This is a genomic window from Rhodanobacter sp. FW510-R10, from assembly GCF_058781105.1.
The window spans coordinates 1,379,582-1,835,910 of sequence record NZ_JBYSWL010000001.1 but is presented as its reverse complement, the minus strand read 5'-3'; the positions used below and the strand labels follow the sequence as shown (position 1 = coordinate 1,835,910).

The following is a 456,329-nucleotide window of genomic DNA, read 5'->3' as shown; positions in this document are numbered from 1 at the left end:
AGTGGTAGCGCGTGGCCTCGAACGGATTCGGCAAGCCGGCAAACACACCCTGCCCGCGATGGTGCACCGGTGACGTCTTGCCGTGCATGATCTGCTTGGCACGCACCACCCGGCCGCCAAACACCTGGCCCAGCGCCTGGTGGCCAAGACATACGCCCAAGATCGGCACCTCGCCCGACAGCTCACGCAGCACGTCCAGCGACACTGCCGCATCATCCGGTGTCCCTGGCCCGGGGGATATCACGATGTGCGAGGGCTGCAGCGCGCGGATGCCGGCCACATCGATCGCATCGTTGCGCACCACCTGTACCTGCTGCCCGAGCTCACCAAAGTACTGCGCCAGGTTGTAGGTGAAGCTGTCGTAATTGTCGATCATCAACAACATGGCGAATCCTGCACGACGGGGAGGCTCCCGCGAGGCCTCGCATTATAGCCATCCGTTCGCCGCGACCGAGGTCGCCGCACCCCAGACCCTACGCCGCGTCGCGGCGCGACTGGCGCACGACGACGCTGGTCGCGGTCATGTCGCAGGTGACATTGCCGAGCGTGGCCAGGGTATCGGGCAACGTATCGACTGCCAGCATCAGGCCCAGCGGACTCACCGGCACGCCCATGGCCTGGGATACCGGCAGGTTGGTGGCCATGAACACCACGGCCCCCGGCAGGCCCACCGAGCCCAGGCTGATGACCACCGCCAGCAGGGCGCCGCCGATGAGCTGGGCGGAGGTGAGATCGATGCCGAAGGCCCAGGCGATGAACACCGCGGAGGTCACGTACTGCACCGGGCTGGTCAGCCGGCACAGCGTCACGGCCATGGGTAGCACCAGCGAGGTCACCTGCTGGGGCCAGCCCAGGCGTTCGTCGGCGCTTTCCAGCATGGCCGGCAGCGAGGCCAGCGAGGATTGCGTGCTGAACGCCACCACCTGTGGCGGCACCAGTGCCGGCACGAAGCGCCGCAGGCTCTCGCCGCCCCAGAGCAAGGCTACCGGCAGCATCAACACGGTCACCGCCAGGTACATCAGGCATTCCACCAGCACATACACGCCGAGCGCACTCAGCATGCTGATGCCCGATCGCGCCGACACCGAGAAGATCAGCGCAAAGACGCCGAGCGGCGCCACCGCCAGCACCCAGCGCACGATGACGATCATGGCGTCAGCAATGGTCTGGAAGAGATCCAGCAGCAACTTGCGTCGTTCCGGCACCACGCGCATCAGGGCAAAGCCAAGGAACAGCGCAAACACCACCAGCGGGAGCATGGCGCTCTGCGCGGCGGCCATGATTGCGTTGCTCGGGATGATCGCGCTTACCGCCTCGGTCCAGTCGAGCGGCGCGGCGTGCGCGGTCGCCGTGGTGGCGGCGCTGTCCAGGGTCGCGCGCAGCGCCGGATCGTGCGGGAAAAGGGAAAACACACCTGGCGCGACGGCTGCGGTGAAGAGCGCGCCGCCGGTCAGCAACACGATGAAGACCACGATCGCGCGCCGCGCCACGCGACCCGACGCGGCAGCGTCCGACGCCGTGTTGACGCCAATCACGATCAGCGCCAACACCAGCGGCACCACGGTCATCTGCAGCCCATTGAGCCACAGCATGCCGATGGGATGCACCGCATGCGCGGCCTGCGCGGCCGTGACCGGGTCGTATGCGGCCAACAGCAAGCCGGCCACCGCCCCCAGGGCCAGGCCGAGCAGTACCCGTGAGGTGGCATTCATCCTGATCCTCATGCCGGCGTCCCCCTGGGCCGCAGACGCCCGCGCCGGGCATTCGCATCAAGCGGAAAATACATGCATGATCCCCAACCGACGGCCGCCGGGCGTGGCGCCAAGGCAAGCAGCGTAGCTGCTTGAAGCCGCGAATTCAGCACGGCTGCACGTCGGAAGCCCGGCAATGGAAGGGACGGAGCAGCATGCAACGACACCTCGGGCGAGCATCGACCACGGGCGCAACCGCCGGGCGCGGCGCCTCTGCGGATCGCGCACAGGGCACGACAAACCCGACCCGCGGGGCGGCAACGCCACTGGCCTGGCAAGGACGCCGCCCGCCGCGGTGGCTCGGCCTGCTGGCGTTCGCGCTGCTGGGCCTGCCGACCCAGCCGGTGCTGGCACAAGTGCAGGCACAAGTCCTGCCCGAGGCCACGCGCGCGCGCCTCGACCAGGCGGTCGACACGGTGATGGCGCGCTACACGCTGCCTGGCATCGCCGTCGGCGTCATCGAGCATGGCCAAGTGGTGTACACGCGCACCGCCGGCGAGCGCATCGCCGGCTCGGGGCAAGCGATCGACGCACAAACGCTGTTCAAGATCGCCTCCAATTCCAAGGCCATGACCACGGCCTTGCTCGGCCGCCTGGTGGATGAGGGCAAGCTGCGCTGGGACGACCCGGTCACCAAATACCTGCCGCAATTCCAGATGCACGACCCGTGGGTGACCGCGAACATGCGCGTGGCCGACCTGCTCACCCATTCCAGCGGGCTGCCGCTCGGCGGCGGCGACTTGATGTTGTGGCCGCAACCAAACACGTTCACCGCCGCCGACATCATCCACGGCCTGCGCTACATCGCGCCGGCCTACAGCTTCCGCTCGCGCTACGAGTACGACAACCTGCTCTACGTGGTGGCCGGAGCGGTGGCCGCGGCGGCCGGTGGCGCGCCCTATGCGACGCTGATGCGCCGCGAGGTGTTCGCACCGCTGGGCCTGGATCGCTGCCAGGTCGGCAGCTGGAACCGCGACGCGGTCGGCGACGTCGCCCAGCCGCATTATCTGAAGGATGGCCGTAACGTGCCGCTCGGCGAGGACGGGGCGGTGATCCCGGCGCTCACTTCGGATCCAGCCGGCGGCATCCGCTGCGACCTCACCGACATGCTGCAATGGGCGCGCAACTGGCTGGTGCCGACCCACGCGCAATTGCAGTGGCTGTCGCCCGTGCAGCGCGACGTGCTGCAGGCGCCGCACATGCTGATGCCGGTGTCGGCGCAGCGCCGCCTGCGCGACGACACCCACGTCATGGCCTACGGTTACGGCTGGCGCATGGCCGATGTCGACGGCAGCTGGATGGTCTGGCACACCGGCACGCTCAACGGCATGTATTCGATGCTGGCGCTGTTTCCCGACCAGCAGGGCGGCTTCGTGTTCATGATCAACGGCAGCGGCGATGCCGCGCGCACGGTCCTCGGCGATGTGCTGACCAAGCATTTCACCGCACCCGCCGACACCCACGACGCGACCTGGTATGCCGACGCCCTGGACCGGGCCAGCGCGGCGCGCGTCGCAGCCGCGAAGGCGCCGATCGCGGCGCCCGCTGCGGTGGCCGCCAGCGGGTTGGCGGCCTGGACCGGCATCTATCGCGATCCCTGGTTGGGCGAGGTCTCGATTTGCCCGCAGGGCGAGGCCGTGCGTTTTGCGGCGGTCAAGTCGCCACGCCTCGCCGGCCCGGTCATGCGCCTGGGCCGGCGCCTGCTGGTGCACTGGGACGACCCGGGCGTCGATCCCGACGCCTGGCTGGCCTTCCACGCCGCCGGCGGCACTGAACCGGTCACGCTGCGCATGGCCAAGGTCGACCCGCAGGGCGATTTCAGCTCCGACTACGAGGACCTGCACTTCCAGCGTATCGCAGCCTGCCCGGCGTCCTCAGCGACACCCACCGGTCGGCACTAACGGCTCGTTTCGAACTCGTCATCTCCGCGAGGCGGCAACTCAATTGCCCGCCCCTCATCGCTACAGGCCCTGGGCGGCCTGGGCCACGGCACGGAACAGGGCACGACCCTTGTTCATGGTCTCCTCCCACTCCGCGGCCGGGTCGGAGTCGTAGACGATGCCGGCGCCGGCCTGGATGTGCAGGCGGCCGCCGTGGATCACCGCGGTGCGGATCGCGATCGCGGTGTCGGCATCGCCCCACCAGCCAATCCAGCCGATCGCCCCGCCGTAGATGTTGCGCTTGGTGGGCTCCAGCTCCTGCACGATTTCCACTGCCCGCACCTTCGGCGCGCCGCTCAGCGTGCCGGCGGGAAACGTCGCGCGCAGGACGTCCATATAGCTGACCCCGGGGCGCACCGTGCCCTGGACCTGCGAGACGATGTGCATCACGTGCGAATAGCGCTCGACCACGAAGGACTGGCTGACCTCCACGCTGCCCGGTTCGCTGATGCGGCCGACGTCGTTGCGGCCCAGGTCGATCAGCATCACGTGCTCGGCGCGTTCCTTGGGGTCGGCCAGCAGTTCGGCTTCCAGCATGCGATCCTCGGCCTCGTCGGCCCCGCGGCGGCGGGTGCCCGCGAGCGGACGCACGACCACCTTGCCGGCGTTCAACTGCGCCAGGATCTCCGGCGAGGAGCCGACGATCTGGGTGTCGCCAAGATCGAGGAAATACATGTACGGCGAGGGATTCAGCGCCCGCAGCGCGCGATAGACGTCCACCGGCCGTGCGTGGAAGCCGACGCTCAGGCGCTGCGAGGGCACGACCTGGAAAATATCCCCGGCGCGGATGTATTCCTTGGCCCGTTCGACCATGGCCATGAAACCCTCGCGGGTGAACGAGGAAGTGAAGTCGTCCTCATCCAGCACCTCGCCGTGCAAGAGCTGCGGATAAGCCGAGCCGCCCTGGTGCAGGCGATAGACCAGGGCATCGAGGCGACGCCGGCCTGCGGCGTAAGCCTGCGGCTGCGCGGGGTCGGCGTGCACGATCAGGTACAGGCGGCCCTTGAGGTTGTCGAACACCGCCACTTCCTCGGCCAGCATCAGCAGCACGTCCGGGATGCCGAGCTCGTCCGTGCGGTCCCACTGCGCCAGGCGCGGCTCGATGTAGCCGATGGTCTCGAAGCCGAAGTAACCGACCAGGCCGCCAGTGAACGCCGGCAGTTCCGGCAGGCGTGGCACGGCATAAAGCTGGCGCAGCCGCTCGATCTCCGCCAGCGGGTCGGCGACCTCGCGCGACTCGACGACCTCGCCGCGATCCTCCACCTCGAGCCGGTGCGCGCGCAGCCGGTACACCCGCCGCGCCGGCAGGCCGATGATCGAATAGCGGCCCCACTTCGCGCCGCCCTCGACCGATTCGAAAAGACAGGTGTAAGGCCCATCGGCCAGCTTCAGGTAGACCGAAAGCGGCGTGTCGAGGTCGGAAAACACTTCGCGCACCAGGGGGATGCGGGTATGACCCTGCGCCGCCAGCGCATCGAATTCGTCACGGGAAATCACGGCTTGTTCCAATCCGCAAAGCGCTCACGATAACAGCGTTGCCGGCGCGTCGAGCCTGGGCGTCGGCTTGGTGCTGTGGCGTCGCCTCGCGCCTCAGGCACCGGATGGCGCTGCCGACGCCGTACCACCGCGGTAACGCGAGGCGACGACGACGCGCATGAACGCATCGAGCAAGGCGCGCTTCCCACTGTCGCCGGCGTCGAAACTCATCGACCAGCTCAGGCGGATGCCGCTGGCTGCACCTGGATCACAGAACACCACCACGTCATCGATCTTGTCGCTGCCGGTATACACCGTGCCGCTGCAGGCCATGGTCCGGTGGCGCAACACGAGGTCATCGACCTTGCCGGCGGGATCGCGCTCACGGTAGCGCTTGCGGTCGGCCTGCACCTCGGCCGCGAGCGATGGCAGCTTGACGGGCCACACGTTCAGCACCATCACGCGCTGTGGCTTGCCGGTCCACTCGCCCTGGTAGAGCACGAAGTTGACGCCGATCGCCGCGGCATAGGTGCAGCAGTCGTCCGTCCAGCCGGCCGGCGCCAACGTGGCAATCGTCCACGCCGGGACGGCGCTATCGCGCGCGCCGTGTGCCGCGACCTGGTGCCCGTCGGTCGTGGCGGCCATGGCCAGTGGCGCCAGTACAGCCAAGCCAAGCGCGAGCCACCATCGGCACCATCCAGGTCGGAACACCATGTGCGATCCACACTGGCTCACGCGATCGCCCGGCGCATCGCCGCGATCTCGCCGGCGTAATCCGGTGCCTTGAAGATCGCCGAGCCGGCGACGAAGGTGTCGGCGCCGGCAGCGGCAATCGCGCCAATGTTGTCGGCAGTGACCCCACCATCCACCTCCAGGCGGATCGGACGGCCACTGGCATCGATGCGCGCCCGGGCCTGGCGCAGCTTTTCCAGGGTGCCGGGAATGAACTTCTGCCCGCCAAAACCAGGATTGACGGACATGATCAGCACCAGGTCGACCTTGTCCATGACGTAGTCGAGATAATCCAGCGGCGTGGCCGGATTGAACACCAGGCCGGCGCGGCAGCCGGAATCCCGGATCAGGCCCAACGTGCGGTCGATGTGCTCGGTCGCCTCCGGGTGAAAACTGATGCCGCTGGCGCCGGCCTTGGCGAAGTCCGGCACGATGCGGTCCACCGGCTTGACCATCAGGTGCACGTCGATTGGCGCCTCGATGCCATGGCCGCGCAAGGCGGCCAGCACCATCGGTCCCATGGTCAGGTTCGGCACGTAATGGTTGTCCATCACATCGAAGTGCACCCAGTCGGCGCCCGCGGCCAGCACTGCGGCCGTGTCGTCGCCCAGCCGCGCAAAGTCGGCCGACAGGATGGACGGGGCAATGATTGCTGCTTGCCTGGACATGGGACTTCCAGCTCGGGTGGAGCCCCGTATTGTAGGCGACCGCCCAGGGACGATGTGCACGGCCCACCACTTCCCGTGCATCACCGCAGCACCCTAGTGGAAGCCGCGCAGCTCCTTGATGCGGTCATACGCGGCATTGATCTCGCTGGCGCGCGACTCGGCCTGGCGGCGCATGTCCTCAGGCAGGTCGCCCAGGCGGTCGGGGTGATGCTCGGAGATCAGCTTGCGGTAGGCGCGCTTGACGGCGCGCTCGTCAGCGTTGCGATCGATGCCCAGCACGGTGTAGGGATCCGGGCCTTGGGTATTGCGTTGCGGCGGCACGTAACCGCCGCCGGCGCCGGGACCCCAGGCACGGCCGCGACCGTGTGCGCTGCCACCGGCGTTCCAGGCATAGCCCTTCATCGCCAGCAGCGCCATCAGCTCCATGTCGCTGACCCGTAGCGCAAATGCCAGCTGGCGCAGAATCGCCATCTTTTCCGGCGACGGGCGACCTTCGGCCAGCACGGTCTCGATCACCACGTCCAGCACCGGGAAGGCGTGGTCGCGGCGCACGCCGACCCAGCGCCGCAGTTCGTCTATGGTGCCGGTGACGTCAAACTCCGGCTGCTTGCCCCGGTTGAAACTGGCCACCGCCTTCTGGCGCTGCTCGGCACCCAGGCCCATGCGCGTCATCAGGCGCTCGGCCACGGCAATCTCGGCTTCCGACACCCGGCCATCGGACTTGGCCACCGCACCGAGGAGGGTAAACAGCGGGCCGACGAAACCGCCAGCCTCCGGGATCGCGCGCTTGCGCTGGCTGTGGCGCAAGTTGTCCAGGATGAAGCCGATGATCGCGCCGGTGACGGCACCAGGCAGCCGGCCGACGATCAGGCCAAAAAAAGCAAACCAGAGAGTGTAGGCGAAGCTCATGAGCGGGTCAGCGCCGCCGGAGCCTGTTCGCTGTACCAGGCGGCCAGCGCATCGAGCTCGGTGTCACTCAGCGGACCCACGGCCGTGCGCATCACCGGCGCCTTGCGCCGGCCATCGCGATACTGGCGCAGCGCGTCACGCAGGTAATCCAGCCGCTGCCCGGCCAGGTTCGGCACCCCGGCTATGCGCGCATGGCCTTGCGTGCCGTGGCAGGCGGCACACAGCCCGAGACGGCTCGGTGGCGCCGGCGCGGCAGCCTGCACCATGGACGGGAAGCCGGCAACCAGCATCCAGCCGGCTGCCAAGATCGAAATGCGCATCGGGCAACATGAGCCACGGAAACCCGGGATTCTAGCAGTGCCACGAGGTGGACCTGCGCTGCCGCGGTTAGAATGGGCGCTGCTTCCGCCTGCGGACATCCCTGCCGTGACCACGACCTTGCCCCAATCGAACCTGCCCGAGCTTGAGTTGCTCCATCGCGGCAAGGTCCGCGATGTCTATGCGCTGCCCGGCGAACGTCTGCTGATGGTCGCCACCGACCGCCTCTCGGCGTTCGACGTGGTCATGCCCAATCCGATTCCCGGCAAGGGCGAGATGCTGACGCAGATCTCCAATTTCTGGTTTGCCAAAACCGCGCATCTGATGCCGAACCACCTGCTCGACGTGCCCTTGGCCGAGGTGCTGCCGGCCAGTACGGACTTTGCCCTGTACGCCCGCCGCTCGGTGGTGGTGCGCCGCCTGCGCCCGTTGCCGGTGGAGGCGATTGCCCGTGGTTATCTCATCGGCTCGGGCTGGAAGGACTACCAGGCCAGCGGCTCACTGTGCGGCATCCGCCTGCCTGCCGGACTCAAGCAGGCCCAGCAGCTGCCCGAGCCAATCTTCACTCCTTCGACCAAGGCCGCCTCCGGGCACCACGACGAGAATGTCAGCTTCGAGCAGGTGGCGACCCAGATCGGTACCGGGCTGGCGGCCCAGGTCCGCGACGCGACGCTGGCCATCTACCGTTGGGCGGCCGCTTACGCTGCCGAGCGCGGCATCATCATCGCCGACACCAAGTTCGAGTTTGGTACCGACGCCACGGGCAAGCTGTACGTGATGGATGAAATGCTCACCCCCGACTCCTCGCGCTTCTGGCCCGCCGAGCAATACCGCACCGGGATCAGCCCACCGAGCTACGACAAACAGTTCGTGCGCGACTGGCTGGAAACCCAGGACTGGAACAAGACCGCGCCTGGGCCGGTGATTCCCGATCAGGTCATCGCGCAGACCGCGGCGAAGTACGCCGAGGCCTTGCAACGCCTGGCCGACATCCGCCTGGACCCCTGACGACGGGCTGGCGCCGGCGTGCCGTTGTTGCCGGCCCCACCCATTGAGACACCTGGCCACGGCGGGGGAGTGCAGCGATGCGCAGCATGCAGGAATGGCTCGACAGCTACAGCGCCGACCACCGCAATCCGGTGAACCAGGTGGCGCACTGGCTGTGCGTGCCGCCCATCGTGTGGGCGGTGATCGCCATGTTGTGGACCGTCCCGGTGCCGGAATCGCAGCTGCGGCCCGGCGCGTGGGCAGTGATGGTCATCGTGCTGTCGTTCTACTGGTACTGGAAGCGCGCCCACCGCCTGGCCGTGGCGCTACTCATCGCCTTTGCGCTCCTGGCGCTGGGCACCCACCTGCTGGCCATGGAGTTCGGCATGCCGACGCTCCTGCGCGCAGCCATCGTGGTGTTCGTCGTGGCCTGGGTTGGCCAGTTCATCGGCCACCACTTCGAGGGGCGCCGGCCCAGCTTCATCACCGACCTGTCGTACCTGCTCATCGGGCCGGCCTGGCTGATGGCCAAGCTGCTGCGCCGGCTCGGCGTGCGGCTGGCCTTGTGACTGCCGTACTCACCATCCTCAGCACCTTGCTCTGGTGGGTGCTGTTCAGCTCCATCGCCGCATTGCCCGCGGCCGGCATCGGCTGGTGCGTGCTGCGCTGGGCCGAACGCAGTGCAGTGGTGTTCAACCGCCTGTACTTCGCCTGCCTGCTGTGGAGCCTGATCGTTTTGGCCACGATCGCGATCGTGGCGGCGGTGGAAGGCCACTTGCAGCCGCCCTACGGGATGTTGCTGCGTTCGGGCCTGCTGCGCCGGGTGCTGGTCCTGGACATGTTGATTGGCGCGCTGCTGGTGTGGCGCCTGACCCCGCGCGCCGACGCGCACCGCCTGCGCCTGGGTAGCGCCTGCCTGGCCGCGGCCATGGTCGCCGCGGTCGGCTTCGGCATCGCCACCACGCTGGCCTGAGCCGGCAGCTCATTCCCCCCGGCGGCGGTTGGCCGCCTGCACGGCGTGGACGAAGCCGGCAAACGGCAAGTCGGTAATTCCCACCAGGCCGATGTGGCTGTTCTCGCCGTCCAGCAGGCGCCCGGTGACCGGCTGGTCGACATACTCGAACCAGTGCGCGCCTACGATCTCGGGATTGGCCGCCGCGGCGGCGAGGAAGCGCGCATACGCCGGCCCGCGTTCGGCCTCGTTGGCCACGGCAACCACGCCATTGCCGAAGGGACCGCGATCAGCCGAGCCGAAGTGGAACTCGCTGATCAGCACCGGCCTGTCCAGCTGCCGCATGGCCGCCGCGTCGAAACCATGCTGCGGGAGGTCCGCATAGATGTTGAAACTGACCACGTCGCAATACTGCGCGCAGGCTGCCACGGCCTCGGGCGTGTTCACCGCGAATCGTCCGCCCAGGAACAGGTGGTGCGCATCATGCCGACGCAGGGCTGCGCGCACCGTGCGGAAATACGTGTCGGCATACAGGCGCAGCCACGCGCTGTAGTCCTCGGCAATGGCCGGATAAGCAGCCGACGGTAATGGGGCCGCGTAGCCGGTGGCCTCCAGTGCCGTCCAGGAGCCCAGCGGGATGCCCCACGCGGCGCCCAGCGTTTCCGGCGCCACGTACTTGTGCCGCAATACGGCAATGAACGCCTGTTTGGCCGGGCTGTGGGCGTCGCCCGCCAGGGTCCCCATGGCCAGGCCCCAGCGTCCCTGCGGACCGGCGCCAGCCCAGGCCAGTTCGTTGTCGGCGAAATAACCGAGCAGCCAGGGGTCCTCCGCCACCCCGGCCGTGGCGCTGGCCGCCGCGGCATCAGCCGCCCGCACGAAACGCGGGTCGAAGGGGTCGGGCATGCGCCCCCAATAGTCGTAGCCGCTGGCGACATTGGCGTAGACGCCGGCAATGTTGATCGAACGCGTATATGGCAGGCGATGCGCCAGCCCAAGGGCGGGGTCGCTCCAGTTGCCAATGGTGTTGAAGCCCCAGGCCTGCAGCCGCCGCAGCGTGCGCCGGCGCCACGCCGCCAGCCAATCGTGGCCATCGACGCGGTACAGGTTGGCGGCATAGAAATCGAACCAACGCCCGTGGTTGTAGCCAACGCCATGGCTGGCCGCCTGATCAGGTGAGCGGCTGTCGCCGCTGCCGTAAAACGCCGCCCAGGCGCCGCTGTCCGGAGGTATATCCTCGAACATGAATTCGCGGCCAGCCACGTAGCTGCGGTCCCCTTCCGCCGCCACCGCGTTCACGCCCAGCGAGAAGAATGCATGCCCGGCCGGAGTCACCAGCTGCCAACGGCCTGCCGCCTTCTGCACATGGAACCAGCCGCTGCGCCCCAGTACCGGGCCGTCCAGCCGTCCGCCGTAGGCATCCACGTGCGACACTGCAGCCTGCCCGCGCGCCAGGGTTGCTTGGTCCGCCGCCTGGGTGGCACGCAACGCCGCCGTCGAGGCGACCTTCTCCGGCCACTGCACGCGCGTGAACTGGCCAAACTGGTCCACGATGCCAGCGTAGGCCGCACGCAGCGTCGACTCGCCAGACGCCACCTCGACGCGGCCAAGCCACAGCGCCTGCGGCGAGGCGGGCCCTGGCATCGCGAGGTCCACGGTGCGCACATGGCGCGGGTCGATCGCGCCCTCGACGCGGGTGGCCAGCAAGATGGGCTGGCCATGCTCGACAAACGGCATCGGCGGCCCGGCCTGCATGCCCTGGCTGCGTGGCGAAGTTGCCTGCAGCGGGATCACCAGGGTCTGCGCGGGGCCGGGCGTCACTCCGACCTGGGTGCGCAGCTGGCCGTCCGCCGCATCGGTGACCACCACGTCCAGGGTGACCGGCCACGCCATGGCATCCTGCACCCGCAGTCGGAGCTCGCCCTGGCCCGACCAATCCCAGCTGCCACGCGCGGCCGCAACCACCATGCGCGGCCGCGTCGCCGCCGCAAACGTGTAGCGGCGCTGGGCCACGCCATCGGCCGCACGCTCCGGCGCGCCAGCGCGCTGCACCTGTTCGAGGCGTATATGCGCGCCCGTCTCCGTGGCCGCCAGATCCGCCACCAGCATCGGCACCGCTGCCGCATGACACACCGCCAGCAGCAGCGCTGCGCCGAGGTACAGGCCGCCCATTGCCCACCACTTGCCTGCTTGCCGCATGCAGGCATTATGCGGCGTGTGACTGAATCGCGGGGTGCCGTCACGGCCCGCGGGGGTTCGGTCGCGGTGTTGTCCAAGCACGCTGGAGCACGCCTCAGCGCCGGCGGCGCCACCACTGCCACAAGTAATACACCGGTACCCCGAGCGCGATGATCACCAGGCTCATGCCCGCATCCCGCGGCGCATGCCAGGCGCTGGCCACGATCACCGCGCACACCGTGAGCATGAAGATGACCGGCAGCAGCGGATACAGCGGCACGCGGTAGCTGACCGGCTCGTCGCGGCAATACTGCCGATACCAGAAGATCGTGCCGACCCCAAAAATGTGTCCCAACCACTCACCCACCGTGGAGTAATTGAGCAGTTGGGCAAAGGTCCCGGAGAGGGTCAGCACGATGGCCCACAGGCCCAGCACGGCGAGCGCCACCTGCGGCGCCCGCGTGCGCGGATCGATACGCGCAGCGGCACGGAAGAACACGCCGTCGGCACTCATGGTCTGCAGCACCCGCGCGCCGCCGGCAATGGCAATGGTGCAGTAGCCGAAGGTGGAACAGGCGATACCGACGGCAATCAGCGTGGCGCCGCGTTCGCCGAGCAGCCTGCGCATCAGGTCCGCCGCCGGCGCGCTGCTGGTCGCCAGGCCGTCCATGCCCAAGCCGGAAAGATAGGCGAGATTGGCCAGCACATAACACACCACCACCCCGACCAGGCCCAGCCCGAGCGCGCGCGGCAACACGCGCTGCGGGTTGCGCACCTCGCCGGCCAGGTCGTTGAGGTAATGGAAACCGCCATAGGAAAACAGCACCGGCAACAAGGCCCCCGCAAACGCCCAGCGCGAAACCGGCTGCGGCGCGGAAGGGGCGGCCCAGGTCAGGCCGGGGTATTTCCCCGCCAGGACCAGGCCGGCGACCACCACCAGGGCGACCGCGGCCAGCTTCAGCACGGCAAAAAGGTTCTGCATGGTGGCGCCGGCGCGGATGCCGAACAGGTTGACGCCGACGATGAAGACGATGGCGCCCACGGCGAATGGCTTGGAGAACACCAGCGGCGGCAGGCCGAGGGCAACGCTCAGGTACTCGGCAAACATCGTGGCCACGGCAGCGACACTGCCCGGATAGTTGACCAGGGCCATCGCCCAGCCGAACAGGAACGCCGGCAGCAAGCCGAAGGCCTCGCGCAGGTAGACGTAGATACCGCCAGCCTGCGGACGCCGCGCACCCAGCTCGGCGTAGACCAGCACCCCGGCCAGGGTCAGCAGCCCGCCCACGACCCACAACACGAGCAGCTCCGCCGCCGAGGCGGTGTTCTGCGCCACCGTGGACGGGGTGAGGAAAATGCCGGCGCCAATGATGCCGCCAATGACGATCATCGCCGCATCCCAGGTGTTCAGGCGGCGGGCATAGTCCTGGTTGGGTGGGCTTGGCATGGCGGCTACCTTGCCATCCGCCATGGGCATGACGCCAGTCCCATGCGTCACGCACGGCACAATCGACTGCTACCATCTGCGCCGGCCAGGGTGCCTGATCCCCGCGTCCGCCCGCGCTTGTGGGAACCCGACTTGTCGGGAAAAAGCCAACACTTACTATCCGGAGCCGCCGCCACGCCCACGTCACCCAGCGCACGCCGCATTGCCTTTGCCACCTCGGCCGAGCTGTCGGCAATCCAGCCCGACGATGCCTACCTCGCCGACTGCCTGCAAGGCCTGGGCGTGACGCCCACCAGTTGCGTGTGGACCGATCCCCACGTGGATTGGACGGCGTTCGATGCCGTGCTGATCCGCACGATCTGGGATTATTTCAAGCGCTACCCGGAATTCCTGGCCTGGCTGGACCGCCTGGACCGGCTTGGCGTGCGCACCATCAACGACAGCCATCTGCTGCGCTGGAACAGCGACAAGCGTTACCTGCTCGACCTGGCCGGTGGTGACGTGGCCATCATCCCCACCCACGTCGCCGCTGCCGACCAGATTGGTGGCGTGCTCGCCTATTTGCGTGGCCAACCGGTGGTGATCAAGCCGGCGGTGAGCGGCGGCGCCTGGCATACGTTGCGCGGCGTTGCCGGCGACGCCGCGCTCGATGACGCCATGGCCGCGCTGCCGGCCAATCTCACCTACCTGGTGCAACCGTTCGTGGCCGAGGTTGCCATCGACGGCGAGTGGTCGCTGGTGTTCATCGCCGGCCGCTACAGCCACGCCGTGTTGAAGCGGCCGGCGCGTGGCGACTACCGGGTGCAACACGAACACGGCGGCAGCACACTGCCAGCCGAGCCGCCGCCCGAGATACGCGCCGCGGCCGAGCGCGCGCTGGCCGCCGTGGCCGGCCTCGGCCACGCCGGACACAGCTATGCGCGGGTGGACGGCGTGCCCAGCCACGGCAGGTTCCTGATCATGGAGCTGGAGCTGCTCGAGCCGTCCTTGTACCTGGCCGGATGTCCCGCTGCCGCCGAGCGCCTCGCCCGGCATCTCGCTGACGCGTTGCGGTGAGTGCCACGCCATGGCCAGCCTGGCCGCGGCTTTCCCGCGTCCGAACTTCTAGAATTGAGCCACCGGCTTGATTGGTTGTCCTGTGGCTGCACCAACCCGCAAGATCCTGCACATCGACATGGACGCGTTCTACGCCGCCGTGGCGCAGCGCGACGACCCAGCGCTGCGCGGCCAGCCGATCGCGGTGGCCTGGCGCAGCACGCGCTCGGTGGTGCTCACCGCCAGCTATGAGGCGCGCAAATTCGGCGTGCACTCGGCCATGCCCTCGGCGCGCGCCGAGCGGCTGTGTCCTCAGTTGATCTTCGTGCCGCCGGATTTCACCCGGTACCACGCCGTATCGCAGCAGATCCGCGCCATCTTCGCCCGGCATACGACACTGATCGAGCCGTTGTCCCTGGACGAGGCCTACCTCGACGTCACCACGCTGGCCAGCGGCCTGCCCTCGGCCACCGCCACTGCCGCGGCGATCCGCGCGGCCATCTGCGCCGAGACCGGGCTGACCGCCTCGGCCGGCGTGGCACCGAACAAGTTCCTGGCCAAGATCGCCTCGGACTGGAACAAGCCGGATGGACTGTGCGTGATCCGCCCGCGCCAGGTGGACGCCTTCCTCGCCCCCTTGCCGGTCGGTCGCCTGCCTGGCGTGGGCAAGGTCACCGAGGCGAGGCTGCACGGCATGGGCATCGACACCGTAGCCGACGTGCGCCGGCACAGCAGCGCCAGCCTGCAGCAGCACTTCGGCCGCTGGGGCCAGCGCCTGCACGAGCTGGCCATGGGACTCGACGAGCGCCCGGTCGAGCCGCACCGCCCGACCCTGCAGATTTCCAGCGAAGACACGTTCGAGCAGGACCTGCCGCTGGATGCCCTGGAGCCGATGATCCGCCGGCTGGCCGAGCACACCTGGGCCAGCTACCGCAAGGAACGCCAGCGCGTTGCCTGTACCGTCGTGTTGAAACTGAAAACCGCTGACTTCCACGTCCTCACGCGCAGCCTCACGCTGGCGGCCGCACCTGCCTCGGCGAGCGAGCTTGGCGACATCGCCTGTGCACTGCGCGAGCGCGTGTCACGGCCGGCCGATTGCCGCTACCGCCTGGTCGGCGTGGGCTTGGGCGGCTTCGTGGACGAAGACCACTACCAATTGCAGCACGGGCTGTTCAAATAGTTTTAAAGGGGGCAGGGCAAATTAAGTGGCAACTCAATTTGTCCCCTCCCCTTTAAGGAAGGTCTGAATAATTGCCGTCATCCCCGCGAGGCGCTCTTCAACAGCCGAAGGCTGGTCAAGCGGGGATCCAGTGAGGTTACGTTGTTGAAATCAAAGACACTGGATTCCCGCTTCCGCGGGAATGACGATCAAGAGCGAATTGTTCAAAGCTTCCTTAAGGCGCGTCCCCTTTGAAGCGCGGCAGGTTCCAGTGGTAGCGCAGCGAGAGGATGCGCAGGCCAATGCATGCCGAGATCGGCAGCCACATGGCCCACAGCGCCGGCCAGCCCGCATACTCGCCAAACACGGCCAGGGTCGCGCCCAGCAGCGCGGCACTGGCATAGATTTCCCGTTGCAGCACCACCGGCACCCGCGCCAGCAGCACATCACGCGCCAGTCCACCGCCAATGGCTGTCACCACGCCCAGCAGGATCGCGACCTCGGCGTTGTGGCCAAATTCCAGGGTCTTGTGCGCCCCGTACACGGCAAACAGCCCCAGCCCCATGGCATCGAACAGGCGCACCGGCGAGGCCAGGCGCTCCACCCACCGATAGGCGCCGATCGTCAGCAGCGCGGCAAACACCGCAGTCGCCAGGTAGCGCCAGTTTGACAGGCCGGCCGGCGGAATCGCACCGATGCACAGGTCGCGCACGACCCCGCCGCCGCAGGCAGTGATATAGGCAATGGCCAGCACGCCGAACAAGTCCAGACCCTGCCGCCGCGCTGCCGTCGCGCCACTGATGGCAAACGCAAACGTGCCGGCGAGATCGACGAGCTCGAACAGCACGCGATCATTCATGGGTGCCACTCACCATTCCAGTACCGTGTCCAGCCCTCGCCGCAGGCCGAGCAGTCCGGGCACCTTGCGGATCGCCAGCAACGCCCCGTCCACGTAAGGTTGCGCGCTGCTGCCAGCGTCGTGGCGCAAGGTCAGGGTCTGGTCCGGCAGGCCGAAGATCGCCTCGGCGCCAATCACGAAACCCGGCAGGCGCACCGCATGCACCTGACTACCGGCCAGGGTGCCGCCACGCGTCTCGCGCAGACCCACGGTCTGCTCCAGTGGAACCTGCAACTGTGGTTGGCGCACCCGGCCAAGGCGGGTCGCCAGCTCGCGCACGGTGCCGCTGGGTGCATCGGGCTTGGTGGCCGAGGCATAGTCGATCAACTCCCACTGCGGGATGAGTTTGGCGGCCATTTCCGCAAACTTGATCAACAGCGCCGCGGTCAACGCGAAGTTCCCGCAGGCCAGCACGCCAAGCCCACGCTCGCGGGCCGCCGCATCGATCACCGCGTAATCCGCGTCGTTCAGGCCCGAGCTGCCGACCACCACATGGGCACCATGCTCCAGCGCGGCCAGGATGTTCGACTTCGCGCGGTCCGGACCGGTGTATTCGACGAACACGTCGCAATGTGCGGCCGCCAGCGCCTCGGCGGCACTGGCGAAGACGGGTGCCTGCAGGTGCGGCTCACCAAGCACGTCCGCCAGCTGCCGCCCGGCGTGCCGGCGACCGACCGCAGCCACCAGCTCCAGGTCATCAGCCAGCGCCATGCCGCGGACCAAGGCGGAGCCGGCCCAGCCGGTGGCACCGGCGACGCATACCTTCAGGGACATGACCACCTCGCATAGCTCAGGATGTCGCGGTTGGTGCTGCGCGAGCCTCGCCGTGACCGGGACCTGGCTGTATTCCAGCGTACGGCCCGTGCACGTGGCAAGCCAGCGCCGGCGCCATGCCGCTCATTTCCGCTGCGGCAGGTACAAGTCGGTGATGCTGCCTTCCCGGATCTCCGCGGCCATGCCCACCGACTCGCCCAGCGTGGGGTGCGGATGCACGGTCAGCGCGATGTCGGCCGCCTCGCTACCCATCTCGATGGCCAGGGCCACTTCGGAAATAAGGTCGCCGGCATGCACGCCGACGATGCCGCCGCCGACCACGCGGTTGGTCTCCCCGTCGAACAGCAACTTCGTGAAACCCTCGCTGCGGCCCATGCCCAGCGCGCGTCCGCTCGCTGACCACGGGAACTTGGCGACCTTGACCTCGATCTGCTTGTCCTTGGCTTCGCGTTCGGTCACGCCCACCCACGCCACCTCCGGGTCGGTGAAGGCGACCGAGGGGATGACCCGCGCATCGAAGTGGCTCTTGCGGCCGGCAACCGCCTCGGCTGCAACGTGCGCCTCGTGGGTGGCCTTGTGCGCCAGCATGGGCTGGCCGACCAGGTCGCCAATGGCGTAGATGTGCGGCACGTTGGTGCGCATTTGCGTGTCGACCGCGATGAAACCGCGCTCGCTCACCGTCACCCCGGCCTGCTCCGCGCCGATGCGCTTGCCATTCGGCGCCCGCCCGACGCTGACCAGGACGCGGTCGAACACCGTGGTCTCGGGCACGCTTGCGCCTTCGTACGCGACCTCGATACCCTGCTTGGTGGCTTTCGCGGCCACGACCTTGGTCTTGAGATGCACACCACCCTGCAGGCGCTTGCCCAGACGCTGGGCCAGCGGCCTGACCAGGTCGGCATCAGCCGCGGGGATCAGCTGGTCCATGAACTCGACCACGGTCACCGCGCTGCCCAGCGCGGCATAGACGGTGGCCATTTCCAGGCCGATGATGCCGCCGCCGACCACCAGGAGCTTGGCCGGTACGTCCGGCAGGTCCAGCGCACCGGTGGAATCGACCACACGCGGGTCGTCCCAGGGGAAGATCGGCAAGCGCACCGATTGCGAGCCGGCCGCGATGATCGCATGCCCGAAGCGCACCAGCTTCCTGCCTTCAGCCGTCTGGACTTCCAGTTCGTGCGGCGAGACGAACTTTCCTTCGCCCTGCACGACGCGCACCTTGCGCTGCTTGGCCATCGTGGCGAGACCGCCGGTGAGCTTGCCGACCACCTCGTCCTTGAATCCGCGCAGTTTGTCCAGGTCGAGCTTGGGCTTGCCGAAGCTGACGCCATGCGCAGCCATTGCCGCCGCCGCGTCGATGACCTCGGCAGCGTGCAACAACGCCTTGGAGGGAATGCAGCCGACATTCAGGCACACCCCGCCCAGGGCGGCGTAGCGCTCGACCAGCACGGTGTCCACGCCCAGGTCGGCGGCGCGGAATGCAGCGCTATAGCCGCCAGGGCCGGAGCCCAGCACGACCAGTCCACACTCGATGTCGGCCTGGCGCCCGGAGGCCGCCGCGGCAGCGGTGGGCGCCGTGGGCGCTTTACCCTCTCCTCCGGGGAGAGGGTGCCCCGCAGGGGCGGGTGGGGGTGCGGCCGGAGCGGTGGGTTCGGCTCTGGCCGGACCCTCTCCCCTCGCCGCTCTCCCGGAGGTAGAGGGGGGCGCGGCGGCGGTAGGGCTGCCGGCATCGGAGGCCTCCAGCACCGCAATGACGCTGCCCTCGTCCACTTCGTCGCCAACCTTGACGCGTACTTCCTTGATCACGCCTGCCGCGCTCGATGGGATCTCCATCGTTGCCTTGTCCGATTCCAGCGTGGCCAGGCCCTGCTCTTTCTCCACCGTGTCGCCAGGCTTCACCAGCACCTCGATCACCGGCACCTTGTTGTGTCCGCCAATGTCGGGAACCTTGATTTCAATGGTGCGGGCCATGCTTGTCTCCTTTGCGGCGAATGTCAGCGCGCGGCATCCGGCGCCTGGCGGGTAAGGTCTTGCTCCGGTGCCGATGGCGGCCCCGTGGCCGCAGCGGCGTCGCGTGGCGCGGGATCGCCGGGCTTGCCGGCGACCAGCGCAGATGCGGCCTCGCCACCGGCAGCCCAGCCGGTGACACGCACCTCGCGCTGCGGCAGCGGTATCACGATCCCGTATTTGTCCAGCGCCGCATGCAAGGCCCAATTATAGGCGGCCAGCACCCGGCCAACCCGGCGCGTCGCCGTGGCGTCAAGCCATATCACCAGCTCGAAGTCCAGGGAGAACTCGCCAAAGCCGGTCAGCCAGACGTCGGGCGCCCGCGGGCCTTCCAGGGTTACGGTGTAGGGCACCGCGGCGGCAGCCTCGAGGGCAGCCTGCTTGACGCGTTCGCGGTCACTGCCGTAAGCCACGCGGAACGGGATCCGCTGCCGCCGCGCCACTTCGCGCAAGGTCCAGTTGACCACCCGCCCGTTCACGAACTCCGAATTCGGCACCAGGATGTCGATGTTGTCGTTGGTGCTGACCAGGGTGGCGCGCATGCGGATTTCGCGCACATGCCCGTGCACGCCGGAGGCCAGGTCGACGAAGTCGCCGACTTTCAGGCTGCGGTCGAACAGCAGGATCAGGCCACAGACAAAATTGTTGAAAATGGATTGCAGGCCAAAGCCGAGCCCGACACCGAGCGCGCCGGCAAACAAGCCCAACTGCGTCATCGGGATGCCGGCCACGCCGAGTGCCCAGAGCACACCGACCACGAGCAGCAGGTAATGCAGCGTGCGCTCGACCATGTACAGCGTGGACTGGTTCACATGCTGGTTGCGCGCACCAAAGCGCCGCAGCAGGCGTTTGGACAGCGCCATGCCGAACAGGAACAGTACGAACAACAACACCGCGCCAAGCACGGAGCCAACCGTCACTTCGGTGCCGCCAACCTTGAAACCCAGATCCAGCCAGCCTTCCACCCGGCCGAGCGCGCGCTGCAAGGCAACCGGCGGCGCCAGGGCCGCGGCGAGGCTGGCAGTGGCCGGGAAACCCACGCGCGGACCGTTACAACAGCAGGCGGCGGATGTCACCGAGCCGGGCGGCGAGGAATACGGCAAAGCGCGCCGCCAGCGCGCCGTCGATGACGCGGTGGTCGTAGGACAACGACAGCGGCAGGATCAGGCGTGGCGCAAATTTCCTGCCGTTCCACACCGGCTTGAGCGTGGCCTTGCTGACGCCCAGGATGGCCACTTCCGGCGCATTGACAATCGGGGTGAAATACGTGCCACCAATGCCGCCAAGCGAGCTGATGGAGAAACAGCCTCCGGACATTTCGGCTGGGCCGAGCTTCTTCTCGCGCGCCTTCCTGGAGATTTCCCCGAGCTCCTTGGCCAGCTCGAGCAGGCCCTTGCGGTCGGCGTCACGGATGACCGGCACCACCAGGCCATCCGGCGTGTCCACGGCAATGCCAATATGGAAATACTTCTTCAGGATCAACCGCTCGCCACTGGCGTCGAGCGAGGCATTGAATTGCGGGTACGCCTTGAGCGCCGCCACCACGGCCTTGATCTGGAACACCAATGGGCTGATCTTCAGCTCCGGATGCTCGGCGCCAAGCTGCTTGCGAAACGCCTCCAGCTCGGTGATGTCGGCGTCTTCATGCTGGGTGACATGCGGGATCATGGCCCAGTTGCGCGCCAGGTTGGCGCCGGAAATCTTCTGGATGCGCGACAGCGCCCGCTCCTCGATCTCGCCGAACTTGGCAAAGTCGATTTGCGGCCAGGGCAACAGGTTCAAACCGGCGCCCCCCGCCACCGCGCCGGCCTGTGGACGAGCTCCCGAAGCCAGCGCATGCTTGACATAGGCACTCACGTCCTCGCGCAGGATGCGGCCGCCGCGCCCCGAGCCCCTGACCTGGCTGACGTCCACGCCCAGCTCGCGCGCGAATGCACGCAGCGCCGGACTGGCGTAGGGGACGTCGCCCGGCATGACGATCGCGGCATCGAACGGCGGGCGCGGATGCGGTGCCTCGCCATGCTCCGGGGCAGGAGTGGGCGCGACCTTTGCAGCCTCGGGCAGCTCGGCCTGGGCGGCCGGTACCGGTGTTTCGGCGGCTGGCGCCGGGCTGCTGGTCTCGGCCGCGGCGACCTTGGCCGGCTGGGCCGGGGCCGCGGGCGCGGCGGATTGCGCCGGCGCCGGCTTGCCAGCGCCGCCTTCGCCCTCCGCCTCGATCAGGGCGATGAGCGTGCCCTCGGACACGGTATCGCCTACCTTGACCTTGACCTCCTTGACCACACCGGCGACCGGCGCCGGAACATCCATGGTCGCCTTGTCCGATTCCAGCGTGATCAGGCCCTGCTCGCGCTCGACGCGGTCGCCGACCTTGATCATCACCTCGATCACCGGCACATCGGCATGGCCTACATCGGGAACCGTGACCTGCTTGAGTTCAGCCATGAAACACTCCTGCAATGGCATTGACGCACCGCGCACCGGCGGCAGCAAACTTGGGTCATCACACCAGGTCGCGAAAGGACCGGCAGGCATGGCATCCCGCATGCCGGCATCCCGGCAGCCTTCAATGTGTCGGGCAGCAACACATCGCACACGCCGGCCCGGTTGTCATCGGCCCCCGGGCAGACACCACCCCGCCCATCATAGCGAAGCCGCCAGCGGCGCGCCCGGAAAACCGCCGGCACCGCCAGTCCTCTCGCGGCATGCTGCAGAGCGCGCGTAAGCGTCAGCCGGGCCGTGGCGCCGAAACCGCATCGGCGGAGGCCTCGCCTGGGGGCGGGAAGATGCTGCGCGCGGGAATCGCAAACGGCACCCGCATCGCCTCGAGCTGCCCCATGATCCGCAGGTTCACCCGCTGCTGGATGTCGCAATACAAGCTGTAGTCCGGCGACAGCACGTAATACACGAACTCGAAGTCGTAGCCATACTCGCCAAACCCGGTCAGGTGGCCGCGATCGAACCGGACTTGCGGCTCCGCCTGGATGAACGCACGCGTCTGCGCGACGATCGTCTGCACCTGGTCGCTGGATGTGCCATACGGTACACAAAAGCCGAACACCACGCGACGCTGCGTCATGCGGCTGTAGTTGTGGATCAGCTTCTTGAGCAGATCGGCATTGGAAATCACCAGTTGCTCGCCAGAGGTCGAGGCGATCCGCGTCGTCTTCACCCCGACGTCGACGACCGTCCCGGAATCGTCGTCAAAGGCAATCGCGTCGCCCACCTCGAACGGCTTGTCCAGACCAATCGCCACCGAGGCAAACAGGTCGCCAAGGATGTTCTGCAGCCCCAGCGCTATGGCAATGCCGCCCACCCCAAGGCTGGCCACGAACGCGGTGATGTTGATACCGACGTTGGCCATGAACGCCAGCAGCAGCATCGACCAGATCAGGATCTGTGCGGCCCAGGTCAACATGTTCAGGAACACCGGACTGATCCGCTTGCTGCTTGTGGCGTCCGTGCGTTGCAGCCAATGGCGGATCAGGGCGTTCGCCCACAATGCCAACTGCAGCCCGCACAACGCGAACAGCAGATGCTCCAACCAGATGTTGGCCTTGGTGCTCGCATGCAGGAACTTGCCTGCGATTGCCAGCGCCAGCAGCAGCACCAGCCAATATCGCGTGGCCGCGAGCAAAGCCAACAACAATGCCGGCACCGCGCGGCCCGTCTCGGCATGCCGGCGCCGCACACGGGCGCTCAACAGGTGCAGCAGGCCAGCCACCAGCAGGAAGCCCAACAGCGCGCCACCAAGCACAAGCACCCACAACAGGAGCGAGTTGCCAGCAAACCTGGTGTGCTCAAGCCAATCGAACATGCGCCTTCGCTCTCCTTGGTCCTGATTCGACGAGTGGTGGTGCCTGCGGGCGCGCCGCTCGAACGCTCGCGGCAGGCCCGAGGGCGTCAACGTGGCGCCGAAACCCGGCGCGACCGGGGCACGGTGGCGAGTGCAAGCCTAGAGGCCTGGACAGTGCGAACGCAAACCCGGACCGCAGCAGTGCCGTAGCGAAGCCGCGGGGGAGATTACTGGCGCCGATCCTGGATGTCGCCGACGTGGCCGTCGACGATGGTGATCGTGGTCACGTGGTCGCCGCGCCGGTATTGCCAACGTTCGCCACCCTCATGGGCGTTAATCACACGGACGCGACCGCGACCGCGGCCGCGTGCTGCGGAAGAGGCGCTGCGCGGGCGAAATTTCCGCGAGGGCTGGCCGAGCAACTCGACGACGCGCATGGCGCTGTCCCCCGCGGTGAGCACCTGGTTGCCGACGCGCAAGGTCCCGGACGCCCACGCCACACCCACATGGCCCAGTGCCAGCAGCAACAACCAGACCCAGACTTGCCTGCGCATGACCCTGCTCCCGCTCGCCGATCGTCGCGCGATCGCCGGCAGTGATCTTGCCCAGCGCGCGCGCACCGGCCAAGGCCGGCTACGCCACGCGCCCGCGGGCGCGCTCCGGTTTGCCTGTCAGCCGATACCGCCGGTGCGTCGGAGCCTCGAAGCCGGCTGCTCAGGAACCGCGCTCGAGAAGTTGCAGCGGTCGGCCCTGCCCGTCCTGCCAGCCCTGCTGCAAGTCCAGCAAGCGCTGCACCGACGGGCACAAGGCGGCAACTGCCGGCCGCAAGACCTGCGTTTGCTGGTGCAGGCGCGTTTGCAGGCCGGTGGCCACGCCGACGGCACGGTCACGCAAGGCCAGCGCTTCTTGCGTATCACCTTCGGCCATGGCCTGCAGAGCCTGCTGGCCAAGATCGGCGCCAATCGTGGGTAGCAGGTCGGCGCTGAGTTCGGTCGCATATTGCTCGAACGCCGAACCATGCCAATCCTTGGTGCTCTGGCTGGTCGCAATGCGCTGTTTCACGCTGCTCGCGTGCGCCGCCAGCCGCCGGTCCAGTTCGTCGCGACTGGCATTGGCCAGGCCGAGGCCGGCGATTTCGTCACGCACCGATTGGGTGGCCAGATCCACCCCGCGTTCTGCCACCGCGCGCACCCGTGGCACCAAGGCGCGCACGGTGCGTTCGAACGCCTGCACCCGGTCCGGCTGCCCGCCGGCGGCGTGGACCGACACGCCATCGACGCGCAGCACGCCCTCGCCAACGACAACGCGGGTCGGCTCCGGCGTTGCGCGCTCGAACACCAGTTGTCGCGGCTGCAGCGTCAAGTCATAACTGCTGCTGGCCTGGCAGGTCGCGGCCAGGTCTTGCGCATGCAGCGGCAGGGCCACGCCCACGCACAGCAGGCACAACGGCAGGAAAGAGAAAAACGGCCATGGACGCATCGCATGCGCTCCGCAGGAAAGTCCCGGGGACCATACCTGCCTTGCCGGAAACTGCGCTGAACGCGATCGCGGACAGTCAGCCGCGCACGCGGAATTGCGCCCGCACCCCAGGCGTACCCAGGCGCCAGGCCAACCACAGCAGCAGGGGCGCCGCTACGACCTTGAGCGCCAACGCCAGGCGGTAGCTGCGCCGCGCATGCCGTACCGCCTGCTGCAAGACGGGGTCCGCACGCAGTTGCACCAAGGCCTCGGTGCTGGCGCGGTCGAATTGCCACCACTGCAGCAACAACATCACCCCGGTGGCGACCATCCAGACAGCCAGGATGCCGGACGCCACCCGCAAGGACACGCGCGCCCAGCCCTGACGCAGGATGCAGGCGGCGCACAGCACGATGAACACGAGCGCGGCCAGCAGGTAGACCACGTCCCAGGCCAGCATGCGTTGCAGCTCCGCGGCTGCCGCGGAGCTGTCCGGTGCCAGTTGCTGCAGTTGCACCCGCATCAGGCTGGCATGACGGAGATACTGCGCGCAGCCAAACGCGGCCAGCAGCAACAGCAGCCAGACCGCCACGCGCCAGGCCGCAAAGGCTGGCGTGGGAGCCGCTGCGCGAGCCGACGGCATCAGGCGTCCGCCCTGCATGGGCGACGCCGATTCGTCAGTATCCGCAAGGCGTGCCGGCCAGCCATGTCCCCCTCCGTATGCACCCGGCAAGTGTAGCGGGCATGTGCGCCATCACGCGTTGAGCGCCGTGGCCTGGAGTACACGCCCGTGCGGCGGCTGCGGGCTCAACGCCGGGAGATCGTGAACTTGCCGAACGACACGCCGAGGTTGACACCCTGGCCAGTGCCCGCCAGCGCCAGCGAGGTCGTGCCCTTGGTCAGCACCTGCGCTTGCGAGCTCCTGACCACGCCAGCCTCCGCACCGGCCTGGACGTAATCGCCGAACACCTCGCTGATGCCGTGCACCGTGCTGATCTCCCCGCGCCCATCCTCGATCCGGTATTTGCCGGCGGTCAGGCCACCGCCCACGACCTGGATACCCACCGCCGCGCTCTGGCCGTTGTCGCACGTGACCGTGCCACCGCCCTGGGCGCGCTTGTAGAACAGCGACCAGCCGGACAGGTGGTATTTGAGATGGCACTTCACCGTGGCCTGCGCCCCCTGCGCCGTATCCGCCGGCAGCGCCGAAGCGATCAGTGCACCGGCGAAAACCAGGGCGGCCGGGGCCAACATGCTCTTGTTCATCAGCATTCTCCTTGAGGACGTCCATATTGTGGTACCAGATGCGGCAGGCACGCGTGTCCCTCAGAAGATCTCCAGGAATCCGTGACAGCAGTGTGCAGGCACCCGCCTTGCGCGCGCTTGGTTTCTGCCACCTGCCCGCCTAGACTCCAAGGCGGGACGCACGCGCCGAGGACGCCGATGGTGAAGTATTCGCTCGTGGGTTACGACGGCTCGGACGCCGCACGGCGCGCGTTCCAATTTGCCGTCGACCTGGCGCGCTGCAGTGGCGGCCGGGTGCGCGTGGTATCGGTGCTCCAGGTCACCGAGGCCGGCGCCGATGCCTGCGCGCTGCTGATGGCCGATTCCGGCGCCGAACGCCTGCAGGAGTTGCTCAGCGAGCTGACCGCGATCGTCCCGGACGCGGCGCAGCTGGTCGATCTCGAAATCGTGCATGGCAGCCCGGGCGACGTGCTGCTGAGCCAGGTCGCCCAATACAACATCGACCACCTGGTGATCGGGCACACGGCCCGCGGTGCACTGGCGCGCTGGCTGCTCGGGTCGGTCTCCAGCAACGTCCTGGCGCGCGCGCAGGTTCCAGTCACCGTCGTGCCCTGAGCGCCTGACCCGGACCGGCTGCCGGCGACAAGCCCACGCTTCAGGCCTGTGGCGGCTGCGCATCCTGGGCCGGACGCGGTTGTGCATGTATCTCCCGCCGCATCTTCTGCGCGGCCTTCACCCGGCTGACATCCAGCGGACGAATCCTGGTGATGGTGCACGGATAGCTGTTGCGCCCGGTCAGCACCTTGTCGAAGTTGGTCGACACCTGGCGCAGATAGGAGGTGAGACCGATGGAAGGCACATAGGTAAGCGCCGGACAACCGCCCTCCACGTCGAGCAGCCAGGCCTCGTTCGGACGCGTGTACACCGCCAGCTCGGTGTCGCTCAGCGGCACCCATGAATACAGCGAGAGAAAGCGGAAACTGGTCACCGGCGCCCCCGCCGCAGCGGTGTAGTCCGCCACCAGCTGGGCCTGGCGTTGCGCGTACGGCACGCTGCTGCAGGCGGCAGCGAGGAGTACGGCTGCCGCAGCCAGGACCGATCGGAAGTAGTACATGGCGCCTCCGTGATGCAACGCAGTATTGGCCAGATCAGACAAGACCAACGTGGTGCACTGGCGTCGGGTTTACCGGGCCGATTTCCCGCGTTTATCCAGCTGACTCCAGCGCGAGGGGTCGAAGCCACCCACCTCGTAGACCAGCGTCTCGGACTGCTTGCTTGCCGCCGGCGTGACCTCGATCTCGACCTTGTGCGCGTCCGAGAGCAGCTTCAGGAAGCCCTTGTCGTCGTTCATCATCAAGGCCGGCTCACCGGTCGGAGGCGCAAAGGCCCTGACCCGGTGCAGCTTGCCGTCCACGGTGACCCTGAGCGTGCAGGACTTGCCACAGACGAAGCCCTTGCCGCTGCCGAACAGGAAGACGTTCTCGCCCCATTTGGTATGCCGGCGCAGGACCAGCTTCACCCGCTCGCCAGTCACCGGCTGGCTGTTGAGGATGGTGGCCGTGGACTGCGTACCGCCGGCCATGGGCGCCACCTGGTACTGCCAGAGCGCGGCCAGGCGGTTCTTCTCGCTGTTCTCGCGATAGCGTTTCTCGATCTCCGGCAGGGTCTTCTGCACCTCGGCCGCGGCGGCACTGCCGGGGAATTGCTCGACGATGCTCTTGCCCATGGTCACCGCCATCGCATCGTTGTTGATGCGCAGCAGCTCGCGGTAGGTATGGAGGTTCTTCTCGGCCTTGGCGGCGTCGGCCTGGGCCTGCAGTTCCTGCGGGGATGGGCCGGAGGCCTGTTGCGAACAGGCGCCGAGGACGACGGCCAGGCCAACGGCCGTGCTTGCCAGATACGTGCGCAGCAAATGCATGTCAGCTCGCCAGCAATGGGACAGGGCCCCAAGCTTGCCGCGGGCACCCCGCCCAGCGCAACCGCAGTGTAGACAGCGGACGCGGTCCGCTCAGTTCTCCGCGGCCCGTGCGGGCCCCACATAGTCCACGCGCGCCACCTCGTCGAGCCAGATGGGATCGACCCGTCCCGGCGTACCCGGGCGCTCCAGGCTCACCACGGCGTTGGTGCCCTCACGCCGCTGCGGGTCGCGAAACACCTGTGCGCTGGTACGCACGTGCACGACGCCTTCCTGCGTGGTGCCATCGCGCATATGCAGCACGACCCGGCCGTGCGCCGGCAAGCGCGTGATCAAGTCCAGCAGACGCTGGATCCCCGCCTCATCCGTACATACCCGCGGTGCCACCTGGCCCATGTCGTCCGTCCGTCCATTGCGTTAGGCTGATCGTGCCCCAGCCAACCGGCACGATGGAAAGCGACAATGTACCAGCGGACGGCCCCGTGATCATCCAGTCGGCAACGGAATTCGCTGCCGCGTTTGCCGCCTTGCCGCCGCCCGGATACCCGGCGACGGCGCGCGCCGCCTTTCTGGTCGCGCCGGCCGGGCATGCCCTGGCGGCCGAATCGGCCAGCGACAACGCCTACATGCGCCTGGACGCCCAGGTCGATGCGGACCGCGCGCTGGCCCAGCACCAGGCACTGGCGCAGGCATTGCGCGCGGACTGCCCGGTAATCAGCTTCCCGGGCGACGCCACCACGCCGGATGCAATCTTCCCGAACAATGTCTTCGCTACCACAACAGGCCGGCTGATCATCGGCCGCATGCGGCATGCCGTGCGCCGGGCGGAAGCCGGACGCGGGGACATCCGCGCATTCTTCCGCGACGTGCTGGGCTATGCCGAAGTCGACCTGTCCGCACGCACCGACCTGGTCGCCGAGCTCACCGGTGCCTTGGTCGTTGACCGTGGCCGCCGCATCGGCTATTGCGGGCTCGGCGAACGCTGCAACCTGGCCGGCGCCTCGGCCATGGCCGAAGCCTTCGGCTTGCGCTTTGTCTTTTGCTTCGAGCTCGCCCCCGGCGAATACCACGCCAACGTGGTGCTGTCCCTGCTTGCCGGCCGCGGCGTCATCCTCGCCGCCGACGGCTTCCGCGATCCGGCGGTCCCGGCCGCGATCGCCCGCGCCTACCCGGACTGCGTGGTCTGGCTGACGCCGGCACAAAAACGCGCCTTTGCCGGCAACGCCATCACCTTGAACGACCGGCGCGTGTGGATGAGCCAGCGCGCCGCCGACGCGCTGGACGACGCGCAGCGGGACACCTTGGCTGCAGCCGGCTTCACGCTCGGCACGCCGGCGCTCGATGAACTGGAAAAAGCCGGCGGCAGCCTGCGCTGCTGCGTGGCCGAAATCTACTGACCCGGCGCCAAACGGGGCCGGGTAGACGGGTTGCATGCGGCCGCTGACCACCATCGACACGGCGCTCACGCCGCCCCGGGCACACTGAGCCGTGCCTGCGTCTCTACCCCCAGGTGACCGCAGGCATTCAGCTTGAATCGCGATAATGGTCCGGCGAAGACGCCGCATAACCATGCCAGCCAAACTGGATGCGTCCTCGCCGCGATGCCCCACTCCAACCTGCCACGGAGCAAAGCCAACATGCGTCAACACGATCTAGAGAGCCAGGTCAAAGAAGTCGGCGATCGCGCGGCCGATCGTGCGCGTTATTACGCTGACCGGGCCAGCAACAGTGCCCGCAGCCTCACCGAGCGCGGTCAGGACTGGGGCGAGCGCTTTGCCCGGCGCAGCAATCGCTACAGCCGGCAGCTGGCGCACAAGGCCGAGGACCTGGCTGACGAGGCGAGCTACCAGTACCGCCGGGCACGCCGGCAGGTGGCGCGGCACCCGGTCGCCACCGTGGCAATCGTCGCCGGCACGATCGGCGCCATCCTGCTGCTCACGCGCCTGCTGCGCGGCCCCAGCGACGAAGACTGACGCGCTCCGCCGTCAGTAGATCAAGGGCTTTCGTGCGCCTGTCGGCGCGTGAGTTGCTCTTTCTCGCTTGCCCGGGGGAAAGGTAACCAAAGAGAGATGCACCCCGCTTGGGTTACTTTGTCTTCACTCCGGGCCAGCTTCGCCGTTCGCATGCGCTTCCTGCGCATGCGTGGCCACTCAAAGAGAAAACGACTCGGGCGCCGAAGGCGCACGAAACGCTCTTGACCTCGGAAGCCCGGCGCAAGCCGTAAGCAGAGCATCGGTCGCGAGCGGGCGGCCGCGACCAAGAGATCGGCAGGGCGAAGATGCGCGCATATGGACTCGCGGCGGTTCCATGCGGAGCAGCGTTCAGACGTCGATGGGGTTTGGCTTGCCGGCATCCAGGTTCCAGATCTTGATGGCGCGTTCCACATCCTTGGTGCCCAGGACGCCGTCCTCGGCCAGCGCGGCCAGCGCGGCATGGGCGATCCATCGAGCGTCCACCTCGAAAAACGCGCGCAGCGCATCGCGGGTATCGCTGCGACCGTAGCCGTCGGCCCCCAACACCGTAAAGCGCCGCCCTTCCGGGACGAAGGCGCGAACCTGGTCGGCCACTGCCCGCACATACTCGCAGACCGCCACCACCGGACCTTCGTGGCCGCTCAGGCATTCGGTGACGTAGGGTATGCGACGGTCCTTGGGATCGGGATGCAGGCGGTTCCAGCGTTCGCTGTCGAAGCCGTCGCGGGACAACTCGGTGAAGCTTGGGCATGACCACACGTCGGCCTTGACGCCAAACTCCGTATCCAGCAGTTCGGCCGCCGCCACCGCCTCGCGCAGCGAGCCGCCAGCAGCCAGGAGCTGGACCCGCGTGATACCGCTCTTGGCCTTGGACTTGCCCGGCGCCGCAGCCTTGCCCTTGGCCTGGGCATCCGCTGCCTGGAACAGGTACATGCCCTTGATGATGCCCTCGGCGCAACCTTCCGGCATGTCCGGGTGGGCATAGTTCTCGTTGGTCACGGTGATGTAGTAGAAGATGTCCTCCTGCTCGTGACCCATGCGCCGGATGCCGTCCTGCAGGATCACCGCCACCTCGTACGACCAGGTCGGGTCATAGGCCCGGCAGTTCGGTACCGTGGCCGCCATCACGTGCGAGGCGCAATCCGAATGTTGCAGGCCCTCACCGGGGAAACTGCAGCCGGCCGTGGCGCCAATCAGGAAGCCACGGGTGTGCTGGTCGCCGGCCGCCCAGATCAGGTCGCCGACCCGGCGGAAGCCAAAGAACGAGTAGAAGATGAAGAACGGCAGCATGGGCCGGTCCGACACCGAATAGCTGGTGCCGGCGGCAATCCACGCCGACAGGCCGCCCGCCTCGCTGATGCCGCACTGGAGCACCTGGCCGTCCTCGGCCTCGCGGTAGTACAGCAGCTGGTCGGCGTCCTGCGGCCGATATTTCTGGCCGCCCGGCGCATAGATGCCGATCGAGCGGAACATGCTCTCCATGCCGAAGGTGCGCGCCTCGTCGGCAACGATCGGCACCACGTACGGCGCAATCTGCTTGTCGCGCAGCAGCAGGTTCATGCCGCGCACCAGCGCCATGGTGTTGCTGATCTCACGTCCCTTCGTGCCGTCGGTGATCTGCTTGAAGTCTTCCAGGCCAGGCACCGGCAAGGGATGGCTGGACTTCTCCCGCCGGTGCGGCAGGGAGCCGCCGAGCTCGCGGCGGCGCTCCAGCATGTATTTCACTTCCGGCGAGTCGGCGCCTGGATGGTAGTACGGCACCGAATCAATGCCATCGCCTTCCAGCTGCTTGTCATCGATCGGGATCTGGAAGCGGTCGCGGAACACTTTGATCGCGTCCTGCTTCATCTTCTTGGCCTGGTGCGCGATGTTCATCGACTCGCCGGCCGCGCCCATGCCGTAGCCCTTGACCGTCTGCGCCAGGATCACCGTGGGCATGCCCTCGGTGTGTACGGCCACGTGGTACGCCGCGTAGACCTTGTGCGGGTCATGACCGCCACGATTCAGGCGCCACACGTCGTCATCGGAAATATTGGCCACCATGGCCGCGGTTTCGGGGTACTTGCCGAAGAAGTGCTCGCGCGTGTAGGCGCCGCCAAACGCCTTGCACGCCTGGTACTCACCGTCCACGGTTTCCATCATCAGCTTGCGCAACACGCCGTCCTTGTCGCGCGCCAGGAGCGGATCCCAATACGAGCCCCAGATCAGCTTGAGCACATTCCACCCGGCGCCACGGAACACACCTTCCAATTCCTGGATGATCTTGCCGTTGCCGCGCACCGGCCCGTCCAGGCGCTGCAGGTTGCAGTTGATGACGAAGATCAGGTTGTCCAGGTGTTCGCGACCAGCCACCGAGATCGCGCCCAGCGACTCCGGCTCGTCGACCTCGCCATCGCCCAGGAAGCACCACACCTTGCGGTCGGATTTCGGCACCATGCCGCGCGCTTCCAGGTACTTCATGAACTGGGCCTGGTAGATCGCCTGGATCGGCCCCAGGCCCATGGATACGGTCGGCATCTGCCAGTAGTCGGGCATCAGCCACGGGTGCGGGTACGAGGGCAGGCTCGGGCGGCCACGCGTTTCCATCCGGTAGCCTTCCAACTGCGCCTCGCTGATGCGGCCCTCCAGATAGGAGCGCGCATACAGTCCGGGGCTGGAATGGCCCTGGTAGCCGATCAGGTCACCGGGATGTCCCGCGGATGACGCGCGCCAGAAATGGTTGAAGCCGACGTCGTAGAGCGTGGCCGATGACGCAAAGCTCGCGATGTGTCCGCCCAGGCTGCCCGGCTTGCGGTTGGCCCGCACCACCATGGCCATCGCGTTCCAGCGGATCAGGGAGCGGATGCGCCATTCCATCGCCGCGTCGCCGGGGCTCTTCGCCTCCTGGCCGGCCGGGATCGTGTTGACGTACTGCGTGGTCGGCGCGAACGGCAGATGGCCGCCCGAACGCCGGGTCTGGTCGACCATGCGCTCGAGCAGGAAATGCGCGCGCTCGGTGCCATCGTGGTCGAGCACCGCACGCAGCGATTCCAGCCACTCGCGGGTCTCGGCCGGATCGGGATCCTGGTCGACGATGTCTTGAACGATATCCATCTAGCTCTCCATGACGCCGGATGGCGCCGGATCGAGGTGAGCCGCCAGCGCAGGCGCGGCGGAACCAATAGGGGCAGTTTAGCCGCCAGCCTGCAAGCCCGCCAATGCGACCGCCGCGCAGCGCGCGCCAACGCCGTGCCGCCGAATGGCAGATCCATCTCGCCCCGCACTCGCCGTCCCCACCTCGTGACCCCCACAATGTCGTCATCCCCGCGCAGGCGGGGATCGAGTGGACACGACCGCCGAAACACACTGGATTCCCGCCTGCGCGCACTGCTGTCCGGAATAAATTCGTGCCGCGACACCGAAGACGTGGCGACGCAAGGCTGGACGGCTGTCACGCGCAACCTGGACTCAAAAAAAGGTGGTCACCCCGTTGTCTTACCCAGAACCTCGAACCTCCATCGTCATCCCCGCGAAAGCGGGGATCCAGTGCTTTTAGGTGTCTGCGAAGGCCAAAGCACTGGATTCCCGCTTTCGCGGGAATGACGCCAGGGTGGTTTCGGCGTCCTGGCGCGATGCCGTGGACGAGGCCAAGGCGGTTCCGAAAACGTTCCGGACAGCAGTGCGCCTGCGCGGGAATGACGCCGAAACGGTGCGGCCGCCGCGTCGTCATCGCCGCCGCGGGCGCTGCTGCCGCCCGCGGCGCTAGGAGCGGATGTCGGCGCGAATCTGCGCCTCGACGCAGGCGACGGCGGTCATGTTGACCATGCGTCGCACGGTCGACTGCGGCGTCAGGATGTGTGCCGGCTTGGCGATGCCCATGAGGATCGGGCCAATCGCCACGCCGTCACTCAGCATGCGGGTCATGTTGTAGGCGATGTTGGCCGCATCCTGGTTCGGGAACACGAACACGTTGGCCTTGCCCTGCAACTGCGAGTTCGGGAACATGCGCTCGCGCAACTCGGGCATCAGCGCGGTGTCCGCCTGCATCTCGCCTTCGACTTCCAGGCGTGGCGCGCGGGCACGGATGAGGGCCAGCGCCTTGCGCATCTTCACCGCTCCACACGTGTCCTGGTTGCCGAAGTTGCCAGCCGAGAGCAGGGCGATCTTCGGCGTGATGCCGAACAACTTCAGGCGGATGGACACCTGCAGTACGGCCTGAGCAATCTGCTCGCTGCTGGGATCGTCCTGCACGTGGGTGTCGAGGTAGAAGAACGTGCCCTTCTCCGTGGCCACCGCGGCCATCGCCGAGGGCTCGCTGACACCGGCATCCAGACCGATGATGTCGCGGATATAGCGCAGCTTGCTCTGGTACAGGCCCACCAGGCCGCACAGCAGCGCATCGGCTTCGCCACGCTCGACCATCAGCGCGGCAATCGCCGTCGGCCGCGAACGCACGATCGCCTTGGCCATTGCCGGCGTGACCCCACGGCGCTCCATCAGCCGATGGTAGTGCTGCCAATATTCGTCGAAGCGCGGGTCGTCGTGGATGTCGACCAGTTCCACGTCGACGCCGAGCTTGATGCGCAGCCCGGCACGGCGGATGCGCTTCTCGATGACCTCGGGCCGGCCGATCAGGATCGGTTTGGCCAGGCCCTGGTCCACCACCACCTGCACGGCACGCAGCGTGGTTTCCTCTTCGCCTTCTGCGTACACCACGCGGCGCGGATGGGCGCGGGCGCGCTCGAACACCGGCCGCATCAGCAGGCCGGTGCGGAACACGAAACTGTTCAGCTTGTCGCTGTAGGCCGCGAAGTCCTCGATCGGCCGCTGGGCGACCCCCGACTCCATGGCCGCCCGGGCCACGGCTGGCGGCAGCTGCAGCAGCAGCCGCGGATCGAACGGTTGCGGGATCAGGTAATCACGGCCAAAGCTCGGCGGCCTGCCACCATAGGCCCGCGCGCTGACGTCCGAGGACTCGCGCCGCGCCAGTGCCGCAATGGCCTTGACGCAGGCGACCTTCATGGCCTCGTTGATCACTGTGGCGCCGACATCCAGGGCACCGCGGAACAGGTACGGGAAGCACAGCGCGTTGTTGACCTGGTTCGGGTAGTCGGAACGCCCGGTCGCCATGATGCAGTCCGGGCGCACCGCCTTGGCCTCTTCCGGAGTGATCTCCGGGTTCGGGTTGGCCAGCGCGAAGATGATCGGGTCGCGCGCCATGCTCGCCAGCATCTCCGGCTTCAAGATGCCGCCGGCGGAAAGGCCGAGGAAAATGTCCGCGCCCTCGACGATCTCGGCCAGCGTGCGCTTGGGCGTGTCCCGCGCGTAGCGTTGCTTGCCCGGGTCGAGGTCGGTGCGGCCGGTGTGCAGCACGCCGTTGACGTCCAGCGCCAGGATGTGCTCGGGCTTCACGCCCAGCGCCACCAGCATGTCCAGGCAGGCCACGCCGGCGGCGCCGACGCCCGTGGTGGCCACACGGACGTCCTCGATGCGCTTCTTCGCCACCAGCAGCGCGTTGAGCACCGCGGCGCCGACGATGATCGAGGTCCCGTGCTGGTCGTCGTGGAACACCGGAATCTTCATGCGCTCGCGCAACTTGCGCTCGACGATGAAACATTCCGGCGCCTTGATGTCTTCCAGGTTGATGCCGCCGAAGGTGGGTTCCAGGCTGGCGATGATGTCCACGAGCTTGTCCGGGTCGCGCTCGTTGATCTCGATGTCGAAGACGTCGATGCCGGCAAACTTCTGGAACAGGATGCCCTTGCCTTCCATCACCGGCTTGGCGGCCAGCGGCCCGATGTTGCCAAGGCCGAGCACCGCGGTGCCGTTGGTGATGACCGCCACCAGGTTGGCGCGCGCCGTGAGCTCGGCCGCGGCGTGCGGGTCGGCGACGATCGCGTCGCAGGCGGCCGCCACGCCCGGCGAGTAGGCCAGGGAGAGGTCGCGCTGGGTCAACAGCGAGGTGGTAGGGGTAACCTTGATTTTGCCCGGATGCGGCAGCCGATGATATTCGAGCGCCGCCAAACGCATTTCTTCGGAAAGTGCCATGGACACAGACTTGGGTGGGAGGGAACCGGGCGCCTGCCCGTCAAGGCGGCGTCCAGCAACGATGTTAGCACCGGCGTCCGTCGATCCCAGGGTGTCCCGCTGGCCGCCGGTGCCAGCCCGGGCCGCCTGGACGTCCGGAATCAGGCGTGCCTACTCGCGATCGCCGGAATCGCGGGCTCGCCGCGGCCGCTCCGGGACCCGGCCGCCGCGCTGACGGCTCAGGCGCGCTTCCAGGGCCGCGGCTTGCTCCTCGCGCTCGTCGTGCAGCTTGAGGTAGTTGCGCCAGCGCTCGGCGCCCAGCTCACCGGTGTCCAATGCGGCCTGGATCGCACAGCCCGGCTCGCTGCCGTGGCTGCAGTCGACGAAACGGCAGCGCTCGGCCAAAGCGGCAATATCGGCAAACAGGTCGAGATCCTCGCCCCCGGTCAGCTTGAGTTCGCGCATGCCCGGCGTGTCGACCAGACAGCCACCGCCGGGCAACTGCAACAGGGCACGCCGCGTGGTCGTATGGCGGCCACGATCGTCGCCGTGGCGTACGGCGCCGGTGCTCATGCGCGCCTCGCCGAGCAGGGTATTGGTCAGGGTGGATTTTCCCGCGCCCGAGGAACCGACCAGCACGGCGGTGTCACCCAGGCCCAGGTAGGGCGCGAGCACGGCCACGCTTGCCGGATCCTTGCCGTTGAGTGCATGGATCGGGGTGCCGGCAGGCAGGCGCTGGCGCAAGGCCGCCACCCGTGACGCCGTATCCTCGGCGCTGTCGACCTTGCTCAACACCACCACGGCCTGCGCTCCCGAGCCTTGGACCAGGGACAGATAGCGTTCAATCCGCGCCGGGTTGAAATCCTCGTCCAGGCCAGTGAGCACGAACACGTAGTCGACGTTGCTGGCGATGATCTGCTGCTGGTAACGCTCACCGGCTGCCGCCCTGGACAACATCGTGCGCCGCGGCGCCACGCTGCGGATGTGTGGCGGCGTGCCGGGCTCAACCTCGACGAAATCGCCCACCGCCGGCCGCTGTGCCGGATCGAGTCCGCGTTTCAGGAAGCGCCCGTCAGGCTGCGCGCCAAACACACGCTCGCCGTCGTGCAGTTCGTATCCGGCCCGATGTTGGGCCACGACCCGCGCCACGCGCAGCCCGGTCGCAGGAAGCGCATCGCCGCGCCAGCCAATTCGGCGCAAGCGTTCAATCGATACAGCGTCACTCATCGGGGTTCGGTCTGCACGAGATGCCCCATTATGCCGCGTGCCCCCGCGCAGCGAAGCGTGCAGCGCAGCATGGCAGTTGGCGCGGTTCAGACCGCTCAACGCGCGGATCTGTGGAGCAGCTCCACCAGGTGGCTCTTCCACAGCGCCGCCCAGGTGTGGGTGCCATGGCCATGGGTGGCGAGGCTGGCGGGAATCACCAGGTAACGTCCGCGCGGGATGCGCTTGATCTCGCGCTCGGCGATACCGAGATACGGCTGATTGATGAAGTCGTCCGCCGAATTGATCCACAGCAGCGGCGCCTTGATCGTGCCAAGTTCCGGCGAAGGGTCGTAGTTGCGCGAGGAATCGACCTGGTACAGCAGGTCGTTCGCGTCCAGGTGCGGCACCGTCCGCTGCACGCTGCGCGCGAGATAGTCGTCGGCGGCCTGGCGGGTCGGATAGTCACGCTGCAGCAGCTGCGGCGCGCTGCCGGCGATCAGCAGCATGTATTCAGCCGTGCGCAGCCCCAGCGCGGGTTCCTCCGTGTAGTTGCCGCCATTCCACGCGGGGTCGTCGCGGATGCCGTCCATCAGCATCTTGCGCCACATGCGGTTGCGTCCGGCAATCGCGACCGGCTCGCATGCCAGCGGCATGATCGCATCGACGAAATCGGGATACGCCTCACCCCACATGAAGCTGTGCATGCAGCCCATCGAGGTACCCATGACCAGGCGCAGATGGTCGACCTTGAGGCCGCGCGTCAGCAGCTCGTGCTGCGCCGCTACCATGTCGGCATAGTCGTAATGCGGGAACGCCATCTTCAGGCCATCGCTCGGCTTGGACGAGCCGCCATGCCCGATGTTGTCGGGCAGGATGATGAAGTAGCGGCTCGTATCCAGCGGCTGCCCCGGACCGAACAGCTCGCCGGCGAAATGCGGCTGCATGAACTGGCTGCCAGTGCCGCCAGTGCCGTGCAGGATCAGCACCGCGTTGTCGACGTGACCATCGGCGCCACGCCGCGGCGTGCCGAGCGTCAGGTAATGCAGCTTCAGCTGCGGCAAGCTGCTGCCGTCGTGAAAACGAAACTGGTCGATCGTGAAGTCGCCGGGCTGCGGCTTGAGTGCCGCGGTCATCACGGTCTCCGCAGGCGTCGACGCCTGCTGGGCCAGCGCCGGCACGATGCTGCCGAGGGCGCCGCCCAGGACGACGGCGAGCACGGACACCTTGAGCATGTTCATTCTTTTTTCTCCTGGAATGCCGATGGCGCGATGGGCTGCGGATCCCACGCAGTATGGCGCGGCGGCACGCACGTGATGCCCCAGACTGTTCGGACTGGCCCGGCACGTCGGTTGCGGCCTATGCTTGGCGGTCCGTAGACAGCGCTGGAATCAATATGCAACTGAATCATTTGCGCGTGGCAATCACCGGCAGTTTTGGTGCGCTCGGCGCCGCAACCGTACGCGCCGCACTCGACGCGGGCGCCCACGTGGCGGCGATCGATCGCGCCGCGCCGCCGCCCGGCGGCATCGGCGCGGCGACTGTCATCGGCGGCGTGGATCTGGCCGACGCCGCAGCCGCCAGGCAGGCGGTGGACGCGGCCGCCCAGGCGCTCGGTGGACTCGACGCCCTGGTCAACATTGCCGGCACATTCCGCTACGAGACGCTGGCCGAGGGCAGCGTGGACACCTGGGACCTGCTTTACCGGATCAACCTGCGCACGGCAGTGGCAGCCAGCCAGGCAGCACTCGCCCACCTGCCGCGCGGCGGGCGCATCGTCAACATCGGCGCCAATGCCGCACTCAAAGCCGGTGCCGGCATGGGCGCCTATACCGCCTCCAAGAGCGGAGTAATGCGCTTCACCGAAGCCCTGGCCGAAGAACTCAAGGGGCGCGACATCACAGTCAACGCGGTGCTGCCCAGCACCCTCGACACACCAGCGAACCGCGCCGACATGCCGAAGGCCGATTTCAGCCGCTGGGTGCCACCGGAACAACTGGCCGGGGTCATCGTGTTCCTGCTCTCGCCGCAGGCCTCGGTCATCACCGGCGCGTTGATTCCGGTGGTCGGCCGCGTCTGAGCGACCAGCCGCGCCCTACCGCTCCCCGCCCTGGCCGCTTCGACACGGGCGCACCGGCACCAGGAACCACAGCGCGGCGACGTAGGCAAACACCAGGGCGTAGGCCACGGCAAACACCCACAGCGGCAGCGGCCAATAAACCAGGCGGTCGATCCAGCCGGCGAGCAAGGGTTGCGCCGGCGTCTGACCGGTGAGCTCGGCCTGCCAGATGGTCAGCATGCAGGCGCGTCCAAACGCCGCCTGCAAGGCGACCACGGCCAGGCTGAGCAGGTGCGCCAGCCGCCACCAGCAGGCACGTACCCAACCCCAGCCGCGCCAGGCGCCGAGCGGGATCAGCATGCAGCCAACGACGTTGAAGGCGATGACCGCCAGATGCAAGACCAGGATCGACCAGGCTGCCATGGCCGCGCTCAACGCATGGTGACGAATTCCTCGGCCGAGGTCGGGTGGATGGCCACGGTATCGAGGAAATCCGCATACCGCGCGCCCATGCGCACGGCCACGGCAAAGCCCTGCAGCATTTCGTCCATGCCCGGACCAATGCCGTGCAAGCCGACAATGCGCTGCTCCGCGCCAATGCAGACCAGCTTCATCCGCGTCTGCCCCTCGCGGCCAGCCAAAGACCAGAGCATCGGCGTGAAGCGCGCCTGATGCACGCGCACCTCATCGCCATGACGCTCACGCGCTGCGGCTTCCGAGCAGCCCACGCTGCCAATCGGTGGGTGGGAAAACACCACGCTTGGCACGCAGGCGTAATCCAGGTGGGCCTCGGGCTCGCCGCCAAACAGCCGGTCGGCCAGCTTCCGGCCGGCGGCAATCGCCACCGGGGTCAAGGCGCGCTTGCCATTCACATCGCCCAAGGCGTACACACCCGGCACCGAGGTGTTCTCGAACTCGTCGGTGACCACCTCGCCGTCCCCGCCCAAGGCGATGCCGGCACGCTCGATGGCCAGCGTAGCCACGTCCGGTATCCGGCCAATCGCGCTGATGACCCGGTCGTACGGGCCATAGAGCTCGCCATCGGCGCAATCCAGCCACAGGCCGTCGTCACGCCGCTCGATGCCGCGCACGGCGCAACCCTGCTTGTGGATGATGCCATCGGCCTGCATCAGCGCCGACAACGCGTGGCCCAGATCGTCATCGAAGTGTGCGAGCAGGCGGCTGCGCGAGATGAGCTCCACGTGTGAGCCGAGTGCCCGCATCACCCCTGCCAGCTCCACGGCGATGTAGCCGCCGCCGATGATGCCGACCCGCTCCGGCCTGGCCTGCAGCGCGAAAAAGCCGTCCGAATCGATGGCCAGCTCGCCGCCCGGCATGCGCGTAATGCGGGCGCGTGAACCGGTGGCAAGCACCACGTGCGGTGCGCGGTAATCGGTGTCGTCCGCGCGCAAGGTATGCGCCTCCACGAAGTGTGCCGGTACGCGCAGCACGCGCACGCCAAGCGCCTCCAGGCGGTCGCCGTAGGACTTGCGTGCCCGCGCCACGTAGGCCTCGCGGTGGGTGACGAACTTCGCCCAGTCCAGCCCACCCGGCTTGGTGTCGAAACCGACTGCGGCGGCCATTTGTTGCGCCTCGGCCAGGCTCGCCGCCAGCCACATGGCCTTCTTCGGCACGCAGCCACGGTTGACACAGGTGCCGCCCAGCTCGCGCGGCTCGAACAGCGTGACCGCCGCACCATACTGTGCGGCCCTGATCGCCGTGGCCAGGCCGGCGGACCCGCCACCAACGACCAGCACGTCTGCCTTCGTATCCATGCCCGTTCCTCGTCTCGCCCGCCGCGCGGCTGGCCGCCGCGCGGCGCCAACCGCTACCGCCTCAATGCAGTTGCATGTCTGCCGTAGCCAGCAGCGCCAGCAGCCCGACCTGCATGCCGCGCAAGCCCTCGGGCTTGGCCACGTCGGTCCATTCATCCAGCGAGTGCGCCCGGCCGCTGACACCACCCGAGCCGATGGTGACTGCCGGGATGCCCAGGCTGATCGGCAGGTTGGAATCAGTCGACGACGCGCTGAGGACTGGGTCGAAGCCAATCGCCTTGACCGAGGCGGCCGTGGTGCGCACCAGCATCGCATCGGGCTTGGTCGAGCCGGCCGGGCGCACGCCAATGGATTTCGGCTCGACCGTGATCTTGCCGTCCCTGGTCGAGCGCGCCTGGTTCTCATGGTCGGCCGCCCGCTGCAGGATGGCCAGGAACTGCTTGTTCAGTGCCGCCAATGATGCGGGATCAGCCGAGCGCATGTCGAAATCCATCCACACATCGCGCGGGATCGCATTCACCGAAGTGCCGCCGCCGGTGACGCTGGCCGAATACGTGACCTTGGGGTCGGTCGTGACCTTGATCGCATACAGGTCGGCCACCGCCTGGGCCATGGCCGCCATCGGGTTGACGATGCCGAACGCGCCATAGCTGTGTCCGCCCGGTCCGTGAAAGGTCACGTGGTAGCGCTGCGAACCCACCGCGACGTTGACGATGTGCGCCGGATTGCTGCCGTCGACCGAAAAGAACGCACCGATGCGGTCCTTGTAGGCACCCTTGGTGAACAGGTAGCGCACGCCGCGCAGGTCGCCGGCGCCTTCCTCACCGACGTCGCCGACAAACAGGATCGAATGCCGCGTGGTGATGTGCGCCGCATCCATCGCACGGATCCAGGCCAGCAAGGTGCCCAGGCCGCGCGTGTCATCGCCCACGCCAGGCGCGTGCAGCTTCGTGCCCTCGCGGCGCACCTTCACCGGCGTGCCTTCCGGAAACACCGTGTCCAGGTGCGCCGCCATCACCACCAGCGGCGCCTTGGGGTCGCTGCCCGGGCGCAGGCCAAGCACGTTGCCCTCGGCGTCGATGTTCACGTCTTTCAGGCCGAGGGCCTTGAACATGGCCGCATAGGTCTTGGCCCGCTCGGCCTCCTTGAACGGCGGCGCCGGAATCTCGGTCAGCTGCACCAGCTCGGCCACGAAGCGGTCGTATTGCGCGTCCAGTGTCGCCACTGCGGTCTTGAATTGTCCGCTGCCCGCGATGCGGGCGACCGCGGCTTGCGCCGTATCCGCCGGCTGCGCCGCCACGGCGCCCAGCGCGGAAACCGCGAAGCTGAGGGCCACCACCACTACCGATCGTAAAAGCTTGTGCATCGCGCCTACTCCATAGGAGGAGCCCCAACTGTAGCGAAGCCATACCCTCCCCCACCAGACCGCGGCCTGGCAAATCGGGCAAAAGCTTGGAAAGATGACGCCGCCGATATCTGCACGCGGGACGTGTCACATGGCTACCAATCGCGAGTTCGTCGACTACGTCGCGGAGCAGCTCGACCTTGGCGACCGGTTCAGCTGCAAGCGCATGTTCGGCGAATATGCGCTGTATCTCGACCGCAAGGTCGTGGCCTTCGCCTGTGACAACAGCCTGTTCGTGAAGCCGTCCACGGCTACCACGCGACTGATACCGCAGCTGCCGCAGCGGGCGCCCTTCCCCGGGGCCAAGGATTACCCGGTCGCCGACGAGCTGCTCGACGACGCGGAGGCGATCCGCGCGCTCATCGTGCACACAGCGCAGGCCCTGCCCGAACCCAAGCCACGCAAACCGCGGGCCCGGCGCGGGCGCTAGCACGCAGGCCGATCCCGCGACCAGCAACTGGCCTCTGCCGCCGGGTTGATCCGTGACAACCGATAGGGCGGGGATGGCGCGAGAATGCGCCAATGCCAGTGCCGCCCTGCTGCGCTATGGTGGTGGGCATCATGCCGCCACCAAGGTCGGGGACGGCAGCGCCACGCTCGCGGAGGAACCCCATGGCCAAGAACAGCTTCGGCACCCACGACACGCTCAAGGTCGACGACGCCACCTACCACATCCACCGGCTGGACCGGCTCAAGACCGCGCACCGCCTGCCCTACAGCCTCAAGGTGCTGCTGGAAAACCTGGTGCGCAACGAGGACGGGCGCCTGGTCACCCGCGGGCAGATCGAGGCCCTGGCCAACTGGCAGCCGCAGGCCAACACATCGAGCGAAATCCAGTTCACCCCGGCGCGCGTGCTGATGCAGGATTTTACCGGCGTGCCCTGCGTGGTCGACCTGGTCGCCATGCGCGACGCGATCATCGCGCTCGGCGGCGACCCCAGGCGGATCAACCCCCTGATCCCCGGCGAGCTGGTCATCGACCACTCGGTCATCGTCGACATGTTTGGCCAGGATGGCGCCTTCGCCACGAACGCCGCGCTGGAATTCGAGCGCAACCAGGAGCGCTACCAGGTCCTGCGCTGGGCGCAACATGCATTTACCAACTTCAAGGTGGTACCGCCGGACACCGGCATCTGCCACCAGGTCAACCTGGAGTACCTGGCACGCGTCGTGTTCACGCGCGAAACCGCGGAAGGCATGCAGGCCTACCCGGACACCCTGATCGGCACCGATTCGCACACGCCCATGGTCAATGGCCTGGGCGTGCTGGGCTGGGGCGTCGGCGGCATCGAGGCCGAGGCCGCCATGCTCGGCCAGCCGATGAGCATGCTGATCCCGCAGGTGGTCGGCCTGAAACTGACCGGCGATTTCCCCTCCGGCACCACCGCCACCGACCTCGTGCTCACCGTCGCCGAACTGCTGCGTCGCACTGGCGTGGTCGGCAAGTTCGTGGAGTTCTTCGGTCCCGGCATTGCCAGGATTCCACTTGCCAACCGCGCCACGCTCGGCAACATGAGCCCGGAGTACGGCGCGACCTGCGCCATCTTCCCGATCGATGCCGAGACCCTGGCCTACATGCGGCTCACCGGCCGCTCCGAGCACCAGATTCGCCTGGTCGAGGCCTATGCGAAGGAACAGGGCCTGTGGTACGACCCGGCGCGCGAGGCCGACTATTCCCAGGTGGTCGAGCTTGACCTGGGCACCCTGGTGCCCTCGATCGCCGGGCCGAAGCGGCCGCAAGACCGCATCCCCGTCGCCGTCGCGCCGAGCGCAGTCGGCGCCCTGCTGATCGGCCATTCCTACGAAAAGGCCATGTCCAGCCTGGACAAGGCGATCGACGCCACCTTTCCGGCCAGCGATCCAGTCTCGGCGCCTGCCAGTGGCCAGCGCCGCCCGCCGGCAACGCCCGGACACAGCGATCCCGACCAACAATGGCCGCATGCGCGGACGGAAATCACCCTGGCTGATGGCAGCAAGACCCAGATGGACAACGGCCACGTGGTGATTGCCGCGATCACGTCATGCACCAACACCTCGAACCCGTCGGTGATGATTGGCGCCGGCCTGTTGGCGAAGGCCGCGGTGGAAAAGGGCCTCGCGCGCCAGCCCTGGGTCAAGACCTCGCTGGCCCCCGGTTCGCGCGTGGTCACCGACTACTACGACCGCGCCGGCCTGACGCCGTACCTGAACCAGCTCGGCTTCAACCTGGTCGGTTACGGCTGCACCACCTGCATCGGCAACTCCGGCCCGCTGATCCCCGAGGTTGCCACGGCCGTCGACGAACATGAGTTGAGCGTGTGCTCGGTACTGTCCGGCAACCGCAATTTCGAGGGCCGCATCCACCCGCAGTCGCGCATGAACTTCCTGGCCTCGCCACTGCTGGTGGTCGCCTATGCGCTCGTCGGCACCATGCACACCAACCTGCTGCGCGATCCGCTGGGCACCGGCAAGGACGGCAAGCCGGTCTACCTGCGCGACATCTGGCCGTCGGTGAAGGAGATCCAGGATGTGATCGGCGCCTGCGTCAAGGCGGACATGTTCACCAAGGGCTACGCGGACGTGTTTGCCGGCGATGCCAACTGGCGCGGCTTGAAGGTGCCCGAGGGCAATGCGTTCCAATGGCGGGCCGATTCGACCTACGTGCGCCAGCCGCCCTACTTCGAGGGTGTCGGCCGCGAACCCAAGCCCCTTGCCGACATCCGCGGCGCGCGCGTGCTCGCCAAGCTTGGCGATTCGGTCACCACCGACCACATCAGTCCGGCCGGCGCGATCAAGGCCGACTCGCCCGCCGGCAAGTACCTGTCCGCCCACGGCGTCGCGCGCAAGGATTTCAACTCCTACGGCTCGCGCCGTGGCAACCACGAAGTGATGATCCGTGGCACCTTCGCGAACATCCGCTTGCGCAACCAGCTCGCCCCGGGGACCGAGGGCGGCTTCACCCGCGATTTCACCCAGCAAGGCGGCCCCGTCAGCACGATCTACGACGCCTCGGTGAACTACCTGGCGGCCGGTACGCCACTGGTCATCCTGGCCGGCAAGGAATACGGCTCGGGTTCCTCGCGCGACTGGGCGGCCAAGGGCACGGCCTTGCTCGGCGCGCACGCGGTCATCGCCAAATCCTACGAGCGCATCCACCGCTCCAACCTGATCGACATGAATGTGCTGCCGCTGCAATTCCTGGACGGCCAGGATGCCGACACGCTCGGCCTGAGCGGGGAGGAGACGTTCGACATTGGCGGCTTGGCCGGCGTAGAGACGCCGCCACGGCGCCTGCACGTGCGCGCCACCAGCCCGGCCGGCAAGACGACCGAATTCGACGCCGACGTGCGTATCGACACGCCGGCCGAAGCGGCCTACTACCGGCACGGCGGCATCCTGCCCTACGTGCTCCGCCAGCTCCTCGAGGACACCCCCGCCGCCTAGGCCGCAGGAGCGTTTCGGACGCCTTCGGCGCACGAAAGCTCTTGAAGGTCGGGCGCCTACCTAGGCGGAAGAGATTTGTTGGCAGGCAGCAGCAGCCAAGGCGAAGGATTCCAGCCGCGCGGCGTGGTCGAAAATGTTCGCGGTCAGCATCAGCTCGTCCGGTCGATGCTGCGCCACGAACGCGGCAATCCCGCGCCGCACGGTCTCCGGCGAGCCCACCGCCGCGCACGCCAGTGCGTGCTCGACGCCGCGCTTCTCGATCGGCGTCCAGAACGCCTCGATGTCGTCGATCGGCGGTGGCACCAGCCCCGGCTGCCCGCGGCGCAGGGTGACGAAGGCCTGCTGCTGGGTGGTGAAGAGGTGCCGCGCCAGCGCGTCGTCCGCAGCGGCCACCACGTTCAATGCCAGCATCACATAGGGCTTGGGCCAGTCTGCCGACGGCGTGAACTCACGCCGGTAGATGGCCAGCGCATCGTCCATGGCGTCGGGAGCAAAGTGCGAAGCAAAGGCGAACGGCAGGCCGAGGCGGGCCGCCAAGGTGGCGCTGAACAAGCTCGAGCCAAGCAGCCAGACCGGCACCTCGACCCCGGCGCCAGGCACGGCGCGTACCGTCTGCCCGGCAACGGCCGGAGCAAAGTAGCCCAGCAACTCGATCACGTCGCGTGGAAATGCCTCGGCGCTGGCAAAGTAACGGCGCAGCGCCTTGGCCGTCGCCTGGTCGGTGCCTGGCGCGCGGCCCAGGCCGAGGTCGATGCGCCCTGGATACAGCGAGGCCAGCGTGCCGAACGCCTCGGCCACCTGCAGCGGCGAATGGTTGGGCAACATGATGCCGCCTGCCCCCACGCGGAGGCTTGAGGTGCCCCCGGCGACGTGGCCGATCAAGACCGCCGTGGCCGCACTGGCGATGCCCGGCAGGTTATGGTGCTCGGCCAGCCAGTAGCGCCGGTAGCCGAGCTGCTCGGCATGGCGCGCCAGGTCGAGCGTGTTGCGAAAAGTCTGCGCGGCGTCACTGCCTTCGGTGACCGGCGCCAGGTCAAGAATCGAATAGGGAATCACGCGCTGTCCTCGGCATGATGGGTGCTACGAACGTGGAGTCAGCGTACACGAATGCCAGCGTGCCGCCATCCGCACGGCCCCCTTCCTTTTCCTCTCCGCGCAAGCCATATTGGTCGGGCGTTACGCCCGGCCGAGCGGTCATGCCGCGGCCATGCCGATACCGGCAAGCGGCACCGGGCCAGCCGTTGACCGGCGCGATGGCGCCAAACCCCCAAGAGGAGAGCCTCATGAGCAAAGGGATGGATGCAAAGAAGAACGAGATGAAGAAACCGGCGAAGTCGCTGAAGGAAAAGCGTGCCGCCAAGCAGGAAAAGCGCAAGCAGTCATAAGCCGCACCGGGCGAGCGCAGGACCGCTCGCCCGCACGGCCATTTCCGGGCGGGCGAGGACATGGCGAGGGCATGGCGAGGGCATGGATGCCCGAGTTGAGGCAACGCAGGAGCGGTTGTCCGATGCCCGAGTTGAGGCAACGCAGGAGCAGCTGCCCGATGCCCGGAGCGCGCATGACGGGCCGGGGCACCCACCATCGAAGCTCCGCGCAGCGGCCTTGCCGTCGTCCGCGCCGACCATTCTGGCCGCCCCTCAATGATTGCTGCATGCCGCCGATACCTTCCTTGCTCAACCACTCGTTGTAGAAGGCAGGAGCTGGCGTCATGATGAGTTTCTGGGGCTGGCACTTCGGCTCCGCCAAACCCAAACCTCTGACCGCCCGCCCGGTGGCGACGCGCTCGCGCGCATCCACGACGAACCCGCAACCGCCAGTAACCGCGCCATGCGTGGCCGGCTGCAGTCCCACAGAAATCAGCGAGAGCTTCCATCGCCTCCTGTTCGGCTTGCCGGCCGCCAGCGAGGGCACGCCAACCTCTTCCGGGCGCGCCATGATGAAACGCCTGGAGCTGCTCAGCACCCGCTTCGACGTGCGCAGCCTGCCGCGCCTGCCAGCCGTGCTGCCGCAACTGCTGCGCACCCTCAAGAGCGATACCGCTGCCGGCGCCGAACTGGCCAAGCTGGTCGGCCGTGATCCGCTGATGGTGGGCGAGGTCATGCGCGTCACCAGCAGCGTCCACTACCGCACCGCGCAACCGATCGGCAGCCTCCGGCAGGCGGTGATCCTGCTGGGCCAGGAAGGCCTACACCGGGTGGTCACGCAACTGGCGATGATGCCCATCCTGCAGGCCAGCACCGGCAACTCGGTCCATGCCGGCGAGCTGCTGTGGGAGCACGCGGAACGCTGTGCCCATGCCTGCGCCTGGCTCGCCAAGAACGACGGTGGCGACACCTTCGAGGCCTATCTCGCCGGCGTGGTCAGCCATACCGGAGCCGGAGCCGTGGTGCGCCTGTTGCGCCAGCTGCTGGCCGACGCCCCGACCCGGGCGCTGGACTCCCATTTCATTGCGGATTGTGCAGCCCTGGGCACGCGGCTGTCATTGCAGGCAGCGTGCTACTGGGAGCTGCCGGAGCGCGTGATCGCCGCGCTGGACGAAAACCAGCAGGCGCAGGATGGCGCCGACTCCAGGCTGGGCAGCGCGCTGCGGATCGCCGATGCCGTGGCCATGGCCCACGTGCTGGGCAGCCACGAGATGTTGCCGGTCGAAGTCGAAGTCGACCTCAGCTCGGCATGGCCCAAGAGTTATACGCCGATGCAGATCAGACGCTGCCAGGACAACTTGCGGCAACACTTCACTGTCGATCAGGCAGCAGCCACGCCCGCCTGATCCACGGCTAGCAGGCGGGAACCTTGATGGTGTGGCCGGCGCGCAGGTGGCCATCCTTGATGTCATTCAACTGCGCCACTTCCTTCACATCCGAACAAGCCAGTTTGTGCACGATGCCAATCAAGGTGTCGCCCTTGCGCACCCGGTAGCTGCGCATGCGCTTCGACTTGGCAGCCTCGGCCTCGACGGCCGCGCTCGCCAGGGCCACGGTGGCCCCATGCAGGTCAGAGGCCAGGATCGGCCACGGCCCGGCCACGCAGCGCGAACCGTAGGCACTCTTGAGGATCGCCGGCAATTCCAGGGTCGAGCCGACCGGCTGCTCGACTTGCGGGTCGAGCCGCGGATTCAAGTTGCGCAAGGTGCGGAACCACCCCTCGTGCATGCCTTCGGCCGAGCCCAGGCACACGGTCAGTTCGGTCAACGACGCCGGCCGCTGCAACGTGACCTTGGCCAGCGTGTCGTCGACCTTCGGGAATTGCAGGTTGTAACTGTCGGGGTGCAGGAACAACCAGGCAGCGGCCAGCACTTCGGGCACGTAGGCACGGGTTTCCGCGGACAACTGGTCGTAGATCCTGGGATCGTAGAAGCTGACCGACGGATCGTCGCCCACCATGCGGCGCAGCCGCCCCTCGCCGGCGTTGTAGGCGGCCAGCGTGATCTCCAGGTTGTTGTTGAAGATCTTCAGTTGCTCGTCGATGTAGTCCGCATTGGCGCGCGCCGCCGCCGCGGGATCGAAACGCAGGTCGAAGCCGTCGTTGTTGTTGAGGCCGAAGCGCAGGCCGGTGGCATACATGAATTGCAGCGGCCCGGCTGCGCCGGAGCGCGACACCGCGTGCACCTTGCCGCCCGATTCCTTGGCCAGGATGCCGAAGAGCAGCGCCTCGGGCAGTTGCGCCTGTTTGTACGCGGGCTCCATCTGCGTGCGCAGGTACTCGTAGTTGACGTACGCATCCATCAAAGCCGGGCGCCACTGCGTCAGCCAAGTCTCCAGTGCCGCCTTCACCGGCCCGTTCATGGCAATCAGCTCGGAGAGTTTCTGCCCGCGCAGCAGGATGACGCTGCGCTGCGCCTCGGCCGGCAGCCGGGGCGCCGCCTGGCCGTCGGCAACGGCGGCGTCGGAGGGCACGGACTCGGCCTCCACGCCCCCGGCGTCGGCGTCGGCCGGTCCTTCGCTGCTCAGGTGCAACAGGCGCTCGAAGCCAGTGAAGAACCGCTGCGGATCGCAGCCGGCGGTATGCAGGCACTTGGTCGACGCCTGCTGCAACTGGTCCATGGCCCGACCGAGACTGGCCTGGGCCGCGTCGGCATCGGCACCCTGCCCGGCTGCCTGCCCGAGCGCGTCCGCGTAGGCGGTGCTGGCCGCGTCGAGCTGGGCGTAAAGCTGGTCTGCAGCGCTGCCAGGCTTCGGGCCAGCGCTGCTCGCGCAAGCCACCAGGGCCACTGCCGCACCCGCAAACAAGGCCCGGCGCACCAGGGGATGGACAAACAAACCTGACATCGAGGATCCAAGTGGCGCAAAGCTAAACCATAGCCGTCAGCGGACGCGGGCTCAACGTTTCCTGCACCCGGGGCGGCGGCAAGCCTGCCGCGTTCGTTACAATCCCGGTGATCAGCCATGGTTGACCATCGATGAACGAGACTTCGATCGACTCCTGCCGTCTGCACGAGGCACGGCCGGCATGACGCGCTGGCGCGCGCCACAGCCGAGCTCCACCGCGCTCATCACGCGCGAGGGTTTCGAGAAGCTCAAGTCGGAGGTCGACTACCTGTGGCATACCTTGCGTCCGCGTGTGGTCAAGGCACTGGCCGCAGCGGCCGCCGAAGGCGACCGCTCGGAAAACGCCGAATACACTTACCGCAAGAAGCAACTTGGCGAGATCGACCGCCGCGCCCGCTACCTGAGCAAACGCATCCCGCAATTGAAGGTGGTGGACACGCTACCGACCGACCAGGACGCCATCTACTTTGGCGCGCATATCGAAGTGGAAAATTTCAATACCGGACAGACCATGACTTGCCGCATCGTCGGCCCGGACGAGACCGACGCCGGCGCGGGCTGGATCAGCGTGGATTCCCCGCTCGCCCGTGCGGCATTGAAGAAGCGCGCGGGCAACGAATTCTTCTGCGAACTGCCGACGGGTCCAGCGCACTTCCTCGTGCACGCAGTCAGCTACCAGAAATAGATGCCCGCCACGCCCATCCTCGCCCTGTTGCTGGTGCCGGCGCTGTGGGTCGCGCTCGGTTTCGGCCTGGCGCGATTTGGTGGCTGGAGCACGCTGGCGACCTATTACCGCGGCGCCCAACCAGACCATGGGCTGCACTGGCACTTCGTCAGCGCCCGGCTGGGCCCGGTCGGCTATCGTCAGTGCCTGATGCTGGGTGCCGACTCACGCGGCCTTCGCCTGTCCATGCTGCTGCCGCTGCCCTTCAGCCATCCAGCGCTTTTCATCCCCTGGGCGGAAATCGACAACCTGGCACCTTGCCGCCACGCTTCGCAGCCCATGGTCCGGCTGCAGGTCCGCCGCGCGCCCGGCGTCGCCATCGATCTGCCGCGACAGCTGGCGATCGACGTACTCAGGCAGGCCTATGGTCGGACGCTGCCCCCCGGGGCCGATGCCTTGCTCGCGGCCGATGCCCGCACCGGTACGACGGCGCCACGGACTTTGGAGTCCACGTGACTGACGTCAACGCAGGAGCGGCACCGTGGCCGCATGGTATGCACTTCATTCATCGCCCGTGCCCGCGACGCACGCACCCAGACCATGAGGGTCGCCATGCTGCATGAAAACATCCAGCGCGATATCGCGAACCTGGAGCTGTCCCCCGCCGAGATGCGCGCCATGGGCGAAGCCGTGCTGGCACGCGCCGTGGACCACTTGGCCGCCTTGCCCACGATGCCGAGCCGTGGCGACTACACCGACATCGAAGCGCTGTGCCGATCCCTGCGCGAAAGCGCGCCCGAACACGGCAGCGAATTGCAAAGCCTGCTCACGCCGCTGTTCGAGGAATGGATCCCGCGTTCGTTCAACACGCCAGGTGCCGGCTATCTCGCCTACATCCCTGGCGGCGGCGTGTATCCAGCCGCACTGGCCGATTTCATTGCCGATACGACCAACCGCTTCACCGGCGTCTGGCCAGCCGCACCGGCCCTGGTGCAGCTCGAAGCCAACGTGCTGGACTGGCTGCGCGACTGGATGCAGTTTCCCGCCAGCACCCGCGGCCTGTTCACCACCGGCGGCTCGATGGCCATGTTCAACGCGATTGCGTGCGCCCGCGAAAAGCTGCTCGGCCACGACATCCGCGCCGGCACCCTGTACGTGTCCTCGCAGACCCACCACTGCGTGACCAAGGCGGCCAAGCTCGCCGGCATTGCCCACGACCGGGTGCGCGTCCTCGCCGTCGACGCGCAGTTCCGCATGCGCACCGACGCCCTGGCCCAGGCGATTGCCGCCGACCGCGCCGCCGGGCTCAAGCCGTTCATGGTGTTCTCCACCGCCGGCACCACCAATACCGGCGCGGTCGACCCGATCGATGCCGTTGCCGACATCGCCGCGCGCGAGGGGCTGTGGCATCACGTCGATGGGGCGTACGGCGGCTTCTTCCACATGGTGCCCGAGCTGCGCCCGTTGCTGGCCGGCTTGCCGCGCGCCGATTCGCTGACGCTGGACCCGCACAAGGGCCTGTTCATGCCTTACGGTACCGGCGCGCTCCTGGTGCGCGACGGCGAGGCGCTGCGCGCGCTGCACTCCTCCACGGCGGGCTACCTGCCGCAAAACCAGGACGAGTTCTACGACCCGGCCCAATACGGACCCAACCTGTCGCGCGGCTTCCCTGGCCTGCGCGTCTGGCTGACGCTGAAATACTACGGTGCAGCCCGCTACCGCGCCGCGCTGGCGGAAAAACGCGAGCTGGCCGTCTGGGCGGCCAGACAGGTGGCAGGGATTCCGGGCATGGTGCTGGATGCGCCGCCGCAGTTGTCGCTGTTCGCGTTCCACCTGGAAGGCCCGGCCCTGGCCACGCTCGAGGCGCAAAACGCCGCAACCCAGGCGCTGATGGAGCGCGTCACCCGGCGCGGCCGCGTCATGCTGAGCGGCGCGCAAGTCGGCGAGCGCTATGTCGGACGGGTCTGCGTGCTGGGCTTCCGCACCCGACACACGCACATGCAGGCCTGCGTGGAGGACCTCGCCGCCGAGTCCGCCGCCCTCCTCGCCGAAGCCGCTGCCGACGCCCCGGCACGCCGGTCAGGTGATGATGTCGGGAACTGACGGGTAGCATCGGCCCGGGCGCAACGGCTGGTAACACGCAGCCGTGCGGTGGAACGCCGCCTGGGCATTGTCCTCGCGCCAGCCGGGGATGCCTGAGAGCGGCAGCGGTCGCAACTCCTGCGGATCACGCAGCAGGCGGCCATCGGCAATGCCCGCGGCGCAAGCCGTGGGCAGCATGCCCAGGTCGGCCCCGGCTGGAGCCAAAAACGGCAAGGCCCTGCCCGTCAGCAGCCGCGCAGGCGTCAGGGCCAGCTCCAACAGCGCATGGCCAAATATCGCGACTTCGATGACCCCCTCGCGCCACGCCGCGCGCCGGGTCCAGAACAACTCGTACCAGTCATGCGCATCCCAGGCCGCGAGCAGGCTGGGATCGTGCAGCAGCACCAGTACGCCGCTTTCGTCGAACTGGGTCAGCGCGTATTGCGCACGCGAGCGCTGCCTGGGACCCATCCGCGCCACTTCGGCCACCTGCCGCGCGTTGAGTGCGCGCTTCAGATCGGGATGGCGCAGCCAGACCAGCGCGTTCAGCAGGTCGTGCCAATTGCCTTCCCGGGTGGCAATGAGGCCACGTTCGGCGATTCGCTGCTCATAGTGCAAGCCGTCGGCGAGCAGGTCGGTGGTTTGCGCCGCAAAGCGGTACGCGCACCCGGGCGGCAGCCAGGCGTTGAGTGCATCGACGCCAGGCCAGGCTTGGCCGCACAGCAAGTCCGCGTATTCGCGCCAGGCCAGCAAGGGCATGCGCGCAAACACCTCGGCACGGATCGCTTCACGGGTGGGCGCGCGATAGCGCAAGGCTCAGGCCTCCCGCCGCGGGAACCGTGTTGCGCGTCCCACGCGCGACCCGCGCATCACCGGGAATGGTCCAGGCGGGTAAGCTGGGGGCATCGACCATCGGGAGCGCACATGGGCCAGGACATCAACCTCAACACCACGAGGATGCAGTGCATCGGCGCCTATCTTGCCAAACCGGCCGGCACGCCGAAAGGCGGCCTGGTGGTGATCCAGGAAATCTTTGGCGTCAACGCGCACATCCGCAGCGTCGCCGACCGTTTTGCCGAGCACGGCTACACCGCCGTCGCCCCGGCCTTCTACGACCACCTGGAAAGCGGCGTCGAGCTGGGCTACGCCCGCGGTGACTACGCCAAGGGCAAGAAGCTCGCCGCTGAGCTCGGCCTCGAGCGCGCGGTGGAAGACGTGGCCAGCGCCGCCGAGGCGATCTCCTCGGCCGGCAAGATCGGCACCGTGGGGTTTTGCTGGGGCGGCACGGTGGCGCTGCTGTCCGCGCTGCGCCTGGGCCTGCCTTCGGTGAGTTACTACGGCGCACGCAACCTGCCCTTCCTGCATGAGGTGCCGCAGGCCCCGGTGATGTTCCACTTCGGCGAAAAGGACCCGAACATCCCGCCCGACATGGTGGCCAAGCACCGCGCCGCGTTGCCGCAGATGGAGGTCTTCACCTATCCGCACGCCGATCACGGCTTCAATCGCGATGTCGGCGCCACGTACCACGAACCCAGTGCGCGGCTGGCCATGCAGCGCACACTCGCGTTCTTCGATCACCACCTCGCCGGCGCATGAGCGCGGCGTTCGCATTGGACGAGCGCCTGCGCGCCGACAGCGTGCCGGTGCTGGACCTGCCGCTGTGCGCCGTGCGCCTAATGAACGACGCCCGCTACGCCTGGCTGCTGCTGATACCGCGCCGCGCGGACCTGGTGGAAGTCGCTGATCTCGGTCCTGCGGCCCAGGCCACGCTCTGGCGCGAATGTGCACTGGCGGCCGCGGCGCTGCGCAGCGTCGCGCCCTGCGACAAGCTCAACCTGGGGGCCCTCGGCAACGTCGTGCGCCAGTTGCACCTGCACGTCGTCGCGCGCCGGGTCGGCGATGCCGCGTGGCCAGGGCCAGTATGGGGTGCGGGCCACGCCGAGCCCTACGCCGAAGCGGCGCTGGCGGCACGCTTGGCCGCGCTGCGCCAGGCCTTCACTCCTCCCTTGCCCCGCTGACTCGTCGGCGGAAGGGGGATCAAGCCCGTCGCCAGGTCGCCAGAGGCTGCTTATTGGACCAGGGGTTTGCCGTCGGCGCCGGGCAGGCCTTCGCCACCCTGGTCGCCGGCCTTGTGCCGCGGGGCGGCATCCTGCAACGTACGCGCCTTGGTGTCCTTGGGGTTGATCTCCACCAGGGTGCCCTTGTCGTCGTAGTACGCACGGAAACCATAATCGAGCTGCATGCGCGCCAGGTACTGCAGGTGCTGCTTGCGGATCTTGGAATCGTCGCTGGGCTCGAGCAGCACGGTCTTGGGCAGCTTGCCCTGATCCTTCAGGTAGGCGAAGTGGCTGCCCGTGTCGATCGCCGAAAGTACGCCGCCGTCGACAATGAACTGCCCGTCCTTGTACGCCTTGATCACGGTATCAAACTGGCCCCGCATGCTGGCGGTGGTGACTTCGTTCTTCTTCGTGCCGCCCAGCAGCGAACAGCCGACCAGGGCTACGGTCGCACCGAGCAGGATGGCGGTCAGCGTACCCTTGAGGATTGTGGCAAAGCGCATGATGGATTTTCCGCAGCGGCGACCAGTCGAATGCAGGAGTTTAACCGCCCAGCCGGAGTGACGACAGCCACGATCCGCGCCGCATTCAGCGAGCGGGCGGTCAGGCGCGCGGCAAGGTCACGCCGGTCTGCCCCTGGTACTTGCCGGCACGGTCCTTGTAACTCGCGTCACAAACTTCGTCTGCCTCGAAGAACAGCAGTTGGGCCACGCCCTCGTTCGCGTAGATCTTCGCCGGCAGCGGCGTGGTGTTGGAAAACTCCAGCGTGACGTGGCCCTCCCACTCGGGCTCGAGCGGGGTCACGTTGACGATGATGCCGCAGCGCGCATAGGTGCTCTTGCCCAGGCATACCGTCAGTACGCTGCGCGGGATGCGGAAATACTCCACCGTGCAGGCCAGGGCAAAGGAATTGGGCGGGATGATGCAGACATCCGCCTCGACGTCGACAAAGCTTTCCGGATCGAAGGCCTTGGGATCGACGATCGTGGAATTGATGTTGGTGAAGATCTTGAACTGGCGCGCACAGCGCACGTCATAGCCGTAGCTCGAAGTGCCATAGGAAATCAACTTGCGCTCGCCGGCCAGCTTCACCTGCCCCGGCTCGAACGGCTCGATCATGCCGTGCTGCTCGGCCATGCGCCGGATCCAGTGGTCGGGTTTGATGCTCATGCGGGCTCCGTGATCGGTCGGTCACACATTATGCGTCATGCCACCCGGCGTCGGAGCGGAATGGAAGTTGCCGCCATCCCGGCGCAAACCGCTCGTCATTCCCGCGAAGCTCCCTCGCCGTCATTCCCGCGAAAGCGCACTGCTGTCCGGACCGTTTCCGGAACCGCCTCGGCCTCGTCCACGGTATCGTGCCAGGACGCCGAAACACCGCCCCGGCGTCATTCCCGCGCAAGCGGGGATCCAGTGCCTTGGCCTTTACGGACATCCAAAGGCACTGGATCCCCGCTTTCGCGGGGATGACGCCGGGAGGTGGTGGCTCAGGATGAGACAACGCGGTAAGCCGGCATTTTTTGAGTCCAACTTGCGCGCAACAGTCGCCCAGCCGTTGCATCGTCATGTTTTCGGTGTCGAGGCACGAATTTATTCCGGACAGCAGTGCGCTTGCACGCGAATGACGGAAACAGAAGGTCATGTGCTCAAGCGAGTATCAGTCGGGTCAGATTTGCGGCATGCCGTCGACCGAGACCTTGCTGAAGCCGAGCGACTTGTTGCGCGGCTGCAGCGACAGGCGCCCGGCGGTATTGCGCGCAATGGTGCGGTAGCGCGCGGCGATTTCCGATTCGGGCATGGCCACCACGCTCGGGTTGCCGCCGTCGGTCTGTTCGCGGATGCGGATGTCCAGCGGCAGCGAGCCGAGATAGGCGACATGGTATTTCTCGGACATCCAGGCGCCGCCACCCGCACCGAAGATCGCCTCCTCGGTGCCGCACACCGAGCAGATGTGGGTCGCCATGTTCTCCACCACGCCAAGCACGGGCACCTCGACCTTCTCGAACATCTTCAGTGCCTTGCGCGCGTCGAGCAGTGCGATGTCCTGCGGCGTGGTGACAATGACCGCGCCCGACACCGGCACCTTTTGCGCGAGCGTGAGCTGGATGTCGCCAGTACCCGGCGGCAGGTCGACCACCATGTAATCGAGTTGCCCCCAGCGCGTATCACCGAGGAGTTGCATCATCGCCTGGGTGACCATTGGCCCGCGCCAGATCATCGGCGTGTCTTCCTCCACCAGGAAGCCGATCGACATCACCGGCATACCGTGGGCCTCCATCGGCATGATGCTCTTGCCATCCGGCGACGCCGGCTTGCCGTGCACGCCAAGCATGGTGGGCTGGCTCGGACCGTAGATGTCGGCATCCATGACGCCGACCTTGGCGCCCTCGACCTGCAAGGCCAGGGCGAGGTTGGCCGCCACCGTGGACTTGCCGACGCCGCCCTTGCCGGAGGCGACGACGATGATGTTCTTCACCGTCGGCAGTGGTCCAAGCGTGCCCTGCACCTTGTGCACGTGGATGCGCGTGGCGATGGATACCGACGCCGCGGCAATCGCCGGGTCGGCCTCCAGCGCCTCGCGCACGCGTTCGGTCAGCGCGCCGATGATCCCGGCCGCCGGATAACCCAGCTGGATGTCCACCGACACCTTGTCGCCATCCACGCCTACCGCGCGGGTCACCTCCGCCAAGGAGTGGCCCGTATGTTCGTCCATCACACCGCCGAGGATGCGGCGCACCAAAGCTTCGTCGGCGCTCATGCCATGTCGTCAGTAGCTGTCCAGTCCGTCAGTATGCCTGACTGCCCACGGCGTGCCGCTGATGCAGGTCAGCGGCACCTCAGCCCGACACCGCTTGCACGGCGCGCCAATGCGGCCGACCCAAACATTGCGGACAAACTTGGCTTTATGCTGACAGGCGATGACGCGATCCCGTTTTCCGTGTCCACCGTGGCGAGTGCTGCTGGCAGTGCTGGCCCTCCCGGCATTCTCGGCCGTGCCACCGATGGCGCGCGCGGTGGATGCGCCGACCACGCTTGCCGTGGGTGCCGGCGTGCAGCGCCTGCCCCGCTGGACGGGCGCGACCCGCCAACGCCAGGCGCCGCTACCCTACCTGGACGTCGAATGGCCGAACCACTTCAGCTTGTCCACGCTCGATGGCCTGCACCTCGACGTCATCGGCGGCAAAGTGCTGCACGGCGGGGTGTATGGCGATTACCAATGGGGCCGCGAGAGCGACGACCTGGGTCCGTTGCGTGGACGGGTCGCGTCGCTGTCACCGCGCTTGACCCTGGGCGGCTACCTGGAATGGCAGCTCAACAAGGACGTCGATGTCGGCAGCGACCTCAGTCACGATCTTGGCGGCGCGGGCGCCTATTGGCGGCTGTACGTGGACGTCGACCTGCCCACACCCGGGCTCGTGCAGCATTCATTCGAACTCAGCTGGCAAGCCATGAATCGGAGCGCCATGCAGCGCTTCTTCGGCATTTCGCCCGCCCAGGCGGTGCCATTGGGCACGCCGGCCTGGACTCCCGCTGCCGGCCAAGAGCTGGCCATGCTGCAATACCAGATCTTCGTGCCCACCAGCCAACATACGGGGCTGGCAGCTGCCATCGGCTGGGGGCGCCTGCTGGGCGACGCGGCGCACAGTCCGCTCGTGACCCGCTACGGCTCGCGCAACCAGGTATCGGAGTCGCTCGCTTTCATCTACCACTTGTGACTGTCGCCCGTGGGATTTGACTTGCTACGTCGCCTTTGTCGCGATGCCGAGGCCAGGAGCACAGCATCGGCACACGCCGTTGGTAGTCGCGATAGGCATCGAACCACGCGGGACGGCCCTGCTGCACTACGCCGCGCATGAGGCGCTGGAGGAGCGCCCCGGCGCCGACGCCCTGCGCGCGCGCATGGCCGAGCTGCTGCTCATGGAGGCGCTGAGCCTGTACACGCAGGCCACGCCGCCAAACGCGACCGGCCTGCTCGCCGGCTTGCGCGATCCGCTGGTCGAGCGCGTACTGCAGGTACTGCACGCAGCCCCGGACCGGGCGTGGTCGGTGGAGAAGCTGGCGGCCGACATCGACTCCTCGCGCTCCAGCCTGGCCAGCCGCTTCCGCGAAGTCCTCCAGGAAGCGCCCATGCACTACCTGACCCGCTGCGCATGCAGCGTGCCGCGCTCTACCTGGCCAGCCGCGGCTCCAGCGTGGACCAAGTAGCCAAGGAAGTCGGCTACGCCTCCAGCGCCGCGTTCCAGCGTGCCTTCAAGCGGCACTTCGGCGTCCCGCCCGCCACCTGGCGCCGCCGCGCCCAGCCCGTCTCCTGATGCGCACCCGCCGTCCCGCGCCACCACGGCGCCATCGCAATGAGTCAGCGCAGGGCGAAGCTGAGCGCGGCGCCAGCGGCAGCCACCTGGGCGGCGATGCATTGTTCGGGTGTAGCGCGCGGGCTGTCCGGATATACCTCGGTCGTGGTCTGGTAGCGCGCGCCGGTGATGCCAGCGCACAAGCCCAGCGCGGCAAACGCATAGGCGATGACGCCGGGGGCAAGTTCTGGTGAACCAATGATCTCGCCGCCCTCGTCGGCCGGCGCAATATGCGTGACCCTGGCCACGGCATCGAGCACGGCCCGCTGGAAACCGAGCTGCGGATTGTCGCTGTCGGCCACCAGGTAAAAACCATCCGGAATGCTCCCCGGCACGAACGCCACGCCATCCCGCGCGGCCAGCGCGGGACGGAACTCCGCCTCGTCCGAGTCGGTGGTCTCATGCAGGTCGATGTGCACCAGCACCTGGCCGCGCCAGGGCGCCACCAGGTCCAGCAACGCCGCGCACTCCGCCGCCGCACCGCCGGCGCGGAAATTGCGGTTTGGATCGAGCGCCTGCGGATTCCAGCGCTGGATGTGCTCATAGGCCCATGGGCTCACGCACGGCGCCACCACCAGGTTGAGGCGATCGGCATAGATCGCCGCGTGGGTTTCCGCAAACGCCAGGGCGCCGGCTACGCCGCTCGTCTCGTAGCCGTGCACGCCGCCGGTGACCAGAGCAATGGGCAGCTCATCGCGCCAGACGCGGCTCTTCAGCGCGAACAGCGGATAGCCGTCCGGCCGGTAATCCAGGCGGCCATACTGCACCACCTCGTAGCGCGCACGCAGGGCGTCGACGCGGCCCACCACGTCGGCAGCGTAGCTGCGCCGGCGCACCTGCCGCGCCCGCCACGCCGCCACCTCGGCCTCGCCCCACGGGTGGCCAGGCGTACCGATGGAACGGGCTGCGGAAGTCGTCATCAATGATGTCGCCGGTGGGGATGGGGGCGTAGCGGAGATTGCGCGGCACTGTAACACTGCGCGCAGATCATCCCCTGCCGCCATCCAAGCTCTCCTCTCCTCGGCTGCCGAGCACAAACCCGACTCAAAAGCCGCCTCGTGCCGTGCCCGCCCCCTGCCGCCATCCGAACTCTCCCCTTCGTCATTCCCGCGAAAGCGGGAATCCAGGGCTATTTCACCACGCCCCAAGCCTTTCCCTCACGAGGCACCCGTAATTTCCGCCCAGCGATCGTGCCAATCCGGATTGGCCGCGTCGATCAGTTCGAGTTTCCATACGCGATTCCATTTCTTCAGCGACTTCCCACGGGCGATGGTCTGCTCCATCGTGGCGTGCAGTTCGAACCACACGAGCAGCTTGGTGCCGTATTTGCTGGTGAAGCCATCGGCGACGCCCTCCCGATCCTGCCAGACGCGCTGGACCAGGTTCGAGGTGGCACCGACGTACAGGGTGCCGTTGCGGCGGTTGGCCATGATGTAGGTGGCGGGCTGGAAATCGCGCTTCATGGGAGGAAAACTACTGGATTCCCGCTTTCGCGGGAATGGCGGGCCGGGGCTCACGGCTTATGGAAGGTCGGAGCTACTGGATTCCCGCTTTCGCGGGAATGACGAAATGGGAGTTCGCGTTCATCCTCGTCATTCCCGCGCAAGCGGGAATCCAGTGGCTTTGCCGTGACGTGGCGGAAGACGGGTGCCATTCGGGCCCGACAGCGTTTAAAGTGCGGCGGGTATGACACGAACCGACGCCAGGGGGCTGACACGCGGCGAGCTGCGCACGCTGGTGCTGTCGGCGATGGGCGGCGCGCTCGAGTTCTACGACTTCATCGTCTTCGTGTTCTTCGCCGCGGTGATGGCGCAACTGTTCTTCCCGCCCGAGCTGCCGGAGTGGGTGCGCCAATTGCAGACCTTCGGCATCTTTGCCGCCGGCTACCTGGCCCGCCCGGTCGGCGGCATCATCATGGCGCACTTCGGTGACCGCGCCGGGCGCAAGCGCATGTTCATGCTGAGCGTGCTGCTGATGGCGGTGCCGACGCTCGCCATCGCCTTCCTGCCGGTCTATGCCAGCGCCGGACTGTGGGCACCGTTGCTGCTCTTGCTGCTGCGCCTGCTGCAGGGCGCGGCGGTGGGCGGCGAGGTGCCGGGCGCCTGGGTGTTCGTCTCCGAACATGTACCGCCGCACCGCGTGGGCCTGGCTTGCGGCGTGCTCACCGGCGGGCTGACGCTGGGCATCCTGATGGGCTCGCTGGCGGCTACCGCGGTCAACAGCCTCTGGAGCAGCAGCGAGATCCTGGCCTGGGCGTGGCGCCTGCCGTTCGTACTGGGCGGCGCGTTCGGCCTGCTCGCCGTATGGCTGCGCGCCTACCTGCGCGAAACGCCCATCTTCGAGGCCATGCGTGCACACAACGCGCTGGCACGCGGCCTGCCGATCAAGCAGGTGCTGCATGGCCATGGCCGCGCAATTGCCGTGTCCATGGTGCTCACCTGGTTCCTGACCGCCGGCATCGTCGTGGTGATCCTGATGACGCCAACCTTCGCCCAGTCCGCGTTCGGCGTGACCCCCGTGCACGCGCAGCGCGCGAACAGCCTGGCCACGCTCATGCTGGTCCTCGGCTGCGCCGCCTACGGCGTGGCCGCCGACCGCTGGGGCGCCTGGCGCACGATCGGCATCGGCGCCCTGTTGCTGGCGATCACCACGTTGCTGCTCTACGCGGTGCTGACCAGCCTGCCCCGCTGGTTCACCGCGGCCTACGCGCTGGCCGGCTTCGCCGTCGGCGTGGTCGGCGTGGTGCCGGTGCTGATGGTGCGGCTGTTCCCGCCGGCCATCCGCTTCTCCGGCATTTCCTTTGCCTACAACATCGCCTATGCCATTTCCGGCGGGGTGACCCCGCTCCTGGTCACCCTGTGGATGGTGCGCGACCCCATGTCCCCGGTGTGGTACGTCGCCCTGGCCTGCGCCGCCGCCGTCGCCACCACCGTGTTCATGACCCGTCCCAGCCGCGCCCGCGCCGTCGTGGCCTGACCTGCGTGTGAGACCCGCGACTGGTTGCAAGGGCTTGATTGACCATACCGTTTCATATTCGTGGCATCATGATGCCTTATCCATGATGCGGTCGCTGTCATGCGTACCACGGTCACCCTCGATCCCGATGTCGAAGTGCTGGTCAGGAAGGCCATGCGCGAGCGCGGCTTGTCCTTCAAGCAGGCGCTGAACCAGGCCGTCCGGGCCGGCGTGGCGAACGCATCCGGCGCCAAGGTCGAGCCGTTCCGCCAGCGCAGTTTCAGCCTCGGCCGGCCCCGGGCCGATCTGACCAAGGCCTTGTCGCTGGCGGGTGAGCTCGACGACCAACACACCACGCGCCACTACCGCGCGCCGTGAAAACACCCGATGTCAACGTGTTGCTCTACGCCGTCAACGCCGACAGCCCGCATCAGCGCGAGGCTGCCGATTGGCTGGAAGCTGCATTCGCCGAGCCAGCCGGAATAGGTTTTGCATGGGTCGCCTTGCTGGGCTTTATCCGCCTGACCACGCGCTCCGGCATCTTCGCGGCCCCCCTGACCATCGACGACGCGCTGGGCCTCGTCGACGACTGGTTGCACCACCCGCACGCACGCATCCTCAACCCCACCGACCGCCACGGAGCGTTGCTGGCGCGTCTGCTGATCGGCGCCGGCAGCGGCGGCAACCTCACCACCGACGCGCACCTGGCCGCCATCGCCATCGAGCACGGCGCCATCCTCGGCACCTACGACCGCGATTTCGAACGGTTCTCCGGCCTGCGCCTGGAGTACCTGCCGCTGCATGCAGTACACGACCGGCGGCGCTGAGCAAGGTGGCGCGCCCCCGCCTTACGAAAAGCCCGTCGGAGATCTTGCCGGCACCCGTTCGCGGCGGATCGACGTGCAGCGTCGCCTGGTCTACCTGGTGCTGGAGAAAGAGCGGGTGTTCAAGATTCTGCGCATGTGGACCCATGACGGGTAGCCCGCTGAGAAACATTGTCCCCACTGCCACCAGGCGGTACTCGTGTTTGCTGGAACCGATCGATCTGGCCCCTGAGCACGCGACGGTTCACGCATGACCTGCGCGGGAGTTCTTGAACTGGCCAAGGAAGATGAAACGGTTCCATTGGCCGCGTCCCTTTATGATGGGGCCGCATGGTCAGCGACCTGAAGAAAATCTGGGGCATCCTCACGCCGCCCGAGCGGCGCCAATCCGTCGGCATGCTGGTGCTGGTGGTGCTGATGGCCGCCGCCGAGACCGGCAGCGTACTGTCGATCATGCCCTTCCTGTCGGTCCTGAGCCGACCGACGATCATCCAGGACAACGCGTGGCTGCACGGGTTGTACACGGGCTTCGGCTTCGGCACCCGTCGCGCCTTCATCGTGGCCCTGGGGCTGGCCTCGATCGCCTTCGTGCTGGGCTCGTCGGCATTCAAGACGATCACGCTGCACCTCATCAACCGCTTCATCCACCTGCTGCGCCACACCATCAGCTCGCGCCTGCTCGCGCGCTACCTGCACCAGCCCTATGAGTTCTTCCTGGAACACAACCCCTCGGTGCTGAGCCGCAACGTGCTGAGCGAGGTGGACCAGCTCATGTTCAACCTGATCCAGCCGCTGTCGCAACTGGTTGCCCAGGGGGCGGTGCTGCTGGCGATGGTGCTGCTGATCTTCCTGTACAACCCGCTGATCGCCATCGCCTTCGTGGCCCTGGTCGGCGCGCTCTACGCCGTGATCTACGCCGTGGTGCGCCGGCGCCTGGCGCGCATCGGTGCGGAGCGCCAGGCGGCCAATGCGCAGCGCTACCAGAGCTGCAAGGAAGTGCTGGACGGCATCAAGGACGTCAAGGTCACGCACGCCGCCAGCGCCTACCAACAGGCGTTCGACCAGTCCTCGCGCTTGTTTTCGCGGCACCTCGCCACGGGCGATACCCTGGCCCAGTCGCCGCTGTACATGGTGGAAGCCGTGGGCTACACCGGCCTGATCGCGATGGCCTTGCTGCTGATGTCGCAGAGCAGCGACGTCGCGCGCGTATTGCCGGCCCTGGGCCTGTATGGCTTTGCCGCCTACCGCATGTTGCCGGCGGCGCAGATCATGTACCGCGGCTTCGCCAAGCTGAAGTTTTCCTCCGCGGCGCTGGAGACGGTGGGCCGCGACCTGGCACTGCCAACCACCCCGTCGGATGCCCCGGCCGCCGCGCTGGCGCCGCAGCGCGAGATCCGTCTGCAGGGCGTGCGTTACGCCTACCCATCGGCACCGGCCAAAGCCGTGCTGGACGGCTTTGACCTGGTCATCCCGGCCGGCACCAGCGTCGGCATCGTCGGCCGCACCGGCGCCGGCAAGAGCACGCTCATGGACATCCTGCTCGGCCTGCTGGAACCCCAGGCCGGCAGCCTGCGCGTGGACGACCTGCCCATAGACGCCAGCAACGTCGCCGCCTGGCAGCGCGCGATCGGCTACGTGCCGCAGCACATCTACCTGGCCGATGCCAGCATCGCCGAGAACATCGCCTTCGGCGTGCCGCGCGCGGACATCGACGCGCAAGCCGTGGAACGCGCCGCACGCGCCGCGCAAATCCACGACTTCATCGCCAACGAGCTGAAGGACGGCTACGCCACTCCGATCGGCGACCGCGGCATCCGCCTCTCCGGCGGCCAGCGCCAGCGCATCGGCATCGCCCGCGCGCTGTACCGCGACCCACCCGTGCTGTTCATGGACGAAGCCACCAGCGCGCTGGACGCGCAGACCGAACAGGCGCTCAACGACGCCATCGGCCAGCTCTCCGGGCACAAGACCATCGTGATCATCGCGCACAAGCAGGCCTCGCTGGCCGCCTGCACCGCGATCGTCTCCATCGACACCCAGACCCCCGTCACCCCTGCTTGAGGCAAAAACGGGTCACCCCCGCCCTCAACGCGATGACGATACCGGCGCCATGCCTTCTGCCTCTGTAGACCACGCCGCCAGCCGCTCGCGCACCTGCGGCTCCAGGCTCTTCAGCCCCCAGCGTCGCCCCTCGGCCAGCGCCACATCCGCGGACGCGCCATCCACCAGCGCCGCGCGCAACGCGATCATCGCGCCCACCCGGTTGCTGCTGGCGCAATGCACCACGGTCAGCCCACGTGTTGCCTTCGTGATGTCGTTCTCCTTGCTGGGATTGGATTACGCAACAAAGGGTACGTTTTCCGATGGCAAGGTCACCACCACCTGGCATCGTGCCTCCTCGTACCAAGCCGCCACGCCAACTGCATCGGCAAAGGGCTGCCTTGCCCTAGTACCAAAAAAAGTACAATACGGCCACGCGATGCCTGCCCATCCTTGCGGTTCGCTTTTACGCCAACGCTCAAGGCCGCGAGCCGGTGCGAGATTGGCTGAAATCATTACCGCCTGAGGCTCGCAAAACGATCGGCGAAGACATCAAAACCGTGCAGTACGGCTGGCCACTTGGCATGCCTTTGGTACGCAAGATGGAACCAGGACTGTGGGAAGTACGAAGTACGATCGGCGCAGGCATCGCACGGGTGCTGTTCACCACAGACGGACCTCGCATGGTCCTGTTGCACGGCTTCATCAAGAAGACTGACTAGACGCCCAAGGCCGATCTGCGGTGGCTCTGCGCCGAACAAACGAGGTTCATCATGGCCAAGCACAACGTCCACATTGGCAGCGCCCTGGATGATCTCCTGGCCGAAGACGGTGTGCTGGAAGAGGTATCGGCGCGCGCCATCAAGCGCGTCATTGCCTGGCAACTGCGCGAAGCCATGCAGGCCCAGGGGGTGACCAAGACCGTCATGGCGCAACGGATGCACACCAGCCGCTCCATGCTCGATCGCCTGCTCGACGATACCGATACCGGTTTGACCATCGACACACTGAGCCGTGCAGCACAGGCGTTGGGCTACCGGGTGAAAGTCGAACTGGCGGCGGCATAGCCACCCACCAGCAGCGTCACTCCCCTGATGCGTTGTAGGAGCCCGCGAGCGAGCGATGCTCTTGTAACCCCAGCCACACCCCCATCGTCTCAACGTGCCGACGACGCTGCCGGCGCCACCCCACCCGCCCCGGAAGACCACGCCGCCAGCCGCTCGCGCACCTGCGGCTCCAGGCTCTTCAGGCCCCAGCGCCGCCCCTCCGCCAGCGCCGCATCCGCGGACGCGCCCTCCACCAGCGCCGCGCGCAACGCGATCATCGCGCCCACGCGGTTGCTGCTGGCGCAATGCACCACGGTCAGCCCGTCACCGGCGTCGCCCAGCAGCTTGTCGAACGCCAGCACATTGCCCCTGGTCAGGTCCTGTGGCCCACGGATCGGCAGGTGGCGATAGTCGATGCCTGCCCCCTCCACCGCCGCCGCCTCGTCAAAATCCGGCGTCTCGCTGGCCGCACGCAGGTTGATGACCTCACGCACCCCGGCCGCCTGCAGCGCCGGCAGGTCGCCAGCCTGCAGCGCACCCGCCGCCACGCGGTGCGGCGCGGGGAAGCTGACGTTGGGGAGGTTGGCGAGGACCTGATCGGGCGACGGTGCGCTGCACGCGGTGGCCAGGGCGGCGATGGCCGTGAGGCTTAGAAGCAGGCGGAACATGAGTTCACCTCGCAGTGCGTGGGAGACAGGTGTCAGGGACGAATGGCACTTACTTAAGCACGACCACCCACGCTCGTCATCCCCGCGAAGGCGGGGATCCAGCGACTTTGGCAATCCCATGAAGACTTGAAGTCACTGGATTCCCGCCTTCGCGGGAATAACGGCGCTCGAGTAGGTGCCATCTGCGTCAAAGACAATCTCTGCAGAGCCGATCCGAAAAATTGCCCCCGGCACCTGCTTCCACATCCCTTGCGGCACATCGACTTCGACCGGTTGGGTTACGCTAGCTGCTGAGGATGGGGCCAAAGACAAGTTGCCGAAGCTACCCTGCCAAAACTGTCCCCGACACCTCTTTCGCAGACACACATCCTGGACTCGACGATGCTACTGGAACAACTCCGTCAAAGCAGGGACCAGATCAACGCCGCATGCCGCCGCTACGGCGCGCGCCGCATCCGCGTATTCGGTTCCGTCGCGCGGAGTGAAGAGCGTCCCGACAGTGATATCGACTTCCTCGTCGATCTTCCGCGCGGCTACGACCTGATAGCCCAGCGCATCCCGTTGCAACGACGCCTCACCGAGTTCACCGGGCGCCGCCTGGACGTGGTTCCCGAGCACGAGCTGAACCGGCACATCCGCGACGCGGTATTGCGTGAGGCCGTGGACCTGTGAGCAAGCGTTGGCATGCTTATGCCCTCCACCTTGGTGACATCGACCCAGAAACCGTACTGACGGTACTCAAGCACAATCCGCCACCGCTCGAAGCAGCCGTACGGGCCATGCTTGCCGAGCATAGTGAAGGGCCGTAAGCAAGCATTACATACACCTCACACGATATTTTTTATAAAGAAAGCGCCCCATGAAAACGTCTCTAGAAATATTCTCGACACATTTTTCCCTACTATGAAAAAGCTGACCGTGTTTCGCAGCGATATGCTTCATCGTTTGGAAACCAACATCAAGGAACAGGCTATCGCACTTGTAAAATTGACCTCTATCCTCGTCGGATATAGAAAAATCAAACATCGGTTGGCCCCAACCTCAAGAAGGTACGTAGCGACAGTCGGACACCATGATCAGAAACCTTTAACTCCGCTCGCCATTCTGTGAAACGATACGGCAGATTATGAAAAAGCAGGTTGACAAAAGCCATTACAACTTCAGTACTTACATGAGCAAGGGGCGTTGGATAAGCACATGGCACCAACTGAAAGAAGTGATCGACACGCACCCTGAAAGTATTCTCGAAATTGGTCCTGGCGCCGGTATATTTACAACCTGCGCTAAGGTCTACGGCTTATCCGTCAAAACCCTTGATCTGGACCCTGAACTTCAACCTGACTATACAGGTTCGGCCGACAATATCCCTCTAGCAGACAACAGCGTTGATACGGTATGTGCATTCCAAGTGCTCGAACACATGCCATTCGAACATAGCTTGAAAGCTCTTGCAGAATGTTGTCGTGTTGCCCGTAAGGCCGTTATTCTCAGCCTACCCGACGCCGCGCGCGGGTGGGACGAAACAATCAATTTTCCGTACTTAAGGACCTTAAGATTCGTGCTCCGCAACCCGTTTGCCCGCCGCCGAATACATGTATTTAACGGCGAGCACTACTGGGAAATAAATAAACAAGGGTACAAGCTAGTTGATGTCATCACGCAAATGCGCAGAGTAGCGCAACAATATGATATCCGTACATTTCGTGTGCATGAAAACCTCTACCATAGGTTCTTTGTATTCACAAAATTACTAGACACTAAAAACCACCTACCATCCACATCAAGACTTCAAATCTCCCCATAGTAACGATATTTTATATTTCATTTGAACGGATTCCACCAATCTTAGTAATCAAAACAAATGCCAAATAAACTCTGGACGTATCTTCGTAGCCACAAATCATCCGTTAAAGGTTGGTTCCAACGAATCGATGCGGAAATAATGGGAGCTATCTTGACCTTTCAAGATACCTCTGGAATTCAAGGAGATTGCCTAGAAATTGGTGTCCATCATGGAAAATCCTTCGTCCCACTTTGCCTTGCGCTCCGCAAAGACGAACACGCGGTCGCAATTGACATCTTCGGTGACCAACATCTCAATAAAGATCGGTCAGGCAAAGGTGATCTAGCGATATTCCGCCGTAACCTGCGAAAATTCAATATACCGGAAGTGCAGATAATCACAATTCAGAAGTCCTCAGATTTAATAACTCCCGCCGAGATTCTAGAACTCACAGGGCCACATCGAATTCGATATTTCAGCATTGATGGCGGGCATTGGAAGACGATCGTAGAAAATGACTTACGGTTAGCAGAATCGACACTGGCACATGCCGGCGTCATAGCACTCGACGACTATTGCAGGGCTGATTGGCCCGAAGTAACGTACGCTTACTCCCTCTGGCAAGATCAAACTCGCTGCGCTCTGGTTCCGTTCGCCATAGGATCGAACAAACTCTATATTTGCCACCGTGATTATGCGCGACGCTACCAAGATAGTTTACGCACTCGATTCCTCGACTCGTTCTTCACCAAAACATATCACACGGACACATCTGCGGTAGACTCGTTCCGCTGCGAACAATATCTCCAAGACGAGGCCCACTTGGCGCACGCTTGCTTGTATTGTCTACGTACTTTCTATCCTTCCCTTTACCATAGATTAAACCGTTCACCTCGAGTCCGCGAATCAACCGGCCTCAAGCAATAGCGTATGTACGCATTGCGTAAGGGGATTTTTCTATCTGTACTTGAAATGATGAACTTATAGTGCATCGATTAACTCAAAAGCACGTCGCCACGCAAGCGCAACTTGATCGTCACCATGCTTCTCCTCGGCGTAGTTTAATAACTGTGAGGTTGATACTGATCGCACAACCTCCAAATTGGAACATAGGTCGCTGATGTCGCGAAATACAAATAATCCGGGCGCATGTTCCGTATTTAGCAACCAATTGTAGAAGCAATGCTCCATCGCGAGTGTAGGAGTACCATTACACAATGCGAAAAAGTAGCTACCGCTAACAATCATGTCCTCGCTGTTATGGCAGATTATAAGGCCCCTAGCTCGGGAAACTAACTCGTCAGCTTCCTCGCCATCTAGCGCCCTAGCCATAACTTGTACATTCTTATCGTCGGCCAATTTTGTTAAAGTGTGTAGATAGGATAAGTCCTCACACGGCCCCGCTATGATTAGTCTTACATGCGAGGGAAAAGTTCGGATGAGCTGGTCTAACTTTTTGTATGGAAGGATTCTTCCGAACGCCACGAAGTAAGCTTCGCGCATCGACTGTGACGCAAAATCACGATGACGACTTGAAAGATACTTCGGGTGTGGTACATACACACGGTTGTGGCCAATATCCGCGCCAGAATGAACAACCACCAAACTAAAAACATTATCCGTTAGATTGACCACCCATCTTGCTAATGTGGCACTCCATCCTCGGAGACCGTGCGGATAGTTGTCGTGGCGTACGAATACGGTTCTCCTCGCACAGATCTGTAAGATGGCAATTCGACACAGAAAAGCTAGTGCCCCGGGAATACTGAAGCGTCCGGGCGGGGTTGAGCCGACCCATGTGTCCTCCCAATTGGAGATCGCGATGTCATATCGGTGAAATCGCAGAGATAGCCAATTTTTTAAGATCGTCCGAGTACGTGGTAGTGGTACGACGTGTCCAATAGTTTTGAGAATTTCTATTGATCGCTCAACATAAGTATTTCTTCCCGGATTAGTGAATGGAGCATAAGCAATCACTATCTCAGTAACGCTAAGCTTCGGTTTCGGCACTTGCACCTGACGGTTCCCCTCTTCTCGGTTCATATTCACTGACGTCATTTGAGCCTCTCCAAGCACTAATTAGGCTTGACTAGGACATTCGACTTCACGGCCCTTGTATGTGTAAATACTGTAGCAATCGTGTTACACCGGCACTACGATGCGCACTAATTCGGTACGCAACATACAATATTCTTTTTGCAAAAAAGGTAATGCGAAAACAATACTAATACACCACAGTATTACTTCTCACTTCAGCACTCTTCACGGACGCTAGGAGAGTGCACTCGTGGAAATTCGGTTAAGTACTTTGTCAAACTGACTTAACGTTTCTTCCAATTGGTATTTCGTAGCGTTCTCTCTAGCTAACTCGCTTAACCGCTCCCTCTTCGTGGGGTCGCTACAGATTGAGGTTATGGCTTCAACCCAAGTAGATACTGTGGCCGACGGATCGATCGATATCCCGCCATCACCGATGACATCTGGCAAACCTCCCACGCCGTTGCCCACGATGGGTATGCCGAGTCTCTGAGCCTCGATCACGACACGTCCAAAGGTCTCTGGCCAAACAGATGGCACGATTAGGGCGGTCGCCATTTCCAGCGCTTCCGTTGGATCTTCCACCCAGTCAATTCGCGTAAGATTCGGCGCGGGAGTTAGCGGTTCCAGGCCGGCTTCCGCCCCGATCACAACGAAATGTTGACTTGGCATTGCCCTAATTATCGCCCGCAATACTTCCACTCCCTTTTCACGAGAGAGAGTGGCTGCCAAGAATAATACATAAGCACATTTAGGCAATGTATAAGCATCCGGGTTATGGTCACGAGAACCCGTGGTGATAAATGGATAGATTACTTCGGAATTTATTTTGAAATCCTTCAAACGAGTATGCGTATAAACACTATTAGCTACAACGGTATCAACGCGATGCAGTGCTGAAATTAACTTCCTATGATACAAGTGACTGATCACTTTATAAATTAAGTTATAACTTCGTTTGTGACCAAAATAGGAAATGAAAAATAGATCGCGAACGAAACAAATGGTACGAGTCTTGGAGGACTCATATGGAAATGGCGGCTTTTGCGAAATTATGATGTCCGGCTGTAGGAATACTTCTACATGACGCGCGAACTTGTGTAGTTCGCGAGCATACATAAGTTTTTTGAATAATCTTCCTGCCGCGCGTAGACCATACACCTTTATCGAATCGTGTTTATGCCAAGCGATTGAGTATACCGATACCGACAAAGAACGTAACGTGTGACTATCTAGTTCGTTGCATATTACGCTGATGTTATGAGTTCTAGACAGGTGTTCGATTAACGTGATGAGCGACAGTTGAGCCCCCCCGTAAGTCGTTGACAAATAAGGGCTAACAATCATTATATTCATAACTATACCTGAATAACGACGGCGTTCAGCCCGTACTGGTGCGAGTTGAGACAATAACGAACGATAGTACGGAGTGAAGATAGAATGTTATCGAACGTTGCGTCGCGGCCGTTGACCTAAAGGGTGCCGCTATCATGGATGTGACCAGTCACGTCGCTCGCGGTTTAGGCATGCAAACAAGTGTACAACCAGTGCCGTACCTATAGGTATCAGACGACCTCGGGTAGCAACTAGTCAAGGTTCGCATGAATTTGTCGCCCGTGCGTGTTGGGGGAACATTCCGGTCCAGTGGCACTTAATTTGAGTTGATAACATGCTTCGGAAATATGCCAACATATGTATCTGTGCCATTTAAATGTGTGGTAGTAATCGAATATTCCATTGGGCGAGGTTACGTTGGCGATGATGACCATAATTTGTGCAACGCTTTTCACTGTCTGTGGTGCAAGAACACAAAATGATGAGATCGAAGGAAGCGGGTGAAGTAAGATGTTGACATCGTAAGTTCTCGCTAGTGTGAAAGTCTGATGGCACCGATAATGAAGTAGTCGGCTCCCCTTCACTCAGCATGGTCGAAGCTTTTGACGTTTTGTTCAGGAAGGCGTGCGTATTCGATATGGCGACGAACGTGATTGGACTAAGCACCATCATCCCGACTCACTTTCGCCCTGTCGTGTTACCGCGGGCGGTACGCTCCGCGTTGGAGTGTCAGGATTGCGATGTCGAGGTCATCGTCGTGCCTAACGGCGGGGACCTGACGTGGCGTTTATCACTGGGTAGCCTGGTCAACGATAGCCGTATCCGCGTGCTGCCCACCGACCGGGTCGGCGTCGCTGCGGCCCGTAACCATGGTCTTGCTGCTGCGACTCGGCCCTTCGTTCGCTTTCTCGATGACGACGATTATTTTTTGCCATCGGCGTCGGCACAGGTGCGTGTGCTCGCCGAAAGTGCGGCAGATGTGTGCTCAGGCAACATTCGAGTGGTGACTGCGGATGGCCACAATATCGGAGTGCGTCGGCAACCCACAACGACGGATTTCTGCGCGGCGATGCTGTGCCCGGGAGGGCACGCACAGGTCGGTTCGCATGTCTACCGACGTGCAGCTCTGGCCGGCTTGGCGTGGAACGAAGCCAGCAGCCTGAACGAGGACGTTGAGTGGTTGGTGGACCTAGTAGCGGCGCGTGAAATGGACTGGATCAAATTGGATGCAGACGTGGTCGCATGGGTTCAGGGCTCGTGGGCGAGGCTTTCGTACGGGAGAGATCCGGGCGCGAGTACGCTACGCCGTACTGCGGACGTCCTGCTCCGAGGGGGAGCCCGACTCGACGGGGCCGGACGGCTCGACGACGCTAGGCGGCAAGCATTGGCAAGGGGGCTCTGGGGTTTAATCCAGAAGGGCCTCCGTTATGACATCCCCTACTTTCGTCAAGTCGCCGATGCCGCCACTCGGTACGCTCCAACGGAGCGACCTCCTTCGCGACTGCAACAATCGCGGTGGATACGTGGCATCAGTCCCCTGACCATCGAGCTAGCACTGGTACCATTGCGCTGGGCGCACGCGCCGATCCGCTACCTCGGAAATCGCCTGACCAATTATCGGGCCTGATTGTAACCTATGCGTGGTCGAGCCACTTCCTTCACAAACTGGGCCGCACGCAGCGAGGCAAACGTGGTGGCAGCCACTCCACGAATAGCGATCGTTCTCCCGCGACTCGAGCTTGACGGGGTCACGAAGGTTCACATGGCGTTGGCCGGCTATTTTCGGTCAGTTGGCTTGGCTGTCGACATCGTTACGCGTACACGGCAACCAGCGGTCGGACTGAATTTGCCGCAAGGCGTTGGCCTCGTGTTGGTTGGGGAAAAGGGTCGCATGCGATTTTTCCCGGATTTGTTAGCGTATTTATGGGGCACGCGGCCGACGCACGTCATGAGCACGAATGATGACGTGAGCCTAATGCTTATGGTTGCACGAGTACTCACTCGGCAGCGCTATTTTGTGCTGGTGGGCGTACACACCTCCATCCTTGGCTCGCACGCTATCCATTCGCCAAACCGACGAATTACTAACCGGGTAACTGAATCCTTCGTCCGTCATGGTTATCGGCATGTCGATGCCGTTGTAGCGGTTTCACAAGGTCTAATTTCCGAATTGACTACAGCGTTCAGGCGTAATCCGAGCGATGTGCACCTGATTCACAACCCTGTCATCGGCACCGATTTCCCGGTGCGGCGCGACGCGCCACTTGCGATTAAATGGCCAACTGGAAATAACCGCCCGGTCGTTGGCTTCTTCGGTCGCCTCGAGGCGCAAAAAAACGTCGAACTGCTCGTGCGGGCGTTCGCTGCGCTCGGTGCGGGTTACCAGGCTGATCTGCTCGTTGTGGGTGATGGCAGAAAACATGATGCGCTCAGCGCGCTAGCCAATGATCTCGGCATAAGAAAGCGCACACATTTCGAGCCTTTCATCGATAACCCGTTCCCGCTCATGCGGCGATGCCGCGTCGTCGTGCTGCCCTCACGATATGAGGGGTACGGGAACGTGCTGGTGGAAGCGATGGCGTGTGGCTGTCAGGTGATCGCAACCGATTGCCCTCACGGACCGAGTGAAATCCTGCAAGGGGGCAAGTTGGGGCAGCTCGTGCCTGTCGACGACGTGGCCGCTTTGACCCGTGCTTTGCATCGCACCTTGAGCCGCGACGTTGAGATTGACCCTGCGCTGCTGGTGGCGGCTGGGATGGCGCATTCGGTCGAACACTCTGCCAAGGCTTACCTGCACGTCATGGGCATCACGACATAAAGATCGCGATAAGGGAATGAGGTGAACTTGCTCGTTTTCGCCTCTCACACGAACGCAGCCAGCTTCCCAGCCGAAGCCTCCAGACCTCGCAGGATGGGGTCACTCACGCTAGCCGGAAATTCACCTGGCAGCGCTGCGTTCGCTGCCGCCACGACCTTGGGCGTGGCTTCGACCAGATCGCCGATGATCGTCCTGGCCGCGTCCCGGTCGATGCCGCAGATCCGCGCGGTGGACAACCAATGCCTCGGTTGGATGTCCTGCCACTTGTAGTGACGGTTGCCGGACAGCAGGGCCATCGCCATTTTGGCTTTCTCTGGCGCCAGCCCAAAGTAAAGGGACGGAGGCAATTAAATCTCGTTGCCAGACTTGCGACGTGACCCAACCAAGCATCCAGGCAACGGCCGCACCTCGCAAACCCAGGGATTGATTGCTTCCGTCCCCTTATTACGAGCCAGGCCCTTTCAAGCCGGTACGGCAGTCAACTTCACGCCCAGCGCCGCCATGACGCGCTGAATCGTATCGAACCGCGGCTGCGCATCCGGCCGCAGGGCCTTGTAGAGCGCTTCGCGGGTGATGCCGGAATCCTCGGCAATCTTTGCCATGCCACGCGCGCGGGCCACATCGCCCAACGCCGCGGCAAGAAACGCCGGGTTGTTCTCCTCGATCACGAGCGTGAGGTACTCGGCAATGGCTTGCCCGCTGTCCAGATGCTCGGCCATGTCGAAGGTCTTCAGGCTGGCGATACGGATCTTTTTCTTGGTCATGCTTCAGTCCTCCAACATGGCGGCGAGTTTTCGGGCGGCGGCGATATCTGCTGCCTGCGTGCGCTTGGTGCCGCCACCCAGCATCACGACAATCACCGGTCCGCGCTGAATGCGTACGTGCGCCAGCCTGCGCCAAAGTGTTCACGTAGTTCACTCACGCCTGCGCCGACCGGCTCTGCGTCACCCCAGATGCCCAGCGAAAGCTTGCGCGGCCGGGTTTGCAGGCGCCGTCGGGTCGTGCCGTCCCTGAGCCCGTCGATCCACACGGTGAACTCGACCGTCTGCTTGATCGTGAACATGATCCGATTGTAATCGTCCGATTACAGCGGCACAAGCAAGTTCGCCGGTCACGAAAGTAAAGGGACAGCAATATCTACGGGTCGCGGTTCCCTCTCGCCCCGGGCGATTTGCCGGTCGCGCCGATGCATTCCAGGCGTCGGAAGCGCAGCGCCGACCAGTCTTCGTCGATGGCGACCGCGCGTACCGTGTCGAAGCCCAGGCTTCTCAGGACGTCCCAACCGGTGTCGCGATTGAATGCGCACCGGTATCTCTTGGATGAGCCCTTCGGGTAGGCGAACCAGAGCAACGGGTCGCCGGGCGCCTTCTTCACCAGGGCGTGGGCCAGCCTGTCCACTTCGGCCTGCTCGGTGGCGAACGCCAGGGCAAAGTGGATGACCTCGAGGTCCTGGGCCTTGCGCAACACGCGGACATGGGTGAGCGCCGCCAAGGCCGGTTCGAAGGATGCGGGAGCGTTGATGACCAGGATCTCGCGCTGGTCCTTGAAATTCAGCTTTTCGAAGACGGTTGGCATGTTGAGTCCCGATCCGGTTTTCCGATTGCATACCGAAGAGCATCGCCCGCCGACGGGCTCCTACAAAAGGGCGCGAACGCGCGCAACGGCTGAGCGCACGGGCTGACGATCGGTTACGTTCTTTGCTTCCACCGCCGTGGACTGCGACTGCCGTGCAAGACAGCAATGACAACGACCTTGCTGTCTTGCACGCGATAGAACACGCCGAATGGGAAACGGAGTGTCAAAGCACGGTGTGTATCGCGGTGAAGGGTCGGGTACAAAGCAGGTTGGGCGGAGATTTTGCTGAAAGTCCGCATGACTTCGTCAAGGAAATCGTTGCCCAATCCCGACCGTTGCTGCTCGTACCAATCCGCCGCTTCTTCGATGTCCTGCTCCGCTTCGGGTCGGACCCGGAGTTGAGGCGTCATAAACGCCTGCGGATTTCGGCCAGTACCACGTCGGCGGGACGCCCAGCATCGCCATCCAGCTCGTAGGCATCCAGGCGCCGATCCAGCTCTTCGCGCTGCTCATCCGTGAGGGGCAGGGCTTTCTGGTCAGAAGCAATGCTGTCCCAGAGCTCTTCAACCAGGTGAAGACGCTGCGCAACGGGTAGATCACGTAAGGTGGTGATGTTCATAGCCGCCTCCTGCTACTGATAAGTCTACTGGAGAGATGTCGGGGACAACGTTCTCGTCATCGACAAGCGACTCCGGCCTTCGCGGGCTGCCCAAGACATTGGACTCCGGCTTTCGGTGATTTTGCCGCACGGCGAACAGGGCGCCTGACTACGTCGTCCTCACCGGCCGACATCTACCGCCTGTAACGCAAGATCTGGCTCCATCTTGGCTGCCTTGCTGGCCGCACAGCCCTCGTGGTTCGCTCATCGAGACACAGCACCGGAAGTTGGGATGCGCGGCAGGTCCCGCACGACGCTCACGGACTTCACCAACCGGGCCTTTTCGTCATCGGACAGGCTTTGCAGGTCGCCACCCTCGAAATAGACCAGCGCCTTGCGGCACTCGCTTGGCTGGAAAGCGTTGCCATACAGCGCCACGGCAGCCGCCAGGCCGGTGGCGAGGTCTGAACCCGCGGCCAGCAGTGCGGCGATGTCGCGGTAGTCCTTGGCTTCGACGCGTTGCAACAAGACCTTGAGTTTGGTCGCCAGCAGGTCCTCGCGGGAAGCGACCTGCAAGACACTGTCTGCGGTCGTGTCGGGTGCACCGACGCGGCCGAAGCCCATGCCACCGAAGAAGGACAGCTTGACGGTCGCCCCATCCGGACCTCCGTCAGGAACCAGCAGGCTCCAGGTTTCGGGCGCGTCCTGGATGGTGGCCGCAATGGCCATGAACGGCAGCGCGATGCGCAGTGCGCCGTGGTCAAGCGCCCGGTCACTGAAAAAATCGAAATCGACCGACGTGCGATGCTCAAGCCGCAATGCGATGGCGGTGCCGCCGTAGAGCACGAAACCAAGCTGGTAAGTCGGTGCGAGCTGTCGCCACAGTCGCCGTTGCGGCGCGGGCAGGCTTTCCGTTCGTGGCGTGAAAGTCCGCGCCGGAACCTCACTCATGCGGTTTTCCGCACCGGCATGGGGGGACCCGATCGGTCTCCACGTGACCTAGGGAAGCTCTGAACAATTCGCTCTTGATCGTCATTCCCGCGAAAGCGGGAATCCAGTGCCTTTGATTTCAACAACTTAACCTCACTGGATCCCCGCTTTCGCGGGGATGACGGCAATTATTCAGACCTTCCCGAGACGGTAGTGCCAGTAGGCCCACGAGCGAGCGCTGAACTGGCCGGCCTCAGCGTAGACCAGTACGTCGCGCAGCGTGTCGTCGCCAACCTGTGCAGCCAACATCTGCACATCGTCCCAGGTTCCGAGGTCCATGACCTGGGCCATGACGCGTTGCGGCTGCTCGAGTGCCTCGTCGGGGCGTTTCCACCAGACGTACTTGCTGGCGAGCGCTGCGAGCAATGGCTGGTACTCGTTTCGCATGTGCGTATTGTATCGCACGCCCCCACGGGGCCAGCAAAAAGGTGGTCAGGACGAAACGGTGTCTTGGTCATCACCCGTCCGGCTTCGGCTGGCGCCCTGCATGGCGCCCGAGGACAGCACGCGCTGGCCTTGCGTGCGGGGGACGGCACGCGCCAGCGCGGCCGCCACATCGGCTGCGGCGATGGCGCGCCAGGCGCGCGGGATGCAGTCGAATGTCAACTATGAGAAATACTTTTGACAACTAGCCAGGGTGTGGGAGGCAAAGCAGATGGACGTGGGCTGGTTCCTGGTTCCTCACCCCTTCGCGGCGCGCACCCGCGCACATTAGGGAAGCTCTGAACAATTCGCTCTTGATCGTCATTCCCGCGAGGCGCCCTTCAACAGCCGAAGCGGTAAGATGACAGTGCAGCGGGCCATTGGATGCCCGCACCGCGGATGCAGGCTCGCTGCGGAGGCGGAGGTGAAATCCTTCGTTCTGCTCCTGTGGGCCGGTGTCACGTCGCTGGCCATTGCCTTGACCGCTTGCGCGCCTGCCTCGACGACCCGACCGGGCGACGTCGCGCCGCTGTTCCACGACGCGTTGTTCAAGCGGCCCGCCGCACCGGTCAACAGCGCGGCGATTTTTGCCCTCGACGCCCCCATGCGGCGCTTCCTTGCCGAGAAGATCACGCCGCAAACGGGCGAGAGGGATCCGCGCCGCGCGCTGCTCGACGCACTGGCGGACGAGCTGCGGCTGGACTACGACGCGCAGGAGACGCGCACCGCGTCGCAAGCCTTCGCGGCCCGGGAAGGCAACTGCCTGTCCCTGGTCATCATGGCCGCCGCGTTCGCCAGGCAAGTCGGGATACGGGTGACCTTCCAGGAGGTGTATGGGTTCGATACCTGGGAGCGGCGCGAGGGCCTGTCCTTCCTCAGCCAGCACGTCAACCTCGTGCTCGGCAAACCCCAATCGCGGCTCTGGGTGGAGTCAGGTGCGTGGACGCCGATGATCGTCGACTTCGTGCCGCCCAGGAAGGTGGCGAGCGCGGTGACCAAGCCGATCTCCGAGCAGACCATTGTCGCGATGTACATGAACAACCGCGCGGCCGAAACGCTGGCCGCCGGGGAGGCAAACCGCGCCTACTGGTTCGCGCGTGCGGCGCTCAAGGCCGACCCGACGTTCACGTCTGCCGCCAACACGCTGGCGGTCATTTATTGGAATCTCGGACACAAGGCACTGTCGGAGGAGGCACTGCGCTTCACGCTCGCGCGTGAACCCGGCAACGTGCCGGCGCTGACCAACCTGCTGCAGGTGCTCGACGCCGAAGGTCGTACTGCGGAGGCGCAGTCGGTGGCGAAAGAACTGGCCGAGGCCCAACGCTATCCGCCGTTTTATTTCTATGACCGCGGCATGCAGGCGCTGGACGCGCAGGACTTCGCGGATGCGGCGCGCCAATTCAAGAAGGACTTGTCCCGGCGCCCCTATGACAGCCAGTCGCACTTTGGGCTCGCCATGGCCGCGATGCACCTGGGTGACCTGCCGCAGGCGCGCAAGGAACTGCAAGTGGCGATCAAGAACGCCACCACGGATGATCAGCGGACGCTGTATGCAGCCAAGCTGCGGGAGCTGAAGGCCTCCTGACGCGCGCTGCGCCGCGGCGCAGCGCCAACCAGCCACAAAAGGCATGGGATGGGACCGGACGTCCGTGTGTCGTAAAGCGCCTCCCGCGTTCGCGCACTTCCGTCCGGAACGTTTCGAGAAAGCTCTCGCCACCCACGTCTCATCATTCATTCCCGCGCCCCTCCCACTCGTCATTCCCGCTTACGCGCACTGCTGTCCGGAACGTTTTCGGAACCGCCTTTGCTTCATCTACGGTATCGTGCCAGGACGCCGAAACCCTACCTGGCGTCATTCCCGCGCAAGCGGGAATCCAGTGCCTTGGCTGTCACGGGCACCCAAAGGCACTGGATCCCCGCTTTCGCGGGGATGACGGTGGAGGGTGAGGTCCCGGCAAGGTGGCAGGGTGAGCCGGTATTTTTTGAGTCGACGTTGCGCGCGACAGACGCCCAGTCTTGCACCGCAACGTCTTCGGTGTCGCGGCACGAATTTATTCCGGACAGCAGTGCGCGCAAGCGGGAATCCAGTGATTTTTCGCTTCCCGGACCCGCCGGCTCCAGGGGCAAGAGCCTGGTTAACCGGACGGTCGTCTGTTGTAAAGCGTCGAGCTTTGGTCGAATTGACAATGGTGAGCGCGCATGGTCGAATTTGTGCTGATGACAGATCCGTAAACATTGACATGAGCGAACACACCATCCAACTCGGCAAGGAGGGCCGCATCCTGATACCGGCGGCAATCCGCAACCAATTGGGCATGCAAGCGGGCGAGCCACTGACCTTGTCGGTGGTGGACGGCGAAGTGCGCATCGCACGGCGGGTCGAAGCCGTCCGGCGCATGCAGCAGCGCCTCGCACACCTGCGCGATCCGGACCGGCCGGTCGTCGACGAGCTGCTGCGCGAGCGGCGCGCGGAAGGCTCCAAGGAATGAGCGTGCTCGTCTACGACGCGTCGGCATTGCTGGCGGTCGTTTTTGCCGAAGCCGGCGCCGACGCCGTCATCCGGCACCTGGGACAACCGGGCGGAGAGATCAGTGCCGTCAACTGGTCCGAGATCGGCGCCAAACTGGTGGAACGCGGGCTGCCAGCGGGCGAGCTGGATCGTGAACTTGCAACCTTCGGGCTGGACGTCGTCGCCTTCGACGGGGCCCAGGCGAGTGCGGCAGCAGCGCTGCGCGCCTCCACGCGCAAACTGGGACTGTCCCTCGGCGACCGCTGTTGCCTTGCGCTGGCACAGATGCGTGGCGCCCGCGTGGTCACTGCCGACAGCGCATGGCGGGACCTGCCCGGCTTCGACATCATTGCCGTGCGCTAAGCGCGTGCCACCCGCTGCCTCCTTGGATGGAATGAAGATCGCATGACCGCCACCACCCTCATCGTCGGCGCCGGCTACGCCGGCAGCGTCATGGCGCGCGAGCTGGCCGATGCCGGCCGGCGGGTGCTGGTCATCGACAAGCGCCCGCACATCGCCGGCAATGCCTACGACGAGCTGGATGCCCACGGTGTGCTGGTGCACCGCTATGGGCCGCATATTTTCCACACCAATGGCCAGCGCATCTTCGAATGGCTGTCGCGGTTCACGCAATGGCGACCGTACGAGCATCGCGTACGCAGCGTGGTGGATGGAGTGGCCTATCCCTTCCCGATCAACCGCGACACCCTGAGCCGGCTGTACAGGCTGGAGCTCGATGAGGCCGGGGCGGCGGCGTTCTTCGAGCGCGTGCGCGAGCCGCGCGAGCCCGCGCTGACCAGCGAGGACGTGGTGCTGAACTCGGTCGGGCGCGACCTGTACGAGAAGTTCTTCCTCAACTACACGCGCAAGCAGTGGGGGCTGGATCCGTCGCAGCTGAAGGCCGGCGTGGCGGCGCGCATCCCGGTGCGCACGAACACCGACGACCGCTATTTCACGGACACCTGGCAGGCCATGCCGCTGCACGGCTACACGCAGATGTTCGAGGCCATGCTGGACCATCCGCTCATCAGCGTGGAGCTCGGCGTGGACTTTGCCGACGTGCGCCGGCGCGGCGGCTCCGGGTACGTGGTCTACACCGGGCCGATCGATGCGTATTTCGACCACCGCTACGGCCGCCTGCCCTACCGCTCGCTGCGCTTCGAGCACGAGCACCTGGCCGGCATCGCGCAGTACCAGGAAACCGGCACGGTGAACTACCCCAACGACCATGCGTACACGCGCATCACCGAGTTCAAGCACCTGACCGGCCAGCAGCACGCCGGCACCTCGATCGTGCGCGAATACCCGCAGGCCGAGGGCGACCCGTACTATCCAGTGCCGCGCGCGGAGAACGAGGCCTTGTTCAAGCGCTACGAGGCCTTGGCACGGCAGGAAGCCGGCGTGACCTTCGTCGGCCGCCTGGCGCAATACCGCTACTACAACATGGACCAGGTCGTCGGCGCCGCCCTGGTCGCCGCCAAGCACCTGCTCGCCTGAGCTTCACCCGCGCGCCTTCCTCTGTTTTCCGGCGGGATGGGAAATAGGCGGCGCTGCTACTTTTCCCTCCTCCCGAAGGCTGTGGAAAAAACAGCGCCGAGGAGGTGTCCACCTGTTTGCACTTAAAAAGTGCTGCGACAGCCACTGAGGCCCCGCTTCAGAAATGGTGACAGGGACAATGGCTCTTGGCGACAGGCGCGCCTGCACGAGCGAAAAGTCCCTGGCACTAGGATGCGGCGTCGATTGCCCGGCAACACCATGGGTATTACCATGTCAAGTGAAGGTAATACCAGGAGACGCCAACGTGACATCGACGCTCACCAGCAAGGGCCAGGTCACCGTGCCCAAGAAGATCCGCGACTACCTTGGCTTGCAGCCGGGCTCGGCCGTGGCTTTTTCCTTGGGTCCCGAGGGCGAAGTGCTGGTACAGGCTGCGGAAATCACGCCGCTGCGCCACAAGGGGCGACTACGGAAGCTTCGCGGCACACTGGCTACGGGCAAAAGCACGGATGAGCTGATGCGCCTGTTGCGTGGCTATGACACCGACGCACGCGATCCCGGCTTGAAATGATCCTGGTAGACACCTGTGTTCTGCTCGACGTGGTGCAGGACGATCCGCACTGGGGCGACTGGTCGCAGTCGCAGCTTGAACACGCACTCGGGCACGGCGGCCTGGCGATCGACCCGGTCGTCTATGCCGAGTTTTCGGTGTGGTATGACGACATGGCACGGCTGGAGCAAGCCCTGGAAGCGTTTGGCGTAGTCTTCGAAGACCTGCCACGCGAAGCGCTGTTCCTCGCTGGCAAAGCATTCCTCCAGTATCGTGCGCGGCGGGGAACCCGCACCAACGTGCTGCCGGATTTCTTCATTGGTGCGCACGCCGCCGTGTGCGACATGCCGATACTGACCCGCGACACGGCTCGTTTCCGCACCTATTTTCCCGGCGTCGCCCTGTTGGCGCCTCGGCAACTCTGAGCATGCGCATCGCCTTCCTGTGCAAACGCCGCTACATGGGCAAGGACGTGATCCTTGACCGCTATGCGCGCCTGTACGAAATCCCGTACCAGCTGGCACGGTTGGGCCACGTGGTACGCGGGTTCTGCCTGAGCTACCAGGGTGATGCGGACGGCGTTTGGGCGCACGAGGCGCCACCGGGGCAGCTCACCTGGGAATCACGCTCGCTGGGGCGCTCGGTGCTGCCGGCGCTCGCCACCTATCCGCAGCACCTGCTGCACCAGCTGCGCGCCTTTGCGCCCGACGTGTTGATTGGCGCCTCGGACATCCCGCACGTCGTGCTCGGCGCATGGCTGGCCCGGCGCCTGCACCTGCCGTACGCGGCGGACCTGTACGACAACTTCGAGGGCTTCGGCCAGGCGCGTATTCCCGGCATGGTGCCGCTGCTACGCCGTGCCGTGCGCGGCGCCGACCTGGTCACCACCACCAGCGAACCGCTACGCGAACTCGTCGTCGACACCTACCGCGCCCGCGGCCATGTGGTTGCCATGCCCAGCACCGTCGACAAGGCGGTGTTCCGCCCACTGGACAAGCAAGCATGCAGGGCCGCTCTTGAGCTGCCGGCCAATGCCCGATTGATCGGAACCGCTGGTGGGCTGTATCGCAACAAAGGCATAGGTACGTTGTACGCGGCGTGGCCACGTCTGGCGGCAGCGCATCCAGGGTTACACCTGGTCCTGGCTGGTCCCGTCGAAGCTGCGACACCACACCCGGAAGGGCCTCGCGTGCACTACCTGGGCGCCCTGCCGCATACTCGCATGGCTGAGTTGTTCAACGCCATCGACGTGGGCGTGATGTGCATCCCGGATACTCCGTTCGGACGCTACTGCTTCCCACAGAAGGCCTACGAGATGCTGGCATGCGGATTGCCGATAGTGGCGGCCGACACCGGCGCCATGCGTGCGTTGTTGGCACGGACCCCAACATGCCTCTACGCCATGGACGATGCCAACAGCCTGGCCGAGAAGGTATCCGGGCAACTTGCCTCACCCTGCACGCCTGACGTTCCCATTGACGATTGGGCGACGCTTCTTGCCGACATCGAACCGCGACTGAGGCAACTTGTAACGTCCCATGCAGAATCATGACCGGGCAGGCGTGGTCGACTCCGACAGCTGAAATGAGCCGCGCTTGTGTGACGCGCCGCCCAGCACCAGCCGGGTTCAGATCAGCTGCGCAGCTATCCGCTTCCCAAATTCAGACCACGCGAATTGGCGCACAAAGGTAAGGCAACTTGGCTGCATCGTCTCCCGCTGCCTGATGGCCTCCTCGATGGAACCGGCGAAAGCCACGTAGTCGCCGGGGGCGACAAGAAACCCGGACTCACCTTCGGATACGGCATCCACTACACCTCCGGTGGCGAAGGCAACGGTGGGCAGCCCATGCGCGGCAGCCTCGACGGCAACCATGCCGAAACCCTCCGGATCGCCAGGGATTTCGCGCACAGGAAAGACGTGGACATCCGCGGCACGATATACCGCTCCGAGCTCGGCATAATCGGTGATCACCCCCAGGAACTTGATGTTGCGACCAACGCCCACGCCATCAGCGGCAGCCTGGATGCTGGACGGCGATTGCGCCTCGGCATGCAGGGCTTGGAAGGGAGCGTCGCCGACGATCAGCAAAAGCGTATCGGGATGCGCTGCGACGAGACGTGGCAAGGCGCGCATGACAAATTCGCGCAAGCCCTTGCGCGCAGAAAGGCGTCCGACGGAAAGCAGCAACGGGCCATCCCCAAGCTCGTGTCGCTCACGTAAGACGCGGGACGATGCGTCGTAGCCTCGTCCCTTGGCGCCGGCGTCGCCGGCTACCGACGGTTCGAAGTCGGTAGCCGGGACAGCCACGGCCATTGCCTTCGGCAGGTCGACGCCCGGATGCACAATGCCGACGCGCGCAGGGTCGACGCCGATACCGCGGCACAATTCCTCGGTGGCACGGCTGTTGGCGATAACGCGATCCATGCAACGGATCGCCGGTAACCATAGCGCGCGATAGATGACATGCTTTACTGCAACGTCGAGGCCGTGTACATAAACGGCCGTGCGCGCCTCGCAGACACGGGCCGCACTGCGTGCGAGCGGCGCAGTCAGGCCGCTGCCGGCCAACACGATATCGGGACGCCATGCCCGCGCTTCGCGCCGCGCCAGCGCGCGCGCGCGCAGCAGGAATCGCCACAAGGGCTTCAGCGGCACCTCGCGCACCTCGATACCAGCTGGTGCCAGCACCTTCGATCCTTCAGGTCCCACCACCCGCACCTCGGCCACCTTGGCCAACTCCTCGGCCATATGCCAGTTCAGCCGCTCCATTCCCCCCACCAGTGGCGGCAAATTGCGTGTCACGAGGAGAATGCGGCTCATACCAGGTTGGTGCCGATGCCGCAATCGTTGACCAGCTTCCGCCCGTGTCCGCTCGCCACAGAAGCTCCACATCGAACTGGCGCAAGGCGCGATCCGTTCGACCGCCTCCTGGCAGCGCAGGCGAAAGTCGAACGGATCGCGGTACGGTTGTGGGTAGCTGCCCGCCATCAAGGCACGGACATGGGGAATGTGCAGGATGGCTGCGCCCAGGGGCGCCTGGCGACATCGTCGAAATCGTCGATCAGGACCTCCGCCCCGGAGAGCTTGCCAAGGCGGAACCAGAATCCCGTCAGACATCATGGCGGTAGGTCAAGGCGGTGATCTGCTCGGAGATCAGGCCAATCAGGAAGACGATCACGGCGGCACTCCACAGCAGGGTGCTCATGTTGGTCAGGCGGCCGGTGTGGATGAAGGTCCAGGCGTAGTTGGCGCAGCCCATCAGGAAGAACACCGCGCTGGCAGGCACGAACAGCTTCAGCGGCGAATACAGGGTCGCGATCTTGAAGATGATCAGCAGGAAACGCAGGCCGTCGCGCACCGGCCGGATGTGGCTCTTGCCGACGCGCGGCGCGGCCTTGATCGGCAGGTAGGCAACAGCGTAGGCGCTGCGGAAGAAGGCCATGGTGCTGGTGGTCGGATAGCTGAAGCCGTTCGGCAGCAGATACAGGAACTCGCAGAACTTGTCCGCGCGCACGGCGCGGAAGCCGGAGGTGAGGTCGGCAACCTGGTGTCCGGTCATGCGCGTGGCGATCCAGTTGTACAGGCCGTTGGCGACGCCGCGCCCGACGCCGGCCTGGCTGCCCCAGTCGCGGGCGCCAACGACCATGTCGTAGCCGTGGTCGAGTGTCTCCAGCAGGCGCGCGACATCCACTGGATCATGCTGCCCATCGCCGTCCATGAACACGAAAACGTCGCCGGTCGCCGCGCGTGCGCCGCGCTTGATTGCCGCGCCATTGCCCATGGAATAGGGCGAGGACAGGCAGCTGACACGGTGGTTGGCGCAAATTCGCCGGGTATCGTCGGTGGAACCGTCGTCGACCACGATGATCTCCGCCTCGGGCTGGGCGGCGCGCAGCGTCGGCAGCAGCGTGGCGAGTGCCGCTGCCTCGTTCATGGCGGGGAGGATAATGCTCAGGCGATTCAATGGCCGACCCCTGGATGGAAGCCGAATCATAACGTGAAGGCGAAAACGCGGCGGCATGGGCGCCCTCTCCGCTGGCTCCGCCGGAGAAAAGAGCCAGGGTGAAGGCGCGTGTTGGCTTTGGTTCTTCAGTATGGATGTCGGTAAGGCGGAGCTCGACTTTCACTCCCAACCCCTTCCCCCAACGGTGAAGCCATCAGGAGAGCGGAGGGCCGGCTGCGCGGGAGTGACGTTGCCACTCCCTTGCCGTCACACACTGACAAAATTTTGTCGGCCCCGCGCCTTCTTGACGCTCTTCGCCGCCGGATACCAGGCCGTCACGCCTACACCCGGCCACCCCGCTCCTGGCAGCACGGGCCTTCTGTTGCGTGGATCGCGCTGCCCGGCAGGCGAAGGCGCTCCGCCGGCAAAGGCGTTGGATGACCCGCTTCAGTGCCGTAAAGCGCGTCCGGTGGCGCGCGGATGGTGGAGAATCGGCCATGCGGCTTGATTTTTGCTTCATCTTGATTCCTGTCCTTGTGCGGAAGGTCTTCACCAGCCGCCATGACGCTTCCCGGAGTACCGGATACCGGCTTGCCACACGGAAAAACCTCGCCGCGCCGCGTACAACGTGCCCCGCGTCCGGGCACTGGCGCTGCAGCAATGTGCAATGCATCACATTGGTGGTGCATCGGACCCAGACACCGGATGACCTCACGTTCAAACTCAGTTAGATTCAGCAACATGCGGAGCACACCTTGAACCAGTTCACGGCAACGCAAATATCTCCACCCGCAGCCGGACTGCCGGGACTGGCGCGCCGCTTGGTGGCCGAAGGTGTCCTGGGCGAAGCCGAAGTGCGCAAGGCTGTGACCGACAGCACGACGGACAAGTCCACGCTCATGGAATGGCTGCTCGACCACAACCTGGTCGACAGCGCCGAACTGACCCAGATCGCGTCGGTGGAATTCGGCATACCGCTGATGGACGTCACGGCGCTGAATCCGGCGCTGATGCCATTGTCGACCCTGAGTGAGTCGCTGATCTCCAAGCACCAGGCCTTGCCGCTGTATGTACGCGGCAAGCGCCTGTTCGTCGGCGTCTTTGACCCCACCCGCTCGCACGCGCTGGATGAGATCCGCTTCAACTCGAACTGCGCGGTGGAAACGGTGCTGGTCGAGCGTGGCGTCCTGCAGCGCGCCATCGACAACGCGCTGTCGGTGGTGCGCAACGACTCCCCGGCGCTCGGCGCCGAGGACCTCAACAACCTCGAGCTCGACAACACCGACCAGGAGGCCGAGGCCACCGGCATCGACGCCGCTGGCATCGACGACGCGCCGATCGTGCGCTTCGTCAACGGCGTGCTCGTGGAGGCAATCCGACGCGGCGCCTCGGATATCCACTTCGAACCATTCGAAGCCCAATACCGCGTGCGCATGCGCCTCGACGGCATCCTGCGCTCCATGGCCAGCCCGCCGGCACGCATGGCCCCGCGCATCGGCGCGCGCCTCAAGGTGATGGCACAACTCGACATTGCTGAAAAGCGCGTGCCCCAGGACGGGCGCATCAAGCTCAACCTGTCCAAGACGCGCTCGGTCGACTTCCGCGTCAGCTCGCTGCCCACCCTGTTTGGCGAGAAGATCGTGCTGCGTATCCTGGACGGCTCGTCCGCCAAGCTTGGCATCGAAAAACTCGGCTATGAACCGGACCAGCAGAAGCTCTACGTCGACGCGATCCACCAGCCGTATGGCCTGGTGCTGGTGACCGGCCCCACGGGCTCGGGCAAGACCGTATCGCTGTATACCGCGCTGAACATGCTCAACACCGAGGAGCGCAACATCTCCACGGTGGAGGACCCGGTGGAAATCCGCGTCGACGGCATCAATCAGGTGCAGCAGAACGAGAAGCGCGGCATGACCTTCGCGCGCGCGCTGCGCGCCTTCCTGCGCCAGGACCCGGACGTGATCATGGTCGGCGAAATCCGTGACACGGAAACTGCCGAGATTGCGATCAAGGCGGCGCAGACCGGGCACATGGTGCTGTCCACCCTGCACACCAACGACGCGCCGCAGACCGTGGCGCGCCTGATGAAGATGGGCATTGCCTCGTACAACATCACCTCGTCGGTGAGCCTGATCGTGGCCCAGCGCCTCGCGCGCCGCCTGCACGAATGCAAGAAACCGCAGCACCTGCCGCCCGAGGCGCTGCTGAAGATCGGCTTCAGCCAGGCCGACATCGATGAAGGCTTCACCCTGTACGAAGCGGTCGGCTGCTCGGCGTGCAATGATGGCTACAAGGGACGCGTGGGGATCTACCAGGTGATGCCCATGCTCGAGGAAATCCAGCGCGTGATCCTGAAAGGTGGCGACGCGCTGGAGATCTCCGAGGTGGCGCGCGCGGCGGGCATACGCGATCTGCGCGAATCGGCACTACGCAAGGTCAAGCAGGGTGTCACCAGCTTGACCGAGATCAACCGCGTCATCACGGAATGAGGCGCGACCGGAGCCACTGACCGCCCGGCCTGCCGGTCGTGGCCGCTTGGTGGCACGGGGACAGCAAAAGCTGCACCAGCGTCCGCGCGGGCGTAGTCGAGGGGAGACGCGCGGCGGGCATTCAAGAGGTACACATCGCATGGCGATCGCTACAGCACGTACAAGCAATACCCGGGCGGTCGGCGCCAAGCGCGCCGAGGTCAGCCGGCTGACCACCTATGATTGGGTGGCGTTGGACAAGCGCGGCAAGCGCATGAAGGGCGACATGCCGGCGAAGAACGCCTCGCTGGTCAAGGCCGAATTGCGCCGCCAAGGCATGAACCCGCAAACCGTGCGTGAGCGCTCCAAGCCCCTGTTCGGCGCCACCGGCAGCACGGTCAAGCCGGCCGATGTGGCGGTGTTCAGTCGCCAGATCGCCACCATGATGGCTTCCGGCGTGCCCATGGTGCAGGCCTTCGACATCATTGCCGACGGCCAGAAGAACATCCGCTTCAAGAACATGCTGGTCGACATCAAGCAGAACATCGAGGGTGGCTCCTCGCTGCACGAGGCGCTGGGCCGCTACCCGGTGCAGTTCGACGAGCTGTATTGCAACCTCGTGCATGCCGGCGAGACCTCCGGCGTGCTGGACACCGTGCTGGACACCGTGGCCACCTACAAGGAGCGCACCGAGGCGATCAAGAAGAAGATCAAGAAGGCCTTGTTCTATCCGATGATGGTGCTGGCGGTGGTGTTCCTGGTCATCCTGATCATGCTGCTGTTCGTGGTGCCGGTGTTTTCCAAGACGTTCCAGGATGCCGGCGCGGCGCTGCCGGCGCCGACGCAATTGCTCGTGAACGCCTCGCAGTTCATGCAAAGCTACTGGTGGATCGTGATCGGCGTCATCGTCGCCGGCATCGCCGCCTTCATCTATTTCAAGAAGCGCTCGCTGAAATTCGCGCATTTCCTGGACCGCACGGCGTTGCGCATGCCGGTCATGGGCGGCATCGTGCGCAACTCCGCCATTGCGCGTTTCGCCCGCACCCTCGGCGTGACGTTCCACGCCGGCGTGCCGTTGGTGGAAGCGCTGGACGCCGTGGCCGGCGCCACCGGCAACACGGTCTACGGCGATGCCGTGCACCAGATGCGCGAGGACATCTCGGTCGGCCACCAGCTCCAGCTGGCAATGCGACAGACCGCGCTGTTCCCGAACATGGTGGTGCAGATGACCAAGATCGGCGAGGAATCCGGCTCGCTGGACAGCATGCTGTTCAAGGTGGCTGAGTTCTTCGAGGAAGAAGTGAGCAACGCCGTGGACACCCTCTCCACCTTGCTTGAACCGATCATCATGGTGGTGCTGGGCACCATCGTCGGCGGCATGGTGGTTGCGTTGTACCTGCCCATCTTCAAGCTCGCCGGCACCTTCTGACGTGAAGCCCCTCCCCCACCGGGGGAGGGGTTATAAGGTTCGCACATGCCTGAACTTCCGCTCGCCGCATGGATCGCCCTGGCCGGTGTGTTCGGCCTGCTGATCGGCAGTTTCCTCAATGTGGTGATTCTGCGCGTGCCGACACGCATGGCAGCCGCGTGGCAGCGCGAGGCGCGCGAGCTGTTGCAACTGGAGCCGGACGACGCGCCGCTGCCACCTGGCATCGTGCGCGAGCCATCGCATTGCCCGCACTGCCAGCACCGCCTGTCGGCGCTGGACAACATCCCGCTGCTGAGCTGGATCATGTTGCGCGGGCGTTGCCGCTACTGCGGCACGCGCATCTCCGTGCAATACCCGCTGGTGGAGTTGCTGTGCGGCGTGCTCAGCGCCATCGTGGTATGGAAATTTGGGCCTACTTGGGCGGCGGCCGGTGCACTGGCGCTGACCTGGACGCTCATCGCCTGCGCCGGCATCGACGTGCGCACCCAGTTGCTGCCGGACCAGCTGACCTTGCCGCTGCTGTGGCTCGGCTTGATCCTGGCGTCGGTTCCGCTCTTCGTCGACGCGCCGGCGGCTATCCTTGGCGCGGCCATCGGCTACCTCAGCCTGTGGGCCGTGTATTGGCTGTTCAAGCTGCTGACCGGCAAGGAAGGCATGGGCTATGGTGATTTCAAGCTGCTGGCCGCGCTCGGCGCCTGGATGGGGCCGCTCGCCTTGCTGCCGGTGATCCTGCTGTCCTCGCTGATTGGCGCCCTGGTCGGCGGCGGCATGATCCTGGCACGCCGGCATCAGGCCCAGATTCCCATGCCGTTCGGCCCTTTCCTCGCCGCCGCCGGCTGGGTGTGGCTGGTGGCCGGCGACGTGCTGCTGCGCGGCTATCTGCGGCTCGCCGGGCTAGCATGAGCGGGCCGGCGCTGATCGTCGGCCTGACGGGCGGTATTGCCGCAGGCAAGAGTGCGGTCGCCAGGCACTTTGCTGCCCTCGGCGTACCGGTGCACGACGCCGACGTGGCCGCGCGCGAAGTGATCGCGCCAGGCAGCGCCGGCCTGCAGGAGATCATCGAGCACTTCGGCGCTGGCGCGCTGGACGCCACAGGCAACCTCGACCGCGGCGCGATGCGCGAGCGCGTGTTTGCCGACCCGTCGGCGCGCCGGGTGCTGGAATCCATCATCCACCCACGCGTCCGGCAGTGGCTGCTCGAACGCACGCGGGCGACCGCCGCCAGCTACGGCGTGCTGGCCATCCCGCTGCTGGTGGAGCACCTGCCGGACTACCACTGGATCGACCGCATCCTGGTCGTCGACGCCCCCGAGGCGTTGCGCATGGAACGCCTCCTCGTGCGCGACCGGATCGACACGGAACTCGCACGGCGCATGCTGGCGCAGCAAGTCGGCCGCACCGAGCGCCTGGCCGTCGCCGACGACGTCCTCGACAACAGCGAGGGCGAAGCCGACCTGGCCGGGAAGGTGGCAGCGCTGCATGAGCGCTACCTCGCGCTGGCGGAAGGGCGGCCGCCCCGCCGTCATCCCCGCAGGTAGCCTCACACCAGCAACGACGGTCAGGCGGGAATCCAGCCCCCGTCCCCATTCCTGCAGATCCTCACTCGTCATTCCCGCGACCCTTCACTCGTCATTCCCGCGACCCTTCACTCGTCATTCCCGCGAAAGCGGGAATCCAGTGGCATCGAAAGGCCCTGGACTCCCGCTTTCGCGGGAATGACGAAGACGGAGTGTCGAAAGGCCCCGGATTCCCGCCTACGCGGGAATGACGAAGACGGAGTGTCGAAAGGCCCTGGATTCCCGCCTACGCGGGAATGACGAGGTTGGGCAATGACGGGGGCGAGGCTTTGCCGGGGGTCATGTCTTGCGCAGGTATTCGACCGTGTCAAAGGCGTGGGCATGGCGCGCGTCGGCCGGGTGATGCACGCGGCTCAGCTCGGCCCAATCGCGGAACGCCACGTTGGGGAAAAACCGATCCGCGCTCTCGATCACCGTTGCCACCCAGGTCAGGTACATGCGCCTGGCGCGCGGCAAGGCTTCGGCAAATACCATCGCGCCGCCAATCACCATCAAGTCAATGTCTTCTTCGCCGCCCATCGCCTCATCCAGCGAGCGCACGGTGCGTTGCCCGGGGTACGGCGCCTCGTGCCGCCGGGTGAGCACGATGTTCACCCGATCCGGCAGGGCACGTCCAATGGACAGGGCGGTGTTGTAGCCCATGAGCACGGGCTTGCCGAGCGTGAGCTCCTTGAACCTGCGCAGATCGTCAGGCAGGTGCCACGGCAGCTGGTTGCCATGCCCAATGGCGTAGTTCTGGTCGAGCGCCGCGATCAGCGAAATGGCCATGGATACTCCACTCAAGGAACGGACTCACACGATACTATGGACGCTGCACCCGCGGCAGCAGGACGACGGCTATACGGCCACCGGCGCCTTGATGGCAGGGTAAGGATCGTAACCATCGAGCGTCACATCCGCGTAGCGGAAATCCAGCACCGAGCGCACCTCCGGGTTCAGGCGCAGGCGCGGCAAGGGCCGCGGCGTGCGCCGCAATTGCTCGCGCGCCTGCTCCAGGTGATTGTCGTACAGGTGGACGTCCCCGAGCGTGTGCACAAAGTCACCGACACCCAAGCCACATTCCTGCGCCACCATATGCGTGAGCAAGGCGTAGCTTGCGATGTTGAACGGCACGCCGAGGAAGATGTCGGCCGAACGCTGGTAGAGCTGGCAGCTCAGCCGGCCCCCGGCAACGTAGAACTGGAACAACGCATGGCAGGGCTGCAGCGCCATCTGCGCGAGCTCGCCGACGTTCCAGGCGCTGACCACCAGGCGCCGCGAATCCGGATTGCGCTTGATCTCGGCCAGCACCCAGGCCAGCTGGTCGATGCTCGTGCCGTCGGCCGTGGCCCAGGCACGCCACTGGCGGCCATAGATCGGGCCCAGTTCACCGTCCGCATCGGCCCACTCGTCCCAGATGCCGACGCCATTCGCCTTGAGGTAAGCGATGTTGGTGTCGCCGCGCAGGAACCACAGCAACTCGTGCACGATGGACTTCCAGTGCAGCTTCTTCGTCGTCAGCAACGGGAACCCGGCTTCGAGGTCGAAGCGTAGCTGGCGGCCAAACAGGCTGTGCGTGCCGGTGCCGGTGCGATCGCCCTTCGGGTTGCCGTGCTCCAGCACCTCACGCAGCAAGTCGAGATAGACGCGCATGCCTCAGCGCTCCACGCCGGCCTTGGCCAGCGGCAGGGTCGGCGCGCGCCGCGACAGCCAGATCAGCCACACGCCAATCACCACCAGGGGCAAGGATTGCAGCTGCCCCATGGTGACCCAGCCAAACGCCAGGTAGCCGAGCTGCGGGTCCGGCAGGCGCACGAACTCGATCGCAATGCGGAAACATCCGTATAGCAGCGCAAACAATCCCGACACCAGGTAGCGCGGCCGTGGCCGCAGCGACACCAGCCACAGCACCGCGAACAGCACCAGTCCCTCGAGCAGCATCTCGTACAGCTCCGAAGGCTGCCGCACCAGGCCACCGAGTTCCTGCATTTGCGGCACCAGCGCCGGATGGCTGGCGACGTAGGCCAGGTCATCGGCATGCGCATTCGGGTAGACCATGCCCCACGGCAAATTGGTGGGCTTGCCCCACAGCTCGCCATTGATGAAATTGCCGAGCCGGCCCAGGCCGAGCCCCAGCGGCACCAGCGGCGCGACGAAATCGATGGTGTCGAAGAAATGCAGCTGCTGCCGGCGCGACCAGTACCAGCCGGCGGCCAGCACGCCGAGCAGGCCACCATGGAAGCTCATGCCGCCATCCCACACCTTGAACAACGCCAGCGGCTCATGCCAGATCCAGCTCGGGCCGCCGGCGTAGTAGAACAGCATGTACCACACGCGACCGCCGACGATGACCCCCAACATGCCGTAGAACAGCAGGTCGCTCAACGCTTCGCGGCCCACTGGCAGACGCCCTCGGCGGCGCCGGTACTCCCCCAGCACGGCCACCAGGAAGAATGCCAGCAGGTACATCAAACCATACCAATGCACCTGAACCGGGCCGAGGTGGAACGCCACGGGATCGATGTGGACGACAAAGGGATGGCTCATTGCAACAAGCTCTGCGGTGGGCAAAGGGGGCAGTTTAGCGGGTAACGTAAAAGGGACGGGGCCGTATGTTGCTACTTGCAGGGCCGTCCCTTCACCCCTTTACTAGCACCCAGCTCAGCACGACCAGCAGCATCAGCACGAAGACCGCAGCCGACCCCAGGTCCTTGGCGCGCCCGGCCAGCTCGTTATGTCCGGGGCTGACCAGGTCCACGATCGCCTCCACTGCCGAATTGATCAGCTCGGCGGCCAGGACCAGCACCACGGGCACGACCAAGGCCAATTTTTCCAACGCGCCATCGCCAAGCCACAGTCCGGCGGGAATCAAGATGATCGCCAAGATCACCTCGAGCCGGAACGAAGCCTCGTGGCGCCAGGCTGCGCGCAGACCGCGCAGGGACCAGCATAGAGCGCCCCACACCTGGCGCGGCCCACGGAACCCTGTTGCCGACATGTGCTCGCCCCTTCTTGCGACGAATGGCCGTAAAGGGGATGGGTTGCAAATAGCAACTCACAGCCCCGCCCTCTTTACCCCTTTACCCTTTACCTTTGCCGCTAAAGTATACGCATGACTCCCGCCTTCGCACGGCAGCATTCCGGCCCGTTTGCGCTGGCCCAGGCTCTCGCCTGGCTGCGCCTGTGCGCCATCGCCGGCCAGACGGCGACGGTGATGTTCTGTGCTGCCTGGCTGGGGCTCGAGCTGCCCCTGCTGGCCTTGCTCGCCGGCATTGGGTTGCTGGCGGTATTTGCCGTCTTTGCCGCGTGGCGCCTGCGCCGGCCTTGGCCATTGCGCGAATGGGAAACGATCGTCCATATCGGCGTGGATACCGCGGTGCTCGGCTACCTGCTGTACCTGACCGGCGGCGCAAGCAATCCGTTCATCACCTTGTTGTTGATTCCTATCGCCCTGAGCGCCGCGGCGCTCCCGGTACGCGCGATCCTGCTGGTGTGCGCGCTGGTCGGCTTTGCCTACCTGGTGCTGCTGCATTGGTACCTGCCGCTGCCGGTGCCGCTGCACGTCGCGTTCGCCGGCCGCTACACGCTGCATATCGTCGGCATGGGCGTGAACTTCGTGATCACCGCCGTGCTGCTCGGTTTCTTCATCAACCGGCTGGCGCACGCCCTGCGCGTGCAACAAACCGAAGTACAGCGCGTGCGCGAACGTGCGCTGCGCGACGAGGGCATCCTGGCCATTGCCACGCAGGCCGCCGGGGCGGCGCACGAGCTCAACACGCCGCTATCGACCATGCGCACCTTGCTGCCCGAACTGTGCCGCGAGCGGGCCGGTGACGCGGCCCTGGTCGAGGATCTCAAGCTGCTCTCCGGCCAGGTCGAGCGCTGCCGTACCATCCTGCGCGAGATGGTGGCCTTCGGCAAAGCGCAACTCTCGCAGGTCCCGCAGCAGCTCAGTACCCAGGACTTCATCCACAGTTGTGTGGAGCGCTTCCAGCTGCTGCGCCCCGACGCCGCGCTGACCGTGAACCTCGAACCCGAGACCGCAAACCTGGTACTGCGCGTCCCGCCTGGCTTGCGTCACGCGCTGATCAATCTGCTCAACAACGCCGTCGATGCTTCCGGCAGCCGCAACTCCAACGTGGTGATCCTCGAAGTGTCGCGCGACCACGCCTGGCTCCAGTTGTGCGTGCGCGACCAAGGTCCCGGCTTCGGCCAAAGCATGGCACCGACGCGGCTTGGGCACTCGCGCAAACAAGCCGGGCTTGGGCTTGGACTGGCGCTCGCCGAAGCCACAGCGGAGCGGCTCAACGGCGAGCTGGTGACCGACGACACCGCGCAAGGCGCCGAAGTCTGCCTGCGTCTGCCCATGCTGGCAGTTGCCGCGCCATGATGGACACCTGCGTCCCGCCTGCCAGCCCATTACAGTGGTGCAACGCCCCCAGGCGAACACCAAGCCTGTCGAATCCAAGGATGCCTTGCAATGACTGATACGCCATCTGCTCCGTCCACGCGCCCGCTGTTGCTGGTCGACGACGACGAGACCTTCGTCCGCGTGCTGACCCGCGCGTTGACCTCGCGCGGCTTCGAGGTGGTCAGCGCCAGCAGCTTTGCCGAGGCCCGTGCGCTCGCCCGCCGCACCCATCCGCGCTACTGCGTGCTGGACTTGAAACTGGGCGAGGAGAACGGCCTGGCGCTGATTCCTGATCTGCGCAACCTGGTGCCTGACCTGAGTATCCTGCTGCTGACCGGCTACGCTTCGATCGCCACGGCCGTCGAAGCCATCAAGCGCGGCGCCCACGATTACCTGGCCAAGCCGGTGGATGCCGACGCCATCGTCCGCGCGTTGCTGGACGACGAGGACGACAATCCCGACCTCGACCCACCCGACGCGCCGGAGCAGCCGCTCGCCTTACGCCGTATCGAGTGGGAACACATCCAGCGCGTGCTCACCGAGTGCGACGGCAACATCTCCGCCACCGCGCGCCGGCTTGGCATGCATCGCCGCACGCTGCAGCGCAAGTTGAACAAACATCCCGTGCGCGAGCGCCCGGACAACGACGACTGACCCCGGTTTACGGGCATCAGCGGCCTACAGGTGACTCCCCACGGTCGCAAACGGACTTCTACAACCAGACGCTCCGACGTTACTGGCCGTCACTGGCGCGGAACCAAAGCGGCGCCGCTTGCATCCGATGTTGTGCCGCGGCAGCGTAACCAGAGTTGCGACGCTGGCCCGATGCGCTTGCGGCAATCTGCCGCCTGCCCGGGTCTGCGCTGGCGCCTATGCTGTCCAACCGCGCGAACCACACCGGCGACGCCAGCGTACTGCGACAACCCACAACACCCTGCACTCCCAATCCATCCACCCGAGGTAACACGACACCATGCGGCAGCTGTTGATCATCCTGCTGTGCCTGCTCGCCAGTACGGCGCTGGCGCACGAGGGCATGCAAATGCAGATGGGCAAGAACCACGCGCCGGCACTCGGCGCCAGCGCCGCCTTCGACAGCCATGGTCGGCTCTGGGTGGTCGACGCCGTGAATGGCCATGTCCGCGTCCGTACGTCCACCGACGACGGTGCCACGCTCGGGCCACCGGTCATCGTCAACCCGACGCCGGAGCGCATTTACGACGAGGGCGAGAACCGACCCAAGATCGCCTTCGGGCCACACGACGAGATCTACGTGAGCTGGTCGCAGCCACGCGCCAAGCTCTACACCGGCTTCGTGCGCTTTTCGCGGTCGCTCGACCACGGCGCCCACTTCAGCGCGCCGCTGACCGTGCAGCACGACCGCGCCGAAATCACCCACCGCTTCGATGCGCTGGCGGTCGACAGCCGGGGCCGCATCGTCATCGCCTGGATCGACAAGCGCGACCAGGAAGCTGCCAAGGCACATGGACAGCCCTATCTTGGCGCGGCGATCTACTACACCTGGTCGACCGATGATGGCGCCAGCTTTGTCGCCGACCACAAACTGCTCGACCAGAGCTGCGAGTGCTGCCGCATCGCGCTCGCTCGTGCGCCGGACGGCAGCGTCGCCGCGTTCTTCCGCAATATCCGCGGCGACAACATCCGCGACCACGCCTATGCCGTGCTGCGCACCAACGGCAACGCCAGCAAGATCGAACAAGCCACGTTTGACGGCTGGCACATCGCCGCCTGCCCGCACCACGGGCCAGGCTTGGCGATCGGCAGCGACGGCATCCGCCACGCGGTATGGTTCGAGGCCAACGGCAAGCCGACCATCTGGTACGGCCAGCTCGATCCGGGGCATGCGCCACGGCATACCCTGGAAGTCGGCAACGCCGGCGCCAGCCACGCCGACGTCGCCGTCAGCGGACACACGGTGTGGATTGCCTGGAACCAGGTGGGCGCGGATGGCTACGCCCTGATGCTGCGCCGTTCCGACGACGACGGCCTGCACTTCGACGCGCCGCGCGCGATCGCGCGCAGCGCCAAGGCCGTGGGCTCGCCGCAATTGCTGGTCAAGGACGGCAAGGCGTTCGCGGCCTGGAACAGCATGGACGGCTTCCGCCTGGTCCCGGCCGCGCCATGAGACGCATGCCAATCGTGATTGCCGCCGTGCTGGCGTGCTGGGCTTGTTCCGGCACGGCATGGCCGGTTGCATCTGACGTCCGACTCGCCAGGCCCCCCGCGACAGCGGCCCAGGCAGCCACGGACAACGCACCGTCGTCGCAGGCATTGAAGAAAGGCGTGCCGGCGCAACCAGCCGCGGGCCTCCGCTCGCTCGGCGCCAGTGGCGTCGCGGCGTTGATCGCGCCACCGGCCCATGGCGCGCGCCTCCTCGCCCTGTGGGCACTCGACTGCGCCTATTGCGAACCCAACCTGGAGGCATTGGCCACGCTGCAGCGCGCGCATCCCGGCGATTTCGAGCTGGTCACCGTGGCCACCGATCCCGTCGCCGAGCGCGCGGCGATCATGGCGCGGCTGCGCAAGGCGAACGTCGCCAACTATCCCGCCTACGCCTACACCGAGGCCACGCCGGAGCGCCTGAATTTCCTGCTCGATCCGCAATGGGGTGGCGAGACCCCTCGCGTGCTGCTCATCCGCGCCGACGGCAGCCGCCGCGGCATCAGCGGCGAACTCACTCCTGCGCAACTGCAAAAGCTGCGCTAGGCGAGCTTTCGCGGTACCGCTGCCGGACTGCAAAGCCTTCCGTGCGATCTTCTATGCACCCTACGGGGCTGTGGGCACCCCGCGTAATCCGACACAGTCCCGCCAATTCCGGGCAGTGTTCCGGCACCCTGGGGCGATACCGTGGATGAGGCAAAGGCGATTCCGGAAACGTTCCGGACAGGAGCGCGCGAACGCGGTAAGGACGGAAATAAGGTGCTGTCAACCGAGGGGAAGGCTCGCGCGTATAAGGGTGTTGAACCGGCGATTCCGATCCGACCGTGCATGGTCCCGCCTCTCCCTTTCCGTCAAGTTCGATCCTGCGACGCGGCGCGCTGCTGGTTGTCTGCGGCTTCGCGCTCGCCGCGGCACCGGCGCAGGCGGCCACGCCCGACTTCTCCGGCGCGTGGCGCCTGGACGATCAGCACAGCGCCAACGCCGCCACGCTCACCACCCTGCTGCGCACCGAAGCGCGCCGCGAGCAGCCCGCGGCGCGGCTGCCGGCTGACCGCACCACTGCGTCGTCCGGCACGAGCGCGCATGCGGGCCTTTACGGCGGCGGCATGGGCGGCCATCACATGGGTGGTGGCGGGATAGGGCATGGCGGGATGGGCGGCGAAAGCCACGGCCGTCATCGCGGTGGCGACTCCGCCAGCCAGAAGCCGGATTCCGGCCAGGCCGCGCAAGCGCAAACCCGGTTCGCCCTGCCGCCTCTGCTACAGCGGGACTCGGTGCTGCTGGTGCAGGAACGAGCGCAGTCCGTTGAGGTCCAGCTCGACAACGGCGAACGGCTCGACGTCCGGCTCGACGGCCACGCCCGGCAATCGCTCGACGGCGACGCCATGGTGGAAGGCCAGGCCGAGCCGAACGCAGTGCACATCACCATCCGCTACGCCGGGGGTGGCGAGCTGCAACAGGATTGGGTGCGCTCCGCCGACGGCCAGCACCTGACCCTCGACTGCACCTGGAAGCCGCCCTCGATGCAAAAGCCCGTGCATTTCCAGCGCAGCTACCTTGCCGTGGGCTGAGCCGGAAAGGCCGTCCCAACCGATCTGGCGTATCCTTCGAGGTTGATTCTTCGCACAGGACGACATGCCATGAACAAGGTTCACCCCAGCGCTGCCAAGGCCCTGGAGGGCCTGTTGTTCGATGGCATGACGATCGCCGCTGGCGGCTTCGGCCTGTGTGGCATCCCAGAAAACCTGATTGGCGCGCTGCTCGCCGCCGGCACCAAGGACCTCACCATCATCGGCAACAACGCCGGCGTGGACGACTTCGGCATGGGGCCGCTGCTGAAGACGCACCAGGTCAAGCGCGTCTATGCCTCGTACGTGGGCGAGAACAAGGAATTCGAGCGCCAGACACTTGCCGGCGAGCTGGACTTGCATCTCATCCCGCAGGGCACGCTGGCCGAAAAGCTGCGTGCCGGCGGCGCCGGCATCCCGGGTTTCTATACACGTACCGCATTTGGCACCAAGCTCGCCGAAGGCAAGGAAATCAAGACATTCGGTGGCAGGGAATACGTGCTCGAAGAGGCGCTGCACGCGGACCTGTCGATCGTCAAGGCATGGAAGGGTGATGCTCATGGCAACCTGGTGTTCCGCGAGACCGCGCGCAACTTCAACCCGATGATTGCCACCTGCGGCAAGGCCTGCGTGGCCGAGGTCGAGCATCTGGTGCCGGTGGGCCAGCTCGACCCGAACAACATCCACGTGCCCGGCATCTACGTCGACCGCATCGTGCAGGGTGAAAAGTTCGAGAAGCGCATCGAGTTCCGCACCCTGGCCGGCGTGCCAGCGGGCAAGGAAAACCCGACGCGCGTGGGGATGGCCAAGCGTGCCGCGCGGGAGCTCAAGGACGGCTACTACGTAAACCTGGGAATCGGCATCCCCACCATGGTGGCCAACTACATCCCGGCCGGGGTGAACGTCACCCTGCAGTCGGAGAACGGCCTGCTCGGCATCGGTCCGTTCCCCACCGAGGAGCAGCTCGACCCGGACCTGATCAACGCCGGCAAGCAGACCATCACCACGCTGCCGGGCTCCTCGTTCTTCTCCAGCGCCGATTCGTTCGCCATGATTCGCGGCGGCCACATCGACCTGTCGATCCTGGGCGGCCTGGAAGTGTCCGCCACCGGTGATCTGGCGAACTGGATGGTGCCGGGCAAGATGGTGAAGGGCCCGGGCGGCGCCATGGACCTGGTCAGCGGCGTCAAGCGCGTGGTGGTGCTGATGGAGCACTGTGCGAAGGACGGCTCGCCGAAGATCAAGGAAGCCTGCGACCTGCCGCTCACCGGCAAACAGGTGGTGGATCTCATCATCACCGACCTGTGCGTGTTCAAAGTCGACAAGGGCCGCGGCCTCACCCTCATCGAGCTCAATGACGGCGTGAGCGTGGAGGCCGTGCAAGCCAAGACCGGCTGTGCCTTCACCGTCGCCCTGAAATAAAGGTCAAATAAAGGGGACGGGCTATAAGTTACTGCTTGATTCGCCACGTCCCCTTCTATTTCCAATTTGCCACGCTCCGCTGGTTTTGCAGCGGGGCATCGGCGGCCTCGGGTGGGAACGAGCGGGGAAAACTGATACGCGCGACATTGCGTAATTCGTCGCCTTGGTTGTCCAGCTCCAGCGGCCAGGCAAAGCGGTCGCTGATGCGGTGCGCAATGCTCAGCTCGAAACCGTGCCGGCTTGCCACGTGCGCGTGGTGCGCCCTCGTTGCCTCTGCCACCGCGACGGCGACTGAATTGCTTACGCTGAGCATCTGCGGGCTCAGGTGAATCTCGATCAAGCCGGTATCGGTCTGCTGGTACGCGTTGCGGATCAGCTGTCCGCACAACGCCGCGAAACCCCGGGCCGAGCCTTCCAGGGCGAAACGTGCCGACTCCTCCAGCCGGAGCTCCACCGGCCAGTCGGACAGGCGCTCGCGCGCGTTCGCCACGACCCCGCGCACCACTTCGTTGGCCACGAAGCGCTCCTCGCCCACCCGCAAGTCGGGCCCACGGGCCAGCGCCAGCAAGGCCTCCACCATGACCTCCAGTTCCAGGCTGGCTTGGCGGATGTTGCGCACCGCACGCAAGTCCTCGACCCCAAGCTGCGAAGAGCCCAGCAAGCGGTCCACCGACATCTTCACCACCGTGAGCGGGCTGCGCAGCTCATGACTGACGTCGCGGGTGAACTGGTGTTCCCGCTGGGCACTGTCCACGATGCGCGTCGCCAGCGCATGCACCCCGCCGGCCAGCGCGGCAATGTCGGGGTCGGTCGACCGCGACAGGGAATCCAGGCTCAGCGCCACCGTATCCGGTGGCCTGCCTCCCCAGTGTCCAACCGCCACCGCCAGCTCGCGCACGGCTTGCCACTCGCGCGTGACCGCGAGCCATCCCAAGCCGGTGGTAAGCACGATGACCCCGATGACCACGAACGTAGGAGCCTGCCCGCGAATCCCAAGCAAGCTCACGCTGGCCACGGCCACCATCGACAGTATGAAGACACAGGCGCTGCGGACCAGGAAGCCGGTGCGATGGAGCGTCCATTTCGCGCGCGCTTTGTGCATCACGCTCCCCGCCCAAGTTCAGACGGCTTCCGCGGTGGCCACAGCCTCCGCATCGAGGTCCGCCAGCCGATAACCTGCCGAATGGATGGTATGTAGCAAAGGTCGGGCGAAAGGTTTGTCAATGACCCGGCGCAGGTTGTACAGGTGCGAGCGCAAAGTATCGGAATCGGGCAGCATGTCGCCCCAGATCTCGCGTTCAATATCACGCCGACTCACCACTCGCGGCGACTCACGCATCAGGATCACCAGTAGCTTCAGGCCGATCGGCGATACGGTCAGCTCCTGGCCGCCCCGGGTCAGGCGTAGCGTGGCCGTGTCCAGGCTCATGTCGCCCACAGTAAGCAGCCCGGCCGAAACCTGGCGCCGATCGCGGCGGATCAAGGCGCGCAGACGCGCTTCGAGCTCGCGCACCTCGAAAGGCTTGACCAGATAATCGTCGGCACCGGCTTCCAGGCCCACCAGCTTGTCTTCCAGTGTGTCGCGTGCGGTCAGCATCAATACCGGCGTGGCGCTCTTCGCTTCACGGCGCAATTTGCGACACACTTCGAGCCCGTCCAGGCCGGGCAGCATCAAATCCAGCACGATCACATCGTAGCTGTTGGCCACCGCCAAATGCAGGCCGCTCACGCCATCCGCGGCATAGTCCACGGAATAGCCCTGATCTTCCAGGAACTCCCCGACCATTTCAGCAATATGCCTGTTGTCCTCGATCAGCAGGATCAGCCCGGCTTGTTCTTCATGCACGGTCATGACGCTCTCCCATTGTCAGCCTTCACGTTTGTGAAAGCTAGGCAAGGGGGCGTGATGTCAGCGTGAACCCGCCGCCGTTTCCTGCAACAGCGGCTGAAGCTGGGGCCAGACCACGTCGAGGACCTGGACCTGGGCGGCGGCAGTCGGGTGCAAACCATCTGCCTGCATCAACGCCGGATCCTGGGCGATGCCATCGAGCAGGAAGGGTACCAGGGCAACGTGGTACTGCCGGGCCAGCTCTGCATACACGGCGCGCAAGCCGTCGCGATAACGCGGGCCGTAATTCACCGGCAATTCGATGCCCACCAGCAACACGCGGACGCGTGAGTGCCGCGCCGCGTCCAGCATCGCCGCCAGATTATCCCGCAAGCGCTCAAGTGGCAGGCCGCGCAAGCCATCGTTGGCACCGAGTTCCAGCACCAGCACGGCTGGTCGGTACTGCTTCAGCAAGGCCGGCAAGCGGTTGCGGCCGCTCAGGGAGGTCTCGCCACTGATGCTGGCATTGACCACGCGCCACTCCGGTACCATCTTGCCCAGACGCACATCGAGCAATTGCACCCAACCGGATGCCAATGGAATGTTGTGCGCCGCCGACAGTGAGTCGCCCAGTACCAGGACGGTCCTGGATGCCGTCGTGGGCGACGGCACCACCGCGCCGGCACTGCCGGCCAGCGCCAGCAGGATGCAACCCAACCACCAGACCAGGCACCCGCGCATGAGTGATCCACCCAAATTGCTGCTCGCAGCCCGCGATGTTAGCAAGTCGGTCAGCGGCCCGGAGGGCGTGCTCGATATCCTCTGCGGGGTGAGCCTCGAGGTTCGCCACGGGGAGAGCTTCGCCATTGTCGGCGCGTCCGGCTCGGGCAAGACCACCCTGCTCGGTCTGCTCGCCGGCCTGGATCTGCCCACTTCCGGAAGCGTGGAACTGGACGGACATGCCTTGCAGGAACTGGACGAGGAAGCCCGCGCGCGTCTGCGGCGGCGCCTGGTAGGCTTCGTGTTCCAGTCCTTCCACCTGCTCCCTGCGCTGACCGCCGAAGAGAACGTCATGCTGCCGCTCGAACTGGAGCGCCGACGCGACGCCCGGACCCGGGCCAGCGACGCCCTGGCGGCCGTCGGCCTGGGCGCCCGGCGCCGGCACTACCCGGCGCAGTTGTCCGGCGGCGAGCAACAACGCGTGGCGATTGCCCGCGCCTTCGTCCACGGCCCACAATTGCTGTTTGCCGACGAGCCCACGGGCAACCTGGACCAGCGTACCGGCGAGCACATCAGCGAACTCCTGTTCACGCTCAACCGCGAGCACCACACGACGCTGGTGCTGGTGACCCACGACCAGCACCTGGCCGCGCGCTGCACGCGGCACATGGAGCTGGAAGCCGGGCGCCGGCTCGATGCCGCCGAAGCCAGGGTGGCCTGAGCATGCTGCTGTTGGTTTTTCGCACCCTGCTCCGCGAGTGGCACCTGCCAGAATTGCGTACGTTGGGCGCCTCCCTGCTGCTGGCGGTGGTTGCGCTTGGCGTGGTGGCCACGCTGAGCGCGCGGATTGAGCGCGGCATGCTGGCCAGCGCGGCCGAGCTGATCGGCGGCGACGTCGGCATCTCCTCGCCGCAAGCGATCCCGGCGGCCTTTGCCGAAGCGGCGGCGCAGCGCGGCTTGCGCGCCACACGCACGGCCAGTTTCCCCAGCGTCGCGTTTGCCCAAGGACAAACCCAACTGGTCGACGTGCTGGCCACCGACGCCGAGTATCCGCTACGCGGCAAGCTGGAGCTGGCGGGCGCCGCCGGCCAAGCGCTGCCCGGACGCGCGCCGGCCGCGGGCGCCGTCTACCTCGACCACCGCGCGCTGGTGGCGCTGGACCTGCGCGTCGGACAGGCCGTGCAACTTGGCGGCCTGGAGCTGACCGTGGCGGCCGAGCTGCTGCGGCAGCCGGACGGTGGCCAGCTGCTGGCTCTCGCGCCGCGCGCCATGATGAGCCTGACTGATGCCGAGCGGGCCGGGTTGCTCGGCGCGGGCAGCCGGGCCAGACGCCAACTGCTCCTGGCCGGTGCCCCCAATGCGGTGGAGAGTTGGCGCAACTGGGCCGAAACGACCAGCCTGCCCGCGGGCGCCGAGCTGGTGACGCCGGAGCAGACCCAGCAGCGCATGCGCCGCACGTTCGACCGCGCCGGTTCGTTCCTGCGCCTGACCGCGTTGCTTTCGGCGCTGCTCGCTGGCGTGGCAATCGCGCTTTCCGCGCAGCGCTATGCCCGGCGCAAGACCCCCGAGATCGCGCTGCTGCGCGCCATGGGCGCTTCGCGCCGGCAGGTGCTGGGCCTGGTGCTGGGCACGCTTGCGCTGATGGCCGTGCCCATGGCCGCGCTCGGGTTGGCGCTCGCCCTGGCCGCGGCAGCGCTGGCCTGGCACTTCGCCAGCGCCTTGTTCGCGGCGCTGCCGACCGTGATGCCGGTGCTGCCGGCGCTGGCCTCGGCCGCCCTGGGTGTGGCGGTGCTGGTCGGCTTTGCCCTGCCGCCGCTGGCCCGACTGGCGCAAGTCCCGCCGATGGCCGTGTTCCGCCAGAGCACGACCCGGCCGTCGCGTCGCTTCGATGGCTGGTACGCGCTGCCGGTGCTGGTCGCGCTGGCCTTGATCTGGAACCAGAGCGGCTCGTTCAAGCTGGCGGCAATCCTGGCCGGCAGCCTGGCTGCCGTCGCCATTGGCGCGGCACTGCTGGCAGCCGCGCTGCTGTGGTTGGCACGGCACGCGGCGCCAGGTGCGCATCCGGCCTTGCGCCTGGGGCTTGCGGCCTTGTCGCGGCGGCGCCTGCTCAGCGTGATCCAGGCCACCGCCTTGAGCCTTGGGCTGTGCGCACTGCTGGTATTGGCCATCATCGCCCCGGCGCTGCTACAGGGTTGGCGCCAGGAGCTGCCAGCAGACACGCCAAACTGGTTTGCGTTGAACCTGCAGGGCGACCAGCGCGCAGGCTTTGCGCGCGCGCTGGGAGCACTGGGCGCCGACCAGCTCAACATGCTGCCGCTGGCCGTGGGCAAACTCACCACGATCAACGGCCGCCCCGTCGACCAGCTGGATTTTGCCGACCCACGCGCCAAGGACTGGGCCGACCACCAATTGCGCCTGTCCTGGGCCAGCGAGCTGCCGCCGGCCAACTGGGTCGTGGCCGGCAACTGGGCCGGCGCCGACCCGCCGCAAGCCGAGGTTTCCATCGACACCACCTGGCGCGACCGCTTCGACCTGCATCTCGGCGACCGGCTCGGCTTCGATGTCGGCGAGCGCCAACTGGTCGCCCGCGTGGGCAGCATCCGCGAAGTCGACTGGAGTTCGTTCCGGGTCAATTTCTTCCTGCTGTTGGATCCTGGACATGCCGGCGACCTGCCGCACACCTGGCTCGCGAGCTTCCATCTGCCGGCCATGCAAGCCAGCGCGCTGGCACCCTTGTCTCGCGAGTATTCCAACCTCAGCCTGATCGACGTCGATTCGCTGCTCGACCAGGTGCGCGGCATCGTCGAGCGGGTCAGCAGCGCAGTGCGCTGGATCCTCGGCTTCAGCCTGCTGGCCGGCGCCCTCGTGCTGGCTGCTGCACTGGCTGCCAGTGCAGCCGAACGCCAGCACGAGGCCGCCTTGCTGCGCACCCTTGGCGCCAGCCGCGGGCAGTTGCGCGTTGCCGCCGCCTGCGAGTTCGCCATGCTCGGCCTGGTGGCTGGCCTTACCGCAGCATGTGGCGCGGTGGGTACCGGCTACTGGCTGGCCCATGGGGTATTCCAGGTCGAGGCCTTCACGCCGCCGTTGTGGCCGCTGGTCGAGGCCACCGTGGGTGCGGCGCTGCTGGTGATGCTGGTGGGGCTGGGCGGCACCCGCAAGGCGAGCCGCACGCCACCGATAAGGCTGCTGCGCCAGGCTTGAATGCCCGCCTGTCAGCGGCGGGAGCTGAAGCGAAGGTAACCGCCAAGGTCAACCGCTCGCCACGCGGATGCGTTTTTTCCACAAGCCAGCCTTGGCATCCCACGGAGACCAAACATGCATCGCCCCACCTTGCTTGCCGCCACTCTCGCTGCCCTGCTTGCCGGCACGGCGTCGTTCGCGATGGCGCAGACTTCACCGCTGCCCGCACCGACCACAGACGCAGGCGCAGCCGCCGCGCACGTCATGCCGGGGGCTCCCGCCGGATCCATGGCGCGATCCTTCCACAACAAATGGAGCCAGGGCGCCCATCGCGAACGCAGCGGCGTGATCGGCGATCTGCGCGGCCTGGAGCGGCTGTACACGGAGGCCGGTCGGAGCAAGGACCTGACCGCGGTATACAACGACGTCCTGGCCCGCTCGCAGGATCCGCGCGTACGCAACTACGTGTACCACCGCCTGGCCCGCTTGCAGGCGCGCCCGGCCAACGTCGACCAGGCCATTGCCACCTTGCGCAAGAGCCTGGACGAGAACCTGGCCAACGCCGCGAAGATGCGTAACGAGCGCGAGCAGATGCGCAGCAACCGGCAGCAGCGCCAGGGCGCAGGTGCTTCGGCCACTTCCACCGGCCCGGCAAACTGAGCCACGCAAGTCGCGGTGCGTCGGCACCACTGCCGGCGCACCGTCCACGATCCCTGCCCAATCAACTATCGCGGTGCGGCACGCTGACCTTGCCCTTGACGCCGGAGTGGCCGACGTCGCCGCTGCCCTTGGCGCCGAGCGAGAAATCCCCGCCGACGTCGCGCACGGTGAGGTCACCGGAACCCAGCGTATCGGCGTGCACGCTGCCGCCCACGTGGCCCAGCGTGGCATCGCCTGAACCGATGCTGCCGATGTTGGCGTCACCCTTGATGCCATCGGCCTTGAAGTCGCCGGAACCCACCGAATCCAGCTGCAGGCTGCCGATGTCGCTGGCTTCGACATCGCCCGAACCCACGCTGGTGGCGAACTGGCCCGCAACCTGACGCACGCGCAGATCGCCGGAACCCACCGTGCTGCGCAGCTCCTGCACGCCGCGGACATCGGCATCGCCGGAACCCACGCGCACAGTGACCGGCATGGTCGCCGGCAGGTTCACGGTGACGTCGATGCTCGTCTCAGAGTCGCCGAACAGACTGAAGCCGGAACCGCTGCGATTGCCGCCGATCTCGATCAGCAACTGGTCGCCCTCGCGGTGCTGGGTGACCGTGAGTCGCTCCAGCGCGGCTTGCTCAGAGGCGCAGGCACGCCCGGCCAGGCTCAGGCCCTTGGTGCTGGTACCACCGATCAGGTGCAGGTCGCGGCTGTTGACGTCGACCTGCACGCTGCGCACGCCGGCCAGATCCGCCTGCAAGTTGCGCGGTGCCTCGAACTTGCACGATCCGGCGGCAAACGCGGCGAACGGTGCATACAGCACGGCGACAATGAAAAGACGGCGCATGGGGTTCTCCTCGGATGGTCGACCCGGCTTGATGCCCAGATCGCAAAGGCTTGCAAGCACCGCGGGTGCCTGGACGCCACAGCCAAACCCCGCGGCAAGCGCATCGATCATCGCACCACCCACGGCGCCAGTCCATGCGGCGCAGGACTCTCTGCCTGCGTCAGCGCAAGGTCGCGCGTTCGGCGTCCTTGACGCGCTGCCAGAGCCGTTCCTGCGCCGCCAGGTCGAGCTGGGCGAAATCGCCACCGTCGGCCCGGGCCAGTTGCTCCATCTGGCGGAAGCGGTGTTCGAACTTGGCATTGGCGTGCCGCAGGGCGGCGGAAAAATCCACGCCGGCGTGGCGGGTCAGGTTGACCAGGACGAACAACACGTCGCCAATCTCGTCTTCCAGCCGACCGGCACCGCTGCCGCGCGCAAACTCCGCGCGTACCTCGTCCACTTCCTCGACCAGTTTGGCCAGCACGGCATGGGCGTCAGCCCAATCGAAGCCGGTACGCGCGGCGTGCTCCAGCAACTGCAAGGTGTGGATCGGCGCGGACAGGTCGGCGCCAATGCCGGCCAATGCGCTTGGGTCATCCGCGCGATCGACCGCACCAGACTCCATTGCCTTGCCCTTGTCGGCACCTGCCGCCGGTACCTCGCGCGCACTCACAGGCCGGCGCCCCGCAGGCGCGAAACCCAGTCCACCGTGGGGTCGCCGACGGCAATGAATTCCGGGTTGATCAGCGATTCCTTGTGGTTGTAGGCAAAGGCCCGGCCGTGCAAATCCAGCAACGCGCCACCGGCTTCGCGCAGCACGCATTGCGCCGCAGCGGTATCCCACTCGCTGGTGGCGCCCAGCCGCAGATAGGCATCCGCACAACCCTCGGCAATGAGGCAGAACTTCAGCGAGGAACCCATCACCAGGCGCTGGTGGTCGGCGCCAAGCAACGCATCCAGCGCCGCCGGCGGCAAATTCCCGTGCGAGCGGCTGCCAGCCAGCACCGCCGGACGGGCCAGCGGCCGCGTTGCCAGTTGCTGCCAGGTCGCGCCGACGCGCGCCTGCAGCCAACTGCCGGCACCCTCGGCGGCGACATACAGCGCCCCGCTGACCGGCGCGAGCACCACGCCGAGCACGCTGCGGTGATCTTGGACAAGTGCGATGTTGACGGTGAACTCGCCGTTGCGCTTGATGAACTCACGGGTGCCATCGAGCGGATCGACCAGCCAATAGCGTGACCACTGCTGACGTTGCGACCAGTCCGCCGCGCGCGCTTCCTCCGAGAGCACCGGCAGCGCCGGCTGCCATTGCCGCAGGCCATCCAGAATCACCTGCTGCGCGGCCAGGTCCGCGGCCGTGACCGGCGAGGCATCGGTCTTGATGCGCACGTTGAAGTCACTGTGATAAACGGCCAGGATCGCATCGGCAGCCAGGCGGGCAATCCCGCCCACCTTGCGCGCAGCGGCCAGGTCGACTCTCATGCGCGCACGAAGCGCCCGGCTAGGTACTCGCGGGCCATGAACAGGGCGGCAATGGAACGGCCTTCGGTGACGTCGTCACGGCCCAGCAGCAGGTGCAACTCGTCCAACCGCCAGGGCACGACGTCCAGCTCCTCGGGTTCGTCGCCAGGCAGCTTCTCGGGGTACAGCTCCTGCGCCAGCACGACGTCGGCCATGTGTGCCATGTAGGACGGCGACAAGGCGAGCTTGTGCAGCACGGTGAGGCGCCGCGCGCCAAAACCCACTTCTTCCTTGAGCTCGCGGTTGGCGCCCTGCTCCGCGGTCTCGGCATCTTCCAGGCGTCCCTTCGGCAGGCCCAGCTCATAACGGCCGACGCCGGCGCCGTATTCGCGCACCAGCAGGACGGTCTCGGCATCGCGCATCGGCACCACGATCACCGCGCCGTGGCCATGGGGTTTCATGCGCTCGAAAGTGCGCCGCTGCCCGTTCGAAAACTCGAGGTCGACCTGCTCCACGCTGAGGAATCGGGTCGAATCGGCATCACGGGTGGCATGGACGATGGGTGGCGTGCGCATGCGGCCATTCTAGCGCCCGTGCCCCGAGCCAGCCGCCGTGGCCTTGCCGGCGGCAGCAGCGGCGGGCGCCACCATCATCACGCCACCGCGGCGCCGCACGTGCACCACACCTGCCGCGTCGGCCGGACCCAGGGCCGCCAACCAGCGCCGCAACCGGGGACTGGTACCGTGCTCGCGCAACCGCGCATCGAGGCGCCAGCCCAGCGGGCTGAGCAGCAACTGCGCCTGGGTCTGCAACGGCCCCGTACCCGCATCGTGGATGCGCACGTCGATCACCCCGTCGTGCGCGGTCGCCGTCCATGCCAGCTCGCCAAGGGACAGCAGCCCCGATGGCGTGCGCAACGCCGCATCGCGCCAGCGTGCGTGCAGGTTCAACTGCATCGGCCAGCCGCCCTGCAGCAGCGCGCGCCGCGCCGTCATTTGCCATTCACCGAGCGGTTGGCCTACGTTCGACAGCTGGGCGAGTGGCCAGGCGGCGAGGTCCGCGCGCAGGCGCACGTCCGTCCAGGCGGAGCGTCCATCCGGCAGTGCGCGCATGGTGGCGGAAAATCCGAGCTGTGGCCCATCGAGTTCGACGCGGACCGGCATCGCCATGTACACCGCTTGCCGCGACACCTGCCAGGCGGCGTGGCCGAGCGAGCGGCCATCCGGCAACACCACGTGCTCGGCCCGGCCATCCCACAAGGAACCGCTGACACCTTGCAACTGCAAACCATGCAGGCGCGGGGCAATCCAGGGCAGTGCCCAGCGCGCCGGCAGATTCCAAGCCAGCGCCGCCAGGCCCACGAGGGTGACTACTGCACACAGCGCGACGACCCGCCAACGGCGCTTGCCTCCCCTTGAGTTTTCACCCATGGGTAAGCCGGACGGGGCAGCTCCGAGTCCCCCATGAGCGACAACCCCCGCGTCTGGATACCACGGAGCATCGCCCCAAGGTGGGCGCCTGCGATCCATCAACGGGTGCCCGTCGGTGGCCGCAGACTACTGGCCGATGCGGATGCTCGGATCCAGCATCTGCAAGGCGCGGCCGGTGTCGATCTGGCCGGTACGGCGCAATTCCGCGCCGCTGTAACTGCGGCCAACGACCGGCAGGCACTCGCCAGCCTTGGCCCGGATGCGGCTACCGGTATCGCGGATGCAGTTGCGGTCACCTGCCTTCACCGCCGCGTTGTTGCGTGTGGCGGCCTGCGCGGAAGCCGTGAGCGCCGAGTCCTGGGCGCTGGAAGCCGGCGTGGCCGAGGTGGCCTGCTGGGCAAATGCGCCGGTGGCCCCGAAGCCAAGCGTCAAGGCGGTCAATACAAGGGTGCGAGTGAGGTTGGTCATGGTCTTGCCCTCCATATCGTGTGGACAACTTCCGGCGGCCTGAGTTTCAAGCTGCCACTTCCGCGCGCAAATCCGCGGGCATGGGGTGGCGCTCCCAGCTTGCCCAAAATCCCTCGTACTTGCAAAGCAGTCGCCATGCAGCCTGCAGCGCCACGGCAACCCTGGGTTATCCTGGCGACTTTGTCCTTGCTCCCATCATGCGCAGCGTCCGCATCCATGTCGAACTCCCGCTGGCGATCGGTGACCAACTGGCCCTGCCTGCCCAAGCCGCCGAGCACGTCGCACGCGTGTTGCGCATGGTCGCTGGCGACGCGCTGAGCCTGTTCAACGGCGATGGCCGCGACTATCAAGCCACGCTCCTCACGGCCGGCAAACGCGGCGTGACGGTGTCGATCGGCAACGTACGGGAGGCCGCCACGCAGTCGCCACTGGCCTTGACCCTGGCCCAGGCGATCGGCCGCGGCGACAAGATGGACTGGATCGTGCAAAAGGCCACCGAATTGGGCGTGGTCCGCATCGTCCCCTTGCTGACCGAGCGCACCCAGGTGCAGCTCGATGGCGCACGTGCGCGCAAACGCGTGGAACACTGGCACGCGGTGGCCGTGGGGGCTTGCGAGCAAAGTGGCCGCTCGGTACTGCCCGAGGTCACGGCGCCGCTGGCCTTGCCGGAGTGGCTGACGCAGATCGGTGCCGAGTCCGGGCTGCGGCTGGCCCTTGAACCGGGGGCGGAGTCGAGGATGCGCACGCTGCGTTTCACCCTCCCGCGCGGCATCCTGGCCGTCGGCCCGGAAGGCGGGCTCAGCGAAGGTGACCTGCAACGCTTGCACGCGGCCGGGTTTTCCGGCGTGTCGCTCGGACCGCGCATCCTGCGCACCGAGACGGCCGGCCTGGCCGCACTGGCCGCACTGCAAGCGCTGCACGGCGACGGCTAGGAGCGGCGGGTCGCGCCCGGTTCGTTCCCGACACCGGCGCTGGAGAGCTGCTCCAGCAGGGCCGTTTCGATCCACTCCAGGTCCGGGATCACGGCAATGTCGTCGCCCACCAGCGCACGTGCGCGCTCGCCGTCGGGCAGGAGCTTGCCGTCGTCGACCGGTATCAACAGGTCTGGATTCAGCGTGGCCAGGCGCGGGAAGCCCTGGGTGATCAAGGCAAAAAACGGCAGGCGCGGGTCGCCGCCAACGGTACGCAGCACGGCCACGCGGATGCTCTGCGTGGCATCCCGGTCGCCGGCGCCGACGAGGCGGGTGAACGACACCAGCGGCACCTGCTGCCCGCGCCATTTGATGCTGCCCAGGACCCATTTGAGCTGCGCGCTCACAGGCTCCACTGGCGGCTGCGCAATCACCTCGGCAATCAGCGAGTTGGGCAGCAGCAGACGCAGGCTGCCGGCCGGGATCAGCACACAGCGGACCTCGCGCGGCAAGGCCTCATTCATGCCGGCCTCTCCGCGAGGCGGGCGGCCAGCTCCTGCGGCGTGCCGAAGTACTCCACCACGTCGGCAGCCGATATCTCGTGCACCATGTCCGCGTATTCATTCGCCGCGGTTTCCACCCACACGCGCCCACCGGCCGCATGCACCGCCTTGGCCCCGGCAATCGAGTCGGTGTTGTGGCCGGAGAACACGATGGCCAGCGCATCGCGTCCGAACACCTCGGCGGCCTTGCTGAAGCAGTCGTCGATGGACACCTCCGGCTGTTCTTCGCCCATGGACTGCATATCCACCCGCGCGTCGCGATGGATGCGCACCGCATAACCAGGTGGCGCCACCAGGACCTGCCCGGGTCGCGTGGGCACGCCATCGGCCGCGAGCGCCACGGGCAAGGGGCAGGCGGCGGCCAATTGCGCCACCAGCTCGGCCACGCTTTGTCCGCGCAAATGTTGGGCATGCAGGAAGGTCATCGTCGCGTCGGCCGGCAAGGCGGCGTAGAACGCCAACGCCGACACCGAGCCGCCCAGCGTCGAGCCTGTCACCACCAGGCGCGAGAGGGCCACCTGCAGCTCATCCAGGTGCATTTCCACCGCGGCGGGTGCTGGTCGCGGTGCGACCGCCTCCTCCATCGATACCAATTCCAGGTTCAGCACGGGTTCGTCGTCCACCGCCATGGCGTCGGCCTCGGGCGCGAGGAATTCCGCCGCGGACTGCTTCTCCACCCCGAACGTGGCGGGGACGAGCGCGTCGTCGTCGACCAGCGCCCAATCATCGGGAATGCTGGGCAGGACGGGTGCGGGTGGCGGCGTGTCCACGGCCACGGTGTCGGCACCAGGTGCCTGCGCACCGGGCATGGCGTCATCCACCAGCCGCATGCCGCCAAGCACGCCATCGAGTCCTAGGGCCGGCGGCGCGGCCGCAGGCTTGGTCGGCGGCGCCGGTGGCGCGGCCGCGGGTTCTTCCTGCGCGCCGCGGCGATCGAGCAAGTCATCCAAACCCATCACCGGCAAGGAGATAGCCATGGATTCGGCGGGCGATTCCGGAAATTCTTTCATGTCATCGTCCCCAGTACCCGGGTGGTCGAACATGTCGTCCAGGTCCATCCCCGGCAGGGCGGCAGCGGCGGGCTCGATGGCCAGGTCCGGGATTTCTGCTGCTTGCGCGTCCGCTGCGTTGCGGTCATCGGCCCGCTCGTCCAAGGCCAAGCCCGAAGCGACGGCCGCCAAGGGCGAAGCGTGCGTCGAGGCCGCGCCATCCGGCGCGGGCAAACCGGCGTCATCGATGGTCCCGTCCGCTTCACTGTCCGACAGTTCGGCCGAGGCGAGGAGGGCCTCAAGCTCCGCCGAGAGTGCCTCGATGTCACTACGATTGCGCTCCGCCTGGTCGGCATCGGCGGCGTCGGCAGCCCGCGGCAACAAGCCAATTTCCGGTTGCTCCCCGTCCAGCGCCGGTGCAGGCGGCCCGTCCACGCCCTGGGCCCGCGGCGGACTGGGCCGTGGTGGATCGACCTCTCCACTTTGCATGACCTTGGCCGCCAAGTGGCGTGCCCAGCGGGCCCGGTCCCAGCCTACCAGGGCCGCGCTGGCCGCGGCATCGTTGAACACCAGGCGCGGACGCTCGCCATCGATCAGCGCATACAGGCGATCGAGTGCCTCCGCCGCGGCATCGTCCAGGTTGATCACCAGCACGTCGGCGTCGAGTTCGCGCAGCAGGTCCCGGCTGACACCGGCAATCGATCCCTCGTGCACGATGCGTCCGCCGCACGCACCCAAGGCCTCGCGCAACTGGGCCACCAGCGCGGTATCGTCAAACAGCAGGGCAATCGACGGGTCACTCATGGCCCGCCTCCAGCGCACATTGTTCAAGCACCTGGCGGATCTGCACAAGCAGGTCGGCCTCCTGGTAAGGCTTGCCAAGGTAGCGTTCGACGCCGATGTTCAACGCGCGCTGGCGATGCTTGTCGCCGCTGCGCGAGGTGATCATGATGATCGGCACGTTGCGCAGGCGTCGATCCGCCTTCATGTGGGTCGCCAGTTCATATCCGTCCATGCGCGGCATCTCGATGTCCAGGAGAATCAGGTCGGGCACGTGCTCACGCAGCTTTTCCAGCGCGTCGACGCCGTCGGTGGCCACGATTGCGTCGTAACCGTTGCGCTCCAGCACGCGCCCGGTGACCTTGCGCACGGTGATCGAGTCATCCACGACCATCACGCTTGGGCGTACCGGCGGGACTTCGCGCAGCGGTACCTCGACGGCACCCAGCCCATCGGCGACCCGCTGCCGCCGCCGCGCGAGCCCGTGGCGCACCAGCGGAGCCAGATCCAGGATGACCAATACCGAGCCATCGGCCATGATCGTGGCGCCAATCAGGCCCGGCACGGAACTGACCTGCGGTCCCACGGCCTTGACCACGATCTCGTGCGAGCCGAGCATGCTGTCGACGCGAACGGCGGCGCGCAGGTCGCCTGCGTGCACCAGCAACAGCGGCGGCGCTTCGCTCGGCGATGGCGGGCCGGGTGGCAGGCTGAGCAGTTGCGCCAGGTCGTAGACGGCAAATTCCTCACCGCCGCGCCGATATGCCGGTTCGCCGGTCTCCTGCATCGCCACCAGGTTGGCCGCCGCGACGTGGACCACACCTTGCACCGAGGTCATGGGTATCGCGAACGTGGCCTCGCCCACCTGCACCAGGATGGCGTGAGTCACGGCAAAGGTGAACGGCAGGCGCAACACGAAGGTGGTGCCCTGGCCCGGCTGCGACTCGATGGCGAGTGAGCCGCCAAGCTGCCGGATCTCGTTCGCCACGACGTCCATGCCGACGCCGCGGCCAGCCAACTGCGACACGCTGCTGGCAGTGGAAAAGCCGGTCTGGGTGATCAACGAAAGCAATTGCTCGTCGGTAGGCTCCACCTCCGGCGCCAACAAACCACGCTCGATGCCGCGGGCACGAATCGCGGCCCGGTCCAGGCCGCGACCGTCGTCGCTGACGCGGATGACCATCTCGGTGGCTTCGCGTGACACGTCGATAAGCACCACGCCATCGGCCGGCTTGCCAGCCTTGACCCGCTCAGCCGGGGTTTCGATGCCATGGGCAATTGCATTGCGCAGCATGTGTTCGAACGGGGCCTTGATCCGCTCAAGCAGGTTGCGGTCGAGCTCACCGTGCGTGCCCTCCACATGCAACTGTGCCCGCTTGGACTCCTCGCGTGCGGCCTGGCGCAAGGTGCGTCGCAAGCTGGGAACCATGCTGTCGAACGGCAGCATGCGTGCCCGCAGCAGGCCATCCTGCAGTTCGGTCGCGACCCGCGCCTGTTGCACCAGAAGCGACTCGGCCTGGCGGGTCAAGCCATCCAGGGTGGTCTGGATGGACGTCAGGTCGGATACCGATTCGGCAAGCGCGCGGGAATATTGCTGCAACTGCGAATAGCGGTCGAGCTCGAGCGGATCGAACTTGACCTGTCCGCTTTCGCGATGCTCGTGCTGGAAACGGGCGATGATCTGCGCTTCGGTTTCGATCTCCAACATGCGCAACTGGCCGCGCAGGCGCGACACGGTCTGGTCGAACTCGACCAGGTTGTGTCGATACGCGGCAACTTGTTGTTCCAGGCGGGCGCGATGGATCGCCACCTCGCCGGACCAGTTGACCAGGCTGTCGAGCAGGCCGGCACGCACACGAACCTGTTCCTGCGCGGAAGAGGTGTCCTCGTGTTCTTCCGGTAGCAGCTCGGGCAGCTCGCGGTGGAGCGGTGCGGCACTGACGGGCGCCGCCAATTCCGTCGTGGTGGCCCGGTCTGCATCGGCATCGGCAACAGCCTTTGGCTTGATCTCAGCCTCAGCCTCAGCCTCAGCCTCGGCATCGGCGTCTGCACCCGTTACGATTTCTGTTGCTGCTTCCACCTCGGCCGCTGCCGAGGCACCACCAGCCAGGGCCTGCAGCTGCTCAAGCATTGCTTGCGGATAGGCGAGCACCTGGCCGGCGGCGACCCGCTGCACCATCTGGTTCAACTGGTCGAAGCTGGCCTCCAGCGCGTCCAGCAGCGGTCCAACGCGGTCCTGCCCTGGTACGCCACGTTCCAGCAAGGTCTCCACCGCGTGCGCCAGGTCGCCTACCGGAGCCAGGCCCGAAATGCGCGCGCCACCCTTGAGCGTGTGCAGATCGCGGCGCAGCCCAGCCACGTAGCCGGTTTGTTCCGGGTCCGCACGCCAGGCCGCAAGCACGCCGTCGGCATGATCGAGCAGCTCATGCGCTTCCTCGAGGAAGACCTCGAGCAGGTCGGGATCGATTTCGCCGACAGCCTCCGAGCGTGCACCGCGCGTGGTTGGCGTCTCGCGCGGCGCGGGCTCATCGGCAGGGGCTGCCGCCGCGTCTGGCACCATGGGCGGCGCCACCGCCGGCGGCTCGGGAACTGCTTGCTGCTGCGGCTCAGGCTCTTGCGCGAGCTCTTGCACGGGCACGGGCACGGGCACAGGCTCGGCCTCCCCGCCACGGGCTCGGTCTGCCTCTGTGCGCGGCTCGGGCGCCGCATCAATGGACGCAACCGCGACCGGTTCGGCGGGTGCACCGGTCTCGTTGGACCCCGTCGCCAGCGTCGGCTCGTCGGTCGGGGAAACGGCGACTACGTGCTTGGAACGCACGTCGCGGTAGCGCTCGCACAACGCGGCCAATTGCGCAGCCAGCGCGTCCACCTGCGGCAGCACGGGCTCGGCTCGATCGAACTGGTTCATGACCTGGTCGACCACATCCAGCGTCTGCGCCAGCAATGGCGCCCCGTCCGCCGGCAGCGGCAGGTCGGCTCCCCGCAAACGCTTGAACAGCGTCTCCAGCGGCGCCAACAGTTGCGTCAGCAGCGGCACGTCGACCATGGCGACGGCGCCATGCAGGGTATGCACCGCACGCAAGGACTCTTCATCCAGGGTCAGTTGCCCCTCGGCAGCCGCGACCGCGGTACGCAGCAGCTGCACGTATTGCGCCACTTCGCTGCGCAGGATTTCCAGCAGTACTGGGTCCACCGTCGGCAAATCCTGCCGACTGGGCGCCACCGTCGCCACTTCTGGTTCGGCCGGCGTTCCCGGCACGGCGGAGGGCCGCCCGATTCCGCGTTCCGTCTCGTCACGCCGTACGCGGCGATGCACGACCCTGCGCACCATTTCGGTGACGGCCGGCGCCTGGTCCTCCACACGGGCCTGTTGCCCCGCAGCCAATTGATCGGCAGTCTGCATGATGGCGCTGAGCGGGGCGTCCGCCATGCCCTCACCCTTCAGCGCGGCGAGCAGGCCAGGCAGCGCGCCAATCGCATGCTGGACCAGCGCCTGCACGTCGCCGTGCGCCTCGATACTGTTGTCGAGCACGTGATTGAGCATGTTCTCGACTTTCCAGGCCAGCTCGCCGACCACGCTCGCGCCGACCAGCCGACCCGAACCCTTGAGCGTGTGGAACGCACGGCGGATGTCCACCAGCGGCGGCCGTTGCTTGGGGTCAGCCTGCCATACCGCGTTGGCCTGGCGCAGGGTATCGATCTCCTCCTGCATCTCCTCCAGGAAGATGCCGCGGATGTCGTCGTCGATGCCTTCGACATCGGCCTTGAAGCCAACCTGGGCAGCCAGCGCATCGTGTGGTGGGACGTCTTCGAAGACTTCCTCGACGACATCGACCCAATCACCGTCCGCGTCGTCCGCGTCGTCCGCAGCGTCCACAGCGGTCGCGACTGCTTTCGCCGTCGCCGTGTCGGCGACGGCATCGAGCGGCGCCGCCTCGAGGCCGACCGTCGCACCAGCCAGGTCGGGCGCCACACTGATTGCCTCGGAGAGTTCCGCACCGACTTCCGCGAACGGCGCATCCTCGGCGGCAGCGACGAGCGGCTCGGGCTCGACGGCAAATTCGCGCGGCGGCGGTACCGGCAAATAACCCAGCGCGGTCAAGCCCCGTTCGGCCAACTCCAGCGTGTGGTCCAGGTGGCCGCGATGATCGCGCACCGCTTCCAGGTAATACTCCAGCGCGGCCAAGGCGTCGGCCAGCAAGTCCATCTGAGCCGTGCCTGGCACGCGCCGGTCGGCCAGCAGTTCGTTCTCGATGTAGCGCCCAATGCCGAGGGCCAGCTCGCCGGGACGTGGCGCGACGAGCATGTGCATCGCACCCGAGACTTCCTTGAGCAAGGCCGGGGTGCCGGCCAGGTGCGCATGCTGCCAGCCGGACTCGACGAAGGCGACGATGGCCTGCTTGACCTTGGCGGTGTTGGCCATGGCCTCGCTCATCAGGGCCGAGACCAGGTTCAGCGCGTCAGCTTGTGACAAGCCAGCGGTTCCCGCCGACGAGTCGGCTTCCTCACCGGCCCCAAGGCGCTGGATATGATCGTCAAGCGAGGACTCCACCGCGAGCAGCGCCCCGGCGACCTCCAGCAGCGTCTCCTCATCGGCCGCGCGCATGCCGTTGGCCAGCTCTTCCAGGACGCGGCGCTGCTCGACCACGATCCCGCGCGAGGTCGACAAGGCGAGCATGCCGAGGGTGTCGCCGATGCGCTCCAGCACTTCCCCGTAGGTGGCCAGCTGGGCAGGATCCCCATCGCCTTGGCGCAGGAACATGTCCAGCGCCTCCTTGACCCGCAGCAGGTCCTCCTTCAGGGCCCGCGACACCGAATCCAGCAGGTTGCGGTTGTAGCCGGCTATGGAACCACGGGCCTGGTCCAACTCCCCGACATTGGGCACCAACTCGTCCAGCGCATAGACCTGGCGCAACAAGGCCATATGCGGTGTCAAGCGTGGCGCATGCGCCACGATGTACAGCAGTTTGCGCGTCACCGCGTCAGCGTCGGTGCTGAGCAGGTCGGCTTCACCCCCCTCGATCATGCGGCGGACCAGGCGGTCAATGTGTGCGGCCGTGCGCCGCATCTCGGTGGCATCGCCCTTGATCAGCCCGCGCTCAAGGCCCTCGAATACCCCAGCCGCCACCCAGCACAGCCGACAATTGTGTTTGGCCGTACAGCAGGCCGCCATGGCCAACAGGGTGCGGCGCATCGCGCGCAGGCGCTGGGGAATCTCCTGGCCGCGAAACCACCCCAGCAACTGTTGTTGGAAATGCAGGCGCAGATCGGCCAGCTGGTCGTGGCGTGTGCGCGCCGACAAGTCGGCGGCAGCCATGGGCACATCGCCGGGCAGTGGCAATTCCAGGTTCGGGTAGAACAGCGCCGATTCCCCCAGCGGCTGCTGCCGCCGGCTGGCGCGCACGTCGTTCAGCAGCGGCAAGAGCACCATGGGCACGTCGCGCTGTCCGCTGGACAGGCGCTCCAGGTAATCCGGCAGTTGCATCAGGCCGCGCATCATCACTGCGCTGGCTTCCTCGGCACCGGTGGTGGCCTGCTGCCGCAGCGCGTCGGCAAGCTGGCTGAGCTCGTCGGCAATCAAGGCCGCACCCTGCAGCTCCACCATCTGCAAGGTGCCGTGCACCTGCCGCAAGTGTTCCGCGCACGAGCGCATCGTCCGGCCGTCGCCGGGACGCTCGACAAACTCCTCAAGCGCCTCGCGCGCGGCGAACAGCGCCTCGTCGAGCTGGGGTTTCACCCATTGCAACATGGTGAAACTGGTTTGGTCTTGAAGTCTCATGCGCGTTTCCCGACCCTACGGCGCAGACAGCCCATGCAGCAACGGGATTTCCCTTTTATGGCGTCCTGGCGGTGCGTCGAAGTTCTCACGCCGGCAAGGTGAAGTGGGCGACCGAGCGCCGCAAGTCGCTCGCCAGTTGCGCCAGGGTGCCGATCGAGTCGGCAGTCTGGCTGGCACCGTCCGAGGTCTGCGAGCTGATGTCCTGGATCGCGTTCATCGATGCCGAAATTTCGGTGGCGGCCGTGGACTGCTGGCTGGCGGCGGTCGAGATGGCCTGGATCAGCGCGGCCAGGTCGTGCGACACGCGCTCGATGTCGCCCAGTGCACCGCCGGCGTCCTCGGCCAGGTGGGCGCCTGACACCACCCCCGCCGTGGTTTGCTCCATCGAACTCACCGCTTCGCCAGTATCGGACTGGATGGCCTGGACCAGCGCTTCGATGCGCTTGGTCGCCCGCGTGGAGCGTTCTGCCAGCCGCTGCACCTCGTCGGCAACCACGGCAAAACCCCGGCCCGCCTCACCGGCTGACGCGGCCTGGATCGCCGCATTCAAGGCCAGGATGTTGGTCTGCTCGGCGATGTCGCTGATCAGCTCGACGATCGAGCCAATCTCCTGCGACGATTCGCCGAGGCGCTTGATGCGTTTGGACGTCTCCTGGATCTGGTCGCGGATTGAATCCATGCCCGCGATCGTCTCGCGCACCACGGTGGCCCCGCGGGCGGCGATGGTCACGGATTGCTCGGCCACCTCGGCGGACTTTGCCGAATCCTTCGACACCGTATCCATGGAGCTCACGATCTGGTTGATCGACGAGGTCGCGGCGCTGATGTCGCGCGCCTGCTTTTGCGCCGCATCCGCCAGGCTGCGGGCCGTGGCCTGGCTCTCCTGCGCCGAGCTCGACACTTGCTCGGACGTCTCGTTGATGGTGGTGACCAACGAGCGCAACTCGTCAATGGCGTAGTTGACCGAGTCGGCGATGGCGCCGGTAATGTCTTCGGAGACCGTGGTGGTCACGGTCAGGTCGCCCTCGGCGAGCGAGCCCATTTCGTCCAGCAGGCGCATGATGGCTTCCTGGTTGCGCCGGTTCAGCTCGGTGCTGTGCGCGAAGCGGCGGCGCTGGTCGCCGATCAAGGTGATCACCAGGAGCAGGGCGAAGGCCACCGCCGCGGCCGCACCAAACAGGCCCCACCAGACATTCGGGAACAGGCGGTGGGTCGCCGCCGCATCGATGCGCTCGGACAAGGCGTTGGCACGCAACAGCACGGTCTGTGAATCGACCGAGGCCTCGTTTGCCGCGACCTTCACGCTGGCCAGCTTGGGCGCCGCCAGCACCAAGGCGGCAACCGCACCAGTCAGCTTGCTCCAGCTCGCGTCCACGTCGCCGAGTATCCTGCGGGCCTGGGGATCGGCCACCATGCGTACCCCCGTGTTGCCGCCCCCCGACACCAGCCCCGTGAGCACATTGCCGTAAAGCTCCGCGTCGCGCGCGAGGCCGTCTGCAGCGGTGGCCGAGTCTGCCCCACCCTGGATCACTTCCTGGACGCGGCGCAGGATACGGTCAGCCGACAGCATCTGTCGCGAGGTCCCCACCACCTCGGCGGTGCTGGCGTTGCGCTGCACCAGCCCATTCACCACTTGGTCCATGCTGGCGTTGATCTGCGTGACCTGGTTCGACAGGACCGCAGCCTGCTGCGAGGCATCGACCACCAGCGCCTTGTTGCCCAGGATCTTGCCAAGGTTCCCATCCAGGTGTTGCCAGGCACTGGCCAGTGCGGCCACGGCCTGTCCCGTCGGGCTGCGGTCGTCGGCATAGCCGCGCATGCCACTTTCCCGGTCGCCATGCTGCAGGCGCTGCATGGCCGAGCCGATGGTATTGCGCGTGGTTTCCAGGTCGGTGAACGCATCGACGTGGGCGCCAGTCGACTCCAGCGCAAAGCGCGCCGCCTGCTGCGACAGTACCTGGACCTGCGTGGTGAGGGCCACGGCCTGGCGGTCTTCGTCGTTGGCGCGGTTGAGTTCGTAAAAGTTCAACGCGGCAAACGCGATCGCGGCGAGCAACAGCACGATGAGTGCGGTGTACCCATGTTCTCCGCCGACACTCCCTTTAGTGCTCATACTCACCTCGATTGTCAGGCTCCTGCCCCGCCGCGCAGCCAGCTGCACGAAGCTGTGCCCGTGTCCTACGCAAGGCCAAGCCAAGCCGCAGCCCGGCACCCGGATCCGCTGGGCTGCAGCGGCTCACGCCGCAGCCTGACGGAAATCCGGTGCGCGCACCAGCCGCTGCATGCTGAAGATCGCCAGCCGGGGCTCGCCCACGCAACTGTCCACAAACCTGGCCAGCCGTGGATCGCGCTCAGGCACCGCAGTGCGATGTTGCTCCTCATCGACGATGCGCTGGCCATACACCTCATCCACCATCAGGGCCACGCTGCCGTTGCCCTGGCGCACCAGCAACAGTCGCGTGCGTTCACCCTGCTGCGTACGCTGGCCAAACAGGAAGCGCGCCAGATCGACCACCGGCACCAAGTTGCCGCGCACATTGGCAATGCCCAGCAGCCAGGGCTGCGTACCCGGCACCGGTGTCAGCTCCGGTACGACCAGCAACTCGCCGATCTCATCGATCCCGCTGGCAAACAGGCGTTCGCCCGTCCGAAAACCGATGCCGCGCCAGCTGCCGGCCAGCGCCGGATTCTCCGCCAGCCCCTGCGCATGCGTGAGCGCCAGGCGCTCATAGCGCGCCAGCACGGCAAACGGGTCGTGCGCGCCGGCGTCAGTCATGTCGCGTCCGCGGCGCGGCACCCATCCGCGCCCGGGTGCGAGCGGGCACGACCGGGCCCGTCGCACGACCTACACCGCGGGTGGCAAGTGAAACGCGAACGCTGATCATGCTGGACATCGACGTCTCTCGGCGCATGCCTGCGATCAGGCCGCCACGGCACTCACATGGCGGCGGATGGCCCCAAACAATTCATCGCGGGTGAAGGGTTTGGTCAGGTATTGCTCGGCGCCGACAATGCGGCCGCGAGCCTTGTCGAAAAGGCCATCCTTGGAGCTGAGCATGATGACCGGCGTGCCACGGAACTCCGGGTTGTTCTTGATCAGGGCACAGGTCTGGTAGCCGTCCAGGCGCGGCATCATGATGTCGACAAAGATGATTGCCGGCTTCTGATCCGAGATCTTCGCCAGCGCCTCGAAACCGTCGATCGCGGTCAACACCTCGCAGCCTTCCTTTTTCAGCAAGGTCTCGGCGGTGCGCCGGATGGTCTTGGAGTCGTCGATCACCATCACCTTCAGTCCGGCCAGCTGCGTGCTTGAGTTTGGATCCACGCGATTCCCCGACAATCCGTCCGAAGCGGACTCCATTGCAGTATGCAACACCCATACCAAGTGATATGTGCGCCAAAACACAAAGGCGCGTCCGCACCAAGCCAGTGCCGCGCCAGCCACACCATCTTCGTTGTGTACCGCCTGTCGCTCGAGGCTGTCAAGCGAGAGCGGCGCAACTGCCGGATTTTTGGCACTACCCGCCGCACAGCGGCAGCATCCGACGGCTGGCGGACGGATACCGCGCCATCCTTCCCGCACCCGGCGGCGCTTCGGCTTTACCATGGAGCCCATAGCGTCGCCGCGCACCCGGCTGGCGTCGCCCCACTGCCGAGGTAGCCATGATGCCGTTGTCGATTGCCATATTGATGGACCCGATCGGCGCCATCAAAGTGGCCAAGGACACGAGTCTCGCCCTGTTGCTGGAGGCCCAGCGCCGCGGCCATACGCTGTACTACATGGAGCAGCGCGATCTGGCCTTGCGTGACGGCGTGCCTTGGGCGCGGCTCGCGCCTTTGGCGGTGAAGGATGACCCCACCGGCTGGTACACGCTCGGCCAAGCGCAGTGGCGCGACCTGCGCGAGCTCGACGTGGTGCTGATGCGCAAGGATCCGCCGGTCGACAGCCAGTTCATCTACGACACCATGGTGCTTGAGCAGGCCCAGCGCGCCGGCGTGCTGGTGGTCAACGACCCGCGCGCACTGCGTGATTGCAACGAGAAGCTCTTCGCCCTGCAGTTCCCGCAATGCACGGCTCCGACCCTGGTCAGCCGCGACGCCGTGGAACTGCGCCGCTTCGCTGCCGAGCAGGGCGACGTGGTGCTGAAGCCGCTCGATGGCATGGGCGGGCAACGCATCTTTCGCGTCAAACCCGGCGACCACAACCTGAATTCGATGTTGGAGACCTTGCTTGGCGGCGACGGCCACGGGCATGGCACACAACTGGCGATCGCGCAGAGGTACATCCCGGAAATCACCGCTGGCGACAAGCGTATCCTGGTGGTCGATGGCGAGCCGGTGCCTTGGGCGTTGGCGCGTATCCCGCAAGGCAACGAGTTCCGCGGCAACCTCGCCGCCGGCGGACGGGGCGAAGGCATGGCGTTGTCCGAACGCGACCGCTGGATCGTGCAACAAGTGGCGCCCGAACTGCGTCGGCGCGGCTTGTTGTTCGTCGGCCTGGACGTCATCGGCGATTACCTCACGGAAATCAACGTCACCTCGCCAACCTGCGCGCGCGAGTTGGATGCGCAGTTCGGACTGAACATCAGCGCGCAGCTGTTCGACGTGATCGAGCCGCGCTGCCGCGCGCACAAAAACGGCTGAACATGGCGACCGATACGGCCGCTGCGCCCAATCCCCTCAGCGCCACCGCCTTGTTCTCGCTGCTGGTTCATGGCGTGCTGTTGTTGGGCATCACTTTCCACTTTGCGCACCCTGCGGCCCAGCCGACTCTGGACGTCACTCTCGTCAACGTGGCGAACCGCGAGACGCCCGAGCAAGCGGACTTCCTGGCCCAGGCCAGCAACCGCGGTGGCGGCGACAGCGACCGCGCCGCCCGCCCATCGCAGCTGTTCTCCGGCACCCTGCCACGCCCCGATCCCGGAATCCTCCCACGCCCGGTCAAGGCCAGCGCGCCACCGGCGCAGGAGGCCACGCCGTCGCGCCAGGTCACCAGCACCGGCGCCAGTTCGTTCCGGGTGCGCAGCGACAGCGCGCAGGCCCGCCACCGCGCCGAGGCGGCGCCGCCCGCGGACGAGCTGCAGCGCGAGGCGGCCATCGCCCAGCTGGCTGCCGAGGTGCGGGCGCAAAACAAGGCCCTGGCCAAACGGCCAGTCAAGAAATTCATCTCCGCCAGCACCAGCGAGTATGTGTATGCCAGCTACATGCGGGCCTGGTCGGACAGGGTGCAGCGCGTCGGCAACCTCAACTATCCCGAACGTGCGCGCCAGCACAAGCTGTACGGCGACCTTCTGCTCACTGTGGGCATCAACCGCGACGGCAGCATCCACAGCATCACCGTCATCCAGAGCTCAGGCCAACCAATCCTGGACGAGGCGGCCGAGCGCATCGTGCGCCTGGCCGGCCCGTTTCCGCCGCTGCCGGCCAGCACCAAGGTGGACGAGCTCTACATCACGCGTACCTGGGAATTCCTGCCGGGGAACGTGCTGCGCAACAAGTGAGCGCCACGCCGGCTACGCGTCACTTGCCGGCCGGCTTAGAATGGCGGGCATGAGCAGCGAGACATCGCATACCCTCACCGGGCACTTCCTGATCGCCATGCCGCACCAGGCCGAGCCACCGTTTGCCCGTGGCGTCGCCTTGCTGTGCCAGCACGATGCCGACGGAGCCGTCGCCCTGCTGGTCAACCAACTGTCGCATTACCGTTTCGGCGACGTGCTGGCACAGATGAAACTGCACTGCAGCGATGACGACCTGGCACATGCCCCGGTATTGATTGGGGGCCCGGTGCAGCAGGAGCGCGGCTTCGTATTGCATCGTGAACGTGGCGCCTGGGAGTCGAGCTACCGCATCGGCGACGCCTGGTCGGTAACCACCTCACGCGACATCCTGGTGGCGATGGCCGCCGGCGAGGGGCCGCGCGAGGCGGTCATGGTGCTGGGCTATGCCGGCTGGGACGCCGGCCAACTGGAACAGGAAATCCGCGCCAACGTTTGGCTCACCACCGAGGGTAGCAGCCGCATCGTATTTGAAACCCCGTTGGAGGAGCGCTGGAGCGCCGCCGCCGGCCTCGTAGGAGTGGACCCGCGCCAGCTGTCCGGCTACGCGGGACACGCGTGAGTTCTGTGCTTGCCTTCGATGTCGGCAGCCGCCTGACTGGCGTGGCCATCGGCAACCGCCTGACCGCCAGCGCCAGGCCGCTGGCGACGCTGCCCATGCGCGAAGGCAGCCCAGACTGGCAGCAGCTCGACCGCCTACATGCAACTTGGCAACCCGAAACCCTGGTGGTCGGCTTGCCACTGCGCCTGGATGGCAGCGAGCAGCCGGCCAGCCGCGTCGCCAGGCAATTTGCCGCCGCACTCGGCGCGCGCTATGGGCTGCCCGTGGTATTCGAGGACGAGCGCGACAGCTCGCGCGAGGCTGCGCAACGCTTCGCCCAAGGCCGGGCGGCCGGTTCGCGCCGGCGCAGCCAGCGCGCCACGATCGACGCCGACGCGGCTGCCATCATCCTGGAACGCTGGCTGCAGCACAGTGCAAGCCTGGCGTCGCAAACCCCTCCACCCTGATCCGCTGCAGCCCACCTGACGACCTTTGCCCATGAGCCCCCGCCTGCGCCACCTCACCACGCTGGACCAACTTCCCCGCAGCACGATCGAGCGCCTGCTGGACAGCGCCGAGCGGCTGCGCGACGCCTGCGCACACGGCACGCGCAAGCTCGACGTGCTGGCCGGACGCACGGTGTTGACCATGTTCTTCGAGCCCTCGACGCGCACCCGCACCTCGTTCGAGCTTGCGGCGCGGCGCCTCGGCGCCGACGTGGTCAACCTCAACATCGAGCTGTCCTCGGTGCGCAAGGGCGAGGAGCTGGTCGACACCCTGCATACGCTCGAGGCCATGCACCTGGATGCGATCATCGTGCGCCATGCCCAGGCTGGCACTCCCGATGCCATGGTCCGCCTGGCCATGAGCGGCGTCTCGGTGATCAATGCCGGCGATGGCGAACACGCGCACCCGACCCAGGGCCTGCTTGACGCGCTCACCATCCGCCAGCACCGACCCGATTTCTACCGACTCAAAGTCGCCATCTGTGGCGACATCAAGCACTCGCGCGTGGCCCGCGCCGACTTGCGCGCGCTGACTACGCTGGGCGTGCAAGACGTCCGCCTGTGCGCGCCGCCGGCCATGTTGCCGCCGACGGAGGAATTTCCCCAGGTGCAGCACGTGGTCGATTTCGACCAGGCCATTGCGGGTGTCGATGCGGTGATCATGCTGCGCCTGCAAAAAGAGCGCATGCAGGCCACTGAATTGCCCGACCTGGCCGCCTACTTCCAGCGCTACGGCCTCGATCAACGGCGGCTTGCGCTGGCTGGCGAGGGCTGCCTGGTGATGCACCCGGGGCCGATCAACCGCGGTATCGAGATTGCTTCCGAGGTGGCCGACGGGCCGCAGTCGCGCATCCTGGAGCAGGTCAGCAACGGCGTGTTCGTGCGCATGGCGGTGCTGAACGAGGTGCTGGCACGCTGAAACGTTAGACGCGGCTTTCACCTGGGGGTTGGGGCAAAGCAGGCATAATGGGCGGCGCCGCAACTACCATCCTGGGCCCTCCATGCAACTCACCACGCGCCTCCTCTTGCTGGCGCTGACAGGCGTCCTGCTTGCCGCCTGCTCCTCCAAGGACAAGAACGCGCCATTGGCTTTCGCCCCGGCCGATACGCCGTACGTGGTGGCCAACATCGACACGCTCGACCGCGGCACGCGCAAGGCCTTGCTGGTGCAGGCCGATGCGCAATTGCCATCGCAACTGGCCAGGCTCAACGCCATGGCCGACCGCCTGCAGGAGCAGGACCCCGACGGTGCCAAGCTGCTGCATGCCTTGGCGGCCGAGTTCAAGGGCAAGACGGTCGAAAGCTTCGCCGAGGCGGCCGGGATCGAACTCGAAGGCCGCTTTGCCCTGTACGGCATCGGCCTGGCACCAGTGGCGCGCCTGGCGTTGGACGACCCCAAGGCATTCGACAGTTTCATCGCCAACCTGGAGCGTGCCTACGGCAAGCCGCTCGAGGTGCACCAGGAAGGCCAGCAAACCTATCGCGCGCGCAGCTTCGCCAGCTCCGGCACGCAATTGATCATCGCCACCCAGGGCAAGCAGGCGGTACTCGCGCTGCTGCCGGCAAACGCCGCCAAGCCGCTGTTGCGCCAGGCCCTTGGCCTGGAGCGGCCAGCCAAGAGCGTGCAGGACAGCGACCGCTTGAGCGACCTGGCCAAGGCCAAGGGCTACCGGAAATATCTGGTCGGCCAGCTGGACATGACGCGCCTGCTGCCGCTGCTGCTCGGCGGCCAGGATCCCCTGCTGCACGCCGTGCAGGTCGCCCATGCCGAAGCGACCACGGCCAAGACTGGCGAGCCGGTCGCTAACCAGTTGCGCACAGGTCCGACCTGCGTGGCCGAAGCCACGCGCATCGCCGCCCGCGTGCCCGCGGCCAGCTTCGGCTACACCACGCTCACCGCCACGCGCCAGGACGCCCGCCTGGACATTGCCCTGGCCGCAGACATCAGCAAGGCCTTCGCTGGGTTGCAAGTGTCCCTACCCGGCCTGGGCGGCCACGGCGCCGACGCGGCGCCGTTCGACGTGGCGCTCGCGCTGCCCATCGCCGCCCTGCGCGAGTTCTGGTCGACCCAGGTCGACGCCGTGGCTGCCAAACCGTTTGCCTGTCCCGAGCTCACCGACCTCAATGACAGTTTTGCCACGCTCGGCCAGTGGCTGCAGAAGGCTGCCATACCGCCGTTTGGCGACCTGCAGGGCATCGGCCTGGCGCTGGACAGCCTGCAGCAGGTCAAGGACGGCGGCATGCCGAAGATGTCCGGCCGCCTGCTGGTGGCCAGCAACAATCCAGCCGGCCTGTTCGCCATGGGCCAGATGACCGTACCCTCGCTGACCCGGGTCAAGCCCGTAGCCGGTGGCCCGCCGCAACCCTTGCCGCAGGACCTGGCGACCATCATCGGCCAGCCGGCCTGGCTGGCCCTGACCGACAAGGTATTGGCGCTGGGCGTGGGCGCCGGGGAAGACGTCAAGCTGGCACAGGCGCTGAAGGCTCCCGTCGGCGAGCCGGGACGCACGGCCCGCATGCACCTCAGCGGGGCGATGTACCTGCAATGGCTGCAGCTCATGGACCAGCAGGCTGACAAGCTGGCCGGCGCGGCGGCAATCCTGGGCAAGGGCAGCGAGCCTGCGGGCAGCGCCAGCGCGGCTGACGCCGCCAGCATCGCGGCCGACGTCGCACAATCCAAAGCGCAACTTGCCGCCATGCAGCTGCAGGCCGCACGCATCGCCGACATCAACGCGGAAATGCACGTCGATGGCGACGGCATCGTGCTGACCAGCGCGACGACAATGAAGTAAGCTGACACGCGCTACACCCCAACGCGGCGGCAGATACAACCGCTGCCGCGCCACCCCCTGCGGAGGAAATCATGCAAAGCGGCAACCCGGCCCTCAACAAGAACACGTTCCTCGATGTAGGCAACGGCGCCATCCTCGCCCATGGCGGCGACGCGATGACCGTGAACGGCACCGTGAACAAGACCGGATTCCTGCTCATCCTGGTATTGGTCGGCGCCATGTACAGCTGGTCGCAATATGCCGGCCCGGCCAGCGTGTCAGCACTGATGCCGATGATGTTGGGCGGCATGATTGGCGGCTTGATCCTGGCCTTTGCCACGATCTTCAAGAAGACCTGGGCGCCCTATACCGCGCCGCTGTACGCGGTGGCCGAAGGCGTGTTCATCGGCGCGCTGTCGGCGATTTTCGAGGCCCGCTATCCAGGCATCGTGATGCGTGCCGTCGGCCTGACCTTCGGCACCATGGCGGCCATGCTCCTGGCCTATCGCAGCGGACTGATCCGGCCGACCGAGAAGTTCAAGCTCGGCGTCGTCGCCGCCACCGGCGGCATTCTGCTGCTGTACGTGGTGAATTTCATCATGGGCTTCTTCGGCCACTCGATGGACTTCATCAACGGCACCAGCACGATGGCGATCGGCTTCAGCGTGGTGGTGGTGATCATTGCCGCGCTGAACCTGATCCTTGACTTCGACCTGATCGAGACCGGGGCCCGTGCCGGCGCTCCCAGGTACATGGAGTGGTACGGCGCGTTTGCGCTGGTGGTCACCCTGGTCTGGCTGTACCTGGAAATCCTGCGCCTGCTCTCCAAGATGCAATCGCGCAACTGAGCCCGCTGTTTTCCCCTCTCCCAGCAGCGGCCGTAGGGAGTCCCTTGCGCGGGAGAGGGGAAGCGGGACCTCAGCGATTGAGCATGCTGTGGCTGCCACCCAGGTTCTGCGCATCGCTGGTTTCCTCGATCTCGACGCCATCCATGCCTTGCGACAAGGTATGCGCGTCGCCCCCCTGTGACAGCTTGATGCGCAGGCGCACCTCGTTGGTGCTGTCGGCGTAGCGCAGGGCGTCCTCGTAGGAAATGTCCCCGGCCTGGTACAACTCGACCAGGCTTTGGTCGAACGTGCGCATGCCAAGCAGCGTCGACTCCTTCATCACTTCCTTCAGCTTGTGGATTTCGCCCTGGCGCAGGTAGTCCTGCACCAGCGGCGTGCCAAGCAGGATCTCCACCGCCACGTGCCGGGACTTGCCGTCCGGCGCGGGGATCAGTACCTGGGCCACCACGCCTTTCAGGTTCAGCGACAGGTCCATCAACAGCTGCTCACGATGATCCTCGGGGAAGAAATGCTGAATGCGGTCCATCGCCTGGTTCGCGTTGTTGGCATGCAGGGTGCACAGGCACAAGTGCCCGGTTTCGGCGAAGTTGATCGCGTGCTCCATGGTCTCGCGCGTACGCACCTCGCCAATCATGATCACGTCGGGCGCCTGGCGCAGGGAGTTCTTCAGCGCGTTTTCCCAGCTGTCGGTGTCCACCCCGATCTCACGCTGGGTGATGATGCAGTTTTCATGTTTGTGCAGGTACTCGATCGGGTCCTCGATCGTGATGATGTGTCCGGTCGAATTGAGGTTGCGGTAGCCGATCATCGCCGCCAGCGTCGTCGACTTGCCGGTGCCGGTGCCGCCGACGAGGATGACGATGCCACGCTTGGTCATCGCCAGTTGCTGGATCACCTGTGGCAGGTGCAACTCCTCGGTGGTCGGAATCTTCGCCTCGATCCGGCGCAATACCATGCCCACGCAGCCACGCTGGTAGAAACACGACACGCGGAACCGCCCCACGCCCTGCGCGCTGATCGCGAACTGGCACTCATGGGTCTTCTCGAACTCCTCGCGCTGCGCCGGCGTCATCACGTTGAGCACCATGTCGCGCGCCTGCTGCACGCTGAGCGGGCTCTGGGTCACCGGCCCGATGCGCCCCTGCACTTTGAGCGAAGGCGGTACGCCGGCGGTGATGAACAGATCCGAGGCCTTCTTGTGCACCATCAGCTTGAGGAACGAGGTGAAGTCGAAATCGCTCATGGGCGGTACCCTCGGCAAACGAATCGTTGAATTGCGTCCCGCAGCATATCGGCACGCGGGCGGCTATTTGAACTGGTCCTTGTTCTTCGCATAGCTGGAGGCCTCCTGGCGCGAGACCACGCCACGCTTGACCAGGTCCTGCAGGCACTGGTCGAGCGTCTGCATGCCGAATTGCTGTCCAGTCTGGATCGAGGAATACATCTGCGCGACCTTGTCCTCCCGGATCAAGTTGCGGATGGCAGGGATGCCAACCATGATCTCGTGCGCCGCCAGGCGTCCACCACCCACCTTCTTCAGCAGCGACTGCGAGACGACCGCCCGCAGCGACTCGGACAACATCGAGCGCACCATTGGCTTCTCGCCGGCCGGGAACACGTCGATGATGCGGTCGATCGTCTTCGCCGCCGAGCTGGTGTGCACGGTGGCAAACACCAGGTGGCCCGTCTCCGCCGCGGTCAAGGCCAGGCGGATCGTCTCCAGGTCGCGCAACTCGCCCACCAGGATAAAATCGGGGTCCTCGCGCAAGGCAGAGCGCAGCGCCTCGTTGAAGCCCAGCGTGTCGCGATGCACTTCGCGCTGGTTGACCAGGCATTTTTGCGAGGTGTGCACGAATTCGATCGGGTCCTCGATCGTCAACATGTGCCCGTATTCAGTCTTGTTGATATGGTCAACCATGGCCGCGAGCGTGGTGGACTTGCCCGAGCCGGTCGGTCCGGTCACCAGGATCAAGCCTTGCGGCTGCTCGATCAGGGTCCGGAAAATCGGCGGGCAGCCGAGTTCTTCGAGCGTCTGGACCTCGGCCGGAATCGTGCGGAACACGGCACCGGCACCGCGGTTCTGGGTGAACGCGTTGACCCGGAAGCGCGCCAAGCCTGGAATCTCGAAGGAAAAATCGGTCTCCATGAATTCTTCGTAATCGCGCCGCTGTTTGTCCGACATGATGTCGTAGATCAGCGCGTGTACCTGCTTGTGCTCGAACGCCGGAATGTTGATCCGGCGCACGTCGCCGTCGACGCGGATCATCGGCGGCAGACCCGCCGACAAGTGCAGGTCAGACGCCTTGTTCTTGACCGAGAACGCCAGCAATTCCGCAATGTCCATCGCCCTAGCCCCTGTTTGCCCGTATGTATGAATGATGCGCCTGCATGCGTCGTGCCATGTTGCACGCCCGCGGCGGCGATCGACCCCGAGGCCAAGCCCGGACCCGCTTCGCCTCGCTCACGCAGCTTGCTGGATGGTACTAGGAGTGCGGGCGGAAGAAACCAGACAGGCGCGTTGGACGATTCAGAGCAGCTTGCCCGCCGCCCGGCAAGAGCTCCTCCCCCACTCCGGACCACGACGCAACGCTACGCAACGGCCGCCGGGAGTTTGCCGCCGGCCGCACTGCCGCTAAGGTATTCGATTCGACGCCACGACCGGAGCGGGTAAATGATCAGGATTGCCTTCATCGGCGGTGGCAACATGGCCCGCAGCCTGATGGGCGGCATGCTGAAGACTGGCGTGGCGCCATCGGCCATCACCGTCGCCGAACCCGCTGCCGAGACGCGCGAATTGCTCGGCCGCGAACTTGGCGTCGCCGCCTACGCCGAACCGGCGCCCGCCATCGCGGACGCCGAGGTGATCGTCCTGGCCGTAAAACCGCAGGCCCTGCCAAGCCTCACCACGGGGCTGCGCGACGCGCTGCAGCGCCAACGGCCGCTGCTGATCTCGGTCGCCGCAGGGGCCCGCTTGCATCAGCTGGAGCGCTGGTTCGGCAGCGGGCTGGCCATCATCCGTTGCATGCCCAACGTGGCAGCGCTGATTGGCGCCGGCGCCAGCGGACTGTGCGCCAACGGCCGCGTCAGCCCTGCACAGCGGGCCTTGGCCCAACATATCCTGGGCACGGTCGGCCTGGCGTGCTGGGTCGACGACGAAAACCTCATGGACACCGTAACCGCCCTGTCCGGCTCCGGGCCGGCCTACTTTTTCGCCCTCACCGAGTATCTGGTCGCAGCGGCGACAGCGCAGGGCCTACCTGCTGCGACAGCGCGTATGCTGGCCGCCCAAACCTGCCTCGGCGCCGGCCGTATGCTCAGCGAAAGCGGGGAGGACCCGGCCCTGTTGCGCGCCCGGGTCACCTCACACCATGGCACCACCCCGGCGGCGCTGGACAGCCTGGCGGACAGCGGCCTGGCCGGTATCGTGGCCCACGCCATGGCCGCTGCGAGGCGGCGTGGTACGGAACTCTCGGATCAGCTGGATCAATACGCATGAGTTACCTGGCGAATGCCGCATCCTTTCTGCTCGGACTGGCTTGCGACCTGGTCGTGGTATTGCTGTTGGCACGGATCGCGGCCGAGGCTTGCCGGGCCGACTTCTACAACCCGCTGAGTCAGCTCATCTACCGCTACACCAATCCCGTGCTGGCACCCATCCGTCGCGTGCTGCCGAATTGGCGGCATCTCAACCTGGCTGCCGTGCTGCTGGCCTGGGCCGTGCTGGTCCTCAGGCGGCTCTTGTTGTTTGCCCTGCTCGGCGTCATGCCGAGCGTGCCCGGGCTGCTGCTCCTGGCCCTGGCCGACCTGCTCGACTTCGTGCTGCTGTTCTACATCGTGTTGGTCTTCGGCTGGTCGCTGCTCAGCATGTTTGCCGCCGACCGCCGCCAGCCGCTGCTGCGCCTGGCCGAATGCATCGTCTCACCGCTGCTGCGGCCGCTGCGCGGGAAGCTGATCGCCGGCAACATCGACTTCGCGCCGATGGTGGTGCTGATCGCCCTGTTCCTGGCCCGCATCCTGGTCAGCGCGCCCTTGCTCGACCTCGGCACCGGGCTCGCGCTCGGCGCCTGAGCCGCAAAGTCGCAGTTATCCTGCGGGATTCCGCTGCGCGCCCAGCACGGTCACCACCACCGTGCGCCGATGTGGCTGCCGCCGGTGTTCCCACAAATAGATGCCCTGCCAGGTCCCCAACTGCAGCCGGCCCTCGCCCATGGGTACGGTCACGCTCACGCCAGCCAGGATCGAGCGGATGTGCGCGGGCATGTCGTCGGGTCCCTCGGCGGCATGCCGGAAGAGCGGATCACCATCGACCACGGTGCGCGCAAACCAGTGCTCCAGGTCTTCGCGCACGGCCGGATCGGCATTCTCGCCCAGCAGCAGCGAGCAACTGGTGTGCGGCACGAACACATGCACGATACCGGTGCTTGCCGCGCAATCGGCAACACGCCCGACCACCTCAGCGGTGATGTCGGTGAAGCCACGTCCCGGCGTGGCGACCTCGAAGCGTGACTGCAGCAGCTCACTCACGAGGCGCATCAGGGGTAGAGCAGACGGCTCGTCCAGGTCTTGCCATGCCGGTTCCAGCGGACCCGGTGATGCAGCCGGAATGCCGCGCCGTACCAGAACTCCAGCATGTCCGGTTCGACCAGGAAACCACCCCAGTGCGGCGGACGGGGCACTTCCTGGCCGTCGAACTCGGCCTCGTAGCGCGCGACGCGCTGGTCAAAAGTGGCCTGGTCAGGCAAGGTCTGCGACTGCAGCGAGGCCCAGGCGCCGATTTGGCTGTGGCGCTTGCGGCTGGCAAAGTAGACGTCCGACTCGGCATCCTGCAGTTTGCGCGCCAACCCTTCAACACGCACCTGTACACCCTCGCGCAGCTGCTTCCAATGGAAATTCAACGCCACCTGCGCGTGCACCGCGAGCTGGCCGCCCTTGTCGCTCTCATAGTTGGTATAGAAACGGAAGCCGCGCCCGTCCACGCCCTTCAGCAACACCATGCGCGAAGAAACGTGACCCTCGCCGTCGACCGTGGCAAGGTTCATGGCCGTCGGCTCGCGGTCGTCGCTGGCCACGGCCTCCTCGAGCAAAGCGGAAAACGTATCGAGCAGCTCGGGACTCAGCATGGAGACAAAACCTTCCGTGTACATCGTAGTGAACGCGCGGCGCATGCAGCGCGGGGTTCTCGTTCATAATAAACCAATGTCCAACTGCAACCACAGCAAATCGGCGTGGCCACGGCGTGCCGCTTCATCCGGGCCAGTACCAGCCCGGCAGGCGCGGGTACGTCTTCGACCCGGCGCCGCCGGACGCGCCTGGCAACCGCCCCCATGGCACTCGCGCCGCGGATTGTCGCCGGTATGAACGGTTCGGGCAACGCTTCCAACGAAGCCCTCGCCGGGCACCTGCTGGACCAGTACGCCGGCCGCATCGCGCGCTCACGCCGCCCTTACGTGCTGGGCTTGTCCGGCCTGCAGGGCAGCGGCAAGAGCACGCTGGCGCTGGTGATGAAGCAGCACGCGCAGCAGCTTGGCTGGCCGACCCAGGTCCTGTCGCTCGACGACTTCTACTACTCGTTGAGCGATCGCGAGGAACTGGCGCAACAGATCCATCCCCTACTGCGCACGCGCGGAGTGCCAGGCACCCATGAGATCGAGTTGCTGTTGTCCGTGCTGGCCGCCCTGCCGCGCGCTTCGGCCAAATTCCCAGTGACCTATCCGCGCTTCGACAAGGGCCGTGATACACGCTGTCCGCCGTCACGCTGGCCACGTGTCACTATCGCGCCCAAGCTGGTGATCATCGAAGGCTGGGCGCTGGGCATCCGCCCACAGTTGCGCTCGCAACTGGTATCACCGGTCAACGAACTCGAACGCCGCGAGGATCCCGATGGCATCTGGCGCTTCTGGGTCAACAAGCAACTGCGTGGCTACCAGCCGCTGTGGCGCAAGTTCGACGCGCTGATCGTGCTGCAGGCGCCAAGCTGGGACATCGTCCAGCGCTGGCGCAGCGAACAGGAGCAGGAGCTGCTGGCACGGCACGCGCCACTGGCCATGGACGCCGTGGCCATGCGCCGCTTCCTGGCCCATTTCGAACGCCTCAGCCGACACGCCCTGGCCACGCTGCCGGCGCTGGCCGATACGGTGGTCGAATACGACGACGAGCGGCACGTCACGGCGCTCAGCCACGCCTGAGCCGCCCAGCCGCAAGCGATTCCAGGCAGGCCCAAGCCGGCGGGCATCGAGACGCCTGGGCTCGGGCGATGCGTCAGTATTCAAGCTACCGGCGCTGCGCGGCCGGCCTTGCCGAGCAAGGCCGCATAACCCAGCCTGGCATCCGGCCAACGCGGCGCCCAGCCGCTGGCGCGCAAGCGCGCGTTGCACAGGCGCTTGCTGCCGACCCCTGCTGGCGCCGGACCATCGGCTGGCGGCGGCGCACCCGCGAGGCGGGCCAGCGCGTCATAGAGGACGTCGAGGGGCAGCGGCGTATCGTCCACGCCGAGATAGAGCGGTTGTGGCGCCTCCAACTGCAATAAATGCGCAATGGCTGTCGCCGCGTCATCCACATGCAGGCGGTTGGCCCAGTGCCTGGCCTGCCGCGGCACGCCGACCGTACCGGCGCGCAGCCGCGCCACCACGCCAAGCCGCTCCGGACCGTACAAACCGGCCAGACGCAACACCACGGCGCCAGCTGGCTGTACGGTAGCCAGCCATTGTTCGGTAGCGTGCATGGCCTTGCCGTTTTCGGTCAACGGGGCGGGCGGCGTCGACTCGTCGACCCAGGCCCCGGCGTGATCGCCGTAGACCGCGCTCGAAGACACCAGCAGCACCCGCCGCAACGCCGCCTGGTCGAGCGCCACCAGCAGATTGCGCAGGCCACCCGGGAACAATGCCTGGCCGGCGTCCACCTCGCCCCGTCGTCGCGCCGGCAGGTACACCAGCTGGGTCAGGCCACGAGGCAAGCCATGCAGGGAACCAGGATCGCACAAGTCCGCATGCAGCCAGTGCAGGTCCCCGCCGGCACCGGTGCTGCCGCCGCGGCGTAGGCCCCATACCTCATCCCCCCGCGCGCGCAGGCGCCGCGCCACGCGCAACCCCAAACTCCCGCAACCAGCCAGCAATACGCGTTCGCCCACACCCACTCCAGGACAGAACAAGCAGCAGTCCATACGTCCATTGTGATTGATCCACTCCATTGTGCCGCAGGGGACCTCACGTGTACCGCCTGGACGGCCACGGCGGACTTCCCCCTGTTACGATTCACCCATGAACCCGGCCTCCAACATCTTCATTATCGGCCCGACCGGCGCCGGCAAGAGCTCACTCGGGCGGCTGCTCGGCGAGCACTACGGCCTTCCCTTCATCGACCTGGACCGGGAAATCGAGCAGCGGGCCGGGGTCAGCACCCGCGTGATATTCGACATCGAAGGCGAGGCCGGCTTCCGCAAGCGTGAGGCGGTGCTAATGGAGACTTGCACCCGGCGCCAGGGCATCGTCATGGCCGCCGGCGCCGGCGCGGTCCTCGACGCCGCCAACCGGGAGCGCCTGGCCACCCGGGGCTTCGTGGTCTGGCTGCAGGTCGATGTCGACCAGCAACTCCAGCGCCTGCGCATGGATCGCAGTCGACCGCTGCTGGCCGGTGACGGCCGTCGCCAACGCTTGCAGGCGATGGCCATCGAGCGCGAGCCGCTATACCAGTCGATCGCCGACCTGACTGTCGCCAGCGCAGCAGCCAACCTGGCCACGGTGAGCGCCCGCTGTGTCGGCCTGCTCGAAGCGTGCTGGGTGCAGGCGGACGCTGCCAACGAGCAACGCCAGGCATGAACCTGCGCACAGTCACCGTCGCGCTCGGGCAACGCAGCTATCCGGTCTGGGTCGGACCGGGCTTGCTGACCGACCATGCGCGCTGGCGCGCGATGTTGCGCGGGCGCCACGTGCTCGTGGTCAGCAACACGACGGTGGCGCCGCTGTACCTGCCGCGGGTTACCGCCGGCCTGGACGGGCTGCATTGGTCCAGCCACCTGCTGGAGGACGGCGAGGCGTACAAGACGCTCGCCAACGTCGGCCGGGTGCTGGACGCGCTGGCGACCTTGGGCGCCACCCGCGATGCGTGTGTCCTGGCCTTGGGCGGCGGCGTGGTCGGCGACCTGGCGGGTTTCAGCGCCGCATGCTGGATGCGCGGCATCGATTTCATACAGATGCCAACCACCTTGCTGGCCATGGTCGACGCTTCGGTGGGCGGCAAAACCGGAGTCAACCTGCCGGCGGGCAAGAACCTGGTCGGGGCGTTTCATCAACCGCGCGCGGTGGTGGCCGACATCGGCACATTGAAGAGCCTTCCCGAGCGTGAATACCGCGCCGGCCTCGCCGAGGTGGTCAAGGTCGCGTGCATCGGCGACCGGGCCCTCTTCACCTGGCTGGAAGACCACGTCGACGCCATCGTGGCGCGCGACGGCCAGGCCTTGCTGGAGATGATCTCGCGCGCCATACGCTTCAAGGCCGATGTAGTGCAGCGCGACGAGGCCGAGCACGGTTCGCGTGCCCTGCTCAATTTCGGCCACACCTTCGCGCATGCCCTGGAAACCGCCAGTGGCTACCGCCTGTTGCTGCACGGCGAGGCCGTGGCAATCGGCATGGTGCTGGCCGCGCAGCTCTCCGAGCACCTGGGCATGAGCGCTCCGGTCGCCCGACATCGGCTGGCGCGGCTGCTGCAAAAGTTTTCCTTGCCGGAAGCCATGCCGCCGGGCGTGGAACCGAGGGCGCTGCTGGAGCTCATGCGCCTGGACAAGAAGAACACCGCGGACGTGTTGCGCATGATCTTGTGGCGCGGCATCGGCCGCGTCGAAATCGTCGACGCCGTCGGCGAGGCGGTCGTATTGGGCACGCTGGAACACCCTGGGCAAGACGGCAACTGAAACGCCCCCGAATTCGCTGGCGGCCGATGGCGCTGGAGAGCCATCGGCAGCACCGGCCGGGCAGCCATGACCGCCGCGTGCACCCGCATCCGATAAGATAACGGCACACCCCGCCGCCACGAACGAATTGTTGCTGGCCGACAGCCGCCGGAATCCATGCGCCTCTACCTGCAAACCGCACCTGGCGACAATGACCTGCCGCCACGCTATGTCCAGATCACTCTGGAGCAAGACCTGCTTGGCGGCTGGACCTTGTACCGCGAATCGGGCGTCCAGGGCGGTCGCGCGAGCCTGAAGCGCGAGCAGTTCCTGGAGCGCGACGGCGCCATCGCGGCGTTCGAGAAAGCCCGGGATGCGCAAATCAAGCGCGGCTTCCAGGTCATGTTCACCCAGGGCCAGGAACGACCGCATGGGCGTTGAGATGACTTCCGGGGTGCCCGCCAACGATAGGCTGCTGCGTACCCTGCGCCGCGAACCCACCGACACCACGCCCATCTGGGTGATGCGCCAGGCTGGCCGCTACCTGCCTGAATACCGCGCCACGCGCGAGCGCGCAGGCAGCTTCATGGGCCTGGCGCAGCACCCGGAGCTCGCCTGCGAGGTGACGCTGCAACCGCTGGCGCGCTTCGATCTCGATGCGGCCATCCTCTTTTCCGACATCCTCACCATCCCCGACGCGATGGGCCTGGGCCTGTCCTTCGCGCCAGGCGAAGGTCCCTGCATCGCCCGCCCGGTGCGTTCGAGCACCGATGTGGCCCGGCTTGCGATCCCCGACATGGACGGGAAGCTGCGTTACGTGATGGACGCGCTGCGCCTGATTCGCAGGGAACTGGATGGGCGCGTGCCCCTGATCGGCTTCTCCGGCAGCCCGTGGACCCTGGCCTGCTACATGGTCGAAGGCCACGGCTCGCGCGACTTTGCCATGCCCAAGACCATGTGCTGGGAGGATCCTGCCCTGGCCCACCGGCTACTCGATCTCCTGGCCCAGGCCGTGGCGCTGTACCTCCGCGCCCAGGCCGCGGCTGGCGCCCAGGTGTTGATGATCTTCGACACCTGGGGCGGCCTGCTTGGCCCGGCGGCGTTCCGCGAGTTCTCCCTGCGCTACCTGGCGCAGGTGGCAGCGGCACTCCGCGCGGATGCGCACGCCGCCAGCCTGCCGCTGGTGCTGTTCTCCAAGGGCGCGAACCAGCATCTTGCCGGGTTGGCAGGCACCGGCTGTGCGGCACTCGGCGTCGACTGGACCATCGACCTGGCCGAGGCCCGCCAGGCCACTGGTGGCCGGGTGGCCCTGCAAGGCAACCTGGACCCCGCAGTCATGCTGGCCAGCCCCGAGGTCATCCGACGCGAAGCACGCCGTGTGATGGACAGCTACGGTCCCCATCCCGGGCATGTTTTCAACCTGGGGCACGGCATCACGCCCCAGGTCGACCCCGGTCACCTGTCCGTCCTGGTCGACGAAGTCCACGCCTACGGCCGCGTCCTGCGCGCCGGCTGAGCACGCCTGGCCGTGATTGAAGGCCTCAGCGCGGCTGCGCGATCTGCGCCTGCAAAACCACGTCACGCGGCACCGGTGACGCTGGTGGTGCGCGGCGCAGCCGCCCGTACCAGTACCAGGCAGCCACGCCGAGCACGGTGAATCCGGTCGCCCCCAGGCCCAGGGACAGCATGCCGCCGGAGAGCAGCGGCGAGAGCACGCCTGCGACTACCGCGCTGAGCAGGAGGCTCGCGCAGGCCTGCAGCGAGGAAATGCCGCCGCGGTGGTGGGGAAAGCGATCCAGCAGCAACAAGGTCAAGGTCGGAAATGCCAGTTGCACACCCACGCCGTGCAGGATCAGGGGCAGCATCGACCACGGCAGGCGCGGCGCCGGCAGCAGCAATGCCAGCAGCAGGTGCGCCGCGCAAGCCAGCAGCATCGCCCCGTAACCGAGGCTCACGGTAAACGTCAGGCTGCGTGCTTCGGCCAGCCGCCCAGACATCCACGCCCCGCTGACCAGGCCGATCACCACTGGCAGGAACAACCAAGGAAAGCCCGAAGGCGACCGGTGCAGCAGGTCGATCACGATGCGCGGCGCCGAGGCGATGTACAGAAACAAGCCTGCAAAATTGACCGAGCTGGAGATCAGCAAGGGCCAAAACGGCCGGTCGCGGCCAAATGCGACGTAGCTGGCCAGCAGGGGGCGCAGCGCAAAGCGCGCGCGCCGCGCCGGGAGATGACTCTCGTCAAGCAGCCAGACCAGCAGTCCGGCGAGCAGCAATGTCGCCAGGGCCACCAGCCAGAAGATTCCCCGCCATCCACCCAGGACCAGCAGCCAGGCGCCAACGATCGGCGCGATCACCGGCGCCACGCCAAAGATCATCATCACCTGCGACATCAGGCGCTGCGCTGCCGGTCCGGCATAGGTGTCGCGGATCACCGCCCGCCCAACCACCAGGCCCGCGCCGGCAGAAGCACCCTGCACGGCGCGGCAGGCCAACAGAAACGAATAGCTTGGCGCCAGTGCGGCGCCGATGGACGCCGCCGCATACACCAGCACGCCTGCCACGATCACCGGCTTGCGTCCCAGCGCGTCGGAAATCGCGCCATGGAACAGGCTCATCGCCGCATAAGTGACCAGGTAGACGCTGATCAACTGCTGCAACGCCGCCGCGTCGACGCCGAAATGCGCGCCCAAAAGCGGGAAGGACGGGAACACCGCGTCGATCGAGAACGGCCCGACCATCGACAATGCCGCCAGCAGCCACGGCAGGCTGCGCCGCGCGTTGGGTGTAGCACCAGGCATCGAGCGGACCGGGTGACGAAACGCACGAGTATAGGTGCACCGCCACCAGACGTTGCCAGGCACGACGACCCCGGCATGGCTGAGCGATGCCGCATCGGCGTCGGCAGTCGGAGGACACGCCCCCTGGGTTCCTAATGCCCACGTTCCCAGGTTAGGATACGGATACGGAGATGGCATGCCTCCCGTTGCCCGGGAGCGTGGGCGGTAGAAGCCGTCCGGCTTTCTACCGCTCCACGCTCCTGGAGCAACCAACCGCGTCGACCGCCGCATGGGACGACGCCGATGATGCCTGCAACTCCGGTTTCCGGCGCTGCAGGCGTGCCTGTCCCGCCGAAAACCGCGTGATCACGGATCGGGTCAGGAGCAGGCAACGTGGCTATCAGTGGATTCATCGCCGTCGGCGTGGCCGGCGCCATCGGGTGCTGGTTGCGCTGGGGACTGGGCATCCTGCTCAACCCAGTCTTCCCCACCTTGCCCATGGGCACGCTCGCGGCGAACCTGGCGGGCGGCCTGTTGATGGGCTGCGCCCTTGGCTTGTTCGAACACTTCCAGGCCCTGTCCCCAGCGCTGCGCCTGGCCGTGTTCACCGGCTTTCTCGGTGGCCTCACCACGTTCTCCACGTTCTCGGCGGAGTCGGCCAGCCTGCTGTTGCGCCAGCAATACCTGTGGTGGAGCGGGCACGTGATCGTGCACGTCCTGGGCTCGCTGGGCATGACCCTACTCGGCGTCTTGCTGACCCGCGGCCTGTGGCGCCACGCGTGAGATTCGCTTGCCCGGGGAACGCGCGCCGCTCACGGCCAAGCTACGGCCCGCGGGCTAGAATCAGCGAGTGCACATGCGCCGCGCCACGCGCGCCGGATCGAGGTAAGCCATGAGCAAAGACAGCCTGAAAGAACGCGCCGGCAAGTTGCTCCAATATGCCGGCGTGACCATCAACGGGGCTGGGCCGACCGATCTGCAGGTACACAACCAGCGCCTGTACGCGCGCGTGTTCGCGCGTGGCTCGCTCGGCATGGGCGAGGCCTATATGGACGGTTGGTGGGACAGCGCGGACCTGCCCGGCATGTTCACCAAGGTGCTGACTGCCGGCCTGGACGACAAGCTGCGCACCTTCGATGCGATCATCGCGCACCTGAAGGCGCGCTTCATCAACCAGCAGCGTGGCGACCACGCCTTCGAGATCGGCAAGGTCCATTACGACATCGGCAACGACTTGTTCCATGCCATGTTGGGCAAGCGGCTGGTGTATTCGTGCGGCTACTGGGCGGCAGCCGACAACCTGGATGATGCCCAGGAGGCCAAGCTCGACCTGGTCTGCCGCAAGTTGCAGCTCAAGCCGGGCCAGCGCGTGCTCGACATCGGCTGCGGTTGGGGCGAGGCGCTCAAGTACGCGGCGGAGAAATACGGCGTGAGCGGTGTCGGCATCACCGTGTCGCAACAGCAAGCCGAGTTCGCCACCCGGCTGTGCGCCGGCCTGCCGATCGAGATTCGCCTGCAGGATTACCGCGAGATCGACGAGCCGTTCGACGCGGTGTATTCAATCGGCATGTTCGAGCACGTCGGGCACAGGAATTACCACAGCTATTTCGAGGCGGTGCGCCGCTGCCTGAAGGAGGACGGGCTGTCGGTGCTGCATTGCATCGGTTCCAACAGCGCGCCGTCCCAGCCCGACCCTTGGATCGAGAAATACATCTTCCCCAACTCGATGATCCCGGAAGCCAGCCAGGTGGCGACGGCATTGCGTGAGCTCTTCGTGGTCGAGGATTGGCACAATTTCGGCGCCGACTACGCGCGCACGCTGGCGGCATGGCAAGCGAACGTGGAGGCGGCATGGTCGTCCCTGCCAGCGAAATACGACGAGCGCTTCCGGCGCATGTGGCGCTATTACCTGGCCACCTCCATGGCCGTGTTCCGCAGCCGGCGCGACCAGTTGTGGCAGCTCACCCTTAGCCCACATGGCGTGCCTGGCGGCTATCGCGTACCGCGCTGAATCGCCCGGAGACAGCAGTTCGCCTCCTCCCACCGGGTAGAATGGCGGCCGCGGCTGCTGCCGCCCACGCCAGCCCAACTTTGATATCGGATGGATGCGTAGGAACCCCTCCGCTGGCTCCTGCGGGTCGGCGAACGTACCGCCATCCGGATCGGCACTACCTCAAGAACCTACTGCATGAACCTGCAAGCGAACTACGAACAGATTCCACTCAAGGAATACGCCGAGCGCGCGTATCTGGACTACTCCATGTACGTGGTGCTGGACCGCGCCTTGCCCTTCGTTGGCGACGGGCTGAAACCCGTCCAGCGCCGCATCATCTACGCGATGAGCGAGCTCGGCCTGGCCGCTACGGCGAAGCCGAAGAAATCCGCGCGCACGATCGGTGACGTCATCGGCAAGTTCCATCCGCACGGCGACACGTCGTGCTACGAGGCGATGGTGTTGATGGCGCAGCCGTTCTCCTACCGCTACCCGCTGGTGGACGGCCAGGGCAACTTCGGCTCGCCGGACGATCCCAAGAGCTTCGCCGCGATGCGCTACACCGAGTCGCGGCTGAGCCCGATTGCCGAGGCGCTCCTGAGCGAGCTCGGCCAGGGCACGGTCGACTGGGTGGCGAACTTCGACGGCACGCTGGAGGAACCAAGCTGGCTGCCGGCGCGCCTGCCGCACGTGCTGCTGAACGGCTCGATGGGCATCGCCGTAGGCATGGCCACCGACATTCCGCCGCACAATCTGCGCGAACTGGCCAGCGCCTGCATCCACCTGCTGGACGACCCGAAGGCCAGCGTGGCCGAACTGTGCGAGCACATGCCCGCGCCGGACTACCCGACCCACGCGCAGATCATCACGCCGCGCCAGGACCTGCTCGCGATCTACACCACCGGCACCGGTTCCCTGCGCGCCCGCGCCGTGTACACGCGCGAGGACGGCAACATCGTCATCACCGCGCTGCCACACCAGGTCAGCCCGGCCAAGGTGCTCGAGCAGATCGCCGCGCAGATGCGGGCAAAGAAGCTGCCGATGATCGAGGACCTGCGCGACGAGTCCGACCACGAGAACCCGACCCGCCTGGTCATTGTGCCGCGCTCGAGCCGCATCGACGCCGAGCAGATCATGCAGCACCTGTTCGCCACCACCGACATGGAGCGCAGCTTCCGCGTCAATCTCAACATGATCGGCCTGGATGGCCGCCCGCAGGTCAAGGACCTCAAGCAGATCCTCTTGGAGTGGCTCACGTTCCGCACCAGCACGGTGACGCGCCGGCTCAACCACCGCCTGGCCAAGGTGGAGCGCCGCCTGCACTTGCTGGAAGGCCTGCGCGTCGCCTACCTCAACCTGGACGAGGTCATTCGCATCGTGCGCACCGAGGAAGAGCCCAGGCGGGTGCTGATGGCGCGCTTCAAGCTTTCCGAGGAGCAGGTCGACTACATCCTGGAGACCCGCCTGCGCCAGCTCGCGCGCCTGGAGGAGATGAAGATCACCGCTGAGCATGACGAGCTGGAAGAGGAGCGCGCGCGCATCCACGTCCTGTTGAAGTCGCCGGCCAAGCTGAAGCGCCTGATCAAGGACGAACTCGCCGCGGACGCCGAAAAGTACGGCGATGCGCGCTGCTCTCCGCTGGTCGAGGGGGAGGCGGCGCAGGCGCTCGACGAAAGCGTCCTGGTGGCGAGCGAGCCGCTGACCGTGGTGCTCAGCCGGCAGGGCTTCGCGCGCGCCGCCAAGGGCCACGACGTCGACGCCGAGGCGCTGGCCTACCGCGAGGGCGACGGCCTGCGTGCCGCCGTGAACGCGCGGACCACGCAGCAGGTCGCCTTCATCGATTCCACCGGCCGCAGCTACTCGACGCCCGCGCACACGCTGCCCTCGGCACGCGGCAACGGCGAGCCGCTGACCGGCCGCTTCTCTCCGGCAGCGGGGGCAAGCTTCGATGCCGTCATCGCCGCCGACAACGATACGCGCCTGGTCTTGGCCACGGACTTCGGCTACGGCTTCGTCATCCGCTACGCGAACCTGCTCGGCCGCAACAAGGCCGGCAAGCAGACGATCAACCTCGCCGAGGGCGCCCGCGTGCTGCAACCCCAGGCCAGCGCCGACCCGGCCCGCGACCGCATCGTGGTCGCCACCACGGCCGGCCACCTGCTGATGTTCTCGGTCGCCGAACTGCCCGAGCTGGACAAGGGCAAAGGCAACAAGCTGATCGAGATTCCGCGCGCGAAACGCCTCTCGGGTGAGGAACGCGTGGCCGGCATCGCCGTGGTTGCCGAGGGCCAGGGGGAGGTGACCCTGCATGCCGGCCAGCGCAAGCTCACGCTGCGCTGGGCGGACCTGGTGGAATACGGCGGCACCCGCGCGACGCGCGGCAGCGTGCTGCCACGCGGCCTGCGTCGCGTGGAGCGCATCACCGCCGGCGGCTGATGCCCTCACCCAGGTATTTCATGGGAGCCTGTGGGCGGGCTCCCACAATTGGCAGACGCCACCCGGAATCAGCGGTCGTCGCGGGTCCAGATCGTGCCGTCTTCCTCGCGTACCGGGAAGCTCGCAATCGGGATGTAGGCCGGTGGGCGGGTCACCGCACCGGTGCGCACGTCGAAACGTGCACCGTGGCGCGGACATTCCACTTCGAAACCAAAGACCTCGCCACCGGCCAGATCGCCGCCGTCGTGCGTGCACACATCCTCGATCGCATACAGCGCGCCATCGATGTTGTACACCGCGATCGATGTATCGCCGTCCCAGACCACCTTGAATTCGCCCGGCAGGAAATCGCCGCGCGTGCCGACTGCTACCCAACCTTCCATGCATCCCCTCCGTCGAAATGCTTGCGCAGTACGGCAAATCGCAGGTCTGGCCGGCGCGGGATGCCGAAGCGCTCGTTGCCGTAGGGAAACGGCTCGTGTTCGCCAGTGCGCCGATAACCGCGCCGCTCGTACCAGGCGATCAGCTCGTCGCGCTGCTCGATCACGGTCATGCGCATGTCGGTGCAGGCCCATTCCTCGCGTGCCAGGCGTTCGGCCTCCGCCAGTACCCGCTTGCCTATGCCGCCACCTTGGCATTCCGGGTCGACGGCGAACATGCCGAAATAGGCGGCCTCGCCTTGGCGCTCGACGTGACACGAAGCAAGCAGCCGGCCATCATGCTCGGCCAGCAGCACATGGCAATCCGGCCGTCCCAGCAATTCCGCCACGGCCCGAGCGTCGGTCCGCTGGCCGTCGAGCAGCGCCGACTCGGTGGTCCACCCGCGTTCCCCGGAAGGTCCGCGATACGCCGACTCGACCAGGGCCACGACGCGCTCCACGTCGGCAGGTCCGGCATAGCGAAAAGTGGACGGTAGGCGTGTTTCCATCTGCGGATCATAGCCAACGACGCCCGGCGCCGCCCATGATCTGGCGCAGCCGCGGCGGCCAACGACGCCACCGGCTCAGCCGGCAGCGACGCGCTGAGCCTCGTAGGCGCGCAGGCAGACCGCGACCAGCGCCAGCACGGACGGTCGCGCGTCGTCCGTCGGCTGGGCGCGCGCCAGCATGTCGCCGATGATCTGCTCGGCCTCGATGGGATGGCCATCGACCAGGTCACGCATCATCGATGCCGTCAGCCCGGAGCCACTCGCGGTCAGGAACGCGAGGGCCGTCTGCCGGGTGGGGTCAGCCACAGGATGGCCGGCTCGGGCAGCGACGGCACAGCACTCTTCGAGCAGCGCGAGCGTGGCCGCCTTGCCTCCGGGCGTGGCGACTATCGTGCCGACCGGGGCGCGGAACAGGCAGGTGACGCCGGCCAGGCTGGCCAGCATCACCCACTTGTCCCACATGTCCTGGACGATAGTCTCGCTGGGACGGGCGTCGAAGCCGGCGCCGTCCAACTGGGCCGTGATCGCGCGCAGGCGCGGCGTGGTGCTGCCGTCGCGTTCGCCGAAGGTGAGCGCGTGCTTGTCGTTGAGGTGCAGCACTGTCCCCTCGGCATCCAACGTGGCGGCAATGATGCAGCGTCCACCCAGGACGTGCCCGGCACCAAAACGCCGGTCAAGCAGATCCAGGTGCCGCATGCCGTTGAGCAACGGCAAGATTGCCGTCTGCGGCCCAACTGCCGGAGCGAGGTCCTCCATGGCCTGCTCGAGCCCATAGGCTTTGCAGCTCAATACAATCAGGTCATACGGCCCGGCGAGGTCGTCGTGGACGACCAGCGGCGGCTCGGCCAGCTTCACGTCGCCGAACGGGCTGCGCAGGACCAGCCCGGTGCGACGCAGGACCTCCGCCCGCCGCGGGCGGACCAGGAAGCTCACGTCGCGTCCGTGCTGCAACAGGCGCCCGCCAAAATAGCCGCCAGTCGCCCCCGCACCCAAGATCAAGATACGCATCTCAGCCTCCCGCACCGTCATCGCGCGTCGCGGCATCAAACCGGTCCATGTACGCGTCCTTCTCGCGCCAGAGTGCATTCAGCCAGGCCTTGACCCGGCCGCGGAACGTCGCGTCCTCGTTGCAGTCACCGCGCAGCTCCGCGTCAATCGGCAGTGCCCGTACCCGCACGTGGACGCGATGCAGCCGGCCAAGGAGCAAGTCCAGCATCGTACACGGCCCGTCCGGGTAGACCAGGGTGACATCGACAATCCCGTGCAGGGCGTCACCCATGGCATCGAGTACGTACGCCACCGCGCCGGCCCGCGGACGCAACAAATGCCGGAACGGCGAGGTCTGCGCGGCATGCTTGGCCGCGGTAAAGCGTGTGCCCTCGGCAAAACTCACCATCGATACCGGCACATGCCGGAACTTGCGGCAAGCCCGGCGTGTCGCTTCCATGTCTTTGCCACGTAGCTCGGGGTGGCGCAGCACCACGCTGCTCGAGTAACGGCGCATGAAGGGGAAATCCAGTGCCCACCACGCCAGGCCCAGGAGGGGCACCCAAATCAGTTGTTGCTTGAGGAAAAAGCGCAGGAACGGGATGCGTCGGTTGAGCAGCTTTTGCAGCACGGCAATGTCCACCCAACTCTGGTGGTTGCACAGCACCAGGTAGCTGCGCGTGCGCTCAAGCCCTCCCAGGCCATGGACGTCCCACTGGATGCGGGTGAAGAGGTCGAACAAGGCATTGTTGACGCCAATCCAGCTTTCCGAGATACCAACCAGCGCCCGCGAACAGGCATGCCGCACCGGACGCCACGGGATGACCAGCTTGACCAGGGTCAGCGCAAACAGCGGCAGCACATGCGCCAGCAGGCTGATCGCCAGTGCCAGCAGCACCAGGGGGACACGCAGCAGCGCAGGCAACGTAGCGAACATCGGGATCCATGCCGACCGGAGAAGCGAAGCATAACCGCTCGCGCGGGACTGCCGCTCAGGCCAGGAGCTTGCGTACCTTGAGCAACGCCGCGACGAAGGCATCCACCTCTTCGCGCGTGTTGTAGAACGCAAACGACGCGCGCAGCGTGGCCGGCACGCCGAAAAACTGCATCAGCGGGTGTGCGCAATGGTGTCCGGAGCGTAACGCCACGCCCTGCAGATCGAGCAGGGTCGCCAGGTCGGTGGCCTGTGCACCCTCCAGCAGGAAGGACAACACTGGCACCTTCTCTGGCGCCGTGCCGAAGATGCGCACGCCGGGAATCTCGCCCACGCGCGCGGTGGCGTAGGCCAGCAGTTCCTGTTCCCAGGCATGGGCGGCGGCAAGATCCAGCCCCTGTAGGTAATCGATCGCCGCGGACAGACCGACAAAGCCGGCGATATTCGGCGTGCCCGCCTCGAACTTGTGCGGCAGGTCCGCAAACGTGGTCCCGCTGAAGCGCACCTCGCGGATCATGTCGCCCCCGCCGAAGAAGGGCGGCATGGCCTCCAGGTGTTCGCGCTTGGCCCACAGCGCCCCGGTGCCAGTCGGGCCGAACATCTTGTGCCCGGTCAGCGCATAGAAGTCGCAGCCCAGGGCCTGCACGTCGACTGGCCGGTGCGGCACGGCCTGCGAGCCGTCCACCAGCAGCGGAACGCCGCGACGGCGGCAGGCGCGGGCCAGTTCCGCCACCGGATTCACCGTGCCCAGCACGTTGGACGCGTGTGTCACGCAGGCCAGCTTCACGTCGGGAGTGAGCATGCCGACGTAGGCATCGACGTCGAGCACGCCGCGCTGGTCGATTGGCGCCGCCTTCACCGTGGCCCCGCTGCGCGCGGCGACCAGCTGCCACGGCACGATGTTGGCGTGATGTTCCATCACCGTGGTGAGGATGGCGTCGCCAGGCCCGAGGCGTGGCAGGGCGTAACTGTAGGCGACCAGATTGATCGCATGGGTGGTACCCGAGGTCAGGATGACCTCGTCGCGCGAGGGCGCGTGGATGAGGGCGGCCAGCTTGTCCCGCGCCAGCTCATATGCCGCGGTTGCCTCGTCCCCGAGCTGGTGCACGGCCCGCGCCACGTTCGCGTTGTGTTCACGGTAGTGCCGGGACACGGCTTCGATCACGGTCGCGGGCTTCTGGCTGGTGTTCGCGTTGTCGAAATACACCAGCGGCCGGCCGTGCATGGTGCGCGCCAGCAGCGGGAAGTCCGCGCGCATGCGCTGCACGTCAAACGCGGAAGCTTGTCGGATCGAGGCCGTCTGTGCACTCATGCCATCACCTTGCTCGTTGCCTTGGGGCTTCGCTGCGGTATTTGTCCCATCCACGCCGCTAAGCCGGCAAATGGGCCAACAGCAGCGCCGCCAGATGTTCGCGCAACGTCGCCTCAGCCAGGTCGCCCAACACTGCGCAGCAGAACGCGCTGGTCAGCAAGGCGCGCGCCTCGCCGGCGCCAATGCCGCGAGAACGCAGGTAGAACAACGCCTGCTCGTCGAGCTGGCCGACGGTCGCGCCATGCACGGCTTGCACCTCGTCGGCGTAGATCTCCAGCTCCGGCTTGGTATCGATCTCGGCATCGCGCGAGAGCAGCAGGTTCTTGTTGCTCAGGTTCGCGTCGCTGCCGTCGGCGCCAGGCGCCACCAGCACGGCGCCGCGAAACACGCCCCGCGCACGGTCAGTGGCCACCCCACGCCAATGCACGTCGGAAATGGTGTCGCGCGCCTCGTGGCGGATCGCAAGTTGGGTGTCGATGTGCTGCCGGGCCTGCGGCATGAACACGCCGCGCCCATCGAAGTGCGCGCCATCGCCGACCAGCGCCACCTGCAGGTCATGGCGCACCAGGGCACCACCAAGCTCGATCGCGTGCATGACCGCATGCGCGCCCGCGTGCAGGCGCAGGCTGTTGCGCCGGATCAGGTGGTTGCCACCGGCAGACTGCAGCACGATGTGGGTCAACCTGGCATGCTCGCGCAGTTCGATGTCGCTGACCAGGGTGGCCAGGTCCCCCTGGGCCGGATCGCCCAGGTGCTGCTCGACCAGGGCCAGGGCGCTGCCCTGTCCCAACTCGATCACGTTGCGCACATGCCAGGCCAGCGCCGTTGCGGCCGGCTTGCCAATGAACACCAGGTGCACTGGCGCCGCTACTTGGACCCCAGCCGCCACGCGCAGCACCACCCCGTCGACCGCGTTGGCCGCGTTGATGCGCGCAAAGGCGTCACCCACCTCGCGGTAGTGCCGCGAGAGCACGAAGCGCAGCGGCTCGGGATCCTGCGCAAGCGCCCGCGACAGCGGTTCAAGCACAAGACCCGCGGGCAAGTCGTCCAGGGCAGACAGGTCATGCCGGAACACGCCGTTGACGAAAACGAGGCGTGGGCCAGCGACGGTCGGCAAGGCAAATGTCGCCGGATCGACGCTACGGCTGGCCGCCTCGGGGTCGCCCCCGGCAAAGCCGTGGCGCGCCAGGCTGCGCAGCGAGGTGTACTTCCACGCTTCCACCCGCGTGTCGGGCAGGCCGGCCGCGGCCACCGCGTCGCGATTCTCCCGTCGCGCCGCATCCAGCCAGGCAATGCCCGACTCGGGCAGCGCGGCTTCGAGCAGGGAATCGAGGAGGGGTGATGGCGCCACGCTGCTCATGCCTCGGCACCGGCTGGCCGGCGTTCGGCCAGGCCACCGTAGCCATGTTCTTCGAGTCGTAGCGCCAACGACTTGTCGCCACTCTCGACGATGCGCCCACCGGCCAGAACGTGGACGAAGTCGGGCACCACATAATCCAGCAGGCGCTGGTAATGCGTGATCATCAGGAAGCCGCGCGTCGGTGCCCGCAGCAGATTGACGCCGGCGGCCACTTGTTTCAGCGCGTCGATGTCCAGGCCCGAATCGGTCTCATCCAGGATGGCCAGCTGCGGTTCCAGCAAGGCCATCTGGAAAATCTCGTTGCGCTTCTTTTCACCGCCGGAAAAGCCTTCGTTGACCGCGCGATGCAGCAGGTCGTCGGGCAGCCGCATCACCTTGAGCTTCTCGCGCACCAGCTTCAGGAACTGCATGGAGTCGAGGTCCTTCTCGCCGCGCTGCTTGCGCTGCGCATTGAGCGCCGTGCGCAGGAAATAGGTGTTGTTGACGCCGGGAATTTCCACCGGGTACTGGAACGCCAGGAACACGCCAGCGGCAGCCCGCGCCTCGGGTGCCATTCCGAGCAGGTCCACGCCATTGAAAGTGACGGTCCCGGCGGTCACTTCGTAGCCGTCGCGCCCCGCCAGCACGTTGCCCAGCGTAGATTTGCCGGCTCCGTTCGGACCCATGATGGCGTGCACCTCGCCGGCGTTGACCGTGAGGTCGATGCCTTTGAGGATTTCCTTGCCGGCAATCCGTGCGTGCAGGTTTTCGATTCTCAGCATGACTCGTACTCGATACAGTGATTGGGCATCCCATCGCGCCGGCAACCGCCTGCCGGTCCGCGCGCTGCGCCGTCAACCTCAGCCGACCGCGCCTTCCAGCGAGACCTCGAGCAGCTTCTTGGCCTCGACCGCAAACTCCATTGGCAGCTCGCGGAACACGGTCTTGCAAAAGCCGTCGACGATCATCGAGGTGGCGTCCTCCGCGCGGATGCCGCGCGAGCGGCAATAGAACATCTGCTCGTCGGAGATCTTCGAGGTGGTGGCTTCGTGCTCGACGATGGCCGTCGGGTTCTTGACCTCGATGTACGGGAACGTGTGCGCGCCGCATTGCTTGCCGATCAGCAGGGAGTCGCACTGCGTGTAGTTGCGCGCGTTGTCGGCGTTCTTCTCCACCTTGACCAGGCCGCGGTAACTGTTGTTGCTGCGCCCGGCACTGATGCCGCGGGAGATGATCTTGGACTTGGTGTCCTTGCCGATGTGGGTCATCTTGGTGCCCGTGTCGGCCTGCTGGAAATGGTGGGTCAGCGCCACCGAGTAGAACTCGCCCACGGTACGGTCGCCACGCAGCACCACGCTCGGGTATTTCCAGGTGATCGCCGAACCGGTTTCCACCTGGGTCCAGCAGATCTTGGAATCGTCGCCGCGGCACTCGCCGCGCTTGGTGACCAGGTTGTACACACCACCGTTGCCGTTCTCGTCGCCGGGGTACCAGTTCTGCACCGTCGAATACTTGATCTGCGCGCCCTCCAGCGCCACCAGCTCGACCACCGCGGCGTGCAGCTGGTTCTCGTCCCGCTTGGGCGCGGTGCAGCCCTCCAGGTAGGAGACGTGGCTGCCTTCCTCGGCAATGATCAGGGTGCGCTCGAACTGCCCGGTGTTCTGCGCATTGATGCGGAAATAAGTGGACAACTCCATCGGGCAGCGCACGCCCTTGGGCACGAAGACGAAGCTGCCGTCGGAAAACACCGCCGAGTTCAGCGCAGCGAAGAAGTTGTCGCCGGTCGGCACCACGCTGCCCAGGTATTTCTGCACGATGTCGGGGTGACTGCGGATCGCCTCGCTCATCGAGCAGAAGATCACGCCGGCGTCGGCCAGTTGCTTGCGGAACGTGGTGCCAACCGACACCGAGTCGAACACGGCATCCACCGCGACACCGGCCAGGGCCGCACGCTCGTGCAGTGGCACGCCCAATTTCTCGTAGGTCTCCAGCACCGCCGGGTCGACCTCGGCCAGGGATTTCGGCTTGGCCTTGGGTGCGCTGTAATAGCTGATGGCCTGGTAATCAACCGGGTCGAGCTTGAGTTTGGCCCAGTTCGGCGCTGTCATGGTGAGCCAATGGCGATAGGCCTGCAGACGGCGCTCGGTCATCCACTCGGGCTCTTCCTTGATCGCCGAGAGCTTGCGGATCACGCCCTCGTCCAGGCCCGGCGGCAGGCTGACCGTCTCCAGCTTGGTGACGAAACCCGCCGAATAGGCGCGTCCCAGCGCCTCGGCAACTTCCGCATTCTGCTGCAAGGTGGTCACGCTGCCTTCATTGCTCATCTTGATATCCATGGTCTTCCCGCACCAACATCCGTGCCGTGGCCAGCAATGCCGGTATCCCGGCGCACGTCCGCGGCGGGCCGCCGGTGGACCATGCGCCGGCTCATGTCGGCCAGGCTCACGGCACGCAAGGCGTCATCCAGGATGTTGCTGATCTGCTGCCAGCTGCCGCGCACCGCGCAGGTGGCCTCGAGGCCGCACTGCCCGGCGCCGACCCCGCACTCGGTTACCGCGATCGGCCCTTCCAGCGCAACCACGATCTCGGCCAGCGAAATGTCCCGTGCACTGCGTGCCAGGCGATAGCCGCCATTGACGCCCCGGAACGACTCCACCAACATCGCGTGGCCGAGCGACTTCAGGAGCTTGCTCACGGTCGGCAACTCGAGGCGGGTTTCCTCGGCAATCTGCACCGTACTGAGTACTTCGTCCTCACGGCTCGCCAGGCAAGTCATGACCGCGGCGGCATAATCAGTCAGGCGGTTGACGCGTAACATGAGTCCACACGGATCAAGCGACACAATCGGGACCAAAATGGTACTAATTGACCACCTTGCCGTCAATGTCGGCGGGCATGAGGCGGGAGCGGCTGGCTTGCGTCCAGCGGCATGTTCCTCCACCTCCAGCCTGCCGTTGCACCACCCATGAGTCCGCCAGCCAACCGCGCTGCGCAACGCCAGGCGTGGGCCCGCAAGGTCCTCGGCGATGCCAGCCTGAGCCTGGCCGCGGCCTCATCCGACGCCAGCGCACGCAGTTATTGGCGCACCTGTGGCCCCCCGCCAAGCTGGATCGTGATGGATGCGCCGCCGGCGCTGGAGGATGCCCGGCCGTGGCTTGCCGTCAACGCGCGCCTGGCCGCGGCCGGGCTGCACGTGCCGGATGTGCGTGCCCACGACCTGGAGCAGGGTTTCCTGCTCATCGAAGATCTCGGCAACACCACCTATCTCGAGATGCTGGATGAGGCCAGGGTGGACAGCCTGTATGCCGCAGCGCTGGCGGCATTGCTGCGGATGCAGACGGCCGTCGACGTGCGCGGCCTGCCGCCCTACGACCACGCCGCCCTCGACCGCGAACTCGAACTGATGCCGGAATGGTTCCTCGGCCGCCACCTGGGCCGCAGACTCAGTGGCACGGAGCGCGAGGTGCTGCAAGCCGCCTTCGCCACGCTGGTGGAGGCGGCGCTGGAACAGCCGCGCTGCTTCGTCCATCGCGACTACCACAGCCGCAACCTGCTGGTGCCGGCTAGGGATGGTACCGCCGGGACGGCCGAACCCTGGTGGAACCCAGGCATCATCGATTTCCAGGATGCGCTGCACGGCCCGCTCACCTATGACCTGGTGTCGCTGTTGCGCGATTGCTACATCGCCTGGGACCGCCAGCGCGTCGAAGCCTGGGTGGAAGATTATCGCCAGCGGTTGCTCGACAGTTCCCTGGGTGCGGCGATCCCGGACCCGGCCCAGTTCCTGCGCTGGTTCGACCTGATGGGCCTGCAGCGCCATCTCAAGGTTCTCGGCATCTTCAGCCGCCTGCACTACCGCGACGGCAAGTCTGCTTATCTCGGCGACCTGCCGCGCGTCTATGCCTACGTGGTCGAGGTGGCCAGCCGCCACCCGGAACTGCGGGCATTGGTGGAACTGCTGCGCAACCAGGTCGGCACGCGCGATCTGTGCGTCGCCGCCAACCCATGAAACACGCGCTGATCTTTGCCGCCGGGCGCGGCGAGCGCATGCGCCCGCTGACCGACCACACGCCCAAGCCGCTGCTGCCGGTCGGCGGCAAGCCGCTGATCGCCTGGACCCTGGAGAAGCTCGCCGCCGCGGGCTACGAGCATGTGGTCATCAACACTTCCCATCTGGCCGGGCAATTTCCGGCCGCGCTCGGCGACGGTTCGCGCTGGGGCTTGGCGATCCACTATGCATACGAAGGCCCGGTCGCGCTGGAGACCGGCGGCGGCATGCTGCACGCGCTGCCGCTGCTGGGCAGCGGCAGTTTCCTCGCCGTCAGCGGCGACATCTGGTGCGATGCGGACCTGGCCACGTTGCCGGCGACGCCTGCCGGACTGGCACACCTGCTGCTGGTCGACAATCCAGCGCACCACGCGCAGGGCGACTTCGCGCTGGACGCGGACGGGCAAGTGCACGAGACCGGCGAGCCCTGCCTCACCTTCAGCGGTATCGGCGTCTACCGCCCCGGCCTGCTGCAGGACTGGCGCGACGTCATCGGCAGGCCTGTCGACCTGACCACGCCGCCGCGCTTCAAGCTCGTTTCGCTGTTGCTTGCCGCCATGCGCCGCGGCATGGTGAGCGGCGCCCACCATCGCGGCGCCTGGCACGACATCGGTACGCCGGCGCGCCTGGAGGCCTTGCGCGCGAGCCTCGGCCGAGCAAGCTAGGCAGCGACAGCCCCGAAAGCCCGGCCGGCGGCAATGTGGCCCTTAGAAAGCTCTGAACAATTCACTCTTGATCGTCATTCCCGCGAAAGCGGGAATCCAGTGTCTTTGATGTCAACAACTTAACCTCACTGGATCCCCGCTTTCGCGGGGATGACGGCAATTATTCAGACCTTCCCTTACGGGCGCCGGGCCAGCTCCGGGTCGTGCTTGGTGACCGGCATCAGGTCCTGCTTGGACACGCCAAGCCAGAGCAGGATGGGGCTGGCGATGAAGATCGACGACAGCGTGCCGACCACGATGCCGATCAACGCCGAGCAAGCTAGGCAGCGACAGCCCCGAAAGCCCGGCCGGCGGCAATGTGGCCCTTAGGAAGCTCTGAACAATTCACTCTTGATCGTCATTCCCGCGAAAGCGGGAATCCAGTGTCTTTGATGTCAACAACTTAACCTCACTGGATCCCCGCTTTCGCGGGGATGACGGCAATTATTCAGACCTTCCCTTACGGGCGCCGCGCCAGCTCCGGGTCGTGCTTGGTGACCGGCATCAGGTCCTGCTTGGACACGCCAAGCCAGAGCAGGATGGGGCTGGCGATGAAGATCGACGACAGCGTGCCGACCACGATGCCGATCAACATGGTGATGGCAAAGCCGTGCACCACCGGTCCGCCGATGAAATACAGCGCGCCCATGGCAATGCCGGTGAACAAGGAGGTGATGATCGTGCGCGACAAGGTGTTGTTGATCGAGCGGTTGAGGATTTCCTCCGGCTCCGCCTTGCGCGCCAGCCGGAACAGCTCGCGCACGCGGTCGAACACCACCACCTTGTCGTTGATCGAGTAGCCGATGACCGCCAGCACCGAGGCCAGCACGGTCATGTCGAACTCGCGTTGTACCAGGGCGATGACGCCGAGCGTCACCAGCACGTCATGCACTTCGGTGGCGACGGCCGAGATGGCGAAGCGCCGCTCGAAGCGGATCCACAGGTACGCCATGATGCCCAGGATGACGAAGATCGCGGCAATCGTGCCGTCGCTGCGCAGCTCCGAGCCCACCTCCGAACCGACGAAATTCCGGCTCTTCAACCTCGCATCCGGCCGGGCCGTCTGCAAGAAGCCCATCACATCCGCGGAGATGCGGTCCAGGTTGACCTGGCCACCGGACTCCTGCAAGGCCGCCACGTCGTCTTTCGGCTGCATGCGGATGGAGACTTCGCGCGTGCCGCCCAGGGATTGCACCACGGCGTGTTCCATGCCGCCCTTGGCCAGCGCAGCGCGAACGTCAGCCACCTGCACGGGTTGCTCGTAATCGATCACCAGGGACACGCCACCGGTGAAATCCAGGCCGTAGTTGAGGCCACGCGTGGCGATCAGTACCACCGACGCGATCACCAGGAAGATGGCCACGGCAATGCTGTAGTTGCGCATGCCGAGGAAGTTGATGTTCGCGTTGTGGTTGAAGATTTCCATAGTGGATTAAACCGACAGGGTCTTGAGCTTGCGGTGGCCGTGGATGGCCGCGGTGAAGGCGTGGGTCAGGGTCACGGAGGTGAACAAGGAGGTCAGGATGCCGATCAGCAAGGTGACGCCGAAGCCCTTGATCGCACCCGTGCCCATCGTGGTCAGCGCCAACGCCGCGATCAGGTGGGTGACGTTCGCGTCCAGGATCGTGGACCAGGCCTTCTCATAGCCGGCGCGGATCGCCGCGTGCGGGCTGGAGCCGTTGCGCAATTCCTCGCGCACGCGTTCGCAGATCAGTACGTTGGCGTCGATCGCCATGCCCAGCGTCAACACAATACCGGCGATGCCCGGCATGGTCAGCGTGACCCCGATCAGCGACATCACCGCGACCAGGATCACCAGGTTGAAGAACAGCGCGATGTCCGCCACCAGCCCAAACAGCTTGTAGTAGATCGCCGCCGCGGCAAGCACCATGGCCAGGCCCAGGATCACCGCATTCAAGCCCTTCTCGATGTTGTCCTGGCCGAGGCTGGGGCCGATGACGCGCTCTTCGACGATGTCCATCGGCGCGGCCAGCGAACCGCCCTTGAGCAGCAGGGCCAGTTCCGAGGCTTCCTTGGGACTGGCCAGGCCCGTGGTCTGGAATTGCTTGCTGAATGGGCTGGCGATCGAGGCGTCGTTGATCACCGACTCGGTGATCTTGGCCGTGCGCACTTCCTTGCCGTCGACGATCTTGGTCTCGACCACGCGCTCAACGTAGACCACGGCCATCGGCTTGCCGACGTTGGCATTGGTGAAGTCGGCCATGCGCTTGGCGCCGGCGGCGTTCAAGGTGACGTCGACCTTTGGCGTGCCACTCTGCTGGTCGATGCCGGAGGAGGCGTCAACCAGCTGGTTGCCGGTGACGATGATCTGCTTGCTGACCAGTACCGGCTGGCGCGTGTCGCGCATGTAGTAGAGGTTCGCGTCAGGCGGGATGTTGCCGGTGCGCGCGGCCTCCATGGCCCGGGCATCGCCCGGCTGGCCAATGCCCGGCCGGTACTGCAACGTGGCCGTGGCACCAATCAGCTTCTTGGCCTCGGCCGGGTCCTGCACGCCGGCCAGCTCGACCACGATGTGGCTGTCGCCCTGCTGCTGGATCAAGGGCTCCGATACGCCGAGCGCATTGATGCGGTTGCGCAAGGTGCCCAGGTTCTGCCGGATCGCGTTGAGCGACATGTCGCGTACTTTTTCCGGCTTGATGACCACGTTGAGGATGAAGCGGTCACCAGTGCTCGGCCCATCCGACACGTCCAGGTCCGCATTCTCGTTGGCGATGATGTTTGCCGCCGTGGTGCGGTCCTCGGCCGAGCGCAGGACCACGGTGATGCCCCCGCCGGGCTTGTGCGTGACCGCCTGGTAGCGCAGGTTCTTGTCGCGCAGGTTGATGCGGATGTCATCGGCGTAGCTCGCTTCCTGCTTGTCGATCGCCTCCTTCTGGTCGACCTGCATCACGAAGTGCACGCCGCCTTGCAAATCCAGGCCCAAGGGCATTGCCCGCGCGCCGATCAGCTGCAGCCAGGCCGGCACCGTGGACTTTGGCTTGAAGGTCACCGTATAGCCGTCGCCCAGATCGGTCTGCAATGCCTCGGCAGCGCGGCGCTGGGTATCGGCGTCGGCGAACGTGGCCAGCAGGTGGTCCTCTTCGATCTCGACTCCGCTCGAGGGGATCTTGGCCGTGGTCAGCGCGGCGACGACTTTTTGCCGCAGGGCATTGTCTACCGGCGCCGCGCCGCGGTTGGCCGTGATCTGCACGCCGGGAATGGACAAATAGGCATTGGGCAACGCGTAGACGATGCCAAACAGCATCACCACGGCCACCAGCCAATAACGCCAGCGCGGAAAATCATTCATACGTTGAACCCGGAAAAACCGTCGCGAGGGATCGCAGCGATGATTGGCAAAAGGAACGACTCAGGCAACAGGCGGCCACCGACCAGCCGCGACCCCAAGGGCACGCTCAGACGGACTTTATCGAACCCTTGGGCAGTACCTGCTGCACGGCGCCCTTTTGCACCTTGACCTTGACATTGGGCGCGATCTCGACGGTGAGGAAAGTCTCGCCCACTTCGTCCACGCGACCGGCAATGCCGCCGCCGGTGACCACTTCGTCACCCTTGGCCAGGCCCGCCACCAGCGCGCGATGTTCCTTCTGCCGCTTCATCTGCGGGCGGATCATCATGAAATACATCAGGCCGAACAGCACGACCATCATCAGGATCATCGACAAGCCGCCACCTTCCGCTTGCGCGGGTGCAGCCTGGGCCAGCACGGTAGTCATCGGAAAACTCATCATTCATCTCGCAAGTTGTGGATTCGGCGGGGAGATATGGCCGAATACCCGGTAAAGATCGTCGATTATGACATGCGTGCGCAAGCCACGCACCACCCCGGCTTGCCCTCGGGTCCTGCCTGGCTCGGTTGCCAGCCGGCCTCCGCCGCTGCGCCTCGGGCGGGCCGCGGACGCGCCAGGCGCCCAAGCGACGACCCGGGCCCGCTCAAGAGTCGACGACAGGCGCCTGGTGCGCGGCATGGAATCGCTCGACGAAAGCGCCCAGCGCGCCGGCGGTGATCGCGGCGCGCAGGCCGGCCATCAGGCGCTGGTAATGGCGCAGGTTGTGCGCCGTGGCGAGCTGACAGCCGAGGATCTCGTGGCAGCGGTCGAGGTGGCGCAGGTAGGCGCGCGAGTAGCCTCCCGCACAGGCCGGGCAGTCGCAGCCCTCCTCGATCACCCGTGTGTCCATGGCATAGGCGGCATTGCGGATGCGCAGCGTGCCGCTGGCGGTGAACAGGAAGCCATTGCGCGCATGCCGCGTCGGCATGACGCAGTCGAACATGTCGATGCCGCGGCACACCGCCTCGACGATGTCTTCCGGGCGTCCCACACCCATGAGGTAGCGTGGCTTGTCCGGCGGCAGCAGCGGTAAGCTGGAATCCAGCACGCGCAAGCGCTCGGCCTCGGGCTCGCCGACGGCCAGCCCGCCCAGCGCGTAGCCGTCGAAGCCGATCTCCATCAGGCCTGCCGCCGAGCGCTCGCGCAGTTCGTCATGCATGCCGCCCTGCACGATGCCAAACAAGGCGTGCGGGTTGCCCAGCGCATCGAACTCGCGCCGCGAGCGCTCGGCCCAACGCAGGCTCAGCTCCATCGACTCGCGCGCCACCGGCATGGATACCGGCGCCCCATCGACCTGATAGGGCGTGCACTCGTCGAGCGCCATAACCACGTCGGCATCCAGCGTGGTCTGGATTTGCATCGACACTTCCGGGGACAGGAACACCGGCGAGCCGTCCACGGGGGAGGCAAAGGTCACGCCCAGCTCGGTCAGGCGCCGACGCTGGGCCAACGAGAACACCTGGAACCCGCCCGAATCGGTGAGGATCGGTCCCTCCCAGCGCATGAAATCATGCAGGCCGCCAAATTTGCTGATCACCTCGAGTCCAGGGCGCAGGAACAGATGGAAGGTGTTGCCGAGGATCATCTCGGCACCGGTCTCCCACAGGTCGCGCGGCGCCATGGCCTTGACCGTGCCATAGGTGCCCACGGGCATGAACGCTGGCGTCTCCACGCTGCCGCGGGCAAAACGCAGCCGGCCGCGACGTGCGGCGCCATCGACGGCCTGGAGTTCAAAGGCAAGTCCTGCCATGGTAGCTGGTCCCGAAGGTGGCTGGTCGTTGTTTGTGTCGCCGATTGCGGTGGGCGGTGGGCGGTGCGCCCTGCGCGCTACGGCAGGATCAGCATCGCGTCGCCGTAGGAAAAGAACCGGTAACGCTGCTCCACTGCGTGCCGGTACGCATCCAGCATGTACTTGCGCCCGGCAAACGCCGACACCAGCATCAGCAGGGTCGATTCGGGCAGATGGAAGTTCGTGATCAAGCCATCGATGCTGCGGATGCGGTAGCCAGGGTAGATGAAGATCTGGGTCTCGCCGACAAAGGGCTGCAGGCGCCCGTCGCTGTAGGCACTCTCCAGCGCCCGGACCACCGTGGTGCCCACGGCAATCACGCGATGCCCGGCGGCACGGGTAGCCTGGATACGGCCGATCAAGTCGGCGTCCACGCGCAGCCATTCGCGATGCATGTGGTGGGCCTCGACCTCGTCCTCGCGCACCGGCTGGAAGGTGCCGGCGCCCACATGCAAAGTGACGTAGCCGAACTCCACCCCGCGCGCAGCCAGTGCCTCAAGCAGCGCGGCGTCGAAATGCAGGCCGGCCGTAGGCGCAGCAACGGCACCCAACTCGCGCGCGTAGACGGTCTGGTAGCGCTCGCGGTCCCGGGCATCGGGCTGGCGCTCGATGTACGGCGGCAACGGCACCTCGCCGAGGCCAGCCAGCCATTGCTCCAGCGGCTGGGGCGCAGAAAAGTGCAACTGGAAGAAATCGTCGTTGCGGCCCAGTACTTCGGCGTGGCTGCCATCGGCAAATTCGATGCGCGCGCCGGCCTTCGGCTTCTTGCTGACCCCGAGCTGCACCGTCGCCTCGTGCTCGCCGGTAATGCGTTCAATGAGGATTTCCACGGCCCCGCCCGTGCCCTTGCGACCGTGCAGGCGAGCCGGAAACACGCGGGTATCGTTGAACACCAGCAAATCGCCAGCACGCAGCAAGTCTGGCAATTCGTGGAAGACGCGATCCTCACGGCGCCCGGCCCCAGCATCCAGCAACAGCAGGCGGCTGGCGGAGCGCTCCGGCAATGGCACCTGCGCGATCAATTCCCGCGGCAATTCGAAGGCAAAATCGGATTTTTTCAAGACACTTCCAGAACTGTAAGCGCGGACGGCGCAGCGCGGCATTATCCCGCACTGCGCCGGTACGGGCACGGCAAGGCCCAGCGGTACAGGCCCGAGGCGGCCCGCCACTCGCCTGCCGCCTCCCACCTGCACGCCGCGGCGAAAACCTGCCAGGGGGTACCGGCGCGACGGGCCGCGCAGTATCCTAGAGGTACGCTGTTTTAGCGTGGCGACGCGCCAATGCCATATGCGGATGGCGGTGCCGCAACCAGGTGCGAGCCACGACCGTCGGGCATTATTCGAGCCATCCGTTTGAAGCCGGCCGCTGACCCCACTGGCCGCTGGATGGCGGTTTCCATAGGAGGCAAGGTCATGGGTGTAATCAATCAACTTCGCGAACTGCGCGAGTTCGGTGGCAAGCAACGCACGACGGGGCTGGACGACGCCACCATCGAACGCATGGCGGCCATCGATCCGCTGCTGCCCCAGGCCGTCGACGAAGCCGTGGCCCGACATCATGCACTGCGCGCCGAACTGGGCGATTTCCTCAAGCTGGACGAGGCCGAGCAGATCGCGCGTGCCCAGGCGGGGTTCGTCAACTTCTACCCTGACGACGCCATCAATCCCTACCTCCCGGCGGCCGCGCGTGGCCCCTGGATCGTCACCTTGAAGGGCGCCGTGGTACACGACAACGGCGGCTACGGCATGCTTGGCTTCGGCCACAACCACCCGGCGATCCTGAAGGCGATGGCGCAGCCGGAAGTGATGGCCAACGTGATGACGCCGACGGTGTCGCAGTTGCGCTTTGCCCAGGCCATGGACCGCGAGCTCGGCCGCATCCGTGGCAAGAGCCCCTATGCCCGCTACATGTGCCTGAACTCTGGTTCTGAATCGGTATCGCTGGCCTGCCGCATTGCCGAGGTCAACGCCAAACTGTTGACCGATCCCGGGGCCCGCTACGCCGGGCGGACCGTCAAGCGGCTCAATGTGAAAGGTGCGTTCCATGGACGTACCGAAGGCCCGGCGCTGTATTCCGATTCCTCGCGCAAGGTCTACAAGCAGTATCTGGCCAGCTATCAACACGAGAACTCGGTTATCACGGTGGCACCGTACGACGTCGGTCAGCTGCAGGCCGCGTTTGCCGATGCCGACCGGCATGGCTGGTTCATCGAGGCGATGTTCCTGGAGCCGGTGATGGGCGAAGGCGACCCGGGGCGCGCTGTGACCGTGGAGTTCTACAAGGCTGCGCGGGAACTGACCAAGGCGCACGGCACGCTGTTCCTGGTCGATTCCATCCAGGCCGGCCTGCGCGCGCATGGCGTGCTCTCGATCACCGACTATCCCGGATTCGAGAAGCTGCCGGCACCGGACATGGAAACGTTCTCCAAGGCACTCAACGCCGGACAATATCCGCTTTCGGTGCTCGGCGTCAGCGCAAGCACCGCCGAGCTCTATCGCAAGGGCATCTACGGCAACACCATGACCGGCAACCCGCGCGCCCTTGACGTCGCGGTGGCTACGCTGGGGCTGCTGAACGACGACGTGCGCCGCAACATCCGCGAGCGCGGCCAGGAATTCGTGCAAAAGTTCAACGCCCTGAAGGACGAACTCGGTGGCCTCATCACCAAGGTACAGGGCACCGGCCTGCTGTTCTCGTGCGAGCTGGCACCCGAGTTCAAATGCGTCGGCACCGGTTCCATCGAGGAATACCTGCGCGAACGCGGCATCGGAGTGATTCACGGCGGAGTCAATTCGCTGCGCTTCACGCCACACTTCAATGTCACCAGCGTCGAGGTGGACCTGATCGTGGCCCATGTACGCACTGCGCTGCGCGAAGGGCCACGTATCGCCAAGGCTGCGTAGACCCCAACCGACAGGCAGCAGCAACCCACACGCGTGCGCAGTATTTGACTGCGCACGCGTCAGTGGTCGCCGACTGCCAGGCGTACGGGGGCATGCCTAGACTGCTCGCGCCGGCACCCGCCGGAATCCCCGCGAGGTCATCCCATGTCTACGCCACTCACCGTGCTCGCCGCCGGTACCCTTGCCGTCGCCTTCGCCTTGTCGGCGACCCCGCAGACCGCGTCTGGCGCCCAATCGAGCAAGGCACCCACGGCTGCTACTGCGCCGGCAAAGCAACGCACGCCACAGCAGCAGCGCATGGCCGATTGCAGCCATCGAGCCAAGGTCGACAACAAGAAGGGCGCCGAACGCAAGACCTTCATGAGCTCATGCCTGAAAGGCGAGAAAGCCGCCCAGACGGCCAAGGCAGCGCCTGCAACCAAGCCCAAGGCCAAAGCGCCGACGAACGACTCGAAGTAGGCAGTCGACGAAATCGGTGGTCACCGCGCCGTAGTGCCCGGAGGCACTACGGCACGGTGGCCACTCACGCATGGGCGTGCGGCTGGATCCACCGCAACTTCATCAGGCCCGGTCGGCGAAGCGGTCCGTGGCCTCGATCAATTCGTGCACATTGCCTGGTTCGAACGCCGAATGTCCGGCGTCCTGCACGATGCGCAGGTCGGCTTCTGGCCACGCCCGGTGCAGGTCCCAGGCACTGCGCAGCGGACAGACGACGTCGTAACGGCCCTGCACGATCACGGCGGGAATCCGGCGAATACGGTCCACATGCCGCAGCAATTGGTCATCGTGCTCGAAAAAGCCGCCGTGCACAAAGTAGTGGCACTCGATCCGCGCAAACGCGAGGGCAAACTCGTCCTCGGCGCTCGATTCGACGTGCGCCTGATCCTGCCACAGGAAGCTGGTTGAACCCTCCCACACCGACCACGCCCGGGCTGCGGTGACACGTGTGGCCCGGTCCGGACTGGTCAGGCGTCGGTGGTAGGCGCTGATGAGGTCCCCCCGCTCGACCTCTGGAATGGCGTGCAGATACGTCTCCCAGGCATCGGGATAGAGCATGTCGCAGCCATGCTGGTAAAACCACTCCAGTTCCTGGCGCCGCAACATGAAAATACCGCGCAGGACCATCTCGGTGACCTGCGCCGGATGGCGTTGGGCGTAGGCCAGAGCCAGGGTCGACCCCCAGGAACCGCCAAACACCTGCCAGCGCGCGATGCCCAGGTGTTCGCGCAGGCGCTCCATGTCGGCAACCAGGTCCCAGGTGGTGTTTTCCTGCAGCTCGGCATGTGGCGTCGAGCGGCCACAGCCGCGCTGGTCGAACAACACGATGCGGTATGCGCGCGGGTCGAAGAAACACCGGCAGCGTGGATTGGTCCCGCCACCCGGACCGCCATGCACGAAGACCACGGGCTTGCCCGCCGGATTGCCGCTCTGCTCGTAATACAAGGTGTGCAGTTCCGATACTCGGAGCATGCCGCTGTCATACGGTTCAAGCTCCGGATACAACGAGCGCAATTCTCGTGACATGACAACTCCCGATGCAGGGCAAGGCGCCAAAGGCTAGGAGCTCGCACGGTGCAAACGCAAGCAGCCGCGCCCGCTCGATTCCATCGGCCAGGCTCCAGCACAACCGGGCGGGTCGGTGCTCAGTCGGCAGTGAAAAGTTTGCCGGGATTGAGGATGCCGTTGGGATCGAAGCTCGCGCGGATACCGCGCATCAGGGCAATCTCGGCGGCACTGCGCGAACCGGACAGGTACTCGCGCTTGACCAGGCCGATGCCGTGCTCGGCCGAGATGGTGCCGTCGTGGTGGCCTAATGCCGCGGCGAGCACGCTGGTCACCTCATCGCGCAGGCGGCCAAACGCCTCCGCGTCCATGCCTTCTGGCGGCAGCACGTTGATGTGCAGGTTGCCGTCACCAATATGCCCAAACCAGACCACCTCAAGTTGCGGGAAGCCGGCCTGCAGCAAGGCCTGCACTTCGTGCATGAACTCCGGCATGGCGCTGACGCGTACCGCGACGTCGGTCTTGTAAGGCCCGTGCGGCGCAAGGGCTGTGGTGATGCCTTCGCGCAGTTGCCACAGCGAGGCCGCCTGCGCCGCGCTTTGGGCAATCACCCCATCGTCCACCCAGCCCTGCTCCTGCGCCAGCACAAACGCCTCCTCGCCGTTCCGGCGCTCGGCCTCGAGCGCTGCATCGAACTCGACGACCGCGTAATACGCATGCTCACCATCCAGGGGACGCCGCGCACCGTCGCCGAGCACATGCTGCAGCGCGCGATCGGAGAAAAATTCAAACGCCTGCAACGACACCCGCGCGCGGAAGACGTCGAACACCTGCATCAGCGCCTCGGCAGAGCGCACGCCCAGCAGCATGACCTGCGAGGCCGGCAGCGGCGCGGTGAGCCGCAACAGCGCCTCGACGACCACCCCGAGCGTGCCCTCCGAGCCGATCATCAGCTGACGCAAATCGTAGCCGCTGGCGTCCTTGACCAGGCCGCGATTGAGGTCCAGCAGCTCGCCAGCACCAGTCACCACCTTCAGCCCGGCAATCCAGGCCCGGGTATTGCCGTGGCGGATCACGTGGAGGCCGCCGGCATTGGTGGCGATGTTGCCGCCAATCGAACAGGAACCGCGCGAACCGAGGTCGACCGGATAGATCAAGTCACGTTCGCGCGCGGCAGCCTGCGCGGCCTGCAAGGTGAGCCCCGGCTGCACACGCAAGAGGCGGTCGATCGGATCAAATTCCAGCACGCGTTGCATGCGGGTCAGGCTCAAGACCAGCTCGCCGTTCGCCGCCACCGCTCCACCGGACAGACCAGTGCGGCCGCCCGATGGCACGATCGCAACGTGGTGCTCGTTGGCCCAGCGCACGATGCCCTGGACTTCCTCGGTATCACCGGGCAGCGCCACGGCAAGCGGCGCCGGAGTCCAGCGGCGCGTCCAGTCCTGACCGTAGTACGCCAGATCCGCCGGTGCCGTCAGGACACGCAGCTGCGGCAGGCGACGGCCAAGTTCAAGCAAGCGCGGATCCGACACGGTGCCTCCGACCCATCAAAGGTGCTGGGTCCCCGCTGCCGCGAGGACGGCGAGCGCAAACGAGTGTCGCTCGCGCTGGACACGGCCGGCGTGTGCGGACGGAACCCGTGTCGGGCCGGCCGGCGCGTCCCGGGTCCTGGGGCCGGTGGCCAAGGACGGGAGGAGGACTCGCAACGAGGGAAGATTGGTCGGGGTGGCGAGATTCGAACTCGCGACCACTACACCCCCAGCGTAGTGCGCTACCAGACTGCGCTACACCCCGACGAAAACCAGGTGAATATTACCAGCTTGCACGACCGGCTAGGAACCGGCACCTCAGTGCTTCAGCAAGCCGAGGATTTCTTCCAGCTCCATGCGCACCTGGCACAGGATCTGGTGCGACATGCTGGCCTCCGCCCGGGCCTGCGGCCCTTCGAGGCGGGCCCGCGCGCCGGTGATGGTGAAGCCTTCTTCGTAAAGCAGCGCGCGGATCTGCCGTATCATCAGTACGTCATGGCGCTGGTAGTAGCGGCGGTTGCCGCGACGCTTGACTGGATTGAGCGCAGGAAACTCCTGCTCCCAGTAGCGCAGCACGTGCGGCTTCACCGCACACAGTTCACCGACCTCGCCGATCGTGAAGTAGCGCTTGGCCGGAATCACCGGCAGCTCGGTATTATTCCCCTGGTCCAGCATACCCTTCGACTCTCATCTTAAGCTTCTGTCCAGGGCGGAACGTGACCACGCGTCGGGCAGAAATCGGAATCTCCTCGCCGGTCTTGGGATTGCGTCCGGGCCGCTGGCTCTTCATGCGCAAGTCGAAGTTGCCGAAACCGGAGAGCTTCACCTGCTCGCCTTTTTCCAGCGCTTCGCGGATGACCTCGAAATAGGCATCCACGAACTCCTTGGCTTCGCGCTTGTTGAGGCCAACCTCGAAAAACAACCGCTCGGCCATCTCGGCCTTGGTCAGCGCCATATCATCCCCGCAACTTTGCCTTGCATGCCTGCTCCAACGCAGCGACTGCTTCGCGCACGCAGCGATCTGCGTCTTCGTCGGTAAGCGTGCGTGAAGCGTCCTGCAAAATCAAGCCCACTGCAAGGCTCTTGCGTCCGGCTTCGAGGCCGGGACCACGGTATTGGTCGAACAGGCGCAGGGCAAAAAGGCGCGACCCCAAGGTGGTGCGCAGCACCTGCTCGACCTGCACCCAGGCGGTGTCCTCGGGCAGGTCCAGCGCCAAGTCGCGCCGCACCGACGGGAAGCGGGCCACGGCATGTGCCCACGGCAGTTTGCGCTCCAGCAGCGCCGCCACAGCCACTTCCAGCAACTGGATGTCGCCACCCAGCCCGAGCGCATGGGCCAGGCGCGGATGGATCGTGCCGAGGAAACCGACCGGCTGGCCCGCGCGCGACACCCGCGCGCCACGCCCGGGGTGCAACCACGACGGCAGGTTGCGCCGATCGAAGCTCCACTCGCTCGCAGCCCCACCCGCCGCGATCAACGCCTCGAGGTCGCCCTTGAGGTCATGGAAATCCACCGCCCGCGGGCGCTCGCCCCACTGCTCGGCATACGCGCCACCGCATGCCACCATCGCCAGCACTGGCGTTTCCAGCGGCGGCGAACCAGCGGCAAAGGCCCGGCCGAGCTCGAACAGCCGCACCCGCTCCTGCTGGCGCGCGCGATTGTAGGCGAGCACCTGGACCAGGCCCGGCAACAACGAGGGGCGCATCAGCGCCAGGTCGGCCGACAGCGGATTGGCGAGGCACACCGGCTCGCCCTCGAAACCCCACGGCGCCAATCGCTCCGCACCCAGGAACGCCAGGTTCACCGCCTCGTAATAGCCACGTCCCACCAGTTGCTGGCGCAGGTCCATGGGCGATTGCCGGTTCTCCGGCTCGATCGCCAGGCGCAGCGAGCCGGACGGTGCATGCGTGGGAATCCGGTCGTAGCCATGGATGCGCGCCACTTCCTCGATCAGGTCCTCCTCGATGGCGATGTCGAAGCGCCGGCTCGGTGGGGTGACGAGCCAGCCATCGGTGGTCGTCTCGACCCGCATGTCCAGCGCCACAAAGAGACGCTGCACCTCGGCATCGGCGACCTCGGTGCCGAGCACGCGCGCCAGGCGCACCCGCCGCAGCTGCACGGCAGCGGGTCGGCGCAACTGGCTCGGCGCCTCGGCAGCAACGACCGGGCCGGCGCGACCGCCGACGATGGACAGCAGCAGTTCGCTCGCCCGCTCCAGCGCGCGACGCGGCAACTCCGGGTCGACGCCGCGTTCAAAACGGTGCGAGGCTTCGGTATGCAGGCCCAGGTTGCGGGCCCTACCCATGATGGCCTGCGGCGCGAAATGCGCCGATTCCAGGAAGATGTCGCACGTCTGCGCAGTGACGCGCGAGGCGTGGCCACCCATGATGCCGGCGACGGCCAACGCCTGCTCCTGGTCCGCCACCACCAATACGTCCTCGCCCAGGCTGACGGTGTGGCCATCGAGCAACTGCAGCGACTCGCCGCGATGCGCATGGCGCAGCACGATGTCGCCGTGCAAGGCCGCGTTGTCGAACGCGTGCATCGGCTGTCCCAGCTCCAGCATCACGTAGTTGGTGACATCGACTACGGCATTGATCGGACGCACGCCGCTGCGGCGCAGGCGTTCGGCCAGCCACGGCGGCGTAGGCGCCCCCATGTCAATGCCTTCGAGCACGCGTCCGAGGTAACGCGGCGCGGCGGCTTCCGCTTCCAGGCGCACGCCGCGCCGGGCATCGCTGGTCACGGTAGCGGCCTCTTGCACAGGCACGGCCACCTGGCTGCCCGTCAGCGCGGCGACGTCATAGGCCACGCCGTAGATGCTCAGGCAATCGGCACGGTTGGGGGTCAGGCTGAGCTCGATGCTGGCGTCCGGCAGACCAAGGTATTCGGTCAACGGCTGACCGACCAGTGCGTCATCCGGCAACTCGAGCAGACCCGAAGCGTCGTCGTCGATGCCCAGCTCCTTCGCCGAGCACAACATGCCGAACGATTCCACGCCGCGCAGGCCGGCTTTCCTGATCGTGCCGATCCCAGGCAACTCGGCGCCCACCATGGCCAACGCCACGCCGATGCCGGCGCGCGCGTTCGGTGCGCCGCAGACGATTTGCAGCGGGGCGTCGGCGCCGGCATCGACCCGGCACACGCGGAGCCGGTCCGCGGCAGGGTGCGGGGCGACCTCGAGGATCCTGGCCACGACCACACCGCGCAGGCCCTCGCCAAGCACCTGCACGCCTTCCACTTCCAGGCCAGCCATGGTCAACGCGCGCACCAGCGCAGCGCGATCGACATCCACTGCCACCACCTGGCGCAACCAGTTCTCGGAAAATTTCATGCGCTGGCCCCGATCATGCGAACTGCCTCAGGAAGCGCAGGTCGTTCTCGAAGAACGCGCGCAAATCCACGACGCCATAGCGCAGCATGGCAAAGCGCTCGACGCCCAGGCCGAAGGCGAAGCCGGTGTAACGCTCCGCATCGATGCCGCAATTGCGCAGCACGTTTGGATGCACCATGCCGCAGCCCAACACCTCGAGCCAACGGCTGTTCCCGCCGCCTTCGGCTTCGGGCCAGCCAATATCCAATTCGGCGGAAGGCTCGGTGAAGGGGAAATAGCTGGGCCGGAAGCGCATCTCGAAATCGCGCTCGAAGAAGGCCCGCACGAATTCCGTCAAGGTCCCCTTGAGATCGGCGAAGCTCGAGGTTTCGTCCACCAACAGGCCTTCCACCTGGTGGAACATCGGCGAATGGGTCTGGTCCGAATCGCTCCGGTACACCTTGCCTGGGGCGATGATGCGGATCGGCGGCGCCGATTGCTGCATGGTGCGGATCTGCACCGGCGAGGTGTGGGTACGCAACATGCGTCCGTCCGCGAAATAGAACGTGTCGTGCAGCGCGCGCGCCGGGTGCAGCAGCGGGAAATTCAAGGCTTCGAAATTGTGCCAGTCGTCCTCGATCTCCGGACCATCGGCCCTCTGGTAACCCAGACGCGAGAAGATTGCCGCAATACGTTCGAGCGTGCGCGTCACCGGGTGGATCCCGCCGCGGTCGGCATTGCGCCCGGGCAGGCTGATGTCCAGCGCCTCGGCGGCGAGACGGCGGTCGAAATCCGCCTGCTCGAGCGCGTGCCGGCGTGCCGCAATGGCGTCGGCCAGGCGACGCTTCAGCTCGTTGACCGCCGCGCCACGCCGCTTGCGCTCGTCCTCCGGCAGGCTGCCCAGCGCCTTCAAGGCGGCAGTGACCACGCCCCCCTTGCCCAGCGCGCCAATGCGCAGGGCTTCGAGCTCGTCGAGAGACGCGGCCCTGCCCACCGCCTCCAGCGTCCCGCTTACCCGATACTCCAGATCATCCATCAGCGTAATTCCCGCATGGGCATGCCCCAACGAAAACGGGGAGAAGGTCTGGCCTTCTCCCCGCGAGCGTTCGCCGACCCCAGCCAGAATGGCTCCCCGGTCTTTTCCGACCGGGCGAGGGCACACAAACTAGGCGGCCAGAGCGGCCTTGGCTCTCTCGGCGATCGTGGCAAACGCCTTGAGGTCGTGTACGGCCAGATCGGCCAAAACCTTGCGATCGACGCTGATGCCGGCCCGGTCCAGGCCATTGATCAAGCGGCTATAGCTGAGACCCGACAAGCGCGCCGCGGCATTGATGCGCACGATCCACAGCGCACGGAACTGCCGCTTGCGCTGCTTGCGACCGATGTAGGCGTACTGCCCGGCCTTGATGACCGCCTGATTGGCGGCGCGAAAGACCTTGCGTCGGGCGTTGTAATAGCCCTTGGCACGGCCGATGACTTTCTTGTGACGACGACGTGCGGTGACACCACGCTTGACACGAGCCATGATCCGTCCTCCTGCCCGTCAGTACGGCAACATGCGAGCGACAGCTGGCGTGTCGCAGGCCTTGAGGTGATTCTTGGCGCGCAGGCCACGCTTCAGCTTGGTCGTCTTCTTGGTCAGGATATGTGACCGGTACGCGTGCCCGCACTTGATTTTGCCCGACGCGGTCTTGCGAAAGCGCTTCGCCGCCGCCCGGTTGGTCTTGATCTTCGGCATGACTGTGATCCTTGGGTACGATGCTTGACTGATCTGGCGGCGGTCCTGCCCGCGAGCGACCGCACTTTCCGTCCTGCCATGATCGGTGCACGGCCCTTCCACTCGGGCCGAGCCGGCTATTGTAGGAGATCGGCAGCTGTGATGCCAGCCTTGCCACGCGGACCTGCCGGGCGCATGTGCGCGCGGCCCCGGCCGGATCGATCCAGCGGAATACGCAATGGGGACGGGCGGCGGAAGCGCCGGTTATTTGCGCTTCGGCCCGATCATCATGGTCATCTGCCGACCTTCGAGACGCGGGAACGACTCCACCTGACCGGCCTCGCCGACATCGGTCTGGATCCGCTTGGCCAGGCTGTGCCCCAGATCCTGGTGCGACATCTCGCGGCCGCGGAAGCGGATGGTCACCTTGACCTTGTCCCCCTCGTCCAGGAAACGCAGCATGTTGCGCAGCTTGATCTGGTAGTCGCCCACATCCGTGACCGGACGGAACTTGACCTCCTTGATCTCAACCTGCTTTTGCTTCTTCTTGGCCGCCTGGACTTTCTTCTGGGCCTCGAACTTGAACTTGCCGTAATCCATGATGCGGCAAACCGGCGGATCGCCGTTTGGTTGGATCTCAACGAGATCCAGGCCGGCGTCCTGCGCCAGCATCAACGCCTCGTCGCGGGAAAGTATGCCGAGCTGTTCGGCATCCTGGCCAATCACACGGACCCGCGGGACGCGGATTTCCTGATTGCGACGATTGCCTTTGTTGTCAGTGGTTGCGATACCACGATCCTCCAAAATGGTGATGTATCAAGCCGCCAGGCACTCAATGCCGGGTTTCGGTGCCCATGCGTTCGATGAAGCCGTCCAGGCTCATGTCGCCAAGATCTTCGCCGGATCGTGTGCGCACAGCCACGGTGCCGGTTTCTTTTTCACGATCCCCCACGACAACCAGGTACGGCACTTTCTGCATCGCGTGCTCGCGGATTTTATAGCCGACCTTTTCATTGCGCAAATCTACCTGGGCCCTGAAACCACGGTCCACAAGGGTTTGCGCCACCTGCCCGGCATACGCCGCATGGGCGTCGGTGATATTCAGCACCACCGCCTGCACCGGAGCCAGCCAGGTCGGCAAGGCCCCGGCATGGTGCTCGATCAGGATGCCGATGAAGCGCTCCATGGAACCCACGATCGCCCGGTGCAGCATCACGGGATGCCGTTTCTGCGAATTCTCGTCGACGTACTCGGCGCCAAGGCGCTCGGGCATCATGAAATCCACCTGCATGGTGCCGACCTGCCAATCGCGGCCGATGGAATCGCGCATGTGGTATTCGATCTTGGGACCGTAGAACGCCCCTTCGCCGGGAAGCTCCGTCCACTGTACTCCTGCCGCTGCCAGCGCAGCGCGCAGCGCGGCCTCAGCCCGGTCCCAGACCTCGTCGCCACCGATGCGCTTGTCCGGACGCAAGGCCAGAGCCACCTCGACCTTGTCGAAACCGAAATCGGCGTACACCTGCATGGCCTGAGCGTGGAACGCAGTGACCTCCGATTCAATCTGCTCGGGCGTGCAGAAGATGTGACCGTCGTCCTGGGTGAACGCACGCACGCGCATGATGCCGTGCAGCGCGCCGGACGGCTCGTTGCGGTGGCAGCCACCAAATTCGCCATAGCGTATCGGCAATTCGCGATAGCTGTGCAGCGTGTCGTTGAAGATCTGTACGTGGCCCGGGCAATTCATGGGCCGCAAGGCAAACACGCGTTTTTCCGACTCGGTGAAAAACATGTTTTCCTTGTAGTTGTCCCAGTGCCCGGATTTTTTCCACAACGATACGTCCAGCACCATGGGGCAGCGCACCTCCTGGTAGCCGCTCTTCCGGTACACGTCGCGCATGTACTGCTCGAGCTGCTGCCAGATGGCCCAGCCGTTTGCATGCCAGAACACCATGCCTGGGCTCTCTTCCTGCTGGTGGAAGAGATCGAGCTGCTTGCCGAGCTTGCGGTGGTCGCGCTTCTCGGCCTCCTCCAGCTGATACAGGTAGGCCTTCAGATCCTTGTCGTTGAGCCAGGCAGTGCCGTAGATGCGAGTCAGCATGGCGTTGCTGGAATCGCCGCGCCAGTAGGCGCCAGCCACCTTCATCAGCTTGAATGAGTGCAGCTTGCCGGTGTTCGGCACGTGCGGGCCGCGGCACAGGTCGGTGAACTCGCCCTGCGTATACAGCGACAGCTCCTCGGTCGCCGGGATGCCCTCGATGATCTCGGCCTTGTAGTGCTCGCCCAAGCCGCGGAAGAACGCGATTGCCTCGTCACGTGACTTCACGCCACGCGTCACCGGCAGGCGTTCGTCCACGATCCTGCGCATCTCGGCCTCGATCTTGGGCAGGTCCTCGGGCGTGAACGGCCGCTCGTAGGCGAAGTCGTAATAAAAGCCGTTGTCGATCACCGGGCCGATCGTGACCTGCGCTCCTGGAAACAGCCGCTGCACCGCCTGCCCCATGAGGTGCGCCGTGGAATGGCGCAGGATCTCCAGCGCCTCGGGGCTCTTCTCGGTGACGATCTGCACGCTGGCGTCGTGCTCGATCGGGAAGCTGGCATCGACCAGCTGGCCGTCGACCTTGCCGGCAAGCGTTGCCTTGGCCAGGCCTGCGCCAATGGAGGCGGCTACTTCCTGGACGGTGACGGGATGGTCGAACGACTTCTTGCTGCCGTCGGGTAGCGTGATCTCGATCATGGTGGCTTTCCCAGAAAAACAAAAAAGGGCATGACGCCCTTTCTTCGACAAATACAGGCGTAGAGGCAGTCAGTCGTGCAGGTGGGTGGTTGCCATGTCGCACACTCGGCCAGCGCGGGGCGCGGGCCACCTCTGTCCGATGAAATCGCCGAGGCGCTAGTTTAGCCTGAAAAGGGCACTGGTCATGGATTTCGCCGTGCGGCGTGCCCCCCATCAAGGCGCCAGCGGCATTCAAGGGGATGGATCCCGGTTACCGGTGCTGCCGGCTTCATCGGCGCCGCCCTGGCACAAGGTCTATCCACGCGTGGCGACCCAATCCCACTCCTCTTCGGCGTTCAGAACGGTTTGGCCAGCACCAGGAAGATCACGCCAAGCAGGAACAGCACGGGCAGCTCGTTGAACCAGCGCAAGGCGACGCCCGACGGTAGCTCGCCGCCGGCCTGGCTACGCTTGAGCAGGCGCCCGCACCAGATGAAGTGCGCCAGGAGCAGGGTGACCAGGAGCAGCTTGGCATCCAGCCAGTGCCGCGAGCCGACCACGTTCGGCAACCAGGTGGGGAACAGGCGCCAGCCTTCCCACAGGACCACACCGAACACGACGGCAAAACCAAACATGTTGTGTCCGAACTTGTACAGCCGCCGGCCCATCAGATGCAGGCGCGCCTGCGCTTGAGGCTGGCCCTGCGTCTCGGCCAGGTTGACCAGGATGCGCGGCAAGTAAAACACCGCCGCCATCCAGGCAATGTCGAACAACAAGTGCAGGGTCTTGACGATCAGGTAAGCCATGGGTCGAAGAGCCACGCTGCCGGCTGCAGCAGCCGGCATCATAACCCGAGCCCAGCGAGGCAAATCCCGCCGGCACTCGGTCCCACGCTGCCAGTCAGTCCTGCCCGGGACCGATCCGTGCTTGCAGCGCGAGCAACAACTGACGCTGGTGTTCGGTCGTGAGCGGCGCATCGTGGCGATCGGTAAGCAGGAAGAAATCCTCGACCCGCTCGCCGAAGGTGGCGATGCGTGCGTCGTGGACGCGCACGCCGACCTGGTTCAGCACCTGCGCAACCGCGGCCAGCAGGCCTGGCTGGTCGGTCGCCACCAGCGCCATCTGCGTGCGTCCGCCCACCGAACGGAATTTGATTCGCGGCACGATCTGGAAATGCCGTTGCTGCCGCGACATGCTGCGCCTGCCGGGGCCGACCTCCACGTTCTGTACCAGCGTAGCCTCCAGTCGCCCCTGGAGCTCTTGCGCACGCACCTCGCTGACCGGCTCCTGGGTGTCGCCATCGAGCAGCAGGAACGTGTCCAGGACCATGCCGGTCGGCGTGCTCAGAATGCGCGCCTCCACCACCGACATGCGCATGCGGTCGAGCGTGGCGGTGACGACAGAGAACAAGCCGTCGCGCGACCGTGCATGTACGAACACTTCAGTGCTGCCGCGCACCGAGCGCGGCTGCACCACCACCAGCGGCAAGCGGCCACCAGCATCCAGCATCGCCGCACTCTGCCAGGCAATCTGCTGCGGACGATGGCGCAGGAAGCTCACCTGCGGGAAGTCCCGCCACAGGTTCGTTATCTCCTGCGCGGCGTAGCCCTGTTCACGCAACAGCGCCATCGCCTGCTGCTGGCATTCGCGCACCAGCGCATCGGCATCGCGCGGCAACTCCACGTCGCTGCGCAAGGCATAACGCGTCGCCGTGTACAGGTCGGCGAGCAGCCGATCCTTCCAGGCATTCCACAGTCGGGGACTGGTACCGATGATATCGGCCACGGTCAGCAAGTAGAGCTGCCCCAGGCGTTCGCGATCCCCAACGTGCTCGGCAAAACGCTGCACGACCTCGGCGTCACTGATGTCCTGGCGCTGCGCCGTGGTGCTCATGGCCAGGTGCCAGCGCACCAGCCATGCCACCCGCTCGACGTCGCCCGCGGGCAGGCCAAGCAGCGTACAGAACGCGCGGGCATCCTCCGCGCCCAACACGGCATGGTCGCCGCCGCGACCCTTGGCGATGTCATGGAACAAGCCGGCCAGCAAGAGCAGCTCCGGCTTGGGCAAGGCGGCCCAGATCTCGCAACCCAGCGCGAATTCCGTGTGCGCCGCTGGTTCGGCAAAGCGGGCCAGGTTGTGCAGGACGCGCAAGGTGTGCTCGTCCACGGTATAGACGTGGAACAAGTCGTATTGCATGCGCCCGAACACCTTGCCGAACGCGGGCAAGATCGCCGCCAGCAGGCCATGCCGGTTCATGCGCCACAAGGCCTCGACTGCCGGTGCACCGCGCCGCAGCAGGCGCAGGAAGGCAGCCAGGACCTCGGGGTCGGAGGCCAGGGCATCGGCCTGCACGGCGGCCGCACGATGGATGCGCCGCATGGTTTCGGCACTGAAGCCGACCACTCCCGGCTGGTCCATGCGCGACAGGAACACCTCGACCAGTGCCGCGGGCCGGCGCATGAACAGCTCGCTGTCCCGCGCCGCCAGACGCGAACCGTAGCGTACAAAATCCTTGTCCAGCGGCACTCCCAGATGGGGACTCTCGAGCATCTCCTCGAAGCGCTCGGCAACCTGCACGCTCAGGCGCTCGACCTGGCTCGCGGCCCGGTAATACGCCTGCATGAACTGCTCGACGCCGAGATTGCGCTCGTGTTCGTCCTCGAATCCCAGCCGTGCCGCCAGGGCCCGCTGATAATCGAACAGCAGTCGTTCCTCGGCCCGACCCGCTTCCAGGTGCAAGGCATAACGATAGCGGCTCAAGGTCGATTCGGCCTGCTCGAGCGCAGCTCCCTCTGCCGGATCAAGCAGGCCCTCGGCCACCATGCTCGGCAGGTCCCCGGCGTCGGCCAGGCGCAAGCCAATCCAGCGCAGCGAATCGAGAGAGCGCAACCCACCGGGGCCTTCCTTGAGGTTCGGTTCCAGGTTGTAGGCGGTGTCGTCGTAACGCGCATGACGCTGCCTGCGCTCGTTTTGGCGCGCCTCCAGATAGGCGGCAGGCGGCCACAATTGCGGATCGTCCACGATGCCGCGCAGGCTGACGTCGAGCGCCGCGTCGCCGGCAATGCGCCGCGCATCCAGCAGACTGGTGAACACGCTGGCATCGCTGGCGGCAAGCTCGCGGCACTGCCGGGGATCGCGCACGGCATGGCCGACTTTCAGGCCAATGTCCCACAGGGTCGAGAAAAACTGCCCGAGCGCACGCAACTGGTTTTCCTGCGCGCCTTTGACGAGCACCAGCAAGTCGACGTCCGAACACGGGAACAGTGCACCGCGCCCGAACCCGCCCACGGCGTACAAGGCCGCGCCGGCAACGCCGCCAAGGCAGGCGGTCCAGACATGCGCAACCAGTTGCGAAACCGTGGCACCGCGTTGACGCGTAAGCATGCCGGCGTCGGCCCCGGCGCGAAACGCTCCGGTGAGCGCGCGGTCGACATCGGCCAGCAACTGGCCCAGGGCAAGCCGAGCCTCCCGGGACACACCCGAACGCGGCACCGCCACAGGCAGGCGTGGCAAAGGCGGCAAGTGAATGGCAGTGGACGTCGACATGCGGGCAGCCTCATCGGCGGCTTGAAGGGCCGGTGTGCAGAGCAGCCCGCTTTCCGTGGGAGGCCACATCCCACACCCAATCCAGGCATCGGACAGGTGGCTATACCGGCCCTCAGGCGTCTGGCCAGGGCGTCAGGATCTCGTAGCCGTCGTCGGTGACGACCAGGGTGTGCTCCCACTGCGCAGACAGGGAATGATCCTTGGTCACCACGGTCCAGCCATCAGGCAACTGGCGGGTCTGCGGCTTGCCGGCGTTGACCATCGGCTCGATCGTGAAGGTCATGCCCTTCTTCAGCTCCAGGCCGGCACCAGGCTTGCCATAGTGGAGCACCTGCGGCTCGTCGTGGTAGATCTTGCCGATGCCGTGGCCGCAATACTCGCGCACGATGCTGAAGCCCACCGCCTCGGCGTGCTGTTGGATCGCATGGCCGATATCACCGAGCGTGGCACCGGGGCGTACGGCGCGGATGCCGCACATCATGGCCTCGTACGCGGTATCCACCAGCCGCTTGGCCAGCACCGACGGGGTGCCGACCACGTACATCCGGCTGGTGTCGCCGTGCCAGCCGTTCTTGATCACGGTCACATCGAGGTTGATGATGTCCCCATCCTTGAGCAGCTTGTTCTCACTCGGGATACCGTGACAGATCACCTGGTTGACCGAAGTGCACAGCGTCTTCGGAAAGCCGTGGTAGCCGACGTTCGCCGGTATCGCCTTCTGCACGTTCACGATGTGCTCGTAGGCCAGCCGATCCAGTTCCTCGGTGCTCACGCCCGGCTCGATGTGCTCCTTGAGCATGGCCAGCACTTCGGCGGCAAGCTTGCCGGCGACGCGCATGCCTTCGAGGTCCTGCGCTGACTTGAGATTGATTGCCATTTCATGCTGTCCTGTCAGCGCCAAGGCCCAAGCCGCGGCTTGCCGCAACGCTGGTCGACCGACTATAATTTCGCAGTTTTGCTGAACGCATGTGCCTGCCAGCAGGCCAGCGTGATGCGAGACGAACCGGGATTGTAACGCCCCAGGGCGCCACACCCAAACCAACGCCACACGCATATCGGCACCAGCTTCGGGGTGCCACGAGCCGCCATCCGGCGCATCGTGGTCGAAGTCGGGGATATGCGCAGGTCCCAACCCCCGGCCTACACGGCCACTGCAAGGAGTTACCCCATGGCCCAAGTCACCATGCGCCACATGCTCGAAGCCGGAGTCCACTTCGGCCACCAGACCCGCTACTGGAACCCGAAGATGGCACCGTACATCTTCGGCGCGCGCGGCAAGATCCACATCATCAACCTGGAAAAGACCCTGCCGCTGTTCACCGACGCAATGAACTATCTGTCGGGCCTGGCACAGAAGCGCCGTACCATCCTGTTTGTCGGCACCAAGCGCTCGGCGCGCGAGGCCCTGGCCGAAGAGGCTGCCCGCGCCGGCATGCCGTTCGTCACCGCACGCTGGCTGGGCGGCATGCTGACCAACTTCCGTACCGTCAAGCAATCGGTGGCGCGGCTGAAGGAGCTGGAGGCAGCCGAGACCGACGGCAGCTTCGAGAAGCTGGTCAAGCACGAGGTTCTCTCGCGCCGCCGCGAGCGCGAGAAACTGGAAGCCTCGCTGGGCGGCATCAAGGACATGAACCGCCTGCCCGATGCGCTGTTCGTGATCGACATCGGCCACGAGAACATCGCCGTGCAGGAAGCCAGGAAGCTCGGCATCCCGGTGGTGGCGGTGGTCGACACCAACTACGACCCCGATCTGGTCGACTACGCGATCCCCGGCAACGACGACGCGATCCGCGCCATCCAGCTGTATGCCCGGGCCGCGGCCGATGCGATCCTGGAAGGCAAGGCTGCCGCACCGGACGTGGCCCAGGGCGATGCCAACGATTTTGTCGAGCTCGACGAGGAAGGCAATCCGATTGCCAAGGCCGAGCGCAAGCCGCCGGCACGCCGCGGCAATGCGCGCAACGACCATCGCCGCGACGATGGGCGCCACGCCACGGGTCCGGAAGGCGCCGCCAAATAGGCCCAACGCCTGCAGCACCCCGGTGACGGCAGCCGTGACGAGGCCGTCGCCGTACCTACATTTGGCGCGGCGGCGTCCACCGCCATCGTGCCACCAGTAAACGAGGAACGACGATGAGCACGATTTCCGCACAAATGGTCAAGGAGCTGCGCGAGCGCTCCGGTGCCGGCATGATGGAATGCAAGAAGGCACTGGTCGAGAACGACGGCAACATCGACGCCGCGGTCGACTGGCTGCGCAAATCCGGCCTGGCCAAGGCTGACAAGAAAGCTAGCCGGATTGCTGCCGAGGGCCTGATCGTCAGCGCGCGCAAGGGCCATGACGCGGTCCTGGTGGAGATCAACTGCGAAACCGATTTCGTCGCCAAGGACGCGAGCTTCCTGGCCTTCTGCAAGACTGTCGGCGACCTGGCGCTCGATTCCGGCGTGTCCGACGTGGATGCGCTGCAGGCAGTCGCCTATCCCAAGGGCGGCACGGTCGAGCAAGCCGCCAAGGCGCTGGTCAGCACGATCGGCGAGAAGATCCATGTCCGGCGCATGGCCCGGATCCATGCCACCGGGCCCATCGGCAGCTATATCCACAACGGCCGCATCGGCGTGCTGGTCGCACTGGATGCCGGGGACGAGGCGCTGGCCAAGGGCATTGCGATGCACGTGGCCGCGATGAACCCAGCCTACGTGCAGTCGGCGGACGTGCCGCCCGAGGTGCTGGCCAAGGAGAAGGACATCGCGCTGAGCCAGATGTCGGAGGCGGAAAAGCACAAACCGGCCGAGATCCTGGAAAAAATCATCACTGGCAAGGTGCACAAGATCATCACCGAGATCACCCTGCTTGGGCAGGCCTATGTGCTGGACACGAGCATGTCGGTCGCCGACGCGCTGAAGAAATCCGGGGCCCATGTGCAATCCGTGGTGCGTCTGGCGGTCGGCGAAGGCGTGGAGAAGCCCACCGAGGACTTCCACGCCGAGGTCATGAAGCAGGCTGGCCTGGGCTGAGCCCGGACCACCACGCGGGCCTGCGCGCTGCGCCGGCCCGCACTGGCGGCAAGCCTGCGGCCACGACCACACCAGCCACCGGCCTGGGCAGCGAGGTTTGAATCGAGCTACCGCCGGTCCCTTACAATAACCCAGCCAACCACCTGCCCGGACCCGCCATGAGCACCGCGCCGATCTTCCGCCGTATCCTGCTCAAGCTGTCCGGCGAGGCGCTGATGGGGCATGCCGACTATGGCATCGATCCGGACGTCATCGGCGGCCTGGCCAACGAGATCATCGAGGTCCAGCGCTCGGGCATCCAGGTCGGGGTGGTCATTGGCGGCGGCAACATCTTCCGCGGCAGTGGCCTGGCTGCTGCCGGCATGGATCGCGTCACCGGCGACCACATGGGCATGCTGGCCACGGTCATGAACGCCCTGGCCATGCAGGATGCAATTGAAAAGCGTGGCGGCTACGCGCGGGTCATGAGCGCGATACCGATCCACGACGTGGCCGAGGACTATATCCGTCGCCGCGCCATCCGGCATATCGAAAAGGGCCGCATCGTCTTGTTTGCCGCCGGCATCGGCAATCCCTTCTTCACCACCGATTCGGCGGCGGCCCTGCGCGCCGTGGAACTGGGCGCCGATCTGTTGCTCAAAGCCACGAAGGTGGATGGTGTGTACAGCGCCGACCCGGTCCTGCATCCGGACGCCGTCCGCTACGACGCGCTGAGCTACGACGAAGTCATCGAGCACAAGCTGGCGGTGATGGATACGGCGGCAATCGCATTGTGCCGCGACCACGGGCTACCACTGCGCATCTACGACATGACGCAGAAAGGCAACCTCATGCGCATCATGCATGGCGAAGCCATCGGCACGCTGGTGCACGGCGGCTGAAACCCCGGCTGGCCCGGCTCGGTGCAGAATGGGCCTGCTATGATCAACGGCTTGCCGAGACTTCTGGAACCACCGCATGCTCGACGACATCAAGGCCGATGCCAAGACCCGCATGGGCAAGAGCATCGAGTCGCTGAAATACGACCTGGTGCGCCTGCGTAGTGCGCGCGCCAGCACGGCGCTGGTCGACAACATCAAGGTGCCGTACTACGGGGCGGACATGCCGCTCGCCCAGGTAGCCACGGTCGCGCTCGCCGATTCGCGCACGATCAGCATCACGCCGTGGGAAAAATCTATGGTGGCGCCAATCGAGAAGGCGCTGATGGGATCGGACCTGGGCATCACGCCGACCACCGCCGGCACGGTCATCCGGCTCAACCTCCCGGCACTCACCGAGGAGCGTCGCCGGGAACTGGCCAAACACGTCGGCCACGAAGGCGAAAGCGCCAAGATCGCGGTGCGCAATGTGCGCCGCGACGCCCTGCAGCAGGTGAAGAACCTGCTCAAGGAAAAGCTCATCTCGGAAGACGACGAACGCCGTTTCGACGAGGAAGTACAAAGCCTCACTGACAACGCCATCAAGGAAATCGATGGCGTCGTCAAGGCCAAAGAAGACGAGTTGATGGCATTGTAAGTGGCCGCCGAACTGTCCTCCGCCAGCGTTTGCGCACCCGCGCCCGGCACGGCCAGGACCCAGCTGCTTGCCCGCGCGCGGATGCGCGCAGCCCGCGCCGGCACCGCGCCACCCGGCCGCATGCGCGATGCCAGCCGCACCGTCGCCTGACGCCGCGGACGCCGTGCGGCAGCATGGGGCACCGCTGCACATTGCCATCGTCATGGACGGCAACGGGCGCTGGGCGCGTGCGCGCCGTCGCCCGCGCAGCTTCGGCCACAGCGCTGGGCGCAAGGCCGTACGCACGGTCATCGAGGCCTGCCTGCGCGAGGGCATCCAGGCCCTGACCTTGTTTGCGTTTTCCAGCGAGAACTGGCTGCGCCCGCGCGACGAAGTCGGCGCACTGATGAACCTGTTCGTGCGCGCCCTGGACAAGGAAGTTGACGAGCTGCGCGCCAATGGCGTGCGCCTGCGATTCATTGGCGAGCTCGGTGCGTTCGATGCCGAGCTATATCGCCGCATGCAGGCGGCCATGGACAGTACCGCCCACAATTCCCGGCTGCAGGTCAACGTGGCGGTCAACTATGGCGGCCGCTGGGACATCACCCAGGCCTGCCGGCGCGCGGCACAGGCCGTGGCGCGCGGCGAGCTGCGCGCCGAGGAGATCGACGAGGCCCGGCTCGACGCCTGGATGTCGCTTGACGGACTGCCGCCGCTGGATCTGCTGATCCGCACCGGGGGCGAACTGCGCCTGAGCAACTTCCTGTTGTGGCAAGCGGCGTATGCCGAGCTGTACTTTACCGATACGCTGTGGCCGGATTTCGACCAAGCCTGCCTGCACCAGGCCATCGAAGACTACGTTCAGCGCGAACGCCGCTACGGGCGCACGAGCGAACAGCTCGCCTCCCTACCCTGAGAACCGCCATGCTTCGTCAGCGTGTACTGACCTCCCTGCTGTTGGCTCCGCTGGTCGTTGCCCTGATCGTGCTGGCGCCGACGGCGCTGCTGGCTGGCGTTGCGGCCGTGGTGTTCCTTGCCGGGCTTTGGGAATGGGCGGCCCTGGGCGGCGTGCGCGGGACGCCGGTACGCGTCGTGTTCCTGCTGGTCGCAGCCTTTGGCTTTGCGCTGCTGTGGCTGCTGCATGAGCGGGCGACCAGTATTTGGGTGGTGGTGCTGGGCCTGGCCTGGTGGGCCGTGGCAGCTCAATGGCTGCGCCATTTTGCCTACGCAGCGGCGCCGACGCGGGAAAATCGCGTGCGCAAGCTGGCGGCTGGCCTGCTGACTATCCTGCCGGCCTGGAGCGCCTTGCTGATCCTCCATGCGCACCAGCCCTACGGGCAATGGTGGACCCTGCTTGCCCTGTTCATCGTCTGGGCCGCCGACATTGGCGCGTATTTCAGCGGCCGCCGCTACGGCAGGCGCAAGCTGGCCCCGCAAATCAGCCCGGGCAAGACCTGGGCCGGGGTCTATGGCGCGCTGCTGGCGGGGGGGCTGGTGATGCTGGTCGGTGCCTGGCTGCTCCAGGTGCGGGGCGCAGGCCTGGTCGCGATGCTGGTGCTGGCAGTCATCGCCGTCGGCATCTCCGTCCTCGGCGACCTGCTGGAAAGCCTGCTCAAGCGGCATGCCGGAGTCAAGGATTCGGGCACCCTGTTTCCAGGGCATGGCGGCCTGCTGGACCGCCTGGACAGCGTGTTTGCCGCCTTGCCGGCACTCGCGGCGGGCTTGTGGCTGCTGGCCAACCTGCAGGTCATCCCGTGAAACGCGTCGCGGTACTCGGCGCCACCGGCTCGATCGGCGGCAGCACGCTGGACGTCATTGCCCGCCACCCCGATGAATTCTCCGCCAGCGTGCTCACCGCACATCGCAACGTCGATGCACTGGTGACCTTGTGCAAGGCGTATCGGCCGCAACTGGCGATCATCGCCGAGCCGGCGCTGGAGTCCGAATTGGCACGCAAGCTCGGCGCCGCCGGCCTCAACACCGAGACTGCGGCAGGTCCCGCGGCAATCACCGCTGCCGCAGGCAGCGGGCTGGCCGACGTCGTGGTCGCGGCGATCGTCGGCGCGGCGGGACTGGAGTCGACGCTGGCCGCGGCGCGCGCCGGCAAGCGCCTGCTGCTGGCCAACAAGGAAGCGATCGTCATGGCCGGACCGCTGCTGCTGGCGGCGGTCAGGGCCGGCGGCGGCCTGCTGATTCCACTGGATTCGGAGCACAACGCCATTTTCCAGTGCCTGCCACGTGATTGGCCGCCGACCCGGGATGACAGCGCGCGCAATGGGCGACGGACCGTGCGACGCCTGATCCTGACCGCGTCCGGCGGCCCATTCCGCAACTGGAGCCGCGAGCAACTGCAGACGGTCACTCCGGACCAGGCGTGCGCGCATCCCAACTGGCGCATGGGACGCAAGATCTCGGTCGACTCGGCGACGCTGATGAACAAAGGCCTGGAAGTCATTGAGGCGCACCATTTGTTTGCCATGCCAGCCGATGCCATCGACGTCGTCGTCCATCCGCAAAGCCTGGTGCACTCACTGGTGGAATACGCCGACGGTTCGTTGCTCGCGCAGCTTGGCCTGCCCGACATGCGCACGGCGATTGCCTGTGCACTAGCCTGGCCCAGGCGCATGACCTCAGGGGTCGGCTCGCTGGATCTGGCCGCGTGCGCGGCGCTGAGCTTCGAGCCCCCGGATCGCCAGGTGTTCCGGTGTCTGGACCTGGCCACGGCCGCGCTGCGCGCCGGTGGCGACAGCTCGGCCATCCTCAATGCCGCGAACGAGGTCGCGGTGGCGGCGTTCCTCTCCGGCACGCTGCCGTTCCTCGGCATTGCCGATGTCGTGGAGAGCGTGCTTGCGGAACTGCCGGGCCAGACCGTGGTCGATGTCGCGACGCTCCATGAACGGGATGCAACGGCGCGGGCGACGGCACGGCGCTTCGTGCAACACGCTTGCTGATATTCTGCTGGTCGCGATTTCCCTCGAACCCGGTACGTGATGACTCCTTTTCTAGGCTCGGTGTTCTGGCTGCTGGTGACGCTCGGCGTGCTGGTAACCTTCCATGAGTTCGGCCACTTCTGGGTGGCGCGACGCTGCGGCGTCAAGGTGCTGCGCTTCTCCGTCGGTTTTGGCCGGGCGCTGTGGAAGCGCACGGCCCGCGACGGCACGGAATACTGGATCTCGGCGATCCCGCTGGGCGGTTACGTGAAGATGCTGGACGCGCGCGAGGGGCCCGTGGATCCAGCCTTGCGCAACCAGGAATTCACCGGCAAGCCAATCTGGCAGCGCATCCTGATCGTAGCCGCCGGCCCCGGTTTCAACCTGCTGTTCACCCTCCTGGCGTTCTGGGCCATGTTCATGCTCGGCCGACCCGACGTCGCCCCGGTGGTGGCGACCACACCGCACAGCCTGGCCGCGGAGGCCGGCGTGCGCAGCGGCGACCGGATCCTCGAGGTGGACGGCCGTCGCGTGCAGGCCTGGAGCGACGCCATGGACGCGGTGGTCAACGGCATGCTCGAGCACAGCCCGCTGCCGATGACCGTACGCGACACCGACGGCCACACGCGCGAGGTGGTACTGCCGCTCGACCGCCTTCCCGCCAACGGCGCGATCGAGCAATACCTGCCCAAGCTCGGCCTGCAGCCAGCACCGCCCGCGGCCGTAGCGGCAACGGTGATGCCAGGACAACCAGCAGCGCTGGCCGGCGTGCAGCCTGGCGACCGCGTGCTTAGCGTGAATGGCCAACCGGTGGCCGACTTCGTGGCATTTGGCCAATTGGTGCAGACCGAGGCGGCACGCTCGCCGCAACTCGCCCTGGTGGTCCGCCGCGGGACGCAAACCGTCGACCTGACCGTGCGGGCCAAATGGGAATCGCTGGCTGGCCAGCCGTCCAAATGGATCATGGGCGTAGGCGCGCCGCCGGCAGAGGCGGTGACCGTGCATTACGGGCCGCTCAAGGCCACGGCGGCGGCATTCGCCTCGACCTGGCGCAACACCGCGCAGACCTTCACCATGCTGGGCAAGATGCTCAGCGGTGAGACTTCCACGCGCAACCTGTCCAGCGTGATCGGCATTGCCTCGGTGGCCAACGCCTCGGCGCACATGGGCCTGGCGTGGTTCCTGCAGTTCCTGGCCGTGGTCTCGCTCAGCCTGGCCATCCTCAACATCCTGCCCATCCCGCTCCTGGACGGGGGACACCTCCTGTATTATGCGGTGGAACTGATCAAGGGCAGCCCGGTCAGCGAGAAGACCATGGTGGTGGGCCAGTACATCGGCATGGCGCTCTTGTTCGGCTTGATGGGACTGGCGTTCTACAACGATATCCAGCGCATGTTGTTGTCGTGAGCCTGCGCACGTACCATTTCCCGTCCGCTGGTCGCAGCATGGGCGCGCCCGACGGGTCGCATCGAGCCGGCATGCCACGCCGCACGCCACATCGTGGAGCCACCTCGCCGCGCCGGCGGCGTGCTGCTCCGCCTCATTCAATGCCCGGGCTGGCCGCAGCGGCCGGTCCGGCACGAACCCCACGGAATCAACGATGAAGCGTATTGCCGCGCTGATGCTGCTCGCCTCGCTGTCCGCGAACACATTCGCGTTCCAGCCATTCGTCGCCTCGGACATCCGCATCGACGGCCTGAGCCGAATCACCGCCGGCACGGTGCTCAACTACCTGCCGCTGAGCAAGGGCGACCGCGTCACCGACGCCAGCGTGCAGCGCGCCATCCGCGCGCTGTACCAGACCAAGTTCTTCACCGATGTGCAGATGGACCGCGAGGGCGACATCCTGGTGATCAAGGTGGTCGAGCGGCCGTCCATCGCCAAGCTCACGATCCGCGGCAACAAGGACATCAAGACCGATGAGCTGAAGAAGGGATTGAAAGGCATTGGCCTGTCCGAGGGCGAGACGTTCGACCGCCTGGCCCTGGACAACGTGCAGCAGGAACTGGTCCGCCAGTACTACAACCGCGGCAAGTACAACGTGTCGGTCGATCCGCATGTGGTCCAACTGGACCGCAACCGCGTTGCCATCGACATCGAGATCCGCGAGGGCAAGGCGTCCAAGATCCAGGAAATCAACATCGTCGGCAACCATGCATTCAGCGACAAGCAGATCCGCGACGACTTCGAGTCGAACACGCCGGGCTGGCTGTCGTGGTACTCCAAGGACGACCAGTACTCGCGCGAGAAGCTCTCCGGCGACCTGCAGAAGCTGCAGTCGTACTACATGGACCGCGGCTACGCCGACTTCGCGGTGGATTCCACCCAGGTGAGCATCTCGCCGGACAAGCGCAACATGTATATCGACGCAAACATCAAGGAAGGCGAGATCTACACGGTTTCGGCGGTCAAACTGCTTGGCAAGCTGGTATTGCCCGAAGCCACGCTGCGCCAACTGGTGTTCCTGAAGGCCGGCGACACCTTCAACCGCGCCGCCATAGAAAACAGCACGAAGGCCATCAAGGCGGTGATGTCCAACATCGGCTATGCGTATGCCAAGGTCACGCCGATTCCGAAGCTGGACAAGGACAAGCGCACGGTGGAGGTCACCTTGTTCGTGGAGCCTGGTGATCGCGTCTACGTGCGGCGCGTCGTCTTCTCCGGCAACACGCGTACCGAGGACAACGTGCTGCGCCGCGAAATGCGCCAGCTTGAGGGCTCCTGGTACTCACAGGCAGCGCTGGACCGCTCGAAGACGCGCCTGATGCGGCTCGGCTACTTCAAGACCGTCGACATCGACAAGAAGCTGGTGCCAGGCACCACCGACCAGGTCGACGTGACCGTCAAGGTCGAGGAGCAGTCCGCCGGCAGCATGCAGTTCGGCGTCGGCTATTCCCAGTACGCGGGGTTGATCCTCAACGCGTCGGTGTCGCAGAACAACCTGTTCGGCACCGGCGACAGCGTGTCGGTGAGCGGCGAGCGCAGCGTCTACTACACGCGCTTTGGCGTCAATTATTACAACCCGTACCTCACCGACAACGGCGTGGGCATCGGCTACAGCGCGACGTTGTCCAAGACGGATTTCGGCAACACCGACTTCGCCAATTACGCCACGAGCATGAAGAGCTTCTCCAGCTATCTCGGCATCCCGATCAGCGAAACCGATGGCCTGCGTGTCGGCCTCGGTATCAGCAGCAACACCGTCAACCTGATCCCGGGCTTCAGTCCACAGGTGCTGATGGATTACCAGGACCAGATTGGTTTCAAGACAATCCATTCGTGGACCAGCACGCTGGGCTGGACACACGACACCCGTGACCAGTATTGGGCACCAAGCCGCGGCGGCCTGATGTCGGTGTCTGCCGACGTGGCGTTGCCTGGCTCGACCGTGCAGTACTGGAAGCTGAGTACCGAGGCCAACCATTACTGGCGCGTTGGCGGCGGCTTCGTGCTGTATCTGGACGGCCAGATCGGCTACGGCAAGGCATACGGCGGCAACGGCGTGAGCGACGCGCAACTGGCGACGTTGCAGGCCAACGCCCTGGCTGGCGATCCGGCGCACGTCATCACCGACATGCGCAACGACCTGCCGTTCTGGCAGAACTATTACTCCGGCGGCGTGCGCGACGTCCGTGGCTTCCAGGACAACACGCTGGGCCCGCGCGTGTGCATTAGCACCGGCACGGTGGCCAATCCCGCCGGCCTGTGCCCGGCTGGCTACTATTCGCAGCCGATCGGCGGCGCGTTCAAGGTGCTGGGCACGGCACAAGTCTTCATTCCCCTGCCGTTCCTCAAGAACGTCAACACCGCGCGCGTGTCGTGGTTCGTGGACGTCGGCAATGTCTACAAGGACTACAAGAGCTTCGATGCCAGCACGCTGCGCGCATCGACCGGCGTCGCGCTGCAGTGGCAGGCGCCCATCGGGCCGCTGATCATCAGCCTGGCGGTGCCGTTCCGCAGCCAGCCGCAGGATCGGCACTACGAGGAGCGCATCCAGTTCACCTTCGGCAGCCAGTTTTAACCGCATCGGGCGTGGCCGCACCGCGCCCGATGTCGCAATGCGGAGCGCTCCAGGCATGGATACGTCCTACCGGTTGGCCGAGTTGGCCAAGCAATTTCAACTGGGCCTGCACGGCGACGGGACGGTCTGCGTCACCGGGGTGAACACGTTGGCCAAGGCCACGCCCGGCCAATTGGCGTTCATTGCCAGCGCGGGCTACCTGCCGCAACTTGCCGCCACGCACGCCGGCGCGGTGGTGCTCGCCGCGGAGCATCTCGCGGCCTGCCCGCGCCCGGCACTGGTCGCCGCCAACCCGCATGCCGCGTTTGCACGCATCGCCGCCCTGTTTGAGCGTACCGACCCGGTCGTGCCGGGCATCCATCCGAGTGCCGTCATCGCCGCCAGTGCCGAGGTGGATGCCACGGCGAGCATTGGCCCTGGCTGCGTGGTGGGCGAGCGCTCACGCATCGGCGCCGGCGTCGTGCTCGGCCCGCACTGCAGTGTCGGCACTGACTGCGTTCTCGGCACCGGTACGCGCCTGGTGGCCCGGGTCAGCCTGGTCACCCGTGTCCACCTGGGCGCCCGGGTGCTGATCCACCCCGGCGCCGTGTTGGGCGCCGACGGCTTCGGTCTCGCGTTCGACCGCGACCATTGGCTCAAGGTGCCGCAGTTGGGTGGCGTGCGCGTCGGCGACGATTGCGAGATCGGCGCCAACACCACGATCGACCGTGGCGCATTGGAAGACACCGTGCTGGAAGAGGACGTGCGCCTCGACAACCAGATCCAGATCGCGCACAACGTATACATCGGCGCACACACCGCAATGGCGGGTTGCGCGGCCGTGGCCGGCAGCGCCAGGATCGGGCGCTACTGCATGATCGGCGGCAACGCCGGGGTGCTGGGTCATCTGGAACTGGCGGACCGGGTTACCATTACCGCCAAGAGCCTGGTGACCCATTCCATCCGCGAGCCGGGGGAATATTCCTCGGGCTTACCGTTGCAGGCAAACCGGCACTGGCGCAGGAACGCCGCCCGCTTCAAGCATCTGGACGAATTCGCACGCCGCCTCTCGGCGATCGAAAAGGACCGCAACAATGATTGAACAAACCGCAGGCATGCCCATGCCCGTCACCGTGGAGCAGATCAAGGAGCTGCTGCCGCACCGCTTTCCTTTCCTGCTGGTCGACCGGGTGGTGGAGCTGGTGCCGGATGCCAGGGTGGTCGCGATCAAGAACGTCACCTTCAACGAGCCGTTTTTCCAGGGCCATTTCCAAGGCCATTCGGTGATGCCGGGCGTGCTCATCATCGAGGCCATGGCGCAAGCTGCCGGCCTGCTCACCCAGCTCAGCAACCGCATCAAGGGCAACGACGACAAGCCGTTCTTCTACCTGGTCAAGGTCGACAACGCCCGGTTCAACGCGATGGTCACCCCGGGCGATCAGTTGCGCCTGGAAGTCGTGCAAAAACGTGTGATGCGCAGCATGGGCCTGTTCGCCGCGCACGCCAGCGTTGACGGCAAGGAAGTGGCCAGTTGCGAATTGATGTGCGCGGCCAGGACCGCCCAGTGATCCACCCCAGCGCGCAGATCGATCCGGCAGCCGTGATCGGCAAGGACGTCAGCATCGGCGCCTACAGCATCATCGGTGCCGAGGTCGAAATCGGCGAGGGTACGGTGGTCGGCCCGCACGTCGTGATCGAGGGCCCGACGCGTATTGGCCGGGACAACCGCATCACCCAGTTCGCCTCGCTTGGTGGCGATCCGCAGGACAAGAAATTCGCCGGCGAGCGCACCGAGCTCGTCATCGGCGACCGCAACCTGATCCGCGAGTTCGTCACCATCAACCGCGGCACGCGCGGCGGCGGCGGCATCACCCGCCTGGGCGACGACAACTGGGTGCTGGCCTACGTGCACATTGCACACGACTGCCAGATTGGCAGCCACGTGGTGTTCTCCAACTATTCGGCCCTTGCCGGGCACGTGGAGATTGGCGACTGGACGATACTTTCCGGCTATTCCGGCGTGCACCAGTTCTGCAAGGTCGGCGTCCACGCCTTCATCGGCATGGGCTGCCTGGTCGGCAACGACGTGCTGCCGTTCGTGACCATGGCCAACGACCAGCATGGACGGCCGCGCGGCATCAACAGCGAAGGACTGAAGCGCCGCGGCTTCGCTGCCGAACGCATTGGCGCCATCAAGCGCGCCTACCGTACGCTGTACATGGCCGGCCTGCCGCTGCCCGAGGCGCGCGCGCAGCTTGCCGCGCAGGCGGAGGACAACGCCGACGTGCGCCTCATGCTGGAATTCGTCGAACGCAGCGAGCGCGCGCTCGCGCGCTGATGACACGCCAGGCTACGCCAGCCATGGCAAGCTCGATCACGCCGTACCTGCGGAGCCAGCCATGAACGACACCGGCGTCACGCGCACCGCGGCAAACGAGCCGCACGCGCCGCTCATGGCCATCCTGGCTGGAGAGGATTCAGGCGACCTGCTCGGCGCCGAATTGATCGCTGCCTTGCGCCAACGTTGCCCCACGGCGCGCTTCGTCGGCATCGGCGGCAAGCACATGCGCGCGCAGGGCTGCACCTGCTGGTACGACATTGGCGAGCTATCACTGTTTGGGTTGAGCGAGGTCGTCGGCCACCTGCCGCGCCTGCTGCGGCTGAGGCGGGCCCTGGTGCGGCGCCTGCTTGCCGCCCGCCCGGACGTCGTCGTCGGCATCGACGCGCCGGATTTCAACCTCGGCGTGGAGCGGCACCTGAAGCGTGCCGGCGTGCGCACCGTGCACTACGTCAGCCCCTCGGTGTGGGCCTGGCGCGAGCAGCGGGCACGCAAGATCAGCCGCAGCGCGGACCGCGTGCTGTGCCTGTTCCCGATGGAGCCGGCCATCTATGCCCGCTATGGCGTCGATGCGCGTTTCGTCGGCCACCCGCTGGCGGACCGTTTCGCGCTGGTCGCTGACCGCGCGGCAGCACGGCAGGCACTCCAACTCACAGGGCAGTGCCCAGTGCTGGCGGTATTGCCCGGCAGCCGTCCCTCCGAGCTGGCGCGCCTGGGGCGGATTTTCCTCGATGCCGCCGCCAGGATCGGCGCTGAATTGCCGGAACTGCGCGTGGTGATACCCGCGGCCAATGCAACGCTGCATGCCCGGCTCGTCGAGCTGCTCGCCCGGACGCCACGCATGGAGCATCCCCCATTGCTCATCGACGGCCATGCCCATGAGACCATGCTGGCTGCCGACGTGGTGTTGCTGGCCTCGGGCACGGCGACGCTCGAAGCGATGCTGGCGAAGCGCCCCATGGTGGTCGGTTACCGCGTGGCCCCATCGAGCTATTTCCTGGCGCGTGTGCTTGGCATGCTCAAGACCGACGTCTACGCGCTGCCAAATATCCTCGCGCGCGCCAGCGGGCGGACTGGCGCCCTGCTGGTCCCCGAGTTGATGCAGGACCAGTGCACGGCGGAAAATCTTGCCGCCGCCACGCTGGAACTGTTCCGCGACAGCGCGCGGCGGGCGCACATCGTGGAGTGCTTCGAGGAGCTGCACCGCGGACTCAAGGTCGGCGCGCAAGGCAGCGCCGCCGAACGCGCCGCCGACGCGGTGCTCGAATTGCTGGAGGCTCCCGATGCCAGGGCATGAGGGCAAGCTGATCGGGCACTCCGCTGCGCGCGTCCTCGCCGCCGGCCGGCGACTGGTCGCGGGTGTCGACGAGGCCGGCCGCGGACCGTTGGCCGGTCCGCTGGCCGTCGCCGCGGTCATCCTCGACCAGGACCACCCCATCGAGGGCCTGGACGATTCCAAGAAGCTGAGCCCCGCAAGACGCGAAACCCTATATGCGCATATCGTCGCCAGCGCGCGGGCCTGGAGCGTGGTGCTGGTGGAGGTGGAGGAGATCGACCGCATCAATATCCTGCAAGCCACCCTGGCCGGCATGAGCCGTGCCTTGCGTACCCTCCGCGTGGCCGCCGAGGAGGCCTGGATCGATGGCAACCAGCTGCCGCGCGACCTGCCCTGCCCGGGCCGCACCATCGTCGGCGGCGATGCGCTGGAACCGGCGATCAGCGCCGCCTCGATCATCGCCAAGGTGACCCGCGACCGGTTGATGACCGCGCTGGACGCCACCTGGCCAGGGTATGGCTTTGCCCTGCACAAGGGCTACGCCACGCGCCTGCACCTGGAGGCGCTCGAGCGCCTGGGCCCCTGCCCACTGCACCGCCACAGCTTCGCTCCGGTGCATGCGGCGCTCGCCCAGTTGTCGCTGTTTCCCGGCGGCAGCCGATACCGTGCAGGGGGTTGAGCCGCGCGGCGCAAGTTGCGCTTGCCGCCGCCGGAGCCGCCGGGTAGCCTGCCAGATCGCATGACCGCCTGCTATGTCCACCTGCACCTGCACAGCGAGTTTTCGCTGGTCGACTCGACGATCCGTATCCCCGCCCTGGTGGAGATGGCGGCGCGTGCACGCATGCCGGCATTGACGCTGACCGACGAAAGCAACATGTTCGCCCTGGTGAAGTTCTACAAGGCGTGCGTGGCGGCCGGCATCAAGCCCATTGGCGGCTGCGACCTGTGGATTGCCGATGCCGATGATGCGCAGCCCTGGCGGCTCACCGTGTTGTGCCAGGATCACGCGGGCTACGCCAACCTCTCGCGCCTGGTCTCCCGGGCCTGGCGCGATGGCCAGCGGGGTGGCCGGGCCCTGGTCGACCCGCAATGGCTGGATGCCGGGGCCAGCGACGGCCTGCTTGCATTGCTGGGCCGGGAAAGCCGGGCGGCGCGCCTCGCCACCCAGGGCGACCCCAACGCCGCACGGCAGGCGACCCACGCTTGGCAGCAGGTGTTCGACGACCGCCTGTACCTGGAAGTCACCCGCTGCGGCCGCGAGGGCGAAGAAGATTGGCTGCGGCACGCGCTGCCGCTGGCCGAACAGCTCGCCTTGCCGGTGGTGGCGAGCAACGACGTGCGTTTCCTGCGCCAGGACGACTTCGAAGCGCACGATGCGCGTGTGTGCATCAACCAGGGCCGCGTGCTCGCCGACCGCAAGCGCCCGCATGACTACAGCGACCAGCAGTACCTGAAGACGCCGACCGAAATGGCGGCTTTGTTCTCCGACCTCCCCGAGCTGCTGGAGAACACGGTCGAACTGGCCAAGCGGTGCAACCTGGAGCTTAGCTTCGGGCATTACTCCCTGCCCGACTTCCCGGTGCCCGAAGGCCATGACCTCGACAGCCACATCCGCGAAACGGCGCGTGCCGGGTTGCGGGAGCGGCTGGCGCATGCGCCGCTGGCCAACGGCTACACCCTGACGGACTACGAGACGCGGCTCGAACGCGAGCTGGACGTGATCACCCGCATGGGGTTCTCCGGCTACTTCCTGATCGTCGCGGACTTCATCAACTGGGCCAAGCACAACGACATCCCGGTAGGGCCTGGCCGTGGCTCCGGCGCCGGCTCGCTCGTGGCCTGGTCGATCAAGATCACCGACCTCGACCCACTGCAGTTCAACCTGCTGTTTGAGCGCTTCCTCAACCCCGACCGCATCTCGATGCCGGACTTCGACGTCGACTTCTGCATGGACCGGCGCGACGAGGTCATCGACTACGTGTCGCGAAAGTACGGCCGCGACCGGGTCAGCCAGATCATCACCTTCGGCTCGATGGCCGCCAAGGCGGTGTTGCGCGATTCCGGGCGCGTGCTCGGCATGGGCTACAGCCAGGTCGACCGCCTGGCCAAGCTGATCCCGCTGCGTCCGCTCGACTTGACCTTGTCCGATGCACTTGGTACCTCGGAGAAATCCAGGCAGGAACCCGAACGCGTAGTCCGCGAATTCTGCGCCGCCTACGAGCAGGACGAGGACGCGCGGGTGCTCATCGATCTCGCGCTGAAGCTGGAGAACCTGACCCGCAATGTCGGCAAGCATGCCGGCGGCGTGGTCATCGCCCCGACACCACTGACCGATTTCTCGCCGATGTATTGCGAGCCCGGCGGCGGCGGCATGGTGACGCAATACGACAAGAATGACGTCGAGGCCGTGGGCCTGGTGAAGTTCGACTTCCTCGGCCTGCGCACGCTGACCATCATCGACTGGGCAGTCAAGGCGATCAATGCGCGGCGGGCGCAGGATCCAAACGGCCAGGAGCCACTCGACCTGTCCAAGCTGCCGCTGGACGACCCGGACACGTTCGACCTGCTGCGCCACGCGCAGACCGTGGCCGTGTTCCAGCTCGAATCGAGCGGCATGCAGCGCATGCTCAAGGACGCCCAGCCGGACCGCTTCGAGGACATCATTGCGCTCGGTGCGCTGTACCGCCCCGGGCCGATGGACCTCATCCCCAGTTTCATCGCGCGCAAGCACGGGCGCGAGTCGGTGGATTATCCCGACCCGCGCGTCGAGCCGGTGCTGCGGGAAACCTACGGCATCATGGTGTACCAGGAACAGGTGATGCAGGTCGCACAGATCATCGGCGGCTACAGCCTGGGCGGCGCCGACCTGTTGCGCCGCGCGATGGGCAAGAAAGACGCGGCCAAGATGGCCAAGGAACGCCACAAGTTCCGCGAAGGCGCCGCCGAGCATGGCCTGAGCGACGCAAAGGCCGATGCGATCTTCGACCTCATGGAGAAATTCGCCGGCTACGGCTTCAACAAGTCGCACGCGGCTGCGTACGCCCTGGTCAGCTACCAGACGGCATGGCTGAAGGCCCACTACCCTGCCGAGTTCCTCGCCGCCACGCTGTCCTCGGACATGGACAACACCGACAAGGTGGTGACCTTCCTCAACGAGGCACGCGCGCTCAAACTGCAGGTCAAGCCGCCCGATGTCAACGTCTCGGGCTACATGTTCACCGCCCCGGCCGCCGACACCATCGACTACGGACTGGGCGCAATCAAGGGTGTCGGCCGTGGTGCCTGCGAGGCGATCGTCGCCGGCCGCGAACAAGATCGTTACGTGGACCTCGCTGATTTTTGCCGGCGGGTCGACCCAGGCAAGCTCAACCGGCGGGTCATCGAGGCCCTGATCATGGCCGGCGCATTGGATGGTCTGGCTGAGAATCGTGCCAGCCTCATGGCGCAATTGCCGGATGCGGTGCGTGCCGCCGAGCAAGCGCTGCACGACCGCCAAGCCGGGCAAAATGACATGTTTGGCACCGCCGGCAGCCTGGCCATGCCCGTGCTTGGCATCGAACTGCCGACCGTGGCCCCGTGGCCGCTTGAACAGGTGCTCCAAGGTGAACGCAATACGCTCGGGCATTACCTTTCGGGCCACCCCACCGACCCCTGGCGCGAGGAACTCGCGCAACTTGCCACCTGTCCGCTGGGCGAAATCGCGGCGCGCTACCAGCCGCCGCGCCCGCGTAAAGAAAACGACGACGGCAGCCGCTTCCGCCGCGGCCCGGACACACCATGGAGCGTGGCCGGCATGGTGGCCGCCGTGCGCAAGCGCGGCGACAGCGATGCCTTCGTGCGCATCGAGGACAGCACGGGAGCCATCGAGGTCAGTTTCTTCGGCGAGCTGTACCAGCAGATCGCGCCGCTGCTCACCCGCGACGCCATGCTGGTGGTCGAAGGTGGCTTGCGCATCGACGATTTCTCCGGTGGTGGGTTCCAGTTGCGCGCGCGCAGCGCCTGCTCGCTGGCGGACGCCTGCCGCAGCCGGGCGCGTCTGCTGCAACTCCGGTTGAACCCGGTCGGCGCGGACTTCGTCGGCCGCCTGCGCGGTGTCCTGAGCGGCTACCTGGGTGGCGGCGCCAGCGTCACCCTGCGCGGCTACCGCAACCAGGGCGCACAAGCCGACCTGGAACTCGGCGAGGACTGGCGCATCCACGCCATCCCGGACCTGCTGCGCGCCGTGCGCGCCATGCCCGAGGTACGCGCCGCCAACCTGCAACTGGTGCGTCAAGGCAATTGAGCGCGGCACATCGGCCGCCGACGGACAACCGCGTGACACCAGCCAGCCAGGCCCCCCATGCCGCGCGGAACGGTATACTGGAGCGCTTTAAAGCGGCAAACTGCAGCGAATGAATCCGAACTTCATCGATTTCGAACAACCGATCGCCGAGCTCGAGGCCAAGATCGAGGAATTGCGGCACACCAGCGACGGGCAGGCGTTTGACATCGACGACGACGTTCGCCGCCTGCGGGAAAAGCTCAAGCTGAAGACGAACGACATCTTTCGCAACCTGAGCTCCTGGCAAAAGACCCAGCTGTCCCGCCACCCGGCACGACCCTATACGCTCGACTACATCGGCGTGATGTGCGAAGAATTCCACGAGCTGGCCGGGGACCGCATGTATGCGGACGATCCGGCCATCGTGGGCGGCCTGGGCCGGATCAACGGCCGGCCGGTGATGATCATCGGCCACCAGAAGGGCCGCGACACCAAGACCAAGATTCGCCGCAACTTCGGCATGCCGCGGCCCGAGGGCTACCGCAAGGCGCTGCGCCTGATGCAAATGGCCGCGCGCTTCAAGCTGCCGGTGCTGACCCTGATCGACACCCCGGGAGCCTATCCGGGCGTGGGCGCCGAAGAACGCGGCCAGAGCGAGGCGATTGCCCGCAACCTGCTGGAAATGTCGCAGTTGCCGGTGCCTATCGTGTGCACGGTGATTGGCGAGGGTGGCTCGGGTGGTGCACTGGCGATCGGCGTCGGTGACTACACGATCATGCTGCAGTACGCGACCTATTCGGTGATCACGCCAGAGGGTTGCGCCTCGATCCTGTGGAAGAGCGCCGACAAGGCCAAGGAGGCCGCCGAGGCGCTGGGCATGACCGCCCCGCGGTTGCTGGAGCTTGGCCTGATCGACAAGGTCGTCCGCGAGCCTTTGGGCGGCGCCCACCGCAACCCGCACTCGATGGCGGTCAGGTTGAAGGCCGTGTTGCTGCAGCAACTGGACCGGCTGGCGGCCATACCCGTCCCGGAGTTGCTCGAGCAGCGCTATCAGCGCCTGCGCGGCTACGGCGCGTTCCAGGAATAGCCCCCGGGCCGGCTTGCCCCGTATCCCTCATCAATCGTGGGAGTGTCCTCGGCGCTATCATCGGCAGACCCCACTGTCGGACGCCTCGCCATGCCCCAGGACACCGCGAAACTCGCCGTGCTCATCGACGCCGACAACGCGCGGCCGGCGATCATCGACGGGCTGCTGGCAGAAGTGGCCAAATACGGCACGGCCCACGTCAAGCGCAGCTACGGCGACTGGACCAAGCCAGACCTCAACGGCTGGAAGGAAGTGCTGCTGCGCTACTCGATCCAGCCCATACAGCAGTTCCGCTATACCGTCGGCAAGAATGCCACGGACTCGGCCATGATCATCGACGCGCTGGACCTGCTCTACACCGGGCGCTTCGACGGCTTCTGCATCGTCTCCAGCGACAGCGACTTCACCCGCCTCGCCTCGCGCATCCGCGAATCCGGCCTGATCGTGTACGGCTTCGGCGAAAAGAAGACACCCGAGCCTTTCCGCACCGCCTGCGACAAGTTCATCTATACCGAAGTGCTGGCAGCCACCGATGCGACGACCGCCGAAGCCGAAGCCGCGCCGAAGAAGCGCACGGCCAGGGAGCTGCGCGGCGATTCACGCTTGATGAACCTGCTGCGCGGGGCCATCGAAGCCGCCTCCGACGACACCGGCTGGGCCAGCCTGGGTGTCGTGGGCAGCATCATCAACAAGCAATCGCCGGATTTCGATCCGCGCAACTACGGCTACTCGAAGCTGAGCGGGCTGATCAGGAGCATCGGTTTGTTCGAAACCGAGGAGCGCCATATCGGCAGCGGCAAGCACCTCTACGTACGGACTTTGTCCGGCAAGAAATGAGCATCGATTTGCAGGCGCAGCTGCGGGCTGCGCTGGCTGACGTCCCGGATGCACCCTTGTGCGTGGCCTTCAGCGGTGGGCCGGATTCAACCGCGCTGCTGCATGCGCTGGCACAGCTCCCCGCAGCGCGCGCGCGCGGCCTGCGCGCATTGCACGTCGATCACCGCCTGCAGGCGCAGAGCACCGCCTGGGCCGAGCATTGCCGGGCCTTCTGCACCACGCTGGACGTGTCCTTGACCGTCCTCGTAGTGCAGGTGCAACGCGGCCGCGGCGACGGCCTGGAAGCAGCGGCGCGCGAGGCGCGTTACGCCGCCCTGGCCGCCGAACTGCGCGCCGGCGAATGCCTGGTGCTGGCCCAGCACCGCGATGACCAGGCCGAAACCGTACTGCTGAAACTCCTGCGCGGCGCCGGTCCCGAAGGCCTCGGCGGCATGCGGCCACTGCGCATGTTCGGCGCCGGGTGGCTGTGGCGGCCACTGCTGTCATGTTCGCGCCAGATCCTGCTCGGCTACGTCGACGCAGCGCAGCTGCCAGTCATCGAGGATCCGTCCAACGACGACATCCGGCTGGCGCGCAATTTCCTGCGCCACCGCATCATGCCGCAACTGCTGCAACAGTGGCCGCATGCGGTCTCCGCGATCGTGCACAGTGCCAAATTGAATCGCGCGGCGGCCGATGCGCTGCAGGCCCGGTGGCTGCCCGAGCTCGAGCGCTTGCGCGACCCCGCGAACGGCAGCCTGGACGCCGCCGGCTGGCTGGCGCTCGAGCCGGCGCTGCGCCACCCCCTGCTCGACCATTGGCTGCATACGGCCGGCCTGCATGCGCCGACCACAGCGCAACGCCAGCAGATCGAGCGCCAATGCCAGGCCCAGGCCGGTCGGGTGCCGCGCATCCGCTGGCGGCAGACCGAACTGCGCATCTGGAAGGGAAGGCTGTGGGCCATGCCTTCGCAAGACACACCGCCGGCAGACTGGGCAGTCGCCTGGCAAGGCCAGGAGGTCACTCTGCCCGGTGGCGGCAGCTTTTCCCTGCAGCCACCTGGCGCACGCCTGCCAGCTCCCGTCACCCTGCGCCTGCGCCAGGGCGGGGAACGCCTCAAGCCAATGGGCGCCCCTTACACCCGCGACGTGCGCGACCTGTTCCAGCAAGGCGCGGTGCCGCCCTGGCAACGCCACACCTGTCCCCTCATCTATGAACACGGCGAACTGCTGGCAGTGGCGGACCGATGGGCCAGCGCGCGGGGCGAGGCGCTATTTGCCGCAGCCGGGGCACGCCCCGCCTGGCGGCCCACCGCGGCGCCGACCAGCACCCTCCCACCACCGCCGATTGATTCCACTCCGGCACTGCGTTAGCGTTGTCGGCCATGGCCAACCCCGACACCACCGTGCCCACCCTGCCCCCAGCGGACTTCGAGCAGGCCCTGGACGAACTCGAACGACTGGTGGCGCAGATGGAAGGCGGAGAGCTGAGCCTGGAGGAATCCCTCAGCTCGTTCGAACGTGGCATTGGTCTATTCCGGCAATGCCAGCAGTCATTGGAGCAGGCCGAACTTCGCGTGCGGCTGTTGCTCGATCCGGACGCTCCCGAAAGCGCTGAGCCATTTGAACCCCGACCCTGACCTCGGCCCGGCACTGCAGGCATTGATGGCCCGCACCGAACGTGCGCTGGAACGCTGCCTGACGCCTGACGGAAAATCCCCCGCACTCCTGCACGAGGCCATGCGCTACGCGGTGCTCGGCGGCGGCAAGCGCCTGCGCCCGTTGCTGGTCTACGCCACCGCCGACTCGCTGGGCCACGATGCGCCAGGCCTTGACGCGCTGGCTTGCGCGGTGGAGCTGATCCACTCGTACTCGCTGGTGCACGACGACCTGCCGGCGATGGACAACGATGCGTTGCGGCGTGGCCGGCCGACCTGCCACGTGGTGTTCGGCGAAGCCATGGCCATCCTCGCCGGTGATGCGCTGCAGGCACTCGCGTTTGAACTGCTGGCCAGGGACACCGGACCCGGCGCCGGGCCTGCGCTGACCCTGCGCATGCTTGGCGTTCTCGGCCGCGCCTGTGGCGCCGGCGGCATGGCCGGGGGCCAGGCCCTGGACCTCGCGGCGGTGGGCCGAACGTTGACCCTGGCCGAACTCGAGCACATGCACGCGTGCAAGACCGGGGCGCTGATCGGCGCCGCGGTCCGCCTCGGCGCCATGGCGGGTGGCGCCGATGGCGTCACGCTGGATGCGCTGGACCACTATGCCCACGCACTCGGTTTGGCTTTCCAGATCCGCGATGACATTCTCGACGTGGACGGCGAATCAAAGGTCCTGGGCAAGACCGCCGGCAAGGACGCCGCTGCCGACAAACCAACCTTCCCCTCAGTCATCGGCATGCCGGCCGCCGTGGCCCGGCTCGAAGAGTTGACGGTCGCCGCGCTCGCTGCGATCGCGCCGCTGGGCGAACATGGCGCGCTGCTGCGCGAGTTGGCGCTGTACGCCGCCAAGCGCAGCCATTGACGCCCTGCCCCATGCTCGTCGGAGGCCCTGGCGGCGAAGTGAGGATTGGCACATGGCGACTGCGCCGGCCCGGCCTAACATGGCGGCATCTGGTCGAACGGAGTCAGGCGCATGAAATTGCCTGCAGTGCTGCTGGGCGCCATCGCGCTCAGCATCGGCACGCCGTGCCTCGCCCAAGGCGGCAATCCGCCCGCAGCCGCCACCGTCGCCTTGAGCGTACGCCTGCCGGACCCAGTGCAGAAATTGCTCTATGTCCACGAAGTCATCCCGGTCGCGCCCGGGCCATTGACGCTGTACTACCCGAAATGGATCCCCGGCGACCATTCGCCGGACGGCCCGGTGAACGAGCTCATGGGGCTGGAAGTCAGCGCCAACGGCAAGCGCATCGCCTGGCATCGCGATGAGCTGGACCGCTACACGTTCCACCTGACCGTGCCGCCAGCGGTCGGCCAAATCGACGTCAACTTCCAGTTCTCGCCGACCGATCGGGTAACCCCGAATCTGCTGGACCTCACCTGGGACCAGGTTGCGCTGTACCGCGCCGGCGTGCCGACGAGGGCGCAACTGTTCCAGCCGAGCCTGGACATCCCCGCCGACTGGCAATACGCCAGCGCGCTGGATACCGCGCGGCGCAGCGGCCGACAGATCACGTTCAAGCCCGTGCCGTTCAATACCCTGGTCGATTCACCAGTGATCGCCGGCAAATATTTCCGCCAGGTCGACCTCACGCCGCATGGTTCCACCGTGCGCCGCTATCTCGACCTGGTGGGCGACGACGCCCAGGCCATCGCCATCACCGAGGCACAGCTCGCGGCCTACCGCCGCCTGATCGGGCAGGCCCAGGCACTGTTCCAATCCCATCATTACGACGCCTACCACCTGCTGCTGACCCTGAGTGACCACACCTCGGTGGGCGGCCTGGAGCACCACCAATCCAGCGACGACCGCGCGCGCGGCGGCGCGAAGACGCTGGCCGATGCCGGGCACTTCATGCTCGACGCCTCGCTGCTGCCGCACGAATACACGCACTCGTGGAACGGCAAGTTCATGCGTCCGGCCGGCCTCTGGCAACCCGATTTCGAGCAGCCCGAGCGGCCCAAGATGCTGTGGTCCTACGAGGGCTTGACCGTATACCTGGGTGACGTGCTGACCGCGCGCAGCGGCCTGTGGTCGGCCGATACCTGGCGCGACGTGGTCGCCTACCGCGCCGCGGTCATGGCGCACCGGACCGGCCGCGACTGGCGGCCGCTGGTCGACACCACGATCGCGGTGGACTATGGCGCGCCCGAGGCCTGGGCGAATTGGCGCCGGCAAAACGATTTCTACCGCGAGGGCCAGTTGCTGTGGCTGGCCGTCGACATGCAAATCCGCAAGCTGAGCGATGACCGGCGTTCCATCGACGACCTGGCGCGCAACTTCTTCGGCGTCGACGATGGCAGTTCCGTCACGCATACCTATACCTTCGACGATCTGGTCGCCGCCCTGACCAAGGTCCAGCCCTACGGCTGGGCCGGCTTCCTGCAGTGTTGGGTGGATGGCACCAGGGCGGACGTGCCGCTCTTGTCTGGCATCGCCGCCAGCGGCTGGCGCCTGGTCTACACCAACCAGCCTTCGCGTTACGAACAGGCGCTGGAAAACGTCGGCATGGGTGAACTCGAGGACTCGGAGGTCAACGAGATGTTCTCGCTGGGCCTGGCGCTGACCCAATCGGGCGTGGTCAAGGACGTGCTGTGGCAGGGACCGGCATTCAAGGCCGGCTTCGCGCCGCACCTGCGGCTCCTCTCAGTCGACGGCCACGCCTACAGCACGGCGGCATTGCGCGCCGCCATCGTGCAGGCACAGCGCAGCAAGCAGCCCATCCACATCCGCGCCGAAGGCGACGGCGTCAGCCGGCTGTACGCGGTCGACTACCACGGCGGCCTCAAGTATCCGCACTTGGTCCGCGCACCGGGCACGACGGATTACCTGAAGGAAGTACTCACGCCGCGCCCCGCGCCCAGCGGCTCCTGATCCGCGCCGGACGCCTGCAGGGAGCCTGGGCGCCAAAAAGTGCGATGTGACGGGCTACTCAGCTACGCGATTTTTTCGACGTAGAACCATCACTTCCCCGTCATTCCCGCGAAAGCGGGAATCCAGTGCCTTGGCTGTTCCAAGTAATCCAAAGACACTGGATCCCCGCTTTCGCGGGGATGACGAGGCTTGGGAGTTCCGCGTCGGACCAGATGCCATTCGCATGAAAATATGACAGGTCGGCAAACCGTCATGTCGCCGGCCCAAAACGAATGTGCCTCAGCCGCATGTGTTCCCTAGCCATGCCGCTCAGGGGGTCAGGAACAACTGACCGATGGTCACGGCGAGGGGGTAGGGCCGGCCGTGGTTGCGGTTGCTGAGGATCACCACGGTCAGGTGTTGCCGGGGCCAGCGCACGATGACGTTGCGAAAGCCCATGGTCTCACCAGAGTGCCAAAGACTGCCGTCGCCGCCAACCCGCCAGCCATAGCCGTAGCTGAAATCGGGATCGTCAAGCGGGTCTTGCGCGCTGAAGGCCGCGTGCCGCGAAGCCGCGTTGAGCAGGCGGTCGTCGTAGAGCGCCGCATCCCACTTCTGCATGTCGTCGATGGAGGTATAGACGCCGCCATCGCCGCGCGTGGCGCTGGTAACGCTCTGGTCGGTACGCACCCACTTGCCGTCGATCCGGCTGTAGCCGTAGGCGCGATCGTCCACCTGGGGGCCGCGCTGGTGTTCGTAGAGCAGCGTGCGCTGCATGCCCAACGGCTGGAAGATCCGCTGGCGCATGAAGTCCGCCAGGTCCATGCCCGAGGCGCGCTCGACAATCAGGCCCAGCAGCACGTAGCCGCCGTTGCTGTAGCGGTGCGCGCTGCCGGGTGCGAAATAGACACGCTGCTGGCTGGCGATCAGTCGCAGCACGTCGGTGTCGTCGATCTGCACCGTGGTCGTCGCCGGAATGAGATCCTCGTAGTCGACCAGACCACCGGTGTGGTCGAGCAGGTTGGCGATGGTGATCGCCGCATCGCTGGGCGGAAGTTCCGGCAGCCACTTGCGTATGGAATCGGTGAGCTGCAGCTTGCCGTCCTGGTGCAGCAGGAGGATGGATGCGGCGGTGAATTGCTTGGTCACCGAGGCCAGCCGATAGTTCGTGGCCGGCGTGGTCTGGGCGTGTTCCTCCAGGTCGGCGTAGCCATAACCGCGCCGGATGACCGCCTTGCCGTCCTTGATCACCAACAGCGACGCACCGGGCCCGCCGCCGGCGTAGCGGCTCATCAACGCGTCGATCTGCGCGGTATGCGTCTGTGCATGCGCGATGGCACCGATGCCGAGCATGGCCACGGCAGTCCAGGCAAGCAGCACACGAGGCATGGCGGGTTCCGTCAGTTGGCGTAGGGCGAAGGCTATTGCACCGGCACGTTATACAGCGCCGTGGGCTGCGGATGCATGGCCAAGGTGTAGTGCCACCACTCCATGGGGTAGTTCTCGAAGCCCCGCGCGGCCATGGCCCGGCGCAGCAGGTCCCGGTTGGCGTGCTGGGCGGCGGTCACCTGCTTGGAATCGGTATGCGCGCGCGGGTCGAACATGTCGAAATGCGTGCCCATGTCCAGCGGCTGGCAATGCGCATCGTGCCGGTCGCAGCGCATCAGGGTCAGGTCGGTCGTGGCGCCGCGGCTGTGGTTGGACACCGGCGCAATGTAGTCGCCGAGCAACTGGCTCTTGTCGAGGTTCGGATAGTGCCCGACCTTGGTGCGCTGGTCCGCCAGGTCCTGGCCCCAGCGTACGAACGCCGCCACGGCGCGGGTCGGCCGGTAGCAATCCCACAACTTCAGACGCATGTGCCGCTTGCGCAGGGATTGTTCCACCCGGGCCAGCGCCTCAGCCGCCGGCCGCAGCAGGAAGCACTTCGCCGCGCGGTAGCCGTCCACTGGCGCGCCGGTGAAGTTGTCGCTGCCAGCGTACTTGATGTCCTCGGCCATGTCCGGCACCAGCGAGCGGATGTCCACCATGCCCGCCTCGTCCATCGTCGTTGCCGGCGATACCGCGGCTGGCGCCTGGGCCGGGAGGCCAGCGGCCAACGCGCACAGGGCAATGCAGAGCATGGCCAGGGGCAGCTTACGAGGGATCATGCGACCTCCACGGAACGACTTATTCACCACTGCACGACACCGCCACGGCTGCCGCCGGAACCAGCGGTGGCAACCGCGCGGTCAATAACCGGCGGCCAGGCCTGCCGGACGCCGCAGGTCATCGTTGGCGCCTTCGAGCAAACCGGTCTTGGGATTGACCAGGATCGCTTCGACGGCGCCGCCGCGGAAATCCTTGAACGTGTAACCCATGCCTTCCAGCGTCTGCCGCGCCTCGGGCGTGAGCATGCCCTGGCCGACGTAGACGACGTCCGGATACCACTGCTGGTGCAGACGCGGCGCGTTGACCGCCTGCTGCATGTTCATGCCGAAATCGACCACGTTGAGGAAGCTCTCCAGCACCGACGAGATGATGGTGGCGCTGCCCGGGCTGCCGGTGAGCATGAACACCTTGCCGTCATGCAGCACGATCGTCGGCGTCATCGAGCTCAGCGGGCGCTTGCCCGGTTCGATCTGGTTGATCGCGCCCTGCACCAGGCCGGCGCCGTTGGCGACCCCGGGCTTGGCGGTGAAGTCGTCCATCTCGTCGTTCAGGAAAAAGCCGGTGTCGCCGGCAATTTGCTTGTTCCCGAACAGGAAGTTGACGGTGTAGGTCACGGCGACGGCGTTGCCGTCCTTGTCGACCACCGAGTAATGCGTGGTGTGGTTGCCCTCGGGCGCACCGAGGCTGCCGGTGATCTCCGACGAGGGCGTGGCCTTGTCCGGGAGTATGCCGGCGCGCAGCTTCACCGCGTGTCCGGGGGAGAGCAACTCGTCGATCGGGTTGTGCACGAAGGCCGGATCGCCCAGGTAGGTGTTGCGGTCGGCAAACGCGCGGCGCTCGGCCTCGACCAGATAATGCACGGTGTCCACCGAACCATAGCCCCACTTGGCGAAGTCATAGGGCTTGATGATCTGCAGGATCAGGCACAGGGTGGTGCCGCCGGAACTCGGCGGCGGCGCAGAGATGATGGTGTAGCCGTGGTACTCGCACTGGATCGGCTTTACCCATTGCGCGCTGTAGTCGGCAAAGTCCTTAAGCGACAGGATGCCGCCATTGGCGTCACTGGCCTTGACCACGGCCTTGGCGATGGGCCCCTTGTAGAACGCGTCGGTTCCGCCGTCCGCGATCAGTTGCAGCGTATGCGCCAGTTGCTTCTGCACCAGGCGGTCGCCGACTTTCCAGGGCTTGCCGTCGTTGAGGAAGATGGCCGCCACATTGGCATGTTCGGCAAACGCCTTGGTGTGCGGGACGAGGCTCTCGATGTCGCCCTGCTGGAGCACGTAGCCTTCGCTGGCCAGCTTGATCGCCGGCGCCATCACCTGCTTCAGCGACATCGTGCCGTACGCCTTCAATGCGGTATTGAGGCCCATGACCGTGCCGGGCACGCCGACCGCCAGGTAAGTGTCGGTGCTGCGGTCCGGCACCACGTTGCCCTGGGCGTCCTGGAACATGGTCGGCGTCGCCTTTAGCGGCGCCTTCTCGCGGAAATTCAGGAACAGGCTGCGGCCGTCCTTGAGGCGGATGTTCATGAAGCCGCCGCCGCCAATGTTGCCGCAGCACGAATGCACCACCGCCTCGGCGTAGCCGACCGCGACCGCGGCATCCACCGCGTTGCCGCCCTGCTTCAGGATGTCCACTCCGGCCTGCGTGGCGTAGTGCTGCGCGCTCACCACCATGGCGTGCTCCGCGATGACCGGCCTGGCCTTGGCCAGGTCCTCCCTGGTGACGGCGACGGCGTCACCGGTCTCATCGGGATTGACCGCAGCGCCTGGATGCACGCTGCCCGCCACCGCAGGCGCCTGCGCCGAAGCAGTGCCCGCTGGCGCCGGGACCATCGGCGCGCCGCCTCCGGAACAAGCAGCGATACCCAACACCGATAACACCACCGCCAACTTGAGCAGCCAGGGATATGGTGTGCCCTGCGCTGAGGCACTCCGGCGGTTCGATCCAGACTTGGCTTGCGGGGCAGCTTGCTTCGACATGCGTTTCTCTCCACGAACACCCGCTTCAAACATAATCAACAAGCAGCAAACGCCGCCAATGAAAAGACTGGCACCGGGCATAACTGCCAGTTCTGCCATCCATGCCATTTGGCACCCCTGGCTGCCGGCAAGTGCCATCGGGCGGTGATTGGGTGGAGCGTGGGGACAAATTGATCTCATGGCATGCTCGACTAGAATGAAAAGGACCGGGGAGAAAAGTCGATATGCGGCTGCGCCAGATCGAACTGTTCCATGCTGTCCTGACCACCGGCAGCCTGACCGGCGCCGCCGACCTGTTGAACATTTCGCAACCTGCCGCCAGCAAGGCCTTGCAGCACGCGGAGCAGCAGTTGGGCTTCGCCTTGTTCAGCCGCGTGCGTGGGCGCCTGCAACCCACCAAGGAAGCGCTGCTGTTGCGGAACCGCGTGGAAAACATCGCCCAGGAACTCCACGACCTGCAGCGCCTGACGGCGAACATCGCCCGCCCGGACAGCGCCCCGCTGCGCGTGACCTGCACGCCCACGGTAGCGCAGACCATGTTGCCCGACGCGGTCATGCTGCTGCGCAAGGCGTTTCCGGACACCATAGCCGAGCTGTCCACCCAGCACTCCGCGGTGATGTATGAGTCCATCCTGCTGCACGAAGCCGACATCGGCTTCACCATGCAGGACTTCGGCCATCCGGCGGTGCGACGCGAACCCTTGTGCGACGGCCAGGTCATGGTCATCGCGCCACCCGGCTGGTGGTCGGAGGCGGAAGTAGCCGAACCATTGCCGCTCAGCGCGCTCGCCGGGCGGCCGATGATCGGCATCGCCATACACGACGTTTTCGGCAGCATGCTGCACAGCCAGCTCGCGCATGTGGCCCCGCCACCGAAGACGGCCGTGTGGGTGCAAACCTACCAGCTCGCCTATGCCCTGGTCGCCCGCGGTCAAGGCCTCGCCTTGGTCGACCCTTTCACGGCCTCTTGCGACCAGGGCCAAACCGTACAAACTCGTCCACTGAAACTCCAACTGGACGTCGTGCTTTATGCGGTCTACCGGATGGACAGTCCGCTGAATCCGGTACAGCAGCGTTTTCTCGACATCATGCGCGAGCTTGCCACGCAAATGCTGGGCCCGGTTTGACGATACCCGGCCACGTTGTTGCCACAACCTGAAGTTATACCTGGTAGCGGTCTTTTCATTGGTGGTTTTGAGTACGCCGTGACTATGCTCGAACGGCGAGCACGGGGGGAGACCATGGCCACGATCATGCGCATGACATGAACACACGAAGAGGCTGGCCGTCCTGCCACAACACCATGCGGCGGCACCACCAGGGTGATCATCAACGCACGGATATTGCTCCGGCAACTCCTGATTTCCCCATTCAAGCGACTTGGCGGCTCTGCACGCCAACCGCCGGCAACTCACTACCGGAAACCCAAACAAGGAGACCCATATGAACAAGCACCGCAACTGGATCGCCCCGTTCGCCCCGACCTTGTTGGCGAGCGCGGTGCTGGCGGCGCTCAGCCTGCCTGCAGCGGCACAGGATGCCACCCAGACACCCGCCACCCGGGCCACCGAGCTCAAGACCGTCATCGTCACCGGCACCCGTGCCGGCAACCGCACGGAAACCAGCTCGCTGACGCCGATCGACGTGATTCCAGCGCAGGTGCTGAAGGACACCGGCACGATCGATCTCACCCAGGCGCTGGCCCGCGCAATCCCGTCGCTGAACTTCCCATTTGCGCCCGCGTCGGACACGTTCGCGTTCCAGCGCCCGTTCGAGCTGCGCGGCTTGTCGCCGGACCAGGTGCTGATCCTGGTCGACGGCAAGCGCTGGCATTCGGGCGCCCTGCTGCTCAGCCTGGGCCAAGTGGGCCAGGGTTCGCAGGGCGTAGACCTCAACACGATCCCGCTGGCGGCCATCGACCACGTCGAGGTGCTGCGCGACGGCGCGTCCGCGCAATATGGTTCGGACGCCCTGGCCGGCGTGGTCAACATCATCCTCAAGAAGGGCGCCAAGGGCGGTGACATCCTGGCCAGCCACGGCGAATACTCGGCTGGCGACGGACCGCAATGGCAGGCCTCCTCGGACTTCGGCATCCCGCTCGGCGGCGACAAGGGTTGGCTGCGCCTGACGCTGGACAAGAGCAACCAGAGTCCCACCAATCGCGCCGGCGTCGACCGCCGGCCAGGATTGACCCAGTTGGGCGCAAAGTTCCAGTTCGGCGTGGTCTCGTTCAAGAACCAGAACCTGTTCCTGAACTCGCAATACGACTTCACCCCGAACGTCCAGTTCTATGCCTTTGGCCACTTTGGCCAGCGCGTCGGCGAGCCGCGCGGCTTCTTCCGCTACGGAAGCAACACGCCCTACCCGAACAACCCGCTGGTTGGGCTCGTCTACCCTGATGGCTTCCTGCCCCGGGAGCACGGCGATTCACTCGACCGTTCGTTGGTCCTGGGCTTGCGTGGCGAAGTGGACGGTTGGCACTGGGATGTGAACGCAAACTACGGCAGCAACCGCGTTTACTACAGCACACTGAACACCACGAACTACGCGCTGCTGAACGATTTCGGCAGCAGTCCAACCGGTTTCCATGACGGCACCTTGACTGCCGCGCAGCAGACCTTCGACATCGACATTTCCAAGGATGTCGCGGTGGGCTGGCTGCAAAATCCGGTCACGGTCTCGTTCGGCACGCAATATCTGCGGCAAAGCTACCAGGTGGAAGCGGGGGAGTTTGGCTCGTGGTACGTCGGCACTTCCGGCGTGCGCGGCGGGGCACAAGGTTTTGCCGGTTGGGGCCCGCAGGATGCGATCTCGGTATCCCGACACGACGTGGCTGAATACATCCAGTTGGAAACCAACCTCACGGACAAATTGAGCACCTCGCTGGCGGCGCGCCATGAGGACTATTCGGACTTCGGCACCACGACCTCGGGCGCGCTCTCGCTGCGCTTCGACTTCACCGACTCTTTCGCGCTGCGCGGGAGCGCCTCCACCGGATTCCGCGCACCGGGCCTGGGCCAGCAACATTACTCGGAAACCACCTCCGCATTCCAGGGACCAGGCAATTCATTGGGCTTGCCACCGGGCATCTACCTGCGCGGCCTGGTACCGGTGAACAATCCCATTGCGTTGCTGCTCGGCAGCGAGCCACTGAAGGCTGAAAAGTCCCGCAACTACACATTTGGCATGGTGTGGAATCCGTCCAACGCCTTTACGCTGACTGTGGATGCCTACCAGATCACCGTCAGTGACCGCATCGCCTTGTCGAGTTCGCTTTCCACCGCACTCCCCGTCGTCAAGGACTACCTGGCCGCGAACGGCATCACCTCAGTGCCTTACAGCGGCATTTCGTACTTCACCAATGCTGGCGACGTGCGCAGCCAGGGCGTCGACTGGGTCTCGACGTGGAACAAGACCTTCGACAACGGCAGCACACTGATGTCGACGTTGTCTGCGACCTACAACAAGAACAAGGTGACCGGCGTGCGTCCGAACCCGCCAGTGCTGGATGCGCTGGGTGTGATCTTCGTCCGCCTCAACCGTTCGGCAATCAAGGGGCTGCTGGCCGACACCTCGCCGCGCAGCAAGGTGATCTGGAGCGAGACCTACAAGTTCGGCAATTGGAGCCTGAGCGGCACCGCCACGCGTTACGGTCGTATCACCAGCTACGGCTCGACGAGTTACCTGGACGATATCGTATATCCGCACAAGTGGATCGTCGATCTCTCAGGCAGCTACAACCTGGACAACTGGACGTTCACGCTGGGCGCCGACAACGTGTTCAACACCTATCCGAAGAAGACGCCCCAGAGCTCCGACAACAATGGCGTGTTCCCGTACTCGTCCAGTTCGCCGTTCGGCTTCCAGGGTGCGTACGTCTACGGCAAGGTCGCGTTCCACTGGTAAGCACGCACGAAGCGCCAACCTCCCTCGTCAAGGCCCAGCCGCACCGGGCCTTGGCGGAAGGATGGGCGCATGGCGCACTCAAGCAGCAAACATGGCACGCCGGTGCTACGCCCACAGGCAGTCGTGAACCGGCGTATTGATTGGACGACCGCGCCCACCACCCCACAACCTGCAGTTATGCCATCTGTCCGTCTTTTCACTGGCTGACCGTGCATCGCTGTGACTATGCTCAAACCGGCCACGGAGCCCCGGATACCATGCTGAAAATCGGCAACTCCCCAGTGCAAGAAAGTCGCCCCCGCCATCGCGTCGTCTCGTTGCGGCGTGGGCCCGTGCTCGCGACAGCCGCGCTCTTGCTGGTCACCAGTGCCGCGTTCAACACCCAGGCCCAGCCCACCGCGCCAACGGCCGCGCAGCACACCGCGGCGATCGCCAGCGCCAATGTGCTGGCGACGAATGCGGGGTTCGAGATCCTCGCCAAGGGCGGCAACGCGGTGGATGCGGCGGTGGCGGTGGCCACCACGCTCTCGGTGGTGCAACCCGAGGCCTCAGGCATGGGCGGCGGCTTCCTGGCCCTGATCCATGACGCGGCCACGGGCAAGGACACGTTCATCGACGCGCGTGAGATGGCGCCTGCCGCAGTCGACAGCGCCGATTACGCAAATGCGGATGGCAGTCCAAACCGCGACCATTCCGTCAATGGCCCCCTGGCCGCGGGCATTCCCGGCTATCCCGCCGGGCTTGCCTACATGGTCGGGAAGTACGGCACGCTGCCGCTCTCCGTCTCGGTGGCACCGGCTATACGCATTGCCGAAAACGGGTTCCATCCGACGCAATCGCTGGTGCACTCGATCCAGCAGGTCGGCGACGTGTTGCGTCGTTATCCCGCCTCCAAGGCGAAGTTCTTTCCCGGCGGCAAAGCGCCGCAGACCACCGACCTGTTCCGCGACAAGGCGCAGGCCAGGACCTTGAAGGCATTTGCCGAGCACGGCGCCAAGGGCTTTTACACCGGTCCGGTCGCCAAGGAGATGGTGGCCGCGGTAAAGGCCGCCGGCGGTACCTGGACCATGGCCGACCTGGCTGCCTACCAGGCCAAGGAACGCTCACCGATCGAGTTGGGCTATTCGGGCTACAAGGTCGTCACAGCACCGCCGGTGTCCTCCGGCGGCGTGGCGATCGCTGAGATGCTGAACATCCTGGCCGGCATCGACCTCAAGAGCATGACGGAGGTGCAGCGCATGCACTACGTCATCGAGGCCATGCGCCGCGCCTTCCGCGACCACAACGAGTACCTGGGCGATCCGGACTTCGTGAAGATGCCGCTGGACATGCTGCTCTCGCCCTACTACGCCGCTGGCTTGCGGCAAAGCATCCTGCCTGACCGCGCGACCAAGTCGTCGTGGCTGCCCGCCGCGCACGCGAAGGAGCCGGGCATGCATACGATGCATTTCTCCATCATCGACCAGCACGGCAACATGGTGTCGATGACCTGCACGGTCAACACCACGCTGGGCTCGAAGTTCGTGGCCGGCAAGAGCGGCGTACTCTTGAACAACGAGATGGACGATTTCGCCCTGGTGGCCGGCAAGCCGAACGCCTTTGGCCTCATTGGCGGGTCGGCCAATGCGCCGGTGGCACACAAGCGCATGCTGTCCTCGATGTCGCCAAGCTTCGTCATCGGCAAGGATCGCCTGCTGGTCATCGGCTCGCCCGGCGGATCCACCATCATCACCCAGGTGCTGGAAGGCATCCTCGCCTTCGTCGACGGCAAGAGCGCCAGCGAGATCACCGCGCAAAAGCGCTACCACCACCAGTACCTGCCGGACCGCGTGGACATCGAACCCAACGCTTTTCCGGCCGACGTGGTCGACGGGCTGAAAGCCATGGGCTATGAAATCAACGACCAGCGCTCCTGGGGCAACATGAACGTGGTGACCTGGGACAAGACCACCGACGTCAAGGCCGCGGCAAGCGATCCGCGCAATCCCGCGGGCCTGGGCAAAGTGCAAGTCATCCACTGAAACATCCAAACCGGTATGCCGCAGGGCAAGCTGCTTGAACAAGACCCGCCAAAAATGGTTCGTTGCGTGCGTAGCCGCTCTGGCAGCTGGCACCTGCGTTGCGCAAGTGACGCCCGACACTCCGGACATCCCGGCGCACTTCGCGTTTCCCTCGGCGATGTTCGACTACACGGTGCGCGAGGTGATGCTGCCGATGCGTGATGGCGTCAAGCTGCACACCGTCATCGTCGAGCACAAGGGAACCCGGAACGCACCGATCGTGCTCACCCGCACGCCGTACAACGCCAGCGGGATCGCGACCGGCCACCTTGCACGCACGATGCGCGACACGTTGCCCGCCGGCGACGACGTGTTCGTGGACGCAGGCTATATCCGCGTCTACCAGGACGTGCGCGGCAAGTACGGCTCCGAAGGCGACTACTTCATGGCCCCGCCGCTGGTCGGCACCATCAACTCGAGCAAGGTCGACGATTCCACCGACGCCTGGGACACCATCGACTGGCTGGTGCACAACCTCCCCGAGTCCAACGGCCGCGTCGGCATGATCGGCGCGTCATATGACGGTTTCACCGTGGCCATGGCCCTGGTCCATCCGCATCCGGCACTCAAGGTGGCGGCCCCGGAAAACCCGCAAATCGACGGCTGGATGGGCGACGACTGGTTCAACAACGGCGCATTCCGCAACGTCAACCTGGATTACTACACGCAGCAGACCACGACCAAGGGTCTGGGCTCGTCGGTACCGAACCCGGGCGAGGACTCCTACGCCACCATGTTGCACGCCGGCTCGTCGGGCGCTTACGCCAAGGCAGCGGGCATGGAGCAATTGCCGTTCTGGCAGAAGCTCACCACCCACCCGACCTACGACGCGTTCTGGAGCAGGCAGGCGCTCGACCGCATCCTCGCCGGACAGCCCTTGAAGGTACCCACCATGTGGGTGGGAGGGCTGTGGGACTACGTCGACATGTACGGCGCCGTCCATGCGTATGCCGCCACCGAGCCCAAGGACCAAGCCAACGACATGAACTACCTGGTGCTTGGCCCCTGGCGCCATGCCCAGGAAAACAAGGACGGCTCGTCGCTGGGCGTGTTCACGTGGGCCGGCGACACCGCGTTGCAATTCCGGCGCGAGATGCTGCTGCCGTTCTTCGCCCGCCACCTGGTCGACGGGGCGCCGCGGAAGAAACTCGCGCCCGTGGCGGTCTACGACACCGGTGCGAACCACTGGGATTACCTGGACCACTGGCCACTGGCCTGCCATGACGGCTGTGCGGTCAAGTCCACCCCAATCTATCTACGGGCAGGCCGGCGTCTCGCCTTTGCCGCCCCGGGTCCGCACGAGGCGAAGTACGACACGTATGTTTCCGACCCCGCCAACCCTGTGCCTTACCGGCCGCGGCCGAATGGAAGCCCGGAGCCCGAAGGCTCGTACTGGGCCTTGGTCGACCAGCGCTTCGTGGACGGGCGTCCCGACGTCATCAGCTACACCAGCGAGCCGCTTGCGCAACCGCTCCAGGTGTCAGGCGCACCGGTGGTGAACCTCTACGCCTCCACCACCGGCACCGACAGCGACTGGGTGGTCAAGATCATCGACGTCTTCCCGGCCGAGGATCAACTCAAGCCCGCCATGGGCGGCTACGAACTCCCGCTCGCCATGCAGATCTTCCGCGGCCGCTACCGCACCAGTTTTTCCCAGCCGGCGAAAATCGTGCCCGGTAAACCGCTGCTCTACACCTGGGCGCTGCCGAACATCAATCATGAGTTCCAGCCCGGCCACCGGATCATGGTGCAGATCCAGTCAAGCTGGTTCCCGTTCTACGACCGCAACCCGCAGTCCTACGTGCAAAATATCTTCTTCGCCCAGCCTGGCGACTACCAGGCTGCGCAACAAGGCGTCTGGCATGCCCCCGAGCAGCCAAGCTCGATCATCATGCCCATCATCCCATCGGCCCTGCACCAGCAGGACTGATGGGCACACCCGGAGACAAGTGTCTATGTTGAATCAGAGCAGTGCGCCGCAGACCGCACATTGGGGACCGCCCTATCTGCTGTACCTCGGGAAGGCATCGGATGAACTGGCCATCAAGACGGCCAGGGGACTCGCCTATTGGCGACCCGAATGGTGCATCGGGCAGTTGCAGCGCCCGGGCTGCAAGACCACGCTGGGCCTGCGCGAGCTCGATTTCGCCGAGGCCAAGGCCGCGGGCGCCAATACCATGGTCGTCGGCATGGCCAATGCCGGCGGGATCATGGATCCGCAGACCGTCGTCGACGTCATTGCGGCGTTGGATGCCGGGCTGCACGTCGCCGCCGGCCTGCACAACAAGCTGCGCGAGAATCCGGACATCGTCGCGGCCGCGCAGCGCAACGGCCGCGAGCTGTTCGACGCACGCGATCCGGCGCCCGGCATCCCCGTCGGTACCGGCCGGCGCCGCGCCGGCAAGCGCCTGCTGACGGTGGGCACGGATTGCTCGACCGGGAAGATGTACACCACGCTCGCGCTCGAACGCGAGATGCACAAGCGCGGCCTCAAGGCGGATTTTCGCGGCACCGGACAGACCGGCATCCTGGTCGCGAACTGTGGCGTGCCCATCGATTCGGTGGTGGCCGATTTCATTTCCGGCGCCGCCGAATGGATCTCGCCGGCGCGCTTTGACGGCGGCTGGGACCTGATCGAAGGCCAGGGCTCGCTGTTCCATCCGTCCTACGCCGGGGTGTCATTGGGTTTGCTGCACGGCGCCCAGCCGGACGCGCTGGTGCTGACCCACGAACCCGGGCGGTTGCACATGCGCGGCCTGCCGGATCAGCGCATGCCGAGCCTGCGCGAATGCCTGGACGCGAACCTGCGGGCGGCACGCCTGACCAACCCGGATGTGCGCGCCGTGGGCGTCACCATGAATACCTCGGGCATGGCCTCCGACCAGGCCCAGGCACTTTGCGCCAAGGTGTCCGCCGAGCTCGATCTGCCATGCACCGACCCGGTCACCATGGGCGTGGCTCCCATCGTGGACCACCTGCTCACATGCTTCGCGAACTGAACCTGCGGCACGACCGCCTGCCGCTGGTCGCGCCGTTCCGCATCTCCCGCGGCACGAGGCTCGCCGCCGATGTGGTCACGGCGGAGTTGCGCCAGGGTGAGCACCTCGGACGCGGTGAAGCCGTGCCGTATGCACGCTATGGCGAATCGGTGAGCTCGGTGCTCGATGAGATGGGAACGTTCCGCGACCTGCTGAGCGCCGGCATGGGCCGGGACGAACTGCAGGCCAGGCTGCCACCGGGGGCTGCGCGCAACGCGCTGGATGCCGCGCTGTGGGACCTGGAGTGGCAACTGACATCCGTGCCGGTCTGGACCCAACTGGCCCGGACGCCCCACGCGGCGCTGGTCAGCGCCCTGACCATCAGCATCGACACGCCCGAACGCATGGGCGCGGCAGCTGCACGCCTGGCCGACGCCGGCCTGATCAAGGTGAAGCTGGATGCCAGCGACGCCGCTGCGCGTCTGCAAGCCGTGCGCCAGGCCGCACCGCGGGCACGGCTCATGGTCGACGCCAACGAGAGCTGGAACATCGATCTGCTGCGCGGGCTGCAGCCCACGCTGGAACGCTGCTGCGTGGAGCTGATTGAACAACCCTTGCCGGCCGGTGCCGACGGCGATCTGCTGGACTATGCCGGGCCGATCCCGATCTGTGCCGACGAGGCCTGCCACGTCACCGCCGACCTGCCCCGCCTGCGCGGACGCTACCAGGCGGTCAACATCAAGCTGGACAAGACCGGCGGCCTGACGGAGGCCTGGCGCCTGCTGCGGGCAGCGCGCACGGATGGTTTCCGCATCATGGTCGGCTGCATGGTGGGTTCCTCGCTCGGCATCGCCCCGGCGCTGGAGATCGCGCGCGAAGCCGAATTCATCGACCTCGACGGGCCGCTGTGGCTGCAGCACGACTATCCGGGCGGCCTGGTCCTGAGGGACGGCTGGCTGCAACCGCCGGCGCCGGGCTTTTGGGGCGCATGATGCCGTTCCGCGCTGGTACCCTGTGGAGCGCGGCCAGACCAAGTATGGCTGCGGCATGGCATGCCGGCTCCGCGATCGGGACCTGGCGGTGCTGAGCTTCGACGCGGTGCAGACCGTGGCCTGCGGCGGCGTGTTCCTCATCGCGGGCTACGCGATCCGCCGCCGCGTGCCGGTACTGACGCGCTTCAGCATTCCGGCACCGGTGATCGGCGGCCTGCTGGTGGCGTTGGCGATGCTCGTGTTCCACCACTGGGACATGACCCCGATGCGTTTCGACACCACGCTCGAACAGCCGCTGATGATCGCGTTCTTCACCAGCATCGGCTTCAACGCCAGCGCGTCCCTGCTCAAGGTCGGCGGCCGGCAGATCCTCTTGTTCCTGGCCCTGGCCACCGTCATCGGCGTGGTGCAGAACCTGGCTGGCATTGGCTTGGCCCAGGTGTTCGGGCTGCCTTCGCTGTTTGGCGTGATCACCGGCTCGGTGACCCTGATGGGCGGCCCCGCCACCGGCATGGCCTTCGCCCCCTTGTTCGCCGATGCCGGCGTGCACGGCGCGGCCAGCGTGGCGCTGGCCAATGCCATGGCCGGCATCGTGCTGGGCTCGGTCATCGGCGCACCAGTGGCCACGATGCTGATCGAGCGGCTCAAGCTGCGGCCAACGGGCGGCCAAATGGAAGAGCTGGCCGTCACCACAACCGCCGCCGCGGCGGGAATGGTCGCGGTGCCGGTGACGCCAGCCAGCCACGAGGAGCAGGTCTACGCCGGGCTGCGCAGTTTCGTCTTCGTACTGGTCGCCATGGCGGTAGGCGCCTGGATCAGCGGCTGGATGAGCGGCGCGGGCATCACCCTGCCGAGCTACATCGGCGCCATGCTCATTGGTGCGCTGATCCGCAACGCGGACGACCGCTACCGTGCATTCGGCTTGTCGCCGCGCAGCATCGACACGATCGGCAACATCAGCCTGTCGCTCTTCCTGGTCATCGCCCTGATGAACCTGCACCTGTGGGACCTGAGCGGCCTGGCGCTGCCCCTGCTGGCCACGCTCGCCGTGCAGACCATCATCGTGGTCGCGTTCTGCTGCTGGCCGCTGGTGCAGCTCATGGGCCGCGACTACGATGCCGCAGTCATGGCCAGCGGCTTCATTGGCTTCATGCTGGGCACGACGGCAAATGCCGTGGCGGTGATGAGCTCGCTGACCGAACGCTACGGCGTGGCCCCGCGCGCGTTCCTCGTCGCGCCCATCGTCGGCGCCTTCCTGATGGATTTCACGAACGCGCTGATCATCACCGGCTTCATCAACTTCCTCAAATGACCCGGCCGGGACCGGGCGCGGCTACACTCCCCTTGGTCTTTCCCCAAGAGTCGTATCCGTGCACGACGACGACCGCCGCGACCAGACCGAAAGCCTTGACCGGGATGCGGGCCCCAGCCGCAGCCAGCAACGGCGGGATGCGCTCGCCCTCCTGGCCCTGACTGGCCGGTTGGTGGAATTGCCGGCGGCGCGACTGGCCAGGCTCGAGCTTGCCGAGGAAGTGCGCGAGGAAATCGACAGTTATCGGCAGATGCGCGCGCATGGTGCGCGCAAGCGCCAGCTGGCCTTCATCGCCAAGAAACTCCGCCAATGCGACAATGACGAGCTTGCGTCCCTGCGCGCCGCATTGGACGGAGATCGCCACCAGCAGGGGCAAGAAACCGCTGCCATGCACCGCCTGGAAGCGCTGCGCGCGCAGCTACTGGCCGGGGACGAGGACGCCTTGTCCACCTTCATCGCGACACACCCCGGCGTGGATCGGCAGCACCTGCGCTCGTTGTTGCGCAAGGCCCGCCACGAAAAGGAACGTCCCGACACTCCGCCGCGCGCGTATCGGGAAATTTTCCAGCTGCTGAAAGGCCTCGACGCGAACAGCGACACGTCCTGACCGGGCGTCGCCGGCGCGTAACGGGATGATTCCCTCCACGCGCCGGACGACCACGCGCCTAGAAGTCCTGCCTGAAGCGGACGCCGATCGTGCGCGGCATGCTGAAGCCCGTATACACCTGTCCGTTCGGGTACTGCGGCACGACGCCATGTGCACCGCAGACGTCGACGCCGCACTCGGTGTATTTGTACTGCGCCGCGCGTTTGTCGAACACATTGTTGACGTACACGTTGACGGACCAACTGTTCCTTTGCAGGCCGGCAGACAAATCAAGCGAGTTGTACGCCGGCAGATCGCCGAGCAGGCCCCGCTCGACCAGCCGCAAGTCGGTCGTGCGCTTGCCAACATGGACCAGTGCAGCCTGGACGAACGCGTCATTGCTGCCCAGGTTGAAACTGTAGCGCGCAATGAGGTTGCCCTTGAACTTGGGCGTGATCGGCAGTTGCGTGCCCTTTGGCGCCAGTGGCCCCGCCACGACGCTGCCATCTTGCGGGTTGATCGAGCCGGCCGGGCAATTCGTGATCGGACGGCCGCTTGCGTCGGTGAACCCGCAATAGTTCGCGCTCAACTTGGCGTGATACACCGCGGCACCAGCAGTCAGCTGCAGGTTGTAGGTGGCCTGCCAGTTCAATTGCGTTTCCAAACCGTCAATACGCGCCGAGTTCGCGTTCTTGATTTCAGTCAGGCCATTCGCGCCCAGTATCGGGAACTGGAAGTCGTTCCAGGTCTCGCGGAATATGGCGCCGTTGAACGATACCCGGTTGTCGAACCAGGAAGTCTTCCATCCCAGTTCCTCGTTGATCAGGAAATCCGCCTGATAGGGCAGCAGCGTGCCACGCCGGTTGACGCCGCCCGGGCGAAAACCCTCGGAGCGCGTGGCATAGATCATCTTCGTCGGCGTGATATTCCAGGTCAGGTTGTACTTGGTGAGATTTCCGCTTTCCTTCACCCTCTTGTTGAAGTCCAAGCATGGCGCATTCATGAACGGAGCGGATGACACGCAGGCCGCCTCGCCCTGGCTTGATGAGAACCCTGCGGCATAGCCAAAGTAGCCATACAGTTGATTGCTGGTGCGGTAATAGCGCTCACCCACCGTGGCGGTGAGTACGTCGGGGATGAAGTCAAAGGACAATTCGCCGAATACCGCCTTGTCGCGGTCGTAGCGCATCTGTCGGGTCAGCCAGATCGTATCGTTCCAACCCTTGACGGACAGCGCGTCGGCCAGGCCATCGACCTGGTAATCCTGCATGATGTCGTGTTTTTGCTTCTGCCAGAACAAGCCCGCGACGAGACGCAATCGTTCGTCTGCCGGTGAGACCACGCGCAGTTCGTGGCTGTTGTTGGTATAGCCATCCCGGTCGCTGATGTGCTGCGACGGATTGACCATGGCGCCGCTGTTGTCATAGAAGTACGCACCGGAACCGTACAGGGCGTCGTACCAGAGCCCGTAGTCGCTGTAGTCGGTCTGCTCTTCCTGATTGCGCTTGAGATGGGCGTAGGCATAGGTCAAATCGAAATTGCCGATCTTGCCCTGTATGGTCAGCGCGCCTTGCCACCAACGGTCATTGACCCGCTCGGGATAGAAGTGGGTGACGGCCAGGTCGCCAACGGCGGTATCGCTGGCAAAGTTGCCATGCGAGATCGTCTGCTGCCCCATGACCATCGGCGTGATTGACCAGTTCTCGTTCAGGTCGACTTTCAGCGCGGCGCGCGCCCCGCTGGTATTGGCGTCGTTGTAGTTGTCGCGGGCGTGCCCGACGCACTGGAACAGCGCGCTGGGTGCATTGCCGCCCGTAGGCACGCAACCCGGTGCGTTGCTGATCGTGATGCCCGAGGTGGGGAACGTGCGCGACCCGGCCTTGTTGTCGATATACCCCGCGTCATGCTCACGCCAGCCAACGAGGCGAATCGCGGCACTCTGGCTGATCGGCAGATTGAGCATGCCTTCGGCGGTATAGCCGATGCCGCCATGCGCGACCGTGTCCACGCCCATGCTGTAATTTGCCGCGTAGCCACTCGTATCAGGCTGGTTGGTGATGATGCGCAATGCACCGGCTTCGGCACTCGCGCCATACAAGGTACCTTGCGGACCAGCCAACACCTCGATGCGGGCAATGTCGTACATGTGGATGTCGAGCGGCCCCTGAATCGTCGTCACCGGCTGGTTGTCCAGGTATACGCCGACGCTCGGCTGCGAGCCGGAGTGGTTGGTGTTGCCACCGCTCGCCACGCCACGCATGTAGATTGAGACGAAGCCCGGGCCGGTGGCGATGCCACCGCCGCCCTGCTGGAACGTCACGCTGGGCAGGTACTTCACGTAATCGTCGAAACTCTGCACGTGCAAGGCCTGCAGTTGGTCCGTCGCCAGCACATCCATGCTGATTGGCACCTTCTGCAGGTCCTCGGTACGCCGTTGCGCCGTCACGGTGACGGCGCCCAGCGTCGTCGCCTTCGACTTCGCCGTCGGCGTCGCATCGGGTGGCGCGGACTGCGCGGCGTCCTGAGCGAACGCCGGCAGCGCCACGGCAAGGCAGATTGCCGCCGCGAGCGGAAGCCGGGTCAACGCAGCGGTCCGCGTATCCCAGTCTTGCCTGGATCGGTTCTTGTGCATCGGTTCTCTCCTGTCGAATGTGCAGCGGCCCATCCGGGTCATCACCGTCTATTCCAACTCCGGCACGTCGGGGTAGCGCTCCAATACCGGCCCCAGGGCCGATACCAGCGGGCCCAGCCACGGCGCGTAATGCCGCCAGTGATCCACGCCATCGCGGTAGATCGGCTGACGCACCTGTTCCGAACTTGCGGTACGTACCGGACGCCGGTTCCGATAGAAGCGCAGGCACGCGTCCTCGAACGGCACGCCGCAATAGGCAAGCAGGCGCCGCACCTCGGCTTCGGTGTCGTCCACCATGCGTTCATAAAAAACGCGGTGGATGCGCCCAGGCAATACCGCGTCGAAATGCGCCATCAACGCAATGTAGTCGCGGTAGTAGCGCCCTATATCGTCCAGGCCGTAGGTGAAGCTCTGACCGCGCGCAAAATGCTGCTTGAACGCCGAGAAACAGCAGGCCAGCGGATGCCGGCGCGCATCAATGATCTTTGCGTTCGGCAGGATCAGGTGAATAAGACCAAGATGCATGAAGTTGTTCGGCATCTTGTCGATGAACAGTGGTGCGGCAGTCTTGCGCTGGATCCGCGTATGCGCGAGGTACTGCTCGCCGAGTGCCCGCAACGCATCGGCGTCGAGTGCCGCCAGCGCGTCGTGGTACGGCACCACGTTGTCGGGGTTGTCCTGCTGGCGCAAGGCACGCGTGATCGAGGCGACCTCCGGCAGCTCCATCGTGCCTTCGATCTGGCTGTGGCTCGACAGGATCTGCTCGATCAGAGTGGACCCGGCACGCGGCAGGCCGACGACGAAGATCGGATCGCGTGCGGGGCAGCCCATGTTGGCGCGTGCCGCAAAGAAGTCCTGCGTGTAACGTGCACAGGCTCGCCGTACGCGCGCGCTGGTTGCCTCAGCGCTGTAGTGCAGCTGCGCGCGACGCAGCGCGTTGCCACGCGCGTAATGCTGGAACGACGTCGGATATTCGCCGGCATCCTCCAATGCCTTGCCGATCGCGAACTCCAGATGCAGGCGATCGTCGTCACTGAGATCGGGACGCGCGAGCTGTTGCCGCAGCATCGCCAGGTCATCGGCATCGAAGCGGAACGTCTTCAGGTTGGCCAGGCTCCACCAGACTTCGCCGAATGACGGCGCGAGCGCCAGGCTTCGCCGATAAGCCTCGATCGCCTCGCCAGTGTGTCCGGCCGTCTTCAGCGCATGTCCGTAGCTCATCCATATCTTCGCCTGTTGCGGATAGCGTTCCAGCAGGTCGGCGTAGATGCGGATGGCGGGCTCGTAATCGCCGATACGGCACAGCACCACCGCCTTGAGGTTGCGGTAACCGGCGTGGCCTGGCTCCAGGGCCAGCAAGTGCTCGACCTGGACCAGGGCCTGTTCCGGCTGGTTGCTGCGATGCAGGACCTGCGCGTAGTTCTGCCGCGCGGCGTGGAAGTCGGGAGCAAGCTCCAGACAACGCTCGAGGAGGTGCAGGGCATCTCCGTCGCGACCCAGGCGCGCAGCCACTTCGGCGAACATGCGAATTGCGGCGACATCGGTGGGGGCCTGCTTTAGATGCTCACGCAGCTGGGCTTCGGCCTCCGGGATGCGGTCCTCGGCGAGCGCGACGGCCGCCGCCAGCAAACGCGGATCGCGCGTGGAATAGCGCACATGGTTGGCATAAGCGGCTTCGGCCGCGGCTTGTTCACCGGCCGCCATGAGATGGTCGCCAAGCACGCGCCAGGCTTGCGGCAGATCGGGCTGCAGCGCCACCGCGTACCGCAGTGCCGCAATCGCTGCCTCGCCGCGTCCGCTGCGGCCCAGGGCGACCCCCAGCTCGAAATGCAGCACAGCCCACTTCGGCTGCGCGCGCGCCAAGGGCTGGAGGATGTCCAGCGCCCCGTCGACATCGCCGAGTGCCGATCGCGCCATTGCCAGCAGGCGCAACGCGCCAGGATGGCCAGCGACTGCCTTGAGGATCTCGGTGAGTTGCTCGACCGCCAGCGCCGGGTCACGCTCCAGCAGGCGCGCGGCGTGTGCCAAGGCTTGCTCCAATGTACCGACGGTCGTCGTCTCTGCCATGGTTCCCCGCTCTGCGGCGGCTCGACCGGCCCCCTGGAAGCCATAGCGCAGGCAAGGTAGCCGGGTCGCGGCGTGCTGCGGCGCCGACAATAGCGCTTCACGCGTAGCCCGGCAATCATCGGGTTCCGCAGGTATCGCCATGCCCGCAACGGCACATGCTGCCCGACGTACAATTCGCCCGATCAGCAACACTGCGCCGCGTCACTGCCAAACCCAGCGTCCGGGGCGCAAGACCACCACCGCCACGTTGGAGCCCACCATGCGCACCGATGCCATACCCGGCGATACCGCAACCACCGATCTCGATCACGCGCAGGCGCTGCCGGCGCGCTACTACGTGGGAAACGAGATGCTGGCGATGGAACAACGCGCGGTGTTTGCCCGCAGCTGGCAGCCGCTGGCGCACCAGGGCCAGCTGGCGGAGCCCGGTGATCACGTGGTCGGCCGGATTGCCGGCGTCCCGGTGATCCTGGCGCGGGGGAAGGACGGCGCGCTGCGGGCGTTTCCGAACGTCTGCCGCCATCGCGCCGGCCCGCTCGCGCTGTGCAACGGCAAGGGCGCGCAATCGCTGCAATGCAAATACCACGGCTGGACCTACACGCTGGAAGGCCAGCTGCGCAGCGCACCGGAGATGAAGGACGTCCCCGGCTTCGACGTCGCCAACATCCATCTGCCGCCGCTGCGCGTGCACGAGTGGCAAGGCCTGGTGTTCGTGGCGTTGAGCAATGATGTCCCGGACTTCGACGAGGTGTATGGCGGTATCAGCGAACACATTGCGCCAATCGACCTGGGGGCCATGCGCTACCTGCGCAGCGTCAATTACGACGTCGACTGCAACTGGAAGGTATACGTCGACAACTACGTCGAGGGCTATCACCTGCCGCACGTCCATCCGGGCCTGAACAAGCTGCTCGACTATCGCGCCTACGACACCGTGCTGTCGCCGTGGTATTCGCTGCAATCCTCGCCGCTGCGCAACAGCTCCGAAGCCTATGGCGACGGCCAGGCGTTCTACTACTTCGTGTATCCGAACGTGATGCTCAACATCATGTCCGGGCGGCTGCAGACGAACCGAGTCCTGCCACTCGGGCCGGACCGTTGCCGGATCGTGTTCGACTACTACTACGGACAGGACGCGCAGGCGCAAGCCCGCATCGCTGCCGACCAGGACTTCAGCGACGAAGTGCAGAACGAGGACATCGCCATCTGCGAAGCGGTGCAGCAGGGACTGGGCTCGGGTTTCTATTCCCCCGGGCGGTTGTGCCCGCGCCGCGAGAGTGGCGTCTGGCATTTCCAGAACCTGTTGCGCGCGGCGTACGCCGGCCCCGCCGGGGAACATGCATGAGCCCACGCCCTGGTGGCCTCCAGCAATAACCGAGGTCTCGGTAACATGCGTGATCCCCGCTACGACATCCTGTTCACCCCGCTCGCGATTGGCCCGGTCACGGCGAAGAACCGCTTCTACCAGGTGCCGCATTGCAACGGCATGGGGCACGCCATGCCGATGGCGCATGCCGCGATGCGCGCAACCAAGGCCGAGGGCGGCTGGGCGGTGGTGTCGACCGAGGAATGCGAGATCCACCCGAGCGGCGACCTGACCCCGTACGTCGAGCAGCGCCTGTGGGACGATCGCGACATCCCGGCACTGCGGCTCATGTGCGACCAGGTGCATGCACATGGCGCGCTCGCCGCACTGCAACTCGTGCACGGTGGCGCAGGGGCCTCGAACCTGTACTCGCGCGAGGTGCTGCTGGCACCGTCGGCCCAGCCGTCCAAGCATGGCTACCCGGCGCAGGCGCGCGCGATGTCGCTGCACGATATTGGCGAATTCCGTCGCTGGCACCGCGCCGCGGCGCTGCGCGGCAAGCGCGCCGGCATGGACATCATCTACGTCTACGCCGCACACGACCTGACGCTGCTGATGCACTTCCTGCAGCGTCGCCGCAACCAGCGCAGCGATCAATACGGTGGCTCGCTGGAAAACCGCGCGCGCTTGTTGCGTGAGGTCTTGGAGGACACAAAGGATGCCGTAGGCGATACCTGTGCGGTTGCGCTGCGTTTTGCCACCGATGAATTGCTCGGGCCGGACGGCCTGGAGCTCGCGGAAGCCACGGATATCGTCGCCATGCTCGCCGAGCTGCCCGACGTGTGGGACGTGAACATCGCGCCGTGGGACAACGATTCGGTGCCGTCGCGCTTTGCCGCGGAAGCTGCGCAGGAACCGTTCATCGCGTTCGTCAAGCAGATCACGACCAAGCCCGTGGTCGGCGTCGGCCGCTTCACCTCCCCGGACACGATGGTCGCGCAGATCCACCGCGGCGTACTCGACTTCATCGGTTGCGCGCGGCCGTCGATCGCCGACCCGTTCCTTCCGCGCAAGATCGCGGAAGGGCGCAACGACGACATCCGCGAATGCATTGGCTGCAACATCTGCGTCTCCGGCGACATGACGATCTCGCCGATCCGTTGCACGCAGAATCCGACCATGGGCGAGGAATGGCGCAAGGGTTGGCACCCCGAACGCATCGCGCCAAGGCGCTCGGCCAGCCGCGTGCTCGTGGTCGGCGCCGGCCCGGCCGGATTGGAAGCCGCGCGCGCGCTCGGCCAGCGTGGTTATGCGGTGAGCCTGGCCGAGGCGCGCACGGAACTCGGCGGCCGGGTCACGCGCGAGGCACGCTTGCCCGGCCTTGCCGAATGGGCGCGCGTGCGCGACTGGCGCGTCGGCCAGATCGGCAAGCTCGCAAATATAGCCGTCTATCGCGACTCGGCGCTCGGCGCACGAGACGTGCTTGATTTCGGCGCCGAGCATGTGGTGCTCGCCACCGGCTGTCACTGGCGCCGCGACGGCTACGGGCGGGCGAACGGCTTTGGCATCGCCGACTGCGTGGACAACCCGCGTGTCTATACACTGGACGACCTGCTGGACGGTCGCCTGCCGGACGGCCCTGCGGTCGTCTTTGACGACGATGGCTTCTACTACGGCAGCGTCGCCGCCGAATTGCTGCGCCAGCATGGCTGCGAGGTGGGCCACGTGGCCGCCGACGACACCATCGCGCCCTGGAGCCAGAACACGCTCGGCTATCGGCATATCCGCAAGCGCATGGCGGCGCTTGGCATCGAGGCGCTGGTGTCGCACAACATCGCCCTCTACCGGGGCACCACGTTGACGGTGGAAAACGTCTGGGACCACACGCGGCGCGAATTGCCCTGCGCCGGGCTGGTGCTGGTCACCGCGCGCGTGCCGGACGACGCGCTGTACCAGGACCTGCTGGCGCGCAAGACCGACTGGTCGGCCGCCGGCCTGCAATCGCTCTCATGCATTGGCGACGCGGACGCACCCGGCCTGATCGCACATGCGGTCTACGCCGGCCACCGCTGCGCGCGTGAACTTGAGGAGCCGGCGATCGGCGATGTCGCCTTCAAGCGGCATTTCCACACCGCACGCGCCGCCGAACAGCTGCACGACGAGCCCAGCTGATCGCGCCACGACAAACATGCCGGAGTCGGCGTGACTCCCCGTAGTTCGCCGCATGGCATGACGCCTCAACGCACGCTCGTGCTCGGTGCCGGCAGCGTGCTGCTGGAACTTGCCGGTAGCGGAATACTGCTCCCCGGCGCATTGAGCAACGGCGCGGTGCCACCTTGCTTGTCGACCAGGGTGAACACCGGTTTGTCCCAACTGCCGGTGACGCGATAGTGGGCGCTGGCCGCTTTGTTCAAGCCGCGCCCCAGCAGGCCCTGTACCGCCAGCCCGGCCGCCGCGCCGAACGGGCCACCCACGACCGCGCCAACCAGGGGCAGACTGTTGCCGACGTGCGGCACCACATAAACGTCCTGGTCGTAATCGCGGCCACGCAATCCAGTGCGGCCAGTGACGGTGATGTTCGCCGACGGCCCCCTGATCGCCAGGTCATTGGTCGTGGCGTTGCCGTCCGCCAGGCGGAACTCCCCGGTGATGGTATCGAACGCCAGGCCCTTGCCAAACACGTCGCCAAAATCCAGGGTCAGGCGGCGCGGCAGTTCGGCGAGGGACACCAGGCCGAGCAGGCGCCCCACGCCCGGTGAAGTCGCCTCAGGGATACGGCCATCCTCGACCTTGATACTCAAGGTCCCCTCCATGTTGGCCAGGGCGATACTGGAAGGCGATCCTGGCCAGCGCGCATCCAACTGGTCGTGGGTGCGCCCGCCATGAATCAGGCCCTCGAAGCCGAGCGCATCCAGCATCGCGCCCAAGTCATTGGCGGAAAAATTGATGCTCATCTGCGAATGGCTGGCGTGGGCATCGCCGTTCCAGTCACCGCTCGCGCTAATCTGCGCATTGCCCGACAAGCCGCGCAGTTGCTCGATATGCATGCCGTTGGCCGTGGGCCAGCTCTCCAGCCGCGCATCGCCCAACTTGGCCACGCCCAGCCGCAAGTCCTGCACCCACAGATGCAGCGGCGGCAAGGCCTTGGGATCGACGCCTGTGTCGGCCGGATTCTCCTCGGGCTTGGGTGGCGGCTTCGCTGCGACTGGCGGCACGTGCGCATTCGCCACGGTCGGCGCGGAAGCAGCGGTGGCCGGGGTGGCATCGACCGGCCAGTACAGGCGCTGAATGCGCGCGGTCACACCCTTTTGCTGCAACTGATCCGTAGGGATCGAGATCATGCCGGCCATGGCCGATCCATCCACCTGTACCTCCAGCGCCGTATCGGAGGTCGAGGCGTCGATGCGCATCGCGCCCAGGGACCGATTGAACCAGAGCGCGTGGTCCGCGCTGACCTGCACGTTGTTCACCGCCATCCCGCCCTCGCCTTCGCCACCGGCCGTCTGCTGCACCCACCCAGTGACATCCAGCCGCGGTGCATGGCCGCGTATCTGCAGGCCCGTCGGCGGCAGATGCTGCGGCATCTCGGTGCCGAAGGCGATCGCCCCGGCTATGGGCGGGGCGTCACCCGCCAGGCGAAAGCGCCCACGCGCGACCTGGCCCAGGGCCACGCGCAGGTCGGCACCGTCGACCGGGACGCCAATGGTCACGTGCAAGGGCATGCCGACAGCCGCGTCTTTTTGCAGCGGCGCGGGGAAATTCAAGGCCACGCCGCGCAAATCCGAGTCGACGGTGAGCTGCTGCCGTGCTGGCGCCGCGCCATCAGCCGGCACGGCCGAGAACGCCACCCGGAAATCGCCACTGCCCGTGGAGCCCTGGCCAATCCAGGCCAGGCTGGGATAATCGCGCACCAGGTCAGCGAGGCTGTAGTCACCGCGCATCTGCACCCAGACCGAGGTGTCCGGGTGAGCGGGGACGTCGCCAATGGCCAGGGCCAAGGTCGAAGCGCGGCCCTGGAATGCCGCCTGCAGACTCTCGGCTTCGATACCCCGCAGGTCGAAACGCAACGGCCCCTCGAGCTGCTTCAGCTCGAGGTGCCAGTCCGGAGCACGCAAATCCGCGCCGCTCAATGCCACCGCACCGCTGAGCATCGGCGCGTCATCCGTGTGCAAGGGCAATTCCAGGTGCATGGCAAACGTGCCGGTGCCGCCCAGGCTCAATTTGTCCAGCGTGTCACGTTGCCCATTGCCGATCGGGCTGGCGCGCACGAACCGCATCAGGTCGCCACCGCTGCCGCCGCCGCGAATGCTGAGCTCGAGCGGCGCACTGGCAAAATCCGCGATGTCGGCTGCCGCCAACGTGGCATGGACACCCAGGGTCTGGGCCGTGCTGGCCACCGCCCGGAACCCGCCACCGACAAAGTCGGCCACCACCTCCGCCCGTTCGGCACGTGGCCAACCGGGTGCATAGTCGAGGGTCAGGTCGTGAATGGGGACGTGCGCCTCGAAACGACCTTCGTGATGGACGAACGGCCAGTCCGCCAGATTCCCGCGCAGGATCACCTGGGCATTCTCGACGCGGCCTGCCACCAGAGCCCGGTCCAGCCACGCCATCGTCGCGGCCGGCATCGAGCTCGGCCAGAACAGCTTGGCTGCCGGCACCTTGGCCTCGCCCACCGTGGCAAACAGCTCGGCCGAGGGGGCGCCGCCCGCTGCCGGAAAGGCGAGCTTTCCGCGCACCTGGGCGGTGTAGTCCGCAGCCGCAACAGTCAGCGCATCCAAGCCAAGTACCCAACTGGCATCGTCCTTCCAGAGCGCCAGGCTGCCGTCGAGTTTCGACAGCTCCAGGGGCTGGCGAAACAGGCCTGGCAAGTTGATTGTGGCCGCCTGCGCGGGCAAGCTCAGGCTCAGCGCCTCGTCGTCGCCCGCCAGGTGGCCGGCCAACCGGTCCAGCCCAGGCAGCTTGCCGACCGGATCGATGCGCACGCCGGAGAACTCGAGGTCCACCGCCTGCAGGCCATGGGCGTGGCTCCAGCCCAGGTCGAGCTTGTTTGCCAATGTACGCGGCTGCCCGTGGCCCAGCCACTGCACGAGGCCTTGTGCCAGCCCCGGCTTCAGGGCCAGCAGGGGCAGCCATGGTGCCAGTTGCCAGTCGCGGGCTGCCAAGCCAACTGCCATCTGTGGTGTACCCGGAGCACGCACCAAGGCCACAGCCGCGCCCCCGTCGTCGCCGGCCCAACCCAAGCGATAGTCATCGCCGACGCGCCGCAGGCCGGCCAGGCCATGCAGCGGACCGGCCTGCACGCGTTGCACCGTGGCGCTGGAGATTGCCAGGTTGGCAAGATCCAGCTGCACCACGGCATCGGCCAACTGGCCCCCACGCCAACGCAGCCAGGCGGCCACGCGGCCGCGGCCATCGTCCAGCCGGTAACCGCCAATCTCGACGCCGGACAGCAGGTGGCGCAGGTCGCTCGCATCCAGGCCGACCCACAGCGCGCCCGTACCCTGGCCTTGCCGGAAATCCCCGGCCACCCGCAGCACTCCGGCGCTGTGCTGCCGCTGCACGATGCCGGCCAGGCGCACGCGCCCCCGGGCCGTCCGGTTGATCCGCAACTGCGGCACCAGCAAATCGAAACGCCGCCTCGAACGCTGGTCGTCGACCGCCAACTGCAGGTTGTCCAGCCACAGGTCGGCCGACAGATGGCCGAGGTCGATGCTCGGCCCACTGAGATCCACCCCAGCGCCCATCACCTGCCACTTGCCGTCCCGGGTACGGATGGCCGTCGCGCGCAGGCCGCGCACATGCACGTTGAACAGATGTCGCCCAGGTACCACCCAGGCACTGAAATCCAGCCGCAGGTCCACCTCGGGGATGTGCAGGCTGTCCGCGGCCCGGCCAGCCGGCGGTCCGACGGTCACCCCGTGCAATGCCAGCAATGGTCCGGAGGCCGTCCATTGCCCGCGCATCGACTCGAAGCTGGTCGGCCGATGCAGGCGCGTAGTGAGCTGCTCGGCCACCCACTCCGGATGCCTGGCCACCAGCGGCAGCAACAACTGCGCAAGGCCGACCACGACCGCCAGGACGATCACCAGGATGCCAGCGACCCAGGACGACGCCCGCGCGCCGCTGCGCAAGCCGTGCTTCCAGCGTGTCTTCACGCCCGCCAATCTGTGCCGAACTTACAGCAACACCACATCAAACTGTTCCTGCGAATATTGCGCCTCCGCCTGGAAGCGGATGCTCTTGGAAATGGATTCTTCCAGCTCGGCCACCGCCCCGGACTCTTCTTCCTGGATATGGTCGACCACCTGCGGGCTCGCCATCACCAGCAATTGTTCCGCATTGAACTGGCGCACGGCACGCGTGATCTCGCGAAAGATCTCGTAGGTCACAGTTTCGGCACTCTTCAACATGCCGCGCCCGTCGCATACCGGACAAGGTTCGCACAATTGCCGCCAGAGGCTCTCGGTGGTTCGCTTGCGTGTCATCTCCACCAGCCCCAAGGCCGAAATCGGGAACACCGTGGTGCGCGCATGGTCGCGGGCCAAGCCCTTGTTCAACATGCGCAATACCTGGCGCTTGTGCTCCTCATCGAACATGTCGATGAAGTCGATGATGATGATGCCGCCGAGGTTGCGCAGGCGCAGCTGGCGCGAGGCTGCCTGCGCGGCTTCGAGATTGGTGCGGTAGACCGTCTCCTCCAGGTTGCGCGAGCCGAGATAGGCACCGGTATTGACGTCAATCGTGGTCATCGCCTCGGTCTGGTCGATGACCAGGTAGCCGCCGGATTTCAACGGCACCTCCTTCCTCAGCGCGCGCTGGATTTCGTCTTCCACGCCGTACATGTCGAAGATCGGCCGTTCCCCGTCGTAGTGTTCAATGCGGCTGTCCAACTGCGGCATGAACTTGTGCACGAACTTGACCACGCTGGCATGGGTCACAAGCGAGTCCACGCGCACCTTCTCGATGTCGGCATTGAGCATGTCGCGCAAGCTGCGCAGCGGCAGGGGCAATTCCTCGTACACGCACTCGCCGACCTTGGCCTTGGCGATGTTTTCCTGCAGCACCCGCCAGACCCGGCCCAGGTAGGCGACGTCGAAGGCCAGCGACTCGGCGCTCTGCCCCTCGGCATTGGTGCGCACGATGTAACCCAGCCGCGCCTGTCCGGCGGCGTCACCGAGCAGCGACAGCAGGATGTCGCGCAGGCGCTGGCGTTCGGCCTCATCCTCGATACGCGCGGAGACGCCCAGGGTCTGCGCGTGCGGCAACAGCACGAGATAACGCGACGGAATGGAAAGGTTGGCCGACAGCCGCGCGCCCTTGGTGCCAAGCGGATCCTTGGCCACCTGCACCACGATCTCCTGGCCCTCGTGCACCAGTTCGCTGATCAAGGGCACATGCGCCTCCTCGACCGGCTCTACGCCTTCCACCGGCGCCGGGCGCAGGATGTCGGACACGTGCAGGAATGCCGCGCGCTCCAACCCGATCTCCACGAATGCAGCCTGCATGCCCGGCATCACGCGCTGCACGCGTCCCTTGTAGACGTTGCCCACGTAGCCACGCTTCGAGGCACGCTCGACATGCACCTCCTGCAGCATACCGTTCTCGACCACGCCCACCCGCGTCTCGCGCGGCGTCACATTGATCAGGATCTCCTCGCTCACCGCACTCTCCAATCACTGCCCGCCGCACCAAACCTGGCGACTTCCGCTACCGTGGCTCGGACCATGGACCAACCGCCGGTGACATGGTTCGAACCATGCCCCATCGCTTGTTGGAGCCCGGTCCGGCCGCCTCAGCGCCGGCAAGGCACTTGGAGCGCTACAGTACAAGCATGGAGCGCACTCCGATACTTCTGGCCTGGAGCGGAGGCAAGGACTGCCTGCTGGCATTGCAGCGCCTGCGTGCCGACCCGCGCTGGCAGGTGGTCGCCCTGTTCACCACGCTGAACCGCAGCTACCGGCGGGTGGCCATGCACGGTATCCAGCACGATGTGCTGCTGGCCCAGGCCGATGCGCTGGGCCTGCCCGTAATGGAGGTGCCCATCGACTGGCCGGGCAGCAACGAAGCCTATGAACAGGCCCAGGCAGCCGCCTTGGCACAGGCGCGCATGCGCTGGCCGGGCATCCGCCACTGTGCCTTCGGCGACCTGTTCCTGCAGGACGTGCGCGATTACCGCGTGCGCCAGCTGGGGCGGGAAAACTGGCGCGCCGTCTTTCCGCTCTGGGGTGAGGACACGGCGCGCCTTGCCCGGCGTTTCGTCAGCGAGGGACACCGCGCGGTGCTGTGCTGCGTGGATACCCAGCAACTCGATCCGGCGTTTTGCGGACGTGCCTTTGACGGCCTGCTGCTCGACGGGCTTCCGTTGGGCACGGATCCCTGTGGGGAACGCGGCGAGTTCCATACGCTGAGTTATGGTGGGCCGCTGTTCCGCGCCGACCTGTCGCTGCGCCGCGGCGAGTCGGTGTTGCGCGACGGCCGCTTCCAATTCACCGACTTCCTGCTGGAGGCGCCGCGGGCTTGACTGCCACCGCGGCGCGGGCGCCACGGCTCCAGGCAGCCAATTCAGTCGATCGGGGTATGCCGGTACTTGCTTACCTGCTCCGGGCGCACGATGGACGCCTGGTTGCCCCAGGCCTGGCGAATGTAACTGACCACCAGGGCGACGTCGCTGTCGTCCAACTGCTGGGCGTACGGCGGCATCGAATACGGCCGCGGATTGCCGGCTGTCACCGGCGGGAAGCCACCCAGCAACACCGTGCGCACGGCATTGATTCCGGTCGGCTCGGTCACCGCCGAGTTGCCGTCCAGCGGCGGATAGATGCCGGCCACACCACGGCCGTCGTCGCCATGGCAATCGGCACAATGTTGGCGATACACCTTTTCGCCGGCAGCAGTGATGCGCTTGACGTTGAACGCTGAGCGTGGGGCCTGCCGGGCCTCGCGGGGCGGCAGGCTGGCCAGGTAGGTGGCGATCGCGTCCAAGTCGGCGTCACCCAGGAACTGCGTGCTGTCCGCCACCACGTCGGCCATCGGCCCGAATGCCGCGCCCTTGGCCGCGTGGCCGGTCTTCAGCAAATCCACCACATCCCCGGTGGTCCAGCCCTGCAGGCCGCCGTTCGCCTGCATGCTCAAGTCCGGCGCATACCAGTCCTGGCGCGGGATCTCGCCGCCCGACAACCAGGCGCCGATGGTGGCACCCCAGGCATTGCGCGGCGCGTGACATTCGTTGCAATGGCCCAGGCCCTGTACCAGGTAGGCACCGCGGTTCCAGGCGGCGGACTGCTGGCTATCGGGCTGGAACACTCCTGGCTGGAAATACCGTGCACGCCACACCGCCAGCGTCGAACGCAGGTTGTAGGGAAAACTCAACTTCGCGGCGTCCGCTTCCCGCCGCACCGGAGCCAGCGAACGCAGGTAGGCGAAGATCGCCCGCGCGTCCTCTGGCGTGACCTTGGTGTAGGAGGTGAACGGGAAAGCTGGATACAGCCACTGGCCGTCCTTCCGTTGCCCGTGGTGCAAGGCGCGCCAGAAGTCGGCAAAGGACCAGTGCCCGATACCGGTTGCCGCATCGGGCGTCAGATTCGGTCCAGAGATAGTCCCAAACGGGGTGGGAATGGAGCGCCCGCCCGCATACGGCGGACCGCCGCGCACACTGTGGCAGCCGGCGCAGTCGCCCGCCGCGGCCAGGTACGCGCCGCGCGCGACCAAGGCCGGGTCGGCCAGCGCCGCAGCCGACAACGCTCCCACCTCGGGTGTGGCCACCTGGTCGGTGCGCTGGCTGGCCATCCACCACCACCCGCCAAGCATGGCCAGCACCAGGGCGAGCACCAGGACCGCCAGCCAGCGCCTCATGCCCCCGCTCCCGCCGCCTCAAGCACACCGCAGGGCAAGGGCGGCTTGACGCTGCCAGGCGGCTGTGGCCGCACGTGCGCCGGCAGGGTCCGGCTGGCCAGCCAGGCCGCGACGGCCGTGATGTCCAACTCCTGCAAACGGCCGGCGACGACGGCCATGCAGTCGGGTTTACGCATGGCGCGTGTGTGCGTGCGCCATGCACCCAGTTGCGAGCTGATGTAGTCGTAGGGCAAGCCCACCAGACCCGGGATGGCGGGTTCCACCCCGGTCAATTCGACCCCATGACAGCTGGCGCAAGCCGGAACCTTGCGTTGCGGATCGCCATGACGTGCCAGTTGCTCGCCCCGCTGCAGGATCGCGGCAGTCACCGGTGGCACCGGCGAGCGCGCATAGGGCACCTGCTGTACCGAAAAATAATCGGCGATCTCGCGCATGTAAGCCGGGCTGAGGTTGCGCACGGTGTATTCCATGGGCGGGTACTTGCGCAAGCCATCCTGGAAATTCTGGATCTGCCGCGCGAGGTAGCCGGCGGGCTTGCCAGCCAGGCGTGGAAAGTACTTGCTGCCGGGCGTACCTTCGCCATGCACACCGTGGCACGTCGTGCACGCCGCGATGCGCTGCTGCAAGGTGTCGGGCACCTGCGCGTTGGCCGCATCCCGGCCAAACACACCAGGCGCCGTGGCTGCCGCCAGGAAAGCAGCCGCCCACAGCTTCCATGCTTCGCATCGCCTTATGCTTCTCATCCGCTCATTATAGGCTGCGCGCGCCGGACGACGATCGCACCGTGCGACGCATTCTGCTGCCGCGACCTTCTGCCCCGACCCTTCTGCTCTTGGCGTATGGGAGTCCACATGAAGTACATAGGCATCTGCTTCGGCATCGTCACCAGTTTGCTCCTCGTCGGCATCAGCCATGCGGCGGCACCCGAACCGCCATTGACCTTGCCCTACGCCACGCTCGGCGAACTGCAGTCGCGCCTGCACTCAGGCACACTCACCAGCCGGCAACTGGCGCGACAACTGCTGGCGCGGATCAATAGCCTGGACCGTCACGGCCCCACCCTGCACGCCATCATCGAAACCAACCCCGAGGCGCTGACCCTGGCCGCGGCACTCGACGCGCAGCGCGCCAAGCGGAAATCGCCTGGCCCGCTGTACGGCATCCCGGTGCTGCTCAAGGACAACATCGACACCGGTGACCACATGCTGACCACCGCCGGCTCGCTGGCGCTGACCCGCGCACCGGCAGCGCACGATGCCGCCCTGGTGGCGCGGTTGCGCAACGCCGGCGCCCTGATCCTGGGCAAGACCAACCTCAGCGAGTGGGCGAACTACCGGTCGACCCACTCGAGCAGCGGCTGGAGCGGTCGCGGTGGACAAACCCACAACCCCTACGCACTGGACCGCAACCCCTGCGGATCCAGCTCGGGCTCGGCGGTCGCGGTCGCCGCCGGCTTCAGTCCAGTGGCCATCGGCACGGAAACAGACGGCTCGGTCGTCTGCCCCTCGGCGATGAATGGCATTGTCGGCATCAAGCCCACACTTGGCTTGGTCAGTCGTACCGGCATTGTGCCTATCAGCCACAACCAGGACACGGCCGGGCCGATGGCGCGTAACGTGGCCGATGCGGCCGCGCTGCTCACGGTGATTGCCGGCAGCGATCCCAGCGATTCGGCGACCGCTGGGGCGAACGCGCACGCCACCGACTACACCCGCTACCTCGACGCCAACGGCCTGCGCGACAAACGCATCGGCGTGGTACGCGAACTTGCCGGCAAGGAGCCGAATGCCGACCGCGTGCTCGCTGCCGCCATCGCCACGATGAAGGCGCAAGGCGCAATCATCGTGGACCCGGTGGTCCTGCCACACCTGCACGAACTCGGAGCGCTCGAGGACATCGTGCTGGCGTACGACTTCAAGCACGACATCAACGCCTATCTCGCCACACGCAAGGGCCTGGCCGTGCATACGCTGGCCGACCTGATCGCCTTCAACAACGCGCACGCAGCCGAGGAAATGCCCTGGTTCGGGCAGGAAACGTTCCTGCATGCCGAAGCGCAGGGCCCGCTCAGCGACAAGGCCTACACCGATGCCCTGGCCAAGGCAAAGCAACTATCGGGGCCTGAAGGTATCGACGCAGCGCTCAAGGCGCACCACCTGGATGCATTGCTGGCGCCAGGGCCAGGGCCTGCGCCCGTGATCGACCTGGTGCTGGGCGAGCATGTGGTGGGCGGTGCCTCGCAACCAGCCGCGGTGGCCGGTTACCCGTCGATCACCGTACCGGCGGGATTTGCCCACGGCCTGCCAATCGGCATCCTGCTGTTTGGTCCGCGATGGAGCGAGCCGACGCTCATCTCCATTGCCTACGGCTTCGAGCAGCACAGCCATACCCGCCAGCCGCCGCGATTCCCCGCTACGATCCGCGAGTGAGCCCGTGCGGCAAGGCGCCCACCTTGCCCCGGGACTTGCGCACGATCAGCATCGCCAGTTCCAGCGACTGCTCGTAGTTGAGCCGGGGATCAACCATCGACTTGTACGCGCGATCGAGATCGGACTCCGACAGGTCGCGCGCTCCGCCCATGCATTCGGTCACGTCCTCGCCGGTGAGCTCCAGGTGCACGCCGCCGAGGCGGGTGCCTTCAGCCGCATGGATGTCCAGCGCCTGGTCGAGCTCCGCGTGGATGTTGTCGAAGCGGCGCGTCTTGCGCCCGCTTGAGGTGCTCTCGGTGTTGCCGTGCATCGGATCCGCCACCCACAGGACGCGCCGCCCCTCACGCTTGACCGCCGCCAGCAGCGGTGGCAACGCGGTACCAATCCGCGCATGGCCCATGCGGTGGATGAGGGTCAGGCGCCCGGGCTCATCCTCGGGGTTGAGCACGTCGATGAGCGGCAGCAGCACCTCTGGCGTCACCGACGGGCCAATCTTCACCGCGATGGGATTGCGGATGCCGCGGAAGTATTCGACGTGCGCGCCATCGAGCGCCGCCGTGCGCATGCCAATCCAGGGGAAGTGCGTGGAAAGATTGAACCAGCCCGGATGGCGCGGGATTTGCCGCGTCAGCGCCTGCTCGTAGTCCAGCAGCAAGGCCTCATGTGAAGTAAAGAAATCCGCCTTGCTGAAACCACCGATCGGGCCGGCCAGCATTTCCATAAAGCGCAGGGAATCGCCGATAGCGCGCACCATTTGCCGGTATTCGGCAGCCAGCGGCGAGCGCTCGACCCAGGCCAGATTCCAGTATTCCGGATGCCGCAGGTCGGCAAAGCCGTCGTCGACCAGGGCGCGCACGAAGTTCATTGTCAGTGCCGAATGCGCGTGTGCCTGCAACATACGCTGCGGGTCGGCACGTCGGGACGCGGCGGTGAATTCCGAGCCGTTGACGAGGTCGCCGCGGAAGCTGGGCAGACTCACCCCCTCGCGCGTCTCGGTGTCGGCTGAGCGCGGCTTGGCGTACTGCCCGGCAAAACGACCGACGCGGATGATGGGCTTTTGCAGCCCATGCACCAGCACCAGGCTCATCTGCAGCAGCACCTTGAGCCGGTTGGAAATGATCGGGCTCTGGCAATCGGCAAAGCTCTCTGCGCACTCGCCGCCCTGCAGCAGGAAGCGCTGTCCAACCTGCGCCTCGGCCAGCATCTGCTTCAGGCCAAGGACTTCCCATGAGGTAACCAGCGGCGGCAGCTGCGCGAGGGCGCGACACGCGGCGGCCAACTCGTCTGCGTCCTCGTAATGCGGTTGCTGCAACGCGGTGCGCCGGTGCCACGAATCCGGCGCCCAGACATCAGGGGTCATTGACGCTGCTAATGGCTGGCTCATGCTCGAAGTCTCGGAAACATCACGGTCTTGCTCATGCACGGGAGCGCCGCAAACTCACGACGACGGCCAACACCGCCAGGGCAATGAACCAGACAAGGGTCCAGGCCGGCATCGGCAAGCCGAGGATCGGCTCTACCGTGGCACATTCGCCGGAGCCGGTAAACACCTTGTGCAGCATGGTGGCGAGCGGAAACGCATCGAACAGATAACCAATCCCCGGTCCACACGAGGGCACCAGATCGGGCGGCAGCGACTGCAACCACAAATGCCGGGCCGCGGTGACGGCACCACCGAGCGCCCCGAGCCCGACCAGGCCTGTATACACCCAGCGTGCTGGCCCGCGAGGCGCGTGAAGGCCACCAACCAGGAAGAACAGGGCCATGAACAGGAAGGCAATGCGCTGCAGCACACACAGCGGGCACGGCGACATGCCCAGGGCATACTGGGCGTACAGGGCGAACGCCATCAGGCCGCAACAAATGACGAACCCGAGCGAGAAGCCGGTTCGATATGACCATGAGCGTGGATTCATGGAAGTGCCACAACGCGAAAGCAGCAACTGTAGCGGGTCACGGTCACGCTGTCAGGCAAACCGACGACAAGCCGCAGACAAGCGGCGACTGATCCGGCATCAAACAAGCCCGCCCCAAATGGCTGTGGTCGCCCGCGGGAAGCGGGGTTGGCCGATGACTATTCGCCAGCGACCTGCTCGCCCTGCGGCCGACCAATCAACTCGACATAGGCCATGGGCGCATTGTCGCCGACGCGGTAGCCGCACTTCAGGATGCGCAAATAGCCACCGCCGCGTTCGCGATAACGGGGCCCCAGCTCCATGAACAACTTGCCCACCGCTTCCTTGTCACGCATGCGCGAGAAAGCCAGGCGCCGATTGGCCACGCCGTCGGTCTTGGCCAGGGTGATCAGGGGCTCGGCAACCCGACGCAGCTCCTTGGCCTTGGGCAAGGTGGTACGGATCAGCTCATGCTTGAACAGCGACGACGCCATGTTGCGAAACATGGCCTGCCGATGGGCACTCGTGAGATTGAGCTTGCGTCCGGATTTTTGGTGGCGCATGGTCTTGATTCCAATTGATTCTGTTGCTTACTCAGCCTAGCTGCATGCCGTTGGCAACGCCGGGCGGCGGCCAATTCTCGAGCTTCATGCCAAGGGCAAGCCCGCGGCCACCAAGGACGTCCTTGATTTCCGTCAGCGACTTCTTGCCGAGATTCGGGGTCTTGAGCAACTCCACCTCGGTCTTCTGCACCAGGTCGCCGATGTAATAGATGCTCTCGGCCTTCAGGCAGTTGGCCGAGCGCACGGTGAGCTCCAGGTCGTCGATCGGGCGCAACAACAGCGGATCGAATCCGCTCTGCTCAGCCTCGGTGGCGTCCGCCTCGCGTCGCGAGAAGTCGCCGAACACGGTCAGTTGGTCGTTGATGATCTCGGCTGCCTTGCGCACGGCATCTTCCGCGCCAATCGTGCCGTTGGTCTCGATATCCAGCACCAACTTGTCGAGGTTCGTGCGCTGCTCAACGCGGGCCGCGTCCACTTCGTACGCGACGCGCAACACTGGCGCAAACGAAGCGTCCAACTGCAGGCGCCCGATTGGCCGGGTCTCGTCCTCCGGATGCACGCGGGCGCTCGCCGGCTGGTAGCCGACGCCACGCCGCACCTTGAGGCGCATATTGAGCGTGATGTCCTTGGTCAGATGGCAGATCACGTGCTCGGGGTTGATGATCTCCACCGAGTGATCGAGGACGATGTCCCCGGCCGTAACCACGCCCTTGCCCTTGCGTGACAGGGTCAGCGTCACCTCGTCGCCGGTGTGCTGGCGAATGGCCACGCCCTTGAGGTTGAGCAGGACGTCGATGACGTCTTCCTGCAGCCCTTCCAGCGTTGTGTACTCGTGCAGCACACCATCGATCTCGACCTCGACGATGGCACTGCCAGGAATCGAGGACAACATCACGCGCCGCAGCGCGTTGCCCAGCGTGTGGCCAAACCCGCGCTCCAGCGGCTCGACCACGATCTTGGCATGGTTGGCCCCGAGCTGCTCGACGTTGAGGCCACGCGGCCGCAACACACTTGTAGATGAAACTGCCATGCAGAGCTCCCGTAATTACTTCGAGTACAGCTCGACGATCAATGCCTCATTGATGTCGGAAGGCAAGTCGGCACGATCCGGCATCGACTTGAACGTACCCTCAAATTTCTTGGTATCGACTTCGACCCACATCGGGCGCAGGTCCATCGTGTCGAAAATGGTCGCCGCTTCCTGTACCCGCAGCTGCGCCCGCGCGCGCTCGGTCAAGGACACGGCATCGCCGGGCCGGATCTGGTAGGAGGGAATGTCCACCTTCCTGCCGTTCACCAGCACCGCGTTGTGCGACACGAGTTGCCGCGCCTGCGCGCGCGTGACCGCAAAGCCCATGCGATACACAACGTTGTCCAGACGGCTCTCCAGCAGACGCAGCAGGTTCTCGCCGGTATTGCCCTTGAGCGTGGTCGCCTTGGTGTAGTAATTGCCGAACTGCCGCTCCAACACGCCATAGATGCGCTTGACCTTTTGTTTCTCGCGCAACTGCACGGCATAGTCGGACATGCGCATGCGCTTGTTCACGCCATGTTGGCCGGGCTTGTTTTCCAACTTGCACTTCGAATCCAGCGCGCGCGCCGGACTTTTCAGGCTGAGGTCCGCGCCTTCACGTCGGGCAAGTTTGCAAGTGGCTCCACGATAACGTGCCATGGTTGATCTCTGCCTTTTTGAAAAGTCCGCCAAGGATGGCGGGTTTTTGATCCACGCGATCACGGATGATCGCTAAAACTTGAAAAGTCCGCCCAGGATGGCGGGTTTTTGATCCACGCGATCAGGGATCGATCGCATTTATTAATTTCCGTCATGGATGGCGGGATTTTGATTCAAGCAATCAAGGATGATCGCATTCACTAATTTCCGCGAAGAATGACGGTTCTTTGATCCACGCGATCAGTACTGACCGCACTTACACCCGCCGCTTCTTCGGGGGCCGGCAACCGTTGTGCGGAATCGGGGTGACGTCGATGATGTTAAGCACCTTCAGCCCCAGCGCATTCAACGAGCGTACCGCGGATTCACGCCCGGGGCCCGGGCCCTTGATCCGTACTTCCACCGTCTTGATGCCGTAATCGCCGGCGGCGCGCCCGGCCTTTTCCGCCGCCACCTGTGCGGCAAACGGCGTGGATTTGCGCGAGCCACGAAAGCCGGCGCCGCCAGCCGTCGCCCAGGACAAGGCATTGCCCTGCCGGTCGGTAATGGTCACGATGGTGTTGTTGAAGGATGCCTGCACATGGGCCACGGCATCGGTGACCACACGTTTGACTTTCTTCTTGGTTTTGACCGGATTCGCCATAATTTTTGGGGCTCTTGGAAATCAGTGCGACCACCGATGGCCGCCTTTTGATCTTCGCGATCACGGATGATCGCACTAGTTCAATCGCTTACTTCTTGATGGCGCGACGGGGGCCCTTGCGGGTCCGCGCATTCGTGCGCGTGCGCTGACCACGCACCGGCAGGCCACGACGGTGGCGCAGGCCGCGGTAGCAACCCAGGTCCATCAAACGCTTGACCGCCATGCCGACCTCGCGGCGCAAGTCACCCTCGACCGTATACTTGCCGATCTCGCGACGCAGCTTCTCGACTTCGCCTTCGCTCAGCGCCTTGATCTGGGTCTCGGGGGCCACGCCAGCCTCGGCGCAAATCCGCTTGGCATGGCTGCGGCCGATGCCATAAATGCTTTGCAGGCCGACCCACACCTGCTTCTGGACCGGCAAATTGACACCTGCGATGCGCGCCATGACGTAGCTCTCCGAATACCTAGCTCGCGCGGTAAACGCGCAAGTGTAACGTGAATCCCCGTGACAGGGAAGTAGCGCGACCCGGCAACCCCGGCCCGCCCACGGTCAATGCCCGCAGCTTGCTCAGCTGCGGCGCAGATTGGCCTTTTTCAACAAACTTTCGTACTGGTGGCTCACCAGATGCGCCTGGATCTGCGCAGTGAAATCCATCACCACGACCACCACGATCAGCAATGAGGTACCACCGAAATAAAACGGCACGTGCCAATAGCCCTGCATGAACGACGGGATCGCGCACACCGCAACCAGGTAAATCGCGCCCACCAGGGTCAGTCGGGTCATGACCGCATCGACATACGCCCCCGTGGCCTTGCCTGGACGGATACCGGGAATCAACGCGCCCGAACGCTTCAAGTTGTCCGCCGTCTCTTCGGCATTGAACACGATCGCGGTGTAGAAAAACGCGAACCCAAACACCAGGGCCGCGGAAATCATCTCGTAGAACGGCTGCCCTGGGGTCAATTGCTGGGTGACTTCCTGCATCCACCGCGACGGGCTACCGGTACTGAACCAGGTCACCGCCGTCGCCGGGAACATCAGCAGGCTGGAAGCAAAAATTGGCGGGATGACGCCCGACATGTTGATCTTCAGCGGCAAGCTGGAGGTCTGGTTCATGTACGCCTTCTGCCCACCCGAGCGCCTGGCATAGTTGACCGTGATCCGCCGCTGCGCACGCTCGACAAACACCACGAACGCGGTCACCGCCAGCGCCGCACCAAAAACCATCAGCAGCTTGAGCAGGGACAGCTCGCCGTTGTTTGCCATGCCTAGCGTCTGCACCACGGCTCCGGGAAGGCCGGCAATGATGCCGGCGAAGATCAGCAGCGAAATGCCGTTGCCGACGCCGCGCTCGGTCATCTGCTCGCCGATCCAGGTCAGGAGCATGGTGCCCGCCGTCAGGCCGATGACCGCAGACAAAATGAAGCCGGGCCCTGGGGTGTAGACCACTGGCGCGCCACCGGCCGCGACCTGGCCCTGCAGGGCGGCGGCGATCCCGAACGACTGCACCAAGGCCAAGCCGACCGTGGCATAGCGCGTGTACATGGTCATCTTGCGCTTGCCGGCTTCGCCTTCCTTGCGCAAGGCCATCAGGCTCGGCACCACGGCACCCATCATCTGGAACACGATGGAGGCCGAGATGTACGGGATCACGCCCAGTGCAAAGACCGAGAAGCGCTCCAGCGCACCGCCCGAAAACATGTTGAACATGTCCATCAGGCCGTTGCCGTTGACCAGGTTGCTCATCGCCTCGGGATTCACACCGGGCACCGGGATGAACGAACCCAGGCGAAACACGACCAACGACAGGACCACGAAGACAAGGCGCTGACGCAGCTCCGTCAGCTTGCCCAACTTGCCCAGCGTATTGTCCTTGCCTGCGGCCACCGTCCTACTCCACGCTGCCGCCGGCGGCCTCGATCGCCGCCTTGGCGCCGGCCGTGGCCAACAGGCCTGACAGCTTCACCGCGCGGCCAATCGATCCCTGCAGCACCACCTTGACCTTGCGCGCCTGCCCATCCACCAAGCCGGCTGCGCGCAGCACGTCCAGGGTAATCACCGCGTCCTTCAGGCCGGCCAGCTGGTACAGGAACACCTCCTGGCTTTGTGCCTTGAGCTTGGAGCGGAAGCCAACTTTCGGCAGACGCCGGTTGAGCGGCATCTGGCCGCCCTCGAAGCCAAATTTGTGGGTACCACCGGCACGCGCATGCTGGCCCTTGTGGCCCCGGCCGGCGGTCTTGCCCAGGCCCGAACCCACGCCGCGCGCGACGCGCTTGCGCTTTTGGTTCGCACCGTCGTTTGGCTGGATGTCGTTCAATCGCATGATGGCTATTCCTCAACCCGTACGAGGTAGTACACGGTGTTGATCAACCCACGGACCTGCGGGCTGTCAACCAATTCACGCACGTCATTTATCTTGTTCAAGCCCAAGGCCTTGACGCTCAGGCGATGACGTGCCTGCGTGCCGCGCAGGCTCTTGACCAGCCGCACGCGTATGGTTGGCCTTGCCGCTGTTGCTGCCTTAGCCATTGCCCATGACCTCCTCGACCGTCTTGCCGCGCTTGGCTGCGATCTTCGCGGGCGAGGCAACCGCCTGCAAACCCTTGATCGTGGCCCGCACCAGGTTGATTGGATTGCGCGAACCGACCGCCTTGGCCAGGACGTCCTTGACTCCGACCACTTCGAGCACCGCACGCATGGCACCGCCGGCAATCACGCCGGTACCTTCAGATGCCGGCTGCATGTAGACGTGCGCCGCACCATGATTGGCCTTGACCGGGTACCACAGCGTACCGTTGTTCAGCTGCACATCGACCAACTGGCGGCGCGCACGTTCCATGGCCTTGGAAATAGCTACCGGCACCTCGCGCGCCTTGCCATATCCCAGTCCGACCTTGCCGGCGCCATCGCCCACCACGGTCAATGCGGTGAAGCTCATCTGGCGGCCACCTTTGACGGTCTTGGCCACCCGGTTGACGGCAATCAGCTTTTCCAGCATGCCATCCGAATTTTCGCGATCACTAGAAGCCATGTGCTTTATCCATATGCCGGAATGAACCGGGGCGTTTGCCTGCGGCCAAGCCGCTCGAAGTTGTGTGCCACATCACGTAAGGTCCCCAGCCGCGGCTGGCGCACCGGGCGCCGATTCCTCGCGCCAGTTCAGAATTTCAGCCCGGCCTCGCGCGCGGCGTCGGCCAGTGCCTTGACCCGGCCGTGGTAACGGTACCCGGAACGATCGAACGCCACCGCCGTCACCCCGGCCGCCAGCGCACGCTCGGCAACCGCCTTGCCCACCGCCGCCGCGGCCGCGATGTTGCGCGTACCGGTGATACCTTCGGCCACGGATTTCTGCAAGGTCGAGGCGGCAGCCAGCACATGGGCGCCTGCGGCGTCGAAAACCTGCGCATAAATGTGTTGCCCACTGCGATGCACGGACAACCGCGGCACCGCCAACTGGCGGATGCGGGAGCGCGTAGCTTTGGCACGGCGCAGTCGGGACTCGTTTTTGTTCATCTGTCTGTTCCTGGAAAGCGGATCGACCTGGATAAGCGAACTGCTCCTGCTCTTTCGTAGAGTCCGGCCTCGGATGGCCGGTCTTCCGCGCAGGAACCGCGCATCATGCCTTCTTGGCTTCCTTCAACGTGATGTTCTCATCCGCGTAACGTACACCCTTGCCCTTGTATGGCTCGGGCGGACGCAGGCCGCGAATCTTTGCTGCCACCTGCCCAACCGCCTGCTTGTCGGCGCCCTTGACCAGGATCTCCGTCTGCGACGGAGTCTCGATGCTGATGCCAGCCGGGGCATCGAAGGTCACCGGGTGGGAAAAGCCGAGATTCAGCGCCAGCGCCTTGCCCTGCATGGAAGCGCGATAACCAACGCCAACCAGCACCAGCTTGCGCTCGTAACCGGAAGTAACGCCGTGCACCATATTCGCCAGCAACGCTCGCGCGGTACCGCCAAAGCGGTCGTCCGTACCTTCTGCCAGGTGCACCCGGGCCACGCCGTCCTCAGTGGACACGGTCACTCCCGGCAAATGATGTATCGAAAGCGAGCCCTTGGCACCCTTCACCGCAATGCCGTCGGCATCGACGCTGAGGGTGACACCCTTGGGGAGCCGGACAGGTTGTTTTGCGACACGCGACATCGAAGGCTCCTTACGCCACTTGGCCGATAACTTCGCCGCCCAGGCCACGGGCCCTGGCCTGCGCGTCAGTCAGCAACCCGGCAGAGGTCGAGATGATGGAGATCCCCAGTCCACCCAGCACCTTGGGCAGCCCGTTCTTGCCTCGATACACGCGCAGCCCGGAGCGGCTGACACGCACGATCTTCTCGATCGCCGGTTGCCCGTCGAAATACTTCAGCTTGATCTCGAGTACCGATTTGCCATCCACCGTCGCCGCCTGGGCGTCGAGGATGTAGCCCTCGTTCTTGAGGAGGTTGGCAATCGCCACCTTCAACTTCGACGACGGCATGCGTACGCTGGGCTTGCCCATGGCCTGGGCGTTGCGCACGCGCGTAAACAGGTCGGCGATGGGATCAGTCATGCTCATGAGGAATCCTTCTGAGTGCACCGATATCCAGTAAAACCGGAAATCATTTGAATTGTGGGCCTGCAGCAGACTTTCGTCCCGGGCAGACCGTCCATTGTATCAGTAAAACCGGAGACACATCACCGCTGCCTGCAACGGTGCGCCAGCAGCAACGTCACCAACTGGCCTTGCGCAACCCTGGAACATCGCCGCGCATCGTCGCCTCGCGCAGCTTGTTGCGACCCAGGCCGAACTTTGCGTACACCGCGCGCGGCCGGCCGGTCAGGGCACAACGCGTCGAAAAGCGCACCGGACTCGCGTCACGTGGCAGCTTCTGCAGGGCATCCTGCGCAGCAAGCTTTTCCTCGTAGGAAGAAGCCGGGCTGAGCACGGTTGCCTTCAAGGCTGCGCGCTTGGCCGCGTACTTCTGGATCATCTTGGCCCGCTTGAGGTCGCGGTTCACCATGGATTTCTTGGCCATATGTTATTCGCCTGTCAGTTCCTGAACGGAAAGCTGAAGGCTGCCAGCAGCGCCTTGGCTTCCTCGTCGGTCTTTGCCGTGGTGGAGATCGAGATGTTCATGCCGCGCACCGCATCGACCTGGTCGAAATCGATCTCCGGGAAGATGATCTGTTCGGCGACACCGAAATTGAAGTTGCCGCGACCATCGAATGAGCGTCCCGACACGCCGCGGAAGTCCCGCACCCGCGGCAAGGAAATGTTGATCAGCCGATCCAGGAATTCGAACATCTGCGCACGACGCAGGGTGACCTTGCAGCCAATGGGCCAACCCTCGCGGATCTTGAACGAGGCCACAGAAAGCCGCGCCTTGGTGGTGACCGGCTTTTGCCCGGACAGCTTGGCCATGTCGGCAACTGCGTTTTCCAGCACCTTCTTGTTCGCCGCGGCCTCGCCCACACCCATGTTGAGCGTGATCTTGGTGATGCGCGGCACCTGCATCACGTTAGCGTAGCCAAACTGCTTGGTGAGCTTGGCCACAACTTCATTTTTGTAATAAGCCTGAAGGCGCGTCATCGTCATAGTCCTTACGCGTCCACGACCTCGCCATTCGAACGGAACACGCGGACCTTGCGCCCATCCTCGAGCGTTTTGGTGCCGACGCGTCCACCCTTGTTCGTGGCGGGGTTGAACAGCAATACGTTGGAGAGATGGATCGACGCTTCGCGTTCGACGATCCCGCCTGCCTGGTCTGCCTGAGGGTTCGGCTTGGTATGCCGCTTCACCAGATTCACGTTGGAAACGACCACGCGGTCGCCCTCAACCCGCAGCACGTCGCCGCGCTGACCCTTGTTCTTGCCGGCGATCACGACGACGTGGTCACCCTTGCGGATACGATTCATGTCTGCTGGACCCCGCTCAAAGTACTTCGGGCGCGAGCGACACGATCTTCATGAACCGTTCGCTGCGCAGCTCGCGCGTCACCGGTCCAAAGATGCGCGTGCCGACCGGCTCGAGCTTGTTGTTGAGGAGCACCGCCGCGTTGTCGTCGAAACGGATCAACGAACCATCGGGGCGACGCACGCCCTGGGCGGTGCGCACCACCACGGCGTTGTAGACCTCGCCCTTCTTGACCTTGCCGCGCGGGATCGCGTCCTTGATCGCCACCTTGATGACGTCACCGATGCGCGCATACCGGCGCTTGGAACCGCCAAGGACCTTGATGCACATGAGCTGCTTGGCGCCGCTGTTGTCAGCGGCCGAAAGCGTGCTTTGAGTCTGGATCATGGTTGCATCTCCGCCTTAGCCGTTGGCACGCGTAATGACTTCGACCACGCGATGATGCTTGGTCTTGGACAGCGGGCGGCATTCCGCAATGCGCACAAAATCGCCCTCGGCCGCGCCAAGGTCGTTCTGCGCGTGCAACTTGGTCGAGCGCCGGATCGTCTTGCCCAGCAACCGGTGTTGCACCTGGCGCTCCACCAGCACGGTGACCGTCTTGTCCATCTTGCTGCTGGTGACGCGTCCCTCGAGGGTGCGCGGCTTCTTGGCGACCGTCTCGGCCGTTGTTTCTGCTTTGTTTGCGCTCATGTCCGCCATCCTCTACTTCTTGCCGCCGAGCACGAACTTCGTGCGCGCGATGTCGCGCCGCACGCGGCGCAGTTGATGCGGCTGGCTGAGCTGACCCGAACCCTTCTGCATGCGCAGGTTGAACTGCTCCTTGCGCAGGTCCAGCAATTGCTGCTGCAGCTCGCCCACCGATTGCTCCTTGCTCGGGCTGTCGACTTTCTTGGCCATCACATCACCGCCCTGGTCACGAACTGGGTCTGTACGGAAAGCTTGGCCGAAGCCAGGCGGAAGGCTTCGCGCGCGGTGGCTTCGGGCACGCCCTCGATTTCATACAACATGCGCCCGGGTTGCACATTCGCAACCCAGAACTCGACGCTGCCCTTGCCCGCACCCATGCGCACCTCGATCGGCTTCTTGGATACCGGCTTGTCCGGAAACACGCGGATCCACAGCCTGCCACCGCGCTTGACGAAGCGCGTGATGCAGCGACGCGCTGCCTCGATCTGCCGCGCGGTGAGGGCACCATGCTGGGTAGACTTCAGCCCGAACTCGCCAAAGCTGACCAGATTGGAGCACTGCGCCAGGCCGTCATTGCGACCCTTGAACTGTTTGCGGTACTTCGTGCGTTTTGGCTGCAACATGGCAAATCTCCTTACTTCGCAGCCCGGTCGCGGCGGCCTTCACCGTCACGCCGGCCGTCACTGCGGCGGCCTTCACCGGCGTCGCGCCGGGGCTGCGCGGCTGGCTCGTCCTTCGACTCATGGGCAGCAGCCGCCAGGTCGAACACCTCGCCCTTGTTGATCCACACCTTGACGCCAATGATGCCGTAGGTGGTGCGTGCCTCGGCCAGGCCGAAATCGATGTCGGCGCGCAGGGTATGCAGCGGCACCCGCCCTTCGCGGCTCCACTCGGAGCGGGCAATCTCAGCTCCGTTCAAGCGGCCAGACACGTTCAACTTGATGCCCAGGGCGCCGAGACGCATGGCATTGCCCACCGCACGCTTCATGGCGCGACGAAACATGATCCGGCGTTCGAGCTGCTGGGCGATGGACTCGGCGACCAGCTGCGCGTCCAGCTCGGGTTTGCGCACCTCGCTGACGTTGATGTGCGTGGGCACGCCCATCATGTCGCTGACTTCCTTGCGCAGCTTCTCGATGTCCTCGCCCTTCTTGCCGATCACCACGCCCGGCCGGGCGGTGAAAATCGTCACCCGTGCCGTCTTGGCCGGGCGCTCGATCAGGATCTTGGAAATGCCGGCCTGCGCCAACTTCTCCTTGAGCATCTGGCGCACCTTGATGTCGGCCACCAGGTACTCGGCATATTCGCGCTTGTTCGCATACCACTTCGAGTTCCAGTCCTTGGCGATGCCCAGGCGGATACCGGTGGGATGAACTTTATGACCCATCGTCTATGTCCCCGGTCAGTTGCCAACAACCACGGTGATGTGGCTGGTGCGCTTGGAAATGCGCGAACCGCGGCCTTTGGCGCGGGCATACATGCGTTTCAAGATTGGACCCTCGTCTACGAAGATGCGCGAAACCACCAGTTCATCGACATCCGCCCCAAGGTTGTTCTCGGCATTGGCCACCGCGGACAACAGCACCTTGCGCACCATCACGGCGGCCTTTTTGTTCGTGTAATTGAGGACGTCGCTGGCCTTGCCCACCGGCAGGCCGCGGACCAAGTCGGCCACCAGGCGTGCCTTCTGCGCCGAAATGCGGGCGCTGCGCAAAATCGCCTTCGCTTCAGTGCTCATCACTTGCCCTTCCTGTCACCGACGTGACCCTTGAACGTGCGCGTCACCGCAAACTCGCCAAGCTTGTGCCCGACCATGTTCTCGTTGATCAGCACCGGCACGTGCTGGCGGCCGTTGTGGATGGCGATGGTCAAGCCCACCATTTCCGGCACGATCATCGAGCGGCGCGACCAGGTCTTGATCGGGCGCTTGTTGTGGGCGGAGACCGCGGCCTCCACCTTCTTGGCCAGATGGAGGTCGACGAACGGGCCTTTCTTGAGAGAACGCGGCATGACGGCTTCCTGTTACTTGCTACGACGACGCACGATGAACTGCTGCGTCCGCTTGTTGTTACGGGTGATATAGCCCTTGGTTGGCGTACCCCATGGGCTGACCGGATGCCGGCCGCCCGAAGTCTTGCCCTCGCCGCCGCCATGCGGGTGATCCACCGGGTTCATGACCACGCCACGTACCGTCGGGCGGATGCCCATCCAGCGCTTCACCCCAGCCTTGCCGAGCTTCTTCAGGCTGTGCTCGCCGTTGCCGACCTCGCCGATCGTGGCGCGGCAGTCCACCGACACGCGGCGCAGCTCGCCCGAACGCAGGCGCAAGGTGGCATAGCCCGATTCGCGTGCCACAAGTTGCACCGACGCGCCAGCGCTGCGTGCAATCTGCGCACCCTTGCCCGGGCGCAATTCGATGCAATGCACGACGCTGCCCATCGGAATGCTACGCAGCTGCAGGCAATTGCCGGCCTTGATCGGCGCATCGCGCCCGGACATCAACCGGTCCCCGGCCTGCACGCCCTTGGGCGCAATAATGTAGCGACGTTCGCCGTCGACGTAGCACAACAGGGCCAGGTGCGCGGTGCGGTTCGGGTCGTACTCGATGCGTTCGACGCGCGCCGCGATACCTTCCTTGTCGCGCTTGAAATCCACGATACGGTAGTGCTGCTTGTGGCCACCACCGCGATGACGCACCGTGATCCGGCCGTGGTGGTTGCGCCCGCCGGTACGGGACTGCGCCTCGGTCAGCGCCGCTACCGGCGCGCCCTTGTACAGCTCCTCGCTGCGCACGCTCACCGAATCGCGGCGACCGGGCGAAGTGGGCTTATGGGTAATCAATGTCATTTCCTGGAACTCCTGGCTCAGGCCTTCGCAGAGACGTCGATGGCCTGCCCTTCGGCAAGCCGCACGTAGGCCTTGCGCCGACCCTGGCGGCTGCCCGCGCGAAAGCGGAACGACTTGACCTTGCCCTTGGTGTTGACGAGATTCACCTGCTCGACCGTCACCTCGAACAGGCTCTCCACCGCCGCACTCACATCGGCCTTGGTCGCTCCGGGAGCGACCACGAAGACATACTGGTTGTGCTCGGCCAGGCGCGCCGATTTCTCCGAAATATGCGGCGCACGCAGGACGTTGAGAATCCGCTCGTTGCTCATGCCAACCACTCCTCGACCTTCTTCACCGCATCGACCGTCATCACCACGTGGTCCGAGCCGACGAGGCTGACTGGGTTCAAGCCGGCGATATCGGAAACCGTCACGTACTGGATATTGCGCGCGGACAGATACACTGCTTCGTCCGCATCCGGAGCCACCAGCAGGACGCGACCGGACAGGCCCCAGGCCTTCAGCTTGGCCACCATCGACGCCGTCTTGGGCGCCTCGACGGCCAGGCTGGGAACGACCTTCAACCGGTCCTGGCGTACCAACTCGGAGAAAATGGAGCGGATCGCACCCCGGTAGGCCTTGCGGTTGACCTTCTGCTCGTAGCTGCGCGGCTTGGCTGCAAACGTCACGCCACCGCCGACGAAAATGGGCGCCCGATAGTCGCCATGGCGCGCGCCGCCGCCCTTTTGCTTCTTGAATTTCTTGGTGGTGCCGGACATCTCGCCACGCGACAATTGCGCCTGCGTACCGGCACGGCCGGCCGCCCGATAAGCCACCACCACCTGGTGCACCAAGGCCGGCTTGTACACGCCGCCAAACACCTCGTCCGACACGTTCAATGCCGACTCGGCTGACGACGATCCAATGACGTTCAGTTCCATGACTGGCTCCTCAACCCTTGGTCGTCGCATAAATGGTGACGTCGCCACCGGTGGCACCAGGCACAGCACCCTTCACGGCAATCAAGTGGCGTTCGACATCGACCTTGACCACCTCGAGTCCTTGCGACGAACGCTGGACGGCGCCCATTTGCCCGGACATCTTCTTGCCGGGAAACACGCGTCCCGGGGTCTGGCGCTGGCCGATGGAGCCCGGCGCGCGATGCGACAATGAGTTGCCGTGAGTGGCGTCGCCCATCTTGAAGTGCCAGCGCTTGATCGTGCCCTGGAAGCCCTTGCCCTTCGACACCCCGGCCACATCGACGATCTGGCCGACGGTGAACACGTCATCGGCCTTGATCTCGGCGCCCACGGCGTACTTGCCAAGATCCTCGGCAGAAACGCGGAATTCCCACAGCCCACGGCCCGGCTCGACCTTCGCCTTCGCGTAATGGCCCTTGAGCGGCTGGGTCAGGAGGTTCGCGCGCCGGGATCCGGCGGTCACCTGCACCGCGTTGTAACCGTCGCTGGCTTCGGTCTTCAACTGGGTCACCCGATTCGGGGTCGCCTCGATCAGCGTCACCGGAATCGAGCGTCCATCTTCAGTGAAGACCCGGCTCATGCCACATTTGCGACCAACCAATCCGATACTCATCTTCGTATCCTGTCTGCCACTCAAGCGAGCTTGATCTTGACGTCGACGCCCGCGGCGAGATCGAGCTTCATGAGCGCGTCCACGGTCTTGTTGTCGTTTGGATCGATCGTGATGTCGAGCACGCGCTTGTGGGTGCGCGTCTCATACTGGTCACGTGCATCCTTGTCGACGTGGGGAGAGGTCAGGATCGTGTAGCGCTCAATCTTGGTCGGCAACGGAATGGGGCCGAGCACGGTGGCACCTGTGCGCTTGGCCGTCTCGACGATTTCACTGGCCGACCGGTCGATCAGCCGATGATCATAGGCCTTCAGCCGAATGCGGATCTTCTGGTTCGCCATAACCGTGTCCTGTTGGATAAAGAACGCTGACCTGAAAACGCAGCGGCTTCTCGCCGCCCCGCTCCGTACATGCTGCGGCGGCCCGATCCGTCCGCGCCGCAGCCTGATGAAAAACCAAAAGGTCCAAACGGGCGCTGTGCGAGCCCATCCGGACCAAGATCGCAAATCACGCAATGCGTTACGGCGCGGGGCGAGCCCCACAACGACACACTGGGATGGCCTGCCATGGCCAGCGAACTCGAAGCGCGTCCGGCGCCTCATTTCGCGGTAAGCCCGCCCAAGTCTTGAAGTCCCAGGCGAGCGAGCTTTCTAGTATAGCGTGAAGCCTTGGATCAAGGAAGCCCCTGGAGGGAATTACTTGACGACCTTGGCAACCACGCCGGCGCCGACCGTGCGGCCGCCTTCGCGGATGGCGAAACGCAAGCCCTCGTCCATCGCGATCGGGTGGATCAGGCTCACCGTCATCTTCACGTTGTCCCCCGGCATCACCATCTCCACGCCCTCCGGCAACGTCACCGCGCCAGTCACGTCCGTCGTGCGGAAGTAGAACTGCGGCCGGTAGCCCTTGAAGAACGGCGTGTGCCGGCCACCCTCGTCCTTCGAGAGCACATACACCTCCGCCTCGAAGTCCGTGTGCGGGTGGATCGTGCCCGGCTTGGCCAACACCTGACCACGCTCCACGTCGTCCCGCTTCAGCCCGCGCAGCAGCAGGCCCGCGTTGTCGCCTGCCTGTCCCTGGTCCAGCAGCTTGCGGAACATCTCCACGCCCGTCACCGTCGTCTTCTGCGTGTCGCGGATTCCCACCACCTCGACTTCGTCGCCCACCTTGATCACGCCGCGCTCGATGCGCCCCGTCACCACCGTGCCGCGCCCCGAGATCGAGAACACGTCTTCCACCGGCATCAGGAACGGCTTGTCCACCGCACGCACCGGCTCGGGAATGTAGCTGTCCAGCACATCCACCAGCTTCTTGATCGAGGGGATGCCGATCTCGCTCTCGTCGCCTTCCAGCGCCTTCAGCGCCGACCCCACCACGATCGGCGTGTCGTCGCCCGGAAACTCGTACTTGCTCAGCAGCTCGCGAACCTCCATTTCCACCAGCTCCAGCAGCTCCTTGTCATCCACCATGTCCGCCTTGTTCAGGTAGACCACGATGTACGGCACGCCCACCTGCCGGCTGAGCAGAATGTGCTCGCGCGTCTGCGGCATCGGACCGTCCGCCGCCGACACCACCAGGATCGCCCCGTCCATCTGCGCCGCACCCGTGATCATGTTCTTCACGTAGTCCGCGTGTCCCGGGCAGTCCACGTGCGCGTAGTGCCGCGTCGGCGACTCATACTCCACGTGCGACGTCGAGATCGTGATCCCGCGCGCCTTCTCTTCCGGCGCCATGTCGATCTGGTCGTACGCCTTGAACTCGCCGCCAAAACGGTCCGCTCCCAGCTTCGTCAGCGCCGCCGTCAGCGTCGTCTTGCCGTGATCCACGTGACCAATCGTTCCCACGTTCACATGCGGCTTCGTGCGTTCGTATTTACCCTTTGCCATGACTCGAACCTCTAGACTGGGAGTGCGACTCTTTCTGTAAAAGTGCGGCCGCGGACGGCCGTTTTTTGATACTGCGCATTCACGAACGAATGCAAAAAATACTAGCCCTTCTTGATGACCTGTTCGGCGATGTTGTTCGGCGCCTCGGCGTAGTAGTCGAACTCCATGGTGAACGTCGCCCGGCCCTGGGTCTGCGAACGCAGGCTCGTGGCGTAGCCGAACATTTCGCCCAGCGGGACGGTGGCGTCGACCACTTTGCCCGAAGGCGAATCCTCCTGGCCGCGCAGCACACCGCGCCGACGGCTCAGGTCGCCCATCACGTCACCCATATAATCTTCGGGCGTCACCACTTCGATCTTCATCATCGGCTCGAGCAGGACCGGATCGGCCTTGCGAAAACCTTCCTTGAAGGCCATGGAAGCGGCGAGCTTGAACGCCATTTCCGACGAGTCGACGTCGTGGTAGGAGCCGTCGATCAAACGCACCTTCACGTCCACCACCGGGTAGCCGGCCAGCGGACCGCTGGTGATGGTCTCGCGCAGGCCCTTGTCGACTGCAGGGATGAACTCCTTGGGGATCGCGCCGCCAGTGATGGCATTTTCAAACTCGTAGCCCTTGCCACGCTCTTGCGGAATCAGTTCGATCACCACGTGACCGTACTGGCCCTTGCCGCCGGATTGCTTGGCATGCTTGTAGTCGGCCGTCACCTGCTTGCGGATGGTCTCGCGATACGCCACCTGGGGCTTGCCGACATTGGCCTCGACGTTGAACTCGCGGCGCATCCGGTCAACCAGGATGTCCAAATGCAGCTCACCCATGCCGGCAATGATCGTCTGGCCGGATTCCTCGTCGGTGCGCACGCGGAATGACGGATCCTCGGCTGCCAGGCGGCCCAAGGCAATCCCCATCTTTTCCTGGTCGGACTTGGTCTTCGGCTCCACCGCCATGGCGATCACCGGCTCGGGAAACGTCATGCGCTCGAGCGTCACCAAGTGATCCTGCGCACACAGGGTATCGCCCGTGGTGACGTCCTTCAGGCCGACCGCAGCGGCGATGTCGCCGGCGCGCACTTCCTTGATCTCATGGCGGTCGTTGGAGTGCATCTGCAGGATGCGGCCAATGCGCTCCTTCTTGAGCTTGATCGGGTTGTATACCGTGTCGCCCGAGTTGAGCACGCCGGAATATACGCGGAAGAAGGTCAACGAACCGACGAACGGATCGGTCATGATCTTGAACGCCAGCGCGGAAAACGGCTCGCTGTCGCTGGCCTGGCGATGTACTTCTTCCTCGTTCTCGTCGAGCCCCGCCACCGGCGGGCGGTCGACCGGCGAGGGCAACAGCTCGATGACGCCATCGAGCATGGCCTGCACGCCCTTGTTCTTGAACGCCGTACCGCAGAACACCGGGATCAATGATGCCGACAGGGTACCGGCACGCAAGCCGGCGAGGATGTCCTCCTCGGACAGGTCGCCGCTTTCAAGGTACTTGTCCATCAGTTCTTCAGAGGTTTCCGCGGCCGCCTCGACCATGAAATTGCGCGCCTTCTCGGACGCATCCTTCAGCTCGGTCGGAATCTCCTCATGCGTGAACTTCATGCCCTGAGACTCCATGTCCCAGTACAGCGCCTTCATCTTGACCAGATCGACCACACCCTCGAATTTGTCCTCCGCGCCGATCGGCACCTGCATCGGCACCGGATTGGCGCCGAGACGGGACTTCAACTGGCTGACCACCTTGTCGAAGTTCGCGCCGGTGCGATCCATCTTGTTGACGAAGGCCAGGCGCGGCACCTTGTACTTGTTGGCTTGGCGCCACACCGTTTCCGACTGCGGCTGCACGCCGCCGACCGCACACAGCACGAACACCGCACCGTCGAGTACGCGCAGCGAGCGCTCCACCTCGATGGTGAAGTCGACGTGTCCCGGGGTGTCGATGATATTGAAGCGGTGCTGCTCAAACGTCCCGTCCATACCCTTCCAGAAGCAGGTCGTCGCCGCCGAGGTAATCGTGATGCCACGCTCCTGCTCTTGCTCCATCCAGTCCATGGTCGCGGCGCCGTCGTGCACCTCGCCAATCTTGTGGCTGACACCGGTGTAAAACAGGATGCGCTCCGTGGTCGTGGTCTTGCCGGCATCGATGTGCGCCATGATGCCGAAGTTGCGGTAACGTTCGATGGGAGTGGTGCGTGCCATGTTGTCTACCTGTACGAAGCCCAAGCCGCAAGTCATGCAAGCATCCGGGCCGCGTTTCCTTTTTGAGATGTCCGCCACGAATGGCGGGCTTTAATCTTTGCCGTCATGGAGGACGGCTTTGGTTATTACATGTCCGCCACGGATGGCGGGCGTTGATCTTCGTCGTCAGTGGGACGGCTTTGCGATTGCGCGTCCACCATGGATGGCGGGCTGGGTCTTCGCCGTCAAGGGGGACGGCAAGCAACAATCAATTACCAGCGGTAATGCGAGAACGCCTTGTTGGCCTCGGCCATACGGTGCGTCTCCTCGCGCTTTTTGGCTGCGCCGCCGCGGCCTTCGGATGCTTCGAGCAACTCCGCTGCCAACTTGCGCGGCATGGAGATCTCGCCACGCTTGCGCGCCGCGTCGATCACCCAGCGCATCGCCAGCGCCATGCGCCGGCCCGGACGGACTTCCACCGGCACCTGGTAGGTGGCGCCGCCCACGCGCCGCGACTTCACCTCCACCGCCGGCGCGATGTTGTTCAGCGCCTTCTCGACCAGCACGACCGGTTCGCCATGCTTTTCGCCGATGTGCGACAGGGCGCCGTAGACGATGCCCTCGGCGACGGACTTCTTGCCGCTCTTCATCACCATGTTGATGAAACGCGCAATCAACTGGCTGCCATGCTTCGGATCCGGCAAGATCAACCGGGCGGGATGTGAACCTTTACGCGACATGTGTGTTGTCCGTCATTTGTGCGGACAACCAAGTCCGCCGGAAAGCGACCCCGGGGGCCGCGGAATTGATTATTTCTTCGGGCGCTTGGCGCCGTACTTTGAGCGGGACTGGCGGCGCTTGGTCACGCCCGCGCAGTCGAGGCTGCCACGAACGGTGTGATAACGCACACCAGGCAGGTCCTTGACGCGGCCACCGCGGATGAGGACCACCGAGTGCTCCTGCAAATTGTGACCCTCACCGCCGATATAGCTGATGACTTCGTAGCCGTTGGTCAGCCGCACCTTGGCCACCTTGCGCAAGGCTGAGTTCGGCTTCTTTGGCGTGGTCGTGTACACGCGCGTGCAGACGCCGCGACGCTGCGGGCTGCTTTCCAGCGCTGGCGACCCACTCTTGTAGGTCTTCGGGCTACGCGACTTGCGCACCAATTGGTTGACTGTGGTCATGCAGAGCGGTTCCTGAAAACATAAAGGCAGCCCGATCAAATCGGGCTCGCCAAGAAGCGGGAATTTAACATGCGCAGCACCCGCTGAACAAGCGAATGCCTAGGTCTCGTATGCGAAAACAAGGCACATCCGTGTACCTCGCCCGCCCGACTGGAAAAATCTCCGGTCCGGCTATTCCGCATCGTTGCTGTGGGTGACCGGATCCTCGACCACGGTCGCTGCCGGCGTGGCGCCTGCAAGCGTATCCAATTCCGCGGCGGTCAAGCCATCCTGGCGGCGACGTGCCATGTGATAGGCCAACCCCGTACCCGCTGGAATCAAGCGGCCGACAATAACATTTTCCTTCAGGCCCCGCAAGGTATCGCGGGTGCCACGCACCGCCGCCTCGGTGAGCACGCGGGTCGTTTCCTGGAACGAGGCGGCCGAGATGAACGACTCCGTAGCCAGCGACGCCTTGGTGATGCCCAGCAACACCGACTGGTACTCGGCAGGCCGCTCACCCTTGGCAATGGCTGCCGCGTTTTCGGTGTTGATACGCGTGCGCTCCACCTGCTCGCCATGCAGATAATGGCTGTCACCCGGATCGGTGACCTCGACCTTGCGCAGCATCTGGCGGATGATCGCCTCGATGTGCTTGTCGTTGATCTTCACGCCCTGCAGGCGATACACGTCCTGGATCTCCTTGACCAGGTAGGAGGCCAACGGACCAACACCCAGCAGACGCAAGATATCGTGCGGGCTCGGCTCGCCATCCACGACGGTTTCGCCCTTTTCCACGTGCTCGCCCTCGAACACGATCACCTGACGCCATTTCGGGATCAGCTCTTCGTGCTCGTTGCCGTCCACGTCCCTGATCACCAGGCGCTGCTTGCCCTTGGTGTCCTTGCCGAAGCTGACGATGCCCGAGCGCTCGGCCAGGATCGCCGGCTCCTTCGGCTTGCGCGCCTCGAACAAGTCAGCCACACGCGGCAGACCGCCAGTGATGTCACGCGTCTTGGAGGAAGCCTGCGGGATACGCGCAACCACGTCGCCGACGCCGACCTGGGCACCGTTCTGGATCGAGACAATGGCACCGGCCGGCAGGAAGTACTGCGCGGCGATGTCGGTTCCGGGCAGCTTCAGCTCCCTGCCCTTGGCATCTTCCAGGCGCACGATCGGTCGCAGGTCCTTGGCCTGCGTGCCGCGTCGCTTGGGGTCGATGACCACAGCCGATTCCAGGCCAGTGAGCTCGTCGATCTGGCTCTGTACGGTGACGCCATCCTGGAAATCGATGAAGCGCACCACACCGGCCACCTCGGTGACAATCGGATGGGTGTGTGGATCCCAGTTGGCCACGGTCTGGCCCTGCTTGACTGGCGCGCCGTCCTTGACCGCAATGGTGGCGCCGTAGGGAATCTTGTAGCGCTCGCGCTCACGGCCGGCCGCGTCGATCACGCTCAGCTCGCCGGACCGCGACACGGCCACCAGGTGGCCCTGCTTGTGATGCACGGATTTGAGGTTGTTGTATTTCAACGTACCGGTGGTCTTCACCGCCACGTTGTCCACCGCAGCGGCACGCGACGCGGCACCACCGATGTGGAACGTGCGCATGGTCAGCTGGGTGCCCGGCTCGCCGATGGACTGTGCGGCGACCACGCCGACCGCCTCGCCCATGTTGACCAGGTGGCCACGGGCCAGGTCGCGGCCGTAGCACAGCTTGCACACGCCATGCGGCGCCTCGCAGGTGATGGGCGAACGTACCTTGACCATCTGCACGCCGGCAGTGTCGAGCTTCTCGACCAGCGCCTCATTCAACAGCGTGTTCGCCTCCACGAGGGGCTGGTCGTCCTCGCCCGGAGCGTAGACGTCGTCGACCACCACGCGCCCGAGCACGAGGTTGCCCAGTGGCTCGACCACGTCGCCGCCTTCGACGATGGGCTGCATGACCAAGCCGTTCGTGGTGCCGCAATCATCCATGGTGACCACGACATCCTGCGCCACGTCGACCAGGCGGCGGGTGAGGTAGCCGGAGTTCGCGGTCTTCAACGCCGTGTCCGCCAGGCCCTTGCGCGCGCCGTGCGTGGAGTTGAAGTACTGCAGCACGTTCAGGCCTTCGCGGAAGTTGGCCTTGATCGGGGTCTCGATGATCGAGCCGTCCGGCCGCGCCATCAGGCCGCGCATGCCGGCCAACTGACGGATCTGCGCCACTGAACCACGCGCGCCCGAGTCGGCCATGATGTAGAGCGAATTCATCGACTTCTGGTTGACCGGCTTGCCTTCGGCGTCGGTCACCTTCTCGGTGCCGATACCGTCGATCATGGCCTTGGCCACCTGCTCGCTGGTACGCGACCAGATGTCCACCACCTTGTTGTAGCGCTCGCCCGCGGTGACCAAGCCGGACTGGTACTGCTGCTGGATCTCCACGACTTCCTTTTCGGCCTCATCGATGATCGGCTTCTTCTCGACCGGGATGAGCATGTCGTCGACGCAAATGGAGATGCCCGAGCGCGTGGCCAGCCGATAGCCGGTATACATCAGCTGGTCGGCAAACACGACGGTGTCCTTCAGCCCAAGCAGGCGGTAGCTGGCGTTGATCAGGCGGGAGATGGCGCGCTTGTTGAGCTCGGTGTTGGCCAGCTCGAACGGCAGGCCCTCCGGCAGGATCTCCATCATCAGTGCGCGGCCGACCGTGGTATCCACCAGCGAGATGGTCGTCGTGCGCGAGCCGTCCTCGGCAAGGTGCACCTGGCGCAGGCGCACCTTGATCTTGGCATGCAGCACGACGGCGCGGTTGTCGTAGGCGCGGCGCACTTCGGCCACGTCGGCAAACACCATGCCGCTGCCCTTCACGTTCGTCAGCTCACGGGTCATGTAGTACAGACCCAGCACCACGTCCTGGGTCGGCACGATGATCGGCTCGCCATTCGCGGGCGACAAGATGTTGTTGGTGGACATCATCAGGGTGCGCGCTTCCAGCTGCGCCTCGATCGACAGCGGCACGTGGATGGCCATCTGGTCGCCGTCGAAGTCGGCGTTGAACGCCGTGCATACCAGGGGGTGCAGGCGGATCGCCTTGCCCTCGATGAGCTTGGGCTCGAACGCCTGGATGCCGAGACGGTGCAGGGTCGGCGCGCGGTTGAGCAGCACCGGATGTTCGCGGATCACCTCTTCGAGGATGTCCCAAACCATCGGCTCTTCACGTTCGACCAGCTTCTTCGCCGCCTTGATCGTGGTCGCTTCGCCGCGTGCCTGCAGCTTGGCGAAGATGAAGGGCTTGAACAGCTCCAGTGCCATCTTTTTGGGAAGGCCGCACTGGTGCAGGCGCAGCGTCGGACCCACGGCAATCACCGAGCGGCCGGAGTAGTCGACGCGCTTGCCGAGCAGGTTCTGACGGAACCGCCCCTGCTTGCCCTTGATCATGTCGGCCAGCGACTTCAGCGCGCGCTTGTTGGTGCCGGTGATGGCCCGGCCGCGACGGCCGTTGTCCAGCAGCGCATCGACCGATTCCTGCAACATGCGCTTTTCGTTGCGCACGATGATGTCCGGCGCATTGAGCTCCAACAGCCGCTTCAGGCGGTTGTTGCGGTTGATGACGCGGCGATAAAGGTCGTTCAGGTCGGAGGTGGCAAAGCGGCCGCCATCCAGCGGCACCAGCGGGCGCAGGTCCGGCGGCAGCACCGGCAACACGGTGAGGACCATCCACTCCGGTTTGTTGCCGGATTCCAGGAAGGCCTCCACCAGCTTGACCCGCTTGGTCAGACGCTTGAGCTTGGTCTCGGACTTGGTCGAGGCGATCTCCTCGGTCAGGCGCGCAGCTTCGGCGCGCAAGTCCAGCGACTTCAGCAGTTCGCGCACCGCTTCGGCACCCATGCGCGCGTCGAACTCGTCGCCGTGCTCCTCGGTCGCCTCCAGGTACTGTTCTTCGCTCAGCAACTGCCCACGCTCCAGCGGAGTCATGCCCGGATCGATGACCACGAAGGCCTCGAAGTACAGGATGCGCTCGATGTCGCGCAGGGTCATGTCCAGCATCAGGCCGATGCGCGAAGGCAGCGACTTCAGGAACCAGATATGCGCGGTCGGGCTGGCCAGCTCGATGTGGCCCATGCGCTCGCGACGCACCTTGGCCAGGGTGACCTCGGTGCCGCACTTCTCGCACACCACGCCGCGGTGCTTCATGCGCTTGTACTTGCCGCACAGGCACTCGTAGTCCTTCACCGGACCGAAAATGGCCGCGCAGAACAGGCCGTCGCGCTCCGGCTTGAATGTGCGGTAGTTGATCGTCTCCGGCTTCTTCACCTCGCCGTAGGACCACGAGCGAATCAGCTCCGGCGAGGCCAGCGCGATCTTGATCGCGTCGAAGTCCGGCACGGCACGCTGCTGGTTGAACAGATTGAGCAAATCTTTCATTGCATGGCTCCTGTAGCTGCGCGGTTCATCACTTGATCTCTTCCAGATCGATGTCGATGCACAGCGAGCGGATTTCCTTCACCAACACGTTGAAGGATTCCGGCATGCCTGCGGACATCTCGTGATTGCCGTCGACGATGTTCTTGTACATCTGGTTGCGGCCCTGCACGTCGTCGGACTTCACCGTCAACATTTCCTGCAGGGTATAGGCCGCGCCATATGCTTCGAGCGCCCACACTTCCATTTCGCCGAAACGCTGCCCGCCAAACTGGGCCTTGCCGCCCAGGGGCTGCTGGGTGACCAGCGAGTACGGCCCGGTCGAGCGCGCGTGCATCTTGTCGTCGACCAGGTGGTTGAGCTTCAGGTAGTGCATGTAGCCAACCGTGACTGGACGGTCGAAGGCCTCGCCGGTGCGTCCGTCGTACAGGGTGGTCTGCCCGGACTCAGGCAGGTCGGCCAGGCGCAACATGGCCTTGATCTCGGTTTCCTCGGCGCCGTCGAACACCGGCGTCGCCATCGGCACGCCCTTCTGCAGGTTCGTGGCCAGCGCGAAGATCTCCTCGTCGGTCAACGACTTCAGGTCGACATGCTGAACCGCACCACTCACGCTGCCGTTGTAAATCTGGTCGAGGAACTCGCGGATCTTGGTGACCTTCTCCTGCGCCTCGAGCATGGCCTGGATCTTCTTGCCCAGGCCCTTCGCCGCCCAGCCCAGGTGCATCTCCAGCACCTGGCCAATGTTCATGCGCGAAGGCACGCCCAGCGGGTTCAGCACGATGTCCATCGGCGTGCCGTCGGCGCTGTAGGGCATGTCCTCGACCGGAACGACGTTGGACACCACGCCCTTGTTGCCGTGTCGTCCGGCCATCTTGTCGCCCGGCTGGATGCGCCGCTTCACGGCCACGAAGACCTTGACCATCTTCAGCACGCCAGGAGCCAGGTCGTCGCCCTGGGTGATCTTGGCCTGCTTCTCCTTGAAGCGCTTGTCGAATTCCTCGCGGTGACGCTTGATCTGCTCTGCGGCACGCTCGAGGAACTCGGTAACTTCCTCTTCCTTGACGTTGATCTTGAACCAGTCGTCCTTCTTCAAGCCATCCAGGTAGGCATCGGTGATGGCCGTGCCGCGCTTCAGCCCACTGGGACCGCTGGCCGCGACCTTGCCGACCAGCTGCGCGCGCATGCGGCTGTAGATGGCCGCCTCGAGGATGCGGAACTGGTCCTCCAGGTCCTTGCGCACGCGCTTGACCTCGGTTTCCTCGATCTGCTTCGCGCGCTTGTCCTTCTCGATGCCATCGCGCGTGAACACCTGCACGTCGATCACCGTGCCATCCATGCCTGGTGAAACGCGCAGCGAGCTGTCCTTCACGTCGGACGCCTTCTCGCCGAAGATCGCCCGCAGCAGCTTCTCTTCCGGAGTCAACTGGCTTTCGCCCTTGGGTGTGACCTTGCCGACCAGGATGTCGCCGGCCCGCACCTCGGCGCCAATGTAGACGATGCCGGACTCGTCGAGCCGCGCCAATGCCTGCTCGCCAACGTTGGGAATGTCCGCGGTGATGTCCTCGGCACCCAGCTTGGTGTCGCGCGCGATGCACGAGAGCTCTTCAATGTGGATCGAGGTAAAGCGGTCTTCCACGACCACGCGCTCGGACAACAGCACCGAGTCCTCGAAGTTGTAGCCGTTCCACGGCATGAACGCGATCAACATGTTCTGGCCGAGTGCGAGCTCACCAAGATCGGTGGATGAGCCGTCTGCCAGCGTATCGCCCTTGGCCACCACGTCGCCTACGTTGACCAGCGGACGCTGGTTGAGGTTCGTGTTCTGGTTCGAGCGCGTGTACTTGGTCAGCGTGTAGATGTCCACGCCGGCGTCGTTGTCGCCCACTTCGTCTTCCGCCACGCGCACCACGATGCGCGCCGCGTCGACCTGGTCGATCACGCCGCCGCGCCGGGCAGTGACGATGACGCCGGAGTCACGGGCCACGGCGCGCTCGATGCCGGTGCCGACCAGCGGCGTCTCCGAACGCAGCGTCGGCACGGCCTGACGCTGCATGTTCGCGCCCATCAGTGCGCGGTTGGCGTCGTCGTGCTCAAGGAATGGCACCAGCGCCGCCGCCACCGACACGGTCTGCATTGGCGAGACGTCCATGTAATCAACCTCGGACGCCGGGCGCAATTCGGACTCGCCACGGAAGCGGCAGGACACGAAGTCCTCCAGGAACGACCCATGTTTGTCCAGCGGCGAGTTGGCCTGGGCGATCACGTGGTCGCCTTCCTCGATCGCCGACAGGTAGTCGACCTTGTCGGTGACTTTGCCGTTGTGCACTTCGCGGTACGGCGTCTCCAGGAAGCCGTAGGAGTTGGTGCGCGCGTATACGGCCAGGGAGTTGATCAGGCCAATGTTGGGGCCTTCCGGTGTCTCGATCGTGCACACGCGGCCGTAATGGGTCGGATGCACGTCGCGCACCTCGAAGCCGGCGCGTTCGCGGGTCAGGCCGCCCGGCCCGAGCGCGGAGACGCGGCGCTTGTGCGTGACTTCGGACAGCGGGTTGTTCTGGTCCATGAACTGGGAGAGCTGCGAGGAGCCGAAGAACTCCTTCACCGCGGCGGCAACCGGCTTGGCGTTGATCAGGTCCTGCGGCGTCAGGCCGTCGGCCTCGGCCAGCGACAGGCGCTCGCGCACGGCGCGCTCGACGCGCACCAGCCCAATGCGGAATGTGTTCTCGGCCATCTCGCCAACCGAGCGCACGCGGCGGTTGCCCAAGTGGTCGATATCGTCCACCGTGCCGTGACCATTCTTGATGTCGATAAGGACCCGCAGCACTTCCAGCAGGTCGGAACGCTCACCCTGCTCCTCCACCAGACGCACGGACTCGTCGTCCTTGCGCGAGCTGAAGTAGCGATAGTCGTAGAGCACGCCGGGACCGACGATTTCCTTGCGACCGACCCGACGGTTGAACTTCATGCGGCCAACCGCCGACAGGTCGTAGCGGTCGAAGGTGAAGAACAGGTTGAAGAACAGGTTCTGCGCGGCGTCCTTGGTCGGCGGCTCGCCCGGGCGCATCATGCGGTAGATTTCCACCAGGGCCTCAAGCTGGGTCGTGGTGTTGTCGATGCGCAAGGTGTGCGAGATGTAGGCGCCACGGTCAAGGTCGTTCACGTACAGCGTCGGCAACACCTCGATGCCGGCCTTGCGGAACGCCTCCAGGTGCTCGATCGTGATTTCGTCGTTCGCCGACGCCAGCAGCTCGCCGGTGTTGGCATCGACGATGTCGGTCGCCAGGATGCGCGAGACGAGATAATCGTCCGGCACTTCCAGGTGGGTGATGTTTTCGGCCGCAAGCTGGCGCACGTGGCGCGCAGTGATGCGCTTGCCGGCCTCCACCAGCACCTTGCCGCCGACCGCCAGGTCGAAGCTCAGGGTCTCACCGCGCAGGCGCTCGGCGACCAGCTCCAGGGTCAGCCCCGTCTTCTTGCCCAAGTGGAACACATTGTGCTCGAAGAAGATCGCCAGCATCTCTTCGGTGGTATAGCCCAGTGCGCGCAGCAGCACCGTCACCGGCAACTTGCGGCGACGGTCGATACGGGTGAACAGCGCGTCCTTGGGGTCGAACTCGAAGTCCAGCCAGGAGCCGCGGTAAGGGATGACGCGCGCAGAAAACAGCAGCTTGCCCGAACTGTGGGTCTTGCCGCGGTCGTGGTCGAAGAACACACCCGGCGAACGGTGCAGCTGTGAGACGATCACGCGCTCCGTGCCGTTGATGATGAACGTGCCGGTGTCGGTCATGAGCGGGATTTCGCCCATGTAGACTTCCTGCTCCTTGATGTACTTGACCACCTTCTTGGAGGCCGGGCTGTCCTTGTCGTAGATGACCAGGCGCACCGTGGTGCGCAGCGGCGCACCGTAGCTCATGCCACGGTTGCGGCACTCGCGCTCGTCGAACGCCGGCTCGCCCAGGCGATAGCCGACATACTCCAGGGCAGCGTTGCCGGAATAGCTGGAAATCGGGAACACGGATTGCAATGCCGCGTGCAAACCTTTGTCAGCGCGCTGCTTGGGCGGGATTTCCGCCTGCAGGAACTCACGATAGGATTCGGTCTGAATGGTCAGCAGGTTGGGCACCCCCAGCACGGGAGGACGCTTGCCAAAATCCTTGCGGATACGCTTCTTCTCGGTAAACGAGTAGGCCATGATCGATAGCGCCTCGGTTCGCAGTGACGCCGGCGGCAGATGCCGGCTGGTAATGAATCAGCTCTACAAAAAGCTGGAACTCCAGGGACGCGAAGCGGGGAATCTGCTGGCCCGGGCGTTGCGCCAAGGCAAAGCGGTGTTCCTCATTCCACGTTCCGTGGCAAAGCACGCAAGGCCCGGAAGCTTTCGCTCCCAGGCCCGCCTGGTATCAACTCGAAGGAGCGGCGTGCAAACGCCGATTACTTCAATTCGACTTTGGCGCCGGCAGCTTCCAAATCCTTCTTGAACTTTTCGGCATCGGCCTTCGCCACCGCTTCCTTCACCACCTGCGGTGCGCCTTCGACCAAGTCCTTGGCTTCCTTCAGCCCAAGGCCGGTGATCGAACGAACAACCTTGATCACCTCGATCTTCTTCTCGCCCATGGCGGCCAATACCACGTTGAACTCGGTCTGCTCTTCGGCAGCCTGGCCACCAGCCGCGGCGGCCGGACCTGCAGCTACGGCCACGGGGGCCGCGGCAGACACGCCAAACTTTTCTTCCATCGCATGCACCAGCTCCATCACCTCGATGAGGGATTTGCTGCCGATGGCTTCGATGATCTCGTCAGTGCTAAGGGACATGTGACAACTCCTGAAAGTAAGCGTGAAGGGTGTTCACGCAATAACCAAACCAAGACCGTTACGCGGCTTTCTTCTGCTCGCCAATCTGCCCCAGGCTGCGTGCGAGTTGCGACGCAGGCTCGGCCAGGACCCGTACCAGCATGGTGGCCGGCTGGACCAGACAACCGAGCAGCTGGCTCAATGCCTGCTCCCGGGTGGGCAAGGACGCCAGCACGTCGACATGCGACGCCGGATAGACCTTGCCGCCGATGGCCACAAGTTTCGCCTGCAGCTTCTCGTTGTCCTTGGCGAAATCCTTCACCAGGCGACCTGCGGCCCCCGGATCCTGTTCCGAAAACGCAAACAGCAGTGGGCCAACCAACTGGTCCACGGTACTGCTGTACGAGGTACCTTCCACGGCGCGACGAACCAACGTGTTCTTCGCCACCTTGATGTAAACCCCGGACTCGCGCCCCTTCTTGCGCAGCTCGGTGAGCTGGGCAACGGTCAGGCCCGCGTATTCCGCAGCCACCAGCGAATGCGCCGTGGCAGCCACTCCAGCCAGTTCGGTAACGACCTCTTTCTTTTGTGCAAGATTGAGCGCCATTGCTTTTCTCCGAACTCGTAACCCGTTGCGTCCACGCGACGGATCCGAAAGCGTTACCGGACAAACTGCCCTGTCCGTCCGTCGACACCCGCAGGTGTCGCCTTGGTGGCCGTTCCAGGAACCAAATCCTGTTCTGGCAGCACCATCTGCGCAGGCCTCGGATTCCCAAACTGGCGAATCGTCGATTAAAGGGAGTCAACTCCCAACCTGCGGTCTTTGACGGTCATCTCCGGCCGGCCATGCGGCTTGCCGGAGCTGCCTTCAAAACCTGCCCGCAGCGGCCGCAGCCGCACGGGACTTGAAACTCATGCCTTCGCCGCAATCGCCAAGGTTGACGTATCGACGGTGACGCCCACGCCCATGGTGCTGGACACCGCAACCTTCTGCAGGAACTGGCCCTTGGCCGTGGAAGGCTTGGCTTTGAGCAGGTCGGCGATCAGGGCATTGAGGTTGTCCGCCAACTGCGCGGCCTCGAACGTCGCCTTGCCAATCGTGGCGTGCACGATACCGGCCTTGTCGTTGCGGAACTTCACCTGGCCAGCTTTGGCATTCTTGACCGCAGCAGCGACATCGGCGGCAACCGAGCCGTCCTTCGGATTCGGCATCAAGCCACGTGGTCCAAGCAACTGGCCCAGCTTGCCGACCACGCGCATCGCGTCCGGCGTGGCAATCACCCGGTCGAAATCGAGCTCGCCCGCGCGCATGCGCTCGGCCAGGTCGTCCATGCCCACGGCATCGGCACCTGCAGCCTTGGCGGCCTCGGCCTTCTCACCGGCGGGGCAGAACACCGCCACCTTGACCGGCTTGCCCGTCCCATGCGGCAACAACGAGGAGCCGCGGACACCCTGGTCGGACTTTTTCGCGTCGATGCCCAGGCGCACCGCCACGTCCACCGATTCGGCAAACTTGGCGCTGGCATTGCTCTTGACGATCTGCAAGGCGTCGTTGAGCGCGTAGGACTTTCCCGGCTGTACCGCCGCGCGGGCCGTCTTCATGCGTTTGCTGATCTTCGTCATGGCTCAGCCCTCCACCGTCAAGCCCATGCTGCGCGCGCTACCGGCAATGGTGCGCACTGCGGCGTCCAGATCGGCAGCGGTCAGGTCAGGCTGCTTCTGCTTGGCAATTTCCTCGAGCTGCTTGCGCTTGACCACGCCGACCTTGGCCGTGTTCGGCTTGGCCGAACCCTTCTCCACGCCGCTGATCTTCTTGAGCAGCACGGTGGCGGGCGGCGTCTTGGTGATGAAGGTGAAGCTGCGATCCGAATAGGCGGTAATGATCACCGGGATCGGCAGGCCTGGCTCGAGCTTCTGCGTGGCCGCGTTGAAGGCCTTGCAAAACTCCATGATGTTCAGACCGCGCTGGCCCAGTGCAGGACCCACCGGCGGCGACGGATTAGCCTGACCGGCCTTGACCTGCAACTTGATGTAACCAGTGACTTTCTTTGCCATGGAAGGTCCTCGCGAGTGCGGACGCCTTGCGGCTCCTCGCTGTGCATCGATCCGTGATGGTGGGAGAGCCGGCCTCGTGCCAGCTACAACAATGCCTCGCGCGGGGTGGTGGTTCTCGCGCAAGAACTTCGTAGTGTAGCGATGCGCGACAAATCGCGCAAGCAGTTACGGCTTGGCCGGTGGCGACGGTGCCGATCTGGACGGATGCCGGATGCCGCAGGCCGAGGCCGGGATCAGGCAGCAGCATCGACATCGAGCCGCCCCCTCCCCCCCATTGCCGGATGCCGAGGTGCGAATCCTCGGCTGCGCAGCCCGGTCAGGCCTTCTCGACTTGGCCAAACTCAAGCTCCACCGGAGTCGAGCGGCCAAAAATAAGCACCGCGACGCGCAGGCGGCTCTTCTCGTAGTTGACTTCCTCGACCACACCATTGAAGTCGTTGAACGGGCCATCGGTGACCCGGACCATCTCGCCGGGTTCGAACAACACCTTTGGACGGGGTTTCTCCACGCCCTCGCGCACCCGACTCAGGATAGCCTCGGCCTCGCTGTCCTGGATGGGCAGCGGACGGTCCGCGGTGCCCCCGATGAAGCCAAGGACCTTCGGCGTGTCCTTGATCAGGTGCCAGCATTCATCGTCGATGCGCGGCGCCTTGCCTTCGCTGTCGGCCTCGATCTGCACCAGCACGTAACCAGGGAAGAACTTGCGCTCGCTGCGCCGCTTTTGTCCCGCGCGCATCTCCACGACTTCTTCGGTGGGAATGAGGATCTCGCCGAACTTCTCCTCCATGCCCTCCCGCCGGATGCGTTCTTCCAAGGCGCGCTTCACCTGGTTTTCGAAACCCGAATAGGCGTGTACCACATACCAACGCTTGCTCATGCTCAGCCTCTCAGGATCCCAACTTCAGCAACCAATCCAGGATGACCGACTTCAGGATCAGGTCGATCAGGCCCAGCAACAACGACAATGCGATCACCACGAGGATGATGATGCCGGTGGTCTTGAGCGTCTCGTCGCGGGTGGGCCACACCACCTTGCGCATCTCGAACTGGGTTTCGGCCACGAAACCGCGCATGCGCCGACCTGGGGCGGTGAACGCGGCGATGACGATTGCCACGGCAATGGCCACCAGCAAGCCGGCGATCCGTACCGAGGTCGGCACGGCAGCATCATTGCCGAACCAGGAGAAGGCAAAGATGCCCGCGGCAACGACGGCCACAGCGAGGATCAATTTGCCGATGTCGCGCAAATCCGTGGGTTTGGCTTGGTCTGTCTTGGTAATCATGAAATGATCGGGTAGCGACGGCACCAGGCCCAAAGGTCGGCTGCACCCGTCTGGCCCGCGATCGGTCCTCGGAAGTGGCACGCCAGGAGGGACTTGAACCCCCAACCTGCGGTTTTGGAGACCGCTGCTCTGCCAATTGAGCTACTGGCGTAGGTTGAAATTACTTGACGACCTTGGCAACCACGCCGGCGCCGACCGTGCGGCCACCTTCGCGGATGGCGAAACGCAAGCCCTCGTCCATCGCGATCGGGTGGATCAGGCTCACCGTCATCTTCACGTTGTCCCCCGGCATCACCATCTCCACGCCCTCCGGCAACGTCACCGCGCCAGTCACGTCCGTCGTGCGGAAGTAGAACTGCGGCCGGTAGCCCTTGAAGAACGGCGTGTGCCGGCCACCCTCGTCCTTCGAGAGCACATACACCTCCGCCTCGAAGTCCGTGTGCGGGTGGATCGTGCCCGGCTTGGCCAACACCTGACCACGCTCCACGTCGTCCCGCTTCAGCCCGCGCAGCAGCAGGCCCGCGTTGTCGCCTGCCTGTCCCTGGTCCAGCAGCTTGCGGAACATCTCCACGCCCGTCACCGTCGTCTTCTGCGTGTCGCGGATTCCCACCACCTCGACTTCGTCGCCCACCTTGATCACGCCGCGCTCGATGCGCCCCGTCACCACCGTGCCGCGCCCCGAGATCGAGAACACGTCTTCCACCGGCATCAGGAACGGCTTGTCCACCGCACGCACCGGCTCGGGAATGTAGCTGTCCAGCACATCCACCAGCTTCTTGATCGAGGGGATGCCGATCTCGCTCTCGTCGCCTTCCAGCGCCTTCAGCGCCGACCCCACCACGATCGGCGTGTCGTCGCCCGGAAACTCGTACTTGCTCAGCAGCTCGCGAACCTCCATTTCCACCAGCTCCAGCAGCTCCTTGTCATCCACCATGTCCGCCTTGTTCAGGTAGACCACGATGTACGGCACGCCCACCTGCCGGCTGAGCAGAATGTGCTCGCGCGTCTGCGGCATCGGACCGTCCGCCGCCGACACCACCAGAATCGCCCCGTCCATCTGCGCCGCACCCGTGATCATGTTCTTCACGTAGTCCGCGTGTCCCGGGCAGTCCACGTGCGCGTAGTGCCGCGTCGGCGACTCATACTCCACGTGCGACGTCGAGATCGTGATCCCGCGCGCCTTCTCTTCCGGCGCCATGTCGATCTGGTCGTACGCCTTGAACTCGCCGCCAAAACGGTCCGCTCCCAGCTTCGTCAGCGCCGCCGTCAGCGTCGTCTTGCCGTGATCCACGTGACCAATCGTTCCCACGTTCACATGCGGCTTCGTGCGTTCGTATTTACCCTTTGCCATGCCCGCTAAACTCCGCTGGTATCAATGAATGAATGGGTTGCCATGGACAACCGTGCCTGAAGTGGTGCTCATGACAGGAATCGAACCTGTGACCTCTTCCTTACCAAGGAAGTGCTCTACCGACTGAGCTACATGAGCATGATTTCAGCCATCTTCCCTGATGGCGAAGAAAGACCGGCGTCCTGCCGGACTCTTCAAAAGCGACTTGCCCATGGAGCGGAAGGCGGGAATCGAACCCGCATAATCAGTTTGGAAAACTGATGTTCTACCATTGAACTACTCCCGCCCTGCGCGGAATCCTTACCAACCGCGCCGCTTGCGCGTCGCGTGATGCCGCTTTGCAACTGGTGGAGGGAGGTGGATTCGAACCACCGAAGGCGTAAGCCAGCAGATTTACAGTCTGCCCCCGTTGGCCGCTTGGGTATCCCTCCAACAAAGAACGCGTATTGTCTGTTTCGGGTGCAAACCTGTCAACTTGGCGCCCTGCGCGCAGGTAGCGACAGACCGGCGCGCTGGCTGGTGCAACCGCGGCGTGGCTGCATCGCGGCGACGCGTGTCACAGGCAGGCCAAGGATCAGACGTTGAACAGGAAATGCAGGACGTCGCCCTCCTGCACCACGTAGTCCTTGCCTTCCTTGCGCAAGCGGCCAGCCTCGCGGGCGCCCGCCTCGCCGTGGTACTTCACGAAGTCGTCAAAACCGATGGTCTCGGCGCGGATGAAGCCCTTCTCGAAGTCAGTGTGGATGACGGCTGCCGCCTGTGGCGCGGTGGCGCCCTGCTTCACCGTCCAGGCGCGCACTTCCTTCTCGCCCGCGGTGAAGTAGGTCTGCAGGCCGAGTAGCCGGTAGCCGGCATTGATCACCCGGTTCAGGCCAGGCTCGTTGAGGCCGAGATCGGCCAGGAACTCGTCGCGGTCGGCAGCATCGAGCTGGGCCATTTCCTCCTCGATCGCCGCACACACCGGGACCACTTCGGCGCCAACCTGCACGGCATGCTCCCGCACCGTATCGAGGTGCGGATTGTTCTCGAAGCCGTCCTCCCGCACGTTGGCGATGTACATCTGTGGCTTGAGCGTGAGGAGGAACAAGTCGCGCACCAGCAAGCGTTCCTCGTCATCCAGCGCCACGGACCGCGCGGGGTGACCGGCGGCGAGCGCCGTGGACAGCTTTTGCAACACGGCCGCGCGTGCCTGGGCCTCCTTGTCGTTGGCCTTGGCTGCACGCTCGGCGCGACTGAGCGCCTTGTCCACCGCCTCAAGGTCAGCCAGCGCCAGTTCGGTGTCGATGGTGTCGATGTCGGCCAGCGGGTTCACCTGGCCTGCCACGTGGACGATGTCCGGATGTTCGAAACAACGCACGACGTGCGCGATGGCGTCGACTTCGCGGATATGCGCCAGGAACTTGTTGCCCAGCCCCTCGCCTTGCGAGGCGCCGGCGACCAGCCCGGCAATGTCGACGAACTCGATCGAGGTCGGCACGATCTTCTGGGGGTGCACGACAGCCGCGAGCTGCTGCAGGCGCGGATCGGGCACTGGCACCACGCCGACATTCGGGTCGATGGTGCAGAACGGGAAGTTGGCCGCCGCCACGCCGGCCTTGGTCAGCGCGTTGAACAGCGTGGACTTGCCCACGTTGGGCAGGCCGACAATGCCACATTTGATGCCCATGCAACGCTCCAGGTCACTTCAGTGCCACGCCGCGCGACCGGCGCCGGTTCAGCGCGGCGATTCCGGGACCGGATGCTCACCGTTGTGGGTCCCGGCGGTATGCAGCTCCAGCATCGCGCGCTCGAACTGGCCCGCCACCGCCAGCGGCAGCACGTCCAGCGCGCGCACCATCGCTCCGGTGATCGCCTCCTCGTCGTCCGCCGAAGGCTTGCCAAGCACCCAGTCGACGACCCGGCGTCGGTCGGGCGGGTGCCCGATACCCAGGCGCAGGCGATGGAAGCGGCCGTGCCCGAGTTGGGCGATGATGTCGCGCAAGCCGTTGTTGCCGCCATGCCCGCCATCGAACTTCAGACGGGCCGTTCCCGGCGGCAGGTCAAGGTCATCGTGTACGACCAGGCAACGGCCCGCTTCAATCTTGTAGTAATGCAGCGCCGCCGCCACTGCGGTGCCGCTCTTGTTCATGAACGTGGCCGGCTTGAGCAGCCAAACGGACTTGCCGCCGATATCCAGGCGGCAAGCCTCACCGTGTAATTTGCCTTCGAACGCAAAACGCGTGCCGCTGCCGCCAACCAGCGTATCGACCAGGCGGAAACCGGCGTTGTGCCGGGAACGCAGGTACTCGGTTCCCGGATTACCCAAGCCAACGATGAGGTCCAAGCCAGCCATGCCTGACAGCGGCAACGCCAGCCCACGCCGCGAGGCGGCGCAGGCCGGTGCTGCTTACTTCTTGTCGTCCTTCTTGGCGGCGGCAGGCTTCTCGTCCTTCTTGCCCGCGGCCGGCGCGGCAGCCCCAGCCGCCCCGGCGGCGCCAGCCACAGCACCCGCGGCGCCTGCGGCACCCGCCGCTGGCGCGGCCGCTTCGGCTGGCGCCTCGTCCACTTCCTCGCGCACGAGATTGGCGCTGACCATGGCCACGTCGCTGCTCTCGTCGACGATCTGCTGCACCAGCTCGACGTTCGGCGGCAGCTTCAGGCTCGACAGATGGATGATGTCGCCCGGCCCCAGCGTGCTCAGGTCGACGTCGATGAATTCGGGCAGGTCCCTCGGCAGGCAGGAAATCTCGACTTCCGTCAGGTTGTGCGAAATCACCACGCCGGCCGTCTTCGCGGCGGGCGAAATCTCCTTGTTCAGGAAGTGCAGCGGCACACTGACGCGCAGCGTCTCATTCTCGTTGATGCGCAGGAAATCCATGTGCATCATCAACTGCTTGAACGGATGCTTTTGCCAGTCGCGCACCAGGACCTTCTGGATCTGGCCCTCGACGTTGAGATCGAGGATGGAGGAGAAAAACCACTCCTTTTGCGAAGCCAGCAGGACCGTGTTGTGCACGATTTGCACATTCTGCGACGGCTGGTTGGCGCCGTAGACCACGGCGGGCACGAAACCGGCACGACGCAGGCGGCGGCTCGCACCTTTCCCCTCGTCCTTGCGGATTTCCGCCTTGATTTCACGGGATATGGACATGACTGATTACCTGGGTTGCATGAAGCCGCCTCGCGGCAGCCGGATAACTTCCCCGCGACCAGGGAAGTCGGGTGGATGGGTATTTAATCGACGTATAGGGAACTCACCGATTCGCCGAAGGCGATGCGGCGTATGGTTTCGGCCAGCAATTCGGCTACCGAGAGCTGGCGTACCTTCGCGCAATTGCGCGCCTCGGCGCGCAGCGGCAGCGTGTCAGTCACCACCAGCTGGTCGAGCGCGGAATTCTCGATGTTGCTGATCGCCTGGCCCGACAGCACCGGGTGCACGCAGTAGGCCGAGACCCGCCGCGCACCGCGCTCCTTCAGCGCCGTAGCCGCCGCGCACAACGTGCCAGCGGTGTCGACGATGTCGTCGACCATGACGCAGCTCTTGCCTTCGACGTCGCCGATGATGTTCATCACCGTGGACACATTCGGCTTCGGGCGGCGCTTGTCGATGATGGCCAGGTCCGCATCATCCAGGCGCTTGGCGATTGCCCGCGCCCGCACCACGCCACCGACGTCCGGGCTGACCACGATCAGGTCACTGGTGTTGTGGTGGCGCCAGATGTCGGCCAGCAGCACTGGCGAGGCATAGACATTGTCCACCGGCACATCGAAAAAGCCCTGGATCTGGTCGGCGTGCAGGTCGACGGTCAGCACTTTGTCCACGCCTGCCGCGCCAATCATGCGCGCCGCCAGCTTGGCCGTGATCGGCACCCGCGCCGAGCGCGGCCGGCGATCCTGCCGGGCATAGCCAAAATACGGGATGACCGCAGTGACGCTGGCGGCCGAGGCACGCTTGAGCGCATCGGTGATTGCCAGCAGCTCGAACAGGTTCACCGCGCTTGGTGCCCCGGTCGGCTGGATGACGAATACTTCCTGGCGACGTACGTTCTCTTCGATTTCGATCTGCACCTCGCCGTCGCTGAACGTACCGACCAGCGCCTTGCCCAGCGGTACGCCGAGCCGGTGCGCGACGTCCTCGGCCAACGCATGGTGCGCGTTGCCCGAAAACAACATCATGGAAGTGGACGTATCCACGGCTGCTACCTCGAAACCAAAACCATCATGATTGGCTGGGGCGGCAGGATTCGAACCTGCGTATGCGGGAATCAAAATCCCGTGCCTTAACCAGCTTGGCGACGCCCCAGTAATGCATTTGTGGCGTGATCGGTGCTCCACTCACGTTGCTGCGAACTCCACCACGACCGCGGTTGCCATCAGCCCGGTGCGCGGTGTCGCGACAAGGCCTGCTGCAGCGCCGACAGCGTAACTCCGGAAGCCGCCTGCGCGACGAACCGGGACGGACAACGCCGCACCACGGCAAGCGCCCTGGCAAACGACCTGGTTTCCAGAAACACGCAGCCGCCGGTGCCGGACAGCCGCGCGGGTCCAAACTGCCCCAGCCAGTCCAAGGCTGCCGCCACCTGCGGGTACCTGTCGCGTACCAGCGCCGTGAAGGCATTGCCCGGGATTTCGCCGGAAACAAAGGATGAAATTGTCGTTGCTGGGCCATTTCGTGTCAATTCTGGCGCCTGGAACAACTCTGCCGTGGAAACCTGGACCTGCGGGTCGAGCACTGCGTAGTGCCGCCGCGGGAGGGCCATCGGGGTCAGGCGTTCGCCCACGCCTTCGGCCCAGGCCGAGCGCCCGGCGACGAAGACCGCCACGTCGGCGCCGAGCTGGCGCGCCAGGCCAAGCAAGACTGCTTCCGGCAACTGCAAGCCCCACAGTTGATTCAACGCCACCAGCACGGTCGCCGCATCCGAGCTGCCGCCGCCCAGGCCGCCGCCGAGCGGGATGCGCTTGTCTACGCCAATCTCCGCACCCAGCGCCAAGCCGGCATGAGCCTGCAGCAGCCGGGCGGCGCGAAGGGTCAGGTCGTCCTCGACCGCCACGCCGGGTACCGGGCAGGTCCGCGTGACCGCACCTCCAGGAACGACACGGATGCGAATTTCGTCGCCCCAGTCCAGCAGCCGAAAGACCGTCTGCAGCTCGTGATAGCCATCGACGCGCCGCCCAAGCACGCGCAGGAACAAGTTGAGCTTGGCCGGCGCCGGCCACACGCTCCAATCCCCCGGGCCCAACTGGGGCAAGATCCGGCGCATGAACAGACGCAAGTCGTCGGGAAAGCCGTTGTCGCGATCGCGCTCGCGGTCGAGCGCAAAGCCAGGATCGTCCTTGGCCGCCGGCACGAAGCCGTGGTGCGCGTAAAACGGCGCGTTCCACGCCACGTCCGCCAGTGTCGCCAATTGCACCTGTCGATAACCCGCGGCGCGTGCCCAGGTGCAGGCGTGCTCGAGCAGGGCCGCGCCGGCTCCGCGGCGGCCGTGCTCGGGCAGCACGTCGATCTCGGCAACGGCAATGGCATCCGGCGTGGCCTCGGCTTCCAGCCACACGAAGCCAATCGCCGCGCCAGCCTGGTCATGCGCCGCCCAAACCAGGCCGCGCGCCACCGCGTGTTGCAACACCGCCGCCGGGATCGCCATGGCAGCGTAATACGGCCACGCCCGGTGGCCACGAAAGGCCTCAAGCGCCGCCCGCTCGATTGCACATAGCGCATCGACTTCGTCGCTCCGCGCGCGCGCAATGTCGAAATCCATCAGCGCGCACCGCCAACCACAAAGCGGCGCGGGTCGTGCCCCGGCGCTGCCACCACGGTCGCGGTCTGTGGCACGCCGGCAAAGACCTCCCACTTCATGGGAATTGCCACGACTCGATCACCAGCTTGACCTGGTAGGCGTCCTTGCGCGCGAAGATCCTCTCCGGCATCGCGGGTTGGCGCTGCGTGTCCCACTGCCGATAGTCGACCGTCCAGCCATCCTGGCGCAGCAGCGAGGGCAAGCCGTCGGTACCGAAGCTGAGCTCGGCCGGGCCGCCGTCCGCACGCAGGCCGAGCACCCAGGCGCGCAAATCGCGCAACGGCACGACCCAGCCCAACGCCTTGCGCATCAGTTGCTCGGCATCGGCGCCACGCACCGGTCCCTGGTCAAGCCCTTCGAGCAGCGCACCCCCGGGGCCGCCACTCAGCCGAAAACTCTTGCTGGCCAGCGGACCGCGCAAATCGAAGACGTAATGCTCGCCTTCCTGCGCCCAGGTGAAATTGCCGCTGCCACCGGCGGTGGCTGAGCTCAGCCCCAGTCGACCGGTCAAGGTCCAGTGGTCGGCGTGCGCCAGCGCCGCCTCACGCGCAGCCTGCGCGGCGTACAAGGTGGCGTTGCCCTTGACGCGCACGGCTGGCGCGCACGCGGCCAGCAGCAGCGGCATGAGGACCAGCAGCCAGCGTGCGGCAGACCTCACGGGCGCAGGCGCCGCAAGGCAGCCCGCAAGGCGGCATTGCCGGGATCGATGCGGCGTACGGCATCAAACACCTGCCGCGCGGCCTGGAGGTTGCCTTGGGTCGCCAGGACCTCGCCCAGGTGCACGCCGATGTCCGGGTCCTTCTGCCGGCCCCAGGCGCCGCGCAAGGTCTGTTCGGCCTGCTCCAGGTGTCCCAGCCGGTACTGCAGCCAGCCCCACGAGTCGGCAATGCTCGGGTCGTCCGGCCGCGCCCGGCGCGCGACCTGGATCAGGCGTTCGGCCTCCGGCAAGTCGCGGTTCGCATCGGCCAGCGTATAGCCCAGGGCATTGCTGGCGTCGATGTCATCGGGCTTGAGCTCGAGCAGGCGCCGAAAGTCGGCAATGGCGCGATCGATGTTTCCTGCCTGCGCGTAGGCCAGGCCGCGCCCGTACAGCAGCGCGGGGTCGTCGGGCACCACCTGCAGCGCGCGGCCAAACGCTGCCTCGGCGTCGGCATACTTGTGCTCGCCCAGATACAGCTCGGCATCGAGCTGGAACGCCCGGCGCAACTCCGCCGGCTCTTCGAGGTGGGTCAATTGCAGGCCTTCCAGGAGTTGGTGCGCCTCGGCCACGTGCCCCTGCTGGTGCATGATCGCGGCGCTGCGCAGGTCGGCGGCGAAGGCGTGCGGGCTGTCGTCATCGACCTGGGCATACCAGTCCAGGGCCTCATCCTGGCGATGCTGCGTCTCTGCCAGTTGGCCGAGGAGAAAAGCGTTTTGCTCGCGCACCGTGTCAGTGGCGCCCTGCAACTGGCGGTAGAGCGCGGTGAGCGCCCGGTCATCGTTGGCCGCGCTGGCCAGCGCCGCGCGCAAGGCATAGGTTTCGGGATCCTGCGGGCCATGCTCGAGCACCTTGGCCGCCTCGGCATGCTTGCCGCCCTGGGCCAGCACCCGCGCATAGGTCAAGCGCAAGGGGATGTCCCGCGGCGCCTTGGCCACGGCCTTGGCCAGCAGGGCGCGTGCGCCGGTGGCGTCGCCGTGGTCGAACTTCAGCCGTGCCTCCCAGGCATAGGCATCGGCGCTGCCGAAGCGCTGAACCGCCGCCTGGGCCACGCGCATGCCGTACGCCGCATCGCCAAACTTGACGCCAAGCTCGCTCATCGCCAGCCAGGCCTTGACGTCGGTGGGCGGCAACTGCTGCGGCGTGGCCAGTGCCTGCAGCAGGCGCCGCGCCTGGGCCTGATCGCGGGCGCCCAGCAAAACCTGCCCGAAGCGCCGCCAGGCATCCTGGTCACCAGCGGCGAGCACGGACTCGAGTTCGCGTCGGGCGGCAGTGGCGTCACCTTGATCCAGTGCCAGTTGCGCGCGGGCCTGGGCCAAGACGACCGGCTTCGCGCCCAGCGCCTGCCAGCGATCCAGCGCCCGCGTGGCGGCGCCGTCGTCATGCACGGCCAGCGCCAGCTCGGCCGCGCGGGCCGCGACTTTCGGATCGTCGCTGAGGTGCATGGCGCGGCCATAGAACCCCGAGGCCGCAGGGAGGTCAGTCCGCGTCAAGGCCAGCTCGCCCGCCAAGAGCTGCGCCAGCAGGTCGTGCTGTGCATCCGGGATGGGAACCTCGGCGCGGGCCAAGGGCTGGGCGGTGGCCACGCGCGGGGCCGGCGCCTGGCTGGGAACTGCGGCACACGCACCCAATATCAGCACCAATGGCAGCAGTGCCGTAAAATGGCGCAATCGCTTTAACTCGGCAGCACGGTTCCGCAGACTAATGTTCATTTGCTTCCACGATCCGGCCGTTCCGAGTCGCCGCGCGATGGGCTTGCGTCAAAGCTTAGCCTACGCAACCGATGGTCTTTGTCGAGAAGTTGTCTTTGCCATGTCGTCCGCCACGCCATGCCGCTGATTGCCCTCGGCCTCAACCACCGCACCGCACCGGTCAGCCTGCGCGAGCAGGTGGCGCTGGACGCTGATGCCGCGGCGCTGGCGCTGACCGAGCTCGGCCGGCAGCAGGGCGTCGAGGAAGCGTTGATCCTGTCGACCTGCAACCGCACCGAAATCTATGCCGGGGTGGCCGCAGGGGCCGAGAACGTGCCGCAATCGTGGCTCGAACGTCACCAGCATCTGACCGCCGGCAGGCTCGATGAGTTCCTGTACCGCTACCGGGAACAGGATGCGGTGCGCCACGTGTTCCGCGTCGCCACCGGCCTCGACTCCATGGTCCTGGGCGAACCGCAGATCCTCGGCCAGGTCAAGGATGCCTACCGCCAGGCGCACGCCGCACAAACCCTGCGCGCACCCCTGGACCGGCTGCTGCAGCACACCTTTGCGGTGGCCAAGCGGGTGCGCACGGACACCCGCATCGGGGCCAACACCGTCTCCGTGGCGTTCACCGCCGTGCGCCTGGCCGAGCAGGTATTCACCGACCTGAAACAAGCCTGCGTGCTGCTGATTGGCGCCGGCGACACCATCGAACTGGTGGCCCGCCACCTGGTCGAGCAGCACGTGGCCCGGCTCATCGTGGTCAACCGCACGGCGGAAAATGCGCGGGAACTCGCTAGCCAGTACGGCGGCTACGCCACCACCCTGGCCGACCTGCCGCAGCACCTGGCCGAAGCCGACATCGTGATCTCCTCCACCGCCTCGCGACAGCCGATCGTCAGCCGCGACATGGTGGAACAGGCGCTGACGGCGCGCCGACGCCGCCCCATGTTCATGGTCGACCTGGCCATGCCACGCGACATCGAGCCCAGCGTGGGCGAGCTCCCCGACGTGTACCTGTATGACATCGACGACCTGCGCCAGGTCATCGACGACAACCGTTATTCGCGCGTCACCGCGGCGCGCGAGGCCGAGGCGATCATCGACCTGCAGGTGCAGCGCTACATGTCCTGGCGACACGCCTTGTCGCTCAAGAACCCGGCGCTGGAGATGCGCCATCACGCCGAGGCCTATCGCGACGAGGTGCTGGCCAAGGCCCAGCACATGCTCGCCCACGGCAAGTCGGCGGATGAGGCGCTGCAGTTCCTGGCCCACACCCTGACCAACAAGTTGCTGCACCACCCCAGCGCGCGCCTGCGCGAGGCCGCGTTGAACGGCGACACCGAACTGCTGCATGCCGCCGAGCGCCTCTACGAAGCGGACGACGGGGAATTGCATTAGGTGCGGTGCGGAACCCCAGGCCGCGTGCGGCATACCGTGCGCGGCGCCCACCGCAGCCGCCACCTTGCATCCAGCCAGTCCTCATGACCCCATCCATCCGCCGCAAGCTCGAAGCCCTGGTTGAACGCCACGAGGAACTCGGCCGCCTGCTGGCGCAGCCCGATGCCCACGACGACAACGCCCGCTACCGCGCCTTGGCGCAGGAGTACGCCCAGCTCGACGCCGTGGCCCAGGCGCTGCACGCCTACGACCAGGCCGAGCGCGAGCTGGCCGAGGCGCAGGCCATGCTGGATGACGCCGAATTCCGCGAGCTGGCCGCCGACGACGTGCAGCGCCTGCAGCAGCAATTACCCGAGCTCGAGCGGGACCTGCAGCGCCTGCTGTTGCCCAAGGACCCGCGGGACGATGCCGGCCTGTACCTGGAAATCCGCGCCGGCACCGGCGGCGACGAAGCGGCGCTGTTTGCCGGCGACCTGCTGCGCATGTACCTGCGCTTTGCCGAGAGCCGGCGCTGGCAGATGGAGATCCTCAGCGAGCATGCCGGCGAGCATGGTGGCTGCAAGGAAGTGGTCACACGCATCGAGGGCCGTGGCGCCTACTCGCAACTCAAGTTCGAGTCTGGCACGCACCGCGTCCAGCGGGTGCCGGAAACCGAGGCCCAGGGGCGCATCCACACCTCCGCCGCCACCGTGGCGATCATGCCGGTGCCGACCGAGATCGACGCCATCGAGATCAACCCGGCCGACCTCAAGGTCGACACTTTCCGCTCCTCCGGCGCCGGCGGCCAGCACGTCAACAAGACCGAATCGGCGATTCGCATCACCCACCTGCCCACGGGCACGGTGGTCGAGTGCCAGGAAGAGCGCAGCCAGCACAAGAACCGCGCCCGCGCCATGAGCCTGCTGCAGGCGCGCCTGCTGGACAGCGAGCGCGACCGGCAGCACAGCGAGCGCTCCGAGTCACGCCGCTTGCAGGTGGGTTCGGGCGACCGCAGCCAGCGCATCCGCACCTACAACTATCCGCAGGGCCGGGTCACTGACCACCGTATCAACCTCACGCTGTACCGCCTGGGGGACATCATGCAGGGCGACCTGGGCGAACTGGTCGACGCACTCAACCGCGAATACCAGGCCGACCAGTTGCAGGCGCTCGGCGCCGACTGAAACGCACACCGCACCCGGCGCTTACTTGAGCGCCCCGCACGCCTCACTCATCCGTCCCACGCCCCCTCTCTCGTCATTCCGGCGAAAGCGGGAATCCAGGCTCTTGAACTCGGCGGGAATGCGCAAAGCACTGGATTCCCGCTTTCGCCGGAATGACGACGGGGTAGTGTTTCGGCGTCCGGGCGCGATGCCGTGGAAGAGGTGAAGGCGGTTCCGAAAAAGTTACGGACAGCCATGCGCTTGACCGGCCCTTCGACCGTTGAAAAGCGCCTCGCGGGAATGACGCCAACAGCGGGCCTTGCGCCTGGGCAAGCGACATCGGGGCGCGCGTCAGCCGCAGCGGAAGCCCGGCGGCACGACGATGTCGACATCCTCGCGCTGCACGCTGCTGACCTCGGCTACCGGTGGCCCATGCTGCAGCCAGCGCTGCAGCGCGGCCAAGGCCTCTTCCGTGCCACTCGCCAGGACTTCGACCGTGCCATCAGCGAGATTTCGCGCGTGGCCGTCGAGACCGAGGCGCATGGCCTGCTCGCGCGTGCTGGCGCGGTAGAACACGCCCTGCACCCGCCCGGCCACCATGAACCGCACCGCGGCCATCACTTGCCGCCAATCACCGCGGCCAGCTTGGCTGGCGTCAGGGGGCCGATGATGTGCGCCGCGACCTTGCCGGCCGGATCGATCACCCAGGTCGTCGGCAAGCCGCGCGGCTCCTCGAAGTCGGCTGGCGGGTGATCCAGGCCGATCTTGGCGATCGGATAATCCACGGGATGCTCGCGCAGGAAGGCCTTGATCTCGGCCACGTCATTGTCCTGGTAGGCCAGGCCGACGGCGCGCACATTCTTGTGGGTGGCCACGAAATGCGAGATGTCCGGCATTTCCTTGATGCACGGCGCGCACCAGGTCGCCCAGTAGTTGACGATCACCCAATGCCCGCGTTGCGCTGCCAGGTCGAAACTCTGCCCATCCAGCGTGGTCACGCGCAATTGCGGATGCGTCGGCATCGCGGCCGTCGCCGCCATGGGCAGCAACAGGCACAGCAGCGCGACAGGGGTGCACAACAGGCGCAATGGGCTCACGCTTTCATCTCCGTGGTATCGGTGGCAGCAGCATCATCTTCAGGGCGAGGATAAACCTGTTCCAGGCGGGCTCCCAAGCGCGTCTGCAGGATCGCGGCCAGCCCGTCGAGCAGGTCCAACAGCGGCGCCGGCAGCTCGATGCCGAGCGCGGCCGCCGCCTCCAGGGGGCGCAGCGGCAGGCGGTGGCTCGAATACTGGTAGACGCGCAGGAGGTCGGCGCTGTCCAGGCTGTGCAGCAGCAGCCATTCGCCCTCCTCGTTCGCCTCGATCAGGCCAGCCTCGCGCAAGTCGTCGAGGCAATCGTCGATCAGCATGCCCGACAGGTAGGGTTCGGCCGTACGGATGTCCTGGGCCGCGACGCGCCTGCCACGGCGCTGGGCGTCGACAAAATGCCGCAAGACCACCAGCAGGCCGAGGAACGCGGCATCGGCCGGCAGCCGGCGCGTGGCCCCGGCGTAGTCGAAGGCCGAGAGCGAGGCGGCAATCGATGCGCTGAAGATCACGATGACCCAGGACAGGTAAATCCACAGCAGAAAAATGGGAATGGCGGCGAGCACGCCGTAAATCTGCTGGTAGGTCTGTGCGTGCTGCACGAACATCGAGAAGCCCCAGCGCGCCAGCTCGAACAGGATCGCGCCCAGCAGCGCGCCGACCGCCGCATCGCGCCGCGGCACCGCGCAACTCGGGATGGCGGTGTACATCAGCCACAAGGTGAAGAACGTCACCAGGAACGGCAGCACGCTGAGCAGGCTCTGGGCGAGCGCACCGACGTGCCCGATTGCACCATGCAGCAAGGGCATGGCGGTGACGTACGAGGTGATCGCGATGCCGCCCACCACCAGGATCGGCCCCAGGGTCAGCGCCGCCCAATACAGCAGGATGCGCGAGCCCCAAGGGCGCGGCATACGCACCCGCCAGATGCGGTTGAGCCGGTCCTCGATGCTGATCATCATCGCCAGCGCGCTGAACAGCATCACCACGATGCTGATGCCGGTGAGCTTGCTGGCGTTGTCGGCAAAGCCAATCATCGCGTCCTGCACGGCCTCGCCCGCGGCCGGTACGAAATTGGCAAACACGAAGTCGATCAAGGTGTCGCGGGCCGGCTGGAACATCGGAAACGCGGCAAACATGGCAAACACCGCCACGGTCAACGGCACCAGTGACACCAGGGTCGTGTAGGCCAGCGCGCCGGCGGTCTCGAAGCATTTGTCGTCGACGAACCGACTCCACACGAAGAGGCCGAAATTACGGGTGCGATCGCGATTGAAACGTCGGCTCATGAGCGTCCCAGGTGGTGCGCGGCGCCTGTCCGGCCAGGCGCAGGGTTCGGCCGGTACACTAACCCAACGCCTGCCGATGTCCCAGCCGCGTGAACGCCACCGCCCAGACCGTATCCATGACCCGCGACATCCTCGTCCTCTATTACAGCCGCAGCGGGCACACCGCCCAGTTGGCGCGCCTGGTGGCGCGTGGCATCGGCGAAGTACCGGGCATGCAGGCGCGCATCCGCCAGGTGCCGCCAGTCGCGCCCGTCACCCAGGTGGCGCAGTTGCCGGAGCCCGAGGACGGTGCACCCTACGTCACCCGCCAGGACCTGCTGGCCTGCGTGGGCCTGGCCCTGGGCAGCCCCACGCGCTTCGGCAACATGGCCGCGCCGCTTAAGTACTTCCTCGACAGCACCGGCAGCGAGTGGGCGAGCGGGGTCATGGTCGGCAAGCCAGCCGCGGTGTTCACCAGCACCAGCACCCTGCATGGCGGCCAGGAATCCACCTTGCTCAGCATGGCGCTGCCGCTGCTACACCATGGCATGCTGCTGGTAGGCTTGCCGTTCACCGAACCGGCACTGCACACCACCAGCACCGGCGGCACGCCTTACGGCGCCAGCCATGTCACCGGTGCCGATGGCACGGCCCCAATCAGCGAGCACGAGCGCGAACTGGCCCGCGCACTCGGCCGCCGCCTGGCCGAGACGGCGCGCAAGCTGGCCGCCACCCCATGAGCCGCTGCGCTGCCTTGCCCGGCGAGCAAAAGCTGGGGCTGCTCGCGTGGGCCGCCCTGCTCGCCCTGCAACCGATCTGGCACGCCTGGCTGTTCCCGCCGCAGCGCGTGCCGGTATCGGTGGTGCTGGCGCTCACCGTCATTCCGCTGCTCCTGCCATTGCTGGCCCTGCGCAATACGACGCGCGCCCTGCTCTGGATAGGCATGCTCAGCCTGTTCTACTTCTGCCATGGCGTCGCCGAGGCCTGGAGCTCCGCGCCGGAGCGCCCGCTGGCGGTGGTCGAGATCGCGCTCACCGTCGGGCTGGTCGGCTTGCTTGGTGCCGGCGTCAGGCGACCGCGCGCCGACGCCTCGCGGCCACTGACGCGCGAGTGAGGCCCGCTCCAAAATTGTTGTTATCGCGAACTGTTCTCATTAACATGCGCATCCTTACCCACTGGAGGTTGCCATGTCGTCGTCTGTACGTCCGCTCGCGATTGCCCTGACCCTGGCCCTTGCGGCCCCGCTGCACGCCGCGGACACTCCCCAGGCGACCAACCTCGATCGCATCGAGGTCTCCGAGAGCACGCTGCGCATGCCACGCAGCCAGGGCGCGCTGCCGATGACGATCACCGTGATCGATCCCGCGGACCTGGCCCGGCAAATGGCGATCACGCCGGACCTGGGCGATGCGATTGGCGCACTGGTGCCCTCCTACGCGCCCTCCACGCAGAAATTGTCGGTGCGCGGCCAGACGTTGCGCGGGCGCAACCCGCTGTACATGATCGATGGCGTGCCGCAATCTAGCCCGCTGCGCAACGGCTCGCGTGACGGCTACACGATCGACCCGGCGATGATCGAGCGCATCGAGATCGTCGAGGGCTCCAACTCGCTGCAAGGGCTGGGCGCCGCCGGCGGCATCATCAACATCATCACCAAGCATGCGCCGGCGCAGGACGGCGTGCGCCAGGAGGTGACGGTGGACGCGAGCGCACCGACCCAGGGCGCCGCTGGCCTGGGCTACGGCGCGGCCTGGCTGCTCGGTGCACGGACGGGCGCGTTCGACATGGTCGTCGGTGCCTCCTGGCGCAAGCGCGGCATGTACTCCGACGCGAAGGGACGGCTGATTGGTGTTGACGGCACCCAGGGCGACCTGATGGATTCGCGCAGCACCGACGGCTTCGCCAAGTTTGGCTACACGTTCGCCGGCGAGCGCCACCTGCAGCTCACCGTCAACCGTTTCGACCTGCAAGGCAACGGCGACTACACCGCCATCCCGGGCGACATGGCAACCGGTATCCCGACCACCTCGGTGCGCCAGAAGCAGCCAGGCGAGGCACCGCGCAACCGCGTCCTGACCAGCAGCCTCGACTACCGCGATCCGCAGCTGGCTGGCGGCGAGCTGCGCGCGCAGCTCTACCACCAACGCAACCGCGAACTGTTCGGCGGCGGCAGCTTCGCCACCTTCCAGGACCCGGCCTACGGCCCGCTGGTGTTCGACCAGTCACAGAACGAATCGGTCAAGGACGGCACGCGCCTGTCATGGGCGCGCCGCGGCCTCCTCGACGATACGCTGACCGTGCTGGCCGGCGCCGACGGCTACCGCGACCGCACCCACCAGGCCCTGGTGCAGACCGGGCGCAACTGGGTGCCGCAGAGCACCTACACCGGCTGGGCGCCATTCCTGCAGGCAGAGTACTGGCCGCTGCAGGCGCTCTCGATCAACGCCGGCCTGCGCCAGGAACATGGCCGGCTGGAAGTACCGACGTTCCGCACCCTGGCCTTCTACCGCGGCACCAGCGTCGAGGGTGGCACGCGCAGTTTCCGCAAGACGCTGCCCAACCTCGGCGCCGTCTGGTACCTCACCGACACGCTCAACCTGTTCGCCAGCTACGCGCAGGGCTACACCCTGCCCGACGTCGGCCGCGTGCTGCGCGCCATCAAGGCGCCGGGCCAGCGGGTCGGCGAGTTCCTTGACCTCAAGCCGGTGGTATCGGACAACCGCGAGCTCGGCGCCGAGTATGCGGGCGAGGTCTTCAACGCGCGCGTGAGCTACTGGACCTCGACCTCGAAGCTGGGTGCGCTGCTCGTGTTCGACGCGCCCAACCAGGTGTACGACGTGGCGCGCCAGCGCACCGAGATCAGCGGTTGGGAAGCGCGGACCGGCTGGACGCCGCGCGCGGGTATGGACTTCACGGCCTCCTACGCGATCAACCACGGCCGCTCCGACCGCAATGGCGACGGCAAGGTGGATTCGGACCTCGATGGCGCCAACACCGCGCCAAACCGACTCAACGTGTCCTGGACACAGCGCTGGACCGATCCACTGTCGAGCTACCTGCAAGTCTCGCACCTGGCCAGCCGGGACTTCGCCACTTTGGGCGTCCGCACCGCGCACTTCGATGGTTACGTCACCGCCGACGCCTACGTGAAATGGCAAACCGGCACCGCCGGCACGTGGACGCTGGGCGTGCAAAACCTCGCCAACAGGCAATACATCAATTACGTCTCACAGACGGTCGGCGACGACGACTCCTATTTCGCCGGCCGTGGCCGCACTGTCTCGCTGGCCTGGCAACGGGTCTTCTGAGATGCGCGACAGCCTCGAGCAGACGACCCCGGTACAAGCCACCAGCCGCGTGCGCCACTGGCTGCGCCAGGCACACCTGTGGGGCGGCCTCAGCCTGGGCCTGGTCTATGCGCTGATCGCCTTGAGTGGCAGCGTGTTGGCGCTGCAAGGACCCTTGCTGCGCGCACTGCATCCCGAGTTGGCGGCGCACGCCTTGCCCACGCGGACGCAACAAGCCGCCGTGCTCGAGCGCATCGTCCGCGACTGGTCCGCACGAGGCTTGCGCAACTCCGACCTGCCCACCGCAGCCCTGCCAAGCTGGCAGCTCTATTTCGACGGCGGCGTGCGCCGCTACCTCGATCCGGCCAGCGGCGAGCTGCTGCTCACCCGCGCGCCGAATACCGATGTGCTGCTGGCATTGCGCTACTGGCATACCAACCTGCTCGGCGGCCGGACCGGCGAAACCCTGCTCGGCGTGCTCGGCTGGGTCACGGTACTTTTGCTCCTGTCCGGCCTGGTGCTGTGGTGGCCCCGGCGCGGGCAGCTACGGACACACCTCACGCCGCGCACGCAACCACCGGCGCGGCGCTGGCTGAGCTGGCACCGCAGCCTGGGCGCGCTGAGCCTGCCGCTGCTGTTGCTCGTGACCTTGACCGGTACGCTCATGGTCTACCACGGCGGCGCCAAGCAGGCCTTGCAGGTGCTCTTCGCCGATGCGCCCAGCGCGCCGCCACCCGCGCCCATCCCAGCGCGCGCTACACCGATCGACTGGGCTGCCGTCCTGGATGCCGCGCAGCGCGCGCTGCCGGGCGCCGAATTGCATCGCATCGCCCTGCCCAGCGCAAATGACGGCCGCGTCAACGTGCGCGCCCGCGCCGCCGACGAATGGCACACGGTCGGGCGCAGCGTGGTTTGGCTCGACCCCTACCAGGCGCGTGTACTCGACGTGGTCGACGCCACGAAAGAAGACACCGGCGCGCGCCTGGGCAACGCACTCTACCCGCTGCATGCAGGCAGCGACACCGGCTCGTTCTGGTGGGCGGTGGTATTGCTATCCGGGCTGCTGCCACCATTCTTCCTGGTTACCGGCTTCCTGTATTGGCGGGCGCGCCGCCCCGTCGCGCAGGCGACTGGGAGGTTCACTCTTGGCAGAAGGTAAATGAACCCGGCATCGTTCTTGCGCTTATCCCACCGCGCCACCGAGCCCGGGAGCTCCGCCGCCGAGCAGCCACTGGCCCTGGCCGAGACCATGCTGACCGTCGGCTTGATTGCCGCGCTAGCTCCCGGCGTCAGGCGACCGCGATGACCCGCTATGTCGCCCTGCTTCGCGCCGTCAACGTCGGCGGCACCGGCAAGCTGCCAATGAGCGAGCTCAAGTCCATGGCCGAGACTGCCGGCTTTGCGGATGTCCACACGTACATCGCCAGCGGCAACCTGCTCTTCACCAGCAGGCTCGGCGAAACCGCCGTCAAGAAAAAGCTGGAGCAGGCACTGCACGACTACGCCGGCAAGCCTGTCGGCGTGCTGATACGCAGCGCCGACGAAATGGCCCGGGTGCAGGCCGACAACCCCTTTCCGGATGCGCCGGGCAACCGCGTGGTCGCGATCTTCCTCGATGAACCGCCCGGCGCCGGCGCACTTGACGACGCCAGGCATCGCCAGCAAGAACGACTGGCCTGCGGCAAGCGCGAAATCTACGTGTACTACGGCGAGGGCATGGCCAACTCGCGCCTGGTCATCCCCGCGGCAAAAACCGGCACGGCACGCAACATCAACACCATCGCCAAGCTGGCCGCGCTTGCTGCCGAGTGAGCCGCCTGGAGTCATCGCGATGCCGCCAGCGACGAACTCCTGTGCCTATGGTGCATTGGCCGTCATTGCACCCTTGCTTTGCCCCATCAATGCACAAGGATTTCGCAGTTCGTCCGGTACGTACCATCCAGATCACCCTCCGCCGTGCGGATGCCGGCGAGGTTGACGACGGCTGGAAACACATAGGCATCGGAGCTGGGTGATGGGGCTGTCCAGGTTGTGCGGAATATGCCACCAGAATATGTATCGCCGCCCGCGCTGAGCCCTCCACCAGCAAAGGCGCCTCCGCCAACAGTGAGCGCCACGCTCGCACCCTCCAAGGGCTCACCTCCCCTCGTGACCGTCACCTCGACCTCGGTTGAGCCTCCCGGCCGAACAGTCGCCGGATTCGCCGAGCACTCGACGCGCACGACCTTTGGCTGCGGTGGAGCGACCGGTTGCTTGGGGATGAGTGAGCGGAAGAGGTTTGGAAACAGAAGCTGGGTCAGCAGCCACATGATCGACCCAATGACTATCGTTCCCAGGGCACCGACGAGCCATTTCTTCACGAATAGTCTCCCGACGCCTCGTGTGGCCTACCGTCGGCGATCATAAGGGGAACACAGGGGATAGGCACATACGTTATGCCTAATTGCTTCCGCCCCCCCCAACAGGTGAACCCAATACCGTTCTTACGGACCGGACTTCGGCGTTGCAACATGCCATTCGAAGTCCAGCCAGTCCGTATTCTCCTTCGCGCCGAGCCTTTCGTAGAACCTGATCCCCGGCGCGTTCCACGGCCCCACCGTCCACTTGATCGTCGTGCAGCCGCTTGCCTTCGCCTCGGCCTCCAGCGCGCGCATGAGCCGCTCCCCTACGCCGCGACCCCTGTGCGCCTCGGCGACGAACAGCTCCTTCATGTAGATGGCCGGCTGCGCCTGCGCCGTATAGGGAAGGAAGTAATACACCAGCATCCCGCAGAGCTTCCCCGCCTCTTCCGCGACGATGCTGAAGAAGTCCGGTGGATCCTTCCGGAACCCGCTTTCGCGCACGATATCAGGCGTAATGGCAAAGACGTCGATGTACTTTTCGAATACCGCCAGGTCCCGCATCAACTCCCAAAGCGCGTCGGCATCGCCCTCAACCGCCTTTCGAATCGCCATAAATTTCTACCCGCATGCGAATTTGTCGGTGAACGGTGTCAGGTTCACTTCTTCAGACAAGTGAACCTGACACCGTTATGGTCGTTTCGTAGCTGCAGCCTAATCCCGTAATCCAATTCCGAATGGCTCCTGCGCGAGTGAGTTCCGCGCAAACGCCCATGCACACGGCAGGCCCTCTCCCCTCACCCAAACACCACCATACTCTGCCGGCTCAGCGCCACGGGCTCGCCATGCGGGCCCCAGAGCATCATGCTCTGGCTGGTGTAGCCGTCGTGGGCGGCGAGCAGGGCGGCGTCGATGCGCCAGTCATCGAGACCGAGGTCGTCGTAGCGGTCGCGCAGCAGCTCCAGCATCCAGGTCAGCGAGCTGCCCGCGGTCGGCTGGGTGAACATGCCGAGCGCCAGCGGCGGGATGAAATCGGCGAACGCGACCACATGGGTTTCATCGGGCGGGCCGTTGTCGCGCAGCGAGACTTGCACGACGGCCTCGCGCTGCGTGCCGCCGCTGAACGGCAGGTCGCCGCGCAGCCAGCGCACGCGGAATTGCTGGAGGAACGCCGGCATCAGCACCGGGATGTATGGTACTTCCGGCGCCGCCGGGGCGGCCAGCGCGGGCTGCTTGGGCTGGAGGCCCAGCGCGGATGGCCGCGCGCTGCCGAACACGCCCAGCAGCCGGCACAACAACTGCTCGCCCGCATACAAGCCTGCCTCGATGTGCATCGTGCTGCTGCCCCTGCGCAGACAGGCGGCGCGGATTGCGACGCTACCCGCCCGCACGGGCGCGAGGAACGTGACCTGGAGTGTGCGCAGCGCCAGCGCCGCCGGCACCAGGTCGCGCATCGCGCGCAGGCCGAGCGCCGCCTGCAGGCCGCCAAATGCGCTGCGACCCTGCAGCCAGTCCGCGCCGACCTCGGCGCGCCAGGAGTCGCCGTCGCGGGTGACGCCGCGCATTGCCTGGGAAAAGTTCATGGCACTCCCTCGCATGGGTACCCGCCGATGATGCCAGTGCTGCGGGCCGCACGCGCTCCGCCTATACTCGAACCATCCCTCGCGTCCCCGAGCGCGCCATGGCCTTCCTGCAAGACGCCCCACGACTTGCCCACCCCTACCGCAGCGATCCCCTGCTGCCGGGACTGCTCGACCGGGTGCTGCCGGCCGAGCGGCGAGCGGCACTGGACGCCGACCTCGATGCGCTCGGCGACTACGCGCTCTCCGCCTGGCAACGCGCGGGCGCCAGTGCGCCGCGCGCACCGGTGCTGACACAGTGGGGGCCGTGGGGCGAGCGCATCGACCGCATCGAGCTGACCCCGGCCTGGCTGGACGGCCCACGCATCACCGCGCAATGCCACGTGCTGAGTTCCGGACATGCCGACAGCGAGTACGCGCGGCTGGAGGAATTCGCCCGCGTCTACGTGTACCACCTCGCCAGTGAGTTCTACACCTGCCCGCTGGCCATGACCGACGGCGCCGCCACCGCGCTCAAGGCCTCTGGCAACCATGAGCTGATGGCCCGCGCGCTGCCGCACTTCCTCAGCGACGACGCCGCCAGATTGTGGCTGAGCGGGCAGTGGATGACCGAGACCATTGGCGGCTCGGACGTCAGCCGCAGCGAGACGACGGCGTGCCGGGACGGGACCGGCCAGTGGCGGCTGTACGGGCGCAAATGGTTCAGCTCGGCGGTGGTGGGCGAAGCGGCGCTGGCGCTCGCCCGGCCCGAGGGTGCGGCGCCAGGCAACGACACGCTGGCGCTGTTCTACACGGAGACGATGGAGGGTGCGCAGCGTCGCCCGGAACTGGTGATCGACCGCCTGAAGGACAAGCTTGGCACGCGCGAGCTGCCGACTGCGGAAATCCATCTGCAGGGACTGCCGGCATGGCCCGTGGGCGAACTTGCCCACGGCGTGCGGCAGATCGCGCCGGTGCTTAACATCACGCGCACCTGGAACTCCGTCTGCGCCGTGGCCAGCATGGCGCGTGCGATCGCGCTGGCGCAGGATTACGCGCGGCGGCGACAGGCGTTTGGCCATCCATTGCTCGATCAGCCCCTGCACGTGCACACGCTGGCGGACATGCATGCCGAGTTTGCCGGTGCGTTTGCGCTGGCGTTCGAGGTGGCCCACCTGCTGGGCCGCGTGGAACGCGGCACTGCGACCGGCGACGAAGCCGCGGCGCTGCGCCTCCTGACGCCGCTCGCCAAGCTGTGGACCGGCAAGCTCGCGGTCACGATCTGCTCGGAGGCGCTGGAGTGTTTTGGCGGGGCGGGCTACATCGAGGACACCGGCGTGCCGCAGTTGCTGCGCGACGCGCAGGTCTACCCGATCTGGGAGGGCACGACGAACGTGCTGTCCCTGGACAGTCTCCGGGCAATCGGCGGCGGCAGCCTGGAGGCATTGCGCGGCATTGCCGGCACCTGGGCCAGCGGCGCCGGAACCGGCCATGCCGCCGACTCGATCCAGGCCTCGCTCGAGCGCGCGCAGCGCTTCGCGGAGCAGTTCGGCAGCACGCCGGACGCACTGCAGGCTGGCGCGCGCGGCCTGGCGCTCACCCTGGCCCGCTGTGCTGCCGCGGCCCTGCTTGCCCGGCAATTGAACTCGTCCGCGCCGCAATACCAGCCGCGGGCCGCCGCCGCGCTGCAGCGCTTCCTCGCGCACGGCCTCGACCACCTGGTCGTCCCCGACGCCGACAACACCGCCCTGCTGCTGCGCTGACCCGAGGCCAAGGCGGAAGCCGCGCCGGCGTCTCAATGCAACGCCGCCTTGGCCCCCGCGACATCCGCGTGCAGGCGGGACACGCCGTCACGTTCCTGGCCCATGTACGTGTTTGCCGCGTCCACCATCGAGGGTGTCGGCGCCATGAATGACGCGCTCACCGCGTCCACCAGCCAGGACAGGCGCGCACGCAACTTGCCGGCATACACGAGGGCGCCCTCATCCGACTGGATGCGTAGATTTACCAGGTCGTCGATATCGCGGTTCAAGCCAGCCAGGGCTTGCGTGGCCGCGTTGCCGGAAACGTGTTTGGCGGCGACGGCCTGCTCCAGCCCGGTGCGGGCATCCAGCGCCTGGTTCAGCGCGGTGCTGAGGTCGCCGATCGAATCACGGAGCTGCATGAGCAGATCAAAGCGTTGCTGCAGCTCGGCCGGCGTCGTGTCCAGGCGCGGATCGAGCTTGAGCACGAAGGGTTGCCGTTGCGCGTGCCCCGCATAGCTCAGCTCCGCATAGTACGTGCCCGGCAGCACCTCCGGACCAACCGGTGGCCGCGCGCCTTGGCTGTGGGGGCTCTCGTAGATGCCCTTGACGTCGGCCGCATCCGGATAGCGCAGATTCCACAGGAACCGGTTCATTCCCGGATGCAGCCTGGCGACCTTGCCGGCGCCCTCGCCGGCTGCGGCTTTCGTCGCCGCTGGCTGCTGCGACAGCGTGAAGCTGCGGATCTCCTTGCCGAAGGCGTCGGTGAAGCTCAGCTTGACCGGCTGCTTGCCGTCGTAGTCCGCCGGCAGGTGGAAGAACACCGTGGCGCCCGGCGGCAGGTTTGCGCCCGTATTTGGTGCCGCCTGCGCACCAAACCCGCTCGTGCGGCGCGTGACCAGCCAGGTCTGCTGCGGCTTGAACAGGTACGGCGCGTCGCTCGCCACCTTGGCCGCACCTACTTGCTCCAGGAACTGCAGGTCGTCGAGCACCCAGAACGCACGTCCAAATGTCGATAGCACCACGGCGTGCTGCTCGGGCTGGATCTCGATGTCCGTCACGCGTACCGCCGGCAGGTTGAGCGAGAGCGGCTGCCAGTGCGCGCCGGCATCAAGGCTCATGTAGACCGTCGCGCTGGTGCCGGCGAACAGCAGCTTGGGATCGTTCGGATCCTCGCGCACGCTTTCGACATACTGGCCCTCGGGCAAGCCCGTGGTGATCGTGGTCCAGTGGCTGCCAGCGTCGGTGGTCTTGTACACGTAGGGATGGAAGTCATCCCACTGGTAGCGGCTGGCCGACACATAGACCGTGCCTTCCTTCACATGCGAAGGCTCGATGCTGGTGATGGTGGACGAGGCCGGCAGTTGCGGCGGGCGCACACCCTGCCAATGGCCGCCGGCATCCGTGGTGACGTGCACGAGGCCATCATCCGAGCCCGCCCAGATGATGTCGTCGCTCAGCGGGGAGAACGCAATCGAGGACAGCGTGCCGAACACCTCCTCGCCGGTCACGTCCGCACTGATCGGCCCGCCCGGGCGCTGCTGCCTGCTCTTGTCGTTGCGCGTGAGGTCGGGGCTGATGACCTTCCAGTTGACGCCCTGGTCCATGGTCTCGAAGACCACGTTGGCGCCCAGCAGCAACTCCTTCGGGTTGTGCGGCGCAAACACCTTGGGGTGATACCACCAGCCAAAGCGATACTTGGTCTCGGTCGCGGCCGAGCCGAAATTCCATTGCCCCCACGCCGGGACCTGGGTGGCCAGCCCCGTGCGCCGGTCCTCGCGCCACTCCTGCGTGTAGTACCCGCTGCCGTAGGTGACCCAGGGCTGGCCCGGCGTCGGTACCACCCAGCTCGCTTCTCCACCCTTGACGCTGGGCCAGACGGCCGGGATGCCACCCGCCGCGACAGCGCTCGGTGCAAAGACCGACCCGCGGTCCTGCTGCGCGCCGTAGATGCGGAACGGAAACTGGTTGTCGAGATTCGCGTGATAGAACTGCCCGGTCGGCTGATTGTCCTCGGTGCTCCAGGTCTTGCCGCCATCCAGCGACACGGTCGCGCCGCCGTCGTTGCCTTCGATCAGGATCTGCGGATGGTCGGGATTGATCCAGAACGCATGGTTGTCGCCATGTGGCGGCTTGAGCTTGCTTAGCGTCTTGCCGGCGTCATGCGAGACGAACACATCAGCATTGGGCAGATAGATGGTGTCGGCATCCTTGGGATCGACGAAGACGCGGGCGTAGTAAAAGGCGCGCTGCGTGATGTCCAGGCTGTTGTTCATCAGCGCCCAGGTCTGGCCGCCGTTGTCCGAGCGGAACAACCCGCCGGGCTTGCCCGGGACATCCGTCTTGGCTTGCACCAGCGCGTAGACGACATTGGGCGCACTCGACGCCACGGCCAGGCCTACCTTGCCGAGGATGCCGGTCGGCAAGCCCTGGTTGTGCGTGATGTTGGCCCAATGCGCGCCGCCATCGGTGGTCTTGTAGATTCCGCTCCCCGGTCCGCCGCTGGAGAGCGTCCAGGGCCGGCGGTAGGCCTCCCACATCGCGGCATAGACCACTTGCGGATTGGCCGGATCCATCGCCATGGTGATGGCGCCGGTCTGATCGTTGACGTATAGGACCTTGTTCCAGGTCTTGCCGCCATCGGTGCTCTTGAAGACCCCGCGCTCGGGATTGGCCCCGTAGAAATGCCCGAGTGCCGCCACGTAGAGCAGGTCGGGATTCTTCGGATCGACGAGGATCCAGCTGATGATGTGGGTGTTGCCCAAGCCGATGAACGCCCAGGTCTTGCCGGCGTCCGTGGACTTGTACATGCCCTCGCCGGTCAGGAACGTATTGCGCGGGGCGGAATCACCGGTGCCGGCGTAGATGATGTCTGGATTGGAGGGCGCCACGGCAATGGCGCCGACATTGTTGTTCTTGAAATACTTGTCGCTGATATTTTTCCAGTTGTGCCCGTAATCCTCCGTTTTCCACACGCCGCCACCGGCATATGCCGCGTAATAAAGATTCGGCTGCGCGGCGACGCCGGCCACGCTGGTCACGCGGCCGCCCAGGTACGGCCCCACGCTGCGCCAGTGCAAGGCACTGTTCAATTCATTGGCGGGCACCGTTGCCGCGCATGCGGCCGACACGACCAGCGACAGGGCAGCAGCCAGCAATACGTACGTGACACGACTTGACTTGAGCATTGCGGGATATCTCCCGAACAGCGTGGGGGTAAACGAGCAGGCACTCGAGCTCGCACGGGGACCGTACTGCGCCGACACCCCTGTTCAATGTGCTGGAAGTCATGGCGCCAACGAGGGATGTCCTCCCATGGCGATGTCGGCACAGGCTAAACTGCGGACACTTCCCATCTACCGAGCATCATGCAGCATCTGACGATCATCACCACCGGCGGCACCATCGACAAGATCTACTTCGACGCGAAGTCGGACTACAAGATCGGCGCGCCCCAAATCGGCGACATCCTGACCCAGCTCGGCGTCGGCTTCGAGTTCACGATCGTCCCGCTCCTGCGCAAGGACAGCCTGCAGATGGAACCTGCGGACCGCGCCCTGGTACGCGCCACGATCGAGCGGCAGGCCGACCGGCACGTGCTGGTCACGCACGGCACCGACACCATGGTGGATACCGCGAAGGAGCTGGCCGGCATCAAGGGCAAGGTCATCGTGTTGACCGGCGCGCTGAACCCGGCGCGCTTCCAGGGCTCCGACGCCGTGTTCAATATCGGCTGTGCGGTGGCTGCGGTGCAGACCTTGCCCGAGGGCGTCTACATCACCATGAACGGGCGCGTCTGGGACCCGGCCAAGGTACGCAAGAACCGCGCCGCCAACCGCTTCGAGGATGCCGGCGGCTGAGGGGGCGAACCGAGGCTAGACCATGCCGGTTTCGAGGCGCGCCTCGTCTGACATCATCTCGTAGCTCCATGGCGGGTCGAACACCAGGTCGACGTCGGCCTTGACCAGGGTCGGGATCATCAGCAGCTTGGTGCGCGCGTCCTCGACCAGGATGTCGCCCATGCCGCAGCCCGGCGCCGTCAGGGTCAGCTTGACGTAGATCGTGCGGTCGCCATTGGGCAACTGCTCCATGCTGAGGTCGTAGACCAGGCCGAGGTCCACCACGTTGACCGGGATCTCCGGGTCGAACACCGCGCGCAATTGCTCCCAAGCCAGCTTCTCGACGTCGGCGGTAGTCGCGTTGGGCGGCAACTCCAGCGGCGGCGGCGGTTCCTTGCCCAGCGCGTCGGCATCGTCGCCGGCCACGCGGAAGAGGTTGCCTTCCACGTAGACGGTGAAACTGCCGCCCAGCGCCTGGGTGATGTAGCCGATCTGCCCAGCCGGCAGCACCACTTCCTCGCCCTGCGGCACCATCACCGCGTCGCAATCGCGCACCAGGGTGAAGGGTTCGCTGTTCAAACTGAAACCGCCCATGCGTATCACCAGCCAGTTGCCGACCCGGGCGCACCCCGCGTCAAAGTTTCTATTATGCAAAGCGCAGCGCGGGTTTGCTTGTCCCAGATCAGGCCATCGCTACCGCCGGGCGCGCGAAGCCGGCAGGCGTGCACGCTATGATGGCAACCTTTCGCCAGGAAATCCGCATGCCCGCCCACACCGCAGCCCACCAGCCCTGATGCGCCTGCGCTGGCTCCTCACCGGTGTGTCGGCCCTCCTCAGCATCCTCATGCTGGGGGTATCCGCGGGCGTCGCCTGGCTGGTGGCGACGATGTATTTCCGGCAGCCACCGGAGGTGTTTGCCCCACTCGTGGGCCTGCTGCTGGCCTGGGCCTTGCGCGCGACCACACGCGCGCCGGGGCTGACCTGCGCCACGGTGGCCGTGCTCTCCACGCTGCTGGCTGCATTGTGCGTGGACGTGATACTCGTCGGGATGGCATTGGCGGGCTCGATGGGCACCGGCCTGCGCCAGGCGCTGAGCGGCGCCGGACCCGGCATGCTCTGGGCGCTGGTGCGGCTCGGCCTGCCGATCGGCGCGCTGCCCTGGTATGGCGCCGGAGTGGTCCTCGCCATCGCCGTCGCCCTGCCGCCGCTAAAAAGTGAAAAAAGGATCAAAAAAGGGGAGGTGGCAAATTAAGTCGCAACCTGATTTGCCACGTCCCCTTTAATTCAGGCGTCGAGGGATTTCAGTTCGGTGACGAGCTGCCCCGCCGCGGCCTGGCCGTCGCCATACAGCATGCGCGTGTTGTCGGCGTAGAACAGGGCGTTCTCGATACCGGCAAAGCCGGTGCCGCGCCCGCGCTTGATCACGATCACGTTCTTGGCCTTGGACACATCCAGGATCGGCATGCCGTAGATTGGCGAGCCCTTATCGGTGCGTGCCACCGGGTTGACCACGTCATTGGCGCCGATTACCAGGGCGACATCGGTGTTCGGAAACTCGGGATTGATGTCGTCCATGTCGGCAATCAAGTCATACGGCACGCCCGCCTCGGCCAGCAGTACGTTCATGTGCCCAGGCATGCGTCCGGCAACCGGATGGATCGCAAACTTCACCTTGACCCCGCGCTCGATCAGCAGCTTGGCGAACTCCCACACCTTGTGTTGCGCCTGGGCCACGGCCATGCCGTAGCCGGGCACGATCGCCACGCGCTCGGCGTAGGCCATCATCACCGCCGCGTCGCTGGCGTCGATCGGCTTCATGGCGCCGGCAATGGCCTGCGCCTCGCCGGCACCGGCGCCACCGCCGAAGTTGCCGAACAACACGTTGGCCAGGGAGCGGTTCATGGCCTTGGCCATCAGCTGGGTCAGCAAGGTGCCCGCCGCGCCCACCACCATGCCGGCGATGATCATGGCCTCGTTCTGCAGCACGAAGCCCTCGAACGCGACCGCCAGGCCGGTGAAGGCGTTGTACATCGAGATCACCACCGGCATGTCGGCGCCACCAATCGGCAGCGTCATGGCCACGCCGACCACCAGCGCCAGGACGAAGAACGCGATCAGCCAACTCCAGGCAAACGCCTCGCCGTGGCTCGCCGCAGCCAGAGCTACGGCACCACACGCCAGCGTGGCGACAAACAAGGCAAGGTTCACCCAGCGCTGCAGCGGGAACACGAAACGGCGATCCATCCAGCCCTGCAATTTGGCAAACGCGATCAGCGAGCCGGTGAACGAGACCGCGCCAATCAGCACGCCGACGAACGCCAGGGTCAGCTCCACGGGGGTCAAGACCGGCGCCAGGACGTCCGCGCCCGGCAGCAGCGCAGCGGCCACGGCCGCTTGGCCGGCCGCCGTGGCCGCGGTGTTGAACTTGATCAACTCGACCGCGCCAATCGCCGCCGCCGCTCCGCCGCCCATGCCGTTGAACAACGCCACCATTTGCGGCATCGCGGTCATGGCCACGCGGCGCCCGACCACCCAGGACACGACGACGCCGACGACGATCGCGCCCAGCATCCAGCCAAGGTTTTGCATGCCGGGCAGGAACAAGGTGGCGATGATGGCCGCCGCCATGCCGGCGCCGGCCCAGACGATGCCATTGCGCGCCGTGCGCGGCGAGCTCATGCGCTTCAGGCCCCAGATGAAGAGGACCGCGGCAATGAAATACACCGCATCGACCAGGGTCGGCATCCAGGCGGGCAGCATCATGCTTTTTTCTCCGCCGGGACCTTGCTGGACTTGAACATCTCCAGCATGCGTTCGGTGACCACGTAGCCGCCAGCCACGTTGCCCGCGGCCAGCAACACCGCGACCACGCCGATCGCAATCTCGACCGGACCGGCCGCATGGCCCAGGGCCACCATGGCCCCGACCAGGACGATGCCGTGCACGAAGTTCGAGCCGGACATCAGCGGCGTATGCAGGATCACTGGCACGCGGGCGATGATTTCATAGCCGGTGAATGCCGCCAGCATGAAGATGTACAGTGCCAAGAATCCATCGATCATGACCGTCCTCGCTGATATCCCCGATGTCCGTGCATCATACGGATGTGCGTCAACCCACGCGAGCATGCCGCGTTGAACCAGAAGCACCCCAGATGATGGAGTCGAAGCATGCCGCCGATGACGATACGGACGGGAACGCCGTGAACGCGGTCGTTGGCGCCCTGGCCACGGCGCCCCTCGAGGTCGCCGGCGAGCGTGCGGCGACCACCTCGTTGAACGCGTTCCTGGCCCAGGTCGAGCACCGCGCGTTCCGCTTGGCCGAAATGCAGCTGCGCCAACGCGAGGATGCGCTGGATGCGGTACAGGACGCCATGCTGCGCCTGGCCCAGCACTACCGGGACAAGCCGCCGGAAGAATGGGCGCCGTTGTTCTGGGGCATTTTGCGCCGGCGCATCGTCGACCTGCAGCGTCGGCGCAAGGTCCGCTCGATCGTCGTCGGCTGGCTCGGCGGAGGACAGGACGGCAATGGCGAGGAGCTGCCGGCATGGGACCCTGCCGACCAGGCCCCCGGGCCGTTCGACCAGCTTGGGGGTGCCCAGGCCTACGCCGCAATGAGCGTGGCGGTGCGCAAGCTGCCACGGCGCCAACGTGAGGCGTTCATGTTCCGCATCCTGGAGGGGCTGGACGTGGCCGACACGGCGCAGGCCATGCGCTGCTCCCAGGGCAGCGTCAAAACACACCTGTCGCGCGCCATGCAACATCTGCGCGATCAACTGGAGGATTGGCGATGACCGCCCATGACACCCGCCTGGCACAACGCGCCCACGAACTCTACGGCAAAGCCGCCGAACGGCTCGACCCGGCCATCGGCACCCGCCTGCAGGCCGCGCGCCTGCGCGCCTTGGCGGCAGCCCATACCGGAGAGCGCCGACACTTTGGCAGCGGCGCGCGATGGCTGATTCCGAGCGGCGCCTGCGCTGCGGTCGTCCTGGCCGCGGTGACGCTGTGGCAGCCGATGCAGACCTCGCAGCCAGCCGGCGCCGCCGGCACCGCACAAAGCAGCGACAGCGACAACGAGCTGCCGCCAGATGCAGCTCAAACCGACCCCGTGCTGTACCAGAACCTGGACTTCTACGGGTGGCTGGCCAGCAGCGACCAGCCCACCGGGAGGCACTGAAGCCGCCGTGAAGCCGTCCCGCCCACTCGTCTACGCCCTGTTTGCTTTCGCCCTGGGTAGCGGCGTCGGCGCACTGCCCGCGGCAGCCCAGCGCACGCCCGCGGCCGCCACCTCAGTTGCACCACACCCGTGGGACACGCTCAGCCGGGCACAGCGCGACCTGCTCGCGCCTATGCAGCCACGCTGGGACAGCATCCCGCCCCGGCACCAGGCGCACATGCTTGAACGCGCCAAACGTTGGGAAACGCTGACTCCGGAGAAGCAGGCGGCCGTCCGCAAGCACCTGGAGCACTGGGAACAGATGACGCCGGAAGAACGCGAGCACGCCCGCGACAACCAGCGCAAGTTCCGCGAGCTCTCGCCCGCACAGCGCGCGCAACTGCACGAAACCTTCCAGCGTTTCCAGCAATTGCCGCCGGCCGAGCGGGACAAATTGCTGCACGAATGGCGCGCCCTGCCGCCCAAGCAGCGCCTGCGCTGGTCGATGCCAGCCAGCGCCGGCTCAGCCCCGGTTCCTCCGGCCGCGCGTTGATCCCCTCTCCCCCAACAAGTCGGGGGAGAAGGAGCAAACGGCGGCACTGTCGCTGACCTCAGGGGGTGAGCGTCTGCGCACGGGTGACGTCAGGCGGGGAAGCGTGTTTCCCCGGCGTGGCTCACGCAGGTCTTGGCCACCAGCTCGTCCTCGAAGTCCGGCTGCAGGGCGCCGTCCTTGACCAGCAGCTCGACGAAGTTGTGGATGTTGCGCGCATACATCTCGGAGGCGTGCAGCGGCGCGCCAGCCGGCAGGTTGAGCGGGCCCAGGATCACCACGTCGGCGTGCACGACGCGCTCGCCCGGCCGCGTGAGCTCGCAGTTGCCACCGCCCTCGGCGGCCAGATCGACGATCAGCGCGCCGGGCTTCATGCCTTCGACCATCGCCGTGCTGAGGATCTTCGGTGCCGGCCGGCCCGGGATCGCCGCCGTGGTCACCACCACGTCCAGCGACTTCAGGTGCTCGGCCAGGGCCTGCTGCTGCGCCGCGCGCTCCTCGGCCGACAACTCGCGGGCATAGCCGCCGCTGCCGGCCGCGCTGACTCCGAGCTCGAGGAACTTCGCCCCGAGCGATTCCACCTGCTCGCGGGTTTCCGGACGCACGTCGTAACCCTCGATCTGCGCGCCCAGGCGGCGTGCCGTGGCGATTGCCTGCAGGCCGGCCACACCGGCGCCAATCACCAGCACCTTGGACGGCCGAATGGTGCCTGCCGCAGTGGTCAACATGGGGAAGAATTTCGGCGCCGCCTCGGCCGCGATCAGCATGGCGCGGTAACCGGCCACGGCCGCCTGCGAACTCAGCACGTCCATGGCCTGGCCGCGGGTGATGCGCGGCAGCAATTCCAGTGCGAAGGCCGTGAGCTTGTGCCCGGCAAGCGCGGCCAGGCGCGCCGTCGCGCCGTGGGGATGCAACTGCCCGACGACCACCGCGCCTTCGTGCAGGCTGGCGAACACCGAGTCCGCTGGCGGCAGCACGCAGGCCAGCACATCGGCCTGCACCAGCACGCCTTGCGCATCGGCGAATTCGGCGTCGGCGTACGCGTTGTCGGGGAAACCTGCTGCCCGGCCAGCGTCATGTTCCAACAACACCCTGAGCCCCTTGCCATGGAATTTCCGGGCCATCTCCGGGGTGATCGCCACGCGGCGCTCCCCGCTGGCGGTCTCGCGCAAGGCAGCTATGGTGATCGGCATAAGGCCATTCCTCCGGGACTCCCCGTATCTTAACGGGATGGCTACAGGCATGTGTAGGAACGCCGGCAAAGGCCTGGGCAGCTGCTCTTGATCGTCATCCCCGCGGCGGGAATGACGACACTTGTCCGGACGTTCCCTGGTCTGTGGCCTCACGGCGATGATGGCCGGGCCCGGCCGCAGTCGCGCCTGCGGGAGGCACCGGTTAGCATGGGCAACGGTGTTCCCGGAAACCTGCATGCCCGATCTCTTGTCCCTGCTGGAACTGCGCCATTCGGTGCCCTCGCGCCACCTTGGCACGCCGGCGCCGGACGAGGTCCAGTTGCAACGGCTTTTTGCCGCGGCCGTCCGCGTCCCCGATCACGGCAAGCTGGTGCCGTTCCGGATGATCCGCCTGGAAGGCGAAGACAAGCGCATCTGGGGCGAGAAGCTGGTCGAGCTCGCCGTGCGCAAGCACCCGGGCATGTCGCCGGCAAAACTCGAAAAGGAACGCCTGCGCTACAGCTACGCGCCGCTGGTCGTGGCCGTGGTCACGCGGCTGCAGGAGCGCGGCAAGGTCCCCGAAATCGAGCAAAAGCTGAGTGCGGGCTGCGTGGCCCACAACCTGCTGCTGGGCGCCTTTGCCCTGGGCTTCGGTGCGCAATGGATCACCGGCTGGGCCGCTTACGATCCCGATGCCGCCCATTTGCTCGGGCTCGCGGCAAACGAGCATGTCATCGGCTTCGTGCACATCGGCACGGCGCAGGACGAGGTGCCGGAGCGTGAATACCCCCGGGTGGAAGACGTGGTGAGCACATGGACGGCATAGGCCCAGGCGCGTCGGCGGCCCCCGCGGCCTACCTCGTCGACGGCAGCATGTACGTATTCCGCGCCTGGCACTCGCTGCCCAGCACGCTGACCGACGCCGACGGCTACCCCAGCAATGCGGTGCACGGCTATGCGCGCTTCCTGTGCGAGCTGCTCGAGCGCACCCAGGCCGAGCTCATTGCGGTGGCGTTCGACGCCTCGCTGACCAGCTCGTTCCGCAATCTGATCTACCCCTCCTACAAGGCAAACCGCGATTTGCCACCGCCGGAGCTGGAGCGCCAGTTCCGACACTGCCGCGCGCTCACCGGCGCGCTCGGCGTCCGCGTGCTGATCGACCACAGCTACGAGGCGGACGACCTGATCGGCAGCACCGCGTGGAGCATGCGCGCGCTGGGCGTGCGCAGCGTCATCGTCTCCGCCGACAAGGATTTCGGGCAACTGCTCGGCACCACGGACGAGCAGTGGGACTATGCCCGCGGCCTGCGCTACGGTCCGGACGGGGTGCTGGCGCGCCTGGGCGTGCAGCCGCAGCAGGTGGCCGATTACCTTGCCCTGTGCGGCGACACGGTGGACAACATTCCCGGAGTGCCAGGGATCGGGGCCAAGACCGCGGCCGCCCTGCTCGGCCATTTCGGCAGCCTCGAGCAACTGCTGGCGCGGATCGATGAGGTGCCCATGCTGCGCCTGCGCGGCGCGGTGGCCTGCGCGGCGCAACTGCGTGCGCATGCCGACCAGGTACGCCTGTACCGCAGCCTCACCCGCATCGCACTGGAGGCCCCGGGCGCCGCCGACACCCAGGCCCTGGAGCGTGGCCCCAGCGAACCGGGGGCGCTCGACGCCCTGTGCAGCCAACTGCGCTTCGGCCCGCCGCTGCGCAGCCGGCTGCAGGCGCTGCGGCGCTGAATGCCGGCCGGCGCCGCCAAGCGCACCCCGGCGTGGCACACTGCAGGACATGCCTGCCTCCGATACCGATAGCGACATCCGTCCCCAACCCGCTCATTCCAGCGCCATTCCCGCCGACGCCAGCGCGCCGGTCGAAACGCTGTATGCCGGCAAGTGGCTGAGCCTGCGCCGCCGCGGGCGCTGGGAATACGCCGAACGCAACAACCCCGGCGGGGCGGTCATCATCCTGGCCGTCACTGCCGAGGACAAGGTGCTGTTTGTCGAGCAGTACCGCGTCTCCGTCCAGTGCGCCACGATCGAGATGCCGGCCGGCCTGGTCGGCGACGTGCCGGGCCAGGCCGGGGAAAGTGCGCTGCAGGCGGCCGGACGCGAGCTGGAGGAAGAAACCGGCTACCGCTGCGAGCGGCTGGAATTCGTGCACCGGGGCCCCTCGTCCTCCGGCATGAGCACCGAGATGATCGAATTCGTCCGCGCCTGGGGGCTACGCAAGGTCGGTCCGGGCGGCGGCGATGCGACCGAGGACATCACCGTGCACGAAGTGCCGCGCGGCGTAGCAGGTCAATGGTTGTTCGAGCGAGCCGCCGCGGGCTATTCGGTGGACCCGAAACTGTTTGCCGGCCTGTGGTTCATCGAGCACGCGGCGCAGTCGCGGCAGTGAAGCGGCCGCGCGCCGGCTGTCGCCAACCCACCATACGCACAGTGACGCTGGCCCCGACGGGCGCCGGGTCTCGCGGCTCAAGTTTCACGGCCGCCAGCCGATGGTCTCAAAGACCACGAGTCACGCCGCACCGGATACCTGAGCGCAGCAATTGCCATGATCATTCAACCCACCAGCCTTGCCGCGCTCACCTGGGCCGGCGCCGCTGCGGGCACGACCGCGCAGAGCTGGCGTATCGGCGCGGTTTTGTCGGCGCGGCCGCTGGGCGTCAATCCGCAGGGTCTGCTGGTGTTGCAGGTCGGCGCACTGGCGGTGGAAACCGAGGTGCCGGGCAACAGCCTGCCGGCCCAGTTCCAGGTGCGCGTGCTCAGCCTCGGCCCCCAGCCCCAGCTTGAAATGCTCTCCACCCACCCGGGGGAACCGACGTTCCAGCGTGCGCTGCGCGAACTCCTGCCGCAGCAGAACGGCTACGCCAGCCTGCTGGCCACGGTGGGCGCCCTGGCCCAGCGACCCATGGTGCGCCAACTGCCGCCGACCTTGCGCACCGCCCTGGCCATGCTTGAGCACGCCATGCCCACGCCGGGCGACCTGACCCAGGGCGAAGGCCTGCGCACGGCAATCCAGCGCAGCGGCTTGTTCCTGGAGTCCGCGCTGACCCGAGCGCCACCCAACCTGCCGGCGCTGCTGGCGGACGACTGGAAGGGCGCCTTGTTGCGCGTGGCCGCCCTGCTCGACCAGCAGATGCCGGCACCGCCGCCGCAGGGCCGCGGCGATACCGCGCCGCCGCTGCAACAAACCGGCCTGCAGGCGCAGCCACGCGTTCCATTGGCAGCGCTGGCGGCATTGACGGCAGCGGCCGGCCAAGCCGACGCCGCACCCCTGGTCACCCAGTTGCATGCCGACGTGAAGGCGGCACTGGCCCGACTGGAAGTGGTGCAGATGGAAGCCAGCATGACGGCCGCGTGGATGGTCGAGATCCCGGTACGCAGCGCGGACGGCCGGGACGTGTTGCAACTGCAGTTGGAACCGGTTGCCGACGACAGCGAGGATGGCAGCAACGGGTGGATCCTCGGCTTTGCGCTGGATCTGCCGGCGCTCGGCCCGGTGCAAGGCGAATTGCAGTTGCGTGAGCCGCGCCTGTCGGTGCGCCTGTGGGCGGAACGGGCGGCAACCGCGGAGCGGCTGGAGCGCCAGTTCGGCCCGCTGCGCCAGCGCCTGGCCGCCTGCGGGTTGCTGCTTGACCAACTCAGTTGCCAGCTGGGTCTGCCCAAATCGCAGAGCCGGCACAGCGCCATCCTGCTGCAGGCCACGGCGTGAACGCGCTGCCGCCCCCCGCACAACGCCGGGTCAAACTGCGTCTGGCCAGTGGCGAAAGCCAGCTGCCCGCCATGCCGGCCGAAGCGCTGGAGGCGCTGCTGGCACGTGCCGCCGCACTCGGCATCCCGCTGCACCACGATCCCCAGATTGCCGCGCTCCTGGCCTCCTTGCGCATGCGCAAGGACGTGCCGGTGTTGCTGTACGCCGCCGCGGCAAGCGTGCTGTCCACGGTATGGGACGCCGCCGAATCCTGAACTTCGCGTCCACCCTTCATGCGGCGCCGGAATGCATCTGTACGATCAGCCGGGCTTCATCCGGTGACAGGCCACAGCGCGCCACCAACTGTTCGACGTCGGCGCCCTCGCGGGCCAACTGCTGGGCCAGCGCATAGGAGGACTGCGGCGGGCTGTTGGCCGGCAATTCAAGCAGGCCGAGCCGGTGCTCGAGCCGCCCCAGGGCGGCAACCAGCATCGAGGTCGGCACATCGGTGGCCACGCGCGTCGCGCTGTGGCCAATCAGCGCCAGCGCCATGCGCAACTGCCTGGCCTGGCGCCAGAGCATGGCCAGCACAAAGGCCTGGAACAGCACCACGAACACCAGCACCGCCAAACAGATTTCAAGCCACATCCATCGCTCTCGCTCGAACCGATCGTGCCCGGACTGCGCCAGGCACATGACCGGGCGCGGAATGCTTATCGTAGCCTGCCCGGAGGCGGAACGTCGGGCCGGCCGCGCCCGCCATCCGGCCGACTGGGCTGGAGGGGTGCTGCTGGCTTGGATAGTGCAGACAGAGCCGGCTTGGGCACCGTGCCGGCGCGATGCATGGCCAGCGTGGGCGCGGATACGCCGCGCTGGGCCGGAGTCCGGACCACGGCTTGGGCGGCCAGCCGCCCTGCCGAAGAGGCCGTTGCCGGAAACGGGCCGGGCACGGCAGCGGCTGTCGCCGTCCTGGCCAGCAGCAGCGACGAAGGATCTGCCGCCAGGTCCTGGAGATTCCGGGAAGGACGCTGTACGGACTGCTCGTGCCCGCCCATCACCACCACCAGCACGCGACGATTCTGGTTGCGCCCCTCGATCGTGGCATTGTCCGCGATCGGGCGCACCTCGCCCCAGCCGACGATGCCCATGCGGTCCGGATTGATGCCGTGCTCGGCAAACAGGCGCGCGACGCTCGCCGCGCGCGCCGCCGACAGCTCCCAGTTGGAGGGGAACGCCGCGGTGGCGATTGGCACGTTGTCGGTGAAACCCTCGATGCGCAGGGGGTTGCCGAATGGCGCCAGGATGCCGGCCATGCTGCTCAATATGCCCTGCGCCGGCGTGGACAGGCTGGCCACGCCGCTGGGGAACAGGACGTCGGTGCGGATCTCGATCTCCAGCCGGTCCGGGCCGCCGCGCACCACCACCAGCTTGCGGTCGATCAGCGGCTGCAGTGCCTTGCGCACGAGGTCCTCGATGCGCCGCAGATCCGCCGAAGTCGCGCTGGCGCTCGAGGTTGCAACAGCGGGCAAGGGACGCGCCGGCGCCGGCGCGTCCGGCGGCCGCTTGCTCGTGGCGTCGCGCACGAGCACGGCGTTGCTGCCGTTGAACGCCTCGGCCAACGCCTCGGAGGCCACGCGGTACTTGCCCTCATTGACCACGGACACCGCATACATCACCACGAAGAACGCCAGCAGCAAGGTCATCAGGTCGGCGTAGGGAATCGCCCAGGCCTCGTGGTTGATGTGCTCGTCGTGGCGCTTGCGCCTCATTCCAGGTAGCCCTGCAGGCGCGCTTCAATCTGCCGCGGATTGTCGCCCTGGGCAATCGACACCAGGCCCTCGATGAGGATTTCGCGCAGTTGTGATTGCTTGCCGATCAGCGATTTCAGCCGTGCCGACATCGGCAGCATGAACATGTTGGCCAGGGCCACGCCATAGATCGTGGCGACGAAGGCCGCGGCAATGCCATGGCCGAGCTTGCTGGGATCGGACAGGTTCTGCATCACCGCCATCAGCCCCATCACGGCGCCAATGATGCCCAGGGTCGGCGAGTAAATGCCGGCGTTCTCGTAGACCTTGGCGCCGGCCATGTCGACGGCCTCGCGCGTATCCAGGTCCACCTCCAGCACGCTGCGGATGGCCTCGGGCTCGCCCCCGTCAATGAGCAACTGCAACCCCTTGCTGACAAACGGGTCGCGCTCCAGGTCGAGTTGCGACTCCAGGCCGAGCAGGCCCTGGCGGCGGGCGATTTCGCTCCAGCCGACGATGCGCGCAATCAAGTCCGCAGGGCGGTGGCGCGGCTGCCGGTAGATCATCGACACCATCGACATCGCGCGCTTGAGCACATGCCCCTGGGTCTGCACCAGCAGGGCGGCGAAGGTGCCGAAGATGACGATCACGAACGCGGCCGGATTCCACAGCGCGCCAATCGTGGAGCCTTTCAGCAACGTGCCGACCAGCAGCACGACGATGCCCAAGGCAGTACCGATGGTGCTTATCTTGTCCATCGCCTCAGGCCTTCATCGACAGGCAGGCCGTGCTCGCGCCGTCGGGCTGGGACGAGCATGCGACCACCGGAGCGGACGTCGTCCGCGACTGGGGGATGCGCAGTTCCACCTCGGTGCCGTGGCCGGGAGTCGAGCGCAGCTCGACGCTGCCGCCCAGCTCCGTCATGCGGGTCCTGACCACGTCCATGCCAAAGCCGCGCCCGGAAATCTCCGAAGCCACCGTCGTCGTGCTGAAGGCGGGTCGAAACACCAGATCGAGACAGCCCTTGACATCGAGGCTTGCCGCGGCGGCGGCATCGAGCAGGCCTTGCTCCACGGCGCGGCGGCGCAGTGCCGTCGGGTCCATGCCGCGCCCGTCGTCAACCACGCTGATGTACACGCAGCCGTCGTGTTGGCTGGCCGCAAGGCGGATACGACCGCGCGCAGGCTTGCCGAGGCGACGACGTTCCTCGGGCGAGCAGATGCCGTGGTCCACGGCATTGCGCAGCAGGTGCACCAGGGCATCGACCAGCGCATCCGTGACGCTACGATCGAGATCGGTATCGGCCCCTTCGATGACCAGCTCAACGTCCTTGCCGAGCTTGCGGGCAAGATTGCGCACCACCTGCGGAAAGCGCTGGAACACCAGGCCGACCGGTTGCAGGCGCAAGTCCAGAACGGCCGCATGCAAGCCCGCGCTGACGCGGCGAAGCTCGGCGGCCATCGCCGCCAGGGCGCCCCCGGCATCGTGCCGGGCCAGGCCGTCCAGCCGTCCGCACGCCGCTTCCAATGCAGCGATGCGCGCGGCCAGCTCATCCAGGTGCGCCACGGTCACGTGCACCATGGCCGGGGCTGTGGGCGGCACCGGCAACCCATGGGGCATGGCATCGCTGCCCGGAGCGGCCTGACCGTGCAGGCTGTCCAGCAGGGCCTCGAATTCGTCGTCGCCCATGCCTGCGGCGGCGGAGATCTCGGCGGGGGCCGGAACTTGCGGGTCCGCCACGATCGCCGCGGGCGACAGCCGCCTGGCCAAGGCATCCGATGGTGGCGTCACCGACTTGCCCGCAGCCACCTCGTCGAGCGTGGCGGTGATCGCATCCACGGCGTCGAGCAAGGCATCGAGCTCGGGCGTGGCCAGCACGACGCTGCGCTGGCGTGCCGCCTTGAGCAAATCCTCGGCATGGTGGCAGACGACCACGACTGCCTCCAGATCGAGGAAACCGGCGCCACCCTTGATCGAGTGGAAACTGCGAAAGGCCGCATCCAGCAGGCCCTGGTCGGTAGGCACCGCTTCCAGCCGGATCAGCTGCGCGCCCAGGCGCTGCAGCAACTCCCTCGCCTCCACCAGGAAATCCCCCAACAGCGTGTTGTCCCGTGCGTCATCCATGCCCGCTCCTCAAAAGCCGAATTCCGCCAGCAGGCGATCGGCATCGGCCTGGCTGGACACCGGTGGGGCAACGCCAGGGACTTCCTCGCCCGCCAGTTCGCCGGTCAAGCGCACCAGCTCAAGCAGGGCAGACTCCACACTGCCGATGAACGCGGCCACCTTGTGGATACGCTGCCCGCTCAGGTCCTGCCAGGACTGCGCCAGCACCATGTCGGCCAGCGCGGTGCGCGTCGCCAGGCCAAACTCCAGCGCCCGGTATGCCAGCGGCAAGGCCAGGTCGCCCGCCGCGGTGCGCTCCACGACGGCTTGCGCATGCTGCACCAGCGCGTCGGCGTCAGGGCGCATGCGTTCGGCAAAATCCAGGCTGCGGTTTGCCGCCTGCGCACTCATCTCCAGCACGGCCTCGAGCTGCTGGCGCGCGTCCGCGGCGACGCCAGCCACGTCCTCGCGCGCAAACTCCGCGCCGAGCCGGTGCAAGGCCTCGTGCAGGTCGCGGGCAAGCTGTCCCAGGGTGCGGAACACATTGCGCTCGCGCTGGTACACGATCGCATCCAACGCCCGCTCGAACGCCGGGCCGTCGGCGCTGTCGAGCAACTCGCGCAGCGCCGGCGGCAGGTCATCGTCCAAGGCCAGGTGGTAGTGCGTATTCATGCGCTGGCCTCGCTCACTGCCAGGCGCTCGAAGATGCGGCTGATCTTCTGCTCCAGGGTTGCCGCACTGAACGGCTTGACGACGAAGCCATTCACCCCGGCTTGCGCGGCAGCAATGATCTGCTCGCGGTTGTTTTCCGCGGTGACCATCAGCACCGGCAGGGTCTTGGTCTGGTCCCACTCGCGGATGCTGAGCAACAGGTCGATGCCGGTCATGTTCGGCATGTTCCAGTCGGTGATCACCAGGTCGAAGCGCACGTTGCGCAAGATGGCCATGGCGTTGTGGCCGTCGTCGGCCTCCTGGATCAGCTTGGGCCGGACGCCGAGGTCGATCAGCAGGTTGCGCACGATCCGGCGCATGGTGGAAAAGTCGTCGACCACCAGGATCCGCATATTCTTGTCCAGCATTTTCTCCACCGGTCCCATGGCCTGTCGTCCTGCGCTCGGTGTCGCTGTGCAATCAGCCGCGCCAATCGGCCAGGCGCGCCCGGAGGCGCACGACCGCCTGGCCGTGGATCTGGCAAACCCGCGACTCGGTCACCCCGAGCACGGCTCCAATCTCCCGCAGGTTGAGCTCCTGTTCGTAATACAGGGACATGACCAGCTGTTCGCGCTCGGGCAGACTGGCAATGGCCTCGGCCAGGGCGGCCTGCAAATCCGTGCGCTCGATGTCCTCCACCGGCTCCCGTGCGGACTGGTCGGCCACCTCGAGCACCGTGCCCTCGCCGTCGTCGTCGGTGGCGGTGAGACTGAGCAGGCGCGCGCATGCGGCGTCGGCCAGCACCTGGTGGTATTCGTCGGCACTGAGGCCGAGCCGGCGCATGATCTCGACGTCCTCGGCGTCGGCACCGGTTTCCGCCTCGATCTGGCGGATGACTTCGGCCACCTCGCGCGACTTGCGATGCACTGAGCGCGGAGTCCAGTCGGCGCGACGCAACTCATCGAGCATGGCGCCGCGCACGCGGATGCCGGCAAAGGTCTCGAAGCTGGCGCCGCGGTCGGTAGCGAAATTCCGCGCCGCCTCAAGCAGGCCCAGCATGCCGGCCTGAATCAGGTCGTTGACGTCCACGCTCGCCGGCAGGCGCCCCATCAGGTGATAGGCAATGCGCCTGACCAGCGGCGCATGCCGGCGCACCAACTCCTCCGCGCTGTCCCGCGAATGCTGTAGGTATTCCGAGGCCACACTCATGTCTTCATCCTGCTTGCGGGCAACGCCCGGTCACCAAAGAATGCGATCCGATCGGTGCCGGCACGCTCGGCCTGCGCCCAGCTATCGACTGCTTGAGCCAATTGCTTGAACGCCAGCGCCGAGCGGCTCGATGGCCACAGATCCACCACCGCACTTTGCCGGCGAATGGCCTGACGCAGACGCTCGTCATGCGGAATCCAGCCGCTGAAGTCGATCACCACTTCCAGGAAGCGGTCGCACACCCGCGACAACTTGTGGTGCAACTGCCGCGCGCCGCCCTCGTTCTGCATCATGTTGGCCACCATGCGGAACCGGCGGACGCCAAAATCGCGGCTGAGCACCTTGATCACCGCGTAGGTATCGGTCAGCGAGGCTGGCTCGTCGCACACCACCAGCAGCACGTCGTCGCTGGCAGCGGCAAACATCGACACGTTGTCGGACAGGCCGGCGGCGGTGTCCACCAGCAGGTATTGCGGCGGCCGCGCGAGGTCGTCGAAGGCGCGGATGATTGCCGCGTGCTCGCTGTTCGGCAATTGCGCCAGGCGGCGCGCGCCGGAACCGGCCGGGATCACGCGCAAGCCGTGTGGGGCTTCCAGCACCAGCTCCTCCAGCGTCGCACTGCCATCCAGCAGGTGGCCAATGTGCCGGGTCGGGGACAGGCCGAGCAGTACGTCGACATTGGCCAGGCCCATGTCGGCGTCCAGCAGCATCACGTCGTTGCCCTCGATGGACAACGCCATGCCGAGATTGACCGCCACCGTGCTCTTGCCGACGCCGCCCTTGCCGCCGGACACCGCAATCGCCCGGCACGGTTGGCGCGCGCCCCCGACCTTCGCTGCCGTTCCTGCGGGGACCTTGGCGGCCGCCGCATGCGGCCCCGCGCCAGGTCCTTGTCCAGGGGCAAACAAGGTCTTGAGGCCAGCGGCCTGATCCATCACATCCACTCCGTTCATGCCTCGGCCAACTCCAGTCCAAACCGCTCGGCGAGCAGGCCGGTATCGGGCGCGGCGGCGCGCGAGGACTGCACCGCAAAGCACACGAGCTTGCGGGCATCGGCCAAGGCAATGTCCTCGGGCACGCGCTGGCCGTCGGTGGTGTAGTCCAGCGGCAGGCGGTGCCGGATCAACAACGACAATGCCCCGCCGAGGCTGGGGGCCTCGTCGAGCTTGGTCAGGATGCAGCCGCCCGGATTGAGCGAGCGATAGGCCTGCTCGGCCGCGTCCAGCGCTTCGGACTGTGCGTTGGCAGCCAAGACCAGGCAGGTGCGCAAGCCACCGGCGTGGACAAAAATCTCGATTTGCTGCTGCAACCGCGGATCGCTGACTGCGATGCCGGCGGTATCGATCAACACGGTGTGGCAGTCGCGCAGCAGCTCCAGCACCTTGCGCAGGCTTTGCGCGTCGTAGGCCGGATAGACGCGCACGCCGAGCAGCCGTCCGTAGTGCTCGAGCTGGGCGGCGGCACCAATGCGGTAATGGTCGGTGCTGACCAGGGCCACCTTCTCCGCGCCCACGCGCAATACGGCGCGGGCCGCGAGCTTGGCCACGGTAGTGGTCTTGCCCACCCCGGTCGGGCCGACCAGGGCAGTTACGTTCGGGCCGTCAGCCTGGACGCGGCTGCTGACGCCCAGATGCCGGGACAACAGGCCGAGCGGCAGGTAGCGCGCCTGGTCGGCGCTGACCTTGGGCGGCAATTCGGCAACCAGGGCGCGGGCGATGTCGGCGTCAATGCCGATGCGGGTCATCTCGCGCAGCACACCAGCCTGCAACGGTTGACGCCGCTCCAGGTCGTTCCACGCCAGGCTGGACAACTGGGTCTCCAGCATGGCGCGCAAGCTGCCCAGCTCCTCGCGCATGCGCGCGGTTTCCAGCGCTGCCTGCTCGATGGAGGCAGGCGCGCGGGCAGGACCGAGGGAAGCATCGCCCGTCCGCAGGGAACTCACGGCGGCCGCGGGCGGGGTCCTGCGGGCAGCCGGGACCTCTGGCGTTTGCAGCAAACTCCGTGCGTCAGCGGGCGGGCTCGTCCGGAGCGGCGCCGGTGCGCATGGCGGGCTGACCTCTGCGGAACTCGCCACGGGGGCTGCACCCTGGCGCACGGCATCGTTGACCAGGCTCTCGTCGTAGTCGATCGCGGCAATGACCTCGATGCCGTCGGCGATGCGTCGGGTCGACAAGATGACCGCGTCAGGCCCCTGCTCGTCCCTGACCAGGCCCATGGCCTGGCGCATGTCGGCGGCGGTGAATCGCTTGATCTTCATTGCTTGCTCCAGAAACCGAAACCGGGGTCAGAGTGGACTTCTTTTCGTCATCCCCGCGAAAGCGGGGATCCAGTGCATCCATGTGACCGGAACGACCCAAGGCACTGGATGACCGGCATTCGCCGTTGTGAAGCGCCTCCCGCTTTCGCGGGAATGACGAGAACGGAGGGTTCCGCGTTCAAATAAGTGTTGGTCCACTCTGATCCCAGTTTTGGTTTTGATTCCCATGCCGCTAGGCTCCTAAGGCCTGCACGAGGCGTACCCGGCGGTTGTCCGGAACCTCGTTGTAGGCCAGTACGTGCAGGTTCTGTGCCACATGCTGGGTGAAGCGTGCGAGCCACGGCCGCAGCTGCGGCGCCACCAGCAGGACCGCGGGTTCGCCGCGCATTTCCTGGTGCCGTGCCACGTCGGCCACGCTCTGCTGCAGGCGGTCGGCAAGCCCCGGTTCCACCGCGGCGCCGGCCACGCTGCCGCCGGCCGCCAGCGAGTTGATCAGGATCTGTTCGAGGTCCGGCGCGAGCGTGATCACCGGCACTTCGGTGCCGAGCCCGGTGATCTCCTGCACGATCTGCCGGCCCAGGGCCACGCGGACCCCACCCGTCAAAACGCCGGGATCCTGACTTTGCGCGGCGTGTTCCGCCAAGGATTCGACGATGCTGCGCATGTTGCGGATCGGCACGCGCTCGGCCAGGAGGTTCTGCAGCACCTTGACCACCACGCCCAGCGCCAGGCGCTTGGGCACGAGGTCCTCGACCAGCTTCGGCGCCGTGGTCGCCAGGCGGTCCAGCAGTTGCTGCACGTCCTGGTGGCTCAGCAATTCATGGGCGTGGCCCTGCAGGATGTGCGACAGGTGCGTGGCGATCACCGTGGCCGGGTCGACCACGGTGTAGCCATAGCTCTGCGCGAGCTCGCGCTGCCCAGGCTCGATCCACACCGCCGCCAGGCCGAAGGCCGGATCCTGGGTGGCAATGCCTTCCAGCGTGCCATGCACCTGGCCGGGATTGATCGCCAGCAGGCGCTCGTTGTGGATCTCCGCCTCGCCCATCGGCACCCCCATCAAGGTGATGCGGTAGGCGTTGGGACTGAGGTCGAGGTTGTCGCGGATATGCACGGCCGGGACCAGGAAGCCCAGCTCCTGCGAAAGCTTGCGGCGCACTGACTTGATGCGCCCCATCAGCTCGCCGCCCTGGTGGATATCCACCAGCGGAATCAGGCGATAGCCGACTTCCAGCCCCAGCGGATCGACGCTGGTAACGTCCTCCCAGCCCAGCTCCATGCGCTCGGCCGGTACCGCTGCGGCCGGCGCCTCGGGCACCACCTCGGCCAGCCTGGCCCGGGTTTCGCGCTCGCGCTTGAGCAGCAGCCAGCCCGCGCCGGCGCAGCTCGCGCCGAGCAGCAGGAAGGCCAGGTTCGGCATGCCCGGGATCATGCCCATGACCAGGAGCACCGCCGCGGCCACGCCCAGCGCCCGTGGCTGGCCAAAGACCTGGCCAATCACCTGCTTGCCCATGTCCTGGGCCTTGGACACGCGGGTGACGATGATGGCCGCCGCCACCGAGAGCATCAGCGCCGGCACTTGCGCCACCAGGCCATCGCCGATGGTCAGCAGGGTGTAGGTGCGCCCTGCCTCGCTGGCGGACAGGCCGTGCTGCATCACGCCGATGAAGAAGCCCCCGATGATGTTGATGAGCAGGATCAGGATGCCGGCGGTGGCGTCGCCGCGCACGAATTTCGAGGCACCGTCCATGGAGCCGTAGAAGTCCGCTTCCTCGCGCACTTCCTGGCGCCGCTCGCGGGCCTGGTCCTGGGTCAGCAAGCCGGCGTTGAGGTCGGCGTCGATCGCCATCTGCTTGCCGGGCATCGCATCCAGGGTGAAGCGCGCGGTGACTTCGGATACGCGCGTGGCGCCCTTGGTGACCACCACGAAGTTGATGATGGTGATGATCGCAAACACCACCAGGCCGACCGCGAAATTGCCGCCAATGACGAACTCGCCAAATGCCTGGATGACTTTGCCCGCCGCACCCGGGCCATCATGGCCATGCATCAGCACGACGCGGGTGGAGGCGATGTTGAGCGCCAGGCGCAGCAGCGTCGCCATCAACACCACGGTGGGGAACGCGGCAAATTCCAGCGGCCGCATGACATAGACCACGGCCAGCAGGATCACCAGCGACAGCGCGATGTTGAAGCTGAACAGGATGTCGAGCAGGAACGGCGGCAATGGCAGCATCAACATCGCCAGCATCACCAGCAACATGATCGGCGCGCCAATTCCCCGTCGGGCGATGAGCTTGAAGTTGCCTAGGACCTCGGTACCTGTCATGGATTTGACTCGTCAACGATCACGATACGGCCCCATCAGGTCGGGGTCGACCTGCGGCGAAGGCGCGGCCGGTGGCGTGTCTCCGCGCTCGGTGGCTTGCTTGAGCTGGTAGACATAGGCCAGGACCTGGGCCACGGCCACGTACAGCGCCGCCGGGATTTCGTGTCCCAGCCGCGTGGTTGCATACAAGGCGCGTGCCAACGGCGGCGCCTCGACCAGCGGGATGCGGTGGCTGGCCGCGACCAGGCGGATTTGCGCGGCCAGGACGTCGATGCCCTTGGCGATGACCCGCGGCGCGCCCATGCGGCTGTCGTCGTAGCGCAGGGCCACGGCAAAGTGGGTCGGGTTGACCACCACGACATCGGCCTTGGGCAATTCCTCCATCATGCGTTGCCGGGCCTGGGCCTGCTGCACCTGGCGGATGCGCCCCTTCATTTCGGGATTGCCCTCGGTCTCCTTCATCTCATCGCGCACTTCCTGCAAGCTCATGCGCAGGTTCTTGTTGTGGTCGTACTTCTGGTAGATCGCGTCGATGGCGCCAATGCAGGCCAGCACGCCGCCAAACCACAATCCGGCACGCGCCATCAGCTGCAGCGCCTGGGCAATGCCGGCCATGACCGAGCCGCGGCCGGTGCCCTGCAACCGGTCGTTCCAGTTGTGCAGCAGCAGGGCCAGCACCGCGCCGATGAAGAGAAGTTTCAGCAGCGCCTTGCCCAGCTCGACCAGGCCGCGCATGGCAAAGATCTTGCCCAGGCCCTTGATCGGATCCAGGCGTTCGAACTTGGGCTCCAGCGCCTGGACGCTGAAATTGAGCCCGCCGAGCAGGATGGGACCAACCAGCGTCGCCAGCACAGTGGCCAACGCGACCGGCCAAAACAGGCCCAGCGCCTCGAACACCGCCGCGTGCAACGCCCGCGCCGGCAACGCGTCGGTCAGCAACGCTTCGCGCGAATAGTCCATGCCAAGCGCAAACAGCCGTTGTGCGTGGCGCCAGGCGTTGTCGCCGGTACCGATCAAGGCCAGCGTGCCCGCCAACACGACCATGGCACCGGACAGGTCGCGCGAACGGGCGACTTCACCTTTCTCGCGCGCTTCACGCAGGCGTTTCTCGGTTGGCTGTTCGGTTTTCTCCTGGTCGCTGCCCTCGGCCATGACTCAGCCTCCGACCAGGTTGCGCATCAGGCCCCACGCGCTGTCCTGCAGCGCATCGAACGCACCCGGCAAGCTGCGCAGCGACAACCACAAGGCGATGAAACCCAGCGTGATGGTGATCGGGAAGCCCACCGCGAACAGGTTCATCGACGGCGCCGCGCGACTGATCGCGGCAAAACCGATGTTCACCACCAGCAACGAGGTCATTGCCGGCAAGGCCACTCGCACGCCGCCCGCGAACAGTTCCGCGGCAAAGCCCGCCACCGCATACAGGCCATTCGCATTGATCGCGAGCTGCCCCGGCGGCAGGCTGTGGAAGCTGTCGGCGAGCAGCGCAATCACGCGCAAATGGCCGTCCATAACCACGAACAGCAAGGTCACCAGCAGCAGGTAGAACTGGCTCAAGACGGTGGAGCTCGCCCCCGTCTGCGGGTCGGCCACCGAGGCAAAGCCCAGGCTCATGGCCTGGGACACGAGCTCGCCGCCGAGCGTTACCGCCTCGAACGCCATGCGCAGAACGAAGCCGACCGCCGCGCCAATCAACACCTGGCCGAGCATGGTCACCACGCCCGCGCCACTCAGCGGATCGATCGCACTCGTGGCCAGCGGCGTCAACACCATCGTCAGCACCAGCACCAGGCCAATGCGCACGCGGACCGGCACCATGCTGGAGCTGAACACGGGCACCACGAGGCACAGGCCGGTGACCCGGCCCAGGGCCCAGAAGCCACTGCCCAGCCACAGCTGGAGCTGGGCCAGGTCCAGCGCGTTCACCGGATGGCCCCCGGCAGTCCCTCGATCAATTGGCGCGTGAACTGCACGAGCACGCGCAGCATCCACGGCCCGGCCACCAGGGCGACCAGCGCCATGGCCATGAGCTTGGGAATGAAGCTCAGCGTCATCTCGTTGATCTGCGTGGCGGCCTGGATGACGCCCACGAGCAGGCCAACTGCCAGCGCGGTCAGCAGCAGCGGCCCGGACACGAGCATGGCGACGTACATCGCATGCTGGCCAAACGCCATCACCGATTCAGGCGTCATCGCCGCGCTCCGTTGTTTTGCGCTCCGCGCAGGTGAAAGCAAAAGCTTTCGTGCGCCTTCGGCGCGCGAGTTACTTTTCTCTGCTTGGCCAGAGAAAAGTAACCAAAAGAGAGGCCACCCCGCTTGGCGCTTTCCACCCATCCATGGGTGGAAAGTCCGTGAGCCGGAGCCGGGCTTTTCGGCGGCACATCCTTGTACCGTCGAAAAGGCATCGGCATCCTGCCGATGCCCGCTTCGCGGCCTGATCGTCTCCGTCTCACCGCCGCACAGGGGGCCCCACAAAGCGGGCGCGCTCCTGCGCGCACTCCTCGAAAGGCTGGCAAGACCGGGTGCTGCGCTCTCGGCGGCGCAGCCGCCGCACCGAGTGCGGGCCAGGATTGGCCCGCCCGCTCTTCGGGGTCCCCTGTGCGGCGGTGAGGGCCGGACGACAAGGCCCGCAGGGGGCTCGACAGGGATGTCGAGCCTTTTTCGACCGGACAGGAGTCCGGCCGAAAAACCCGGCCGGCCCTCACGAACTTTTCGGGCAGGATGCCCGAAAAGCGCCAAGCGGGGTGCCCCTCTCTTTGGTTACCTTTCTCTCGGGCAAGCGAGAGAAAGTAACTCGCGCGCCGAAGGCGCACGAAACGCCCTTGATCTTGATCCAAGAGCACCTGGCCACCGCCCGGACAAGCAGCCAGAGCATCGCCCGCGAGCGGGCTCCCACAAAAAGGAGAAGCCGAGCGCAGCGATGCGGAGCTCATGTGTAGAAGCTCCCGGCGAGGGTGCCGAGGAGGAGTGTCCAGCCGTCCACCAGCACGAACAACATGATCTTGAACGGCAGCGAGATGATCATTGGCGAGACCATCATCATGCCCATCGACATCAGCACGCTCGCCACCACCAGGTCGATGATGAGGAACGGCACGAACAACATGAAGCCCATCTGGAACGCGGTCTTCAGCTCGCTGGTGAGGAACGCCGGCATGGCCACCTTGAACGGCACGTCGGCCTTGCTCGCATAAGGCTTCTCCCTGGCCAGCCGGGTGAACAGTTGCAGATCGGCGTCGCGGGTCTGCTCCAGCATGAACAGCTTGAACGGTGTCGCCGCGGCGGGCAGTGCAACCTCGGCGCTCACCTGGCCGTCCATATACGGCTTGATGCCGTCGGTGTAGGACTTGTTCAGCACCGGCGACATCACGAACAACGTGAGGAAGAGCGCCAGGCCGAGCAGCACCTGGTTTGGCGGCGTCGACTGCGTGCCCAGCGCCTGGCGCAGGAAACCAAGCACGATGATGATGCGGGTGAAGGAGGTCATCATCAGCGCCGCGGCCGGCAGCAACGTGAGCGCCGTCATCAGCGCCAGCACCTGGAGCGACAGCGTCCAACTCTGGCCGCCCCCGGCAGCCGGCTGCACGTTCAACAGCGGGATGCCAGGCGTCGCGGCGCTCGCCAAGGCGGGCAGTGCAAGCAAGACCAGCAGCGCGAGCCAACGCACGGGTTTCATGAGCGAATCTTCCAGCGTGCGAGCAGTTCGGCAAACGCCGGCCGCGCTGCCGCCGGCGACGACGTCGGCTGCGGCGCGAGCTCGCCCGCGTGGGCCTCAGGGGCGTAAACATGCAGCGTGCGCATGCCACCGGCGCCGGTACCAACCAACAGGCGCTGGCCGTCAGCCTCCAGCAGCACGATGCGCTCGCGCGCGCCGAGGGCGAAGCTCTCCACGCAGCGGATGCGCCGGCCGGCGCCCCCCCGCCCATGTTGCAGGCGCCGGCTCAGCCAGCCGGCGGCGAATATCAGCAGGACGATACCGGCCAGGCTGAACAGGACGCGCAGCAGCTCGCCACCGGCATTGAACTCGCTGGCTGCCGCAAGCGGCGTCGTACCCAACAGGAAGGCGACGGTGCTCATCAGCGCAGCTTGCGCACGCGCTCGGCCGGGCTGATCACGTCGGTCAGGCGGATGCCGAACTTCTCGTTGATCACCACGACCTCGGCATGGGCCACGAGGGTGCCGTTGACGAAGACGTCCAACGGCTCGCCAGCAGCACGATCGAGCTCAACCACCGAGCCCTGATTGAGCTGCAGCAGGTTGCGAATGCTGATGCGGGTGCGGCCCACTTCCATGGCGAGCGTCACCGGGACGTCCAGGATCATGTCCAGGCGGACGCCGCCAGGGCCGGCTGCGCCTGCGTGCAACGGATCGAACGCGACGCGCTCGGTGGCGCCGGCCTCCGCTTCGGCAATGGTGGCGCTGGAATCTGGCTCGACAGTCTCGTTCATGGCTTACTCTTCTGGTGGGATTTATCCTCGGCACTGATGCGCCGGCGGCGCTCAGCCTGGGCATGGAAGGCAATGGCGTTGACGCCATGGGACTGGCCGTAGTGGCCACGAAACACCGGCACGTCCTCGGCATACACCGTGGCCAGCTCCGGCAACTGCACGGGGATCACGTCGCCCGGGCGCAAGTGCAGAAACTCGCCAAGGCTCATGCGCGCCTCGAGCAGCATCGAGCTGAGGTTCACCTCGGCATCCATTACTTCCTGGCGCAACAGCTCGGCCCAACGGCCGTCGGTGTCGGTGCGGTCGCTTTGCACGCCGGCATCGAGCAGGGTGCGCAACGGCTCGATCATCGCGTAGGGCAGCGTCAGATGGACCTCGCCGCCACCGCCGTCCAACTCGACCCGGAAGCGCGAAACGACCACGGTCTCGGTGGGGCTGACGATGTTGGCGAACTGCGGGTTGATCTCCGAACTGACGTATTCGAACTGGAGCGCCTGCACCGGCGCCCACGCTTCGACCATGGCCTTGAACAGCTCGTCGAGCATGATGCGGATGACGCGGTTCTCGGTCGGGGTGAAATCCCGCCCTTCGATGCGCGCCTTGTAGCGGCCGCCGCCGAAATAATTGTCGATCACGCTGAACACCAGGCGCGGCTCGAACACCGCCAACGCAGTGCCCCGCCAGGGGTTGATGTGCACCGTGTTCATGTTGCTGGGCAAGGCGAGGCTGTGTACGTATTCGGCGTACTTGACCATCGTCACGCCCAGCACCGAGACCTCGCAGGTCTTGCGCAGGATGCTGAAAACGCCCGTGCGGAAAAAACGGGCGAAACGCTCGTTGACCATTTCCAGGGTCGGCAGGCGGCCGCGCACGATGCGGTCCTGACGGGTGAAGTCGAAGCCGCTGACTGCGCCTGGCGGCAGCGGCTCGTCGTTGCCGGTGGCTACCGACCCGCCTTCAACGCCATCCAACAGCGCGTCGATTTCATCCTGGGACAAGAGCTCGCTCATGGCCACGGATCCCTCACTGGATCACGAAACTGGTGAAATACAGCGCCTCGATGCCGGGTCGGCCAAGCCGGGCCTGCACGACCTTTTGCACCGCAGCCAGCGCTTCGGCCTGCAATTTCTTGCGGCCTGCCGGCGTGCCAACCTCGGTGGCCTTCTGGTTGCTGAGCAAGGAGACCATGGCGTCGCGGATCACCGGGTCGGCGCCCTTGGCCGTGTCGATGGCCTTGTCGTCGTGCGCCATCAAGGTGATCGCCACCTGCAGGTAGCGCGAGGACTCGCCTTCGTTGAAATTCACCACGAAGGCCGGCTCCAGCGCCAGGTACAACTCGGCCTTGGACAGTTCCACGGCTGGCTTCTTCGGCGCGTTGGCGCCGGCCTTCGCCGCATCCTGGGCAAAATAGAAATAGCCGCCGCCAGCGCAGGCCAGCAAAACCACCAGGCCACCAAGCAGCAGCGGCCACCTGCGCTTCTTCACCGCGACTGGCGGCACCAGCTCGTTGACTTCCTCTTCCATGCTCGATCCCAGGTAGGCGTTGCGGGTCGCGGGACCGATCGACCGGCCCCTCTTCGCCATGCCTTGATGCAATCGGCGTGCCACGTAGGAAATCCGGCTGGGAGCGTAGATTCATCCCCTGGCGCCACGTCCCCGACGCACCGGCGACGGCGCTTTCTTGACGCCCGCCGATTTGCCGTCATCCAAGCGTCTTTGCCCCCTCTCCGCTGACGCTTCATCGTCGGGCGAGAGGGAGCCCAGCCCGCAGCCCCGCCGACACGTTGGGACCCAGCCCGCCGTTGCGCAGGCAGCTTTGCGGGGCTGGGGCCGTCAGGCGAACGCGTCGAGGAGGTTGGGGACGCCGGTGAGGGTGCCGGGGCCGGACACCTGCAGATCGAGGGGTTCGTCCGCCGCGGCCGAAGTACCACCGTGGTGCGGCGTCGAAGCGTGGTTGCCGCCGTGCTGGCCGACCTCGGCATGCCCGAGCGACAAGCCATGCTGGGCCAGCATCTGGCCAAGCTGCGGCAGGCTCTGCTGCAGGGCCTGCACGGTGCCTGGCTGCTGTACGCTGAAGACGACGTCGACATGCTCGTGGGACACGCTGACCTTGAGGTCGATCGGCCCCAGGTCCTCGGGATGAATCCGGATCCGGGCCTGCTTCACATCCTGCCCCGCCAGCCAGTTGACCTGCGCTGCCAGCTCCTGGTGGAAGCCGTCCGCGCCCAGCGGCGCAGCCAGGGCCAGCATGTGCATACCGGGCGCCGGCGCGGGCAGGGATGCGAGCTGAGCCGCGGGCAAATTGGCTGCGGTCGTGACCCCCGAGCCGGCCTGCGTCTCATCCGTCCCGGGCCCGCGCAGGGTAGACAGCACGGCCTGCAGGCCCGGCGCAATGCCGGTACCAGCGCCGGCAGCCCGGCTGCCGGGCAACGCATCGGCCGCTTGGGCCAGCAGCATGCGTGCGGCATCGGCAATTCCGGAAGCGACCGCGGCATGCGCGCGCCATTCGGCGCCCGTGCCGGAAGCCAGGGTCCCGCGATGTGCCATGGCTCCAGGCAAGGCGGCGCCAAAGAGCGGCAACAGCGCCGTCAACGGAGGCTGGGCCTGGCTATCGTCGCGATCGTCATCGTGCCCAGCGCGGGCCTCGTCGTCGCTTGCCGCGTCCGCAGCCGAAGGCCGCGGGTTGACGGCAGTCGGGGCGCCGGCGCGGTCCGAGGCGGCTGCGGTTGCACCCGGTGCGGCTGCAACTGCACCTGGCGCAGTGTCGGACTGTGCCGCGCCAACCTGCTTGCCAGCGGCATCATCAGCCTTGCCGCCGGGCGTGGCGGCACCCTCGTGCTGGCCGCGGGCCGCATCGAGCTGGCGGCCGAACTGGCCGTCGGCGCCATCGGCATCGCGTCCGGCAGCGGGTGGGGAACGCGGTGCCGGGGTGGGCGCGGCAGCGGGTGCAACTGGGGTGGCAAAGCTCTGTGCTGGCATGTCAGGCAGCTCCATGGAACGCCGGGCAGCCGCACGCATCGGACGGCGACCCGCAGGAAAAATCCAAACGCGGTGCGGCGGCGCTCACCGCAACGCCTTCCGGTATTGCATGCGCTCGTCGACCTCCGCCTGCTCATGGCGGTCCTCGGCCTGGCGTTCGCGCTCGCGATGTTGCTCGACGACGCTGCTCAAGGCGCTTTCCCGCGCATGCGCCTGGCGCCATTGCTCACGTGCCTGGTCCAGGCCCTGCTCGAGTCGCGTCAGGTCGCGCGCGTGCTGGACGATGGCGCGGTCGATGCGCTCGACAAAGCTCTGCCGGTTGAGCAGGGCACCCACCGACTGCTGGCCCTCACCTGGGGTCGCATATTCAATGCGGTAGCGCTTGAGTTCCTCCAGCTGATGCAGACCTGCGGTCAGCAACTGTTGCTGCTGCGCAAGATGCACCAGGGCGTCCTCGCTGCGGTCGTGCGCCAGCTCGACCGCCGGCTGCAGCTTGGTCGCGCGCGATATCACGCGTGCACCTGCGCGGCCAGCGCGCCCAGCAGGTCGACCGCGGTATCGAGGTCGGTGCGCTCATCGACGTCCTGCCGCAGGAACTCGCGCAGTTGTGGCCACAGCTCGATGGCCTGGTCCACCTGCGGATCGGAACCCTTCTGGTAGGCACCGACGGCAATCAGGTCGCGCTGTTGGCGATACGCCGAATACACCTGGCGGAAGCGCTGCGCGGCACGGAAATGCTCGCGGCCGGCAACGGTCGGCATCACGCGGCTGATCGAGGCCTCGATGTCGATTGCAGGGTAATGTCCCGCTTCGGCCAGGTCACGCGACAATACGATATGGCCATCCAGGATGGCACGCGCGGCGTCGGCAATCGGGTCGTGGCGGTAGTCATCACCCTCGGTCAAGACGGTGTAGAACGCGGTGATCGAGCCGCGGCCGTCGGCGTCGTTGCCGGCGCGCTCGACCAGGGCCGGCAGCATGGCGAACACGGAGGGCGGATAGCCCTTGGTTGCCGGTGGCTCGCCAATCGCCAGGGCAATCTCACGCTGGGCCTGGGCGTAGCGGGTCAGCGAATCCATCAGCAGCAGCACGCGCTTGCCCTGGTCGCGGAAATACTCGGCGATGGCCGTCGCATATTGCGCGCCACGCAGGCGCTTGAGCGGCGGTGCGTCGGCTGGCGCGGCGACGATGACCGCACGCTCCCGGCCCGCCTCGCCCAGTGTTTGTTCGACGAACTCCTTGACCTCACGGCCACGCTCACCAATCAGGCCGACGACGACGACATCGGCATTGGTATAGCGCGTCATCATGCCGAGCAGCATGGATTTGCCCACGCCGGAACCGGCAAACAAACCCAGGCGCTGGCCGCGGCCAACGGTGAGCAAGGCATTGATGGCGCGCACCCCGACATCGAGCGGTGTGTCGATCGGCTTGCGCGCCATGGGATTGATTGGTTCGCGCTGCAAGGCAGCCTGACGTTCCGCGCCGAGGGGGCCGAGATCGTCCAGCGGCACACCGTCAGCACCCATGACCCGGCCCAGCAAGGCCTCGCCGACGGGCAAGCCGCCGCGCCTGGCACAAGGACGAACGCGGGCATTGGGCAACACACCCTGCATGTCGCCGACTGGCATGAGCAGCAGGCGTTCGTCGGCAAAGCCGACCACCTCGGTATCCAGTTGCGCGCCATTGACCGTGTCCACCAGGCAGCGCGCGCCAAGTGCCGCCTCGCAACCCTCGGCTTCCAGGGTCAGGCCCACCACGCGGCGCAGGCAGCCATCGACCGTCAGCGTGCGGATGCTTTCGGCCCGCGCTGCGCGCCGGGCGAGCTCATCCTGCCAGCGCGCCTGACGCTCGCTCAAAACGTGTGCGGCGTTCATGCCGACGCCTCGGGCTCGCCGCTCGGCTCGCCAAGCACGGCATCGATGACGGCGGCCAAGCGCGTCTCCACCCGCGCGTCCAGGTGTGAGCGCGCGCTTTCCACGACGCAATCGCCACGCGCCAGTTGCGGGTCGGCGACACACTCCCAATGGCTATCGGCGGTGGCCGCCGCCTGCAGCAGCGGCAGGTCTTCCGGATGCACGTGCACGCGCAGGCCATGTTCGGCCGCCGGTACCGCAGCGACGGCTTGCTGTACCGCGCGCAGCACCAGTTCGGGCGCCAAGCGCAACTCGCTGGCCAGGACGCGGCGGGCGACCAGCATGGCCAGCGAGGCCAGCGCCTGTTCAGTCTGCCCACCCAGTACCTGCAACGGCCTGGCCGCCGCCTCGAACAAGGCCTCGAGTTGCGCCCGCTGCCCACGGATCTCAGTCTGCGCGGCCGCGAGGCCCTCGGCATGCCCGGCGGTGAAACCCTCCGTGCGCGCCTGGGCCTTGACCGCGGCCAGTTCCTGCACGTTCGGGGCGTTGGCAGCATTGGCGGCACGCTTGGCCATCGCCGTCCTGCCGATGTCCGGCAGTACCCAGCGCTGGATTGATACCGCCTCTGCGCCCAGCACGGCGGCCATCAGATGAACTCCTCACCGCCGCCGGACAAGTTGAGCTGACCGGCGTCGGCCAGCTTGCGCGCGGCGACCAGCACTTCCTTCTGCGCCGCGTCCACCTCACTCAGGCGCACCGGCCCCTTGACCTCGAGGTCGTCGCGCATCATGTCGGCGGCACGCTTGGACATGTTGGCGAAGATCTTGTCACGCATTGCCGGCTCGGCGCCCTTGAGCGCCGTCACCAGGGTCGGCGAAGGGATCTCGCGCAGCAGCAGTTGCAGGCCCTTGTCGTCGATCTCCAGCAAGTCCTCGAAGACGAACATCAGATCCTCGATGTGCCCGCCCAGCACTTCGTCCTGGGTGCGGATCGAGGTCATGATCTCGGTTTCGCGGCTGCCTTCCATCGCGTTGAGGATGTTGGCGGCGGCCTTGAGGCCACCAATCTTGGCCGACTTCATGTTCTTGGCATTGCCGGAAAACTGGCGTTGCATGACCGCGCCGAGCTCGCTCAGCGCCTGCGGTTGCACGCCATCCAGCGTGGCCACGCGCATCACCACGTCGCTGCGCATGCGCTCGGGCAGGTAGCCGATCACCTCGGCGGCCTGGTCGGGATCAAGGTGCGCCAGCACCAGGGCGACGATCTGCGGGTGCTCCTGCGTCACCATTTCTGCAATGGCCCGGCTCTCCATCCACTTCAGGGACTCCATGCCCTTGCTCGAATGCCCGAGCAGCACACGGTCGATCAGGCCCCCGGCCTTGTTTTCGCCCAGGGCGTTGACCAGCATCTTGCGGATGTAGTCTTCGGTGCCCATGCCGAGCGCGGTTTGCTGGTTCATGTCACCGGACAGGCGATCGAGAACGCTCTCCACCTGTTCGCGACTGACCTGATTCAATCCCGCCATGGCCGTGCCAACCGTCTGCACGTCGCGCGCGCTGAGGTGCTTCAGGACTTCGGCCGCATCCTCCTCGCCCAGGGTCAGCAACAGGATGGCGGCACGCTGCGCGCCGTCGATGCGGGCTTGCTTCGGCTCAGGCGGCATCTTCGTTCACCCAGTTCTTGACGACCTGCGCGACCTGCTTGGAGTTTTCACCCACCATGCGTCGCGCCGATTCGACCCGCTTCTCATAATTGAGCGTTGCCTGCATGGCGGGTGCGGCCGAACCCAGTTGCGCCGGCGCCGACCGCTCGACCGGCGCCGCCTCGGTGTGCACCTGGATGGTCGGCATGGGACCGGCACCAGCCAGGGCGAGCTGGCGCGAATCACTGCGCAGCAGGCCCTTCAACACCGGTCGCAGCAGACCAAAAGCGACCAGCAGCGCCAAGCCGATACCGAGCCCCTGCTTGAGCAGGTCCAGCATGCCCGGGCGTTGCCAGAACGGCAGCTCCGGCAGGGCCTGGATGTTCGGGCCCGGCTGGAATGATTGGTTGACCACGCTGACGCTGTCGCCGCGCGCCGCATCGAAGCCCACTGCGTTCTTGGTCAGCGCGGTGAGATGCGCGAGCTCGTCTGCGGTGAACGGCACGCTTTTTTGCGCCGCCGGCTGCGCCTTGCCGTTGACCGTGGTGGCGGGCGTGGTGACCAGCTTGTCATCCAGCACCACCGCCACGGTGAGCCGCGCCAGCCGGCCGGCCGGGTCGCGCACATGGCTGATGGTGCGATCCAATTCGTAATTGCGCGTGGCGCTGCTCGAGCTGTCGCCCTGTGCGACCGTCGCCGCGCTCGCCGCCGTGGCGGGCTTGCCGGCGGCGACCTTGGCGGCACTGGGGTTGGCGGCCGTAGCCTGGGGCACGGCCACCGGCGGCTGGTTGCTCAGCGCGCCAGGCACGCCGCCATCGGTGCCGCCACCGCTATGGCGCTCGCTGCTGACCTGCTCGCTGCGCAAGGCCGGCTTGTCCGGATTGAACGTTTCGGTGGCCTTCTCACTTTGGCTGAAATCCACGTCGGCATAGACTTGCGCGCGCACCCTGCCCTGGCCTACGAGCGGGGTGAGGATGTCCTCGATACGCTGCGCGTAAGTGTTCTCCATGCGCGTGGTGATGCGCAGGTGGCTGTCGTCGATGGCGTCGGCACTGTTGGGATCGGGGGTCAGCAGCTGGCCTTGCTGGTCGACCACCGAGACCTCGCGGGCATCGAGCTCGGGCACGCTGGCCGCGACCAGGTGCACGATCGCGGCGACTTGTCCGGCATCGAGTTTGCGGCCCTGGTAGAGCGACACGAGCACCGAAGCGCTGGCCGGTCGGCTGTCGCGGATGAAGGCGGAAGGCTTGGGCAGCGCCAGGTGCACACGCGCGGCGCGGATGGACTGCAGGCCGCCGATGGTGGCGCCAAGGTCGGCTTCCAGCCGCTCCTGGTTGCGCGTGCGCTCGGCCAGGTCGCTCATGCCGAACGGAGAATTGGCGGCATCGGTCGAATTCATGGCCGCACTGCCCTGCGGCAGGCCACGTGCGGCCAGTTGCAGACGCAACGCAGCCAGGTCGGCCATTGGCGCCATGATCGAGGTGCCGTCGGCGCCCAGCTTGTATTGGGCGTGCGTCGCCTGCAGTTCCTGGGCGATTGCCGAGGCGTCCTTCTGGTCCAAACCGGCGTAGAGCAGGCCATAGTTCGGGCCGCGCGACCACAGCACCACCGCCACCCCGAGCGCCACCGCAGCCGCCACCGCCACCAGCAGCACCAGTTGGCGCGTCGCCGGGTTTTGCCGCAGCTGCTTCCAGGGATCCAGCCGCGAACCGCTTTCGGTGGTCGCGACGGCGTTATCGGCCATGGTGTCGTTCGTCGTCTAGAGGGATAAGGGAGGGCACGTGGACGTCCGGCGTTACACCGGCATGTTCATGATTTCCTTGTAGGCATCGACCAGCTTGCTTTGCACCGCCACCATGGTGCGCAACGACAGGTCGGCCTTCTGCACGGCAATCATGGTGCGGCCGAGGTCGGCGCCCTTATCGCCGCGCTCGAAGCTGGCAGCCATGCGCCCGGCCTCGAGCTGAGTCTCACCCACCGCGGCAATCGACTTGTGCAGCAGCGCGGAGAAATCGCTTTGCGGACCGGCGACGGCCGGCTTGAATGCCGTCTCCGGCGGAGCAATGTCGGTGCGCCGAATCTGGCTGCTCATCTGGCGCATCTGCGCCAGCAGGTTATTGACGTCGATTGTGTTCATCGTGTTCATCGAGGTGCACCGTCGAGCTCAAGTGTCGGGATCCCGCCGCGTGACGGGTTTTACAGTGATGGATGCACGAGCCGTGCCACGGACTAATTACCGCCACCGCTTCCCCCTTCCTCATTACCGCGGCTCCCTTCCGTCATTTCCGCGAAAGCGGAAGTCGCTTCACAACAGCGAAGCCGGTCATCCAGGCTCTTGAACTTGACCGGGGTGGCCAAAGCACTGGATTCCCGCTTTCGCGGGAATGACGAATGGAGGTGTCGGGAATGACGAGGGAGGAGCCGCGGGAATGATGGCGGGGGACGTCATGACCCAAACACGCGATCTAGGCGGCCATGCTGCCCTGCATGCCGTACTTGCGCAGCTTCTCCACCAGGGTGGTGCGCTGCATGTGCAGCAGCCGCGCCGCGTGGGCCACCACGCCGCCAGTGGCGTCGAGCGCCTGTCGGATCAGGCCCACCTCGATGTCGGCCAGATGGTCCTTCAGGTCCAGGCCATCCTCGGGCAGGATGCCGAGGGTTTCGATGTTGCCCAGCGGCATGCCGACCAGGGCGCTCACGCCCTCTTCCGGCAGCGGCGACAACAGCGCGCCGAACGCCGATTCCTCGACCCGCTCGGGACCGCGATATTTCTCCGGCAGTTGACGCACGCGCACCTCGCCGTGCGGGTACATGATGGCCATGCGCTCGGCCAGGTTCGACAGTTCGCGCACGTTGCCCGGCCAGGCATAGGCATGCAGTGCCTGCAACGCGGCGGCGCTGAAGCGCACCGCGCCAAGCCCGCGCTGGGCCAGGCGCTGGTTGAACTCGGCAATCAGCAACGGCAGGTCCTCCAGGCGCTCGCGCAGCGGCGGCAGGTCGAGCGGGAACACGCTCAGGCGGTAATAGAGATCCTCGCGGAAACCGCCATCATGGATCGATTGCTCCAGATTGCGGTGGGTGGCGGCAATGATGCGCACGTCGCAACGCTGGGTCTTGTTGCCGCCCACCCGCTCGAACACCCGCTCCTGCAGCACGCGCAGCAGCTTGACCTGCATCGGCAGGCTCATGTCGCCAATTTCATCCAGGAACAAGGTGCCACCCTCGGCCATCTCGAAGCGGCCCTTGCGCGCGCTGATGGCGCCGGTGAACGCGCCCTTCTCATGGCCAAACAGTTCGCTCTCCAGGAGCTCGGCCGGGATCGCGCCACAGTTGATCGCGACAAACGGGCGGTCGCGGCGCGGCGACATCTGGTGGATGGCGCGGGCAACCATTTCCTTGCCGGTGCCGGACTCGCCCAGCACCAGCACGCTGGAATCGAATGGCGCCACCTGGCGGATCAGGCCGGTGACCCGGGTCATCGCCGCCGACTCGCCAATCAGGCGCGTGGCGCTGCCGACGCGGCCCGCCGCGCGACCGCTTACGCTGCCCAATGCTTCGGCCATCTGCTCGTAGCGCAAGGGAAAGTCGATCGTCGTGCTGCGCGTGGCGAACGTGGACGCGGCGCTGGCAAAGCGCGCCGCCCAGGCCGAATCGCCAGCCACCAGCATCGGGACATGCGCCGCGGCATCACCCAGCAAGGCAAGCTGGCGCTCGGCTTCGGCCGGCACCGCCACGGTGCCGACGAACACCCCGCGCCAAGCGTGCGTGGCGACATCGGCCGACGCACACAGGGCGCCATCCTGGGGCTGGTAGCCGAGGAACTGCAGCGCCGAGAGCATTGCGCCCAGGCGCACCTGATCCGACTCGATCACGAGAAAATCGTACTTGTCCATCCCCATTCTCCTTCCCATCGTGCTTTGTCAGGCGGGTGGTGACCCGCGCTGGACGTCGATCGTCGGCTTTACGTCACCGGCTCGCTGAATGACAGAGCAATAACAGGGCCAGCCACGTGCCAAAGCTGGCGGGAAAGCGTCACGGGGACCTGCAGAAAGTTGCCGTCGCGGCATTGGATGCCATCGCGCGGCATCCAGCACTGTCACGTATGTCATTGATGGCTATGTTGTTTGTTGGCAGCAACGGACAACACCCGGCCCCCTGTCGCCAGGTTTGCAGCGCGTCAAAAAAATTTCACGGGGACCGTGCAGGCGTGACGTACATCACACGTTTGGGCATGACTCAGCCGGCAAGCTGACGCGCTTCTGCCACTTTTCGTCGGTGGTGACGAAAGACCAGACGACCAATCGCGTCACTTAGCGCGTCACCCAGCAACGCAAAGACGACAAATACACGCCCGTCAGGAAACCGGCGTTCCACCTGCGCCGCCAGCTCCAGGTACAAGCCGGGGCAGGCATCGAAGCGAGGACGCAGGATGACGGCGTCGCCGCTGGGGGCGAGGGCCGCCGGCAGCAGCGCGCCCACCACGTTGAAGCGCAGCAATTGCCGCGGCGGCAACGCGGTCGTCGGCACCAGCAACTGGTTGACGATATCCACCAGCGCGGTGAGCTTGGCATCCAGCCGCAGCATCTCCTGCATCAAGGGGTTGTCGTCATCGGCCGTTTCCAGCGCGCGCTCCTCGAGCGCGGCAATCGCGGTCAGGGCGGTCACGTTGCGCTCCACCATGCGCAGCTGCCGGCTGGCTGACGGCGGCCAGCCGAGCGGCTCGCTGTCGACGTGCAGGCTTTCCTCGCAACTCACGCGCCCCTCGAAGTCATCCCAGTGGTCTGCGCTCATCATGCGGCTCCTCGGGTGGGTGGGGCCGGGTTTCGTGAATGATCCGGCGGCCACATATATTAAGTTGCCCGATCGATGCCACGTAGTCGATCCTTCACCCTCTCTCGTTTGGCTCCGCCGGGGTGGATCGGTGGGGTGAGGGAGCAAAAGCGCAGGCCGCGGATCGCGGGGCGGCGGTCAGCGCTGGGCGTAGGCGGCAATGACCTGGTCGCGGGCGTGCTCGCGGGCCCAGTTCGCGGCAGCTACGTCGCGGGCGCGGGCGACGTGGGATTCGAGCTCGCGGTTGCAGGCCAGGATCTGCGCCAGCTGGTTGCGCGTGGTGGCATCGGGCGCGTGCGCGCCAAGCAGCAGTGGCTCACGTTCGGCTTCCAGCGCCGAGAGCGTGACCCACTCCATTGCTTGCGCCGCCAGCAACATGCGCTGACTCAATTGCAACGCCCGGGCCAATGTCCCGCTCATGCGCTGACGGCGCGCGGGGGCGCACCTGCCGGTGCCGGCGCCACCTTGGCCCAGCTGTCGCGCACCTGGGTCAGTAGCTTCGCCACCTCATCCAGCAGCTTGAGGTCGTCGCGAAGGTTCGCCTGCACCAGGCGACGGCTCATGTATTCATAGAGTGCGTCCAGCCGATCGACCAGTTGCTCGTCGACCTTGCGATCGAGGCTGTCGCGCAAGCCACCCAGGATGTCGATGCAGCGCGAAATGCTCTCGCCCTTGGCAGCCACCTCGCCGCGTTGCATATGTCCACGTGCCTGCACGATGCGCTCCAGCGCGCCATCCATGAGCAAGGTGATCAGGGTATGCGGATTGGCACCTTCCACGCCACCGCGTGAGCGGACCTGCTGATAGGCGCCTGCACCGTAACCGAATCCCATGATCGTGCCCCTCCTTCGTGTGTCGACTTACTTGCTCTTGCCCGCATTGCCCATGGCATCGAATTGCTGCTGCAGGTACGAGCTGGTGCTGTTGAGCTTGCTCATCAAGGTGTCCAGCGCATTGAACTGCGCCGTGTACAGCGCCGTGAGGCTGTCCATGCGTGCGTTCAACGCTGTTTGCTGGTCGCCCAGGTCCCTCAGTTGCTGGGTGAGGCTGGCGCTGCGGTTGGCGAGCACGCCCGTGGTGCCGACCCACTGGCTCAACTGTGTATTGAGCTGTGCCGCATAACCTCCTGCTCCGCCAAACAGGGCGGCCGCCTGCTTGCCGCCATCACCCAGCGCCGCGGACAATTTGCCGCCGTCGAGAGCGAGCGTGCCATCCGCCTGCAGCGAGATGCCCAGCGCAGCCAGCGACCCGCCATTGGCTCCGCCCCCGATGATGGTGGCCAGCTTGCTGCTGATACTGTTCAACGTCGCATCGCCAATCAGCGCGCCGGTGCTGGCGCCGCTCGGGTCGTAGCGGGTCAGGGCCTGGTAGATGCCAACGAAGCTGTTGTAGGTATTGACCAGGTTGGTCAGCGCCGAGGTGGCCTTGCTGCCGTCACTGGCGACGCTGAGGGTCGTCGTGCCGGACCCGGCAAAGGCCAGGCTGAGGCCATCGATGGCATTGTTCACGGTGTTGCCGGCACTGTGCCCGGCCAGGCCGTCGATGCTGTACTCGGCATCCTGGGCCGCAGTGATGACGTTGAGCGCGTTGCCGCTGCTGGCGGCGGCATCGTAGTTCAGCGCAGCCAGGCCACCATCGCCGCCGCTGCCGGACACGGTGAAGCCGTTGGCCGCGCCGGTACGCGTGCCGGTCAGCACCAGGTGCGCGCCATCCGTGCCATTGACGATCGTTGCGCTGACCCCGGGGTTGTCGCTGGCCTGGTTGATCGCGTCGCGGATCGCCGCCAGCGAATTGTTGCTGCCGTCGAGGTTGAGCTGCATGGACTGGCCACCAATCGCGATGGTCAGCGTGCCCGTGCCGACAGCCGCACTGGAGTTCAGGAACGCGCCCGAAGAGGCTTTGAGCGAGGTGGCGAGCTGGGTGACCACGATCTGGTAGCTGCCGTTCACCGGCGAGCCAATGCTGCTCGCGCCGAGCACGCTGGCGTCCCCGGTCTTGACGGCCTGCGCACCAAGCGCGCTGCCGTCGCTGAGCGGGGCCATGGCCGATTGCAGGGCCGACAGCGCCGCGCTCACCTGGCCCAGGGCCGAGAGCTGCGTGTTCGCCGTCGTCTGGTCGGCAGTGATCTGGTTTTGCTGCGGCGTTTTCTTCGCCGCCACCAGTTGGGTCACCAGCGAGTTGACGTCGATGCCGGAACCCACGCCCAAGGAAGTAAGCAAGCCGGTGGTCGGTGCGGTCGAGCCTACGGTGATGGCCATGGAGATGGAGTCCTTGAAATGGAAACGGTGGCCGCGTCCTGCCGCGGCCACCGGAGGTCAAGCTTTACTGCAGGAGCTTCAAAACCGACTGCGTGGAAGCATTGGCCTGGGCCAGGACCGAGACGCCGGCCTGTTGCAGGATGCTCGCACTCGTCATGTTCGCGGTTTCCTGGGCAAAGTCCGCATCCAGGATCTGGCTGCGGGACGAGGTCAGGTTCTGCGAGATGCTTTGCAGGTTCGAAATGGTCGAAGTGAAGCGGTTCTGGATTGCACCGAGATCACCGCGAATCGAGCTGACCGAGGTCAGCGCCGCGTCGACGCGGCTGATGGCGTCGTTCGCACTGGACACATCCTTGACGTTGACGGTGGTCAGCGATCCGCCGATGGCCGTGGTGCCCAGGCTCAGCTTCGACGCCGTCGCACCGGCCGCGGAACCGCTGATGGTCAGCGCCTCCTGCGAGGTGATCTGCAACTTGTTGCTGGCATCCACCGACGCATGCAGGCCGTTGACGCCCTTGCCGTTGATCGCGTCAGCCAGTTCCTGCACGCCGTGATAGGTCCCGGCGTCAATGGCCACCGCAGTCCCGTCGCCCACGGCAAACTTGAGGTCGTTCGCGGCAAGCACGATGTCACCGACGCCAGTCGCCGTGCCGGCAAGCGCGCTACCAACGGCCAGGGCAGCCGTACCGATCTTGCCGGCAGCGGCCATGGCACCAGTAAATGTCACGTTGCCGCCCGTGGTGGGATTGGCGATCGTGAGATTCCCGGTGGTGCTATCCACACTCGCCACATCGCCCGACCCGCCTGCCTTCACGGCAGCCGCGTTGATCGCATCCGCCAGGGACTGCACTGAGGTATAGGTGCCGGCGGCTACGTTCGCGGTCGTGGGGCCAGTGGCCAGATTGACGACCAGGTCACCACTGTTGATCGTCACGCCCCTGGAGAATGCGGCGCTGCTGCTGACCGAGGCAACCTGGCCGATCTGGCTGGTCTTGACGCCCTGGCTCATGTCCACCGAAATGGTCTCGCCGACGTTGGCGCCAACCTGGAACGCGGCAGAACCAAAGCTGCCATCCAGTACATGCCGGCCGTTGAACGTGGTCTGCGTGGCAATACGCGTGATTTCATCCAGGCGCTGCTGCACTTCGGCGTCCAGGGCGGCACGGTCGGAATCGGAGTTCGTCGCGTTTGCCGACTGCACCGCCAGGGTGCGGATGCGCTGCAGGTTGTTGGTGACTTCGTTCAACGCGGACTCGGTGGTCTGCGCCAGCGAGATGCCGTCGTTGGCATTGCTGACTGCCTGGTTCAGGCCGTTGATCTGGGTGGTGAAGCGCGTGGAAATGGCGAGGCCGGCGGCATCGTCCTTTGCGCTGTTGATGCGCATGCCCGAAGACAGGCGCTGGATCGCCGTAGCGAGTTTGCTCTGCGAAGTTGCCAGGTTGTTCTGGGCAACCAGCGAGTTGATGTTGGTGATGACGCTCATGACCATTGGAGTATCTCCGGATCGGGTTGGGTTGCCGACCATGGTCGGCGATGGCAATCCGGCGGAAGTCCAAACAAGGTTGTTTCCGCCTTGTTTACTGTTTCGACTGCCAACGCCAAAACTTGAGACTTGTCAACGCAAATAATCGAACAATTTGGACGTCTGCATTTTGCTGAAGGTGAGTTGTGCCGCCTGCAGCGCCGTGGTCTGCGCGTTGAGCTGGCTGACCGCGTCGTAATAGTTCACGTCCTGCACGTCAGACAACGAGGACTGGTATTGCAAGGTGAGATCGTTGTTCAGGCCCTGCTGCTGGTCGAGCGCATTCATGCGTGCGCCGACCAGGCCACGCGTGCGTGTCACGTTGCCCATCGCCTGGTCCAGGTTCATGAGCTGCGCGTTCATTGCGTTCTGCATGTCCGCGCCGCCGCCGTTCGGCATCTGCAGCGTGGTGACCAGGCTTTGCAGGGTGCTGAACACGTCCTGGCGCGTGGACGGCGCAATGGCAAGACTGTCGCCCACGACCGGCGTACCGGTTAGCGCGATCTGCGCGCCGCGGAAGCCGATCGTGCCACCGTTCAGCGGATCGTAGCTGCCGGTGTCGACCACGGCGTTGCCGGCGTCGCGCACTTCGTAGGCATCGGCCGCGGTGAACACGATGCGGTAGCTGCCGCCATCCCAAGCCGAGGGGCTGGCGGCGGGGTCGCTGACGCTGGTCGCACCCGCCACCACCGTGCCCGCATTGGCGGCACCAGCGCCGACCGTGAACGTGCCGTTGCCAGTCGGGATGTCGCCAAACACCGCGCTGCCCGGATCCCCAGTGGCAACCTGCAGCCCGGCGCCAGCGGCGACCATGCGTTGCCCGTCATCGCCAAGGTAGGTGGTGTTGCCCTGGGTGGCGAACGGCGCGGTGCCGGTGCGATTGCCGGCATAAATGTATTCGCCCTGGCTGTCCTGGCTGTTGGCCTGGCCCAGCAACTGCTGGCGCAGCTGCACCAGCTCGGCCGCGATGTCGCCGCGGGTGGCATCCGACTGCGAGCCATTGACCGCCTGCAACACCAGGGTACGCACGCGCTGCAGCACGTTGGTGACGTTGCCCAGGCTCTGGTCTTCGAGGCTGAGGCGCGCATTGGCCGCGGTGATGTTGCGCTGGTATTGCGCGGTATCGGCAATCTGGTGGCCAAGGTCCAGGGCGCGCGCCGCACCAACCGGATCGTCGGAGGGCTGGGTGATGCGCTTGCCGGTGCTGAGCTGCTGGTTCAGCGTGGCGATGTCGCCCTGCCGGTCCAGCATGGTGTTCAGCGATTGCTGCTGCATCCAGACGGTGGAAACGCGCATGGGGAATCTCCTAGACCGACTGCACGGCGGTCAGCAGGGACTGGAACAAGGTGCTGGCGGTGCTGATGACCTGCGCCGAGGCCTGGTAGGCCTGTTGGTAGCGCACCAGGTTCGCGGCCTCCTCGTCCAGGTTCACGCCCGACACGCTTTGCTGCGTCGTCATGGCCTGGTTGAACACGGCCTTCTGCGTGACCTGGTCCGCGCTCGCCACGGCGCCGGCGCTGCCAATCTGCGTGACCATTTGGCTGTAGGCGCGACCGATGCTGGTGACGCCGCCATCCAGCACACCCTGGTTGGCCACCTTGCCCAGCGCGAGCGCGTTCGTGTTGTCGCCGCGCGCATTGATGTTGGCGGCGACGTTGAAGGTATCGCCCGCGGCGGGCGCGCCATCCAGCTTCAGGCTCCAACCGTCGTGCGTGATCGGCGTGCCGGGGGTGTACACCTGCGCCGGGCCCCCGTCGATGCTGTAGCTGGTGGGCGAAGAAAACACCACCGAGCTGGCGTTGAAGAACGCGGGATTGCTGGTGTCGGCGAGGCCGAAACCGGGGATCGCGGAGCCGGTGTTCGTGCCGGCAGCGCTCACGGTCAAGGGCGCCGCTGCCGCAATCTTGTTCGGGTCGCTCATGACCACGGCAAAGCTGCTCGCCGCATTGCGGCTGGGCTGTACGCGGAAGCTGTCGCCCGCTGCCGCAGCGCCGCCAACGACGAGGCTGAAGCCGGCCGCCTGAAACGGATCGGCAAGCGTGCCGGCGCCCGTCATCGCCACGCTGGCGCCGCTCGTGTCCTGCAGGCTCCAGGTGCTGCCGTCGTAGCGCAGTACATAGTCCTTGCCGGTCAGGGTGCCGAGGTCCGTGATCGACGCCTCCAGCGTGCCGCTGCCCGCGTTGTTCGCCGCTGCCTGCACCTCGGGTCCGGCCACGCTGAACATGGGTCCGCCAATCGCGCCTTGCAGGTCCGCGCCCTGCGCCTGCTGGGCGTTGAACGTGGCGGCCATGGCCTGGGCCGCGCGGCCAAGCTGGGTCTGTGCGGGGTCCAGCACATTGCCGCGGAAATCCAGCAACGCGCCCAGCGTGCCGCCGCCAATACGACCGCTGATCACGCTGCCACCTGCGCCGACGATGTCGAGCCGCGTCGCGTCATATTGGTTCGGAGCAGTAGCCAGGGCGTGCGCCTCGGCGTTGGTGACCAGTGCCTGGCCATTGCCGACGTAGATGTTGACCGTGTTGTCCGTCTGCGGCACCACGCTGATGCCCACTTCGCCGGCCAACTTTTTCACCAGCGCGTCGCGCTGGTCGAGCAAGTCGGCGGGCGGCACGCCATTGTTGCCGGCGGCGGTACGGATCTGCCCGTTCAACTGCGCAATCGCGCTGGCGTCGGTATTGATGGCATCCACCGTCTCGCCCAATTGCTGCTTGACCTGGGCCCCTAGCTGGTTGAACTGGCCGGACAGAGAGGTAAACGTGCTGGCGAGCGCACCGGCCCTGGCCAGCACGGCCTGGCGGCTGGCCGCATCCGCTGGCGCATTGGCCAAGTCCTGCACGGCGCCATAAAACGCATCCAGTGCGGTCTGCAGGTTGCTGCTGCCGGAGACCTGGCTGTTGATCTGCGTCGTGAGACTGGCCATGGCGTCGGCGCGGCCCTGGCCCGACGCCGCCGACCACAGGGAGTTGTTGAGGAACTGGCTGTAGGCGCGCTGCACGGCCACGGTGTCCACGCCGGTGCCAATGTAGAAGCCACCTTGCCACTCCGGCGCGCGCGCGCCATACGTGACCAACTGGCGGCTGTAGCCGTCGGTGTTCACATTGGCCACGTTGTGGCTCACCGTGCCCATGCCGACCTGGGCGGCCAGCAGGCCGGAGATTCCGGTGGAAAGCATGTCAGCCATGAGTCTTCCTCGGTGCACGCGGCGCTGCCGGCACGACGCCAGTGGCATCCCGCTTAGCGGCATGCGGCCGCAAATCTTGAGTCGGTGGCGGCTGCCGCACGGTCACCATGGGCTGCGCCCACGCGCCTGCCGGGCGACTCACGGCGGGCTCCCGGCGGCCGACAGGGCAGACAGTGCCTCGCGCATTTGCGGACTGTTGGCGATCGCCGTGATCTTGGCCGCGTAGGCCGGATCGGTGGCGTAGCCGCCACGCACCAGCGCATGGGCAAAACCGGCGACGTTCTCGCCCTTGCCCAGCGCGCCCGCGTAGCGCGGGTTGCCCTTGAGCAAGTCGGCATAATCGGCGAAGGACGCGGCGAGGGAGTCGTAGGCGCGGAACTGGTCGCGCCGGCGCACGGCTATGCCGTTTTCGTATTCCAGGGTCGGCACGCTGACGCGGTCGCCGTCCCAGCTGCTGCCGGCCTTGATGCCAAAAAGGTTGTTGCTGCTGCTGCCGTTGCCATGGCTGGGCAGATGTTGGCCCCAGCCGGTTTCCAGTGCAGCTTGCGCCAGCAGCGCACGCGGCGAGACGCCGAGCTTGGCCGCCGCGGCGCGCGCATGTGGCGCCAGGGCGCGAACGAACGCGGTCGGATCCCCGTCGGGCAGCAGCTTGGCCGCCACGCTGGCGGCCCCGGCCACGCCCTGGGCCACGCTGCCAAAGAGGCCGCTCTGGCCTGCCGCCCCCAGGGTGTCGAGCAGGCCCGACCAAGGCGAGGGCCCGCCATCGGCCGCGCCGGCGGCATCGGAAGCAGCCCCCAGGATGCCGGCTGCGCCTTCGGCATTCGCGCCCCCGGCGGCGGGAGCACCCAATTGCAGCAGTGCACGCACATTGGCGTTGGTGATCGCGGCCGTGTCCGGCAGGGGCATGCCGCTTGCCGTCGCGTCCGCTGGCGGGGCGACCGGTTCCTTGCCGCCCAGTTGGCGGATCAGCATCTGCGCGATGCCGAGCCCATTCTTGCCGTTGGCCAGGGTCAGCGCGAGTTGATGATCGGCCATGTCCTGGTAGCTGTTGCCGGCCTCACTGTCGGCGTAGCCGCTGCCGATGCTGGCATTCGCCTCGCGCATCGACTTCAGCATCATTTGCGTGAAGATCGCCTCGAACTGCTTGGCCACCACGGGCAGCGCGGCCTTGCCACCGTCGCTGCGCGCCTGCGCACGCAGTTGCGCGAACCCAGACAGGTTGGTCCAGGTGTCAAGCGCGGGCGCGTTGGCGTTGAGCGTGGTCATGGGCGGCGGACTCGGGTTCAGATCACGACCAGTTGCGCGTGCAGCGCGCCGGCCTGTTTCAGCGCCTGCAGGATCGAGATCAGGTCGCTCGGAGTCGCGCCGACCTGGTTCACGGCGCGTACGATGGAATCCAGGCTCACGCCCGGCCCGAACTTGAACATGTGCGCGCCGTCCTCACTGATTTGCACGCTGCTGCTCGGCACCACCGCAGTCTGGCCGCGGCTGAACGGCGCCGGCTGGCTGACCATCGGCTGCTCGCTGATCGTGACCTGGATTGCGCCATGCGCCACCGCCGCGGCAGTGACGCGCACGTCCGAACCAATCACCACCGTACCGGTGCGCGAATTGACCACCACTCGCGCCGGCGCATCCCCAGGCTGCACGTCGATGTTCTGGATCGCGCCAAGCCAGGCTACTTTCTGCGCCGGATCCTGCGGGCCGCGCACGGACACCGAGCCGCCGTCGACCGCGCGTGCGGTGCCGGCGCCGTAGGCATTGTTGATCGCCGTGGCGATACGCCCGGCCGTCGTGAAGTCGGCAGTGTTGAGGTTGAGCATCAAGTCGCCGCCGCTGGAGGCAAATGACGAAGGTACGGTGCGCTCCACCGAGGCGCCCTCGGGAATGCGGCCGCTGGCAGAAATATTCACCTGCACACTGGAGCCGCTCTTGCCTTGCGCGCTCACGCCGCCCACCACCACGCTGCCTTGCGCCATCGCGTAGACGTTGCCGTCGGCGCCTTTCAGCGGCGTCATCAGCAACTGACCGCCACGGATGCTCTTGGCATTGCCGATCGAGGCCACGGTCACGTCAATCGTCTGGCCAGGCTTGGCGAACGGCGGCAGGTCGGCCGTAACCACGACGGCGGCGGCGTTTTTCAACTGCGGCCGTGCGTTTGGCGGCACGGTAATGCCGAACTGCTGCAGCATGTTTTCCAGGCTTTGCGTGGTGAACGGCGCCTGCGTGGTCTGGTCGCCGCTGCCGTCCAGGCCGACCACCAGGCCGTAGCCGATCAACTGATTGCTGCGCACTCCGCCCACCTGCACCAGGTCACGCACCTTGTCAGCGTGCGCCGGCCAGGCGACGAGCAGCGCCAGGACCACCACCAGCGCCATGCCGAGCTCGCGCCAAAGCCCGCCCGCGAACCGGGTGCGGGCTCCCACAAAAGGCAAGAACACGGTGTTCATCAGAATGGCATCCACTTGGAATTGAAGAAACGCGAGAGCCAGCCGCGCGTATTCGCATCGGCCAGCGTGCCGCGGCCCGTGTAGCCGATGCGCGCGTCGGCGACACGCGTCGAGGGCACGGTGTTGTCCTGGCCGATGTCCTGCGGGCGGACGATGCCGGAGATGCGCACGAGCTCCTGGCCCTGGTTGATCGTCAGCCACTTCTCGCCACGGATCAGCAGGTTGCCGTTGGACAAGCGCTGCGCCACGGTGACCGTGATCTGGCCGGTGAGCTGGTTGCTCTGGCTGCTCGATCCACTGCCATCGAAGCTGCGCTCGCCATCGAGGCCGATGTCCGCCACCTTGCCGCCGACCTTCAAGGTCCTGCCCAGCAGGGTCGGGGCGCCAATGTTGGCCTTGTCGGTCTTGGCCGTGGTGGTGGACGCCTTCTTCGTGGCCTGCGTGCTTTCGACCAGCACCACGGTGAGGATGTCGCCGGCACGGTGCGCGCGTGGATCGTTGAAGAGCTCCATGCCTTGGGTGTCGTGGTAGATCGCGCCGTCGGATGCCCCGGCCTGGAGGGCCGGCTCTGGCGGCGGCGTCGGCGCCCATTGCGCGTCGTCGCCGCGCACACCCGGCCCGCCCGCACAGCCGCCAAATACGGCGAGTGCAGCCAGCAGGGCGGCCAGGCGAAGAGTGTTGCGCATCATCGTGGTCCTTACGTATTGTGGGTCAGGTACTGCAGCATCGAATCGGCGGCCGACACCGCCTTGGAATTCATTTCATATGTGCGCTGCGTCTGGATCATGTCGACCATCTGCTCGACCACGTTGACGTTGGAACTTTCCAGGGCGCCCGCGGCCAGCGTGCCGAGGCCGTTCAAGCCCGGCTGGCCAATCTGCGGCGAGCCGCTGGAGGCGGTCTCGACGTAAAGGTTGTTGCCCGTGGGTTGCAGGCCCGCCGGGTTGATGAAGTCCGCCAGCTGCAGCGTGCCGACCTGCTGTGGCGCCGCCTGGCCGGCGACGCTGACGCTGACCGTGCCATCGTTGCCGATCGTGATGCTTTGCGCGCTGGGCGGCACGGCAATCGTCGGACTGAGCGCGTAGCCATCGGCGGTGACGATCTGGCCGTTCTGGTCCAGGTGCAGCGAGCCATCGCGGGTGTACGAGATCGAGCCGTCCGGCATCGTCACCTGCAGGAAGCCGCGGCCCTGGATCGCCACGTCCAGCGCGTTGCCGGTCTGCTCGATGTTGCCCTGCGTGAACAGTTTCTCGCTGCCGACCACGCGCACGCCGGTGCCGAGCATCAGCCCGGACGGGGACTGCGTCTGCTCGGTGGTCTGCGCCCCGGGTTGGGCCAGGTTCTGGTAGATCAGATCCTGGAACGAGGCGCGCGAGCTCTTGAAACCGGTCGTGTTCGCGTTCGCCAGGTTGTTGGAGATGACATCCATGCGCGTCTGCTGCGCATCGAGTCCCGTCTTGGCTACCCACAATGAGGAAAACATCGGCTTGCTCCGTAGGGACGTCTTGGCGTCCGTTGGGTGATGGGAATCAGGTGACCTGCAGCAGCTTGGTGGCAGCCTGCGCGTTTTCATCCGCGCCTTTCAGGCCACGCACCTGCAATTCGTACTGGCGAGAGAGTTCGATCATCTGCACCAGCATCTTCGAGGGGTTGACGTTGCTCGTTTCCAGCGCCCCGGACTTGATGCTCACCGTGGGATCCGCATCTGCCGTGGCGCCCCCGGCCAGGTGCATCAGGCCATCGGCGCCCATGCTGAGCTGTCCGGCCGGCGGATTGACCAACTTGATGCGGCCCACCGCCGACACGGTGTTTGGCGTCTGGCCCATCGGGATGGCCGAGATCGTGCCGTCGCTGCCGATCGACACCTGGGTGCTTTGCGGCACGCTGATCGGCCCGCCGTCACCCAATACGAGGTTGCCGCGCGCGTCGGTGAGCATGCCGTCGGCAGTCATGCGCAAGTCGCCGGCGCGGGTGTAGCCCTCGCTGCCATCGGCACCCTGCACGGCAATCCAGCCGTTGCCTTGCACGGCAAGGTCCAGCGGACGGCCGGTGTCGATCTGGCCGCCCTGGCGCAGGTCGACGCCCTCGCCGAACGCGACGCCATTGACGCGCGTGGCCAGCCCCGGTCCCTGTACCGTGAGCGGTTGGAACGCGGACATCTGCGCCTTGAAGCCAACCGTGTCGGCATTGGCCAAGTTGTGGGCCACTTCGGCCTGCGCCCGCATGGTCTGCGTGGCGCCGGTCATGGCTACATACATCGAACGATCCATGGCTACCTCGGTGTGTCGATTGCCTGGTGCTGCGTGTCTTCAACCAGTCGCTGGATCCCCGCTTTTGCGGGGATGAGTTCGCGCTACGCTTCATTCCTCTTGCCTGGATCCCCGCTTTTGCGGGGATGAGTTCGCGCTACGCTTCATTCCTCTTGCCTGGATCCCCGCTTTTGCGGGGATGAGTTCGCGCTACGCTTCATTCCTCTTGCCTGGATCCCCGCTTTTGCGGGGATGAGTTCGCGCTACGCGCGAACTCAATTGCGCATGTTCATGACGGTCTGGGTCAGCTTGTCGTCGGCGGAAATCACCTGCGCGTTCGCCTGGTAGTTGCGCTGCGCCTTGATCAGGTTGACCAGGTCGGCCGTCAGGTCGGCAGTGTTTGACGCTTCCAGTGCGCCGGACTGCACCGCGCCGTACATGCCGGTGCCGGCCGCGCCCATGACCGGGACGCCGGAGTCATACGATGCCGCCCAGTTCGTGTTGTCGAGCTGCCGCAGGCCTTGCTGGTTCGCGAAACGCGCGAGCGCAATCTGCCCCAGTGAGGTCGTCTCGCCGTTGGAGAATTTCGCCTGCACGATGCCTTGGCTGTTGACGTCGATGCTGGAGAGGATGCCGGTCGGATAGCCGTCGGGATTGATCGCGGTGGCCGCATAGGCATTGCCGAACTGCGTGGCCTTCGTCATGTCCAGCGTCAGCGTCAGGGGATCGGATCCGGGGCTGACGGTCATCGCCGCGAATGCGAGTTGGCCGGTCGCCGGCGTGGCCAGGGCACCGGTGCTGGTGAAGCTGATCTGCTGCGCGGCCCCCGCAGAAACGCCATCCACGTACAGGTTCGCGTTCCAGGTATTGGCTGCCGCGTCCTTCACGAAGTACACCACGCCGGTGTGCGTCGCACCGAGCGAGTCGTACACGGTGAACGGGGTGGACTGGTTGTAGCTCAGCGCGTCCGCCGGATCGAACGGATTGGCCGGGGCGGTCGCGTTCGAGGGCAGGTTCAAGGACATTGCGACCTTGCTCGTGGCTTGCGCTGCGTTCTGCGCGGTGACCAGCTGCAGGTCGGCCAGGGTACTGGTGTCGAACGTGCCGCCGTTGGTCGGCGGATAGACCTGCAGGCGCTGGCCGTTGGCGTTGGTCACGTAGCCATTTGGGTCCTGGCGGAACGCGCCGGCACGGGTATAGGAGAAGCCCGTGGCATCGCGGATCGTGAAGAAGCCATCGCCGCTGATCGCGAAATCCAGGCTGTTGTTGGTGGTCTCGATGTTGCCGGCCTTGAACTGCTGCGCCACGTTGGTGAGGCGCACGCCGCTGCCGACCTGGCTGGAACTCAGGTTGGGACCAGCCGAGTTGAACAGCTCGGCAAACTCCACGCGCGAACCCTTGAAGCCTGTGGTCCCGGTGTTCGCGATGTTGTTGGCGGTGACCTCGAGGTCCTTGGAGGCGGCATTGAGTCCGCTGAGTGCAATGTTGAAAGCCATGAATGATTCCTCTTGCGTGGAGTCCCTCGCGGGCCCGTAGTGGATTGCGTCAGTTGACCTGGGCGACCTGGCTGAGCAGGGCGCCGCCGAAGCCGGCGACATCGAGATACACACCGTCGCCGGTCATGCCGACGCCGTTGACCTTGCCGTTGACATACGTGCTGATGGCCGTACCGCCGGCCTGGGCCTTGAGCCCATACACGCCGGCCGGAGCAGCCGCGCCATCGTCGCCGGTACCATCCCAATGGAAGGCCGCCAGGCCGGTGCCCGGCGTGCCAAGGTTGATCGTGCGCACGACGCTGCCGGCGGTGTCGGTGATCTGCACCAGCACCTGGCCTGCGCCATCGGGTACGTTCACGGCGCCATCCATGCCGCTGGCACCCAGCGTCCCGGCAGCCGAAGGCACGGTGACATTGCGCCCGACCATGCTGCTGGCCTGGAGCATCTGGTTGCCCTGCAAGGCCTTGGACAATGCATCGAACGAGCCTTGCAAGGACTGTGTCGCCGACACCTGGCTGATTTGCGCGAGCTGGGTGACCATTTGCGAGGAGTCCATCGGCTGCGTGGGATCCTGGTTCTGCATCTGCTGCATCAGCAACTGCAGGAAATCCGACTGGGTGATGGTCTTTTGCGCGCCCGCGACCGCGGCCTGTCCCGCGCTGGCGCCGACAGCTGACACGTTCATGCTTGATACCTCATGGGTTGCGGAGTGCTCACGGCTGGTCTCCTCACTTGCCGAGGTCCAGGGTCTTTTGCAGGAGCTGGCGGGTGGAATTCATCACCTCGACGTTGTTCTGGTAGGAGCGCGAGGCGGAGATCATGTTCACCAGCTCGTCGACTGGATTGACGTTGCTGGAGTAGACGTAGCCGTCGGCGTTGGCGAGTGGATTGCCCGGCTCATAGCGGCTCGGAATGGCGGCCTGGCTTTCGGTGACACCGGCCACGCGCACCCCTTCGGCCTGCGCCTGGTTGGCCAGGCCCACGCGCTGCTGGACGGCGGCAAACAAGGGTTCGCGCGAGCGGTAAGCCGCCTCCGGCGTGCTGGCCACGCTGTCGGCGTTGGCAAGATTGCTGGCTACGGTGTTGAGGCGCACGGACTGTGCCGCCATGCCCGATCCCGCGACATTGAATATGGTGAACAAGGACATCAGCCCTGGCCTCCGGTGATGGCGGTGCGCAACATGCGGATCTGCGCGGTGATGAAGGACAGGCTGGCCTGGTAATGCACGCCATTGGCGGCAAAGGCGGCCTGCTCCACCTGTTCGTCGACGGTGTTGCCATCCATCGTGGGTTGGTTGGGGACGCGGTACTCGAGTGCGCCCTGGGCTGCGCTGACGCGACCGATCTGGCCGGGAGTCGGCGCCGCCAGGCTCACGCCATTGGCGCTACCGGCCCCGCTGGCGGCAGCCAGGACCTTGGAGAAATCCACGTCCCGGGCCTTGTAATTCGGGGTGTCGGCATTGGCCAGGTTGTTCGCCAGCACTTCGCTGCGGCGCTGCCAGACATCCAGTGCCTTGGTGTGGATACCAAAAAGATTGTCGGGGATCATGCCTTTCGCCTCGTATCGCGCGGTCTCGCCGCACGCTCACCGAGGCAAATTGCGTGCCACGGGCTCAAACCCGGTGCCAGGCTTGGCTTGACGAGGACTGGCGGCTTTGCGCCGCGGCCACACGCGCTTGGCCGGGACGGTTTGTTGACGCCCGCCAGTGAATGCGCCTGATGGCCCCAGAGCCGGAGCCCATCTCGCTCCAAGCCTTTCCCCAGGCAGATCCATGGAGAAGAAGCTTGACTGCGCGGATCGCGAGATGGCATGCGGATTGCTTCAGTGGGTTCGCGGTGCTTGGTGATGCACTGCCAAGCCAGCCGCAACGACGAATCCTGGAGCCAACGATTAGCCATGACCTCGCACGTGCCCATGCCACCGCAACACGCCAGCCACGCCTGGACAGCGGGCCGTTGCCCCGCCCCGGCAGGCCCGCGCTGCTGGCATGCACCAGGCCGCATGCCACGCTCGCTGCGCCAACGCGTGCAGCGGGTGACGATGGACTTGCGCGCCGGAAGCCGCACACGCGTCGGGCATTTGACGGCAAGTGCCGCCAGGATCCCGACAGGGAGCACCCGCGCCCGGCGCACAATGAATGATTGGCCGTGGACATTCCGCCTACGCACCCTCGTCGTGCCCTTGCTGCTGGCATTGCTCTGGGCAAGCGGCGCCGACGCGACCGCGCCCGATGCCGCTGCCAGCGCACAGGCCGCCGCCGAACAAGCCGTGCGCGAGCACTTCACGCTGCCCGGCAACCGCGTCGAGGCCAGCGCGCGCGCGCTCAATCCAAACCTGCACCTGGCGCCTTGCCCGCTCCCGTTGGAGGCACGACTGGGCAGCTTCGCCAAGGCCACCCCGCAACTCGCGGTCACAGTGCGCTGCCCAGCGGAAGGCGGCTGGAACATCCGTGTCACCGTGCAATTGCACGTGTTCCGCAAGGTACTGGTCGCGGCGCGCCCGCTGCTGCGCGGCGATGGCCTACGTGCCAGCGACGTCCGCAGCGAGGAGCGCGACATCACCCGCCTTGGCTACGGCTACCTCGACCATCTGGACCAGGCCGGCGGACGGGCTCTCGCCCGCAACATACCGGCCGATAGTGTGCTGACCCCGGCAGCGCTCGGCGGTCGGCGCATGGTCCGTGCCGGCGACCAGGTGCAGATGGTGGCCCAGATTGGCGGTATCGAGGTGCGCGCAGCCGGCGTGGCGCTCGGCAGCGGCGACAATGGCGCCCGCCTGCGCGTGCGCAACACGGCATCTGGCAAGGTCCTCGACGGCATCGTCCTCGCTCCTGGCCAGATTGGCGTGCTGCCATGAACCCGTCCACTCCGCGATCCACGGGATTCTCTGGCCGCTCCTCGGCTAAAGATTCCGGGCTGGCCGCCGATGACGCCAGCACAGGGCCACAAAACGCAGTGAGAGCAGACCCATGACAACCAGCATTTCAAACAACGCCCCACCGCCGTTCACCCCGGCAGCGGGCAGCATCGGCAATGGCTCGACCGCGACCGCCGGGGCGCAAGCCAACCCCGCCGGAGCCAGCGGCAAGGCAGACGACCAGGTCAAGCTGACCGACTCGGCGCGCGCCCTGCAGCAGGCAGCGCAACCGGGCGATGGTGCAGTGATCGACCAACAGCGCGTCGAGCAGATTCGCAGGGCGCTGGCCGATGGCACCTACACCATCAACGCCCGGCACATTGCCGAGCGGATGCTCGTGCTGGAGCAGCAGCTGCACGGCGTGGACAAGGCATGAGCCAGCAGGCGCCAGAGATGTTGCGCGATGCCTTGCACGCCGTGTCCACGGACATGCGCGAGGCCTTGCACGAACTCACCCTGGTGCTGGAAGCGGAATGGCACGCGACCCAGGAGCGCGACGCCGCGGCCTTGAACAGCGCCGGCGCGCGCAAGCAAGCGCTGCTGCGGCGACTCGAGGCGCTGGATATCGAGCGTCGGCACTTGCTGCGCGCCGAGGTCACGGCCCCCGCGATACGCGATCCGGAGTGGACGCAGATCGAACAAGCCCTGCGCGCCTGCCAGCAGCTCAACCAGCGCAACGGCAAGCTCGTCAACCGGCACCTCAGCCAAGTGCGCGATGCCTTGTCCATCCTCACGGGTGGCGGCGACGGGCGCCTGTATGACCAGGCCGGCAGCGTCCACCCCAGCCTGGGATCACACGCCCTGGCCCGAGCCTGATTAAACCCCGCGTGCCGCACGCCGGCCACGGTGCATCCGCAATGCCATCGACCACAACAATGAAAATCGCCGACCGTTACTCTGACCATCCTGTTCTCGAGCCGCTGCCCAATGACCTTCAGGCCAGCTCGCCATTGCCTGTTTTCCGCACCCCGATGCTGGATGGCAACCGTCAGCTATTCGCCTATGAAATCCTGTTTCCAACCCTGGCCGAGCAACCGCAAGACCTGCCGCAGCGCGTACTCTCGACCATCACCGATGGTGCGCTGACGCGGCTGTCACGCGGCAACCGGGCGTTCGTGAACCTGCCTTCGGAACTCCTGCGGGAAGGCTCCGACGTGCTGCTGCACCAACCTCGCCTTGGGGTGGTGATGCAGGCGGAGATCGCCAATGACCCGGCGCAGATGAAGCTGGTCAAGCAGATGGCCCAGCGCGGTTGCCAGATCATGATCGACGCCGGAGATTCACCGCTGGGCGACAGCCTGGCCGTGGAAGCCTTGCTGCAAACCGCGCAGTTCGTGCGCCTGGATGCCGATCGGCTGTCGCCGGAGCTCATGCGCGAGCGCAGCTCGCAGCTGCATGCGCGCGGCCTTGGGGTCATCGCCGGCCAGGTCAACGAACACACCACCTACCAGCGTTGCCTCGAGCTGCCGCTGCAGGCGATCCAGGGCCGTTACCTGCTGATTCCGCAGCCGGTGGAAGTCCCTGCGGTGCTCTCGGCCAACCGCCTGAGCATGCTGCGCCTGATAGCACTGCTTGAGGAAAGTAATCCGGGTCCGGTGGAAATGGGCAAGATCGTACGCGACGACGCCGTGCTCAGCTACAAGCTGCTGAGCTGCGTCAACTCCGCTTACTTCGCCCTGCCCCGGCAGATGAAATCCATCGAGCAGGCGGCGATCTTCTTCGGCACCACGCGCATGCGCAACTGGATCAACACGATGCTCATGTGCACCATGGACGACCGGCCGCCGGAATTGCTGCGCGCTGCGCTGATCCGCGCGCACATGTGCGAAGGCCTGGCTGCCAGCATGCCGCGCGGCTCCAGCGAAACCGCATTCACCGTGGGCCTGTTTTCGCTGCTGGACACTTTGATGTGCGCGCCAATGGAGTTCCTGCTGACCCAGCTGCGCCTGAGCCCGGACATCAGCGACGCGCTCACCGGTCGCGGCGGTCCGTTCAGGCCGTTGTTGCAGGAGGTCCTGGCCTGGGAAGCTGGTGCACTGAACAGCGGCAACACCTCGCCGCAGCGCATCCGGCGCATGGCCACGGTGTACCTGGAAGCCACGCAGTGGGCCGACCAGGTGTTCAGCGTGGCGGGCAACAGCCGCGTGGCCGCCAACTGAAATCAAAAACCGGGGTCAGAGTGCGCTTTCGAGGCGTTGACCTCGCGCTCGCCAATACCGGCATCGAAAGTGGACTCTGACCCCGCTCTTCACACGCGGTAGTGCCATTGCCAAACCGAAAGCAGCACGCCCGCCAAGGCCAGCCCGGCCCACCACATGGCATTGTGTAGCTCATGACCGGCCCAGACCGTGGCGGCCACCGCGCCCACGACCAGCGCGCCGAGGCCGACCGCCAACAGCAGGTCGCTCCAGCGTTGCCGGCGCAGCGCCGACTGACTTGCCGCCACCATGGCCTGACGGCGCACAGTCAACAAGGTGAAGGCGCCGAAGATCGCCAGCAGCACGCTCAAGGCGCGCTTCCAGCCCACCGCATCCGGGGCCGTGGGCAGATCCGGAAACAGCTCGTGTACGCGCACGTCACCGATGGCGACCTGATAACCCTGGCCGTCCGCCGTACCCTGGGCCGGCACCAGCTGATCGTCCTCCAGGCGCGCCACGACTGTCATCAGGCGCGGCGGCACTTCGTCCCAGCTCACCCGCACGTCGCCCAACTGCGGGTCGTCGGTACGCTGGCTGGTCTGCAGATAGTTGCCCTGGCGCACGAAGCTGGCTGCCAGGTTGGCCGGCAAGGCCGCCAGGTCCGGCACCACCATGGCCGCGCCAGGCAGCGCCCGGCGGATCACCGGCGACAATCGCAGGCTGCCGATCTGCACCACCGGCGCCTCGAAGCGCTGATCTGGCAGCGGCAAGCCGCGCGGATTGACATGCCCCTGAGGTTCGCGGAAATCGCGGTCATCGATCCAATGGTCGGCCCAGTCCAGCTCGTACTGCACGTTGGCCCCAAGTTGCACCTCGTGCCACTGGAACATCTCCACGTGCCGCGACAGGGTCGGCGTGGCGACGCTGAGGTTGAACTCCGGATCGCGCGCCGGCTCCGCCACACGCGGGATTCCCACCACCCGCACCATGTGCCCGTAAGGCACCGTGCCCGCGACCGCATCCTGGCCCAGGTCGATCACTTGCCCGCCATGCAGTGCGGAGACCATGTCGAACTGCAATACGGCGCGCGCTGTCACCGCCGCCAAGGCCACACCGGCAAATATCAGCACCGCGCCCAGCACATTCAGCAGCAAGGCGCGCAAAGTCACCAGCACATGCCAATCAGCCATGGACATCGATCCAACGAAGGACCCACTGGAGCCGAAGTTGGCGCACCGGGGGTGGCCCGGCCGGCGTGCAGCATGCGGCCGGGACCAGGGCCCGACCCTTGTTACATCTGCACAAAGCGGAATGTCGCTCCAGTCGGCTTGAGCACGTCGGCCACGCGCGCTTCGTCAGCCTGGTCGCCCACGAACAAGACGATGACGTTCTTGAACGAGTTCGGCTTGGCGCTCTGGAACGCGGCAATCAGCAGATCGGCCGTCGTGGTCGAGTCCGGGCCGGCGAAGGCCAGCAGGTTGCCGCCGGTGACACCGCGGCTCACGACTTCCTGCACCGCTTCGAGCTGGCGCGCGTTGTCGGCCTTGGCCTCGTCATTGACTGGCGCCTTGACCATGTAGGCAAACGGCTGGGCGGCGGTCATGCCCTCCATGTTCTTCACCACGATCGGCCCGAGGTAGGCGTTCCAACCCTTGGTATCAGCCGGGTCGGTCGGCTTGACCGGCGCAGCCTGTGCGGCATCGGCCGCCGGCTGGGCAGGCTGCTTGTTGCACGCGGTCAGGGTCAGGCCGGTCGCAAGGACCAGGGCCACGAGGAGAATGAATTTACGCATGATGATCACCTTCCAGTTCGGTTTTTTTGTGGAATCCCATTTGACCGCTTTGCCAACGTTGACGCATCGCCTGCTGTACCGCCGGATGCACAAAGCTGGAAATGTCGCCGCCGAGGCGCCCAATCTCGCGCACCAGGGAAGACGAAATGAAGCTGTACTGCTCCGCCGGGGTAAGAAACAAGGTCTCGGCCTGCGGAATCAAGTGGCGATTCATGCTGGCGAGCTGGAACTCATATTCGAAATCGGACACGGCGCGCAAACCACGCAGGATCACGCCGGCCCCGATCTGCTCCACAAACGTGGCCAACAGACAATCGAAACCGTGCACTTGCACGTTCGGCAGGTCGGCAACCGCCAACCGCGCCAAGGTGATGCGCTCGTTCACGCTGAAGTGTGGCCCCTTGCTGGAGCTGTCGGCCACCGCCACCACCACCTTGTCGAAAAGCGGCGCCGCGCGCGTGACCAGATCCGTATGACCGTTGGTGATCGGATCGAAAGTGCCGGGGTAGACGGCGATGCGCGGGTTGCTCAAGGTGTTGCTCGCAGGACGAAGATTGCTTCCCCGGTGTCAAGCTTAACGGAAGCGGCTGCGTTGTTGGAGATGCTGGCGGCCCGGCACCGCCGCTTTGCGCCAACCTGCGCACCCTGACCGCTGCCAGCGGCGTCGCGGCGGACCCGCCCCTTCAGGCTTGCATCAAGGCGTAATGCACCACGCCGGCACGGCCCTCGCGGTGCACCCGCCAGCTCGGTGGCAACGCCGGGGGCACGGCGCCCGGCCATTCCACGTAGATCCTGGCGCCGGCTGCCAGCCAACCGCCGGTCTCAAGCTGCCGGGCCAACACCGCCCACAAGTCGAGCGCAAAGGGCGGGTCGAGGAACACCACGTCATATGCCCGTGGTGGGTCTCGCAGCCAGGTCTGCGCATCGGCCACCACCACCTCGCCGCTCACGCCCAGACGCGCGAGGTTGGCACGCAATGCCTGCGCCAGGCCCGCGTCGCGTTCGACGAAGCTCACCGCGGCGGCTCCGCGGGACAACGCCTCGATTCCCAATGCGCCGGTGCCGGCACACAAGTCCAGGCAGCGCGCCCCGGCAATGACCGGGGCCAGCCAGTTGAATACGGTCTCGCGCACGCGTTCCGGGGTCGGCCTGAGGCCATCGACGGACGGCACCGACAAACGCGAATTGCGCAGGCTGCCACCAACGATGCGCACACGGCCGGGGCGCACCTGACCGGGCTCCTCAGCGCGCATGTCGGGCGCACCAGGGCGCGTCAGCGAGGAGTGTGGATGGGAGTGTTAGCATCCCGGCATTGTCTCGGAATGCCCTGCCCATGCTCAAGTTCTGGAAGGCGAAAGCGCCGCCCGCATCGGCCCAGCAGCTGCCTGCCGATCCTGCCGCAGTCGACAGCGGGATTCCCGGCGTGCGCGAGGCGCTGAGCCAGATGCCGGCGCCCGTGCCCGAAGAGCGCCAGCGCTTCGTCGCTCCCGACCTAGACCCACCTGTCGCCGCGCCAGGCCAGGGTGTGACCACCGCTTCCGGGCCCAGCGACGACGCCGTAGCCGGCGCACGCCGCAGTTGGCGCGAACGCCTGGCCGGCAGCGGCTTCTCACGCACTTTGACCTCGCTGTTCGCGCGCAATCCGCCGCTGGACGACGAGCTGCTGGATGAGCTCGAAACCATCCTGCTCACCGCCGACGTCGGCGCCGCAGTCAGCGCCGAACTGGTCGAAGACCTGCGCAAGCGCGTGCTGCGACGCGAGTTCGCCAACGCCGCTGCACTGCTGGGAGCGCTCCGCACGGCCCTGGTCAAACGTCTCGCCGCGGTGGAGGTGCCGTTGCAGATCACCGCCAGCAAGCCATTCGTGGTGCTCATGGTCGGGGTCAACGGCGCCGGCAAGACCACCACCATCGGCAAGCTGGCCAGGCGCTGGCGCGATGAGCAGCGCGCCGTGCTGCTTGCCGCCGGCGATACGTTCCGCGCCGCGGCGGTCGAGCAGTTGCAGGCCTGGGGCGCGCGCAACGACGTACCAGTCATCAGCCACGGCCAGAATGCGGACGCCGCGAGTGTCATCTTCGACGCGCTGCAGGCGGCACGGGCACGCCATATCGACGTGCTGGTCGCCGACACCGCCGGCCGCCTGCACACGCAGGGCGGCCTGATGGACGAGCTGGCCAAGATTGGCCGTGTGCTGAAGAAACTCGATCCCGAGGCACCACACGAGGTACTGATGGTGGTCGATGGCACCACCGGCCAGAACGCGATTCGCCAGGTGCGCCAGTTTCGCGACAGCGTCGGCGTCACCGGCCTGGTGGTGACCAAGCTCGACGGCACGGCCAAGGGTGGCGTGTTGTTTGCGCTGGCCCGCGAATTCGGCCTGCCGATACGCTACGTCGGCCTGGGTGAGGCGGCCGGCGACCTGCGGGTGTTCTCCGCGCAGGCCTTCGTCGACGGCCTGCTGCCGGCGACCTTGAGCGCCAGCAAGCCCGATGGCCCCTGACGCGCAGGGCGCCCGCGGCTGGCCCATGTCGCGCCGGCTGCGGCTCATACTGCTGATCTGTGGCGGCATCGTGCTGGCGGCGCTACTGACCTTGGTGGTCGTCGTCTATTTGCTGCTGCAACCCGAACGCTTCACCAGCATGCTGCAGTCCCAGGCGCAAAACATCGGCCTGGAGCTGCACCTGGCCGAACCCGCCAGTCCGTCACTGTTTCCCAGCCCGGCGCTGGAGCTGCGCGGTATCACCCTGAACGCACAGCGCGCCACGACGCCGATCCTCCTCGCCGCGCGCGGCCGCCTGGCTTTGCCCTGGCGCACCCTGTTCGGTGGCCCGACGGTGATTTCGCAATTGCAGATCGAGGCGCCACGCGTGGACCTGGATGCGTTGCAGGCCTGGCTGGACGAACTGCCGCCGAGCAAGCCCGGCAAGGTCCTGGACATCCCGCGCATCGATACCGGCGTCAGCATCCGCCGCGGCAGCATCGTGCGCGGCAACTCGCTGCTGCTGAGCAACCTCGACCTGGAAGCCGGGCACCTGGTATCCGGGCAACCATTCCCACTGCAGCTGTCCGCGCGCACGCCGTCCGGCCTGCCGCTGACCCTGCGCCTGTCGTCCACCCCGCGCATCGACGGCGGCACGCTGGAACTGCAGGACATCGCCCTGCACCTGGAGCAGGGCGCCCGTCTGGCCATGAGCCTCGGCGGCAGCGCCCGCTGGAACGGCGCGGCACACAGCGCCGCCAACCTCGCCGGCACCCTGGACGAAGCCGACGCCGGGCAATACCGGATTTCACTACAGCTCACACCGGCCAGCGCCACGCAGCCCTCGCTGCTGCTGGCGAAACTCGATGGTCCCGGCAACCACGCCAACGTCGAGCTGCCACCCCAGGAGTTCGCGGCCTGGTGGGGCCGCGTCACCAACAACGACGACCCGCAGCTTGCCTTGCCGCCAGGCCGCGCCGACATCCGCATCGACAAGCTGCAAACCGGCAGCGTGAGCGTGCGCGGCCTGAGCATCACGACCGTCGCCGATGAACCAGCCGCCTCGGCCAGTGCCGGCCCCGCTTCGGCCGCAAGCGCCCCGAAGTCACCGCAAGCCGCAACGCCGGCCCGGCGATGACCGATCCGTTCGCGGCCCGGCTGCTGCGCTGGTTTGATCGGCACGGGCGCAGGGACCTGCCCTGGCAGCGTACCGATACTTCCGGCCGGCGTGACCCCTACGCGGTCTGGCTGTCCGAGGTGATGCTGCAGCAGACCCAGGTGCGCACGGTGGTCGACTACTTCGAGCGCTTCGTCGCCGCCTTGCCCACGGTGCGCGCTTTGGCCACGGCCAGCGAGGACCAGGTGTTTGCCCTGTGGTCCGGTCTCGGTTACTACCGTCGCGCTCGCTTTGCGCACCAGGCCGCGCAAATCTGCGTGCGTGATCACGGCGGCGACCTGCCGGCCGACTTTGCCGCCCTGGTTCTGCTGCCTGGCATCGGCCGCTCCACCGCCGGGGCGATCCTGGCGCAGGCGTACGGGCAGCGCTGGCCCATCCTGGATGGCAACGTCAAGCGCGTCCTGGCGCGCCATCACGGCGTAGCCGGCTATCCTGGCGAGGTCGCGGTCGAGAAGGAACTCTGGCGCCACGCGGACCTGCACACCCCGCAGGCGCGCGTCGCCGACTACACCCAGGCCATCATGGATCTGGGCGCCACCATCTGTGTGCGCGAGCGGCCCCGTTGCGTGCAGTGTCCCTTGGCCGCGACCTGCGTGGCCTATTGCGAGGGTCTCACCGCCGCCTTGCCCACCCGTCGCCCGGCCCGCAGCATTCCCACCCGCGCCACCTGCATGTTGGTGCTGCGCGACGCCCAGGGCCGCGTGCTGCTCGAACGCCGCGGCCCCAACGGCGTCTGGTCCGGCCTGTGGAGCCTGCCGGAAGCGGACTCCGCTGACGCCGCGCGCTCGCGGGCAAGGCAATATGCGCAGGTCACGGGCGACGAGCTGCTTGCCGGCTTCACCCATGCCTTCACCCACTATCGTCTGCAGGTCACGCCGCTGCTGTTTCGCTGCAACGTGGCAAGCACTGGCGTCGCCGATCACCCGGACCTGCGCTGGTGCGCCGCCGACGCGCTGGAGCAATTGGGCCTGCCCACGCCGGTGCGCCGGCTGTTGTCGCGCATCAACGACGCGGGAGCTGCGACCGCGGCAAAATGAGCGGTGGCGTAGCGAGCGCCAGCGTCCCCACGAGGAATCCCGGAATGAGTCGTACCGTCCATTGCGCCCTGCTCAAGACCGAGGCCGAGGGCCTGGAGTTCGCGCCCTGGCCCGGCCCGCTCGGGCAACGCATCTACGCGGAGATTTCCAAGCAGGCCTGGCAGCGTTGGGTCGCGCACCAGACCATGTTGATCAATGAATACCTGCTCAATCCGCTGGAGGCGAAGGACCGCGCCTACCTCACCGAACAGATGGAGCGCTTCCTGTTCGAAGGCGAAGTCACCTACCCCCCGGGCTACACCCAGGCCCACCTCACGCCCGAGCCTTCGGCTTGACGTCGCCGCGCGCATTCGCTGTAATGCGCGGCTCACGCGGCGCAAAACCGCGTACTTGCCAGGCCCTGGCCAGATAGCTCAGTTGGTAGAGCAGAGGACTGAAAATCCTCGTGTCGGTGGTTCGATTCCACCTCTGGCCACCATTACTGTAATGCCCCCTTGCAGTACGTGACTGCATGAGCTCGTGCGGTACCACTGCACGCCCTTTGTCGACGCGCGCGCCCAGCCGCATTACCGGCCCGCCCCTAGTCCAGCATGGGAATGCTGCCGCCGATCGGGAGCACGGGCGGATTGGCGGTCACCGTGTCGGGGTATTTGAGGCCGGTGCCGGTGTTGAGCACGAGGACCTCTTCGCTGCCGTCCAACCAACCGCTTGCCCGCAGCTTGGCGACGGCCGCCAGGGTGGCCGCGCCCTCGGGGCAGAAGAACGCACCATCCCGGCGGGCCACGTCGGCCAGTTGCTCCAGGAGCGCCGCATCGCTCACGGCCACCGCGCAACCCCCGGTCGCGCGGATTGCCTCGAGCATCAGGAAATCGCCAATTGCCGAGGCGACATTGATGCCGAAGGCCACGGTCTTGGCGTCCTGCCAAGGCTCCGCATGGTCCGCGCCTGCTTCGAACGCGCGGACGATTGGCGCGCAGCCTTCCGCCTGCACCGCGACCAGCCTGGGCAGCTTCTCGCCGATCCAGCCCAGCTCCTGCAGCTCGCACAGGCCCTTGTAGATGCCGATCAGGCCGACGCCGCCACCCGTGGGATAGACGATCACGTCCGGCACTCGCCAACCCAACTGCTCGGCAATCTCGAAGCCCATGGTCTTCTTGCCTTCGAGCCGATAGGGTTCCTTCAGCGTCGATACCGGGAACCAGTCACTGTCGGCAACGGCCCGGCCCACGATCGCGCCCGCGTCCCCGATCAAGCCGTCGACCAGATACAGCCGGGCGCCGGTGACGGCGCATTCCTTGCGGGCGATTTCCGGCGCCGCCCTGGGCATGACGATGAGCGAGGCCATCCCAGCCCTTGCGGCATAGGTGGACCACGCCGCGCCCGCGTTGCCGTTGGTGGGCATCGCGATGCGCCGGATGCCGATCTCCCTGGCGCGGGAAACGCCGACTGCCGCACCGCGCGCCTTGAACGAGCCGGTAGGCAGGGTACCCTCATCCTTCACCACCAGGTCCGGCACCCCGATCTTCCGACCATGCCGCGGCAAGCCGAAAATGGGCGTCATGCCCTCGCCCAGGGAAACGACGGCGTCGCTCGAGGCGACCGGCAGCAGCGCGTGGTAGCGCCACAGCGTGGGCGGGCCGGCGGCGATGTCATCGCGCATCACCTCCGCGCGGACGGCAGCCAAGTCATACCGGGCGAGCAGCGGGGAGCCGCACGCACACAGCTTTTGCGACACGCCGGCGTCGTACCGGCGCCCATCCTTCGGGCATTCGAGATCGGTGAGATAGCTGAAACGCATGGGGAACTCCTGGGTGGTTGATGGCCTAGGGTCAGGCCTTCGATCCACAGTGCCCCGGCGGGAAATCCGGGGCAGCTGCGCGTGGCTCGCGGTTCCGGTCGCGGATGCGGTCTGCGGCTCATTGTGGTGGCGGAACCCGGAAACGGGCAAAAAAGTCCTCGCCACGCGAGGTGGCGCGCCTGTTGGCCACCCAGGCCAACAGCACGGAAACCAACGCGGCCATGGCGAGCTGGAACCAGGGCTGGAAATACCACGCGGTACCCCGCTCATGGACGACGGAGGCGATGAGGATCACGCCAATGATCACCGCGCATACGGCGATGCCCTTCACCAAGCGGCCGCGCGTGCAATCCGCGGCAAACGCGCGCGCCTGACGCCAGCTGGGCCACCATGCCAGCAGCGCGGTCCCCAGCCCCAGCGCCGAGAACACGATCGCAATGCTGACTGCGCGCAAGGTCACGCCGATCTGCCAGCCACCAAATACCGCATCGATCAGGAACAGGCAGCTGAGGCTGGCCGCCAGCACGATGGCCGGCGCCGGTGCATGGGCGGCATTGGTGGCGGCGAATCGCCGCGGGATGAAGCCGTCCTCCGCCCAGGCGAAGAGGAAGCGGCTGGCGTCGAGAAGTTGCGGCGCAATGGTCTTGACCACGATGACCGCCACCAGGATGTTGAGGAACACTGCAATGGCGCGCGGCGCCAGCAGCCCGATCAGGGCCGGCGTCGTCAGCAGGTAGCCGTGCCCGGATTGGAGAATGGGCACGGCGCTCCACCACGGCACCGCGTGGAACAGCGCATACGAGACCAGGGTGTAGAGCACCAGGGCAATGGCCCAGCCGGCGATGATGCCGCGCGGCATGTTTCGGCGCGCGTCGGCCACTTCCCCGCCCAGCGAGGTGGATGCCTCCAGGCCTCCATAGGCGAACATGAACAAGCCGATCACCGACACGAACGCCGCCCACGAGGGCTGGGAAGGCCGGGGCGCAGGGCGAAAACCGACCGCATCGGCGAGCCGCAGCAGGGCGCTCTCGGGCGTCGTGGCAAAACCGGTCACGATCACGATCACCGCCGCCACGACCACCAGGGTGCCGGCGATATAGACCAGATAACCATAGTTCCTGACCCCACTCAGGTGCAGCGCTGCGATCAACCAGATCGCAGCGAGGCCGGTGAGCAGGTGCCCACTCCGCGTCGTGAACCATTGCGTCGCCAGGCCACTGGCTTGCGCGGCATCGCCGATGAAGGTGCCGGTGGCGAAAGCCAGGAAGCCGGCCGCGCCGCAAATACCGATGAACCAGAGAAAGGCAATGGCAAACCCGGCATGCGGACCAAGTCCACGGGTCAACCATACGTAGGTGGAGCCCGCGCGCGGCATCACCGCCGAGTAGCGGGCGAAAAGTACGACTTCGGGGATGAGCACGAGGCCCGCCACCAGCATCGCCAGTGGCACCAGCCCTTCGGCGGCCGGATAGCTCTCCAGGCTGTGCGGCATCACGAAGTTGATGCCGCTGCCGTATTCCTGGGCGACCGCCGACAGCGCCACCACGGCGGCACCCAGGGTGCGCACCAACCCCCTGTCGCCGGGGATCGGTCGCTGCTTGTCCAGGCCTTGTGCTTCGCTGGTTGCCATGACTGGTACCCGCTGCTGGAACTGGCTGGAGAACGTACCCGCCACGCCCAAGGATGCCTGGCACGTCGACCCTGCCGGTCATCCCGGGCGCAGCGCAAAACGCCGGTGTCTGCTGCACCTCTGGTACTGCCTATGCGATTATTTTGTGCCGCATCCCGGCGGCGTCCTGGCCCTCACCTTGTTTCAATTTGCCACGTCCTCTTTATAAGACTTCACACCTCGAGGCGGTCGCCGGGGCGCGCCACCAGGGCGTAGAGCACCGGCATGAGGTAGATGCCAATGACCAGGCGCGCAATCATGCCGCTGACGATGACCAGGGCGAACGGCCGCTGCGAATCGGTGCCGACACCGGTGGCCACCGCGGCCGGCAGCAAGCCGAGCGCGGCGACCAGCGCGGTCATCATGATGGGCCGCAGGCGCAGCAGCGCCGCCTCGTACACCGCCTGGTCCATTGCCATGCCGTTGCGCCGCAATTCGTTGACGCAGGAGATGTAGACCACCGAGGTCAGCACCGAGACACCGAACAACACGATGAAACCGATGCCGGAGGAGACGGAAAACGGCGTGCCGGTGAGCCACAGCGCGAGGATGGCGCCGATCGGGGCGGTCAGCAGCACGCTCAGCACAGTAATGAACGGGAACTTGAAGTTGCCGTAGAGCACGAACAACAGGCCAAAGATCAGCAGCACGGTGAGCGGCAGGATGATCTGCATCTGCGCCCGCGACGCGGTGTATTCCTTGTACTCGCCACCCCAGTCTATGCGGTAGCCCTGGCCCAGCTTCACCTTGCCGGCGACCTGCTGCATCGCATCGTTCACCGCGCTGGCCAGGTCGCGACCAGTGACCGAGAACTGCACGCCGATGTAACGCGAGTCGTCCTCGCGATAGATGAAGGACGCACCGTTGCTCACCTGGATCTTCGCCAACTCCTTCAGCGGGATTTGCTGGCCACTTGGCGTGGCCACCGGGATGTCGCCAATCTCCTGCGGGTTGTCGCGGTATTGCTGGCCCAGCCGCACCACCAGGTCGAACTGCTTCTCGCCCTGCACCACCTGGGTCGCCACGCCGCCGGCAACCGCGGCCTCGAGCAGGCTGTTGATGTCATCGACGTTCAGCCCGTAACGCGCGATCCTGGCGCGGTCGACCTGGATCGTCAGGCTGGGCTGGCCAAGTTCGTGCACCAGGGTGACGTCGGTGATGCCGCGCACCTGCTGCATCGCTTCCTTGATGGCCTTGCCCTTCTCCTGCAGGGTGGCCAGGTCGGGGCCGTAGACCTTGACCGCCAGCGCGCTCTTCAAGCCGGTCTCGGCTTCGTCGACGGCGTCCTCGGCCGGCTGCGTGTAGTTGAAGTCGATGCCGGGGAAGGCCTTGAGCCTGGCGTCGATCGCGTCGATCAGTGCCTGCTTGCTGCGGTACTTGCCGCCCCATTGCGCATAGGGTTCCAGTCCGACAAAAAACTCGACGTTGAAGAAGCCCGTGGAGTCGGTACCGTCGTCTGGCCGGCCAAGCTCGGAAGTGACCGTGGTCACTACCGGGAACGAGCGCAGGATGTCGCGGATCTGCGGCGTGATCTTCGAGGCCTCGTCATAGGAAATGGAGTACGGCATGGTCGCGCGCACCCACAACGCGCCCTCGTCCAGGTGCGGCATGAATTCGGCGCCGATGCTCGGCACCAGGAGCAGGCACAGCACGAGCAGGCCCGCCGAAATGCCGGTCACCCGCCAGCGCCAGGCCAGGCAGCGCGTGAGCCAGCGCCGGTACCATGCCTGCACCTTCTCCATCATCGCGTTGCGCCGCTCGCGCACGCCATTGCGCATGAGCAGCGCGCACAGCACCGGCAGCAGGGTCAGCGTGACCAGCAGCGAGCCGATCAGCGCGAAGATCATGGTGTCGGCCATCGGCTTGAACAGCGTGCCGGAAGGTCCGGTCAGGACGTAGATCGGCAGGAAGCTGGCCACGATCACGGCCACGGCATACACCAGCGGGCGGTCCACCTCCGAGGCCGCCGCGCGGATGACCTCGCGGATGTCGTAGTCCGTACCCCGGCGCTTCGCCAGCTCGCGGAAGACGTTCTCGACCATGAAGATGGCGCCGTCGACGAGGATGCCGAAGTCGACCGCGCCGATCGACAGCAGGTTGGCCGAAGCCCCTTGCAGGTCGATGCAGAGGAACGCGAACAACAGCGCCAGCGGAATCGTCACCGCGACGATCAAGCCGGCGCGGATGTCGAACAGGAAAAAGATCAGCACGGCAATGACCAGGACCATGCCCAGCACCAGGTTGCGCTCGACCACGTGCGTGGTTTCGGCGATCAGGTTGCTCAGGTCATAGAACGGGTGGACCTTGACGTCCTGGGGCAGGATTTCGCTGTTGAGCTGGCGCGTCTTGGCCTCGATCCGCGTCAGCACGTCCTGGGTCTTCTCGCCGGTGCGCATCAGGATGACGCCTTCGACCGCGTCGTTCTGCTCCATGTAGCCGAACTCGCCGAGGCGCGGGGCGATGCCAATGCGCACGCGGCCGACGTCCTTCACCAGCACGGGGTTGCCGTTGTGCACGGCAAGCACGATGTTGCCGATGTCCTCGAGCGTCTCGATGCGGCCAATCCCGCGCACGTAGAAGAACTGCCCACCTTGCGAGTAGAAACCGCCGCCGCCGTTGCTGTTGTTCGCAGCCAGCGCGGACTCGACCTGCGCCACCGACAGGCCGGCGCCGGCAATCTTCAGCGGGTCGAGCAACACCTGGTACTGCATGGTGCCGCCGCCAAACCCGGAATCATCCGCCACGCCCGGCACCGAGCGGTATTGCGGGGCCACCACCCAGTCGTCCAGCGTCTTCAACTGCATCGGCGTGCGGTCGCTGCTTTGCAGGACGTAGCGATAGATCAACCCCGACGGCGACGACATCGGAGACACCGAGGGACTGACGCCGCTGGGCAAGGTGATGTCGCCCAGCCGGTTGAAGACCTGCTGGCGGGCAAAGTAGCGGTCGGTGTCGTCGGTGAAAGTCAGGGTGACATCGGACAAGCCGTACAGCGAGACCGAGCGCTTGACCTTCAGTTGTGGCACGTCGCTCAAGCCGAGCTCGACCGGGATCGTGATCAGGCGCTCGACCTCCTCGGCGGAATGCCCCGGCCACTGGGTGACGATGTCCACCATGGGCGGCGAGAGGTCCGGGTAGGCATCCAGCGGCAAACGCTTCAGTGCCCACACACCCGCGCCTACCAGCAACACGGTGAGCAGCACGATCAGCATGCGCTGTTCAAGCGCGAAGGCGACGATGCGGTTGATCGCCGACGCCCGCGGCGGCGATCCCGGCGGTGGCAGCGTTTCGGTCGTCATTGTGTCTGCATGAAGCGGACGAAGATGGCGCCATCGGCCACCACGCGATCACCGGCCTGGAGACCCGCAGTGATGTCGTAGCGGTCGCCACTGCGATAGCCGAGGGTCACGCCGCGCTGTGCAAAGCTGCCGTCTGGCTGGACGACGTACACGAAGGGCAGGTTCTCGTCATCGCGCAGGATGGCCGCGACCGGGACCAGCAGGCCGCGCTGCTCCTGCTGCGAATGGATGCGCACGCGTACATACATCTGCTTCCGCAGCGCTCCTCCGGGATTGTCGACCGAGATCCGTGCCGTCACCGCCCGCGTGTCCGGATCGACCACGGCCGAAATATTGGTGAGCTTGCCGGCCAACGGCTTGCCGCCGTCACCCACCTCGATCTCGACCGGATCGCCGACGCGCAGGCTGGACGGGTCGCTGCCAAACACCTGCGCCAGCACCCACACCCGCGAGAGGTTGGCGATGGTGAAGCACGGCGTGCTGCCGGCCTGCAACAACTGCCCGACCGTGATCAGCCGCTCCGCCACGGTGCCGGCAATGGGCGCGCGGATCGTACCCTGCACATGACCGACTTCCCGCCCGGCCTGCAGGTCCCGAATGGTTTGCGCATCCACGTTGAGGCTCTTGAGGGTCTGCAGCGCCGCGTCGCGGTCGGCCTCGGCACTGACCGCGTCGGTCTGCGCCTGGGCCGCCTCGCGCTCGGCAATGCCATCGTGCTTGACCAGGTCCTGGTCCATGTCCGCCACGCGACGTGCGTTCTTCGCGGCAATCAGGGATTTTCGGTAGTTGCCAATGGCCTGGGTAAAATCAGGCGAATCGACGATCGCCAGCGCCTGTCCCTGTTTCACCCGGTCACCCGGTGCCACCAGCAGCCGCGTCACCGGACCGGAGAACGCCGCGACCACGCTGGTGGACTGATTCTGGTCGAAGTCGACGGTGCCGTTGGCCTGGACCGTCCGGTGATAAGCCAACGCCTCCACGGTGTACATCTGGATGTGCTTGAGCTGCTCTGCCGTCATGCTCACGTTGTGCGGCGTCGTGGCCGCAGCCGCCGTCTTGCCGGCACTGGCGCCGGACGAGCAGCCACCCAGCGCCAGCGCCAGCGCCACCGCAACTACGATTGGCCAGCTCCCCGCCCTGCGCACCCACGTCGCCATCGCTTTCCCCTTGAATGATCCGATAGGGAGCTGATCGACTTGCACTTGCCCCGGCGTCATTCCCGCGAAAGCGGGAATCCAGTGCTTTGGTCGCAACGAACTTACACGCAAGAGCACTGGATTATTCGCTGCGCTCACCCCTTCGGGGCCAGCCTTCGGCTGTTCAACGCTCGCGTCGCTCGCCTTTGTCCCGCTTTCGCGGGAATGACGGTATCGAAGTTCCCTGGCGTTCATTGGTGTCCTGGTTGGATTCATGGCTTCGGGCCGGCCTGGCTGTCGTCGGACGTGAGGACCGCGGCATGCGCGGCGTCGACCAGCCCTGCCCCGTTCGAACCGGCCGGGGCCGGCTTTGGCGTGGGCCGGGCCGCATCCGCGTCATGCCACCAGCCGCCGCCGAGCGCCTGGAACAAGGCCGCGGTGTCGCTGAAGCGACTCGCCTGGGCTTCAACCAGCGTGATCTGCGCCTGCTGGTAGGCCTGCTCCGCACTCAACAAGGTCAGGTAACCCGCGTAACCGTCCTTCACTTGCCGTTGCGACAAGTCCAACGTGACCTGAGCCGCCACCGCAGCCTTGGCGGCCTGCTGCAGGCCCAGCGCATCCTGTTCGAGCGCAGCCAGGGTATCGGCGACGTTCTGGAAGGCGGTCAGCACCGTGCTGCGGTACTGCGCGGCAGCTTCCCGATAGGCGGCCTTGGCTGCGCGCTGCTGATGGAGCAAGGCACCGCCCTCGAAAATGGGGGCGGCCAGATCGGCGCCCACACTCCAGAACCCGGTACCCGCCTTGAACACCTGGCCGATCGCCACCGCGGTGCTACCTACGTTCGCCGTCAGTGAAATATTCGGCAGGCGGTTCGCGGTGGCAATGCCGACCTGCGCACTGGCGGCATGCAGGTTGGCCTCGGCCTGACGCACGTCCGGGCGCTGCGCCACCAGGACCGACGGCAGACTCAGTGGCAGATCCTGCGGCAGCTCAAGATGTGCAAGGTCGAACGCCTGTGCCGGAGCCTGGCCCGGAAGCTGCCCGGAAAGTACCGCAAGCAGGTGGTCCTGTTGGGCGAGTTGAGTGCGCAGTGGCGGCAGCGTGGCGGCAATCTGGGCCATCTGCGTCTCCTGCGCGGCAACATCCAGACGTCCGACGTAACCGTGTGCCAGCTGGTCACGCAACACCTTGAGCATCTTGTTGTTGATGTCGACCAACTTCAACGTCGCCGCGATCTGGGCCCGCAGCGACGCCTGCCGCACCGCGGCGGCGACTACGTTCGTGCTCAGCGTGACCTGCGCGGCAATCATCTGGAAGCGCACGGATTGCGCCTGTGCCTGCAACGACTCCACTGTGCGCCGATTCAGGCCGAATACGTCCAGCGCATAGGACACGCTGACCTGTGGGGTGAAGAAACTGTACAAGTACTCGTTGGGCACGACTGGAAAATTCGGTGCCGGCGCCACCTGCTGTGATTGCATCTGGCGCGTGGCCGAAAAACCCGCCGTGACGCTGGGGTAGTAGGCCCCGCGTTGCGCACGCACATTCTCCTGCGCCACCCGCAAGGCCGCCTGCGCAGCCTGGAGGTCCGGGTTATGGTGAAGCGACTCGGCAATCAGCGCATTGAGCGCCTTGGAATGGAACAGGGTCCACCAGTCGCCTGGGATATCGCTGCCGCTGGTGAAGTGCTGCGCCTGGCCGCCGGCGACGTTAGCCGTGGCCGCGGTGGTTTCAGGCGCATGCGCGGTATAGGCAGCGACCTTGGGCGCGGCCGGCCGTTCGAAGTCCGGTCCCACGGTGCAGGCGCCCAGCGCCAGCACGGCCACGATGGCACCAAGTGCCCGCACGCACGACACGACACGCCGCCCGCCGTGCCGAAGCACCGCCTGGTCGTTCCCGCTTGCCATGTGATCCAGCACGCGAATCCGCGATTTTTTCATGCGCGCGCGACTTCTTGAAGAGCGCCAGCGGGAAACTTTATAACGTTGCACTTGCGCCCGTGCGTGCCGGAAGTCATGGCCGCGGCCCGTGGAGCAAGCTGCTGTCGCAGCGGGTGAGACGGTGCAGCGGTGTACTGGCGGACGCCCCTACGCGGATACACCATGAACGCCCTGCCCGATCGCCTTCGCCCCGAAGCTGCCTCCTTCAGTCCGCCCGGCGATGGCCGGATGCTGGCCGAGCGCCTGTCGCGGCGCTATGCCACGCGCATCACCGGCAGCATCGTGATGCCGGCCACGGCCGGTTCGTATATGCCGTTGCCCGCCGACTTGCCGCCGGCGCTCGCGGCGGCCTTGCGCCAGCGCGGCGTGTCACGGCTGTACAGCCACCAGGCGGAGGCCTGGGCGGCGAGCCAGGCGCGCGAACACGTCGCGATCGTCACGCCCACGGCATCCGGCAAGACCCTGTGTTACACCCTGCCGGTGCTGGCTGCCGCGCTGCAGGCGCGGACCAAGGCGCTGTACCTGTTCCCGACCAAGGCCCTGGCCCAGGACCAGCTGGCCGAGCTGCTGGAGCTCAACGCCGCCGGCCGGCTCGGCGTCAAGGCGTTCACCTTCGATGGCGACACGCCGGGCGATGCGCGCCAGGCCGTACGCGCGCATGGCGACATCGTCATCAGCAACCCGGACATGCTGCATCAGGCAATCCTGCCGCATCACACCAAGTGGGCGCAGTTCTTCGAGAGCCTGCGTTACGTGGTGATCGACGAGGTGCACAGCTACCGCGGCGTCTTCGGTTCGCATGTGGCCAACGTGATCCGGCGCCTCAAGCGCGTGTGCGCGTTCTACGGCGTGAGCCCGCAATTCATCCTGTGCTCGGCCACGATCGGCAATCCGCGCGAGCATGCCGAGGCGCTGATCGAGCAGTCCGTGCATTGCATCACCGCCAGCGGTGCGCCCAGCGGCGAGCGGCATGTGCTGCTGTGGAATCCGCCGGTGGTCAACGCCGACCTGGGCCTGCGCGCCTCGGCCCGCTCGCAGAGCAACCGCGTGGCGCGGCTGGCGATCAAGTCCGGGCTGAAGACGCTGGTCTTCGCCTCCAGCCGCACCTTGGTGGAGGTCCTCACCAAGTACCTCAAGGACGTCTTCGACCACGACCCGCGCAAGCCCCCACGCATCCGGGCCTATCGCGGCGGCTACCTGCCGCGCGAGCGGCGCGCCGCCGAGCGCGACATGCGTGCCGGTCGCGTCGATGGCATTGTCAGCACCTCCGCCCTGGAGCTCGGCGTGGACATTGGCGCGCTCGACGTGGTGGTGCTCAACGGCTACCCCGGTTCCGTGGCCGGCACCTGGCAGCGGCTGGGGCGCGCCGGCCGGCGCCAGCGCGCCGCACTCGGCGTGCTGGTGGCCAGCTCCGATCCGCTGGACCAGTACCTGGTGCGCCATCCCGAATTCTTCCGCGACGCCACGCCGGAGCAGGCACGCATCGCGCCCGACCAGGCGCTGATCCTGCTGGACCACATCCGCTGCGCGGCGTTCGAGCTGCCATTTGGCGATGGCGAGAGATTCGGCCCGGTCGACGCCGCGCCCTGGCTGCAGGTCCTGGCCGAGGAAGGCGTGCTACACCACGAGCGCGAGCGCTGGGAGTGGATCGCCGACAGCTATCCGGCCGGTGCCGTCTCGCTGCGCTCGGTCGCCGACGGCAACTTCGTGGTGGTCGACCGCACGGGCGGCAAACAGAACATCATCGCCGAGGTGGACTACACCGCCGCCGCAGTCACGCTGTACGAGGGCGCGATCCACATGATCCAGTCCGTGCCCTACCAGGTGGAGCGGCTGGACTGGGAAGGCCGCAAGGCCTACGTCACGCGCACGCATGTCGACTACTACACCGACGCGATCGACTACAGCAAGCTCAAGGTCCTGGACTGCTTCGACCACGCCGTCTGCGGCACCGGCCAGGCCGGGCACGGCGAAGTCCATGTGGTGCGCCACGTTGCCGGCTACAAGAAGATCCGCTACTACAGCCACGAGAACATCGGCTACGGCCCGGTGAACCTGCCGGACCAGGAGCTGCACACGACGGCCGTCTGGTGGCAGCTGCCGCAGGCCGTGCTGGATGCCGGCTTCATCGACCGCCAGCAGGCGCTGGACGGCTTCATGGGCGCGGCCAGCGCGCTGCACCTGGTTGCCACCGTCGCGGTGATGGCCGAAAGCCGCGACCTGCAAAAATCGGTGGGCAGCGGCGATGGCGCATGGTTCGTCAGCGCGGATGAGCATGGGCATGGCCGGTTGCGTGGCAGCGATGGCGGGGCCGCGGAGCCCGGACCGGATCTGCCGTTTGCGCCGACGGTCTACCTGTACGATGCGTTTCCCGGCGGCGTGGGCCTGAGCGAGCCACTGTATGCCCGGCGCGACGAGCTGCTCGCGCGCGCGCTCGAGCTGGTGCACGGCTGTGATTGCCGTGGCGGCTGCCCGGCCTGCGTCGGGCCGGTACTGGCGACGGACGAAAGCGCCACGCACACGGCGAAAATGCTTGCGCTGCAGGTGCTGAAGCTCCTGGCCCAAGGATGAGTCCGCTGCTCGACCGCCTGCGCGACCTGCGCCGCGAGGCCGGCGCGCCGCGCACGGCCACCTCGCCTCCGCTCCCGAAGCCATCGCCCTTGGTACCAACCGATTTGCGTCGACTCCTGCGGCTGCGTGCGCACAACCAGGTTGCCAGCGGCATCACGACTTCAACCGACCGCGAGGTTCCCGGCGAGGAAATTTCTCCCGGCCTGCACTACACGGAGACGTGGGCGGATTGGCCTGCGCCTTCGGCAAGCATCGACGCCCGCTTTGCCCGCGTCGAGGAACCGGTCGCGTGCTCCCACCTGCTGCACTTCGACACCGAGACGACCGGGCTGGCCGGTGGCACCGGCACGCGCGCATTCATGATCGGCGCCGCGGACTGGGTCGATGCGCGGCTGCGCCTGCGCCAGCTCACGATCACCAGCATGGCTGCAGAGTCGGCCATGCTGCGCACGTTTGCCGGCTGGCTGCATGCGCACTCGGTGCTGGTGAGCTACAACGGCAAGAGCTACGACGCGCCGTTGCTCGCCACGCGCTACCGCCTGGCACGCCTGCCAAACCCCCTCACCGGCCTGCGGCATCTCGACCTGCTCCACCCCGTGCGCCGCCACTGGAAAGGCATGTGGGCGAATTGCCGCCTCGCCACCGCCGAGCGCCGCCTGCTCGGCGTCGTGCGCGAAGACGACCTGCCCGGCGCGGAAGCGCCCGCGGCCTGGCTGCACTACCTGCGCGGCGGCTCGGCCGCCAACCTGCGTCGCGTCCTGCAGCACAACGCCCAGGACCTGAAAAGCCTGGCCGGCATCCTGGCCTACCTCGCCGGCATGGAGGCACCTCGCCGTGGCACGACAAGCCATGACGCGCCTTTGCATACCTCAGCGGGGTGGCGGTGCAAACGGTGAAGCCGTGGGTGGCGCGGCGTGACGTGGGGAAGCCGTCAGGCCGGGCGCTGGGCGACAGCCAGGAAGATGGGGTACTCGCGTACGCCGCCATCGTCGGCTGCACGCCGGACGGTATGCGCCGTACTCCACTGCGGCACCGTGAAACCAGCGTCGTGCAGCCAGACGGCAAGGACGTCGCGGGCAAAGCCGTGATGCGCCACGCCCTCGACGTCACCGTGGAAACCACCGTCCTCGGCATCCAGGTCGGCCAGCGCGACGCGGCCACCGGGCACCAGGTGCTCGAACAGCACAGCCAGCAGTGCCGGCACGTCGGCGATGTGGTGCAGCAACATCGAGGCATAGATGAGGTCGTAGCGCGCAGACGGGATCGCCTCGGGCAGGTCGCCGGCAATTGCATCGACGTTCGCCAGATGCTTGGCGGCGCACTTCGCGCGCAAAACCTCGAGCATGCCGGTGGACACGTCGAGCGCGGTCAGGTGCGCAACGTGCCTGGCCATGATGAGCGTGACCAGGCCGGTGCCTGCGCCAAGTTCCAAGGCGGTTTCGCTGCCACCCGGCTCCAGCGCATGGCGCATCGCACGCGCAATCTTCTGCGCCATGAAGACCCGCCTGGGATCGCTGTCCCAGTCGTTGGCCAGCGCGTCGAAGCGCGCCGCATTGGCATCGGCAATCGGCATGATGGGGACTCCCGGGTTTCAAGGACGTGGGTTGCGCCGCAGACGCTTGCGTGCGCCGCAACGGGGGCACTTCCACTCTGGCGGGCGCGGTGCGCTCGTCACCGGCGTCGTCGGCTTGGCGTGCCGATGGTTGTCTTGATCGCCAGCGGCGGAACGCCGGGAGCGGGCGGCAGGAGCCGAATCATGCATGGGCGGTCACCAGGTCGTAACGTGCGTCCGGCGCTGGGATGCCCTACGCGCCGCAAGCTTGCAGCACAGGAATAACCGCTAAGGCGCCGGCTGTCCCTGATCGGCGTCAGCTCACCGGTTGCAATCGCCCACGCCCATGTCGACGACAAGGTGGCGCCTGCGTGTGAACGCCGCAGGCTGGATTGGTTTCGACCGGCACGCCGACTAGTATCGGACGCGTTGCCACCCAAACCAGGTCATGCCCCGTGAAGAGAGTGCTGCTTGTCGCGCTGGTCCTGTCTGCTTGCCCGCTGGCGTACGCCACCACCACACCGACGTTCAGTCCCGAGCACCTGTCCAACGAGGTAAAGACGTTGTCCTCGGATGCGTTCGAGGGCCGGGGTCCCGCGACGCCAGCCGAAACCAAGACCATCGATTACCTGATCATGCAGTTCAAGGCCGTGGGCCTTGCGCCTGGCGGTGAGCTCAAGGACGGCAAACGCACGTGGACCCAGGACGTGCCGCTGCTGCGCAGCGATATCGCCGGCACGCCGAAGTTCACGCTGACCGAGCAGGGCCATGCACTCCACCTGACGCAGGGCAAGGAAATCGCCATGCGCTCGCCAATGGACGGCTCCAGGTCCGTCGACGTCAAGAACGTGCCGCTGGTCTTCGTCGGTTACGGCGTCAAGGCGCCAGAGCGGAACTGGGACGACTACAAGGGCGTGGACCTGCATGGCAAGATTGCCGTAGTGCTGATCAACGACCCGGATTTCGAGGCTGGCCAGGGCGACTTTGGCGGCAAGGCGGAGACTTATTACGGCCGCTGGACCTACAAGTACGAGGAAGCCGCGCGCCGCGGCGCGGTCGGCGTGTTGATCGTGCACGAGACGGCACCGGCCTCGTACGGCTGGGCCACGGTGAAGAACTCGAACGCCAGCACGATGTTCGACATCGTGCGCAAGGATCCGTCAGCCGAGCATCCGCAACTGGAAGGCTGGATCCAACGCGACCTCGCGGTGTCCATGCTGAAGTCGGCCGGCCTGGATTTTGACATCTTGAAAAAGCAGGCGCAGACGCGCGCCTTCAAGCCGGTGACACTGCAGGGCGTGACGTTCTCGGCGGACTTCAAGGTCGACTCGCAGGTCATCACCTCGCACAACGTCGTCGGGCGCATTGCCGGCAGCAAGTATCCGCAGCAAAGCGTGATCTACAGCGCGCATTGGGACCACTTCGGCATCGGCGCGCCGGACGCAAACGGCGACCGCATCTACAACGGCGCGGTGGACAACGCCACTGGCGTCGCGGCACTGGTCGAGATGGGCCGTGCGTTCGCCCAGGCGCCGCGGCCCGAGCGTTCGGTCATCTTCCTGGCGGTCACGGGCGAGGAGCGCGGCCTGCTTGGCTCGGAATACTACGCCGCCAACCCGCTGTATCCATTGGCGACGACGGCGGGCGTGCTCAACATGGACGCACTCGACCCCGGTGGCCCGGCGCGCGATTTCACGATTTCCGGTACGGCGAAGCTGGGCCTGCTGGACGACCTGATCGCGGTCGGCAAGCAGTTCGGCCTGCGCTATACGCCGGACGCACACCCCGAAGCCGGCTACTTCTTCCGCTCCGACCACTTCCCGCTCGCCAAGCACGGCGTGCCGGCAATCTCATTCGGCTCGGGCGAGGACCTGATTGACGGCGGCGTCGCCGCCGGCCGCGCTGCCGCGGCGGACTACACTGCCAAGCGTTACCACCAGCCCGATGACGAGTGGCAGGCAAGCTGGCCCTTCACCGGCATGGCCCGCGACCTGCAACTGCTGTACACCCTCGGCAGCAATCTGGCGAACTCGCAGCAATGGCCGAACTGGAGCCATGATTCGGAGTTCCGCGCAGCCCGCGACCAGACCGCCGCCGAACGCCGCTAGCGAAATCCCGACCGACCCCTGACCGTTCATCCCCTGCCCGGGCCGTCATCCCCGCGAAAGCAGGGATCGAGTGCTGCTGGGACCCGCAAAGGCCAAAGCACTGGATTCCCGCTTTCGCGGGAATGACGACGGGCGGTGGTTCGGCGACCGGCGCGACGACGTGGATGAGGCAAAGGCCGCCCCGGGAACGCACCGGACAGCAGTGCAGAAGGGTGATCCGGTGGCGTCGCCTTCAGCGGGCCCCGGTACCATGTATCGATACCGGGGCGACGATTGAGGGGCAAGGCGTTCCCAGCTCAGTGCGCCGCAGCCAGCACGCTCGTCACCGCGGCACGCGCCTGCTCGCCCGAGGTCCTGAGTCCCTCGGCAGCCTCCTGCACCGTGGGACTGGGCGCGACGTCGGTGTCCATGACCTGGTTCATCAGCATCGTCAGCTGCATGGTGTTGCGGTCCAATCCGGCCTTGCCCACCTGGCTCTCGATACGCTGCGCCTTGGCGCGGTCGCCTGACGCATTGGCCGCCGCAGCGGCGGTCTCGACCTCAACCAGCAGCTTGCTGTTGCGGTCGATGGCGGCGCCCAGGTCCAGCGACAATTGGACATTGGCGGCCAGCGCCGCGCCGGCACCTCCGGCATGTGGATCAGCGAGCACCGTGAGCGCTTGGGCGTATTGCTTGCCCTCGGCCGTCAGCACCACGCGGTACTGGCCCGGCAACACCAGGGGCCCCATGGGCGCACGCGGCGTGCGGCCCAGGACGGCCGGCTCACCCCAACGCGGCGCGCCTGCCGGCGGCGTGTAGCGCAGGTCCCAGACAAAGCGATGCGCGCCCGCGCTGGCTGGGAGGATCGTCGGCGGCGACATGAAATAATCCGGCCAGTTCGGCGTCGGCATCGCCCCCGGCTGGTCCGCGCTGGAGAACTGGCGCACGAGCTTGCCAGTACTGTCGTAGACCGCCAACGTCACCGGAGTGCTGCTCGCGGCTGCCAGCCAATAGTCGATGACCGCGCCAGTCGGCGGATTCGCCGCGTGCGGGACCTCCGGCGGCCGCGCCTCGCCGTCATAGGTGCCGAGCCGCAGGCGCAGCGCCGGCTTGGGCGCATACAGGTGAACTGGGCTCTGGGCAATCGCCGGGCTCGCGGTGCGCAGCGGCATGATGTCATCCAGGATCCAGAAGCCGCGGCCGCTGGTGCCGGCAATCAAGTCGCCATCATGGACGGCCAGGTCGTGCACAGCCGTGGTCGGCAAGTTGCGCTGCAGTGATTGCCAGGCCTGGCCATCGTCGAACGATACAAACACGCCCAGCTCGGTGCCCGCGTACAGCAGTCCCTCGCGTTCCGGATCGGCACGCACCACGCGCACATAGCTGCCTTGCGGGATGCCTTGCACGGCCAAGCGCCAGGTCTTGCCGGCGTCGTGGGTGATGTAGATGTACGGCCGGGTGTCGTCGATCTGGTGGCGGTCGACGGCCACATAGGCACTGGCCGCATCGTGCGGATCGGCTTCGATCGTGTCGACGCGACTCCATGGCCCGAGGCCGGGCGGCGTCACGTTGTCCCACTGCGTGCCGCCATCCCGGGTAAGCCACAGCCTTGAGTCGTCGGTGCCGGCCCACAGCACGCCGTCCTTCGCCCGCGATGGCGCCAGCGCGTAGACCACCGAATAGCCGCAGGCGGCCGCGGTCTCGCGGGTGGGTTCGCGCTTGCATTGCGCCTTCGGATCCTTCGCGGTGAGGATCGGGCTGATCGCCTGCCAGCGTTGCCCCGCGTCCGTGGACTTCAGCACCTTCTGGCCAGCCATGTACATGGTGTCGGCGTCGAACGGCGAGAGCGCGAAGGCGGTGTTCCACGGGTAGTAGGAGCTGCCCGCCGTCGGCAGGGCACCGAACGAACGCACCGGCGAGGGCGAGATGTTGGTGGTGACATGCGTGCGCGTGTCATAGGCGGTGATGTTGCCGCCGGAACCGGAGCCATAGATGATCGACGGGTCGTCCTTGCGCGGAAACAGGTAGCCCGATTCGCCGCCGCCGACCGCGTCCCAGTCGTGATTGGTGATGATGCCGGTGTGGCCACGCGAGGCGATCACCAGCGCGCCGGAATCCTGCTGCGTGGCATACAGCCTGTACGGCACCTGGTTGTCCACGCTGAAATGGTAGATCTGCGCGCTAGGCTGGTTGAACCAGCTCGACCAGTGCGCGCCGTCATCCAGGCTGATCGAGGCGCCCTGGTCGACGGCGAGAATCAAATGCGCGGCGTCGTCCGGATCCAGCCACAGCGCGCGCATGTCGTCGCCGTTCGGCGAGCCCTTGATGGCCTCGAAATGCGCGCCCCCGTCGCGCGAGCGGTACAGCGAAGTGTTCGGTACATAGAGCAGATTCGGGTCCTTGGCATCGGCGTAGATGCGCCCGAAGTACCAGCCGCGTCCCGACAGGCGGGTGTCGGCGTTGACCAGATGCCAGCTCACGCCGACGTCGTCCGAACGGTACAGGCCGCTGCCGCTGCCAGACTGGTTGGCTCCACCCTGCGAGTTTCCCGCGCTGACGATGGCATACAGGCGCGGGCCCGACGCGGTATCGGCAACCGCCACGCCAATCCGCCCCATGTCCGCCGGCAAGCCGTTCGCCGACAGCTTGCGCCAGCTCGCGCCGTTGTCGGTCGACTGGTAGATGGCGCTGCCTGGGCCATCCACTGGGGCGTACTGGAACCACGGCGTACGCTCCGCATTCCAGGTGGTCGCATACAAGGTGCCAGGCCGCGCCGGATCACGCGCCAGGTCCACCGCGCCAGTGTGCGCGTCGACAAACAAGCTGTGCTTCCAGGTCTTGCCGCCATCGGTGGTGAGATAAATCCCGCGCTCCTGGTTCGGTCCCCAGACGTGGCCCAGCGCTGCGACCACCACGTGGTCGGGATTCTTCGGGTCCACCAGCAGCCGGCCGATGTGCTGGGTGTCATCCAGGCCCAGGTGGCGCCAGGTCTGGCCGCCATCATCGGAGCGGTACACGCCGTTGCCCAGCGTCGCGTTGGAGCGGATCGACGCCTCGCCGGTGCCCACGTAAATGATCCGCGGATTGGATGGCGCCACTTCCACCGCGCCAATCGAGGAATACGCTTCATGCTGGAACATGGGCTGCCAGGTGACGCCCGCATCGGTGGTCTTGAACAGGCCACCACCTACCGTGCCCTGCCAGGCGACATTCGGCTGACCAGCCACACCGCTGACTGAATCCACCCGTCCACCGCGGTACGGGCCGACTTCGCGCCACGACAAGCCGTCCAGAAGCTGTGGTGGCACGGCCTGCGCGGCGGCGACGCCAGCCAGCAGCAGCAGGGCGCAAGCAAGGGCTGATCGAAACATGGATATATCTCCCGGATGGAGCCAGACCGGCGCGACCGCCACATCCGTGCGGCCGCGCCATTGGGCGGATGGCTCAGTCCGCCACCTTCACCTGAGTCAGTCCGGCTGCCTTCAACTGCGTATTCAGCCGCGGCACGTCAGTGGATTTGACGCTCTCCCACTTCGCCAGCGCGGCGTCGAGCGTCTGCTGGTACTTGGCCAAGGTCTGCGTCTTGCCGATCGACGGCGCCGCGTCGGCACTCTCCACCGAAGCGCCAAGATTGGTCAGCGCATCCTGCAGGTAGAGGAGGCTGGTGAAGTCGGTGGTCGGCAGGCCGATGGAGTTGGCCGGATTGTCCTCGGGCCTCACCCCGGCGACCGCATCGACCTGCTTGACCACGGCATCGATCGAATTCGCCAGCTTGCCCGATTGCTTGCCGCGAACCGCCGTTAGCTGTGCGCGCAGGTCGGCCGCCTGCGCGGACACCTTGACGATGTCGAGCCGCAGGCTCTCGATATGCCGCGCCAGGTCGAATTGCTGCTGGAGCGCCGCGGACGAAATCTCAACCCGCGGATCGGCCTTGATCTCCAGTGGCTGGGTGTAGGTCTGCCCGCCGACGCTGAGCTTGACCGTGTAGGCGCCAGGCAGCGCCCACAAGCCGTCGCCATTGGTGAAGCGGTACATGCCGTTGCCGGCGAGCGCCTCAGGCAGGGCGTAATGCAAGTTCCATACGAAGCGGTGCATGCCGGCTTCCTGGGAAAGAGGATAGGTCTTCGGCGTCCATCCCGGGCCGGTGCGCGCCGTGGCCTCGTCGTCGGTCGGCGGCACATCCGCGCTGGAGTAGCGACGCACCGACTGGCCTTGCGCATTGACGATTTCCAGGGTCACTGGCGAGGGCGCAGCCGTCCTCAGGTAATAGTCGATGAAGGCGCCATTGGGCGGATTGTCGGCCTGCGGCTCGTCCTTCGGGAACGGCGTGCTCAGGAAACCACCGGGACGGACGCGATAGGCGATGGCCGGCTTGAACAGCGTCGCCGCCGCCGTGCCGACCTGCGCGTCGAGCTGGCGCAGCGCGCTCACGTCATCGAGTATCCAGAAGCCGCGTCCGAACGTGGCCAGCACCAGGTCGTCGCCATGCACGTCGATGTCGCGCATCGAAGTCACCGGCAGGTTCTGCTGCAGGCTTTGCCAGTCGGCACCGCCGTCGAAGGATACGTAGACGTGCTTCTCGGTGCCGGCATACAGCAATCCCGGCTTCTTCGGATCCTCGCGCACCACGTTTACGAAATCACCGGTGGCGATGCCGTTGACCGCGAGCGTCCACGTCTTCCCTGCGTCGTGGGTCACGTAGATGTAGGGCTTGTAGTCGTCCAAGCGGTGGCGATCCACCGCGGCGTATGCCGTCTTCGCGTCAAAATGCGAGGCCTCGATGATGCCCACTTTCGACCAGGCGCCGAGCCCCTTGGGCGTGACGTCCTGCCAGTGCGCGCCTTCGTCGGCGGTGAGCCAGATCAGCCCGTCGTCGGTGCCGGCCCAGATTTGTCCTTGCTGGATGGGTGAGGGCGCGATGGTATAGATCACCCCACGGCGTGGGCCTTGGATTGGCGAGTCCTTGGCGGTGATCGGATCCACGTTCGGCGGCACACCGGGGTTTTCCCGGGTCAGGTCGGGGCTGATCACCGACCAGTTTTGTCCGCCGTTGTCACTGCGGAACATCATCTGGTGCGAGGAATACATGACCTTGGGATCGAGCCGCGAGAACACCAGCGGCAGCGTCCAGGTCTTGCGATAGGTGACGCCGGGATACTCCAACGTCGGACTGACGTCCTCGACCTGCTTGGTCAGCGTGTCGAAGCGCACCACGTCGCCGTCGAACGGCCGCACGATGGCCGGGCCGAAGATGTAGCGCGGATGGGAGGGATCAGGCGCGATGTAACCACTTTCCCCGCCGGTGGGGATGGGCAGGAAATCCATGAAGCTGATGCCATTGGTGTAGTCGCCGTAATCAGTACGACTCGGCAATTTGACCGATAGCGAATCCTGCTGGGCACCATATACGTTGTATGGAAACTGGTTGTCCGTGGCGACGTGATAGAACTGGCCGGTCGGCTGGTTGTACCAGGAGCTCCAGGTCTTGCCGCCATCCAGCGTAATCGTGGCGCCCTGGTCCACGCCAAGCATGATGTGCTCACTGTTGTCTGGACTGATCCAGGCAATGTGGTAGTCGTCGCCGCCGGGCGCGCCCTTGATCGGCAGGAAGCTGTGGCCGCCATCGGTGGACTTGTACAGCGCGGTATTCGGAATGTAGACGATGTCCGCATTGCGCGGATCCACGCGCACCCGCCCGAAATACCACCACCGCGACCAGATGCGCGCGTCGCCGCTGACGTGCTTCCAGTTCGCGCCACCATCGTCCGACCGATACAGGCCACCCTGCCCCTGCTTGGCTGCGACGTTCGCATAGACGATCCGCGGATTGCTCGGCGCCACAGTCACCCCAATGCGCCCCAGGCCCGCGCTCGGGAAACCATGCCCGGTCACCTGTTGCCAGGTGGCACCGGCGTCGGTCGATTTGTACAGTCCACTGCCCGGGCCATCCGATGGCGGATACACCGTCCACGGCGGCCGGCGTGTCTGCCACATGGCAGCAAAGATGGTCCGCGCATCGCTGCCGAAGCTCAGGTCGACCGCGCCGGTGTCGGCATCCTTGTACAGCACCTTCTTCCAGTTCTGGCCACCGTCCGTGCTCTTGAACACCCCGCGTTCGGAGTTTGCCGCATAGCCGTGCCCAAGCGCCGCAACGTAGACCACATTCGGATCATGCGGATCGACCAGTACCGCGCCGATCTGGAACGCGTCCTCGAGCCCAATGTGCTTCCAGGTCTTGCCGGCATCCGTGGACTTGTACATGCCGTTGCCGGTGCTGAAACTGGAGCGGATGGACGCTTCGCCCGAACCCACGTAAACCACGTTCGGATCGGAGGGTGCCACGGCGATCGCCCCGATCGATGCCACCGGCTGCTGGTCGAAGATCGGCACCCAGGTCCGCCCGGCGTTGTGCGTCTCCCACACCCCGCCCCCGACAGAGCCGAAGTAGAAGTGGTCCGGCTGGCCAGCCACCCCCGTGATCGCGGTCACCCGGCCAGCGCGAAACGGCCCGATCAGCCGCCATTGCAGGCCCGAGTACAGCCCCGGATCGAGCGGCTGCGCCTGCAGCACCCACGGCAAACCCAGGATCAGCAACGCGAGGGTCGACCACCCCAACCAGCGACGAGCATCCATGTGCACTCCCAATGCCGAGGAAAACAATGCCTTCACATGCCTGTGCACGGTTCCGCGCTGCGCACCGCTGCACGGGCGACTCCCATCAGGACCGTTCGCCGACAAGCACCACAACGCACCGTGGGCCGGTTCCTGCCATGCTCTTGGTGACAGACGGATAAAGCGTAGCGCAAGCCTGCACATGCCCCCTATGCCAAAAGTACCGGCCCGGCTTGCACGACATCCGTGTGGGCACGACGGCCCTGTTGTCCACCTCAAACGGCGGCCTGGTACTCCGCTCCAAACGGATCCTTCGTGGCAACAATCCGGGCGAACCGAGTCTCCCGGCCTCGCCCTGCCACGAAGGATGGCGGCATCATGCCGCGTCAGAACAGTTTCACCGTCGCCTGGAGCCAAAAATAACGGCCAATGACATCGTATTGGGTCCCTCGGCCACCCGGAGCGAACGGTGGTTGCCTGTCGGATATATTGTCGATGCCCGCGGAAAACCGCGTGCGGATCGCCGGAACCGCGTAACCGACCTGCAGCGAATGGTATACGACTGATGCCAGCTGGAAACTCGCACCGGTCACCGAGTCGGCATTCAATGACTCGACGGAGCTGATATAGCGGCTCCGCCACTGGGCACTCCAGTTCCCGCGGTTCCAGTTGACGGTACCGCTGCCACGCAGGCGTGCAATGTTCCCGAACTGGGAATTGAACGTCCCGGCATATTTCGACACCGTCGCTCCAGGCGCACCTGGCGTCGGACTGTTGTTGAACGTGGACACGTATGTGCCCTTGAACTCCAGGCGGAAATTGCCCGGATCGACGCTTCCCAAATCGAAGTGCGGAATATCGTAATTGAACGTTGCGTCCACACCGCTGGTACTCAGACTACCGAGATTTACCGTGGGCGCGTTGACCTGGTAGATCTTGCCGGGATTCCTGGTGGTGTCGTCATATCTAAGGAGGAGCGGGCAATACTGGCTGTCATTGTTGTTGAAGCACTGGTTGACAATCGTGGTTGGTGAAATATTCACCAGCGTATCGTAGAGATAGACATGCCAGAAATCGACGCTGGTATTGACGCCAGGGGCCCATTCCGGGGCGTACACCAGGCCAAGGTCAACGGATTTCCCATGTTCGGGCTTGAGGTTGGCACCCACCCTCTTGGAACCCACACCCAGTGCATTGACCTGCGCTTCGTCAGTGGCATCGAAATTCGGTGGAACATACCTGCACGCAGCGGCATGTTGAGCGAGCTCCGCGGCCGTGAGTGCCGCGCAGGGATCGACAAAGCCCGGTTGTGAAAGCGACGGCCCGTCATAAAGCATGTTGAGGTTCGGCGCCCGGAAGACCTGGGAAACGGTTCCACGCACAAGCAGGTTCTTGATTGGTCGCCATTGAATGGCAACCTTCTTGTTCGTCGTGGCACTCTTCAGCGAATCGTACTTGGAAGTGCGGATACCCAGGTCGACGTCCAGCGAGTGTGCACCGGGAATGTCGGCCAGCACCGGGATCAAGGTTTCCGCAAAGACTTCCTTGACGCTGTCGCTGCCCCGGCCGGGCGACGCACACGCTTCCTGCACGGTCTGGCAGGTCAGCGTCGCGGTATCGAGCAGCACGATGTCCGGGACGGTGAAATTGTATGAATCGTTGCGGTACAACGTGCCAATCGACGCCTGCATCGTTCCCGCCGGCAATTGCCACAGGTTGCCGTTCGTGGTGAATTCGACCTGCCGCAGGTTGTCGTACCGGCTGTAGGTCGGATCGGCGAGTCCGCCTTGGAGACTTCCGGGGATATTGGCTTGATTGAAGAAATTGCTGGTGTTGATGACCTGTTGTAGTCCGGAAACGAGGATCTCATTTTCATTGGTCTGGTTGCGCTCGGAATGGCCATAGTTCAAGGTGGCATTCCAGAGCCAGCTGCTGTCTCCGAAGCCGCCACGCAAACCGGTGATGATCTGCTCCGTTTCGGTCTTGTAGGCGTTTACCCGGGGGGCGTTCCCGGCAACCCGCGTGCGGATTTCGTAACCGCTGTTTGGATCTCCGGGGATCACGCCACCGCTGAACGTCACCCCGAATGGGTTATAGGGGGCGCTGGCAGGGACGGACCAGCCGTCCACGGTATAAGTGGGATCAGGCGCATTGAGACCGGTCGATGCCGTTGAGACGTAGAACGCATTGACGAAGCCGGTGATATTCGGGGTGAAATCGTAACTACCGATAAAGAAGCCGTTGCGGCGCAGGGAATTGGTCTGGAGATAGTTGTATTTGGGGAACTCGTTGTAAGTGGATTTCGTATTGGAAAAGCATTGGTAATCGCTGAGATGGGATCCATCCGGCTGTGCCAAGGTCACATATGGACACCCGAACTGGGTCCTCAGGTTGGCAGGCAACTGGATCCGCATGTGCGGCACGAAGGTGGACCCGCTTGACGGGGTGATCACGCCATTGCGCAACGAATAGGATGTGCGCGAGAAGTCGCGATCGGTGCCTATGGCGGTGCCTGTCTTGTTGATGCCAAGCCCGCCTTCCACGCGGTACTTGTCGCCGCTGTGCCCGAGGACAAGTGACGCACTCTTGCGCTTGGCGTCGCCATGGCCCGAAATGCCGTCGCTCACGGACACCTGGGCGCCTTCGAAATTGTCCCTGGTGAGGATGTTGACGACACCGCCGATGGCATCCGAGCCGTACGTGGTCGTCGCCCCCTCCGCCAATGCGTCGACCTGGGAAACCATCTCCTGGGGAATCAGGTTGATGTCCGAGTTCACCAGCCGCTGCCCATTGATCAGGACCAGCGTGCGGCCATCTCCGAGACCACGCAGGGAGAGCTTGGATGCGCCGGACCCGCCTTCGGTGGTGGCATTGGCGACACCGCCACCATTGCCGGTCACTTGCGGATTGATCGCGTTGCCGGCGATGCTCGGCAATTCCTGCAGGACGCTTCCCAGCGTGACGGATCCGGAATCGTCGATGTGTTGTCGGCCGATGGTGATGACCGGGCTGGCGGTCTCGATATCCACGCGCCGGATCAACGAACCGGTCACCACCACGCCCTTGAGGTTCTGGGTTTGCGCGGGCGACGCCTGGTTGGTGCCCGTATCCTGGGCCTGGGCTACGCCCCCGGCGACGGCGAACACGCCGACGGCCAGGGCCAGCCGGACAGCGATACACAGACGGTTGTCAGCAGGTTTCATTGGTTTCTCCCCAGCAAGCGTTGAAGATGCGCGCCATCCCCGAGTCCCCAGGGACCGTGCGTCCATGAAATCCCCCCACAGAGCACCGCGCCCGAAATGGCCTCCCCTGGCAAACCGGACCGTGCCACCGGAGCTTAGTCCCTCACCTGGCATCCGTCTATAGACGTCTATCCGTCTCGGGCGGGCCACCACAAGGCGCCCAGCTACTGCACCGATCCATGTCGAACAAGCCGATCGCCAGGACTTCCTCCGGCTGTCTGGCAAAGCATGAAGGCGCATCCGCGCACGCGCCGCGACGCCATGGCGCGCCGGCCCAGTGTGTCAAGGTGGGAGCGGCGTGTCCTGCCGGAAGACGCGATCGGCGCTACGATGCTGCGCGCAACGCCGCCACCAGCAACACCCGCCAATCGCCATGGAGCATGCCGCATGAACCATCGGGTCGACGTCCTCGAAGCCGTCACCACCACCGTCGGCACGTTCGACGGGGTCGACCTGGAGCGCCTGGCACAGCAAGTCCCCACGCCGTTCTACGCCTATTCGGCCAGTGCCATACGCGAGCGCATCAGCGGGCTGCAGCATGCCTTGCAAGGGCTCGACGCCTTGATCTGCTATGCGGTAAAGGCCAACAGCAACCTCGCCATCCTGCAGTTGATGCGCGATGCCGGCGTCGGCGCCGATACCGTCTCCGGCGGTGAGTTGTGGCGCTGCCTGCATGCCGGCATGCCGCCGGAGCGCATCGTGTTTTCAGGCGTCGGCAAGACCGGGGCCGAGATTGCCGAGGCCCTGCACGCCGGCATCCTGCACCTCAACGTCGAGTCCTTCGACGAGCTGCAACTGCTCGAGCAGGTCGCGCAGGCACAGGGCACCGTGGCCCATGTGGCCGTCCGTATCAACCCGGACGTCGACGCGCACACGCACGAGAAAATTTCCACCGGCAAGGCGGAAAACAAGTTCGGGGTGAGCATCCCGGAGGCACGGCGCTGGTTTGCGCAGGCCGCGGCATTTGCGCATGTCAGGCTGGACGGCCTGCACGTGCACATCGGCTCGCAAATCCTGCGCGTCGAGCCATTCCGCCTGGCACTGCAGCGCGTCGCCGCATTTTGGCGCGAGCTGGCTGCCGATGGCCATGCACTTGGCAGCATCGACGTCGGCGGCGGGCTCGGTGTGTGTTATCGGGCCGGCCACGATCACCCCGTGCCGCCAGCCGACTATGTAGACGCGATCCGCAACGCGCTGGCGGGCTTCCACGGCCAGATCCTGCTCGAACCCGGCCGCTACCTGGTCGCCGAAGCCGGTGTGCTCGCGACCCGCGTCATCCGCGTCAAGCGTGGCGACGAGCGCCAGTTCCTGGTGCTGGATTCGGCGATGAACGATCTGGTGCGTCCCAGCATGTACGACGCCTGGCACGACATCGTGCCGGTGTCCCACGGTGACCGCGCGCTCGCCACCTACGACATCGTCGGCCCGGTGTGCGAGACCGGCGACACCTTTGCGCGCCATCGCGCACTGCCAGAATGCCGCGCCGGCGACCTGCTGCTGATCAAGTCCGCAGGCGCGTATGGCAGCTCCATGGCCTCGACCTACAACTCGCGTCCACTGGCTGCCGAGGTGCTGTTGGACCGCGGCCGCTACGCCATCATCCGCCACCGCCAGCGCCTGGAAAGCATCGTCGCCGACGAAGTCCCCGCCGACCACTGGCAGATCGCCTGACCATCGGCAGCGGCACCCCGGTCGAGCACGGGATTTCCCGCGCCGGCAGCGCGAGAATTCACCTACCGACAATGATGGAGTGCATGGCATGCTGAGCACACAACCGGTCTTGCGCTTCAGCAAGATGCATGGCCTGGGTAACGACTTCGTCATGCTCGACTGCCGCGAGCAGCCGATGCCGCTGGATACGCTGCAACTGCAGGCACTGGGCCACCGGCATACGGGCGTCGGCTTCGACCAGCTGCTCAGCATCGAACCCGCGCGCGATCCAGCCTGCGCATTTGCCTACGGCATCTGGAACGCCGACGGTTCGCCGGTCGGCCAGTGCGGCAACGGCGTGCGCTGCGTGGCGGCGTGGCTGCATCGTGCCGGCGTGCTGGCACTGGGCGCCACGGTACGGCTCCAGAGTCCTTCCGGCCCGGTGTCGGTGCGCCTGCTCAACGCGACGGAAGTGACCGTGGACATGGGCGAGCCCATCTTCGACCTGCCACGCATCCCGTTCGTGGCCGAGGCAGTGGCGCCGCTGTATGCCGTGGACGTTGGCGGCGAAACCGTCGAGATCAGCGCGCTGTCCATGGGCAACCCCCACGGCGTGCTCAGCATGGATGACCTGGACAACCCGCGCGTGGCACGGCTGGGCCCGTTGCTGACCACGCACCCGCGCTTCCCGGAACAGGCGAACATCGCCGTCGTACAGAAGCTCGACCGCAGCCACGTGCGTATGCGCGAGCATGAGCGCGGCGCCGGCTGGACCCAGGCTTGCGGCAGTGGCGCGTGCGCGGCCGCGGCAGCCTTGCGCCAACGCGGTGAAGTCGATGCCGACATACGGGTGCAGATGCCGGGAGGTGCCCTGCGCATCACCTGGCCAGGGGTTGGCGAGCCATTGTGGATGACCGGGCCGGCGGCATTCGTGTTCGAGGGCGAGTGGCCCATTCCCGGCCGGGTCCCCTGAGCGCGCTCAGGTTGTTCGTCCAGCCTAAACCCGCGAGGAGCGGCGGCGCCCCCCAAAGGTGAGCCGCCATCGACAAGCACGGCCCGGTCCTCAGGCGCCGCCCCACAGCGCATCCGGGCACGTTATCTTGCCGCCCACGTAGCGGACCGGGAACGGCCGGTCGTGCCGGAGGAACACCGGGCCATCCAGATCCACCACCGAGCAGAGCTGGCCAACCAGGTACGCCGGGGCCATGGCCAGCGAGCTGCCGATCATGTTGCCGACCATGACCTCGAGTCCCAGCCGACGCGCCTCGCGTGCCATGGCCAGACCTTCGCTGAGCCCGCCGCACTTGTCGAGCTTGATGTTGACCACCTGGAAGCGCCCAACCAGGCCGGGCAGATCGGCGAGGCCCTGCGCGCTTTCGTCGGCAGCATACGGGATCGGGCAATCAAGGCCGTCCATCAGCGCCTCCTGGCCGATCGGAAATGGTTGCTCGATCAGTTGGACCCGGGCCTCGACCAACACCGGCAGGAGGCGGGCCAGCGAGGCGCGGTCGAGGCCCTGGTTGGCGTCGATGCCGAGCCACACCTCCGGGCGCGCGGCACGCACCGCGCGCACGCGATCGGCATCCTCGGCGCTGCCGGTCAACTTCATCTTGATCGCCTGGGCCTGGACGTAGGCCTGCGCATCGGCAGCCATCTTCGCCGGCGTATTCGCCCCGACGGTAAACGTGGTGGGCAGGGGCCGCGGCGCATCGAGCCCGGCAATCTGCCATGCCGGCTGGCCGGTCAGTTTCGCCTCCAGATCCCACAGGGCGCAATCCACTGCATTGCGCGCGCCACCCGTAGGCAACAAGGTTTGCAGCGCGTCACGATCCAGCCCGGCCGCAAGCTCGCCGCTCACTGCGCCGATGCGCTGAAGCATGCCCGGCGCGTCGTCGCCCGCGTGATAGGAAACGCCCGAGGCCTCGCCGCGACCCCACTGTCCGTCCTTGCCCAGGGTGACCACCACGACGTCCGTGTCCCACATGGTGCTGCCAGTGATGGTGAAGGGCTCGCGCAGGGGAAAGTTCTCGATCGCGACCTGCACGCTGAGTGCCTCGAAGCGCGGCGCGCTCATGCCGCCGCGCCAACCGCGCCGAAGGCCGCATCCAGCGCATCCACCAGGATGTCGACGCCATCCCGGATCGGGTCGACACAAGGCAGGCCGGTCTCGGCTTCGATTGCCGCGCGGCGTCGGGCATACGCGGTCGCATCGAGACCAGAGGCATTGACCGCCACGCCGACGCAGCGCACCGCGGCATTGGTCAGCCGCGCCGCTTCCACGTAACGCGCGATGCAGGTCGCGATCGGCGGTATGGGGTAATCCGGCAGGTCCTCGATCGTGCTGCGCGACAAGTCATGGCACAGCACCAACGCATCGGGCTGCGTGCCATGCAGCAGACCGAGCGTGACCGCGGCAAAACCCGGATGGAACAGGGAGCCCTGCCCCTCCACGATGTCCCAGTGCCCCGGCGCATTGGCTGGAGACAACACCTCGGCTGCACCGGCGACAAAGTCGCTGACCACCGCATCGATCGGGATGCCGGCGCCGGCAATCATGATGCCGGTCTGACCGGTGGCACGGAACGTGGAATCGCGTCCACGCGTACGCAGCGCGCGATCGATCGCCAGCGCGGTGTATTTCTTGCCGACCGCACAATCGGTCCCCACGGTCAGCAGGCGCCGGCCCGAGCGCTTCGCTCCGGTGGCTACGGGCAAATGCTCGGGCGACACCCGCACGTCGACCAGGCGGGCACCTTTGGATGCGGCCAATTCCGCAAGACCGGGGATCTCGCGCAACGGGGCGTGCATGCCACTGACGATGTCCAGGCCCATCCGCGCTGCATCGCGCAGGGGCCCCAGCCACTGCGGGGCGAACGCGCCGCCGACCGGCGCGACGCCGATGACCAGGCTTTGCGCGCCAAGCTCCCGGGCCTGCGCCAGGCTGAGGTCGGGCAAGCCGACGTCGGCCTTGCATCCAGGCAGGCGCAATTGTCCGCAGCATTGCGCGCGGCGCCAATGGGCGATGCCAGCCGCGGTCTTCGCGTCGGACACGATTTGTACATCGCCGAGAAACAACAGGTACGGCGCACGCAGGGCAACAGGCATCGTTTTGTCCCGGGTCTTGGGCACCGCGTCGCGCGGCAAGGCCCAACAGTCTAGGCCGGTGCCGGATGAAGTGAAATCGACCCTGCCGCGATAGGCAGGCGCAGGCGCGGCGTGGCAAAGTGGTGACCTACCCGACTTTCATCCCCCGCAACCAGGCGGCGCAGCGCGACCGATCCGCCTGCACGCACGCATGCAGGCGCACTGTGGACCTGGCTCATTTCTTCATGTTCGTGGGTATCGGCTTGTTTGCCCAATTGGTCGACGGCGCCTTGGGCATGGCCTACGGGCTCGTATCGAGCTCGATCCTGCTCGCGCTTGGGCTGCCGCCGGCAGTGGCCAGCGCCACCGTGCACACGGCCGAGGTCTTCACCACCGGCGCATCCGGCGCCGCCCATGCCTGGTTCGGCAATGTGAGCTGGAAGCTCTTCCGGCAATTGGCCATACCGGGCGCCATCGGCGGCATCCTCGGCGCGACGGTGCTGGCCAACGTTCCCGGCGAAACGATCCGGCCACTCATCATCGCCTACCTGTTGATCCTCGGTGTCGTGGTGCTGTTGCGCGCGTTTGGCAAACGCCTGTCGCGCCATCAAGTACGCCATCCCGGCCTGCTCGGCCTGGTTGCCGGGGCGCTGGATGCCATGGGCGGCGGCGGCTGGGGGCCGATCGCCACCAGCACCTTGATGGCCCGTGGCGGCAGCGTGCGCGGCACGATCGGTTCGGTGAACGCCGCCGAGTTCGTGGTGACCACTTGCGTCGCGGCCACCCTGGCCTGGCATATCGGCATCGGTCACTGGTCGACCGTGCTGGGCCTGCTGGTCGGCGGGGTGATGGCCGCGCCACTTGCCGCCTGGCTGGTGCGCCACCTTCCCGAGCGCCTGATGCTGTTCGCCGTGGGCAGCCTGATCGTGCTGATCAGCGCGGTCGAGCTGGCGTTGCAACTGCGCTGACCATGCGCGCGGTGCGGGCGGCGACCGGATGGATCGCCGTCCACGACGCACTCAGGACTTCAGCTTCGCACGCGCCAAGCGGCGACGGCCGGCGCCGCTCGTCGCCACGGACCTGGCCATGCAACGCGCTGCATTACCAGTTGAACGCCACGCTGCCGTAGTAGTACGCGCCCTGGTAGGAGAACGGCGAAGAATCGGGGTAGACGAAGTTCCCGGCAAAGTTGTTGAGCGGCACGTTCTTTTGCGGGTAGGTGTTCGTCACGTTGTCGGCGCCGAGGGTGAACACCCAGTGGCCCAAGTGGTAGGCGGCGCTGACATCCAGCAAATAGCGCGCAGGCGGGTATTGGGTGATTGCCGTGATCGAGCTGGCGCCAATGATGTATTTGCCGTAACGGGTCAGCTGCGCATGCGCCGACCAGTTGCCGCGCGTCCAGTCACCGGCGACGAAGGCCTTGGATTTTGGTGTCTGCGTCGTGAGGAAGTTGCGGCTTTGCGCGGTGAACACGTCCAGCGTCAAGCCAGCCAGGCCAAGTTGCGGCGGGTTGGGCTTGACCGACAGGATCGTGGTGTAACCGTAGTTCACGCCGCTGGTCAGCTTGAGCGCGCCGGCGCTGCCGAGGTCGAACGGATACCCGAGCACCAGGTCCACGCCGCGCGTGCGCGTGTCGACCGCATTGGTGAAGAAGCTGCCACCGGTCACGAACGGGAAGCCGGCCGACGCCAGAAACGCGGCGACCTCATCGCCATCCAGACTTCCGCTCAAGGCAATGCGGTCGTTGATCGTGATCTGGTACACATCCAGGGTCGCGTTCAAGCCGCGCGGCGCCGAGTAGACCAGCCCGACGCTGTAGTTGCGCGACTGCTCGGCTTTCAGCGGACGCGAGCCCAATGCCTCGGCCACCGGATCATTGGCCGGGAAGTGCCGGGTATTGAACAAGCCGAGAATCCCGGTATTGGGGTCGATCATCGATGAAGTCGACGTGCTCGAGTAATACTCCTGGGCGAGCGAAGGCGCGCGAAAGCCGGTTGACACCGTGCTGCGCAGGGCGAGCGTGTCGGTCAGCGCATAGCGGCCGGACAGCTTCCACGGCGTCGTGTTGCCGAAGTCGCTGTAGTGCTCGTGGCGGGCCGCCAGCTCGGCGGTGAACTTGTCGGTGAAGTCCGTGGTGAAGTCGACATAGGCGGCCTTGTTCTGCCGCGAATGCTCCCCGGCATCGATCGGCTGGTAACCGCCGAAGCCTTGCGAGCCACTGCCAGAATATGACGCGGGATCACCGTGCTTGAGCGTGTACTCCTCGTCGCGGTACTCGATGCCCCAGGCCACGCCCAGCGGATTTTTCAGCCAACCCAGCTGGAAGTCGCGACTGAAGTCGGCGGTGACCACGTTCTGCCGGTTCGTGGTGGTACCGAGGTAAAACGCGGTTGGTGAGGCGTTGCCCAGGGAATAATTGAACGTATTGGTGCTGCGGAACTTCCAGTGGTTGCCGCCGGTGTTTGCGCTGAGGTCGTAATGCCAGCCCGCCACCGTGCCGCGCAAGCCGAGCACCGCGGAATTGTCGAACAAGGCGCTGTGCTCGGTCGGCAGGAAGCCCTCCGGATAGACGGCTAGCGCCTCGGGGTGGTCCGTGGCGTAGGTCGACAGCGAGCGGAAATACGCGCCGTTCGTTACCTTGCGCTGGTTGTACAGCGCAAACCCATACAACTGCGCCTGCGGCGTGAGGTCGTATTGCGCGTTGAGCGCCGCCTGCTTGATCCCGGTGAGGGGCAAGCCGGCGTGGAACGTGACCTTGCCGTAGGTCGGGTCGCCGGGAAAGCGCAGGTCCGGGCCGGCGCGATTGGTCGGATCCTGATGACGATCGGTCAGGCTGAGATGCATCCAGCCCCTGTTGCCCAAGGCAATGCCGCCGTCGGCACTGCCCTGCCAGGTGCTGCCATCCCCGGCGTTGTACAAGCCATGGGTGACGCTGAGCGAGCCGCTCTGGTTGCCACCTTTCAGGATGATGTTGATGACGCCGGCAATCGCATCGGAGCCATACTGCGCCGCTGCACCATCCCGCAACACTTCGATGCGCTCGATCGCGTTCAACGGGATCGCGGCCAGGTCGGTGCCCGTGCTGCCGTCCACGTAGGACACACCTCCCAGATGCAGCACCGAGCTGGTGTGCTGCCGCTTGCCATTGATCAGCACCAGGGTGTGGTCGGGCGACAGGCCGCGCAGCTGCGCCGGCTGGTCCGAATCGCCCTGATCCACGTTGGACGCCTGCACGAAATTGATCGACGGCAGCAGGATGCGCAAGGCGCGAGAAAGGTCGGGCACACCGGTCGCCTTGATGTCCGCCGGCGTCAACACGTCGATGGGCGCGAGCGAATCGGCCGCCGTGCGGTCAGGTGCCCGGGTGCCGGTGGTGACCATGACCGGAGCCAAGGTCGTGGTCGTGGTCGACTGTGACGAATTCTCCTGGCCCGGGGTGGAGGCTTGCGCATACGCCTCGGTGCAGGCCAATGAAATGGCCGCGGCCAGCAGCGTCGGCAGTGCGATGAAACGTGTCTTCATTCTGTCCTGTCCCTTGTCGTTGCAGCACGCCGCGACGGCACTCCACGAAGGGCATGCCGCTGGGCGACCTTGAGCGACGCTGCACGTTACGCCGACTGTCCGAGCTGTCAACGACGTGCGCGCCCCGGCGCCAAGGGTATCGGCGTCCCACTGATCCGGGTCAGCACGAGCGGGATCGGAGCGATTGCAATCACCGCGGCCGCCACTCTTGCTTGGCTCGATGACCTTGCCAAGCCGGACCACCTCGCTGCCGGCAGCGCGCGTCGAACGACTCAGAGCGCGGGTAATTTCCACGCCGCCTGCAGCCGCAGGTACTCGGCGTGCGGCAGCAGGACGAATACCGGGCTTTGTTTTGGCTGCAACCATGCCAGCAGCGATTGCATCAGCGCCGCGGGCATCGCCGTGCATCCCACTGTTGCATCGGTTGGCGAATCCCACAGGTGCGCAAAGATGCAGCTGCCGCCCTGTGGCTGATTGTGTGGGTTCTGCTCGATCACGAAACCCAGGCGGTAATGCTGGTCGCCGTGGAAATGCAGGTCGCGCCGCATCGGTTCGGTGGAGCCCTTGACCGCCGCGGTACCGACGACCTTGGCATCGACGATGCGGTTGTACTGCGCGGCACCGCTGACATCGACGCAATAGTCGGTGGCACTCAATGCGCGGTAGGGCATTGCGGTCGCCGCCGACGCCGCGTAGCCAAACGCCTTGCCAATGCGAAACACGCCAGCCGGACTGCGGCCATCACCTTCGCGTTTGATGGGGCCGTCGTGCTGCATGGGATTCAAGCCCAGCCCCCACGCGGCGCCGGCCTTGCCAATGGTGACGGCCGCGGCAGCGTGCTCGAGGCGCCAGCCATCAGGCCCACGGACAAACGTGCGCAGCTCGCCGTGGTCGGCATGCCAATCGGGCGTCACCACCAGGACCAGTTGCCGCGCATCGGTCCATGGTGCGGGGGTCGGGCGCGCCGCTGTGGCAGCTGCCGGCGTGAGCACAGCAATCAACAACAGGCAACCGAGTTGCCTGAGACAAGCCTCGTCATGCTTCACCATGCAACCTCCGCAAAACCCACGGGCAGACCGGCAAGGCACCATCGCCTCGTCGACCCATCCACCTTAGCAGCCAGCCGATGGGGTCCGTAGCCTGCATCCGCAGCATCGGTGGGAACCTGGTGGCGCGAACAGGACCGCGTGGTCGCATGCCCCTAGCGCAGCCGCTCCCACTCCGCCATCAGCGGCAGGCGACGCACGCGCACGGCGCTGGCACGGAAAATCGCGTTGGCCAGGGCCGGCGCCGCGCTCGGCATCGCGAGGAAACTCGCGCCGGTCGGCGTGCGGTCGCCAGGCGCGGTGATGACCTCGACGTCGTTGGGCAGCTGCGCCATGCTGGCCAGCGGATAGTCGGCCAGGCTCTGCTGCTGGACGCGCCCGCCCTTGAAGGTGATGGCGAGGTTCAATGCGCTGGACATCGCGTCGAGCGTCGCCCCAGCGACCTGGTCGGCCAATCCCAGCGGGTTGATGATGCGGCCCACATCCACCGCGCAGACCACGCGCCGGATGACCAGGCGCTCGCCAGCCACGGCCACCTCCACCGCGTGCGCGACATAGGCGCCATCCAGGTGCCAGCAGGCAAGCCCGAGCCCGTTCACGCTGTGCAGCCAGTCCTTCCAGCCGATACGCTCGGCGGCCAGCTCCAGCACCTTGCGCAGGCGGCCGATGTCGAGCGTCGTGCCGTCGCCCAGCGGCAGCTGGCGCGGCTCGCCCAGCAGGCGCTGCCTGAATGTCAGCGGATTCTCACGCAACTGGTGCGCGATCTCGTCGATGAAGCTCTCGACCACGAACGCATTGGCGACGTCGGGCGCGCCGCGCGCAGGTCCGCGCGGCATGGCGCTGGTGAGCGCATACCATTCGCTGCGGTAGTTCGGAATCAACGCGGCCGGCATTTGCGTAGCGCGCAGTTCGGACGCCCACAAACGGGAATCAGGAACCCCGCGACGCACCGTGGCTGAGGCGCTCGCCATGCGTTGGGTCCAGGCAATCACGTTGCGTCGCTGATCGACGATTGCCTCCAGCCGATGTGTGCAACCGCTCTGGTAGTAGTCGTGTGCCAGATCCTGCTCGCGCGACCACCACAGGCACACGGTCTTGTCGACCGCCTTGGCCAGCATCACCGCCTCGGCCACGTAATCGTGATCCAGGCGGCGGCCGTAGCCGCCACCCACGCGTGGCACCTGGATGTCGATCTGCGCCGGTGCCAGGCCGGTCAGGCGCCGCACCACCGACCAGGCCTGCTGTGGTGCCTGCGTCGGGACCACCAGTTGGGCGTGGTCCTTGTCCAGGCGCACGATGCAGTTCATCGGCTCGGCGGTGGCATGTGCCAGCCAAGGCTGGAAGTAGGTGGCATTGAAACGGCGCGCGGCACGCTTGCCGGCGGCGTCCACATCGCCGTCGTTGCGCACGCGCATGGTGGGATCGGTTTGGCCGTCCACCAGCTTGGCCGCCTGCTGCTCCAACGCCCCGCTGTCTTCGACGGCGCTGGGGCCCGGGCGCCAGGTCAGCTTGAGCTTGCCCCGGCCCTGCAGTGCAGCCCAGGTGCTCGTGGCCAGCACGGCGACGGCCGGTGCGATCGCCGTGCTGCCCCAGGACAAGCCCGGCTCGGGGGCGATGCTCAGCACCTTGGCGACGCCGTCGACGGCCAGCGCGTCCTTGCTGTCGAGTTCGGCCAGCGAGCCATCGGGCCAGGGACACTGGGCCAGCACGGCCACCAGGAAATCGCCCGGGCGCTCGTCGATGGCAAAGCGCAGCTGGCCGGTGACCATGGCGCGGGCATCGACATCACCAGCGTCGCGGCCAATCAGGCGGTATTGCTGTGGCGACTTGAGTGGCGGCGCCTGGCTGGGCAGGGCCACGGCGCTCGCGGCGCCGGCCAGGCTGCCATAGGTGACGCGGCGGCCGTCCGGCGCAATGACCGTCCCCGACTCGCAGCGCAGGCGCTCGGCCCTCACCCCCAGCCGGGTCGCCGCCGCCTGCAGCAGCATCCAGCGCACCAGCGCACCGACCGGCCGCAAGTCGGCCCATGCGGCGGGAATCGACGTGCCGGTACCGCCGAGTTGGCGGCCATAGGTCCAGCGCGGCTGGCCGTTGATGTCGCTGACGTCCAGCCCCAGCGGCACCACGCTGACGCGGTTCCAGTCCGCGTCCATCTCTTCGGCGATGATCAGCGGCAGGGAAGTGGCCACGCCGGTCCCGGTATCCGGATCGCGCGCGCCGATCAGGACGTTGCCGTCGGCGTCGATACGTACGTAGGCGCCAAGACTATGGAAGTTGTCGCCGAGCAAACCGGGAGGCAGCGGTGGCGCATCGGCGCGCACGCGGCCAATGCCCACCATCAGCACGCCGGCGCCACCGGCCAGCACCTGCAGGAGGCGTCGGCGCGAGAGGCGCAGGTATGGCAGCGACCCGCCCACCTCGCTCATGCCACGTTGGCCTTGCCCGCTGCGGCGCGCTTGATCGCACGGCGCACCCGCGTCTGGCACCCGCAACGGCAGACATTGGGCAACTGGTCAATGTCGTCGTCGGTCGGTTGCGGCTTGCGCTGGAGCAGGGCAACGGCGGAAATCAGCCAGCCGGGCGTGCAATAGCCGCAACCGATCGCGTCCTCGTCGATGAAGGCCTGCTGCAGCGGGTGCAGGGTGCCGTCGTTTGCCGCCAGGCCCTCGACCGTCACCACCTCGCGCCCGTCCAGTTGCACGATGCTGACGCTGGCGGCGGGAACCGGATTGCCGTCCAGCAACACCAGGTCGGCCCCGCTGCTGGCCTGCTCGCCGGCAATCTTGGTGCCAGTCAGGCGCAGCACGTCACGCAGGTACCACAGCAAGGGCAGGTCCGGATCGCCGGTGTGGCGAAAGTGCTCGCCGTTGATCAGCACGTCGATGGCCGGGCGTATTTTATCGGGGACGATTGTGTCCTCCGGCGCGGTCGGCAGGACCTGTGCTTGCACGAGCAGCATGCGTGTCTCCTCCGGATTCTGCGCACATTGTCGCATTGCGCCTGCCGCGCAAGGTAGGGGCGCGGCTGAATGAGTGGCGCTGCAGGCGTGTTGCCGGCCGCGCGCACCGTCGCCGACTCGGCCGCTCAGCCGATCGCGTCGAGGTGCAGGACGCCGCGCACGCCGATGCAGCAGGCGCCGCCCACGCTGATCACGCCGCTACCCTGGTCAACCCGCACTTCGAGATAGCCGTCGCGGCCAATCTCGCGGCCCTGGCTTGCCCGCCAATGCCCGCCATACTGGCCCAGGCCTCCGGTGGCCTGCAGGTAGGCGGCAATCGCCGCATTCGCGCTACCGGTCACCGGATCCTCGGGGATGCCATCGGCCGGGCAGAACGCGCGCACGGCCATCGCGGCGTCGCCTTCGCGTTCACGTCCAAACACGCAGGCGCCGACCACGGACCACTCCATGCTCAGGGCAGCCAACGCCGCCAGATCCGGCTGCAGCGCGCGGACCGTGCTGGCCTGGCCCAGGTCGCACACCAGCCAACGCGGGCCATTGTCGACCTCGCGCCAGCAGCCCGGCTCGAGCGGCGCGCCCAAGGCGGCGGCCAGGCGCCGCATGGCAGCGGCGCCATGTTCCCGCAGCCGCGCAGCGGGCGCCTGCACGTGGACGATGCGCGTGGCATCCGCGCCCTCAATGTGCACCGGCAACAATCCGGCGGCACATTGCTGCACCAGGCGCGATTGGCCGGCATCGACCATGCCGGCATCCAGCGCCGCATACGCGGCGCCGACGCTGGGGTGACCCGCATACGGCAGCTCCTGGCGCGGAGTGAAGATGCGCACACGATAGTCCGCAGCCGGATCGGTCACCGGCAGCAGGAACGCAGTCTCGGAAAGATTCGCCCAGCGCGCGATGCGCTGCATCTGCACCGCATCCAAGGCCTCGGCCGCCAGCACCACCGCCAGCGGATTGCCGGCAAACAGGTGATCCGAGAACACGTCCAGCTGCAACCACGGTAACTGCAAAGACATCGCTGACCCTCCCAATCGACAAGGCCGGCACCGGGCAACCATCGCCGGACCGGCATCCATATGACAGTGCCTGGCCGCCTCGGCTAGTATCGATGCATTGTTCGAGACTTGGCCATGCGACGACTGCTGCAATGCCTGCTGCTGGTGATCCTGGGCGGCGCGCTCCTGGGTTGTGGGCCACCGCGCAAGAGCATATTTCCACCGCAGGTGAGCATCCAGCAGCTCGTGGTGAGGCCGGACGGTCAGTGGCAACTCACGTTGCGCATCCAGAACAACAGCTACGCCGGGATGGAATTCACCGCGCTGAGCGGGCAACTGCGCATCGGCAAAGAGATTCCGGTACGGCTACACGCCACGTTCAAGCGCTCGATCCCGGAGCTGGCTGGCGACGTCGTCAGCTTGACCGTACTGCCCACCGTGAACATGTCACAGGCCCTGCAGGCAATCACGGCCAAGGGCAGCGCGGGCGCGTTGGAATACCAAGTAAGTGGCAGCGTGACGGCCATACCCGAACAGGCCAAGAAGTCACAGGACTTTCCCTTCCACGGCACGGACTGGCTGTCGCCGGTGCCAGGGATCGCCAACACCTATCGTTGAGCTCGTTGGCTGAGCTCCCACGTTATCCGGAGAACACCGCATGACCGCCTACACCGCTCCCCTCGAGGACCTGCGCTTCGTCCTGTTCGACGTGCTCGGCGTGGAACCAATCCTGCAGGGCTTGCATGGTGGCGGCGAGCACACGCGCGGCATCTTTGATGCGGTGCTGGAAGGCGCTGCCCAACTCAGCGAACAGGTGCTGGCACCAACCAACGCTCCCGCCGATGCCGAAGGCTGCCATTTCGACCCAGAGGCCCATGCCGTCACGACGCCGCAGGGCTTCAAGCACGCGTTCACCCAGTTTGCCGAAGGCGGCTGGACTGGCCTGACCAATCCGGAGCGATACGGCGGCCAGGCCCTGCCACTGGTACTCGGCATCGCCACCACCGAGATCTTCCAGTCGGGCAACCTCGCCTGGAGCCTGTATCCGCTACTCTCCGAAGGCGCCACGCATGCGCTGGAAATGCATGGCGAGGAGTGGCAACGCGAACGCTTCATGCGCCCCATCATCGAAGGGCGCTGGACTGGCACCATGTGCCTGACCGAACCGCAGGCGGGCTCGGACCTCGGCCTGTTGAAGACCCGGGCCGAACCCGCCGGTCCCGACGCCGAAGGCCATGCCAGCTACCGGCTGAGTGGCACGAAGATCTTCATCAGCGCCGGCGAGCACGACCTGGCCGAAAACATCGTGCATCTGGTGCTGGCCCGGCTGCCCGATGCGCCTCCCGGCAGCGCCGGCATCTCCATGTTCATCGTGCCCAAGTTCAAGGTGAATGCCGACGGCAGCCTGGGCGAGCGCAACCCGGTGAGCGCCGGCGCGATCGAACATAAAATGGGCATCCACGCCTGCTCCACCTGCGTGATGAATTTCGACGGCGCCGTGGGCTACATGATCAGCCGGCCACACAAGGGCCTGGCGGCCATGTTCACCATGATGAACGCGGCGCGGCTCTCGGTGGGCGTCCAGGGCCTGGCGTTGTCCGAGCGGGCCTGGCAAAGCAGCCTCACCTACGCGCGGGAGCGGCTGCAGTCGCGGGCGGCATCCGGCCCGCGCTTCCCCGACCTGCCCGCCGACAACCTGCTGGTGCAGCCCGACGTGCGGCGCATGCTGCTGACCCAGCGCGCGTTCGTTGAAGGCTCGCGCGTTCTCGTGTTGTACACGGCGCTGCAGCGGGACATCGAGGCCCGCGCCGAGGACGCGGCAGCGCGCCAGGCCGCTGGCGACCTGGTGGCATTCCTCATCCCGATCGCGAAGGCACTGGTCACCGAGCTCGCGCAGGAATCCACCAAGGAAGCGCTGCAGATCTACGGCGGCCACGGCTACATCGCCGAGAATGGCATGGAGCAATTCGTGCGCGATGCACGCATCGTCACCTTATACGAAGGCACCACCGGCATCCAGGCTGCCGACCTGTTGGGGCGCAAGATCATGAAGCTGCAGGGTGCCGGCTTCAAGCGCTTTGTCGGCGAGATCGGCACGTTCTGCGCCCAGCACCAGGACGACCCTCAACTCGCCGCCTTCACCACGGTGCTCGCCGACCTGGGCACGAAGTGGGTGGCCCTCACCACCCGGCTGGCTACGCGCGCCCAGTCAGACGCCGAGGAAATCGGTGCCGCAGCCGTGGACTACCTGTACTACTCCGGCTATATCACCCTCGCCTACCTGTGGGCCCGCAGCGTGGCTGCCGCCGGGTCGGGCCAGCAGACCGCCGCATTCCAGAAGGCCAAACGGGACACGGCGCGGTTCTACTTCGCGCGCATCCTGCCACGCTGCCTCAGCCACCAGGCGGCCATCGAGGCGGGGGTGGACAGCCTGCCCGACATCACCTGAGCTGCGCGCCGTGCGGGCCCAGGCTCGCACGTCCAAACGTCTGGATGTCTCACGCTATTTGCACATTGCCTGCACAGCCCGATGACGTGCGCGCGCGTACCGTCGCCGAAGCTGAACGAGGGCACGACGAGAGTTGGATCCTGGGGTGTGCCGGCGGCCTGAATACGGTAGGTTCAAAAGCGACAGCACCTTGACGATTCCCACCTCCCGCTTGCGCCGTGCTGTCAGCCACGTGAGCAAACAGCTTGGAGAGCACGATGAATATGAAAATGACACGCATGGCGGTCTTGGCGGCAGGTTTCGCGGCGTTGGGCCTGGCTGGATGCTCACAGTACGTGAAGCAGACCGATTTCCAGCAACTGCAGCAAACGGTGCAGGAGCAGGGCAACACATTGAAGACCCAGCAGAGCGAGATTGATTCGATCAAGCAGCAAATGGCTTCACAATTCTCCAAATATGATGCCGCCATCACCGCCATGCAGGGGCGCGTCAAAGTCGACACCGTGGCACACTTCGCGTTCGACAGTGCCGAACTGAACGAACAGGACAAGCCGGCACTGCAAGACTTTGCGCAGACCATCAGCAAGTACCACCCGAACGTGCTGATTACCGTGGAAGGTTTTACCGACCCTGCGGGTTCGCGCGCCTACAACAAGAAACTTGGCATGGAACGCGCAACTGCCGTACGTGACTTTCTGGTGAGTAGCGGGCTGAATGCCGACCAGGTGCGTGCGGTCAGCTACGGCAAGGACACCAATCGCCAGGTCACCAAGGGCGCCACCCATGGCCAGGGTGCAGACAACCGCCGCGTGGCCTTGACCGTGGATTCCACGGGTGCCTCCAGCGCGAGCAACAGCATGGGCCAGTCGTCCTGAGCAGCTGACAGCCACGCCGGTACCTGCCCCATACCGCAGGTCCATCTGGATATCGACAGCGCAGGCTGCGGCAATGCGACACGAAAAGCCCGGGGCCAACCCGGGTTTTTCGTGTTCGCCCCTTTTGCGCGGCGCTGTCAGCGGCAGCCAGCGCCAACCGGGTTCGCGAAAATGTGCGCAGTGTCACAAAACGGCAACTTTGGCCCATCCACGGCAGCACGGTGACGCGCAGAGCCGGGGCCGGGGAGCCCAAGCGGGAGGGCAACCGGGCAAGACCTGATAGGAGCCGCTAAGAGCCTTCCACGCCAGCTGTGCCCTGAAGCGGATTTTCTTTGGCGCGCAGGTACTCTTGGATCAGCGCATCGTGGAATTCCGCGGTCTGCATCAATTCCCGCGAGAGCACATCCTCCAGTTCGACCGTCGTCAAGCACCGGGCCACTTTCCGCGTCGGCGGCGCCAACTGGCCGGCCTTGGCTAAAGGCCCGGCCGCCAGCGACTCCGCATCGAGTGCCAGCAGGTGGGAAATGTCGTACGCGGTATCGTCCATGAGGCCAAGCTAAGCAACAGGTCTGCCAATTGCTCGCCGGCACAACCGTGCTTTGCGGTATGGATGCCTGCCGGATCGTGCGTCGAGCGCGAGCACTCGATGCGCCGGCGCATGGAATCAGTCGTGTGCTGGCAGCGTGGACGATGGACGTCCGGAAGCGGCCGAGCGTCGGCGCAGCAAGGCATACAACACCGGCATCACCAGCAACACCAGTGGCAACTGCGCCAGCATGCCCGAGATGATCGCGATGGCCAGCGGCTGCTGCATCTGCGAGCCCTGGCCAATCGCCAGCGCCAGCGGCAGCAGGGTCAGGATCGCCGCCAGCGTGGACATCAGGATGGGACGGCTGCGGTGTTCGCCCGCGGCATGCAAGGCAGCGTGCAGATCGTGTTCCTTTTCCGCCTCCTGGAACTCGGAGAAATAAAAGATCGCCAGCTCGGTGACGATGCCCACGATCATCGTCATGCCCATCATCGCCGAGATGTTGAGCTCGATGCCGGTCACCCACAGGCCCACGAACACCGCGGGAATCGCCAGCAGTGGCATCGCCATGATTGTGATGGCGACGCGGAAACTCTCGTACAGGAACAGCAGCAGGGTGAACACCAGCGCGATCGCCGCCACCATCACGAGCATGAGCCCGCGAAACGCCTGCTGCTGCTGCTGATAGGTGCCCCCCAACTGATAGACCACGCCTCTGGGCAACAGTCCCGCCGTGTTCATCGCCTTTTTCACGTCGGCGACGGCCGCACCCAGGCTGCGGCCGCTGAGGCGGCCAGTCACCGAAACCGTGCGCTTGAGGTCAATTCGCGTGATCTCCGGTTGGCCCTGCACCTGCGTGATGCTGGCCACCCGCGACAGCGGCAGGACATGGCCATCGGGCGCGCGGATCAGCAACTGCTGGATCTGCTCGATGCGCTGATGCGCGCGCTCCGGCAGCCGCACGCGCACCCCGACCACCTTGTCGCCTTCGGGCATGCTGGCGGCGACCGTGCCATCGACCGCCCCGGCCACTTGGGCAACGACGCTCACCGGATCAAGCCCCTCGAGTGCAGCCCGCGTGGCATCCACCTTGATCGTCAACGCATCGCCGGCCGGGTTGATGCCATCGAGCACGCTGACCACGCCATCGATCTTGGCGATCCTCGCGGCGACCTTTTTCGCGGTGGCGTTCAAGGTGGCGGCGCCGGCGCCGGAGAGTTGTACATCGATGGGCTGCGGCACCGCGACCAGGTCGCCGATCAAGTCTTCCATCAGTTGCGCCACGTCGACATCCAGGCCCGGCACCTGCCTTTCCACCTGGCTGCGTACCGATTCCATGACCTGTTCGGTCGAGGGACGCGAGCCGTCCTTCAGGCGCACGAAGAAGTCGCCACTGTTCGCCTCGGTCAAGCCACCGCCCAGTTGCAGGCCAGTGCGCCGCGAATAGGTGTCGACGTAGGGATTGGCGCGAATGATGGTTTCAACCTGGCGCAGCAGGCGGTCGGTTTCCTCCAGCGAGGTGCCCGGCGGCGACAGGTAGTCGAGGATGAAACCGCCCTCGTCCATCCTCGGCATGAAGCCAGAACCAACCTGCGTATAAGCCAGGCCGCCGAGCGCAAGCAGCGGGACGATGACCACCAACACCAGCCATGGCCGCTGCAGCCCGCGACCCAGTGCGTCCTGGTAACCGGCCATCAGGCGACGGGTGAAGCGGCCCTGCTCGGGCTCGGCCAGATGCTGCTTGTCCAGGAACCGCTCGGCGAGCAGCGGCACGGCGACCCAGGTGAGCAGGTAAGAGACGATCAACGCGCTCGCCATGGTCAGCGACAGCGCCTTGAAGAACGCGCCGGTGACGCCGGTCAGGAACGCCAACGGCAGGAAGATGATGACGGTCGCGGCACTGGAACCGGTCAGCGGCCGGGTGAATTCCCACGCCGCGCCGGCGACGCGCTCATGGATGACGCCGCTGCCGTCGCCGACGCGGCGCATGATGTGTTCCAGCATGACGATGATGTCGTCGATGATCAAACCGACCGCCGCAGCCATGCCGCCCAGGGTCATCATGTTGAAGCTCATGCCGAGCACGTACAACAGGAGCACGGTGATCGCCAGCACCGCGGGTACCACGATCAGGGCAATCAGGATCACCCGGCTGTTGCGCAGGAACAAAAACAAGATCAGTCCGGCGAGCACGATCCCGACCAGGATCGCATCGCGCACGCTGCCGGCCGCCGCCGTCACCAGTTGGGTCTGGTCGTACCAGTTGGCAATGTGCACGCCCGCGGGCAGCTGCGAGGCGTAGTCGGCGAGCTTTTGCCTCACGTCCCTGGCGATCTGCACGCTGTTGCCGCCGGGCTGTTGGTAGACCTGCAGCAGCACTGCGTTCTGACCGTCGGCGTTGACCCGGATCCACTGCGGCACGTGACTGAGGCTGACGCGCGCCACATCCTTCAGGCGGACGATGCCACCCGGCGCCGCGTGCACCACGATGTCGCCCAGGGCTGCGAGCGTGGCCGGTTGATTGTTCGCGAGCAGCAGGTACAGTTTGTAATGATCCGCCATGCGTCCCATCGCCTGGATCGTCGCCGCGTTGCCCACCGCCTGCGCGACATCGGCCAGGCTGAGATCCAGCGCGCGCAACTTGTGCGGATCGACGTCGACATGGAATTCGGCGATCTCGCCGCCCTGCACATCGACGTGCGCAACGCCGGTGATGGCGCTGAGCAGCGGCCGCAACCGATACTGGGCCAAGTCATGCAGCTCGCTCGGCGAGAGCGTGTGCGAGCGCAGGCTGTAGCCCAGTTCGGGAAATGTGGTGGGGTCCATGCGCCGCGTGCTCAGCTGTGTGCCGGCGGGCAGCTGCGCGAGCACCTGGCCGGCGGCGCCGTTGATTTCCTGCAGCGCCGCATTCATGTCAAAACCCCAGTCGAAGCTCACCTCGACCTGCGCGCTGCCACGACTGGTGATGGACTTCACCGCGCGCACGCCGCGTACCCGGCGCACGGCAACCTCAACCGGCGTCGTCACTTCGATCGCCATCTGGTCGGCGGGCCGGTCGCCCGCATCGATGGTCATCTGCACCCGTGGAAAGGCGACATTGGGAAACAACGCCACCGGCATGAAGAACGCGCTGGCGATGCCGCCGATCGCCAGCATGCAGGCCAGGAAAAGCAGCGAGCGGCGATGTCGCTGCATCCACAGGCTGAAGTTCATTGCGCCGAACCGCCGGCCGGAGTCGGCGTCGCGGCGGCCGGCGACGTCGCCGCGGCCGGCCGCCCGGGGCCGGTCTTCCACGGGCTGGCCGTGACTGCGTCACCGTCGCTGAGCTCGTAGACGCCCAGCACCACGATGGCCGCGCGCGGGTCGATTGGTCCTTGTACGCCAACGGTCGCGCCATCGGGACTGCGCAGCGTCACGTCGACGCGTTTGGCGTGGCCGTCGTGGACCTGGAAGAGATAATCGCCCTGGTTGTCATGCAGCACGGCATCCCGCGGCACGGCCCATGCGCGGAAATCGCTGGCATCGATCTGTGCCGTCACGGCGGCGCCAGCCACCAGCGTAGCGTCGGCAGTGGCCGGCAACTCGACCTGCGCCGGCAGCAGGTGCGTCTGCGGATCGATCGACTGGCCGATCATGCGCAGTGTGCCTGTAACGCTCCCGCCCGACGCGTACACGCCCTTCAACTGCACCGGCAGGCCCGCGTGCAGTTTTCTCCCGTCCTGCGGCTGCACCCCGAGCTGCGCCACCAGCGCTTGCGCCGGGATGAAGTCCAGCAGCGGTGCGTTCACCGCCACGCGCTCGCCCAGGCCCACACGCAACGCCGTCACCACACCAGCGGTCGGTGCCGTGACCACGTGGCTGGCCCCGCTGCCGCCAATCGCTTGCTGGGCATCCAGTGCCGCCTGTGCATCGGCCACGCCCTTGCGTGCCGCGGCGACCTGGGACTGAGTGGCCAGACGCTGCGCCGCGAGCTCTTCGGTGCGCTGCAGGTCGCCGCGCGCCAGAGCCAGCGCAGCCTGTGCCTGCTGATACGCCTGGTGGGTGGCCGGATCGGCACTGACCGTCAGCAGCGGCTGGCCGCGCTCCACGCGCTGCCCTGCACTGGTGGTCACACTCACGATCTGGGCCCCATAGGCGAGGCTCAGCGTGCGCGCGCGATGCGGGTCGCCCATGGCCGTGCCGACGGCATCGATCGTGTCGTGGAAAGTCTGGCGCTGCGGCAACACGGTGGTGACACTCACCGTGTTGCCGTCCTCGGCGGCCGCGGGTGTATCCGCACCGCCGCCACAGGCCGCCAGCAGGCCAAACGCAGCCAGGGCGCCAAGGCATGAGGTCAGGCGGCAGCAGGTCATGGCAACGGTTTGCGGGTCATGGGAACGTCGGTATTGCCCAGCAGCGCCTGCAGCGCAATGACCGTCTTCGCTCGCTGCTGACGAAAGGCGAGCAAATCGAGATCGGCGCTGAGCACGTTGCTGCGGACGGCGAGGTACGTCGGCCAATCCAGCAGTCGTGCGCGCCAGGCGGTTTCGGCTGAGCGGCCAGCGGCGTCGAGTTGGCCCACGTGGGCAATGAGCTGCGCGCGCTGGCGATCCAGCGTGTCCAAGTCGGCCTGCAGGCGCTGCACGTCGCTATGGTCGGTCAGCACCCGCGCGGCGTAGGCATCCTTGAGCTGCACGCGGGTGGCACGCGCGATCGCGATGTTGCCGCGATTGTGGTTGAACAACGGCAGGTTGATGCCGATGCTGAAGCCCTTGGTGTAGATGGCACTGGTGTCACGCGCGGTGTTGAAGCCCAGTGTCAGCGCAGGGAACTGCGCGAGAATGGCGCCACGCAAGGCGGCGTCCTGCGCGGCGTAGCCGGCTTGCAGCGCAAGCAGGTCCGGCCTTCGCGCCGGCAAGTCGGCAAGCGCCTGCTGGATTTGCGCCGGCGTGGGGTGCACCGGGTCGGCGCTGCCCACCAGCTCGATCGGGGCGCTGGCCGCCAGCCCAAGCAGTACGTGCAGATCGCTCGCGGCCTGATGCAATTGAACCTCGATGTCACTGAGGCGCTTGCGCACATCGGTGCCAGCATTGAGTCCCGCGCTGGCCGTGTCGTAGGTGAGGTTGTCCTGCTGCAACGCCATTTGCACAAAGCGATCCACCGGCGCCAACGCGTCAGCCTCCGCCTGCAGTCGACGTTGTTGCGCGCGCAGCGAGACAACCTGGTCGAACAGCTGGCGCGCCTGCGTCACCGTCTGCCATTCCGCCCATAGCAGGTCGAGATTGACCTGTTCGACGTGATTGCGCGCTTCGGCTGTGCGCGAAGAGCGCGTAAGCAGCGCAGTGACATCCTCGCTGATGCCGAGATTGAACGCGGCAGTCAGCCCAGGACCGGAGTGCTGCGGGAAATCCGCGCCCAGACTCAGCTGCGGATCCGGAAGCAGGCCGGCGGCAAACGCCTGCGCCCGCACAACCCCAAGGTCATCCCGTGCCAGCTTGAGCGCCGGGCTGTTCGCCACCGCGAGCATGGCGACCTCGGTCACATCCAGTCCGTCGGCAGGATCGAACCGATGCGGTGCCAGCCCCGGGAGCGCCATGCCCGCGGCCGGTGCGGTCAGCTCGCCAACTGAAGCCACGCCGGCAGCGCCGCTGAGCGGCAGGGGCGAATAGGTGGCGCACGCGCCCAGTGCCGACGTCATTGCCATGGCGAGGACCAGCCGCACGCCACGCGGCGACCTGGCCGTAGAAACGGCCAGACCTGCCAGCTTGCGGAGCATGGCGCGGTAAGTGGAGGGCCGGCACATGCGGGCAACTTAGCCGCGCTTGCTTAGGTCCTGCTTTTGCGTCGACGCTGTATCGGCGGCCTCTGGTGCGCGACACTGGGCCGCCCACAAGACAACGCCGCCCATGAAACTGCTGCTGGTAGAAGATTCCGAGCGTTTACGCCAGACCCTGCAGCACGGCCTGCAAGGCGCCGGTTTCCTCGTCGATGCCGCCGCCGACGGCGTGCTGGCGGGCAACTTCCTGGACGCCTACGAATACGATCTCATGGTGCTCGACCTGATGTTGCCACGGCGCGACGGCCTCGCCGTCCTGCGCCAGTTGCCAGGCGGCGGTCGGCGGCCACGCGTGCTTGTGCTCTCGGCCCGGGATCGCGTCGCCGACCGTATTGGCGCACTGGATGCCGGCGCGGACGATTACCTGGTCAAGCCCTTCGCGTTCGACGAACTGGTGGCACGCCTGCATGCACTGGCACGGCGTCCGCAGGAAGTCCAGGCCGAAGTGCTGCGTCACGGCAACCTGGTCTGGGATCCGCGCGCCCGCAGCGCACTGGTGGACGGCCAGGCCTTGCCGCTTACTCCACGGGAGTTTTCCCTGCTCGGCGTGTTGCTGCGCCATCGCGGCCGCGTGTTCAGCCGCCTCGAGCTGCTCGAGCGCACCGCCGGCAGCGACACCGAAGCCTCGGACCGCAGCGTGGAGGTGCTGGTCTTTGGCCTGCGCCGAAAACTGGATGCGGCCGGCTTGCCGGCGGTGATTGAAAATCGTCGCGGCGCCGGCTACCTGATTGCCTGACATGCGCAGCCTGCCCAGGCCAACTTCCCTGTCGGCGCGGATCACCCTGCTGCTGGTGCTGATCAGCCTGGTGGTCCTGGGCGCTGGATCCAAATGGATGGATTGGCGCATCGACCACGCGATGGAAAGGAGTTTCGAGCAAAACCTGTTGACCCAGGCCTTGACCTTGCGTACGGCCATCCAGATGGAAGCACAGGCTCCGCTGCGCGAGCAGGTGTTGACGCCGAGCCACGCGCTCAACGGCACCGACCCGACCTATTACCAGGTGCAGTGCCCCGGCGCTCCGCCGCTAAGCAGCAACCCGCCCCTGCCGACCCGCCCGCAGGGCTGGTCGGATGACGCACCGCGGACTCCGCGCTTTGAAACCGTACGCCACGAGCATACCCACCTGGTCTTCGTGCAATTTGGTTTTGCCGCCGCGGCGGAGCCAGGTGGCGGTGCCGATTCGCCCGTGGCGACGAATACAAACATCGCCCGCCCCGACGCGCAAGGCATGTGCATGCTGCTGTTTGCCCAGGATCGCCACGCCATGGACGAGCTGCTGGCCACCATCGACTGGATCCTCCTGCTGAGTCCGGCATTGGCCCTGCTCGTTGCCCTGGTGGCCGTGCCGCTCGTCGTGCGCCACGGCTTGCGCCCGATGGGGGCGCTGATCGAGCGCATGTGCGGAATCGGCCCCGTCGCCCCAGGCGAACGCCTGGCACTGACCGGCGTACGTGAGCTCGATCCGCTGGTGGCGCGCTTCAACGACGTGCTGGCGCGCATGGACACCGGCTTGGCCAACGAACGGCAGTTTGCCAGCGGGCTGGCACACGAAACCCGCACCCGCCTGGCCGAACTGCGCGCGCTGGCCGAAGTGGAAACGCGGTATCCGAGTGGTCGCAGCTTGGCGGACGTGCTTGGCGAAGTCGGTAGCATCGGCGCCGAGCTCGAGGCCACGGTGACCGCGCTGCTGCTGCTGACCAGGTTGCAATCGCGCATCGAGGCTCCGGACTGGCAGGATCTCGCACTCGGTCCCTGGCTGGAACACCAGTTGCAACGCCAAAAAGCAGCCGCGACGACGCGGGGCGTGCAACTGCGCGGCGAGTTTACGCAGGCACGCCGCTTGCGCACCGATCCGGCCTTGCTGGAGGTGGTCATCGGCAACCTGCTGGCGAACGCCTGCAGCTACGCGCCACGCGGCGACGTGGTCACGCTGCGCCTGGAGCGTGACGGCGTGCGCATCGACAATGCGGCGCCCGGCCTGGAAGCGGCCGACCTGGACAAACTGGGCCAGCGCTTCTGGCGCAAGCAGCTGCCCCATGCGGCGCACGCCGGCCTCGGCCTGGCCCTGGCCCGCGCCGCGGCGCAAGTGCTCGAGCTCAGCCTGGACTTCCGGCTCGATGGCCAGCAACGGCTGCAGGCCACGCTGAGTTGGCCGCCCAGCATAGGCAGCACAAGTGCGCCGCCATGACCTGCCCGCGGTCGACGCCGGCTCACTGCGTGCTGATGTTGGCCGCCTCGGACTGCTCGCGGCGCTCTAGGCGCTGGGTCAGGCGATCGATGTTCGACAGCGACAGCAGGTGGGCGTAGATCCAGCCAAACACCCCGTTGCGGGCGAATTCCAGGGCGGTCTTCTCGTCCAGCGCGCGCACCTTTTCCTCGTTGACCACGAACAGGCCGTTGAGGTTGATCGAGCGTGGCCCCACGCCATCCTTGCCCGGCTTCTCCAGGTGGACATTGCGTGGCTCCAGCAGGTCGTGCGCGACCAGCTGGCGCATGAACCAGCGCGTGCGCTCGATGTTTTGCTGGAACTCGCCAAGGAACTTCACCGCGTTGGTCAGCAGCTCGCCGTCGCTGCCATCCTCGTTGAACAGGCGATCGCCATCGACCTGGCCAAACCCTTCGTACTTGTCGTCGAGGAACACCGTGAGATCCTCGCTCTGCGGCGTGCCATCGGCGTTCGCGGGCTTCTCTGCCAGCACGAACGGGTAACGCCGCACGAAGGCCGGAATGTACGCGTTCGCTTCCCACTGGCCATCGGCATCGATGAACAGGTTCTCGTTCTGCCGCAGGCCAAGCAGCGCGATCGGGCCGGCCTCTTCGACCGCATTGCCGCCAAACACGATCAACAGGTCGCGCGCGGCAAGCGGGAACTCGGCACCGGTCAGCGGTACCGAATGCGTGTTCATGGCAAACTTCACGTTGCCCGTGCCACGCAGGCGCAGATCCTTGTGCTCGCTGCGATTGAGCGGCACCGGATGTTCGTAGAAAATGACTTCGGCCACGTCTTTACCTCTACCCCGCCAGACCGGGGCCGCCGACGTGGCGCCCCTCCAAAACCCGGCGTCGGGTCTATGTCAGCACGTGACTATATCAGGGGATAAAGGGGACGGGGGATAAAGGGGAGACGGCAAATCAAGCTACAGGAAAGTCCCGGGCTTGCGAGGGCGCCGGGCGGCTTAATTTGCCACGTCCCCTTTATCGGTCGTTAGACTCTGCGCATGACTGTTGCAGAAAACCGCCATCTCGGCCAGGCCGGTGCAGCCTGCCCGGATGCGTTCTACGTGCGCCGCAGTGAACACCGCTTCATCTCCACCCTGCACTCCCAGGGTGCCTGGCAGCCTGGCGAGCAGCACCTGGCGCCGGCTTCCGGGCTCTTGCTGGCCGAGGTGGAACGCCGCTTGCCGAGTGACAAGCTGGTGTCCCGCGTTTCCGTCGACGTGCTCGGCGTCATCGAGTCCGGCGAGTTCACCATCGAGACGCAGGTCATCCGCCCGGGCCGTACCATCGAGCTGGTCGAGGCCTGCATGCGGCACGGCGAGCGCACGAGCGTCCGGGCGCGCATCTGGCGCCTCGTCGGCACGGATACCACGCCGGTGCAAGGCGTCGAATGGTCTGCGCTGCCGTTGCCCGGGACGATGCCTGCCCTGACCATGTCGGCAATCTGGGACGGCGGCTTCGTCGCCTCGCTGGAAGCGCGGCGTTCCGCCGACGCGCGGCCCGGACATGGCCGCAGTTGGATTCGCACGCGCTACCCGCTGGTCGCCGGCGAAAACGATCCACCGGTCGCCGGCTTCCTGAAGTTGGTCGACACCGCCAATGGACTTGCCGTGCGTGAGCCGCCCGGCGAGGTGTTCTTCGCCAACGTCGACCTCACCGTCCACTTCATCCGCCAACCGGAAGCGGGCTGGGTCGGTCTTGACACCCGCGTCAGCTTCGGCCCGAGCGGCCTCGGCGAAACCCTGTCCGTCCTCAGCGACGGGCTCGGGCCGGTCGGCACCGCCGCACAAAGCCTTACTGTGCGTGTTAAATAACAGGACGTGGCCAAGGGGGACGTGGCAAATTAAGCTGCCGTGGTCCCCGCAGGCCCGGAACGTTTTCGCGGCTTAATTTGCCACGTCCCCTTTATTCACTATGCTGCAAAGGTTGGTACGGGTGCCGAGAACCGAAACCCATGTCGATCGATGTCCTTCATCCTGCAAGTTTGAACGCGACCCGGGTGCTGTCCCTGGACGCCGCCGGCCACGTCCTGGACTGGATCAGCTGGCAGGATGCAGTGTGCCTGTACGTGCGCGATGCCGTGGCCTGGACGCTGGGCGATCCGTGCCTGCTGGTACGCGGTGGGTTCAACCGGTTGCATGGCACGCAGAGCCTCCTGCGCCTGCACCCGATCATCGCCAGCACCGGACGCTGCCGCGACCTGGCGATCGATCCGTCGCCGACGCTCAGCAACACCGCGCTGTTTGCCCGCGACCGCCTCATGTGCCTGTACTGCGGCAACCAGTTCGCCCGCAGCGAACTCACCCGCGACCATGTACTGCCAGTGTCCAAGGGCGGCCGCGACGAATGGCAGAACGTGGTCAGCGCCTGCCTGGGCTGCAACCTGCGCAAGAGCAACCGCACCCCGCAGGAAGCGCACATGCCGCTGCTGGCCATACCCTACCGGCCAAGCTGGGTGGAGCACCTGATCCTGTCCAACCGCAACATCCTGGCCGACCAGATGGAGTTTCTGGTCAGCCGCCTGCCCCGCGACCGGCAACGTGCTGCCGCCTGATCCGGCGGCCGGCCACGAAGTTCACATTTCCACGCTTGCCCGGGCCGACGTTGCAACCAACAATACCGCGATGACCGACCCCGTCCTCTACCCCCATCTGGCACTGATCGACAGCCCAGCCGACCTGCGCCGCCTGCCTGACGCCGAATTGCCCGTCGTGGCCGACGAGCTGCGCGCGTACCTGATCGAATCGGTGGCGAGCTCGGGTGGACATTTCGGCGCCGGCCTCGGCGTGGTCGAGCTCACCGTGGCGCTGCACCGCGTGTTCGACACGCCGGCTGATCGCCTGGTGTGGGACGTGGGCCATCAGTGCTACCCGCACAAGATCCTCACCGGCCGCCGCGAGCAGATCACCACGATCAAGAAGAAGGGTGGGCTGGCTCCGTTCCCGCGGCGCGACGAGAGTCCATACGACACCTTTGGCGTCGGCCATTCCTCAACCTCCATTTCCGCGGCCCTGGGCATGGCCATTGCAGCTCAGCGCCGCGGGGACCCACGCAAGGTCGTGGCCGTGATCGGCGATGGCGCCATGACCGCCGGCATCGCGTTCGAGGCGCTGAACCACGGCGGCGACATCGACCCGAACATGCTGGTGGTGTTCAACGACAACGGCATGTCGATCAGCAAGAACGTCGGCGCCTTGGCCAAGATGATGGCGCGGGCCATGGCGAACCGGCACTTGAACGCGCTGCGCGAGCAGGCCAAGCGCGCGATCCCCAAACACTCCTTGTTTGGCCGCCTGTTCAAGCGTTGGGAAGAGCATGCCAAGGGCCTGTTCGTGCCCAGCACCTTGTTCGAGGAGTTGGGTTTCCATTACACCGGGCCAATCGATGGCCACAACCTGCCACAGCTGCTGCAGGCGCTGCGCACGGTGAAGGATCTGCCTGGCCCGCAGCTATTGCACGTCGTCACCACCAAGGGCAAGGGCTACGCGCCGGCCGAACACGCGCAGATCGCCTATCACGCCGTAGGGCCGTTCAATCCGGACGCCGGCGTGGTGAAGAAGCCCGCGGCGCGCGCCCCCACCTACACCGACGTGTTCGGCGACTGGCTGTGCGACATGGCGGCTGCCGACACGCAACTGATGGGTATCACCCCGGCCATGCGCGAAGGCTCCGGACTGGTGCGCTTCTCGCAGGAATATCCGCAGCGCTACTTCGACGTAGGCATCGCCGAACAGCACGCGGTCACGCTGGCCGCGGGCATGGCCTGCGAGGGCGCCAAGCCGGTGGTGGCGATTTACTCGACATTCCTGCAGCGCGCCTATGACCAGGTAATCCACGACGTGGCGCTGCAAAACCTTGACGTCACCTTCGCCATCGACCGCGCCGGCGTGGTCGGTCCGGACGGCCCGACCCATTGCGGCAGCTTCGACCTCTCCTACCTGCGCAGCCTGCCGAACATGCTGGTCATGGCGCCGGCCGACGAGAACGAGTGCCGCATGCTGCTGAGCACCGCGTTCCGCCACCACGGCCCGGCCGCAGTGCGCTATCCGCGCGGCACCGGTCCCGGGGTGGCGGTACACGCCACACTCGACACCCTGCCGATCGGCAAGGCGGAGCTGCGCCGGCGCGGCCATACGCTCGCCATCCTGAGTTTTGGCGCCATGCTGCCAACGGCCGCCGAGATTGCCGCGGAGCTGGATGCGACCCTGGTCAACATGCGCTTCGTCAAGCCGCTGGACGCGACGCTGCTGCAGGCGCTGGCGAAAACCCACGAAGCGTTCGTCACGCTCGAGGACAATGCCGTCGCTGGCGGCGCCGGTTCGGCGGTGGCCGAGTGCCTCGCCGCGCTCGGCATCGCCCTGCCGATATTGCACCTCGGCCTTCCAGACGTCTTCCTCGAGCATGGCACGCGCAACGAGGTGTTGAGCATGGCCGGGTTGGATTTGCCCGGCATACGCCAGGCCATTGCCGAGCGGTTTCCCCAGCTCTCGCACGGCGATGTCGCCGACGTAGGCTGAGGGCCGTAGCCGGCACATCGGCGACTGGCTACGCGGGCTTGCGCCCCAGGGAGACACGGTCACGGCGCTCCAGGTCCTGCACCGTGGCGATCTCGGTGTAGCCGGCCGCGGACAACAGCTCCCACGCTGCCGGCCCCTGCGCCATGCCGTGCTCGAACAGCAGCCAGCCGCCGGGCTTGAGGCAGGCCCCAGCCGTACTGGTGATGGCGCGGATCGCATCCAACCCATCGCTGCCCGAAACCAGCGCGGCCGGCGGCTCGAAGCGCAGGTCGCCACGCTGCAGGTGCGCGTCGCCCGCCTCGATGTAGGGCGGGTTGGCGACGATCAAGTCGAAGCGATCCGCCAACAAGGACGCCAGCCAGTCACTACGAACCAGATCGACGTTGCCCAGCTGGAGCCGGCGCAGGTTGCGCTGCGCCACGGCCAGGGCATCGGCACTCCGGTCGAGCGCGGTGACATGCGCATCGGGCCGCTCGTGCGCCAGCGCGAGTGCGACGGCGCCGCTGCCCGTGCCCAGGTCGGCAACCCGGATGGGATTTCCGGGCTCAGGCAGCCGGCGCAAGGCCAGTTCCACCAGCAGTTCAGTCTCGACGCGCGGGATCAAGGTGGCCGTCGACACCTCCAGTTCCAGCGACCAGAAACCCCAGTGACCGAGCAGGTAGGCCACCGGTTCGCCGGCCTGGCGGCGCTCGATGAGCGCGACAAACGCCGCCTCGGCCTCGGCGTCCAGCACGTCATCGGCATGCGCGAGCAGCCAGCCGCGCCCACGCCCGAGCACATGCCCGAGCAGCAGGTCGGCGTCGTAGCGGTCGATGCCGCGGGCTGCGACTGCCAGCCAGTATTCCCGGATCGTCGTCATTGCCGGCAGTGTAGGCGACCTCGCCTCGCATCACGTCATCGAGCGTCCATGATGCCGCCGTGCCAGGCGACTGCGCAGCCGACCATGCCTGGTGCCTGCACGTGGAGATTGGCCCGGCATTCGCGGTACCTTGGTGTGTCGCCTCGGCAGGGCCGGCAAACCCCGGCAGCGGCCCGAGGCCAGTACGCAAGACGGATGGCAGCCCATGAACCTGCGTGACCTGCATTACCTCGTGGCCCTGGCCGAATACCGGCATTTTGGGCGCGCGGCCAAGGCGTGCTTCGTCAGCCAGCCGACGCTGTCGACCCAAATCCGCAAACTGGAAGACGAGTTAGGCGTGGCCCTGGTCGAACGTACGCCGCGCAAGGTGTTGCTGACCGAGGTCGGGCGCGAGATCGTGGCCCGGGCGCATACCGCGCTCAACGAAGTGGAGCAGATCCGCAGCATCGCCCATCGCTCGCTCGACCCCGAGTCGGGTACGCTGCGACTTGGCATCATTCCCACCCTCGCCCCGTATCTGCTGCCTCACGTGGTGCCAACGATCCACCGGCGCTTTCCCCGCCTGGAATTGCTCCTGGTGGAAGAGAAGACCGAGGAGGTGCTACGTCGCCTGCGGGAAGGCCGGCTCGACGCCTGTGTCGTCGCGTTGCCGGTGCACGACGAGAGCCTGCATGTGGAGTTCCTGTTCGAGGAGCCGTTCGTGCTGGCTGCGCCGCAAGATCATCCGCTGGCCAAGCGCGACTCGCTGCGTCTGAACGACCTGGTCGGACAGAGCCTGCTCTTGCTTGAGGAGGGGCACTGCCTGCGGGACCAGGCGCTGGAGGTATGCCATCTGGCCGGCGCCGGGGAGAAGAACGATTTTCGCGCCACCAGCCTGGAGACCTTGCGGCAGATGGTTGCTGCCGGCGTAGGCATCACCTTGTTGCCGGTCCTGGCCGGCAAGCCGCCGATGGTGCAGACGCCAAACGTGCAGCTCGTCGCCTTTGCCGGCAAGCGCCCGCCGAGCCGGCGCATCGCCATGCTATGGCGCAAGAGTACCGCCGCGCACACTGTGCTGCGCGGCCTGGTAGAGACATTCCGGGACTTGCCAGCAGGCTTGCTGACCCCGTGAAGGAAAACGAGGTGGCATCACGTTCGCTACCGCCTTGTCGCTCCATTCCCGCTTATCATCCTGAGCCATGCGCAAACTCCTGTTTGGCGGTGTCATCCTGCTTGTGCTCTGGGGCGCCGCCTCCAGCTGGCAGCACCGCGCGGTTGCCACAGGCGCCGGCGTCCTTGCCCCGGAACCCCCTGGGCAGATCGACTTCGGACGCGGCGGTGCGCAGCTGCAGCGTGGCGACTACACGTTGACCACGCGCGCCCATTTCACGCTCACGGCCCGCGTACTCTCGCGCGAGGATTATCGCTGGGATGAGGGCGCGAGCCTGGTGCCGACCGACTTGGCACTCGGCTGGGGCCGCATGTCCGATTCGGCGGTGCTGGCCAAGCTGCAGATACGCCAGTCTGGCCGCTTTTACTTCTGGCGTGCCGACGAACTGCCGATCCCGGCCCGCGAGATCGAGACCTCAAGCGCGAACATGCACCTGATCCCGGCCGACGCCGGCGTCCGCGATGCGATCAAACGCGTGCGCCCAGGCGAAGTCATCCACCTGGAGGGTTTCCTGGTCGACGCGCGCCGCCCGGATGGCTGGCACTGGAACACGTCCATGACCCGCAACGACACCGGCGACGGCGCCTGCGAGCTGATCTACGTCGAGCGTCTCGCCGACGTCGCGCAGTGAGGCCGGACGCGGCCGTCAGCAGGGGATGACCATGCTGCCGTCGCCGGGCGCGGCGTCGAGGTCGTCGATGGCCTCGCGCGCCTCGGCCAGCTGCGCCCCGACTTCCCGCACGATGTCGCGCGCGGTAGGCAACGCCGATTCGGGCACCATGACCGCGATGTAATCCATGGCCGGGAGCTGGCCAACGCCGCCCGTCAGGTACTCGCCGGAAATGAAGGCCGGGATCTCGGCGTGCTCGAGCGCATCCTTGACCAGATGCGCATCAAACAGGTTTTCTGCCCGATACACGATATGCATGACCTGCACGCTACCCCGCGCGCGCCTGAACGGCAAGCGCCTGGGGGGACGGAAGCAATTAAGTGGCAAACCAAATTGCCTCTGCCCCCTTTACCCAGCTTCCCGCGCCAAGCAGCTAAACTTGCGGTTCTGCAAAAGCGCCGCGGAGCACCTGCCGGATGTCGATTCAAACCCCTGCCCAGACTGCGGCGGCGAGCTCCACGGCGCACCAGGATTTCATCCGCCAGATCGTGCGCGACGACCTGGCCTCGGGCAAGCACCACGCCATCCACACCCGGTTCCCGCCGGAGCCGAACGGCTACCTGCACATCGGCCACGCCAAGGCGATTTGCCTCTCCTTCGGCATTGCCCGCGAATTCAACGGCTGGTGCAACCTGCGCCTGGATGACACCAACCCGGGCAAGGAAAATCCCGAGTTCGTCGCCGGCATCAAGGAGGACGTGCGCTGGCTCGGCTTCGACTGGCACGAGCTGCGCCACGCCTCGGACTATTTCGAGGTGTTCTACCGTGCCGCGCTGAAACTGATCGAGGACGGGCTGGCCTACGTCGACGACCTGGACGCCGATGCGATGCGCGAATACCGCGGCACGCTCACCGCGCCGGGCCGCGATTCGCCTTGGCGCGGGCGTTCCGTGGCGGAAAACCTCGACCTGTTCAGGCGCATGCGCGCCGGCGAGTTCGCGGACGGCAGCAAGACCTTGCGCGCGAAGATCGACATGGCCGCCGGCAACATCAACCTGCGCGATCCGGCGCTGTACCGCATCCGCAAGGTGTCGCACCAGAACACCGGCGATGCGTGGCCGATCTACCCGATGTACGACATCGCCCACGCGCTGTCCGACGCCATGGAAGGCATCACCCACTCGCTGTGCACGCTGGAATTCGAGGACCATCGCCCGCTCTACGACTGGTGCGTGGACCACGTCGACCTGCCCAACCATCCGGAGTTGTGGCAGTCGGTGGTGGACGCCGGCCTCGAAGCCAAGCCAGCCAAGCCTCGACAGATCGAGTTCTCACGCCTGAACCTGAGCTACTGCATCACGAGCAAGCGCAAGCTCGCGCAGCTGGTAGCCGAGCACCACGTTGACGGCTGGGACGATCCGCGCATGAACACGCTGCGCGGCCTGCGCCGGCGCGGCTTCACTCCGGCGGGGCTGCGCCTGTTCGTCGAGCGCGTCGGCGTCAGCAAGCAGAACAGCGTGATCGACTACAGCGTGCTGGAGGGCTGCATCCGCGAGGATCTCGATGCCAGCGCGCCGCGACGCATGGCAGTCCTCGACCCGTTGCGCCTCGTCATCACCAACCTCCCCGAGGGCCACAGCGAGATCCTGTGTTTTGCCAACCACCCCAAGGATGAGAGTTTCGGCACGCGCGAGGTGCCATTCTCGCGTGAGCTGTGGATCGAGCGCGAGGATTTCGCCGAGGTCCCGCCCAAGGGCTTCCACCGCCTGCGCCCCGGTGGCGAGGTGCGCCTGCGCGGGGTAGGCATCGTGCGCTGCGACGACGTGCTCAAGGATGCCGCCGACAGCGTGGTGGAACTGCACTGCACCCTGGACCCAAGCTCGCGCCAGGGCTTGCCGGGCGCCGAGCGCAAGGTCAAGGGCACGTTGCACTGGGTCAGTGCGCCGCACGCAGTGGCGACCGAAGTGCGTCTCTACGAACGCCTGTTCAACGTGCCGGCGCCGGAAAGCGACGAGGCCGGGCAGGATTGGCTTGCGCATCTCAACCCGGCGGCGAAGCGCGTGATGCAGGCTTGGCTCGAACCCGCGGCCGCCGACGCGGCGCCGGAACAGCGCTACCAGTTCGAACGCCTCGGTTACTTCGTCGCCGACCGCGTCGACCACCGCGCGCAGGCACCGGTCTTCAACCGCATCGTCACCTTGCGGGACACCTGGGCGCGCCAGGCCGGTCATTGAGATGCTGCCGCTGCGTATCCAGCTCGAGTTGCCGTCCTGGGTCATCGCAGCTGCCGACGTCAATCGCCGCTACCACACGGACGAGGAGCGCGTCGGCCTGGCGGTAGAGCTCGCCGGGCACAATCAGCGCGACGCCGGTGGGCCGTTTGCGGCAGCGGTGTTCAACGCCCACAACGGCCGGCTGGTCGCCGTCGGCCTGAACCGTGTCATGGACAGTGGGCGCTCCATCGCCCACGCCGAGATCCTGGCATTGAGCCTGGCCCAGCAACGCACCGGCCGTCCGCGACTGAACGCCGATGGCGGACACTTCGTGCTGGCCACCAGCACGCAACCCTGCTGTCAGTGCTACGGCGCCATCATCTGGGCCGGCATAGACGAGCTCTTGATCGGCGCCCGTGCCGAAGACGCCGAGGCGCTGGCTGGGTTCGACGAAGGCCCCCTGCCAACCGACTGGATCGGCGAGTTGGAACGGCGTGACATCACCGTACGCCGCGACATCCTGCGCGAGGAAGCGCGCCAAGTCCTGGCGGCCTACGGCACCAGTGGACCACGCTATTGAACCTTCAGGCCCTGCTGCGCCGCCTGCGTGCCGCCCTGCCCTTGCTGGCCCTGGTGGCGCTCGGCGTGACGCTCATCGCCTCCGGCGCACTGGACTGGCTGAACCCGCATCACCTGCTCGCCAACCAGGCACGTTGGCACGCGCAAATCGCCGCCCATCCGGTCGTCAGCCGGATCGCCTACATCGGCCTGCTGACCTTGACCATGTCCACGGGCGTACCCGGGACGATCGTGGTGATCCTTGCCGGCGGCTTTGCGTTCGGCGTGGTCGACGGCACGTTGTGCTCGTCCGTCGGCTTGACCCTGGGTTCGCTGATCCTGTACCTGGCCAGCCGGCGCGCCTTCAGAGCCGGTACGCGTCAACCGCCCGCGGTCATCGCCCGTCTGCACGAGGGCTTCGAACAACATCCAGTGAGCTATACATTGTTCCTGCGCTTCGTGCCGATCATGCCGTTCGGCGTCATGACCATCTGCCTGGCCTGGCTGCGCTGCCCGCTCGGTTTGTTCCTTGCTGCAAGCTGGCTCGGCGGCACGACTTCGCTGATCTTTGAAACCTCGATCGGCGCCGGGCTGGGGGACGTCCTGAGCCATACCGACACGCTCGGTCCCGGTCTCCTGCTGCACTCCGAGATCCTGCTGCCGATGGCGGCCATTGCCGTGCTCGCCCTGATACCCCTGCTGATCGAGCGCCTCAACCGCCGCCGCCAAGCCTCGCGCGGCAGCCGTTGAACCGCCGGCGCATCAGAAAAAGTCCCACTGCACCTTGAACGTCACATTGTTGCCGGGCGCCACTACCGGCACGCCGAGGCCATTGGTCTCCGTGGTCAAGCCGCGGCTCCAGATCAGGTATACGTTTTTGGTGGAGTCGACCATCCAGTGCAGTTTGGCGTACAGGTTCACGCCGCGCAGCTCGCTCGCCTTCTGCATCAGCGTGGTGACGTAAAGGTCCTGGGCGAAGGACCAGGTGGCGCCCAGGATCGACAACCGCTTGTGCACGTTGCCCTGCGGCAGGTGGATGAAAAACAGCTCCTGTGAGGCTTCGAGCTGCAGCCGTCCGGAAAACGTGTTCCAGTTGACCTGGACCAGCGGGTGATCCATGCGCCCGTCATAGTAGCCGCCGGTATAGCCGGACAGGGTCAGCACCAGCGGCCAGAATTTCGGGGTATTGAAGCGGACGCCGTAATAATTCCACAGGTACTTGCCGGCCGGAACAATCACCGTCGGCGTGACGGCAAAGGGGCGCGCCGGCGCATCGGACTCGCGGTAATACTCGAACGAGTAGAAATACCCGCCGACCGTGTTGAAGTTCGGGAACAGCTTCCATTCCGAGCTTTGCTTGCCACCGCGGATGCCGTCCACCTGCGTATACGTGCCGTGCCAGTAGAACTGCTGAATCCAATCCCAGGTGTCGCTCTTGGGCCGCGGTGCATAGTCGAACTCGGCGAAATACTGCCTGGTCCCCGGCCGTGGCAGGAAGCCCAGGGTGGGGTCCAGCCCGGCGCCAAACACGTTCACGTTGGCGCGCAGGATCCATAGATCGTTCGGATAATCGATGCCGGCACCGTAGCCCGCGCGGCTGCCCGCGGGCACCTCGCCCGTGGAGCGGGCTCCCCAGGCCGACAGGTTGAGGTTCTTGTCGCCCATGAAGGTCGACGTACGCCAGACCGCATCGGTGCCGACCAGGGTGTTGCGGCTCAGACCCCGTGGATCGCCATGCGTGATCAAGGTGCCCACTTGCAGGTTCTGGTTGACGTTGTAGGCGCCCCGCCCGACAAACAAGTCGGTGGCATCGGAGACACTGCTGTCTCCGGTACGCACGCCCAGCACGCCAAAGCTCCCCGAGCCGGACTGTCCCATCAGCTTGACGCCTTCACGCATCGGCACGGTCTGCCCTCTCAACAGCCCGATCCGCCGCGACTGGTAAGGGACGAAGGTGGCGCCCGACTTGCCGTTCAAACCGTAGCCAAACGTGAACAGGTTCGAGCCATCCAGGAAAAACTGGCGCGTCTCGGGGAACGACAAGGCAAAGCGCGTGGTGTTGATCTGCATCTTGTCGGGCTCCGCCTCGGCGAAGTCCGTGTTGTAGGTGAGCAGGCCGGCGATGGCCGGCGTGAAGTTGTACTTGAGGTCGAATCCACCCTCGGCCGAGGTGCCATCGAGCGGCCGGTCCCTGACCAGTCCATAGGGGCGAAAATCGATGCCGCTGCCGCGGCTGAGATCGTTCAGGCCGGTGAGCCTGCCCTCGCGCGGGAGGTTGTACACCTGCGAGTCCAACGTCAGCCCCGACCAGTTGAGCTTGAGCGTCTCGCGTGGGACATAGCGATTGATGTTGAAGCCCCACGCAGGCGCGTTGCGGTCGTACTGCAGGGCGCGCGTGTCGATCGCGATCTCGGCCGTCCAGCCATGTGCATTGCGTTGCACTTTCGCCCGCCAGGTGCCGTTCCAGCTGTAATCCACGCCGTTGTAATTGCTGGTGGCCGTGGGGGTCGGCGCCAACAGGCCATCGGCCATGGCTCCGCTTGCGTTTACCTGGAAAATATAGGCCGAGCGGTGGGTGTAGAACGGATCCAGGACCAGGGTCACGCCATCGTCCTGCGACTGGTCACTGTCGCGCTTGAGCGTGCTCGCGCTGATCTGGGCCGGATCGGGGTCATCGCAAATCACGCCCACGTACAGCGTGTTCTCGTCGTGCAACAGCAACACCCGGGTTCGAAATGGCGTGGCGTGGCCAGGCCGCGGACTCTGCTGGGTCAGTTCGACAGCGCCCGCCTGCGACCACAGCGCGCCATCGACCCGACCATCGAGTGCGAGCTGGCCATTGGCTATCGTGGTTGCGTGTACCGCGGGCGGTTCAATCTGGGCTGAAGCACTGCCGCTCGCCAGCGCCAGCGCCAGCAGCAGGCCGGTCGGCCACAGGGGCCGCAAAACCGGCGTGGCCGGGTATTCGCACAGGGCGGTCATACGCAGGAAACTCATCGTGACGTGGTTATCCGGCCGTCTGGTGAACTCAGGCAGTCGACCGCACGCTGCGCCACAATGGCCGCCCGAAACGCGCGCATCCACTGAACTCTCGTACATCTCTTCCGGGACTGCCAAGGAGGCAGCCCTGATGGCGGCACCTGCCGGCAGGCGCTTATCGCGACCGAAAGGGAGACGCCAACACCGCCTGGTCGTTGGTGGGTCGTCCGGGATTCGAACCCGGGACCAATAGATTAAAAGTCTACTGCTCTACCGACTGAGCTAACGACCCGTGATGCCCAAGGCAAGCCTGCAAGTTTAGGGGGCGCCCTGCGTGCACACAAGCAAGCCGACGCACTCACCGGTAGCGCGTCGGATCGACGAGACCGGCACGCGCAAACCCCTCGGCGCGCAGGCGGCAGGCGTCGCAATGGCCGCAGGCGCGGCCCTCGGCATCGGCCTGGTAGCAGCTGACGGTGGCCGAGAAATCCACGCCAAGGCGTTGTCCCTCGCGTGCAATGTCGGCCTTGCCCAGGTACATGAGTGGCGCATGCACGGCGATCGTGGCGCCTTCCACGCCCGCCTTGGTGGCGAGCTTTGCCAGCGCCTGGAAGGCGTCGATGAATTCCGGCCGACAATCGGGATAGCCCGAATAATCCACGGCATTGACCCCGCACCAGATATCTGCCTGGCCAAGCACCTCGGCCCAGCCAAGCGCAATCGACAGCATGATGGTGTTGCGTGCGGGCACATAGGTAATCGGAATCCGCCCATCCTTGGCCGCATGCGGCGCATCGACGGGGACGTCGATGTCCGCGGTCAGCGCCGAGCCGCCGATGCTGCGCAGGTCCACGCTCACGACCTTGTGCTCGATCGCGCCCAACGATGCAGCCACGCGCTGCGCTGCCTGCAATTCCGAATCGTGGCGCTGGCCGTAAGCCACGCTCAACGCATAGACGGCATGACCCTCCTCGCGCGCCAGCGCCAGCGTCACCGCCGAGTCCATGCCGCCAGAAACCAACACGACTGCCTTGCGCATCATCGTCCCGACCACGTCCTGCTCCCTGTCTTGATCCGGCCAAGGCACCCGACCGGCCCGTACTCCGCCTGTAGGCGGCCCAATACCCATCCCGCCGCGCGCACGTGCCGGCACATCGTCAATGCCCGGGCACGTCGCCCCAGAGGAGCTTGTGCAGCTGCATCTGGAAGCGCACTGGCAACTTGTCCTCAAGGATCCAGTCGGCCAGCGTCCGGGGCCGGAGCAGGCCATACGCGGGCGACAGCAAGACCGCGCAACGCTGCGTCAGCTGATGCTCCTCGATCACGCCGCACGCCCAGTCGTAATCGGCACGGTCGACCAACACGATCTTGACCTGGTCGTGCGGCGACAGATACTCAAGATTGCTCCACAGGTTGCGTGCGCACTCGCCCGAACCCGGTGCCTTCAGGTCCATGACCTTGACCACGCGCGGGTCGACCGGGGAGACATCCAACGCGCCAGAGGTCTCCAGCGACACCGCGTAGCCGCGGTCGCACAGCGCGCGCAACAGGATCGGGCAGCGCTTTTGGGCCAGCGGCTCGCCGCCGGTGACGCAGACGTGCCGGGTCGCAAACGGCGCCACAGCCGCAAGGATGTCGGCCATGGAATGCCACTGGCCGCCGTGAAACGCGTATTCGGTATCGCACCACACGCAGCGCAGCGGACAACCGGTGAGTCGGATGAACACCGTGCGCCAACCGCTGGCATCAGCTTCACCCTGGAGGGAGTGGAAGATCTCCGCAACGCGCAGGCGCAAGCCGGCAAGATCGGCTTCCGTCGCTGCCTCCACCGCCGGCAATTCTTTCATATTCACGACATGCCACCCGGGCCTGGTTTGTCTTGGCGCAGATCGCATCGCGGCGCGGGCCGTGTCTCCCGGCCGCCGCCGCTGCACCTGTCGACTTCAGCCGCTGTTGGGGTGCTGCAGACGCCGCAACCGTTCCTGCGCGAGCTGGGCTGCGTTGGTCCCTGGATACTTGGCGATCACCGAGGTCAGCGCCGCCTTGCCGTTGGCCTCATGCTTCAGCTCGAGCTCGGTGAAACCGACCTTGAGCAGGGCGTCCGACGCCTTCTCGCTGTCAGGGAACTGGCTGACCACCTGTTTGAACGCTGCGAGCGCCACCGGATAATTGGTGGTGACGTAATACGACTCGCCGAGCCAATACCAGGCGTTGGGCGCCAGCGGATGATTCGGATACTGTTCGACGAAGGCGCGGAACTCGCGCGCCGCAGCCACGTAGTTGCCATCGCGGATGGATTTGAAGGCCACGCCATAGGCAGCCTGCGCGGCATCGTTGTCGGCTGCCGAAGGGGGCGCCGTCGATCCGGCAGCAGCAGGCGCACTCTGGCCGGCGGGCGCATGCGCGGCCGCGGCATTTTCATTCACGCCGGGCGACGTCGCCCCGACACCTGCGGCACCGGCAGTACCGGCACCACCCTGCTCGATACGCGACAGGCGCGAATCGAGATCAATATATTGAGCCTTGCTCTTGTCATCGAGCTGTTGCAGGTGATGCTGCAGCTCCTCGATTTGTCCCTGCAATTGCCGCAACTGGGCCTGCATCTGGGATATTTGATTGACCATGCCGACGCCGCCGCTGTCGCGGCTCTGGGCTTGCTGCTCCAGGCGGCTCACGCGGTCGGCCAGACTCAGCCGCGAGTCCTGGGCCAATGCCGGCCATGCAACCAGCATGGCGGTCGCAACTGCGGCCGCCATGCCGATCCTTGCTGAAAGTTTTTCAGCAAACCTCATTACTTCGCCGTGTAGACGATATTCACGCGACGGTTCTTGCTCCAGCAGTCTTCGTTGTGCTCACGGCACACCGGACGCTCCTTGCCATAGCTGATCACTTCCATTTCACTGGCAGCAGCGCCATTGGCCTGCAGGGCATCGGCTACCGCATTGCCACGACGCTCGCCGAGGCCGAGGTTGTACTCCCGCGTACCACGCTCGTCGGTATTGCCTTCGAGACGGACGTGAGCCATCGGACGATCCTGCAGATACTTGGCATGGCAAGCCATGATCTGCTGGAATTCCGGCTTGATTTCGGACTTGTCGAAATCGAAATACACGACACGCTGGCGCAGGCACGCGTCGGTATCGAGATCTTCCGGGGTGTACTTGTTGCTGGGAGGCGGAGCCTCGGTCTGGGCAACTTCCGGCGCCGGAGCGGGCGGAGCCGGTTTGACTTCCTGTTTCTTCGAGCAAGCGGCCGCACCCACACACATCAGGGCGATCAAAGCGACGCGAACGGTCTTATTCATGGTGACTTCCTTACGAGTTAAGTTCCAAACCAACGATTTTCGACACGGATAACGGCACGGCTACGCCAGTGCACTGGTTTCCCATGGCACGAGGCGAGCGTCCCTCACATAATAACATTGATCTAACCTAAACGACCGTAACAGTACGTAAACGTCGCCGGTCAAAACCGAACGGCGTCCCTGGCACTCTTCAGGTCCTTTCCCTGGACGCGTGCGACCGCCAATGGAGCGGCTGCATTGGAATTCAACGTTGCCGGTACGGCCCCCAGGACGGATCACGCACATCGCCATCGGACAACTCCAGGCGCTGGCGAACCAAACCGTCGGCTGATACGGCATACAAAACATCACGACGCCCCTCGGTGGCGGCGTAAAGCAACATACTGGCATTTGGAGCAAAACTCGGCGATTCGTCGAGTGGCCCGGGCGAAAGAAACCTCACCTGGCCGCCCAGGGCCAGATCCATGACGGCAATACGATACACGTTCCCTTGACCCTCTACCATGGCCAATTGTTTGCCGTCGTAACTGATCGCCGGGGCAGCGTTGCGCTGGCCATGGAAACTGACGCGCTGTGCCGTACCCCCGGTCGCCGGGATCTGGTAAACCTGCGGGACGCCGGAACGGTCCGAAGTGAAATAAATGCTTTGCCCATCCGCCGCCCATACCGCCTCGGTGTCGATCGCCAGGTTGTGGGTCAGCTGGGTTTCCTTTCTGGTCTGCAGATCGAGCACGAACAACTCGAGGTTGCCGACATAGGACAGGGCCACGGCAAGCTTGGTGCCATCCGGTGACCACGCTGGGGAGCCATTGACGCCCTTGGGATGCGCTTCCACCAACTGGCGCGAGCCGGTGGTGATGTCCTGCACGTAGATGGCCGAGTTGCCGCTCTCGAACGAGACGTAGGCGATCTTCCGGCCATCCGGCGACCAGCGCGGCGTCAGCAAGGCCTCCCTGGAACGGGCCACGACCTGCGGATTGAAGCCATCGGAATCGGCCACGATCAAGGAATAGGTCATGTTGTTGCCCAGACCCACGCTGGTGACGTAGGCGATGCGGGTCCAGAACGCGCCGCGCACGCCGGTGACCTTTTCGTAGATCTGGTCGGCGATCTGGTGGGCCACGCCGCGCAGGTCCCCGGCCGGGGCGGTAAACGCCTGGGCCAGCAGGCTCTGCTGCTTGTTGACGTCCCACAACTCGTACTCCACCCGCAGCATGCCGCCGCCGGCGTCACTGATGCGGCCGACGGTGATGTAATCCTGCTTGAGCAGCTTCCAGGTCGGAAACTTGATGTCCGCGCCCTTGGCCGGGAACTCCACGATGTCGCTCTTGGGCAGCACGCGGAACTTGCCCGAACGGTTGAAATCGTTGGTGATGACCGCGGCCACATCGGTCGGCAGCGGCGCGCCGCCATTTTGCGCAAACGGCACCACGGTGATTGGCGTGGCCGTCTTCAGCCCGCCGACAATGTCGACGTTGAGCGACTGGGCGGCAGCCGGTCCGCCCAGCAATGCCAACAGGGCGAACAGGAACAGCGCGAAACGGAAACGTGGTTTGCTCATCGGTCGGATCATTGTGGCCTGAAGGTGAAAATCAAATCGCGCGAAAAGACACTCTCGAAACCTTTGTACGGCAAAGGTTCGGATCGCAACACCGCGTTTTCGACCGAACGCTTGCCTGCCTCATCATACGGGCAGCTGGGGTCGACCTTGGCGCTGAGCACGTCGCCGCCGGGCAATTGCACGATATGCACCTTGCACGGCACATTTGGCATGTTATCCGGACGCAGCCAGTTGGGCGTGACCGCATTCTGAATGGCGGCCAGGTATTCGTCGCGTAAATTGGCGTCCTTGCTGTCGTTGCCGCTCTGCCGCTGGGCGGCCGCCGGCAGATCCGGCTGGCCCTGGTCCTGCGCCTTTTCCAGATCCTTCATCTGCTGCTGGGCCTGCTTGGCCTTGTTGTCCAGGCGCCGGGTCTGCTGCGCGGCGGCATCCATCTTGGCAAACAACTCATCGAGTTGCTTCTGCTTTTCCTGCTTCTGCTTGGCCGCCTGGGCGTCCAGTTCGGATTGCCGCTGGCGCTGCTTTTCTTCCTGCAGGCGCTTGGCGTCCTCGGCTTGCTTCACCGCATCCTGGACCACGCGCTCCTGGTCCTTCACATCGGGATGCTCCGGTGGCGGCGGCAAAGTCTTGAGCTGCGGCGCCTCGACCTGGGGCTTCGGCGGCGGCACGGCAGGCGGCGGCGGCACCGTGTCCGGCACGGGCTTGGCCTTGACCGGCTTGGGCGGCGGGCTGCCGGTGGGGCCGATCAAGGTGGCCTCGATGATCGGGCCCTGCAGTTGCAACGGCTCCGAGCAGGTGATCGGGTTCCACGCCGGAGGCAGGCCCAGGGCGCCGAAGAACGACTCGTAGCTCGAACACGGCAGGATCGCCAGGAACAGGAAACCGACGATGCCCAGGTGCAGGACGGCGGCCAGCACGACCGCCTTTGGCGTCGTCCTACTGTCGTCCATGCGGCGCGCCCCGGGCTTGTTCGGGCTGACCCATCAGGCCAACCTTGGCAACGCCCGCCTGCTGCAGATCCGCCAGTACCTTGAAGACGCCACCATAGCTGCCACGCTCGTCGCCGCCCACGAGGACGCTGACTTCGGGATTCACGCGCACGAACGCGCCCACCTTGACCTTGAGCGCGTCGGCATCGAGCTGCTCCTTGGCCGCTCCCGGCAAGGTGAGGTACAGCGTGCCGTCCTGCATCACCGAGACCAGCACCGGATCCTTCTTCTGCTGCAGGGACTTGGCGTCCGCCTGCGGCAACTGCACGTCCACGTTGGAGTTCATCATCGGCGTGGTCACCATGAAAATGATGAGCAGCACCAGCATCACGTCGATATACGGCACGACGTTCATCTCGAACTTGAGCTTGAGCCGCTTTCGCCGGACTTCACGCATGCTCGCCGCTCCTGCTCAGGCCGCGTCGTCAGTCTGGATCTGCCGTTGCAGCAGCGAGGAAAACTCGTCCTGGAACACGTCGTAGCGCGAGGCGATGCGCTCGACCTTGTTGGCGAAGCGGTTGTACGCCCATTGCGCGGGGATGGCCGCGAACAAGCCCATCGCGGTGGCCACCAGCGCTTCGGAAATATGCGGGGCGACGGCGGCAATCGTCACGTCATGCAACTCGCCCAGGCCCTGGAACGCGCCCATGATGCCCCAGACCGTGCCGAACAAACCGATGTAGGGACTCACCGAGCCGACGTTGGCGAGGAATTCGAGGTTGCGCTCGAGCAGGCCGACCTCACGGGTCACCGAAACCTGCATGGCACGCTCGGTGCCCTCGATGACGATGCGCGGATCATGCGCCTTGCGCTGCCGTTGGCGCGCGAATTCGCGGAAGCCGGACTCGAAGATGGTCTCGATGCCGTTGCCGCCATCCTCGCCACCGCGGCTGCCCACCTCGCGGAACAGTTGCGCCAGGTCGCCGCCGGACCAGAAACGTTCCTCGAACCGCTCGGCGGTTTCCAGCGCCACCTTCGTCTGCGTGTGCTTGCGGATGATGATCACCCACGAGAGGAACGAAAACACCAGCAGTACCAGCAGCACCAGTTGCACCGGCACGCTCGACTGCGCGATGAGGGTAAAAACGTTCAGTCCACCGTTCATGGCTTGCCGCTGCTCCGCCAGGGGTTCTCGTCATAGGGAAAACCAACCACGCCGCGCCGTCCCAGCTCCCCTGCCGAAAGGCCGGAATCGGGATCGCGGCGACCGCCGATCAGGGCAGCGTCAGCAAATCCACCGGGATTTGCGCCGGCCGCATGCGCCGAATATCCACGCAGGCAACCCGCACGTTGGCTTGTACCAGGCATATTCCGTCCGCGCGGACGACAGTCTGGGCGAACAGGATACTGGCTGCGCGACATTGCGTCACAGCAAGCGTTACCGTCAATTCATCATCCAGCAGGGCTGGGCGCAGGAAGTCCAATTGCATGTCGCGAACCAGGAAGGCCAAGCCACGGTCCTGTTTCAGGCCGATCTGGTCGACGCCGCGGGCACGCAACCATTCGGTGCGGGCACGCTCCAGGAAACGCAGGTAACTGGCGTGGTACACCACGCCACCGGCATCAGTGTCTTCCCAGTACACGCGGACGGTCCACGTAAACGGTGCGGGCTCAGGCATCGGGCTGCCCCGGATCGCCGGCGTCGGCGGCAAACAGGTCGGCCGCCCGGCTCGAGCGCGGCGGTGGCGCAAGTCCAAGATGGCGCCAACCCTTGGCACTGGCCATGCGCCCGCGCGCGGTGCGCACCAGGTAGCCCTGCTGGATCAGGTAGGGTTCGACCACGTCCTCCAGCGTGCCGCGATCCTCGCTCAGGGCCGCGGCGAGGGACTCCACGCCTACTGGGCCACCCTCGAAATTCTCGATGATGATCCCGAGCAGGCGCCGGTCCAGCTCGTCGAAACCCTGGGGGTCGATCTTCAGCATGTCCAGCGCCGCCTTGGCCACGACCGCCGTGACCGTGCCATTGGCGCGCACCTCGGCGTAGTCGCGCACCCGGCGCAACAGGCGGTTGGCAATGCGTGGCGTGCCGCGCGAGCGCCGTGCGATTTCCTCGGCGCCGGCGGCAGCGCACTCGATGTCCAGGATGCGCGCGGCCCGCGCCACGATCTGCGTGAGCTCCTCCGGGCTGTAGAACTCCAGCCGTTGCACGATGCCAAAGCGGTCACGCAGGGGCGCAGTGAGCATGCCGGCGCGCGTGGTGGCGCCAATCAGGGTGAACGGCGGCAGGTCGAGCTTGATCGAACGTGCAGCCGGGCCCTCGCCAATCATGATGTCGATCTGGAAGTCTTCCATGGCCGGGTACAGCACTTCCTCGACCACCGGCGCCAGGCGGTGGATCTCGTCGACGAACAGCACATCGTTCGGCTCGAGGTTGGTGAGCAGCGCGGCGAGATCCCCTGCGCGCTCCAGTACCGGGCCGGACGTGGAGCGCAGATTCACCCCGAGCTCGTTGGCGACCACATGGCTGAGCGTGGTCTTGCCCAGGCCCGGCGGACCGAAGATCAACACGTGGTCCAGCGCCCCGCCGCGCTTGCGTGCCGCCTCGATATAGATGCCCATCTGCTCGCGCACCGCCTGCTGGCCGAGATACTCGGCCAGGCGTTTCGGACGGATCGTGGCGTCGAGCAGGGCGTCGTCCGGCTGCGCGGCTGCAGCAATGATGCGGCTCTCGGGCATGCCTGCATTATCCGGGGAACCCGGAATCCCACAAGGGGCGCAGTGAACCACCACATTGCAACTGCGACCGCCAAGAAAACTCTGACCTATCGGCGTCATCCGCGGGAATGACAGGCAAGAGCATGTTGTCCGGACGCTCCATGACGCGGCGCGCATGCGATGATCGGCCATCGTTTTCGCATCAGGCCCGGGCGTGCCGCCATGACTGAAAACTGGTTCTTTCCGGATTGGCCGGCACCGCCCCAAGTGCACGCCGCCGTCACCACGCGCAGCAGTCCCGGCCAGTCGCAGGCGCCGTTCGAGCGCTGCAACCTCGGCCTCCATACCGGCGAGGATGCCGCCATCGCGCAGGCCAACCGCAGCGCCGTGCAGGCCGCGCTGCAACTGCCGGCGGCGCCGCGGTGGCTGCGGCAGGTGCACGGCACCGGCGTGGTCCATTGCGGGCCGCAAGCGCCCAGCGAAGAACCGCAGGCAGATGCGGCCGTGACCGGCACGCCCGGCGCGGTGCTGGCGATCCTCACCGCGGACTGCCTGCCAGTGCTGCTTTGCACCCTGGATGGCCACGCCGTTGCCGCCGCGCATGCAGGCTGGCGCGGGCTCGCCTCCGGCGTGCTGGAAGCGGCGCTGGCCGCATTGCCGGCGCCGACCGCGCGGGTGTTGGCCTGGCTGGGCCCGTGCATTGGCGTGGCGTCCTACGAAGTGGGGGCCGAGGTACGGGAAGCCTTCCTGGCGCGCGACCCGGCTGCGGATGCCTGCTTCGCCGCGACCCGGCCCGGCCACTGGCGCTGCGACCTGGCCGCGTTGGCCAGGCAACGCTTGCAGGCGGCCGGCGTGCAGGCGATCTACGGCGGCGGCTTCGACACCTTTGCCGACCCGCGCTGGTATTCCTACCGGCGTGACGGCAAACACAGCGGCCGCTTCGCCACCCTGATCTGGCGTGTGTAGAGCGGGGGCTACGCGGCGTCGCGGTGCAGGGATTCGTGGCCCAGGACCTCGAGGAAGCTCGTGCGCCAGGTCGTGATGTCGTTCCGCTCGAGCGTTTCCATCATCGCCACCCAGCGCGACTGGCGCTCGCGCAGCGGCATCTTCAAGGCCCGCGCCAGCGCATCAGCCACCTCCTCCGCATCCGCCGGATTCACCAGCAAGGCCTCGGTGAGTTCCTGTGCCGCACCGGCAAAGCGCGAGAGGATCAGCACGCCTGGATCGCGCCGGCGTTGGCAGGCCACGTATTCCTTGGCCACGAGGTTCATGCCGTCACGCAATGGCGTCACCAGTGCCACGCGCGCGCTGCGGTAGTAGCCCGCCAGCGAGCGGTGCGGAAACGACTTGTTGATGTAGCGGATCGGCACCCAGTCCGGCGTCGCGTACTTGCCGTTGATGTGCCCTGCCGTGCGCTCCAGCTCGCGGCGAATCTGCCGGTATTCCTGCACCGTGCCGCGCGAGGGCGGCGCGATCTGCATGAAGATGACCTTGCGGTGCAGCTCCGGCGCGCGTTCCAGCAGGCGCGCATAGGCCTCGAAGCGCTGCGGCAGGCCCTTGGAATAATCCAGCCGATCGACGCCGATGATCAGCGCGCGGCCTTCCAGGCTGGCCTGCAGTTGGCGGCACTCCGGCTCCGATTCCGCGTCCTGGGCCGCCTTGACGATCGCCGCGGTATCTATGCTGATCGGGAACCGGGCGGCACGGAACAGGCGTCCATCCGGCATGCGCATCCGGCCCCCAATGCGCATCGACGCGCCGCTTTCGTGCAGGAAATAATCTTCCAGCGCGCGCAGGTCGCGCGCCGTGTGCACGCCCACCAGGTTGTAGCTGGCCAGGGTCTCCAGCAACTGGCGATGATTCGGCAGGGCGATCAGCAACCCGGCGGCCGGCAACGGTGTATGCAGGAAGAACCCGATGCGGTTGCGCACCCCGCGCTGGCGCAGCATGCCGGCCAGCGGGATCAGGTGGTAGTCGTGCACCCAGATGATGTCGTCTCGGCGGATCAACTTTTCGAGCTGCTCGGCAAAAATCTCATTGACCCGCAGATAGCCATCCAGGTGGCTGCGCTGGTAATTGACCAGGTCCGGCCGGTAATGCAGCATCGGCCACAGGGTACCGTTGGCAAAGCCGGTGTAATAGTCCTCCTGGTCGGCCCGCGAGAGGTCGATCGTCGCGTATTCCACGTTGCCGCTGTGCTGGTGGTGCACCTGGCTGCCGGTTTCCGCCGCCAGCTTGCCGCTCCAGCCGAACCAGAGGCCACCGCGCTCGAGCAAAGCGGCCTGCAGCGCCGAGGCCAGCCCGCCGGATGTGACCTGGCGCGGCAAGGCCACGCGGTTGGAGACCACCACCAGCCGTCCCGGCCCAGCCTTGGCTGGCGCGATCACAGCGCGTCCTCCCAGCGTATCGACAGGCGCATCGCGGTCTGGATCAGGCCAACCAGGGAATACGTCTGCGGATAATTGCCCCAGTGCTCGCCACTGTCCGGCGCGAGATCTTCCGACAGCAGGCCGAGCGCGTTGCGCTGCTTCAGCATGTGCGCAAACAAGGTGCGCGCGCGGCGCTTGCGGCCAGTCGCATACAGCGCCTCGATGTACCAGAAGGTGCAGATGTTGAAGCTGGTCTGGGGGGTGCCGAAATCATCCGGCGCGATGTAGCGGAACAGGTAATCGCCACGGCCCAAGGCGGCGCCGATCGCATCGACCGTGGCGATGAAGCGCGGGTCGCGCGGCTTGACGAAACCGATGTCGGCCAGCAGCAGCAGGCTGGCGTCCAGGTGTTCGCCGTCATAGGCATCCACGAAATGGCCGAGCGCCGCATTCCAGGTGCGCGACTCGATGCGCGCATGGAGCTGTACTGCATGCTCGTGCCAATGGCGCGCGCGCGCGCTCAGGCCGAGCCGGGTGGCGATGTGGGCCAGTCGGTCGCAGGCGGCCCAGCACATGGCAGCCGAGTAGGTATGCACCGCCGTGCGCCCCCGAAACTCCCACAACCCGGCATCCGGCTGCTCGGCGGTGCGCAGTGCCAGCACGCCCATGCGCTCCAGGCGCTCGAACATGAGCTGGTCGCCGCGGTGCTCCAGGCGCTGGTCAAAAAAGAGCTGCGCCGAAGCGAGCACCACCGAACCGTAGACGTCGTTCTGCCGCTGCCGCCAGGCCAAATTGCCGACCCGCACCGGACCCATGCCGCGGTAACCGGCCAGGCTGTCCACCTCGCGCTCCGGCAATTCACGTTCGAAGGTGATGCCGAACACCGGGCCGATTTCCGTGTCGTGGTCGGTGGCCACCAGGTTGAAGACGTAGCGGATGTACTCCTCCATGCTGCGCGTGGCGCCCAGGCGGTTCAGCGCGCGCACGGTGAACGCGGCGTCACGCAGCCAGCAATAGCGGTAATCCCAGTTGCGCGCGCTGCCGGCCGCCTCGGGTATCGAGGTGGTCAGCGCGGCGACGATCGCGCCCGTGGCTTCGTACTGGCACAGCTTCAAGGTAACCGCCGCGCGAATCACCGCCTCCTGCCACTCGAAGGGTACGTACAGGGAACGTGTCCATTCGTGCCAGTAGGCCAGCGTGCGTTCCAGCGCGAGGTGGATGACCACCGCCGGGCTCTCGGTCAAGGTCTCGTCCGGCCCAAACACGAAATGCGCCGGCCGGTCCAGTGCAAACGGCAGCTCGCGCTTGATCAGCGGCACGGCGACGTCGCTGGTCAGGCGCTGCACCACGTCGCTCAGCAGGTAGCGGATGTGGTTGCTACCACTGGTGGTTTCCGGGATGCGCGCGCCGTATTCGCACAACGGCCGCAAGCGCACGCGCACGCGCGGCGAGCCACAGATCGGACTGACCCGGCGCGCCAGCAGTACCGGGTGGTAGACCCGCCCGTGCGAACGGTAACGGGGGGCAAAATCGACTACCTCGATGCCGCCCCCGTAGCGGTCGAACATGCGCGTGACCAGCACCGCCGTGTTGGGCAGGTAGCTCTGCTCCGCATGATCGAAAGCCTCCAGCTCGATGCACCAGTCCCCGCCCGGCATCTGTGGCGACAGCAACGCGCAAAAGCTGGCATCGGCGTCGAAGCGGGGGAGGCAACACCAGACGATGCGCGCCTGCGCATCGATCAGCGCCGCCACGCTGCCGTTGCCGACCACGCCAAGGTCCAGGCTGGCTTGCGGCACGGCGTCGGGCGGGGCCTCAGGCACGGCTGGTCCCTCCCGCAGCCAGCACGCCACGCAGCCACTCCTGCACGGCTTGCGGACTGGCCAGCATGCAGCGCGCCGCCGAAGGCTCGCGCCAGCCCACGCGGATGCTGAGCCCGCCGGCGCCATTGACCAGGACAAATGCGTGCTCGTCGGTCAGGTCGTCGCCGAGGTACACGGGGCGCCGGCCGGCAAATGGCGCCTTCTGCAGCAACTCCGCCACAGCCCTGCCCTTGTCCATGCCAGCGGGTTTGAACTCCACCACCAGGTTGCCGGGTTGCACCTCGTAGCTCGGCAGGTCCCGCGCCATGGCCTGAGCCGCAGCCAGCAAGCGGGGGAACAGCCCCGGCGCCTGGCGGCAGTGCAAGGCAGCGGCGACGCCCTTGGCCTCCCGGTGCACGCCCGGAAACTCACCGGCCAGAACCTGGACCGCGGCGCGCATGCGCTCCTGGTCGGCCGCCGGGACGGGAAACTGCCGGCGGGTTCCGTCGGCCTGGCGCAGATCCAGCCCGTGCAAGCCCACCATGGTCCAGGCCGGGCTCCCAAACACGCGATCGAGCTCCGCCAGCGTGCGTCCGCTGACCAGCGCCAACGCATCGTCCACAGCCACGTTCAGTTCCAGCAGCAGGGCGAGCAGCGCGGGTGCCGCCGCCACCGATCGTGGGTCGTCGGCAAACTCCAGCAAGGTGCCGTCCACATCGAGGAACAGCGCCCAGCGCTCGCCGGCCGCGGGCAATGGGGGCGGCGGCAGGGTCGCCCCGGGTGACAAGTCATGGACTGGCTGGCGTATCGACATCCATTTCACCGTACCAGACGGAGCGTGAAGAGCCCGGATGGTCGCAATGTCCTTGCAGGAACTCACGGGCGCCGCCCATAAGCGCTAGCAGCCGCTGCTCTGGTTGAATCGCGGCTGAGCGTCCACATGTCGCTGTGGGTAAGGCGTCAACGCCATTCAACCTCCCGAGGTGCCAGCATGCGCATGGACAAACTGACTTCGCGTTTCCAGCAGGCGCTCGCCGACGCGCAGTCGCTCGCGGTCGGTCGCGACCACAACATCCTCGAGCCCGTGCACGTCATGGCCGCCCTGCTCGACCAGCAAGGCGGCTCGACCGCGCCCTTGCTGACCCAGGCCCAGGTCAACGTGCCGGCGTTGCAGCAGCGCGTGCGCAGCCTGCTCGACCGCCTGCCGCAGGTCAGCGGCCAGGAAGGCAACATCAACGTCGGCAACGACCTGACGCGCCTGCTCAACCTCACCGACAAGCTGGCCCAGCAGCGCGGCGACCAGTTCATCGCCAGCGAACTGTTCGTGCTGGCGGCGCTGGAGGACAAGGGCGAACTCGGCGCTGCCCTGCGCGAATCGGGCGCGCACAAGGCGAACCTCGAGGCAGCCATTGAAAAACTGCGCGGCGGCGAGAAGGTGCAGTCGGAGAACGCCGAGGAACAGCGCCAGGCGCTCGAGAAATATTGCATCGACCTGACCGAACGCGCCGAGCGCGGCAAGCTCGACCCGGTGATCGGCCGCGACGAGGAAATCCGCCGCACCATCCAGGTGCTGCAGCGTCGCACCAAGAACAACCCGGTGCTGATCGGCGAACCTGGCGTGGGCAAGACCGCGATCGTCGAGGGCCTGGCCCAGCGCATCGTCAAGGGCGAGGTGCCTGAGGGCCTGCGCGGGCGCCGCGTGCTGGCGCTGGACATGGGCGCGCTGATTGCCGGTGCGAAGTTCCGCGGCGAATTCGAGGAGCGACTGAAGGCCGTACTCAACGACCTGGCCAAGCAGGAAGGACAGGTGATCCTGTTCATCGACGAGCTGCACACCGTGGTTGGCGCCGGCAAGGCGGACGGGGCCATGGATGCGGGCAACATGCTCAAGCCGGCGCTGGCCCGCGGCGAGCTGCATTGCATCGGCGCCACCACGCTGGACGAATACCGCAAATACATCGAGAAGGACGCCGCGCTGGAACGACGCTTCCAGAAGGTATTCGTTGGCGAGCCCAGCGTGGAGGACACGATCGCGATCCTGCGCGGGCTGAAGGAGCGCTACGCCGTGCACCACGGCGTGGAAATCACCGACCCGGCCATCGTCGCTGCGGCCACCTTGTCGCACCGCTACATCACCGACCGCCAGTTGCCGGACAAGGCTATCGACCTGATGGACGAGGCCGCCTCGCGCATTCGGATGGAAATCGATTCCAAGCCGGAGGAACTCGATCGCCTGGAGCGCCGACTGATCCAGCTCAAGATCCAGCGCGAGATGCTGAAGAAGGAAAAGGACAGCGAGTCCAGGCAACGCCTGGCCGACCTGGAAGCCGACATCGAGAAGCTCGACCGCGAGTTCTCCGACCTCAACGAAGTCTGGAAGGCGGAGAAGGCCGAGCTGCACGGCACGACCAAGATCAAGGAGCAGATCGAGCAGGCGCACGTTGCGCTCGAAGCCGCACAGCGCCGTCAGGACTACGCCAAGATGAGCGAAATCCAGTACGGCCAGCTGCCGGCGCTGGAAAAGCAGCTCGCCGCCGCGCAGGATGCCGACGCCCAGCATTTCAAGCTGGTGCAGACCCGCGTCACCGCCGAGGAGATTGCCGAGGTCGTCTCGCGTTGGACCGGCATCCCGGTCAACAAGATGCTCGAGGGCGAGCGCGAAAAGCTGCTGCACATGGAAGACGAGCTGCACAAGCGCGTGGTCGGCCAGGACGAGGCCGTGCATGCGGTGGCCGACGCGATCCGCCGTGCCCGCGCCGGGCTGGCCGATCCCAACCGGCCGAACGGCTCGTTCCTGTTCCTGGGTCCGACGGGCGTGGGCAAGACCGAGCTGTGCAAGGCCCTGGCCGAATTCCTGTTCGACACCACCGACGCCATGGTGCGCATCGACATGAGCGAGTTCATGGAGAAGCACTCGGTCTCGCGCCTGGTCGGCGCACCCCCAGGCTACGTGGGCTACGAGGAAGGCGGTTATCTCACTGAAGCGGTACGCCGCCGGCCGTATTGCGTGATCCTGCTCGACGAGGTCGAGAAGGCGCACCCGGACGTGTTCAACATCCTGCTGCAGGTGCTGGACGACGGCCGGCTCACCGACGGCCAGGGCCGCACCGTGGACTTCCGCAACACCGTGATCGTGATGACCTCGAACCTCGGCTCGCAGATGATCCAGGACGCAACCGAAAACGCCGGCGATGCCGACGCCGAGGAGCAGTACACGCAGATGAAGGCCTCGGTGCTCGGCGTGGTGCAGGCACACTTCCGGCCCGAATTCATCAACCGGTTGGACGAGCTGGTCGTGTTCCGCCCGCTCGACAAGGCGCAAATCCGCGCCATCGCGCACATCCAGCTCGGCTATCTGGAGCAGCGCCTGGCGGAACGCCAGTTGCAGCTGGAAGTCAGCGACGCCGCGCTCAACCTGCTCGGCAATGTGGGTTTTGATCCGGTGTACGGCGCGCGCCCGCTGAAGCGGGCAATCCAGCAACAGCTGGAAAACCCCCTGGCGCGGGAAATCCTCGCTGGCAAGTTCGTGCCCGGCGACACCATCGTGGTGGATGCCGCAGCCGGCGAGCTGGCCTTCCGCAAGCGCTGACGAAGGCTGATCGATCAGCATCAGATTCACGGAGCCGGTGAAATCCGCCCCGTCATCCCCGCGCCTACCACTTCGTCATCCCCGCTTTCGCGCACTGCTGTCCGGAATAAATTCGTGCCGCGACACCGAAGACGTGGCGAAGCAAGGCTGGACGGCTGTCACGCGCAACCTGGACTCAAAAAAAGGTGGTCACCCCGTTGTCTTACCCAGACCCTCGAACCTCCATCGTCATCCCCGCGCAAGCGGGGATCCAGTGCTTTTAGGTGTCTGCGAAGGCCAAAGCACTGGATTCCCGCTTTCGCGGGAATGACGCCAGGTAGGGTTTCGGCGTCCTGGCACGATACCGTAGATGAAGCAAAGGCGGTTCCGAAAACGTTCCGGACAGTAGTGCGCGAAGGCGGGGATCCAGTGCTTTCAAGTGACCTGCAAAGCCAAGGCGCTGGATTCCCGCTTTCGCGGGAATGACGCCGGAGTGGTGGGGCGAGTGTGGTTCCGAAAACGTTCCGGACAGTAGTGCGCGAAAGCGGGGATCCAGGGCCTTTGCCTGTGGCGGCTAAAAAGTAGAAGCACTGGATGACCAGACATTCGTCTGTTGAAAAGCGCGTTCCGCTTTCGCGGGAATGACGGTGGAGGGCGCTCGTGGGGAGCCATGAGTGCCGCTCGTCGGCCAATTGCTACCGTTCGTCGCCCCGGCCCTCGCCCCAGCCGAGGCGCCGCCGGTAGAGTGTCGGCCGAACGGGTCAGGGGGTTCCATGCCATACAAGCCACGCCAACGCGGCGTCTCGCTGATCGAGGTGCTGATTGCCGTGCTGATCTTCAGCATCGGCCTGATCGGCCTCGCCGGGCTGATGGTGGTGTCCACCCGCTCCAACCATGTCGCCTACCTGCGCACCCAGGTTACCTTCCTGGCCAACAACATGGCCGAGCGCATGAGCGCCAACCCCCGTGGGGTATGGAGCGGCGCCTACAACAACGGCAGCTACCCGGTCGGCGCCGGCAGCGTGACGTGCAGCTCCGGCTCACCGTGCAATCCAGCGCAGCTGGCCGTCTACGACCAGCAACGCTGGAGTCGCCAGTTGCAGACTTTCCTGCCGAACCCGACGGCAAGCATCGTCTGCGCCGGCGTCACCGCGGTCAGCTACAACCCGGTCGGCAATCTTCCCCAGCGCCCCCCCTACGGTGGCAACTGCGTCATGACCATCAACTGGACCGAACGCAGCGAGCGCGGCCAGGCTGCGCACAATGACAACGTGCAGACGTTCGCCTGGAACTTCCAGCCATGACCGCCCTGCACCCCACCCCCGCGACGCAGCACGGCGTCACCCTGATCGAGCTGATGGTGGCAATGCTGCTTGGGCTCATCGTGGCTGGCGGCATCGTCACCGTGTTTTCCTCGACCTCCAGCAGCAACAAGGCGCAGACCCAGCTCGCCCGCCTGCAGGAGGAAGGCCGCTTTGCCATTGGCCGGCTGAACAACGACCTGCGCATGGCGAACGCCCTGTACTGCAACAACTCGGGTGGCACGGCGCAAACCAGCGCCAGTGGCACCATGCTCGATGCGTTGCGCACACCGCGCGTGTTTGCCACCAACCTGATCAACGCGGCGCATCCGAGCAGCAGCGCCCTGGCCGACATCACCACCGGCTGGGGCAGCGGCGGCTACCCGGCCCCGCCGACATCCTCGTACCCGATGCCGGCGTTCCTGTACATGCGTGGCTACGACTGCACGCTGACCAACTGCACGCCGGCCAACCCGGTCGCCGCCGGCTTGCCGGCCATGGGGACAGCCGAGGGCGACCGCGTGAAGGGCGCCGACGTCCTCACCGTCCGCTATGTCAATTCCGACGGCGGCTGGTCGATTGGTGAGGTCGGCGGCAGTTCGCTCACGATCACCAGCGCCGCTGGCGTGCCAGTCCTCACCACGATCACGCTCTCGCCCCTCACGGGCGAGCCGCCAGTGGCAAATTTCGGTGCCTCCGACCTGGCCATGCTCGCAGACTGCTCAAACACGCAGATCTTCGCCTTGGGCTCGGTCTCTGGTGGTGTGTTGCAGGTCGCCGGCGGCGCCAATGTCGCGGGCACCACACCGGTGGTACCGATGCCGCAATCGGCGCCCCGGGTATTCGACGTCAACCGGGATTTCCGCACCGTCACCTATTACCTGCGCGTGGTCAGCGTGAACAACGACGGCAATGCGCCATACACCGGCGCCTTGATCCGGCGCGTCAATGGCGGCGCAGCGCACGCCGCCGACCGCGGCGGCAGCGAGGACGAGCTGGTGCGCGGCGTCGAGCGCCTGGATTTCCGCTACGGCGTCGAGGACGCCAACGGCAATACCTCCTTCCTCACCGCAGCGCAGGTCGACAGCGCCACCAACTGCGCACCGCAGGAACAGGGCGCGCTGACCACGGTCGGCTGCCTGTGGCGCAGCGTGAAGAGCATCGAGGTGAGCATCCTGATGGACGGCCAGGTGCCGCTGTACACGCTCACCAACAATGACCTGCTGTACGCCTACACCGCCGACGCGAACCCCGGTCTGCTGGCGCCCAGTGCCCATGCCATCAAGCCCAGCGACCAGGGTTTCCCCGACCCATTGCTGCGGCGCGAGTTCACCTCCCTGGTCGCCGTGCGCAACTTCAACCCATGAACGCCCATGCCTGCAGCTTGCGGCCACGCAGCAACGAGGGAATGACCCTGACCTCGACGGTGCGCCCCTCAGGACGTCATCCAGTCGCCTCCCGTGCACAGCGCGGCGCGGTGTTGGTGATCGCGCTGATCTTCCTGTTGCTGCTCACGATCCTTGCCGTCGGCGCGTCGAACCGCTCCCTGCTGCAGCAGCGCATGGCCGGTGGCCTGCTCAACGCGCAGCGCGCGCAGATGAGCGCCCAGACCGCGCTGCGCGGCGCCGAATGGCGCCTGTGGAGCTCGGCAGCGAAGGTTGGCACCACGCTCGGCTGCGGTACCGCGCTGTTTCCGTCGTGCTACATCTTCGATCCGCTCAACCCTGTTACCGATGCGGTCAATTTCCGCACCAAGCCTGGTTGGATCACGGCAGGCAGCGAGGAATATCTCGGCAACGAGGGCCACATCGACTTCACTACAGGCGACGGCAAGCTGGCCGAAAACCCCCGGTATATCGTCGAGGACATGGGCTCGGTGCGGCCGCCCGGCTCAGGCCCACAGCACGAATCGGGCGCGACCGGCCCGAACGGCTCGGGGCCCGGCCAGATCAACCTGGAAATCTTCCGCATCACCGCCCGCGCCACGGGCGGTGACCAGAACACGATCAGCGTGCTGCAAAGCACGTTTGATGCGCAGGTGCAGTAAACGAGTGCAGCCCGGAAGCCTGCTGTTCCAGGGGCAAGGGCAGAAAACCAACCGGCCAGCCCGTGCGTCAACGGACGGCCCAACGCGGCAAGGAAAGCAGGGAACCCGTCATGTCCACAACAGTCCAGAGCACGCTGCGCAGCCGGGTGGCCACCATGGCCTCGGCACTGCTGTTGTTTGCCGGCCTTACCGCGCCCTTCCTGATCCTGCAAATCACCCACGCGCTGGCCCAGACGGCACCACTGCCCTGCACCGAAGGCAACCACAATGGCTGTACCGAACTCAGCGCTACGCCGCCCGAGGACACGCAGGCAGTGCCGCCCAACCTGGTGCTGATGCTGGACGACTCGGGTTCGATGGCCTGGGACTACATGCCGGACTGGAGCTATCTCGCGGATCGCAGTGGAAACGGCGTGAGGGACTCGAGCGTCAACAGCGTGTATTACAACCCGTCCACCCTCTATACCCCGCCGCCGCACGCGGACGGCACTCCGTACGCCAACTCGCCAGGCATCACGCAGGCGTTCAGGGATGGCTTCGTCGATACCACCCTGGTGAAAGTCACGACCTACGGCGGGGAAAGCGCAGACGGGGATAACCGGTATTCGTATTACACCTCGCTGCCAACCACCAATGTCACCACCGTCGGCACTGCTGTTTCGAGCTGCCCGAACGGCTTTATCATGAGTGGCGGTCTATGCGTCAGCATATACACTGCCCCTTTCAACCCGAACACAAGCTGGACGTGTCCTAGTGGCGGCCGCCTAAGCAGCGGCAATCAATGCAAAGTCACCACGGGCGAAGGCTCTCCCACCTATTACCCGGCAACGCCGGTGTATAGCTGCCCGGCCGGCTCCGCGCTTGGGTCGGACAACCTTTGCCACCCGCAGACCTCCAGGAACCCGAATTGGACGTGTCCCAACCCGCCGGGCGGCTCGCCAAAGTTGATCGACGGCGTCTACATGTGCGTGGTGACGCAATCCGTCAATGTGTTTCTCTACGTCGTGGGCAACCCGGGCGGCCCGTACACAGCCCGGTACGTGGCTGCAGGCAGCGATTGCGACGCGCTGTCCAACGCCACGCAGAAGGCAAACTGCGTGAACGAAGGCGACACGGCGAAGACGTTTCCGGACGGCACCAGCGCTGCGCCTGCCGGCATAGCACCGGGCCAGAACGTGGCCAATTGGTTCTCGTATTACCGCACGCGTATGCAGATGGCCAAGACTGGCCTGATGATGGCCTTCATTGACGTCGACCCCAAATACCGCTTCGGTTTTGCCTCGATCAACGGCAATGGCATCAGCAACATTCCCACCACTCCGACCGCGTTTGGCTTCGATGACAGTACGGCCAGCGGCAACGGCGGCAACGCAGCCAACAAGCTGGCCGTGGTACAGCCGTTTGGCGACGGCTCCAGCGGCACCCAGAAAGCGTTGTTCTGGAAATGGCTGGCGAACATCGGCGCGAGCAAGGCCACGCCATTGCGCAAGGCGCTGAACGCCGTGGGCCAGTACTACTCGACCGCCAACCCCTGGGCGACCCTGCCGGGTGACCCTGGCTGGACCACCGGCAGCACGACGAAATTCACCTGCCGCGCGGCCTATACCATCCTCACCACGGACGGCTTCTGGAATGGCGACGAGCCGACTGCTCCGAGCGGCCTCGCCGGAGCCGCCAGCATCGATGGCCCGGTCCAGGTCGTCCCGACCGGCGCCCTGACCCAATACAAGGCGGTCGCCCCGTATTCAGGCGGCGGCGTCAGCGGTGGTACCTCACTGGCCGACGTGGCCACCTATTACTGGGAGCGCGACTTGAACACCGACCTCAACAACGAGGTCGCGGGCGGCAGGAAGGATCCGGCATCCTGGCAGCACATGACCACGTTCACCGTCGGCCTGGGCTTCGACCCGACCGGCATCCAGCCTACCGGCACCACCACGCCACAGATCTTTGGATGGGCCACGGGTGGCGCGGCAATCACCGGCTTCAGCTGGCCAACGCCCACTTCGAACAGCATCTACAACATTGCCGATCTCGCCCACGCTGGCCTCAACGGGCACGGCGACTTCTTCAACGTCAAGAACACCTCCGAGCTGACCGATGCGTTCGGCAGGGCACTGAGCGATATCGCTGCACGCAACGTGCCGCCGCGACCGGTAGCGGTGAACGCCAGCGTGCTGTCGCTTGGCGCGGCCGCGTTCCGCAGCGGTTACACGACCAGTGACTGGTCGGGCGCATTCCAATCGGTCACCTTGAATTCCAATGGCACGGTCGCGACCATCCTGTGGCAGGCCGACACCCTGCTCGACGCCGCCTACCACTCGGCATCGGGCTATTCCGGACGCAATATCTATACGGGCGTGTATGCGCTCTCGAGCGGTATCGGCACGTTCACCGGGCTGAAGTTCGATGTCGCCAACAGCGGCTCGCTGGATGCCAGCGAGCTGGCAGGCCTGACCACGCCGGCACTGGCTGGCGGCAATGACACGCTGGACAACCGCATCAAGTACCTGCTTGGCGACAACAGCTACGAGGGCACGCCCTTCCGCACGCGATCCAGCATCCTGGGTGCCATCATCCACTCCGAGCCCACCTATGTGGCCGGCGCCACCGGCAACTACCGGGGTAGTTGGCCGACGTTCGGCACAATCACGCCCCCCGAGGCGGACACTGGCGCGCAAACCTATGACGATTTCGTGCACGCTGCGTCGACGCGCGCGGCAGCGGTCTACGTCGGCGCCAACGACGGCATGCTGCACGCGTTCTATGCACCGGTACCGAACTGTACCGGGACGGTCGACGCCAGCGGCAATTGCTCGGCCTATACCTACCCGAGCGGATCCAACTACGGCAAGGAAGCATGGGGGTTCATGCCGCGCGCGGTGTTCGCGAATCTCGGCAACCTTACCAACAATGTCTCCTTCCAGTTTCGCCCCACGGTCGACTCCACGCCGACCAGCCGCGACGTGTTCTTCAGCGAGGGTGCCGCAGGCGTCAAGGACACCTGGCGCACGATCTTGACCGGTGGAGTGGGTCTGGGTGGTCGCGGCGTGTACGCACTGGATATCACCGACCCGACCACGTTCTCGACCAGCAACGTGCTGTGGGAATTCGATGCGGACATGCCTGCGCCGACGAGCTGCGTAAGCAACATTGGCTCGTGCCGATCCACCGACCTGGGCTTCACCGTCTCGCAGCCCAACGTCGCGCGCCTGGCAAACGGCAAGTGGGTAGTGTTGGTACCCAATGGCTACTTCCCGGACTGCAGTACGCCGGGCGCTCCCACGAAGGACACCGCTACCTGCGACACGATCGCCGCACAGGTACCGCTGGACGCGGACGGCAAGCCCTACAGCGCCTTGTTCGTGCTCGATGCCCAGACCGGGCAAATGCTCGCCGAGCTGAAGACACCCGCCGTCACCGGCGTCACTAGCTTTGGCCTCGCCAAGGCGGTCGTCGGCGACTACAACAGCGACCAGGTCGACGACGTGGCGTTTGCCGGCGACGTGCAGGGCAACCTGTGGCGCTTCAACCTGTCCGATACCAATCCAGCGAACTGGAGCGTCAGCCTGGTATACGAGGGCCTGGCCGATTCCAGCGGCAACCAGGGTGTGCAGCCAATCACCACCATGCCGCGGTTGTTCCCCGACCCGGGCACGAATCGTTTCCTGGTCGTGTTCGGTACCGGCAAATACCTTGGCGTCGGCGACAACACGAACACCTCGGTGCAGGGCATCTACGCGGTCCGCGATACCGTGGGCACGATCTGGACCCAGGGCGACCTGACCCGGCAATTCCTGCACGAATCGGTGGTGCCGGCGGGCGCACCCAATGCCGGAGCGACCTTGCGTTGCGTCACCGGCAGCTCCAGCGACACCTGCACGTCGTCGGCAACGCCCATCAACTCGTTGGCGGGCAGCGGCGGGGGCTGGTATGTCAACCTCTACACCACTGATGGCGCCGGCGCGCAGAGCAATCTGGGCGAACGCACGGTGGTGAATCCCGGCGCGATTTTCGCCAGCAATACGGTGGTGTTCCAATCGATGATTACCGGCGCGTCGGGCAGCGACGCCTGCTCACCATCGATCCAGGGCGCCATCCTGGCCTTGAATGCGACGACCGGCGGCTCGGCCGGCATGTCATCATTGGGTGGTTGGCCAACCGCCGGCGCACGCATCAACGACTCGCGCACCAGTGGCAGCCTGCCGGTGGTGTCGGCGCTGGGTGGTGGCCAAGCCTACCTGCCAGGGGCGACGTTGGCACCGTCAAGCTCCACCCCGATCTCGCTCGACGCCCCGATCTGGCGCCGGCGCTCGTGGCGGGTGCTGATGCATGACCAGTGAGGTTTGCGGCATGAACAAACACGTACGCCGGATCCGTGGTTTCAGCCTGGTCGAGCTGATGGTGGTGATTGCCATCATCGCGATCCTGGCCGCCATAGCCGTGCCGGCGTTTGGACGCTATGCGTTCCGCGCCCGCCGCGCCGATGGCCAGGAAATGCTGCTGCGCATCGCCAATGCGCAGGAGCGCTTCTACGCGACGAACAACCGCTATGGCTCGTTGAGCGACATTGGCTACGGCTCGACCGTGGCCTCGGAGAAAGGCTATTACGTGGCGGCCGTCACCCTTGCTGCCGCAGGCAGTACGGCTGCGCAGACCTTCGTCGTCACGGCCGCGCCGCAAAACGTGCAGGCTCCGGACAGCTGCGGCACGCTTTCGATCAACGATGCCGGAGCCAAGACACCGCTGGCCACCTCGACCTCGGCCGCCGTCAACGGTGCCTGCTGGTGAACGGTGCGATGCCGGTGCCACGCCGCGCCCGGGGCTTCACCCTCCTGGAGTTGATGACCACGATCACGATCGTGGCGATCCTGCTGGCGATCGGCGTGCCCAGCATGCGCAGCATGATCCAACGCAACCGGGTCAGCTCGGCCAGCAACGACCTGGCGGCCAGCTTTGCGTATGCGCGCACCACGGCCATCAATCGCGGACAACTGGTGTCGCTGTGCCCGAGCGTGGACGGCAGCACCTGCACCTCGGGGAGCCAGGATTTCGAACCCGGCTGGATCATCTATACCTATCCCGCCGGGACGGCTTCGGCAAACAAGGCCTACGATTCAAGTACAGCCACCCTGCTGCGCGCGGTCGACCAGCGTGCCGGGGTCTCGATCCACGCGCTGCAGAACCAGGTGATCACGTTTGGCCTGCAAGGCCAGCTGCGGGGGGCAGCCACGACACCGCTGGTATTCCTCACCTGCGCGCGCAGTGGCGACAGCGGCGTCGGCCAGAGTACAGCGATCACCCGCGGCGCCCGCATGGAAGTGAACGGCTCAGGTTCGACCAACACCTTGCTCTTGCCTGCCGGCGCCAGCTGCGACAGCTGATCCCCGCAAAAGCTTCCACCTCACCCCACCCACTCCCCTGACAGAGCCAGGGGAGAGGGAGTCAAGTCCGGACATCCAGACGGCCGCGAAACCAATCCCCTCCTCCCTGACGGCTTCATCGTCGGGGGGGAGGGTTGGGGTGAGAGGGGGCGAGCTTCGCCCCGCCGACATCCGCACCGAAGGACAAAAGCGAAAGCCCCTCGCCCAACCCACGGGCGAGCGGGCGACCCGCAACATCACCAGCTATAGCGCACCTTGCCGTAGGCGTAGGCGCCGTTGTAGCCGAATGGCGAGAACGTCGAATACTTCAGGGTGCCGTTGTTGCTGTTGTTCGGAATGTTGAGGTCGGGATAAGTATCGAACGCATTGTCGACGCCCAGGGTGAACGTCCAACGGTCCAGTGTGTAGTTGGCGGCCAGGTCCAGCACCCACTTCGGGGTGAAGGTCTGGTCGACCACGCCGGTGGCCACGTTGTAGGCAGCCAGGCTGCTCACGTAGTTGGTGTAGCGGCCGTAGCGGGTGAGCACCCCGGTGAAGCCCCAGTTACCGACGTTGTACATCTCGTTCAACACCAGTTTGCTGCGCGGCGCCGAGTTGGCCAGGTAGCCCTTGATGTCCTGGCGGGTCAGACGCACGAAATTCACACCCAGGTTGGTCAGCACCGCCGGGTTGGCCTTGACGCTGGTCACCAGGTTCTGGTTGTAGTTGGCGCTGAGCGTACTGGACAAGGTGCCGGCATGGCCGAGGTCGGCCACGTAGGTCGCCACCAGGTCGACGCCGCGGGTTCGCGTGTCGGCGGCGTTGGTGAAGTAGTCGATGCTGCGGAAGTTGAGGTCACCGACGCCGTTTGCGGCCAGATAGTCCACGACGGTCGGCCCGGTCGTGGCGATCGCGCCGGAAAGCGAGATGCGGTCGCGGATGTTGATCTGGTAGAGATCCAGGCTCAGGTTCCAGGCATTGCCCGGGGTCCACACGGCACCAAAGGTGTAGTTGGTGGATTTCTCCGGCTGGAGCGGTTCGGAGCCGAGGAGCTTGGCGATCTGGCTGCCGACCGGCACGAGGCCGGCATTGTAGATGCCGGCTGGGAGGCCGACCGAGTTGCCGGCGGCCATGAACAGCGACGAGGTCTGCGAAAAATACTCCTGGCCCAGCGACGGGGCGCGGAAGCCGGTCGACACGCTGCCGCGCAAGGCGAACGAATCGGTGAAATCGAAACGCCCGGCGAGCGCTCCGGAGGTGGTGTTGCCGAAATCGTTGTAGTGCTCGTGCCGCACCGCGGCCGAAGCCCCGAAGCGGTCGGTGAGGTTGGTTTCCAGGTCGAGGTATTCGGCCACGTCCTGGCGCGAGGCGCTGACCGCGTTGACCGGCTGCCAGCCGGCAAAGCCCTGCGCGCCGCCCGACGTTCCTGAGGTGCCGACATACCACGACGGCAGCGCGCCGGCGTCGATGGCGTAGGTCTGGCGCAGGTATTGCGCGCCAAACGCCACCGTGACCGCATTCGGCAGCCAGCCGGTCTCGACATCCTTGGCGATGTCGAGATCCACGGACTGCTGCGCAGCCTTCAGGATGCCATCGTCAAACACGCTGGGCGTGCTGCCAAAGTCATGCAGGAACGCGTAGTTGAGGCTGTTGCGCGTTTCATAGGAAACCCGGTTGCGGCCGTAGTTGCCGCTCAGGTCCCAGCGCCAGCCGTCCACCTTGCCGCGCAGGCCAGCCACCAGCGACTGGTCCGTCGAGTCCGCGTGTTCGAGCGGCAGGAAGCCGTCCGGATACACCTGGCCGATCAGCGCATTGTTTGGCTTCGGCGAATTGGTGCCGTAGCGGAAGAATGCCGGGGAAGTGCTCTGGCGGCGGCCGAAATGGCCAAACGCGTAAAACTGCACGCCGGGAGTGAGGTCGTACTGCGTATTCAACAGGATGTTGTCATTGCGTACATCGGGATCGCCTTGGCGGAAGTTCACGCCCAGGCCGCCAAAGCCGGGGCGGTTGTCCGGCCCCGCGCGATTGGTGTGGTCCTGGTTGCCGTTTTCCGCGGTCACGCGCAACCAGCCCTTGTCATTGCCCAACGGGATGCCGAAGTTCGCCGAGCCCTGCCACTGCCGGCCATCGCCCGCCGAATACTGGCCGCCGGTGATTTCCACGTTGCCGCCCTGGGCGCCCTTTTTCAGGATGATGTTGATGACGCCGGCAATCGCGTCCGAACCGTATTGGGCCGACGCGCCGTCACGCAGCACCTCGATGTGGTCGATCGCCGACATCGGAATGGTGTTGAGGTCCACTGGCTGCGAGCCGCGACCAATCACGCCGTTGTTGAGCAGGATCGCGCCCTGGTGCCAGCGCTTGCCGTCCACCAACACCAGCACCTGGTCCGGCGACAGGCCACGCATCTGTGCCGGGCGCTGGGTGTCGGCCGTATCCGCCGCCGCCGGGCGTGGGAAATTCAGCGACGGGATCAGCCGTGCCAGCGCGGTCGGCAGGTCAGTGGTGCCGGTCTGCAACAGCACCTGGAACGGCACCACGTCGATCGGCGTCAGCGAGCTGCTGACCGTGCGCGCCTCCGAGCGCGTGCCGGTGACGATGACGGTACTCAGGGTCTCGGCCTTGACCGGGGTCGCCTGATCGGCATCCTGGGCGGCTGCTGTAGCGGAAAGCGCAAGCAATATGGCAGCCGAAAGCGCGACGGGGACCACGCGCGGAAGCCGCTGCGAGGGGTTCTTCATGGGGTGCTCCTTGGTGGTCGTGCGACCACGCATGATGAGGGACAAATATCGCCGCGCACCCGGTCCAGGTGTGGACAACGGAAGGAATCAGCCGTCTATACGGCCGTGGCGACGCGGGCCGCACCGCGGCCCATGGGCTTTACCATACGCCCGTGACGGGGCACCGGCATGGGCCATCTGGCATATTTCCGCGGTGGGTTGAAATCCCCGCAGGCGCCCCAATCATGGGGCCGTTGGCCTGGCCAGGGACCGGGCAATTGGAGTTCGCATGCCCATCTATGAATTCGAGTGCCGCGCGTGCGGCCATCATTTCGACCACCTGCAGAAACTGTCCGACCCGGACCCGAAGGTGTGCCCGAGCTGCCACGCCGAGCAGCTGCAGCACATGCTCAGCGCACCAGCGTTTCGCCTGGCGGGCAGCGGCTGGTACGAGACCGACTTCAAGAAACCCGGTGACCAGCGCCACAACCTGGCGGGCGACGCCGGCGCACCGCACACGAACGGCCATCATGATCACGCCGCAGGCAAGTCCGCCACCGCCAGCGAGGGCGGCACCGCAGCCACCCCCGCGGCACCCACGCCAACCCCCACAACCGCCAAGCCCACCGGAGACAAGGCCGCTGCCGCAGCCGGCTAGTAGCGCTGAAGGCCGGGTGGCGCAAACGTTGCCGATGGCGCCCGGGCACTGACCCTCCCCTCGCATTCCCGCTTGCGCACACTGCTGCCCGGCATAAATTCGTGCCTCGACACCGAAAGCGTTGCAACGTACGGCTGGATGGTTGTCGCGTGCGACCTGGACTCAAAAATGGCGGCTGGCCCCGGTTGTTTCGCCTCGGACTGCAACCCTCAGGCGTCATCCCCGCGCAAGCGGGAATGACGCCGGGGCGGTGTTTCCCTGGCACGATGATGCGGACGAGGCAAAGGGGTTCCGAAAACGTTCCGGACAGCAGTGCGCTTGCGCGGGAATGGCGAGATAGGTTTCTGCGGAGCAGTGACTTGGGGCGAATGCTAAGATACGCGGTCTTTTACGCCTGTCAGCCGCAGTGGCGGCCCGGAGCCTCGAGCGCATGCGCACGCATTATTGCGGCCTCATCGACGAATCGTTGATCGGCCAGCCTGTCACCTTGTGTGGTTGGGTCAACGCCATGCGCCTGCAGGCGCACGTCGCCTTCGTCGACCTGCGCGACCACGAGGGTCTGGCGCAGGTGGTGATCGAGCGCGACAACGCCGCGGCATTCGAGCTGGCGGCCACGCTGGGCAACGAATACTGCCTGCGCGTGCACGGCACGATCCGCCGTCGCGTCAGCGTCAACGACAAGCTGCGCACTGGCACGGTGGAGCTGCTGGCCGAGCGCGTGGAAGTGCTGAACACGGCAAAGGACCTGCCTTTCGCGCTGCACGAGAATCCGAACGAGGACATGCGGATGACCTACCGCTACCTCGATTTGCGGCGCCCGGCCATGCAGCAGCGCCTGCGCAAGCGCGGGCAGCTGGTGCGCGCGCTGCGGCGCTACCTCGACGATCGCGGGTTCCAGGACATCGAGACCCCGATCCTGACCAAGGCCACGCCGGAAGGCGCACGCGACTATCTGGTGCCCAGCCGCGTCCACCCGGGCCAGTTCTACGCGCTGCCGCAGTCGCCGCAGCTGTTCAAGCAACTGCTGATGGTGGCGGGCTTCGACCGCTACTACCAGATCGCGCGCTGCTTCCGTGACGAGGACCTGCGCGCCGACCGCCAGCCCGAATTCACCCAGCTCGACATCGAGTTTGCGTTTGTCGACGAACATGAGATCCAGGACACGGTGGAGGACCTGGTCCGTCACGTGTTCCATGAAGTGCAAGGCATCGACCTGGATGCGCGCTTCCCACGCATGACCTGGGCCGAGGCCATGCGCCGCTTTGGTTCGGACAAGCCGGACCTGCGCTGCGCGCTGGAGCTGGTGGATATTGCCGACGCCGTCAAGCACGTCGAGTTCAAGGTGTTCGCCGGCCCGGCCAACGCCGCGGACGGCCGCGTCGCGGCCCTGCGCCTGCCGGGTGGCCATGACCTCAGCCGCAAGGATCTGGACGGCTATGCCGCCCATGTGGCCCGTTATGGCGCCAAAGGCCTGGCCTGGATGCGCGTGGACGATCCGGCCCAGGGCCTCGCGGGCGTGCATTCGCCGGTGGCCAAGTTCCTCGACGCCGACGCCGTGCGCGCGATCCTGGCGGCAACCGGCGCCCAGGCCGGCGACATGCTGTTCTTCGGCGCCGGCCGCTGGCAGACCGTCAGCGGGTTCATGGGCGCCCTGCGCCTCAAGCTGGCGAAGGACCGCAGACTCTTCACCGACGGCTGGAAGCCGCTGTGGGTCACCGACTTCCCGATGTTCGAATACGACGACGGGGCACAACGCTACGTGGCCCTGCACCACCCGTTCACCGCGCCGAAGATCGACGACATCGACGACCTGCGCAACCATCCGGCCACGGCGGTCAGCCGCGGCTACGACATGGTGCTCAACGGCAACGAGATCGGCGGCGGCTCGATCCGTATCCACCGCCCGGAAATGCAGCGCGCGGTGTTCGACCTGCTCGGGATCGGCGAGGCCGAGGCCGAGGCGAAGTTCGGCTTCCTGCTCAAGGCGCTGAAGTTTGGCGCCCCGCCGCACGGCGGCGTGGCGTTTGGCGTGGACCGCATTGCCGCCCTGCTCGCGGGCACCGACTCGATCCGCGACGTGATCGCCTTTCCGAAGACCACCAGCGCGCAGGACTTGATGACGGACGCGCCATCGGACATCGCACCGGCGCAACTGCACGACCTGCACGTGCAGGTACTCGATGAGCCCGCCGCCGATGCCACCGCGGCGCATGATCACTAAAGCCGGCATGTGCGCGCCCGCCGCTGTCACGGCAGCAATGATGAAGCGCGCGACGGGCGCCCGGCCGCCGCCGGACCTCCGGCCTGTCCATGCCTGACCAGGTTATCCTGCTGCACGGCCTGTGGATGCGTGGCTTCGCGCTGGCCATGTTGGACAAGCGCCTGATCGAGGCCGGATTCGAGGTCCACCGCTTCGATTATCTGAGCGTCGCCGCCAGCCAGGAACGCATCCTCGATCGGCTGCAGACGCAAATGCGCGAACTGGGCGACGTCGAGCACGTCGTGCATCTGGTCGGCCACAGCCTGGGCGGCCTGCTCGCCATGCGTGCGTGCAGCGACAGTGCGGTGCTCCCGCCCGGGCGCATCGTCTGCCTGGGCTCGCCGCTGCTCGGCAGCTCGGCGGCACGCGGGCTGGCTGCCTGGGGGCACGCCGGCGAGGTACTGCTGGGCCACAATCGCGACTTGTTGCAGCGTGGTTTCGAACGTTGGGACGGCGCGCGCGAGGTCGGCGTCATTGCCGGCCGCCTGCCGCTGGGCCTGGGCAACATGCTCGGCCATCTCGAAGGGGCGCACGACGGCACAGTCGCCGTCGCCGAGACGGAATTGCCCGGCATCAGCGACCACTGCGTCGTCGAATCCAACCACGTCGGCCTGCTGTTTTCCGCCGAAGCCGCGCGTTCCACCGCCGCTTTCCTGCACACCGGACATTTCCCTACGCCCTTGACCTGAGGCGGGAGACAGTCGCTCCAGGTAAGGTCGGAACGTCCCCTGTCGTCATTCCCGCGAAAGCGGGAA

Annotated in this window: 419 protein-coding genes, 8 tRNA genes and 1 pseudogene (1 of these 428 cut by a window edge); 165 read left to right on the top strand and 263 right to left on the bottom strand. The window is 66.1% G+C overall.

The features are described from left to right. Nucleotides 1-385: the 5' portion of an anthranilate synthase component II gene (locus AC3WJB_RS07935; RefSeq protein ID WP_492680381.1), read on the bottom strand. The gene continues 212 nt to the left of window position 1, outside the view; 385 of the gene's 597 nt are visible here — the first part of the coding sequence; its start codon is at nt 383-385; the stop codon falls past the left edge of the window. Nucleotides 386-473: 88 nt separating this feature from the next. Continuing rightward, a complete protein-coding gene (locus AC3WJB_RS07930; RefSeq protein WP_492680379.1) occupies nt 474-1,712 on the bottom strand; it encodes a dicarboxylate/amino acid:cation symporter in 1,239 nt (412 codons plus the stop codon). A gap of 194 nt (nt 1,713-1,906) precedes the next feature. Between AC3WJB_RS07930 and AC3WJB_RS07925 the strand changes: the two genes are divergently transcribed. Then, entirely contained in the window at nt 1,907-3,652 is a 1,746-nt protein-coding gene (locus AC3WJB_RS07925; protein WP_492680377.1) for a serine hydrolase, read from the top strand. A 60-nt stretch (nt 3,653-3,712) separates the two neighbouring features. Here AC3WJB_RS07925 and trpE read toward each other — a convergent pair whose 3' ends face one another. The 5 genes from trpE to AC3WJB_RS07900 form a co-directional block, all read right to left on the bottom strand. Then, the gene (gene trpE / locus AC3WJB_RS07920) at nt 3,713-5,188 is read right to left on the bottom strand and encodes an anthranilate synthase component I (RefSeq protein ID WP_492680375.1); all 1,476 of its coding nucleotides are present in this window, start codon (nt 5,186-5,188) and stop codon (nt 3,713-3,715) included. 93 nt (nt 5,189-5,281) lie between these two features. Next, entirely contained in the window at nt 5,282-5,812 is a 531-nt protein-coding gene (locus AC3WJB_RS07915) for a hypothetical protein (protein WP_492680373.1), read from the bottom strand. Nucleotides 5,813-5,898: 86 nt separating this feature from the next. After that, on the bottom strand, nt 5,899-6,567 hold the full coding sequence (rpe, locus tag AC3WJB_RS07910) for a ribulose-phosphate 3-epimerase (protein ID WP_492680371.1): 669 nt from the start codon (nt 6,565-6,567) through the stop codon (nt 5,899-5,901). 93 nt (nt 6,568-6,660) lie between these two features. Beyond that, a complete protein-coding gene (gene djlA / locus AC3WJB_RS07905) occupies nt 6,661-7,476 on the bottom strand; it encodes a co-chaperone DjlA (protein ID WP_492680369.1) in 816 nt (271 codons plus the stop codon). Continuing rightward, nucleotides 7,473-7,796 carry a c-type cytochrome gene (locus AC3WJB_RS07900; protein ID WP_492680367.1) on the bottom strand — a complete coding sequence of 108 codons (324 nt, stop codon included), beginning with the start codon at nt 7,794-7,796 and terminating at the stop codon, nt 7,473-7,475. Before AC3WJB_RS07900 ends, djlA begins: the two co-directional genes overlap by 4 nt. A 106-nt stretch (nt 7,797-7,902) precedes the next feature. Between AC3WJB_RS07900 and AC3WJB_RS07895 the strand changes: the two genes are divergently transcribed. From AC3WJB_RS07895 to AC3WJB_RS07885, 3 genes are all read left to right on the top strand, one after another. Then, on the top strand, nt 7,903-8,802 hold the full coding sequence (locus AC3WJB_RS07895) for a phosphoribosylaminoimidazolesuccinocarboxamide synthase (protein ID WP_492680365.1): 900 nt from the start codon (nt 7,903-7,905) through the stop codon (nt 8,800-8,802). A 77-nt stretch (nt 8,803-8,879) separates the two neighbouring features. Continuing rightward, complete coding sequence (locus tag AC3WJB_RS07890) at nt 8,880-9,350, top strand: Mpo1 family 2-hydroxy fatty acid dioxygenase (protein ID WP_492680363.1); 471 nt, start codon at nt 8,880-8,882, stop codon at nt 9,348-9,350. Further along, nucleotides 9,347-9,754 (top strand): hypothetical protein, encoded by a 408-nt coding sequence (locus AC3WJB_RS07885; protein ID WP_492680361.1) that lies wholly within the window; start codon nt 9,347-9,349, stop codon nt 9,752-9,754. The genes AC3WJB_RS07890 and AC3WJB_RS07885 overlap by 4 nt, the downstream gene beginning before the upstream one ends. Nucleotides 9,755-9,763: 9 nt before the next feature. Here the strand turns inward: AC3WJB_RS07885 and AC3WJB_RS07880 are convergent, their stop codons facing one another. Then, complete coding sequence (locus AC3WJB_RS07880; RefSeq protein WP_492680359.1) at nt 9,764-11,929, bottom strand: beta-agarase; 2,166 nt, start codon at nt 11,927-11,929, stop codon at nt 9,764-9,766. A 94-nt stretch (nt 11,930-12,023) separates the two neighbouring features. Beyond that, nucleotides 12,024-13,355, bottom strand: coding sequence for an APC family permease (locus AC3WJB_RS07875; protein WP_492680357.1), 1,332 nt, complete (start codon nt 13,353-13,355; stop codon nt 12,024-12,026). 132 nt (nt 13,356-13,487) lie between these two features. Between AC3WJB_RS07875 and AC3WJB_RS07870 the strand changes: the two genes are divergently transcribed. Together AC3WJB_RS07870 and dinB are read left to right on the top strand one after the other, a co-directional pair. Further along, on the top strand, nt 13,488-14,411 hold the full coding sequence (locus AC3WJB_RS07870; protein ID WP_492680355.1) for an ATP-grasp domain-containing protein: 924 nt from the start codon (nt 13,488-13,490) through the stop codon (nt 14,409-14,411). A gap of 82 nt (nt 14,412-14,493) precedes the next feature. Beyond that, complete coding sequence (dinB, locus tag AC3WJB_RS07865) at nt 14,494-15,570, top strand: DNA polymerase IV (protein WP_492680353.1); 1,077 nt, start codon at nt 14,494-14,496, stop codon at nt 15,568-15,570. Nucleotides 15,571-15,784: 214 nt separating this feature from the next. Here dinB and AC3WJB_RS07860 read toward each other — a convergent pair whose 3' ends face one another. The 10 genes from AC3WJB_RS07860 to AC3WJB_RS07815 form a co-directional block, all read right to left on the bottom strand. Continuing rightward, a complete protein-coding gene (locus AC3WJB_RS07860) occupies nt 15,785-16,408 on the bottom strand; it encodes a trimeric intracellular cation channel family protein (RefSeq protein ID WP_492680351.1) in 624 nt (207 codons plus the stop codon). A 9-nt stretch (nt 16,409-16,417) separates the two neighbouring features. After that, nucleotides 16,418-17,221, bottom strand: a complete 804-nt coding sequence (gene dapB / locus AC3WJB_RS07855) for a 4-hydroxy-tetrahydrodipicolinate reductase (RefSeq protein WP_492680349.1) — start codon at nt 17,219-17,221, stop codon at nt 16,418-16,420. A 123-nt stretch (nt 17,222-17,344) separates the two neighbouring features. Further along, nucleotides 17,345-19,192, bottom strand: coding sequence for a dihydrolipoyl dehydrogenase (gene lpdA, locus AC3WJB_RS07850; protein WP_492680347.1), 1,848 nt, complete (start codon nt 19,190-19,192; stop codon nt 17,345-17,347). Nucleotides 19,193-19,215: 23 nt separating this feature from the next. Continuing rightward, entirely contained in the window at nt 19,216-20,268 is a 1,053-nt protein-coding gene (locus AC3WJB_RS07845) for a mechanosensitive ion channel family protein (protein ID WP_492680345.1), read from the bottom strand. A gap of 10 nt (nt 20,269-20,278) precedes the next feature. After that, on the bottom strand, nt 20,279-21,670 hold the full coding sequence (locus AC3WJB_RS07840) for a dihydrolipoyllysine-residue acetyltransferase (RefSeq protein WP_492680343.1): 1,392 nt from the start codon (nt 21,668-21,670) through the stop codon (nt 20,279-20,281). Between the two features lie 283 nt (nt 21,671-21,953). Next, the gene (locus tag AC3WJB_RS07835) at nt 21,954-23,042 is read right to left on the bottom strand and encodes a mechanosensitive ion channel family protein (protein WP_492680341.1); all 1,089 of its coding nucleotides are present in this window, start codon (nt 23,040-23,042) and stop codon (nt 21,954-21,956) included. A 206-nt stretch (nt 23,043-23,248) separates the two neighbouring features. After that, nucleotides 23,249-23,575 carry a DUF2845 domain-containing protein gene (locus AC3WJB_RS07830; protein ID WP_492680339.1) on the bottom strand — a complete coding sequence of 109 codons (327 nt, stop codon included), beginning with the start codon at nt 23,573-23,575 and terminating at the stop codon, nt 23,249-23,251. Nucleotides 23,576-23,735: 160 nt separating this feature from the next. Next, a complete protein-coding gene (locus AC3WJB_RS07825; RefSeq protein WP_492680337.1) occupies nt 23,736-24,500 on the bottom strand; it encodes a DUF2884 family protein in 765 nt (254 codons plus the stop codon). Between the two features lie 76 nt (nt 24,501-24,576). Then, complete coding sequence (locus AC3WJB_RS07820) at nt 24,577-25,122, bottom strand: hypothetical protein (RefSeq protein WP_492680335.1); 546 nt, start codon at nt 25,120-25,122, stop codon at nt 24,577-24,579. Between the two features lie 164 nt (nt 25,123-25,286). Beyond that, nucleotides 25,287-25,745: a hypothetical protein gene (locus AC3WJB_RS07815; RefSeq protein ID WP_492680333.1), complete on the bottom strand. Its 459-nt coding sequence runs from the start codon at nt 25,743-25,745 to the stop codon at nt 25,287-25,289. 177 nt (nt 25,746-25,922) lie between these two features. Here AC3WJB_RS07815 and AC3WJB_RS07810 point away from each other — a divergent pair, with 177 nt between their 5' ends. Continuing rightward, nucleotides 25,923-26,339: a universal stress protein gene (locus AC3WJB_RS07810; RefSeq protein WP_492680331.1), complete on the top strand. Its 417-nt coding sequence runs from the start codon at nt 25,923-25,925 to the stop codon at nt 26,337-26,339. A 40-nt stretch (nt 26,340-26,379) separates the two neighbouring features. Here the strand turns inward: AC3WJB_RS07810 and AC3WJB_RS07805 are convergent, their stop codons facing one another. The 3 genes from AC3WJB_RS07805 to AC3WJB_RS07795 form a co-directional block, all read right to left on the bottom strand. Beyond that, nucleotides 26,380-26,838 (bottom strand): DUF6491 family protein, encoded by a 459-nt coding sequence (locus tag AC3WJB_RS07805; protein WP_492680329.1) that lies wholly within the window; start codon nt 26,836-26,838, stop codon nt 26,380-26,382. A 69-nt stretch (nt 26,839-26,907) separates the two neighbouring features. After that, a complete protein-coding gene (locus AC3WJB_RS07800; RefSeq protein ID WP_492680327.1) occupies nt 26,908-27,642 on the bottom strand; it encodes a hypothetical protein in 735 nt (244 codons plus the stop codon). A gap of 90 nt (nt 27,643-27,732) precedes the next feature. Next, nucleotides 27,733-28,035: a DUF3247 family protein gene (locus AC3WJB_RS07795; RefSeq protein ID WP_492680325.1), complete on the bottom strand. Its 303-nt coding sequence runs from the start codon at nt 28,033-28,035 to the stop codon at nt 27,733-27,735. An 86-nt stretch (nt 28,036-28,121) separates the two neighbouring features. Here AC3WJB_RS07795 and AC3WJB_RS07790 point away from each other — a divergent pair, with 86 nt between their 5' ends. Beyond that, a complete protein-coding gene (locus AC3WJB_RS07790; protein ID WP_492680323.1) occupies nt 28,122-29,036 on the top strand; it encodes an arginine deiminase-related protein in 915 nt (304 codons plus the stop codon). Between the two features lie 240 nt (nt 29,037-29,276). Further along, nucleotides 29,277-29,612: a hypothetical protein gene (locus tag AC3WJB_RS07785; RefSeq protein ID WP_492680321.1), complete on the top strand. Its 336-nt coding sequence runs from the start codon at nt 29,277-29,279 to the stop codon at nt 29,610-29,612. A gap of 348 nt (nt 29,613-29,960) precedes the next feature. Here AC3WJB_RS07785 and aceE read toward each other — a convergent pair whose 3' ends face one another. The 4 genes from aceE to AC3WJB_RS07765 form a co-directional block, all read right to left on the bottom strand. After that, on the bottom strand, nt 29,961-32,705 hold the full coding sequence (gene aceE / locus AC3WJB_RS07780; RefSeq protein ID WP_492680319.1) for a pyruvate dehydrogenase (acetyl-transferring), homodimeric type: 2,745 nt from the start codon (nt 32,703-32,705) through the stop codon (nt 29,961-29,963). A 648-nt stretch (nt 32,706-33,353) separates the two neighbouring features. Continuing rightward, nucleotides 33,354-35,639, bottom strand: coding sequence for an NADP-dependent malic enzyme (locus AC3WJB_RS07775; protein ID WP_492680317.1), 2,286 nt, complete (start codon nt 35,637-35,639; stop codon nt 33,354-33,356). A 150-nt stretch (nt 35,640-35,789) separates the two neighbouring features. After that, on the bottom strand, nt 35,790-36,845 hold the full coding sequence (gene rsgA / locus AC3WJB_RS07770) for a ribosome small subunit-dependent GTPase A (RefSeq protein WP_492680315.1): 1,056 nt from the start codon (nt 36,843-36,845) through the stop codon (nt 35,790-35,792). Nucleotides 36,846-36,940: 95 nt separating this feature from the next. Next, on the bottom strand, nt 36,941-38,062 hold the full coding sequence (locus AC3WJB_RS07765; RefSeq protein ID WP_492680313.1) for an alpha/beta fold hydrolase: 1,122 nt from the start codon (nt 38,060-38,062) through the stop codon (nt 36,941-36,943). Nucleotides 38,063-38,217: 155 nt separating this feature from the next. Here AC3WJB_RS07765 and AC3WJB_RS07760 point away from each other — a divergent pair, with 155 nt between their 5' ends. Continuing rightward, nucleotides 38,218-38,901 (top strand): SDR family NAD(P)-dependent oxidoreductase, encoded by a 684-nt coding sequence (locus AC3WJB_RS07760; RefSeq protein ID WP_492680311.1) that lies wholly within the window; start codon nt 38,218-38,220, stop codon nt 38,899-38,901. 15 nt (nt 38,902-38,916) lie between these two features. Here the strand turns inward: AC3WJB_RS07760 and AC3WJB_RS07755 are convergent, their stop codons facing one another. The 3 genes from AC3WJB_RS07755 to AC3WJB_RS07745 all read right to left on the bottom strand — a co-directional run bounded on the left by AC3WJB_RS07755 (nt 38,917) and on the right by AC3WJB_RS07745 (nt 42,021). Next, nucleotides 38,917-39,303 (bottom strand): DUF2784 domain-containing protein, encoded by a 387-nt coding sequence (locus tag AC3WJB_RS07755; RefSeq protein WP_492680309.1) that lies wholly within the window; start codon nt 39,301-39,303, stop codon nt 38,917-38,919. An 8-nt stretch (nt 39,304-39,311) separates the two neighbouring features. Then, a complete protein-coding gene (gorA, locus tag AC3WJB_RS07750) occupies nt 39,312-40,655 on the bottom strand; it encodes a glutathione-disulfide reductase (RefSeq protein WP_492680307.1) in 1,344 nt (447 codons plus the stop codon). Nucleotides 40,656-40,716: 61 nt separating this feature from the next. Next, on the bottom strand, nt 40,717-42,021 hold the full coding sequence (locus AC3WJB_RS07745; RefSeq protein WP_492680305.1) for a M20/M25/M40 family metallo-hydrolase: 1,305 nt from the start codon (nt 42,019-42,021) through the stop codon (nt 40,717-40,719). Nucleotides 42,022-42,151: 130 nt separating this feature from the next. On the opposite strand from AC3WJB_RS07745, the gene AC3WJB_RS07740 reads away from it, so the two are divergent. Both AC3WJB_RS07740 and AC3WJB_RS07735 read left to right on the top strand, forming a co-directional pair. After that, the gene (locus AC3WJB_RS07740; protein WP_492680303.1) at nt 42,152-42,490 is read left to right on the top strand and encodes a TfoX/Sxy family protein; all 339 of its coding nucleotides are present in this window, start codon (nt 42,152-42,154) and stop codon (nt 42,488-42,490) included. A gap of 182 nt (nt 42,491-42,672) precedes the next feature. Next, nucleotides 42,673-45,483, top strand: a complete 2,811-nt coding sequence (locus AC3WJB_RS07735; RefSeq protein ID WP_492680301.1) for an aconitate hydratase — start codon at nt 42,673-42,675, stop codon at nt 45,481-45,483. Nucleotides 45,484-45,543: 60 nt separating this feature from the next. Here the strand turns inward: AC3WJB_RS07735 and AC3WJB_RS07730 are convergent, their stop codons facing one another. Then, on the bottom strand, nt 45,544-46,539 hold the full coding sequence (locus AC3WJB_RS07730; RefSeq protein ID WP_492680299.1) for an LLM class flavin-dependent oxidoreductase: 996 nt from the start codon (nt 46,537-46,539) through the stop codon (nt 45,544-45,546). Between the two features lie 652 nt (nt 46,540-47,191). Between AC3WJB_RS07730 and AC3WJB_RS07725 the strand changes: the two genes are divergently transcribed. Next, nucleotides 47,192-48,253 carry an HDOD domain-containing protein gene (locus AC3WJB_RS07725; protein ID WP_492680297.1) on the top strand — a complete coding sequence of 354 codons (1,062 nt, stop codon included), beginning with the start codon at nt 47,192-47,194 and terminating at the stop codon, nt 48,251-48,253. Nucleotides 48,254-48,260: 7 nt separating this feature from the next. On the opposite strand, the gene AC3WJB_RS07720 is transcribed toward AC3WJB_RS07725, so the two are convergent. Beyond that, nucleotides 48,261-49,751 carry a transglycosylase SLT domain-containing protein gene (locus AC3WJB_RS07720; protein ID WP_492680295.1) on the bottom strand — a complete coding sequence of 497 codons (1,491 nt, stop codon included), beginning with the start codon at nt 49,749-49,751 and terminating at the stop codon, nt 48,261-48,263. 181 nt (nt 49,752-49,932) lie between these two features. On the opposite strand from AC3WJB_RS07720, the gene greB reads away from it, so the two are divergent. The 3 genes from greB to AC3WJB_RS07705 all read left to right on the top strand — a co-directional run bounded on the left by greB (nt 49,933) and on the right by AC3WJB_RS07705 (nt 52,518). Beyond that, complete coding sequence (greB, locus tag AC3WJB_RS07715) at nt 49,933-50,436, top strand: transcription elongation factor GreB (protein ID WP_492680293.1); 504 nt, start codon at nt 49,933-49,935, stop codon at nt 50,434-50,436. Beyond that, nucleotides 50,437-50,931 carry a hypothetical protein gene (locus AC3WJB_RS07710; RefSeq protein WP_492680291.1) on the top strand — a complete coding sequence of 165 codons (495 nt, stop codon included), beginning with the start codon at nt 50,437-50,439 and terminating at the stop codon, nt 50,929-50,931. Nucleotides 50,932-51,027: 96 nt separating this feature from the next. Next, nucleotides 51,028-52,518: a pyridoxal phosphate-dependent decarboxylase family protein gene (locus AC3WJB_RS07705; protein ID WP_492680289.1), complete on the top strand. Its 1,491-nt coding sequence runs from the start codon at nt 51,028-51,030 to the stop codon at nt 52,516-52,518. Here AC3WJB_RS07705 and AC3WJB_RS07700 read toward each other — a convergent pair. Beyond that, nucleotides 52,495-53,310 (bottom strand): DUF3025 domain-containing protein, encoded by an 816-nt coding sequence (locus tag AC3WJB_RS07700; RefSeq protein WP_492680287.1) that lies wholly within the window; start codon nt 53,308-53,310, stop codon nt 52,495-52,497. The genes AC3WJB_RS07705 and AC3WJB_RS07700 overlap by 24 nt on opposite strands. Before the next feature lie 111 nt (nt 53,311-53,421). Between AC3WJB_RS07700 and AC3WJB_RS07695 the strand changes: the two genes are divergently transcribed. Together AC3WJB_RS07695 and AC3WJB_RS07690 are read left to right on the top strand one after the other, a co-directional pair. Further along, a complete protein-coding gene (locus AC3WJB_RS07695) occupies nt 53,422-54,093 on the top strand; it encodes a dienelactone hydrolase family protein (RefSeq protein ID WP_492680285.1) in 672 nt (223 codons plus the stop codon). Further along, the gene (locus tag AC3WJB_RS07690) at nt 54,090-54,515 is read left to right on the top strand and encodes an HIT domain-containing protein (RefSeq protein WP_492680283.1); all 426 of its coding nucleotides are present in this window, start codon (nt 54,090-54,092) and stop codon (nt 54,513-54,515) included. Before AC3WJB_RS07695 ends, AC3WJB_RS07690 begins: the two co-directional genes overlap by 4 nt. 50 nt (nt 54,516-54,565) lie before the next feature. Here AC3WJB_RS07690 and AC3WJB_RS07685 read toward each other — a convergent pair whose 3' ends face one another. From AC3WJB_RS07685 to apbC, 3 genes are all read right to left on the bottom strand, one after another. Then, nucleotides 54,566-55,057 (bottom strand): hypothetical protein, encoded by a 492-nt coding sequence (locus tag AC3WJB_RS07685; protein ID WP_492680281.1) that lies wholly within the window; start codon nt 55,055-55,057, stop codon nt 54,566-54,568. 100 nt (nt 55,058-55,157) lie between these two features. After that, a complete protein-coding gene (dcd, locus tag AC3WJB_RS07680; protein WP_492680279.1) occupies nt 55,158-55,724 on the bottom strand; it encodes a dCTP deaminase in 567 nt (188 codons plus the stop codon). Nucleotides 55,725-56,220: 496 nt separating this feature from the next. Continuing rightward, a complete protein-coding gene (gene apbC / locus AC3WJB_RS07675; RefSeq protein ID WP_492680277.1) occupies nt 56,221-57,312 on the bottom strand; it encodes an iron-sulfur cluster carrier protein ApbC in 1,092 nt (363 codons plus the stop codon). Nucleotides 57,313-57,472: 160 nt separating this feature from the next. Between apbC and AC3WJB_RS07670 the strand changes: the two genes are divergently transcribed. The 3 genes from AC3WJB_RS07670 (at nt 57,473) to AC3WJB_RS07660 (ending at nt 58,867) form a co-directional block, all read left to right on the top strand. Then, entirely contained in the window at nt 57,473-58,270 is a 798-nt protein-coding gene (locus AC3WJB_RS07670; protein ID WP_492680275.1) for a MipA/OmpV family protein, read from the top strand. 79 nt (nt 58,271-58,349) lie between these two features. Then, entirely contained in the window at nt 58,350-58,760 is a 411-nt protein-coding gene (locus AC3WJB_RS07665) for a hypothetical protein (protein ID WP_492680273.1), read from the top strand. Next, a complete protein-coding gene (locus AC3WJB_RS07660) occupies nt 58,748-58,867 on the top strand; it encodes a helix-turn-helix domain-containing protein (protein ID WP_492680271.1) in 120 nt (39 codons plus the stop codon). Before AC3WJB_RS07665 ends, AC3WJB_RS07660 begins: the two co-directional genes overlap by 13 nt. Before the next feature lie 44 nt (nt 58,868-58,911). On the opposite strand, the gene AC3WJB_RS07655 is transcribed toward AC3WJB_RS07660, so the two are convergent. Next, nucleotides 58,912-59,826: a M14 family metallopeptidase gene (locus tag AC3WJB_RS07655; protein ID WP_492680269.1), complete on the bottom strand. Its 915-nt coding sequence runs from the start codon at nt 59,824-59,826 to the stop codon at nt 58,912-58,914. Nucleotides 59,827-60,063: 237 nt separating this feature from the next. Beyond that, nucleotides 60,064-60,369, bottom strand: coding sequence for a GIY-YIG nuclease family protein (locus AC3WJB_RS07650; protein ID WP_492680267.1), 306 nt, complete (start codon nt 60,367-60,369; stop codon nt 60,064-60,066). Nucleotides 60,370-60,592: 223 nt separating this feature from the next. Here AC3WJB_RS07650 and AC3WJB_RS07645 point away from each other — a divergent pair, with 223 nt between their 5' ends. The 5 genes from AC3WJB_RS07645 (at nt 60,593) to AC3WJB_RS07625 (ending at nt 64,746) form a co-directional block, all read left to right on the top strand. Further along, the gene (locus AC3WJB_RS07645) at nt 60,593-61,882 is read left to right on the top strand and encodes an MFS transporter (RefSeq protein WP_492680265.1); all 1,290 of its coding nucleotides are present in this window, start codon (nt 60,593-60,595) and stop codon (nt 61,880-61,882) included. 99 nt (nt 61,883-61,981) lie between these two features. Beyond that, nucleotides 61,982-62,239: a hypothetical protein gene (locus tag AC3WJB_RS07640; protein WP_492680263.1), complete on the top strand. Its 258-nt coding sequence runs from the start codon at nt 61,982-61,984 to the stop codon at nt 62,237-62,239. Then, nucleotides 62,236-62,688 (top strand): type II toxin-antitoxin system VapC family toxin, encoded by a 453-nt coding sequence (locus AC3WJB_RS07635; RefSeq protein ID WP_492680261.1) that lies wholly within the window; start codon nt 62,236-62,238, stop codon nt 62,686-62,688. Before AC3WJB_RS07640 ends, AC3WJB_RS07635 begins: the two co-directional genes overlap by 4 nt. Further along, nucleotides 62,663-62,842 (top strand): type II toxin-antitoxin system RelE/ParE family toxin, encoded by a 180-nt coding sequence (locus AC3WJB_RS07630; protein WP_492680259.1) that lies wholly within the window; start codon nt 62,663-62,665, stop codon nt 62,840-62,842. The genes AC3WJB_RS07635 and AC3WJB_RS07630 overlap by 26 nt, the downstream gene beginning before the upstream one ends. A gap of 173 nt (nt 62,843-63,015) precedes the next feature. After that, a complete protein-coding gene (locus tag AC3WJB_RS07625) occupies nt 63,016-64,746 on the top strand; it encodes an ABC transporter ATP-binding protein (protein WP_492680257.1) in 1,731 nt (576 codons plus the stop codon). A 24-nt stretch (nt 64,747-64,770) separates the two neighbouring features. Here the strand turns inward: AC3WJB_RS07625 and AC3WJB_RS07620 are convergent, their stop codons facing one another. Further along, entirely contained in the window at nt 64,771-64,971 is a 201-nt protein-coding gene (locus AC3WJB_RS07620) for a hypothetical protein (RefSeq protein ID WP_492680255.1), read from the bottom strand. 248 nt (nt 64,972-65,219) lie between these two features. On the opposite strand from AC3WJB_RS07620, the gene AC3WJB_RS07615 reads away from it, so the two are divergent. After that, entirely contained in the window at nt 65,220-65,447 is a 228-nt protein-coding gene (locus AC3WJB_RS07615; protein WP_492680253.1) for a type II toxin-antitoxin system RelE/ParE family toxin, read from the top strand. 51 nt (nt 65,448-65,498) lie between these two features. Beyond that, entirely contained in the window at nt 65,499-65,792 is a 294-nt protein-coding gene (locus tag AC3WJB_RS07610) for a helix-turn-helix domain-containing protein (protein ID WP_492680251.1), read from the top strand. An 89-nt stretch (nt 65,793-65,881) separates the two neighbouring features. On the opposite strand, the gene AC3WJB_RS07605 is transcribed toward AC3WJB_RS07610, so the two are convergent. Next, nucleotides 65,882-66,439, bottom strand: a complete 558-nt coding sequence (locus AC3WJB_RS07605) for a protein tyrosine phosphatase family protein (RefSeq protein WP_492680249.1) — start codon at nt 66,437-66,439, stop codon at nt 65,882-65,884. 381 nt (nt 66,440-66,820) lie between these two features. On the opposite strand from AC3WJB_RS07605, the gene AC3WJB_RS07600 reads away from it, so the two are divergent. The 3 genes from AC3WJB_RS07600 to AC3WJB_RS07590 all read left to right on the top strand — a co-directional run bounded on the left by AC3WJB_RS07600 (nt 66,821) and on the right by AC3WJB_RS07590 (nt 69,149). Next, entirely contained in the window at nt 66,821-67,111 is a 291-nt protein-coding gene (locus AC3WJB_RS07600; protein WP_492680247.1) for a nucleotidyltransferase family protein, read from the top strand. A gap of 454 nt (nt 67,112-67,565) precedes the next feature. Beyond that, nucleotides 67,566-68,243 (top strand): class I SAM-dependent methyltransferase, encoded by a 678-nt coding sequence (locus AC3WJB_RS07595; protein WP_492680245.1) that lies wholly within the window; start codon nt 67,566-67,568, stop codon nt 68,241-68,243. Between the two features lie 57 nt (nt 68,244-68,300). Further along, on the top strand, nt 68,301-69,149 hold the full coding sequence (locus tag AC3WJB_RS07590; protein WP_492680243.1) for a class I SAM-dependent methyltransferase: 849 nt from the start codon (nt 68,301-68,303) through the stop codon (nt 69,147-69,149). A gap of 1,344 nt (nt 69,150-70,493) precedes the next feature. Here the strand turns inward: AC3WJB_RS07590 and AC3WJB_RS07585 are convergent. Then, nucleotides 70,494-71,606 (bottom strand): glycosyltransferase family 4 protein, encoded by a 1,113-nt coding sequence (locus AC3WJB_RS07585; RefSeq protein ID WP_492683130.1) that lies wholly within the window; start codon nt 71,604-71,606, stop codon nt 70,494-70,496. Nucleotides 71,607-72,183: 577 nt separating this feature from the next. On the opposite strand from AC3WJB_RS07585, the gene AC3WJB_RS07580 reads away from it, so the two are divergent. Then, the gene (locus tag AC3WJB_RS07580) at nt 72,184-73,221 is read left to right on the top strand and encodes a glycosyltransferase family 2 protein (RefSeq protein WP_492680241.1); all 1,038 of its coding nucleotides are present in this window, start codon (nt 72,184-72,186) and stop codon (nt 73,219-73,221) included. Nucleotides 73,222-73,230: 9 nt separating this feature from the next. Further along, nucleotides 73,231-74,412 carry a glycosyltransferase gene (locus AC3WJB_RS07575; protein ID WP_492680239.1) on the top strand — a complete coding sequence of 394 codons (1,182 nt, stop codon included), beginning with the start codon at nt 73,231-73,233 and terminating at the stop codon, nt 74,410-74,412. A 44-nt stretch (nt 74,413-74,456) separates the two neighbouring features. Here AC3WJB_RS07575 and AC3WJB_RS07570 read toward each other — a convergent pair whose 3' ends face one another. From AC3WJB_RS07570 to AC3WJB_RS07535, 8 genes are all read right to left on the bottom strand, one after another. Next, nucleotides 74,457-74,714: a hypothetical protein gene (locus tag AC3WJB_RS07570; protein WP_492680237.1), complete on the bottom strand. Its 258-nt coding sequence runs from the start codon at nt 74,712-74,714 to the stop codon at nt 74,457-74,459. A gap of 159 nt (nt 74,715-74,873) precedes the next feature. Continuing rightward, nucleotides 74,874-75,176, bottom strand: a complete 303-nt coding sequence (locus AC3WJB_RS07565; RefSeq protein WP_492680235.1) for an addiction module antidote protein — start codon at nt 75,174-75,176, stop codon at nt 74,874-74,876. A gap of 92 nt (nt 75,177-75,268) precedes the next feature. Continuing rightward, a complete protein-coding gene (locus AC3WJB_RS07560) occupies nt 75,269-75,475 on the bottom strand; it encodes a type II toxin-antitoxin system RelE/ParE family toxin (RefSeq protein ID WP_492680233.1) in 207 nt (68 codons plus the stop codon). A gap of 74 nt (nt 75,476-75,549) precedes the next feature. Beyond that, a complete protein-coding gene (locus tag AC3WJB_RS07555) occupies nt 75,550-75,987 on the bottom strand; it encodes a hypothetical protein (RefSeq protein WP_492680231.1) in 438 nt (145 codons plus the stop codon). 113 nt (nt 75,988-76,100) lie between these two features. Further along, nucleotides 76,101-76,397: a type II toxin-antitoxin system RelE/ParE family toxin gene (locus tag AC3WJB_RS07550; RefSeq protein WP_492680229.1), complete on the bottom strand. Its 297-nt coding sequence runs from the start codon at nt 76,395-76,397 to the stop codon at nt 76,101-76,103. Next, on the bottom strand, nt 76,394-76,606 hold the full coding sequence (locus AC3WJB_RS07545; protein ID WP_492680227.1) for an addiction module protein: 213 nt from the start codon (nt 76,604-76,606) through the stop codon (nt 76,394-76,396). Before AC3WJB_RS07545 ends, AC3WJB_RS07550 begins: the two co-directional genes overlap by 4 nt. Before the next feature lie 243 nt (nt 76,607-76,849). Next, nucleotides 76,850-77,536: a nucleotidyl transferase AbiEii/AbiGii toxin family protein gene (locus AC3WJB_RS07540; RefSeq protein WP_492680225.1), complete on the bottom strand. Its 687-nt coding sequence runs from the start codon at nt 77,534-77,536 to the stop codon at nt 76,850-76,852. 171 nt (nt 77,537-77,707) lie between these two features. After that, nucleotides 77,708-77,962, bottom strand: coding sequence for a hypothetical protein (locus tag AC3WJB_RS07535; protein WP_492680223.1), 255 nt, complete (start codon nt 77,960-77,962; stop codon nt 77,708-77,710). 460 nt (nt 77,963-78,422) lie between these two features. Between AC3WJB_RS07535 and AC3WJB_RS07530 the strand changes: the two genes are divergently transcribed. The 7 genes from AC3WJB_RS07530 (at nt 78,423) to AC3WJB_RS07500 (ending at nt 84,106) form a co-directional block, all read left to right on the top strand. Continuing rightward, nucleotides 78,423-79,583 carry a tetratricopeptide repeat protein gene (locus tag AC3WJB_RS07530; protein ID WP_492680221.1) on the top strand — a complete coding sequence of 387 codons (1,161 nt, stop codon included), beginning with the start codon at nt 78,423-78,425 and terminating at the stop codon, nt 79,581-79,583. 655 nt (nt 79,584-80,238) lie between these two features. Continuing rightward, nucleotides 80,239-80,487 carry an AbrB/MazE/SpoVT family DNA-binding domain-containing protein gene (locus AC3WJB_RS07525; protein ID WP_492680219.1) on the top strand — a complete coding sequence of 83 codons (249 nt, stop codon included), beginning with the start codon at nt 80,239-80,241 and terminating at the stop codon, nt 80,485-80,487. Continuing rightward, the gene (locus tag AC3WJB_RS07520; protein ID WP_492680217.1) at nt 80,484-80,870 is read left to right on the top strand and encodes a type II toxin-antitoxin system VapC family toxin; all 387 of its coding nucleotides are present in this window, start codon (nt 80,484-80,486) and stop codon (nt 80,868-80,870) included. The genes AC3WJB_RS07525 and AC3WJB_RS07520 overlap by 4 nt, the downstream gene beginning before the upstream one ends. A 42-nt stretch (nt 80,871-80,912) precedes the next feature. Then, nucleotides 80,913-82,004: a UDP-galactopyranose mutase gene (gene glf / locus AC3WJB_RS07515; protein ID WP_492680215.1), complete on the top strand. Its 1,092-nt coding sequence runs from the start codon at nt 80,913-80,915 to the stop codon at nt 82,002-82,004. Nucleotides 82,005-82,308: 304 nt separating this feature from the next. After that, nucleotides 82,309-82,575, top strand: coding sequence for an AbrB/MazE/SpoVT family DNA-binding domain-containing protein (locus tag AC3WJB_RS07510; RefSeq protein WP_492680213.1), 267 nt, complete (start codon nt 82,309-82,311; stop codon nt 82,573-82,575). Beyond that, on the top strand, nt 82,572-82,979 hold the full coding sequence (locus AC3WJB_RS07505; RefSeq protein ID WP_492680211.1) for a type II toxin-antitoxin system VapC family toxin: 408 nt from the start codon (nt 82,572-82,574) through the stop codon (nt 82,977-82,979). The genes AC3WJB_RS07510 and AC3WJB_RS07505 overlap by 4 nt, the downstream gene beginning before the upstream one ends. A gap of 2 nt (nt 82,980-82,981) precedes the next feature. After that, nucleotides 82,982-84,106 (top strand): glycosyltransferase family 4 protein, encoded by a 1,125-nt coding sequence (locus AC3WJB_RS07500; protein WP_492680209.1) that lies wholly within the window; start codon nt 82,982-82,984, stop codon nt 84,104-84,106. A 75-nt stretch (nt 84,107-84,181) separates the two neighbouring features. Here AC3WJB_RS07500 and AC3WJB_RS07495 read toward each other — a convergent pair whose 3' ends face one another. Next, a complete protein-coding gene (locus tag AC3WJB_RS07495) occupies nt 84,182-85,543 on the bottom strand; it encodes a glycosyltransferase family 4 protein (RefSeq protein WP_492680207.1) in 1,362 nt (453 codons plus the stop codon). A gap of 121 nt (nt 85,544-85,664) precedes the next feature. Beyond that, a complete protein-coding gene (locus AC3WJB_RS07490; RefSeq protein ID WP_492680205.1) occupies nt 85,665-86,519 on the bottom strand; it encodes a glycosyltransferase family 2 protein in 855 nt (284 codons plus the stop codon). A 734-nt stretch (nt 86,520-87,253) separates the two neighbouring features. Here AC3WJB_RS07490 and pilB point away from each other — a divergent pair. The 4 genes from pilB to coaE all read left to right on the top strand — a co-directional run bounded on the left by pilB (nt 87,254) and on the right by coaE (nt 91,933). Beyond that, a complete protein-coding gene (gene pilB, locus AC3WJB_RS07485; RefSeq protein WP_492680203.1) occupies nt 87,254-88,987 on the top strand; it encodes a type IV-A pilus assembly ATPase PilB in 1,734 nt (577 codons plus the stop codon). A 139-nt stretch (nt 88,988-89,126) separates the two neighbouring features. Further along, nucleotides 89,127-90,395: a type II secretion system F family protein gene (locus AC3WJB_RS07480; protein WP_492680201.1), complete on the top strand. Its 1,269-nt coding sequence runs from the start codon at nt 89,127-89,129 to the stop codon at nt 90,393-90,395. A 45-nt stretch (nt 90,396-90,440) separates the two neighbouring features. Continuing rightward, nucleotides 90,441-91,298 carry a prepilin peptidase gene (locus AC3WJB_RS07475; protein ID WP_492680199.1) on the top strand — a complete coding sequence of 286 codons (858 nt, stop codon included), beginning with the start codon at nt 90,441-90,443 and terminating at the stop codon, nt 91,296-91,298. After that, on the top strand, nt 91,295-91,933 hold the full coding sequence (coaE, locus tag AC3WJB_RS07470) for a dephospho-CoA kinase (protein ID WP_492680197.1): 639 nt from the start codon (nt 91,295-91,297) through the stop codon (nt 91,931-91,933). The genes AC3WJB_RS07475 and coaE overlap by 4 nt, the downstream gene beginning before the upstream one ends. 318 nt (nt 91,934-92,251) lie before the next feature. Here the strand turns inward: coaE and AC3WJB_RS07465 are convergent, their stop codons facing one another. From AC3WJB_RS07465 to AC3WJB_RS07450, 4 genes are all read right to left on the bottom strand, one after another. Then, a complete protein-coding gene (locus AC3WJB_RS07465; RefSeq protein WP_492680195.1) occupies nt 92,252-92,740 on the bottom strand; it encodes a dihydrofolate reductase in 489 nt (162 codons plus the stop codon). Nucleotides 92,741-92,809: 69 nt separating this feature from the next. Beyond that, a complete protein-coding gene (locus AC3WJB_RS07460; protein ID WP_492680193.1) occupies nt 92,810-93,604 on the bottom strand; it encodes a thymidylate synthase in 795 nt (264 codons plus the stop codon). Between the two features lie 3 nt (nt 93,605-93,607). Then, nucleotides 93,608-94,498, bottom strand: coding sequence for a prolipoprotein diacylglyceryl transferase (gene lgt / locus AC3WJB_RS07455; RefSeq protein WP_492680191.1), 891 nt, complete (start codon nt 94,496-94,498; stop codon nt 93,608-93,610). A 91-nt stretch (nt 94,499-94,589) separates the two neighbouring features. After that, entirely contained in the window at nt 94,590-94,949 is a 360-nt protein-coding gene (locus tag AC3WJB_RS07450; RefSeq protein WP_492680189.1) for a diacylglycerol kinase, read from the bottom strand. A gap of 114 nt (nt 94,950-95,063) precedes the next feature. Between AC3WJB_RS07450 and AC3WJB_RS07445 the strand changes: the two genes are divergently transcribed. The 6 genes from AC3WJB_RS07445 to AC3WJB_RS07420 all read left to right on the top strand — a co-directional run bounded on the left by AC3WJB_RS07445 (nt 95,064) and on the right by AC3WJB_RS07420 (nt 101,533). Further along, on the top strand, nt 95,064-96,341 hold the full coding sequence (locus AC3WJB_RS07445; protein WP_492680187.1) for an ATP-binding protein: 1,278 nt from the start codon (nt 95,064-95,066) through the stop codon (nt 96,339-96,341). A gap of 90 nt (nt 96,342-96,431) precedes the next feature. After that, a complete protein-coding gene (locus AC3WJB_RS07440) occupies nt 96,432-97,016 on the top strand; it encodes a response regulator transcription factor (RefSeq protein ID WP_492680185.1) in 585 nt (194 codons plus the stop codon). 319 nt (nt 97,017-97,335) lie between these two features. Further along, nucleotides 97,336-98,508 (top strand): sialidase family protein, encoded by a 1,173-nt coding sequence (locus tag AC3WJB_RS07435; protein WP_492680183.1) that lies wholly within the window; start codon nt 97,336-97,338, stop codon nt 98,506-98,508. Continuing rightward, complete coding sequence (locus AC3WJB_RS07430; protein ID WP_492680181.1) at nt 98,505-99,089, top strand: thioredoxin domain-containing protein; 585 nt, start codon at nt 98,505-98,507, stop codon at nt 99,087-99,089. The genes AC3WJB_RS07435 and AC3WJB_RS07430 overlap by 4 nt, the downstream gene beginning before the upstream one ends. 278 nt (nt 99,090-99,367) lie before the next feature. Next, nucleotides 99,368-100,114: a hypothetical protein gene (locus tag AC3WJB_RS07425; protein ID WP_492680179.1), complete on the top strand. Its 747-nt coding sequence runs from the start codon at nt 99,368-99,370 to the stop codon at nt 100,112-100,114. A gap of 69 nt (nt 100,115-100,183) precedes the next feature. After that, on the top strand, nt 100,184-101,533 hold the full coding sequence (locus AC3WJB_RS07420) for a 3-oxoacid CoA-transferase (RefSeq protein ID WP_492680177.1): 1,350 nt from the start codon (nt 100,184-100,186) through the stop codon (nt 101,531-101,533). Between the two features lie 55 nt (nt 101,534-101,588). Here AC3WJB_RS07420 and AC3WJB_RS07415 read toward each other — a convergent pair whose 3' ends face one another. The 3 genes from AC3WJB_RS07415 to AC3WJB_RS07405 are packed head-to-tail and all read right to left on the bottom strand — an operon-like array spanning nt 101,589 to nt 104,102. Next, entirely contained in the window at nt 101,589-102,635 is a 1,047-nt protein-coding gene (locus tag AC3WJB_RS07415; RefSeq protein WP_492680175.1) for a sensor histidine kinase, read from the bottom strand. A gap of 18 nt (nt 102,636-102,653) precedes the next feature. Further along, a complete protein-coding gene (locus AC3WJB_RS07410) occupies nt 102,654-103,385 on the bottom strand; it encodes a response regulator transcription factor (RefSeq protein WP_492680173.1) in 732 nt (243 codons plus the stop codon). A 57-nt stretch (nt 103,386-103,442) separates the two neighbouring features. After that, nucleotides 103,443-104,102, bottom strand: a complete 660-nt coding sequence (locus AC3WJB_RS07405; protein ID WP_492680171.1) for an arylesterase — start codon at nt 104,100-104,102, stop codon at nt 103,443-103,445. On the opposite strand from AC3WJB_RS07405, the gene AC3WJB_RS07400 reads away from it, so the two are divergent. The 3 genes from AC3WJB_RS07400 (at nt 104,101) to AC3WJB_RS07390 (ending at nt 107,921) form a co-directional block, all read left to right on the top strand. After that, entirely contained in the window at nt 104,101-104,802 is a 702-nt protein-coding gene (locus AC3WJB_RS07400) for an ABC transporter ATP-binding protein (RefSeq protein WP_492680169.1), read from the top strand. The two genes, AC3WJB_RS07405 and AC3WJB_RS07400, sit on opposite strands and share 2 nt — an antisense overlap. A 2-nt stretch (nt 104,803-104,804) precedes the next feature. Then, nucleotides 104,805-107,282, top strand: coding sequence for an ABC transporter permease (locus AC3WJB_RS07395; protein WP_492680167.1), 2,478 nt, complete (start codon nt 104,805-104,807; stop codon nt 107,280-107,282). 114 nt (nt 107,283-107,396) lie between these two features. After that, nucleotides 107,397-107,921 (top strand): hypothetical protein, encoded by a 525-nt coding sequence (locus AC3WJB_RS07390; RefSeq protein WP_492680165.1) that lies wholly within the window; start codon nt 107,397-107,399, stop codon nt 107,919-107,921. A gap of 61 nt (nt 107,922-107,982) precedes the next feature. Here the strand turns inward: AC3WJB_RS07390 and AC3WJB_RS07385 are convergent, their stop codons facing one another. From AC3WJB_RS07385 to AC3WJB_RS07360, 6 genes are all read right to left on the bottom strand, one after another. Then, the gene (locus AC3WJB_RS07385) at nt 107,983-108,759 is read right to left on the bottom strand and encodes a DUF4097 family beta strand repeat-containing protein (RefSeq protein ID WP_492680163.1); all 777 of its coding nucleotides are present in this window, start codon (nt 108,757-108,759) and stop codon (nt 107,983-107,985) included. 160 nt (nt 108,760-108,919) lie between these two features. After that, entirely contained in the window at nt 108,920-109,411 is a 492-nt protein-coding gene (locus AC3WJB_RS07380; protein WP_492680161.1) for a MazG nucleotide pyrophosphohydrolase domain-containing protein, read from the bottom strand. Next, the gene (cysQ, locus tag AC3WJB_RS07375) at nt 109,408-110,220 is read right to left on the bottom strand and encodes a 3'(2'),5'-bisphosphate nucleotidase CysQ (protein WP_492680159.1); all 813 of its coding nucleotides are present in this window, start codon (nt 110,218-110,220) and stop codon (nt 109,408-109,410) included. The genes AC3WJB_RS07380 and cysQ overlap by 4 nt, the downstream gene beginning before the upstream one ends. Next, nucleotides 110,217-110,774, bottom strand: coding sequence for an ADP compounds hydrolase NudE (gene nudE, locus AC3WJB_RS07370; RefSeq protein ID WP_492680157.1), 558 nt, complete (start codon nt 110,772-110,774; stop codon nt 110,217-110,219). The genes cysQ and nudE overlap by 4 nt, the downstream gene beginning before the upstream one ends. Before the next feature lie 9 nt (nt 110,775-110,783). Beyond that, entirely contained in the window at nt 110,784-111,629 is an 846-nt protein-coding gene (gspN, locus tag AC3WJB_RS07365; protein ID WP_492680155.1) for a type II secretion system protein N, read from the bottom strand. 126 nt (nt 111,630-111,755) lie between these two features. Then, complete coding sequence (locus AC3WJB_RS07360) at nt 111,756-112,097, bottom strand: hypothetical protein (protein WP_492680153.1); 342 nt, start codon at nt 112,095-112,097, stop codon at nt 111,756-111,758. A 197-nt stretch (nt 112,098-112,294) separates the two neighbouring features. Between AC3WJB_RS07360 and AC3WJB_RS07355 the strand changes: the two genes are divergently transcribed. Then, entirely contained in the window at nt 112,295-113,029 is a 735-nt protein-coding gene (locus AC3WJB_RS07355; protein WP_492680151.1) for a 16S rRNA (uracil(1498)-N(3))-methyltransferase, read from the top strand. On the opposite strand, the gene AC3WJB_RS07350 is transcribed toward AC3WJB_RS07355, so the two are convergent. The 6 genes from AC3WJB_RS07350 to pilG all read right to left on the bottom strand — a co-directional run bounded on the left by AC3WJB_RS07350 (nt 113,026) and on the right by pilG (nt 124,402). After that, nucleotides 113,026-113,532, bottom strand: a complete 507-nt coding sequence (locus AC3WJB_RS07350) for a chemotaxis protein CheW (RefSeq protein ID WP_492680149.1) — start codon at nt 113,530-113,532, stop codon at nt 113,026-113,028. The genes AC3WJB_RS07355 and AC3WJB_RS07350 overlap by 4 nt on opposite strands. Then, nucleotides 113,529-115,364 (bottom strand): chemotaxis protein CheB, encoded by a 1,836-nt coding sequence (locus AC3WJB_RS07345; RefSeq protein WP_492680147.1) that lies wholly within the window; start codon nt 115,362-115,364, stop codon nt 113,529-113,531. The genes AC3WJB_RS07350 and AC3WJB_RS07345 overlap by 4 nt, the downstream gene beginning before the upstream one ends. Next, on the bottom strand, nt 115,357-121,119 hold the full coding sequence (locus AC3WJB_RS07340) for a hybrid sensor histidine kinase/response regulator (RefSeq protein ID WP_492680145.1): 5,763 nt from the start codon (nt 121,117-121,119) through the stop codon (nt 115,357-115,359). The genes AC3WJB_RS07345 and AC3WJB_RS07340 overlap by 8 nt, the downstream gene beginning before the upstream one ends. Nucleotides 121,120-121,204: 85 nt before the next feature. Beyond that, complete coding sequence (locus AC3WJB_RS07335; protein WP_492680143.1) at nt 121,205-123,232, bottom strand: methyl-accepting chemotaxis protein; 2,028 nt, start codon at nt 123,230-123,232, stop codon at nt 121,205-121,207. 123 nt (nt 123,233-123,355) lie between these two features. After that, nucleotides 123,356-123,895, bottom strand: coding sequence for a chemotaxis protein CheW (locus AC3WJB_RS07330; RefSeq protein ID WP_492680141.1), 540 nt, complete (start codon nt 123,893-123,895; stop codon nt 123,356-123,358). Nucleotides 123,896-124,039: 144 nt separating this feature from the next. After that, nucleotides 124,040-124,402, bottom strand: a complete 363-nt coding sequence (gene pilG, locus AC3WJB_RS07325) for a twitching motility response regulator PilG (RefSeq protein WP_492683128.1) — start codon at nt 124,400-124,402, stop codon at nt 124,040-124,042. Between the two features lie 383 nt (nt 124,403-124,785). Here pilG and gshB point away from each other — a divergent pair, with 383 nt between their 5' ends. From gshB to AC3WJB_RS07290, 7 genes are all read left to right on the top strand, one after another. Next, nucleotides 124,786-125,763: a glutathione synthase gene (gene gshB, locus AC3WJB_RS07320; RefSeq protein WP_492683126.1), complete on the top strand. Its 978-nt coding sequence runs from the start codon at nt 124,786-124,788 to the stop codon at nt 125,761-125,763. Continuing rightward, nucleotides 125,760-126,620 carry an energy transducer TonB gene (locus tag AC3WJB_RS07315; RefSeq protein WP_492683124.1) on the top strand — a complete coding sequence of 287 codons (861 nt, stop codon included), beginning with the start codon at nt 125,760-125,762 and terminating at the stop codon, nt 126,618-126,620. The genes gshB and AC3WJB_RS07315 overlap by 4 nt, the downstream gene beginning before the upstream one ends. A 49-nt stretch (nt 126,621-126,669) precedes the next feature. Beyond that, complete coding sequence (locus AC3WJB_RS07310; protein WP_492680139.1) at nt 126,670-127,239, top strand: YqgE/AlgH family protein; 570 nt, start codon at nt 126,670-126,672, stop codon at nt 127,237-127,239. Continuing rightward, nucleotides 127,236-127,685 carry a Holliday junction resolvase RuvX gene (gene ruvX / locus AC3WJB_RS07305; RefSeq protein ID WP_492680137.1) on the top strand — a complete coding sequence of 150 codons (450 nt, stop codon included), beginning with the start codon at nt 127,236-127,238 and terminating at the stop codon, nt 127,683-127,685. Before AC3WJB_RS07310 ends, ruvX begins: the two co-directional genes overlap by 4 nt. Before the next feature lie 31 nt (nt 127,686-127,716). Then, complete coding sequence (locus AC3WJB_RS07300) at nt 127,717-128,643, top strand: aspartate carbamoyltransferase catalytic subunit (RefSeq protein WP_492680135.1); 927 nt, start codon at nt 127,717-127,719, stop codon at nt 128,641-128,643. Between the two features lie 82 nt (nt 128,644-128,725). Continuing rightward, nucleotides 128,726-130,516: a hypothetical protein gene (locus tag AC3WJB_RS07295; protein ID WP_492680133.1), complete on the top strand. Its 1,791-nt coding sequence runs from the start codon at nt 128,726-128,728 to the stop codon at nt 130,514-130,516. A 71-nt stretch (nt 130,517-130,587) separates the two neighbouring features. Continuing rightward, entirely contained in the window at nt 130,588-131,343 is a 756-nt protein-coding gene (locus tag AC3WJB_RS07290) for a Bax inhibitor-1/YccA family protein (RefSeq protein WP_492680131.1), read from the top strand. A 70-nt stretch (nt 131,344-131,413) separates the two neighbouring features. Here AC3WJB_RS07290 and AC3WJB_RS07285 read toward each other — a convergent pair whose 3' ends face one another. Both AC3WJB_RS07285 and AC3WJB_RS07280 read right to left on the bottom strand, forming a co-directional pair. Continuing rightward, the gene (locus AC3WJB_RS07285) at nt 131,414-132,586 is read right to left on the bottom strand and encodes a PilT/PilU family type 4a pilus ATPase (protein ID WP_492680129.1); all 1,173 of its coding nucleotides are present in this window, start codon (nt 132,584-132,586) and stop codon (nt 131,414-131,416) included. A gap of 63 nt (nt 132,587-132,649) precedes the next feature. After that, entirely contained in the window at nt 132,650-133,687 is a 1,038-nt protein-coding gene (locus AC3WJB_RS07280) for a type IV pilus twitching motility protein PilT (RefSeq protein ID WP_492680127.1), read from the bottom strand. Between the two features lie 327 nt (nt 133,688-134,014). On the opposite strand from AC3WJB_RS07280, the gene proC reads away from it, so the two are divergent. Beyond that, entirely contained in the window at nt 134,015-134,839 is an 825-nt protein-coding gene (proC, locus tag AC3WJB_RS07275) for a pyrroline-5-carboxylate reductase (protein WP_492680125.1), read from the top strand. Continuing rightward, the gene (locus AC3WJB_RS07270; protein WP_492680123.1) at nt 134,836-135,411 is read left to right on the top strand and encodes a YggT family protein; all 576 of its coding nucleotides are present in this window, start codon (nt 134,836-134,838) and stop codon (nt 135,409-135,411) included. Before proC ends, AC3WJB_RS07270 begins: the two co-directional genes overlap by 4 nt. A 15-nt stretch (nt 135,412-135,426) precedes the next feature. On the opposite strand, the gene AC3WJB_RS07265 is transcribed toward AC3WJB_RS07270, so the two are convergent. Both AC3WJB_RS07265 and pdxH read right to left on the bottom strand, forming a co-directional pair. Beyond that, on the bottom strand, nt 135,427-135,876 hold the full coding sequence (locus AC3WJB_RS07265) for a secondary thiamine-phosphate synthase enzyme YjbQ (protein ID WP_492680121.1): 450 nt from the start codon (nt 135,874-135,876) through the stop codon (nt 135,427-135,429). Then, nucleotides 135,876-136,463, bottom strand: a complete 588-nt coding sequence (pdxH, locus tag AC3WJB_RS07260) for a pyridoxamine 5'-phosphate oxidase (RefSeq protein ID WP_492680119.1) — start codon at nt 136,461-136,463, stop codon at nt 135,876-135,878. Before pdxH ends, AC3WJB_RS07265 begins: the two co-directional genes overlap by 1 nt. A 204-nt stretch (nt 136,464-136,667) precedes the next feature. Here pdxH and AC3WJB_RS07255 point away from each other — a divergent pair, with 204 nt between their 5' ends. Beyond that, nucleotides 136,668-137,528 carry a kinase gene (locus tag AC3WJB_RS07255; protein ID WP_492680117.1) on the top strand — a complete coding sequence of 287 codons (861 nt, stop codon included), beginning with the start codon at nt 136,668-136,670 and terminating at the stop codon, nt 137,526-137,528. An 80-nt stretch (nt 137,529-137,608) separates the two neighbouring features. On the opposite strand, the gene AC3WJB_RS07250 is transcribed toward AC3WJB_RS07255, so the two are convergent. Continuing rightward, entirely contained in the window at nt 137,609-138,469 is an 861-nt protein-coding gene (locus AC3WJB_RS07250; protein ID WP_492680115.1) for an NAD-dependent epimerase/dehydratase family protein, read from the bottom strand. A gap of 130 nt (nt 138,470-138,599) precedes the next feature. On the opposite strand from AC3WJB_RS07250, the gene AC3WJB_RS07245 reads away from it, so the two are divergent. The 4 genes from AC3WJB_RS07245 (at nt 138,600) to hemE (ending at nt 141,743) form a co-directional block, all read left to right on the top strand. Beyond that, nucleotides 138,600-139,157: a shikimate kinase gene (locus AC3WJB_RS07245; protein ID WP_492680113.1), complete on the top strand. Its 558-nt coding sequence runs from the start codon at nt 138,600-138,602 to the stop codon at nt 139,155-139,157. Next, nucleotides 139,154-140,248, top strand: coding sequence for a 3-dehydroquinate synthase (gene aroB, locus AC3WJB_RS07240; protein ID WP_492680111.1), 1,095 nt, complete (start codon nt 139,154-139,156; stop codon nt 140,246-140,248). Before AC3WJB_RS07245 ends, aroB begins: the two co-directional genes overlap by 4 nt. Nucleotides 140,249-140,404: 156 nt before the next feature. Further along, nucleotides 140,405-140,668, top strand: coding sequence for a WGR domain-containing protein (locus tag AC3WJB_RS07235; RefSeq protein ID WP_492680109.1), 264 nt, complete (start codon nt 140,405-140,407; stop codon nt 140,666-140,668). After that, a complete protein-coding gene (gene hemE / locus AC3WJB_RS07230; protein WP_492680107.1) occupies nt 140,658-141,743 on the top strand; it encodes a uroporphyrinogen decarboxylase in 1,086 nt (361 codons plus the stop codon). The genes AC3WJB_RS07235 and hemE overlap by 11 nt, the downstream gene beginning before the upstream one ends. A 25-nt stretch (nt 141,744-141,768) precedes the next feature. Here the strand turns inward: hemE and AC3WJB_RS07225 are convergent, their stop codons facing one another. Beyond that, nucleotides 141,769-143,028 carry a multidrug effflux MFS transporter gene (locus AC3WJB_RS07225; protein WP_492680105.1) on the bottom strand — a complete coding sequence of 420 codons (1,260 nt, stop codon included), beginning with the start codon at nt 143,026-143,028 and terminating at the stop codon, nt 141,769-141,771. Between the two features lie 372 nt (nt 143,029-143,400). Between AC3WJB_RS07225 and crcB the strand changes: the two genes are divergently transcribed. The 3 genes from crcB (at nt 143,401) to parC (ending at nt 147,436) form a co-directional block, all read left to right on the top strand. Further along, nucleotides 143,401-143,790 (top strand): fluoride efflux transporter CrcB, encoded by a 390-nt coding sequence (gene crcB / locus AC3WJB_RS07220; protein WP_492680103.1) that lies wholly within the window; start codon nt 143,401-143,403, stop codon nt 143,788-143,790. Between the two features lie 109 nt (nt 143,791-143,899). After that, nucleotides 143,900-145,018: a cyclopropane fatty acyl phospholipid synthase gene (gene cfa / locus AC3WJB_RS07215; protein ID WP_492680101.1), complete on the top strand. Its 1,119-nt coding sequence runs from the start codon at nt 143,900-143,902 to the stop codon at nt 145,016-145,018. Between the two features lie 177 nt (nt 145,019-145,195). Further along, nucleotides 145,196-147,436 (top strand): DNA topoisomerase IV subunit A, encoded by a 2,241-nt coding sequence (gene parC / locus AC3WJB_RS07210; RefSeq protein ID WP_492680099.1) that lies wholly within the window; start codon nt 145,196-145,198, stop codon nt 147,434-147,436. Nucleotides 147,437-147,504: 68 nt separating this feature from the next. Here the strand turns inward: parC and AC3WJB_RS07205 are convergent, their stop codons facing one another. The 9 genes from AC3WJB_RS07205 to AC3WJB_RS07165 all read right to left on the bottom strand — a co-directional run bounded on the left by AC3WJB_RS07205 (nt 147,505) and on the right by AC3WJB_RS07165 (nt 155,754). Further along, nucleotides 147,505-147,819: a non-heme iron oxygenase ferredoxin subunit gene (locus AC3WJB_RS07205; RefSeq protein ID WP_492680097.1), complete on the bottom strand. Its 315-nt coding sequence runs from the start codon at nt 147,817-147,819 to the stop codon at nt 147,505-147,507. After that, nucleotides 147,804-148,364: a GNAT family N-acetyltransferase gene (locus tag AC3WJB_RS07200; protein WP_492680095.1), complete on the bottom strand. Its 561-nt coding sequence runs from the start codon at nt 148,362-148,364 to the stop codon at nt 147,804-147,806. Before AC3WJB_RS07200 ends, AC3WJB_RS07205 begins: the two co-directional genes overlap by 16 nt. Before the next feature lie 75 nt (nt 148,365-148,439). After that, nucleotides 148,440-149,372 carry a 2-dehydropantoate 2-reductase gene (gene panE, locus AC3WJB_RS07195; RefSeq protein WP_492680093.1) on the bottom strand — a complete coding sequence of 311 codons (933 nt, stop codon included), beginning with the start codon at nt 149,370-149,372 and terminating at the stop codon, nt 148,440-148,442. A 1-nt stretch (nt 149,373) separates the two neighbouring features. Next, nucleotides 149,374-150,288 carry a 1-acylglycerol-3-phosphate O-acyltransferase, YihG family gene (yihG, locus tag AC3WJB_RS07190; protein WP_492680091.1) on the bottom strand — a complete coding sequence of 305 codons (915 nt, stop codon included), beginning with the start codon at nt 150,286-150,288 and terminating at the stop codon, nt 149,374-149,376. A 55-nt stretch (nt 150,289-150,343) separates the two neighbouring features. Further along, a complete protein-coding gene (locus tag AC3WJB_RS07185; RefSeq protein WP_492680089.1) occupies nt 150,344-151,597 on the bottom strand; it encodes an aminotransferase class V-fold PLP-dependent enzyme in 1,254 nt (417 codons plus the stop codon). Nucleotides 151,598-151,655: 58 nt separating this feature from the next. Continuing rightward, the gene (sufD, locus tag AC3WJB_RS07180; RefSeq protein WP_492680087.1) at nt 151,656-152,957 is read right to left on the bottom strand and encodes a Fe-S cluster assembly protein SufD; all 1,302 of its coding nucleotides are present in this window, start codon (nt 152,955-152,957) and stop codon (nt 151,656-151,658) included. After that, nucleotides 152,954-153,718, bottom strand: coding sequence for a Fe-S cluster assembly ATPase SufC (sufC, locus tag AC3WJB_RS07175; RefSeq protein ID WP_492680085.1), 765 nt, complete (start codon nt 153,716-153,718; stop codon nt 152,954-152,956). The genes sufD and sufC overlap by 4 nt, the downstream gene beginning before the upstream one ends. Before the next feature lie 78 nt (nt 153,719-153,796). Then, complete coding sequence (gene sufB / locus AC3WJB_RS07170) at nt 153,797-155,260, bottom strand: Fe-S cluster assembly protein SufB (protein WP_492680083.1); 1,464 nt, start codon at nt 155,258-155,260, stop codon at nt 153,797-153,799. After that, complete coding sequence (locus tag AC3WJB_RS07165) at nt 155,257-155,754, bottom strand: SUF system Fe-S cluster assembly regulator (protein WP_492680081.1); 498 nt, start codon at nt 155,752-155,754, stop codon at nt 155,257-155,259. Before AC3WJB_RS07165 ends, sufB begins: the two co-directional genes overlap by 4 nt. A 147-nt stretch (nt 155,755-155,901) precedes the next feature. Between AC3WJB_RS07165 and AC3WJB_RS07160 the strand changes: the two genes are divergently transcribed. Both AC3WJB_RS07160 and murU read left to right on the top strand, forming a co-directional pair. After that, the gene (locus AC3WJB_RS07160; protein WP_492680079.1) at nt 155,902-156,945 is read left to right on the top strand and encodes an aminoglycoside phosphotransferase family protein; all 1,044 of its coding nucleotides are present in this window, start codon (nt 155,902-155,904) and stop codon (nt 156,943-156,945) included. Next, the gene (gene murU, locus AC3WJB_RS07155; protein ID WP_492680077.1) at nt 156,942-157,649 is read left to right on the top strand and encodes an N-acetylmuramate alpha-1-phosphate uridylyltransferase MurU; all 708 of its coding nucleotides are present in this window, start codon (nt 156,942-156,944) and stop codon (nt 157,647-157,649) included. The genes AC3WJB_RS07160 and murU overlap by 4 nt, the downstream gene beginning before the upstream one ends. 176 nt (nt 157,650-157,825) lie before the next feature. Here the strand turns inward: murU and AC3WJB_RS07150 are convergent. From AC3WJB_RS07150 to queA, 6 genes and pseudogenes are all read right to left on the bottom strand, one after another. Beyond that, nucleotides 157,826-157,969 (bottom strand): annotated as a pseudogene (locus tag AC3WJB_RS07150) (protein translocase subunit SecF); the annotation flags it as partial. A 179-nt stretch (nt 157,970-158,148) separates the two neighbouring features. Continuing rightward, a complete protein-coding gene (secF, locus tag AC3WJB_RS07145; protein WP_492680075.1) occupies nt 158,149-159,114 on the bottom strand; it encodes a protein translocase subunit SecF in 966 nt (321 codons plus the stop codon). A 6-nt stretch (nt 159,115-159,120) separates the two neighbouring features. After that, a complete protein-coding gene (secD, locus tag AC3WJB_RS07140; protein ID WP_492680073.1) occupies nt 159,121-160,998 on the bottom strand; it encodes a protein translocase subunit SecD in 1,878 nt (625 codons plus the stop codon). A gap of 106 nt (nt 160,999-161,104) precedes the next feature. Continuing rightward, nucleotides 161,105-161,437, bottom strand: a complete 333-nt coding sequence (gene yajC, locus AC3WJB_RS07135) for a preprotein translocase subunit YajC (protein WP_492680071.1) — start codon at nt 161,435-161,437, stop codon at nt 161,105-161,107. 205 nt (nt 161,438-161,642) lie between these two features. Beyond that, a complete protein-coding gene (tgt, locus tag AC3WJB_RS07130; RefSeq protein ID WP_492680069.1) occupies nt 161,643-162,788 on the bottom strand; it encodes a tRNA guanosine(34) transglycosylase Tgt in 1,146 nt (381 codons plus the stop codon). Between the two features lie 77 nt (nt 162,789-162,865). Further along, nucleotides 162,866-163,888, bottom strand: a complete 1,023-nt coding sequence (queA, locus tag AC3WJB_RS07125; protein WP_492680067.1) for a tRNA preQ1(34) S-adenosylmethionine ribosyltransferase-isomerase QueA — start codon at nt 163,886-163,888, stop codon at nt 162,866-162,868. Nucleotides 163,889-164,239: 351 nt separating this feature from the next. Here queA and AC3WJB_RS07120 point away from each other — a divergent pair, with 351 nt between their 5' ends. Then, nucleotides 164,240-165,730 (top strand): aminotransferase class III-fold pyridoxal phosphate-dependent enzyme, encoded by a 1,491-nt coding sequence (locus AC3WJB_RS07120; protein WP_492680065.1) that lies wholly within the window; start codon nt 164,240-164,242, stop codon nt 165,728-165,730. 144 nt (nt 165,731-165,874) lie between these two features. Beyond that, nucleotides 165,875-166,189, top strand: a complete 315-nt coding sequence (locus AC3WJB_RS07115; RefSeq protein WP_492680063.1) for a PsiF family protein — start codon at nt 165,875-165,877, stop codon at nt 166,187-166,189. Nucleotides 166,190-166,291: 102 nt separating this feature from the next. Here AC3WJB_RS07115 and pip read toward each other — a convergent pair whose 3' ends face one another. The 14 genes from pip to map form a co-directional block, all read right to left on the bottom strand. Continuing rightward, entirely contained in the window at nt 166,292-167,254 is a 963-nt protein-coding gene (gene pip, locus AC3WJB_RS07110; protein WP_492680061.1) for a prolyl aminopeptidase, read from the bottom strand. A gap of 119 nt (nt 167,255-167,373) precedes the next feature. Next, nucleotides 167,374-168,765 (bottom strand): FAD-binding oxidoreductase, encoded by a 1,392-nt coding sequence (locus tag AC3WJB_RS07105; protein WP_492680059.1) that lies wholly within the window; start codon nt 168,763-168,765, stop codon nt 167,374-167,376. A 185-nt stretch (nt 168,766-168,950) separates the two neighbouring features. Further along, a tRNA-Pro gene (locus AC3WJB_RS07100) sits at nt 168,951-169,027 on the bottom strand. A 53-nt stretch (nt 169,028-169,080) separates the two neighbouring features. Continuing rightward, a complete protein-coding gene (locus tag AC3WJB_RS07095; protein ID WP_492680057.1) occupies nt 169,081-169,437 on the bottom strand; it encodes a MerR family transcriptional regulator in 357 nt (118 codons plus the stop codon). Further along, nucleotides 169,418-169,717: an integration host factor subunit alpha gene (gene ihfA / locus AC3WJB_RS07090; protein ID WP_492680055.1), complete on the bottom strand. Its 300-nt coding sequence runs from the start codon at nt 169,715-169,717 to the stop codon at nt 169,418-169,420. The genes AC3WJB_RS07095 and ihfA overlap by 20 nt, the downstream gene beginning before the upstream one ends. Nucleotide 169,718: 1 nt before the next feature. Then, nucleotides 169,719-172,097 (bottom strand): phenylalanine--tRNA ligase subunit beta, encoded by a 2,379-nt coding sequence (pheT, locus tag AC3WJB_RS07085; protein ID WP_492680053.1) that lies wholly within the window; start codon nt 172,095-172,097, stop codon nt 169,719-169,721. 13 nt (nt 172,098-172,110) lie between these two features. After that, nucleotides 172,111-173,112, bottom strand: a complete 1,002-nt coding sequence (gene pheS, locus AC3WJB_RS07080) for a phenylalanine--tRNA ligase subunit alpha (protein WP_492680051.1) — start codon at nt 173,110-173,112, stop codon at nt 172,111-172,113. Nucleotides 173,113-173,241: 129 nt separating this feature from the next. Then, a complete protein-coding gene (gene rplT / locus AC3WJB_RS07075) occupies nt 173,242-173,601 on the bottom strand; it encodes a 50S ribosomal protein L20 (protein WP_492680049.1) in 360 nt (119 codons plus the stop codon). A gap of 18 nt (nt 173,602-173,619) precedes the next feature. Then, a complete protein-coding gene (rpmI, locus tag AC3WJB_RS07070) occupies nt 173,620-173,814 on the bottom strand; it encodes a 50S ribosomal protein L35 (protein WP_492680047.1) in 195 nt (64 codons plus the stop codon). A gap of 243 nt (nt 173,815-174,057) precedes the next feature. Then, entirely contained in the window at nt 174,058-174,582 is a 525-nt protein-coding gene (infC, locus tag AC3WJB_RS07065; RefSeq protein WP_492683122.1) for a translation initiation factor IF-3, read from the bottom strand. Nucleotides 174,583-174,625: 43 nt separating this feature from the next. Beyond that, nucleotides 174,626-176,527: a threonine--tRNA ligase gene (gene thrS, locus AC3WJB_RS07060; protein ID WP_492680045.1), complete on the bottom strand. Its 1,902-nt coding sequence runs from the start codon at nt 176,525-176,527 to the stop codon at nt 174,626-174,628. A gap of 335 nt (nt 176,528-176,862) precedes the next feature. After that, nucleotides 176,863-177,312, bottom strand: coding sequence for a CopD family protein (locus AC3WJB_RS07055; RefSeq protein WP_492680043.1), 450 nt, complete (start codon nt 177,310-177,312; stop codon nt 176,863-176,865). 94 nt (nt 177,313-177,406) lie between these two features. After that, the gene (glnD, locus tag AC3WJB_RS07050) at nt 177,407-180,052 is read right to left on the bottom strand and encodes a [protein-PII] uridylyltransferase (protein ID WP_492680041.1); all 2,646 of its coding nucleotides are present in this window, start codon (nt 180,050-180,052) and stop codon (nt 177,407-177,409) included. A gap of 112 nt (nt 180,053-180,164) precedes the next feature. Further along, entirely contained in the window at nt 180,165-180,929 is a 765-nt protein-coding gene (gene map, locus AC3WJB_RS07045) for a type I methionyl aminopeptidase (RefSeq protein WP_492680039.1), read from the bottom strand. 291 nt (nt 180,930-181,220) lie between these two features. Between map and rpsB the strand changes: the two genes are divergently transcribed. From rpsB to AC3WJB_RS06940, 21 genes are all read left to right on the top strand, one after another. Beyond that, a complete protein-coding gene (gene rpsB, locus AC3WJB_RS07040; RefSeq protein WP_492680037.1) occupies nt 181,221-182,072 on the top strand; it encodes a 30S ribosomal protein S2 in 852 nt (283 codons plus the stop codon). Between the two features lie 113 nt (nt 182,073-182,185). Next, entirely contained in the window at nt 182,186-183,067 is an 882-nt protein-coding gene (gene tsf, locus AC3WJB_RS07035) for a translation elongation factor Ts (protein ID WP_492680035.1), read from the top strand. A 158-nt stretch (nt 183,068-183,225) separates the two neighbouring features. After that, nucleotides 183,226-183,948, top strand: coding sequence for a UMP kinase (gene pyrH / locus AC3WJB_RS07030; protein WP_492680033.1), 723 nt, complete (start codon nt 183,226-183,228; stop codon nt 183,946-183,948). A gap of 76 nt (nt 183,949-184,024) precedes the next feature. Further along, on the top strand, nt 184,025-184,582 hold the full coding sequence (frr, locus tag AC3WJB_RS07025; protein WP_492680031.1) for a ribosome recycling factor: 558 nt from the start codon (nt 184,025-184,027) through the stop codon (nt 184,580-184,582). 127 nt (nt 184,583-184,709) lie between these two features. Further along, entirely contained in the window at nt 184,710-185,477 is a 768-nt protein-coding gene (gene uppS / locus AC3WJB_RS07020) for a polyprenyl diphosphate synthase (protein WP_492680029.1), read from the top strand. Nucleotides 185,478-185,485: 8 nt separating this feature from the next. Next, a complete protein-coding gene (locus tag AC3WJB_RS07015; protein ID WP_492680027.1) occupies nt 185,486-186,319 on the top strand; it encodes a phosphatidate cytidylyltransferase in 834 nt (277 codons plus the stop codon). Beyond that, on the top strand, nt 186,316-187,512 hold the full coding sequence (locus AC3WJB_RS07010) for a 1-deoxy-D-xylulose-5-phosphate reductoisomerase (RefSeq protein WP_492680025.1): 1,197 nt from the start codon (nt 186,316-186,318) through the stop codon (nt 187,510-187,512). The genes AC3WJB_RS07015 and AC3WJB_RS07010 overlap by 4 nt, the downstream gene beginning before the upstream one ends. A 39-nt stretch (nt 187,513-187,551) precedes the next feature. Next, nucleotides 187,552-188,898 (top strand): RIP metalloprotease RseP, encoded by a 1,347-nt coding sequence (gene rseP, locus AC3WJB_RS07005; RefSeq protein ID WP_492680023.1) that lies wholly within the window; start codon nt 187,552-187,554, stop codon nt 188,896-188,898. A 193-nt stretch (nt 188,899-189,091) separates the two neighbouring features. Then, the gene (bamA, locus tag AC3WJB_RS07000) at nt 189,092-191,512 is read left to right on the top strand and encodes an outer membrane protein assembly factor BamA (protein WP_492680021.1); all 2,421 of its coding nucleotides are present in this window, start codon (nt 189,092-189,094) and stop codon (nt 191,510-191,512) included. Nucleotides 191,513-191,567: 55 nt separating this feature from the next. Then, complete coding sequence (lpxD, locus tag AC3WJB_RS06995; protein ID WP_492680019.1) at nt 191,568-192,593, top strand: UDP-3-O-(3-hydroxymyristoyl)glucosamine N-acyltransferase; 1,026 nt, start codon at nt 191,568-191,570, stop codon at nt 192,591-192,593. Then, a complete protein-coding gene (fabZ, locus tag AC3WJB_RS06990) occupies nt 192,586-193,059 on the top strand; it encodes a 3-hydroxyacyl-ACP dehydratase FabZ (RefSeq protein WP_492680017.1) in 474 nt (157 codons plus the stop codon). Before lpxD ends, fabZ begins: the two co-directional genes overlap by 8 nt. After that, entirely contained in the window at nt 193,035-193,829 is a 795-nt protein-coding gene (lpxA, locus tag AC3WJB_RS06985; protein ID WP_492683121.1) for an acyl-ACP--UDP-N-acetylglucosamine O-acyltransferase, read from the top strand. The genes fabZ and lpxA overlap by 25 nt, the downstream gene beginning before the upstream one ends. A gap of 61 nt (nt 193,830-193,890) precedes the next feature. Then, the gene (lpxB, locus tag AC3WJB_RS06980; RefSeq protein ID WP_492680015.1) at nt 193,891-195,126 is read left to right on the top strand and encodes a lipid-A-disaccharide synthase; all 1,236 of its coding nucleotides are present in this window, start codon (nt 193,891-193,893) and stop codon (nt 195,124-195,126) included. Then, nucleotides 195,113-195,784, top strand: a complete 672-nt coding sequence (gene rnhB / locus AC3WJB_RS06975; RefSeq protein ID WP_492680013.1) for a ribonuclease HII — start codon at nt 195,113-195,115, stop codon at nt 195,782-195,784. The genes lpxB and rnhB overlap by 14 nt, the downstream gene beginning before the upstream one ends. A 60-nt stretch (nt 195,785-195,844) precedes the next feature. Then, complete coding sequence (gene dnaE, locus AC3WJB_RS06970) at nt 195,845-199,387, top strand: DNA polymerase III subunit alpha (protein WP_492680011.1); 3,543 nt, start codon at nt 195,845-195,847, stop codon at nt 199,385-199,387. 109 nt (nt 199,388-199,496) lie between these two features. After that, complete coding sequence (locus tag AC3WJB_RS06965; RefSeq protein ID WP_492680009.1) at nt 199,497-200,453, top strand: acetyl-CoA carboxylase carboxyltransferase subunit alpha; 957 nt, start codon at nt 199,497-199,499, stop codon at nt 200,451-200,453. 90 nt (nt 200,454-200,543) lie between these two features. After that, a complete protein-coding gene (locus AC3WJB_RS06960) occupies nt 200,544-201,290 on the top strand; it encodes an NYN domain-containing protein (protein ID WP_492680007.1) in 747 nt (248 codons plus the stop codon). Then, nucleotides 201,287-202,642, top strand: coding sequence for a tRNA lysidine(34) synthetase TilS (gene tilS, locus AC3WJB_RS06955; protein ID WP_492680005.1), 1,356 nt, complete (start codon nt 201,287-201,289; stop codon nt 202,640-202,642). Before AC3WJB_RS06960 ends, tilS begins: the two co-directional genes overlap by 4 nt. 11 nt (nt 202,643-202,653) lie before the next feature. Continuing rightward, on the top strand, nt 202,654-202,908 hold the full coding sequence (locus tag AC3WJB_RS06950) for an exodeoxyribonuclease VII small subunit (protein WP_492680003.1): 255 nt from the start codon (nt 202,654-202,656) through the stop codon (nt 202,906-202,908). Nucleotides 202,909-202,933: 25 nt separating this feature from the next. Beyond that, nucleotides 202,934-203,791, top strand: coding sequence for a polyprenyl synthetase family protein (locus AC3WJB_RS06945; RefSeq protein ID WP_492680001.1), 858 nt, complete (start codon nt 202,934-202,936; stop codon nt 203,789-203,791). Nucleotides 203,792-203,902: 111 nt separating this feature from the next. Continuing rightward, entirely contained in the window at nt 203,903-205,801 is a 1,899-nt protein-coding gene (locus tag AC3WJB_RS06940) for a M61 family metallopeptidase (protein ID WP_492679999.1), read from the top strand. Between the two features lie 309 nt (nt 205,802-206,110). Here the strand turns inward: AC3WJB_RS06940 and AC3WJB_RS06935 are convergent, their stop codons facing one another. From AC3WJB_RS06935 to ggt (AC3WJB_RS06925), 3 genes are all read right to left on the bottom strand, one after another. Further along, on the bottom strand, nt 206,111-207,169 hold the full coding sequence (locus tag AC3WJB_RS06935) for a serine hydrolase domain-containing protein (protein ID WP_492679997.1): 1,059 nt from the start codon (nt 207,167-207,169) through the stop codon (nt 206,111-206,113). 32 nt (nt 207,170-207,201) lie between these two features. Continuing rightward, entirely contained in the window at nt 207,202-207,927 is a 726-nt protein-coding gene (locus tag AC3WJB_RS06930; RefSeq protein ID WP_492679995.1) for a M15 family metallopeptidase, read from the bottom strand. Between the two features lie 81 nt (nt 207,928-208,008). After that, on the bottom strand, nt 208,009-209,910 hold the full coding sequence (gene ggt / locus AC3WJB_RS06925) for a gamma-glutamyltransferase (protein WP_492679993.1): 1,902 nt from the start codon (nt 209,908-209,910) through the stop codon (nt 208,009-208,011). A 224-nt stretch (nt 209,911-210,134) separates the two neighbouring features. On the opposite strand from ggt (AC3WJB_RS06925), the gene AC3WJB_RS06920 reads away from it, so the two are divergent. From AC3WJB_RS06920 to yjgA, 8 genes are all read left to right on the top strand, one after another. Continuing rightward, nucleotides 210,135-211,037 (top strand): LysR family transcriptional regulator, encoded by a 903-nt coding sequence (locus tag AC3WJB_RS06920; protein ID WP_492679991.1) that lies wholly within the window; start codon nt 210,135-210,137, stop codon nt 211,035-211,037. Between the two features lie 316 nt (nt 211,038-211,353). Continuing rightward, nucleotides 211,354-213,816 carry a TonB-dependent receptor plug domain-containing protein gene (locus tag AC3WJB_RS06915; RefSeq protein ID WP_492679989.1) on the top strand — a complete coding sequence of 821 codons (2,463 nt, stop codon included), beginning with the start codon at nt 211,354-211,356 and terminating at the stop codon, nt 213,814-213,816. 257 nt (nt 213,817-214,073) lie between these two features. Continuing rightward, the gene (gene ggt / locus AC3WJB_RS06910) at nt 214,074-215,837 is read left to right on the top strand and encodes a gamma-glutamyltransferase (protein ID WP_492679987.1); all 1,764 of its coding nucleotides are present in this window, start codon (nt 214,074-214,076) and stop codon (nt 215,835-215,837) included. 106 nt (nt 215,838-215,943) lie between these two features. Next, the gene (locus tag AC3WJB_RS06905; protein ID WP_492679985.1) at nt 215,944-217,806 is read left to right on the top strand and encodes a CocE/NonD family hydrolase; all 1,863 of its coding nucleotides are present in this window, start codon (nt 215,944-215,946) and stop codon (nt 217,804-217,806) included. Nucleotides 217,807-217,831: 25 nt separating this feature from the next. Continuing rightward, a complete protein-coding gene (gene dgcN / locus AC3WJB_RS06900; protein ID WP_492679983.1) occupies nt 217,832-218,875 on the top strand; it encodes an N-acetyltransferase DgcN in 1,044 nt (347 codons plus the stop codon). Then, nucleotides 218,860-219,846 (top strand): N-acetyl-D-Glu racemase DgcA, encoded by a 987-nt coding sequence (dgcA, locus tag AC3WJB_RS06895; RefSeq protein WP_492679981.1) that lies wholly within the window; start codon nt 218,860-218,862, stop codon nt 219,844-219,846. Before dgcN ends, dgcA begins: the two co-directional genes overlap by 16 nt. A gap of 55 nt (nt 219,847-219,901) precedes the next feature. Next, complete coding sequence (gene gltS, locus AC3WJB_RS06890) at nt 219,902-221,158, top strand: sodium/glutamate symporter (protein ID WP_492679979.1); 1,257 nt, start codon at nt 219,902-219,904, stop codon at nt 221,156-221,158. 58 nt (nt 221,159-221,216) lie between these two features. Continuing rightward, nucleotides 221,217-221,765, top strand: coding sequence for a ribosome biogenesis factor YjgA (gene yjgA, locus AC3WJB_RS06885; protein ID WP_492679977.1), 549 nt, complete (start codon nt 221,217-221,219; stop codon nt 221,763-221,765). A 58-nt stretch (nt 221,766-221,823) separates the two neighbouring features. Here yjgA and AC3WJB_RS06880 read toward each other — a convergent pair whose 3' ends face one another. Both AC3WJB_RS06880 and AC3WJB_RS06875 read right to left on the bottom strand, forming a co-directional pair. Next, a complete protein-coding gene (locus tag AC3WJB_RS06880) occupies nt 221,824-224,376 on the bottom strand; it encodes a TonB-dependent receptor (RefSeq protein ID WP_492679975.1) in 2,553 nt (850 codons plus the stop codon). Between the two features lie 48 nt (nt 224,377-224,424). Then, nucleotides 224,425-226,443, bottom strand: a complete 2,019-nt coding sequence (locus AC3WJB_RS06875; RefSeq protein ID WP_492679973.1) for a tetratricopeptide repeat-containing sulfotransferase family protein — start codon at nt 226,441-226,443, stop codon at nt 224,425-224,427. A 259-nt stretch (nt 226,444-226,702) separates the two neighbouring features. Between AC3WJB_RS06875 and AC3WJB_RS06870 the strand changes: the two genes are divergently transcribed. Beyond that, the gene (locus tag AC3WJB_RS06870) at nt 226,703-227,788 is read left to right on the top strand and encodes an aromatic ring-hydroxylating oxygenase subunit alpha (protein ID WP_492679971.1); all 1,086 of its coding nucleotides are present in this window, start codon (nt 226,703-226,705) and stop codon (nt 227,786-227,788) included. A 45-nt stretch (nt 227,789-227,833) separates the two neighbouring features. Next, nucleotides 227,834-229,921 (top strand): oxidoreductase, encoded by a 2,088-nt coding sequence (locus AC3WJB_RS06865; protein WP_492679969.1) that lies wholly within the window; start codon nt 227,834-227,836, stop codon nt 229,919-229,921. Between the two features lie 65 nt (nt 229,922-229,986). Here the strand turns inward: AC3WJB_RS06865 and AC3WJB_RS06860 are convergent, their stop codons facing one another. Both AC3WJB_RS06860 and rng read right to left on the bottom strand, forming a co-directional pair. Next, entirely contained in the window at nt 229,987-233,907 is a 3,921-nt protein-coding gene (locus AC3WJB_RS06860; protein ID WP_492679967.1) for a YhdP family protein, read from the bottom strand. A 21-nt stretch (nt 233,908-233,928) separates the two neighbouring features. Next, a complete protein-coding gene (gene rng / locus AC3WJB_RS06855; protein WP_492679965.1) occupies nt 233,929-235,413 on the bottom strand; it encodes a ribonuclease G in 1,485 nt (494 codons plus the stop codon). A 170-nt stretch (nt 235,414-235,583) separates the two neighbouring features. Between rng and AC3WJB_RS06850 the strand changes: the two genes are divergently transcribed. Then, the gene (locus AC3WJB_RS06850) at nt 235,584-236,273 is read left to right on the top strand and encodes a Dph6-related ATP pyrophosphatase (RefSeq protein WP_492683120.1); all 690 of its coding nucleotides are present in this window, start codon (nt 235,584-235,586) and stop codon (nt 236,271-236,273) included. A gap of 41 nt (nt 236,274-236,314) precedes the next feature. On the opposite strand, the gene AC3WJB_RS06845 is transcribed toward AC3WJB_RS06850, so the two are convergent. Continuing rightward, nucleotides 236,315-237,604 (bottom strand): cytochrome c, encoded by a 1,290-nt coding sequence (locus AC3WJB_RS06845; protein WP_492679963.1) that lies wholly within the window; start codon nt 237,602-237,604, stop codon nt 236,315-236,317. Continuing rightward, nucleotides 237,601-238,347, bottom strand: a complete 747-nt coding sequence (locus tag AC3WJB_RS06840; RefSeq protein WP_492679961.1) for a c-type cytochrome — start codon at nt 238,345-238,347, stop codon at nt 237,601-237,603. Before AC3WJB_RS06840 ends, AC3WJB_RS06845 begins: the two co-directional genes overlap by 4 nt. Nucleotides 238,348-238,455: 108 nt before the next feature. On the opposite strand from AC3WJB_RS06840, the gene AC3WJB_RS06835 reads away from it, so the two are divergent. After that, a complete protein-coding gene (locus tag AC3WJB_RS06835; protein WP_492679959.1) occupies nt 238,456-240,033 on the top strand; it encodes an amidase in 1,578 nt (525 codons plus the stop codon). Here AC3WJB_RS06835 and AC3WJB_RS06830 read toward each other — a convergent pair. The 54 genes from AC3WJB_RS06830 to AC3WJB_RS06565 all read right to left on the bottom strand — a co-directional run bounded on the left by AC3WJB_RS06830 (nt 240,017) and on the right by AC3WJB_RS06565 (nt 283,048). Then, on the bottom strand, nt 240,017-241,417 hold the full coding sequence (locus AC3WJB_RS06830; RefSeq protein ID WP_492679957.1) for a class II 3-deoxy-7-phosphoheptulonate synthase: 1,401 nt from the start codon (nt 241,415-241,417) through the stop codon (nt 240,017-240,019). The two genes, AC3WJB_RS06835 and AC3WJB_RS06830, sit on opposite strands and share 17 nt — an antisense overlap. Before the next feature lie 31 nt (nt 241,418-241,448). Continuing rightward, on the bottom strand, nt 241,449-241,949 hold the full coding sequence (locus AC3WJB_RS06825; protein WP_492679955.1) for a disulfide bond formation protein B: 501 nt from the start codon (nt 241,947-241,949) through the stop codon (nt 241,449-241,451). A gap of 158 nt (nt 241,950-242,107) precedes the next feature. Then, nucleotides 242,108-242,491, bottom strand: a complete 384-nt coding sequence (gene rplQ / locus AC3WJB_RS06820; RefSeq protein ID WP_492679953.1) for a 50S ribosomal protein L17 — start codon at nt 242,489-242,491, stop codon at nt 242,108-242,110. A 31-nt stretch (nt 242,492-242,522) separates the two neighbouring features. Continuing rightward, nucleotides 242,523-243,521, bottom strand: a complete 999-nt coding sequence (locus AC3WJB_RS06815) for a DNA-directed RNA polymerase subunit alpha (protein ID WP_492679951.1) — start codon at nt 243,519-243,521, stop codon at nt 242,523-242,525. Between the two features lie 15 nt (nt 243,522-243,536). Further along, nucleotides 243,537-244,163, bottom strand: a complete 627-nt coding sequence (rpsD, locus tag AC3WJB_RS06810) for a 30S ribosomal protein S4 (RefSeq protein ID WP_492679949.1) — start codon at nt 244,161-244,163, stop codon at nt 243,537-243,539. A 256-nt stretch (nt 244,164-244,419) separates the two neighbouring features. Continuing rightward, nucleotides 244,420-244,806: a 30S ribosomal protein S11 gene (gene rpsK / locus AC3WJB_RS06805; RefSeq protein ID WP_492679947.1), complete on the bottom strand. Its 387-nt coding sequence runs from the start codon at nt 244,804-244,806 to the stop codon at nt 244,420-244,422. Nucleotides 244,807-244,894: 88 nt separating this feature from the next. Continuing rightward, nucleotides 244,895-245,251: a 30S ribosomal protein S13 gene (gene rpsM, locus AC3WJB_RS06800; RefSeq protein WP_492679945.1), complete on the bottom strand. Its 357-nt coding sequence runs from the start codon at nt 245,249-245,251 to the stop codon at nt 244,895-244,897. 123 nt (nt 245,252-245,374) lie between these two features. Then, nucleotides 245,375-246,697, bottom strand: a complete 1,323-nt coding sequence (gene secY, locus AC3WJB_RS06795; protein ID WP_492679943.1) for a preprotein translocase subunit SecY — start codon at nt 246,695-246,697, stop codon at nt 245,375-245,377. Between the two features lie 4 nt (nt 246,698-246,701). After that, a complete protein-coding gene (gene rplO, locus AC3WJB_RS06790) occupies nt 246,702-247,133 on the bottom strand; it encodes a 50S ribosomal protein L15 (RefSeq protein ID WP_492679941.1) in 432 nt (143 codons plus the stop codon). 5 nt (nt 247,134-247,138) lie between these two features. Then, nucleotides 247,139-247,339 (bottom strand): 50S ribosomal protein L30, encoded by a 201-nt coding sequence (rpmD, locus tag AC3WJB_RS06785; protein ID WP_492679939.1) that lies wholly within the window; start codon nt 247,337-247,339, stop codon nt 247,139-247,141. After that, nucleotides 247,332-247,841, bottom strand: a complete 510-nt coding sequence (gene rpsE, locus AC3WJB_RS06780; protein ID WP_492679937.1) for a 30S ribosomal protein S5 — start codon at nt 247,839-247,841, stop codon at nt 247,332-247,334. The genes rpmD and rpsE overlap by 8 nt, the downstream gene beginning before the upstream one ends. A gap of 128 nt (nt 247,842-247,969) precedes the next feature. After that, nucleotides 247,970-248,323 (bottom strand): 50S ribosomal protein L18, encoded by a 354-nt coding sequence (rplR, locus tag AC3WJB_RS06775; RefSeq protein ID WP_492679935.1) that lies wholly within the window; start codon nt 248,321-248,323, stop codon nt 247,970-247,972. Between the two features lie 103 nt (nt 248,324-248,426). Further along, nucleotides 248,427-248,954 carry a 50S ribosomal protein L6 gene (gene rplF, locus AC3WJB_RS06770; protein WP_492679933.1) on the bottom strand — a complete coding sequence of 176 codons (528 nt, stop codon included), beginning with the start codon at nt 248,952-248,954 and terminating at the stop codon, nt 248,427-248,429. A 10-nt stretch (nt 248,955-248,964) separates the two neighbouring features. Beyond that, nucleotides 248,965-249,360 carry a 30S ribosomal protein S8 gene (gene rpsH / locus AC3WJB_RS06765; protein WP_492679931.1) on the bottom strand — a complete coding sequence of 132 codons (396 nt, stop codon included), beginning with the start codon at nt 249,358-249,360 and terminating at the stop codon, nt 248,965-248,967. A 154-nt stretch (nt 249,361-249,514) separates the two neighbouring features. Continuing rightward, nucleotides 249,515-249,820 (bottom strand): 30S ribosomal protein S14, encoded by a 306-nt coding sequence (gene rpsN / locus AC3WJB_RS06760; RefSeq protein ID WP_492679929.1) that lies wholly within the window; start codon nt 249,818-249,820, stop codon nt 249,515-249,517. A gap of 14 nt (nt 249,821-249,834) precedes the next feature. Next, entirely contained in the window at nt 249,835-250,374 is a 540-nt protein-coding gene (rplE, locus tag AC3WJB_RS06755; RefSeq protein ID WP_492679927.1) for a 50S ribosomal protein L5, read from the bottom strand. 11 nt (nt 250,375-250,385) lie between these two features. Next, nucleotides 250,386-250,700, bottom strand: a complete 315-nt coding sequence (gene rplX, locus AC3WJB_RS06750; RefSeq protein WP_492679925.1) for a 50S ribosomal protein L24 — start codon at nt 250,698-250,700, stop codon at nt 250,386-250,388. 16 nt (nt 250,701-250,716) lie between these two features. After that, nucleotides 250,717-251,085, bottom strand: coding sequence for a 50S ribosomal protein L14 (gene rplN / locus AC3WJB_RS06745; protein WP_492679923.1), 369 nt, complete (start codon nt 251,083-251,085; stop codon nt 250,717-250,719). Nucleotides 251,086-251,100: 15 nt separating this feature from the next. Further along, on the bottom strand, nt 251,101-251,388 hold the full coding sequence (gene rpsQ / locus AC3WJB_RS06740) for a 30S ribosomal protein S17 (protein ID WP_492679921.1): 288 nt from the start codon (nt 251,386-251,388) through the stop codon (nt 251,101-251,103). 12 nt (nt 251,389-251,400) lie between these two features. Beyond that, complete coding sequence (gene rpmC, locus AC3WJB_RS06735) at nt 251,401-251,595, bottom strand: 50S ribosomal protein L29 (RefSeq protein WP_492679919.1); 195 nt, start codon at nt 251,593-251,595, stop codon at nt 251,401-251,403. Beyond that, entirely contained in the window at nt 251,595-252,008 is a 414-nt protein-coding gene (gene rplP, locus AC3WJB_RS06730) for a 50S ribosomal protein L16 (RefSeq protein ID WP_492679917.1), read from the bottom strand. Before rplP ends, rpmC begins: the two co-directional genes overlap by 1 nt. 11 nt (nt 252,009-252,019) lie before the next feature. Then, nucleotides 252,020-252,772, bottom strand: coding sequence for a 30S ribosomal protein S3 (rpsC, locus tag AC3WJB_RS06725; RefSeq protein ID WP_492679915.1), 753 nt, complete (start codon nt 252,770-252,772; stop codon nt 252,020-252,022). Nucleotides 252,773-252,787: 15 nt separating this feature from the next. Beyond that, nucleotides 252,788-253,123, bottom strand: a complete 336-nt coding sequence (rplV, locus tag AC3WJB_RS06720) for a 50S ribosomal protein L22 (protein ID WP_492679913.1) — start codon at nt 253,121-253,123, stop codon at nt 252,788-252,790. Beyond that, nucleotides 253,123-253,395, bottom strand: coding sequence for a 30S ribosomal protein S19 (rpsS, locus tag AC3WJB_RS06715; protein WP_492679911.1), 273 nt, complete (start codon nt 253,393-253,395; stop codon nt 253,123-253,125). Before rpsS ends, rplV begins: the two co-directional genes overlap by 1 nt. Nucleotides 253,396-253,407: 12 nt before the next feature. Beyond that, nucleotides 253,408-254,232, bottom strand: coding sequence for a 50S ribosomal protein L2 (gene rplB / locus AC3WJB_RS06710; RefSeq protein WP_492679909.1), 825 nt, complete (start codon nt 254,230-254,232; stop codon nt 253,408-253,410). A gap of 17 nt (nt 254,233-254,249) precedes the next feature. Next, a complete protein-coding gene (gene rplW / locus AC3WJB_RS06705; RefSeq protein ID WP_492679907.1) occupies nt 254,250-254,543 on the bottom strand; it encodes a 50S ribosomal protein L23 in 294 nt (97 codons plus the stop codon). Further along, on the bottom strand, nt 254,540-255,154 hold the full coding sequence (gene rplD, locus AC3WJB_RS06700) for a 50S ribosomal protein L4 (RefSeq protein ID WP_492679905.1): 615 nt from the start codon (nt 255,152-255,154) through the stop codon (nt 254,540-254,542). The genes rplW and rplD overlap by 4 nt, the downstream gene beginning before the upstream one ends. A gap of 10 nt (nt 255,155-255,164) precedes the next feature. Further along, complete coding sequence (gene rplC, locus AC3WJB_RS06695) at nt 255,165-255,806, bottom strand: 50S ribosomal protein L3 (protein WP_492679903.1); 642 nt, start codon at nt 255,804-255,806, stop codon at nt 255,165-255,167. A gap of 20 nt (nt 255,807-255,826) precedes the next feature. Continuing rightward, nucleotides 255,827-256,144 carry a 30S ribosomal protein S10 gene (gene rpsJ, locus AC3WJB_RS06690; protein ID WP_492679901.1) on the bottom strand — a complete coding sequence of 106 codons (318 nt, stop codon included), beginning with the start codon at nt 256,142-256,144 and terminating at the stop codon, nt 255,827-255,829. A gap of 354 nt (nt 256,145-256,498) precedes the next feature. Next, nucleotides 256,499-257,689 (bottom strand): elongation factor Tu, encoded by a 1,191-nt coding sequence (gene tuf / locus AC3WJB_RS06685; RefSeq protein ID WP_492679879.1) that lies wholly within the window; start codon nt 257,687-257,689, stop codon nt 256,499-256,501. A 101-nt stretch (nt 257,690-257,790) separates the two neighbouring features. Continuing rightward, a complete protein-coding gene (gene fusA, locus AC3WJB_RS06680; RefSeq protein ID WP_492679899.1) occupies nt 257,791-259,881 on the bottom strand; it encodes an elongation factor G in 2,091 nt (696 codons plus the stop codon). A 251-nt stretch (nt 259,882-260,132) separates the two neighbouring features. Further along, nucleotides 260,133-260,600: a 30S ribosomal protein S7 gene (gene rpsG / locus AC3WJB_RS06675; RefSeq protein ID WP_492679897.1), complete on the bottom strand. Its 468-nt coding sequence runs from the start codon at nt 260,598-260,600 to the stop codon at nt 260,133-260,135. A gap of 69 nt (nt 260,601-260,669) precedes the next feature. Continuing rightward, nucleotides 260,670-261,044 (bottom strand): 30S ribosomal protein S12, encoded by a 375-nt coding sequence (gene rpsL, locus AC3WJB_RS06670; RefSeq protein WP_492679895.1) that lies wholly within the window; start codon nt 261,042-261,044, stop codon nt 260,670-260,672. 171 nt (nt 261,045-261,215) lie between these two features. Further along, entirely contained in the window at nt 261,216-265,430 is a 4,215-nt protein-coding gene (gene rpoC / locus AC3WJB_RS06665; RefSeq protein WP_492679893.1) for a DNA-directed RNA polymerase subunit beta', read from the bottom strand. A gap of 28 nt (nt 265,431-265,458) precedes the next feature. Continuing rightward, on the bottom strand, nt 265,459-269,622 hold the full coding sequence (gene rpoB, locus AC3WJB_RS06660) for a DNA-directed RNA polymerase subunit beta (RefSeq protein ID WP_492683119.1): 4,164 nt from the start codon (nt 269,620-269,622) through the stop codon (nt 265,459-265,461). A 236-nt stretch (nt 269,623-269,858) separates the two neighbouring features. Further along, a complete protein-coding gene (rplL, locus tag AC3WJB_RS06655; RefSeq protein ID WP_492679891.1) occupies nt 269,859-270,239 on the bottom strand; it encodes a 50S ribosomal protein L7/L12 in 381 nt (126 codons plus the stop codon). Nucleotides 270,240-270,297: 58 nt separating this feature from the next. Further along, nucleotides 270,298-270,825: a 50S ribosomal protein L10 gene (rplJ, locus tag AC3WJB_RS06650; RefSeq protein ID WP_492679889.1), complete on the bottom strand. Its 528-nt coding sequence runs from the start codon at nt 270,823-270,825 to the stop codon at nt 270,298-270,300. 305 nt (nt 270,826-271,130) lie between these two features. Beyond that, complete coding sequence (rplA, locus tag AC3WJB_RS06645) at nt 271,131-271,841, bottom strand: 50S ribosomal protein L1 (RefSeq protein ID WP_492679887.1); 711 nt, start codon at nt 271,839-271,841, stop codon at nt 271,131-271,133. A gap of 3 nt (nt 271,842-271,844) precedes the next feature. Continuing rightward, nucleotides 271,845-272,273: a 50S ribosomal protein L11 gene (gene rplK, locus AC3WJB_RS06640; RefSeq protein ID WP_492679885.1), complete on the bottom strand. Its 429-nt coding sequence runs from the start codon at nt 272,271-272,273 to the stop codon at nt 271,845-271,847. Nucleotides 272,274-272,589: 316 nt separating this feature from the next. After that, nucleotides 272,590-273,150, bottom strand: a complete 561-nt coding sequence (nusG, locus tag AC3WJB_RS06635; RefSeq protein WP_492679883.1) for a transcription termination/antitermination protein NusG — start codon at nt 273,148-273,150, stop codon at nt 272,590-272,592. Nucleotides 273,151-273,160: 10 nt separating this feature from the next. After that, nucleotides 273,161-273,556, bottom strand: coding sequence for a preprotein translocase subunit SecE (gene secE / locus AC3WJB_RS06630; RefSeq protein WP_492679881.1), 396 nt, complete (start codon nt 273,554-273,556; stop codon nt 273,161-273,163). 75 nt (nt 273,557-273,631) lie between these two features. Continuing rightward, a tRNA-Trp gene (locus tag AC3WJB_RS06625) sits at nt 273,632-273,707 on the bottom strand. Between the two features lie 9 nt (nt 273,708-273,716). Then, nucleotides 273,717-274,907 (bottom strand): elongation factor Tu, encoded by a 1,191-nt coding sequence (gene tuf, locus AC3WJB_RS06620; RefSeq protein WP_492679879.1) that lies wholly within the window; start codon nt 274,905-274,907, stop codon nt 273,717-273,719. A 62-nt stretch (nt 274,908-274,969) separates the two neighbouring features. Beyond that, nucleotides 274,970-275,045, bottom strand: a tRNA-Thr gene (locus AC3WJB_RS06615). A gap of 74 nt (nt 275,046-275,119) precedes the next feature. Continuing rightward, nucleotides 275,120-275,193 (bottom strand) — tRNA-Gly (locus AC3WJB_RS06610). A gap of 59 nt (nt 275,194-275,252) precedes the next feature. After that, a tRNA-Tyr gene (locus AC3WJB_RS06605) sits at nt 275,253-275,338 on the bottom strand. A 143-nt stretch (nt 275,339-275,481) separates the two neighbouring features. Next, the gene (gene ychF, locus AC3WJB_RS06600; protein WP_492679877.1) at nt 275,482-276,573 is read right to left on the bottom strand and encodes a redox-regulated ATPase YchF; all 1,092 of its coding nucleotides are present in this window, start codon (nt 276,571-276,573) and stop codon (nt 275,482-275,484) included. Between the two features lie 48 nt (nt 276,574-276,621). Beyond that, entirely contained in the window at nt 276,622-277,239 is a 618-nt protein-coding gene (gene pth, locus AC3WJB_RS06595; RefSeq protein WP_492679875.1) for an aminoacyl-tRNA hydrolase, read from the bottom strand. A 54-nt stretch (nt 277,240-277,293) separates the two neighbouring features. Then, nucleotides 277,294-278,037, bottom strand: coding sequence for a 50S ribosomal protein L25/general stress protein Ctc (locus AC3WJB_RS06590; protein ID WP_492679873.1), 744 nt, complete (start codon nt 278,035-278,037; stop codon nt 277,294-277,296). Nucleotides 278,038-278,120: 83 nt separating this feature from the next. After that, nucleotides 278,121-279,059, bottom strand: coding sequence for a ribose-phosphate diphosphokinase (locus AC3WJB_RS06585; RefSeq protein ID WP_492683117.1), 939 nt, complete (start codon nt 279,057-279,059; stop codon nt 278,121-278,123). Between the two features lie 53 nt (nt 279,060-279,112). After that, a tRNA-Gln gene (locus AC3WJB_RS06580) sits at nt 279,113-279,189 on the bottom strand. 70 nt (nt 279,190-279,259) lie between these two features. After that, the gene (ispE, locus tag AC3WJB_RS06575; RefSeq protein WP_492679871.1) at nt 279,260-280,642 is read right to left on the bottom strand and encodes a 4-(cytidine 5'-diphospho)-2-C-methyl-D-erythritol kinase; all 1,383 of its coding nucleotides are present in this window, start codon (nt 280,640-280,642) and stop codon (nt 279,260-279,262) included. 94 nt (nt 280,643-280,736) lie between these two features. Beyond that, nucleotides 280,737-281,306: a lipoprotein insertase outer membrane protein LolB gene (gene lolB / locus AC3WJB_RS06570; RefSeq protein ID WP_492683115.1), complete on the bottom strand. Its 570-nt coding sequence runs from the start codon at nt 281,304-281,306 to the stop codon at nt 280,737-280,739. 29 nt (nt 281,307-281,335) lie between these two features. Next, complete coding sequence (locus AC3WJB_RS06565; RefSeq protein WP_492679869.1) at nt 281,336-283,048, bottom strand: tetratricopeptide repeat protein; 1,713 nt, start codon at nt 283,046-283,048, stop codon at nt 281,336-281,338. A gap of 159 nt (nt 283,049-283,207) precedes the next feature. Between AC3WJB_RS06565 and hemA the strand changes: the two genes are divergently transcribed. Together hemA and prfA are read left to right on the top strand one after the other, a co-directional pair. Next, complete coding sequence (gene hemA, locus AC3WJB_RS06560; protein WP_492679867.1) at nt 283,208-284,473, top strand: glutamyl-tRNA reductase; 1,266 nt, start codon at nt 283,208-283,210, stop codon at nt 284,471-284,473. Between the two features lie 83 nt (nt 284,474-284,556). Then, nucleotides 284,557-285,636: a peptide chain release factor 1 gene (gene prfA, locus AC3WJB_RS06555; protein ID WP_492679865.1), complete on the top strand. Its 1,080-nt coding sequence runs from the start codon at nt 284,557-284,559 to the stop codon at nt 285,634-285,636. A 330-nt stretch (nt 285,637-285,966) separates the two neighbouring features. Here the strand turns inward: prfA and AC3WJB_RS06550 are convergent, their stop codons facing one another. From AC3WJB_RS06550 to AC3WJB_RS06540, 3 genes are read right to left on the bottom strand one after another with little or no spacing between them, the layout of a single operon-like run. Then, complete coding sequence (locus AC3WJB_RS06550; protein WP_492679863.1) at nt 285,967-286,233, bottom strand: acylphosphatase; 267 nt, start codon at nt 286,231-286,233, stop codon at nt 285,967-285,969. Next, nucleotides 286,233-286,655, bottom strand: a complete 423-nt coding sequence (locus AC3WJB_RS06545) for a TlpA family protein disulfide reductase (RefSeq protein WP_492683113.1) — start codon at nt 286,653-286,655, stop codon at nt 286,233-286,235. Before AC3WJB_RS06545 ends, AC3WJB_RS06550 begins: the two co-directional genes overlap by 1 nt. A 53-nt stretch (nt 286,656-286,708) precedes the next feature. Next, nucleotides 286,709-287,992: a YihY family inner membrane protein gene (locus AC3WJB_RS06540; RefSeq protein WP_492679861.1), complete on the bottom strand. Its 1,284-nt coding sequence runs from the start codon at nt 287,990-287,992 to the stop codon at nt 286,709-286,711. Nucleotides 287,993-288,108: 116 nt separating this feature from the next. On the opposite strand from AC3WJB_RS06540, the gene wrbA reads away from it, so the two are divergent. From wrbA to AC3WJB_RS06515, 5 genes are all read left to right on the top strand, one after another. Then, complete coding sequence (wrbA, locus tag AC3WJB_RS06535; protein ID WP_492683111.1) at nt 288,109-288,711, top strand: NAD(P)H:quinone oxidoreductase; 603 nt, start codon at nt 288,109-288,111, stop codon at nt 288,709-288,711. Beyond that, on the top strand, nt 288,708-289,085 hold the full coding sequence (locus tag AC3WJB_RS06530; RefSeq protein ID WP_492679859.1) for a DUF2069 domain-containing protein: 378 nt from the start codon (nt 288,708-288,710) through the stop codon (nt 289,083-289,085). The genes wrbA and AC3WJB_RS06530 overlap by 4 nt, the downstream gene beginning before the upstream one ends. A gap of 73 nt (nt 289,086-289,158) precedes the next feature. Beyond that, nucleotides 289,159-291,279, top strand: a complete 2,121-nt coding sequence (locus AC3WJB_RS06525; protein ID WP_492679857.1) for a TonB-dependent receptor — start codon at nt 289,159-289,161, stop codon at nt 291,277-291,279. Between the two features lies 1 nt (nt 291,280). Next, entirely contained in the window at nt 291,281-292,417 is a 1,137-nt protein-coding gene (locus AC3WJB_RS06520) for a PepSY-associated TM helix domain-containing protein (RefSeq protein ID WP_492679855.1), read from the top strand. 143 nt (nt 292,418-292,560) lie between these two features. Beyond that, complete coding sequence (locus AC3WJB_RS06515; RefSeq protein ID WP_492679853.1) at nt 292,561-293,070, top strand: DUF1697 domain-containing protein; 510 nt, start codon at nt 292,561-292,563, stop codon at nt 293,068-293,070. 86 nt (nt 293,071-293,156) lie between these two features. On the opposite strand, the gene AC3WJB_RS06510 is transcribed toward AC3WJB_RS06515, so the two are convergent. From AC3WJB_RS06510 to AC3WJB_RS06500, 3 genes are all read right to left on the bottom strand, one after another. Beyond that, entirely contained in the window at nt 293,157-293,618 is a 462-nt protein-coding gene (locus AC3WJB_RS06510) for a hypothetical protein (protein ID WP_492679851.1), read from the bottom strand. Nucleotides 293,619-293,741: 123 nt separating this feature from the next. Next, nucleotides 293,742-294,212, bottom strand: coding sequence for a GNAT family N-acetyltransferase (locus tag AC3WJB_RS06505; RefSeq protein ID WP_492679849.1), 471 nt, complete (start codon nt 294,210-294,212; stop codon nt 293,742-293,744). Between the two features lie 182 nt (nt 294,213-294,394). Further along, the gene (locus tag AC3WJB_RS06500; RefSeq protein WP_492679847.1) at nt 294,395-295,180 is read right to left on the bottom strand and encodes an acyl-CoA thioesterase; all 786 of its coding nucleotides are present in this window, start codon (nt 295,178-295,180) and stop codon (nt 294,395-294,397) included. 98 nt (nt 295,181-295,278) lie between these two features. Here AC3WJB_RS06500 and AC3WJB_RS06495 point away from each other — a divergent pair, with 98 nt between their 5' ends. Then, on the top strand, nt 295,279-296,919 hold the full coding sequence (locus AC3WJB_RS06495) for an acyl-CoA dehydrogenase family protein (RefSeq protein WP_492679845.1): 1,641 nt from the start codon (nt 295,279-295,281) through the stop codon (nt 296,917-296,919). 32 nt (nt 296,920-296,951) lie between these two features. Here AC3WJB_RS06495 and AC3WJB_RS06490 read toward each other — a convergent pair whose 3' ends face one another. Next, a complete protein-coding gene (locus AC3WJB_RS06490; RefSeq protein ID WP_492679843.1) occupies nt 296,952-300,086 on the bottom strand; it encodes a WD40/YVTN/BNR-like repeat-containing protein in 3,135 nt (1,044 codons plus the stop codon). A 180-nt stretch (nt 300,087-300,266) separates the two neighbouring features. On the opposite strand from AC3WJB_RS06490, the gene AC3WJB_RS06485 reads away from it, so the two are divergent. After that, complete coding sequence (locus AC3WJB_RS06485; RefSeq protein ID WP_492679841.1) at nt 300,267-300,758, top strand: asparaginase domain-containing protein; 492 nt, start codon at nt 300,267-300,269, stop codon at nt 300,756-300,758. A 15-nt stretch (nt 300,759-300,773) separates the two neighbouring features. On the opposite strand, the gene sufT is transcribed toward AC3WJB_RS06485, so the two are convergent. Then, complete coding sequence (gene sufT, locus AC3WJB_RS06480) at nt 300,774-301,331, bottom strand: putative Fe-S cluster assembly protein SufT (RefSeq protein WP_492679839.1); 558 nt, start codon at nt 301,329-301,331, stop codon at nt 300,774-300,776. Nucleotides 301,332-301,530: 199 nt separating this feature from the next. On the opposite strand from sufT, the gene AC3WJB_RS06475 reads away from it, so the two are divergent. Continuing rightward, the gene (locus tag AC3WJB_RS06475; RefSeq protein ID WP_492679837.1) at nt 301,531-301,989 is read left to right on the top strand and encodes a hypothetical protein; all 459 of its coding nucleotides are present in this window, start codon (nt 301,531-301,533) and stop codon (nt 301,987-301,989) included. A gap of 32 nt (nt 301,990-302,021) precedes the next feature. On the opposite strand, the gene AC3WJB_RS06470 is transcribed toward AC3WJB_RS06475, so the two are convergent. Together AC3WJB_RS06470 and AC3WJB_RS06465 are read right to left on the bottom strand one after the other, a co-directional pair. Continuing rightward, on the bottom strand, nt 302,022-303,500 hold the full coding sequence (locus tag AC3WJB_RS06470; RefSeq protein WP_492679835.1) for an NAD(P)(+) transhydrogenase (Re/Si-specific) subunit beta: 1,479 nt from the start codon (nt 303,498-303,500) through the stop codon (nt 302,022-302,024). Beyond that, entirely contained in the window at nt 303,497-303,799 is a 303-nt protein-coding gene (locus AC3WJB_RS06465; RefSeq protein WP_492679833.1) for an NAD(P) transhydrogenase subunit alpha part 2, read from the bottom strand. The genes AC3WJB_RS06470 and AC3WJB_RS06465 overlap by 4 nt, the downstream gene beginning before the upstream one ends. Nucleotides 303,800-303,894: 95 nt before the next feature. Between AC3WJB_RS06465 and AC3WJB_RS06460 the strand changes: the two genes are divergently transcribed. From AC3WJB_RS06460 to AC3WJB_RS06450, 3 genes are read left to right on the top strand one after another with little or no spacing between them, the layout of a single operon-like run. Further along, complete coding sequence (locus tag AC3WJB_RS06460; RefSeq protein WP_492683109.1) at nt 303,895-304,530, top strand: RNA polymerase sigma factor; 636 nt, start codon at nt 303,895-303,897, stop codon at nt 304,528-304,530. Then, nucleotides 304,527-304,916 (top strand): hypothetical protein, encoded by a 390-nt coding sequence (locus AC3WJB_RS06455; RefSeq protein WP_492679831.1) that lies wholly within the window; start codon nt 304,527-304,529, stop codon nt 304,914-304,916. Before AC3WJB_RS06460 ends, AC3WJB_RS06455 begins: the two co-directional genes overlap by 4 nt. A gap of 7 nt (nt 304,917-304,923) precedes the next feature. Further along, nucleotides 304,924-305,448 (top strand): DUF3106 domain-containing protein, encoded by a 525-nt coding sequence (locus AC3WJB_RS06450; protein ID WP_492679829.1) that lies wholly within the window; start codon nt 304,924-304,926, stop codon nt 305,446-305,448. An 89-nt stretch (nt 305,449-305,537) separates the two neighbouring features. Here AC3WJB_RS06450 and AC3WJB_RS06445 read toward each other — a convergent pair whose 3' ends face one another. Further along, a complete protein-coding gene (locus AC3WJB_RS06445; RefSeq protein ID WP_492679827.1) occupies nt 305,538-306,638 on the bottom strand; it encodes an NAD(P) transhydrogenase subunit alpha in 1,101 nt (366 codons plus the stop codon). Nucleotides 306,639-306,873: 235 nt separating this feature from the next. On the opposite strand from AC3WJB_RS06445, the gene AC3WJB_RS06440 reads away from it, so the two are divergent. The 5 genes from AC3WJB_RS06440 (at nt 306,874) to AC3WJB_RS06420 (ending at nt 310,574) form a co-directional block, all read left to right on the top strand. After that, a complete protein-coding gene (locus tag AC3WJB_RS06440; protein ID WP_492679825.1) occupies nt 306,874-307,443 on the top strand; it encodes a nitroreductase family protein in 570 nt (189 codons plus the stop codon). Next, nucleotides 307,431-308,345 carry a 5'-3' exonuclease gene (locus AC3WJB_RS06435; RefSeq protein ID WP_492679823.1) on the top strand — a complete coding sequence of 305 codons (915 nt, stop codon included), beginning with the start codon at nt 307,431-307,433 and terminating at the stop codon, nt 308,343-308,345. Before AC3WJB_RS06440 ends, AC3WJB_RS06435 begins: the two co-directional genes overlap by 13 nt. Nucleotides 308,346-308,394: 49 nt before the next feature. Then, nucleotides 308,395-309,003 carry an NUDIX hydrolase gene (locus tag AC3WJB_RS06430; RefSeq protein ID WP_492679821.1) on the top strand — a complete coding sequence of 203 codons (609 nt, stop codon included), beginning with the start codon at nt 308,395-308,397 and terminating at the stop codon, nt 309,001-309,003. 156 nt (nt 309,004-309,159) lie between these two features. Beyond that, a complete protein-coding gene (fliK, locus tag AC3WJB_RS06425; RefSeq protein WP_492679819.1) occupies nt 309,160-310,320 on the top strand; it encodes a flagellar hook-length control protein FliK in 1,161 nt (386 codons plus the stop codon). Continuing rightward, nucleotides 310,317-310,574 (top strand): flagellar biosynthesis protein, encoded by a 258-nt coding sequence (locus tag AC3WJB_RS06420; RefSeq protein WP_492679818.1) that lies wholly within the window; start codon nt 310,317-310,319, stop codon nt 310,572-310,574. The genes fliK and AC3WJB_RS06420 overlap by 4 nt, the downstream gene beginning before the upstream one ends. Before the next feature lie 16 nt (nt 310,575-310,590). Here the strand turns inward: AC3WJB_RS06420 and AC3WJB_RS06415 are convergent, their stop codons facing one another. From AC3WJB_RS06415 to flgB, 42 genes are all read right to left on the bottom strand, one after another. Then, a complete protein-coding gene (locus AC3WJB_RS06415) occupies nt 310,591-310,947 on the bottom strand; it encodes a DUF2802 domain-containing protein (protein WP_492679817.1) in 357 nt (118 codons plus the stop codon). A gap of 65 nt (nt 310,948-311,012) precedes the next feature. Then, nucleotides 311,013-312,068: a flagellar motor protein MotD gene (motD, locus tag AC3WJB_RS06410; protein WP_492679816.1), complete on the bottom strand. Its 1,056-nt coding sequence runs from the start codon at nt 312,066-312,068 to the stop codon at nt 311,013-311,015. Then, nucleotides 312,065-312,805 carry a flagellar motor protein gene (locus AC3WJB_RS06405; protein ID WP_492679815.1) on the bottom strand — a complete coding sequence of 247 codons (741 nt, stop codon included), beginning with the start codon at nt 312,803-312,805 and terminating at the stop codon, nt 312,065-312,067. The genes motD and AC3WJB_RS06405 overlap by 4 nt, the downstream gene beginning before the upstream one ends. A 4-nt stretch (nt 312,806-312,809) precedes the next feature. Continuing rightward, nucleotides 312,810-314,171 (bottom strand): chemotaxis protein CheA, encoded by a 1,362-nt coding sequence (locus tag AC3WJB_RS06400; protein ID WP_492679814.1) that lies wholly within the window; start codon nt 314,169-314,171, stop codon nt 312,810-312,812. Between the two features lie 9 nt (nt 314,172-314,180). After that, a complete protein-coding gene (locus AC3WJB_RS06395; RefSeq protein ID WP_492679813.1) occupies nt 314,181-314,822 on the bottom strand; it encodes a protein phosphatase CheZ in 642 nt (213 codons plus the stop codon). Then, the gene (locus tag AC3WJB_RS06390; RefSeq protein ID WP_492683107.1) at nt 314,819-315,226 is read right to left on the bottom strand and encodes a response regulator; all 408 of its coding nucleotides are present in this window, start codon (nt 315,224-315,226) and stop codon (nt 314,819-314,821) included. Before AC3WJB_RS06390 ends, AC3WJB_RS06395 begins: the two co-directional genes overlap by 4 nt. 55 nt (nt 315,227-315,281) lie before the next feature. Beyond that, nucleotides 315,282-316,010: an RNA polymerase sigma factor FliA gene (locus tag AC3WJB_RS06385; protein ID WP_492679812.1), complete on the bottom strand. Its 729-nt coding sequence runs from the start codon at nt 316,008-316,010 to the stop codon at nt 315,282-315,284. Continuing rightward, nucleotides 316,007-316,963, bottom strand: a complete 957-nt coding sequence (locus tag AC3WJB_RS06380; RefSeq protein WP_492679811.1) for a MinD/ParA family protein — start codon at nt 316,961-316,963, stop codon at nt 316,007-316,009. Before AC3WJB_RS06380 ends, AC3WJB_RS06385 begins: the two co-directional genes overlap by 4 nt. After that, nucleotides 316,960-318,267 carry a flagellar biosynthesis GTPase FlhF gene (gene flhF / locus AC3WJB_RS06375; protein WP_492679809.1) on the bottom strand — a complete coding sequence of 436 codons (1,308 nt, stop codon included), beginning with the start codon at nt 318,265-318,267 and terminating at the stop codon, nt 316,960-316,962. The genes AC3WJB_RS06380 and flhF overlap by 4 nt, the downstream gene beginning before the upstream one ends. 232 nt (nt 318,268-318,499) lie before the next feature. Continuing rightward, a complete protein-coding gene (gene flhA / locus AC3WJB_RS06370; RefSeq protein ID WP_492679807.1) occupies nt 318,500-320,593 on the bottom strand; it encodes a flagellar biosynthesis protein FlhA in 2,094 nt (697 codons plus the stop codon). 12 nt (nt 320,594-320,605) lie between these two features. Then, nucleotides 320,606-321,745, bottom strand: coding sequence for a flagellar biosynthesis protein FlhB (gene flhB, locus AC3WJB_RS06365; protein ID WP_492679805.1), 1,140 nt, complete (start codon nt 321,743-321,745; stop codon nt 320,606-320,608). Between the two features lie 3 nt (nt 321,746-321,748). Beyond that, nucleotides 321,749-322,519 carry a flagellar biosynthetic protein FliR gene (gene fliR / locus AC3WJB_RS06360; protein WP_492679803.1) on the bottom strand — a complete coding sequence of 257 codons (771 nt, stop codon included), beginning with the start codon at nt 322,517-322,519 and terminating at the stop codon, nt 321,749-321,751. Next, the gene (fliQ, locus tag AC3WJB_RS06355) at nt 322,516-322,785 is read right to left on the bottom strand and encodes a flagellar biosynthesis protein FliQ (protein WP_492679801.1); all 270 of its coding nucleotides are present in this window, start codon (nt 322,783-322,785) and stop codon (nt 322,516-322,518) included. Before fliQ ends, fliR begins: the two co-directional genes overlap by 4 nt. A 736-nt stretch (nt 322,786-323,521) precedes the next feature. Then, nucleotides 323,522-324,268 carry a flagellar type III secretion system pore protein FliP gene (gene fliP, locus AC3WJB_RS06350; RefSeq protein WP_492679799.1) on the bottom strand — a complete coding sequence of 249 codons (747 nt, stop codon included), beginning with the start codon at nt 324,266-324,268 and terminating at the stop codon, nt 323,522-323,524. Continuing rightward, on the bottom strand, nt 324,265-324,669 hold the full coding sequence (gene fliO, locus AC3WJB_RS06345) for a flagellar biosynthetic protein FliO (protein ID WP_492679797.1): 405 nt from the start codon (nt 324,667-324,669) through the stop codon (nt 324,265-324,267). The genes fliP and fliO overlap by 4 nt, the downstream gene beginning before the upstream one ends. After that, on the bottom strand, nt 324,669-325,040 hold the full coding sequence (gene fliN / locus AC3WJB_RS06340) for a flagellar motor switch protein FliN (RefSeq protein ID WP_492679795.1): 372 nt from the start codon (nt 325,038-325,040) through the stop codon (nt 324,669-324,671). The genes fliO and fliN overlap by 1 nt, the downstream gene beginning before the upstream one ends. Beyond that, on the bottom strand, nt 325,037-326,050 hold the full coding sequence (fliM, locus tag AC3WJB_RS06335) for a flagellar motor switch protein FliM (RefSeq protein WP_492679793.1): 1,014 nt from the start codon (nt 326,048-326,050) through the stop codon (nt 325,037-325,039). The genes fliN and fliM overlap by 4 nt, the downstream gene beginning before the upstream one ends. 13 nt (nt 326,051-326,063) lie before the next feature. Then, the gene (locus AC3WJB_RS06330) at nt 326,064-326,624 is read right to left on the bottom strand and encodes a flagellar basal body-associated FliL family protein (protein ID WP_492679791.1); all 561 of its coding nucleotides are present in this window, start codon (nt 326,622-326,624) and stop codon (nt 326,064-326,066) included. A 249-nt stretch (nt 326,625-326,873) separates the two neighbouring features. Then, on the bottom strand, nt 326,874-328,019 hold the full coding sequence (locus AC3WJB_RS06325) for a flagellar hook-length control protein FliK (RefSeq protein ID WP_492679789.1): 1,146 nt from the start codon (nt 328,017-328,019) through the stop codon (nt 326,874-326,876). Nucleotides 328,020-328,103: 84 nt separating this feature from the next. Next, nucleotides 328,104-328,532 carry a flagellar export protein FliJ gene (gene fliJ / locus AC3WJB_RS06320; RefSeq protein WP_492679787.1) on the bottom strand — a complete coding sequence of 143 codons (429 nt, stop codon included), beginning with the start codon at nt 328,530-328,532 and terminating at the stop codon, nt 328,104-328,106. Then, nucleotides 328,529-329,896 carry a flagellar protein export ATPase FliI gene (fliI, locus tag AC3WJB_RS06315; RefSeq protein ID WP_492679785.1) on the bottom strand — a complete coding sequence of 456 codons (1,368 nt, stop codon included), beginning with the start codon at nt 329,894-329,896 and terminating at the stop codon, nt 328,529-328,531. The genes fliJ and fliI overlap by 4 nt, the downstream gene beginning before the upstream one ends. Continuing rightward, complete coding sequence (locus AC3WJB_RS06310) at nt 329,893-330,522, bottom strand: FliH/SctL family protein (protein ID WP_492679783.1); 630 nt, start codon at nt 330,520-330,522, stop codon at nt 329,893-329,895. Before AC3WJB_RS06310 ends, fliI begins: the two co-directional genes overlap by 4 nt. Further along, nucleotides 330,522-331,511, bottom strand: coding sequence for a flagellar motor switch protein FliG (fliG, locus tag AC3WJB_RS06305; RefSeq protein WP_492683105.1), 990 nt, complete (start codon nt 331,509-331,511; stop codon nt 330,522-330,524). Before fliG ends, AC3WJB_RS06310 begins: the two co-directional genes overlap by 1 nt. 16 nt (nt 331,512-331,527) lie before the next feature. Continuing rightward, nucleotides 331,528-333,261 (bottom strand): flagellar basal-body MS-ring/collar protein FliF, encoded by a 1,734-nt coding sequence (fliF, locus tag AC3WJB_RS06300; protein WP_492679781.1) that lies wholly within the window; start codon nt 333,259-333,261, stop codon nt 331,528-331,530. Nucleotides 333,262-333,312: 51 nt separating this feature from the next. After that, nucleotides 333,313-333,654, bottom strand: a complete 342-nt coding sequence (gene fliE, locus AC3WJB_RS06295) for a flagellar hook-basal body complex protein FliE (RefSeq protein WP_492679779.1) — start codon at nt 333,652-333,654, stop codon at nt 333,313-333,315. Between the two features lie 328 nt (nt 333,655-333,982). Next, nucleotides 333,983-335,410: a sigma-54 dependent transcriptional regulator gene (locus tag AC3WJB_RS06290; protein WP_492679777.1), complete on the bottom strand. Its 1,428-nt coding sequence runs from the start codon at nt 335,408-335,410 to the stop codon at nt 333,983-333,985. Nucleotides 335,411-335,753: 343 nt separating this feature from the next. Continuing rightward, nucleotides 335,754-336,308 (bottom strand): PilZ domain-containing protein, encoded by a 555-nt coding sequence (locus tag AC3WJB_RS06285; protein ID WP_492679775.1) that lies wholly within the window; start codon nt 336,306-336,308, stop codon nt 335,754-335,756. Nucleotides 336,309-336,485: 177 nt separating this feature from the next. Then, on the bottom strand, nt 336,486-336,767 hold the full coding sequence (gene fliT, locus AC3WJB_RS06280) for a flagellar protein FliT (protein ID WP_492679773.1): 282 nt from the start codon (nt 336,765-336,767) through the stop codon (nt 336,486-336,488). Continuing rightward, the gene (gene fliS, locus AC3WJB_RS06275) at nt 336,764-337,180 is read right to left on the bottom strand and encodes a flagellar export chaperone FliS (protein WP_492679771.1); all 417 of its coding nucleotides are present in this window, start codon (nt 337,178-337,180) and stop codon (nt 336,764-336,766) included. The genes fliT and fliS overlap by 4 nt, the downstream gene beginning before the upstream one ends. Before the next feature lie 27 nt (nt 337,181-337,207). Next, entirely contained in the window at nt 337,208-338,605 is a 1,398-nt protein-coding gene (fliD, locus tag AC3WJB_RS06270; protein ID WP_492679769.1) for a flagellar filament capping protein FliD, read from the bottom strand. Nucleotides 338,606-338,669: 64 nt separating this feature from the next. Continuing rightward, complete coding sequence (locus AC3WJB_RS06265; RefSeq protein WP_492679767.1) at nt 338,670-340,094, bottom strand: flagellin N-terminal helical domain-containing protein; 1,425 nt, start codon at nt 340,092-340,094, stop codon at nt 338,670-338,672. A 126-nt stretch (nt 340,095-340,220) separates the two neighbouring features. Then, nucleotides 340,221-341,423, bottom strand: a complete 1,203-nt coding sequence (flgL, locus tag AC3WJB_RS06260) for a flagellar hook-associated protein FlgL (protein WP_492679765.1) — start codon at nt 341,421-341,423, stop codon at nt 340,221-340,223. A 10-nt stretch (nt 341,424-341,433) separates the two neighbouring features. After that, complete coding sequence (gene flgK / locus AC3WJB_RS06255) at nt 341,434-343,308, bottom strand: flagellar hook-associated protein FlgK (protein ID WP_492679763.1); 1,875 nt, start codon at nt 343,306-343,308, stop codon at nt 341,434-341,436. 138 nt (nt 343,309-343,446) lie between these two features. After that, nucleotides 343,447-344,574 (bottom strand): flagellar assembly peptidoglycan hydrolase FlgJ, encoded by a 1,128-nt coding sequence (gene flgJ / locus AC3WJB_RS06250; RefSeq protein ID WP_492679761.1) that lies wholly within the window; start codon nt 344,572-344,574, stop codon nt 343,447-343,449. Nucleotides 344,575-344,591: 17 nt separating this feature from the next. Continuing rightward, entirely contained in the window at nt 344,592-345,686 is a 1,095-nt protein-coding gene (locus AC3WJB_RS06245; RefSeq protein ID WP_492683103.1) for a flagellar basal body P-ring protein FlgI, read from the bottom strand. A 71-nt stretch (nt 345,687-345,757) separates the two neighbouring features. Continuing rightward, a complete protein-coding gene (gene flgH, locus AC3WJB_RS06240) occupies nt 345,758-346,444 on the bottom strand; it encodes a flagellar basal body L-ring protein FlgH (protein WP_492679759.1) in 687 nt (228 codons plus the stop codon). An 11-nt stretch (nt 346,445-346,455) separates the two neighbouring features. Then, nucleotides 346,456-347,241 (bottom strand): flagellar basal-body rod protein FlgG, encoded by a 786-nt coding sequence (flgG, locus tag AC3WJB_RS06235; RefSeq protein WP_492679757.1) that lies wholly within the window; start codon nt 347,239-347,241, stop codon nt 346,456-346,458. A 46-nt stretch (nt 347,242-347,287) separates the two neighbouring features. After that, nucleotides 347,288-348,028: a flagellar basal-body rod protein FlgF gene (gene flgF / locus AC3WJB_RS06230; protein ID WP_492679755.1), complete on the bottom strand. Its 741-nt coding sequence runs from the start codon at nt 348,026-348,028 to the stop codon at nt 347,288-347,290. A gap of 254 nt (nt 348,029-348,282) precedes the next feature. Continuing rightward, nucleotides 348,283-349,503 (bottom strand): flagellar hook protein FlgE, encoded by a 1,221-nt coding sequence (gene flgE / locus AC3WJB_RS06225; protein ID WP_492679753.1) that lies wholly within the window; start codon nt 349,501-349,503, stop codon nt 348,283-348,285. A gap of 49 nt (nt 349,504-349,552) precedes the next feature. Then, nucleotides 349,553-350,188 (bottom strand): flagellar hook assembly protein FlgD, encoded by a 636-nt coding sequence (locus AC3WJB_RS06220; RefSeq protein WP_492679751.1) that lies wholly within the window; start codon nt 350,186-350,188, stop codon nt 349,553-349,555. Between the two features lie 43 nt (nt 350,189-350,231). Next, nucleotides 350,232-350,651 (bottom strand): flagellar basal body rod protein FlgC, encoded by a 420-nt coding sequence (flgC, locus tag AC3WJB_RS06215; protein WP_492679749.1) that lies wholly within the window; start codon nt 350,649-350,651, stop codon nt 350,232-350,234. Beyond that, nucleotides 350,651-351,052 (bottom strand): flagellar basal body rod protein FlgB, encoded by a 402-nt coding sequence (gene flgB, locus AC3WJB_RS06210; protein ID WP_492679747.1) that lies wholly within the window; start codon nt 351,050-351,052, stop codon nt 350,651-350,653. Before flgB ends, flgC begins: the two co-directional genes overlap by 1 nt. 585 nt (nt 351,053-351,637) lie before the next feature. Between flgB and flgA the strand changes: the two genes are divergently transcribed. From flgA to AC3WJB_RS06190, 4 genes are all read left to right on the top strand, one after another. Beyond that, on the top strand, nt 351,638-352,360 hold the full coding sequence (flgA, locus tag AC3WJB_RS06205) for a flagellar basal body P-ring formation chaperone FlgA (protein WP_492679745.1): 723 nt from the start codon (nt 351,638-351,640) through the stop codon (nt 352,358-352,360). A 112-nt stretch (nt 352,361-352,472) separates the two neighbouring features. After that, complete coding sequence (gene flgM / locus AC3WJB_RS06200) at nt 352,473-352,796, top strand: flagellar biosynthesis anti-sigma factor FlgM (RefSeq protein ID WP_492679743.1); 324 nt, start codon at nt 352,473-352,475, stop codon at nt 352,794-352,796. Further along, nucleotides 352,793-353,236, top strand: coding sequence for a flagella synthesis protein FlgN (locus AC3WJB_RS06195; RefSeq protein ID WP_492679741.1), 444 nt, complete (start codon nt 352,793-352,795; stop codon nt 353,234-353,236). Before flgM ends, AC3WJB_RS06195 begins: the two co-directional genes overlap by 4 nt. A 59-nt stretch (nt 353,237-353,295) precedes the next feature. Beyond that, nucleotides 353,296-354,579, top strand: a complete 1,284-nt coding sequence (locus AC3WJB_RS06190; protein ID WP_492679739.1) for an EAL and HDOD domain-containing protein — start codon at nt 353,296-353,298, stop codon at nt 354,577-354,579. 89 nt (nt 354,580-354,668) lie between these two features. On the opposite strand, the gene AC3WJB_RS06185 is transcribed toward AC3WJB_RS06190, so the two are convergent. From AC3WJB_RS06185 to rsmD, 4 genes are all read right to left on the bottom strand, one after another. Continuing rightward, a complete protein-coding gene (locus AC3WJB_RS06185) occupies nt 354,669-355,748 on the bottom strand; it encodes a TMEM43 family protein (RefSeq protein ID WP_492679737.1) in 1,080 nt (359 codons plus the stop codon). A gap of 101 nt (nt 355,749-355,849) precedes the next feature. Beyond that, nucleotides 355,850-356,350: a hypothetical protein gene (locus tag AC3WJB_RS06180; RefSeq protein ID WP_492679735.1), complete on the bottom strand. Its 501-nt coding sequence runs from the start codon at nt 356,348-356,350 to the stop codon at nt 355,850-355,852. Next, nucleotides 356,343-356,882, bottom strand: a complete 540-nt coding sequence (gene coaD, locus AC3WJB_RS06175) for a pantetheine-phosphate adenylyltransferase (RefSeq protein ID WP_492679733.1) — start codon at nt 356,880-356,882, stop codon at nt 356,343-356,345. The genes AC3WJB_RS06180 and coaD overlap by 8 nt, the downstream gene beginning before the upstream one ends. Nucleotides 356,883-357,033: 151 nt before the next feature. Next, complete coding sequence (gene rsmD / locus AC3WJB_RS06170) at nt 357,034-357,603, bottom strand: 16S rRNA (guanine(966)-N(2))-methyltransferase RsmD (RefSeq protein ID WP_492679731.1); 570 nt, start codon at nt 357,601-357,603, stop codon at nt 357,034-357,036. A gap of 80 nt (nt 357,604-357,683) precedes the next feature. Here rsmD and ftsY point away from each other — a divergent pair, with 80 nt between their 5' ends. The 5 genes from ftsY (at nt 357,684) to AC3WJB_RS06145 (ending at nt 361,521) form a co-directional block, all read left to right on the top strand. Then, complete coding sequence (gene ftsY / locus AC3WJB_RS06165; protein ID WP_492679729.1) at nt 357,684-358,850, top strand: signal recognition particle-docking protein FtsY; 1,167 nt, start codon at nt 357,684-357,686, stop codon at nt 358,848-358,850. Beyond that, nucleotides 358,840-359,967: an AsmA family protein gene (locus tag AC3WJB_RS06160; RefSeq protein WP_492679727.1), complete on the top strand. Its 1,128-nt coding sequence runs from the start codon at nt 358,840-358,842 to the stop codon at nt 359,965-359,967. The genes ftsY and AC3WJB_RS06160 overlap by 11 nt, the downstream gene beginning before the upstream one ends. Continuing rightward, entirely contained in the window at nt 359,964-361,043 is a 1,080-nt protein-coding gene (mutY, locus tag AC3WJB_RS06155) for an A/G-specific adenine glycosylase (RefSeq protein ID WP_492679725.1), read from the top strand. Before AC3WJB_RS06160 ends, mutY begins: the two co-directional genes overlap by 4 nt. A gap of 44 nt (nt 361,044-361,087) precedes the next feature. After that, nucleotides 361,088-361,378, top strand: coding sequence for an oxidative damage protection protein (locus AC3WJB_RS06150; RefSeq protein WP_492679723.1), 291 nt, complete (start codon nt 361,088-361,090; stop codon nt 361,376-361,378). A gap of 67 nt (nt 361,379-361,445) precedes the next feature. Further along, nucleotides 361,446-361,521 (top strand) — tRNA-Phe (locus AC3WJB_RS06145). Between the two features lie 102 nt (nt 361,522-361,623). On the opposite strand, the gene AC3WJB_RS06140 is transcribed toward AC3WJB_RS06145, so the two are convergent. The 5 genes from AC3WJB_RS06140 to AC3WJB_RS06120 all read right to left on the bottom strand — a co-directional run bounded on the left by AC3WJB_RS06140 (nt 361,624) and on the right by AC3WJB_RS06120 (nt 370,852). Beyond that, nucleotides 361,624-362,841, bottom strand: a complete 1,218-nt coding sequence (locus tag AC3WJB_RS06140; RefSeq protein WP_492679721.1) for a threonine synthase — start codon at nt 362,839-362,841, stop codon at nt 361,624-361,626. Between the two features lie 118 nt (nt 362,842-362,959). Further along, nucleotides 362,960-364,471: an APC family permease gene (locus AC3WJB_RS06135; protein ID WP_492679719.1), complete on the bottom strand. Its 1,512-nt coding sequence runs from the start codon at nt 364,469-364,471 to the stop codon at nt 362,960-362,962. A 212-nt stretch (nt 364,472-364,683) separates the two neighbouring features. Then, nucleotides 364,684-367,809, bottom strand: a complete 3,126-nt coding sequence (locus AC3WJB_RS06130; RefSeq protein ID WP_492679717.1) for an efflux RND transporter permease subunit — start codon at nt 367,807-367,809, stop codon at nt 364,684-364,686. Next, nucleotides 367,806-368,966 carry an efflux RND transporter periplasmic adaptor subunit gene (locus tag AC3WJB_RS06125; protein WP_492679715.1) on the bottom strand — a complete coding sequence of 387 codons (1,161 nt, stop codon included), beginning with the start codon at nt 368,964-368,966 and terminating at the stop codon, nt 367,806-367,808. Before AC3WJB_RS06125 ends, AC3WJB_RS06130 begins: the two co-directional genes overlap by 4 nt. Nucleotides 368,967-369,217: 251 nt before the next feature. After that, nucleotides 369,218-370,852: an efflux transporter outer membrane subunit gene (locus tag AC3WJB_RS06120; protein WP_492683101.1), complete on the bottom strand. Its 1,635-nt coding sequence runs from the start codon at nt 370,850-370,852 to the stop codon at nt 369,218-369,220. 195 nt (nt 370,853-371,047) lie between these two features. Between AC3WJB_RS06120 and AC3WJB_RS06115 the strand changes: the two genes are divergently transcribed. Both AC3WJB_RS06115 and AC3WJB_RS06110 read left to right on the top strand, forming a co-directional pair. Beyond that, nucleotides 371,048-373,456, top strand: a complete 2,409-nt coding sequence (locus AC3WJB_RS06115) for a DEAD/DEAH box helicase (RefSeq protein ID WP_492679713.1) — start codon at nt 371,048-371,050, stop codon at nt 373,454-373,456. After that, nucleotides 373,453-374,352, top strand: a complete 900-nt coding sequence (locus AC3WJB_RS06110) for a ribonuclease H-like domain-containing protein (protein ID WP_492679711.1) — start codon at nt 373,453-373,455, stop codon at nt 374,350-374,352. Before AC3WJB_RS06115 ends, AC3WJB_RS06110 begins: the two co-directional genes overlap by 4 nt. A 35-nt stretch (nt 374,353-374,387) precedes the next feature. Here AC3WJB_RS06110 and AC3WJB_RS06105 read toward each other — a convergent pair whose 3' ends face one another. Next, on the bottom strand, nt 374,388-375,029 hold the full coding sequence (locus AC3WJB_RS06105) for a class I SAM-dependent DNA methyltransferase (RefSeq protein ID WP_492679709.1): 642 nt from the start codon (nt 375,027-375,029) through the stop codon (nt 374,388-374,390). A 434-nt stretch (nt 375,030-375,463) separates the two neighbouring features. On the opposite strand from AC3WJB_RS06105, the gene AC3WJB_RS06100 reads away from it, so the two are divergent. Beyond that, on the top strand, nt 375,464-377,116 hold the full coding sequence (locus AC3WJB_RS06100; protein WP_492679707.1) for a M28 family metallopeptidase: 1,653 nt from the start codon (nt 375,464-375,466) through the stop codon (nt 377,114-377,116). Nucleotides 377,117-377,412: 296 nt separating this feature from the next. On the opposite strand, the gene AC3WJB_RS06095 is transcribed toward AC3WJB_RS06100, so the two are convergent. The 3 genes from AC3WJB_RS06095 to AC3WJB_RS06085 all read right to left on the bottom strand — a co-directional run bounded on the left by AC3WJB_RS06095 (nt 377,413) and on the right by AC3WJB_RS06085 (nt 386,976). Further along, a complete protein-coding gene (locus AC3WJB_RS06095) occupies nt 377,413-380,466 on the bottom strand; it encodes a WD40/YVTN/BNR-like repeat-containing protein (protein WP_492679705.1) in 3,054 nt (1,017 codons plus the stop codon). A gap of 73 nt (nt 380,467-380,539) precedes the next feature. Beyond that, nucleotides 380,540-383,728 (bottom strand): WD40/YVTN/BNR-like repeat-containing protein, encoded by a 3,189-nt coding sequence (locus AC3WJB_RS06090; protein ID WP_492679703.1) that lies wholly within the window; start codon nt 383,726-383,728, stop codon nt 380,540-380,542. 365 nt (nt 383,729-384,093) lie between these two features. Next, nucleotides 384,094-386,976, bottom strand: a complete 2,883-nt coding sequence (locus AC3WJB_RS06085; protein WP_492679701.1) for a TonB-dependent receptor domain-containing protein — start codon at nt 386,974-386,976, stop codon at nt 384,094-384,096. A 360-nt stretch (nt 386,977-387,336) separates the two neighbouring features. Between AC3WJB_RS06085 and lysA the strand changes: the two genes are divergently transcribed. Both lysA and dapF read left to right on the top strand, forming a co-directional pair. Further along, nucleotides 387,337-388,620: a diaminopimelate decarboxylase gene (gene lysA / locus AC3WJB_RS06080; protein WP_492679699.1), complete on the top strand. Its 1,284-nt coding sequence runs from the start codon at nt 387,337-387,339 to the stop codon at nt 388,618-388,620. A gap of 88 nt (nt 388,621-388,708) precedes the next feature. Further along, nucleotides 388,709-389,572 carry a diaminopimelate epimerase gene (gene dapF / locus AC3WJB_RS06075; protein WP_492679697.1) on the top strand — a complete coding sequence of 288 codons (864 nt, stop codon included), beginning with the start codon at nt 388,709-388,711 and terminating at the stop codon, nt 389,570-389,572. A gap of 90 nt (nt 389,573-389,662) precedes the next feature. On the opposite strand, the gene AC3WJB_RS06070 is transcribed toward dapF, so the two are convergent. Beyond that, nucleotides 389,663-390,673, bottom strand: coding sequence for a dipeptide epimerase (locus AC3WJB_RS06070; RefSeq protein WP_492679696.1), 1,011 nt, complete (start codon nt 390,671-390,673; stop codon nt 389,663-389,665). Beyond that, entirely contained in the window at nt 390,670-391,704 is a 1,035-nt protein-coding gene (locus AC3WJB_RS06065) for an N-acetyltransferase DgcN family protein (protein WP_492679694.1), read from the bottom strand. Before AC3WJB_RS06065 ends, AC3WJB_RS06070 begins: the two co-directional genes overlap by 4 nt. Before the next feature lie 203 nt (nt 391,705-391,907). On the opposite strand from AC3WJB_RS06065, the gene AC3WJB_RS06060 reads away from it, so the two are divergent. Then, nucleotides 391,908-392,651 (top strand): sulfite exporter TauE/SafE family protein, encoded by a 744-nt coding sequence (locus tag AC3WJB_RS06060; protein WP_492679692.1) that lies wholly within the window; start codon nt 391,908-391,910, stop codon nt 392,649-392,651. Between the two features lie 133 nt (nt 392,652-392,784). Here the strand turns inward: AC3WJB_RS06060 and AC3WJB_RS06055 are convergent, their stop codons facing one another. The 5 genes from AC3WJB_RS06055 to AC3WJB_RS06035 all read right to left on the bottom strand — a co-directional run bounded on the left by AC3WJB_RS06055 (nt 392,785) and on the right by AC3WJB_RS06035 (nt 400,226). Beyond that, nucleotides 392,785-395,205, bottom strand: a complete 2,421-nt coding sequence (locus AC3WJB_RS06055; protein ID WP_492679690.1) for a TonB-dependent receptor plug domain-containing protein — start codon at nt 395,203-395,205, stop codon at nt 392,785-392,787. 272 nt (nt 395,206-395,477) lie between these two features. Beyond that, nucleotides 395,478-396,254 (bottom strand): L,D-transpeptidase family protein, encoded by a 777-nt coding sequence (locus AC3WJB_RS06050; RefSeq protein ID WP_492679688.1) that lies wholly within the window; start codon nt 396,252-396,254, stop codon nt 395,478-395,480. Between the two features lie 152 nt (nt 396,255-396,406). Next, nucleotides 396,407-398,677 (bottom strand): xanthine dehydrogenase family protein molybdopterin-binding subunit, encoded by a 2,271-nt coding sequence (locus AC3WJB_RS06045; RefSeq protein ID WP_492679686.1) that lies wholly within the window; start codon nt 398,675-398,677, stop codon nt 396,407-396,409. Next, nucleotides 398,674-399,210 carry a (2Fe-2S)-binding protein gene (locus AC3WJB_RS06040; protein WP_492679684.1) on the bottom strand — a complete coding sequence of 179 codons (537 nt, stop codon included), beginning with the start codon at nt 399,208-399,210 and terminating at the stop codon, nt 398,674-398,676. Before AC3WJB_RS06040 ends, AC3WJB_RS06045 begins: the two co-directional genes overlap by 4 nt. Nucleotides 399,211-399,335: 125 nt before the next feature. Then, on the bottom strand, nt 399,336-400,226 hold the full coding sequence (locus AC3WJB_RS06035) for a PhzF family phenazine biosynthesis protein (protein ID WP_492679682.1): 891 nt from the start codon (nt 400,224-400,226) through the stop codon (nt 399,336-399,338). Between the two features lie 114 nt (nt 400,227-400,340). Here AC3WJB_RS06035 and AC3WJB_RS06030 point away from each other — a divergent pair, with 114 nt between their 5' ends. The 3 genes from AC3WJB_RS06030 (at nt 400,341) to AC3WJB_RS06020 (ending at nt 403,529) form a co-directional block, all read left to right on the top strand. After that, complete coding sequence (locus tag AC3WJB_RS06030; RefSeq protein WP_492679680.1) at nt 400,341-400,823, top strand: hypothetical protein; 483 nt, start codon at nt 400,341-400,343, stop codon at nt 400,821-400,823. Nucleotides 400,824-400,863: 40 nt separating this feature from the next. Next, nucleotides 400,864-402,654, top strand: a complete 1,791-nt coding sequence (locus tag AC3WJB_RS06025; protein ID WP_492679678.1) for an acyl-CoA dehydrogenase C-terminal domain-containing protein — start codon at nt 400,864-400,866, stop codon at nt 402,652-402,654. 257 nt (nt 402,655-402,911) lie between these two features. After that, entirely contained in the window at nt 402,912-403,529 is a 618-nt protein-coding gene (locus AC3WJB_RS06020) for an OmpA family protein (RefSeq protein WP_492679676.1), read from the top strand. A 289-nt stretch (nt 403,530-403,818) separates the two neighbouring features. Here the strand turns inward: AC3WJB_RS06020 and AC3WJB_RS06015 are convergent, their stop codons facing one another. The 4 genes from AC3WJB_RS06015 to AC3WJB_RS06000 all read right to left on the bottom strand — a co-directional run bounded on the left by AC3WJB_RS06015 (nt 403,819) and on the right by AC3WJB_RS06000 (nt 409,741). Beyond that, complete coding sequence (locus AC3WJB_RS06015; RefSeq protein ID WP_492679674.1) at nt 403,819-404,076, bottom strand: hypothetical protein; 258 nt, start codon at nt 404,074-404,076, stop codon at nt 403,819-403,821. Between the two features lie 117 nt (nt 404,077-404,193). Then, a complete protein-coding gene (locus AC3WJB_RS06010) occupies nt 404,194-407,271 on the bottom strand; it encodes an efflux RND transporter permease subunit (RefSeq protein ID WP_492679672.1) in 3,078 nt (1,025 codons plus the stop codon). Beyond that, nucleotides 407,268-408,410: an efflux RND transporter periplasmic adaptor subunit gene (locus tag AC3WJB_RS06005; RefSeq protein ID WP_492679670.1), complete on the bottom strand. Its 1,143-nt coding sequence runs from the start codon at nt 408,408-408,410 to the stop codon at nt 407,268-407,270. The genes AC3WJB_RS06010 and AC3WJB_RS06005 overlap by 4 nt, the downstream gene beginning before the upstream one ends. After that, entirely contained in the window at nt 408,407-409,741 is a 1,335-nt protein-coding gene (locus AC3WJB_RS06000; RefSeq protein ID WP_492679668.1) for a TolC family protein, read from the bottom strand. Before AC3WJB_RS06000 ends, AC3WJB_RS06005 begins: the two co-directional genes overlap by 4 nt. Before the next feature lie 202 nt (nt 409,742-409,943). On the opposite strand from AC3WJB_RS06000, the gene AC3WJB_RS05995 reads away from it, so the two are divergent. Together AC3WJB_RS05995 and AC3WJB_RS05990 are read left to right on the top strand one after the other, a co-directional pair. Beyond that, nucleotides 409,944-410,609, top strand: coding sequence for a response regulator transcription factor (locus AC3WJB_RS05995; protein WP_492679666.1), 666 nt, complete (start codon nt 409,944-409,946; stop codon nt 410,607-410,609). A 1-nt stretch (nt 410,610) separates the two neighbouring features. Beyond that, nucleotides 410,611-412,062: a sensor histidine kinase gene (locus AC3WJB_RS05990; protein WP_492679664.1), complete on the top strand. Its 1,452-nt coding sequence runs from the start codon at nt 410,611-410,613 to the stop codon at nt 412,060-412,062. 22 nt (nt 412,063-412,084) lie between these two features. On the opposite strand, the gene AC3WJB_RS05985 is transcribed toward AC3WJB_RS05990, so the two are convergent. Beyond that, a complete protein-coding gene (locus tag AC3WJB_RS05985; RefSeq protein WP_492679662.1) occupies nt 412,085-412,876 on the bottom strand; it encodes a SapC family protein in 792 nt (263 codons plus the stop codon). A gap of 216 nt (nt 412,877-413,092) precedes the next feature. Here AC3WJB_RS05985 and AC3WJB_RS05980 point away from each other — a divergent pair, with 216 nt between their 5' ends. From AC3WJB_RS05980 to dxs, 3 genes are all read left to right on the top strand, one after another. Beyond that, nucleotides 413,093-413,905, top strand: coding sequence for a thioesterase family protein (locus tag AC3WJB_RS05980; protein ID WP_492679660.1), 813 nt, complete (start codon nt 413,093-413,095; stop codon nt 413,903-413,905). A 140-nt stretch (nt 413,906-414,045) separates the two neighbouring features. Beyond that, on the top strand, nt 414,046-414,645 hold the full coding sequence (locus AC3WJB_RS05975) for an HNH endonuclease (RefSeq protein ID WP_492679658.1): 600 nt from the start codon (nt 414,046-414,048) through the stop codon (nt 414,643-414,645). Nucleotides 414,646-414,715: 70 nt separating this feature from the next. Continuing rightward, nucleotides 414,716-416,608 (top strand): 1-deoxy-D-xylulose-5-phosphate synthase, encoded by a 1,893-nt coding sequence (gene dxs, locus AC3WJB_RS05970; RefSeq protein ID WP_492679656.1) that lies wholly within the window; start codon nt 414,716-414,718, stop codon nt 416,606-416,608. Between the two features lie 28 nt (nt 416,609-416,636). Here the strand turns inward: dxs and prmC are convergent, their stop codons facing one another. Continuing rightward, a complete protein-coding gene (gene prmC, locus AC3WJB_RS05965; protein WP_492679654.1) occupies nt 416,637-417,467 on the bottom strand; it encodes a peptide chain release factor N(5)-glutamine methyltransferase in 831 nt (276 codons plus the stop codon). Nucleotides 417,468-417,672: 205 nt separating this feature from the next. On the opposite strand from prmC, the gene AC3WJB_RS05960 reads away from it, so the two are divergent. Both AC3WJB_RS05960 and AC3WJB_RS05955 read left to right on the top strand, forming a co-directional pair. Continuing rightward, nucleotides 417,673-418,578, top strand: coding sequence for a LysR substrate-binding domain-containing protein (locus AC3WJB_RS05960; RefSeq protein WP_492679652.1), 906 nt, complete (start codon nt 417,673-417,675; stop codon nt 418,576-418,578). A gap of 67 nt (nt 418,579-418,645) precedes the next feature. Then, a complete protein-coding gene (locus AC3WJB_RS05955) occupies nt 418,646-419,248 on the top strand; it encodes a hypothetical protein (RefSeq protein WP_492679650.1) in 603 nt (200 codons plus the stop codon). 15 nt (nt 419,249-419,263) lie between these two features. On the opposite strand, the gene AC3WJB_RS05950 is transcribed toward AC3WJB_RS05955, so the two are convergent. Further along, complete coding sequence (locus tag AC3WJB_RS05950; RefSeq protein WP_492679648.1) at nt 419,264-419,545, bottom strand: putative signal transducing protein; 282 nt, start codon at nt 419,543-419,545, stop codon at nt 419,264-419,266. Between the two features lie 158 nt (nt 419,546-419,703). On the opposite strand from AC3WJB_RS05950, the gene AC3WJB_RS05945 reads away from it, so the two are divergent. From AC3WJB_RS05945 to AC3WJB_RS05935, 3 genes are read left to right on the top strand one after another with little or no spacing between them, the layout of a single operon-like run. Beyond that, on the top strand, nt 419,704-421,461 hold the full coding sequence (locus tag AC3WJB_RS05945; RefSeq protein ID WP_492679646.1) for a glutamine--tRNA ligase/YqeY domain fusion protein: 1,758 nt from the start codon (nt 419,704-419,706) through the stop codon (nt 421,459-421,461). A gap of 1 nt (nt 421,462) precedes the next feature. Beyond that, nucleotides 421,463-422,020 carry a nucleoside deaminase gene (locus tag AC3WJB_RS05940; RefSeq protein ID WP_492679644.1) on the top strand — a complete coding sequence of 186 codons (558 nt, stop codon included), beginning with the start codon at nt 421,463-421,465 and terminating at the stop codon, nt 422,018-422,020. A gap of 14 nt (nt 422,021-422,034) precedes the next feature. Further along, nucleotides 422,035-422,748: a TVP38/TMEM64 family protein gene (locus AC3WJB_RS05935; protein WP_492683099.1), complete on the top strand. Its 714-nt coding sequence runs from the start codon at nt 422,035-422,037 to the stop codon at nt 422,746-422,748. 12 nt (nt 422,749-422,760) lie between these two features. Here AC3WJB_RS05935 and AC3WJB_RS05930 read toward each other — a convergent pair whose 3' ends face one another. The 12 genes from AC3WJB_RS05930 to ruvB all read right to left on the bottom strand — a co-directional run bounded on the left by AC3WJB_RS05930 (nt 422,761) and on the right by ruvB (nt 433,507). Then, nucleotides 422,761-424,995: a carbohydrate binding family 9 domain-containing protein gene (locus tag AC3WJB_RS05930; RefSeq protein WP_492679642.1), complete on the bottom strand. Its 2,235-nt coding sequence runs from the start codon at nt 424,993-424,995 to the stop codon at nt 422,761-422,763. Nucleotides 424,996-425,193: 198 nt separating this feature from the next. Then, nucleotides 425,194-425,269 (bottom strand) — tRNA-Lys (locus tag AC3WJB_RS05925). Between the two features lie 66 nt (nt 425,270-425,335). Continuing rightward, entirely contained in the window at nt 425,336-426,016 is a 681-nt protein-coding gene (queC, locus tag AC3WJB_RS05920; protein ID WP_492683097.1) for a 7-cyano-7-deazaguanine synthase QueC, read from the bottom strand. Between the two features lie 118 nt (nt 426,017-426,134). Beyond that, nucleotides 426,135-426,824 (bottom strand): 7-carboxy-7-deazaguanine synthase QueE, encoded by a 690-nt coding sequence (queE, locus tag AC3WJB_RS05915; protein ID WP_492683095.1) that lies wholly within the window; start codon nt 426,822-426,824, stop codon nt 426,135-426,137. Nucleotides 426,825-426,920: 96 nt separating this feature from the next. Further along, nucleotides 426,921-427,733: a tol-pal system protein YbgF gene (gene ybgF, locus AC3WJB_RS05910; protein WP_492679640.1), complete on the bottom strand. Its 813-nt coding sequence runs from the start codon at nt 427,731-427,733 to the stop codon at nt 426,921-426,923. 35 nt (nt 427,734-427,768) lie between these two features. Beyond that, nucleotides 427,769-428,281 carry a peptidoglycan-associated lipoprotein Pal gene (gene pal / locus AC3WJB_RS05905; RefSeq protein ID WP_492679638.1) on the bottom strand — a complete coding sequence of 171 codons (513 nt, stop codon included), beginning with the start codon at nt 428,279-428,281 and terminating at the stop codon, nt 427,769-427,771. A gap of 244 nt (nt 428,282-428,525) precedes the next feature. After that, the gene (gene tolB / locus AC3WJB_RS05900) at nt 428,526-429,842 is read right to left on the bottom strand and encodes a Tol-Pal system beta propeller repeat protein TolB (protein WP_492679636.1); all 1,317 of its coding nucleotides are present in this window, start codon (nt 429,840-429,842) and stop codon (nt 428,526-428,528) included. An 8-nt stretch (nt 429,843-429,850) separates the two neighbouring features. Continuing rightward, nucleotides 429,851-430,792 (bottom strand): cell envelope integrity TolA family protein, encoded by a 942-nt coding sequence (locus AC3WJB_RS05895; protein WP_492679634.1) that lies wholly within the window; start codon nt 430,790-430,792, stop codon nt 429,851-429,853. Further along, nucleotides 430,779-431,228, bottom strand: coding sequence for a protein TolR (gene tolR, locus AC3WJB_RS05890; RefSeq protein WP_492679632.1), 450 nt, complete (start codon nt 431,226-431,228; stop codon nt 430,779-430,781). The genes AC3WJB_RS05895 and tolR overlap by 14 nt, the downstream gene beginning before the upstream one ends. 15 nt (nt 431,229-431,243) lie before the next feature. After that, nucleotides 431,244-431,936, bottom strand: a complete 693-nt coding sequence (gene tolQ, locus AC3WJB_RS05885) for a protein TolQ (protein WP_492679630.1) — start codon at nt 431,934-431,936, stop codon at nt 431,244-431,246. A gap of 109 nt (nt 431,937-432,045) precedes the next feature. Further along, on the bottom strand, nt 432,046-432,450 hold the full coding sequence (gene ybgC, locus AC3WJB_RS05880; RefSeq protein ID WP_492679628.1) for a tol-pal system-associated acyl-CoA thioesterase: 405 nt from the start codon (nt 432,448-432,450) through the stop codon (nt 432,046-432,048). After that, complete coding sequence (gene ruvB / locus AC3WJB_RS05875; RefSeq protein ID WP_492679626.1) at nt 432,443-433,507, bottom strand: Holliday junction branch migration DNA helicase RuvB; 1,065 nt, start codon at nt 433,505-433,507, stop codon at nt 432,443-432,445. Before ruvB ends, ybgC begins: the two co-directional genes overlap by 8 nt. 201 nt (nt 433,508-433,708) lie before the next feature. Here ruvB and pgeF point away from each other — a divergent pair, with 201 nt between their 5' ends. After that, entirely contained in the window at nt 433,709-434,452 is a 744-nt protein-coding gene (gene pgeF / locus AC3WJB_RS05870) for a peptidoglycan editing factor PgeF (protein ID WP_492679624.1), read from the top strand. 8 nt (nt 434,453-434,460) lie between these two features. Here pgeF and otsA read toward each other — a convergent pair whose 3' ends face one another. The 3 genes from otsA to otsB are packed head-to-tail and all read right to left on the bottom strand — an operon-like array spanning nt 434,461 to nt 438,471. Continuing rightward, nucleotides 434,461-435,873, bottom strand: coding sequence for an alpha,alpha-trehalose-phosphate synthase (UDP-forming) (gene otsA / locus AC3WJB_RS05865; protein ID WP_492679622.1), 1,413 nt, complete (start codon nt 435,871-435,873; stop codon nt 434,461-434,463). After that, a complete protein-coding gene (locus AC3WJB_RS05860; RefSeq protein ID WP_492683093.1) occupies nt 435,870-437,654 on the bottom strand; it encodes a glycoside hydrolase family 15 protein in 1,785 nt (594 codons plus the stop codon). Before AC3WJB_RS05860 ends, otsA begins: the two co-directional genes overlap by 4 nt. A 16-nt stretch (nt 437,655-437,670) precedes the next feature. Continuing rightward, nucleotides 437,671-438,471, bottom strand: coding sequence for a trehalose-phosphatase (otsB, locus tag AC3WJB_RS05855; protein WP_492679620.1), 801 nt, complete (start codon nt 438,469-438,471; stop codon nt 437,671-437,673). A gap of 177 nt (nt 438,472-438,648) precedes the next feature. On the opposite strand from otsB, the gene clpB reads away from it, so the two are divergent. The 7 genes from clpB (at nt 438,649) to AC3WJB_RS05820 (ending at nt 449,957) form a co-directional block, all read left to right on the top strand. After that, nucleotides 438,649-441,246 carry an ATP-dependent chaperone ClpB gene (gene clpB / locus AC3WJB_RS05850; RefSeq protein WP_492679618.1) on the top strand — a complete coding sequence of 866 codons (2,598 nt, stop codon included), beginning with the start codon at nt 438,649-438,651 and terminating at the stop codon, nt 441,244-441,246. A 752-nt stretch (nt 441,247-441,998) separates the two neighbouring features. Then, complete coding sequence (gene pilV, locus AC3WJB_RS05845) at nt 441,999-442,529, top strand: type IV pilus modification protein PilV (protein WP_492679616.1); 531 nt, start codon at nt 441,999-442,001, stop codon at nt 442,527-442,529. Next, entirely contained in the window at nt 442,526-443,893 is a 1,368-nt protein-coding gene (locus AC3WJB_RS05840; protein ID WP_492679614.1) for a PilW family protein, read from the top strand. The genes pilV and AC3WJB_RS05840 overlap by 4 nt, the downstream gene beginning before the upstream one ends. After that, complete coding sequence (locus AC3WJB_RS05835) at nt 443,890-444,573, top strand: pilus assembly PilX family protein (RefSeq protein WP_492679612.1); 684 nt, start codon at nt 443,890-443,892, stop codon at nt 444,571-444,573. The genes AC3WJB_RS05840 and AC3WJB_RS05835 overlap by 4 nt, the downstream gene beginning before the upstream one ends. 110 nt (nt 444,574-444,683) lie before the next feature. Beyond that, entirely contained in the window at nt 444,684-448,916 is a 4,233-nt protein-coding gene (locus AC3WJB_RS05830) for a pilus assembly protein (protein ID WP_492679610.1), read from the top strand. Nucleotides 448,917-448,926: 10 nt separating this feature from the next. Next, nucleotides 448,927-449,364: a type IV pilin protein gene (locus AC3WJB_RS05825; protein WP_492679608.1), complete on the top strand. Its 438-nt coding sequence runs from the start codon at nt 448,927-448,929 to the stop codon at nt 449,362-449,364. Next, on the top strand, nt 449,361-449,957 hold the full coding sequence (locus tag AC3WJB_RS05820; protein WP_492679606.1) for a GspH/FimT family pseudopilin: 597 nt from the start codon (nt 449,361-449,363) through the stop codon (nt 449,955-449,957). The genes AC3WJB_RS05825 and AC3WJB_RS05820 overlap by 4 nt, the downstream gene beginning before the upstream one ends. 236 nt (nt 449,958-450,193) lie before the next feature. On the opposite strand, the gene AC3WJB_RS05815 is transcribed toward AC3WJB_RS05820, so the two are convergent. Next, nucleotides 450,194-452,677 (bottom strand): TonB-dependent receptor plug domain-containing protein, encoded by a 2,484-nt coding sequence (locus AC3WJB_RS05815; protein WP_492679604.1) that lies wholly within the window; start codon nt 452,675-452,677, stop codon nt 450,194-450,196. 268 nt (nt 452,678-452,945) lie between these two features. Here AC3WJB_RS05815 and AC3WJB_RS05810 point away from each other — a divergent pair, with 268 nt between their 5' ends. The 3 genes from AC3WJB_RS05810 (at nt 452,946) to AC3WJB_RS05800 (ending at nt 456,263) form a co-directional block, all read left to right on the top strand. Further along, on the top strand, nt 452,946-453,314 hold the full coding sequence (locus AC3WJB_RS05810; protein ID WP_492679602.1) for an FmdB family zinc ribbon protein: 369 nt from the start codon (nt 452,946-452,948) through the stop codon (nt 453,312-453,314). A gap of 430 nt (nt 453,315-453,744) precedes the next feature. Next, nucleotides 453,745-455,535, top strand: a complete 1,791-nt coding sequence (gene aspS / locus AC3WJB_RS05805) for an aspartate--tRNA ligase (RefSeq protein ID WP_492679600.1) — start codon at nt 453,745-453,747, stop codon at nt 455,533-455,535. An 89-nt stretch (nt 455,536-455,624) separates the two neighbouring features. After that, nucleotides 455,625-456,263, top strand: coding sequence for an esterase/lipase family protein (locus AC3WJB_RS05800; protein ID WP_492679598.1), 639 nt, complete (start codon nt 455,625-455,627; stop codon nt 456,261-456,263). Nucleotides 456,264-456,329: the final 66 nt, after the last annotated feature.

Excerpts from the sequence above, each read along its gene's own strand:
- AC3WJB_RS07575 (WP_492680239.1), top strand. The coding sequence starts at position 73,231 with ATGCGTGGTCGAGCCACTTCCTTCACAAACTGGGCCGCACGCAGCGAG.
- AC3WJB_RS07570 (WP_492680237.1), bottom strand. The coding sequence starts at position 74,714 with ATGGCGATGGCCCTGCTGTCCGGCAACCGTCACTACAAGTGGCAGGAC.
- rplP (WP_492679917.1), bottom strand. The coding sequence starts at position 252,008 with ATGTTGCAGCCAAAACGCACGAAGTACCGCAAACAGTTCAAGGGTCGC.
- AC3WJB_RS07925 (WP_492680377.1), top strand. The coding sequence starts at position 1,907 with ATGCAACGACACCTCGGGCGAGCATCGACCACGGGCGCAACCGCCGGG.
- AC3WJB_RS07760 (WP_492680311.1), top strand. The coding sequence starts at position 38,218 with ATGCAACTGAATCATTTGCGCGTGGCAATCACCGGCAGTTTTGGTGCG.
- AC3WJB_RS07875 (WP_492680357.1), bottom strand. The coding sequence starts at position 13,355 with ATGCCAAGCCCACCCAACCAGGACTATGCCCGCCGCCTGAACACCTGG.
- rpsL (WP_492679895.1), bottom strand. The coding sequence starts at position 261,044 with ATGACCACAGTCAACCAATTGGTGCGCAAGTCGCGTAGCCCGAAGACC.
- AC3WJB_RS07860 (WP_492680351.1), bottom strand. The coding sequence starts at position 16,408 with ATGAATGATCGCGTGCTGTTCGAGCTCGTCGATCTCGCCGGCACGTTT.
- AC3WJB_RS07725 (WP_492680297.1), top strand. The coding sequence starts at position 47,192 with ATGATGAGTTTCTGGGGCTGGCACTTCGGCTCCGCCAAACCCAAACCT.
- fusA (WP_492679899.1), bottom strand. The coding sequence starts at position 259,881 with ATGGCACGCACCACTCCCATCGAACGTTACCGCAACTTCGGCATCATG.
- fliN (WP_492679795.1), bottom strand. The coding sequence starts at position 325,040 with ATGAACGAGACTGTCGAGCCAGATTCCAGCGCCACCATTGCCGAAGCG.
- AC3WJB_RS07115 (WP_492680063.1), top strand. The coding sequence starts at position 165,875 with ATGTCTACGCCACTCACCGTGCTCGCCGCCGGTACCCTTGCCGTCGCC.
- AC3WJB_RS07805 (WP_492680329.1), bottom strand. The coding sequence starts at position 26,838 with ATGTACTACTTCCGATCGGTCCTGGCTGCGGCAGCCGTACTCCTCGCT.
- ychF (WP_492679877.1), bottom strand. The coding sequence starts at position 276,573 with ATGGGCATCAAATGTGGCATTGTCGGCCTGCCCAACGTGGGCAAGTCC.
- rpoC (WP_492679893.1), bottom strand. The coding sequence starts at position 265,430 with ATGAAAGATTTGCTCAATCTGTTCAACCAGCAGCGTGCCGTGCCGGAC.
- flhF (WP_492679809.1), bottom strand. The coding sequence starts at position 318,267 with ATGAAGATCAAGCGATTCACCGCCGCCGACATGCGCCAGGCCATGGGC.
- AC3WJB_RS07585 (WP_492683130.1), bottom strand. The coding sequence starts at position 71,606 with ATGATTGTTAGCCCTTATTTGTCAACGACTTACGGGGGGGCTCAACTG.
- queE (WP_492683095.1), bottom strand. The coding sequence starts at position 426,824 with ATGAAAGAATTGCCGGCGGTGGAGGCAGCGACGGAAGCCGATCTTGCC.
- AC3WJB_RS06430 (WP_492679821.1), top strand. The coding sequence starts at position 308,395 with ATGCCTGCCTCCGATACCGATAGCGACATCCGTCCCCAACCCGCTCAT.
- rplL (WP_492679891.1), bottom strand. The coding sequence starts at position 270,239 with ATGTCCCTTAGCACTGACGAGATCATCGAAGCCATCGGCAGCAAATCC.
- AC3WJB_RS06120 (WP_492683101.1), bottom strand. The coding sequence starts at position 370,852 with ATGGCAAGCGGGAACGACCAGGCGGTGCTTCGGCACGGCGGGCGGCGT.
- AC3WJB_RS06830 (WP_492679957.1), bottom strand. The coding sequence starts at position 241,417 with ATGAGCCAGCCATTAGCAGCGTCAATGACCCCTGATGTCTGGGCGCCG.
- flgL (WP_492679765.1), bottom strand. The coding sequence starts at position 341,423 with ATGCGCGTTTCCACCGTCTGGATGCAGCAGCAATCGCTGAACACCATG.
- AC3WJB_RS06105 (WP_492679709.1), bottom strand. The coding sequence starts at position 375,029 with ATGCCGATTGCCGATGCCAATGCGGCGCGCTTCGACGCGCTGGCCAAC.
- rpsM (WP_492679945.1), bottom strand. The coding sequence starts at position 245,251 with ATGGCGCGCATCGCAGGTGTCAATTTGCCGGTCCAGAAGCAGGTGTGG.
- sufD (WP_492680087.1), bottom strand. The coding sequence starts at position 152,957 with ATGAGCAGCGTGGCGCCATCACCCCTCCTCGATTCCCTGCTCGAAGCC.
- glf (WP_492680215.1), top strand. The coding sequence starts at position 80,913 with ATGACCGCCACCACCCTCATCGTCGGCGCCGGCTACGCCGGCAGCGTC.
- AC3WJB_RS06540 (WP_492679861.1), bottom strand. The coding sequence starts at position 287,992 with ATGAGCCGACGTTTCAATCGCGATCGCACCCGTAATTTCGGCCTCTTC.
- parC (WP_492680099.1), top strand. The coding sequence starts at position 145,196 with ATGAACCTGCAAGCGAACTACGAACAGATTCCACTCAAGGAATACGCC.
- AC3WJB_RS06940 (WP_492679999.1), top strand. The coding sequence starts at position 203,903 with ATGAAATTGCCTGCAGTGCTGCTGGGCGCCATCGCGCTCAGCATCGGC.
- ftsY (WP_492679729.1), top strand. The coding sequence starts at position 357,684 with ATGCTCAAGTTCTGGAAGGCGAAAGCGCCGCCCGCATCGGCCCAGCAG.
- fliE (WP_492679779.1), bottom strand. The coding sequence starts at position 333,654 with ATGAACACAATCGACGTCAATAACCTGCTGGCGCAGATGCGCCAGATG.
- AC3WJB_RS07445 (WP_492680187.1), top strand. The coding sequence starts at position 95,064 with ATGACTCCCGCCTTCGCACGGCAGCATTCCGGCCCGTTTGCGCTGGCC.
- AC3WJB_RS06500 (WP_492679847.1), bottom strand. The coding sequence starts at position 295,180 with ATGAACTTTTCCCAGGCAATGCGCGGCGTCACCCGCGACGGCGACTCC.
- dcd (WP_492680279.1), bottom strand. The coding sequence starts at position 55,724 with ATGAGCATCAAACCCGACCACTGGATCCGGCGCATGGCCGAGCAGCAC.
- AC3WJB_RS06045 (WP_492679686.1), bottom strand. The coding sequence starts at position 398,677 with ATGAGCGAGGTGGGCGGGTCGCTGCCATACCTGCGCCTCTCGCGCCGA.
- AC3WJB_RS06245 (WP_492683103.1), bottom strand. The coding sequence starts at position 345,686 with ATGGCGCTGGTGGTGGTCCTGGCGCTGCTCGTCGCCTGGCCGGCGCAC.
- AC3WJB_RS07330 (WP_492680141.1), bottom strand. The coding sequence starts at position 123,895 with ATGACTGACGCCGGCGCGCACGACCCGTTTGCCGTGCTGGCGCGCTAT.
- AC3WJB_RS06025 (WP_492679678.1), top strand. The coding sequence starts at position 400,864 with ATGACCGCCTACACCGCTCCCCTCGAGGACCTGCGCTTCGTCCTGTTC.
- flgK (WP_492679763.1), bottom strand. The coding sequence starts at position 343,308 with ATGGCTGACATGCTTTCCACCGGAATCTCCGGCCTGCTGGCCGCCCAG.
- AC3WJB_RS07765 (WP_492680313.1), bottom strand. The coding sequence starts at position 38,062 with ATGAACATGCTCAAGGTGTCCGTGCTCGCCGTCGTCCTGGGCGGCGCC.
- AC3WJB_RS05810 (WP_492679602.1), top strand. The coding sequence starts at position 452,946 with ATGCCCATCTATGAATTCGAGTGCCGCGCGTGCGGCCATCATTTCGAC.
- AC3WJB_RS07720 (WP_492680295.1), bottom strand. The coding sequence starts at position 49,751 with ATGTCAGGTTTGTTTGTCCATCCCCTGGTGCGCCGGGCCTTGTTTGCG.
- AC3WJB_RS07055 (WP_492680043.1), bottom strand. The coding sequence starts at position 177,312 with ATGGCTTACCTGATCGTCAAGACCCTGCACTTGTTGTTCGACATTGCC.
- AC3WJB_RS06395 (WP_492679813.1), bottom strand. The coding sequence starts at position 314,822 with ATGAATACGCACTACCACCTGGCCTTGGACGATGACCTGCCGCCGGCG.
- rplE (WP_492679927.1), bottom strand. The coding sequence starts at position 250,374 with ATGACGCGCCTTCAGGCTTATTACAAAAATGAAGTTGTGGCCAAGCTC.
- AC3WJB_RS07280 (WP_492680127.1), bottom strand. The coding sequence starts at position 133,687 with ATGGACATTGCGGAATTGCTGGCGTTCTCGGTCAAGAACAAGGCGTCT.
- AC3WJB_RS06130 (WP_492679717.1), bottom strand. The coding sequence starts at position 367,809 with ATGACGACCGAAACGCTGCCACCGCCGGGATCGCCGCCGCGGGCGTCG.
- rplW (WP_492679907.1), bottom strand. The coding sequence starts at position 254,543 with ATGAGCAACGAGCGGATTCTCAACGTCCTGCGTGCGCCGCATATTTCG.
- motD (WP_492679816.1), bottom strand. The coding sequence starts at position 312,068 with ATGAGGCGCAAGCGCCACGACGAGCACATCAACCACGAGGCCTGGGCG.
- tsf (WP_492680035.1), top strand. The coding sequence starts at position 182,186 with ATGAGCACGATTTCCGCACAAATGGTCAAGGAGCTGCGCGAGCGCTCC.
- fliD (WP_492679769.1), bottom strand. The coding sequence starts at position 338,605 with ATGGCCATCACCGTAGGCTCGACCGCACCGACCACCGGCTTGCTTACT.
- panE (WP_492680093.1), bottom strand. The coding sequence starts at position 149,372 with ATGCGTATCTTGATCTTGGGTGCGGGGGCGACTGGCGGCTATTTTGGC.
- AC3WJB_RS06445 (WP_492679827.1), bottom strand. The coding sequence starts at position 306,638 with ATGCCGATCACCATAGCTGCCTTGCGCGAGACCGCCAGCGGGGAGCGC.
- tilS (WP_492680005.1), top strand. The coding sequence starts at position 201,287 with ATGAGCATCGATTTGCAGGCGCAGCTGCGGGCTGCGCTGGCTGACGTC.
- AC3WJB_RS06330 (WP_492679791.1), bottom strand. The coding sequence starts at position 326,624 with ATGGCGAAGAGGGGCCGGTCGATCGGTCCCGCGACCCGCAACGCCTAC.
- AC3WJB_RS07200 (WP_492680095.1), bottom strand. The coding sequence starts at position 148,364 with ATGGAAACACGCCTACCGTCCACTTTTCGCTATGCCGGACCTGCCGAC.
- nudE (WP_492680157.1), bottom strand. The coding sequence starts at position 110,774 with ATGCGCACGCCACCCATCGTCCATGCCACCCGTGATGCCGATTCGACC.
- AC3WJB_RS06490 (WP_492679843.1), bottom strand. The coding sequence starts at position 300,086 with ATGCTCAAGTCAAGTCGTGTCACGTACGTATTGCTGGCTGCTGCCCTG.
- rplD (WP_492679905.1), bottom strand. The coding sequence starts at position 255,154 with ATGGAACTGAACGTCATTGGATCGTCGTCAGCCGAGTCGGCATTGAAC.
- AC3WJB_RS07650 (WP_492680267.1), bottom strand. The coding sequence starts at position 60,369 with ATGAAGCGCGATTTCCAGCCCGCCACCTACATCATGGCCAACCGCCGC.
- AC3WJB_RS07535 (WP_492680223.1), bottom strand. The coding sequence starts at position 77,962 with ATGCGAAACGAGTACCAGCCATTGCTCGCAGCGCTCGCCAGCAAGTAC.
- AC3WJB_RS06840 (WP_492679961.1), bottom strand. The coding sequence starts at position 238,347 with ATGAGAAGCATAAGGCGATGCGAAGCATGGAAGCTGTGGGCGGCTGCT.
- AC3WJB_RS07890 (WP_492680363.1), top strand. The coding sequence starts at position 8,880 with ATGCGCAGCATGCAGGAATGGCTCGACAGCTACAGCGCCGACCACCGC.
- AC3WJB_RS05830 (WP_492679610.1), top strand. The coding sequence starts at position 444,684 with ATGTCCACAACAGTCCAGAGCACGCTGCGCAGCCGGGTGGCCACCATG.
- cfa (WP_492680101.1), top strand. The coding sequence starts at position 143,900 with ATGAGCAAAGACAGCCTGAAAGAACGCGCCGGCAAGTTGCTCCAATAT.
- flhA (WP_492679807.1), bottom strand. The coding sequence starts at position 320,593 with ATGACAGGTACCGAGGTCCTAGGCAACTTCAAGCTCATCGCCCGACGG.
- AC3WJB_RS06545 (WP_492683113.1), bottom strand. The coding sequence starts at position 286,655 with ATGGCGGCGACGGCCGCGATGCCGACGCATCCGCAATTGCGCGTGACC.
- dgcA (WP_492679981.1), top strand. The coding sequence starts at position 218,860 with ATGCTTCGCGAACTGAACCTGCGGCACGACCGCCTGCCGCTGGTCGCG.
- AC3WJB_RS07595 (WP_492680245.1), top strand. The coding sequence starts at position 67,566 with ATGAAAAAGCAGGTTGACAAAAGCCATTACAACTTCAGTACTTACATG.
- AC3WJB_RS05975 (WP_492679658.1), top strand. The coding sequence starts at position 414,046 with ATGTCGATCGATGTCCTTCATCCTGCAAGTTTGAACGCGACCCGGGTG.
- AC3WJB_RS07640 (WP_492680263.1), top strand. The coding sequence starts at position 61,982 with ATGCGTACCACGGTCACCCTCGATCCCGATGTCGAAGTGCTGGTCAGG.
- gspN (WP_492680155.1), bottom strand. The coding sequence starts at position 111,629 with ATGGGTGAAAACTCAAGGGGAGGCAAGCGCCGTTGGCGGGTCGTCGCG.
- AC3WJB_RS05990 (WP_492679664.1), top strand. The coding sequence starts at position 410,611 with ATGCGCAGCCTGCCCAGGCCAACTTCCCTGTCGGCGCGGATCACCCTG.
- AC3WJB_RS07520 (WP_492680217.1), top strand. The coding sequence starts at position 80,484 with ATGAGCGTGCTCGTCTACGACGCGTCGGCATTGCTGGCGGTCGTTTTT.
- djlA (WP_492680369.1), bottom strand. The coding sequence starts at position 7,476 with ATGAGCTTCGCCTACACTCTCTGGTTTGCTTTTTTTGGCCTGATCGTC.
- AC3WJB_RS06030 (WP_492679680.1), top strand. The coding sequence starts at position 400,341 with ATGCGACGACTGCTGCAATGCCTGCTGCTGGTGATCCTGGGCGGCGCG.
- AC3WJB_RS05835 (WP_492679612.1), top strand. The coding sequence starts at position 443,890 with ATGAACGCCCATGCCTGCAGCTTGCGGCCACGCAGCAACGAGGGAATG.
- AC3WJB_RS07355 (WP_492680151.1), top strand. The coding sequence starts at position 112,295 with ATGCGCAGCGTCCGCATCCATGTCGAACTCCCGCTGGCGATCGGTGAC.
- sufC (WP_492680085.1), bottom strand. The coding sequence starts at position 153,718 with ATGCTGAGAATCGAAAACCTGCACGCACGGATTGCCGGCAAGGAAATC.
- rplV (WP_492679913.1), bottom strand. The coding sequence starts at position 253,123 with ATGAGCACTGAAGCGAAGGCGATTTTGCGCAGCGCCCGCATTTCGGCG.
- AC3WJB_RS06405 (WP_492679815.1), bottom strand. The coding sequence starts at position 312,805 with ATGGACAAGATAAGCACCATCGGTACTGCCTTGGGCATCGTCGTGCTG.
- gorA (WP_492680307.1), bottom strand. The coding sequence starts at position 40,655 with ATGGATACGAAGGCAGACGTGCTGGTCGTTGGTGGCGGGTCCGCCGGC.
- AC3WJB_RS05995 (WP_492679666.1), top strand. The coding sequence starts at position 409,944 with ATGAAACTGCTGCTGGTAGAAGATTCCGAGCGTTTACGCCAGACCCTG.
- cysQ (WP_492680159.1), bottom strand. The coding sequence starts at position 110,220 with ATGAGAGTCGACCTGGCCGCTGCGCGCAAGGTGGGCGGGATTGCCCGC.
- AC3WJB_RS06385 (WP_492679812.1), bottom strand. The coding sequence starts at position 316,010 with ATGAGTGTGGCCTCGGAATACCTACAGCATTCGCGGGACAGCGCGGAG.
- rseP (WP_492680023.1), top strand. The coding sequence starts at position 187,552 with ATGACTCCTTTTCTAGGCTCGGTGTTCTGGCTGCTGGTGACGCTCGGC.
- AC3WJB_RS06310 (WP_492679783.1), bottom strand. The coding sequence starts at position 330,522 with ATGGCCGCCGTGCTGGGCGCAGAGGCGGTATCAATCCAGCGCTGGGTA.
- AC3WJB_RS07480 (WP_492680201.1), top strand. The coding sequence starts at position 89,127 with ATGGCGATCGCTACAGCACGTACAAGCAATACCCGGGCGGTCGGCGCC.
- ybgF (WP_492679640.1), bottom strand. The coding sequence starts at position 427,733 with ATGGCGGCCGCAGTTGCGACCGCCATGCTGGTTGCATGGCCGGCATTG.
- wrbA (WP_492683111.1), top strand. The coding sequence starts at position 288,109 with ATGACCCGCGACATCCTCGTCCTCTATTACAGCCGCAGCGGGCACACC.
- rpmI (WP_492680047.1), bottom strand. The coding sequence starts at position 173,814 with ATGCCGAAGATCAAGACCAACCGGGCGGCGGCGAAGCGCTTTCGCAAG.
- AC3WJB_RS06965 (WP_492680009.1), top strand. The coding sequence starts at position 199,497 with ATGAATCCGAACTTCATCGATTTCGAACAACCGATCGCCGAGCTCGAG.
- AC3WJB_RS06470 (WP_492679835.1), bottom strand. The coding sequence starts at position 303,500 with ATGATGCTGCCCGCCTGGATGCCGACCCTGGTCGATGCGGTGTATTTC.
- AC3WJB_RS06455 (WP_492679831.1), top strand. The coding sequence starts at position 304,527 with ATGACCGCCCATGACACCCGCCTGGCACAACGCGCCCACGAACTCTAC.
- AC3WJB_RS07465 (WP_492680195.1), bottom strand. The coding sequence starts at position 92,740 with ATGGCCATTTCGCTGATCGCGGCGCTCGACCAGAACTACGCCATTGGG.
- AC3WJB_RS06870 (WP_492679971.1), top strand. The coding sequence starts at position 226,703 with ATGCGCACCGATGCCATACCCGGCGATACCGCAACCACCGATCTCGAT.
- bamA (WP_492680021.1), top strand. The coding sequence starts at position 189,092 with ATGAAGCGTATTGCCGCGCTGATGCTGCTCGCCTCGCTGTCCGCGAAC.
- pth (WP_492679875.1), bottom strand. The coding sequence starts at position 277,239 with ATGGCTGGCTTGGACCTCATCGTTGGCTTGGGTAATCCGGGAACCGAG.
- AC3WJB_RS05840 (WP_492679614.1), top strand. The coding sequence starts at position 442,526 with ATGACCGCCCTGCACCCCACCCCCGCGACGCAGCACGGCGTCACCCTG.
- rplC (WP_492679903.1), bottom strand. The coding sequence starts at position 255,806 with ATGAGTATCGGATTGGTTGGTCGCAAATGTGGCATGAGCCGGGTCTTC.
- gshB (WP_492683126.1), top strand. The coding sequence starts at position 124,786 with ATGCCGTTGTCGATTGCCATATTGATGGACCCGATCGGCGCCATCAAA.
- ggt (WP_492679993.1), bottom strand. The coding sequence starts at position 209,910 with ATGTCGAAGCAAGCTGCCCCGCAAGCCAAGTCTGGATCGAACCGCCGG.
- AC3WJB_RS06110 (WP_492679711.1), top strand. The coding sequence starts at position 373,453 with ATGAGTCCGCTGCTCGACCGCCTGCGCGACCTGCGCCGCGAGGCCGGC.
- flgC (WP_492679749.1), bottom strand. The coding sequence starts at position 350,651 with ATGTCCTTGTTCACCATATTCAATGTCGCGGGATCGGGCATGGCGGCA.
- pal (WP_492679638.1), bottom strand. The coding sequence starts at position 428,281 with ATGAATAAGACCGTTCGCGTCGCTTTGATCGCCCTGATGTGTGTGGGT.
- lysA (WP_492679699.1), top strand. The coding sequence starts at position 387,337 with ATGAACCATCGGGTCGACGTCCTCGAAGCCGTCACCACCACCGTCGGC.
- AC3WJB_RS07255 (WP_492680117.1), top strand. The coding sequence starts at position 136,668 with ATGGCACTCGCGCCGCGGATTGTCGCCGGTATGAACGGTTCGGGCAAC.
- apbC (WP_492680277.1), bottom strand. The coding sequence starts at position 57,312 with ATGAGCGCCGACGAAGCTTTGGTGCGCCGCATCCTCGGCGGTGTGATG.
- AC3WJB_RS07605 (WP_492680249.1), bottom strand. The coding sequence starts at position 66,439 with ATGTTCCGCCTGCTTCTAAGCCTCACGGCCATCGCCGCCCTGGCCACC.
- fliS (WP_492679771.1), bottom strand. The coding sequence starts at position 337,180 with ATGGGATTCGGTTACGGTGCAGGCGCCTATCAGCAGGTCCGCTCACGC.
- AC3WJB_RS07710 (WP_492680291.1), top strand. The coding sequence starts at position 50,437 with ATGCCCGCCACGCCCATCCTCGCCCTGTTGCTGGTGCCGGCGCTGTGG.
- rsmD (WP_492679731.1), bottom strand. The coding sequence starts at position 357,603 with ATGCGCGCTGAGGAGCCCGGTCAGGTGCGCCCCGGCCGTGTGCGCATC.
- AC3WJB_RS07555 (WP_492680231.1), bottom strand. The coding sequence starts at position 75,987 with ATGCCAACCGTCTTCGAAAAGCTGAATTTCAAGGACCAGCGCGAGATC.
- lolB (WP_492683115.1), bottom strand. The coding sequence starts at position 281,306 with ATGCCGCTGCTGCTGGCCGCGTGCGCGCCAGCCGTGCGCGTCAAGGGC.
- fliI (WP_492679785.1), bottom strand. The coding sequence starts at position 329,896 with ATGAACGCCGCACACGTTTTGAGCGAGCGTCAGGCGCGCTGGCAGGAT.
- AC3WJB_RS07235 (WP_492680109.1), top strand. The coding sequence starts at position 140,405 with ATGCGCCTCTACCTGCAAACCGCACCTGGCGACAATGACCTGCCGCCA.
- AC3WJB_RS05800 (WP_492679598.1), top strand. The coding sequence starts at position 455,625 with ATGCCTGACCAGGTTATCCTGCTGCACGGCCTGTGGATGCGTGGCTTC.
- AC3WJB_RS06460 (WP_492683109.1), top strand. The coding sequence starts at position 303,895 with ATGGAGTCGAAGCATGCCGCCGATGACGATACGGACGGGAACGCCGTG.
- rpsK (WP_492679947.1), bottom strand. The coding sequence starts at position 244,806 with ATGGCGAATCCGGTCAAAACCAAGAAGAAAGTCAAACGTGTGGTCACC.
- AC3WJB_RS06265 (WP_492679767.1), bottom strand. The coding sequence starts at position 340,094 with ATGGTCATGAGCGTCATCACCAACATCAACTCGCTGGTTGCCCAGAAC.
- AC3WJB_RS06440 (WP_492679825.1), top strand. The coding sequence starts at position 306,874 with ATGCCCGATCTCTTGTCCCTGCTGGAACTGCGCCATTCGGTGCCCTCG.
- AC3WJB_RS06920 (WP_492679991.1), top strand. The coding sequence starts at position 210,135 with ATGCGGCTGCGCCAGATCGAACTGTTCCATGCTGTCCTGACCACCGGC.
- AC3WJB_RS06180 (WP_492679735.1), bottom strand. The coding sequence starts at position 356,350 with ATGCGTAAATTCATTCTCCTCGTGGCCCTGGTCCTTGCGACCGGCCTG.
- AC3WJB_RS06585 (WP_492683117.1), bottom strand. The coding sequence starts at position 279,059 with ATGTTGTTTTCGGGCAACGCGCACCATGCGTTGGCCGAGGACGTCGCG.
- flgJ (WP_492679761.1), bottom strand. The coding sequence starts at position 344,574 with ATGACCACGCTCAACGCCAACGCGCCCGCGCTTGACACCTGGACCAAC.
- AC3WJB_RS07350 (WP_492680149.1), bottom strand. The coding sequence starts at position 113,532 with ATGAATGAGGCCTTGCCGCGCGAGGTCCGCTGTGTGCTGATCCCGGCC.
- flgG (WP_492679757.1), bottom strand. The coding sequence starts at position 347,241 with ATGTTTTCCTCATTGTGGGTAGCCAAGACGGGACTCGATGCGCAGCAG.
- AC3WJB_RS05950 (WP_492679648.1), bottom strand. The coding sequence starts at position 419,545 with ATGCATATCGTGTATCGGGCAGAAAACCTGTTTGATGCGCATCTGGTC.
- rplF (WP_492679933.1), bottom strand. The coding sequence starts at position 248,954 with ATGTCGCGTGTCGCAAAACAACCTGTCCGGCTCCCCAAGGGTGTCACC.
- AC3WJB_RS06815 (WP_492679951.1), bottom strand. The coding sequence starts at position 243,521 with ATGGCAGTTTCATCTACAAGTGTGTTGCGGCCGCGTGGCCTCAACGTC.
- AC3WJB_RS07820 (WP_492680335.1), bottom strand. The coding sequence starts at position 25,122 with ATGCCGTCGGCTCGCGCAGCGGCTCCCACGCCAGCCTTTGCGGCCTGG.
- rplK (WP_492679885.1), bottom strand. The coding sequence starts at position 272,273 with ATGGCAAAGAAAGTCACTGGTTACATCAAGTTGCAGGTCAAGGCCGGT.
- AC3WJB_RS07500 (WP_492680209.1), top strand. The coding sequence starts at position 82,982 with ATGCGCATCGCCTTCCTGTGCAAACGCCGCTACATGGGCAAGGACGTG.
- AC3WJB_RS07265 (WP_492680121.1), bottom strand. The coding sequence starts at position 135,876 with ATGCGCCTCGTGAGTGAGCTGCTGCAGTCACGCTTCGAGGTCGCCACG.
- AC3WJB_RS07440 (WP_492680185.1), top strand. The coding sequence starts at position 96,432 with ATGACTGATACGCCATCTGCTCCGTCCACGCGCCCGCTGTTGCTGGTC.
- AC3WJB_RS07690 (WP_492680283.1), top strand. The coding sequence starts at position 54,090 with ATGAGCGCGGCGTTCGCATTGGACGAGCGCCTGCGCGCCGACAGCGTG.
- AC3WJB_RS07225 (WP_492680105.1), bottom strand. The coding sequence starts at position 143,028 with ATGCCTGGTGCTACACCCAACGCGCGGCGCAGCCTGCCGTGGCTGCTG.
- AC3WJB_RS07590 (WP_492680243.1), top strand. The coding sequence starts at position 68,301 with ATGCCAAATAAACTCTGGACGTATCTTCGTAGCCACAAATCATCCGTT.
- AC3WJB_RS07810 (WP_492680331.1), top strand. The coding sequence starts at position 25,923 with ATGGTGAAGTATTCGCTCGTGGGTTACGACGGCTCGGACGCCGCACGG.
- AC3WJB_RS07610 (WP_492680251.1), top strand. The coding sequence starts at position 65,499 with ATGGCCAAGCACAACGTCCACATTGGCAGCGCCCTGGATGATCTCCTG.
- AC3WJB_RS06380 (WP_492679811.1), bottom strand. The coding sequence starts at position 316,963 with ATGAACGGAGTGGATGTGATGGATCAGGCCGCTGGCCTCAAGACCTTG.
- AC3WJB_RS07340 (WP_492680145.1), bottom strand. The coding sequence starts at position 121,119 with ATGAGACTTCAAGACCAAACCAGTTTCACCATGTTGCAATGGGTGAAA.
- AC3WJB_RS06945 (WP_492680001.1), top strand. The coding sequence starts at position 202,934 with ATGGCCCGCACCGAACGTGCGCTGGAACGCTGCCTGACGCCTGACGGA.
- AC3WJB_RS07415 (WP_492680175.1), bottom strand. The coding sequence starts at position 102,635 with ATGCACAAAGCGCGCGCGAAATGGACGCTCCATCGCACCGGCTTCCTG.
- tuf (WP_492679879.1), bottom strand. The coding sequence starts at position 274,907 with ATGGCAAAGGGTAAATACGAACGCACGAAGCCGCATGTGAACGTGGGA.
- AC3WJB_RS07900 (WP_492680367.1), bottom strand. The coding sequence starts at position 7,796 with ATGCGCATTTCGATCTTGGCAGCCGGCTGGATGCTGGTTGCCGGCTTC.
- AC3WJB_RS06220 (WP_492679751.1), bottom strand. The coding sequence starts at position 350,188 with ATGAACGTGTCAGCTGTCGGCGCCAGCGCGGGACAGGCCGCGGTCGCG.
- AC3WJB_RS07695 (WP_492680285.1), top strand. The coding sequence starts at position 53,422 with ATGGGCCAGGACATCAACCTCAACACCACGAGGATGCAGTGCATCGGC.
- AC3WJB_RS06135 (WP_492679719.1), bottom strand. The coding sequence starts at position 364,471 with ATGGCAACCAGCGAAGCACAAGGCCTGGACAAGCAGCGACCGATCCCC.
- hemE (WP_492680107.1), top strand. The coding sequence starts at position 140,658 with ATGGGCGTTGAGATGACTTCCGGGGTGCCCGCCAACGATAGGCTGCTG.
- AC3WJB_RS06435 (WP_492679823.1), top strand. The coding sequence starts at position 307,431 with ATGGACGGCATAGGCCCAGGCGCGTCGGCGGCCCCCGCGGCCTACCTC.
- flgF (WP_492679755.1), bottom strand. The coding sequence starts at position 348,028 with ATGGATCGTTCGATGTATGTAGCCATGACCGGCGCCACGCAGACCATG.
- AC3WJB_RS06590 (WP_492679873.1), bottom strand. The coding sequence starts at position 278,037 with ATGTCCATATCCCGTGAAATCAAGGCGGAAATCCGCAAGGACGAGGGG.
- fliF (WP_492679781.1), bottom strand. The coding sequence starts at position 333,261 with ATGGCCGATAACGCCGTCGCGACCACCGAAAGCGGTTCGCGGCTGGAT.
- AC3WJB_RS07930 (WP_492680379.1), bottom strand. The coding sequence starts at position 1,712 with ATGAATGCCACCTCACGGGTACTGCTCGGCCTGGCCCTGGGGGCGGTG.
- dxs (WP_492679656.1), top strand. The coding sequence starts at position 414,716 with ATGACCGACCCCGTCCTCTACCCCCATCTGGCACTGATCGACAGCCCA.
- AC3WJB_RS06115 (WP_492679713.1), top strand. The coding sequence starts at position 371,048 with ATGAACGCCCTGCCCGATCGCCTTCGCCCCGAAGCTGCCTCCTTCAGT.
- AC3WJB_RS06465 (WP_492679833.1), bottom strand. The coding sequence starts at position 303,799 with ATGATCGATGGATTCTTGGCACTGTACATCTTCATGCTGGCGGCATTC.
- AC3WJB_RS05980 (WP_492679660.1), top strand. The coding sequence starts at position 413,093 with ATGACTGTTGCAGAAAACCGCCATCTCGGCCAGGCCGGTGCAGCCTGC.
- AC3WJB_RS06915 (WP_492679989.1), top strand. The coding sequence starts at position 211,354 with ATGAACAAGCACCGCAACTGGATCGCCCCGTTCGCCCCGACCTTGTTG.
- secD (WP_492680073.1), bottom strand. The coding sequence starts at position 160,998 with ATGAATGATTTTCCGCGCTGGCGTTATTGGCTGGTGGCCGTGGTGATG.
- AC3WJB_RS06525 (WP_492679857.1), top strand. The coding sequence starts at position 289,159 with ATGTCGTCGTCTGTACGTCCGCTCGCGATTGCCCTGACCCTGGCCCTT.
- AC3WJB_RS07670 (WP_492680275.1), top strand. The coding sequence starts at position 57,473 with ATGACGCGATCCCGTTTTCCGTGTCCACCGTGGCGAGTGCTGCTGGCA.
- AC3WJB_RS06875 (WP_492679973.1), bottom strand. The coding sequence starts at position 226,443 with ATGGCAGAGACGACGACCGTCGGTACATTGGAGCAAGCCTTGGCACAC.
- AC3WJB_RS07840 (WP_492680343.1), bottom strand. The coding sequence starts at position 21,670 with ATGGCTGAACTCAAGCAGGTCACGGTTCCCGATGTAGGCCATGCCGAT.
- secE (WP_492679881.1), bottom strand. The coding sequence starts at position 273,556 with ATGATTACCAAGACAGACCAAGCCAAACCCACGGATTTGCGCGACATC.
- AC3WJB_RS06495 (WP_492679845.1), top strand. The coding sequence starts at position 295,279 with ATGGCCTTCCTGCAAGACGCCCCACGACTTGCCCACCCCTACCGCAGC.
- dgcN (WP_492679983.1), top strand. The coding sequence starts at position 217,832 with ATGTTGAATCAGAGCAGTGCGCCGCAGACCGCACATTGGGGACCGCCC.
- uppS (WP_492680029.1), top strand. The coding sequence starts at position 184,710 with ATGCCAGCCGCACCGTCGCCTGACGCCGCGGACGCCGTGCGGCAGCAT.
- AC3WJB_RS06475 (WP_492679837.1), top strand. The coding sequence starts at position 301,531 with ATGCGCCTGCGCTGGCTCCTCACCGGTGTGTCGGCCCTCCTCAGCATC.
- lpxD (WP_492680019.1), top strand. The coding sequence starts at position 191,568 with ATGGATACGTCCTACCGGTTGGCCGAGTTGGCCAAGCAATTTCAACTG.
- otsB (WP_492679620.1), bottom strand. The coding sequence starts at position 438,471 with ATGTCGATACGCCAGCCAGTCCATGACTTGTCACCCGGGGCGACCCTG.
- AC3WJB_RS07185 (WP_492680089.1), bottom strand. The coding sequence starts at position 151,597 with ATGAGTGCACAGACGGCCTCGATCCGACAAGCTTCCGCGTTTGACGTG.
- flhB (WP_492679805.1), bottom strand. The coding sequence starts at position 321,745 with ATGGCCGAGGGCAGCGACCAGGAGAAAACCGAACAGCCAACCGAGAAA.
- AC3WJB_RS06195 (WP_492679741.1), top strand. The coding sequence starts at position 352,793 with ATGAGCCAGCAGGCGCCAGAGATGTTGCGCGATGCCTTGCACGCCGTG.
- fliM (WP_492679793.1), bottom strand. The coding sequence starts at position 326,050 with ATGAGCGAGCTCTTGTCCCAGGATGAAATCGACGCGCTGTTGGATGGC.
- rpsC (WP_492679915.1), bottom strand. The coding sequence starts at position 252,772 with ATGGGTCATAAAGTTCATCCCACCGGTATCCGCCTGGGCATCGCCAAG.
- pyrH (WP_492680033.1), top strand. The coding sequence starts at position 183,226 with ATGAGCACCGCGCCGATCTTCCGCCGTATCCTGCTCAAGCTGTCCGGC.
- clpB (WP_492679618.1), top strand. The coding sequence starts at position 438,649 with ATGCGCATGGACAAACTGACTTCGCGTTTCCAGCAGGCGCTCGCCGAC.
- tolQ (WP_492679630.1), bottom strand. The coding sequence starts at position 431,936 with ATGAACGGTGGACTGAACGTTTTTACCCTCATCGCGCAGTCGAGCGTG.
- sufT (WP_492679839.1), bottom strand. The coding sequence starts at position 301,331 with ATGGGCGGTTTCAGTTTGAACAGCGAACCCTTCACCCTGGTGCGCGAT.
- AC3WJB_RS06095 (WP_492679705.1), bottom strand. The coding sequence starts at position 380,466 with ATGTTTCGATCAGCCCTTGCTTGCGCCCTGCTGCTGCTGGCTGGCGTC.
- AC3WJB_RS06190 (WP_492679739.1), top strand. The coding sequence starts at position 353,296 with ATGAAAATCGCCGACCGTTACTCTGACCATCCTGTTCTCGAGCCGCTG.
- ruvB (WP_492679626.1), bottom strand. The coding sequence starts at position 433,507 with ATGCCCGAGAGCCGCATCATTGCTGCAGCCGCGCAGCCGGACGACGCC.
- nusG (WP_492679883.1), bottom strand. The coding sequence starts at position 273,150 with ATGAGCAAGCGTTGGTATGTGGTACACGCCTATTCGGGTTTCGAAAAC.
- AC3WJB_RS07825 (WP_492680337.1), bottom strand. The coding sequence starts at position 24,500 with ATGCGTCCATGGCCGTTTTTCTCTTTCCTGCCGTTGTGCCTGCTGTGC.
- AC3WJB_RS07165 (WP_492680081.1), bottom strand. The coding sequence starts at position 155,754 with ATGTTACGCGTCAACCGCCTGACTGATTATGCCGCCGCGGTCATGACT.
- AC3WJB_RS07835 (WP_492680341.1), bottom strand. The coding sequence starts at position 23,042 with ATGTTCGATTGGCTTGAGCACACCAGGTTTGCTGGCAACTCGCTCCTG.
- rpsG (WP_492679897.1), bottom strand. The coding sequence starts at position 260,600 with ATGTCGCGTAAAGGTTCACATCCCGCCCGGTTGATCTTGCCGGATCCG.
- AC3WJB_RS07405 (WP_492680171.1), bottom strand. The coding sequence starts at position 104,102 with ATGCGCGGGTGCCTGGTCTGGTGGTTGGGTTGCATCCTGCTGGCGCTG.
- rplA (WP_492679887.1), bottom strand. The coding sequence starts at position 271,841 with ATGACGAAGATCAGCAAACGCATGAAGACGGCCCGCGCGGCGGTACAG.
- AC3WJB_RS06160 (WP_492679727.1), top strand. The coding sequence starts at position 358,840 with ATGGCCCCTGACGCGCAGGGCGCCCGCGGCTGGCCCATGTCGCGCCGG.
- AC3WJB_RS06935 (WP_492679997.1), bottom strand. The coding sequence starts at position 207,169 with ATGCCTCGTGTGCTGCTTGCCTGGACTGCCGTGGCCATGCTCGGCATC.
- rplJ (WP_492679889.1), bottom strand. The coding sequence starts at position 270,825 with ATGGCGCTCAATCTTGCACAAAAGAAAGAGGTCGTTACCGAACTGGCT.
- rplO (WP_492679941.1), bottom strand. The coding sequence starts at position 247,133 with ATGCGATTGAACGACATCCAGCCAAACGACGGTGCGAACCAAAAGCGC.
- rpsB (WP_492680037.1), top strand. The coding sequence starts at position 181,221 with ATGGCCCAAGTCACCATGCGCCACATGCTCGAAGCCGGAGTCCACTTC.
- dnaE (WP_492680011.1), top strand. The coding sequence starts at position 195,845 with ATGACCGCCTGCTATGTCCACCTGCACCTGCACAGCGAGTTTTCGCTG.
- AC3WJB_RS07410 (WP_492680173.1), bottom strand. The coding sequence starts at position 103,385 with ATGACCGTGCATGAAGAACAAGCCGGGCTGATCCTGCTGATCGAGGAC.
- AC3WJB_RS06485 (WP_492679841.1), top strand. The coding sequence starts at position 300,267 with ATGCAGCATCTGACGATCATCACCACCGGCGGCACCATCGACAAGATC.
- AC3WJB_RS07560 (WP_492680233.1), bottom strand. The coding sequence starts at position 75,475 with ATGTTCACGATCAAGCAGACGGTCGAGTTCACCGTGTGGATCGACGGG.
- AC3WJB_RS06150 (WP_492679723.1), top strand. The coding sequence starts at position 361,088 with ATGAGTCGTACCGTCCATTGCGCCCTGCTCAAGACCGAGGCCGAGGGC.
- sufB (WP_492680083.1), bottom strand. The coding sequence starts at position 155,260 with ATGAGCAATGAAGGCAGCGTGACCACCTTGCAGCAGAATGCGGAAGTT.
- AC3WJB_RS07580 (WP_492680241.1), top strand. The coding sequence starts at position 72,184 with ATGGTCGAAGCTTTTGACGTTTTGTTCAGGAAGGCGTGCGTATTCGAT.
- AC3WJB_RS07205 (WP_492680097.1), bottom strand. The coding sequence starts at position 147,819 with ATGGAAGGTTGGGTAGCAGTCGGCACGCGCGGCGATTTCCTGCCGGGC.
- AC3WJB_RS07630 (WP_492680259.1), top strand. The coding sequence starts at position 62,663 with ATGCAGTACACGACCGGCGGCGCTGAGCAAGGTGGCGCGCCCCCGCCT.
- proC (WP_492680125.1), top strand. The coding sequence starts at position 134,015 with ATGATCAGGATTGCCTTCATCGGCGGTGGCAACATGGCCCGCAGCCTG.
- AC3WJB_RS07335 (WP_492680143.1), bottom strand. The coding sequence starts at position 123,232 with ATGAGCACTAAAGGGAGTGTCGGCGGAGAACATGGGTACACCGCACTC.
- flgB (WP_492679747.1), bottom strand. The coding sequence starts at position 351,052 with ATGATCCCCGACAATCTTTTTGGTATCCACACCAAGGCACTGGATGTC.
- hemA (WP_492679867.1), top strand. The coding sequence starts at position 283,208 with ATGCCGCTGATTGCCCTCGGCCTCAACCACCGCACCGCACCGGTCAGC.
- AC3WJB_RS06415 (WP_492679817.1), bottom strand. The coding sequence starts at position 310,947 with ATGTGGCTTGAAATCTGTTTGGCGGTGCTGGTGTTCGTGGTGCTGTTC.
- AC3WJB_RS06090 (WP_492679703.1), bottom strand. The coding sequence starts at position 383,728 with ATGGATGCTCGTCGCTGGTTGGGGTGGTCGACCCTCGCGTTGCTGATC.
- yihG (WP_492680091.1), bottom strand. The coding sequence starts at position 150,288 with ATGTTCGCTACGTTGCCTGCGCTGCTGCGTGTCCCCCTGGTGCTGCTG.
- AC3WJB_RS07795 (WP_492680325.1), bottom strand. The coding sequence starts at position 28,035 with ATGGGCCAGGTGGCACCGCGGGTATGTACGGATGAGGCGGGGATCCAG.
- AC3WJB_RS07390 (WP_492680165.1), top strand. The coding sequence starts at position 107,397 with ATGCATCGCCCCACCTTGCTTGCCGCCACTCTCGCTGCCCTGCTTGCC.
- AC3WJB_RS07880 (WP_492680359.1), bottom strand. The coding sequence starts at position 11,929 with ATGCGGCAAGCAGGCAAGTGGTGGGCAATGGGCGGCCTGTACCTCGGC.
- rnhB (WP_492680013.1), top strand. The coding sequence starts at position 195,113 with ATGCCAGGGCATGAGGGCAAGCTGATCGGGCACTCCGCTGCGCGCGTC.
- AC3WJB_RS06825 (WP_492679955.1), bottom strand. The coding sequence starts at position 241,949 with ATGAATCCACGCTCATGGTCATATCGAACCGGCTTCTCGCTCGGGTTC.
- pilV (WP_492679616.1), top strand. The coding sequence starts at position 441,999 with ATGCCATACAAGCCACGCCAACGCGGCGTCTCGCTGATCGAGGTGCTG.
- AC3WJB_RS05930 (WP_492679642.1), bottom strand. The coding sequence starts at position 424,995 with ATGAGTTTCCTGCGTATGACCGCCCTGTGCGAATACCCGGCCACGCCG.
- AC3WJB_RS07740 (WP_492680303.1), top strand. The coding sequence starts at position 42,152 with ATGGCTACCAATCGCGAGTTCGTCGACTACGTCGCGGAGCAGCTCGAC.
- AC3WJB_RS06020 (WP_492679676.1), top strand. The coding sequence starts at position 402,912 with ATGAATATGAAAATGACACGCATGGCGGTCTTGGCGGCAGGTTTCGCG.
- aspS (WP_492679600.1), top strand. The coding sequence starts at position 453,745 with ATGCGCACGCATTATTGCGGCCTCATCGACGAATCGTTGATCGGCCAG.
- mutY (WP_492679725.1), top strand. The coding sequence starts at position 359,964 with ATGACCGATCCGTTCGCGGCCCGGCTGCTGCGCTGGTTTGATCGGCAC.
- tolB (WP_492679636.1), bottom strand. The coding sequence starts at position 429,842 with ATGAGCAAACCACGTTTCCGTTTCGCGCTGTTCCTGTTCGCCCTGTTG.
- AC3WJB_RS07815 (WP_492680333.1), bottom strand. The coding sequence starts at position 25,745 with ATGAACAAGAGCATGTTGGCCCCGGCCGCCCTGGTTTTCGCCGGTGCA.
- rpsD (WP_492679949.1), bottom strand. The coding sequence starts at position 244,163 with ATGGCACGTTATCGTGGAGCCACTTGCAAACTTGCCCGACGTGAAGGC.
- AC3WJB_RS07525 (WP_492680219.1), top strand. The coding sequence starts at position 80,239 with ATGAGCGAACACACCATCCAACTCGGCAAGGAGGGCCGCATCCTGATA.
- tuf (WP_492679879.1), bottom strand. The coding sequence starts at position 257,689 with ATGGCAAAGGGTAAATACGAACGCACGAAGCCGCATGTGAACGTGGGA.
- pilG (WP_492683128.1), bottom strand. The coding sequence starts at position 124,402 with ATGGTGATCGACGACTCCAAGACCATCCGGCGCACCGCCGAGACCTTG.
- lpxB (WP_492680015.1), top strand. The coding sequence starts at position 193,891 with ATGAACGACACCGGCGTCACGCGCACCGCGGCAAACGAGCCGCACGCG.
- AC3WJB_RS06055 (WP_492679690.1), bottom strand. The coding sequence starts at position 395,205 with ATGAAGACACGTTTCATCGCACTGCCGACGCTGCTGGCCGCGGCCATT.
- AC3WJB_RS07755 (WP_492680309.1), bottom strand. The coding sequence starts at position 39,303 with ATGGCAGCCTGGTCGATCCTGGTCTTGCATCTGGCGGTCATCGCCTTC.
- AC3WJB_RS07540 (WP_492680225.1), bottom strand. The coding sequence starts at position 77,536 with ATGAGTGAGGTTCCGGCGCGGACTTTCACGCCACGAACGGAAAGCCTG.
- AC3WJB_RS06065 (WP_492679694.1), bottom strand. The coding sequence starts at position 391,704 with ATGCCTGTTGCCCTGCGTGCGCCGTACCTGTTGTTTCTCGGCGATGTA.
- AC3WJB_RS06835 (WP_492679959.1), top strand. The coding sequence starts at position 238,456 with ATGAAGTACATAGGCATCTGCTTCGGCATCGTCACCAGTTTGCTCCTC.
- prmC (WP_492679654.1), bottom strand. The coding sequence starts at position 417,467 with ATGACGACGATCCGGGAATACTGGCTGGCAGTCGCAGCCCGCGGCATC.
- AC3WJB_RS05960 (WP_492679652.1), top strand. The coding sequence starts at position 417,673 with ATGAACCTGCGTGACCTGCATTACCTCGTGGCCCTGGCCGAATACCGG.
- AC3WJB_RS07830 (WP_492680339.1), bottom strand. The coding sequence starts at position 23,575 with ATGCGCAGGCAAGTCTGGGTCTGGTTGTTGCTGCTGGCACTGGGCCAT.
- AC3WJB_RS06960 (WP_492680007.1), top strand. The coding sequence starts at position 200,544 with ATGCCCCAGGACACCGCGAAACTCGCCGTGCTCATCGACGCCGACAAC.
- ispE (WP_492679871.1), bottom strand. The coding sequence starts at position 280,642 with ATGGATTTCGACATTGCGCGCGCGCGGAGCGACGAAGTCGATGCGCTA.
- aroB (WP_492680111.1), top strand. The coding sequence starts at position 139,154 with ATGAACCTGCGCACAGTCACCGTCGCGCTCGGGCAACGCAGCTATCCG.
- rplX (WP_492679925.1), bottom strand. The coding sequence starts at position 250,700 with ATGAATCGTATCCGCAAGGGTGACCACGTCGTCGTGATCGCCGGCAAG.
- AC3WJB_RS07565 (WP_492680235.1), bottom strand. The coding sequence starts at position 75,176 with ATGACCAAGAAAAAGATCCGTATCGCCAGCCTGAAGACCTTCGACATG.
- AC3WJB_RS07285 (WP_492680129.1), bottom strand. The coding sequence starts at position 132,586 with ATGAGCGATTTCGACTTCACCTCGTTCCTCAAGCTGATGGTGCACAAG.
- AC3WJB_RS05825 (WP_492679608.1), top strand. The coding sequence starts at position 448,927 with ATGAACAAACACGTACGCCGGATCCGTGGTTTCAGCCTGGTCGAGCTG.
- ybgC (WP_492679628.1), bottom strand. The coding sequence starts at position 432,450 with ATGCCTGAGCCCGCACCGTTTACGTGGACCGTCCGCGTGTACTGGGAA.
- AC3WJB_RS07015 (WP_492680027.1), top strand. The coding sequence starts at position 185,486 with ATGCTTCGTCAGCGTGTACTGACCTCCCTGCTGTTGGCTCCGCTGGTC.
- tgt (WP_492680069.1), bottom strand. The coding sequence starts at position 162,788 with ATGGCAGGACTTGCCTTTGAACTCCAGGCCGTCGATGGCGCCGCACGT.
- AC3WJB_RS07495 (WP_492680207.1), bottom strand. The coding sequence starts at position 85,543 with ATGGCGGGCAGCTACCCACAACCGTACCGCGATCCGTTCGACTTTCGC.
- AC3WJB_RS06290 (WP_492679777.1), bottom strand. The coding sequence starts at position 335,410 with ATGGACAAGTACGATTTTCTCGTGATCGAGTCGGATCAGGTGCGCCTG.
- AC3WJB_RS07310 (WP_492680139.1), top strand. The coding sequence starts at position 126,670 with ATGAGCAGCGAGACATCGCATACCCTCACCGGGCACTTCCTGATCGCC.
- thrS (WP_492680045.1), bottom strand. The coding sequence starts at position 176,527 with ATGATCGAGATCACGCTACCCGACGGCAGCAAGAAGTCGTTCGACCAT.
- AC3WJB_RS07460 (WP_492680193.1), bottom strand. The coding sequence starts at position 93,604 with ATGCGCGTCTATCTCGACTTGCTGCGTGAGGTGCTGGAGCACGGCAAC.
- AC3WJB_RS06550 (WP_492679863.1), bottom strand. The coding sequence starts at position 286,233 with ATGGCCGCGGTGCGGTTCATGGTGGCCGGGCGGGTGCAGGGCGTGTTC.
- AC3WJB_RS07160 (WP_492680079.1), top strand. The coding sequence starts at position 155,902 with ATGAGTCCGCCAGCCAACCGCGCTGCGCAACGCCAGGCGTGGGCCCGC.
- flgH (WP_492679759.1), bottom strand. The coding sequence starts at position 346,444 with ATGCGCAACACTCTTCGCCTGGCCGCCCTGCTGGCTGCACTCGCCGTA.
- fliQ (WP_492679801.1), bottom strand. The coding sequence starts at position 322,785 with ATGACGCCTGAATCGGTGATGGCGTTTGGCCAGCATGCGATGTACGTC.
- ggt (WP_492679987.1), top strand. The coding sequence starts at position 214,074 with ATGCTGAAAATCGGCAACTCCCCAGTGCAAGAAAGTCGCCCCCGCCAT.
- AC3WJB_RS07545 (WP_492680227.1), bottom strand. The coding sequence starts at position 76,606 with ATGAACATCACCACCTTACGTGATCTACCCGTTGCGCAGCGTCTTCAC.
- AC3WJB_RS06285 (WP_492679775.1), bottom strand. The coding sequence starts at position 336,308 with ATGAGCGCAGACCACTGGGATGACTTCGAGGGGCGCGTGAGTTGCGAG.
- aceE (WP_492680319.1), bottom strand. The coding sequence starts at position 32,705 with ATGGATATCGTTCAAGACATCGTCGACCAGGATCCCGATCCGGCCGAG.
- pheS (WP_492680051.1), bottom strand. The coding sequence starts at position 173,112 with ATGGATGATCTGGAGTATCGGGTAAGCGGGACGCTGGAGGCGGTGGGC.
- fliO (WP_492679797.1), bottom strand. The coding sequence starts at position 324,669 with ATGAGCACCGTCGCCTTCCTGTTGGGTACGACGCCGCTTGCGGCAGCC.
- AC3WJB_RS07685 (WP_492680281.1), bottom strand. The coding sequence starts at position 55,057 with ATGCGCTTTGCCACAATCCTCAAGGGTACGCTGACCGCCATCCTGCTC.
- fliK (WP_492679819.1), top strand. The coding sequence starts at position 309,160 with ATGATCATTCAACCCACCAGCCTTGCCGCGCTCACCTGGGCCGGCGCC.
- AC3WJB_RS07345 (WP_492680147.1), bottom strand. The coding sequence starts at position 115,364 with ATGAGTGACCCGTCGATTGCCCTGCTGTTTGACGATACCGCGCTGGTG.
- AC3WJB_RS06140 (WP_492679721.1), bottom strand. The coding sequence starts at position 362,841 with ATGCGTTTCAGCTATCTCACCGATCTCGAATGCCCGAAGGATGGGCGC.
- fliP (WP_492679799.1), bottom strand. The coding sequence starts at position 324,268 with ATGAAACCCGTGCGTTGGCTCGCGCTGCTGGTCTTGCTTGCACTGCCC.
- greB (WP_492680293.1), top strand. The coding sequence starts at position 49,933 with ATGACGCGCTGGCGCGCGCCACAGCCGAGCTCCACCGCGCTCATCACG.
- AC3WJB_RS06865 (WP_492679969.1), top strand. The coding sequence starts at position 227,834 with ATGCGTGATCCCCGCTACGACATCCTGTTCACCCCGCTCGCGATTGGC.
- gltS (WP_492679979.1), top strand. The coding sequence starts at position 219,902 with ATGGCATGCCGGCTCCGCGATCGGGACCTGGCGGTGCTGAGCTTCGAC.
- AC3WJB_RS06085 (WP_492679701.1), bottom strand. The coding sequence starts at position 386,976 with ATGGACGCACGGTCCCTGGGGACTCGGGGATGGCGCGCATCTTCAACG.
- frr (WP_492680031.1), top strand. The coding sequence starts at position 184,025 with ATGCTCGACGACATCAAGGCCGATGCCAAGACCCGCATGGGCAAGAGC.
- AC3WJB_RS07120 (WP_492680065.1), top strand. The coding sequence starts at position 164,240 with ATGGGTGTAATCAATCAACTTCGCGAACTGCGCGAGTTCGGTGGCAAG.
- AC3WJB_RS06070 (WP_492679696.1), bottom strand. The coding sequence starts at position 390,673 with ATGAGCGCGCCGCGCTTCGAGGCACTCAGCGTGCAGGTCGCGATCGAG.
- AC3WJB_RS07600 (WP_492680247.1), top strand. The coding sequence starts at position 66,821 with ATGCTACTGGAACAACTCCGTCAAAGCAGGGACCAGATCAACGCCGCA.
- AC3WJB_RS07430 (WP_492680181.1), top strand. The coding sequence starts at position 98,505 with ATGAGACGCATGCCAATCGTGATTGCCGCCGTGCTGGCGTGCTGGGCT.
- AC3WJB_RS06040 (WP_492679684.1), bottom strand. The coding sequence starts at position 399,210 with ATGCTGCTCGTGCAAGCACAGGTCCTGCCGACCGCGCCGGAGGACACA.
- rpmD (WP_492679939.1), bottom strand. The coding sequence starts at position 247,339 with ATGGCTAAGGCAGCAACAGCGGCAAGGCCAACCATACGCGTGCGGCTG.
- AC3WJB_RS07360 (WP_492680153.1), bottom strand. The coding sequence starts at position 112,097 with ATGACCAACCTCACTCGCACCCTTGTATTGACCGCCTTGACGCTTGGC.
- AC3WJB_RS07735 (WP_492680301.1), top strand. The coding sequence starts at position 42,673 with ATGGCCAAGAACAGCTTCGGCACCCACGACACGCTCAAGGTCGACGAC.
- AC3WJB_RS06515 (WP_492679853.1), top strand. The coding sequence starts at position 292,561 with ATGACCCGCTATGTCGCCCTGCTTCGCGCCGTCAACGTCGGCGGCACC.
- glnD (WP_492680041.1), bottom strand. The coding sequence starts at position 180,052 with ATGTCGACGTCCACTGCCATTCACTTGCCGCCTTTGCCACGCCTGCCT.
- AC3WJB_RS06050 (WP_492679688.1), bottom strand. The coding sequence starts at position 396,254 with ATGGTGAAGCATGACGAGGCTTGTCTCAGGCAACTCGGTTGCCTGTTG.
- AC3WJB_RS07915 (WP_492680373.1), bottom strand. The coding sequence starts at position 5,812 with ATGGCCGCCACGACCGACGGGCACCAGGTCGCGGCACACGGCGCGCGC.
- map (WP_492680039.1), bottom strand. The coding sequence starts at position 180,929 with ATGGCAATCAATCTCAAGTCAGCGCAGGACCTCGAAGGCATGCGCGTC.
- AC3WJB_RS06015 (WP_492679674.1), bottom strand. The coding sequence starts at position 404,076 with ATGGACGATACCGCGTACGACATTTCCCACCTGCTGGCACTCGATGCG.
- AC3WJB_RS07385 (WP_492680163.1), bottom strand. The coding sequence starts at position 108,759 with ATGCGCCGTCTTTTCATTGTCGCCGTGCTGTATGCACCGTTCGCCGCG.
- lpdA (WP_492680347.1), bottom strand. The coding sequence starts at position 19,192 with ATGGCCCGCACCATTGAAATCAAGGTTCCCGACATTGGCGGACACAAC.
- coaE (WP_492680197.1), top strand. The coding sequence starts at position 91,295 with ATGAGCGGGCCGGCGCTGATCGTCGGCCTGACGGGCGGTATTGCCGCA.
- AC3WJB_RS07300 (WP_492680135.1), top strand. The coding sequence starts at position 127,717 with ATGAGCCCCCGCCTGCGCCACCTCACCACGCTGGACCAACTTCCCCGC.
- AC3WJB_RS07270 (WP_492680123.1), top strand. The coding sequence starts at position 134,836 with ATGAGTTACCTGGCGAATGCCGCATCCTTTCTGCTCGGACTGGCTTGC.
- rplT (WP_492680049.1), bottom strand. The coding sequence starts at position 173,601 with ATGGCTCGTGTCAAGCGTGGTGTCACCGCACGTCGTCGTCACAAGAAA.
- AC3WJB_RS07625 (WP_492680257.1), top strand. The coding sequence starts at position 63,016 with ATGGTCAGCGACCTGAAGAAAATCTGGGGCATCCTCACGCCGCCCGAG.
- AC3WJB_RS06950 (WP_492680003.1), top strand. The coding sequence starts at position 202,654 with ATGGCCAACCCCGACACCACCGTGCCCACCCTGCCCCCAGCGGACTTC.
- AC3WJB_RS05945 (WP_492679646.1), top strand. The coding sequence starts at position 419,704 with ATGTCGATTCAAACCCCTGCCCAGACTGCGGCGGCGAGCTCCACGGCG.
- AC3WJB_RS06000 (WP_492679668.1), bottom strand. The coding sequence starts at position 409,741 with ATGGCAATGACGTCGGCACTGGGCGCGTGCGCCACCTATTCGCCCCTG.
- dapF (WP_492679697.1), top strand. The coding sequence starts at position 388,709 with ATGCTGAGCACACAACCGGTCTTGCGCTTCAGCAAGATGCATGGCCTG.
- AC3WJB_RS06400 (WP_492679814.1), bottom strand. The coding sequence starts at position 314,171 with ATGGATGACGCACGGGACAACACGCTGTTGGGGGATTTCCTGGTGGAG.
- AC3WJB_RS07550 (WP_492680229.1), bottom strand. The coding sequence starts at position 76,397 with ATGACGCCTCAACTCCGGGTCCGACCCGAAGCGGAGCAGGACATCGAA.
- rpsQ (WP_492679921.1), bottom strand. The coding sequence starts at position 251,388 with ATGAGCGCAAACAAAGCAGAAACAACGGCCGAGACGGTCGCCAAGAAG.
- AC3WJB_RS07245 (WP_492680113.1), top strand. The coding sequence starts at position 138,600 with ATGAACCCGGCCTCCAACATCTTCATTATCGGCCCGACCGGCGCCGGC.
- AC3WJB_RS07400 (WP_492680169.1), top strand. The coding sequence starts at position 104,101 with ATGAGTGATCCACCCAAATTGCTGCTCGCAGCCCGCGATGTTAGCAAG.
- rpsN (WP_492679929.1), bottom strand. The coding sequence starts at position 249,820 with ATGGCCAAGAAATCCATGGTGAACCGCGACCTCAAGCGGGCCAAGATG.
- flgE (WP_492679753.1), bottom strand. The coding sequence starts at position 349,503 with ATGGCTTTCAACATTGCACTCAGCGGACTCAATGCCGCCTCCAAGGAC.
- rpmC (WP_492679919.1), bottom strand. The coding sequence starts at position 251,595 with ATGGCCAAGAAAGTCGACAGCCCGAGCAAGGAGCAATCGGTGGGCGAG.
- AC3WJB_RS07395 (WP_492680167.1), top strand. The coding sequence starts at position 104,805 with ATGCTGCTGTTGGTTTTTCGCACCCTGCTCCGCGAGTGGCACCTGCCA.
- rplB (WP_492679909.1), bottom strand. The coding sequence starts at position 254,232 with ATGACATTGATTACCCATAAGCCCACTTCGCCCGGTCGCCGCGATTCG.
- AC3WJB_RS05940 (WP_492679644.1), top strand. The coding sequence starts at position 421,463 with ATGCTGCCGCTGCGTATCCAGCTCGAGTTGCCGTCCTGGGTCATCGCA.
- murU (WP_492680077.1), top strand. The coding sequence starts at position 156,942 with ATGAAACACGCGCTGATCTTTGCCGCCGGGCGCGGCGAGCGCATGCGC.
- AC3WJB_RS07435 (WP_492680183.1), top strand. The coding sequence starts at position 97,336 with ATGCGGCAGCTGTTGATCATCCTGCTGTGCCTGCTCGCCAGTACGGCG.
- rplR (WP_492679935.1), bottom strand. The coding sequence starts at position 248,323 with ATGAACAAAAACGAGTCCCGACTGCGCCGTGCCAAAGCTACGCGCTCC.
- AC3WJB_RS07475 (WP_492680199.1), top strand. The coding sequence starts at position 90,441 with ATGCCTGAACTTCCGCTCGCCGCATGGATCGCCCTGGCCGGTGTGTTC.
- pheT (WP_492680053.1), bottom strand. The coding sequence starts at position 172,097 with ATGAAATTTTCCGAGAACTGGTTGCGCCAGGTGGTGGCAGTGGATGTC.
- AC3WJB_RS05895 (WP_492679634.1), bottom strand. The coding sequence starts at position 430,792 with ATGGACGACAGTAGGACGACGCCAAAGGCGGTCGTGCTGGCCGCCGTC.
- AC3WJB_RS07800 (WP_492680327.1), bottom strand. The coding sequence starts at position 27,642 with ATGCATTTGCTGCGCACGTATCTGGCAAGCACGGCCGTTGGCCTGGCC.
- fliT (WP_492679773.1), bottom strand. The coding sequence starts at position 336,767 with ATGAGCGGGACATTGGCCCGGGCGTTGCAATTGAGTCAGCGCATGTTG.
- prfA (WP_492679865.1), top strand. The coding sequence starts at position 284,557 with ATGACCCCATCCATCCGCCGCAAGCTCGAAGCCCTGGTTGAACGCCAC.
- AC3WJB_RS06930 (WP_492679995.1), bottom strand. The coding sequence starts at position 207,927 with ATGATCCCTCGTAAGCTGCCCCTGGCCATGCTCTGCATTGCCCTGTGC.
- pdxH (WP_492680119.1), bottom strand. The coding sequence starts at position 136,463 with ATGCTGAGTCCCGAGCTGCTCGATACGTTTTCCGCTTTGCTCGAGGAG.
- rpsJ (WP_492679901.1), bottom strand. The coding sequence starts at position 256,144 with ATGGCGAACCAGAAGATCCGCATTCGGCTGAAGGCCTATGATCATCGG.
- AC3WJB_RS06530 (WP_492679859.1), top strand. The coding sequence starts at position 288,708 with ATGAGCCGCTGCGCTGCCTTGCCCGGCGAGCAAAAGCTGGGGCTGCTC.
- secF (WP_492680075.1), bottom strand. The coding sequence starts at position 159,114 with ATGGAAATCTTCAACCACAACGCGAACATCAACTTCCTCGGCATGCGC.
- AC3WJB_RS06325 (WP_492679789.1), bottom strand. The coding sequence starts at position 328,019 with ATGCCAGCACAGAGCTTTGCCACCCCAGTTGCACCCGCTGCCGCGCCC.
- rsgA (WP_492680315.1), bottom strand. The coding sequence starts at position 36,845 with ATGAGTGACGCTGTATCGATTGAACGCTTGCGCCGAATTGGCTGGCGC.
- flgM (WP_492679743.1), top strand. The coding sequence starts at position 352,473 with ATGACAACCAGCATTTCAAACAACGCCCCACCGCCGTTCACCCCGGCA.
- pgeF (WP_492679624.1), top strand. The coding sequence starts at position 433,709 with ATGACTGAAAACTGGTTCTTTCCGGATTGGCCGGCACCGCCCCAAGTG.
- rpe (WP_492680371.1), bottom strand. The coding sequence starts at position 6,567 with ATGTCCAGGCAAGCAGCAATCATTGCCCCGTCCATCCTGTCGGCCGAC.
- AC3WJB_RS06520 (WP_492679855.1), top strand. The coding sequence starts at position 291,281 with ATGCGCGACAGCCTCGAGCAGACGACCCCGGTACAAGCCACCAGCCGC.
- AC3WJB_RS07420 (WP_492680177.1), top strand. The coding sequence starts at position 100,184 with ATGAACAAGGTTCACCCCAGCGCTGCCAAGGCCCTGGAGGGCCTGTTG.
- AC3WJB_RS05955 (WP_492679650.1), top strand. The coding sequence starts at position 418,646 with ATGCGCAAACTCCTGTTTGGCGGTGTCATCCTGCTTGTGCTCTGGGGC.
- lgt (WP_492680191.1), bottom strand. The coding sequence starts at position 94,498 with ATGAGCCATCCCTTTGTCGTCCACATCGATCCCGTGGCGTTCCACCTC.
- flgA (WP_492679745.1), top strand. The coding sequence starts at position 351,638 with ATGAATGATTGGCCGTGGACATTCCGCCTACGCACCCTCGTCGTGCCC.
- AC3WJB_RS06845 (WP_492679963.1), bottom strand. The coding sequence starts at position 237,604 with ATGAGGCGCTGGCTGGCGGTCCTGGTGCTCGCCCTGGTGCTGGCCATG.
- AC3WJB_RS07745 (WP_492680305.1), bottom strand. The coding sequence starts at position 42,021 with ATGCACAAGCTTTTACGATCGGTAGTGGTGGTGGCCCTCAGCTTCGCG.
- tolR (WP_492679632.1), bottom strand. The coding sequence starts at position 431,228 with ATGCGTGAAGTCCGGCGAAAGCGGCTCAAGCTCAAGTTCGAGATGAAC.
- AC3WJB_RS07095 (WP_492680057.1), bottom strand. The coding sequence starts at position 169,437 with ATGCTGGACCAGGGGAATAATACCGAGCTGCCGGTGATTCCGGCCAAG.
- AC3WJB_RS06125 (WP_492679715.1), bottom strand. The coding sequence starts at position 368,966 with ATGGCGACGTGGGTGCGCAGGGCGGGGAGCTGGCCAATCGTAGTTGCG.
- AC3WJB_RS05815 (WP_492679604.1), bottom strand. The coding sequence starts at position 452,677 with ATGAAGAACCCCTCGCAGCGGCTTCCGCGCGTGGTCCCCGTCGCGCTT.
- AC3WJB_RS06880 (WP_492679975.1), bottom strand. The coding sequence starts at position 224,376 with ATGCACAAGAACCGATCCAGGCAAGACTGGGATACGCGGACCGCTGCG.
- AC3WJB_RS07505 (WP_492680211.1), top strand. The coding sequence starts at position 82,572 with ATGATCCTGGTAGACACCTGTGTTCTGCTCGACGTGGTGCAGGACGAT.
- AC3WJB_RS07645 (WP_492680265.1), top strand. The coding sequence starts at position 60,593 with ATGACACGAACCGACGCCAGGGGGCTGACACGCGGCGAGCTGCGCACG.
- AC3WJB_RS07450 (WP_492680189.1), bottom strand. The coding sequence starts at position 94,949 with ATGTCGGCAACAGGGTTCCGTGGGCCGCGCCAGGTGTGGGGCGCTCTA.
- AC3WJB_RS07290 (WP_492680131.1), top strand. The coding sequence starts at position 130,588 with ATGCAAAGCGGCAACCCGGCCCTCAACAAGAACACGTTCCTCGATGTA.
- queC (WP_492683097.1), bottom strand. The coding sequence starts at position 426,016 with ATGCGCAAGGCAGTCGTGTTGGTTTCTGGCGGCATGGACTCGGCGGTG.
- AC3WJB_RS07775 (WP_492680317.1), bottom strand. The coding sequence starts at position 35,639 with ATGGCACTTTCCGAAGAAATGCGTTTGGCGGCGCTCGAATATCATCGG.
- rpsE (WP_492679937.1), bottom strand. The coding sequence starts at position 247,841 with ATGGCTTCTAGTGATCGCGAAAATTCGGATGGCATGCTGGAAAAGCTG.
- AC3WJB_RS06185 (WP_492679737.1), bottom strand. The coding sequence starts at position 355,748 with ATGGCTGATTGGCATGTGCTGGTGACTTTGCGCGCCTTGCTGCTGAAT.
- rpsH (WP_492679931.1), bottom strand. The coding sequence starts at position 249,360 with ATGAGCATGACTGATCCCATCGCCGACCTGTTTACGCGCGTGCGCAAC.
- AC3WJB_RS07655 (WP_492680269.1), bottom strand. The coding sequence starts at position 59,826 with ATGACGACTTCCGCAGCCCGTTCCATCGGTACGCCTGGCCACCCGTGG.
- yajC (WP_492680071.1), bottom strand. The coding sequence starts at position 161,437 with ATGAGTTTTCCGATGACTACCGTGCTGGCCCAGGCTGCACCCGCGCAA.
- AC3WJB_RS06010 (WP_492679672.1), bottom strand. The coding sequence starts at position 407,271 with ATGAACTTCAGCCTGTGGATGCAGCGACATCGCCGCTCGCTGCTTTTC.
- fabZ (WP_492680017.1), top strand. The coding sequence starts at position 192,586 with ATGATTGAACAAACCGCAGGCATGCCCATGCCCGTCACCGTGGAGCAG.
- rpsS (WP_492679911.1), bottom strand. The coding sequence starts at position 253,395 with ATGCCGCGTTCTCTCAAGAAAGGCCCGTTCGTCGACCTCCATCTGGCC.
- AC3WJB_RS06505 (WP_492679849.1), bottom strand. The coding sequence starts at position 294,212 with ATGGCGATTCGAAAGGCGGTTGAGGGCGATGCCGACGCGCTTTGGGAG.
- AC3WJB_RS06850 (WP_492683120.1), top strand. The coding sequence starts at position 235,584 with ATGGAGCGCACTCCGATACTTCTGGCCTGGAGCGGAGGCAAGGACTGC.
- rplN (WP_492679923.1), bottom strand. The coding sequence starts at position 251,085 with ATGATCCAGACTCAAAGCACGCTTTCGGCCGCTGACAACAGCGGCGCC.
- AC3WJB_RS07705 (WP_492680289.1), top strand. The coding sequence starts at position 51,028 with ATGCTGCATGAAAACATCCAGCGCGATATCGCGAACCTGGAGCTGTCC.
- ihfA (WP_492680055.1), bottom strand. The coding sequence starts at position 169,717 with ATGGCGCTGACCAAGGCCGAGATGGCCGAGCGGTTGTTTTTCGAGGTT.
- dapB (WP_492680349.1), bottom strand. The coding sequence starts at position 17,221 with ATGTCCCTGAAGGTATGCGTCGCCGGTGCCACCGGCTGGGCCGGCTCC.
- AC3WJB_RS06035 (WP_492679682.1), bottom strand. The coding sequence starts at position 400,226 with ATGTCTTTGCAGTTACCGTGGTTGCAGCTGGACGTGTTCTCGGATCAC.
- AC3WJB_RS07295 (WP_492680133.1), top strand. The coding sequence starts at position 128,726 with ATGCAACTCACCACGCGCCTCCTCTTGCTGGCGCTGACAGGCGTCCTG.
- pip (WP_492680061.1), bottom strand. The coding sequence starts at position 167,254 with ATGTCACGAGAATTGCGCTCGTTGTATCCGGAGCTTGAACCGTATGAC.
- rplQ (WP_492679953.1), bottom strand. The coding sequence starts at position 242,491 with ATGCGCCACCAAAAATCCGGACGCAAGCTCAATCTCACGAGTGCCCAT.
- AC3WJB_RS06005 (WP_492679670.1), bottom strand. The coding sequence starts at position 408,410 with ATGACCTGCTGCCGCCTGACCTCATGCCTTGGCGCCCTGGCTGCGTTT.
- AC3WJB_RS07785 (WP_492680321.1), top strand. The coding sequence starts at position 29,277 with ATGCGTCAACACGATCTAGAGAGCCAGGTCAAAGAAGTCGGCGATCGC.